The following is a 380,635-nucleotide window of genomic DNA, read 5'->3' as shown; positions in this document are numbered from 1 at the left end:
CCGGATCGCATCCCCCACCGGATCCGCCAGCACCCGCCGCTGCACCGCCCGCGGACCCTCGAACGCCGACCCCACCTCCGCCGCCACCCGCGCCTCGAACGCTGCCGCCCGCTCCGCCGTCGACGGCCTGCGCGCCGTGACCGCGCAGGTGAGGCACGACTCCCCCGAGCCCGTCCCGGGTCGGTCCTCGGCTCCGGCGGAGGAAGCGGACCGGCTCCGCGACCCCTCCGGCGATGCGGGCGAGGAATCCAGCGGCTGCGGCGCCTCCCACGTCCCCTTCGCCGGCACGACATCGGTGCGCCCCCGCAGGTCGGACGCCTCCCAGTCGTCGAATCCGCGAGGGACGACGACGTCGAGCGTCGTGAGGTACTCCCCTCCGATGGTGAGGGTGCTCGGGTTGTACTCGGGGCGCGTCACGACGCCCCGCTCGCGCGCAAAGGTGACCTCGGTCGGCGGATGCAGCGCCATGCTCAACCGGGCCGCCGCGGTGCGGAGCCAGCCCTCGCGCTGCCCCGCTGGGGTGTCGGCGGCGACGGACCTGTCCGTCGCGTGATTCTGAGCTCGCAGGAACCACGGGTCCACGCTGATCGAGGGGAACTCCTCGGCCGTGAACACCGGCGCTTCCCCGTTCGGGCCCGGCGACGTCAGGACCGTCCGTGCCTCGGTCAGCCCGCGCGGCCCCCCGTGCGCGAACAGCTCGGTCAGCTTCTCCTGGATCTCGCCCTCACCGTCCGCGGGACCGGTCAGGGGCCACGTCGTCCACTCGGGCGTGACGACCCAGGCGTCTCCCGTCGGCTCGGCGCCGCCCGCCGCCGTGACCGCGTGCATGAGCTCGTGGTGCACGGCCGTCTCGGCGCTCAGCAGCCGACCCGCCCCGGACGCGGGGTCGAACCACATCGACCACGTCAAGTCCCCGTCCCCCCAGAGGTCCGGACTCAGGTTGACCATGCTGCCCACCCCCTCGATGTCCCGGCCGAAGCTCGTCGCCGTCGTGTCTCCGACCGCGCCGGACGAGCGCTCCGCGAACACGATCTGCACGTCGGACCTCACGGCTGCGGAGCCGTCCGTCCCCGCGACCGTCCAGACGTCCTTCGCGCCCGGGCCGACGAGGTGCGGGATCGCCTTGAGCTCCGCTGCGCCCGTCGGAGTCGCCCGGATCCGGTCGAGGACTCCCGAGACCCGATCCACCAGCGCCTGGAAGCGATCGTCCGTCAGCACCGATCCATCGGGGTCGAGTCCGTTCGCCCGCGACGACGGGATCGTGTTCGTGACCCCGATGCCCGGCGCGACGCGGACGACGCGATAGGCGAAGTGCGACTCCGGCTGGTGCAGGGTCAGGCCGTCGGCGCCCGGACTGCGGACGTCCACGTGGTGGGTCGGCGCGCTCGCACCGGGTGGAGGAGGCGGCGTCATCGCCTGCGCCGGCGGTGCCAGCAGCGCGGTCAGCAGTGTCAGGACGACGGCGACCGCCGTCGTTCTCGCTCGCTTCGTCCGACCCTCGACCCCTGCTCGTGCGCTCATCCCAGGGACGGTAGCGATCCCTGGGAGTCCACGGCGGGCCTGCTCGACGTCCTGGCGCGCGGCGCACGCACGGAAGGGCCCCCGGATCGCTCCGGAGGCCCTTCGACGGCGGACGTCAGCTCGAGACGGTCTCGCCGCGCGAGATCGAGATCATGTCCTCGCGCGGGACGACCTTCACGCGCACGCGGCCCTGCGGAGCGCCGAGCGCCTGCTCGTGCTCGTCGAGGCGGTGCCAGCCGTCGAGGTCGGTGTAGGCGACGCCGCGCTCCTCGAGCAGGGCGACGACCGCCGACTCCTCGGGGTGCGCCGGGGTCCACCAGGACGCCTGGTCGTTGAGCACGTGCCCGACGGTCTCCATCGCGTCCGACTTGGTGTGCCCGATCAGGCCGACCGGTCCGCGCTTGATCCAGCCGGTGGCGTAGACGCCGTGCACCGGCTCGTCGTTGTCGTCCAGCACCTGGCCCTCGCGGTTCGGGATGACGCCGCGCATCTCGTCGAAGGGCAGGCCGTCCAGCGGGGAACCGAAGTAGCCGACGGCGCGGTAGACGGCCTGGACCGCGATCTCGCGGATCTCGCCGGTGCCGCGGGTGCCGCCCTCGCCGTCGGGCTCGGTGCGCTCGTAGCGGATGGCCGAGACGCGGCCGGTGCCGTCGTCGACGAGCTCGAGCGGCTTGGCCCAGAAGTGCAGGTGCAGGCGGCGCGAGGCCGAGCCGACCTCGCGGGTGCGCCACTGGTTCAGCACCCGGTTGATCACCATGACCTGCTTGTTCGTCTCGATGGCGGCCTGCGAGGCGGCGTCGAGCACGAAGTCCTCGTCGGCGACGATCATGTCGACGTCGCGCAGCTCGCCGAGCTCGCGCAGCTCGAGGGGGGTGAACTTGACCTGCGCCGGTCCGCGGCGGCCGAAGACGTGCACGTCGGTGACGGGCGAGGCGGCGAGGCCCTCGTAGACGTTCGGCGGCACCTCCGTGGGCAGCAGGTCCTCGGCGTGCTTCGCGAGCATCCGCGAGACGTCGAGCGCGACGTTGCCGTTGCCGATCACGGCGACGGAGGAGGCCTCGAGCGGCCAGGTGCGCGGGACGTCGGGGTGGCCGTCGAACCAGCTGACGAAGTCGGCGGCGCCGTAGGAGCCCTCCAGTTCGACGCCGGGGACGTCGAGCGGGGCGTCGCGGATGGCGCCGGTCGAGAAGATCACGGCGTTGTAGTGGCGCTTGAGGTCCTCGAGCGTGATGTCGGTGCCGAAGTGCACGTTGCCGAAGATGCGGATGTCGCCGCGGTCGAGCACCTCGCGGAGCGCCGTGATGATGCCCTTGATCCGCGGGTGGTCGGGCGCGACGCCGTAGCGGACGAGTCCGTAGGGCGCCGGCAGGTGCTCGAACAGGTCGATCGAGACGTCGTACTTCTTCTCGGCCTTGATCATGAGGTCGGCGGCGTAGATGCCCGCGGGACCCGCGCCGACGATGGCCAGCCTGAGCTTGGTCATTGCATTCCTCCTGCCGGGGCGCCGAGGCGCGTCTCCGGACTCATTCCTGCGGCGCTCGAATGCGCGCCGCGACGATTCGGTCAGCCGTTGCGGTCGACGACCGTGTCGGCGAAGCGCGTGAGCGCCTTGCGGACCGGCCCGTCGGGCAGCGGGGCGAGGGCGTCGACGGCCTCATCGGCCCAGGCGTGGGCCTCGGCGAGGGTCTGCGCCGTCACGGGGTGGTCGCGCAGCTGCGCGATGGCGTCGGAGATGTCGGCGCTCTGCTCGTCGGTGTGCGCGATCGCGTCGTTCGTGCGGCTGACGTAGCTCTCGATCCGGGCGAGCAGCACGGCCGCCTCGCGGTCGGACGCGGCGCGCTCGCGCAGGCGCAGGATCGGCAGCGTCGAGACGCCCGCGCGGATGTCGGTGCCCGGGTTCTTGCCGGTCTCCTCCGGCTGCGGCGAGAGGTCGATCACGTCGTCGACGATCTGGAAGGCGACGCCGATCTTCTCGCCGAAGACGCGCACCGCCTCCTCGAAGGGCGCGGGCGCCTCGGAGAAGACGACACCGGTGCGGGCGGCGGCGGCGATCAGCGAGCCCGTCTTGTCTGCCAGGACGCCGAGGTAGTGCTCGACCGGGTCCTCGCCGGTGCCCGGGCCGACGGTCTCGTGCAGCTGCCCGAGGACGAGGCGCTCGAAGGTGTCGGTCTGCAGCCGGATCGCGCGCTCGCCGAGCTCGGTCATCAGCTGGTTCGCTCGGGCGAAGAGCAGGTCGCCGGTGAGGATCGCGACGTTGTTGCCCCAGACGGTCTGCGCCGACGGCACGCCGCGGCGCTTCTCCGCCTCGTCCATCACGTCGTCGTGGTAGAGCGAGCCGAGGTGGGTGATCTCGATGGCCTGCGCGGCGCTGAGCACCTCGGGGGTGTTGCCCCGGCCGAGCTGCGCGGTGAGCAGGGTGAGCATCGGCCGCACCCGCTTGCCGCCGGCCTCGAGCAGGTAGCGCGTCGAGACGTCGGCGACCGCGTCCGCGAAGGACAGCTGCTGGACCATGCCGGCCTCGACCCGCTCGAGCCCGTCGTCGATGGCACGCGCGAGGGCGCGGTCCGGCGCGGTCGAGAAGATGCGCTCGGAGAGGCCGAGCTGCGCCGTCAGAGACGGACTGCGGCGGGCGACGGGCGCACTGGCGTTCACACTCAAACCCTAACGTCTCGGCCCGGCGGGCCCCTGGGCGCGCATCAGGCCGCCGCGATCGGCTTGATCCCGCGGTGCAGGGCGACGATTCCGGCGGTGAGGTCGCGGTAGGCGACGCGCTCGAAGCCGGCCGCGCGGAGCCAGCCCGCGACGACCTTCTGCTCGGGCCAGGCGCGGATGGAGTCGCCGAGGTAGTCGTAGGCCGGGTCGTTGGAGGAGGCGAGGCCGACGATCACGGGCATGACCTTCGACAGGTAGAAGTCGTAGGCGGCGGCGAGGGGCTTCAGCGGCGGGGTCGAGAACTCGCAGATCACGACGCGGCCACCGGGCTTGACGACGCGGAAGAACTCGGCGAGCGCGGTCCGCGGCTCGGAGACGTTGCGCAGGCCGAAGGAGATGGTGACGGCGTCGAAGGAGTCGTCCTCGAAGGGGAGCTTCATCGCGTCGGCGAGGACGAACTCGATGAGCTCGTTCTCGGCGTGCCGGCGGCGGCCGACCGAGATCATCCCGCGGGAGAAGTCGGCGGCGACGACCTGTGCTCCGGAGCGCGCCAGCGAGGCGCTCGAGGTGCCGGTGCCTGCCGCGACGTCGAGGATCCGCTCGCCCGGCGCCGGGTTGACGGCGCGGGTCGTGGCGATCCGCCAGAGGTGGTCGTTGCCGACGGACAGGACGGTGTTCGTCAGGTCGTAGGCGGGCGCCACCGTGTCGAACATGGCAGCGACCTCGTCGGGCCGCTTGGTGAGGTCTGCCTTTGTCACGATCAACGAGTCTAGGGCGAGGAGCGGAGTGGCGGCTGTGCATCCACCGCCCTTGCACATCCGCTCAGGCGACCGGCGCCGGACCGGCGGAACCGCGCGAGGGGAGCGGGACGGAGCGGAGGTGCCGGGGCCGCCTTGCTCCGCCTAGCTGCGGCGACCCCGGACGAGGAAACCGTAGCAGCGGACCCCCGGGCGAGGGTGGTCCCGGCGCACAACGTCTCGCTTTCTGCGGCGGGCGTACTGTGGAGCAGTGACATCGACCGGGGCCGGAGCTCCTCCCCTCCATGCCGAGACGACTCCGCTCGACGGCCCGCACGAGCTGATCACCCGCGTCGATCCGCGGCAGCCGCTGCTCTGGCAGCGCGGCGGCGCAGGACTGGCCGGGCTCGGCGAGGCTCTGCGGCTGGAGTTCTCCGGCCCGGATCGCATCCGCGAGGCCTCCGCCGCGTGGCGCGAACTGTCGGCTGCGGCTGTCGTCGCGGATCCGCTCGGCGTCCCGGGCACGGGACTGGTGGCCTTCGGGGCCTTCGCCTTCTCCAGCCGGTCGAGCGCGACGAGCGTCCTGATCGTCCCCCGCGTGGTCATCGGCTCGCGGGGCGGACGGTCGTGGGTGACCCGCATCCGCACGGCCGACGAGACGACCGGCTCGACGGCGGTCCCCGCTCCGCTGCCCTTCGGCGACGAGTTCCGCCTCCCCCTCCTCCCCGGTGCGATGACGCCGGACGCGTATCGCGCCGCGGTCGCGTCGGCCGTCGGCTCGATCCGCTCGGGCGCCCTCGAGAAGGTCGTCCTCGCCCGCGACCTGCAGGGACGGCTCCCCCGGGACGCCGACCGCCGTCGGCTGCTCCGCGATCTCGCGAACGGCTACCCGGACTGCTGGACCTTCGCGGTCGACGGCTTCCTCGGCGCCAGTCCCGAGACGCTCGTCGGCGTGGACCACGGCGCGATCACCGCGCGCGTCCTCGCCGGCACCAGCGCGCGCGGCGGCGACGCGGAGGAGGACGCCGCGATCGTGCGCGCCCTCCTGGCGAGCCCGAAGGACCGCTCCGAGCACGCGTTCGCCATCGCCAGCCTGCTGCGCGAGCTGCGGCCGCACACCGGCGCGCTCACGACCACTCCGGAGCCCTTCGCTCTGAAGCTGCCGAATCTGTGGCACCTCGCGACCGATGTCCGCGGGACACTCGACGACGCCTCGACCGCGCTCGACCTCGTCGACGCCCTGCACCCGACCGCCGCCGTCGCCGGCACGCCGACCGACCGCGCGCTCGCCCTGCTGGAGGAGCTCGAGCCCTTCGACCGCGGCCGCTACGCCGGTCCGGTGGGCTGGATCGACGGCAACGGCGACGGCGAGTGGGCCGTGGGGCTGCGCAGCGCGCAGGTCTCCCCCGACGGCGAGGTCACCGCCTGGGCCGGTGCGGGCATCGTCGCGGACAGCGACCCCGCCACCGAGCTCGCGGAGACCGGCATGAAGTTCCGGCCGATCCTGGACGCCCTGAGCTGACGGCCGCGGACGCCCGGGCGGGAGATCAGCGCTCGAGCGCGATCTCGACGATGCCCGGGCCCTCGCCCGGCGAGGTGAGGGCCTGCTCCAGCTCGCCGCGAGTGGCGACGAGGCGGTGCGTCCAGCCGTAGGCCGTCGCCAGGGACGCGATGTCGACGGTCTGCGGCGTGAACTGCACGCGGTCGAAGGCGTCGGGAGCCGAGCTGGTGGCGACCTCGAGGCCGTCGAAGATGGTGCCGCCGCCGTCGTTCACCACGACGAGCTGCACGCGCGGGCGGCGCTCGCCCGGGGCGAGCAGCAGTCCGCCCGCCTCGTGCAGGAGCGTGAGGTCGCCGAGGACGACGCGGGTGGCGCCGCCCGAGCCCGCGTCGGCGGACTGCGAGGCGACGGCGATGCCGAGGGCGGTCGAGACCGTGCCGTCGATGCCGGCGAGCCCGCGATTGGAGTGCACGGTGATCCGCTTGCCGGGCAGCGAGCCGTCCGCGACGCGGATCAGGCGCGAGGCACCGAAGAGCAGGCGGTCGTGCGGCCAGGTGACGCGCCAGACCGCGGCGACGACGAACTCGCGGGTGAGCGGCGCGCGGATCGCGGTCAGGGCGTTCCGGGCGTAGCCGCGGCGGTCCTCGATCGACATCGAGCCGCCGTCGGGCGCCTCGGGGATCGCGTCCGGGTCGGCGTCGGCCAGGAGCGCGCGGCTCGCCGACACCCAGGAGCCGGCCCAGGCGCGCTCCGACCGCTCGGGCCGCGGCGAGTCCTCGGGACGGACGACGGTGAGGGCACGGACGCTGCGCGCACGGCGACCCGGGTTGTAGAACTCGCGGCGACCGCGGTCCACGACGATCACCTCGACGTCCTCGCGGCGCAGCAGCTCCGGGACCTCGCGGGACAGCGTCGGGTGGCCGAGGACGATCGCCCGGCGGACGCGGCCGCCGAACTCGGGCTCGGCGAGGAGCCGTCGCCAGGCGACGACGAGCTGCGGACCGAAGCGAGCCCCGGAGGAGACCTCGGCGAGCAGCGGCCAGTCGCCGGCACGGGCGAGAGCCTCGGCCTCGGCCCCGGCCTTGTCGCCGGCGATGACGACGGTGAGGGGCTCGAGCGGGCCGGCGGCGATCGTCTCCGGGGCGAGTGCGGCCTCGTCCGGGGCCGGTGCGGCGGATCCGTGCTCGGGCCCCTCGAAGGCTGGCAGGCGCGAGGACAGCGGGTCGCGGAAGGCCAGGTTGAGGTGCACGGGGCCGCCCGAGCGGGATGCCGCGGCGTGCGCGCGGTCGGCGAGGCCGCGGGCCGACTCCACCGGCGTCTGCGCGTCGGGGGCCGCGACGTCCTCGAAGAGGCGGACGGCGCGGCCGAACAGCTCGACCTGGTCGGTGGTCTGGTTGGAGCGGATGCCGCGCAGCTCGCCGGGGCGGTCGGCCGTGAGCACGATCATCGGCACGTCGGACGCGTCGGCCTCGAGCACGGCGGGGTGCAGGTTGGCGGTCGCGGTGCCGGAGGTCGTGATCAGGACGGCGGGCGAACCGGTCTCGAGTGCGAGGCCGAGGGCGAGGAAGCCGGCGGAGCGCTCGTCGATCCGGACGTGCAGCCGGATGCTGCCGCGGGTCTCGAGCTCGGCCGCGACGAGCGCGAGCGCCTGGGAGCGGGAGCCGGGCGAGACGACGACGTCGCGGACGCCGAGCGCGACGAAGCGGGTGAGGAGGTCGACCGCGAAACGGGTGGAGGGGGCGACCGCAGCCGCGTCAGGCATCCCGACGGCCGGTGCCGTCCGACTCGCCGGAGTCGTCGAGATCGGCGAGGTCGCGCTCGAGCTGGGCGATGCGCTCGGCCTGCTCACGCTCCTTCTCCGGATCGCGCTCGCGGCGGAGAGTGCCGAGGAAGTCGGGGTCGTCGTCCGGGGCCGTGAAACGGCGACCCTCGGAGCGCTGCTTGCGAGGGCGGCCGATCCAGAACCAGAGGCCCGCGCCGATGATCGGCAGCAGGAGGACCACGAGGACCCACGACCACTTCGGGATCGCGCGCACCGAGTGGCGATTGCTCAGGGCGACGTCGATCACGGTGTAGACCGTGAAGACGGCGAGGGCCACGAGCAGGCCGATGAACAGGCGGATCATGGTGTCCAGTGTACGTCCGGGGTCCTCGAAGGAACCGGGCGCACGGATGCTGGACAGGGAGCTCCCGGGGTGCTCACGGACGCGCATGCGGGGGCCGACGTACACTTGCCCGGTGAAACTGAGCCGCGCGGTCGTCGTCTACTCGCTCCTGCGTCTGGCCATGTTCGCCGGCGTCTTCGTGCTGGTGTACCTGCCGGCGCGCTCCTTCGTCGACTCCGAGCTGACGGCGGCGGTGACGGCCGGCTTCGTCGCCGCCATCGCGAGCATGTCGCTCTCCTACATCGTGCTGCGCAAGCCCCGCGAGCGGATCGCCGAGGCCATCTACGAGCGCCGCAAGGACGTCCCCCGCACGCCCACCGACGACGACATCGAGGACGCCGCGGTCGACGCGGCCCGCGACGGCCGCCCGGGCGCCTGACCCCGCCGCGAGATCGGCCTGCTCACCCCGCCTCTCGGTGACGGTGGGTCTCGATACGCCCCTCCGGGGCTGCTCGACCCGCATGAAGAGGCGCCTCCGCACCGATCGAGCCATGCTGATCGCGTAGTGCGGGCAGCGCGCGCCCTTTGCTGATCGAGTAGCGCGCACAGCGCGCGTATCGAGATCCACCGTCGCAGGCACGGTCGTCTGCAGACTCAGCGTGCCGACGGCGGGCGGGTCTCGATACGCCCCTGCGGCGCTACTCGACCAGCATGAGGCGCGCGGGACGCGCACCACGTGGTCAGAACGCGAGGGCTGCGCCGAGGATCGCGGCGTAGGCGAGGCCGCTCAGGCTGGTCAGCTGCAGGGCGAGGATGAGCTCCTTGGCCGTGCGGGCCGTCAGGGTGATCAGGATGGCCGGCAGGACCGCCAGCAGGACGAAGAGCGTCAGCCAGGCGAGCGGGTAGAACAGCGCCAGCACGACCGCGATCCCGAACGGCACCAGCACGAAGGCGCTGTACATCGCCCGCGCGATGGTCGGGCCGACGACGACCGCGAGGGTCCGCTTGCCGGAGAGGCGGTCCGTCGGGATGTCGCGGATGTTGTTGACCATCAGCACGGCGCAGGCGAACAGGCCCGCGGCGACGGCGCCGAGCCAGGACTCCTGGTTCGCGCGGCCGATCTGCACGAACGTCGTGCCGACGGTGGCGACGAGTCCGAAGAACACGAAGACGAAGAGCTCGCCGAGGCCGAGGTAGCCGTAGGGGCGCCGGCCGCCGGTGTAGAACCAGGCGGCGGCGATCGCGGCGGCGCCGATGATCAGGAACCACCAGAAGCCGGACAGGAAGGTCAGCACGAGGCCCGCGACTCCCGCGATGCCGAAGAAGACCAGCGCGACGGTGAGCACGGCGCGGGGCTTCGCGGCGCCGGAGCCGGTGAGCCGCGAGGGGCCGACGCGGTTCGCGTCCGTGCCGCGGATGCCGTCGGAGTAGTCGTTGGCGTAGTTGACGCCGATCTGCAGGGCGAGCGAGACGACGAGGCAGAGCAGGGCGCGCACCCAGTGCCAGCCCTCGTCCGTGACCTGCGTCGCTCCGGTGCCGATCAGGACGGGGGCGATCGCGAGCGGGAGGGTCCGCAGCCGGGCTCCGGCGATCCACTCGCGCGGGCCGGCGGGCTGCACGACGACGCGGCGGGGGTCCCCGCCGGGGCGACCGCTCCGGGGCTTCGCCGACGGCTTCTTCTTGCGACTCGAACTCGACACGGAGGGAATCCTACCGAGTGGTCCCTGCCCGTCCCGGGCCGTCGGCCGCCGGGCGACGCGTCGTTCTCCGCCCCCGTCCGGGCCTGTCCTCAGACCGCTCCCTCCGCCGCGAGGCTCTCGAGGGTGCGGCGGTCGGGCTTCCCCGAGGCGAGCAGCGGGATCTCCGCGAGGGCCAGGACCGCCGCCGGGCCGGCCGCACGGCCGAGCCGCTCGACCACCTCGGAGCGCACCCGCGCCAGGTCGGCGTCCGGCGCGGTCGTCGCGACGACCGGCACCTCGCCCCACTGCGCGTCCGAGCGGCGCACCACGACCGCGTCGGGCAGGAGCCCGTCGCGCAGCACTCGCTCGACCGCGTCCAGCGAGACCTTCTCCCCGCCCGAGACGATCACCCGGTCGAGGCGGCCGGTGACGCTCAGGCGGCCGTCCTCGACGACGCCGGCGTCGCCGGTGCGGTACCAGCGCTCGCCGTCGAGCGAGACGAAGGCGGTGGCGCTGCGCTCCGCGTCGAGGCCGCCGTCCGCGTCGAGGTAGCCCTCCGCGAGGGTCGGGCCGCCGAGCAGGACCTGGCCGTCGACGACGCGCATCCGCACGTCGCGCAGCGGGACGCCGTCGTAGACGCAGCCGCCGGCGGTCTCGCTCGAGCCGTAGGTGAGCCGGATCCGCACGCCGAGCGCGGCGGCCCGGTCGCGCAGCGTCTGCGGAGTCGACTGGCCGCCGATCAGCAGCGCGTCGAAGGAGGCGAGGACCGCGGCCTCGGCGGGCACGCTCTCCGCGAGGTCGAGCAGCCGGGCGAGCTGCACCGGGACGAGCGACGAGTAGCGCCGCTCCCCCGCGGGCATCGTCCGGGCGAGGGCGAGGAAGGCGGCGGCGTCGAAGCCGCCGGCCGGCAGCACGACCGGGTCGGCGTCGGCGGTCAGCGAGCGGACCAGCACCTGCACGCCGGCGACGTAGTGCGTCGGCAGGCAGAGCAGCCAGCGACCGGGACCGCCGAGCTCGGCGAGGGTGGCGGAGGCGCTGGTCAGCAGCGCAGATGTGGCGAGCGCGACGCGCTTGGGCGGGCCGGACGAGCCGGAGGTCTCGACGACCACGGCGACGCGCTGCGGGACGGACGCGTCCGCCTCCGGGTCCGACTCCGCTCCCGGAGCCGCGATCCGCACCGCGGGACCGCTGCCGTCGAGCGCCGCGCGCAGGGCGATGAGCACCTTCTCCGGCGCCGGATCGACGGAGGCGAGCGGGCGGGTCATCGCCGCGCCGCCCCGGATCGCGTCGGCCTGGTCCCGGCCGCCATCGTCAGAACTGCCACGGGAACGGCGACCAGTCGGGCGCGCGCTTCTCGAGGAAGGAGTCGCGCCCCTCGACGGCCTCGTCCGTGCCGTAGGCGAGGCGGGTGGTCTCGCCGGCGAAGAGCTGCTGGCCGACGAGGCCGTCGTCGACCGCGTTGAAGGCGTACTTCAGCATCCGGATCGCGGTGGGCGACTTGGTCAGGATCGTCTCGGCCCACTCGAGGGCGGTCGCCTCGAGCTCGGCGTGCGGGACGACCGCGTTCACGGCACCCATCTCGTAGGCGCGCTGCGCGGAGTACTCGCGGGCGAGGAAGAACACCTCGCGGGCGTTCTTCTGGCCGATCTGACGGGCGAAGTAGGCGGAGCCGTAGCCGGCGTCGAACGAGCCGACGTCGGCGTCGGTCTGCTTGAAGCGGCCGTGCTCCTCGGAGGCGATCGTCAGGTCGCAGACCACGTGCAGCGAGTGCCCGCCGCCGGCCGCCCAGCCGGGGACGGCGGCGATGACGACCTTGGGCATGAAGCGGATCAGCCGCTGGACCTCGAGGATGTGCAGGCGGCCGTTGCGCGCCGAGTCGATCCCCTCGGCGGTCTCGCCGTCCGAGTAGCGGTAGCCGTCGCGGCCGCGGATGCGCTGGTCGCCGCCCGAGCAGAACGCCCAACCGCCGTCGCGCGGGCTGGGGCCGTTGCCGGTGAGGATGACGACGCCGATGCGCGGGTTCGTCCGCGCGTCCTCGAGGGCGCGGAACAGCTCGTCGACGGTGCGCGGGCGGAAGGCGTTGCGCACCTCCGGCCGGTCGAACGCGACCCGGGCGATGCGGCCCGACCGGTCGTGGTGGTAGGTGATGTCCTCGAGACCGTCGAACCCGTCGACCGGCGCCCAGCGGCGCGCGTCGAACAGCTCGGAAACCTGCGTGCTCATGGCCTCGACCCTACTGTCGGGGGCTGGGGGCGGGATCGAGCCGGTTGCGCGCATGCCGGTCGAGTAGCCCGCAGGGCGTATCGAGACCGACGGCACCAGCACTGCGGACGACGGGGATCTCGATACGCCCGCTCCGCGGGCTACTCGATCAGCATGAAGAGAGGCCCGCTGCGCGGGCTACTCGATCAGCATGAAGTGCACCCGCTAGGCGGGCTGCTCGATCAGCATGAGGTGCGCCCGCTGCGCGGGCTGCTCGATCGGCAGAGAGCGCGCCCGCTCCGCGGGCTCCTCCGTCGGTGCGGACCCCGGGGACGCGAAGAGGGACCCCGCGCAGGCGGGGTCCCTCGACGGGTGGTGCGGTGGTGCTACTTCGCGGCGGAGGTGGTGCGGTTCTCGGCCGACACCATCCAGGCGTACTGCTCGAGGCTCTGGATGATCGCGTGCAGGAGGTCGGCGCTCGTCGGGTCCTCGTCGTCGACCTGGTCGTGGACCTCGCGCATGGTGGCGGCGGTGTTCTCGAGGCGGACGGTGATGAGGTCGACGGTCTCGGCGGTGTCGATCTCGCCGTGCGGGTACTCCGGGAGCGTCGTGGTCGCCGCGACGGTGTCGCTGCGGCCGTCCGGGATGCCGTGCAGCGCGCGCATGCGCTCGGCGATGTCGTCGCTGAACTCGCGCGCGGCCTCGATGATCTCGTCGAGCTGGAGGTGGAGGTCGCGGAAGTTCTTGCCGACGACGTTCCAGTGCGCCTGCTTGCCCTGGACGTGCAGCTCGATCAGGTCGACGAGGACGATCTGGAGGCTGTCGAGCAGCTCCTTGGAGGCCTTGAAGCCCTTCTCGGCGTTCTGGCGGCGGCTGGTCTTCGCTCCGGAGCCCGCGGGGGCTTCGACGTGGCGTTCGAGGGTGGTGGTCATGGACCGTTCCTTTCTCTGACAGTGCCGGGATGCGGAAAACCCGACTTCGATTGTGACTCTTTCGGCTGGACGTCGCCCGGACGCGCGGGGTGCGCGACCTGGACGGCGCCGGGACTGCGGGGCCGGGTGCCCGGGGCTAGATCGTCGCGACCGAGCCCGAGTCGACGCGGTAGTTCGAGCCGTTGACGAAGGAGGCGCGCTCCGAGCAGAGGAACGCGATGACCGCGGCGACCTCCTCGGGACGGCCCCGTCGCTTCAGCTCCAGGTAGGGCCGCTCCTCGTCGAGGAAGGACGAGATGGCCTCCTCCTTCGAGGTGCCGTTCTCGTCGGCGCGCTTGTCCATCATCGCGTCGGTCATCGGCGTGTGGATGAAGGCCGGCGACACGGCGTTCACGAGCAGGCCCTCGAGGGCGTAGGAGCGGGAGAGGCCCTTGGCGAGCGCCAGCACGCCGGCCTTCGCCGCGCAGTAGGGCAGCTCGTCGTCGTAGGGCTGCACCGCGTCCTCGGAGGCGGTGAGCACGAGGCGGCCCCAGCCGCCGGAGCGCAGGTCGGGCAGGAATTCGCGGACGAGCCGGACGGGGCCGAGCAGGTCGGTCTCGAGCGTGCTGGTCCAGCCCTCGTCGTCGATCTCGTGGAAGAGGCCCTGGGCGCCGGTGACGCCCGCGCACTGCACGAGGATGTCGATCTCGCCGACGGCCTCGGCCGTGCGCTCGTGCAGGGCGGCGAGCTCGGAGACGCTGGTGACGTCGGCGGCGAAGGCGTGCAGCGTCCCGTCCGCGGCGCCGAGGCGGGCGGCCGCCTCGTCGAGCTTCCCCTGGTCCTTGTCGCTCAGGACGACGGTGACGCCCTCCGCGAGCAGGAGCTGGGCGGTGTGCCAGCCGATGCCGGAGTCGCCGCCGGTGACGAGGGCGGTGCGCCCGGAGATGCCGAGGTCCATCTGGTCTTCCTTCCTGCCGCTCCCGGGCACGCCGCGCAGGACGGTCCGGGGTGATGAGTCCGGTCTACGCGCCGCGGCGGGAGCCCCTCAACCGGGTTGCGCGAACCCGTCGCCGGGTCTAGCGGTGCGCCGCGCCGATCGCCGGGGGCCCGGAGGATGCCGTCAGCGCTCGCCGACCTTCTCCGGCGCCAGCTCCTCGATCGTGATCGCGGCGTTGATCAGCGCGAGGTGGCTGAGGCCCTGCGGCAGGTTGCCCCAGAAGGCGAGGTCGTCGACCGCCACCATCTCGGACATGATGCCGACGTCGTTCGGCACCGTCTCGACCAGCTCGTCCATCAGGGCGATCGCCTCGTCGTGCCGGCCGACGCAGGCGAGCGCACCGGCGAGCCAGAACGAGCAGGCGACGAACGGGTGCTCCTCGGCCTCCATGCCGGAGTAGCGGAACAGCAGAGCGCCGCGGCCCAGCTCCTTCACCAGCGCGTCGATGGTCGAGACCATCCGCTCGCCGCGCTCGTAGCCGCTCGGTGCGTGCAGCAGGACGGAGGCGTCCAGCTCCTCGGTGCCCGGGTACATCACGTAGGAGCCGAGCTCCTCGGACCAGCAGTTCTCCTCGATCCAGTCGCGGATGCGGTCGCGCTCGAAGCGCCAGCGGTCGGGGCTGCCCGCCACCTGGCCGAGCTCGGCGAGGTGCACGGCGGCGTCGAGCGCCTGCCAGCAGCCCATCTTCGAGGAGGTGTAGTGCTGCTCCTCCTCGAGCTCCCACATGCCGGCGTCGCGGTTGCGCCAGAGGTCGCAGGTGGTGTCGGCGACGCGGGCGAGCAGCCGTCCGGTCTCGATGTCGAGGACGTTCCCCTCGTCGACGTAGATGCGGCAGATGTCGAAGAGGTCGCCGAAGACGCCGAGCTGGAGCTGGCTCTGCGCGCCGTTGCCGGCGAGGACCGGGCCGATGCCCGCGTAGCCGGGGACGTCGTACTCGGTCTGCTCGGTCGGCAGCGAGCCGTCGAGGCCGTAGAAGATGTGCAGATCCGGTCCGTGCTCCTTGATCGTGCGCAGGAGCCAGGAGAGCGCCGCGTGCGTCTCCTCGCGCAGGCCGAACCGCACCAGCGCGTGTGCCGTGTACGCGGCGTCGCGCACCCAGGCGAAGCGGTAGTCCCAGTTCTTGCCGCCGTTGGGCGACTCCGGGAGCGAGGTGGTGGCGGCTGCCGCGATCGCGCCGGTGGGCGAGTAGATCAGCAGCTTCAGCGCGAGCGCGCTGCGCTGCACCGCTCCGGCCCAGGGCCCGTCGTAGGAGAACTCGTCGGACCAGGACTGCCAGCTGGCGAGCGTGCGGTCGATCCCCCGGTCGACGTTCACCGCGACCGGGAAGTGCAGGGGCTCGTCGTGCGTCGCCGAGACGACCAGGACGTGCCGCTCGCCGCCCGCGGTCGCGACGAAGCCGCCCGCCAGCTCGTCGCCCGCGCCGGAGGGCGCCGACTCGTCGACCGGTCCGTGGTCCTTCCCGGTGACGCCGATGGTGATGTCGCCGGCCCGGATCAGCGAGCGGCCGTCCGCGTTCTGGATCCACGGGGAGAAGGTGCCGAGGCCGGTTCCGGGACGGACGACCCAGCGCATCCGGACTTCGCCGTCGGTGCACTCGACCCGGCGCGCCAGCTCGGCCCACGGCAGGCGCCCGGCGATGCCCGTCACCAGCGCGTCGGTCACCGTCACGGTGCCGGACTCGGTGGTGAAGGTGGTCTCGAGCACGTTCGTGTCGCCCAGGTAGCGGCGGGTCGTCTCCGCGGGCTCCTCCGGGGCGAGCTCGATGCAGCCGCCGGTCTTGGCGTCGATCAGCGCGGCGAAGGCGGGGGTCGAGCCGAGGTCGGGGACGGGCAGCCAGTCGACGCTCCCGTCGCTCGCGATCAGCGCGACGGTGCGACCGTCGCCGATCGCCGCGTAGTCGCGCAGGGGTCTGGTCGCTCGGGGTTGGGCCATGCCCTCACGCTAGGCGGCACGCGGGTCGTCGGCTCGGGCTTGCGAGGTCACCCGGTTGCCGGTACCGGAGGCTCAGGTGGCGGCGACTCCGCCGTAGGCCTGCATCCGCTCGGTGAACTCGGCGCGGTCGCCCTCCTCGAGGATCGCGTTGGCGTAGCCGGCGAGGAACGCGCCGCTGTCCGGCGGCGTCAGCCCGACGTCGTCGAGCATCCGCTCGACCTCTCCGGTGCTGTCCGCACCGAGATCGACGAGGCCGATCTCGATCGCGGGCACGTCCTCCACCGTGGAGTAGGCGGTGACGACCCAGAGCGCGGCGCCCGCCTCCTCGTCGCTCAGGTCGCCCTCGTACTCGTAGCCGACCTCCGACCACTCCGCCGGGGTGTCGGCGACGTCGACGGCGTCGAAGCCGAGCGGCGCGACCGCGGCGGTGAACACGTCGACGACCGCCTGCTTGGCGGCGTCGGAGCCGAGGTCGGCGTCGGCGTAGCTCGTGGCCGAGATGTAGTCGTAGAGGAGCGACGGGCCGCCGTAGCCGTTCTCCGAGCGCTCGTAGTACTCGTCGTCGGCCGAGGTCCAGCCGTCGAGGACGGTCGACTCGATCGCCGCGACGGCCGCCTCGGACTGCGCGATCGCGGCCTCGGCCGAGGGCTGCGCGAGCACGAAGGCGGCGTCGCCGTCCTGGTAGCCCGGGTAGTCGTAGAGCGGGTCCGTCGGGTCGCCGGCGTCCGGGCCCTCGGTCGCCTCGCCGAACGGCTCGTCGGTGAAGCCGGGCGCCGCGGTCGGCAGGGCGTCGGCGGTCGCGTCGATCGCCGTGCCGATGCCGAGAGCGAGCAGCGTGCCGAGCACGCCGGTGTAGACGACGCCGACGACGATGCTCGCGCCCAGGGCGATCCAGCCGCCGGTGCCGAGTGGCCGGGGTGCCCCCGGGACTCCGGGCGGCACCGCGGGCGACGGGCTCATCGGGGGCGGGCTCACGGGTACCTGGCTCATCGCATCCCTCCGGGGTCGAGCGTCGTGGACGCCAGTCTCGCACGGGGGCGGGCACCGGTCGGCGGCGAGGACGGACTGCCCGCGGTCTTCGACGACGCGGGATGAGCGCCGCCCGTCCCGGCCCGCTCCCCCGGCGGAGGATGATGGCGGGATGGACGATGTCGTGCCCGCTCCCCTCCCCGCCGCTCTGCCCGCCCTCGAGGAGGTCGACGCCGGACTGCGCGTCGTCGCGCTGCCGCTGCGCACGCGCTTCCGCGGGGTCGACCACCGCGAGATCGCCCTGGTCCGCGGGCCGGAGGGCTGGACCGAGTTCTCGCCGTTCCTCGAGTACGGTCCCGCGGAGTCGGCCGCCTGGCTGCGCGCCGCCCTCGACTACGGCTGGAGCGAGCAGCCCGCGCCGCTGCGCGACCGCATCCCGGTGAATGCGACCGTACCGGCAGTGGACGCCGGCGACGTCGCCGCCGTCCTCGCCGGCTACCACGGCTGCCGCACTGCCAAGGTGAAGGTCGCGGAGCGCGGGCAGACCCTGGCCGACGACGTCGCACGGGTCGCCGAGGTGCGCCGGGTGCTCGGACCTGAGGGCCGCATCCGCGTGGACGCGAACGGCGGCTGGAACGTCGACGAGGCGGAGCACGCCGTGCACGCTCTCGCCTCCGCCGACCTCGAGTACGTCGAGCAGCCGTGCGCGAGCGTCGACGAGCTCGCCGATCTGCGCCGCCGGGTGAAGTGGATGGGCATCCCCGTCGCCGCCGACGAGAGCGTGCGCAAGGCCGCGGATCCGCTCGCCGTCGCGCGCGCCGGTGCCGCCGACCTGCTCGTGGTCAAGGCCCAGCCGCTCGGCGGGGTGCGGCGGGCGCTTCAGATCGTCGCCGAGGCGGGGCTGCCCGCGGTGGTCTCCAGCGCTCTCGACAGCTCGGTCGGGCTGGCGATGGGAGCGGCGCTCGCCGCGGCGCTGCCCGAGCTGCCCTACGACTGCGGGCTCGGCACGGCCTCGCTGCTCGCCGCCGACGTGACCGAGCGGCCGCTGCGGCCCGTCGACGGCGCGATCCCGGTCGAGCGGGTCGAGGTGTCGGAGGCGCTGCTGCTGCGCCACGCGGTCGCGCCGGAGCGGCTGGCCTGGTGGCGCGACCGCCTCCGCGAGACGTGGGCGCTGCTCTGAGCCTCTGCGACTAAGCGCTCCGGCCCGCCTTCGCTCAGGCGGGCGGCGCGAGCACCGAGATGATCGCGGAGTCGTCCGCCGCCGCGAGTCCCTGCGCCGCGCCGAGCAGGAAGAGCTGCTCGGCCGCCGCGGCGACCGGAGTGGCGAGACCCGCGCCGCGCGCGGCCGTGGTGACGATGCCGAGGTCCTTGACGAAGATGTCGAGGCGGCTCAGCACCTCGGCCCCGCCCTCGTCGCCGGCCTGCAGCATCCGCGGCCCGCGGTTGCCGAGCATGAACGAGCCGGCGGCACCGGCGGAGAGCGTCTCGAGCGTGGCCGCCGGGTCGAGGCCGAGCTTCGCGGCCAGCGCGAGGGCCTCCGCCCCGGCGGCGATGTGCACGCCGCAGAGCAGCTGGTTGACGGTCTTGAAGGCCTGGCCGTCGCCCGGGCGGTCGCCGATGACGCTGAGGGTCGAGGCGAGCAGGTCGAGCACGGGGCGCGCCTGCTCGCGGGCGGCGGGGGTCGCTCCGACCACGATCAGCAGGTCGCCCTCCCCCGCGCGCACCGGTCCGCCGCTGAGCGGGGCGTCGACCAGGTCGACCCCGTGCTCGGCGAGCGCCGCCGCCACCTCGGTCACCTCGGTGATGCCGACCGTGCTGGTCATGATCACGACGGAGCCGGCGCGCAGCGCGGTCGCGATCCCCTCGGAGTCGGCGCCGCCGAAGAGCACCTCACGCAGCTGGGCACCGTTGCGGACGGCGAGCAGCGTCGCGTCGGCGCCGGCCACCGCCTCGCGGGCCGAGCCGAACGGCGTGATGCCGGCCTCCCGGGCCAGCGCGAGGCGCGGCTCGGCGATGTCGAAGCCGTGCACGGTCAGCGAGCCGGCCAGACGGGTGGCCATCGGCAGGCCCATCGCGCCGAGGCCGAGGACGGCGACGGTGTAGTCCGAGGCGGGGGTGGTGTCGGGCGTGGTCACGGAGTCCTCCAGGGGATCGGGGCGGATGAGGGTGCGCGGTCAGAGCGCGGGAGCGCGGAGCGTCGCGGCGACCTGCGCCAGCGACTCGTCGTCGCCGACGTTGCCGGCGAAGACGATGTAGGGGATGCCCGTCGCGGGGCCCTCGACGGGCTCCCAGAGCGAGACCAGGCCGGGCAGCATCGGTCCGCGCACGATCGCGCGCCGGATGCCGAGGCCCTTCGAGGCGACGTCGCTCGAGGTGATGCCGCCCTTCGCGATGACGAAGCGCGGGCGGACGCGGTCGAGGACGCCCTGGACCACGGCGACGACGGCCGCGGAGACGCGCCGGGAGATGTCGAGGCTCTCCTGCGGGTCGTCGGTGCGGCGGAGCGAGCGGCTGGTGTGCACGGCGACGTCGCCCTCCGCGAGCGCCGCGACCGCCTCGTCGACGAGCTCGGCGAGATGCGCGGGGGCGCGGTCGGGGTCGACGGCGCGGTCGACGTCGAGCTCGAGGGTCGCGCGGAGCGAGCCGGTCGCCGCGAGCCGCTCGAGCTGACGCGAGGTGAGGCCGACGTGCGAGCCGACGACGACGAGGCCGCCGCGGGACCGATCGGCCGCGTCGGATCCGCTCGGAAACACCTCCTCGGCGGTGAGCGGCGGGTGCACCGCCTGGCCGATGCGCGCCCGGACGAACGGCGGCCCGACCCGGTAGAGCACGCGGAGGCCCGCCTCCTCCGCCTGCGCGAGCCCGAGGGCCAGCAGCCGGAGGTCGTCCTCGGTGACGGCGTCGACGACCACCGGCACGCCGCCGCGGAGCGGAGCCAGCACTGCCGCGACCGCCTCGGCGCCCGCGCGGATCGTGTCGAGGCCGAGCGCGACGACCCGGTCGGCGAGCCACCGGCCGTCGGTCTTCTCCTCGACCCACTCGCGCAGGTCGGAGTGCGCGTAGCCGAAGGTCGAGTCGCGGGCGAACTCGGTCGCGGCGACCGGCTGGAGCCCGTCCGCGCCGCGCATGTAGTGGACACCGCCGATCGTCACCCGGCCAGCATCGGGGAAGGCGGGCACAAGGAGGACGGCGTCGACCGCGCCGTCGAGGGCGGCGGTGATGGTGTCGGTCTCGAGCGGGAAGTGGCCGCGCAACGTCGAGTCGCCGCGGCTGACGAAGGCAACCGGAACGTCGAGGGAGCGGGCGGCGGCCAGCGCGCTCGCGACGATCTCGCGGTTGCGCTCGGCGGCGTCCTCGGGCGCGAGGCTCCGGGTGTTGCTGAGGACGTAGACGGCGGGCGCGCCGGTGGCGAGCGCCCAGCGGAGGTCCTCCTCCGCCCATCTGGTCAGCACCGGCAGGTCGGCGACGGACTGCGTGCCGGTCGGGTCGTCGTCCAGGACGACCAGCACCGGCGTGCGCTCCGTCCGCGTGGCGGCGACGGCGGCGGCCTCGACCGGCACCTGCGCGGGGTACTGCTGCAGCAGCGTCGTCTCCGAGATCACCGGTACTCCTTCGTCCTGAGGTATCAGATATCTTACAAGCAGACCGGCCTGTGGTGGAAGGGGCCGCCCTCCTCCGCAGAAGCCATCCCTCCCTTGCTGATCGAGTCGCCCGCGCAGCGGGCGCATCGAGATCCACCACCGTCTGCACGCCGGTCTGCAGACCACACTGCTGGCGGAGGGCGGGTCTCGATACGCCCCTCCGGGGCTAGTCGACCAGCATGCTCGCGCGTTTCGAGCGGCACCCGCTTCTGCTGATCGAGCAGTCCGCACAGCGCCCCCCTCATGCTGATCGAGTAGCCCGCGCAGCGGGCGTATCGAGATCCACCACCGCCAGCAGGCCGGCCGCCTACTCGGAGGAGTCGTCGCCGGAGAGCACGTAGCGCCGCAGGTCCTCGGCCGTCTGGGCGATGTGGTCGGCCATCGCCGCGCGGGAGGCGTCGGCGTCAGCAGCGCGGATCGCCTCGAGCACCGCGCGGTGCTTGACCAGGGCGTTCCGCTGGATCTGCACCAGCGCGGAGGTCTGCTCGCGCTTCGCCCGCATGACCTTCGCGAGCGGCGCGAAGACGGCGGCGACGAAGACGTTGCCTGTCGCGGCGAGGATCACGTCGTGGAAGGCGATGTCGGCGGCGACGAAGGCGGCCAGGTCGCCGGCCTCGTGCGCGGCGGTCATCCGCGCGAGCTCCTCCTCCAGCCGGGCGAGGTCGGCGTCGGAGCGGCGGACCGCGGCCAGCGCCGAGGCGCCGGTCTCGATCATCTCGCGGACCTCGATCAGGTGCAGCGACGCCTCGGCGGAGTCCGTGCCGGAGGCGGTGGCCCGCAGGATCGGCTCGAGGTCGCTCCAGCGCGCGACCGGATTGACCGTGCCGCGCTTGCCCCGGCGCGCATCGATGACGTTGAGGCCCTGGAGGCGGCCGAGGGCCTCGCGCATGGTCGCCCGGCTGACGTCGTGCGCGAGGGCCAGCTCGCCCTCGCTCGGCAGCTCGGAGCCGATCGGGATGCGGCCGGCGACGATCTCGTCGAGCAGCGCGTCCGCGACGGTCGCGACGAGGGACGGACGCGGCACGGGCCCCTCCTCGACTCCAGCACCGGCCGGGCGGCGGGCACCGGTTCAGGCTACCCGCGGTCGGGGCGGCGCCGCCGGAGGGCCAGAATGGATCTGCTCCGGCCGCCGATGCCCGCCGCACCCCGCCCCCTTCGAGCATCGGAGTCCCGTGACCGCACCCACCGTCCCCGTCTTCCTCGACTGCGACACCGGCATCGACGACTCGCTCGCCCTCGCCTACCTGCTGCGCTCGCCGCTCGCCGAGCTCGTCGGCATCAGCACCGTCAGCGGCAACACCGACGCGCGCCAGGCCGCCGTGAACAGCCTCGGCCTGCTCGCCCTCGCCGGCCGGACGGACATCCCCGTCGCGATCGGCGCGCACGACTTCCTCGAGGAGCCCTACTCCGGCGGGTCCCCGCACGTGCACGGCGAGAACGGCATCGGCGGCGTGCTCCTGCCGGCCGGCGCGGAGCCGGTCGACGAGGACCCCGCGGACCTGCTGCTGCGCCTCGCCCGCGAGCACGACGGCGAGCTGCGGCTGGTCGCGATCGGCCCGCTGACGAACCTCGCCCTCGCACTGCGCAAGCACCCGGAGCTGCCGTCGCTGCTGCACTCGGTCACCGTGATGGGCGGCGCCGGGCTCGCACCGGGCAACGTGACCGCGGTCGCGGAGGCGAACATCTGGCACGACCCGGCCGCGGCCGCCGAGGTCGTCGCCGCGGACTGGGATCTCACGCTCGTCCCGCTGGACGTGACGATGAAGCACCTGCTGGACGAGGAGCAGCGCGACGTCCTGATCCGCTCCGCCGACCCGCTGGCGTCCGCGATCGGGCACGCGCTCGACTACTACTTCGACTTCTACGTCGGCCACTTCGGCGACCGGACCGCCGCGCTGCACGACCCGATGGCTGCGGCGATCGCCGTCGGCGCCCTGGAGCTCACCTCGGCCCCGCGCGTCCCCGTCGAGGTCGACACCTCCTTCGGTCCCGGCCGCGGCCAGACCCTCCCCGACCTCCGCGGCCTCTACCGCGACGTGCACCCCGAGGGCGCCCGCACCCGCTTCGTCCTCACCCTCGCGGAGCCGTTCGCGCCTCACCTGATCGACGTGATCACGGGCGCCTGACCGCCCCTGCGCTCCATGCCGATCGAGTAGCGCACTCAGCGGGCGTCTCGAGATCCACCAGCACCCGAGGTCGAGTCTGCAGGCCTGCCGTGCGGACGACGGTGGGTCTCGCTACGCCTCTGCGGGGCTACTCGACCAGCAAAAAAGGCGGACCATCCCACGGACCGCGGACCTTCCTGCTGATCGAGTAGCGCGCACAGCGCGCGTATCGAGATCCACCAGCGCCAGAACGCGAGTCTGCAGACCCACCCAGCTGACGATGTCGGGTCTCGATACGCCCCTTCGGGGCTACTCGACCAGCATGAATGCGCCGACCGTCCTGCGTGCGGCGCTGCCGTCCCCAGGAGGAGCTCGTCGCGCAGCGACGGCCCTGCTCCCGAGTGCTCGTCGCGCAGCGACGGCCCTGCCGCAAAGGCTCGTCGCGCAGCGACGGCTGTGCTCGTGGGGCTCGTCGCGCAGCGACGGCCCCGCCCCCGTCAGCACCGATCTGCGGGTGCTGGTGGGTGTGATCGCAAGGCGGAGGAGTGGTGCGTGGCGGCGCCACGGACCGCGACGACAACGCCGCGAGCGCGCCCACCAGCGCCCGCAGATCACATGCCGGTGTCGAGGCCGGAGTAGGCGTGAAGCCCCTTGAAGAAGACGTTGACGACGCCGAAGTTGAACATGACGGCGGAGAAGCCGATGATCGCGAGCCAGGCGGAGGGGGTGCCGCGCCAGCCGCGGGTGGCGCGGGCGTGGATGTAGCCGGCGTAGATGGTCCAGATGATGAAGGTCCAGACCTCCTTGGTGTCCCAGCCCCAGTAGCGGCCCCACGCCTTCTCGGCCCAGACGGCGCCGGCGATGAGGGTGAAGGTCCAGAGGATGAAGCCGATGATCGTGACGCGGTAGGCGAGGTTCTCGAGGGTCAGCGAGCTGGGCAGGGTGCGCAGGAAGCGGAGGACCGAGGGGGCGCTCTCGCCGCTGGTCTCCCTCCGCGACTGGAGCAGCTGGGTGACGGAGAGCGCGAAGCCGAGCGCGAAGAAGGCGGTGCCGAGGATCGCGACGAGCACGTGGATGACGAGCCAGTAGGACTGCAGTGCCGGCGGCAGCGGGACGACGTCGACGTAGAAGTTGACGGTCGCGACGCCGAGGAGGACCAGCACGAGGCCGGTGATGAACGCGCCGAGGAAGCGGAGGTCCCAGCGCAGCTGGACGGCGAGGAAGACGCCGATGATGAGGACGGTCCCGGTGATCGAGAACTCGTACATGTTGGCCCACGGCACCCGGCCGGCGGCGATGCCGCGGAGCACGGTGGCGCCGAGGTGCAGGACGAAGGCGAGGAGCGTGAGCGAGAAGCCGATCCGCATCGCCTTCGAGCGGGACGGGGCGTTGTACACCTCGTCCTCGACACGGCTGCCGAGGCGGGAGAGCGTCGCGGTGCGTCCGTTGCCGCCGCCGGATCCGGAGGCGACGGTGGCCTTGCCGCTCGCCGCGCGGTCGGCGGCGGCGCTGGAGGCGACCCGCTCGGCCTCGCGCACGACCTCGATCGAGTCGCCGTCGGCGACCGACGAGCGCCGGGCCAGGTCGATGGCGAAGAAGATGAAGGCCAGGGCGTAGATGCCCATGGCGGAGTAGAGGCACAGCACGGAGTACTGCGAGAGGGTCTCGATCACCCCTCCAGGGTATGCGACACCGCCGTGAGGCGCCCCTGCACACATGCACAGGTTGGATCACTTGACCGCGGCCCCGGAGGAGTCCGGTACCGGCCGGCGTCGGGGCTACCCGCTGTCAAAGCCGTCCGGCGTCAGGGCCGGCCGGCCTCAGGGCTGGTCGAGCGGAGCGTGCCGGTCGGCGATCGTCCGGACCGCGCGGGTCAGCTGCGGGTCCTCGCCGCGGGCGAGCCCGGCGTACTCGAGCGTCAGCCCGCCGTCGGCCCCGCTCGTCGCCTTCACCCACACCCGGCGCCGCGGCACGAACAGCGAGGTGAGCAGCCCCGCGAGCACGAGGATCGCGAAGAGCAGCACCCAGCCCTGGGTCGCGTCGTGGTGGATGTCGAACGAGGCGAAGCGCTTGACGCTGTCCGTGCCGACGACGGAGGTGTCCGCTCCGACGTTGTCGAAGGTCACCGTGCCGAGGCCGTTGGGCAGCTCGGCGGAGTCGCCCGGCTTGAGCGTGATCGACGGCACCCCGGTCTGCCCACCGGTGAGGCGGGTCAGCGAGTCGGTGTTCAAGACGTAGACCGAGGTCGGCACGCCGCCGTCGAGGCCGAGGTCACCCTCGAAGACGTTGAGCGAGAGCACCGGGTACTGCAGGTCCGGGAAGATCGAGGTCGACGCTCCGGAGGCCAGCTCGTCCTGGGTCGGGTAGAAGAAGCCGGTGAGCCCCACCTGCTCGGCGAGGCCGTCGGTCACCTTGACGACGCCGACCGAGGTGAGGTTCGCGTCCTGCGGCAGGAACGGCACCGAGTCGGTGAAGATCGCCGTCCCCGAGGGGTCGCGCACCGTGATGGTCGGCGCGTAGCCGTTGCCGAGCAGGTAGACGTTGGTGCCGCCGACCGCGAGCGGGTCGTTGACCTTGATCGTCTCGTCGGAGGAGCCGCCGTCGCGCTGGGTGGTCGTCACGTGCGCCGTGAAGTCGACCGGCTGGCCGAGCGCCTGCTGGTTCTGCTCCTCGTACTGCACGTCGAGCGAGTCGAGGGTCAGCTGGTACGGGTCGAGCTGGCTGCTGTCGAAGAACCGGCCCGGGTTGAAGGAGTCGTAGCCGGCCAGGTTGTTGGCGAAGCCCTGCGAGCCCTCGACCAGCACGCGCTGGCCGCTGTAGCCGAAGCCGCCGCCGATGCCGACGGCCAGGAGGATGCCGACCAGGGCGGAGTGGAAGACGAGGTTGCCGGTCTCGCGGAGGTAGCCGCGCTCGGCCGAGACGCTCGACCAGCGGCCGCGCGGGTCGTCGTGGCGCTCGGTGCGGTAGCCCGCCCGGCGCAGGACGGCCTGCGCGGAGGCGATGGCCTCCTCCTCGCTCGCGCCCTCGACCTCGCGGACGGTGTAGCCGGCCAGACGCTGCAGGCGGGCGGGGGTGCGCGGCGGCCGCGAGCGCATCGCCTCGAAGTGGTGCTTCGTCCGCGGGATGATGCAGCCGATCAGCGAGACGAACAGCAGCAGGTAGATGCTCGAGAACCACGCCGAGGTGTAGGTGTCGAAGGCCTGGACCTTGTCGAGCAGCGGCGCGAGGTCCGGGTTGTCGACGAAGTACTGGGTGACGCCGTTGGGGTCGGAGGAGCGCTGCGGCACGAGCGAGCCCGGCACCGCCGCGATCGCGAGCAGCAGCAGGAGGAACAGCGCGGTGCGCATGCTGGTGAGCTGGCGCCACATCCAGCGGACCCACCCGGTGAAGCCGAGGGTCGGCTGCGTGATCGAGCCGTCGGAGTCGAAGTGGTCGGCGGGACGGAAGGACGCGTCCGCCTTCTGCTGGGTCGCGTCGGCGCCTGCCGAGGCGTCGGTGCTCGAGTCGGACTCGGTGCTCGAGCCGGACTCAGAGCGCGGGCTGGAAGCCATTGATCACCTCGAAGAGTGCTCCGTAGACGAGGGTGTTCCACAGGCCCGTGACCATCAGGACTCCGATCAGGACGAGGGCGACACCGCCGGCGATGTTGATGACGCGGATGTGGCGCTTCACGAACGCGAGGGTGGTGGTCACCCAGCTGAAGCCGAACGCCACCAGGAGGAAGGGGATGCCGAGGCCGAGGCAGTAGACGACCGTCAGCAGCGCGCCGCGCCAGGGCGAGCCGGCGCCGTAGCTCAGGGCGAGGATCGACGTCAGCGTCGGGCCGAGGCAGGGGGTCCAGCCGACGCCGAAGACGATGCCGAGCAGCGGGGCGCCGATCAGCCCGGTCGCCGGGCGGAAGCCGGGACGGATCGTGCGCTGCAGGACGGAGAGCTGGCCGATGAAGACCAGCCCCATCGCGATGACGAAGACGCCGAGCACGCGGGTGATGATGTCGGCGTAGGCGCGCAGCCAGAAGCCGATCGAGCCGGCGGCGACGCCGAAGAGCACGAAGACCAGCGAGAAGCCGAGCACGAACAGCAGCACGCCCAGCACGATGCGGCGGCGGCCCCGGGCGGCGCGCTCGTCGGCGTCGGTGAAGCCGCCGACGTAGGCGAGGTACCCCGGCACGAGCGGGAGCACGCAGGGCGACGCGAACGAGACGAGCCCGGCCAGCAGCGCGATCGGCACCGCGAGGAGGAGCTGGCCGCTGATGACGACCTCGCTCACCGCGCTACTCCGACTCCGCGAGCGTGTCGCTCACGAGCGTCGAAAGGATCGACGCCTCCTGCAGCTGGCCGAGGATGCGCGAGGCGACCCGGCCCTCCTTGTCGAGGACGATCGTGGTGGGCACCGCGTTCGGCGGGACGTCGCCGGTGAAGGCGAGCTGCACCGAGGAGTCGGTGTCGACGATGGAGGGGTAGCTGATGCCGTAGTCGGCGGCGAAGGAGGCGGCCGTCGGCGCCTGGTCGCGCACGTTCACGCCGACGAACGAGACGTCCTGGCCGGTGAACTCGCTGTTGACCTGCTCGAGGTCGGCCGCCTCGGCACGGCAGGGAGCGCAGCTGGCGTACCAGAAGTTGACGACGACGACCCTGCCCGCGAGATCGGCCGAGTCGATGGTCTCGCCGTTCTCGTCGGTCCCGGTGAACTCGATCGCCTCGCCCCGCTGGTCCACCGGGACCTCCGTGATCGTGCCGTCGCCGGAGATGAAGCCGTTGTTGGTGCCCTGCCGGTAGTCCTCGGCGAGCTTGTCGCGGGTGCAGCCGCTCAGCGCGAGGGCGCCGACGAGCACGAGCACGCCGAGCGCGCGGGTGCGGCGCATCAGACCGCTCCGACGTCGGTCGCGAGGCCCTGGAGGCCGGCCGCCGGGTCGGAGTAGCCGACCTCGACGAAGCGGTCGCCCCGGCGCTCGAAGGTGGTGATGCTCGAGAGCGCGCAGCGGCGCTTGCGCGGATCGTGGAAGAGCTTCTCCCCCGCGATCGCGCGGTGGGTCGTCCAGATCGGCAGCTGGTGGCTGACGAGCGCGGCGTCGCCGGAGGCCGTGCCCTGCCAGGCGGACTCGAGCGCGGCGTACATCCGCGCCGAGATGGAGAGGTAGGGCTCGCCCCAGCTGGGCTCGAAGGGGTTGCGGAGCAGCGGCCAGCTGCGCGGGTCCTTCAGCGCCGAGTTGCGGGCGGCGACGCGCTTGCCCTCGAAGCGGTTGGTCGGCTCGATCAGGCGCTCGTCGGTGACGATCTCGAGCTCGAATGCCTGCGAGATCGGCTGGGCAGACTCCTGGGTGCGCTGCAGCGGCGAGGCGAACAGCGCCGTGACGGGGCGGCGGCGCTCGAGCAGGTCGTCGGCGGCGGCGCGCGCCATCCGGTTGCCCAGGTCGGAGAGCCGGAAGTGCGGGAGTCGCCCGTAGAGGACCCGGTCGGGGTTGAAGACCTCGCCGTGCCGCACGAGATGGATCTGATCGGCAACCACGAGCGTCAAGTGTACGGAACGCCGCGTGGAGGAACGCCGGGAATAGGGACGGGCGATCCGCACCTGTGCCGCGCTCGGCTGCAGCGGGCGGTCAGCGCCGCGCGCTCACCGCCGCGGAGAGCCGCCGCACTAGGGAGCCGGGCAGGTGGCGGACCACACTGATCGGCACGCCGAACCGCCAGGAGGGAATCGAGACGACCGAGCCGCGCGCCACGTCGCGCAGGAACTCCTCGACCACCGCGTCCGCGTCCAGCCAGAGGAAGGAGGGGATCGAGGCGGTGTCCATCGCCGCGCGCTCGTGGAACTCGGTGCGCACCCAGCCCGGGCAGAGCGCCGCGGCCCGCACGCCCGTGCCGCGCAGCTCCACCGCCAGCGACTGGGTGAAGGCGGTCGCCCAGGCCTTGATCGCCGAGTACGGCCCGAGGTGCACGAAGCCGGCGACGCTCGACACGGTGAGGATCGCCCCGCGCCCTCGGCCGACCATCGCCTGCGCGGCGGCGCCGGAGAGCACGGACACGGAGCGGACCATCACCTCGAACGCCTCGTCCTGCGCCGCGACGTCGGGCTCGGCGAAGCTGCCGTCGATCCCGAAGCCGGCGTTGTTGACCAGCACCCGGACGGGCCGCTCGGGATCGACGAGCCGGACGCGCACCCGCTCGACGTCCTCACGGTCGGAGAGGTCGGCGGGCAGCACCTCGACGTGCGGGGCGCCGAGCGCGCGGAAGGCGGCGGCCGCCTCCTCGAGCCGGCCCCGGTCGCGGGCGACGAGGACGAGGTCGAAGCCCCGGCGGGCGAAGGCGCGCGCGAACGCGGCGCCGATGCCGGTGGACGCTCCGGTGATCAGTGCGGCGCTCATGCGGGCGACCCTACCGCGCCGCGGACCGCCGACCGGCCGGCACCGCGGCGCACGGCTCGCCCGCCGACAACCGCCCGTCCCGCATCGTCGCGACGCGGTCGAGTCGCGGGAGGTGTGCCTCCTCGTGCGTCACCAGGAGCGTCGCCGTGCCGCGCTCGCGGGTGAGGCGGACGATCAGGTCGACGATCGCCGCGCCGCGCTCGGTGTCCAGGGCGCTCGTCGGCTCGTCGACCAGCAGCACCGAGGGCGCGTTCATCAGCGCGCGGGCGATGTTCACCCGCTGCCGCTGACCGCCCGAGAGCTGCGCCGGGCGGGCGTGGGCGCGGTCCGCGAGGCCGACCTCCGCGAGCAGCTCGTCCGCCCGTGCCGACGCCGAGCTCCGCCGCTTGTCGCCGAGCCGGTCCATCACGAGCAGCTGCTCGCGGGCGGTCAGCGCGGGCAGCAGGTTGGCCTGCTGGAAGACGATGCCGATCCGGGAGCGGCGCAGCCGGGCCGCCCCCGCGCGGGACAGTCGCGACACGTCGTCGCCGTCGATCAGCACGCGGCCGGAGTCCGGGCGGATCAGCGTCGCCGCCAGGGCGAGCAGGCTGGACTTGCCGGAGCCGCTCGGGCCGGTCAGCCCGGTCACGGTGCCCGGCCGGCACTCGAGGTCGGCCCGGTCGACGGCGGTGAGGCGCGAGCCGCCGTCGTCGAAGGTGAGCGTGGCGTCCTGCAGTTCGATCATCGTGCGCTCCCGAGGGCGGTGAGGGGGTCGGTGGCGACCACGGCGCGCAGGGCCGCGGCGGCGCCGAGCAGCCCCAGCGCGATCATCAGGGCGGCCGGGGCCAGCGTGGTCACGGGACTGAGGAGGAAGGGCAGGGCGGAGCCGGCGAGGCTCCCGAGCCCGACCACCGCGAGCAGCCCCGCCCCCGTCCCGGCGATCAGCACGACGAGGGCCTGGCCGAGGGAGTCCCCGAGCAGCGAGCGCGTCGATGCGCCGAGGGCCTTCAGCACGGCGATGTCTCCGGAGCGCTGCATCGTCCAGACCGTGAAGAACGCGCCGACGACCAGCGCGGCGATCCCGAAGAGCATCGCGACCATCAGCAGCAGTGAGCCGATCTCGGACCGGAATGACCCGATCGCGGTGAGCGCGGCGAGCGGAGCGCGCGAGACCGTGCCGGTCGCCGCCTCCCCCGCCGCCCAGTCCGGCGAGCCGCGCACCGCGAGGACGGTCGCGTCGGCCGGTGTGCCGAGCGAGGCCGCGAGCGCCTGCCAGGCGTCGAGCGGCAGGCGGACCACGGGGGTGTGGCTGTACCAGTCGTCGCCGCCGATCGAGGAGACGACGGCGGAGGTGCCCGCGATGCTCACGGTGTCGCCGACTCCGACGCCGAGCGCTCTCGCCGCCGGGGCCGAGAGCGCGATGCCGCCCGGGTCGGCCGGGGCCCCGAGCGCCGCGTCGACCCCGAGGACGGCGACCGCGACGCGCGCTCCGCCCGCCTCCGCCCGGGCCTGCAGCACGCCGAGCGGCTCGACGGACGCGACGCCCGGCAGCGCCGCCCACTCCGCCTCCTGCTGCGCGCTGACCGAGGAGTCGGCGAACGAGGGCGCGTCGTCGCCGGCCGAGAAGACGAGGCGGTCGGCGGGGACGCCGAGCACCGCCGAGACGTTCTGCAGGGCCAGGCCGCCGGTCAGGCCGGAGAGGAACCCCACCAGCAGGGTGAGCAGCGCGACCACTGCGCCGATGAGCAGGAATCGGCCGCGTGCGGAACGCAGCTCGCGCCAGGCGACGAACACGGGGACCTCCAGGGAGTCGATGCCGCGGGGATCGGCGGCCCCTCCAGCCTGGAAGCGGCGCGGTTCCGGCGCATCGTGCGGTCGACCGGGGCCGCCGCCCGCTCTTCGTGGGACGGCCGCCTCCTCCTTTCGCACGATGACAGGCAGCCCCGCGGTGCGTAGCGTTCCCCCGTGCCGCACACTCCGCTCGCCCCCGTCCTGACGGGACTGCGCGCGGGACTGCACCTCCTGGTCGGCGGCCTGCTCGTCCTGGTCGCCGTGCGCACGCTCGTCGAGTCCGGCCCGCGCACCCCCGCGGTGCTCCTGCTCTGCCTCCTCCTGCTCGGCGCGTACCTCGCCGGGCCGCGCTGGACGGCCCGCTCGCGCCGCCGCGGGATGCTGTGGCTCGCGGGAGTGACCCTCGCCTGGGCCGCTCTCGTCCTGCTCGAGTCCGACGCCGCCTACCTCGCGTTCCCGCTGTTCTTCCTGGCGATGCACGTGCTGCCCCCGCGAGCGTCGATCGCCGCGGTGCTCGGGCTCACCGGCATCGCCGTCGCCGCCCTCGGCTGGGACGGCCGCTGGAGCATCGGCGGGGTCGTCGGCCCGGTGATCGCCGCCGGGATCGCGATCCTGATCGGCCTCGCCGCGCGCGCCCTCGCCCGGGAGGCGCGCGAGCGGGAGGAGCTGCACGCCGAGCTGCTCGCCACCCGCGACCGGCTCGGCGCGAGCGAGCGCGCGGCCGCCGTCGCCGAGGAGCGCTCGCGGCTGGCCCGCGAGATCCACGACACCGTCGCGCAGGGCCTGTCGAGCATCCAGATGCTGCTGCATGCGGCCGAGCGCGCGGACCCCGGGCGGCCGGGCATCGAGCACGTCCGTCTCGCCCGGGAGACGGCCGCGGCGGATCTGGACGAGACCCGGCGCTTCATCCGCGAGCTCGCGCCGCCCGCGCTCGACGACGAGAGCATCGACGGAGCGCTGCGGCGACTGGCCGCCACGCACTGGGAGCGCTCGGGAGTCGTCGTGACGGTCGACGCCGAGGACGGTCGCGCGCTGCCGATGCAGACGCAGACGGCGCTGCTCCGGCTCGCCCAGGGCGCGGTCGCGAACGCGCTGCAGCACTCGGGAGCGAGCACGGTCGCGCTGACGCTCCGCAGCGACGGGCGCACCGCCCGCCTCGAGATCGCGGACGACGGGACCGGCTTCGATCCCGAGGCGGACAGCCCCTCGGCGCGACCCGACTCCTTCGGCCTGCGCGCGATGCGCGAGCGCGCCGAGCAGCTCGGCGGGCGGCTGGACGTCGACTCCTCGCCGGCCGGGACGACGGTCCGCGCCGAGCTCCCCGCGGGAGGCGCCGCGTGATCCGCGTCCTCCTCGTCGACGACCACCCCATCGTCCGCGCGGGGCTGCGCGCGCTGATCGGCGCGGAAAACGGGCTGACCGTGGTCGGCGAGGCCGGCTCCCCCGCGGAGGCGATCGACGCCGCCGCCCGCCTGCACCCGGACGTGGTGCTGATGGACCTGCGCTTCGGCGCCGACCGCGAGACCGGTGTCGACGCGACGCGGGCGCTGCGCTCCTCCGCCGAGCCGCCCTCCGTCCTCGTCCTGACGACCTACGACACCGACGCGGACATCCTGGGCGCGGTGGAGGCCGGCGCGAGCGGCTACCTGCTCAAGGACGCGCCGCCGGAGGAGCTGCTCGCGGCGATCCGCGCGGCCGCCGCCGGCGAGAGCGCGCTCGCCCCCGCCGTCGCCGCGCGGCTGCTCGAGCGGCTCCGGTCCCCCGCCCCGCGGCTCAGCGCCCGCGAGACCGAGGTGCTCGCCCTCGTCGCCCAGGGCCTCAGCAACACCGAGGTCGCCGCCCGGCTGTTCGTGACCGAGACCACCGTCAAGTCGCACCTCGCGCACGTGTTCGCGAAGCTGGGCGTCGCCTCCCGCACGGCGGCCGTCTCGGCGGCCCGCCGCTCGGGGATCGTGCGCTGAGCTGTCCGCTCCAGGAGGCTTCCCGCGACACTCGCGGAGCGGTGATCCGTTGACACCGCCCTGCGCGGCTCCTTAGTGTGTGCTCAGATTGAAGCGCTTCAGGACTTCGATCGACTCAATGGTGAGGATCAGCACATGCAACTGAAGCCCCTGCGACCGACGAACATGCCGCGCCCCGCGCGCCGGCGGGGACGGTGGGCGCTCGTCGCCGCCACCGCGCTCGCCCTGACCGCTCCGACCCTCGTCGGCGCGACCGCCCCCGCCGCCGCCGTCGACTGCTCGAGCGTCCCGTGGATGGACGCCTCGAAGACCCCGGAGCAGCGCGCCGACGCGCTGCTCGCCGCGAGCTCGCCGCAGCAGAAGTACCGCTGGCTGGTGGAGCAGCCCGCCAACGCGCCTCAGCAGACGGTCTTCTCCGGGGTCGAGTACCCGGTGCAGGTGCCGTGCACCCCGCTCGTCACGTACACCGACGGCCCCGACGGGGTCCGCTTCACCGAGGGCGTGACCGCCTTCCCCGCGCCGATCTCGGTCGCCGCGACCTGGAACACGGCGCTCGCCGAGCAGAAGGGCGCGGCCCAGGGCGCCGAGGCCTTCGACAAGGGCAAGAACGGCGTGCTCGGCCCCGGCCTGGCCGGCGGGCGTGACCCGCGCTCGGGACGCACGCCGGAGTACTTCGGCGAGGATCCGCTGCTCACCGGTCTGCTCACGGCCGCGACCGTGAACGGCCTCGAGGACGGGAACCCGGACAAGCCGGTGATCTCGGACCTCAAGCACTACGTCGCGAACGAGCAGGAGCGCGACCGGCAGACCAGCTCCTCGAACGTCGACGAGCGCACGCTCAAGCAGGTCTACGAGCTGCCGTTCGAGATCGCCCTGAGCAAGAGCTCGCCCGAGAGCGTCATGTGCTCCTACAACCAGATCAACGGCGTCTACGCCTGCGAGAACCCGCTGCTGACCACGAACCTCAAGGACGACCTCGGCTTCGACGGCTACGTGGTCTCGGACTTCGGTGCCGTGCACTCGACGGCGGCCTCGCTCGTCGCCGGACTCGACCAGGAGCTCAACCGGCCGCGCTTCTACACTCCCGCCCTGCTCGACGCCGCGCTCGCGGCCGGCGAGATCACCCAGGGCCACATCGACGCGGCGGCGAAGCGGGTCATCGCGGCCTACGTGCGCGGCGGGCTCTTCGACAATCCGGTGCCGACGACGCCCGTGGCGGACGCCTCCACCGCGGAGCACAAGACCGTCGCCCGGACGCTCGCGGAGCAGGGCACGGTGCTGCTCAAGAACGACGGCGTCCTGCCCCTCTCGGTCGAGAAGGGCGCGACGATCGCCGTCATCGGCGCGACGGCGTCGAGCACGGTCACCGACGGGATCAGCGCGGCCTCGGTCTGCAGCATGGCCTGGCGCTTCAACAACGCGGGCACGCTGAACTGCGAGGACCTGGTCTCCCCCGAGACCGCGATCCGCGAGCGGGCCGCCGCGGCCGGCGCGAGCGTCGTCTTCGACCCGGGCACCGATCCGGCGAGCGCCGCCGCGACCGCCGCAGCCGCCGACGTCGCGATCGTGTTCGGCTACCAGCGGATGGGCGAGTTCGACGACCTGGCCGACCTGCGCCTGGCCGGTGACGGCGACGCGCTGATCGAGACCGTCGCCTCGGCGAACCCGTCGACCGTCGTGGTGCTGAACACCGGCTCCGCGGTGGAGATGCCCTGGCTCGACAGCGTCTCGGGCGTCTTCGAGGCCTGGTACGGCGGCGAGCAGGTCGGCCCGGCACTCGCGGGCCTGCTCTTCGGCGACGTGAACCCCTCGGGCAAGCTGCCGATGACGTTCCCGAAGTCGCTCGCGGACGTCCCCGCGAGCACTCCCGCGCAGTACCCCGGCGTCTTCGCCGACGGATCGACGGAGCGCCCCTCGGGGAGCACCGAGATCCGCCAGGTCGACTACGCCGAGGGACTGGCCGTCGGCTACAAGTGGTACGAGTCGCAGGGGATCGAGCCGCTCTTCGCGTTCGGCCACGGCCTCTCCTACACGACGTTCGACTACGCGAAGGCGAAGCTGACGCCGACGATCACGTTCGACAGGTCAGCCAAGTTCGGCATCAAGGACATCGGGATCGACATCTCCTTCCGCGTGACGAACTCGGGCGACCGGGCGGGCACCGAGGTCGCGCAGGCGTACCTCACTCTCCCGAGCTCGACCGGCGAGCCGGCGCAGCGCCTCGTCGGCTTCGAGCGGGTGACCCTGCAGCCCGGCGAGTCGAAGACCGTGAAGGTCTCGCTCTCGGCGAAGGACGTGGCCGACCTGCGCCTCCTGCAGTACTGGGATGTGAAGAGCGACTCCTGGGTCGCCGCCCGCGGCACGTACACCGTGTCGGTCGGCGGCTCCGTCGACGCGTCGCGCACGACGACGGTGCGCATCCCCTAGGCGCTCGCGCCACCACGGCCCGCGGTCGGGATCGCTCCCGGCCGCGGGCCTCGTCGTGCCGGGCGCGCTGATACCGTGACCTCCGACCGCCGGACGGCGGACGCGACGGAGGCAGGGATGACCGCGGCAGAGAGCTCGCCCGCGCGGCGCCCGCCCGCCCGCATGCAGGACGTCGCCAGCCTGGCGGGAGTCGCACTCGGGACCGTCTCGAACGTGGTGAACCGACCGCTGCTGGTCGCGCCGGCGACGCGCGAGCGGGTGCAGCGGGCGATCGACGAGCTCGGCTTCACCCCCAACCGCGCGGCCCGCGCGCTGGCCGCGGGGACGAGCAGCACCGTCGGCTTCGTCGTGATCGACCTCAGCAACTCCTTCTTCCTGGACATGGCGCGCGGTGCCGAGCACGCCGCCGAGGCCGCGGGGATGAGCGTCGTGCTCGGCAACGCCGACATGCGCGCGGCCAAGCAGGGCACCTACCTCGACCTCTTCACCGAGGAGCAGGTCGCCGGGATCCTCCTGGCCCCGCTGCCGGGGACGGCGCCCGACGTCGTCGCCGAGCGCCGCGGCGGGCGACGGGTCGTGCTGCTCAACGACGCCGCCGTCGACGGCGCCTGCACGGTCAGCGCCGACGACGAGCACGGCGGCTACCTCGCCGCGCGGCACCTGATCGACCTCGGCCGCCGCCGGCTCGCCTTCGCCGGTGATCCGAGCATCGCGAACCCCGTCCGCGAGCGCCTGCGCGGGGTCGAGCGCGCGATCGCCGAGACGAACGGCGCGGTCTCGCTCGAGCTGGATCCGACCGCCGAGGTGCAGGTGGAGGACGGCCGCCGGTTCGGCCACCTGATCGCCGCCCGCGCACCGGAGGACCGCCCGGACGGCATCGTCGCGGCGGCGGACCTGCTCGCGCTCGGCATCGTGCAGTCGATCCTGTCGGAGTCGGACATCCGGCTCCCGGTCGATCTCGCCATCACCGGCTACGACGACAACCGCTCCGCCTGGGACAGCCTCGTGCCGATCACGACCCTGGCTCAGCCCGGCGAGGCGATGGGGGCGGCCGCGATCCGGCTGCTGCTGGACGAGCTGCTGCACGGGCCGGAGCACGAGCACCGGCACGAGGTGCTCGAGCCGACGCTGATCGTCCGCGGCAGCACGGTCGAGGGAGCCCGCGGCAGCCGCTGACCGGCGCCGACGGGGCGCCCGCGGCGGGCCCCGAGTAGACTCTCCTACCGTGACCGACGAGACCCGCCTCCCCCGAACCACCGTCAGCAAGCTCGCCGCCCTCGAGGACGGTCCGGTGCGCGTCGCCGGCTGGGTCGAGACCGTGCGCGATCAGAAGAAGGTGCAGTTCGTCGTCCTCCGCGACGAGTCCGGCGCCGTGCAGCTGGTGAACCCGGCCGTCCGCGAGGCGGTCGAGGGCGACGACGCCTCCGCCGCGAAGCTCGCGATCACCGAGGCGATCTCCGGACTCGCGCAGGGCTCGTTCGTGAGCGTGACCGGTCAGCTCAAGCACGACGAGCGCGTCAAGCTCGGCGGCCTCGAGGTCAAGCTCGAGTCGCTCGAGATCGTCAGCGCGTCGATCCCCGAGGCGCCGATCGCGGCCGACTCCGGCATCGACAAGCGGATGGACTGGCGCTTCCTCGACCTGCGCCGCCCGGAGCAGAACCTGATCGCCCGGGTGCAGACCACGTTCGAGCACGCGCTGCGCACGTACTGGATCGAGCACGACTTCATCGAGATCCACACCCCGAAGCTGATGGCGAGCGCCTCCGAGTCGCGCGCCGAGCTCTTCGAGGTCGAGTACTTCGAGACCAAGGCGTACCTCGCGCAGAGCCCGCAGTTCTTCAAGCAGATGGCGCAGCCGGCCGGCTTCGGCAAGGTCTTCGAGGTCGGGCCCGCGTTCCGCGCCGACCCGAGCTTCACCTCCCGGCACGCGACCGAGTTCACGAGCGTCGACGCCGAGGTCTCCTGGATCGACTCGCACGAGGACGTGATGGAGCTGCACGAGCAGCTCATCGTCGCCGGCCTGACCGCGGTCGTCGAGAAGCACGGCGAGGCGATCAAGGCGCTCTTCGACATCGACCTGCGCGTGCCGACCACGCCGTTCCCGCGCATCCCGCTCGCCGAGGCCAAGCGGATCGTCGCCGAGCGCGGCTACGAGGTGCCCCGCGCCGACGACGACATGGACCCCGAGGGCGAGCGCCGCATCGCGGCCTACGTGCAGGAGGAGTTCGGCCACGACTTCGTCTTCCTGACCGACTACGCCTCGAGCATCCGGCCGTTCTACCACATGCGCCGCGAGGGCGACGGGACGATCACCAACAGCTACGACCTCATCTACAACGGCGTCGAGATCTCCACCGGAGCGCAGCGCGAGCACCGCGTCGACGTCCTCGTCGAGCAGGCCCGCGAGAAGGGCCTGGAGCCGGAGGAGCTCGAGTTCTACCTCGACTTCTTCCGCTACGGCGTCCCCCCGCACGGCGGCTTCGGCATGGGCCTCTCCCGCGTCATCATGCTGATGCTCGGCCAGGCCAACCTCCGCGAGGTCACCTACCTCTTCCGCGGCCCGACGCGCCTGCTGCCGTAGGCGCCGGCGGAGCGGGGTCTCGATACGCCGCTGCGCGGCTACTCGACCAGCATGAAGGCGTGCACGCGTTCACTTCATGTGGCGCGCGCGTTGATGCTGCACGCGCGGGCGTCCGTCTCATGCTGATCGAGTAGCCCTCGCAGAGGGCGTATCGAGATCCACCCACCGGACGACGGCGGGTCTCGATACGCCGCTGCGCAGCTACTCGACCAGCAAGAAGGCGCGCACGCGTCCGTTTCATGTTGATCGAGTAGCCCTCGCAGAGGGCTTATCGAGATCCACGCGTCAGCGGGGCAGGCGCTCGTACGGGACGCGGCGGCTGAGCCAGGCGAGCAGGCCGGCGACGAGCGCCGCGATCGCCGCGGGCACGAGCAGCAGCCAGAGCGCCGACGCGACCGCGACGAGCGCCAGCGCCACCGCGGCGACGCCGGCGCCGATCGCGAAGTTCCAGCGCACGTCGGTCGCGACCCCGGCCTCGGGTCGTGCCCAGAGCACGACGAGCGCCGTGGCGATCGGGCCGAGCAGCAGCCCGAGCACGAACCAGCGCCAGCGCGAGCGGCCCTTCTGTTCCGCGAGACCGGCCGTGACGATCGCGAGTCCGAACCAGAGCCAGCCCGAGTCCTGGGTGAGAGTCATGCCCGGAGCCTACGGCGCGGGCAGGATCATCAGGTCGAGGTAGTCGGTCAGGCAGGCCACCATGTCGACCGCGTCGTTCTCCAGCAGCCACTGCAGCTGGATGCCGTCCCAGAGCGCGATGATCGACGCGGCGACCCGGTCCGGATCCGCGCCCTCGCGCAGCCGGCCCGCGGCGCGCAGCTCCCGGAGCTGGCCGGCGTAGTCCGCGCGCAGCCGCTGGAAGCGCGACGCGAAGAAGTCGCGCCCCGGGTGCTCGTCGGTCGTCGACTCCCCGCAGAGCACCGCGTAGAGCTCGATCACGCCGGGCGCCGTCTCGTTGTAGCGGGTCTGGCGGACGATGCCCTCGACGAGCCCCTCCTCGGGATCGACAGGGGTCGAACCGTCGCCGGTGATCCGGTCGCGGTGCTGCAGCACGGCCAGCAGCAGATCGGTCTTCGACGGGAAGTAGTGCAGCAGGCTCGTCTGGCTGAGCCCGACCCGGTCGGCGACGTCCTGCAGCGAGCCGCGGGCGTAGCCGCGGGCGGCGAAGACCGCGTGCGCCGCCTCGATGATCGCGCGCCGGCGCTCGGCCGACTTCGCGTAGGGGCCGCGGCGCGCGCTCCGGGTGGTGCCCGCCTCCGCCATCGGCCGCTCCTCGCCCTCGAAGTGCCGGCTGCGCAGCCGGTCGATCGCCCAGCGTAGCGCGCGCTCGGAGCGACGGAGCGGTGCCGTCCACCAATTTCGAGTACGCACTCGAAATTGTGATAGCGTCCGGATCAGCCGGGCGGACTGGTCCCGGACTCCACCACGATGAAGTGAGGGACACATGCATCCGTTCACCCGGCGACAGCTGCTCGCCGCGGGCCTCGGCACCGCGGCACTCGGCGGCCTCACCGCCTGCTCCACGCCCGGCACCGTCTCGGTCAACGCCGGCGCGGCGATCCCGGCGGCCAGTGGGCCGATCCGGCTCCAGTACTGGGCCTGGCTCAAGGACCTGCAGAAGGTCTGCGACGTCTGGAACGCCTCGCACCCCGAGGTCCAGGTCGACGCGGTCTGGATCCCCGGCGGCAACGCCGGCGGCTATCAGAAGCTCTACTCGGCCCTCGCGGCCGGCGGCGGCCCCGATCTCGGCCAGGTCGAGATGCGCTCGCTCCCCGAGTTCCTGCTCGTCAACGGCCTCGTGGACCTCAACCGCTACGGCGCCGAGGAGTACGCCGACCGCTACGACCCCACTCTCTGGGGCCAGGTCAGCTACACCGGCGGCGTCTACGGGATCCCGCAGGACAGCGGCCCGATGGCGCTGTTCTACCAGCCGGAGATCTTCGACAGCGTCGGCGCCGAGACGCCCACCACCTGGGACGACTGGGCCGCGGTCGCGACCGAGCTGCGCGGCGTCGACTCCTACATCGACTGCTTCCCGCTCGCCGACGCCTCCGTCTTCGCCGCCTTCGCGACGCAGGCCGGCGCGCAGTGGCTGAAGGCGGAGGAGGACGGCTGGGTCATCGACATGACCGACGAGGCCACGACGAAGGTCGCCGCCTTCTTCGACACCGCGATCGACCAGGACCTGGTCGAGGTCGGCTACGGCGCCTACTCCCCCGCCTGGTTCGCGGCCGCCGCGAACGGCGGCATCGCCTCCTGCACCACCGCGAGCTGGGGCGATGCGCTGATCGAGGGCGTCAGCGGCGGCGCCGGCAAGTGGCGCGCGGCGCCGATGCCGGTCTGGGAGGGCGCGGGCTACGGCTCGAGCTTCCTCGGCGGCTCGACGGCCGCGGTCTTCGCGAACAGCAAGCACCCGAAGGAGGCCCTCGAGTTCGCCGTCTGGATGACCACCTCGCAGGAGGGCATCGACGCGATGATCGCCAACAGCGGCATCGGCTGGTCCCCGGCGGTCGGCGAGATCGGCTCGGTCCGGAAGGGTCCGAGCGACTTCTTCAGCGGCCAGAACTACAACGAGGACGTCTTCGTCCCCGCGGCCACGGAGCAGAACCCGGACTGGTCCTGGTGGCCGGTGACGCAGCAGTCGTTCAACATCCTCAGCGACGGCTTCCGCAAGAAGGCGTCCGGGCTCTCGCTCGTCGACGCCGTCGCGCAGGCGGAGCAGCAGATCATCACGGTCTTCCAGAACAAGGGCCTCAGCATCAGGAAGGCCTCCGCATGACCACCACGACCTCCCCCGCCGCCGCCGCGGTCGCGGCCACCTCGAAGGCGCCGGGCGCCTCGAAGCGGAGCCGCTCCGTCACCCGCGCCCCGTGGATCCTGCTCGCGCCGTTCCTGGCGCTCTTCGTCCTCACCTTCATCATCCCGATCGTCGTCGCCATCGGCTCGAGCTTCACGAAGGTGACCCGTTCGGGCCTCTTCGGCGAGGCGGGCGTGACCAGCGGCTTCGCCGGCTTCGACAACTACGCGCAGGCCCTCGCCGACGGCAACTTCATCGCCTCGATCGGCCGGATGTTCCTCTTCGGCATCGTGCAGGTGCCGATCATGATCGCGCTCTGCACGGTGCTCGCCCTGATGCTCGAGTCCGCCTCCGCGCGCTTCCCCGGCTTCTTCCGCGCCGCGTACTTCCTGCCCTACGGCGTGCCCGGCGTCATCGCCACGATCCTGTGGTCCTTCCTCTACGTGCCCGGGCTCAGCCCGATCATCGACGCGGCGAACGTGGTCGGCCTCGACCCCGACTTCCTCGGCGCGAACTCGGTGCTCTGGTCGATCGCGAACATCTCGCTCTGGAGCTACACCGGCTACAACATGCTGATCATCGTCGCTCAGCTGAAGTCGATCCCGGTCGAGCTCTACGAGGCCGCGAAGGTCGACGGAGCCTCCACCTGGCGGGTCGCGCGGAGCATCCAGCTCCCGCTGATCCGCCCGGCCCTGGTGCTCACGACGATCTTCTCGATCATCGGCACGCTCCAGCTCTTCGCCGAGGCGCAGGTGCTGAAGACGGTCGCGCCGGCGATCGACAGCCAGTACACGCCGAACCTCAGCGCGTACACCACCGCCTTCGCCTACAACGACTACAACGTCGCCGCCGCGCAGGCCGTGCTGATCGCGCTCGTCGCGTTCGCCCTCTCCTTCACGTTCCTCTCGATCTCGAACAGGAAGTCCTCATGAGCACGACGGAGCGCGCCACCGCCGATGCGCCCACGACCACCGGCATCGTCACCGCAGAACGGCCCGCGAAGGCCGGCCGCGGCCCCGACCGCTCGGCCGGGCGCAACCGCGCCTCGACGATCATCGTCACCGCGATCCTCGTCGTCGTCGCGATCTACTTCCTGATCCCGGTCTACTGGGTCGTCGTCGCCGCGACGAAGACCACGGGCGACCTCTTCGCCACCTACGGCTTCTGGTTCGCACCGACCTTCGCGCTCTGGGACAACCTGGGCCAGGTGCTGACCTACGACGGCGGCATCTTCGTCCGCTGGTTCCTCAACTCCGTGCTCTACGCGGGCGTCGGCGCACTGCTCGCGACCTACCTCGCGGCCGCGGGCGGCTACGCGCTGGCGAAGTACGAGTTCAAGGGCAGCAAGCTCGTCTTCGGCACGATCCTCGCCGGCGTCCTCGTCCCCGGCACCGCCACCGCGCTCCCGCTGTTCCTGCTCTTCAGCCAGATGGGCATCGCCAACACCTACTGGAGCGTGCTGATCCCCTCGCTGGTCTCGCCGTTCGGCCTGTTCCTCTGCCGGATCTACGCGCAGGCGACGGTCGACACCGCGATCATCGAGGCGGCCAGGATCGACGGCGCGAGCGAGCTGCGGATCTTCCACACCCTCGGGCTGCGGATCCTCACGCCGGCGCTGGTCACCGTGTTCCTCTTCCAGCTGGTCGGGATCTGGAACAACTACTTCCTGCCGCTCGTGATGCTCTCGGACACCGAGCTCTTCCCGATCACCCTCGGCCTGAACAACTGGCTCAGCCAGGTGGACCGGCTGCCCGAGTTCTACGAGCTCACGACCGGCGGCGTCCTGCTGTCGATCATCCCGCTCGCCATCGCCATGATCGTGCTGCAGCGCTTCTGGCGCGGCGGCCTGACCGAAGGATCCGTCAAGTGACCCTCGCCCCGACGTCCTCCCACTACCTCACCGATACCGGCCCCGGCTCCGGCCGCCGCCGCGCCGCCCGCTCGTGGCTGCACACCGACGCACCGACGCTGTCGCTCGACGGGGACTGGCGCTTCCGCCTGCTGCCCGCGGCGCCGGGAACGCCCGGCGGCGCCGATGCGCTGCCCGTGGGCGAGGGGGTGGACGACGTCGGGGCGGAGTCCTTCGACGACTCCGGCTGGGACGTGCTGCCCGTCCCGTCGCACTGGGTCCTCCAGGGCGACGGGCGCTACGGACTCCCCGCCTACACGAACGTGCAGTTCCCCTTCCCGACCGAGCCGCCGTTCGTCCCGGACGAGAACCCGACCGGCGACCACCGCCGCAGCTTCGAGCTGCCGCAGTCCTTCGCCGGCGCCGAGGCGGTCGTGCTCCGCTTCGACGGCGTCGAGTCGCGCTACCGCGTCTGGGTCAACGGCGTCGAGATCGGCATCGGCTCGGGCAGCCGGCTCGCGCAGGAGTTCGACGTCACCGAGGCGGTGCGGCCGGGTGAGAACCTCGTCGTCGTCCGCGTGCACCAGTGGTCCGCCGCGAGCTACGTCGAGGACCAGGACCAGTGGTGGCTGCCGGGGATCTTCCGCTCGGTGCACCTGATCGCCCGCCCCGTCGGCGGCGTCGAGGACGTCTTCGTGCGCGCCGCCTTCGACGCCGGCGCGGGCCGGATCGAGACCGAGCTGACGGCGGGCGACGCGGCCTTCCCGGTCACCCTCCGCGTCCCCGAGCTCGGCATCGAGACGGTCTGGGCGAGCGCCGGCGAGGTCGCTCCGATCGAGGTGCCGGCCGTCGAGCCGTGGTCGGCGGAGGCGCCCCGGCTCTACGACGCCGAAGTCGCCTCCTCGGGAGAAACGGTCTCGCTCCGCCTGGGCTTCCGCACCGTCGAGATCCGCGGCGACCGCTTCCTGGTGAACGGCGAGCGCGTCGTCTTCCACGGCGTCAACCGCCACGAGACGCACCCCGACCGCGGCCGCGCCTTCGACGAGGAGTTCGCCCGCGCGGACCTCGCGATGATGAAGCGGTTCAACGTCAACGCGATCCGCACCAGCCACTACCCGCCGCACCCGCGCCTGCTCGACCTCGCCGACGAGCTGGGCTTCTGGGTGATCCTCGAGTGCGACCTCGAGACCCACGGCTTCGAGCGCTACGGCTGGAAGGGCAACCCCAGTGACGACCCGGCCTGGCGCGAGACCTACCTCGACCGGATCGAGCGCACCGTCGAGCGCGACAAGAACCACCCGAGCATCGTGATCTGGTCGCTCGGCAACGAGGCCGGCACCGGCGCGAACCTCGCCGCGATGTCCTCCTGGGTGCACGGCCGCGACCCCGAGCGCCCCGTGCACTACGAGGGCGACTACACCGGCGCCTACACCGACGTGTACTCGCGGATGTACTCGTCGATCCCCGAGACCGAGCAGATCGGCCGCGACGACTCGCGCACGCCGCTGCTCGGCTGCTCGGCCGGCGAGTCGGCGCGCCAGCGCTCGAAGCCGTTCCTGCTCTGCGAGTACGTGCACGCGATGGGCAACGGGCCCGGAGCGATCGACCAGTACGAGGACCTCGTCGACCGCTACCCGCGGCTGCACGGCGGCTTCGTCTGGGAGTGGCGCGACCACGGCCTGCGCGCCCGCACGCCCGAGGGCGTCGAGTACTACGCCTACGGCGGCGACTTCGGCGAGGTCGTGCACGACGGCAACTTCGTGATGGACGGCATGGTCCTCTCCGACGGCACGCCGAGTCCGGGGCTGTTCGAGTGGAAGCAGATCGTGGCGCCGGTGCGCGTCACGGTCGAGCCCGACGCCGTGCTGGTCGAGAACAGGCGTCACGACGCGTCGACCGCCGACCTGCGCTTCGCGTGGCGGGTCGAGCTCGACGGCCGGGTCACCGCGGAGGGCGTGCTCGACGCTCCCGCGATCGCGGCCGGCGGCTCCGCGCGCCTGGCGCTGCCCGTCTTCGACGTGCCGACCGGCGGCGAGGCGTGGCTGACCGTCGACGCGGCGCTCGCGTCGAGCACCGTCTGGGCCGAGGAGGGGCACGTGATCTCCACCGGTCAGCGCCGTCTCTCCGCGCTCGCACCGATGCCCGCTTGGGCCCGCTCGCCCCGCGGCGGCGCTTCCGTCGAGGGCGCTCTGGGGCTCGCGAGCTTCCGGAACGGCCGGCTCACCGCGCTGGCCGGGCTGGCGGTCGACGGACCGCGCGCCGAGCTCTGGCGCGCCCCGACCGACAACGACGAGGGCGACGGCTTCCCCGCCTACACCGAGGGCGACCCGCGCACCGGCAACGGCAACGGCGTGCCTGCGCCGTCCTCCGCGTCGCGCTGGCGCGAGGCGGGACTGGACCGGCTGGTCGGCCGGGTCGAGTCGGTCGACACCTCGGCGGGAGTCCGCCGGCGCACCCGCTGGTCCGCCGCCGACCTCGACGCGGCGCTCCTCGTCGAGGAGCACTGGAGCCTCGACGGCGACGGGGTCGTCCTCCGCGTCGACCTGGTGCCGACCCGCGGTTGGGGCTCGGTCTGGCCGCGGCTGGGCATCCGGCTCGACCTCCCGGCGTCGGTCGACGGCGCGGAGTGGTTCGGCACCGGTCCGCGGGAGTCGTACCCCGACAGCATGCGCGCGACCAGGGTCGGCCGCTTCTCGGCCGGCATCGACGAGCTGAAGACGGAGTACGCGCGCCCGCAGGAGAACGGTCACCGCAGCGCCGTGCGGGAGCTGGTCCTCAACGAGGGCGGGTCCGCTCGCCTGCGCATCGAGGCGGCGGCCGACCTGCACGGCCGGCTCCCCGGCTTCACGCTCGCGCGCCACACCGCGCACGAGCTGACGGCGGCGGGTCATCCGCACGAGCTGCCCGCCTCGACCCGCTCGGTGCTCACGATCGACGCCGCCCAGCACGGCCTCGGCTCGCGCGCCTGCGGCCCGGACGTCTGGCCCGACTTCCAGCTGCGCCCGGAGGCCCGCACCATCCTGCTGCGCTTCACGGCCGCCGCATGACCGCGCACCGGGCAACGCCTCCGTGAGCAGCCCGCGCAGCTCATGCAGCTCATGCAGCTCAAGCTGCCGGCGCAGCTCATGCAGCCGGCGCAGCTCATGCTGATCGAGTAGCCCGCGCAGCGGGCGTATCGAGATCCACCCACCGGACGACGGCGGGTCTCGATACGCCCCTGCGGGGCTACTCGACCAGCATGGATACGCCCCTGCGGGGCTGCCCGACCAGCAGGAAAGGCGCCGGCTCGTCGAGCGGAGCCGACGCCCTCTTCCGGACATGTCCGCAAGCGGCGCTTGCGGCGGGGAGGCCCGACTCCGGACACTGGGGACTGCCTGGTCGGCGCAGACGACCACTCGGGGCGACCCGAACCCTCCCCGAGTGGTCGGGACCTTCTCGGCACCTGGGCCGGGAAGCCCGGACCGGAACCGCGCCGCTACTGCTCGGCCGGTCCCTCCGGGGCCGCCCGGCCCTCCTCCGCCGACCAGGCCGCTCCCAGGGCGAAGAGAGTCGGAGCGCCGTAGTGCTCCATCGCGGCGGAGATGCGGCGCCGGCCCGTGCGCGGGTTGATCCCCAGCCGGTGCGAGGCCGTCTCGAGGGTGAGGCCCGTCCGCATCAGCCGGAGCAGCGACGTCCAGCTCTGCTCGGCCGCATCGATCGGCAGCGCCTGCCGCCACAGCTGCTCGAAGTACGCGCTGACGAGTCCGGCGAGCGCCTCGTGCCGCACGCCCAGCACGCTCGTCGGCCGGGTCTCGCCCCACTCGAACGGCACGGCCAGGTACTCGCCGTCGACCCAGAACCAGCTCGGCATCGTCTCGAGCAGGCGGTACTCCACCCCGGCCTTCTGGTAGGCCTCGATCCGGGCGAGCACCCGCGGGTCGCGGACGCTCTCGGCGGGGATGATGACCCGCACCCGGTCCTTCGCCGCCAGCGCCTGGCCGAAGCGCAGCGCCCGCTCGGTCGGCGGATCGAGGAAGCGCTGCACGTCCGGGAGCACCGCGACCAGGGTCCCGGAGTCGCTGCGGACGAGGTCGAACCAGAGGTCCTCCGAGGCGTGCGGCCCGTGACGCAGCAGCGTGGGGACGAGATCGTCGGCGGCGGCACCGACCGACCACGCGCCGAGCAGCGAGGGCAGGTCGCCGATGAGTCGCTCGATGCCGTCCAGCGCCTCGAGCGTGGCTCGGCGAGCCGCCACGGTGTGCCGGAGGACCGCGTCGGCCGCCCAGTCGGCGGGCGGGACGTAGGCGATCTCCTCGCCCTCGCCGCCGAGGAGCCCCAGAGCGCGGAACCGGTCGACGGCGGTCCGCACGTCGCCCGGCGCCAGGTGGACCAGCTCCGCCGCCGCCGCGATCGTCCGAGGACGACCGCGGTGCAGCGCCGCGATCAGACTGTCGTCACGCACCGGGCGCAGCGCCTCACTGCTCCGTCGGGTGCGGGAGCGGTCCGCCGATGAGCAGGTCGTCGTTCTCGCGGCGACGACGCAGGACGACGGTGGTCACCAGGCCGGCGATGAGCAGCGCGACGAGCACGCCCGCGCCGATGGTGAGCCCGACCCCGGCCGAGAGCCCGCCGGTGCTGGAGGCTGCGGGCGGCACGGTGCCGGCCTTGGCGGAGGTGATCGCGATGCCGCAGACCTGCGCGGCGTCGGGAGCCGTCGCGGTGGAGCCCTCCGCCGGGTAGGCGACCGTGACCGCGGCGGTGCGCTTGCTGATCGAGCCGACCGCGACGATGCAGTAGACCTCGGCCGTGGGCTCCGCGACGACGGCCTCGCCGAGGTCGAGGTCGGACCAGCCGAGCGCGTCGACGCGGACCGCGAGGTCGCCCGCCGCGAGGTCGGCCTGGACGCCGGCGGTCGTGTAGGCGCCGACGGTGACGCTCTCGACCGGACCGAAGCCCCAGACCGCGCCGCGCGGCATGGCCGCCTCGGCGCTGGAGGACTCGCGCGGCTCGACGAGGATGCCGGGAGCGGAGGAGGCGGTCAGCCCGAAGGTGCTGGTCGCGGACGAGCCGCGGTCGCCGCTGATCGTGACCGTGTAGGTGCCGATGGAGAGGAGTGCCGCGGTGGGCACGGTGGCCGATCCGGTGCTGGTCGACTCGCCGTCCTGGCGGTTCTCGACCGTCAGCGCGGTCTCCGTCCCGGCGGGAGCGCGCAGCGTCGCCGTGGCGTTCTCCTCGCGCTGGAAGCCGGCGTAGGCGACGCCCACCCCGTAGAAGCGGGCGAGATCGACGGTCAGCGACCCGGGGTCGACCCCGGCGTCGCGCGTGAGGAACACCGAGACGGCGGGAGGGCTGCCGGCCGTCTCCGTGCCGGGGACGGGTGCCGCGGCGGGGTCGGCCGCGGAGGTCGAGAGCAGCGTCCGTCCGGGCGCTGAGGCGCGCGGCGCCGTCGTGCCGGCCTCGGTGGTCGCGGTGCCGCGGGAGTTGCCGCCGCCGCCGCCACCACTCGAGCCGGAGCCCGAGCCCGAGCCTGTTCCGGTGGACGGGCTGCCACCACCGCCGGAAGCGGGAGCACCCCCTCCAGCGCTCGGCGCGGGTGCGGATGTCGCAGGGGATCCACCGCCGACAGTGGGCTGCGGCACCGGGCCGGTCGTCGACCCACCCTGACCCTCGGTCGGCTGGGGCTGCGAGGGCGGTGTCTCGACGGGCGGGGTCTCCTCCGGCGGGGTCTCGACGGGCGGGGTCTCCTCCGGCGGGGTCTCGACGGGCGGGGTCTCCTCCGGCGGGGTCTCGACGGGTGGAGTCTCCTCCGGCGGCGTCTCGACGGGCGGGTTCTCCTCCGGCGGCGTCTCGACGGGAGGCGTCTCCTCATCGGGATTCACCTGCGCCGGCTCGCTGGTCGTCGGAGAAGGGTCGGGCAGCGGCTCGGCCTGGGCCGAGGCGGGCAGCGCGAGCCCGGCGAGGAGCAGGGCGAGCGCGAGCGCGGACGCCGTGGAGCGGCGACGCTGCTGCAGCAGACGCTGTCGAGTCATGGAAGTTCCTCCCCCGCGAGACGCCGAACGCACCCCGAACGCGGGGAGCGAGCCTCCCCGTGAAGAGACTATGCGCGAACCGGCACCGCTCGACAGCAGTCCAGTCCCCCGTCCGAGGGGCCTTCTACAACATTCGCATCACGGCGGAAGCCCACCGATGCGCGGCGGTCAGGCGCGCTCGAGCAGGGCTCGGCGCAGGCGATCCGGCTCGACGCGCCAGTAGGTGTGCACGCGTCCGTCGATCAGGACGACCGGGATCTCCTCGACGAACTGCTCGTGCAGCTCGGCGTCGTCGAGGATCGAGGCCTCGGCGAGTGAGACGCTCGGAGCTCCGGGCACGTCCGCGAGCTCGGCGAGGACCTGCTGCACGACGGCGCGGGCGTCGTCGCAGAGATGGCAGCCGGGCTTGCCCACGAGAGTCAGTGCCACATCCACATGACCACTGTAGCCGCCGCCACCGCGCGGGACCCGGGGCGGATCGACCCCCGGAACGCAGACGAGCGCCCGACCCCAGAGGGGCGGACGCTCGAAGGGTGAAGAGGCGCGAGCCTACTTCTTGTTGCGACGCTGGTGACGAGTCTTGCGAAGCAGCTTGCGGTGCTTCTTCTTCGCCATACGCTTGCGACGCTTCTTGATGACAGAACCCACGAAGACCTCACAACGTTCAGGGGGTCGACCGCCCGACGGACGGCCGCTTACGAAAAACTGGCTCCCGCGAGCTTACACGACGCGGCCCCCACGAGAATCCGCGCCGTCGCGCCACCCCTGGCGGCGACCGACGCGGCCTCACTTGCGGATGCGCAGCGCCTCCGCGACCTTCGTCGCTCCCTCGCTCACGCCGCGCTGGATGTCCTGCACCACCGCGCTGACCTGGTGCGTCCGGTCGGCGAGCGCCCGCCCGAGCGACTCGGCCCGGGCGGCCGCGGCCGCGTCGAGCACGGCGGCGCCCTCGTCGGCCTCGTCCGCCGCGCCGAACGGCAGCAGCCAGTCCTCGACGGCGACGAGCGGCCCGTACTGCAGTGCGTAGATGCGGTGCTGCCCGCTCTCGCGGACGGTGACGAGCCCCGCCTCGCGCAGCACCTTGAGGTGCTTCGACACCGTCGGCTGGCTGAGCTCGAGCTTCGCGACGATGCGCGAGACGCTCATGCCGCCGGCGCCGCCGGCACCCTCGACCCGCTGCTCCAGGAGGAGCGAGAGGATGTCGCGGCGGGTGCCGTCCGCGATCACCGCGAAGATGTCAGCCATCCCCCCAGGGTAGTCAGCGCCCTCCGCCGCGGGCAGGGTGTCGCCCGTGCGTATGCCGCGCGGTGCATGGCGCCCGGGCGCCCCGGGAGCCGACCGGTGAGCGGGTAGCATGGCCGCGATCGAGTGGAGGGCCCGCCGTGGTGGTTCGGCAGCAGTTCCGCAGCCCCGTGGGCGTCTCGCCGGCCTCGCCGTGGTCGAGCTTCGCCCGGGCCCGCGACCTCGTCGACGACTTCGCCGGCCGCTCGCCGTCGCGCTTCGCGATCATGATCTTCTCGGGCCTGATCCTCGTCTTCACCCTGCTCTTCTCGCTGCCGGTGTCGAGCACGACCGGCACCGTCACTCCGCTGCACGACGCCTTCTTCACCGCGATGTCGGTGATCTGCGTCACCGGCCTCGCCACGGTCGACATGGCGACGCACTGGTCCGCGTTCGGGCACTCGATCGTCTTCATCGGCGTGAACATCGGCGCCCTCGGCGTGCTGACGCTCGCCTCGATCATGGGCCTGGCGATCTCGCGCCGACTGGGGCTCCGCGCGAAGCTGATGGCCGCGAGCGACTCGAACCCGCTCCGCATCCACTCCGGCCCCGTGGCCGAGGGCCAGGCCGTGCGTCTCGGCGAGATCGGCGGCCTGCTCGCGACGGTCGCCATCAGCGCCGCGGTGATCGAGATCGTGGTCGCCCTGCTCCTCTTCCCGCGGATGCTGATCGACGGGATCCCGATCGGCGAGGCGATCTGGCACTCCTTCTACTACTCCGCGATGGCGTTCACGAACACCGGCTTCGCGCCGAACGCCGCCGGCCTCACGCCGTTCGAGGACGACTACTGGTTCCTCGGGATCCTGATGATCGGCGTCTTCCTCGGCTCCATCGGCTTCCCGGTGATCTACGCCTTCTCGCGCGGCTGGCGGCGCCCGCGCAAGTGGTCGGTGCACGTCAAGCTCACGCTGGTCACCTCGCTGATCCTGCTCGTCGCGGGCGCGGTGCTCTACATCGTGCTCGAGTTCGACAATCCGACGACCTTCGGCACCCTCGACGCCGGCGACACCGTCTTCCAGTCCTTCTTCCTCTCGACGATGACGCGCTCGGGCGGCTTCTCGACCATCTCGATCCCGGACCTCAACGGCTCCAGCCTGCTCGTCACCGACATGCTGATGTTCATCGGCGGCGGCTCGGCCTCGACGGCCGGCGGCATCAAGGTGACGACGCTCGCGATCCTCTTCCTCGCGGCGTTCGCCGAGGCGCGCGGCAACAACGACATGGAGGCGTTCGGCCGCCGGATCCCCAACGACGTGCTGCGCCTCGCGGTCTCCGTCGTGCTCTGGGGAGCCACCACCGTCGCCGTCTCGTCGGTCCTGATCCTGCACATCACCAAGGCGCCGCTCGACCACGTCCTCTTCGACGTGATCTCGGCGTTCGCGACCTCCGGCCTGTCGACCGGGCTCACCGCCGAGCTGCCGACCTCCGGCGTCTACGTGCTGGCGCTGACGATGTTCATGGGCCGCGTTGGTACCGTGACTCTCGCTGCCGCGCTCGCCGCGAGCCAGCGCAGGCAGTTGTTCAGACGACCGGAAGAGAGGCCCATCGTTGGTTGACCGCATCAGGTACGACGCCCCGGTGCTGGTGATCGGCCTCGGTCGCTTCGGCGCTGCGACGGCCGGCCAGCTCGACCGGCTCGACCGCGAGGTGCTCGCGATCGACGCGGACGCCGGGCTCGTGCAGAAGTGGTCGGAGCGGGTCACCCACGCGGTCCAGGCCGACGCCCGCTCGCTCGACGCCCTCGCCCAGATCGGCGCGCAGGACTTCCAGGTCGCCGTCGTCGCCGTCGGCTCCTCGATCGAGGCGTCGGTGCTGATCACAGCGAACCTCGTCGACCTCAAGATCCCGCAGATCTGGGCCAAGGCGATCTCGCGCTCGCACGGCAAGATCCTCGAGCGGATCGGCGCGAACCACGTGATCTACCCGGAGGCCGAGGCGGGCGAGCGCGTCGCGCACCTGGTCTCGGGCCGGATGCTCGACTTCATCGAGTTCGACGACGACTTCGTGCTCGCCAAGATGTACCCGCCGAAGCCGATCCGCGGCCTGACCCTCACCGAGTCGGGCGTGCGCCGCAAGCACCGCGTCACCGTCGTCGGCGTGAAGAGCCCGGGCAAGCCCTTCACCTACGCGACCGAGCAGACCGTCGTCTCCAACCACGACCTCATCGTCGTCAGCGGCACCCCCACCGACATCGAGCGCTTCGCGGCCCTCGGCTCCTGACCCCCCTCCACGAGATGCCACTTGGGTACGGCCCGCACGGCGTGTCGCGTACTGAAGTGGCATCTCGCGGAGGGGCGGGGGGCGTCAGGAGGCGGCGAGCTCGCGGGCGCGGGCCAGGGCCGCGTCCGTCGCGCGGGTGAAGAGGGCGGCGAGGTCCGCCTCCTGCAGCACGGCGATCGCGCGCTCGGTCGTGCCGTTCGGGCTGGTGACCCGGCGGCGCAGCTCGGCCGGCTCCTCGCCGGAGTGCACCAGCAGCTCGGCGGCACCCCGGAAGGTGCCGGTGACCATCGTCGCCGCCTGCTCGGGCGTGAAGCCCTTGGCGAGCGCCGCGGCGGTCAGCTCCTCGACCAGGAGGAAGACGTAGGCCGGCCCCGATCCCGAGATCGTCGACAGCGCGTCGAGCTGCGACTCCGGCACCTCCACCACCTCGCCGACGGTCTCGAACAGCCGGCGGACCAGCGCCAGGTCGTCCTCGCTCGAGCGAGTGCCGGCGCTCAGACCGGTGACCGCGCGGCCCACGACGGCCGGGGTGTTCGGCATCGAGCGGAGCACGGACACCGACGCGGGCAGGTGCGCCTCGAACGTCGCGACCGTCACCCCCGCCGCGACGCTGACCACGATCGTCCCGGGGGCGAGCGCGACGGCGATCTCGTCGAGCAGCGCGGGCACCATGTGCGGCTTCACGGCCACCAGCACCACGGCGGCGCCCTCGACCGCGCGGCGGTTCGCCTCCGGCTCGTCGGCGGTCGCGAACGCGGTCACCACCGGGTGGCCGCTCCAGCGCGCCGCCTTCTCCGCGTCGCGGTTGGTCACGCGGACACCGCCCTGCACCTCCACGCCGGGGGCGAGCAGTCCGCTGAGGATCGCGCCCCCCATCGAGCCGAGCCCGAGGACGGCGATGGACGGGAGCTGCACGGGTGCGTCGGTCATCCGCCCATCGTACGAAGGCGATCTCCGCGCAAGGGGCACGACTCGGTCGACGGCGGGAGCCTGCTGCCCGGCGCCCGCCTCCTAGGATGGGCCGACCACCCCCGAGCACCAGCACCCCGACGAGTCACCCCGAGGAGACCCCGTGAGCGCATCCGGAGGCGGTTCCGCCATCATCGCGGCGCTCGCCGCGAACCTCGGCATCGCGCTGACCAAGCTCGTCGCCTGGTTCTTCTCGGGCTCGGCCTCGATGCTGGCCGAGGGCGTGCACTCGCTCGCCGACTCCGGCAACCAGCTGCTGCTGCTGCTCGGCGGCCGCAAGTCGCGCAAGGCCGCCGACGAGGAGCACCCGTTCGGCTACGGCCGCGAGCGCTACGTCTACGCCTTCGTCGTCGCGATCATCCTCTTCTCCGTCGGCGGCGTCTTCTCGATCTACGAGGGCGTCGAGAAGATCGCCGAGCCGCACGAGCTCGATAACGCCTGGCTGCCGATCCTGGTCCTCGTGGTCTCGATCTGCCTCGAGGGCTACTCGCTGCGCACCGGGGTCAAGGAGTCGAACAAGGTCCGCGGGCAGCAGTCCTGGCTGCAGTTCATCCGCCGGGCGAAGGCGCCGGAGCTGCCGGTCGTGCTGCTCGAGGACGTCGCCGCGCTCACCGGCCTCGTCTTCGCGCTGCTGGGCGTCGGCCTCTCGGTGATCACCGGGAACACCGTCTTCGACGCGATCGGCACCATCATGATCGGCACGCTGCTGGTCGTCGTCGCGATCGTCCTCGGCGTCGAGACCAAGAGCCTGCTGGTCGGCGAGGGCGCGACCCCGGCCGACACCGCGGCGATCCGCGCGGCCATCGAGGCCGGTCCGGACGTCGAGCGCGTCATCCACATGAAGACCCTCTACCTCGGTCCGGACGAGATCCTCGTCGCCGCCAAGCTCGCCTTCCCCGCCGCCGAGACGATGGCCGAGCTGGCCGCGGGGATCGACGCGACGGAGAAGCGCATCCGCGACGCGGTCCCGGCCGCCCGCGTCATCTACCTCGAACCCGACGTCGACCGCGGGGCGCAGCCGCCCTCGGCCGAGCCGACCGCCGCCGCCGGGAGCGCCGGCTGATGCGCCGGGTCCTCGCGATCGTCAACGAGCGCGGCGCCGGACTCGGCGCCCTCGAGCCGATGCTGCGCGACCGGGGCTTCGACGTGGACGCGGTCGCCGGCACCGACCTCGACTCCGTCGACATCCTCGCGCCCGACCTCGTCGTCACCCTCGGCTCGAGCGCCGGCGTCTACGAGACCGCGCGGCACCCCTTCATCTCGCCCGAGATCGCCCTGCTGCAGGACCGGCTGCACCACCGCCGACCGACTCTCGGCGTCTGCTTCGGCGCGCAGCTGATCGCCGCCGCGCTCGGCGAGGAGGTCCGCCCCGGCCCGACCCGCGAGGTCGGCTTCCGCGGCATCGTCGCGACCGAGGCGGGGCTCCGCTCGCCGCTGCGCCACCTCGCCGAGGTCCCGGTGATGCAGTGGCACAGCGACACCTTCGACCTGCCGGCGGGGACGACCCTGCTCGTCTCCTCCCCGGCCTACGCCGTCGAGGCCTTCGCGATCGACGGGTGGCTGCTCGGAGTGCAGTTCCATCCCGAGCTCACCGGCGAGCTGGCCGCGCGCTGGCTCGAGGGCGACGCCGAGTACGCCGCGGGAGCGGGCTACGGGCACGAGCAGCTCGACGACGATGTGCGCGAGGGCCGCTTCGAGCGGATGCGGACGGCGACGGAGGCGGCGCTCGGCGAATGGGTCGGCGCACAGGGCTGAGTCGCGTGCTCCGGAGTCTCGCGCTCCGGGCCGCTCAGCGCTTCGCCGCGAAGAAGTCGAGCAGCAGCCGCGCACCCTCGTCGGCGCGCAGCCCCGGGTACACCTCGACCACGTGGTGCAGCCGTCGGTCGCGGAGCAGATCGTGCACCGAGCCGGCCGCCCCCGCCTTCTCGTCCCACGCCCCGAAGACGACGCGCTCGAGCCGGGAGGCGAGGATCGCCCCCGCGCACATCGCGCACGGCTCGAGGGTGACCACGAGGGTGCAGCCCGCGAGCTGCCAGTCTCCGCGGGTCGCAGCGGCCTCCCGCAGTGCGACGACCTCGGCGTGCGCCGTCGGATCCGTGCGCAGTTCGCGCTCGTTGCGGCCGCGCCCGATCACCGCGCCGTCGGAGTCGACGACCACCGCACCGACCGGCACGTCGCCCCATCCGGCGGCCCGGCGGGCCTCGTCGAGCGCGAGCCTCATCCAGGCGTCCGCCTCGGGAGGGAGGGGGAGGTCGCTCTCGCGCATCGCGCCCCCTCGTCCGGCTCCGGCCGGCTCCGACCGGCAAGTAGATTGAGCTTATGCGCGTCCACGTAGCCGACCACCCGCTGATCACGCACAAGCTCACCGTGCTGCGCGACAAGCGCACCCCCTCCCCCACCTTCCGGCAGCTCGCCGAGGAGCTGATGACCCTGCTCGCCTACGAGGCGACCCGTGGCGTCCGCACCCGCACCGTCACCATCGAGACGCCGGTCACCACGACCACCGGTCTCGCGCTGAGCGACCCGCAGCCGCTGGTCGTGCCGATCCTGCGCGCGGGCCTCGGGATGCTGGAGGGCATGGTCAAGCTCATCCCCACCGCCGAGGTGGGCTTCCTGGGCATGGCACGCAACGAGGAGACCCTCGAGCCGACCACCTACGCCGAGCGCCTGCCCGACGACCTGTCCAACCGCCAGTGCTTCGTGCTCGACCCGATGCTCGCGACCGGCGGCTCGCTGATCGCCGCCATCCAGTTCCTCTTCGACCGCGGCGCCGAGGACGTCACGGCGGTCTGCCTGCTCGCCGCGCCCGAGGGCCTCGCGGCCGTGGAGAAGGCCTTTGTCGGCAAGGACGTGACGATCGTCCTCGGCTCGCTCGACGAGAAGCTCAACGAGCTCGGCTACATCGTCCCCGGCCTCGGCGACGCGGGCGACCGCCTCTACGGGCTCGCCGGCTGATGCCGTTCCGGGCGCCCGCCGCGGCGCCCGGAGCGCGCCAGTGTGCGCGGATCTGTTGACGGGGTCCGCCACCATCCGCTTTACTTTCGACCATGACTGACAACGCGCACGCCCTGACCTCCCTTGAGGCCATCGGGGATGCCGGCATGATGATGGCCGGCGGCCTCGTCCTGCGCTGTCGAATGTGCGCCTGAGGAATCACCCTCGCCGGTTCTCCGCACAGCCTCCGCCCCCGATCGCACTGATCGAGCCGATCCCCTGATCGGCCGGGCGTCGCAGGCGCGGTGAACCCCTGGATGCCCCGCATCCGCCCCTGCCGGCCCGCACCTCGTGCACCGGCTCTCGCGCGCACACCCGGATCCGCTCCCCGGACACTCGTCCCGGATCCGACCAGCCCAAGGATTCGTCATGTCCCTCCTCCACGCCCGTCCCGTCTCCACTCCCGCCGCCGCCGACGCCGACGCCCCCCGCCTCCAGGCCGCCCCCGAGGCGGCACCCGCCGCTCCCCGCCTCCGCGCCGTGCCCCAGGGCACCGAGGCCCGCGGCTTCGCCCTCTACGTCGGCATCGACGAGGCCAAGGCCCGCGCCGCCGGCATCGACCTCGGCCGCCTGGTCGAGGAGCTCAAGCGCGTCACCGCCGAGTTCGCTCCCGACGCCGAGACCTACGCCTCCGTCGCCCTCGCCCCGCAGGGCGCCGGCGGCCGCGACGTCGACGTCGTCCGCCTCGCCCTCCAGGACCCGGCCGCCGTCGCCCGCCGCCGCTCCGAGACCGAGCCCGACCTCGACCGCGCCCCCGGCGGCGTCGTCATCGACATCTCGCGCAAGCGCGTCATCCTCGACGACGAGACCACCGCCCTCACCTACAAGGAGTTCGAGCTGCTGCAGTACCTCGTCCTCCGAGAGGGCCGCACCATCGAGCGCGCCGAGCTGATCTCCTCGCTCTGGGGAGCCGCCGACGACGACGCCCCCAACGAGCGCACCATCGACGTCCACGTCCGCCGCCTCCGCGCCAAGCTCGGCCGCTACGAGGACATCGTCCGCACCGTCCGCGGCGTCGGCTACCGCTTCGACCGCCATGCCGACGTCGCCATCCGCTACGCCTCCACCCCTAGCCCCGACCTGTTTTGAAGTGCTGCGCGAGCGCGAGCGCTCGCTCCGCCGCGGTCGGCTCCGCGGGTGGTCGCGTCTCATAGAGCGTCCTACCCACGGCTCGTGAGAAACGCTGGCACGCGTTTCTCACCGAACGCCTCGTAGAGGGCGGCTGGTCGTTCGGCCCGAGTCGGACGAGGGGTCGGCGGCACCACATGCTGGTCGAGTAGCCGCGGCACGCGGCGTATCGAGACCCACGCCTCTGCGGTGGGGGGATCTCGATACGCCCGCGGAGCGGGCTACTCGATCAGCATGAATAGGACAGCGGCGCTTCGCGCGTCTGCAAGCGGCAGCGCTCCGCATGCCGGCGGGTCCCGCGCTCGGTTGACGGAGGCCGCGCGATCATGCTGGTCGAGTAGGCGCGGGACGCGGCGTATCGAGACCCCGCCTCCGGGACGACGCGGGGTCACAGCGAAAGCTCAGGAAATCGGTCCTTGCGGCGTTATCGATCCGTTATATAGTTCAAGTGCGTCGACCGTTTGCTGTGGCGGGAAGCGCAAGAAGTGATTGCAGGACACTCTTGGTGCAAGGGAATGAAGGCCGGCCGCTCGCCTCAGCGGCCGGCCTTCTGTCGTTCCCGGACTGAGCACCGCCTCCGCGCGACACCCTCCGACCGGCCCCGCGCCCCGGGCGCCGGACGACCGTCGAGACGCCGTATCCTGAACGGAACACAAGGAGGATGCGTGAGCTCGAGACGTGCGGTCGCCGCGTGGGAGTCGCTGTTCCGAGCGCAGGTGCACGTGATGCGGGCGCTGAGCACCGACTTCCCGTCGAAGGAGATCTCGCTCAACGAGTACGACGTCCTCTTCAACCTCACGCTCCAGCCCGAGCGCCGGGCCCGGCTCCGGGACCTGAACAAGCACGTCCTCCTGACGCAGCCGAGCGTCAGCCGCCTGATCGACCGCCTGGTCGCCCGCGGCTGCGTGACCAAGAGCGAGGACCCGACCGACGCCCGCGGCACGGTCATCCAGATCACCGACGAGGGCTACGCGCTCTTCCGGCGGGTGGCGATGACGCACATGCAGACGATCTCGGACCACGTGGGAGCGGCGCTCGACGACGACGAGCTGGACCAGCTGACCGCCCTCTGCGACAAGCTGCGCGAGCGCGTCGCCTCGGCCTGAGCGCCCCCGCCCTCCGCTAGCACGCCCCGCCGCCACGCGGCCAGCACTTCGCGCGGGCGCCGGACTCGCGGATCATGGAGGCACCATGAGCAGCTCCTCCCCCACCCTCGTCTGGCTCCGCGACGACCTGCGTCTCGCCGACAATCCGGCACTCCGGGCCGCGATCGACCGCGGCGGCCCCGTCGCCGTCTGCTACGTGCTCGACGAGGAGTCCGACGGCATCCGACCGCTCGGCGGCGCGGCGCGCTGGTGGCTGCACGGCAGCCTGCTCGCGCTCGCGGGCGACCTCGAGGAGGCCGGTGCGTCCCTGATCCTGCGCCGCGGGCCGGCCGAGGCCGTCGTCCTGCAGCTGGCCGAGGAGCTCGGCGCCGGCGCTGTGCACTGGAACCGCCGCTACGGCAAGGCGGAGCGGACCGTCGACGCCGCGATCAAGGAGGCGCTGCGCGACCGGGACGTCGAGGCGGAGAGCCACCAGGGCTCGCTGCTCTTCGAGCCATGGACCGTGCAGACCGGCGGCGGCACCCCCTACTCCGTCTACACGCCGTTCGCGCGCGCCTGTCGCAACCGGGACACCCCGCGCGCACCGCTGCCGCGACCGCGCGAGATCGACGGGATCGCCACCGAGGCGGCCTCCGACGTCCTCGACGACTGGCAGCTGCTGCCGACCAGCCCCGACTGGGCCGGCGGGCTCCGCGAGCGCTGGGTGCCGGGCGAGAAGGCGGCGGCGAAGCGGCTGCGCGCGTTCCTCGCCGAGCAGCTCGACGACTACGCCGACGACCGGAACCTGCCGGCGCGCGACGCCACCTCGAACCTGTCGCCGCACCTGCGCTGGGGCGAGATCAGCCCGTTCCAGGTCTGGCACGCCCTGGAGGAGGCGCATGCGAAGGGGCAGCACCGCGGTGAGGGCAGCGACCGCTTCCTCGCCGAGGTGCTCTGGCGCGAGTTCTGCTACCACCTGCTCTTCCACTGGCCCGACCTCGCGACCGCCAACTTCGACTCCCGCTTCGACTCCTTCCCCTGGGGCCACCCCGGCGAGAACAGGATCGACGCCTGGCACCAGGGCCGCACCGGCTTCCCGCTCGTCGACGCGGGGATGCGCGAGCTGTGGAAGACCGGCTACATGCACAACCGGGTCCGGATGGTCACCGCCTCGTTCCTGATCAAGAACCTGCTGGTCGACTGGCGGGTGGGCGAGGACTGGTTCTGGGACACCCTCGTGGACGCGGACCCGGCGAGCAACGCCGCCAACTGGCAGTGGGTCGCGGGGTCCGGCGCCGACGCGTCACCGTTCTTCCGCGTCTTCAACCCGGTGACGCAGTCGAAGAAGTTCGACCCCGAGGGCGGCTATCTGCGCGAGTACGTGCCGGAGCTGGCCGAGCTCGACCGCACCGTGATCCACGAGCCGTGGACGCTCGGCGACACGCTGACGCCGGAGGCGGACGGCTACCCCGCGCCGATCCTCGACCTCAAGGAGACGCGGGCGCACGCCCTGGACGCGTTCGCGGTGATCAAGAGCGCGAAGCGCGACATCTCGCGCCCCGACGACGACGACTGACGACGCCGCACCCCGCCGCTAGATGTACATGGCGGGGTCGATCCAGAAGGCCGGATCCGCCAGCGCGTCCTCGGCCCGGCCCAGCGCGCGCAGGTCGCGGGCGGGGATCCCGACCAGCACGGCGTGGTCCGGGGCGTCCTTCACCACGACCGCGTTCGCGCCGACGCTCACGTCCGAGCCGAGCACGATCGGCCCGAGGATCACGGCCCCCGCGCCGACGACCACGCGGTCGCCGAGCGTCGGGTGGCGCCGCTCGCGCTTCGCCGACTTCCCGCCGAGCGTGACCGAGTGGTAGAGCATGCAGTCGTCGCCGATCCGCGCCGTCTCGCCGATCACCACGCCCATGCCGTGGTCGATGAAGAGCCGGCGGCCGATCGTCGCGCCGGGGTGGATCTCCACCCCGGTCGCGGCACGGGCCGCCTGCGCGAGCAGCCGCGCAGGCAGGCGTGCGCCGCGCCGCCACCACCGGTGCGCGAGGCGGTGCACCCAGACCGCGTGCAGCCCGGGGTAGGCGAGCACCACCTCCGCCGCGCTGCGGGCCGCGGGGTCGCGCAGGCGCGCGGCCGCCACGTCCTCGCGGAGGCGTGCGAGGGCGGTGGGACGTCCGGCCGCCCCGCGGCGGAGTCCGGCGGCGCTCAGCTGCGGAGGTCCTCGTAGAGGACGGTCGAGATGTACCGCTCGCCGAAGTCGCAGACGATGGCGACGATGGTCTTCCCCGTGTTCTCGGGGCGCTTCGCGACCTCGAGCGCCGCCCACATGATCGAGCCGGAGGAGATGCCGCCGAGGATGCCCTCCTGCGCGGCCATCTCGCGTGCCACGCGCACCGAGTCGTCGAGGGTGACGTCGATGATCTCGTCGTAGACGTCGCGATCGAGGTTGGCGGGCACGAAGTTCGCGCCGATCCCCTGGATCTTGTGCGGACCGGCCGTGCCCTGCGTGAGGAGCGGCGAGTCGATCGGCTCGACGCCGATGATCTGCACGCCGGGCTTGCGCTCCTTGAGGACCTGGCCGACGCCGGTGATGGTGCCGCCCGTGCCGATGCCGGCGACGAAGACGTCGACCTCGCCGTCGGTGTCCGCCCAGATCTCCTCGGCGGTGGTGCGGCGGTGCACCTCGGGGTTGGCGGCGTTCTCGAACTGGCGGGCGAGCACGGCGCCGGGCGTCTCGGCGACGATCGCCTGCGCCCGCTCGACCGCGCCGCGCATGCCCTCGGAGCCGGGGGTCAGCACGATCTCGGCGCCGTAGGCGCGCAGCAGGACCCGGCGCTCGGTCGACATCGTCTCGGGCATCGTCAGGATCACCTTGTAGCCGCGGGCAGCGCCGACCATGGCCAGCGCGATGCCGGTGTTGCCGCTCGTGCCCTCGACGATGGTGCCGCCGGGCGGCAGCTCCCCCGACGCCTCGGCGGCGTCGACGATCGCGACGCCGATGCGGTCCTTCACGCTGTTCGCGGGGTTGTAGAACTCGAGCTTGGCCAGGACGACGGCACTGTCCGCTCCGTCGAGGCGGTTGATGCGGACGAGCGGGGTCCTGCCGACGAGCTGCGTCACGTCGTCGTGGATGCGTGCCATGGTGTGTGCTTTCTGCCGGGGCCGACCGCCCCGGGGCCCCGGGACGACTGGTGGTGCGGTGATGCCGACGCTCCCCTCGCGGGGACGCACCCTCCACGATACGGAAGCGGCGTGCCCGGAGGCGTCTTCCGTCGGTCATGCGCGCCGGATTCCCACCTCCGCCCGGCCGTCCCCGTCGGGGTCGCGGACGGCTCGTCACAGGTGCATCTCGTCCTCTCGGAGGACCCCCTCCTCCCGGGCGCGTCGCGTACCATGACCGAGGGGGATCGCACGACCGGCGCGACGACCCGCCACCCTGCATTCGCGCGGCATCACCGCGCCGGAAGGACCTCCCGCTCCATGGCTCTCCCCACCGCATCCCGCAGCTCCGCTCGACCGCTGGGGATGTCGTTGCGGGCAGTGCTGGGCTTCATCGGGATGAGCGCCGTGGCGGGGGTCCTGATCACCGTCGGCGTCACTCCGGCGCTCGCGCTGACGGGCCTCGCGACGAGCAACACGATCGGGATGTTCCAGAACCTGCCCGGCTACCTCGACGCCGGCCAGCTGATGCAGCGGACCAACATCTACGCGGGCGACGGCACGACGCTCCTCGCCTCCGTCTACAACCAGAACCGCGTCGAGGTCGGCTGGGACGAGGTCGCCCAGACCGCGAAGGACGCCGCGGTCGCCGGTGAGGACCCGCGCTTCTACGAGCACGGCGGCATCGACCTGCAGGGCACGCTCCGCGCGCTCGCGGTCACGCTGACCGGCGACGACCTGCAGGGCGGCTCCTCCATCACGCAGCAGTACGTCAAGAACGTGCTCGTGCAGAAGGCCGAGTCGATCACCGACGAGGCCGAGCGCGACGCCGCCTACAAGCTCGCGACCGACCCGACGCCCGAGCGCAAGCTCAAGGAGATGCGCCTCGCGATCGGCCTCGAGAAGGAGACGTCGAAGGACGACATCCTGCTCGGCTACCTCAACATCGCGCTCTTCGGCGGCACGGTCTACGGCATCGAGGCCGCGGCCAACTACTACTACGGCATCCCCGCCAGCCAGCTCTCGACCTCGCAGGCCGCGTCGCTGCTGGCGATCGTCAACAACCCGTCGAAGTTCCGCTTCGACGACCCGACGGACGAGGCCAACGGCGCCGCGAACGGGTACGCCGCGACCAAGGAGCGCCGCGACTACATCCTCACCGAGGAGCTGAAGTACTCGAAGATCAGCCAGGAGGTCTACGACGCGGCGATCGCCGAGCCGATCACGCCGAACATCACGGAGCCCTCCACCGGCTGCGCCACCGCCGGCGACGCGGCGTACTTCTGCGAGTACGTGCTCAACGTCCTGCGCAACGACGAGGCGTTCGGCGCCGACGACGACGAGCGCTACCAGCGGATCCGCCAGGGCGGCTTCGACATCGTCACCACCCTCGACCTCGACATCCAGCAGGTCTCGCAGGCCGCGATCAACGCCTACATCCCGTCCTACGACTCCCGCTTCCAGGTCGGTGCCACCGCCGCCTCGATCCAGGCCGGCACCGGCCGCGTGCTGTCGATGGTGCAGAACACGAAGTACAGCCAGGACGAGGAGTTCCTCGCCGCGAACCCCGGCTTCAGCGCGATCAACCTCAACGTCGACGTCGCGATGGGCGGCACCGCCGGCGTGCAGACCGGTTCGACCTACAAGGTCTTCACCCTCGCGCAGTGGCTGCAGGCGGGGCACACGCTGAACGAGTCCTTCCCCTCGCCGACCTCGGGGTTCCGCGCTTATCCGCAGAAGTGCAACGTCGCGAACGACGGGCTGTTCACCGAGCGATTCGCTCCGCGGAACGACGTCGCCTCCGAGGACGCCTCGTCGATGACCGCCGTCCAGGCCACGGCGAACTCGATCAACACCGGCTTCATGGGCATGGCCAACCAGCTCGACCTCTGCGACATCCGCACGACAGCAGAGTCCTTCGGGATCCACCGCGCCAACGGCAACGAACTGGAGAACGGAGCCGCGTCGGTCCTCGGCACGAACGAGATCGCTCCGCTGACCGTGGCCAACGCCTACGCCGGCATCGCCAACGACGGGTCGACCTGCGCCGCGATCGTCATCGACCGGATCACGGACAGCACCGGTGCGGCCGTCGCGCCGCCCACCTCGTCCTGCACGCAGTCCGTCACCCCCGAGGTGGCGCGGGGCATGCAGTACGCGATGCAGCGCGTCATCACCTCCGGTACCGCCACCGCCTCGGATCCGCGCGACGGCATCGAGCACATCGGCAAGACGGGCACGACCGACGAGGCGGCGGACGTCTGGACCGCCGGCGCCAGCCGTGCCGCGTCGCTCGCCGTCTGGGTCGGCAGCATCAAGGGCTTCGACGACGGATCCAAGCAGAACCTCCGCACGACCAGGCTCACCGGCGAGAAGGGCACGATCAGGGCCGCGGACGCGCGCCACGCGATCTGGAAGCCGATCATGACGGCGCTCGATCAGAAGTACGGCGGCGACGACTTCATCGACCCGCCCGCCTCGATGCTCGCGTCCTCGCCGCGGTCTGCGACGCTGACCGAGGTGCCGGACGTGACCGGGCTCACGGTCGCCGCGGCCACCGCCACGCTCACCGCCGCCGGCTTCTCCGTCGGCGTCACCGAGCCCGTCGACTCCGCGAGGATCCCGGAGGGGTCCGTCGTCTCGACGACTCCCAGCGCGGACGAGACCGTCCTGCGGGGAGCCGTCATCCCCCTGCAGGTGAGCACCGGCAAGGCGCCGAAGAACCCCAGCGACATCTCCGACGTCAACGGCACCCTGCTCACCACCGCCTCCGAATGACGGCACCGGTCAGCCGCATCTGACGGCGGGCACCCCGCCTGCCGCCTCTCGCGCCGGGAACGACGTCCTCGCGGCCGGCGCGGGCATGCGGTCGTCCATCGAGCCGGTGTCAGCGGCCGACCCCCGTGGTCGGGCGTGTTCCGCGCCGCGCAGGAGGAGTCCGGGCGCGCCTGGGCGGGGATGTCGGGAGCGTCGCCTAGGGTGCTGGTGCACCGAGAGGATCCATCCTGAAGCGTCCGAACGTCCCCGTCTTCCAGCCCCGTCGCACCGTCCACGGGGCTCTCGGCGCGCTGTTCGGATTCGTGATCGTCAGCGTGCTGGCCGGGCTGCTCGCGACCGTCGTCGTGGCGCCGGCCTTCGCGCTCACCGGGGCCGCCACCTCGAGCACGATCTCGGCGTTCCAGTCGCTGCCGAGCTACCTCGAGGTCGGCGAGCTGATGCAGAAGACGGACGTCTACGCGGGCGACCCCGACGACCCGACGCTCCTCGCCTCCTTCTACGACCAGAACCGCATCGAGGTCACCGCCGACCAGATCGCGGCGCCGGTCTTCGACGCCCTGGTCTCGAGCGAGGACCCGCGCTACTACGAGCACGGCGGCATCGACCTGCAGGGCACCCTGCGCGCCGTGGCCAGCACCTACCTCCTCGACGCGGCGCCGCAGGGCGGCTCCTCGATCACGCAGCAGTACGTCAAGAACGTCCTCGTGCAGAAGGCCGAGTCGATCAGCGACGAGAGCGAGCGGGAGGCGGCCTACACCGAGGCGACCGCGACGACGCCCGAGCGCAAGCTCAAGGAGATGCGGCTCGCGATCGGGGTGGAGAAGGAGTACTCGAAGGACGAGATCCTCCTCGGCTACCTCAACATCGCGCTCTTCGGCGGCACCGTCTACGGCATCGAGGCCGCGGCCGAGTACTACTACGGCGTCCACGCCGCCGACCTCTCGGTCGGGCAGTCCGCCGCGCTGCTGGCGATCGTCAACAACCCGGAGAAGTTCCGCTTCGACCGCCCGGACGATCCCGACAACGGCGAGGCGAACGGCTACGCGCTGACCACGAGCCGGCGCGACTACATCCTCGACCGGATGCTCGAGTACGGGAAGATCGACGCCGCGACCCGTGACGCCGCGCAGGCGGCGCCGATCGAGCCTGTCATCACTCCCCCGTCGACCGGCTGCCAGACCGCGGGCAGCGCCGCGTACTTCTGCGACTACGTCTCGCACGTGCTGCGCGACGACCCCGCCCTCGGCGACACCGCCGACGAGCGCTACGCGGCGCTCAAGCGCGGCGGGCTCAAGGTCTACACCACGATCGACCTCGGGCTGCAGGAGACCGCGCAGGCGCTGATGGACGCGCAGATCCCCGCCTCGGACCCGCGCTTCGACGTCGGCGCGACCGCCGTCGCGGTGCAGACGGGGACGGGGAAGGTGCTGACGATGGTGCAGAACAAGCGCTACAGCCAGGACCCGGACGTCATCGCGAGCGGGCCGGAGTACTCGGCGATCAACCTGAACGTCGACGCGGACATGGGCGGTGGCAACGGCTTCCAGCCCGGTTCCGGCTACAAGGTCTTCACCCTCGCGGAGTGGCTGAGGTCCGGGCACACGCTGCTCGAGCAGTTCGACTCGAAGCGGAAGAACTGGACCGGCTTCACGGACAGCTGCGAGGGGAGGCAGGACTACGCCTCCTACAACCCGAAGAACGCCGGCGACGGCGGCTATTCCGACACGCAGACCGCGCTGAACTCGACGATCTGGTCCTTGAACACGGGCTACACCGGCATGTCGCACCTGCTCGACCTCTGCAGGATCCGCACGACCGCCGAGTCGTTCGGCATCCACCGGGCGGACGGCGGTGAGCTGAGCCAGTCGGCCGCGTCGGTCATCGGCACGAACGAGGTCGCGCCGATGACGATGGCCGTCGCCTACGCGGCGATCGCGGACGACGGGACGCGCTGCACCCCCGTCGTGATCACCGAGATCACCGGTCCGGACGGCGTCTCGATCCCGCCGAGCGAGTCGGAGTGCACGCGGGCGGTCTCGTCGTCGGTCGCCCGGGCGATGCAGTACGCGATGCTCAGGGTGACCGCGGAGGGCACCGGCACGCAGGCCGACCCGAAGGACGGCGTCCAGCACATCACCAAGACCGGGACCTCGGACAACTCCGCCGACACCTGGGCGCTCGGCGCCTCGAGCTCCGTCTCGCTCGCCGTCTGGGTGGGCAGCATCAAGGCGCAGGACAGCGGCTCGCGGGTGAACCTGGAGTCGATCGACTTCGCGAGCGGCTGGGCGCCGAGCGCGCGCCACCGGATCTGGAAGCCGCTGATGACCGAGATCGACTCGCTCTACGGCGGGTCGGACTTCGCCGCCGCCGATCCGGCGATGATCGCAGCGCCGCAAGTCGTCGTGCCCGATCTCTCGGGCCGCAGCAGCGACAGCGCGACCCGGACGCTCACCGACGCCGGCTTCACGGTCGGGTCGATCACGCAGGTGGACTCGACCCAGCCGCAGGGGGCGGTGGCCGGCACCGTTCCCGCGGCCGGCACGACGGTCGACAAGGGCTCCCTCGTCGGCGTCACCCTCAGCACCGGCACTCCGCCCCCGGACGCCTCGCTCCCGCCCGCCTCGCCCGCGCCCGCCGCCGCGCCGCCCACCGGCTGAGACCCACCGGCCGCCACCACCTCGACGAGGAGCGGACCCGCGACACGCCGTCGCGACGGAGGGAACCGTTCCGCCCGATCGGACATCTCTGAGCATGACCGCTTCCTCACCGCCTCGAGAAGCCGGAGTGTCGTGGGCGACCGCGCTCTCGGGTGACCCCGACGACTTCGGCCGCCTCTACGACGCCTTCCGGCAGCGCGTGTTCTGGCACGCGCTCCGCCACACCCGCGCCCTGCACGACGCCGAGGACGTGACGGCGCTCGTCTTCCTGGAGGCCTGGCGCCGCCGGGCGTCCGTCCGGCTCGTCGACGGGTCGCCGCTCCCCTGGCTGCTCGCCACGACGAACAACGTCGCCCGGAACGCCGGACGGTCGGCACGCCGGCACCGGCTGGCTCTCGGGCGCCTGCCCGAGCCGGAGCACCAGGACGACTTCTCCGGCGACTCCGACCGGCGGATCGACGACGAGCCGCGACGCGAGGCGATCCGCCTGGCGTTCGGAGCTCTCGGCCTCCGCGACCAGGACGTGCTGTCGCTGTGCGTCATCGCCGAGATGCCCGTCGCCGACGCCGCCGCGGTGCTCGGCGTCCCCGAGGGAACGGTCAAGTCCCGGCTCTCCCGGGCCAAGGGGAAGCTCGCAGGGCTGATCTCCGATCTCACCGCCGACGCAGCCACCGATGGAGGTGCACGATGAACGACAAGCCCGTGATCGATCCGGAGCGCGACCGCGCCTTCCGTCGCATGATCGTCGAGAACGCCCGTGCCGACCGGGCTCGGCGGCCGCTGCGCCACCGCGCCTCCTTCCTCGTCGGCCTCGTGACGGCGGCCGTGCTGCTCTCCGGCGGCGGGGTGGCGGTCGCCCTGACCGGCGCGTTCGACCCTCCGGAGCCGGCGCCCGTCGAGACGGCGACGCCGGAGCCCGTCCCGACACCGACACCGACCGCGACGCCCACGGCCACCGCCACCGCCGCGCCCGTTCCGGCGCCGACCCCCGTGCCGACGGAGACCGCGGCGACCGCCGACCTGTCCGCCTGGATGATCGGGTTCGACGGCATCGGGCCGATCGCGTTCGGCGGGAGCAGCGAGTCCGCCTCCGCCGCCCTCGACACGACCGCTCTCGTGCCGTACGACTTCGGGATCGAGGAGTGCCGCTCCGATCGGCGGGGTTCCGCGGAGAACCCCCAGGCCTGGATCATGGCGGTCTCCGACGAGCCGGGCAGGGTCACCCTCCTGAACGTCTTCGGCTACGGGGTCGACGCGACGCGGGCAGCCGCCGCGTTCCCGCGCACGGCGGAGGGGATCGGGATCGGCTCGACCGAGCAGGAGCTCCTGGCGGCCTACCCGGGGATCACCCCGGCGGATCCGGTCGCCGGTGACGACCTCTACGCGCTGAGCGACGGCTCCGGGCGGACCCTCTGGTTCCGGATCGCCGCCGACCAGGGGACCGTGGTGGACATCACGCTGAACGAGCAGCCGGTGCTGACGATCGGCGGCTGCGGGGCGTGAGGCCGGTGGCGGTGCGGCTCGAGGTCGGAGCCGCACCGCCGCCGGGGCGCCGGAGCGGCGTCCCGGCGGCGGTGCGGCTCTCAGTGGTGGAAGCGGTGCACGACCGCGTGGCCCCTGCCGCGGCCGATCAGCCAGCGGTTGACCGGGGTGGTGACCACGAAGGCCAGGGCGAGCGAGCCGGCGAGGGAGCCCCAGAAGAGGCCGGTCGCGAGTCCCGCGTCCATCGCGCCGGGGATCGCCAGCATCGCCGTGTTGTCGATGACCTCCATCATGGCGATCGAGACGGTGTCGGCCGCGAGGGCGATGCCGACGGCGGCGCGCCAGGAGACCCCCGCGCGGAGCACGCCGCGCATCGTCAGGGCGTAGCCGAAGGCGAAGGCGAGCACGATGGAGAGCAGGACGGTGCCGAGGTTGTGCAGCCCGAGCGCGGTGCCGAGCACCATGCCGAGGACCTCGCCGATGGCGCAGCCGGTGAGGCAGTGCAGAGTCGCCGTGGCGGCGGTCCGCCAGGACGTTGCGGCGGAGGCGGAGTGGCTGCTGTGGTCGTGCGCGGCGTCGGTCATCGGTGCTCCCTCGGTGTCGGTCACCGTGGTTCAACATACCCCCGGGGGGTATATTCCCGAGGCGGGCGATTCCCTGCGACCGAGGGGGTCAGAGCTGGACGGCGGCGGCCGGCAGGAGGCCGAACTCGACCAGCTCGGCGTCGGTGAGGAGGCGGCTGCGGATCATGAAGCGCTTGCCCTCGGGCGCCTCGACGCTGAAGCCGCTCCCCCGCCCGTCGACCAGGTCGACGGTGAGGTGGGTGTGCTTCCAGTACTCGAACTGGGTTCGCGACATGTAGAACTCGATCGGCTCGAGGCCGTCGACGTGCAGCGTCTCGACGAGCACGTCGGACGCCCCCGTGCGGAACATCCCGACCGGGAAGCACATCGGCGAGCTGCCGTCGCAGCAGCCGCCGGACTGGTGGAACATCAGCGGGCCGTGCAGCTCGCTCATCCTCCGCAGCATGCCGGCTGCCGTCTCGGTCACGTCGACGCGCGTGCTGTCCATGGGCGGTGTCCTCTCGGGTGTGTGTGTGTCTGCGGGTGGGTCTCGATACGCCCGCTGCGCGGGCTACTCGACCAGCATGTCCGCGTGGAGTGCGAGGCGGAGCGAGGGGTGCGTGCTGCCGCAACTGCGGGAGGACGTGGGTCTCGATACGCCCGCTCCGCGGGCTACTCGACCAGCATGTCCGGCAAGGGAGAGCGCGGAGCGCGAATCCGCGTGCCAGCGGATTCGCGTAGCGCGACGCTCCCCGCTCCACTCAGCGCAACCACCTCGGTCAGCCGACCGCGGCGGTGATGACGAGCGGAGCGAGGAATCGCCGCAGGAGAGCACGGCGCGTGCCAGCGGATTCGCGTAGCGCGACGCTCCCCGCTCCACTCAGCGCGACCACCTCGGAAAGCCGACCGCGGCGGTGATGACGAGCGGAGCGAGGAATCGCCGCACAGCGGCTCAAAAAAAGCCCATCGGCCCTTCCGCGTAGCTGACGAGGAGGTTCTTCGTCTGCTGGTAGTGGTCGAGCATCATCTTGTGGTTCTCGCGGCCGATGCCGGACTGCTTGTAGCCGCCGAACGCTGCGTGCGCCGGGTACTGGTGGTAGGTGTTCGACCAGACGCGGCCGGCCTCGATGGCGCGGCCGGCGCGGTAGAGCTGGGCGCCGTTGCGGCTCCAGACTCCGGCACCGAGGCCGTAGAGGGTGTCGTTGGCGATGGCGATGCCGTCGTCGAAGTCCTCGAACGAGGTGAGGGCGAGGACGGGGCCGAAGATCTCCTCCTGGAAGATGCGCATGGAGTTGCGCCCTTCGAACACCGTCGGGTTGACGTAGTAGCCGCCGCTGAGCTCGCCGCCCAGGTCGGCGCGGTCGCCGCCGATGAGCAGCTTCGCGCCCTCCTGCTTGCCGATGTCCATGTAGGAGAGGATCTTCTCCAGCTGGTCGTTGGAGGCCTGGGCGCCGATCATCGTCGAGACGTCGAGCGGGTTGCCCTGCTTGATCCGGCCGACGCGCTCGAGTCCGTCGCCGACGAAGTCGTCGTAGATGGACTTCTGCACGAGAGCGCGGGAGGGGCAGGTGCAGACCTCGCCCTGGTTGAGGGCGAAGAACGAGAAGCCCTCGAGCGCCTTCTCGTAGAAGGAGTCGCGCTCGGCGGCCACGTCGGCGAAGAACACGTTGGGGCTCTTGCCGCCGAGCTCGAGCGTGACCGGGATGAGGTTCTCGCTCGCGTACTGCATGATCAGGCGGCCGGTGGTCGTCTCGCCGGTGAAGGCGATCTTGCGGATCCGCGGGTGCGAGGCGAGCGGGGCGCCGGCCTCGATGCCGAAGCCGTTGACGATGTTGAGCACGCCGGCGGGCAGCAGGTCGTGGATCAGGTCCATCAGGACGTGGATCGAGGCGGGGGTCTGCTCGGCCGGCTTGAGGACGATGCAGTTGCCGGCGGCGAGCGCGGGGGCGAGCTTCCAGACCGCCATCAGGATGGGGAAGTTCCAGGGGATGATCTGGCCGACCACGCCGAGCGGCTCGTGGAAGTGGTACGCGATGGTGTCGTGGTCGATCTCGGAGACGCCGCCCTCCTGGGCGCGCAGGGCGCCGGCGAAGTAGCGGAAGTGGTCGATCGCGAGGGGGATGTCGGCGGCGAGGGTCTCGCGCACCGGCTTGCCGTTCTCCCAGGTCTCGGCGACCGCGAGCAGCTCGAGGTTCGCCTCCATCCGGTCGGCGATGCGCAGCAGCACGTTGGAGCGCTCGGCGGGGCTGGTCTTGCCCCAGCTCGGGAACGCCTTCCAGCCGGCCTCGACCGCGCGGTCGATGTCCTCGGCGGTGCCGCGGGCGATCTCGCAGAACGGCTTGCCGGTGATCGGGGTGATGTTCTCGAAGTACTGGCCCTTCGCGGGGGCGACGTACTCGCCTCCGATGAAGTGGTCGTAGCGCGAGCGGAACGAGGCGACGGATCCCTCCGTGCCCGGGTTGGCGTAGACCGTGGACTCCGGTTCCTTCGGTGCCTGGTCGGCTACCGGGTCGGCGTACAGCGTCATGTGGACCTCCATCGACGTCGTTGTCGGGTGAGTGCGGGGTGTCGCGCTCGATCCGACCGTACGTCGCGGGAGGTTGCACGCCGTTGCACGGCCGCGCGGCGCCGGAGGCGGCGGCCGGGTGCGGGTCAGCGCTGCTCGGCCTCGAGCTCCTCGAGGTGCGCGACGATGCCGGCGCGGCGGGGCGAGCGGCGCGGCAGGATCCGCAGCAGCTCGGCCCAGACCTCCGCGTCGTCGTGGCCGTCCGGCCCGTGCGCGTAGGCGAGCAGCGTCTCGGCGGCGGCGCTGGTGAGCACCGTGGCGCGCACCCGGGCGCGCAGCTCGTCGGCGATCGCGCGGACACCCGGGGCCTCGGAGCCGGGCAGCGGGGCGCCCGCATAGGCGTCGAGGGCGAGCCGGTGCGCGCCGCGGTCGAGCAGGCCGACCACCTGGCGCGCGTCGAGGTCGACCGGGCTGGCGAGGCGGTACGGGCGCGAGAGCGGCACCAGCCGCGGGAGGCGCGGCTCGAGGATCCGGCGCAGGCGCACCATCTCGGCGCGCACGGTGACCACCGCGTCCTCCCGCCCGTAGAGCAGCTGGGCGAGCGCCTCGGCGGACAGTCCCGCGCGGTGCCAGGCGAGGAGGGTGAGGATCTCGGCGTGCCGGGTGGAGAGCTCGAGCTCGACGCCGTCGGCGGTGACGACGCCGGTCTCGCGGCCGAGGACGCGCAGGCTCGGCGCGCGGGCCGCCGCGGGCCGGGGTGGCGAGCGGCGGGGCTGCGCGCGGCGGGGGCGCTGCAGCCGCTGCACCATCAGCTGGCTCTCGACGGCCGCCGCGGTCGCCTCCATCAGCGGGAGAGTCTGCGGGGCGACGACCTCGGCGCCGCCGGTGATGTCGATCACGCCGAGGATCTCGTGGGTCTCGGGGTCGTGGATCGGCACCGCCGTGCAGCTCCACGGGTGGACGAGCGAGGCGAAGTGCTCGGCGCCGTGGATCTGCACGCCGTGGTCGAGGACGAGGGCGGTGCCGGGGGCGGAGGTGCCGACGTCGGGCTCGGCCCAGGCGGCGCCCTCGACGAAGAGCATCCGCTCGGCGGAGCTCTTCAGCGCCTGGTCGCCGTCGATCCAGAGCAGCCGCCCCAGCGCGTCGCCGACCGCGACGAGCACGCCGCTGTCCTCGTCGGCGTCGCGGACCAGGAGGCGCCGGATGACGGGCAGCACCGAGGCGAGCGGGTGGCCCATCCGGTAGTCGCGCAGCTCGTCGCTCGAGAAGGACAGCGGCGCGGTGAGGCGCTCGGGATCGAGGCGGTGGCGGCGCGCCCGCTCCCAGGAGGCCTCGACCAGCGGGCGGCGGCGACCGCTGCCGGGCAGGGCGAGCCAGGGGTTGGTCATCTCATCCGCCCCCTCGTCGTCGATCGGTGAGGCGCTCGGGCGCCGCGGCAGGGCAGAGGCTACTCCGCGAGGCTCGACGGCGCCTCAGGCGCGACGACCTCGGGCCTCCTGCGGCGCGCACTCCCCCGGCGCGCGGGCAGAGCCAGGAGCAGCACGGCGAGCACCAGGACGGCGATGCCTACGACCGCGTCGGGCGTCAGCCGCTCGCCGAGCAGGGCGACGCCGAGGAGGGTCGCGGTGGCGGGCTCGACGAGGGTGAGCGTCGAGACCGTGGCGGCGGGCAGGAGGCGGAGGCCGCGGGCGAAGAAGGTGTAGGCGACCGCGACGGTCACCACGCCGAGCCAGAGCACGGCGGGAAGGGACCCGGCGAGGCGCCCGGGGTCGCCCGCCAGGAGGATCGGCAGCGCGAGCAGCGCGGCGGTGCCGAACTGGGCGCCCATCGCGGCTGCCGGGCTGAAGCCGCGCTCGAGCAGCAGCTTGCCGCAGACGGCGTAGAGCGCGTAGGCGGCGCCCGCTCCGGCCGAGCCGGCCAGACCCGGCACGGAGACTCCGCCCGCGGCGCCACCGGTGAGCAGGCCGGCGAGCAGCACGACGCCGACCGCCGCGAGCGCCGTCGAGACGAACCAGCGCGGGCTCGGGGCGGTGCGCAGGACGAGCCACTCGAGCAGTCCGGTGAAGGCGGGGGCGGAGCCGAGCGCGACGATCGTGCCGACCGCGACGCCGTTCTCGGCGGTGCCGGTGAAGAAGGCGGGCTGGTAGGCGGCGACGCCGGCCGCACCGAGGAGCACGAGCAGCACCGTCGAGACGCGCGGCCTCCGGGCGGCGCGGCGGGGAGCGCGCGCCGTCTCGACGCCGAGCAGGGCGGCCAGCAGCGCCCCGCCGAGCACGATCCGGGCGGCGCCGAGCAGCAGCGGATCGACGCCCTCCGCGCCGAGCGACTGCGCCGTGCCGGTGGTGCCGAAGCAGACCGCGGCGAGGAGGATCGCGGCGACCGCGGACCCGCGAGACCCCATCTCCGCCCCGTCCCGCGGCCGGGCGGCGCGCGGGCTCCAGTCTGGCAGCGGCGGACCTTCCGCCGTTCAGGTTCCGGGCCCGGGATGGCGGTACGGTCGAGGCGAAGGCGGGTGGAGCATGGGCATCGCGGAACCGTTCGACGTGGAGAGCTATCGGCGCAGCGCGCACGGCAGCCTCCACGACCACTTCTCGATCCGCGAGTTCGAGGAGGCGCCGCTGGATCGCGAGGCGATCGTCGCGTCCGCCTACCTCCGTGCTCTCGAGCACGCGGCCGTCGTGCGGGTGCTGCCGCTCGCGCGGGCGCACCCCGATCCGCGGGTGCGGTCGTTCGCGACGACCTGGGCCGCCGAGCGGCACCGGATCGCCGATGCGCTCGGCGAGGTGCTGGCGGCCTCGCCGCGAATCCGCGGCGTCGAGACCGGACCGGCCGAGCCCGTGGTCCGGAGCCGGGTGCTGCGCGACCGCTCGTCCCGGCTGCTCGCGGGGCCCATCGCCCTCGCGCTGGCGGTCGACGCGCAGATCGCGCTGCACGCCTACCGCCGCCTGGCGCGGTTGTCGCTGCACCCCGAGATGGAGCGCCTCGCCGAGACCGTCGCCGCGATCCTCGAGCGGCACGCGGACTTCTTCGGCGAGCTCGCGGCGGACAGGATCGGCCGGCCGCTGCGCCGCCGGATCGTCGCCGCCGCCGTGCTCGCCGCCCTGCGCCTGCCGGTCGGCGAGGCGGCGCTGCCCGAGGAGCTGGCCCGCGAGGGACGCGAGCTGGTCTTCGGCCGCGACGACGGCGGACTCGACGGGATCGACGCGGGCGTCGTCGCGCTCTACGCGCTGCCCTGCACGGCAGCACGGCGACTGCTGCGGCCGCATCGGACGCTGCCGCTGCGCGCGGCGGTGCAGGCGGGGCGATTCGGGGCCGATGTGGTCGCGGGAGTGCGGGAGCTGCGGTCGCTGGTCGCGGACTGAGCGGGCGGCGACCCGGAGAGCCGCGCTGTGCGAGGACGCCCTCCGCGCTACGCGGATTCCCGCTGGACGAGGCTCACGGGCAGGATCCGCTGCCGGTCGACCTCGCGTCCCTGCAGGACGGCGACGACGGTCTCGGCGGCGATGCGGCCCATCTCCGCGAGGGGCTGTCGGATCGTCGTGATCGGCGGGTCCGTCGTGGTCGCGATGACGACGTCGTCGAAGCCCACGACCGAGACGTCCGTCGGGACGCGCCGCCCGGCGGCCCGGAGGACGTGGATCGCGCCGTGCGCCATCAGGTCGGAGGAGGCGAAGATCCCGTCGAGATCGGGGTAGCGCTGCAGGAGGCGCACCATCGCGGTCACGCCGCTCTCGACCGTGAACGCACCGTGCGCGAGGGGCGCGTAGTCGATGCCCAGGTGCTCCAGTTCGTCGCGCCAGCCGCGCAGCCGCTCACGGGCGGGCTTCATGTCATGGGGGCCCGCGATGATGCCGAGTCGCCGACGGCCGGACTCGGCCAGCACTCGCGCGGCGAGCCTCCCTCCCCCGTAGTTGTCCGCATCGATCACGAGGGCGTCGTCCGCGAGGGCGACCCGCGGTCGTCCCACCCAGGCGATCGGGGCCGGAGAGTCCGCCAGCTCCTGGGTCACCTGGGTCATCTCGTTCTGCAGGATCACGACGGCCCCGTCGACCGCGCGCGTGCGGAGGAGCCGGGCGACCCGGCCCCTGTCGTCGTAGTCCGCGGGCAGCAGGACCGGCTGGATTCCCTGCGCGTGCAGGCTCGCCGCGGCGCCCTTCAGGACCGCCGTGAGGATCGTCCCGGGCAGGCGGTCGAGATCCTCGAAGGCGACGATCAGCGCGATCGAGCCCGCGCGTCCCCCGCGCAGCATGCGGGCGGCGCCGTTCGCCTCGTAGCCCAGCTGCTTCGCGGCGCGCTCCACGGCGGCGGCCATGCCTGCGTCGACGTTGGTCCTGCCCGCGAGCACTCGCGCGGCGGTCGCGCGGGACACCCCCGCGATGCGCGCGACGTCCACCAGTGTCGGTTCAGCCATCGCCTGTCCTTCTGTCGAGGAGGAGCGACCGCCACGGCGTCGCGGGAGCGCCACGAGTCACCGTGCTGTGCTCCGAAGACACAGGATGTCAGAGTTCGGTCCACGCACTGCCAGCTGCGATCGGGGGCTTGCGGGCGCCGCGGGACGCGGTGCGCGTGATGCCGGAGTCCCGATCCGCCGAAACACCCGTGTCACCTGCCTGGGGTACGGTGACCGCCGGGGTTCGCGAGGAGACGCATGCACGGAGCAGGACGGCTGGCACGGCGCCTCGGCGTCGGCGCCCTCGCCGCGCTCGTGCTGGTGGTCGGCGCCGGGATCCCCGTCTACGTGCTGCCCCCGATCGATCCGGTGCCGGAGCACGCCGATGCTGTGCTCGTCCTCGGGCCGCCCACCCGTGCGCGCACGGAGCTCGGCCGCGACCTGGTCGAGGCGGGAGTGGCCGACACCCTGGTGATCTCGGTCTGGGCGTCGGATCTGGCCGCGGCTCCGGGCGAGAACGACGTCGTGGCCTGCGACGAGCCGGACATGGACGTGGTCTGCTTCACCGCCGACCCCGGGACGACTCAGGGCGAGGCGCGCGCCCTCGCCGACGACGCGCGGGCGGACCACTGGGACAGCGTCGTCGTCATCACGCAGACCCCGCACATCGCCCGGGCGCGCCTGCTGCTCGGCCGCTGCTTCGACGGTGAGCTCTCCATGGTGTCCTCCGGCGAGCCGTACACCTTCGGCGACTGGGCCTACGAGTACGTCTACCAGACCGGCGCGTTCGTGAAGGCGCTCGCGGACCCGGCCTGCTGACCGGACCCGCACCGACCGGACCCGTGCCGACCGGACCCGCGCCGACCCGGGCCGCTCAGCCCAGCAGCTCGCGCACGTCCTCCGCGGTGATGCCGCCGGTCGCCGCCGCACCGTCGTCGGACATGACGGCCGCGAACAGGGCGGCCTTCGCCTCCTTGAGCGCCATCACCTTCTCCTCGATGGTGTCCTTCGCGACGAGCCGGTAGACCATCACCGAGCGGGTCTGGCCGATGCGGTGGGCGCGGTCGACGGCCTGCGACTCCGTCGCCGGGTTCCACCACGGGTCGAGCAGGATGCAGTAGTCGGCCTCGGTGAGGTTGAGACCGAAGCCGCCCGCCTTCAGCGAGATGAGGAAGACGCCCGCCTCGCCGGAGCGGAAGCGGTCGATGACCTCGTCGCGCTTCTTGGTCGCGCCGTCGAGGTAGGCGTACTCGACGCCGGCCGCGTCCAGCCGGCCGCGCACCCGGCCGAGGAAGCGGGTGAACTGGCTGAAGACCAGCACCCGGTGCCCCTCGGCGAGCGCGTCGGCGAGGAGCTCGTCGAGCAGGTCGAGCTTGGTCGAGGGCACCGTGGCGTGCGCCTCGTCGACCAGGGCCGCGTCGAGCGCGACCTGGCGGAGCACGGTGAGGGCGCGGAAGATCGCGAACCGGTTCTTCTCGAAGTCGCCGATCAACCCGAGCACCCGCTGCCGCTCGCGGGCGAGGTAGGTGTCGTAGACCTTGCGCTGGCGGGTGCCGAGCTCGACCTCGATGGTCTGCTCCTGCTTGGGCGGCAACTCCGTGGCGACGAGCTCCTTGGTGCGGCGGAGCATCAGCGGGCGGATGCGGCGGCGCAGCTGGCTGAGGCGCTCGGTGTCGGCGTCGCGCTCGATCGGCTTCTGGTAGTACTCGGCGAAGCCGGCCGGCGAGGGGAAGAGGCCCGGAGCGACGATCGACAGCAGCGACCAGAGCTCCATCACGTTGTTCTCCATCGGCGTGCCCGTGATGGCGAGCTTGAACGGCACGTCGAGGCGCCGGGCGAGCTGGTGGGTGGCCGACTGGCGGTTCTTGACGAACTGCGCCTCGTCGAGCAGGAAGCCGGACCACTGGATCCCCGCGTAGGACTCGTAGTCGAGGCGGAAGAGGGCGTAGGAGGTGACGACCAGCTCGGCCTCGCCGATCATCGTCGACAGCGCCTTGCGCTTCTTCTTCGAGGTCTCGTCGATGCCGACCACGCGGAGGTCGGGGGCGAAGCGCTTGGCCTCGCCGACCCAGTTGGGCACGACGCTCGTCGGCGCGACGACGAGGAACGGGCGCGGCGAGGTGCCGGCGCTCGCGGCGGCCGCGCGCTGCTCCTGCATCACCCGGGTGACCAGCGCGAGCGACTGCACGGTCTTGCCGAGACCCATGTCGTCGGCGAGGACGCCGCCGAGCTGGTTGTCGTAGAGGAAGGAGAGCCAGTCGTAGCCGAGCTGCTGGTAGGGCCGCAGCTCGACGGCGAAGCCCTCGGGCAGGGCGCGGGACTCGAGGGCGCCGGTCGCGGTGAAGCCGGAGAGGCCCTCGACAGAGCGGCGCCAGGCCGCGGCCTGCGCCTCGACGACGCCGAGCTCGACCAGCTCGTCCCAGAGCGAGGACTGGAAGCGGCTGATCCGGAGCGTCTCGCTCGGGTCGTCGGAGAGCTCGCGCGCCTCGGCGATCAGCTCGCGGAGACGGCCGAAGCGCTCGTCGTCCAGCGCGAAGTAGACGCCGCTCGGCAGCACCATGTACTCGTCGCCGCGGGCCAGGGCGAGGAAGATCTCGGCGAGCGGGACCGCCTCGTCGTTGACCGTGACGGAGATCTCGAGGTTGAACCAGTCGCGGCTGTCCGGCTGCGCGACCGTCTGCACGGCGACGACCGGCGCGGTCTCCGCCTCGCGGTACTCGACGCGCTGGCCGATCTCCTCGATCTCGACGGTGCCGAGCTCGCGCAGGCGCTCGACCTCGCCGGTGAGGAAGCCGACGGTCTGCATGCCGCGCAGGTCGAAGGTGGGGCGGAGGCGGCGGCTCGAGGGCGAGACCAGGGCGGGGGTCGACTCCGGGTCGATGCCGGCGCCGCCGAGCGAGTCGAGGATCCGCTGCTCGGCCTCGGCATCGCGGTAGCCGGACTCGTCGTCCAGGCGGAGCGGGAGACGCTCGGCCTCGGTGCCGCGACCGCCCTCGATCCCGTAGCGCCACCACCAGGAGCCACGGAGTCCCGCGCCCTCGGTGTGCTCGAGGGTGAGGCCGAGCCGCGGCTCGGGGACGGGCGGCGCCTCGAAGGAGCCGTCGCGCGAGACGATGTCGAAGAGGCGGTGCAGGCGCTGGTAGTGCTCGGTGAGGAACGCCGACTCCTCCTGCTCCGGGATGCGGATCGGCTCGTTGCTCCAGAGGAAGGTGCGCGCGGAGGAGACCAGCGGCGCCGCGAACGGCACGAGCGTGACGGCCTTGCCGCGCAGCTCGTCGCCCTCGTCCCAGGTGTAGAGGCCGACGGCGGGGTCGCCGATGAAGCCGAAGTGCTCGGGCGCCGGGTGGTCGCCGATCGCGACGAGGGAGCGCAGCTCGAGGCCGGCGGGCGTGCGGGTGACGTCGATGGACGCGGTCGCGGTGGTGTCGAGGATCTTCAGCGGGGTCTGGTCGCGGTCGCCCATGACCAGGCCGATGCCGGCGCGGACGGCGCCGTGCAGGGCCGCCCAGATCGCCTCGCTCCGGCACTGGTCGAGGTAGAGCCAGGTGTCGGGCGAGTAGTAGCTCGAGGCGCTGTGCCCCGAGAGCAGGCCCTGCATCTCGCGGACGACGTCGATCTGGCGCTCGTCGTAGTCGTGGCTGTAGTGCAGGTAGCCGAGGTCGCGCCAGCTGGTGCCGGTGCGGACCCAGCGGTCGCGGTCGCCCATCCGCACCGGGCGGACGCCGAGGCGCGGGCGCGGCTCGGGCGGCGGCCGGTAGCTGTTGTAGCGGCCGGGCGGGCGGCGCACGGGCTCGCCGGGGAGGAGCTCGAACTGGAGGCCGAGCGGGATGCCGGAGTGCGAGCGCTCGGCGCCCGCGAGCAGCGGCGCGAGGGCGCTGCGCCACTCCGGGACCGCGTCGACGGCGGCCTCGCCGGGGAACGGGCCGCTCAGGGCGCCCTCGCGCTCGCGGCGCAGCGCCTCGATCAGCACCGCGGCGACGTGCTTGCACTCGTGCTTGACCGGGCAGCTGCAGGCGCCGCCGAGGAGGATCGAGTGGTCGCCCTCGTCGCGCAGCTGCACGCTCACGGCGTAGGGCGAGCGGCCGGAGCCGCGCACCTGGCCGAAGAGCCGGGTGCGCCCGCCGAACCACTGCAGCTCGGCGACGCGGCCCTCGTCGGCGTAGGCGACGCCCTTCTCGAGGGCGGCGGTGCCGACGAGTCCCCGGATGTCCTGCTCGCTGAAGGGTTCGCGGCCCTCGGCCCCGGGCGCGGCCGAGGAGGGCAGCACCTCTTCGGGGGGACTCTGGCGGGCCATGGACCTCACGCTCTCCGCGCACCGACCGGAGCGCATCCGTCCATTCAACCCGATTCCGGAGGCGCCGGGAGCCGCGGGGCGGGATCCGCGCCCTCCGCGCCCGCTCCTACGATGGACGGATGCCCCGCCTGTCGATCGTCTCGGCGCACACCTCGCCCCTCGAGCAGCCCTCGACCGGCGACGCCGGCGGGATGAACGTGTACCTCGCCGGGGTGCTGCCCGAGCTCGCGGCGCTCGGCTGGGAGGTCACCGTGCTCACCCGCGGCGAGGGCGTGCGGCGGCTCGCGCCGGGGGTCTCGGTGGTCGGCGTGCCGGTCGAGGCGGCGGACAAGTACGCGCTGGCCGCCTCCGCGCCGGCGTTCGCCGAGGCCGCCGAGGGTGCGGACGTCGTGCACTCGCACTACTGGGTGTCGGGGCTGGCGGGGGCGCTCACCGGCGCTCCGCACGTGCACTCGATGCACTCGAACTCGCTGGCGAAGAACGTGCGGCTGGTGCCGGGCGACGTGCGGGAGCCGGAGGAGCGGATCCGCGCCGAGCGCTCGGTGCTGGGCTCGGCCGACGCTGTGGTCGTCGCGGGGGCGTCGGAGCGGTCGGACGTCGTGGACGGCTACGGGGTGGATCCCGCACGCGTGCTGGTCGTGCCGCCGGGGGTGGATGCGCGGTTCTCGCCGGGGGACGGCGAGCGTGCGCGGGAGATCGTGCTGCTCGGGCGGGTGCAGCCGCTGAAGGGGCAGCTGCTGGCGGTGCAGTCGCTCGCGCGGATCCCGGCGGACGAGCGGCCGCTGCTGCGGTTGGCGGGCGGGCCGGCTCCGGGGCGCGAGGGGTACCTGGAGGAGGTGCGCGCGGCGGCGCAGGAGCTCGGCGTGGACGAGTGGGTGCGCTTCGAGGGCGTGGCAGACCGGGAGACGGCGGCGGCGCTGCTGCGCGGCGCGCGGCTCGCGCTGGTGCCCTCGGCGGCGGAGACGTTCGGGCTGATCGCGCTCGAGGCGGCGGCGAGTGCGACGCCGGTGCTCGCGCGGCGGACGACCGGGCTGGTCGACGCGGTGCGCGACGGCGAGAGCGGCGTGCTGATCGACTCCGGCGACCCGGCGGTGTGGGCGGCGGAGATCCGCCGGCTGCTCGCCGACGACGCCGAGCGCGCGCGCCTCGGCCGCGGCGGCGTGCAGTGGGCGGCGGCGCACACCTGGGCGGCCGCGGCGGCGCGCCTGGACGCGCTGTACCGCGGGCTGCTGCGGGGGCGCGCCGCCTCCTGCTGATCGAGCAGCCCTCGGAGAGGGCGTATCGAGATCCACTGTCATTCGGTGGGCGGGTCTCGATACGCCGCTGCGCGGCTACTCGACCAGCATGCAGGGGGCGGTCAGTCGGCGATGGCCGGGGTGCCCGGGTCGAAGTGGGCGCCGCGGGTGGAGCGGTACCAGGGGGCGAGGCGGTCGGGCGAGACGGCGACCATGGCCGCGCCGGTGAAGCCGGCGTCGTTGCCGAAGCGGGCGGAGACGATCTCGGTGCCGAGGTCGAGGAAGCGGGCGAACTCGTCGAAGACGTGCGCGGCCGCTCCGCCGATCACGAAGAGCTGCGGCGAGAGCAGCATCTCGAGGTGCCGGTAGTAGACGTTGAGGCGGCCCGCCCACTCCTCGAGGGTGATGCCCTCGCGGCGGACGGCGGAGAAGCCGACGCGCGGCTCGAAGTCGGGACCGTCGATGTGCACGTGGCCGAGCTCGGAGTTGGGGATGACCTCGCCCTCGTAGACCAGCGCGGTGCCGATCCCGGTGCCGAGCGTCGTGAGCAGGCAGAGGCCCTCGCGGTCGCGCATCGCGCCGAACTCGCGCTCGGCGACTCCCGCGGCGTCCGCGTCGTTGACGACGACGACGTCGACGCCGGTCGCCTCGGACAGCAGCGACTGCGCGTCGATCCCGACCCAGCGCTGCGAGACGTGGGTGGTCTGCCGCACGATGCCGCCGCGGACGATACCGGGGAAGCCGACGCCGACGGGCGTGCCGGCGATCGGCGAGACGTCGCGGACGATGCCTGCGATGGCCGCGGCGAAGTCCTCGGGCTCCTTGCCGACGGGGTTCGCGACGGCGAAGCGGCGGGCGGCGCGCTCGCCGGTGGTCACGTCGACGAGGGAGGCCTTGATCGAGGTGCCGCCGATGTCGACGCCGACGGCGAAGCGCGGGAGGAGGCCGTCCTGGGGCTGGGTCACGGATGCTCCGTCTGGGAAGTGGTGGCGAGGACTGACCTCGGGCTCGCGGGAACGCGCACGGCTCGCCGGATCACAGGATCCCGACGAGCATTGGACGAGTCTACGAGCCGGAGGTCCGAGCGGGCTCGGAGGTGGCGTCGAGGCCGTCCAGGAGGTAGGCGATCACCGGCTCGTAGAGGTGCACGGCGAGGCCGTCGTCGATCGGGACGACCACCTCGATCGAGCCCTGCGCCTCGGCGACGAAGACGGCGGGGTCGTTGCAGTCGGCGATGGCGATGGTCGGGAGGCCGCGCCGCCCGGAGGCGCCCGCCCAGCCGTGGTCGGCGACGACGAGGTCGGGGCGGATGCCGAGCGCCTCGAGCTCGTCGAGGAGGGCGTTCATCGGCTCGGCCGAGTGGGTGTGCTGGAGGCTGCCGCCGCGGTAGGCGCAGGTGACGCCGCCCGTGCACCAGAGCCGCTGGTGCTCGTCGGCCAGGGGGACCCGGATGCCGTCGGGGCGGGCGAACGGGAGGGCGTTCACGTCGACCACGCGGGCGCCCGCCGCCGTCGCGGCCGCGGCGAGCCGGCGGTAGACGTCCAGCAGGGTCGCGGGGTGCGCGGTGGCGAAGAGGATCAGCGCACCCTCGCGGACGGCGCGGGCGAAGCGGTCGCGGTAGGCGTCGAGTGCGGCGACGGTGAGCGCGGCGTCGATGCGGTCCTGGCCGTGCTCGAAGGCCGGGTCGGTGCTGATGCCGACCCGCTCCCCCATCAGGGCGAGCAGGCTCTCGACGTCCCAGTGCTCGGCGACGTCGACGCCGTAGAGGTGGGCGGGCTCGCGGGCGGCCAGGCGGCGGAGGTTGCCGAGGTTGCTCGCGCGGCCGGTGAGGACGGCGCCGGTGAGGAGCGACTCGTCGAGGATCGCGGCGAGGGCGGCGGCGGACAGCGGCATGCGGAGGGGCCTTCCGGTGGGGGTCCCTCGAGCGTAGTTCGAAACTCGTGCTTGACGAGTGATAGTCGCCGATATATCGTTACTACATCGCCGACAGATCGTGAGCACTCGCTCCGACGGGCGAGACGGATTTCGAGAGGAATCCCCTGACACGAGAAGAGACACCATGAACACCAGGAACTCCTTCCACGACCACAGCGACCGCTTCGACCGCTCGCACGGCGAGCACGACCGCGGCCGCGGCGGCCACGACCAGCCCGGCCGCCGCGAGCGCCGCGGCCCCGGCGGACACGGCCGCGGCTTCGGTCCCGGCTTCGGCTTCGGCCCGGGCTTCGGCGGCTTCGGCCCCGGCTTCGGCGGCCCCGGCTTCGGCCGCGGCGGCGGACGGGCCCGTCGCGGCGACGTCCGCGCCGCCCTGCTCTCCCTCCTCGCCGAGAAGTCCTCGAACGGCTACGGCCTGATCAAGGCCATCGCCGAGAAGACCAACGGCTCGTGGCGCCCCAGCCCCGGCTCGGTCTACCCCACGCTCCAGCAGCTCGTCGACGAGGGCCTCATCACGGCCGTCGGCGAGGGCCGCGGCACCGAGTACCAGCTCACCGACGCGGGTGGCACCTACGTGCGCGAGCACGCCGACGAGCTCGCCGCCGCCTGGGAGGCCACTCCCGGCGCGAGCGACTCGGACCGCGAGTTCGTCGAGAACATCGGCAAACTGATGGGCGTCGTCCAGCAGTTCCGCGGGGCCTCGGAGGCGCAGCGCGCCGCCGCGTCCGCGAAGCTCGACGAGACCCGCCGCGCGCTGTACCTGATCCTCGCCGACTGACGAGGCTCGGCTGCCCGATGCCGGTCGAGCGGCCCTGCCTCATGCTGGTCGAGCAGCCCCGCAGGGGCGTATCGAGACCCAGCGTGCTCAGCAGGGCGGGTCTGCAGACCCACCTCCGAACGGTGGTGGATCTCGATACGCCCGCTGCGCGAGCTACTCGATCAGCATGAAACGACCATCTGACGGCGGCCATCATGCTGGCCGAGCCGTCCCGCGGCATGCTGGTCGAGTAGCCCCGCAGGGGCGTATCGAGACCCGGCGTGCTCAGCAGGGCGGGTCTGCAGACCCGGTGTCACGACTGTGGTGGATCTCGATACGCCCGCTGCGCGGGCTACTCGATCAGCATGGAGAAGGCCACCGCATTCCGACGGACGCCCCTCGCGCACTCGCGCGGGGGGCGTTCGTCGCGTCAGCGGTAGGAGGCGGCCAGGCGGGCGAGGCCCTCGTCGAGGGTGACCGCGGGCGTCCACTGGAGGTCGGCGCGGGTCGCTCGCTGGTCGAACCAGTGCGCGGTCGAGAGCTGCTCGGCGAGGAAGCGGGTCATCGGCGGCTCGTCCTCCCCCGGGCGCACCGCCCAGACGCGCTCCACGAGCGAGCCGGCGGCGCGCGCGACACCCGCGGGCACCGACCAGCTCGGCGGCCGCACGCCGGCGGCGCGGCAGATCCCGGCGAGCAGCTCGGCCACCGGCCGAGGCTCGCCGTTGGTGACGACGTACGCGCGGCCGTGCACCGCCTCCGCCCGGCCGAGCGCGGCGACGATCGCCGAGGCGGCGTTGTCGATGTAGGTGGAGTCGATCAGCGCCTGGCCGTCGCCGAGCAGCGGCAGCCGGCCGGTGCGGGCGCGCTCGACGATCCGCGCCACCAGCTGCGTGTCGCCCGGCCCCCAGACCAGGTGCGGACGCACCGCGACCACGGCGAAGCCCGGCGCGTCCGCCGCGAGCGCGAGCAGCTCGGCCCGCGCCTTCGTGCGGGCGTAGTCGCCGCGGGCACGCTCGGGATCGGCGGGCTCGGCGCCCTCGCCGATGATCGACGCGCCGGCGTGCGCGACGGACGGCGACGACACCTGGACGAAGCTCCGGACGCCTGCGCGAGCGGCGGACGCGAGCAAATCCCGGGTCCCGTCGACGTTCACCCGGACGAAGTCGGCCGGATCGCCCGCGAGCGACACTTTCGCCGCGAGGTGCACCACTCCCTCGCAGCCCGCGACCGCGGCCTCGACGGCGCCCGAGTCCGCCAGCGAGCCGCGGACGTCCTCCACCCCGCTCACTCCCGAGGGACGGCGCTGGAACGTGCGGACCTCGTGTCCCGCCGCGACGAGCCCCGCCGCGACGGCGCCGCCGAGCAGCCCGCTCGCCCCGGTGACGAGGACCCTCACGGCGCGACCATCCGGCCGCCGGCGAGGATCGACTCCGCCCAGCGCGCGAGCGCGGCCCGGTCGATCTTGGAGTTGTGCCGGATGTCGGTCGGCAGTGCCGGCACGACGAGCACGGCCGCGACCGGTGCGCCGACGGATGCGCGGACCTCGGCGGCGAGCTCCTCGGACGCGAGCTGCGTGCGGGGGGCACCCTCGTGCCGCTCGACGACGGCGACCAGCTGCGCGACTCCGCCGGGCCCGACGCCGACGATCGCGGCGCGGGAGACCGCGGCGACGCGCGCCTCGATCCGCTGCTCCGGCCCGACGGGCGTGACGACGCCGTGGGCCGTGACGATCACGTGCGGCAGCCGGCCCTCGACCCAGAGGCGCCCGTCGGCGTCGATCCGGCCGACGTCGCCGGTGCGGTGCCAGCGCTCGCCCGGGACGGCGCCGCGGCGCGCGGCGCGGTCGGTGAGCCAGAGCCGCTCGTAGTGGTCCTCGACGTGGCCGGCCGAGACGACGATCTCGCCGGTGACGCCGACCAGCTCGGCCGGCTCGGGAGCGGCCTGCCCGTCGTCGTCGAGCGGAGCGATCCGGAGGCGGACGCCCGCGGCGGGAACGCCCACGCAGACTCCCCCGCGCGGATCGTCGTCCGCGGCGGCCGCGCGGATGCCCTCGAGCGACGCGTCGGTCAGCAGCAGGCCCTCCGTCATCCCGTAGGGCGTGCGGGCCGAGGCGTTCGGCATCAGCGCCTGGGCCTGCCCGAGCAGCCCCTCGGCGACGGGGGCTCCGGCCGAGAGGAAGGTGCGGACGCCGGCGAGCGCGCGGTGGTCGTCGGCGTCGAGGTCGCCCGCGGTGGCGACCACGTTGGCGAGCGCGGCGGGCGAGAGGAAGAGGACGGTCGCGTCGACCCGCGCCGCCGCCGCCGCCACGGCCCGCGCGGTGAGCGTGCGCGGGGAGGTGACGTCCATGTCCGGCGTCGCGGAGCGGGTGCCGAGCGCCGGGCCGAGCAGCGCGAACGGCGCGAAGCCGGCGACCAGTCCGGTCCCCGGTCCGATGCCGTACTGGCGGGCGAGGGCGTCGCGGACCCCGGCGAGCTGGCGGTGCGTGTAGACGACGCCCTTCGCGGGGCCGGTCGATCCGGAGGTGAAGAGGATCGCGGCGACGTCGTCGGCCGCGGGCGGCGCACCGAGCGCGTCGGCGGAGGCGTCGAGCTCCGCCCGCCCGAGCTCGATCAGCTGCCCGAGCGAGGTGTCCACACCGAGGGCGCGGGCGGAGGCGCGCGGCAGGGTCTGCGTCGAGACGCGGCCGCCCGGCCAGCCGAGCGAACGGGCGACGGCGAGCCCCGGCAGCGCGCCGACGACGAGGTCCGGCCAGGCACCGCGGACCGCGCGGGTCAGCCCGCGGAGGCCCAGGCCCGCGTCGGCGACGACCACGACGGCGCCGATCCGCAGGCAGGCGTAGAGCAGGGCGGTGAGGTCGGCGCCGGGCGGCACGAGCAGCGAGACGCGGTCGCCCGGGGCGACACCCGAGGCGCGGAGCCCCGCGGCCAGCTCGCGGACCCGCTGCGAGAGCAGCCGCCAGGACACGGAGCGCGGGCCGCCTCCCCCGGGCGGCGCCATCTCGACCAGCGCGAGCGAGTCGTCCTCGACCCGCTCGTCCAGGTGCCGCCAGAGCGGCTCGATCGGCACGGTCGGGCGCTGCACGTCGGGGGCCTGGACACCGGCGGTGACGTCGGCGAGCCAGGTGAGCACCGCGCCGGAGTAGTCGACGTCCTCCGCGAGCAGGTGACCGGTGCCCTCGAAGCGGTGCACCTGCGCGTGCGGGAGGCGGTCGACGAGGTCGTCCAGGTAGCGGTCCGAGAAGATCGGGTCCAGCGGGCCCCAGAGCAGCAGCGCGGGCGTCTCGAGGGCGCGGACGCCCGCGGCGATCCGCTCCAGCTCGGCGTGGCTCGGGTGCGCGGGGCCGACCGGGATGTCGGCGACGAACCCGCCGACCCCGCCCCGTCGCTCCGCCGAGCGGTAGGGCGCGCGGTAGCCGTCCTTGACCGCGGCCGGGATCGCCGGGTGCCCGAGGGCGAGCGTCGTCTCGAGGAACGCGGGCGTGCCGACGGTCGAGGCGCCGAGGACGCCGGAGGCGAGGGCGAGCCGCAGCGGCGCGGGGATCGGCGCGTCGGCCGGCTGATGGATCGCGGTGTTGAGCAGCATCGTGCCGCGCAGCAGCTCGGGGTGGTCGACCGCCCAGCCGAGCGAGACGACTCCGCCCCAGTCGTGGCCGAGGGTGACGACGTCGGTCAGGCCGAGGACGTCGGTGAGGTTCGACAGCTCGCGCACGCGGTCGGCGAGGGCGTGCAGCTCGCCGGTGCGCTCGGAGAAGCCCATCTCGAGCTGGTCGACGGCGACGACGCGCCAGGCCGGCTCGCCGCGGCGGGCGGCCGCGACGGTGGCGGCGGCGAGGGCGCGCCAGAGGTAGGACCAGGTCGGGTTGCCGTGCACGCAGAGGATCGTGCCGAGCGGCTCGACGCCGCCCAGCGCCTCGTGCGTGTCGAGCAGGTGCCAGCGGCGCGGGACGCCGTGCGCGTCGGGCGCGTCGACGAGGCGCGACCAGGACGGATCGAGGCCGTCCAGTCCCGCCGGCGGCAGCTCCGCCGCCGAGGTCGAGCCGAGTGCGCGGCGGATCCTGGCGGCCGGGTGCCGGCCGGCGGCGGCGCTCACCAGGCGATCTCGAGCATCGCGGTGTTGATGCCGGAGCCGACGCCCAGCAGCAGGACGCGGTGGCCCGGCTCGAGGGTCTTCGACTCCTGCGCGAGGGTGATCGGGATCGACGCGGGGCCGACGTTGCCGAGGGTCGGGTAGGTGGTGGGCACCAGCTCGGGGTCGATGCCGACGGCCTTCACGAAAGCGTTGGTGTGCACGTCCGACACCTGATGCATGATGTAGCGGTCCATCCCGCCCCAGCTCCAGTCGCGCTTCGCCTCCTTCCAGGCGGAGACGACGAGCTCCATGCCGCCCTTGAGCAGCGCCTTCGCGTCGGTGAACATCCCGTCGACGCTGCCGACGCAGAGCTCGTTGAACTGGGTGGCCGCGCGGGTGATGCCGCCGAGGATCCGGTGGCCCTTGGGGTGCTCGTCGGCCGGGCCGAGGATCGCGGCCGCGGCGCCGGACCCGAGGGTCAGGCTCGCGAACTCGCTCATGAAGTCCTTGCGCTTGATGCCCTCGCGGCTGAGGCGCTCGATGGTGTTGACCTGGATCTCGTCGGCATCCTCGCCGTCGATGATCATCGCGTACTTGATCTGGCCGGAGTCGATCAGCTGGGCCGCGAGCGTCATGCCGTTGACGAAGCCGAGGCAGGCGTTCGCGATGTCGAAGTTGATCGCGGAGGAGGGCAGGCCGAGCCCGTGGTGCAGGCGCACGGCGACCGAGGGCTCGAGGTGCTTGCGGGTGACCGAGGTGTTGATGATCAGCCCGATCTGGTCGGGCCGGATGCCGGCCTCGGCCAGCGCGCGCTTGCCCGCCTCGATCGCGGCGCCGTCGAAGCCCTGCTCGGGGCCCCAGTTGCGCCGCTCCTGCACGCCGGCGACGCGCTGGAGGAGTCCGGTGGGGAGTCGCAGCCGCTTCAGCGCCGGCGCCAGTCGCGCGTCGATCTCTTCCGACGTGGTCACCCGGGGGGCCATCGTGGTAGCGACGGACAGCAATGCGACGTTGCGGTGCGTGGTCGTTGCGTTTCCGTCCAACGGAACTCCCTATCGAGTTGTCGATCTCGGCATGTGCCCCCGTGATTTTACGCTGTCGTTCACCCGACGCTTGCTGGACGCGGGCTGGACGGCGGCGACATGCACACTCCGGGGGTCCGCTGCGCGCGCTGGCGCGGAATCGCGCGCGTTTTCGCGGAGGTGCTCCACGATGGCCACAGCCGACCCTCCGGTGTCAACCACCCGACGCTCGGGCACCTCCGGCTCGCGAAACCGACTTCGGCTCGCAGGAACAGCCGGATCCACGAGCCGAGGCCGGAATCGCGAGCCGGAGGTGTCGACGCAGCAGCAGGCGGCCGAGGTTCGGCTCGCGGAGACAGCCCCGGCCCGCCAGAACGGCTGGATTCCACGAGCCGGGGCCGAAACCGCGAGCCGGAGGTCCGGGTCACCGGCGTTCGGCTCGCGGAAACCGCCCAGGCTCGCCAGAGCAGCCGGATTCCACGAGCCGTGACCGAAAGTGCGAGCCGGAGGTCCGGGCCGCGGACGTTCGGCTCGCGGAAACCGCCCCGGCTCGCCAGAACACGCGGATTCCACGAGCCGTACCCGAAACCGCGAGCCGGAGGTCCGGGTCACCGGCATTCGGCTCGCGGAAACCGCCCCGGCTCACCAGAACACGCGGATTCCACGAGCCGTAACCGGAACTGCGAGCCGGAGGTCCGGGTCACCGGCATTCGGCTCGCCAGAACACGCGGATCCCACGAGCCGAGGCCGGAATCGCGAGCCGGAGGTGTCGGCGGAGGACCGGGCGGCCGAGATTCGGCTCGCGGGACCAGCTCCGGCTCGCCGGAACAGCCGGATTCCACGAGCCGTGACCGAAAGTGCGAGCCGGAGGTCCGAGCCGTCGACGCTCGGCTCGCGGAAACAGCCTCGGCTCGCCGGAATCGGCGGATCCCACGAGCCGAGGCCGGAATCGCGAGCCGGAGGTGTCGGCGGAGGAACGGGCGGCCGAGGTTCGGCTCGCGGAGACCGCCTCGGCTCGTCGGAGTCCGCCGGTCTCGCGAGCCGGAGCCGGTTTCGCGAGCCGGAGGTGCGGCCGGAAGTGCGGCCGGAGGTGCGGACGGAGGCGAGCAGGGAGGGAGGTGCGGACGACAGCCGCGGGGTGCGCGAGCGGGGTCAGGTGCCCATCGCCCAGGGCTCGCGGTCGCCGCGGAGGCGGGCGGCGAGCGCCATCGCCTGCTCGTCGGTGAGGGTGGCGACGTAGTCGACGACGCCGCGGGCGCGGCCGAGGCGCTGCAGAGACTCCGCGTCGACGCGCGGGCGGCCGCGCTCGCCGGCCGGCAGCCACTCGGGGCGGTCGGCGCGGAGGCGGAAGTAGCCGTCGGTCGCCAGCTCGATCAGGTCGAGCAGCTTCTGCGGGGCGCGCGGGCCGTCGCGCGGATCGTCGAGCCAGGCGTCGAGGTGGGTGACGAGCGTCCCGAGCACCTGCGACTGGCCGCGCTGGTAGGTCGCGAAGTCGGGCCGGTCGATGACGAAGCGGGTGTGCACGAACTTCAGCACCGCGACGTCGTGCCAGGCGTCGGGCAGGAGGGTCAGGTGCCCCGAGCGCACGTTCGGCTCGGCGAGCACGAGCACCGAGCGCTGCAGCCGGCCGATCCAGGAGGAGACGAACGACTCGATCGCCCGCTCGGTGCGGGTGGAGCCGTCGAACGGGACCGCGAGCAGGCCCTCGACGAGCTCGGTCGAGACCCGCTCGACGGAGGAGCGGAAGTGCTCGTCGCTGGCGATCCACGGGTCGCGGGCCACCAGCCGGCGCCGCAGCATCTCCAGCGAGTGGCCGGGGGCGCGCGCCCACAGCTCGTCGGCGTCGAGGGCGGCCAGCGCGTTCTGCTCGCGAAGGAAGGCGCGGAACTCCACGGCGACGGCCGCCTGCTGCAGCACGCCCGCGCGGTAGAAGTCGTCGAGGTCGTGCAGCGAGTACGCGATGTCGTCGGCGACGTCCATCACCGAGCACTCGAGGGTCTGCTGCCAGGGCGCGATCGCGGTGAAGCCGGTGCGGGAGTCGAGCAGGTCGTCGAGGTCGAGGGTGTAGGCCGAGAACTTGGGCGGAGCGGTCTCCCAGCGGCTGGCGGTCGAGCCACGCGGCAGCTCGGTCGGGTCGGCGGTCTCGAGGTCCGGCCGGCAGACCGTCCGACCCCACGGGTACTTGAGCACCGCCGCGCGCGAGGCGGCGGTGAGGTTCAGCCCCGCCTCGACCGTCTCGCAGACGTCGAGCTCGGAGAGGATCCGGAACGACTGCGCGTTGCCCTCGAAGCCCTCCTCGAGCCCGAGCTTCTCGCGGGCCAGGCGGTCGAGCGCCTGCTCGCCGAGGTGCCCGAACGGCGGGTGGCCGAGGTCGTGCGCGCTGGCCGCGGCCTGCACCACGACCGGGTCGCAGCCGCCGAGGCGCTCGACCAGCTCGCGCTGGGCGGTGTCGGTGGTGGTCAGCTGCATCGCGATCGCGCGGGCGACGGCGGTCACCTTGATGGAGTGGGTCAGCCGGTTGTGCACGACCTGGCCGACGCCGGAGGGCGAGATCACCTGCGTGACCGCGGAGAGCCGGGCGAAGTAGGGCGAGAAGCGGATCCGCTCCAGGTCGACCCGGTACTCCGGGAACTCCTCGCCGGTGGCGAAGCGATCGACGGGCTCCGGTGTGCGGCGGTCGCGGCGGGTGTCGTGCGCCCGGTCGTCCGTGCGCGGCCGGTCGTCCGAGTGCGGCGGGGCCGGTGTCGCGTCGTGCATGGGCCCACCCTACGGGCGGAGCTCCCCCGGATCCCCGCGGCCCGGCCCCTCGCGGCCGGGATCCTCGCGCTCCGGCTCCTCGCGCTCGAACCGCGCGCGCGGCGCCACCGCGATCAGCACGGCGGCGGCGACCACCGCGCCGAGCACGTACGCGGCGATGTCCAGCCAGGAGAAGGTGCTGCCGACGACGAGGCGCAGCGGCGGCCACAGCTCGACCAGGCGGGCGGCGGCCCCGATCGCCTGGAGCTGCTCCATCGCGATCGACCAGGCGAGGGCGATCCCCGCGGCGGTCACCGCCGGAATCCGCGGCAGCAGCACGCAGACCAGCAGGGCGACGAGCACGACGTAGAGGACGCTGCCGGCGAGGTCAGCGAAGAGGCCGGCCAGGAGGAAGCGCAGGGCGAGCCCGAGCGCGAGCGCGCCGAGAGCGGCGAGCGCGAACGGCAGCCGGGCCCTCATCGGGCGCCGTGCGCGCGGCGCACCCGGTCGAGGGCGAGGAGGAAGGTGCGGTCGTCGGCGACGGTCCAGCCGAGCGGCCCCGGCGTGGCGACCACGAGCGGCACCAGCACGCGGCGGCGCGCCCGCGCGGCGAGGGCGGCGGCGGAGGCGCGGGCCGCCTCGGAGACCAGGCCGCGGAAGCCCTGGCCCGCGGCGGCGCCCCGCTCCGGCCGTGCCGCCGTCACAGCGAGCACGACGGCGCGGACGCGGAAGGCGCCGTGCGCGACCGTGCCGACCTCGACCGAGAGGACGTCGCTCCAGTCCGCGATGGCCAGGGCGTCGGCACGCTCCCCGGCGAGCGCCGGTCCGTCCGGACCCAGGGTGACGACGCCCGTGGCGTCCGGTGCGACGGCGGCGGCCGGGGCCGCGATCCGCCGCAGCGCCCGGTCGAACTCGCGGCCGCGCAGCAGTGCGACCCCGTCGGCGACCGCCGCGAACTCGGCCAGCCGCCGCCGGTTCGCCGGGGACGTCTGCCGCAGCTGCGCGGCGAGCGCGCCCCGCGCCCGGCGGACCTCGGCCGGCGAGGTGATCAGTGCGGTCGGCTCGAAGCGGCGCCGCGGGGGCAGTGGATCGGAGGGCAGCGGATGCGCGGAGGCGTGCGGCGGCGGGGCGCCCCAGTCGGGCGTCGGTGCGGCGGCCATGTCCCCTCCCCCGGAGCACTCGGGACCGCGGCGCTCCTCCGTCGATTCTCCCGCCTTCCGCCTCCGCCTTGCCCGCGAGCGCGGACGGGCTTACGATGGGAGTACCCCCGGGGGGTATCCCTCCGCCGGGTCCCCCGCCCCACGCAAGGAGAACAGCATGACCGCGCACCTCGATCTCGGACTCACCGCCAAGGGAGCCGTCGGCGGGTCCGGGGGCGGCTGCGGGTCGGGCGGCGCCTGCGCCTGCGGCGGCCACGACTCCGCGCACGCGTCAGGGCAGGGCTCCGCCGCGGGCGGCGCCTCGGTGCAGAGCTTCGGCGTCGCCGGGATGACCTGCGAGCACTGCGTCCGCAGCGTCACCGAGGAGCTCGCCGCCTACCCCGAGGTCGACAGCGTCGACATCTCCCTCCTCCCCGACGGCGTCTCCACCGTCACCGTCGGCTCCTCCCGTCCGCTCGGCCGCGAGGAGATCGCGGCCGCCGTCGCCGACGCCGGGTACCGCCTTGCGCCCCTGGCCTGACGTGGCCGACGCAGCCGCGACCGGCCGCACGGAGACACCCGCCCAGCTCGAGCTCGCCATCGGCGGCATGACCTGCGCGTCCTGCGTCGCCAAGGTCGAGCGCCGCCTGGACGCCCTCCCCGGCGTCCGCGCGAGCGTCAACCTCGCCCTGGAGCGCGCCACGCTCGCGCTGCCCGAGGGCACCACGGCCGCCGACGCGATCGCCGCGGTCGAGGCCGCCGGTTACACGGCCACGGTCTCCGGAGCGGCGCCCGCGGCGGACGACGGCACGGACGGAGGCACGGACGACGGCGCCCCGTCCCGCGAGGAGGAGGCCGCCGAAGCCGAGCGCCGCGTCCTGCGCACCCGCCTCACGGTCTCGGCTCTGCTGGCCGCCCCGGTCGTGCTGCTGTCGATGATCCCCGCGCTGCAGTTCGCGAACTGGCAGTGGCTCTGCCTCACCCTCGCCGCGCCCGTCGCCGTCTGGGGCGCCTGGCCGTTCCACCGCACCGCCTGGCGGGCGCTGCGGCACGGGACGACCACGATGGACACCCTGATCAGCCTCGGCACCACCGCGGCCTTCGCCTGGTCGCTCTATGCCCTCTTCCTCGGCGACGCCGGCCGACCCGGGATGAGCATGCCGTTCGAGCTGCTCGGCACCCGCTCCGGCCACGACGAGATCTACCTCGAGGTCGCCGCCGCGGTTCCCGTGCTGGTGCTGGCCGGCCGCTGGCTCGAGGCCCGCTCCAAGCGCGACGCCGGCGCCGCGCTGCGCGCGCTGCTGAAGCTCGGCGCGAAGGAGGCGACCCGCGTCGCCGCCGACGGCTCCGAGGAGCGCGTCCCCGCCGCCGCCCTCGCGGTCGGCGACCGCCTGCGCGTGCGGCCCGGTGAGGTCGTCGCCGCCGACGGCACCGTCCTCGACGGCTCCAGTGCCGTCGACGCGAGCCTGCTGACCGGCGAGAGCGTGCCGGTCGAGGTCGGCCCCGGCTCCGTCGTCACCGGCGGCGTGCTCAACGCGCACGGCGTGCTCACCGTCCGGGTCGACCGCGTCGGCTCCGACACGACCCTCGCGCGGATGGGCCGCCTCGTCTCGCAGGCGCAGGCCGGCAAGGCGCGGGTGCAGCGCCTCGCCGACCGCGTCTCCGCCGTCTTCGTGCCGGTCGTCGTCCTGCTCGCGCTGGCGACCCTCGTCGGCTGGCTGCTCGCCGGGGCGGACCTCGCCGCCGCCGTCTCACCCGCCGTCGCCGTGCTGATCGTCGCCTGCCCCTGCGCGCTCGGCCTCGCCACACCGACCGCCGTCCTCGTCGGCACGGGCCGCGGCTCGCAGCTCGGCATCCTGATCCGCGGACCCGAGGTGCTCGAGACGAGCCGCCGCGTCGACACCGTCGTCCTCGACAAGACCGGCACGCTGACCACCGGCGCCTTCACCGTCGCGGCGGCGAGCGACGACGAGTCGCTCCGCCTGCTCGCGGCCGTCGAGCGCGGCTCCGAGCACCCCCTCGCCGCCGCGATCGTGCGCGGCGCGGAGGAGCGCGGGCTGAGCGTTCCCGAGGCGACCGGGTTCCGCGCGAGCGCCGGCTTCGGAGTCCGCGCGAGGATCGACGGCCGTCTCGTCGTCGCCGGGCGCCTGCGCTGGCTCGACGAGCAGTGGGGCTACGCACCCGGCGACCTCGCCGCCCGCGCCGAGCAGGCCGCGGCCGACGGCGGCACCGTCGTCGGGATCGGCTGGGAGGGCGAGCTGCGCGGCTTCGCCGTCCTCCGCGACGAGCCGCGGCCCGAGGCGGCGCGCACCGTCGCGTCGCTCCGCTCCCGGGGGCTCCGCGTGCTGATGCTGACCGGCGACAACCCGCGCGCGGCGTCGGCCGTCGCCGCCGCGGTCGGCCTCGACGAGGTGATCGCCGAGGTGCTGCCGGAGGAGAAGCTCGCGGTGATCGAGCGGCTGCGCTCCGAGGGCCGCACGGTCGCCTTCGTCGGCGACGGCGTGAACGACGCGGCCGCCCTCGCCGCCGCCGACCTCGGCATCGCGATGGGCGCCGGCTCCGACGCGGCGATCGAGGCGAGCGACGTCACCCTGGTCGGCGACGACCTCGCCCGCGTGCCCGACGCGCTCCGGCTCGGCCGGCGGACCCTGGGCATCATCCGGGGCAACCTGTTCTGGGCCTTCGCCTACAACGTGGCGGCGATCCCGCTCGCGATGGCCGGCCTGCTCGGCCCGCTGGTCGCGGGGGCCGCGATGGCGTTCTCCAGCGTCTTCGTGGTGCTGAACAGCCTCCGGCTGCGCTCGTTCCGCGCGGAGTGACGTGCACGGAGTGACGTGGTTGGCTGGGTCCATGCGCACCGAGACCCGCCAGGGCGTCCCCCTCCTCCTCGTCGACGACGACGGGCCCGCCCTCTCCACCTCGGAGGACGCGCTCGCGGTCATCGGCGAGATCTACGGCAGCGACGCCGAGACGATCGTCGTCCCGGTCGGCCGCCTCGATCCCGAGTTCTTCCGGCTCCGCTCCGGCATCGCCGGCGAGTTCGTGCAGCGATTCGTGATGTACGGCAAGCGGCTCGTGGTCGTCGGCGACATCACCGAGCAGGTCTCGGCCTCGAGCACCCTGCACGACTTCGTCGTCGAGTCGAACCGCGGCGACCACCTGTGGTTCGTCCCCGCGCTCGACGCGCTCGACGCCCGCCTCCGCGACTCCGCGACGGCCGAGGAGCCCGGCGCCGACGGCGGGGTGGAGCCGACCCCCGGCCCCGCGCTCTGATGCCGGACGGGCGACCCGCCGCGCCGACGCTGCGGCTCGAGGGCCCGGTGCGGCTGCTGCTGCTCGCCGACACCCACCTCCCCAAGCGCGCGAAGGCGCTGCCCGACGAGGTCTGGCGGGCGGTCGACGAGGCCGACCTGGTCGTGCACGCCGGCGACTGGGTGGACGAGGCGGCGCTCGACGCCCTCGAGTCCCGGGCCGCGCGTCTGCTCGGCGTCTGGGGCAACAACGATCCCGCCGGGCTCCGGGCGCGCCTCCCCGAGGTCGCCCGCGCGGAGATCGCCGGGCTCGACGTCCGCGTCGTGCACGAGACCGGCCCCGCGGCGGGCCGGGAGGCGCGCGCCGACGCCGCCCACGCCGGCGCCGACCTGCTCGTCTTCGGCCACAGCCACATCCCCTGGGACTCGCGGACCGCGGCCGGGATGCGGCTGCTCAACCCCGGCTCGCCGACCGACCGCCGCCGCCAGCCGGCCTGCACCTACCTCACCGCGGTCGCCGAGGACGGCGAGCTGCGCGACGTGCGCCTCGTCGCGCTCCCGGTCCGCGTCCCCGCCCGCTGACGGCGCGCCGTCCCGCCGCGCGAGCGATCCTTCCCGCTGCGCGAGCGCGGGGCTACGCTCGCCGCATGATCGAGGACACCGTTCCGCTCGTCAGCCACCGGGTCGGCGACGGCCCCGCCCTCGTCCTGCTGCACCCGGGCGGCACCGATTCGCGCTCGCTCGAGCCGCTGGTGGCGGAGCTGCAGGGCGACTACACGCTGCACCTGCCCGACCAGCGCGGGCACGGCCGGACGGCCGACACCGACGCTCCCCTGAGCTTCGCCGCGATGGCGCGCGACACGATCGCCCTGATCGAGTCGCTGCCCGGCGTCCCCGTGCACCTCCTCGGCCACAGCGACGGCGCGATCGTCGCCCTGCACGTCGCCCTCCGCCGACCCGACCTCGTGGCGAGCCTGGTCTTCTCCTCCGGCGTCTTCCACCGCGACGGCTGGCTGCCCGGCGTGCTCGACGGCGAGGCCCCCGACTTCCTGAGGGACGGCTACGCCGAGGTCTCGCCCGACGGCGCCGCGCACTGGGACACCGTCGTCGCGAAGCTCGACGCGCTGCACGCCACCGAGCCGGAGCTCACCACCGCGGATCTCCGCGGCCTCGCGGTGCCGACGCTCCTCCTCTTCGGCGACGACGACGAGATCCGCTTCGAGCACGTCCTGGCGATGTACGACGCGATCCCGGACGCCGAGCTGGCCGTCGTCCCGCGCGCCAGCCACGGCGTGATCGTGGAGAAGCCGGACCTCGTCGCCCGGCTGGTCCGCGACTTCCACGACCCCGGAAAGACCGACGGCTTCGCGCCGATCCGCCGCGCCTGAACGCCCGCCTTCGAGACCGCTCAGCCGCGGGACGACCGGTTCCGGCCGGCGGCGCAAGGGGGTCACAGCGGAATACGGTCGGCCTAAGCTCTCGGAGATGACCAGCTCACACGACCACCCCGATTCCGCGCACCTGCGTCCGGACGGTCTCGACGACGCCACCGTCGCTGCGCTGGGCAAGCTCTCCGAGGCGCTCGAGACCGTCGAGCACGCGCGCGGGCTCCTCTACGGCTTCCACCGGCTGACCGGCGCCGCGGACCTCGCGCTCGGCGAGGCGGTCGACGCCTTCCGCGAGGCGGGGCGCGACGCGGTGGCCGACACCCTGGAGAAGGAGCTGGTCGGCCGCAACGTCATCGAGGGCCGCTGGACGTTCCAGATCGTCGAGGACTACGACGACGGCTACTACGCCGCCTTCCGCGACCAGGAGCGCGCCGCGCGCGACGAGCTCGCCGCCGGCCGCCGCCACCTCTTCGAGTCCGAGATGAAGGAGGACCGTCGCTCGCACGGTCTCCGCCACCACGAGTCCCGGCCGGATCCCGAATGAACTCCGTGATCCGGATGCACGCCTCCCCGATGCGCGTGCGCGCCGTCACCCCCGGCTCCGAGCGGCGCGGGATGCCGACGCCGGCCGCCACAACGCGCCGCACCAGCCTCAGCATCGACGGCCGCCGCTTCCTGCTCGCCCTCTCCTTCGACACCGAGGAGCTGGAGAAGAAGCTCGTCGAGGCCGTGCGCGAGCGCGGCGGGATGGTCAGCTTCATCGTCGCGGGCGACCGCGAGGTCTGCGTGCTCGTCTCCCCCGGCGTCGCCGTCATCCTCGAGCACGAGGACGTGCCGGTCGACGAGTTCGAGCCGGACGACGCGGTGCAGTACGACGACGTCGAGTACCTGACCTAGGTCGCGGGCCGGCTCCTCCGCGGCTCCGCTCTTGCGCCGCTCCGCGCCCTCCGGTCTTCTCGTGTTCCATGTTATTGACACGAGTAAACCCGCGTGCTGAACTGGGTCCGCCGCGCCACCGATCGTCGTCGGCTCTAAGGAGAAATCATGACCTTCACCCTCGGAATCGTCGGCGCCGGCCAGTTCAGCCGCCACTTCGCCGATCTCTTCCACCGCCACCCCGGAGTCGGCGCGATCACCGTGACCGACGTCCTCGACGGCCGCGCGGAGACGCTCGTCGAGTCGGAGGGACTGGCCGGGACGCACGAGAGCTTCGAGGCGATGCTCGCCGATCCGGCGGTCGACGCCGTCGCCCTGTTCACGCAGCGCTGGACCCACGGACCCCTGGTCGCTCGGGCGCTCCGCGCGGGCAAGCACGTCTACTCCGCCGTCCCGATGGCGAGCGACGCCGACGAGATCGCGGAGATCATCGACCTCGTCTCCGCGACCGGCCTGACCTACATGATGGGCGAGACCAGCCAGTACAACCCGGCCACGGTCTTCGCGCGGCGCAAGCACGAGGAGGGCGCCTTCGGCCGGGTCTTCTACCTCGAGGGCGACTACCTCCACGACATGGACCACGGCTTCTACGACGCCTACCGCTACAGCGGCGGCGACGACTGGAAGTCGACCGCCAGCTACCCGCCGATGTGGTACCCGACCCACTCGATCGGCGGCGTGCTGGGGGCTGTGCCGATGCACGCGACCAGCGTGAGCTGCACGGGCATGCGCGACCACCTCGACGACGGGGTCTTCGACACCGACGTGAGCATGTTCGGCAACGACTTCTCGAACATGACGGCGCTGTTCGAGCTCGACGGCGGCGGCTCCATGCGCATCAACGAGTTCCGCCGGGTCGGCTACCCGTCCTTCCTCCGCGAGAGCCGCTTCCGCTTCTTCGGCACCACCGGCGTCTTCGAGCAGCTCGTGCAGACGAGCGTCTGGCAGACCGGCGAGGGCGTCGAGGACGTGACCGAGCAGCTCGCCACGACCGCGACGATGGCGGACGACGACCCGCGCCTCGAGAACGTCTCGCCCGCCCTGCGCGCCGCCTTCGTCAGCGGCCACGCACCGGTGCACGAGGAGGAGGCCGCACGCCTCCCCGGTGAGCTGGAGGGCGCGCCGAACGGGCACGAGGGCTCGCACCACTTCCTGGTGGACGACTTCGTCCGCGCCGTCTCGACCGGCACGCTGCCGACCGTGAACGCCTGGGTCGCCGCTCGGTACACCCTGCCCGGGCTCGTCGCGATGGAGTCCGCCCGGCAGAACGGGGCCCGACTGCCCATCCCCGACCACGGCGACGCCCCGGTCGCGGTCGGCGAGCCGCTCCCGGCGTCGGCACGGGTCTGACGCACGGAGCGGGGGGGGGCGCCGTGCCCGCCCCCCCCGCTCAGAGTGCCGGGTCCGGACTCCCGGCGAGGAACGGCTCGAAGGCGTCGGCACCGTCCGGGCCGACCCAGTCGTACTCGAGGACGTCGTCGCCCGCCGACCACCGCGACGGCGTCGGCGAGTGCAGCCAGTCCAGCGGAGCGACTCCCCCGGGCGTGCCGCCGTCCAGCGCCAGCCGCAGCGCCTGCGCGAGGTCGGCGTCGACGGCGTCGGTCCGCGTCGCGGGATCGACGGAGACGAAGAGCGCGGTCCCGCTGCGGGCGATGAGGTCGAGGAACCGGCGGTTCAGCGCCCAGTCGGTGGCGGTCGTGCTGGGCACGCAGTCCGCGTCGAGGGTGAAGAACGCGTCGTGCTGCGCGAGGCGGAACGCCAGCGCGTTGACGCCGACGCGGCGGGTGCGGTCCCAGTGCAGGCCGGAGGTGTCGTCGCCGACCCGCTGGGCGTGCACGAGCCCGGCGGCGAGGTGCCCGACGATGTTGCAGCCGAGCACGAGCGCCTCGCCGGCCGCCGCGCGCACCGTCGCGTAGAAGCGCACGAGCGCCTCGGCCGTGGTGACGGAGGGGTCGTGCAGCGCGGGCCCGGAGCCCGGCGCCGCGCCGAAGTCCGGTCCCCACGAGCCGAGGAGGTCGTAGGTCGAGAAGTCGTGCTTGATCAGCTCGAAGCCCCAGGCGCTGAGGCGGGCCGTGTCCTCCGCGACGAGCTCGAGGACGGCGGGCGAGCTGGGGTCGAGGGCGAGCGCCCCGTCCCGCCCGGCCCGCACTCCCTCGATCGGCTCCTCGCGCGTCAGGAGCGGCCGGAACCAGACCCCCGGCCGCACGCCCTCGGCGCGGACGGCCTCCGCCGCCTCGGCCATGTCGGGGAAGCGGTCCGGGCGACCCGCCCGCCAGGGACCCGGTGAGGCCGCGAGGCCGTCGGCCGTCCCGGCGGAGCTCCAGCCGTCGTCGACGACTCCGAACGGGCGCACCGCGTGGTCGCCGACGAGGTCCGCGATGGTGCGCGCGTCGCGGACGACGGCGGCGAGGCCGAAGTCGCGCCCGTAGGCGTAGTACCAGTTGTTCGCGCCGACCAGGGGCCCGCCCGTCGTGAGCGGCTGGGGGCAGAGCCGGCGGAGCAGCGACCGCTGGACGGCGAACGCGCCCTCCCTCCCGGAGACGACGTGCACGATCGCCGCGGTGAGCACGCGGTCGCCGGGGACGACCGCCGCGCCGCCGCTGCGCAGGTCGAGGGTCAGCGTGACTCCCCGCCGGTCGACCTGCCAGAAGGCGAGCGAGGCGCCGCCCACCTCGACGCCCCAGCCGTCGGTCGTGCCCGTGCGCGGGTGGTGCACGAGGGCCGTCCAGGGCAGGACCCGCTCGGCGCGGACGCCGCGCCACTCGAGCTCGCCGTAGGAGCGCTCCCACGCGTCCCCGAGCACCAGGCAGTCCTCGGGGATCGCCGCGGCCCAGCGCAGCCGCACCCGCGAGACGGCGGCGACGGCTCCGACCTCGACCCGCAGACCGCCGGAGCCGGTCTCGACGAGGTGGACGCGGACGCCCGAGCCTCGGACGTCGGCGAAGGCGCCGTCGGGGTCGATCTGCACGGCGATGCGTGCGGGATCCACGGGCGGAATCGTCATGATGCTCTCTCTCCGACCCGGCAGCACTGCTCGGAGCCGAGCCCGACTGTAGTTATGTAAGAACAATCATTCAACAGTTGAATTCTTCCCGGTTACTCGTGTAGCTTCCTTCGCAGCACGCTCCCCCGCACCGCGGAACGGGCGCCTCCTCACCTGCTCGGACAATGACGAAGGAGTCATCTCTTGCTGCTTTCACGACGGTCGAACGCGCGACGAACCTGGTGCGCACGATGACGGCTCTCCGCGAGGGGCGCACCCGCCAGGGCGCCGACGCGGTCCGGATCCGCCCGACGATGTCGCTCGGCCGGCGCCGGGCGCGCCGCTCCGAGCTGCTCGTCGCGCTCGCGTTCATCCTCCCGGCGGCCGTCGGCTTCGGAGCCTTCTACGTCGTCCCGACGATCCGCGGCATCTACCTCAGCTTCACGGACTACAACCTGATGAGCGCGCCGTCGTACATCGGCTTCGACAACTACCTCCGCCTGGCGAAGGACCCGCTGTTCTGGAACTCGGTCGGCGTCACCCTCGAGTACGTCCTGATCAACATCGTCGTCCAGACGGTCGTCGCGGTCGGCCTCGCCGTCCTGATGCACCGCCTCACCCAGTCCGTGGTGATCCGCGGGGCGATCCTGCTGCCCTTCCTGATCTCGAACGTCATCGCGGCGATGATCTGGTTCCTCCTGCTCGACTACCAGCTCGGCCTCGTCAACAGCGTCATCGAGAACCTCGGGCTCACCCGGATCCCGTTCTTCGCCGACTCGAACTGGGCGATCCCGACGATCGCGCTGGTCAACGTCTGGCGGCACATGGGCTACACCGCGCTGCTGGTCTTCGCCGGCCTGCAGCTCATCCCGAGCTACGTCTACGAGGCGGCCGCGATCGACGGCTCGAGCGAGTGGCGGTCGTTCTGGAAGATCACCCTGCCGCTGCTGCGGCCGGTGCTCGCGCTGGTCCTCGTGGTCACCGTGACCGGCTCGTTCCAGGTCTTCGACACGGTCGCCGTCACCACCCGGGGCGGCCCGGTCAACGCCACGAGGGTCATGCAGTACTACATCTACCAGGTCGGCTTCGGCGAGAACGACTTCGGCTACGCCAGTGCGATCTCGGTCGTCCTCCTCGTCATCCTCGCCGGCGTCGCGCTGATCCAGCTCCGGCTGCTGCGCGCCGACCAGTCCGACCTCGCGTAAGGAACGCCGATGTCCACTGCAGCTCCCGTCGCCCTCGATCCCGCCGCCGCCGCGTCCGCCGCGCCCGTCCCCGCGCGCACCCGACCGGCCCGCCGGCCCTCCCTCGGCCGCGTCATCGCCTGGATCGCGCTGATCCTCGCCCTCGTCGTCACCCTCTTCCCGTTCTTCTGGATGGTGCGCACCGCGTTCTCGACCGGGAACGCCCTCGCCAGCGACACGACCTCGCTGCTGCCCGTCGACTTCACCTGGGGCGCCTTCGCCCGCGTCCTGGGCTTCTCCACCCAGGAGCAGGCCCTCGCCGAGGGCGGGTCGGGCGCCTCCGTGAACTTCTGGCTCTACCTGCGCAACTCGGTCGCCTACGCGACCCTGGTCACCCTCGGCCAGCTGCTCTTCTGCTCCCTGGCCGCCTACGCCTTCGCGCGACTGCGCTGGCCCGGCCGCGACGCCGTCTTCTTCCTCTTCCTCACCGCGCTGATGGTCCCGCCGATCTTCACCGCTCTGCCCAACTTCGTCCTGATGCGCGATCTGGGGCTCCTCAACTCCTTCATCGGGCTCTCGCTGCCGACGCTGCTGATGACCCCCTTCGCGGTGTTCTTCCTCCGCCAGTTCTTCCTCGGCATCAGCCGCGAGATCGAGGAGGCGGCCGAGCTCGACGGCGCGGGCAAGCTGCGGATCTTCTTCCGCCTCATCGTGCCGATGAGCACGGCGCCGCTCGCGACCCTGGGCATCCTCACCTACATCAACACCTGGAACGACTACTTCTGGCCACTGCTCGCCGGCAACACCGAGGACAGCCGCGTGCTCACCGTGGCCCTGGGCGTCTTCCGCTCGCAGACCCCGGGCGGCAGCCCGGACTGGGCCGGACTGATGGCCGCGACCGTCGTCGCCGCCATCCCCGTCCTCCTCCTCTTCCTCGCCTTCGGCCGTCGCATCGTCGACTCCATCGGCTTCTCGGGCGTGAAGTGACCGCCCCTCCCTCTTCTCCGCCCCCTCCCCCTTCTCCGCCCCCTCCCTCTTCTCCGCCCCCTTCCCCTTCCCCTCTTTCCTCCCCTTCCCCTTCCTCCCTCTCCCCCTCCCTTCCCTCCCGTGCAATGAAGCAGCAGACAGGAACCAGCACCATGACCCGCATCCTCCGACGATCCGCCGCCGTCCTGGCCGGCACCACCGTCCTCACCCTCGGACTCACCGGCTGCGTCGGGGGCTCCGGCGGCGCAGCGAGCGGTGGCGGCGACAGCGCCGACATCGACACCAGCTCCGCCTCCGGCACCATCGACTACTGGCTCTGGGACAACAACCAGAAGGCCGCCTACCAGCAGTGCGCCGACGACTTCCACACCGCGAACCCGGACGTGAGCGTCACGATCTCGCAGTACTCCTGGGACGACTACTGGACGAAGCTCACCAACGGCTTCGTCGCCGGCACGGCCCCCGACGTGTTCACCGACCACCTCTCGAAGTTCGCGGACTTCGTGAACAACGGCCAGGTCGTCTCGCTCGACGGCGTCGTCGAGAAGGACGGCGTCGACGTCTCGCAGTACCAGAAGGGCCTCGCGGACCTCTGGGTCGGCGAGGACGGCGAGCGCTACGGGCTCCCGAAGGACTGGGACACCACCGCGATCTTCTACAACCAGGCCCTCGTCGAGGACGGCGGCTACACCGCCGACCAGATCGCCGGCCTGGACTGGAACCCGGACGACGGCGGCAGCTACGAGAAGGCCATCGCGCACCTCACCGTCGACGTGAACGGCGTCCGCGGCGACGAGGCCGGCTTCGACAAGACCCGCGTCGCCGTGTACGGCCTGGGCCTCGACGGCCAGTCCGGCGGCGGCAACGGCCAGACCCAGTGGTCGATGTACGCCGGCACCACCGGCTGGAGCTACACCGACAAGAACCCCTGGGGCACGAAGTACAACTACGACGACGAGCGCTTCCAGGCGACCATCGGCTGGATGGCGAAGGTCATCGACGAGGGCTACATGCCCTCCCTCGCGGCCGTCACCGGCAGCGACTCGACGCAGACCTTCGGCGCCGGCAAGTACGCGATGATCACCAACGGCTCGTGGAACATCAACTCCTTCTACGGCCTCAAGGACATCCAGGTCGGCACCGCGCCGACCCCGACCGGCCCCGACGGCACGCGCGCCACGATGTTCAACGGACTGGCCGACTCCATCTGGTCCGGCTCGGACAACAAGGCCGCCTCGGCCAAGTGGGTCGAGTACATGGCCTCCGCCGACTGCCAGGACGTCATCGGCGCGGCCGGCGTCGTCTTCCCGGCCATCCCCTCCGGCTCGGACGCGGCCCAGGCCGCCTTCGCGGAGCGCGGGATCGACGTCACGGCCTTCACCGGGCAGGTCGACGAGGGGACCACGTTCCTCTTCCCGATCTCCGACAACGCGGCGAAGATCAACGGCATCATGCAGCCGGCGGTCGACGCGGTGTTCGAGGGCCAGGCCGACCCGTCCTCCCTGTCGTCGGCGAACGATCAGGTGAACGCGCTGTTCCAGTAGCGCTTCGGCCAGACTGGCGGAGAGGGGGCGATCCTGTCCCCCTCTCCGCCGATCGTCGCTTACTCGAGGAGACCCCGTGCCGGACACCACCACCCCCCGCAAGCGCCCGACCCGCAACGACGTCGCGGAGCGGGCGCAGGTGAGCTCGGCCGTCGTCAGCTACGTGATGACGGGGGCGAAGCACGTCACTCCCGAGACGGCGAAGCGCGTGCGGACGGCGATGGAGGAGCTCGGCTACCGGCCGAACTCCACCGCTCGCGCCCTGCGCACCGGCCGGACGCACACCCTCGCCCTCATCGTCGCCGATGTGAGCAACCCGTTCTTCTCCGAGTACGCGCTGCAGCTCGAGATCGCGGCCACGGAGCGCGGCTACGCGCTGCTCATCGCCAACTCGCACGAGAGCCTCGAGACGGAGGTGCGGCTGCTCGACGAGATCGCGCAGCGCGGGGTCGACGGCGTGATGCTCTCGAGCGTCCGGCACGCGAGCGACCGCTCCTCCCTCGACTCGATCCCCGTCCCCGTGATGTGGATCGACGCCTTCCATCCCGCGGACGGCGCCGCCAGCGTCGGGGTCGACATCCGCCACAGCGCGCGCACCGTCGTCCAGCACCTCGCCGACGTGCACGGCTGCCGCTCCGTCGGCCTCGTCATCGGCGCGAGCTCGCAGGACACCACCGACCCGCGGGTGCTGGGCTGGGCCGAGGCGATCGAGGAGATCGGCCTGGAGCCCGGACCGGTGGTCACCACCACCTGGACCCGCGAGGGCGGGATCGAGGCGGCGCGGATGCTCCTGGACACCCCGAACCGGCCCGACGCCGTCTTCGCCGGCTCGGACCTCCTCGGCATCGGCGTCCTCCGCGGCGCGGCCGACCTCGGGCTCCGGGTCCCGGAGGACCTGCGGATCATCTCCTACGACGGCACCGCGGAGTCGGCGTTCAGCGTCCCGCGGCTCACCTCCTTCAAGCAGCCGGTCCGCGAGATGGCCCGCGCTGCGATCGACACCATCATCGACTTCACGCCCGACAAGGCGCACCACACGCTGTTCCGCGGGGAGCTGCTCCTCCGGGAGTCCTGCGGCTGCGCACCGGCTGCGCCCTGACCGGGCAGAACAGCCCTGACCGGGCAGAACAGCCCTGATCCGGGCAGAACAGGAACACTCACCGTGACACTCGCCACCCCCTCGACCGGAGTCGTCCTCCGCAGCGCCGGAGTCGCCCTCGTGCTGGACCTCAGCGACTCCCGGCTCCCGTCGGTCGCGCACTGGGGGGCGGACTGCGGGCCGCTCGATCGGGCGGCGTTCGACGCGCTGGTGCTCTCGGGCGTCGCCCCGGTCGGCCCGAACGACATCGACGAGCCGATCCGTCTCGCGGTGCTCCTCGAGCACTCCACCGGCTGGACCGGCCGGCCCGGCCTCAGCGGGTCCCGCGCGGGGGCGGCCTGGTCGCCGGCCTTCCGCACCACCAGCCTCGAGCTCGACGGCGCCGCCCTTGCGGCCGGCGAGATCGCGGACGCCGGCGCGGGCACGCTCGTCGTCTGCGCCCGGGACGACGTCGCCGCGCTCGGACTCGAGATCGTGATCGTCCTGGACCCCTCCGGCGTGCTGCGGATGCGGGCGGCGCTCACCAACCTCGGCGAGGACGGCTACCAGGTCGACGAGCTGCTGCTCAGCCTGCCCACCCCGCCCTCGGCGAGCGAGATCCTCGACTTCGCCGGCCGCTGGGGCAAGGAGCGCGTGCCGCAGCGCTCGGCCGTCACCATCGGCGCGCACCGCCGCGAGGGCCGGCACGGGCGGACGGGGGCGGACGCCGCCACCCTGCTCAGCGTCGGCGAGCCCGGCTTCGGCTTCGCCCGCGGCGAGGTCTGGGGCCTGCACACCGCGTGGTCCGGCAACCACGTCCACCAGGTCGAGCGCGTGCACACCGGCGTGCAGACCCTCGGCGGCGGCGAGCTGCTGCTGCCCGGCGAGATCCGGCTCGCCCACGGCGAGACCTACACCGGACCGTGGATCCACGCCGTCTACGGCGACGGACTCGACGAGGTCGCGCGGCGCTTCCACCGGCAGCTCCGCGCCCGGCCGGGCCACCCGCACTCGGCGCGGCCCGTCACGATCAACGTGTGGGAGGCCGTCTACTTCGACCACGACCTCGACGCGCTCGTCGAGCTGGCCGACCGCGCCGCGGACCTCGGGATCGAGCGCTTCGTGCTCGACGACGGCTGGTTCGGGAGCCGCCGGGACGACCACTCCGGCCTGGGCGACTGGACCGTCTCGAGCGACGTCTGGCCGGACGGACTGCACCCCCTGGTCGACCACGTGCGCTCCCTCGGCCTGCAGTTCGGGCTCTGGTTCGAGCCCGAGATGGTCAACCCGGACTCCGACCTCGCCCGGGCGCACCCTGAGTGGATCCTCTCGACCGGTGACCGGATGCCCCCCGAGTCGCGCTGGCAGCAGGTCCTCGACCTGGGCGATCCGGACTGCTTCGCGCACCTCCGCGACGCGATCCTCGCGATCCTCGACGAGTACGACATCGGCTACATCAAGTGGGACCACAACCGCGACCTCACCGACGCGGGCCGGCGCCCCGACGGCGCGCCGGGCGTGCACCGCCAGACGCTCGCGGTCTACCGGCTGATGGACGAGATCCGGGCCCTGCACCCGGGGCTCGAGATCGAGTCCTGCTCCTCGGGCGGAGCGCGGGTCGACCTGGAGATCCTGGAGCGGACCGACCGCGTCTGGGTCTCCGACAACAACGACCCGCTCGACCGTCAGCAGATGAACCGCTGGACCGGCCAGCTGCTGCCGCCGGAGCTGATGGGGACCCACATCGCGTCGGGCGCCTCGCACACGACGGGCCGCGTGCACGACCTGTCCTTCCGCGCTCTGACGGCGCTGTTCGGCCACCTCGGCGTCGAGTGGGACCTGCGCTCCGCCGGCGACGAGGAGCTCGAGGAGCTGCGCCAGTGGATCGCCCTGCACAAGCGGCTCCGGCCGCTGCTGCACGGCGGCGACCTCGTCCGCCTGGACCACCCGGACGAGACGATCGCGGTGCACGGTGTCGTCGCTCCCGACCGCTCGGCCGCCGTCTTCGCGTACGTCTCGCTGGCCCGCGCCGGCGTCGTCTCCCCCGGGCGGGTCCGCCTGCCCGGCCTCGATCCGGAGTCGGTGTACCGGGTCGCCCCCGTCGTCATCGGCGCGCGGGACGCCGCGGTCCGTGACGCGATCTGGTGGCCGCAGGACGGCGGGGCGTTCGAGCTGTCCGGCGCCCTGCTCGGCCGAGCGGGACTCGTCCCGCCGCTCCTGCACCCGGAGCGCGGGGTGCTCTACGAGGTGACCCGGGTCGGGAGCGTGCGGCCGCCCGCGAGCTGAGGCGGGTGACTCCCTTCGGACGGGCGCGGGCGGGGCGGGCGCTGTCAGCGCGGGCGCGGTAGGTTCGCTGCGATGAACACCTCGCGACGGGTCACTCGGCGCGACGTCGCCCGCCTGGCCGGCGTCAGCGACGCCGTCGTGACGTACACGCTCACCGGGACCGCGCCCGTCGCCGAGGCGACCGCGGCGCGGGTGCGGGCGGCGATCGCCGAGCTCGGCTACCGGCCGAACGCCACGGCGGCCGCCCTCCGGACCGGGACCTCGCGGACCATCGCGCTGCTCGCCCCGGTCGGCAGTCGGCGGGTGTTCACCAATCCGCTCTTCACCGAGCTGGCCAGCGCCGTCGAGGACGCGGCGCGCGCCCGAGGACTCGATCTGCTCGTGGTCACCTCGATCCCGGACGTCGACGCCCTGCACGCCCGCCTCCGCGATCTGACCGCGCGGCAGATCGCCGGGGTGCTCCTCCTGGCGGGCGGCCCCGTCGACCGGGGCTCGATCGACGCCTTCGGCGTGCCCTGGCTGCAGCTCAACAGCAGCGACGAGTCGGGGGCGAACGGCGTCGGCGTCGACCTGGAGGCCGGCGCGGCGGCGGTGACCCGCCACCTCCTCGAGACGGGTCGGCGCCGCATCGCCTTCGTCGGCGACGTCGAGCGGGACGACCGCGGCCGGTTCGAGGCCCGTCGGCGCGGCTGGGAGTCGGCGTGCCTCGACGCCGGGCGGGAGCCGGGTCCCGCACTCCGCAGCGACTACTCCCGCGAGGGCGGCTGGGCCGCCGGCCGGGTCCTGGCCGGTCTGTCGCCCCGGCCCGACGCCGTCTTCGCCGCCTCCGACCTGATCGGGATCGGCGTGCTCCGCGCGCTCCGTGACGCGGAGCTCCGGGTGCCGGACGACATCGCGGTCGCGAGCTTCGACGGCACCTGGGAGGGCGAGTACAGCGCACCGCCCCTCACCTCGCTGCGGCAGCCGCTCGAGGCGCTGGCCGAGGCCGCCCTCGACCGCCTGATCGGCGGCGTGACCGGCTCGACCCTCCTCGAGGGCACCCTCGTCGTGCGCGCCTCCTCGGGCTAGGCGGGACGCGCTCGGGCCGGTCGCAGGGGCTCGGACCGCACAGGCTCGGACCGCACAGGCTCGGACCGCACAGGCTCGGACCGCACGGGCTCGGACGGCACGGGCTCGGAGGCCTCACACGGCGCCCGTCGACGCCCAGAGGTGGAACGCCGCATGGGCGCGGTGCGGACGCCAGGCCTGCGAGGCCGCGTCCGCCGCCGCCGTGCCGATCCCGCCGAGGGCGCGGCGCAGCACGAGGTCGCCCGCGGGGAACGCGTCCGGGTCGCCGAGCAGCCGGAGGCCGAGGTAGTCGGCGGTCCACGGCCCGATGCCGGGGATCGCGAGCAGGAGCCGGCGCTGCTCGGGCAGGTCGCCCGCGCGATCGAGCACCAGACCGTCGGCGAAGGCCGCCGCGACGGCGCGGACGGTCGCGGCGCGGGCCCGCGTCACGCCGATCGCGGCGCGCAGCCCCTCGATCGGTCCGGCGAGGAGGGCCTCGGGCGTCGGGAACGAGCGGAGTCCCCCCTCGCCCTCGCGTCCGAACGCGGTGACGACGCGCCCGCCGAAGGTCCTCGCCGCCGCCACCGACACCTGCTGGCCGAGCACCGCCATCACCGCGGCCTCGAACGGCTCGGGATACTGCGTCGCCCGCAGGCCCGGCCGGGCGGCGACCATCGGGGCCAGCAGCGGATCGCGGGCGAGGGCGGCGCCGATCGCCTCGACGTCGGAGTCGAGGTCGAACCAGGCGCGGACCAGCGGGAGGACGGCGGGGTGGGTCGTCGTGACCCGGACGCCGGAAGCGGTCAGCTCGAGCGCGAGCGGCACCGGTCGCGACCCGACGGTGACGTGGCGCTCGAGGCGCCGACCGTCGTCGGAGACCCGCTCGACCCCGGGCAGTGAGTGGTGCAGGAGGAGGTTCGCGGCGCCGACGACGTCGAAGGGGCCGTTCGCGCCGAGGTCGACGGGGCGCGGGTCCACGGGTCGGGAGTCTGCGGCGCTGGGGTCGACGGCGTTCAGGGGAGGAGCACCACCTTGCCGCCGGCGCGGCCCGACTCCACCAGCGCGAGCGCCTCCACGGCAGAGGCGAGCGGGAAGGAGCGGCCGAGCACCACCTCGAGCTCACCCCGGCCGGCCCGCTCGAGCAGCGGCGCCCGGGCGGCGTCGCGGAGGGCCGTGCCGGGATCGGCGCCTTCGCCGCCGCCCAGCAGCAGGACGCCGAGCGCCGCGCCGCGCTCGAAGCCGGCGACGGTGGCGATCCGGGAGCGGTCGGCGACGAGCGCGACGGAGGCGTCGAGCGCCTCGTCGGTGCCGGCCGTGTCGAGCGCGACGTCGACGCCCTCGGGCGCCAGCGCGCGCACCCGCTCCACCAGCCCCTCCCCGTAGCGCACGGACTCGCCGCCGAAGCGCTCGACGATCGCGGCGCCCCGCTCGCTGGACGTGCCGACGGCACGCGCGCCGCGCTCGCGCACGAGCTGGACGAGGAGGCTGCCGACGGCGCCGCTCGCCCCGTGGATCAGGACGGTGTCGTCGGCGGAGACGTGCGTCGCCTCGAGCAGGTGCACCGCGGTCGTGCCGGTGAGCAGGAGCCCGGCCGCCTGCTCCCAGGCGAGGCCCGGCGGCTTCGGCAGGACCGAGGCGGCCGGCACCACCAGCTCCTCGGAGTAGCCGCCGGAGACCCGGAAGGCGACCACCTCGTCGCCGACCGCGACGGTGCCGAGGGGCCCGGCCGCGTCCTCCCCCACCGCGGTGACCACTCCGGCGACCTCGCTGCCGGGGCGGACGGGGGTGCGTCCGCGGCCGAAGAGACCGCGGAGGAGCTTCGCGTCCGCGGGATTGACGCCCGCGGCGCGCACGCGGATGCGCACCCGGCCGGGACCGGGCTCGCCGGGCTCGACCGTCACCGCGTGGAGGGCCTCGGGCCCGCCGAACTCGTCCGCCTGCATCGCCAGAACCACGGGGACCGCCTCTCGCACGGGCCCCGATCGCCGGCGACGATCAGGAGGGGTCCGGGCGCGCCCGACGCTAGCAGCAGCCTCCGACACCGGCCGGGGCCCGCGGCCGAGGCGGCCGGGGCCGGGGCCGATGGATGTCGGACATCTGAGAACGCGCGTTCCCTCTGCGCCTACGATGGAGAGATGACGCCGCCGACCCTCGAAGCAACGCCTCCCCGCGAGGCGATCCTCGCGGCCGCCGACCGCCTCTACTACGAGCGCGGGATCCAGTCGGTCGGGATGGACGCGCTGCGCACCGCCGCCGGCGTCTCGCTCAAGCGCCTCTACTCGGAGTTCCCGAGCAAGGAGTCGCTCGTTCTGGCCGTGCTGCAGGCCCGCCACGAGCAGTGGACCCTCGGCGTGCGCAGCCGGGTCGCCGCCGCGACCGGCGCCCGGCCGAAGCTCCTGGCGATCTACGACTTCCTCTTCGACTGGTTCTCCGAGGACTCCTTCCGCGGCTGCAGCTTCATCAACGCCTTCGGCGAGTTCGGCTCGTCCAACCCGGCGGTCGCGCAGCTGGCCCGGGAGCACAAGGACACCTTCCAGCGGTTCCTCGCCGTGCTGACCGAGGAGGTCGGCGGCGGCGCCGAGCTGGCCGCGCAGCTCGCCCTCCTCGCCGAGGGTGCGCAGACCACGGCCGCCATCTCGGGCACCCCCGAGCCCGCCCTGCACGCCCGCCGCGCCGCCGAGATCCTGATCGACGCCGCGACCCGCACGTCCTGACGCCGCGACACATCCCCTGCTGATCGAGCCGCCCGCAGGGCGTATCGAGACCCACCGTCATCAGCGAGGCCGATCTGCCGAGCCGTCCTTCTGACGCAAGTGGGTCTCGATACCCCCGCTGCGCGCGCTACTCGACCAGCAAGAGAGTGCCCATGCCGGCCGAGCACCCCGCAGGGCGGCCGGGCATGCTGGTCGGGTAGCCGCCTCCGGCGGCGTATCGAGACCCGCCATCACCGAGACATCCGGGAGCGAGTCTCCTCCACACACGCGATCCCACGGCGTTGTCCCCGGTCAGCCCCTGGTTCCGACCGGGCTGTCGGTGGTCCCTGCTTCAATACGCGTATGTCAGAAGATGAGAATGCAGCAGCACTCGCGGAGGTGCGCGACTGCTTCACCGACGCCGCCGCCACCGAGCGCGCCGCATCCCCGACGCGCCTGAGGGCCGCGGAACGGATGCACCGCGGCTGCCGCGTCGCGCTCACCGTCCCGGAATCCTTCGCCCGCGGCGCGACCCGCAGCGAGACCCGCGACCTCGTCGAGCGCTCCATCCGCGCCGAGCTCGCGGTCACGCTCGGCGTCTCCGAGCGAGACGTCTGCCGACGCCTCGAGACCGCGCAGATGCTGATGGAGCACCTGCCCCTCACCCGCGCCCTGCTCCGCGACGCCCGGATCCTCTGGGAGGCCGGCGAGGCCGTCTGCAGAACCGCGAGCAGCCTCCCCGAGGCCTCCCGCGCAGCACTCGACGAGCGCGCCGCCGACGCCGCCCCCACGATGACGACCACCCAGCTGCGCCGAGCACTCAGCCGCTGGCGCGAGGAACTCCACGAGCAGCCCCTCGCCGAGCGCCACGCTCGCGCCCGGGAGGACCGCGCGGTCTGGGTCACGCCGGACGTCGACGGGATGGCGACGCTCTGCCTTCACGCTCCTGCACCGGTCGTCTCCGGCGCCTACGACCGGCTGCGGCGCATCGCCCGCACCCTCCGCGACGACGGCGACCCCCGCACTCTCCAGCAGCTCAGCGCCGACGCCGCCGTCGATCTCCTCTGCGACGGCGACATAGCGGGAACGACCCCTGATCCTGATCATCGGCCGGACCCGACCTTCGTCCCCGGCATCCGCGCCGAGGTGCGGCTGACCCTCGCCGCGTCGACGGCCGTGGGCCTGGACGACGCTCCCGCGGACCTCGACGGCTACGGACCCGTGCCCGCACCGATCGCCCGAGAGCTGATCCGCACGGCCGCCTCCTTCACCCGGGTCCTGACCGATCCGGAGACCGGCGCGGTCGTCTCCGTCGGCCGCACCTACCGGATCCCGCCGCCGCAGATGCGCCTGCACCTCCAACTCCGCGATCAGACCTGCCGCTTCGCCGGCTGCACACGGCCCGCCGCCACCAGCGAGGCCGACCACACCCTCGAATGGCGCAACGGCGGCGAGACCTCCCTGGAGAACCTCGTCTCACTCTGCACCTCGCACCACCACATCCGGCACGGGGACCAGTGGACGTACGTCAGACACGACGACGAGGCGATCGTCTGGACGAGCCCGACGGGCCGGCGGATCAGCAACCGGCCACCGGCACTCCCCGGGCGTCCGCCCGACCCGCCCCCACGGCCGCACTTCGTCGATGTGCCCGCACCGTTCTGACGACGGTGGATCTCGATACGCCCGCTGCGCGGGCTACTCGATCAGCATGAACAGCGCGCGGGGGGCTACTCGACCAGCACGGCTGCGTGCGTCTCTTCCAAGGAGATCCACCGCGCCGGAGTGCTCACGCGGGATCCCGATGCGATCGCGCGGCGGGTGACCCGATCAGGGCCATCAGGCCTCGCCGCCGCCCGGCGGGCCGACGACGAGCAGCGCGGCGAAGACCGCGGCGACAGCGGCCAGCACCAGGGCGGCCGCGAGGACCGGGCGGCCGAGCGCCCAGCGCAGCAGCCGGCTCGGGAGCCTCCGGTCGCGCGAGTCGCCGCTCGCCTCACGGCGCCAGTCCCCCTCGAGGAGCCCCCGCCGCTCGAAGCCGCGCTCCAGCGGGATGGTCGTGTACGGCACCACGGCGCTGGCCAGCGCGAGCAGGGTCGCTCCCACGGTCCAGCGCTGGTTCACCGCGAGGACGAGTGCGGCCGCCCCGTAGGCGAGGAACGCGAAGCCGTGGATCGGGCCGGCCACGCTCACGGGCCAGTCGCCGACTCCGACGGCGTACTTGAGCAGCATGCCGACGAGCAGGAGCGTCCAGGTCACCGCCTCGAGGATCGACAGGATGCGGAAGAGGCGGCGCGGGCTCATGGGATCGGCTCCGTTCGGGTCCGCGGCGGTGCAGCGGACGGTCGGCGTCGGTCGACGGTCAGCGGGTCGACGGTCACCGGGAGACTACGACAGCGCCCCTGCCCACCACCTGGACGGGGCGGCACCGCGGGGACCAGACCTCGCCGTCGACGGGCCGGCCGAGGCGGCGCGTCGACCGAGGAAGCGCTGCCGGGGCGACAGGTCAGCCGAGACGGCCGAGCAGCGCGAGCGTCGAGGCGACGCCGACCGCGACCGCCGAGAGCGCCGCGATCGCCCCGTGCACGCCGCTGCGCAGCGGTGTGGCCCGCGGCTCGTCGCGCAGTCCGGACCACAGTCGGCGCGCGACCTCGTCGGCGCTCGGGCGGGCGGCGGGGTCGAGGCGGGTCATCTCGGTCAGCAGCCCGCGCCAGCGCTCGGGCACCGAGTCGGGGACGACCGGGGCGTGGTGCATCCTCTGCAGCGAGATCTCCAGGGTGGTGCCGGTGTAGGCGCGACGGCCGGAGACCGCCTCGAGCAGCACCAGGCCGAGGGAGTAGACGTCGGACGCCGGGCCGACCGTCCCGGAGCCGAGGCTCTCGGGGCTGAGGTACGCCGCAGTCCCGACCAGGACGTCCGAGCGGGTGAGCCGCGCGTCGTCGACGGCCCGGGCGATGCCGAAGTCGCTGAGCTTCGCCTCGTGCCGAGCACCGGCGGCGGCCACGGACCGCGTGCGGACCAGGACGTTCTCGGGCTTCACGTCCCGGTGCAGGACGTCCCGCGTGTGCAGGTGCGCCAGAGCGTCGGCGAGCTGAGCGCCGATCTCGGCGAGCAGCTGCTCGTCGCCGGAGGCGAACCAGCCGGCGGCAGGATCGGCCGGGTCGAAGTACTCGAGGACGAGGAAGGCGAGCGCGCCCTCGTCCGTCGCGATCTCGCCCTGGTCGAGGATCTCGACGATCGAGGAGTGGCGGGAGTCGATCAGCAGGCGCACCTCGCGCTCGCGCCGCGACCGCTCGTTCGGGGTGCCGGCGACCTCGCGGTAGATCTTCACGGCGACGGAGCGCGCCAGGTTGAGATCGCGCGCCCGGAAGACCGTCGCGCTGCCGCCCTCGCCGATGCGCTCGAGGAGGAGGTAGCGGTCGGCCAGAGTCGTGCCGAGGAGGGGATCCGAGAGCGGGAGGACCGGTGCGGTGTCGAGCATGCCGTCCTCCGTCCTCCTGATTTCGCTAGCTCGTCTAACTAGCTTGTCCATTCGTACCGTCTGGGGTCGCCGAGGACAAGCACCAGGACGGGGTTGTACATGACTAGATCTTCTTGCTACATGACTGTCTAAGCTGTGGTGCATGGACGAGGTCGCGCTGACTCGGCCGGCTGCCCTCCGGCACCCGGCCGCTCCGAGCGCGCCCGGGGCCGCCGAGGTCCTCGGCGCGATGCGCGCCTTCCGCACGGCCGAGAGCGCCATGCGCCGACGCACCCGCGGATCGATGGGCATGGGCGAGAACGATCTGCTCGCGGTCCAGTTCCTCATGCGCCGGCAGCAGGGCGGCCAGCACGTCAGTCCGAAGGACCTCGCCGCCTATCTCGGCATCTCCTCCGCCTCGACGACCGTCCTCATCGACCGCCTGGTCAAGAGCGGTCACGTCCTCCGCCAGCCGCACCCGAGCGACCGGCGCGCGATCCGGATCGTCGCCACCCCCACCTCCCACCGCGAGGTGCGCGAGACGCTCGACGACATGAACCAGCGGATGCTGGCCGCGGCCGAGCAGCTCTCCCCCGAGGAGGCGAGCGCGGTGGTCCGCTTCCTGCAGACCGTCCGCGAGATCGTCGAGATCCCCGGCGAGCAGGGCGACGTCCTCGAGGACGACGCCGACCACGAGCTGACCGTCGAGCGACGCCGCGCCTGAGCCGCTCGGCCCGGCCGCGCCCTCCGCGTTCTGTGCCGAGAACGCGTCCTCGGCGTTCGGCACTCGGGGCGCGCCCGGCATCACCGTCCGTTCATCCGGCACGGCTTGACATCGTTAGTCAAACTAGTAGACAGTCTTTCTAGCGACAGGGACAGGCTCCTGTCTTCGTGCGAACGGGAGAAGACCATGGGCAGCATCATGTACGGCACTCCTCCGGCGGCCATCGAGGTCGACGACCGGACTCTGGCCCATCTGCAGATCGTCATCATCAACAAGTTCCGCCGGGACGAGCGCTTCCTGCTCACCCTCGACGCCAGCCCGAACGCCGGGACCGGCCGCCGCGGCGTCTGGATGCACCCGACCATCCCGCTGCAGTTCGACTTCAAGGGCAGCCGCCAGCCGACGATCAACCCCGAGTGGATCGAGGCCCTGATGGAGCGCGCCAACAGCGGCGCCGGTCTGCGCATCGTCCCCGAGCCCGTCGGCGCGACCGCCGTGCCGCTGCGCCGCGCGGAGCCGGCCGCCTAGCGCACACCGCCTAGCGCGCCGCCTGACGCTCGCCGACTGGCGCCGGTCGCCTCTGAAGGACCGGCCGGCATCGACTTCGCCGATATCTGTCGGACTCTCCGAACTGCCTTGCAAGCGCTTGACATTTCGCGCCACGCCCAGGGCGCAGGCCTACACTTCGAGTGCGGTCCGGGTTCGTTCCGGCGGGCTCGACCCCGTGACCGCGCGCATGACCGGATGCCGGGTAGCGAGCTCCCCCTCTCGTGGGCCCGGCATCCGGGTGCGCGGCGCACCCGAAGCGCTCCCGCGAGGCCTGCCGACAGGAGTCGGCGCCATGATCGACACGACCACCGCCCCGCGCTCCAGCGCCGGGGCCCCCGGCACGGATCCCGATGACGTCCGGCCCGGCGACGAGTTCACCGCCGTCGTCTCCGACGAGCTCGAGTGGTGGCGCGTCGTCGCCGTGCTCGGCATCCGCGTGCTGGCGGAGCGCCTCGGCGTCGGCGACCGGCACAGCTTCACCCTCCGCTTCGTCCGCTACCGCCTGGCTGTCGCGGCCGAGGGCGGCGCCTAGGCGGCCCGTCCCGCCTGCACCGGGCGCCCGAGGCGGGCGAACATACGGTCGAACACCCGGCGGCGGTCGAACTGCAGGGCGTACTCGCGCGCCGCGACGGCCCGCTGCGCCCGGTCCTCCGCGGTCAGCTCGAGGACGACGTGGTCGAGCAGCGCGGCGATCGTGTCCGGAGCGTCGACCGGGGTGATGAACGCGTGCTCGCCGACCGCCTCGCCGATGCCGCCGGTCAGGGTCGTGATGACGGGTCCGCCGCCCGCGAGCATCTTCTCGGCGAGCGCGATGCCGAAGGTCTCGACGAACTCGGGGCGCGGCTTGCTCGGCAGCACGAACGCCGAGCAGCCGGCCATCAGGAAGGGCTTCTCCGCGTCGCCGACGTCGTCGAGGAAGCGGATGCGGTGCGCCAGCGGCGACGCGGCCGCAAGGCGCCTCAGCTCCGCCTCCTGCGGTCCGCGGCCGGCGATGACCAGCTCCCGATCCGTGTGCACGGCGCTGCGCTCGTAGCCGGCGATGAGGTCCTCGACGCCCTTCGCCTCCGTCAGCCGGGAGAGGAAGAGCACGTAGCCGTCGGTGCGGAGCCCGCGGGCGCGCACCACCTCGTCGACCACGGCCGGGTCGAGCCCGGTGTAGGCGTCGGAGTCGATCGCCGGGTAGGAGATCTCGATGCGCGCGCGGCACTGCTCGGCGAAGCGGGTGCCGTGCACCGCGTCGATCCGCTCGGCCTCCTCGACGATCAGGTCGCGGGTGTACTCGGAGACGGCGACGCAGTGGTCCTGCGAGAGGTACGAGGCGAAGATGTGCGCGGCGGCGCCGAGGCGGCCGTCCTCGACCGCCCGGCGGACGACGTTGGTGACGTCGGAGCCGACCGCCTCGGCGATCGTCGTGACGTCGACCGGGAGTCCGGTGCTCCAGGCGGCGCGCAGTGCGTCCGCCACCGCGAGGGTGTGCGGGCTGAGGTAGAGGGAGAGGCAGACGGTGGGCACGCCGTCGGTGAACAGCTCGACCAGGCGGCCGACCATGCCGGCGAGGAAGCGGCCGTCCGGCACCTTGTAGTCGCCGACGGGCTCCGGGCGCTCGACAATGATGCCGTCGCTGTAGGGGAGGACGGCGTCGAGCGGCTTGAGCGGGAGGCCGGCGGCCTGGAGCCGCTCGATCGGCCAGGTGACGATCCGCACCTCGTCGAAGCCGCGCTCCAGGGCGGTCTCGGCGAGGTTGCGGGCCTCGACCGAGTGCCCGCAGATCACCGGATCCGCGCGGACCACGATGACGAGTCGGTTCTGCACGGTGTGGGCGTGCGTGCTCTGGTCCATGGTGCTCCTTCAGGGGTGATCGGTGCGGGCGGGAGGGAGGCGGGCGGGGTGGAGGCGGTGGAGGCGGTAGGGGTGCTCAGTGCCGCGGGAACGACGGCGGGCGGTGCTCAGGGGCGCTCCCCCAGCCGGCCGGCTCGGGGCCGAGGTGCAGCGTCAGCTCGCCGCCGCGGTGCAGCTCGGCGGCGGTGATCCAGCTCGCTTCGAGCGGTGCGCCGTTCAGCTCCGCCGACTGCACGTACTGCACGGGGCCACCCGGCACCGGCTCGACGAAACCGGTCGTGCGCAGCTCGACGTCCGCCCCGCCGACCGCGATCGAGGCGCGCGCGAAGGCCGGCGCGTTGACCAGGAGCAGCCCCTGGCCGGCGACGGGGAAGAGCCCGAGGCTCGCCCAGACGTACCAGGAGCTCAGGCCACCGGAGTCGTCGTTGCCGGGCAGACCGCCGCGACCCGCGCCGAAGCGCTGGTGCAGCACCCCGTGCACGATCTCGGCCGTGCGGTCGGGCCGGCCCGCGTAGTGGTACGCCCAGGGCGCGTCCATGTCGGGCTCGTTGTTCAGCCCCTCGAAGCGGCCGAGGGCGGAGCCCGCGAGCATCTCCGCGCGGTCCGGGCGCAGTCCCGGCTGCACGACGGGCTCGGCGCCGTAGCCGAAGAACTCGTCCAGCTGCGCGACGAAGGCGTCGTCGCCGCCGCTGATCGCGATGCGGCCGGCCATGTCGTGCAGCAGGCGGAAGGAGTAGTTGTGCCGGGTGCCCTCGTAGTAGGTGGAGTCCTTGAGCAGGCCGGAGCGCAGGTCGTAGGCGTTCACCCACTGCGCCGCCCGCTCCTCGAGCTGGTCGGCGAGGAGGTGGTCGCCGACGTGCCGCGCCACGACGGCGGTGCACCAGTAGCCGTGCGCGAGGTCGAGGGTGTGGCTGATCGGGTGCGCCTCCCCCGCCGCCAGGAACTCCTCGCCGTAGGTGCGCTTGAGGTCCTCGCCCATGTGCACGAGGGCCGCCTCCCAGTCGATGCCGGGCAGGCCGAGGCGGCAGAGGTCGGCGAGGAAGGTGTGCGCGAGCGCGCTGCCCTGGCGGGAGAAGCGGTCGCTGCCCTTGGCCATCCGGTAGCCGATCGGGAAGTTGCCCTCCTCCTCGCAGATGGTGAGCAGCGCCGCGCCGATCTCGACGGCGCGCTCGGGCAGGAGCGCGGTGAGCAGCGGGAGCTGGGTGCGGTAGATGTCCCACATGGTGCTGAGGTCGAAGACGAACGGGCCGTCGCTCGGCCAGAACGGGCTCTCGTCCGGCGCCAGGCAGGGCTTGATCAGCGAGTGGTAGAGCGCCGTGGCGAAGACGGTCTCGCGCTCGGGCGAGGGAGTGTCCACGGCGATCGTGCGCAGGCGCTTCCGCCAGGTCTTGCGGGTGCGGTCGCGGCGCTGGTCGAAGCCGCCGGTCGTCGGCGGAACGTCGCGGTGCAGGTTCTCGCGGGCGCGCTCGGTGCCGCGGAGGGAGAAGCCCATCCGCAGCTCGACGGTCTGGCCGGCCGTGCTCGGCCCGGCCCACATCAGCCCGAACGGGCGCAGGGTCGTCGGGCGGATGTGGTCGAAGTCGAGCCGGGTGCCGCCCGGCATCAGCCGGCGGTCGTACCAGAGCATCTGCCGCCACTGCAGGGCGTCGCACTCGAGGTGGACGGCGAGCGGCGCGCCCTCCATCACGACCTCGCCGGCTGCGACGCCGGGCGAGATCGAGTGCAGCTGCGCGCGGAGCGGGATCGTCGCTCCGGACGGGATCGCGAGACCGCCGAGCGAGAGGTCGACGACCACGCGGGCGCTGCGGTGCTCGGGGAAGGTGTAGCGGTGCACGACCGAGGCGGGGCCGACGGTGAGCTCGGCGCGGATCCCGGAGGAGAGGGTCGCGGCGTAGTAGCCGGGCTCGGCGACCTCGTCCTCGATCGCCCAGCTGCGGCCGAGCTCGTCGAGCGGCTCGAGCATCGGCGTGACGCGGAGGTAGTTGTAGTACTTGCGGATCGCGCCGGTGCCGGACTGCTGGAAGTGCGTGAAGCCTGAGGCGACGAGGCCGTCCTGGATCGTCGGCGGGACGCCCTCGAGCGCAAGGTCGTAGCGGCCGTAGCCGGTCGGGTAGGCGCCGGAGTAGGAGCAGGCGGACACCATCCCGAGCGGGAAGGTCGCGCCCGGGTGCGTGTTGCCGATCTGCGGCTTCGGCGACCACCAGGTCGCAGCGAGCCCGGTCGCGTCCGGGAGCAGGGTCGCCTCGGTGCCGAGGAACGGGTCCACCCGCTCGATCACCGGGTGCCCACCCGTCCGTACTCCGCCGCCGCCATGCCGTGACGCTAGGCAGCCCGGGGGGACGCAGGGTGTCGCCCGGGTGTCGTGCGGACGACGGGTCGGCGACCGGACGGGGCCGCCGACCCGTCGCCGCGGGCCTAGGGGATCGGGCGGCTACGGGATCAGGCGCTCCGCGCGGTAGCGGTCGAACAGGGCCGTGAAGGAGTCGACGGTGCGGTGGTGCACGCCGAAGCCGGCCAGGCGCGACTTGCTGATGTCGGTGACGACCTCGATCTGCCGGCCGAGGTCGGCGTCGGTGTGCCACCAGGAGGCGACGCGCTCGAGGTCGGGCTCGATCAGGTCGTGCTCGCGGACGAGGCGCTGCCAGACCTCGTCGGCGCCGGCCATCTGCTGCTCGAGGGGCTGCGGCTCCTCGCCGGGGCCGACGGGCTCGACGCCGAAGTACTCGGCGATGCGCGCCCACATCCAGCGCCAGCGGAAGACGTCGCCGTTGACGACGTTGAAGGCCTCGTCGCGGCCCGCCTCGCTGGTCGACGCCCAGAGCATCTGCTCGGCGAGGACGGTGGAGTCGGTCATGTCGGTCAGGCCGTTCCACTGCGTGAGCGAGCCGGGGAAGACGAACGGCGTGCCCTGCGCGCGGTGGATCGACGCGGCGACGGCCAGCGTGAGGCCCATGTTCATCGCGTTGCCGACCGCGTGGCCGATCACGGTGTGCGAGCGGTGCACCGACCAGGTGAAGCCGTCGCGCTCGGCGGCGGCGAAGAGCTCGTCCTCCTGCGCGTAGTAGAAGTTGGGCGCGTCGAGGCGCTCCTCCTCCTCGTGGAACGGGGTGTCGGGCATCGCGCCCTGGCCGTAGGCCTCGAACGGGCCGAGGTAGTGCTTGAGCCCGGTGACCAGCGCGACGTGCTGGAGCGGCGCGTGCGAGAGCGCGGCGAGGAGGTCGCGGACCATGCCGCCGTTGACGGCGATGTTCTCCTCCTCCGTGGCCTGGCGCGACCAGGCGGTGAAGAAGACGTGGGTCGGCTTCTCGTCGGCGAGCACGCGCTCGAGGTCCTCGGCGGAGCGGAGGTCGGCGGAGAGCGGGGTGACGCCGGGGCGCTCGGCGATCGGCCGACGCGAGAGGGCGGTCACGGGCCAGCCGCGCTCGGTGAGCAGGTCGACGAGGGCGGAGCCGCCGATGCCGGTGGCGCCGACCACGAGGGCGCGCTGCTCGGGAGCGGGGACGGTGGACGGGTCTGCTGCGGAAGTCATCCCTGAGGACAACGCACGTCCCGGCCCGGCATTCCTGGACGGGTCAGCCGACGGCGGGCAGCGGCTCGCCGTGGCCGTCGAAGGAGAGCTCGACGCCGGCCTCGGCGCACTCGCGGGCGATCAGGTCGAGGGCGTTCCAGAAGGACGGATTCCGCACCGGCTTCCGGGCGAGGGTGCTCTGCAGTGCATACTTCGCCGAGCGCGCCGCGTCGACCGCGGTCGAGGTGGCGGACTCGTACTTCAGCGCGTCGAGGGCGGCCTCGAACGCCTCGCGGTTCGCCGTCGCGGGGTCCGCCGCGAAGACGTTCCACGACTCCTCGACCGGAGGGCAGAGGGCCGGGTCCTGCGTCTGCCCGGGGAGCGCGCAGCCGGTGAGGAGGAGGACGGGCGCGGCGAGGAGCACCGCCGCCGCTCTGCTTCTCCACCTCATCCGAGTGAGGGTACCGTCCGTCCGGGATCGCAGTGTCGGAGGCACGGGGTAGCGTCGGTGGGTGCGTGCTCCGTGGAAGATCCGTGAACCCGGGGCGCGGCTCCCCCGCGACGTGAAGGTCCTCGGGATCGTCGCGTTCTTCGTGATGCTCGGGTTCGGCGTCGTCGTGCCGGTGCTGCCGGTGTACGTGCGGAGCTTCGGGGTCGGCTACGTGGAGGTCGGGGCGGTGGTGTCGGCGTTCGCGCTGATGCGGCTGGTCGCGAATCCGTTCGTCGGGCCGCTGGTCGACCGGGTCGGCGAGCGCATCGTGCTGGCCGTCGGCATCGGGATCGTGGCGGTCTCCAGCGCGCTCGTCGGGCTGGCCGGCGACTACGCGCACCTGCTGCTGCTGCGCGGGGCGGGCGGGATCGGCTCCGCGATGTTCTCGGTCGCGGCGATGACGCTGCTGCTGCGGACGGCGGATCCGGAGCGACGGGGCCGGTCGATCGGCTTCTACCAGGGCGGGTTCCTGCTCGGCGGCATGGCGGGGCCGGCCGTCGGCGGCGTGCTGACGGCGATCTCGTTGACCGCTCCCTTCTTCTTCTACGCGGGCACGCTCGCGATCGCCGGGATCGTCGGGCTGGTGCTGCTGCAGCGGCCGGACCGGGACGCCGAGGCGGCGGTGACTGCGGTCGCCAAGCCGATGCGCGAGGTCGCGCGCGACCGGCGGTACCAGAGCGCGGTGCTCGCGAACTTCGCGCTCGGCTGGTCGGCGATGGGCGTCCGCGCGACGCTCGTGCCGGTGCTCGTCGTCGAGGGGCTGGGCGACGAGCCGGCCTGGACGGGCATCGCCTTCGCGATCGCGGCGGTGGTGCAGACGATCGCGCTGGCGCCGGCCGGGCGCTTCGTCGACACGGTCGGGCGGCGGCCCGCGCTGATCGGCGGGTTCGCCGTCGCGGCCGTCGCGATGCTGGCGATGCCGCTGGTGCACGAGCTGTGGCTGCTGATCGCGCTGCTCTGCGTGTACGGGGCGGCGGCGGCGTTCATGGGGACGGCGCCGGGCGCGCTCGTCGGCGATGCGGCGGGCGAGCGCGGCGGGAAGCCGGTGTCGTTCTTCCAGGCGGCGTCGGACCTCGGCGGGGTCGTCGGGCCGCTGCTGGCGGGGGCCCTCGCGGACGCGGCGTCGCCGACGGCGGCCTTCGCGTCGGCCTTCGTGCTGCTCGGGCTGACCGCGGTGGTCGGACTGCGCGTGCCGCGGCGCTGACCGCCGCACCATGCACTTCGGCACGCCGGTGAGACGTCCCGCACTGGTCGAGGCGTCCAGCAGCACCTGGACGCCTCGACCGTTCGAGGACGTCTCGGCGCGAGCGGGGTCAGGTGTTGCGGCCGCGGGCGTCGACGGGCCAGGTGGCGGTGGTGCCGTCGGCGCGGAGGACGCGGTAGTCGTCGGCGAGGTTGACGGCGACGCAGACGTGGTTGGGGGCGATGCGGATCCGGGTGCCGAGCGGCAGGTCGACCCCGGTGATCGTGGCGTGGTGCTCCGAGAGGACGGTGATGCGGGCCTCGGGGTGCTCGAGGAGGCGGCCGAAGCCGGTCGAGGCGGCGCCGCGGTCGGAGGAGAGCACCTTGCTGCCGGCGTCGGCGATCAGGTGGTCGTCGCGGCGGGCGACGATCGTCGCGAGGACCGTGACGGCGATCGACTCCGGGCCGATGGTGCCGATCTCCCACTGCTGCGCGTCGCCGAGGGCGGAGACGCCCGGGCGCAGCTCGGTGAGGACGCCCGCGTCGGCGAACTCGAGGGACGGGGTCGAGCCTCCGCTGATCACGCGGGCCGGGACTCCGGCGTCGGCGAGCGAGGCCGCGGCGGCGCTGAGCGCGGCGGCCTCGTCGCGGGCCGCGGCCCGGCGGCCGTCGAGGGCGTAGCTGTGACCGGGGAAGGTGAAGACGCCGACCACGTCGAGCCCGGCCTCCGCCGCGGCGGCGGCCACCGCGCCGGCCTCCTGCGGCGGCACTCCGCTGCGGTGGTGGCCGGAGTCGACCTCGACGACGACCTCGAGGCCGGCGGGGATCGCCGCGGCGAGCCGGCGCGCCGACTCCGCGGAGTCGACGCCGACCCGGACCCGCGCCCGCTCGAGCACGCCGCGCAGCCGGGCCGCGCGCTCGGCGTCGAGCCAGAGCGGGTAGGCGATGAAGAGGTCCTCGACACCGCCGGCCGCGAACACCTCGGCCTCCGACACGGTCGCGACGGTGAGGCCGACCGCGCCGGCCGCCAGCTGCCGCCGGGCGATCTCGATCGACTTGTGGGTCTTGGCGTGCGGGCGCAGCGCGACGCCCCGATCGCGGGCCGAGCGGGCGGTGGCCGCGATGTTGCGGTCGAGGACCGCCTCGTCGAGCACGAGCGCGGGCGTGGGGACGCTGTCCGGGATGCGAGGCACGGGGCGATCCTAGGACGGCTCTCCTCTACGGTGAAGGGGACGACGAGCGGCGGGGGCGGCGACTCGACCGAGCCGCAGACCCGAAGGAGTGCCGCATGCGCGAGCAGGACGCCCGATCCCACCACGAGGAGTCCTCGGCGCGCGCGGCCTCCTTCGGTCAGGGCATGCTGACGGCGACGTACGCGCTCCGGCACGAGAAGGGGCTCGACGTCGTGTTCCTGCTCCGCGGCACCGGCCACGACTTCCTGATCGGCATGGGCGCCGCCTCGGACGACTTCCGCTCCGTCCTCTCCATCGGCCTCGACAGCCGCGACGGCGTGCTCCGCCCCACCGCGAGCCACACGATCGACGGCCGCCGCCGCGGGGTCCCGGCGCGGGTGGTCTTCCGCAGCGACGGAGCCCTGGTCGTCGAGGCGAGCCCGCTGCCGCTGCGCGACCGGCCCGCGTCGCTGAAGTGCTGGTCGTTCGTCCGCTCGGGCGAGGACGAGCACTACTCCGACGTCGTCGGCTTCGTCGCGCCCTCGCTCGCCGCTCTGCCGCCCGTGCCGCTGAAGACGCGGCCACGGGCGCACAGGCCCTAGGGTGTGGTCAGGCCGGTCCGCCGCCGGTCGCCCGCGCCCGACGGAAGGCCGAGCTCCATGGATCCCGACGACTCCCCGACCCTCGAGCAGGCGCCGCCGCAGCGGCGGATCGTCACCACCCGCACCGGCGCCGTGGTCGCGGTCGGCGTGCTCGGCGCGGTGATGCGCACCGAGGGTGCGATCTACGGCACGGTGCTCTCGATCACGCTGATCGCGGTCGGCTGGGACAAGGACACCGACCTCGACGTCCTGCTGTTCCTGCTCGGCTCGGTGACGGTCTTCTGGGTCGCGCACCTCTACTCCGGGACGATCGCGCGCCTGCCCGAGTCGGATCCGACTCCGCGCACGGTGCTCGCCGCCGTGCGGGACACCGCCCGGCACTCGATCGGGATGATCGCCGCGATGGTCGTGCCGGCGCTGCTGCTCGCGCTCGGTCCGCTCGGGGTGCTGGACGAGTGGACGGCGTACTACCTCGCGCTCGGAGCGGGTGTCGTGATCCTCGCGGCGCTCGGCTACCTGATGTCGGCGCGGCGCGGCAGCTCGTGGAAGCGTCGGGTGCTCAGCACGCTCGTGACGACGCTGCTCGGGTTCGTCGTGGTGTGGCTCAGCACGCTGGTGCACTGAGCTGCAGGTGCACTGAGCTGCTGGTGCACGGAACTGCTGGTGCACGGAACCCTCGACGGGCGACGGGCGCGGCTGCCAGGCTGACGGGATGACCTCTCAGCCCTCCGCGCTCCGCCCCTTCGGCCCGTCCGGCGCCCTGGTGACCCGGCTCACCCTCGGCACCTCCTGGAACCCCGACCGCGTCGGCTCGCTCGACACGGTGCCCGCGCTCGAGCGCGTGCTCGACTCCGGCGCCAGCCGCCCCGTCTCGGTGATCGACACCTCCAACGAGTACGCGCTCGGGCACAGCGAGCGGCTGATCGGCGAGGCGCTGCGGGCGCGCGGCGGGGTCCCGGAGGGGATCACCGTCGTCACGAAGCTCGACCGCGACCCGGAGACCGGCAGCTACTCGGCCGAGCGGATGCGCCGCAGCCTCGACGAGAGCCGCGAGCGCCTGGGCATGGACGTGCTGCCGCTGCTCTACCTGCACGACCCGGAGCGGATCTCCTACGACGAGGCCTTCGCCGAGGACGGCCCGGTTCGCGCGCTCGTCGCGATGAAGGATGCGGGGGTCGCGCTCTCGATCGGCATCTCGGGCGGGCCCGCGCCGATGCTGCGCCACTACGTCGACACCGGGCTCTTCGACGCGGTGATCACGCACAACCGGTTCACGCTGGTCGACCGCTCCTCCGAGGAGCTGATCGACGCCTCCGTCGCGCGCGGCGTCGTCGTGGTGAACGCGGCGGTCTACGGCGGCGGGGCGCTCGCGCGCTGGCCCGAGCCGGTCCGCAGCTACGCCTACGCGCCGGCGCCGCAGGAGATCGTCGACGCGGTCGCCGCGATGGGCGAGGCCTGCGAGCGGGCGGGCGTGCCGCTCGCCGCCGCCGCGCTGCAGTTCTCGACACGCGACCCGCGGGTGACGACGACGGTGGTCGGCGCGACGAGCGCCGAGCACTACGACGCGTTCGTCGCCGACGACGCGCTCGACATCCCGGACGCGCTGTTCGAGGAGCTGGAGTCGCTCGCGCCGCCGAGCTCGGTCTGGCAGGAGGCGCCCGGGGCGACCTGGCCGCGCTGAGCGGGGCGGCGGCAGGGCGCCGTCGGGCATACCCGGGCCGCTCCGTCGGTTGGCCCTGAGATGACCGACGCACCTGGCACCACCACCGACTCCCCCGCCCTCTTCCAGCCGCTGACCCTCCGCTCCCGCACGGCGCGCAACCGCGTCTGGGCCGCGCCGATGTGCCAGTACTCGGTGGAGGCGCAGGACGGCGTGCCGACGCCGTGGCACCTCGTGCACCTCGGCTCGCTCGCGCGCGGCGGGGCGGGGGTCGTGATCGTCGAGGCGACCGGCGTCGTGCCGGAAGGACGGATCAGCCCCTGGGACACCGGGCTCTGGAACGACGAGCAGCAGGCGGCCTGGGCCCCGATCGTCGACTTCGTGCACGGGCAGGGCGCCCTCGCCGGCATCCAGCTCGCGCACGCGGGCCGCAAGGCGTCGACCTACCGCGAGTGGAGCGGGCACGGCTCCGTCCCCGTCGATGAGGGCGGCTGGGAGACGGTCGCCCCCTCCGCCGTCGCGTTCGAGGGCTACGCGGTGCCGCGGTCGCTCGACGTCGAGGAGCTCCCGGGCCTCGTCGAGGCGTTCCGCGCCTCCGCCCGCCGTGCCGTGAACGCGGGCTTCGACGTGATCGAGCTGCACGCGGCGCACGGCTACCTGCTGCACCAGTTCCTCTCGCCGCTCTCGAACCACCGCGAGGACGCCTACGGCGGATCGCTGGAGAACCGCGCGCGGCTCCTGCTCGAGGTCGTCCGCGCGGTGCGGGCCGAGATCGGCGAGCTGCCGCTGCTGGTGCGCTTCTCCGCCACCGACTGGGCCGAGGGCGGCTGGACGCTCGAGGAGACGATCCGGGTCTCGGAGTGGGCGCGCGACGAGGGCGTCGACCTCTTCGACGTCTCGACCGGCGGGCTCGTGAAGGGCACCGACATCCCGGTGGCGCCGCTCTACCAGGTGCCGTTCGCGCGCGAGGTGGGCCGGGCGACCGGCGCTCCCGTCGGGGCGGTCGGGCTGATCACGACGGCGGAGCAGGCCGAGGGAGTGGTGGCCGGCGGCGACGCGGACGTGGTGCTGCTGGCGCGCGAGCTGCTGCGCGACCCGCACGCGCCGTCGCGGATGGCGCGCGAGCTGGGGGCCCCGCTCGGGCTGGTGCCGCCGCAGTACGCACGGGCCTGGCGCTGAGACGACGAAGGGCCGGGGGCGTCACCGCCTCCGGCCCTTCACATCGTTCTGCTACTTCTCGTCGGCCTCGCCCTCGGAGTCGCTCGGGGCGTCCTCCTCGGGGTTGAAGTGCGAGTCGCCCGAGACGCCCAGGGCGATCCCGTCCTCGGAGTCGGGGATGGTGCCCTCGGTGCCGAGGCCGCCGTCCTCAGGAGTGCCGGTGTCCGGGGTGCTGTCGTCCGACATCGGGCTCAGGCCTCGACGTCGCCGCGCCAGGCGCCGTCCGGCGAGCCCTTGGACTCGATGTACTCCTTGAAGTTCTTGAGATCCTTCTTGACCGCGTGGCTGCCGGCGCCGACGAGCGAGCCGACGGTCTCGAGGAAGCCCTCGGGCTCCCAGTCGAGCTGCACGGTGACGCGGGTCTCGGTGTCCGAGAGCTTGTGGAAGGTGACGACGCCGGCGTGGTCGGTCTCGCCGCCGGTGCTGTTCCAGGCGACGCGCTCGTCGGGGTGCTGCTCGGTGATGTTGGCCTCGAACTCGCGCTCGACGGGGCCGACCTTCACCTTCCAGACGGTGAGGACGTCGGTGACCTGCTGGATGGACTCGACCTCGTCGAGGAACTTGGGGAACTCCTCGAACTGGGTCCACTGGTTGTACGCGACGGACACGGGGACGTTGACGTCGACGGTCTCGATGATCTGCGACACGGTAGTGCTCCTTGATGTCTCACTCGGTGTGCGGCAGGCCGCTGCTGCGGTCGCCTCCCTCGACGGTAGAGGCGAGCCACCTGGGAGTTCAGGTGGTTGCGGCTGGACGCAGACGTGGTACAACCCGGGAGCGGGCGGTGGACCTCGAGACGCCCGCTCCGCGGGCTACTCGATCGACATGAGGCGCGGACCGCTCCGCATCATGCTGGTCGAGCAGCCGCGCAGCGGCGTATCGAGACCCGCGGGTCAGTCGTCGGTGCCGGCGTAGCGGTAGGCGGTGAACGTCGGCGTGCCGGTCGTCGCGTAGAGGCCGAGGACGCGGCCGGTGAAGGAGGTGGCGGTCTCGGCGGTGAAGGAGCGGCCGTCGATGCGGGCGAGGGTGCGGGAGACGCCGCCGGCCTCCGCGCGGAGGACGAGGAAGTCGCTCGTCATCTGGCCGGGGCCGAAGCCGACGCCGCCGTCGCGCTCGGACTCGAGCATCAGCGTCACCGGTCCCTCGGGCAGCTCGGCGGTCCACTCCTGCTCGAAGGAGGGGATCACGGCGCGGGCGGTGATGCGCGTGCCGGAGCCGGTGGACTCCGCCTCGACGGACGCGAAGGTCGTCTCGTCGTAGCGGACGGCGAGCCCGCCGACGCCGGCCGAGACGTCGGCGACGACCGAGGCCTGCATGGTCTGGGTGAGCTGGCGGCGGCCGATGAACGTGGGCTGCGGGTGGCGCAGGGTGCGCCCCTCCCCCAGCAGCGACAGCCGGCCGTCCTCGACGGTCGCGAGCGCGGTCGGGAGGCGGCGCACGCCGATCCAGCCCGCGTCGAGCGGCCCGGAGAAGTCGACGTCGTCGCGCAGCGGACCGCGCGGCGAGAGCGCGACGGGCTCGGCGACCGGCCAGCCGTCCACCCAGGTCACCCGGGTGACGAAGGTCTCGCGGCCGAGCGCCGAGAAGGCGCGGGTCGCCCCGCGCGGGCGGACACCGAGCAGGACGATCAGCGTCGAGCCGTCGGGGCCCTCCACCAGGTCGCCGTGGCCGGTGTTCTGCACCGGGCGGGTGGTGCCGCGGGCGGTGAGGAACGGGTTGCCGGGCGCGGTCTCGAACGGGCCGGTCGGGGCGTCGCTCCGGGCGATCGAGACGCCGTGGCCGCGCTCCGTGCCGCCCTCGGCGATGAGGAGGTACCAGACGTCCCGGCCGTCGACCGAGCGCCGGTACAGGTGCGGCGCCTCCGGGAAGCCGCCGCCGGTGCCCGACCAGAGCGAGCGCGGCTCCTCCAGGATGCGGCCGGCCGCGAGGTCGACCCGCACCTGCTGGATGCCGAGGTGCGCGCCGGCCTCCTCGCCGCTCAGGATCAGGCCGGAGTAGGTGACGTACGCGGTGCCGTCCTCGTCCCAGGCGAGGTCCGGGTCGATGCCCTGCAGCGGACCGCCGTCGGCGTCGGTCAGGACGGTGCCGTCGCTCCACTCGCCGGCCGGGTCGGTCGCGGTGAAGACGACGGTGCCGACTCCCGCGGGGACCGAGACGATCACGTGGAAGAGGCCGTCGTGGTGGCGGATCGTCGGCGCCCAGACGCCGAGGCCGGTGGGCACCTCCTCCACACCGATCTGCTCGGCGCGGGTCGCGACGTTGCCGACGCGCTCCCAGGTCTCGAAGTCGGTGCTGCGGTACACGGGGATGCCGGGCAGGTACTCGAACGTCGAGGTGACCAGGTAGAAGACGCCGTCGACGCGGACGACGCTGGGGTCGGGGTTGAAGCCGGGGATCAGCGGGTTGGGGAAGGGCGCGCCGACCCCGCCCTGCGCGACTCCACCCGGCACGACAGCCGCGCTCATGCGCGCAGCTCCAGCTCGGTCACCAGCGGGACGTCCTCGAGCGAGGTGCCGAGGCGGATCGTGAACGCTCCGGCCTCGTACTCCCAGCCGTCGTTCCAGGTGGCGAGCAGGCGGGTCGGCACGGTCACGGCGATCTGCGCGCTCGCGCCCGCCTCGAGCGTCGCGCTCTTGAAGCCGACGAGCCAGCGCACCGGGCGCTCGACGGCGGAGTCGCGGCGCTCGGCGTAGGCCTGCAGCACGACCTTGCCGGCACGCTCGCCGGTGTTCACGACGTCGACGAGGAGCGCGACGTCCTCGCCGCCGCGGACGGGCTCGGGCGCCCCGACCGAGACGAGCTCGAACGAGGTGTAGCCGAGGCCGTGGCCGAAGACGTAGGCCGGCTCGACCTCGCTGCGCAGCCAGGCGCGGTAGCCGATGTGGATGCCCTCGTCGTAGTGCAGCTCGCCGTCGGTCGGCAGCGTGGAGAGGACGGGGACGTCCTCGATCGCGACCGGCCAGGTGGTGGGCAGGCGTCCGCCGGGCTCGACGCGGCCGAGCAGGACGTCGGCGACCGCGTCGCCCATCTCCTGGCCGCCGAAGTAGCCGACCAGCACGGCCGCGACCTCGTCGCGCCACGGCAGCAGGACGGGGGCGCCGGCGTTGACGACCACGACGGTGCGCGGGTTGACGGCGGCCACGGCGCGCACGAGCGCGTCCTGCTGGCCGGGCAGGTCGAGCGAGCTGCGGTCGTAGCCCTCGGACTCGACCGCGGAGTTGGTGCCGACGACCACGAGGGCGACGTCGGCGTCGCGGGCGAGCGCCACTGCCTCCGCGATCAGCTCGTCGGCGGGGGTGGCGTCGGGCTCGAGGCCGTAGGTGAAGCCGAGCGCGCCCTCGAGGTCGCCCTCGGCGTGCACGATGTCGTACTCGATCCGGATGTCGACGGGAGTGCCGGCCGTGACGGTCAGCGGCGCGGAGACCGACGGCGGCGCGAGCAGCGCGGCGCCGAGGTCGGAGCCGACGGCGGCGAGGGTCTCCTCGAGGAAGAGCGCGCCGTCGACGTAGACGCGGGCAGTGCCGGCGACGGCGAAGCCCAGGCGGACGGTCGCGTCGGCGGCCAGGGTGAGGATCGTCGAGAACTCGACGCGGGCCGACGCGGCGATCGGGGCGGTGCCGCCGAACCAGACCAGCGAGGTGGCGCGGCGGTCCTCGACGAACAGCTCCGCGCCGTCCTCCGCGAGGAAGCGGACGCGCTGGCCGGGCTCGCCGGTGACCGGGTTGGTGATCGTCTCGAGGACGAGCGGGGCGACGCCGTCCTGCACGACCGCGCCGAGCGCGTAGTCGACGCGGGCCTGCGGCAGGGCGGCGCGGACGCCGTCGAGCGGAGTGACGACCTTCTCGGGCAGGACCGTCGCGGATCCGCCGCCCTGGGTGCGCGCCTCGCGGGCGTTGTGGCCGATCACGGCGACGGAGGTGAGCGCCGAGGCGTCCCAGGGCAGCTCGCCCTCGTTGCGCAGCAGGACGCTGCCGGCCGCGGCGGCCTCGCGGGCGAAGGCGCGGCCGTCCTCGACGAGGACCGGCTCGGCGACGGCGGGCGCGAAGCCCTCGAGTGCGCCGACGCGGGCGGCGAGGCGGAGGATGCGGCGGACCTTGCGGTCGACGACGGACTCCTCGATCGAGCCGTCGCGGACGGCGGCGACCAGCGCCGCGCCCCACGGGCCGTCGGGGCCGGGCATCACGAGGTCCTGCGCCGCGCGGGCGCTGTCGACGGTGCGGACCGCGGTCCAGTCGCTGATGACGACGCCGTCGAAGCCCCACTCGCTGTTCAGCGGGGTCTCCAGCAGGTCGCTCTCGGTGGCGGTGGTGCCGTTGATCGAGTTGTAGGAGCTCATCACGAGCCAGGCGCGGGTCTCGACGATCGCGCGCTCGAAGGCGAGCAGGTAGAGCTCGCGGAGGGCGCGGTCGCCGACCCGGACGTCGACGGTGAAGCGGTCGGTCTCGGAGTCGTTGGCGATGTAGTGCTTGGGAGTGGCGCCGACGCCGTTCTCCTGCACGCCGGCCACGTAGGCGGCGGCGAGATCGGCCGTGAGCACCGGGTCCTCGCTGAAGCCCTCGAAGTGGCGGCCGCCGAGCGGGGAGCGGTGCAGGTTGATGGTCGGGCCGAGGACGACGTCGACGTCCTTGCGGCGCGCCTCGACCGCGGCGGCGGCGCCGTAGCGGCGGGCGATCGAGCGGTCCCAGGAGGAGGACAGCGCGGTGGCGGAGGGCAGGTTGAGCGAGGGCGAGCGCTCGTCCCAGACCTCACCGCGGACACCCGACGGGCCGTCGGAGACGAGCATGCGGCGCAGGCCGATCCTCTCGATCGGCCAGGTGGTCCAGAAGTCGCGGCCGGTGAGCAGCTGCACCTTCTCCTCGAGGTCGAGGCGCCCGATCAGCTCGGTGAGCAGGGCGTCGGCGTCGGGTCCCTCGGCCGGGATGCGGGGAGCAGTGGAGGTGTCGGTCACGGTGACTCTTTCTCTCTCGGGAGGCGACGTCGTCGTCCCTCAAAACCTAGCAGTAGTGGGTTTCTGACGGTGCACCCCGCCCGACCCCCCTCCGCGAGATGCCACTTATGACGCGATCGCGCGGCGTGTCGCGCTCATAAGTGGCATCTCGCGGGAAGGGGAGGGACGGGGGCGCGTCCAGGGGGCGGGCGTGGGCGGGCGTCAGGGGTGGGCGGCCACGAAGGCGCGGCGCTCCTCGCGGCGGGTGGCCTGGCGGACCGGGTCGGCGACCGGGGCGGCCAGGAAGAGGCGCTGGGTGTAGGCGTGCTCCGGGCGGGAGGTGACCTGGTCGCCGTCGCCCCACTCCACGATCTCGCCGTGGTACATCACGGCGACGCGGTGCGAGAGGTGCCGCACGACGGCGAGGTCGTGCGAGACGAAGAGGTACGCGACTCCGGTGCGCTCCTGGATCTCGGTGAAGAGGTCGAGGACGCGCGCCTGGGTGGAGAGGTCCAGCGCCGAGACGGGCTCGTCGCAGACGATCAGCCGCGGCTCGAGGGCGAGCGCCCGGGCGATCGCGATCCGCTGGCGCTGACCGCCGGAGAACTCGCGCGGCAGGCGGTCGGCCGCGGACTGCGGCAGCCCGACCTGGTCGAGCAGCTCGCGCACCCGCGTCGAGGCGACCTTCGCGTCGACCTTCCGCACGGTGAGCGGCTCGACCAGGATCTGCTCGATCGTCAGCGACGGGTTGAGCGAGGTGTAAGGGTCCTGGAAGACGACCTGGATCTCGGAGGAGAGCCCGCGGCGCTGGCGCCGGTCGAGGTGCGCGATGTCGCGCCCGTTGTAGAGGATCTCGCCGCCGGTGACCGGGGCGAGCCCCAGCACCGCGCGGCCGAGCGTGGTCTTGCCCGAGCCGGACTCGCCGACCAGGCCGACCGTCTCGCCGGGGCGGATGTCGAGCGAGACGCCCTTCAGCGCCTGGAACGGCTTGGCACGGAAGCCCTTGCCCGGGTACTCGACGACGACGTCCTTGACGTCCAGCAGCAGCTCGGAGGGTGCGGCGGGTGCGGCGCTCATCGGCTCGACTCCTTCACGGCGGTGGTGGCGACGAGCGGACCGCGGGCGGGCCCCTCCTCGAGGATCGCGTCGAACAGGGCGCGGGTGTAGGGGTGACGCGGGTCGGCGAAGATCGAGCGCACGGGCCCGGTCTCGACGATCCGGCCGTCGCGCATGACCGAGACGCGGTCGCACAGGTCGGCGACGACGCCGAAGTTGTGCGTGACGAGGATCATGCCCATGTTCAGCTCCGACTGCAGCTCGCGGAGCAGATCGAGCACCTCGGCCTGCACCGTGACGTCGAGCGCGGTGGTCGGCTCGTCGGCGATCAGCAGGTCGGGGTCGCAGGAGACGGCGCCGGCGATCAGCACGCGCTGGGCCATGCCGCCGGAGACCTCGTGCGGGTAGGCGTCGAAGGTGCGCTGCGGGTTGGGGATGCCGACCCGGGCGAGCAGGCCGAGCGCCCGCTCCTTCGCCGCCGCCTTGGAGAGGCCGAGGCAGATCCGCATCGGCTGCACGAGCTGCGTGCCGATGGTGAAGGACGGGTCGAGGTTCGACATCGGCTCCTGCGGGATGTACGCGATGCGCTTGCCGCGGAGCTTGGTCATCTCCTTCTCCGACAGGTGCGCGAGGTCCTTGCCGTCGAAGACGATCGAGCCGCCGGTGATCCGGCCGCCCTCGGGCAGCAGGCGCAGCACCGACCACGCGGTCTGCGTCTTGCCCGAGCCGGACTCGCCGATCAGGCCGTGGATCTCGCCGCGGCGGACCGCGAGCGAGACGTCGTGGACGACCGTCTTCACCGAGCCGTCGTTCTGGCCGTAGCCGACCGAGAGGTTCGTGACGCGGAGGATCTCCTCGGCACTGCGGGCGCCGGCCTCCTCCTCGTGCACGACGGTCTTGGGCGCCGCGGCGTCCTCGTCGAGCATCGTCTGGATGCCGATGGTGGAGAGGCTGGTCGGCACCGTCGCGGGCGCCGAGGCCGACTTGCGCTTCTTCGAGCGCTTGGCTCCGGAGGCGCTGCGCTCGAGCTCGTCGCGCATCGCGTTGCCCAGCAGGGTCAGCGCGATGGAGGTGAGCGCGATCGCGAGGCTCGGCCAGAGCATCAGGATCGGGGCGTTGAAGACGTTGGAGAAGCCGTCGTTGAGCATCGAGCCCCAGGTGGGGATCGACAGGTCGCCGAGGCCGAGGAACTCCAGTCCCGCCTGGATCGCGATCGCGATGCCGGCGACCAGCGAGGCCTGGATGATGACGGGAGCGCGGACGACGGTGAGGATGTGCCGGGCGATGATCCGGCCGTTGCTGAGTCCGGAGACCCGGGCCGCGTCGACGAAGAGCTCGCCGCGCACCGCGGTGACGGAGGCGTAGACCAGGCGGTGGAAGGCCGGCGAGAGCAGCACGCCGAAGATGGCCATCGAGAGCCACATCGACGGGCCGATGACGGCGCGGGCCGCCAGCAGGACGACGAAGCCGGGCAGCGCCATCACGAGGCCGGAGGTCCAGGCCGAGACGGAGTCGAACCAGCCGCCGAAGTAGCCGGCCAGCAGTCCGCTGGTGACGCCGATCACGACGGCGACCGCGAGCGCGACCAGGGCGCCGGCGAGGCTGAACTGGGTGCCGAAGAGCAGTCGCGAGAGGACGTCGCGGCCGGCGCTGTCGGCGCCGAGCAGGTGCGCGGCGCCGGGCTCGGCGAGCACGTCCTGCAGCGAGGCGCGGTTCGGGTCGGCCGGGGCGAGCAGCGGCGCGAAGATCCCGGAGAGGACGACGATCGCGAGGAAGACCAGCGAGACGAGCCCGACCGGGTTGTGCAGCAGGCGGCGGAAGAGGTGCGTGCGGGCGGCGCGCTCCTCCACTCCGACCGACGGGGTGCTGGCGGGCAGCGGAGTCGTGGCGGTCATGAGAGTCGCACCTTCGGGTTGAGCCAGCCCTGGAGCAGGTCGATGAGCAGGTTGACGATGACGACGATGATCGCGGTGACGAGCACGAGGCCCATCACCAGCGGGATGTCGCCCTGGGTGGTCGCGGTGACCGCGACCTGGCCGAGACCGGGGATCGCGAAGATCTGCTCGACGATGACGGCGCCGCCGAGGAGGCCGATGAACTGCACGGCGAGGACGGCGAGCGCGGGGCCGCCGGCGTTCCGCAGCACGTGCTGGAAGACGATCCGGTTGGCCGGGAGGCCGCGCGAGCGCAGGGTCCGGACGTAGTCCTGGCGGAGCGCGTCGATGACCGAGCCGCGGACCTGCTGGGCGACGCCGGCGATGCCGCCGATCGCGAGGGCGATGATCGGCAGGGTGACCGTGGCGATCCAGCCCGAGAACGAGTCGGTGAGGTTGACGTAGCCGGTGGGCTTGAACCAGCGGAGGTTGATCGCGAAGACGGTGACGAGGCCCAGCGCGATGAGGAAGCCGGGGATCGCGAAGCCGAGGATCGACACCAGCTGCACGAGCTTGTCGGCCCAGCCGCGGCGGACCGCGGCCCAGACGCCGAGCACGACCGCGACGATCGCGGAGATGATCGTGGCGCCGATGACCAGGGAGAGCGTGACGGTGACGCGGGTGGAGATGGCGGTGGTGACCGCCTGCCCGGTGAACCAGGAGCTGCCGAGGTCGCCGGTGACGGCGTGGCCGAGCCAGCCGAGGTACTGCGACCAGATCGGCTGGTCGAGGCCGAGCTGCGCGGCGCGCTGGGCGACCGCCTCCGGCGTCGCGTTCTGCCCGAGGATGCGGCGGGCGATGTCGCCGCCGCCGAGATAGAGGAGTGCGTAGGCGACGACGGAGATCAGCACCACGAGGATGATCCCCGAGACGACGCGTCGCAGGATGAACCTGGTCATCAGTGGTCCTTCGAACGGAGGAGGGCGCGGGCCTGATCAGCGGATCGGTGACTCGCGGAGAAGAGGGAGCGGGCGGGTCGACCGGAGCCGACCCGCCCGCCGATCCGGATCAGGCCGGGGTGATGTTCCAGAGGTACGGGTAGGCGTTGCCCGTCTGGGTCTCGACCTTGGTGTTCGCGTCGGTCACGAAGCTCGACTGCTGGCGGTACCAGGGGGCGAACCAGGCGTTCTCGACCGTGTAGGCGTTGACGGCCTGGACGGCGGCGGCGTAGCCGGACTCGTCCGCGGTGCGGACGGCCTCGATCAGCGTCTCGAGCTCGGGGTCGGCGTTCTTGAAGGGGTTGAAGATCGCGTTGGGGCTGAGCTCGAAGTTGATCAGGGCCCAGTCGGGGTCCTGCTGCAGCGTGAGCCAGGTCGCGGCGTACTTCGGGGCGAGGACGTCGGCGATGAAGTTGTTGCCGGCGTCGGTGTAGGTGACGGTGATGCCGACCTCGGAGAGCTGCTGCTGGATCAGCGTGAAGGTCGAGGAGCCGACGAGCGAGCTCGAGGGCATGTTCAGCTCGAAGCCGTCCGGGTAGCCGGCCTCGGTGAGCAGCTCCTTGGCCTTCTCGGGGTCGTAGGGGTAGTCGTCGTCGAGCGACTCGTCGTAGCCCTCGGAGGAGGTCGGGAAGATCTGCGTGGTCGGGGTGCCGTAGCCCTGGCCGATGGCCTTCAGCAGCGACTCCTTGTCGAACGCGTAGTTGATGGCCTGGCGGACGCGGACGTCCTTCAGGGCCGGCGCGATGGTGCCGTCGCGGTCGAGCAGCAGCAGACCGGTCCAGTTGAGCTCGAAGGCGTTGACGGTGAAGCCCGACGCCTCGATCTCCTTGAGGTCGTTGTTGTCGACCGTGTTGGCCGCGTTGACCTGACCGCCCTTGATCGCGTTCACCAGAGCGGTGGAGTCGCTGTAGACGTTGATGTTCAGGTTGTCGTAGTGGACCGAGTCCTCGTCCCAGTAGCCGTCGCGCTTGGTGAAGGCGTAGGAGGTGCCGATGACGGTCTTGGCCGCGTCGAGCTCGTAGGGGCCGGAGCCGACCGGGACGGTCTGGATGTCGGCGGACTCGAAGGCGGAGGGCGCCTCGACGAGGCCGGCGTTCTGGGTCAGGTAGAAGAGGAACGTCGGGTTGGCCTGCTTGAGGGTCACCGTGACGGTCGAGGCGTCGGTCGCGACCGCGTCGGCGAGGTCGGCCATCTTGTTCGTGTCGGGCGAGTTGCCGTCGCGGAAGCGGATCAGGTTCTGCGCGACGGCGTCGGCGTCGAGCGTCGATCCGTCGGAGAAGGTCACGCCGTCGCGGATCTTCAGGGTGAGGACGGTGTTGTCCTCGTTGTAGGTCCACTCGGAGGCGAGGCCCTCGGTGATGGTGCCGTCGGGCTCGGCCCGCAGCACGCTGTCGTAGACGGCCTGCATGTAGGGCGACTCGTTGGCCCAGTACGAGTCCGCCGCGGCGAACGTCGACAGGGTCTGGATCGCGCCGAGCGTGAGCGTCTCGCTCGAGCCGCCGGAGGCGCCGCCGCCGGAGTCGGCCGCGCAGCTGGTCAGGCCGACCATCGTGGTGACGGCGATCGCAGCGGCCGCCAGCCTCTTCCATCGGAACATCTTCGGTCTCCAGGTTCTCCCGGTTCTCCCATGAACCGGTGCCGAGGAAGCTAACACGAAAAACAGACGACCCCTAGGTTTTTGAGAGAAAAACTTCGGGCCGTTAGGTTTTCGTGATTCTCGTGACCGTTCACATCCGGGACCGCCTCTGGAACTGCGCTCTGACGGGGGCGTCTCCGAAAGCCGAATCCGCCCTGGGTTTTTGACTAAGAAACCTCAAAGGGTTAGGTTTCTCGCACCGGAGGCTCCGTGCCCCCTCGCAACGATGCGCCTGGAGGCACTTCATGGCACTCCCCACCTCTCCCCCGCGGCGACCGCGCGGGCAGTACGCCAAGACCGCCGCCCGGCGCGCCGAGATCGTGGCCGCGGGCCTGGAGGTCTTCTCCGCGAGCGGCTACCACGCCGCATCGCTGCGCGAGATCGCCGAGAAGGTCGGGCTCAGCCAGGCCGGCGTGCTGCACCACTTCGCCAACAAGTGGGAGCTGCTCTCCGCGGTGCTCACCCTCCGCGACGACCACTCGATCGTCCGGGTGCCCAGCGGCGACGCCGTGCCCGGGATCGACACCGTCCGCGCGCTGATCGACCTGGTCGCCTACAACACCGAGATCCCCGGCCTCGTCGAGCTGCAGTGCGTGCTCTCGGCGGAGGCGACCCACGCCGACCACCCGGCGCACGCGTACTTCGCGAACCGCTACCGCTTCATCGTCGACCTGTTCACCGGCGCGTTCGGCGACATGCTGACCCGCGGGCAGCTCGTGCCGGGCGTGGATCCGCGCAGCGCCGCGATCCGCGTCATCGCGACCATGGACGGGCTGCAGGTGCAGTGGCTGCTGCAGCGCGACGCCCTCGACATGCAGTCCGAGTTCCGGCGCACCGTGCAGACCCTGACCACCGTGGAGGTGTGACCGTGGGCTTCTCCCGCGAATCGACCCTGGCCGCCGTCCTCGACCACGCGGAGGCGGGCGACGTCGTGCGCCGCTTCGTCCCGGGTGTCGTCAACTCGCCGCTGCTGGTGCAGCTGCGCTCCGCGCCCGTCGGGCTGGTCGTCGGGATGGATCCGCTGCTGAAGGCGGATCCCGAGCGAGAGGCCTCGTTCTGGGCAGCGCTCGACGCGGTCGACGACTCCGGGGTCGCGGCGCCGCGTCCGGAGCGGGTGGCCGTGCTGCCGCGCACGGACTACGAGGGCGAGGACGTGGCTGTCGCGTCCGCGGTGGTGCGACCGGTCGCTCCGGGCACCGTGTGGGCGCCGGCCGAGGTCGTCGTCGACGGGCCCTCGCACGGCAATCCGTTCGTGGACGTCGAGTTCTCGGCGGAGTTCTCGCTCGGCGACGAGACGGTGCGGGCCGGTGGCTTCTACGACGGCGACGGGGTGTACCGGGTCCGGTTCCTGCCTCCTGCCGCCGGGGTCTGGAGCGTGACCACAGCCTCCACCGCGCGCTCGCTCGACGGGCTCACCGCCTCCGTGACCGTCGAGGCCGCCCTGCCCGGCGCGCACGGGCCGGTGCGGGTCGCCGACACCTTCCACTTCGCGCACGAGGACGGCACCCGGCACCTGCCGCTCGGCACGACCGCCTACGCCTGGACGCACCAGAGCGAGGCGCTGCAGGAGGCGACCCTCGCGACGCTCGCGGACGCGCCGTTCACCAAGGTGCGGCACTGCGTCTTCCCGAAGGCCTACCTGTACAACACGAACGAGCCGGAGCTGTACCCGTTCGAGCGCGACGGCGACGGCTGGGACTTCGACCGGCCGGTGCCCGCGTTCTTCCGCCGGCTGGAGGAGCGGGTCGCGGATCTCGACGCGCTCGGCATCCAGGCCGACGTGATCCTCTTCCACGCCTACGACCGCTGGGGCTTCTCGGACATGGGCCGCGCGGCCGACGACCTCGTCACGCGTTACGTGGTCCGGCGCCTGGCCGCCTCGCCGAACGTCTGGTGGTCGCTCGCCAACGAGTACGACCTGCTCTGGTCGAAGAGCGTCGACGACTGGGAGCGCCTCGCCGCGCTCGTCGTCGCCGAGGACCCGGTGGGCCACCTGCTCTCGATCCACAACTGCTTCGGCTTCTACGACTACTCCCGGCCGTGGATCACGCACGCGAGCGTGCAGCGGATCGACGTGTACCGCACCGCCGAGAACACCGACGCCTGGCGCGAGCAGTGGGGCAAGCCGGTCGTGATCGACGAGTGCGCCTACGAGGGCGACATCGACCAGGGCTGGGGCAACATCACCGGTGAGGAGATGGTCCGGCGCTTCTGGGAGGGGGCGGTCCGCGGCGGCTACGTCGGCCACGGCGAGACGTACCTCAACGACCGCGAGGAGCTGTGGTGGTCGAAGGGCGGCGAGCTCGTCGGCGACAGCCCGGCGCGGATCGCCTTCCTGCGGCGCATCACCGCCGAGATGCCGGACGGGCGGATCGACCCGCTGCCCTCGGACTGGGACGCGCCCTGGGGCGGGGGCGGCGGCGTGCAGCTGGTCTACTTCGGCTTCAACCGGCCGCGGTTCCGGCAGATCGTGCGCGACCCCTCCGACTCCTGGATCGTGGAGGTGATCGACACCTGGGGGATGACGGTCTCGCGGGTGCCGGGGGTGTTCTCCGGGTCGTTCCGGGTGGAGCTGCCGGCGCGGCAGTTCATGGCCGTGCGGCTGACGCGGGTGGTGTCGTGAGCGGGGGCGCTGGCGGCGCCGTCGGCGGGGTCGCGGGCGGGGTGCCGCCGCGGGTGCGGGTGATCTCGGACAACGACTACTCCGGCGACCCGGACGGGCTGGTGCAGCTCGCGCAGCACGCGCTGTCGGAGTCGGTCGAGCTGGCGCTGGTCGTCGGCTCGCGGCTGCGGCCGGGCGACCCGTTCGATCCCTCCGACCGGACCGCGGACAACGCGGCCGCGGCGGCGCGCGAGGTGCTCGCGCTCTGCGGGCGCCCGGACGTGCCGGTGGTGGCGGGGTCGAACGCTCCGGATGCCGATGTGTCGGAGGCGGCGCGTGCGATCGTGGCGGAGGCGCTGCGGGACGACCCGCGGCCGCTGTACCTCTGCGCGGGCGCCGGCCTGACGGAGGTGGCGGCTGCGCTGCGCCTCGAGCCGTCGATCGCCGCCAGGATGACCCTGGTCTGGATCGGCGGACCCGAGCACCCGGGCCTGGCCGTCCCTCCGCCCGGCGCGATGCTGATCGAGTACAACCTGCTGATCGACGTGCCCGCCGCCGCCGAGGTCTTCGCGTCCTCGCTGCCGATCGAGCAGTTCCCGCGCGACGCCTACCGGCAGCCGCTGGCCTCCGTCGCCGAGCTGCGCGTGCGGATGCGCACCGCCGGCGAGCTCGGCCGGCACCTCTTCGACGCCCTCGACGGCGTCTTCCGGATGGGCGCCGCGCACGGCCTCAGCTTCGGCGAGACCTACGCCCTCGGTGACAGCCCGCTCGTCCTCGCGACCGCCCTGCTCTCCGCCTTCGAGCCCGACGCCTCCTCCAGCCGCACGGCGCGGGTCCCCCGCCCCTCGATCACCCCCGACGGCCAGTACGGCCCCCGCACCGGCGACGGCCCGGACCTCCGCGTCTACACCCACCTCGACACCCGCCTCCTCCTCGAGGACCTCTACGCGAAGCTCGCCCTCCGCGCCGTGGAGGCCTGACCGCGGGTGCGCGCTGCCGCCCGCGCAGCCGCGCTCCCCTGCTGGCCGAGTAGCCGCGAAGCGGCACCCCATGCTGGTCGAGTAGCCGCGCAGCGGCGTATCGAGACCCACGCCCGCCAGCGCGCTGGCCCCATGCCCCCGCCCGTGCCACGCCGGATCTACTTGGAAGAGACGCCCGCAGTCATGCTGGTCGAGTAGCCCCGCAGGGGCGTATCGAGACCCACCACCGCATGGAGGCCGGTCTCTTCCCCGCCCTGCGCTGGCGCCGAAGGCGCCCCCTCCGCTCGATACGCCCTCTCCGAGGGCTACTCGATCAACAAGAAGCGCCGCCGCGCGGGTCGCCGGGCGACGAGAGCATGCTGATCCAAGCGCCGCGCAGCGGCACCCCCGTGCTGATGGAAGAGCCGCGCAGCGGCACCCCCATGCTGGTCGAGTAGCCGCGCAGCGGCGTATCGAGACCCGCGCTCACCAGCGCGCCGGCGCAGGTCTCCGGCTGATCCGGCGCGCGGTTCGGCACCTTCTGCGGTTCTGAGCCTGCGGGACCAGCAGAAAGTGTCGAATCGGGACGACCGGCGCCCGCGATCCGGCGCGAACGGTCGTGCGCCGGCGCGGAGGACGACCGTTCGTGACGGATGGGCGGGGGGCCTCGCGGGTCAGTGCTGCGGGTCGCCGCCGAGCTGGCCGATGGGGGGCAGCGGGCCGCCGTCGTCGGCGCCGGTGCGGCGCCAGCGGGCGACGGCGTTGCCGAGGTGGTAGATCACGAGGGCCGCGGCCGCGCCGAGGACGATGCCGCCGAGCTCGAAGCCGCCGGAGCTGAAGGAGAAGCCGGCGATCGCGATGACGAGGGAGACGGCGGCCGTGTACTGGTTCACCGGGCGGGAGAAGTCGACGCGGTTGTCGATCCAGATCTTGATGCCGATCACGCCGATGAGGCCGTAGAGCGCGGTGGTCGCACCGCCCAGGACCCCCGCGGGGATCGAGTTGAAGACGGCGCCGACCTTGGGCGAGAGGCTGAGCAGCACGGCGGTGACGCCGGCCACCCAGTAGGCGGCGGTGGAGTAGACGCGGGTCGCGGCCATCACGCCGATGTTCTCGCCGTAGGTGGTGGTGCCCGAGCCGCCGAACGCGCCGGAGACGGTGGTCGCGATGCCGTCCGCGATCAGGGCGCGGCCGGTGTGCTGGTTGACCGAGGAGTCGGTCATCGTGGCGACGCCGCGGACGTGGCCGACGTTCTCGGCGATGAGCACGAGCACGACGGGCAGGAACATCGCGATGCCGGACCACGTGGATCCGGACGCGAAGTCGGGGAAGCTGAACGGCGGCAGGCCGACCCAGGCGGCGTCGGCGACGGCGGAGTAGTCGATCTCCTGGCGGATCAGCGCGACGACGTACCCGATGACGACGCCGACGAAGATCGAGACGCGGCCGAGGAAGCCGCGGAAGAAGACGCTGCCGAGGATGATCGCGGCGAGCGTGACCGTCGCGGTGACCGGCGCCTGCTGGAAGCTCGACCAGGCGGTCGGGGCGAGGTTGAAGCCGATCAGCGCCACGATGGCGCCGGAGACGACCGGGGGCATCAGGCGGTCGATCCAGCCGAGGCCGGCGAACTGCACGACGAAGCCGACGAGCGCGAGCAGCACGCCGACGGCGACGACTCCGGCGAGCGCCGATCCCGTCCCGCCGACCGCCGTCGCCGCGGTGACCGGGGCGATGAAGGCGAAGCTCGAGCCGAGGTAGCTGGGCAGCTTGTTGCGGGTGATCAGGAGGAACAGCAGCGTGCCGACGCCGGAGAAGAGAAGGGTCGTGGCGACGGGGAAGCCGGTGAGCACGGGCACGAGGAAGGTCGCGCCGAACATGGCGACGACGTGCTGGATCCCGATCGCGACGGTCGCGGGCCAGTTGAGCCGCTCGGCGGGGCCGACGACGGCTCCGGGCGCGACGGTGCGGCCGTCGCCGTGCAGGGACCAGATGGGCATGGGGCTCCTCGGCGGGAAGGGGGATGGGGGCGCTTCAGAGTAGCGAGGCGGCGGGCGGGCGGCGGCGGGCGGGCGGGCGGCGGCGGGCGGGCTGGCGGCGGCGGCCTGGCGGACCCCCGGCACGCGGAATCGGCTCCGGCACGCGGGAACCCCGCAGAACCACGAGCCGGAACCGGAATCGCGAGCCGAAGTTGGGCGGGGCGGCCGCTGGCGGACCTCCGGCTCGCGGAATCGGCTCCGGCACGCAGGAACCCCGCAGAACCACGAGCCCGAACCGGAATCGCGAGCCGGAGTTGGGCGGGGCGGCCGCTGGCGGACCTCCGGCTCGCGGAACCGGCTCCGGCACGCAGGAACCCCGCAGAACCACGAGCCCGAACGGGAATCGCGAGCCGAAGGTACTCGGCGCGGACGAAGGAGCACCCCCGGCACGCGGCAACGGCTCCGGCACGCGGGAACCCCGCAGAACCACGAGCCGAAGCCGGAACCGCGAGCCGAAGGTACTCGGCGCGGACGAAGGAGCACCTCCGGCACGCGGGAACCACTCCGGCACGCGGGAACTCCGCAGAACCACGTGCCGGAGCCGGAACCGCGAGCCGGAGGTGCGCCGAGCGGGCGGCGCCGCCCTCGCCGTGACGCAGCCGGGAGCCGGGTCGGCGCGCCGGTGAAAGAACGGCGGGCGTGCCGGACAGGAGGGAGCATGAGGCACATGCCAGCTCCCCTCGCGGGTCCCGACCGCTTCGCCGCGCTCGCCGGCGTGGTCGCCGACCCCGTCCGCCGCTACCTCTGGCGCCGCACCGACGAGGCCACGGCCGACGACGTGCTCGCCGCCACCCTCGCCGTGCTCTGGCGCCGCGTCGCCGACGTGCCGGAGGACGACCCGATCGCCTGGTCGATCGGCGTCGCCCGGCTGCAGCTGCAGAACGCGCGCCGGATGCAGCGGCGCCAGGTCCTGCTCACGCACCGCATCGCCGTCGTCGACCCGCCGCAGGAGGTGCGCGACCCGGACGGGCCGTCCGCCACCGACGACGCCGTGCGCTTCGTGCTCTCGCGGCTGCGCGAGTCCGACGCCGAGCTGCTGCGGCTCTGGTCGTGGGAGGAGCTCGACGCCCGCGGGATCGGCGAGGTCCTCGGGATCACGCCGAACGCCGCCTCGATCCGGCTGCACCGCGCCCGCCAGCGCTTCGCGGAGCTCTACGAGAGCCGCGCCGCCCAGGACCCGACGACCTCAGAAGGAGGAGCACGATGACCGCGATCGAGGACTCGGAGCTGCGCCGGCTGGTGCGCTCGACCGACCCGGCGGAGGGGCTCGCCCCGCTCACCCGCGCGCAGCTCGCCGAGCACCGGGAGCGGGCGATGGGCGGGCAGGCGACGGGCGGGCAGGCGTCGGGCGGGCAGGCGCTGAGCGGGCAGGCGACGGGCGGGCCGGGCACCGAGCCCGCCCCCCACGACTCCGACCCCGCCGCCGTCCGCCGCCGCCGCTCCCCCTGGCTGATCGTCGGGGTCGGCGCGCTCGCGGTGGGCGCCGCCGCATCGCTCCTGCTCCCCTTCGCCCTCGGCGTCACCACCGGCGGATCCGCCTCCGCGCTGCGGCTGCCCGCGACCGGTGGGCCGATGGACATGTGCGCCCCCGTCACCGCCGAGGCGCTCGCGCCGTCGCAGCTCGCCTTCCGCGCCGAGGTCGCCTCGATCGACGACGGCACCGTCATCCTGCGCGTGATCGACCGGTTCGCCGGCGACGTCGGCGACGCGGTGACGGTCACCCAGTCGGCGGAGTCGGCCGTCGACGGCGCCCCGATCGTCTTCGAGCGCGGCGTCGACTACCTGATCGCCGCCGACGGCGACACGATCCTCACCTGCGGGCTGAGCGCGGCCGACTCCCCCGAGCTGACGAGCCTGTACCGGGAGGCGTTCGCGCAGCGGTAGTCGCGGACCTCAGGCGGTAGCCGCGGGCCTCAGGCGAAGAGCCCGAGCACCCACCCGAGCACCAGCGGGCCGAACGCCACGGCGAGCACCCCGAGCCCCAGCACGAAGCCGACGAGGCTGACTCGTGCGCCGCGGAGCGTCTCGTCCGCGCGCAGCCGGTCGCGCGCACCGAGCGCGAGCACGATCGCGACGACGGCGAGCGCCGACGCGAGCAGCGGGACGCCGACCAGCAGCGCGCCGAGCACCGCGGCGCCCGCGCTCGCGAGCGCCCTGGAGTCGACCGGTCGCGGAGTCGTGCGCGTCTGCTCGGTCATCTCTCGAGCCTGACACAGAGCGGCGGACCGGGGCGAGCCCCCGCCCGGTCGCACGCGCACCCCCTCCGTGGCAAGGGGCTCTGCAAACGCCCGGAGCGCGGCGGAGGGTGGGAGCACCGACGATCCTTCTGGAGGCAATGGTGTACTTCCACGTCCAGCGACTCATCACCGACATCGAGCAGGACGAGCCGGATCCGGCCGCCGCGAACGCGCTGCAGGAGGGCCTTGGCGGGCAGTCCGGCGAGAGGCGCACGATGACGCAGTACCTCTTCCAGGCGATGAACTTCCGCACCGACCTCTCGGCGATCGAGCAGGCCCCCGAGGGCGTGCCGTCGACGATCGCGCCGGAGCGCTTCGAGGAGTTCTCGCCCGGGCTGGACCCCGAGCTGCTGAAGCTCATCCAGACCACCGCCGAGATGGAGCTGGACGAGATCACCTCGTTCTACGGCCCCACCGCGAAGTAATACGACCCCTCCGGTCCCGCGCGGTCGCTTCCGCGCGGGACCGGTCCGTTCCCAGGAGACAGGCCCATGCCGACCTTCCGATTCCTCGAACCCCACCGCGTCGCGGGTGTCCCGCTGCGCGAGCTCATCGACGGACTCGCGCTGATCGGCGACGGCGACGTCCTGATCCGCAGCGTCACCCTCGCGCACCGCGAGATCTCCCCCGGCGCGCTCTTCGCCGCGCTGCCCGGCCGGCGCCGCCACGGGGCGGACTTCGCCGACGAGGCCGCGGCGGCCGGAGCGGTCGCCGTGCTCACCGACGAGGCCGGACTCGCGGCCGCGCGGGCGAGCGGCCTGCCGGTGCTGGTGTCCGCGGATCCCCGGGCCGACCTCGGCGCGATCGCGGCCCGCGTCTACGGCACCGATCGCGACCGGCCGCAGCTGCTCGGCGTCACCGGCACCAACGGCAAGACCAGCACCGTGCACCTGCTCGACGCGGCGCTGCGCCGGCTCGGCGTGCCCTCCGGCCTCAGCTCGACCGCCGATCGCCGCAGCCGCGACACCGTCGTCGCCAGCCGGCTCACCTCGCCCGAAGCGCCCGAGCTGCATGCGCTCCTCGCCCGGATGCGCGAGGACGGCGTCGAGTCCGCCGCGATCGAGGTCAGCGCGCAGGCCCTCATCCGCTCGCGGGTCGACGGCCTCGTCTTCGACGTCGCGGGCTTCACCAACCTCAGCCACGACCACCTGGACGACTTCGGCGACCTCGGCAGCTACCTCCGGGCCAAGCAGCGGCTCTTCCGCCCCGACCGCAGCCGGCGCGGCGTCGTCGTGGTCGACACTCCGGAGGGGCGGACGGTCGCCGCGGAGGCGGAGGTCCCGGTCGTCACCGTCGGCTCCACCGCCGAGGCGGACTGGCACGTGGACGTCCTCGCGCTGAGCGCCGACGCGACCCGCTTCCGCCTGACCGCGCCCGACGGCTGGGCCTTCACCACCTCCGTCCCGCTGATCGGCCGACACATGGCCTCGAACGCGGCGCTGGCGCTGGTGATGCTCGTGACGGCCGGGCACGACCGCGACGCGCTCGCCCGGGCTGTCGCCGACGGCATCGACGTCGCCGTTCCCGGCCGCACCCTGCTCGTCTCCGGCGAGGCCGGCCCGCGCCTCTACGTCGACTTCTCGCACACCCCCGACTCCGTCGCCCGCACCGTCGACGCCCTCCGCGAGGTCACGCCGGGCCGGGTGCTGGTGATCCTCGGCGCGGACGGCGACCGCGACCCGAGCAAGCGCGCGCCGATGGGCCGCGCCGCCGCCGAGCGCGCGGACCTGCTGATCGTGACCGACCACCACCCGCGCTTCGAGGACCCGGCCCGGATCCGCCGCGCCCTCCTCGACGGCGCCCGCGACGGTCGCTGCGAGGTGCAGGAGATCGCCGAGCCCGCGCAGGCCGTGCGCGCCGCCGTCGGCCGGGCCGGGGCGGACGACTCGATCCTCTGGGTCGGCCCCGGCGACACCGACTACCGCGTGGTGCTGGATCAGGACCTTCCGTACTCGCCGCGCGCCGATGCGGCGCTCGCCCTGGCGGAGGCGGGCTGGGCGGTCTGAGCCGCCGGCTCCCGCGGCCCCGTGCTTGACTGGCCGGGTCGTCGCGATCGGAGGGGGTGCAGGTGTTCTCCTCCCTCCCCGTGCGCCGTGTGCAGAAGCACCCGTCCGCGCTCGAGTCCGTCGTCTGGCCCGCGACCCTGCCGCCGGTGCGCCAGGTGCTCGACGAGGGCTGGGACCTCGGCCCCGTCTCGGTGGTCACCGGTGAGAACGGCTCCGGCAAGTCGACGCTGCTCGAGGCGATCGCGCTCGCCTACGGGCTGAACGCCGAGGGCGGCTCGACCGGCGCGATGCACTCGACCCGCGTCTCGGAGTCCGACCTCTCCCAGCAGCTGCAGCTCGTGCGCGGGGCGGGCGCCTCGAAGCGCGGCTTCTTCCTCCGCGCGGAGACGATGCACGGCTTCTTCACCTACCTCGAGGACATCGGCCTCGGCGACGCGGACTACCACGAGCGCTCCCACGGCGAGTCGTTCCTCGACATCGTCGTGAACCGCTCCCGGATCCGCGGGCTGTGGCTGCTCGACGAGCCGGAGTCGGCGCTCTCGGTCTCGGGCTGCCTCGCGCTGATCGGGCAGCTGCGGTCGCTGGTCGCGGGCGGCTCGCAGGTGATCCTGTCCACGCACTCACCGGTGCTGGCGGCGCTGCCGGGCGCGGACCTCTACGAGCTCGGCGAGTGGGGCCTCCGCCGCGCGGAGTACGACGATCTGGACCTCGTGCGCACCTGGCGCGGCTTCCTCGGCGACCCGCAGCGGTACCTCCGGCACCTGGACTGAGTGCGGCGCCGCACAACATCAGCTGAGAAGGGTGGGCCTCCTCTGTGGGGGGAGGGACCCCCGTCTCAGCTGATGTTGTGCGGGGCTCACCGGCAGTCCGGCGCCGTCAGGCCGTTGAAGGCGAAGCTCTCGCCGGGATGGGCGGGCCGGATCGACGTGCGCAGGTGCTCGAACGCGGCACGCGTCGTCGCGCCCGCTCCGGGCGTCGCCGCGCACTGCAGCGACGACGAGGCGAAGGAGTCGACGACCGGGCCGGAGCCGTCGGCCGCCTCCGCCGCGATCTCGGCCCCGATCGCGTAGCCGCTCCCCCGGTCGGTCAGCGCCGTCATCGTGCCGAGCACCCGCGGCCAGACGACGGAGTCGCGGAGCGAGCGCGGAGCGGCTGTTCCGGGTGCGCCGGTCAACGCGACGTTCAGCACCGCGCCGTTCAGGTGGACCGTCGAGTCCCGCACCCCCGAGAAGGAGCCGTCGATCTCGCGGGCGAGGCGCACGATCTCGTCGGCCGGGCGCCCCTCCTGCACGCGGATCACGGCGGCGCCGCGGGAGTCGGTCGCCGGCTGCTCGATCGTCCAGTCGAGGTCGCCCTCCGTGAGGGCGGAGCGCTGCTCGAGGAGGAGATCGAGCGCGTCGAGTGCGGTCGCCGCACTGGTCGGGGCGAGGACGATCGCGAGGACGGGGTAGGACTCGACCGTCCGCACCGAGAGGCTCCCGTCGATGCCGCGGCGCAGGGCGTCCCAGGCCTCGACCGGTGCCGTGCGCTCCCGCGGATCCGCGATCGACAGAACGTCGTCGCCGACCCGCAGCACCAGCTCGCTCGAGCGCCGCCCCGCCGGAGCCGCGCCCAGCGCGGCGTCGATCGCCTCGGACGCCGTGGCCGCGACGGCGACGAGGCGCTCCGCCGGGCAGTCCTCGCGGGCGGTGACCTCGACGTCGAAGACCGCCTGCTCCCCTCGCACGAGGAGCGGCGCCGGCCGCCAGTCCGCCCTCGCGCTCTCGACGCAGTCGTCGGCCGACAGCGCCAGCTCGAGTCCCTCCGCCGGCCCCGTGCCCGTCGCGACGATCGCGACCGTCAGAAGTACCGCCGCGCCCGTGAGCGCTCGTCCCCGTCGTCCCACGCCGTTCCCCCGCCTTCACTTGCTGCCCTGCAATGACGGTGACAGTATCGAATTTCGATAGGAAACGCACGTTCTTCGATATGCTCGCCTCTCGACACGCACCCCTCACGACCCAGGAGCCCCGCATGCCCCGACCCGTCCTCCTCGCGCTCCGCACCCTCCTGCTCGTGCTGCTGCTCGGCTGCCTGCTCGTGCAGCTCGCCGTCGGCCCGGTCGCCCGCGAGGCGCTCGACGGCGGGCCGGTCGACGCGGTCCTCGTCGCGGTCGTGGTCGCCGGGCTGCTCTGCGTCGAGGCCGTGCTGATCGCGGTCTGGCGGCTGCTCAGCCTGGTCCGCGACGACACGCTCTTCGCCGGCGACCACCGCTCCGACCTCTGGGTCGACCTCGCGATCGGCGCCTTCGTCTCCGGCGCGGTCCTCGCCGTCATCGGCGCCGTCGCCTCGCTCGTCGCGGTGCCCGCGCCCGTCACCGCCCTCGCCTTCGGTCTCGTCGCCGTGGCGAGCGCGACCACCGCGCTGATCGTCGTGGTGATGCGGCGCCTCCTGCACCTCGCCGTGGCGCAGCGCAGCGAGCTCGCCGAGGTCGTCTGATGGCGATCGTCCTGCACCTCGACGTCGAGCTCGCCAAGCGCAAGATGTCGGTGACCGACCTGGCCGCCGCGGTCGGCATCACCACCGCGAACATCTCGATCCTCAAGAACGGCCGCGCCAAGGCCGTCCGCTTCTCCACCCTCGACGCGATCTGCGCGGTCCTCGACTGCCAGCCCGGCGACATCCTGAGCCATGTGCCCGATGAAGAGAACAGCCCCGACGAGGAGGGGAACGATGCCGAACTCGTCGGAAGCGGTGCCGACGGCTGATCGAAGACTCCCCGCGGGCGAGCGGGTCGTGGCGGCGGGAGTCGTGCAGCTGGTGGTCGTCGTCGCCCTCGGCGTCCTCGGGCCGATCGCGCCGACCTACGGGCTGCTCGGCGCCGACCGGGGGGAGGCGCTGTGGTGGGGCACGATCGTCCTCGGCGACGTCGTGCCGACGATCCTCGGGATCGAGCTGGTCCTGCTCGCGAGCGGCTGCCTCACCGTTCTCGTCGGCATCTGCCTGCCGTGGACGCAGCGGACTCCATCGACGACCCGGAGCGTCGTCTCGGGCGTGGCCGGTCTGGCCCTGGCGATCTGCGTCGTGTGCTCCGTCTTCTTCTCGCTCGTCTTCGCTTTCAGCGCCTACCAGGTGCTCCCCGGCGCGAGCGACTCGGGCTGCCGCCTCGTCGTGCGGGAGTCCGCGTTCCTCCTCCTGGGCGACGGCGCGATCGGCCTGCTCCGTCCGGGGTCGGCGGTCGTCCAGTGGCAGGAGGACTACTCCGCGGACGACGGCCACACGCCGTTCAGCACGGACGACTACGAGCTGCGCTGGAGCGGGGACGTGGCGCAGCTGCGGCTGGGGATGAAGCGGATCCAGCCCGTGTGGCTCGAGGGCGACGGCCTGCTCGACTGCTCCCGCTGAGAGCGCTCCCTCCGCACCCCGCGAAGGGGGACATCGGGCGTGCTCGATCGTCTCCGTGCCGAAACAGCCGCGCAACATCCTGCTCCGAGACTGGGGAGGCTCCAAGCCCCCTCCCACTCGATCCGAAGGTTGTCGCTTGTCCACCACCCCCTCGTTCCGGAGGGTCGTCCGACTCTCCGCCGCCACCGCCCTGTGCACCGGACTCGCACTCGGCACCGCCCTCGCCGCCCCCGCGGCGCTCGGCGCGACCACTCCCCCCGTCGACGCGGCCGCCCCCGCGGTCGTCGACCTGAGCATCACCGACGCCCTGGCGCTGCTGCAGTCCGGCGCGACGACGTCCGTCGCCCTGACCCAGCGCTACCTCGACCGCATCGCGGCCTACGACGACCCCTACGGCGACCAGCCCGGACTCGCCGCCGTCATCCTGGCCAACCCGGACGCGCTCGCCACTGCGGCCGAGCTCGACGCCGAGCGCGCGGCCGGCACGATCCGCGGGCCGCTGCACGGCATCCCGATCCTGGTGAAGGACAACTACGCCACGTTCGACATGCCCACCACCGCGGGCAGCGCCTCCCTGCACACGTACCAGACGAAGCTCGACTCGACGGCCGTGCAGCGCCTGCGCGACGCCGGCGCGATCATCCTCGCGAAGACCAACATGGCGGAGTTCGCCTGGCACGGCACCTACACGCTCAGCTCCGAGCGCGGCCGGACGAACAACCCGTACAACCAGGCGAACAGCGCCAGCGGCTCGAGCGGAGGCACCGGCGCGGCCGTCGCCGCCGGCTACGCCCCCGCGGGCCTCGGCACCGACACCTGCGGCTCGATCGTCGGACCGAGCGCGCACCAGAGCCTCGTCGGCTACCGGCCGACCATGGGCCTGACCAGCGTCACGGGCATCGTCCCGCTGTCGCCGCGCCAGGACGTCTCAGGCCCGATGACCACGACCGTCACCGACGCGGCCCTGCTGATGGAGGTGCTGGCGGGCTACGACCCGACCGACCCGCTGACCGTCATCGCGGACCAGCAGGACAGCTCGACCTACGTCGAGGGACTCAGCGACACCGCGCTCGAGGGCAAGCGCATCGGCTACGTGCGCTGGGACTACGAGGAGGACCCCGCCCGCCCGGGCCTCGCCGAGACCACCGGTCTCGTCGACCAGGCCGTCCGCGACCTGGCCGCCCAGGGCGCCGAGATCGTGCCGGTGCCGACCTTCACCCGTGAGTTCGTGTCGGAGACGCTCGTCAGCGGCGGCTACCTCGACATGCGCCCGAGCATCGACGCGTTCTTCGCGGACACCGACGCGACCTGGCCCGAGGGCCTCGCCGGACTGACGGAGCCGGCCGACGAGCTGACCTTCTCGGACGTGATGGCGGACGGGAAGACCTCGCTGCTGCCCGGCGACGTCGACTTCTTCAACAGCAATGCGGACATCCCGAACCCCGCCTACAACGCGGCGATCGCGGCTCAGGACGCGGGCAAGCTGGCGATGGACAAGTTCTTCCTCGACAACGACCTCGACGCCCTGGCCATGCCGACCAGCGCGACGGCGGCGACCCCCGACTGGGCGGGCACGACGTTCTGCGACGTCGGCGCGAACACCGGCGTCCCGACGGTCTCGCTGCCCGCGGGCTTCACCTCGACCGGGACCGCCGCCGGCCTCGAGCTGGCCGCCCCGCGCAGCCAGGACGCGGCACTGCTCGCGATGTCGTACGACTACGAGCAGGCGACGCTGAACCGCGTCGCACCGGCGTCGACCCCGGAGCTGGCCGCCGCGCCGACCCCGGAGCCGACGGCCTCGCCCACCGCGCCGCCGGTCGAGCCGACTGTGGCGCCGACCGTGGTACCCACCGTCGCGCCGACCGCGACGGCCGGTCCCGTCGCTCCGGCGCCGACCGCGACGCCCAAGCCCACGGCGAAGCCCGGTGCGTCGCTCGCACACACCGGCGCCGAGGGCACGACCGGGCTGGCCGCGCTGGCCTTCGCCCTGATCGCCGGCGGCGCGGGCGCACTCGCGCTCACCGCGGCGCGCAGGCGCACCGCCCAGAAGTAACCACCGCACGGCAGGCGGGGTCGGCGGAGTCCCGCCGGCCCCGCTTCCGCGTCTCGGCCGCGCAACATCAGCTGAGAGCGCGTCTCATCGCCGATGAGCGACGAGGCCCACTCTCAGCTGATGTTGCGGAGAGCGTCCGCGGCTCGGGCGGCGCCCCACGCTGATCGAGTAGCCCGCGCAGCGGGCGTATCGAGATCCACCACCGCCGGAAGTCGAGCCAGCAGACCCACCCTGCTGACGATGCCGGGTCTCGATACGCCCCTGCGGGGCTACTCGACCAGCATGCAAGCGGCCGGCGGCCCATGCTGATCGAGTAGCCCGCGCAGCGGGCGTATCGAGATCCACCACCGCCAGAAGTCGAGTCAGCAGCCCCGCACTCTCAAGCGGCCACCGCGACCGGCTGGATCCGCACCCGCGGCGCCCAGCCGACGGCGATCGCCGCGACGGCGAACGAGAGCTGCCCGATCCACGGCAGCACCGCGGACACGACCGACGCGTCACCGCCGCTGGTCGCGAACGAGTCGGCGATCGACATCCCGATGCCGAAGCCCGTGAAGAAGCGGAAGAAGATCGCTGCGCCGACCAGCGAGAGCATCACGCTCACGAGCCGCCGCGGCGTGAGGGCGTCGCCCGCGCGGTGCACGGCGAGCGCCGCCACGAACAGCGCGGGCACCGTCCAGAAGGCCGCCCAGATCGCGGTCGCGACGAGCGTCCCCGTGATCGAGAACCCGTCGCGCTCGGCCAGCAGCCGGTAGATCGTGGCGAGATCGGTGCCCGGCACCTTGGTGAGCGGGTTCCAGACCAGCAGGTCGACCCCGCCGACCACGACCACAGCGACGACCAGCGCCGCCCCGCCCAGCGCGATCGGCACCCGCCGCGCCCGCGACGCGGTCCGGTGCTCCCACGCGATCGGCCGCGTCCCGCCGATCACCGCGACACCGGTCGCCAGCCCCGCGCTCGACACCAGGAAGCCCAGGAGCGGCAGCCACCACGGCGCCCCCGGCACCAGCACGCCGCCCGCCACCATCGCCGGCCCCGCGATCGCCGCGAGCAGCGACACCCGCGCCGTCCGGGTCTCGGCGGCCCGCGCGGCCCCCGCCATGTGCGCGGCGCCGACCAGCCCGACGACGAGCGCCAGCCCGATCAGCGCCCGGCCCGTCGCCTGCATCACCGTGAGCACCCCCGCGGAGACCCCCTCCGGCACGACCCCGCCACCTGTCAGGTACCCGCCGATCAGGATCACCGCGGCCGCCGTGAGCAGCCCGAGCCCGCGCCGCGCCAGCCGTCGCGGCCGGAGGAACCGCGGCTCCCCCGAGTGCACCGGCAGCCCGCGGTCGAGGGTGGCGCTCAGCACGAGTGCGCCGAGCACGACGTCGCGGCGCCGCAGCCCCGCCTCGTCCGCGCCCACGACGTCGGCCCGCCACTCCTCGAGGTAGCGCTCGCGGGCGAGCGGCGGGAGCAGAAGGGCCAGGAGTCGCAGCAGCAGGTCGATCACGCGCGGGCCTCCGCCCCGGAGAGCCGGACCGGCCGGGCGGCGACCGCCTCGAACCGCGCCAGGGCGCTCGCCGCTCCCTCCGCCCCCTCGCTCGTCAGCTCGTACAGCCGGCGCCGCGGACCGCTGCGCTCGGTGTCCGCCTCCCACGCCGACGACACCCAGCCGGCCCCCTCGAGCCGCTCCAGGATCGGGTACACACTGCCCGCCGGACGCCCCGTGCCCTTGATGACGAGCATCCCCCAGGTCGGCCCGGAGGCGTCGAGGAGCGCGCGGAGCACGTCCGCGGTCGCGGCGGTCATGCGGCTGAGCGGAGTCATGCGCCGAGGCTACCTATGTAGAGATAGGACGGTCAACCGCGCTGCTGCGATACTCGCGGCATGACCGCCTACAACCCCGCCGCGTATCCCGAGCCCACCCCCGGCACCGGCCCGCAGCCCCCGAAGACCGGCAACGGCCTCGGACTCGCCTCGCTGATCATCGGCATCGTCGCGCTCGTCGGAGCCGTGATCCCGATCGTCAACTACGTCTCCGGCTTCGTCGCCTTCGTCGGTCTCGTGCTCGGCGTCATCGCGCTGTTCCTCAAGGGCAGGAAGAAGGGGACGGCCATCGCCGGCGTGATCCTCAACGCCCTGGCGATCGTGCTCGCGATCATCCTGGCGATCGTCTACACCGCCGGCTTCGCGAGCGGCATCTCGAACGCGATCGCGACCGCGCAGGCCTCGGCGACGTCCGGCACTCCCCAGACCCTCGTCTACGAGGTCACCGGAGCGGGCACGAGCACGTCGATCGTCTACTCCACCCTCGACGGCGCGAACTCCGGCGTCGAGCAGGCCGCCGCTCAGCCCCTCCCCTTCACCAAGGAGCTGCAGGTCGACAGCACCGCCTTCCAGGCGTTCTCCGTCACTGCGACGAACGGCGCCGACGACGAGGGCGACATCACCTGCCGCATCACCCTCGACGGCGAGATCCTCGCCGAGGAGACCGGCACCGGCGCCTTCGGCTCGGCCGTCTGCATCGCGACCCCGCAGTAGGAGCGCGCTGCGCATGTGTCGTTGGTGATTAAGTCAGCGGCTGCCTCGACACTTTCGAGGACGTCGACGACCGCATCGACGCGACGGCGGGATTCGAACCCGCGTCAGCGGTGTTGCAGACCGCTCCCTGGCCTCTCGGGCACGCCGCGATGGCGGCGGGAGCCGGTGTTCACGCACCGGATCCCGCGTGCATCCAGGGTGCTGCCCGGACGCTCGCGAGCGAAGCCCACTACCCCCGATGACGGGGCGTTTCGCCGTGTGACGCCGTGAACTGCACGCTCGCGGGCAGGCGAGGGCCTAGCCTCCGAACGTGAACGAACGGCCCGAAGCGGCGACCAGGACCGGGACATCGAGACGCCCCCGGCACCGCGCCCTCGTGATCGGCGGCGTAGTCGCCGTGCTGGTCGCGATTCCCGCCGGGCTCGTGGCGCTCGCGCTCAGCGACTGGGGCGACCCGACGGCGGGCACGGTGCCGCCGGAGGGCGACGGCCGGGTGCTGGTCGATCGGCTGCTGCCCGTGCTCGACGACGACGCGGCGATCGCCGAGCTCGTGCCGGCCGACACGGCGGAGCAGCGGGCGACGATCACGCGGTTCTGCTCAGACTTGGTCGGGACCGATCCGGTCGTGACGATCTACGACGCGATCGTGCCGACGCCGTTCAGCGTCTCCCTGCACACGGTGCCGCAGCCGGGGGTCGTCCCGCACCAGTGCGCGCTCGGGTTCAGCTGGGTGAAGGACGAGGGCTGGCACGTCGGCGCGGAGGCGAGTCGCCTGGACTGACCCCGCGCCGACGCGGACGGCTACTTGCGGAACATCCGGGCGGTCGTCTCGAAGAGGCCCTTCACCGGGCGCTGCTGCTCGCCCTGCTGGGCGCCGAGGATGATGATGACCGCGGTCAGCACCGGGATCGCCCACTGGGTGACCTTCTGGACGCGGAGCGCCGTGGTCAGCTCGTCGGAGTTGCTCGACGACGCCTCGGTGACGCCCTTCGCGCCCTCGTCGGCGTGCTTGGCCTGGGTCGCGCCGGCGATCGCGGCGGTGACGGAGGCGGCGCCCGCGAGACCGGTCACGATCGTCTTCACGACCGTGTTGGTGCGGCTCTCCTGCTGGTTCGCGAGGCGGGTCTTGTTGGCGAGGATCAGGCCGATGCCGCCGACGCCGTGGGCGGCGATCGCCGCGAGCTGCACGGGGGTCCAGCGGGCCCACCCGTTCGCGGCGAGGCGCAGGCGCTCGGACGGGTCGGAGGAGGTGGACGCGGCGCCGTTCAGGCCGACGGCGCCCATCAGGGAACCGCCGAACCAGGCGGCGGCGCCGAGGTCGTGGAGGCTGCGGACGAGCGTGTTGCGTGAGGGCATGGGGGCCTCTTCCTGTGCGGGGTCGTCTGAGGGTGGCTGGCTCCTGACGGTACGCGCGTGCCTGCGAATGACACGGGGCTTGACCTCTCGCCTGCGGCGCGCTCGAGTGGAGCGGTACCGACCCGAGGAGCGAGCACGATGAGCGACGACACGACCGACGACGAGAAGCGCGGGATCCGCGACGACTTCCACGACGCCGTGAACATGACGGCGAAGGAGATCGAGTCCTGGCTCGAGAAGGACGAGTCGAAGGAGGTCGGCCAGAAGCCGGCGAGCGGCGGCGAGTCCGTCGGCCACCACAGCGGGCGCCGGATCATCGACATCCTCGGCACCACGCAGGCCGACCTCAGCGAGGACGACTACGCGCACATGAGGAAGGTCACCGCGTACGTCGCCCGGCACTCGAAGCAGCGGCCCCCCGGCGACGTCACGGAGACGAAGTGGCGCTACTCGCTGATGAACTGGGGCAACGACCCGCTGAAGGGGTGACCGGGCCTCCCTGCCGAGGCGTCCCCGAACGGTCGAGACGTCCCTGTACAGCGGGACGCCTCGACGGGAGCGGGACGCCTCGGCGGCCGGCGTGCCTGCGGTGGGTGGATCTCGATACGCGCGCTGCGCGCGCTACTCGATCAGCATGAAGGGGGCGCCCGCCGAGCATGCTGGTCGAGTAGCCGCCGCAGGCGCCATCATGCTGGTCGAGTAGCCGGCGCAGGCGGCGTATCGAGACCCGCCCCGTCAGCACCGCCGGCCGCAGGCGCCCGCCCCGCAGCCCGTCAGTCGACCGCGCAGCTCGCGTCGATCGGGCCGATCACGCCGTCGGTCACCGGGACGATGCCGCAGTTCGGGAAGCCCGCGCGCGGACGGTGCGCGGGGTCGATGGCGCGCAGGAGGCTGCCGAGCACCGTGCCGTGGGTGACGACGAGCACGTCGCCGTGCTCGGCGGCCGGCAGGATCAGCGCGAGCGCCGCCTCCACCCGCTCCCGCACCGAGGCGGCCGTGTCCGCGCGACCGGAGGGGTCGTGCCGGTGGATCGCGTCGATCACGCTGTCCAGGCCCGCGTCGGTCATCCGCGGCCAGTCCGCCGAGGCCGGCACGTAGGAGTAGCCGTGGTCGGCGAAGACCGGCTCCCAGAGCGACGCGTTCGGCTGCCCCTCGAAGCCGCCGAAGTGCCACTCCCGCAGCGTCGTCGTCGGCACCGGCTCGATCGACGGATGGCCTACGAGCGCCGCCGCGGCCGTGGTCCGCGTCCGGGTCAGGTCGCTCAGGAACGCCGCGACCAGCGGCACCCCGCGCATCCGCTCCCCGAGCGCCGCGATCTGCCGCTCGCCTCGCGCGGTCAGCGGCGAGTCGCACCAGCCCTGCAGCTGGCCGTTGACGTTGAACAGCGTCTGGGCGTGCCGGACGAAGTGGACGGTGCCGCGGGTCATGGTGCTCTCTCCGTAGTGATGGATGGGACGCGAGCGCGAACTACTCCGGCGCCGCCCGCGCGATGTGCAGCGCCAGGAACGCCACCTCCTCGTTCGGCAGCTCCGCACCGTACTCCGCTCGCACGAACGCGCGGACCCGCTCCGCCGACGCGACGGCCCGCGGATACCGCGTGCTGAGGCTCGTGAAGAGGAAGTCGTCCGAGCTGACCAGCAGCCCGCCCGAGAAGAACCGCTCGGCGAAGTACTGCAGGTGCGCCACGAAGCGGGCCGAGCGCAGGTCCTCGCGGTCCAGCGCCGCCCCGCTCGTGTGCTGGATGATCGCGGTCACCGAGCGGATCAGCTGCACGATCCGCAGCGAGTCGATGCCGACCTTGCCCAGCTCGGCGTTGGCGAGGTGGAACGCCACGTTCGCCGCCTCGTCGTCCGGCACGTCCACTCCGAGCCGCGACCGCATCGCCGCGACCGCCCGCTCCCCCACCGCGTACTGCACCGGGTACACCGAGCGCATCTCCCAGGCCAGCCGGTTCGCGACCGCGAGCCCGCGCCGCTGCCGCTCCACCGCGAAGTGCAGATGGTCGGTCAGCGCGAGGTACACGTGCGGGTCGAGCTTCAGCCCCTGCTCCTCCGCATCGGCGACGACCGCGCGGGTCAGCTCGACGAACTCCGGCGGGATCTGCGCGAGCAGCTCGACGAGGTTCCGCTGGTCGGCGTCGTCGAGCGCGACGAACACCTGGTCCACCGCGGACGCCTCGATCACCTCGCCCGCCTTCGCGCCGAAGCCGATCCCCTTGCCGAGCAGCACCCGCTCGGCGCCGCGCTCGTCGACGACGAGCACGACGCTCGAGTTGAGCACCTTCTTGATGGTCTGCATGCGTGTCTCCGTCGACGGCGTCTGCGCGGCCCGGCAAGCGGGTGGAGCGAGGAGGGTCATCCCAGGTCGGCGCCGTTGGACGCGATGACCCGCTGGTACCAGTAGAAGGAGTCCTTCCGGTACCGGTTCGTGCTGCCGTGGCCGAGGTCGTCCATGTCGACGTAGACGAACCCGTAGCGCTTCGAGATCTGCGAGCTGGAGGCGCTGATCAGGTCGATCGGCGCCCAGCTCACGTAGCCGAGGAGCTCCACACCCTCGTCCACCGCCTGGATCATCTGCTCGAAGTGCGCGCGGAAGTAGTCGATCCGATAGGGGTCGTGGATGCGGGGATCCTCCCCCTCATTGTCCGGTGCGACGAGCTCGTCCCGCATCCCGAGCCCGTTCTCCACGATGAACAGCGGCTTGCCGTAGCGGTCGTAGAGGTCGATCAGCGAGATGCGCAGGCCGACCGGGTCGATCTGCCAGCCCCACTCGCTCGACTCCAGGAACGGGTTCTTCACCCCGAGCACCGTGTTGCCGGGGGTGCGCTCGGCGTCCGGGCGCACCGACTCCGTCATCGACATGTAGTAGCTGAACGAGATGAAGTCGACGGGGTGCTCGCGCAGCAGCTCGGCGTCCCCCTCCTCGAACGGGATCTCGACGCCGCGCGCAGCGAGCGCGCGCAGGGCGAGCCGCGGGTAGGCGCCGCCAGCCTGGACGTCGGTGCAGAGGTAGAGCATCCGCTCCTTGGCCTGGGTGGCCGCGACGTCGTCGGGGTGGCAGGTGTTCGGGTAGGTCGTCAGCATCGTGAGCATGCAGCCCATCCGCGCCTCGGGCCAGAGCTCGTGCAACGTCTTCGTGACCGAGGCGGACGCGACGAACTGGTGGTGCAGCGCCGTGTAGCAGGCCTGCTCGACGCTGCCCTCGACGGTCTCCTCGATGATGCCGCCCGAGGTGAACGGGTGGCGGATGATCCCGTCGATCTCGTTGAACGAGAGCCACATGTCGACCAGGTGGCCGAAGCGCTCGAAGCAGGTGCGGGCGAAGCGCTCGAACAGCTCGATGGTGCGGCGCTCGACCCAGGCGTTGTGCTTGAGCGCCAGGGCGAGCGGCGGGTCGTAGTGCGAGAGGGTGACCAGCGGCTCGATGCCCAGGCGCCGCATCTCGGTGAAGAGCGCGAGGTAGTAGGCGACGCCCTCCTCGAGCGGCTCCGCCTCCTCCCCCGTCGGGTAGAGCCGGGTCCAGGCGATCGAGACGCGGAGGGTGGTGAAGCCCATCTCCGCGAAGAGCGCCAGGTCGCCCGGGTAGCGATGGTAGAAGTCGATGCCGCGGCGCTTGGGGTAGTACTCGGTGTCGTCGTCCGCCATCGCCGCGGTGATGCTCGCCACCGTGTTCTGATGGTGGATCGCGTACTCCTTGGGGTCGGCCTTCGGCTTGTAGGAGGCGACGTCACTGACGGCCGGCCCGCGCCCGCCCTCGCGCCACGCGCCCTCGACCTGATTGGCGGCGAGTGCGCCGCCCCAACGGAATCCCTCAGGCAGCGCCATCGGCGAGCTCCTTCTCTTTCTGGGTGACGGTGATGATCGCATCGCCCGCCGACACGCGGTCGGCGGCCTCGATGAGCACGGTGTACTCGGCCGAGTTGGTGATCAGCACCGGGGTGGTGGTGTCGTAGCCGGCGGCGGTGATGGCCGCGAGGTCGGCGGTGAGCAGCAGCTGCCCGGCCTCAACGTGCTCGTCGACGGCGACGTGCACGTCGAAGGGCGCGCCGTCGAGCTGGACGGTGTCGAGGCCGACGTGGATGAGCGCCTCGACCCCGTCGTCGCGGCGCAGGCCGATGGCGTGCTTGGAGCTGAGGACGGCGATGACCGTGCCTGCGAACGGCGAGCGGACGACGCCGTCGGTGGGGCGGATGGCGATGCCCTCGCCGAGGACGCCGGCGGAGAACACGGGGTCGTTCACCTCGCTGAGCGGGATGACGTCGCCGCTGAGCGGGGCGGTCAGCGCGGTCGCGTCGTCGGCGTCCTTCGCGACCACGTCGCCGAGGGCCTGGACGCTGGCGGAGGCGTCGTCGCGCCAGATGATGAAGGAGACGACGAACGAGACGGCGACGGAGATCAGCAAGCCGATGACCGCGTTGAGCAGGTTCCAGGGGTTGAGCCCGTCGATGAACATCGAGATGCTCGCGACGCCCGGGCTGACCAGCGCGAACGCGGCGACCTGGGTGGCGCCGATGTAGGCGCCGCCGACGACGCTGCCCGAGATCACGGAGATCAGCGCGCGCTTGTTCTGCAGGGTGACGCCGTAGAGGGCGGGCTCGGTGATGCCGAAGAGGGCGGAGAGTCCGCCGGAGAAGGCGGTCGCGCGCAGCGCCGCGCTCTTGGTGCGCAGGGCGATCGCGAGGCTGGAGCCGGCTTCCGCCGCGTTGTGCGCGAGGGAGGAGGCGAGGTAGAAGGTGTCCTTGCCCGCGCTGGCCATCGTCGCGATGGTCGGCGGGATGAAGGCCTTGTGCATGCCGACCGAGATGATCAGCGGCAGGACGCCGGCGAGGAGGGCGACGGCCACCCAGCCGAGCGCGCCGTAGAGGCCGATCAGGGCGCCGGTGAGCATCGAGCCGAGCCAGTAGCCGAGCGGTCCGAGCAGGAAGATCGTGGCCGGCGCGACGATGACGAGGCACATCAGCGGCACGTAGAAGGTGCGGATCGGACCCCACGAGTGCTTCGTGAAGAAGCGCTCGACGACCGAGAGGAGGAGGACCGCGAGGATCGCCGGGAACACCTGCGCGTTGTAGGCGATCACCGGGACGGGGATGCCGAAGAGGGCGACTCCGCCCTCCTGGTTGAGCAGCGTGGTGAAGGCCGGGAAGACGAGCACCCCGACGAGTCCGAGGGCGAGCGGCCGGTTCACGTCGAGCTTCTTGGCGCTCGTGTAGGCGACGAGGAGCGGCAGGAAGCCGAACACCGCGTCCGGGATGGCGGACAGCAGCTTGAAGTTGTCGGACGCCGGGTCGAGCCAGCCCACCGCGGAGGCGAGGACGAGGAACGACTTGAAGATGCCGGCGCCGGCGATGGCCGGGATGATCGGCGTGAAGACGCTGACGACGAAGTCCATGACCGTCGCGCCGAGCCGCTTGAGCGAGCGGGGCTGCTTGGCCTTCGGGGTGGTCGCCTCGGTGCCGCCGCGCAGCTTCTCGACCGCCGCGTACATCTCGGCGACGCCGTTGCCGACGATGACCTGCGTCTGCGGCCCCATGACGACGCCGATCACGCCGGGCACCGCCTTGAGGGCGTCGACATCGGCCTTCTGGTCGTCCGCGAGCGCGAAGCGCAGGCGGGTCGAGCAGTGCTGCAGCTTCGAGACGTTGCCGGCGCCGCCGACGTGCTCGAGGATCGCCTTCGCGCTGTCCTGGGTACTCATCGGTACTCCTTCGGGTGTGTGGGGGACGCGCGCTTCCCTGCGCTGTGCTGCGTGTCGCTCTTGCTTCCCGTCGCTGTCCCCGCACCGTCATCGGCGCGTCAGGAGGCGTCCGGGCACAAAAAAAGGACCCGACGACGCTTCGTACGCGTTTCGTCGGATCCTGCCTGCACGACCAGTCACATGTCCGAGAGCGAACGTAACACGGGGGTGGCGGGGGCGTCAAAGTGCGGGCGGAGGCGCGGCATGCCGGGCGGCTCGGCGTCGAAACGGAGGCTCAGCCCTCGGAAGGCAGCAGAAGTGGGCGGGTAGCGCGCCTCAACCTTCGTTATGAGGGTGCCCCATGATGGAATCGTGGATGTCCTCGAGGTTGTTGCCGCTGTCATCGAAAGCGACGGCCGGATCCTGGCCTGCCGCCGCCGACCCGAGAAGGACGCCGGCGGCAAGTGGGAGTTTCCGGGCGGCAAGGTCGAGGCCGGCGAAACGCACGAGCAGGCGCTCGCTCGAGAAATTCGCGAGGAGCTCGGCGTGGAGATCGAGGTGGGCGAACTCTTGACCGTCGACGACACCGCAGGCTCTACTCGCATGATCCGGCTGTCGTGCTTCTGGGCGACGCTGTCCTCGGAGACTCCTACGTCTAGCACCGACCATGACTCCATGCTGTGGGCTACTCGCTCTGACCTCACTCCGCTGGAATGGGCACCCGCTGATCTGCCCGCCGTCGCTCTCCTGACGGCTTAGGGATCGACGAGGTCGAAGCCGTCGTCCGTGCGGATCGCGGTGATGATCCCGAGCCGTCCGATCAGTTCGAGGAGATCTGACTCGGGACGACCCGGCAGCAGAATGACGGGAACAGCTGCCCAGCCGAGGCCATTGGCGACGTGGGCGTAATCAAGAACCTGGCCGATTGCAGTGCGCACATAGGCGCGAGCAGTCGACTTCTTGGCCTCGACGATCCAGCCGCTGGACTTCACGTACAGGTCAGGCTCAATCCGTGTGGAGCCGACAGGAAGGGTGAGCCGACTCGGCGGAGTTCCGTTCTCCGCCAGCCACTCGCCGAAGGCCGCCTGTAGCTCGAATTCCACGCGGGAGACAACCCGCTCCTCGATTGGGCTGAGGTCCGCACCCGCGATCACAACATCGGAGGATTCCGGGGCCGACCACTCGGAGAGCTCCGCCGACGCCACCGGCTGACCGCCATACGCAGGGAGCGTCGAGACGTCGGCGCTGATCGGAACAAGGGTGAAGATGATGCCCTGCCGAAGCGTCCCCTCGGTGTCGGGGATGGTCTCGAAGCGGTAGGTCGGAGTCCCCGTCGTGAAGGCTCCGATGTAGGTCACGCTCGTTCCCTGCACCGTGAAAAGCCGGATGACGCGGTTCTGGACGGCGGCGTCGCGAAGAGCAAGATTGCCGCGGAGAAAGACCTGATGGCCGATCTGGCCCTCGCCCGTGTACGAGTAGGAACCGTCCTCGCGCAGGCCCTCGAAGCGGTCGTACCCGTACCGGGCGCCCTTCGCTGGGTCGGTGAAGATCAGGATCTCGCCGAGCGATTTCGGCGTGGAGATGCCGCCCTGCTGCTGACCGCCGTACGCGGCATGCACCGATCGTCTTCGAACCTGATCTCCGGGAACGAGCGTGAACCGCGTTCCCGTAGCGCGACGAGAAATCCGACTCCGAACGAGGTCGGCCTGCTCGTCAGTGAGAGCCCAACGGGTGGTGTCGGGATCGAGATTGCCGAAGCTTTCTCGGAGAACAGAGCGAATGCGCTTTTGAGACACTCCCAGCTCGAGGGAAAGATCAGCGGGAGTGAGAGCGGGCATAGCCCGAGAGTAGAAACATCGAGAAGAACAGCTAGCGAGAGACGCTCGTGTCTTTGCTCGCGTCTCCCTTCGCTAGTACTTTTACCGCCTGGCGATGACCACGATTCCTGACGCGACGAGAAATGCAACGACCGTGACTGCCGCGCCGGCCACCGGGATCCACCAGATGCGGTGGGACCTGTCGGGGCGGAAGAGTGCGACGAGCGTCGCGAGGGCAGATAGGCCCACTGCTCCGGGGACGATCCACATCGTCTCGCCAAGGACCGAGACGCCGTCCAGGCGGTTCGCATCGAAGGTCAGGTTCTCGATCAGGACGAGGACGAAGAGGATCGCGCCGAGCACGAGCAGGAAGACGAGCAAGAGGATCGCGGTGACGCGGTCCTCGCCGGCCGAGAGGCGGCGGGCGGGGCGCCTACGGGTAGCCGGCCGGTCGAACGGGTCCGGGTCATCCCAGTCCGCGTCCGAGTCGAAGGCCATAGTGCCGCTCAGGCTAGCCGAGCACGGCGCGCAGGCTCCGCGGGCGGCGCAGTCCCCGCGCGGGTCAGCACGCGGCCAGCACCGCCTCCGCCGCCTCCCGGTCCCTCGCCCCGACCGCCAGCCCGTACGCCCCCAGCACCCCCACGAACTGCTCCACGTATCCGCAGCGCAGCTCCGGGGCCGGCGGCAGCCACTCCCCCGGGCCGGCGTCGCTCTTGGACTGGTTCGTGTCGTCCCTGGCGGCGACGAGGTTCGCCGGGTCGTTCGCGAACAGCAGGCGCTGCTCGTCCGTCCACGCCCACGCGCCGTGGTGCCAGGCCCAGCCGAGGGCGACGACGTGGTCGATCTGCACCAGCCGCGACGTGTCGCTCCCGGAGACGAACGACACCGCGGTGCCGTCGTACGGGTCGACCAGGGTGCCGGAGAGGACCTTGCAGTCGCGGGTGCCGGGCTTGAAGACCGGGTCGAGCAGGTCGCGGCCGAGGATGTCGTTTCGGGTGTCGCAGCCGTTGCGGTCGACGTCCTTCCAGGATTCGCCGAAGAGGTCGCGGTCGTAGGGGACATCGGCGCGGCCGTCGTCCACGGGGAGCGCGGCGAGGGTCGCCAGCGCGAGCGCGGCGGGGTCGGCGGAGTCCGCCGGCGGTGACGAGGGCACGGACGCGGACGCGGTCGGCGCAGCTGTCGCGGTAGCGGCGGACGGAGTGACCGTCGCGGAAGGGGTCGAAGCAGGAGCGATCGAGGCAGGACCAGCAGCGACGCCGGACGCAGACCCCGCCCCCGGCGCCCCGACCGTCTCCCCCACTCCCACCACCGCGAACGCGACCGCAGCCACACCGACGGCGGCGACGATCCACACCCACCACGGCGCCCGCCGCACCCGCCGATACCGGGCCGGAGCCCCCGGCCGCCCAGCACCCCGCGAGAGCCCCGGAGCGCCCACCCGCCGCACCCCACCGGGTCGCGGCGGCGGCGGCCTGCCGACCACCGACTACACCCCCGAGTCGCCGTCGGCCGGGACGTCGGGCGCAGAGGCCCGCACCGCCCCGTCCCACAGCCGGATCGCCGCGCGCGGCACCGGCCCGACCACATCCACCCGCCACACCAGATCCACCGGCGACCCGGTCGACGCCTCGAACGGCACGACGTGGATGGGCGCCGACGGGTCGAACCGCAGCCGCTCCTGCAGCCGCGACGGCGCGACGAGGAAGCTCGTCACGCGCTCGTGGTAGCGCTCGCCCACCTGCAGCTCGGTCAGCACCGTGGCGCTCACCGGGGTCATCGGGTCGGCGCGGGTCAGCGAGTCGAGCAGGAAGTCGTCCCACGGGACGTCGAGCTCGACGCCCTCGAAGTCCTCGGGGCGGCGCAGCGCGTTCAGCGGATTCGTGCCCATCGGGCGGACCCGCGGGCGGGCGATCGCCTCCTCGTCGCGCTGCACGGAGGCGACGATGTCGGCCAGGCGCGGGGCGGCGATCCGGGTGAGCAGCGACTCGTCGTCGAGGGCGCGCAGCAGCATCCGCCGGGTGTGGTTCGACGAGTGCGGGAGGTCCTCATCGAGCGCCGACAGGCCGAAGCCCTGACCGGCGCCGTAGTCGGCGGCCATCTCCTGCACAAGCGACTCGAAGGCCTCGTGCCGCCAGCCGCGGCGGACGAGCTTGGACGTCATCGCGGCGCGCATGCGGGCCACAGCCGCGGTCTCCTCGCCGCTGACGGTCGCGAGGCGCACGGCGAACGGCATGGCGCCGCGCTCCACGTCGAAGGTCTCGTGCTGCAGCCAGACGGGCGGCACGTGCCACGGACGGTGCACGGCCTTGGACAGCAGCACCAGCCACTCGACGGCCTGGCGGTGGACCGAGCGCAGGCGCGCGGCCTCCTCGCGGGCGCGGCGGGCGCTGCGGCCGTAGTGCGCGAGGCGGGTGCGCTCGAGCTGGATCCGCCGCTCGAAGCGCGACCAGCCGGCGTGGTACCGGACGAGCGAGATCAGCGTGATCAGCACCCCGGCACCGGCCAGGCCCACCAGCACCCAGAGCAGGATCGAGGTGATCAGCCCGGGATCGAAGGTGCCGTCGGCCTGCCGCGAGGCGTAGTCGTTGACGAACCAGATGCCGACGCCGACCACGATCGCGAGCGACAGCACGGTGACCCAGCCGACGAGCAGCGTGCGGTGGAACTCGCGGCGCAGGCCCAGCAGCTCGCCGGGGCGCTGCGGGCGGATCGCGTCGATCTCGCCCTTGAGGTACGCGACCTCGTCCTCGGCGCGGCGGCGCTCGGCGCCGATCCGGTCGAGGAAGCGCCAGACGAACGAGGAGCTCTGCCGGCCGGCCCAGAGGTCGTACTCGCCGAGCGCCTGCAGGCGTCCGGAGCGGCGCGCCTCGGCGTCGTAGGCCGACACGGGCGGCTCGACGGGCTCGGGAGCCTCCTCCGCGGGGACCTCGATCTGCACGACGGTCCGCGGCTCGGCGGACTCGCCCTCGACGAGCGTCTCCTGCGCGGGCGGCGCGAACGCGGCGGAGTCGGAAGACCCGGCCTCGGGCTCCTGCGCAACGGGCGCCTCAGCAGCCTCGGGAGCAGCACCGGCCTCGACCGGCACCTGCGCGGCAGCCGCGGCGGCCGCCGCCTCCGACGCCGACACCCAGTTCTGCAGCCTCTCCCGCGGATCCGCGAGCGCCAGCGCGTACCAGTCCACCTTCTCCGGGAACCCCGGCGGCACGTCGTAGCCGCTCGACACCCACGGGTCGTCCGGCAGCGCGAGCACGTCGCCCACTCGGCCGAACACCGGCACGGCCCCTTCGACGGGCGCGAAGCCCGCGTCGCGGAGGTCGGCGCTGCCGTCGAGCGCGCCGAAGACCAGCTCGCGCAGGCCGGCCCAGAGCTGCGGCGTCGTGCGGACGTGCGCCATCGCGGCGGGCGCGTCGGCCTCGGCGCGGGCGCGGCCCTCGTCGTCGCGGAGGTGCTCGAGGTCGGCGACCAGGAGCCGGTCGCGGACGTCCAGCACCTCGTCGTAGTCGGCGCCGACCACGGCCGAGCCCTCGGACGTGTGCAGGGCGCGGGTCACCGAGCGGTTCGCGCTCGAGGTGATCCAGAGCACGGCCCAGCGCGGGATCTGCACGAGCTTCCCGGCCGAGAAGGCGAAGAAGCGGCCGATCTGCGCCCAGAAGCCGATCCTCTCGGGCTCCGGCACGTCGAGCGAGCCGGCGGAGTCGTAGGTGAGCGCCCCGCCGTCCAGGCGCAGCGCGCCCGCGACCATGCTCTCGACGTAGCCGGCGATCTGGCCGTCGTCGATGTAGGCGGTGCCGGGCGGCGGCGGGCTGACGCTGGGGTCGATCAGCAGCGAGTCCGGGCGGGCGGCGTTCTCGAGCACGCCGGCGGCCACGCGGCGGCCGAGCGACTCGGTCAGCACCGCGTTGAGGAACACCCGCGAGATCCAGACGGAGTCGCCGCCGTCGGACTCGCGGCTCATCAGCTCGACGCTGCCGTCGGTGACGCCGTTCCACAGCCCGGCGACGCTCGCCAGGTGGGTGAGCGTGAAGCCGGTGAAGCGCTCGTCGTCGCGGACGAAGGCGTCGCCGGACCACGGGCTCGAGCGGTCCTCGGGCGAGGCGATGACGACGAAGCCGTGCTCGTGCGCCTCCACCCGCTCGCGCAGCTGGAACGCGGTGGGCGCGCAGATGAGCGTGACCCGGCGCAGCTCCGTGGTCTGGTCGGCGAGGGTCGCGGAGGGATTCGGCAGCGGCATCGAGGTGCGCACCCAGCGGCTGACGAGGTCGGCGACCGCGTCCTGCGCCTCGTCGGTCTCGCGCTCGGGCAGGGCCGAGCGGAGGGTGACCAGGCGGACGAGGGCGAGCGGCTCCTCCGCGAGCGCCTCGAACAGGTCGACCGCGATCGCGACCGACTCGAGGTCGGCGCCGACACCGAGCACCACGGCCTCGATCTGCGGCGGCGCGTAGGGCGAGGTCTTGACGTGCTCGGGCAGCACCCAGAGGGCCTGGCCGAGCAGGCCGGTCTTCGTCCACTGCGCCGCCAGCTCGAGCAGGGTCTCGCCCTGCGCGCCGCTGGGCAGCAGGACGATCGCCGCCTTGCCGTCGGGCCAGAAGCCGGCGGGCCCGTAGCCGTCCGGGCGGGTCTCCGGGGGCACGCTCAGACTCCGGAGTCGCGCGGACCGGTCGAGACGACCGACGACACCAGGCCGAGGAGCGCCTCGCGGAACTGCTCGCGCATCTCCCAGGTGACCGGGTAGTCGTAGACCGAGACCATGTCGTCCTGCTGCACGATGTCGCTGTCGAAGCGGGCGAGCTCGGCGGTCAGGTAGGCCTGCACGGCGGAGCGGCGCGACGCGAGGTCGCCGTCGGCACTGCCGGCGCGGGACGGCTCCGGCACCGGAGCACCGGTCGGCAGCGCGCCGGTCTGCAGCCACTCGGCCAGCTCGGTCTCCTCGCCGCGGCTGCCGCCGAGCGAGATCAGGACCCGGTAGGCGGCGAGCGGCGCGAGCGTGCCGTCGACGTTGCAGAGTGCCATCGCGATCGCGAGCGACTGCAGCACGACGCCGGGGAAGTCGGCGGGCCGGGCGTTGCGCTCGCTCAGCAGTGGGTGCGGGAAGTCGGCGAGCGCGCGGGTCGACGGGTCCCAGACGGAAAGCTTGGGGCCCTTCTCGCCCTGCGAGGCATCGACGGCGAGGCGGCCGAGGGCCTTGGCGACGTACCAGCCGCGGATCATCGACTCGATCGCGCGCGGGTCCGCCGGAATGCTCTCGCCGAGCAGGCGGGCGCGCTTGAACTTCCAGAACGCCTCGCGGCTGTCCTGGGTGTTCGACTGCGCGAGCCAGCCGCGGGCGATCGGCTCCATCACGGAGTCCATCACGATGGGCTCGTAGGGGAAGCCGGACATCGCGAAGACCTCGATGCCGTCGACCTTCTGGTCCTGGAACCACGACTCGCTGGTCGCGTCGTCCCAGACGCCCATCTGGCCGAGCACGCCCTTGGTCACCTCGTACATCTCGGTGCCGGCGCGGAACGGGATCGAGCTGAAGACCAGCGAGGTGTCCTCGTTGATCGCCTTGCCGTGCACGGCGCGCAGCAGCGCCGGGTTGAGCTTGACCAGCGGCTCGCTCGCGCCGAGGGCGGCCTGGAGCTGCTCGCGGTAGCGGTCGCGGCGCGCAGCGAAGACGTCGGGCGGCAGCACCTCGGAGTCGAAGAAGCCGAGCAGGTCCTCGCCGATGTAGGCGGCGAACGGCGTGCCGTCGCGCTTCATCCAGGCGCGGGCGCGGCCGACGTAGACCTCGGGGTCGGTCGCGAGCTCGAAGGAGGCGCGCTGGGCCGGGTTGGCGACGGCCGGGTCCGCGGTGACGGTCGGCTTCCAGGTGCGCGGGTTGCCGACGAGCGACCAGGCGCCCGCGTCCGACTCGCTGTCCGGGCTGACGCCGACGAGCTGGTCGGCGAGGACGCGCAGGACGGCGTCCTGGTACTTGGCGTCGCCGTCGACGGAGGCGCGCACGAGCTTCTGGAACTCGGCCGGGTACTTCTCGGGCTCGACGAGCATCCGCTCGTTGGGCGCGGGCGAGTACTTGCGCGGGACGGTCTCGTCGACGCGGCGGGGCCAGAACTCGTAGGCGTTCTCGCGGTCGTCGCTGGTCTTCCGCGAGTGCACGCGCTGGAGCAGCGCGGTGCGGGAGCCGTCGAGGTAGTCGGCGAGCGGGCCGAGGAACGTCTCGCGCAGCTCGGCGAGCAGCGCCCAGGCGGAGTCGCGGAGGGCCGCCTCGGAGGACCACTCGAGCGCCTGGCCGAGGCGCTGGATCGCGAACTGGACCGCCTCCTGGTCGGGGCGGATCGACTGCTGGTTGGCCGAGGTGCGCAGCTCGTCCGAGACGAGCGAGCTGAGCGTGCCCACCCACTCCTCGTGCTGGCGGGCCTCGACGCGCAGCGCGTCGACGGTGCCCTTGAGGCCGCGCTCGAGGCGGCGCAGCATCGCGGTGACCACCGGCAGGCCGTCCTGGGCGACGTAGCGCGAGACGGTCTCGAGGATGTGGCCGGGCATCGTGCGCGTCCACTCGTCGAGGCGGCGCTGGCGGGCCTCGCGGTCGCGCTGGAGCAGGCGCGGGCTGTGCCGGGTGAACTCGTTGACGAGCCGGTCGGTCCAGGTGGTGATGTCGGTGCCGCCCTGGCGGTCGAGCGACTCGGGGCGGGCGAGCTCGTCGTCGGCGCCGCGCTGCAGCTCGGCCTTGATCAGGTCGAGGGTGCTCTGGTCGCGCAGCGCGTCGGTGACGTCGTTGTGCTCGGCGGTCTCCTCGTTCAGGCGCAGCTCGCGGAGGAAGCGCTGGTACTCGCTGTCGGCCGACTTCTCGATGTACTCGCGCTCGGTCATCCGCTCGAACTGCGGGTCCTCCTCGGCGTGCGCGAAGAGCATCCGGTCGATCGCGGAGCGGGCGAAGCGCTCGGCGGAGTACTCCAGGAAGCGCTCGCGGCCCAGGGTGACCCGGCCGAAGCCGATCGAGGAGAACGGCGGCGAGTGGTGCGCCGGGCTCATCAGTCCGGAGTTGTCGGGCAGCACGTTGGCGGCCGAGCGGGCCTGCCAGTTGCCGGACGAGTAGGCGATCATGTCGTCCTGCACGCGCTCGTCGATCATCCACGCGGTGAGGCTGGTGGCGACGGCGTCGTAGACGGCGTTCTGGTCCTCGAAGGTGACCTTGCTGTTGCTGCGGCCGACGATGAAGGGGTACGCGGCGCCGACGCGGTCCATCGCGGCGCCGTAGGAGGGGGCGACGCCCTTGGTGCGCAGCAGCTCGAGGGTCGCGGCGGAGGGGGTGTCGGTCCAGAAGCCGTTCATCGTCTCGGAGATCGCGGCGAGCGCGTTGCCCGGCATGCCGGCGGTGACCGAGAGCTGATCGAAGACGTCCGGCGCGTAGAGCATGCTGAAGAACTGGTTCGACCACGGGTACTGCTTCGCGGTCGACTTGATGATCTCGATGATGTCCAGGAACTGGCCGGCTCCCGAGCCGCCGGCGACCGACGAGATCACGATGACGATCGGGCTGCCGTCTCCGCCGTCGTCGCGGGCGCGCAGGCGCTGGCCGAGGGTCTGCAGCTCGGCGAGCGACTCGGCGTCGTTCATCTTCCCGATCGCGAGGCGCGCGGCCTGGGCGATCTCCTTGGTGGCGGCGAGCGCGACGGCGCGGCCGACGGCGCGGTACTGGCCGGCGCCCTTGGTCACGTCGACCTTGACCAGGCGCGGGTCGGGCAGCTGGCGCTCGATGTCGTGGCGCATCGCGTTGTTGGTCGCGTGCGCGCTCGTGATCGAGCCGTGCACGATGTCGAAGGTCGCGGCGGTGCTGACCAGTCCGCGGTAGTCCTGCCGGGGCAGGAACGGCGCCTGGTACTCCATGCCGTCCTGGACGGTGGGGGTGTCGAAGTGCAGGAAGCGCCAGGCGGCGGGGATGCCGCCCTCCCAGCCGAGCTGCTGGAGCTTCAGCTCGAGCTGGTACTTGATGCCGCGGAGGGTCTTGCCGCCGGAGCCGCCGACTCCGATCAGGAGGAAGGGTCTGAGCATGAGGTCCTGCTTTCGTCTGGTCGCGCGGTGTTCCTGCGGTAGCGCGGTGTGTCGTGTGTCGTCGTGCGGGCGGTGCCGGGAGGCGGAGCGCCGTCAGCGACTGCGGGGCGGAGGGGTGCGGGGGCCGGCCCGGCCGGGCGGCGGCGGGGGCGGAGTGGAGCCGCCGGGCCGCGGGGGCGGCGGTCCGCCGGGGCGGCCGGGCGCGCCCTGCGTCCGGGGCGGCGGGCCGCCGGGGCGCGGGGGCGAGGAGGGGCGGGGCGGGGTCGCGGTCGGAGTGCCGCTCTGGGCGCTCCGCGGCGGCACGGAGGAGCGGGCCTCGGCGGCCGCGGGCGGGGCGGCGGGCACGGGCTGCTGCGGCTCCCGGCGCTCGGGGCGCTTCGCCGCTCGCTCGCGGCGGAGCACGTCGACCGTCTTCCAGGCGGGCTCGCCGGAGTCGCGGAGCAGGTCCTCGAGGCGTCGCTCGTACTGCCCCTCGTCGTCGCGGTCGACGCGGTGGTAGAGCACGGCGGTCGCGCGGACGGGCTCGTCGCCGCGGGGACGCTCGAGCTCCTGCTCCGAGACGACGATGGCCCAGAAGACGTCGAGCGGAAGCGCGGAGAACTCGACGCCGCCGTTGCCGAGCGGTCGCCCGGCGGAGGTGCCGCGGGTGCCGGTGCGGGAGGCGACGATCTCGCCGCCGGCGGGCGGGCCGACGCGGTAGCTCGGCGCCTTCAGCGGCCACCACGGCACGTGCGCGCGCAGCCGGCCGAGCTCGGGGTCGGGCAGCTCGCGGACGCCCGTCTCGCTGCGGAGGTAGCGGAAGCGCTCGTCGAGGCGGCCGTGGGTCAGCGCGGAGCGGACGCCCTCCGGCGTGATCTCGACGGGGATCGTGCCGCGCTGGAACGAGCCGTTCATCGCGATCTTCGCCTTCGCCCGGTTGAAGAGGTACAGGCCGAGCAGCGGCAGGAGCACGCCGAGCAGCAGGAGGACGAGCGCGACCAGGCCGATCGCCGCGGCGTTCACCGGGAAGGTCGACGGGAAGGACAGAGCGACGGTCTGCGGGGCGCTGCTGCCGCCCGCGGTGCGGAGGTCGAGCGGGAGGGTCGCGGCGACTGAGGAGTCGGCGGCGACCGGGTTCTCGGCGGAGACGGTCACGGTGCGCGCGGCGCCCTGCGCGACGTCGAGGCAGGCTCCCGGCGCGAGGGCGGTGCCCGACTCGTCGGTGAAGCTCCACTGCCAGGCGTCGGCGCGGTCGGCGTTGTCGCTGGTGACGGTCGGCACGGCGGAGAGGCAGACCTGGCCGTCGCCGCCCGCGGTCGGCCCCTGGATCGCGAGAGTGCCCTCCGCGCGGCCGTCGGCACCGGTCAGCTCGCTGAGCACGAGCGGCGAGGCGACGCTCGGGAAGGCGGCGGGCAGCACGGTCCTGATCCGCTGCTGCGTGGTGACCGGGGCGAGCTCGATCGCGTGCTCGGCGGTGGTCAGCGGGTCGAGCGAGGCGGTGACGAGCAGCTCGGAGGCGGTGACGTCGGAGGGCAGCGGGATCGTGATGACGCCGGAGGCCGCGTCGATCGCGGCGCCCGGCAGGTCGGCGGTCGCGCCGTCGGCGGCGCTGGTCGCGGTGAAGTCCGCCTGCCCGAAGACGGAGAGGTCGACCGGCTGGCCGTCCGGGTCCTGGACGCGAGCGGTGAGGGTCGCGGAGAGCGTGCCGTCCTCGCCGCGCTGCACCTGGTTGGCGTCGTCGAAGACGATCCGCAGGTCGCTGAAGGCGAAGACCTCGGTGGTACCGGGCGAGGTCAGCGTCCACTGCCCCTGCAGCTCGGGCCGGTCGACGGCGATCTCGAGCCGCGAGACGCCGGAGGACTGCGTGACCGTCACCTCGGGGGCGGTGGCGGAGGCGGAGAGGGTGCCGAGTCCGGAGGAGGCGGGCGCCTGCAGGGTCCAGCCGTCCTTCACCACGGCCTGGATCCGCGCGACGCCCGGGTCGATCCAGAAGGAGCCGTTCGCGTCGAGCGCCTCGGACGCGCCGCCGGCGATGCGCGCGCCGAGCTGGAGGAAGACGGAGGCGAGCGCGTCGGGGTCGGAGGCGTCCACCACGGCGCCGCGGACGGAGCCCTCGGGCGCGACGGCCGGTCCGCAGGTCGCGGTGCCGCCGCCGTAGGCGCCGCTGCCCTCGACGAGCGGCCACATCACGCGGGCCTCCTCGCGCTGCTCGCCGTCGGCCAGGAGCGTGCCGAGGACGACGACGCCGGCCTGGCGGAGCGCCGCGAGCAGGCCGTTGCCCTCGAGCTCGTCGCCGTCGGGGTCGATCCGGACGCCGCAGAGCGCGTTGGTCGCGTCGGCGGTGGCCTGCGCGGAGCCGAGATCGATCTCCCCGTCGGTCAGCCAGATGACGAGCTGGCAGGCGGAGCCGGCGCTGGGCTGGCTCTGCAGCGCGGACTGCACGCCCTGGAGTCCGGCGAGCCAGTTGGTGCCGCCGCCGGGGGTCTTGTCGCGGATGACGCCGGCGAGCGCCTCCGGGCTCTCCTGCGACCACGGCCGCCAGTCGACCGCCGGCTCGAAGGCGCGGCTGAAGAAGGCGGCGCCCCAGTTGACGGTGAGCGAGTCGCGGAGGCCGCCGAGCTCCTGCAGGCTGCCCGCGAGGATGCCGGCGCGCGCGATGTCGGGGTCGGAGCCGCGGCCGTCGTCGCCGCCGGTGTTGAGGGAGCCGGAGCTGTCGACGAGGTAGTAGACGTTGAGGACGTCGGAGGAGGAGAGGCAGGTGCGCAGGTCCTCGATCGCGCCGCGCCCGATGTCGGTGAGCGAGGCGGTGCTGGCGGCGGTGCCCGTGGTCGCCGCGCTCGCCGGCTGCGCCGCCGCCCCGAGTCCGAGGACGAGCAGGAGCGCGGTGACCACGATCGCGAGGGCGCGGCGGATCACGTGCCCAGCCACTCGGAGATCGGCACGCTGATGTTGAGGACGTGCCAGGCGCCGAGCACGAGCGCGGCGGCCGACAACCAGTAGAGGGCGCGGGTGAAGCGGGCGTCGGGTACGAAGCGGCGGGCGTCGCGGAGGGAGTGCGCGCGCTGGGAGGAGAGGTCCCAGCCGGTCGCGAGGAAGACGAGCAGCGGCGTCAGGACGTAGCCGGCGACACTCAGCCAGACGGCGCTGCCGCGCACCAGCGGGAGCGGCAGACCGAGCACGCGCACGGGCGCCGAGGCGACGGAAGCGGCCACGACGGCCAGCACGAGGCTCACCACGAGCCCCGCGGCACCCACTGCGAGAGGCAGGATGCTGGCGGTTCGTCGGGCCGCGGGGGCCCGGTCACGCACGGTCGACACCGCTCCACCCTCCGCTGTCGCAGCTGAACGCTCCCTGTTGGGGGCGGTCCTCCAGTATGCGGACCCCGCCACGAGCCGCCAAACCCCGCAACGGGGCGCCCGGGTCTCGAGCATGCTGATCGAGTAGCGCGCGGAGCGCGCGTATCGAGATCCACCACCCCCTGCACGCCGGGTCTCGATACGCCGCTCCGCGGCCACTCGACCACCATGGCTTGGCCGCTCATCGAGCATCGCGCGAAGCGCTCCTCCCTGCTGATCGAGTAGCGCGCGAAGCGCGCGTATCGAGATCCACCCCGCCCGCACCCCCGGCCGCCCGCCGCCGCCCGCCCCCGCCCGGATGGTTGACTGGCCCCATGGAGATCGTTCTCGGAGTCGTCGGCCTGCTCGGCGGCCTCATCGTCGCGGCCGCCGCCGTGGTCGCCGTCGTCATCGGCCGGCGCCGCGCGAAGCCGGCCTCGCTGGTCGACATCGACGTGCGCCTGTCGCACGCGGGCGACGACTGGTGGCGGGTCACCGCGACGGTCCGCAACCTCGGCCGCAGCGACCTCCCCCCGACGACCTTCGTCGCCGACCGCCCGATCTCCTTCACCCTCGCCGGCTCCTCCTCGACCGAGTGGTACGGCGCCCCGCCGCAGACCCCGGAGTGGTCGATCGACCCGTCCGGCTCCCTGCTGCTCGCGCCCGTCCTCCTCCCCCGCGGCGTCCCCGTGAGCGCGACGGCCGTCGTCCGCGGTCGCCCGGAGGTCCGCATCGACGCGCCGCTGCGCTACATCCCGGTCCGCGAGAACGTGGTCGAGACGACGGGGGCGGCGCCCGCCTGGGGCGAGCCCGCGACCGCCTCCGCCACTGCCTCTTCCTCCACCCCGCCCGCTCCGCAGCGCCTCGTCGACGCCCCCCTCGAGCCGCGCCCCGAGCGCGAGAGCGTGCTCCGCGGCGGCTTCGGCATGTGGTCGGCGATGGCGGCGGGAGGGCTCGGCGCCGTCTTCATCGGCGTCGGCATCGCTCTGTCGCTGGCCGGCCTGAACTCGACGCCCCTCGGCTCCGCCGGCGTCGTGCTGATCGGCGCCGGCCTGACCGGCCTCGTCGGCACCCTCGTCGTCCGTCTGCTCCGCCGCTGGCTCGAGCCGCCGGCGCTCTGGCGCACCCCGCGCCAGCGCCTGCGCCGCCCCGGCACGATCATCGTGCTCGTCCTCGCCTACGCGGGCCTGGCGCTGTTCTGCCTCGAGTTCCTGGTCGAGGACGTCAGCGGCGACACCACCTGGGTCGCGGGAGTCGCCGTGCTGCTGCTCCTCGCCGCGCTGCTGGGCACGGGCCTCGTCGGCTTCCTCCGCCTGGTCGTGCTGCTCGGCGTGCGGCGCGCCTCGCGGGGCGCGACGGCCTGAACCCCGCCCGCACCGAGCAGGGGCTTAGGCGCGCGGCGGGGCCGTCGACTCGCGGACGACGAGGCTGGTGGCCAGCTCGATGCGGTGCGAGAGGGGCGGGATGCCGTCGTGCATCCGGACGAGGGTCTCGAGGCCGAGGCGGCCGAGGTCGTGCATGGGCGTGTGCACGGTCGAGAGGAGCACGGCGGTCGGCAGCGCGGCGAAGGTGTCGTCGTAGCCCATCACGCTCAGGTCCTCGGGGACGCGCAGGCCGGCTGCGATCGCGGCGCGGATCGTCTGCAGGCCGTCGATGTCGTTGGTCGCGACGACGGCGGTCGGCGGATCGTCCAGAGCCAGGAGCGCACGGACGACATGCTCGGCCGACCCCATGCCCTGCTCGGAGACGAGGGCCGGGTCCTCCGGCAGGCCGGCCGCGGCGAGCGCCTCGCGGTAGCCGCCGTAGCGGGCGCGCAGCCCCGGATTGCGGGCGTCGCCGCCGACGAAGGCGATCCTCCGATGGCCGAGCGAGACGAGGTGCTCGGTGGACTGCTGCCCGCCCACCCAGTGGTTCGAGCCGACGCTGACCACGGACGGGTCGAGCGGGTTCGGTGCATCGACGGCGACGAGCGGCAGCCCTGCCTCGGCAGCGGCCGACACGATCTCGGCGTCGATCGCGGTGGTGACGGCGAGGATCCCGAGGTGCCCCTTCGCCGCGACGGAGCGGACGAACGCGGCGTCGAAGCGGAGCGACTCGTCGGCGGAGCCGCTCGGCGCGAGGACGCCGGTCGTGACGTCGACGCGCTCGCTCTGCGCACCTCCGACGACGCCCTCGAGGACGCGCAGCGAGTAGACGCTGAGCAGGGTGTCGAAGACGACGGTGACGCCGCCGCCGACCCGGGGCGCCCGGGTGCTCGGGCTGTAGCCGAGTTCGCGGAGGGACTGCTCGACCCGCGCGCGCGTCGCGGCGGACGCGCCGGGCCGGCCGTTGAGGACCTTCGACGCGGTCGCCTTCGAGACGCCGGCGTGCGCCGCGACGACGTCCAGCGTGACGCGGGTGTCCGGCGTGCGGGCCACAGGCCCTCCTCTCAACGGTGCCCCGACCCTACCGAAACTGTTTCCTCCCCGCCCCCTGACCTGGTGCGCGCCCCTTCCCCCGCCGCGAGATGCCACTTGCGTACGCGACACGCCGACAGAAGCGTGCACAAGTGGCATCTCGTGGAGGGGAGGGAGGACTCGGGGCGTCATATCGATTCGACCGGCAGAGGTCGCGCTGGTTGGATACCGAGTATGAGTAGGGATGTCGTCGTCGTCGGGGCCGGGCTCTTCGGGGCCGCCACCGCGCTGCACCTCGCGCGCGGGGGCGCCCGGGTCACGCTGGTCGAGTCGGGGGACGCGGCGCGCGGCACCACGGCGGCCGGCGCGGGCTTCGTCGGCCTGTGGGCCGCGGGCTACGCCTGGTACTGGAACGAGTCCGAGCGCGACCTCGAGCAGTACGGCCTCGACTTCTACCGCGCCCTCGCCCTCGATCCGGACCGCGGCGGCGTCGACATCCTCCTCCGCGAGACCGGCAGCGCCTGGCTTGCCGTCACCGAGGAGGGCGTCCGCGACCACCTCGGCCCGCTCGCCGAGCACCCGCTGCGCCCGGAGGGCTCCCGCGAGCTCTCGCCGCAGGAGGCCGCCGAGCTCGTCCCCGGCCTCGACGCGGAGGCGGTCACCGGCGGCTTCCTCCAGCCCGACGGCATCCAGATCAGCGCCCCCGACGCCGCGCTCGCCCTGGTCGCCGCGGCCCGCGCGGCCGGAGTCGAGATCGTCGAGCACGCGCTCGTCACCGAGGTCCTCGCGACCGACGGCCGCGCGAGCGGCGTCCGCACCGCCGACGGCCGCACCTTCTCCGGCGACAGCGTCGTGCTCGCCGCGGGCTCCTGGACGAACGAGCTGCTCGCCCCGCTCGGCCGCCGCCTGCCGCTGGCCCGCGTCGTCGCGAGCCGCCTCACCACGGCGCCCTTCGGCCTCCCGCACCTGCCGACGCTGATGCTGCCCGAGCTCGGCGGCCTCTGGGTCCGCGAGCACCTCGGCGGCCTCACCTACGGCAACGGTGTCGGCTACGAGCCGCTCGGCGAGTCCGCCGCCGACCGCCGACCACAGCGCACCGAGCTGGTCGAGGCGATGGACGCGCACCTCGCCCCGCTGATCGCCCGCCTGATCCCCGCCTCCGCCGACGCGCTGCACGAGACCGAGTGGACGCAGGGCGTCGTCTCCTACACCGCCGACCGCCGCTTCCTGGCCGGCCCCGTCCCCGAGCTGCCCGGGCTGTTCGTCGCCGCGGGCGACAACGAGTCCGGAGTGACGCACGGACCCGGTCTCGGCCGTCTCGTCGCCGAGCTGGTCCTCCACGGCCGCACGACCCTCGGCGACGCCGAGCGCTACGCCCCGGCCCGCTTCGCCGCTCAGCAGTTCCCCGACGAGGCCGCCGTGCGCGCGGCGATGCCGGCCCGGCGCCTGGTCGACGCGGTGACCGCCCGATGACAGGCCGCGACGTCGTCGTCGTCGGCGCGGGCCTCGTCGGCGCCGCCGCCGCGCGCTCCCTCGCCGAGCGCGGCGACCGCGTCCTGCTGTTCGAGCGCTTCGAGCGCGGGCACGACCGCGGCTCCTCGCACGGCGAGACCCGCATCTTCCGCCGCGGCTACGCGGAGGACGACTACCGAGCGCTGACCGGACGGGCGGCCGCCGAGTGGGCGCGGCTCGAGCGGGAGTCGGGCCGGAGCCTCTTCACCGCGACCGGCGCGATCGACCACGGCGACGCCGCCGCCCTGCTCGCGATCGAGGAGGCCTTCGCCCGCGACGGCATCCCCTGCGAGCGCCTCGACGCGGCCGAGGCCGCCGCGCGCTGGCCCGGCCTGCGCTTCGAGACCGACGTGCTGCTGCACCCGGAGGGCGGACGGCTCGACGCGGCCGCCGCGATCGAGGCGCTGCTCGGCTCCGCGGAGTCGCACGGCGCCGTCGTCCGGGCGAGCACCGGCGTCCGGGCGATCGAGGAGCGCGAGGGCGGCGTCCGGGTCGTCACCGACGAGGGTCCGCTGCTCGCCGACGCGATCGTCGTCGCCGGCGGCTCCTGGACGCCGGAACTCGTCGGCGGGCTGGTCGCCGCGGCCGGCCGCTCCCTCCCGCCGCTGCGGATCACGCAGGAGCAGCCCGCGCACTTCACGACGGACCTACCGCTCGACGCCTGGCCGAGCTTCGTGCACCACCGCGGCGACGAGCCGACGATCTACGGCCTGGCGACCCCGGGCGTCGGCGTGAAGGTCGGCGAGCACGGCACCGGCCGCGTCGTCGATCCGGATCACCGCGACTTCCGCGCGGAGCCCGAGCGGCTCGCCCGGCTCGTCGAGTACGTCGCCGACTGGCTGCCGGGCGTCGATGCGGCGAGCGCCGACCCGATCTCCTGCCTCTACGACATCACGCCGACCGAGGACTTCGTGCTCGACCGCGTCGGCCGCGTCACCCTCGCGACCGGCTTCTCCGGCCACGGCTTCAAGTTCGGGCCCGTGCTCGGCGAGCTGCTGGCCGATCTGGTCGACGGCGCCGATGCGCTCGACCGCTTCCGGCTCGCGACCCTCTAGATCTCCACCACTCCCCCGCACCACGGACGAAAGCAGCAGCATGCAGACACTCCGCGCCCTCGGCGCCCTCGCCGCCCTCGGCACCGCCGTCGCCCTCGCCGGCTGCACCGCCCCCGGCGCCACTACCGGCGACTCCGCCTCGGGCGAGCGCCTCGTGATCGGGACGACCGACTCGATCGTCTCGCTCGACCCGGCCGGCGCCTGGGACCGGGGCAGCTTCACGCCGCAGAACCAGATCTACCAGCACCTCCTGAGCTACGCGGACGGCTCGACCACGCCCGTCCCCGAGGCCGCCGAGGAGTGCGGCTTCGACGACGCGACGACCTACCGCTGCTCGATCGCGCCCGGCCTGACCTTCTCCAACGGCGACGAGCTGACCGCGTCGGACGTCGTCTTCTCGTTCCAGCGCGTCGTCGACATCGCCGCGGACAACGGCCCGTCGCCGCTGCTCGCGAACATGGAGTCGGTCGCGCAGGACGGCGACGACGTCGTCTTCACCCTCGCGGTGCCGAACGACCAGACCTGGCCGTACGTGCTCTCGAGCATGGCCGGACCGATCGTGGACGAGGAGGTCTTCCCCGCCGACGCGCTGCTCGACGACGCCGACGTGATCGGCTCCGGGCCCTACTCCGTGCAGAACTACGAGGCCGGCGGACTGCTGCAGCTCGCCGCGAACGAGTCGACCTCGAGCCCCGCGCCGAAGACCGCCGACGTCGTGCTGCGGCCGTACACGTCGTCGACGAACCTGCGCCTCGACGTGGAGAACGGCGCCGTGGACGTGGCCTACCGCTCGCTCACCGCGACCGACGTCGAGGACCTGCGCGGCAACGCGGACCTGCAGGTCGTCGACGGTCCCGGCGGCTCGGTGCGCTTCCTCACCTTCAACGTGAACACCCAGCCCGGCGGCACTCCCGAGCAGAAGCTCGCGATCCGCCAGGCCGTCGCCTCGCTGGTCGACCGCGACGAGCTGTCGGAGCAGGTCTACCGCGGCACCTACACGCCCGCCTACTCCGTGGTCCTCGACGGGCAGACCGGCGCGACGCAGGCCTTCGCCGACGCGTACGGCACGACCCCCGACGCGGACGCCGCCGCCGCGATCCTCAGCGCCGCCGGCGTCTCGACCCCGGTGACCCTGCCGCTGCAGTACACCTCCGACCACTACGGCCCCGACTCCGACCAGGAGTACGCGCTGATCAAGTCGCAGCTGGAGTCGTCGGGCCTGTTCACGGTCGACCTGCAGTCGACCGAGTGGACCAGCTACGTGAAGCAGCTCTCGCCGGACGCCGGCTACCCGGCCTACCAGCTCGGCTTCTTCCCGGACTACCCGGACCCGGACAACTTCCTCCGCTCGGCCTACTCGACCACCGGCGCCTCGGTCGCGAACGGCTACTCGAACCCGGCCGTCGACGCCCTGATCGACACCGAGGCGACCGCGACCGGCCCCGCCGCACGCGCCACCGCGATCGAGCAGATCCAGGCGCAGACCGCGACGGACGCGCCGATCATCCCGCTGCTCCAGGGCCGCGAGACCGTCGTCGCCGCCTCGGGTGTCACCGGCATCGAGGACACCCTCGACGCGACGTACCTCTTCCGCTTCGGAGCCCTCGCGAAGTAGCAGCGAAGCGGCTTCGCGTCTCAGTGGTGGGCGAAAGGACGCGGCTGCACCGCGACATGCTGGTCGAGTAGCCGCGCAGCGGCACTGCATGCTGGTCGAGCAGCCGCGAAGCGACCACCGCATGCTGGTCGAGCAGCCGCGAAGCGACCACCGCATGCTGGTCGAGCAGCCGCGAAGCGACCACCGCATGCTGGTCGAGTAGCCGCGAAGCGACCACCGCATGCTGGTCGAGTAGCCGCGAAGCGGCGTATCGAGACCCACGCTCCATCCAACAGTGGATCTCGATACGCGCCCTTCGGGCGCTACTCGATCAGCATGCCGCGGGCATCCCCGTCCATGCGGCGCGACCTCAGAGGAGCGCGCCGACCCGCGCATGCTGGTCGAGTAGCCGCGCAGCGGCGTATCGAGACCCCGCGCCGTCAGCGCTCGACGAGCTCGCCCTCGACCCAGCCGTCGGGGGCGTCCTCACTGTCCGCGGACGCGGGCCGCACCCGGCGGTGCTGCGCCGCCGCGACGGCGAGCACCACCAGCAGCCCGAGCGCCGCGGTCGCCAGGGGGCCCGCCGCCTGCGCCAGCGCCGACCGCCAGACGATCTCGATCGGGGCGGTCAGTGAGTCGCCCTGCCACTGGTTCGGCAGCACGAGGATGATCGCCGGGATCGCCAGCAGAGCTGCCCACAGGACGAGATCGAGGAGGACGGCGCCCATCCACCAGACGCGAGCACCGCTCACGCGCGGGACCGCCGCACGGCCTGCAGCACGACCGCGGCGGCGAGCGCGAGGAGGCCGACGGTGAGAGCGGGCGACGCCACGAATCCGAGCAGCATCCGCAGGTACTGCTCGGGTTCCAGCCGCTCGTAGACGACGTTGTTCGTGTACGACGCGAGCGTCGACCACCACAGGGCTGCGAGGCCGAGCGGGATCAGCACGAGACCCGCGACGGCGAGCGTCAGCGGCACCCGGCGCCCGAGCGGACGGACGACCGCCGGCGCCGCGGGCGGCGGCTCCTCCGCGACGGGCCGGTCCTCGGCGGCCTCGACGTCAGCGGGATCCGGCACGAACGAGAGGCCGGCGAACGGCGACTCCGGCTCGGCCGACTCCACGCGCGGACTCGGATCCGCCCGCGGCACCCGCCCGCCCGCCCGCCTCGGACGCCGGTACGCCTCCTCCTCACGGCGGCGCACCTCCGGCGCCGGCCCCTGGTACCCGCGCTGGTAGGCGGCGTGGAACCGCGGATCCGTTCTGCTGCTGTCGGCCATGACCGCCCCCGCCTCGTGCACTCGGAGTCTCATCCTGTCGCACGGCCCGCGGCGGAGCGAGGCGCGGCGTCAGGAGCGGCGGCCGGCGCCTCCCGCGGGCAGCGACTCGACGAGGACGCCCTCGCCGAGCTCGAGGTCCTCGTCCTCCGGTCCCTCGTCCTCCGCGGCGGCCCTGCCCCGGCCGGCGCGCACGAGTCCGAGCGCCAGAGTCGCCGCGGTCATCGCGAAGGTCGCGGTGCCGAGTGCCGTCGCGACCGGCCACAGCAGACTCGCGACGATCGCGGCCAGCGGAACCTCGTCGCCGTCGGTGTAGCTCCAGTTGTCCGGTTGCACCGCCGAGACCCAGCAGGCCCCCAGCGCCAGCGCCCAGAGCAGGGCGGTGTAGCCCAGCAGCAGGCCCCACCAGCCCCCTCGCCCGGTCATGAGCGCGCCGCCCGCACGGCGATCGCCGCGCCGATCGAGAGCAGGCCGATCGTGACGGCCGGGCCGGCGAGATAGTTGGTGACCGCGCTGACGAACCGGTCGAGTTCGCTCGGCTGAGCGCCATAGCCCCCGTACATCGCCGAGGTGGCGGACCAGAGCAGTCCCACCCCGCACACCAGGAACAGCGCGCCCAGCACGGCGAGCGCGAGCGGGACGCGCCGATCGAGCGCGGAGGGCCGGAGCGCCGCAGCCGCCGCTGTCTCCGTGTCGACCCCGCCCACCGGAGCCTGCGCGCCGTCCGTCTCGACGTCGCCGGCGTTCGGCAGCGCCGCAGCGGCGGGCATCGGCGACGGTTCGGGCGCCGGCGCGGGCCTCGGGCGCCGCGGACGGATCGGCCCGGGCTCCTCCGACCTCGTCGAGCGGCGCAGCTCGGCCGCCTCGGCTCCGCGCGGGCGGCGGAACCGCTCCTCCGCGGGCGTCGCGGAGACGCTCGGCGCCCCCTGCCCCCGGTACCCGCGCTGGTAGGCGGGATGGAACCGCGGATCCGTCCGGGTGCTGTCGGTCATGAAGTCCCCCACTCCGTGCGCGAGTCCCCATCCTGTCGCAGACCCGCGACGAACGGCGAGCGGGGCGCTCAGCGCGCGGAGGCGACGCTCGCGCGGCTCGGCAGGCTCACGCAGCCGGCGCCGACGAGCAGCAGGGCGATCATCACCGCGGTCAGCGCGCCCCAGCCGCCCGCCTCGACGACGAAGCCGAGCAGCCAGCCGCCGACGCCCGAGCCCACGTAGAAGGCGATCGTGTAGACGGCGCCGGCGTGGCCGCGGAGGGCGGGGGCCGCCCGCGCGCCGGTCCAGGCCGCGCCGGTGGCGTGCACGGCGAAGAAGCCGGCCGAGAAGAGGACGAGCCCGATGACGACGACCACGATCAGCTCGGAGAGCATCACGAGCAGGCCGAGGATCATCGCGGCGACGCCGATCCGCATCACGACCCGCGGGCCCAGGCGCGGCGCCCAGACACCGGCGAGCCGGGAGGTCGCGGTGCCGGCGAGATAGGTGAGGAAGAGGAGCGAGACGAGCGCCGGCGGCAGCGCGAACGGCGCGGCCTCGAGCCGGAACGCCAGGTAGTTGTACACCGCGACGAACACGCCGACGACGAAGAACGTCTGCGCCGCGACCGCGAGCAGGACGGGATCGCGGAGGACCTGCGCGATCTTCCCGCGCCAGCCGCCCTCGCCCCGCGGCGCCCGCGCGACACCGCCCCGGGGAGCGAGCAGGACGAACGCGACCGCCGCGAGCGCGCAGACGATCGTGACCGCGAGCAGGGCACCCCGCCAGCCGACCACCGCGGCGAGAGGACCGGCGAGCAGCCGCCCGGCGGCCCCGCCCAGCGTCGTCCCGGAGACGTAGGCCGCGGCGGCGGCGGTCGCGCCCGCCCCGCCCACCCGGTCGTGGATCGCCGCCACGGCGAGCGCCGGCACCGCGCCGAGCGCCGCTCCGCTGAGGAAGCGCAGCACGAGCAGCACCTCGAAGGACGGTGCGACGCAGGCGAGCAGGGCGAGCACCACGGAGGAGAGGACCGCGATCCGCATCGACTCCAGCCGTCCGATCCGCTCGGCGATCGACGCCCAGGGCAGCACCATCAGCGCGAGCCCGACGGTCGCCGCTGAGACGGTCAGCGCGGCGTCCGAGGCGGAGATCCCCCACTCGCGGGAGAACTGCGGGAGCACGCCCTGCACGGCGTAGAGCTCGGCGAAGGTCGCGAGCCCGGCGGCGAGGAGGGCGATCGTCAGCCGGCGCTGCGAGACGGGAGGAGCGTCGACGGCTGGGCGGACGCTGGTGCTCATCCTCCGAGGCTAGAACCGCGGCGAACGCATGACCAATGCCTTTCGCGCGCTGACCTATACGCTGAAGGCATGGATGAGCCCGCGATCCTCCGGCTGCTGCCGATGCTCGTCGCCGTCGCGCAGACCGGGAGCGTCACCGCTGCGGCGGCCGAGCTCGGCGTGCCGCAGCCCACCGCGAGCCGCTCGCTCGCGCGCCTGTCGGAGCTGGTCGGCGCTCCGCTGATCCGCCGTGAGGGCCGCGGTGTCGTGCTGACCGAGGCCGGCCGACGGCTCGCGGACGTCGCGCAGGACGGCCTGGCGCTGATCCGCGCGGGCCTGACCGAGGTGCAGCAGGCCCGCGACCTCGAGGACGGCCGCATCGCGATCGCCTTCCAGACCCTGCTCGGCGAGACGTTCGTGCCCGACGTGATCCGGCGCTTCCGCCGCCGCTGGCCCCGCGTCGGCTTCGGCCTCCGCCACGGCTCGCGCGCGCTGTGCCTCCGGACGGTCGCCGACGGCGAATCGGAGCTGGCGATCGTCGCCGACCCGCCGGAGCTGCCGGGCACCACCACGACCACCCTCTACACGGAGCCGCTGCTCGCCGTCGTCGACGACCGGCACCCGCTCGCCTCCCGCCGCTCCGTGACGGTCGAGGAGCTGCGCGGCCTCGACCTGATCATGCTCTCGCCCGGCTACGGCCTGCACGAGTCGGCCCGGCGACTGCTGTCCTTCGAGGGACGCGACCCCGAGCCGGCCTTCGAGGTCGGCGACTACCGCGCCGCGCGCGGACTGGCCGCGGCGGGACTCGGGCTGACGATCCTGCCGCCGAGCCCGTCGTCGATCGAGGACGGCGTGCGCGAGATCCCGATCGACGACCCGCGGGCCGTCCGCGAGATCGGCGTGCTCGTCCGCGACACCGGGAATCCGGTGGTGCCGGAGTTCGTCGAGGCCCTGCGCGCGGCGGCCGGAGCGCGCGCCCGGGTGCGCTGACGCGCGAGGACTCTTCTGTCAAGCACAGGCACACGGGGCTCCTGTGCAGGATGCTCGGAGAGGATCCACTTCCCCCCTCACCGCGCACCACCAGCAGCCAGGACGGTCCCGGTCATGATCCTTCTCCGCACCCACTCCAACCGCTGGATCGCCCGCGCCCGCCGCACCGGCGTCGTCCACGGCCTGATCACCTTCGCCGACGACCTGCCGCAGCCCGTCTTCCGCACGCTGCGCCTGGACGCCGCGACCGGCGAGCGCGTCCTGCTGCGCGACACCGACACCCTCGAGGTCGCCTTCGCCGTGTTGATCGCGGCCGTCGAGCGGGCGCGCCTGGCGGACGTCGCGGCACCGGCGGAGGACGACGTGGACTCTGCGGCGCAGACCCCTCTGGCGCCGGTCGCGGTCCTCGCCGAGCCCGACTCCTTCGAGCCGGACGAGCCCACCGACCCGCTGGAGGACGCCGTCGCGGCGTGACCCGCGCGACGAACCGCGCCGTTTTCTAAAACCTTCCGAACGATTTAGTCCGCATGGTTTTAGACTGAGGACATGAGCCACGACGACCACTCCGCACGTCTGAGCGAGCTGCTGCTCGACGCCGGGCTCAGCACGCGCATCACCGGCTTCCGCGAGCTGAGGATCACTACGCCGTCCGGCGCGGACCTGCACGTGCGCCTCGTGATCACCCCTCGGCCGCCCACCGCCTCGGAGATGCGCGACCAGGCGAAGCGGGCTACCGACGGCGCTGTGGCCGGATTCGTCGTGCCGCGAGCGAATGCGATCGCACGGCGACTCGCTCTCGACGACCCGAAGCTCGCGCTGTTCGGCACGGACGACGGCACGGTGATCCTGGGCAGGCAGGACCTGTCGTTCGCGACGGACGACCGACCCGCCGTTCCCTTGCGTGTGCCGTACGCGCGCTTCGCCCTCCTGCGCGCCCTGATCAGGACCCGCGAGCCACGCTCGCAGACGGAGCTCGCGGCGGAGTGCGGCGTCTCGCAGATGTCGATCTCGAAGCTGCTCCGCGCCGACCCGCTCCTCGCCGAGCGGACCGAGCACGGCTGGACCGCCCGCGACCCGCAGGCGCTCCTTCGGCACTTCCTCGCGGAGTACCCGGGCCCGGGCGGGCTCTCCCAGTACTGGTACTCCCTTCGGCCCGTGATCGCGCAGGGGGAGCGAGCCCTGACGACGGAGGTTCCAGCGCTGCTGTCCGGCGACTCCGCCGCCGATCGTCTCCAGCCGTGGAGAGTCCCGCGTCTGGCCGTCGTCTACGCCGACCGCGGACTCCCACTCGAGCCCGCTGACTTCACGGAGTCGGATTCGCGAGAGGGCACTCTCCTGGTCACCGTTCCGAGGGACCGGACGATCCGGGCGACGGCGACCGCGTGGTACCCGGACGGCCGCACCGTCGACCCGCTCATCGCCGCCTGGGATCTCCGCCGGAGCGGAGGTCCCGACGCCGACGAGGCCGCAGATCGCCTGCTGACGCGCGAGACACTCCGCTCACCTTCCGCACTCGAGTCCCGGGAGTCGAACGTGCCTTGATCGTGAAAGCCCTGTCCTACGAATCCCGCAGAAGCACGAACGACATGATCGACCTCTTCAACCTCCTGCAGGTCAGGCATTCGAACGAACCCGCCGAGATCGGAGGCCGGCGGATCGGAGACCGCGCAGACGCCGGAGCGCGACGGGACGCGGCGACCGCACTGCACCGACTCGCCGGCGCGCCGGGTCTCCGCCTGAGCCTCAGAGGGTCCGACGTCCCGCCTTCGGAGTTCAGCGCACTGCTCCGCAGGTACATCACGGCCGTGTGAGATCTCACCGGCGGACTCGCAGGGGGCCGACCCTCGACAGGTCGGCCCCCTTCGCACTCAGAGCGTCAGCGTGTGCGCGCCCGAGGCGAGCTCGCGGTCCTCGGTGCCGGCCGTGCGGACGACGGCGGTCGCACCCTCCGGGACGGTGACGGCCAGCTCGATCGCGTCGCCGCGGCGGTCCCAGCGGACGGAGGCGAGGCCGTGCGGGGTCTCGAGCGTGGACTCCGCCCAGTCGAGGTCGGTGCCGGGCTGCGGCGCGACCAGGAGGCGGGAGTAGCCGGGCTCCAGCGGCGCGAGGCCGCCGACGACGCGGTGCAGCCAGTCGGCGACCGCTCCGAGCGCGTAGTGGTTGAAGCTCGTCATCTCGCCCGGGTTGATGGTGCCGTCGGGCAGCATCGAGTCCCAGCGCTCCCAGACGGTCGTCGCGCCCATCGTCACCGGGTACAGCCACGACGGGCACTCGCGCTGCAGCAGCAGGCGGTACGCGGCGTCGATGTGCCCGGTCGAGGAGAGCGCGTCGGTGATGAAGGGCGTGCCCGCGAAGCCCGTCGAGATCGTGTAGCCGCTCTCGGCGACCAGCTCGGCGAGGCGGTCGCCCGCCCAGCCGAGCTCGTCGTCGTCGAGCAGGCCGAAGACGATCGCGAGGGAGTAGACGGTGGTGCAGTCGCTGAAGACGCGCTGGTCCGCGACGTACTTCGCGCGGAAGGCCTCGCGCAGCTGCGCCGCCATCGCGGTGAACTCCTGGGCGTCCTCGGTGCGGCCGAGCACGGCGGCGCTCTCGGCGACGATGCGCGCGGTGCGGTAGGCGCAGGCCGTGGCGACGACGCCGGTGTCGGCCTTCGCGTCGGCCGGCTTGTCGGGCGCCGCGTCGGGGTCGAGCCAGTCGCCGAACTGGAAGCCGGTGTCCCAGACCCCCGAGTCGGAGAGCTTCGAGCGCACCCGGCGGGCGTGCGAGGCCATCGACGCGAACGACTCCTCGAGCACCGTCGGGTCTCCGTACGCCTCCCAGACCGCCCACGGCACCCAGGCCGCGGCGTCGCTCCACAGCGCGGTGGAGTCCATCGGAGGGAAGCTGGTCTCGGCCGCGCGGCGCTTCAGCACGTCCGGCACGACGAACGGGACGGCGCCGTCGTGGTGCGCCTGCTCGAGGGCGAGGTCGCGGAGCCAGTCGCGGAGGAAGTCCTCGGCGTCGGCGAGGTAGACGGCGGTCGAGGCGAACGCGGCGATGTCGCCGGTCCAGCCGAGACGCTCGTCGCGCTGCGGGCAGTCGGTCGGCACGTCGAGGAAGTTGCCGACCATGCCGCGGTAGACGTTGTCGTGCAGCTGGTTGACGAGGTCGTCGGAGCTGCGGAAGGTGCCGATCCGGCGCAGGTCGCTGGAGACGACGACCGCGGTGAGCGCGCCGTCGGCGATGTCCCCGGGCCAGCCCTCGACCTCGGCGTAGCGGAAGCCGTGGAAGGTGAGGGTCGGCTCGAAGACGTCCGCGCCGCCCGAGAGGGTGAAGCGGTCGGTGGCCTTCGCCTCGCGCAGCGGGCGCACGCCCAGCTCGTCGTCCTCGAGGACCTCGGCGTGGCGCAGCGTGACGACGCTCCCCTCCGGGCCGGTGACCTCGACGCGCAGCCAGCCGACGAGGTTCTCACCGAAGTCGACGAGGGTGCGGCCGGACGGGCTCGTCCAGATCTTCTGCGGCGCGACCTCGCGCAGGCGGCGCACCGGCGGCGCGATGTAGGGCTCGAGCTTCGAGAGGTCGACGTCGATCTCGCGGGTGGCGGTCCAGGCGGAGTCGTCGAAGCCGGCGCTCCTCCAGCCCTGCGGCTCGAGGCGGGCGTCGATGTCCTGGCCGTCGTAGATGCTGTCGGCGGTCGTCGATCCGGTCGCGGCGCGCCAGGAGTCGTCGGTCGCGACGACCTGCTCGGCGCCGTCCGCGAAGGTGATCCGCAGCTCGGCGAAGCCGGCGATCTCGGTGCCGTAGGGCTCGGCGCCCTCGCCCCAGGTCAGGCGGCCGCGGTACCAGCCGTCGCCGAGCGCGAGCGCGAGCACCACGGAGTCGCCGGAGATCAGGCTCGTGACGTCGTGCTCGGAGTAGCGCAGGCGCCACTCGTAGCTCGTCCAGCCGGGAGTGAAGAGCTCGTCCGAGACGGGCTCGCCGTCGATCCAGGCCTCGACGATCCCCAGCGCCGAGAGGCGGAGGGTCGCGGAGACGACGTCGCCGTGCCCGGTCTCGAGGGCGGTCTCGCGGCGGAGCAGCGGGGCGGCGTCCAGGGCGGCGGCGGGCGCCGTGAAGCGGGCGGTCCAGTCGGTCATCATCGTCCTTCTGTCAGGAGTGGTCGGGGTGGTCAGGAGTGGGCGGGGTCTCGGGAGTGGGTGGGGTCTGCGGTGAGTGCGGAGGTCCGGAGCGCGGCGGAGGAGTCGCGGGCGCGGAGCACCGGGTCGACCTCGAAGTGCACGGCCTCGGTCCGGCCGGCGATCCGCTCGAGCAGCAGCTCGACCGAGCGGGCGCCGAGGGTCTCGCCGTGCTGGTCGATGGTCGTCAGCGACACCCCGGGGTGGGCCGCGATCTCGATGTCGTCGTAGCCGACGATCGACAGCTCGGAGGCGTCGAGTCCGGCGTCGCTCCGGGCCCAGAGCGCGCCGAGCGCGAGCGAGTCGTTGCCCGCGAACAACGCGGTGGGCCGGTCCGGTGAGCGGAACAGCTCGAGCGAGCGGACCCGGGCGTCACTGCGGGCCGCGTCGACGTGCACGATGCGCGTCTCGCTCTCGAGGCCGGCCTCGCGCATCCGCTGCTCGTACCGGACGCGCCGGACGAAGTGCGGCGCCTCCGCGAGCCGGTGGGTGACCTGGCTGCTCTCGGTGAGGTGCACGATCCGGCGGTGCCCGAGCGCGAAGAGGTGGTCCATCAGGAGATCGGTTCCGGCGACGTCGTCGTTGGTGACGGTGTCGTAGCCGACGGAGGCGTCGTGCCGGCCGAGCATGACGATCGGGATCCGCGTCGACTGCCGCTCGAGCCAGGCGTGGCTGACCACGGGCGAGACGGCGATGAGCCCGTCGACCTGGCGGTCGACCAGCGCCTCGATAGCGCGCAGTCCGTCGTCGCCGAAGTCGCTCTGCACCGGCGCCACCACCAGCTGGTAGCGGGTCCCCTCCAGGGCGGTGCTCGCGCCGGTGACGATGCGGTTGAAGAAGGCGTTGTCGAGCGAGGGCACCTCGACGCCGAGGGTGAAGCTGGCGCCGCGCATCGCCCGCGCCGCGACGCTCGGCCGGTAGTCGAGCTCCTCGATCGCGGCGGTGACCCGCCCCCGCATCGAGGCGCTGACGCCGTAGGCGTTGCGGATGACCTTGGAGACCGCGGCGCGCGAGACGCCGGCGTGCAGCGCGACGTCCTGGATGGTCGCGGGGCCGGTGGGACCGGTCTCGATCGAGCTCATCATCGCCTCCTCGCGCTGTCGCTGCTGCCGTGCTGCCGTGCTGCGTTGCTGCCGTGCTGTGACGACGCCCCGATCGGGGCCTCCGCGAACGCCACTGTAACGGTTCATCCTCGATCGTGTAGATCGATCCACGAATTTGCCCGATTTCGTTGACACGTTTCACGACGCGGACGTAGGTTCTCCCTGCGTCGCCCCGCGGCCCGGCCTTCTCACCGGCCCGGCAGGCAGGTCGGCCGCCCCCGGGCACCCCCGCAACGAAGAAGTTGTCCCTACATGGAGGTAGTGATGTCGACCCGACAGAACCGGCGAGCAGTGCTCGCCCTCGGCGCAGGAGGAGCGGCTCTCGCTCTCGCGCTCACCGGCTGCAGCACCGGAGGAGGCGGCGGCGATTCCGCCGACGGCTCCACGCTCAGCGTGCTCATCGACAACCAGACGGCGACGGTCGAGCTCTGGGACGCGCTGAAGACGAAGTTCGAGGAGGAGAACGACGGAATCACCCTCGACATCGAGACCCGGCCGCAGGGCAGCGAGGGCGACAACCTGATCAAGACGCGCCTCGCCACCGGCGAGATGAACGACGTCTTCGCCTACAACTCGGGCTCGCTCTTCCAGGCGCTGAACCCCGACCAGAACCTCGCGCCGCTCTCGGACGAGCCCTGGGTCGACTCGCTCGACGAGGGCTTCCGCACCGTGGTCTCGACCGACTCGGACCTCTACGGCATCCCGCTCGGCCAGGCGATGGGCGGCGCGGTCCTCTACAACAAGGACGTGTACAGCAGCCTCGGCCTGACCGTGCCGAAGACCTGGGACGAGTTCATCGCGAACAGCGAGAAGATCAAGGCCGCCGGCGATGTCGCGCCGATCATCCAGACCTACGGCGACACCTGGACCTCGCAGCTCTTCGTGCTCGGCGACTTCGCCAACGTGCTGGAGCAGGACCCGGAGTGGGCGACGCAGTACACGGCCAACGAGGCCAAGTACGTCGACGAGCCGGCGCTGGCCGGCTTCGAGCACCTGCAGCAGGTCGCCGAGTCGGGTCTCGTGAACGAGGACTACGCCTCCGCCACCTACGACGACGGCGTGCGCATGGTCGCGACCGGCGAGGGCGCGCAGTACCCGATGCTGACCTTCGCGGCCGGCCCGCTGATCCAGAACTACCCGGACTCCCTGCAGAAGGTCGGCCTGTTCCCGCTGCCCGGCGAGTCGGCCGACTCCAACCCGCTGACCGTCTGGCAGCCCAACGCGGTCTACGTGCCCAAGTCGACGGAGGGTGCGAAGCTCGAGAGCGCCAAGAAGCTGATGGCCTTCCTGGTCACCCCCGAGAGCTGCGACATCCAGAGCGAGGTCGCGGCGCCTCAGGGTCCGTTCGTGATCGACGGCTGCACGCTGCCCGACGACGTGCCCGCCCTCGTGTCGGACATGCAGCCCTACTTCGACAGTGGTGACACGGGCCTCGCGCTCGAGTTCCTCTCGCCGATCAAGGGCCCGGCGCTCGAGCAGATCACCGTCGCTGTCGGCTCCGGCATCACGCCCGCCGCGGAGGGTGCTCAGCAGTACGACGACGACGTCACGAAGCAGGCCAAGCAGCTCGGCCTCGACGGCTGGTGAGCCTCGGGGGCCGGGAGCGGAGGCAGCCCCTCCGCTCCCGGCCCCTTCCCCCGGGCGCACCGCCCTCCCACCCCTCCCCCGGCCGATCGACGGAGATCTGATGACCGCAACGATGGAGAAGCGCCCGGCCCGGCGCTCCGAACCCTCCCGCTCCCCCGAGCCGCCGAAACGACGCAAGGCCATGAAGAGCCCGTACCCGACGTGGTTCTACCTGCCGGCCGGCGTCTTCTACGTGGTCCTGTTCCTCGTCCCGACGGTCGCCTCCCTCTACTTCTCCCTCACGCGCTGGACGCTCTTCGACTCGACCTTCATCGGCTTCGAGAACTTCGTCGAGTTCTTCCAGGACCCGGCGCTGACGACCGGCTTCGTCAACACCTTCATCTACGCGGCGATCACCTCGGGCCTGAAGATCGTGCTCGGCATGGCCCTCGGCGTGCTGCTGAGCTCGCAGATCATCGGCCGCGGCTTCCTCCGCAGCGTGGTGTTCTTCCCGGTGCTGGTGTCGACGATCGGCATCGGCATCACCTTCAAGGTGCTGCTCGACCCGTTCGACGGCCTGATCAACCAGGGCCTCGCGACGATCGGCCTCGCCGGCCCGGGCTGGCTCACCGACCCGCAGTGGGCGCTCTTCTCGGTCGCGCTCGTCGACGTCTGGAAGGGCGTCGGACTCGCGACGCTCATCTACATCGCCGGCATCGTCGCGATCCCGCAGGACTACTTCGAGGCCGCCCGCGTCGACGGCGCCGGCGCCTGGCACAACTTCCGGCACATCACGCTGCCGCTGCTGCGCCCCGCCACCGTGACGGTGATCCTGCTCTCGCTGATCGGCGGGCTGCGCTCGTTCGATCTGATCTGGGCGATGACCAAGGGCGGGCCCGGCTTCACCAGCGACGTGGTCGCCTCGGTCATCTACAAGCAGTACCAGGCCGGCTTCTACGGCCTCTCGACCGCCGGCAACGTCATCCTCTTCCTCGTCGTCGCAGCGCTGATCTTCCCGCTGTCGGCCTGGCTCAACCGGAAGGACAAGGAGCTGTGACCACCACGCCGCTCACGCCCGCCCCGCTCTCGCCGACCCCGCTCCAGGACGACCCGCTGCGCGCGAAGGTGCGCCAGCGCGGCGTCGGCCGCGGCTCCCGGACCTGGCGCTACGGCGGCGGGATCCTCGCCATCGTCCTCGCGGTCATCGTCTTCATCGTCCCCTTCCTCTTCATCGTGCTCACCGCCGCGAAGACGCAGCAGGAGTCGTCGCTGCTCGGCTTCACGCTGCCGACGCAGTGGGTGTTCCTCGAGAACCTGCAGGAGGTGGTCTCGGCGCGGAACTTCGTGCTGCTGCGGGCCTTCGCGAACAGCGCGATCCTGACGATCGTCTCCGTCACGGTGATGGTGGTCCTCGCCGCGATGGTCGGCTACGTCCTCCAGCGCCGCCGCTCGAAGTGGAACCCGCTCGTCAACGGCTTCGTCCTGGCCGGCCTGATCATCCCGCCCGCCGTCGTCCCGACGATCTGGGTGCTGCAGGGCCTCGAGCTCTTCAAGACGCTGCCCGGCCTGATCGCGGTGCACGTCGCGTTCGGCCTCTCCTTCTGCATCCTCCTGTTCCGCGCCTTCGTCTCGACGATCCCCCGCGAGCTGGACGAGGCGGCGACCATCGACGGGGCCGGCCCCTTCCGGCTGTTCTTCACCGTGGTGCTGCCGCTGCTGAAGCCGGTGATCGTGACGGTGATCGTCGTCCAGGCCGTGACGGTGTTCAACGACTTCACCTATGCGCTGTACTTCCTGCCCGGCGACGACAACGCGACCGTGCAGCTCACGCTCTACAACTTCTCCTCGCAGTCGGTGTCCTCCTGGAACCTGCTCTTCATGGACGTGCTGCTCATCACCATCCCGCCGCTCGTGATGTACATCTTCTTCAACCGCCAGATCGTGGCCGGCATGACGTCCGGAGCGGTCAAGGGCTGAGCGGGGCCGCCGGGCAGCCACGCCGTTCCGGAGCCGCCGTCGAACTCCTCCCGTTCCACCGGGAGAGGTTCGGCGGCGGTTCCGTCGTGGGGGGGGTGTCTCCCCGCAGAGCCCTGTTGTCATATCCGTATGCTGTGTCTCGCGCCAGTTGCATCATTGGGTGATGAGCATCGAGGCGGTCGCTCAGCGCCGCAGAAGGACTTGGCCACCAGCGGAGCCGGCAGGACGAACGACCGGCAGACGTCCGTACTGGCGCGGATCGCGCGTCCTTCGAGGCGGCGCTCACACACACCCGCCGCAGGAGACCCCTCTCCGGGCCGGAGCGCTCGGCCTTCACGGCCGGGCGGGGCGGATGCCCCGTCAGGCGCCATCGCACTCGGACCAGCCGTTCGACCCTCCTACTCTTCATCGTCAACCGCAGAGCGCGGATACCGAACGGTCTTCTCACGCTCGAAGACGTCGGTCATGACGTCACGAAGGAGTGCACAGAATGGTCATGCGAACGAAGTCGACAATCCATCCGACCATCGTCGTGTCGAGCCTGGTGAGCGATCATCGATGCCATCGGCGACCCGGCAGGGGAAGTGACCGGCATGGCCGCGCTCAGGGCGGCCTGCTGTGACCCGTCAGAGCGAAGCGGGCGTTTCTACTGCGCTCGTCGCCTTCACGACCGGCACTGTGTTCGTCTTCATCGCCGCCGCCGAGAACCGCCCCGTGTGGTGGAACATCCTCATGGCGACGACGTTGCTCCTGACGGGATACAGCACTTTCGTCGACTTCCGCCGGCGTGGGCGCTAGACGGAAAGCCGGGGCATCGGCTCAGGAAGATCAGGCCGGCTGCTCGTCCTCACTGATCATGTTCAGCATGGGGACGTTCTTCATGTTCTCTGCTGCCGCCGAGGACAAGCCGACGTGGTGGATCATCCTCGCCGCGATCGGCCTCCTCGGAACCGGTATCGGCGCTTTCGCTGATCTTCATCGGCGCGGACGCTAGGCGTCGAACGACGACATCACCCCTCGACACCCGAGCCGGAAGGTCACGGGCTGCGCGGCCCTCCGTCCTCGTCCGTCGGGCCCTCCCCCGGCGGGCGCCGCTCGGTCCAGCGGGCGACGTCCGACGGGGGCTCGGTCGTGGGGAGGTCCCGCGGGCCGACGAGTCGGCGCAGCCGGGCCGGTCGGCGCGAGCGGGTCAGGGCCGTGCGCCAGCGGACGTCGACCGCGGCGCGCTGGAGCGGGTCGATCGGCTGGAGGACGCCGTCGATCCGCTCCTCGATGCGCACGAGCGGCGGGCGCACGAGGTGCAGGCGACGGCCCGGCTCGCGCTCCGGATCGGCGCGGCCGGCCCGGGTGCGGAGCTGCTGCTCCAGCTGCTCGGGATCGCGGGCCGACCAGGCACTGACTACGACCCGGCCGTCGGGCAGGTCGAAGCGCTCGGTGATGCGCAGGGGCAGCTCGTCGTGGGGGTGGGTCATCGTTCGTGCCTTTCCGAGGGAGGGTGGTGCCGAGCGGATCTGCGCCGGGGGACGTGGCATGGGGCCTGCGCGGGGGCGGTCGTCCAGCTGCATCGGGAGGAAAGTACTGCTCGCTTCCGCACGGCAGAGGGGCACGGGAGCGAGCTGTGGAGAGCTCCGCGATCCGCACTGTTGGGGAGGAGTGGCGTCTCCTGCGCCGGACCGCGACGGCGCACGGGATCCGTGGCACGCTCGTGGAGACCGAAAGGCCGTGATGACCACCGCACCTCCCTCCGCTCCGACTCCCTCTCCCGCTCCGCTCGCCGGCGTCCGCGTGCTCGAGCTGGGCAACTTCATCGCCGCCCCCACCGCGGGCCGCCTGCTCGCCGACTTCGGCGCCGACGTGATCAAGGTCGAGCGCCCCGGCACGGGCGACGAGCTGCGCAAGTGGCGGCTGCACCCCGGATCGACGACGTCGATGCTCTTCCACACCCTCAACCGCAGCAAGCGCTCGGTCGCGCTGGACCTCCGCACGGAGGAGGGCCGCGACGCCGTCCGCGGGCTCGCCGCCGAGTGCGATGTCGTCCTCGAGAACTTCCGCCCGGGCACCCTCGAGCGCTGGGGCATCGGGCCGGACGTGCTGAACGAGGCGAACCCCGAGCTGGTCATCGGCCGCATCTCCGCGTTCGGCCAGACCGGGCCGCTCTCGAGCCGGCCGGGGTTCGCGGCGGTCGCCGAGGCGATGGGCGGCTTCCGCGAGCTGGTCGGCGATCCGGACCGCCCGCCCGTCCGCGTCGGCGTCTCGATCGGCGACTCCATCGCCGGCCTCTACGCCGGCTACGGGGTGATGATGGCGCTCTTCCAGCGCGAGACCCGCCGCGCCGCCGGACTCGGCCCGGCACCGCTGGTCGAGCGGGTGATCGACGTCGCGCTCAACGAGGCGATGTTCTCGATGATGGAGTCGCTGATCCCCGACTACCAGGCGCACGGCATCGTGCGGGAGAGGGTCGGCGGCCGGATGGAGGGCATCGCGCCGACGAACGCCTACGTCTGCGGCGACGGCTCGAGCATCGTCGTCGCGGCGAACGGCGACGCGATCTTCCAGCGGCTGATGGCGATCATCGAGCGCGCCGACCTGGCCGAGGACCCGGACCTGCTCACCAACGACGGTCGCTGGCGCCGCCGCGACGAGCTCGACGCCGCGATCGGCGCCTGGACCGCCACGACGACCTCGGACGCGGCGCTCGCGATCCTCGACGAGCGCGGCGTGCCCTCGGGCCCGATCCTCACCGCCGCCGACATCAGCACGAACGAGCAGTACGCGGCCCGCGGCATGATCCAGAAGTTCGACGTCGACACGGGCGCCGGGATCATCGAGGGCGTCGGCTTCCCCGGCATCGTCCCGGTGCTCGGCGACCGCTCGCTCCCCATCCGCACGCTCGCGCCCGCGCTGGGCCACGACACCGAGGAGGTCCTGGCGATGCTCGGACGCAAGCCGATCGACGACACGACGGCGGAGGAGGAGACCCGATGACCGCCGCCGACCGTACCGTCCGGCTGCGCGACGTCACCCTCCGCGACGGACTGCAGCTGACCGGCAAGCTCCTCTCGACCGAGCGCAAGGTCGAGCTGGTCCGGGCGCTCCTCGCGGCGGGCGTCCCCGAGCTGGAGATCGGCTCGCTCGCCCGGGGCGATCTCGTGCCGCCGATGGCCAACACCCTCGAGGTCGTCGCGGCGCTGACCGCCGAGGAGCTCGAGCACTGCTGGGTCTGGGTGGCCACCCCGCGCCACATCGAGCGAGCGGCAGCGGCCGGCGCGCGCAACTTCCAGTACTGCTTCTCGGCCTCCGACTCCCACAACCGCGCCAACATCGGGCGGAGCACCGAGGCGAGCCTCGAAGCGATGCCCGAGGCCGTCGCCCTCGCGCACGCGGTCGGCGGACGCATCCAGCTCTGCATCGCCACGTCCTTCACCTGCCCCTTCGAGGGCCCGGTTCCCGAGGAGCGGGTGCTCGCGATCGCGAACGATCCCCGCGCAGCCGGCGCCGAGGACGTCGTCATCTGCGACACCCTCGGCCAGGCCCACCCCGAGCAGGTGTTCTCGCTCGTCTCCCGGGTCGCCGCCGAGACGCCGCCGCGGGAGATCGTCTTCCACGGCCACGACACCTGGGGCGCCGGCGTGGTCAACGCGCTGACCGCCGTCCGCGCCGGCGCGACCGTCGTCGACGGCGCGCTCGGCGGGCTGGGCGGCTGCCCGTTCGCACCCGGCGCGAGCGGCAACACCGCCACCGAGGACCTCGTCTTCGCGATGCGCCCCGACTGGCTCGACACCGAGCGCTTCGCCGAGCTGGTGCGCCAGTCCGAGCGGCTGCTCGCCGACGTCGAGGAGCCGAACCGCTCGAAGGCCCGCCAGGGCGCCCGCTCGAAGGCCGAGGCGTTCCCCTGGGTGGTCGCGGACGCGACGTCCTGAGGCCGGGCGTGCCGGCGGATCCACTTGGAAGAGCTGCCCGCAGCCTTTGCTGGTCGAGTAGCCCTGCAGTGGCGCATCGAGACCCGCCGACACCAGCAGGGCGGGTCTGCAGACTCAGGTGCTGACGGTGGTGGATCTCGATACGCCCGCTCCGCGGGCTACTCGATCAGCATGGGCAGGGCCGCTTGACGGGCTGATCGATCAGCATGGGCAGGGCCGCTTGGCGGGCTGATCGATCAGCATGGGCAGGGCCGCTTGGCGGGCTGGTCGATCAGCAGGGGGCGGGCCCGCTGCGCGGGCTCCTCGATCCGCTTGCGCGGGCCCGCTCGGCGGGCCGCTCGATCGGCGCCGGGTTCGCTGCGTGATCGGCGCCCGAGGGCGGGCGGTCAGGCCGGGACGCGCTCGCGCGGGACGCGGGGCTTCGCGGCCGAGGTGAGGAGCGAGGCGAGGGCGACCAGCACGAGGACGACGGCCATCGCGCCGCGGAGGCCGAAGTGCTCGCCGAGGAAGCCGAGCAGGGGCGGGCCGACGAGGAAGGCGATGTAGCCGGCGGTCGCGACGGCGGCGACGGCGGAGGTCGGGTCCTCGCTCTCGCCCGCGGCGGAGAGGGTGACGGGGAAGCCGAGGGCCGCGCCGAGACCCCAGAGGACCACGGCCGCGCCGGCGACGACGGCGTTGTCGGCGAAGACGACGATGCCGATCCCGACCGCCGAGACGAGGGTGCTCGCCAGCAGCACGGTCGCCTTGCCGAAGCGGGCCAGCAGCGGGGTGCCGAGGAAGCGGCCGACGGTCATCGCCGCGGCGAAGGCGGTGAACACCACGGTGCCGACGGTGGCGGAGACGCCGTGGCCGTCGACCATGAGCAGCGGCAGCCAGTCCGTCGCCGAGCCCTCGGCCAGCGCCAGGGCGAGCACGATCAGGCCGAGCATCAGCACGCGCGGCTGCTGCCAGACCGGCGTCGAGCGGACCTTCTCGCGGGGAGCGCCGGCGACGGCGCGCTCGACCCGACCGGTCTCGACCGGGATGGAGCGGATCACGGTGAGCAGCAGCGCCAGCGCGACGACCGCGACTCCGACGAGCTGCCAGACGACAGGGAAGTCGATCGCCGTCAGGCCGATGCCCGCGACCGCGCCGGTGACGGTGCCGAGACTGTAGAAGCCGTGCAGCGCGGGGAGGACCGAGCGGCCGGTGAGCGTCTCGAGCGCGGCGCCCTCCACGTTGAGCGCGATCTCGGAGATGCCGATGCCGAAGCCGACGAGGGCGAGGCCCGCCGCGACGCCGAACGGGGTGGAGAGCTCGGCGAAGATGCCGGTCAGCGCGATGCCGGTGACGAAGGAGGCGCCGCCGATGACGACGGTGAAGCGCACCCCCTGCCGACGCACGACGGCGGCCGAGGACAGGACTCCGCTCATCGAGCCGACCGAGAGGCCCAGCAGGACGAGGCCCATCTCCGCGGTCGAGGCCGCGAGCAGGTCGCGGACCGCCGGGGTCCGCACGACCCAGGAGGCCATCCCGATGCCGAAGACGAGCATGAAGGCCGAGATGGCCAGGCGGCGCTTCACGGCGGAGACGGGGCGGGACGGCATGACTACGACGGTATCGCCCGGGGGTGGACGGCAGTCGCCGCCGGACGGACGGGGCGCCCGTCAAGCTCCCCCGTCGCCACGCGGGCCGCGGCTAGCGTCGAGGAGTGCCGATGCCGCGGAACGACGGCGCCCGCCCGCTCGACGACCCCGGAGGACCCCATGCCCGACCAGTACACCTTCACCAACCCCGCCACGCAGTACCCGAACGTCACGCCGCCGATGCAGCAGCAGCCCGAGCCCGGCCTCCAGTCGCGGATGACCCCGGTCCCGGACCTCGGCGAGGACAGCTACCGCGGCACCGGCCGCCTCACCGGGCGCCGCGCGCTGATCACGGGCGCCGACTCCGGCATCGGCGCGGCGGTCGCGATCGCCTTCGCCCGCGAGGGCGCGGACATCGCGCTCGCCTACCTCCCCGACGAGGAGGAGGACGCGCAGCACGTCGTCGAGCTGATCCGCGCGGCCGGCCGAACCGCCGTGACGATCCCGGGCGACCTGACCGACGCGCAGTACTGCCGGGACCTCGTCGCGAAGGCCGTCCAGGGGCTCGGCGGCCTCGACACGGTCGTGAACGTCGCCGGCAAGCAGGTCTGGCAGGACGACGTCCTCGAGCTCAGCGACGAGCAGTTCGAGACGACGTTCGCGATCAACGTCTTCGCGCCGTTCCGCATCATCAAGGCGGCGCTCCCGCACCTCCCCGCGGGCTCCACCATCATCAACACCGCCTCGGCCGAGGCGCACACGCCCGCGCCCGACCGCCTCGACTACGCGATGACCAAGGGCGCGATCAACAACCTCTCCAAGGGGCTCGCCCAGCAGCTCGCGTCGAAGGGCATCCGGGTGAACGTCGTCGCACCCGGTCCGACCTGGTCGGTGCTGCAGGTGACCGCGGGCGTCGACCCGGAGAGCCTGCCCGAGTTCGGCTCGAGCGAGGCGCCGATGGGCCGCGCGGCACAGCCGGCCGAGCAGGCGCCCGCCTACGTCTTCCTCGCGTCGGCGGAGTCGAGCTACGTGGTCGGCGAGACGCTGAACGTCAACGGCGGGATGGTCTCGCCGTAGCCGGAGCCGCTGGGGTCCGCGCCCGCCCTCTACCGTAGGGAGCATGAGGACGATTCGCTGGCTTCTACCGGCAGCGGGCGTGCTGCTCGTCGTGATCGGGATCGTCGTCGCGGCGACCACTCCGCGCGAGGTGTCGTTCGGCTGGTTCGCGTACGCGCCGCTCTCGGAGACGATGTTCTCGCCCGGGACGATGGTCGTCACTCCGGGACTGGCGACCGCCGCCGCACTGATCGTGCTCGGGCTGCTCGTCCTGGCGTTCTGCGCGGGCTGGCTTCTCGCCCGACGGCACCCGCGGACCGCGAGTGGAGCATCGGGACAGGGCTCCTGACGCCTCGGTCCGCGCGCCCGCGCTGTGACGCGGTGACGATGCGGCGCGAGTCGGCGACGGACCTCCGGCTCGCGGAACGCGCTCCGGCTCGCTGAATCGGGCGGATCCCACGAGCCGGAGCTGATTCCGCGAGCCGGAGCTGGGCGTCGGCGGTGGCGCTCGCGACGTTCGGCACGTGGATCCGGGTCCGGCTCGTGGGATCCGCCGGTTCTCACGAGCCGAGGCTGTTCCTGCGAGCCGAGGCCATTGCGGGTGGACCTCCGGCACGTGGAACGAGGCTCGGCTCGCCGGCTCGAGACGATTCCACGAGCCGGAGCTGACTCCACGAGCCGGAGCTCACTCCACGAGCCGGAGCTCACTCCACGAGCCGGAGCTCACTCCACGAGCCGGGGCAGATCCCACGAGCCGGAGTTGATCCCACGAGCCGCCGCGGAGCAGGCAATCCTCACGCGAACGGACCCGAATCGGGCCCTGTGCCTGGAGAGGAGACCGATCTCCGTCCACTCGCGCGCCGCTCCGACTGCGAGTGGACGGGAAACGGGCCCCGCGTGGGTGCCAGGGCCCGTTCCGGGTCCGGTCGCGGATCCGCCCCCGGGAACCGGCGCGCCGCTAGGGTGAGCGCACCCGCCGCCGCCGCGATCCCCGCGCGACCGGGACACCGAGAGGCGGCCGCCGTGGTCCCCGACATCAACCCGTGGGCGGTCGGACTGGCCACCCTGTCGACGATGCTCGTCGGCTCGATCTGGTACACCCCGAAGGTCTTCGGCACGCTCTGGATGCGGCTGGCCGGCATCAGCCGGGAGCAGATGAGCAGCCGCAGCGCGGTCGTCCCGATCCTCGTCACCGTCGTGGTCAGCCTGGTCACCGCGCTCGTCCTGGCCGGCTGCGTCGACATCGCGCACGCCTTCTACGGCGGCAGCTGGTTCGCGAACTCGGTGATCACCGGGCTGTTCCTCTTCGTCGGCTTCACCGCCGCGCGGATGATCACCCACGACGCCTTCGAGGGCCGGCCGGCGAAGCTGACGATCCTGAACATCACGCACGAGCTCGTCACGATCCTCGTGATGGCCGTGATCATCGGCCTGCTGCCCGCCTGACGCCGGGTCTCCCCCGGCGCCGGCAGGGTCAGCCCTCGGGCAGCTCGGCGAACGTGCGCTTGGCGCCGTTGTACCAGCCCATCGACTGCACCGGGTGGCGCCAGCGGTTCTTCATGTCGTTGCGCGCCTCCTCGTGGACCGCGTCGCCGGCCTTCACCGCGTCGCGCAGGTGCCGGTCCTGCAGGTTGATGACGATGTCGGCCGTCTCGCCGCGGTGCTCGTGATCGCAGGGTCCGCCGAGCTGGCGGCAGGTCATGGTCTTCATCGGGTGCTCCTTCTGTCGGGGCCCGGGTGGGCCTCTCTCCTGTTCGACGGCCGGGGAGCCGCCGATGTGACACGACACGCCGGAGCGCGTCAGCCCGCGTCGACCGCGGCGCCCTCGCGCCGGACGATCGACGCCAGCACGGCCGGGGCCGCCCGGAAGACGACGGCGGCCACCCGCCCGTCGAGAACGGTGAAGTCGAACGCGACCTGCGGGGCTCCGCGGTGGAACCAGGCGGCGCCCGGCCGCCCGTCGACGACCGCGGCGAGCGCCGCATGAGCACTGCCGTCGAAGAAGGCGGCCACGGCCTCGCGACCGTCGATCCGCTCCGGGGTCCCCGCGGCGAGCGCGTCCGCATCCGCGCGGATGCTCGCGCCCGGCGCCAGCAGCAGCAGCAGGCGCGCGAGGTCGCCGCCGCGCGCCGCCGCCATGAAGGCGTCGACCACCTGCCAGTCGGCGACCGGCCCGTCCGCGGGTCCGGCCGCGGTCTTGGCGCGCGCCCGTGAGGCGAGCTTGCGCGCCGAGACCGCGCTGCGCCCGAGGATCTCGCCGATCGTCGCGAAGTCGACGCCGAAGCTGTCCGCGAGCACGAACGCGACGCGCTCGTTGGGCGTCAGGGTCTCGACGACGACGTGCAGGGCCTGCCCGACGGCCTCCGCGCGCTCCAGGCCCGCACCCTCGGTGCCTCGGCCGGTCTCGACGAGCTCGGCGGGCTCGGGGATGCGCGCGCGCAGCCGGTCGAGGCAGAGCCGGGTGGTGACCGTCGTCAGCCAGGCCGGCAGGTTGTCGATCGCGGCCGTCGTGCCGTGCAGGCGCAGCCACGCCGACTGCACTGCGTCCTCGGCCTCGTGGTGATCGTCGAGCAGCCGCGAGGCGAGCCAGGTGAGCCGGCCGCGCTCCGCCTCGAAGGCGACGGCCTGCTCGTCGTCGGAGCGGGACACGCGTCCTCCTGACCGGACCTGCGGCGGCCGCAGCTCGCGCCCCGGCCGCCGGTCCGGAGAGGACCGCGCGGTGAGGGACGCCCCCAGTGTCGCGGCCGGCCGCCGCCGCGACAAGAGCGACGGCGGCCGGCCCCCGCGTCAGCGGTCCGCGCGCGCGTCCTCCGGAGCCTCCGACCGCACCCCGGCGGCCGGCGCCGCGAGGCTCTCGCGGTGCAGGCGCTCCGCCTCCTCGCCGCCGACGGCCTCGCCGCGGGCGACCATGCCGGACTGGTCCGACAGCGGGATCTGCTTGAGCAGCAGCGCGAGGACGAAGGCGATCGCGATGAAGGGCAGGAGGTACCAGAACACCGGCGCCAGCGACTCGGCGTAGGCGCGGACGACGCCGTCGCGGACCTCGTCCGGCAGGGCGTTCAGCGCCTGCGGGTCGAGGGTCGCGGTGGCCGCTCCGACGTCGGCGACGCCCGCGTCGGTGAAGACGCCGGTCAGCTTCTCGGCGAGGGAGTTGGTGAAGATCGTGCCGAACACGGCCACGCCGAGCGAGGCGCCCACCTCGCGGAAGTAGTTGTTCGTGCTGGTCGCCGTGCCGATCATCTCGGGGGCGACGGCGTTCTGCACGACCAGGACGATGACCTGCATGATCAGGCCGAGCCCGGCGCCGAAGAAGAAGAGGTAGACGCAGATCAGCGGGATCGGGGTCTCGGCGGTCAGCGTGGTCATCGCCGCCATCGCGAGGCCGGTGAGCAGCGCGCCGACGATCGGGAACGCCTTGTAGCGGCCGGTGCGCGAGATCGCGATGCCCGAGTAGATCGACGTGCCCATCAGGCCCGCCATCATCGGCAGCATCAGCAGGCCCGACGCGGCGGCGGAGGTTCCGGACGCCATCTGCAGGAAGGTCGGCACGAAGGCGATGGCGGAGAACATGCCGAGGCCGAGCGTGAGGCCGATCGCGGTCGCGTTCACGAAGATCGGGTTGCGGAAGAGGCTGAGCGGGATGATCGGGTCCTCGGCGCGCGACTCCACCCAGATGAAGCCGGCGACCGCGGCGATCAGCCCGGCGCCGAAGGCCCAGGTCTCGAGGGCGCCCCAGCCGTGCGCGGCGTCGCCGCCGAAGTCGGTGAAGAAGATCAGGCAGGTGGTGGCGATCGAGAGCAGCAGGACGCCGGGGACGTCGATCCGCTTGGTCGCGCGCTTGCTGGGGAGGGTCAGCGCGAACCAGGCGATGGCGAAGGCCGCGATGCCGACCGGGATGTTGATGTAGAACGCCCACTGCCAGGTGAGGTGGTCGACGAAGAGGCCGCCGAGCAGCGGGCCGGCGACGGCGGAGAGGCCGAAGACGGCGCCGAGCGGGCCCATGTACTTGCCGCGCTCGTTGGCGGGCACGATGTCGGCGATGATCGCCTGCGACAGGATCATCAGCCCGCCGCCGCCGAGGCCCTGCAGGGCGCGGAAGACGACGAACGACCAGAAGTCGCCGGCCAGCGCGCAGCCGACGGACGCGAGGGTGAACAGCGCGATGGCGATCAGGAAGAGCGTGCGGCGGCCGAGGACGTCGCCGAACTTGCCGTAGATCGGCATCACGATCGTGGTCGCGAGCAGGTAGGCGGTGGTGATCCAGGCCTGGTGCTCGACGCCGCCGAGCTGGCCGACGATGGTCGGCATCGCGGTCGAGACGATCGTCTGGTCGAGGCTGGAGAGGAGCATGCCGGCGATCAGCGCGGAGAAGATGATCCAGATCCGGCGCTGCGTGAGCAGGAGCGGAGAAGCGGTGGCGGGGGCGGGGGCGGTCATGGTGTCCTCGGGGTCGGGTGGGGCGTGAGGGAGCGGATGGGCTGGCCGGCGCGGCGGGGGCCGGGTCAGCCCAGGAGCAGGCGCGTCACAGCCGCGATGCGGTCCTGCGCGAGGCGCTCGAGCGGCACGGAGCCGTCGGAGTCGAGGTAGGCGCCGGCCGCGCTGCGGACGACGGTGCCGGCCGTCTGCACGGCGAGCAGCACGGACGGGTCGGCGGGGTCGAGGCCCTCGCGCCGTGCCACGAGGTCGGCGACGAGCAGGTCGCGCTGGGTGCCGACGTCGAGCAGGGCCTGCAGGAGCTTGGGCTCGCGGTCGGCGACGGCGACGAACTCGCGGACGCTGTCGGCGTTCAGGCCGATCGCGGCGAAGTGCACCGCGCCGAGGGCGACGAGGGCCTCGAGCAGCGAGACGCCGGGGCGGCGGGTCAGGAACTCCGCGACGCTGTCGTCGTCGAGGCCCTCCTCGGGCCGGCCGACGATCGCGTACTCCTTGCTCGGGAAGTAGTTGAAGAAGGTGCGGCGCGAGATGCCGACCTCCTCGCAGAGCTCCTCGACGGTGAAGCCCGCGAAGCCGTGGCGGATGGTCAGCTCGCGGGCGGTGCGGGCCAGCTCGCCGCGCCGCTCGGCCGCGCGCTGGTCGCGCCGGGTCGCGGTCGCATCTGCTTGCATGCTGTGCATCATTGCACCATCGGGGCCAGGGTGCAATGCTGCGGGTGTCGCGCACCAGTGACCCCCGTCCGGGTGACTAACGGCCCTCAGCGGCGACCGGGGTCGCACCGTTCGATACCGTCATCGCGGGGGCGCGACGCCGCCTCCGCTCGAGACTCGGGGGGACGATGTCGCAGCAGACCAGCCAGGACCCGGCGATCGGCGCCGACGCACCGCTCGGGGCGCCCGACGACCGGGACCGCCGCGCCGCCGTGATCGAGGCGCTGGGCCTGATGGGCTCCGGCCCCGAGGAGCGCTTCGACCGGATCACCCGGATGGCGCAGGAGCTCTTCCAGGTGCCGGTGGCGGAGATCCACATCCTCGACGAGACGACGCTCTTCACGAAGTCGCCGCAGCCCGAGGGGCCGGTGTCCTACCCGCGCGCGGGGACGTTCTGCGACGCGACGCTCGCCCAGCGGAGCACGCTCGTCGTCCCCGACCTCGGCGCCGACGGAGCCTGGGCGCAGCACGTGCACGTCTCCGGACCGCCGCACGTGCAGTTCTACGCCGGCCGCCCGCTCACGGTGGACGACGGCCTGCAGCTCGGGACGCTCTGCCTGCTCGACTTCGTCCCCCGCGCGCTCAGCCCGGAGGAGGAGCTGCTCTTCGAGGAGTTCGGCCAGTGGGTCGAGCGCGAGCTGCGCGACACCGCGGAGTGGGACCGCGCCGCCGATGTGCAGGCCCGCCTCTCCCCCACCGCTTTCCGCCACCCCGCCGGCTACGACCTGGCCGGCGCCTCGCTGCCCAAGTGGCAGATCTGCGGCGACTTCTACACCTGGACCGCCACCGAGGCGGTCGTCGACCTGACCCTCGTCGACGTGATGGGCAAGGGCACCGGCGCCGCGATCCTCGCCGCCGGCATCCGCGCGGCGTTCCGCGCCCGGGCCGGCGGCGCTCCGGACGCGGTGGTCGCCGCGGTCAGCGAGCAGCTGCAGCCGGACTTCTCCGCCACCGAGACCTTCGCGACGCTCTTCCACGGCCGGCTCGACACCGCGACCGGCCGGGTCGACTTCGTGGACGCGGGCCACGGGCTCACCGTCCTGCTCCGCGCCGACGGGACCTTCCACCGCCTCGCCGCACTCGGCCTCCCCCTCGGCATCGCGGAGGACGGCGGCTGGGTCACCCAGACCGTCGATCTCGCCGTCGGCGACTCGCTGGTGTCCTTCACCGACGGGGTGCTCGACCTCTTCGACGGGACCCTGCAGTCGCTCGTCCTCGCGGCCGACCTCGTCCGCACCTCCGAGGGCGCCATCGGCTTCCTCACCGCCCTGACCGCGCTCGCCGGCTCCGGCCGCGCGCTCGACGACATCACCGCGCTCCTCGTGACGCGGACCCACGACACCCCGCGCCCCGCCGCGGACACCGACCAGGAGCAGGCATGACCTTCAGCACCGAGACGATCGCTCCGGGCGTCGCCGTGATCACGGCGGCGGGCCGGCTGAACCTCGCCGCGGCGCGGGATCTGCGGACGGAGGTGCGCAGCGCTCTCGACGAGGGCAGCAGCCGCATCGTCGTCGAGCTGAGCGAGGTCACCTTCATGGACTCGTCCGGGCTCGGCGCGCTCGTCGCCTGCCTCAAGAGCGCTCGCCAGGCCGGGGGCGACCTCCGGATCGCCGCCCCGAGCGAGCAGGTCACCATGGTGCTCGAGCTCTCCAACCTCGACCGCGTGCTCGTCGGCTACGCCTCGGCCGGCGACGCGTACCGTGACTGAGCGCACCCTCGCCTTCCGGACGCCGCCCGACGACATCGAGCTCGTGCACGACCTGCTCGACTCGCTCTTCGGCGAGCGCGCCGACGTCGGCGCCCGCGACCGGATGGAGTTCGAGACGGCGCTCGTCGAGCTCGTCTCCAACGTGATCCAGCACGCCGTCTCGACCACCGCGGTCCTCTGCCGCCTCGTCGTCACCGTCGACGACGAGGCGCTCCGGGCCGAGCTGGTCGACACCGCGGACCCGCCCGGCGTCGACACCGGCCCGCGGGAGATGCCGGACGCGTTCGCCGAGTCGGGTCGCGGGATCGCCCTCATCCAGGCGCTGGTGACCGACTTCGACTACGAGCGCACCGCGAGCCGCAACCTCTGGTCGATCCGCAAGGACCGCGCCCTGCAGGCCTGACGCGCGGGGTCGCTCGCGCTCAGCCGATCGTGTGCGCCGTGATGACCGCCGCGGCGCGCGCGAGGTCCTCGACGACCTCCTCCTCGCCCAGGCGCGGGGACGCCCGCAGCACCTCGACGCTGACCGCGCCGTAGCGCTCGTCGACCGCCGCGAGCAGCGCGGTGCCGGAGTCGGTCAGCTGGAGCAGGACGCTGCGCCGGTCCTGCGGATTGGAGACGCGGTCGAGGTGGCCGGCCTTGGCCAGGCGGTCGAGCAGCGCGGTCACCGCCCCGGTCGTCAGCGACAGCTCGAGCCCCAGCCACTTGGGCGTCAGCCCGGGCGACTCGGCGAGCGCCTCCAGCGCGCTCAGCTCCGAGATCCCGATCCCGGCGTCGAGGGCGACCGCGGCGCGCAGGTGGCGCTGCGCCGTCTCGAGCTGCCGCAGCGCCTGCCGGAGGGCCGCGCCGGCGGGCTGCTCGCCGCCGTCGGCGGGGGGTGTGTTCTCGGGATCCATGCGGCCTTCTCGGGTGTCGGAGCGGGGGTGGGAGCGGGTGTCGGAGCGGCGACGTCGCCGGCGAGGTGGCTGTCCCCACAACAGGGGGTATTAGAACGATTGCAAAGTATCTTTGCCATCAAGTAACTTACTCGACAAGCCAGAAAACACCCCACAGCGAACTGCACGGCAGTTCACCTTCTACCCGATCAGGAGTCCTGTCATGTCGAACCACACCGCAAAGCGCAAGCGCGTCCGTTTCGCCCCCCTCGTCCTCGCCACCAGCGTCGCCGCCGCCGCGCTGCTGTCGGTCTCGATGTCCGGAACCCTCTCCGGCTTCGTCGCCAGCATCACCAACACCAACAACACCGCGGCGTCCGGCTCGCTCGTCATGGAGGAGAAGTCGACCGGCACCACGCCCGTCACCTGCCTCAGCACCGACGGCGGCTCGGTCAGCACCAACACCGCGACCTGCTCGACCATCAACAAGTTCGGCGGCTCGACCACCATGGTCCCCGGCCAGACCGTCAGCACCTCGATCACCATCAAGAACGCCGGCACCGTCTCGGCCAACACCTTCACGCTGACCCCGGGCGCCACCTGCGCCCAGTCGGTCAACACCGCCGCCGGCTCCTCGGGCACCGCGACCGACTTCTGCTCCAAGCTGAACGTCGTCATCACCTCCGGCAGCACCACCGTCTACAGCGGCACCGCCGCCGCGCTCGCCGGCACCGCCGCCAAGTCGCTCTCCGCCGCCCCCGTCACCGCCGGCACCAGCACCCCCTTCACCATCGCCGTCACGCTCGACTCCTCCGCCGGCAACACCTACCAGGGCCTGTCCGCCTCGCTCCCCCTCACCTGGACCTTCGCCAGCTGATCGAGCCGGCGTCGATCGAGGCACGCGCCCGGCTCACGCCGATCGAGGCACGCGCTCGGTCCCTGCCGAGCGAGGCACGCGCCCGGCGCACGCCGACCGAGGTGCACGCCCGGTTCATGCTGATCGAGTAGCGCGCGCAGCGCGCCTATCGAGATCCCCCACCGAAGACCGCTTCCCCCGAGGCACCCGCCCCACCCAGAAACACCCCGAGAAACGCCCCCGCAACACCCGACACCCGCACCCCGGGGGCCGCCACCCAGGCGGCCCCCACCCCGCCGAGGAGGTGGACCCGTGACCACGCTGCAGACCCGCCCCGCCCCCGCGCTCCCCGGATCCACCGCCGTCCGCACCGGCACCGCCTCCCCCCTCACCACCACCACCACCCCCGAGCCCCGCTCCCCCCGCTCCCGCCTGCGCACCGTCGCGACCTGGACCGTCACCGCCCTCGTCGCCGCCCTGGTCGTCGCCGCCTTCCTCTTCCACGCCTCCGGCGGACGCTGGTTCATCGTCCAGACGCCGTCGATGGGCACCGCCGCTCCCGTCGGCACCCTCGTCCTCACCGCGCCGACGCCCCTCGAGGACATCCGAGTCGGCGACGTCGTCAGCTTCCACCCCACCACCACCCCCGACGAGACCTACACCCACCGCGTGGTCGACCTCGCCGACGACGGCACCCTCGTCACCCGCGGCGACATCAACGGCGCGACCGACCCGTGGGCGACCGGCGCCGAGCAGCTGATCGGCAAGGTCGTCGTCGCGCTCCCCGGCGCCGGCTGGCTCGCGAAGGGCCTGCCGATGCTCCTCGCCGGCACCGTCCTCGTCCTGCTGCTCACCCGCCTGCTCTCCTCCCCCACCCACCGCGCCGCGATGCGGGTGCTGGGGATCTCGCTCGTCGCCTCCTTCACGGTCTTCGTGCTCCGCCCGTTCGTCGGCATCGTCGTCCTCGAGGCGACCGTGGAGGACGGGCAGACGGACGCCTCGCTCGTCTCGGTCGGCATGCTGCCGATCCGCGTGACGGCCGTCGGCGGCACCCATGCCGACCTCGTCTCCGGCCAGGTCGGCAGCATCCGGGTGCCGGCCAACGGCGAGGACTTCTACAACGTGTCCTCGGCGCTGCACCTGCCGCTCTGGGGTTGGATCCTCTTCGGGGCCCTCTGCGCCACCCCTGTGCTCTGGACGATGCTGGTCGGACTCCCCGCCGAGGCCGAGCCGCGCGGCGAGCACGGCCGCCGGGCCCGCGCCGCCGAGACCGAGACCGCGCCCGCCGAGACCGCCGAGACCGAGTCGGCCGCCCGATGAGCCGCCACCGCCGCACCCGCTCCGGCCTCCTGGCCCGCCTCCGCTCCGCAGCACCGCGCACCCCGCGCACCACCCTCGCGGCCCTGCTCGTCGCCGCCCTCTCGGCCGTGCTGTTCCTCGCCCCCGCCACCTCCGGCGCCTACGTCGCCTCGATCCGCAACTCGAACAACACCGTCGGCAGCGCCGCCGCGTTCTTCACCTGCGACTCGGCGCTCGCGGCCGACAGGGGCGACGCGCTCTTCTCCTACACGCTCGCGCAGGCCACCGGAGCGACGACCGCCGTCGACACCGACTCCGGCGCCTACCCCGGCACCTACCGTCCGGCGATGACCAGCTCGCCGACCACCCCCAAGGCCTGCCCGCGCGACGCCGGCGGCTCCTGGCTGCTGAACGGCACGAACGGCTACCTCAGCACGCCGCTGCTGCTGAACAACCCGACCACCTTCAGCACGGAGATCTGGTTCAAGACCACCGTCGCGGGCGGAAAGCTCTTCAGCTTCAACACCAGCCGCGACAGCGCCGGCAGCCAGTACGACCGGCACACCTACGTCGGCGCGGACGGGCGCCTCGTCTTCGGCATCTACAACAACGGCGTCCAGTCGATCACCAGCCCGAACCCCGTGAACGACGGAGCCTGGCACCACGTCGTCTCGACGATCTCGCCGACCGCCGGGATGAGCCTCTGGCTCGACGGCGTGAAGGTCGCCGGCAACACCGCCTTCCGCACCCCCGAGAACAGCAACGGCTACTGGAAGATCGGCTACGACACCCTCGGCGGCTCCTGGACGAACGTCGGCCCCGCCTCCTTCTCCGGCAGCCTGCGCTACGCCGCCGTCTACTCGACCGCGCTCACCGCGACCCAGATCCAGAACCACTACAACGCCGGCCGCTGAGCCGCCGCTCCGCCCGCCCTGCATCGCTCGGCCCCGCTCCGCCCTGCACCGCCCTGCACCGCCCTGCACCGCACCGCTCCGCCTCGCCCGCCCACCTCCGCACCCGAACGGATCCCGCCATGACCAGCACCCCCGCGCCCGGACTCTCCCGCCGCTCGCTCACCACCACCGCCCTCTGGACCGTCCCCGTCGTCGCCATCGCCACGGGCGCACCCCTCGCCGCCGCGTCGACCGCTCCCTGCACGAGCGTCACGCAGTTCGCCGCGACGAACTCGAGCGGCAACCCCGCCGTCCTCGGCGCGACCTCCGCGTCCGGCCGCACCTCGACGATCCGCATCACCTCGACCCTCGCCGCCGGCACGACCGACCTCTCCGGCGGCACGCGCTACAACATGAGCCAGAACGGCTCGGGCTGGGCCGGGAACGCTCCCGGCGGCGTCCCCTCCGAGTACTCCTTCGCCGGCTTCGGCCCGGCGGGCGCGCTCGTGCTCAATCAGCGTCGCGAGGGCGACCTGGCCGTCCTGCCCACCCCGGGATCCGACGCGCAGACCCTGACCTTCGAGTTCCGCGACGCCGACGGCGCGCTCTTCGATCCGGTCGACTTCCAGCTGACGGTCTTCGACATCACCTCGAACACCGACGTCAACTCGTGGGTGCCGACCTACTGGGACGCCGTCGGCTTCAGCACCGAGCCGACCTCGATCGCGACCTCGGGCTCCCTCCCCGGCGCCGGCGTCGGCACCCTCGCCGACCCCTTCCGCCGCGCGACCGGGAACGAGTACACGACGGCGGGCGTCACCCGCTCCGACACCTTCCACTTCGGCGTCTTCCCCTCGGGCAGCACCCTGACCTACACCCAGCACGACGGCCGCCAGGGCTGGCACTTCGTCTCGCTCACCGACCTCCGCTTCGGCGCCGACGACTGCTAGGTTCGTCCCGGACGCGTCGCCTGCGACGCTCCACTTCCGAGGCCCACGCGAGAGCGTGGGCTTTCGGCGTCTCCCCGCCGCGCTGCCAGGATGAGGGCATGCGCGCTCTCGTCCTCGACTCCGTCCGCGGCGAGCCGGAGGTCCGCGACGTCCCGACGCCGGCCGCCCCGGCGGACGGCGTCGTCGTGCGGGTGCTGGCCACCGGGCTGTGCCGGAGCGACTGGCACGCCTGGGCCGGGCACGACGACATCGCGTTCCCGCACGTCCCGGGGCACGAGCTCGCGGGAGTGATCGCCGAGGTCGGGCCCGAGGTCCGGAACTGGGCGGTCGGCGACCGGGTGACCGTGCCGTTCGTCTGCGGCTGCGGCCGCTGCGAGTGGTGCCTGCAGGGCGACGCCCAGGTCTGCCCGGACCAGGAGCAGCCCGGCTTCACGCACTGGGGCTCGTTCGCCGAGTCCGTCGCGCTGCACGCGGCCGACACCAATCTCGTCGCGATCCCGGAGGGCGTCGACTTCGCGACCGCCGCGAGCCTCGGCTGCCGGTTCGCCACCGCCTACCGCGCGCTCGTCGGGCGGGCCCGAGTGCAGCCCGGCGAGTGGGTGACCGTGATCGGAGCGGGCGGCGTCGGCCTCAGCGCCGTCATGGTCGCGCACGCGCTCGGCGCCCGCGTGATCGCGGTGGACCGCAACGCCGCGGCGCTCGAGGTCGCGGCGAGTGTCGGCGCCGAGCACGTCCTCCTCGCGGACGGCCGCGATCTGCCGGCCGCCGTGCACGCGCTCACCGGCGGCGGGAGTCACGTCGCCGTCGACGCCGTCGGCAGCGAGCAGACCTCCTCCGACGCCCTCCTCAGCCTGCGCCGGCGCGGCCGGCACGTGCAGGTCGGCCTGCTGCCGCCGGTCGAGGGCCACCCGCGCGTGCCGATGGCGCGCGTGATCGCTTGGGAGCTCGACGTCCTCGGCAGCCACGGGATGGCGGCGCGCGACTACCCCGCGATGCTGCGGCTGATCGAGCAGGGCGTCCTCGCCCCGCAGCGCCTGATCGAGCGCACGATCGGACTCGAGGAGGCGGCCGAGCTGCTCCCCGTCTTCGACCGCTCGAACCCGGCGGGCATGACGATCATCGACCCCACGCGCTGATCTGCTCACTCCGCGGCGGGACCTCCGAGCACTCGCAGCACTCGCGCCCTCTCCGCGACGTCGTCCACGATGTAGCGGTGGCGGGGAAGCAGCAGCGCATCGGAGTACGTGCGCCTCAGAAGCGCCGCTCCCTCCTCCGCGGTGGTGTAGCCCGAGACGTTGTACAGCGTCGCCGCGTCGGACAGGTCGCGCTCGTCCCGTGCGGCGTGAAGCTTCATCGCGAGGAGGTACTCCGGCGAGGGGACCTGGACCAGGAGGGACTCGGAGTCGAAGACCGTCCGAGCGTCATCGTCCTGGCCGGGCAGGAAGCCCTTCGCGGCGTCGTTGATCCAGTCGGGCTCGAGGCCGTGAAGCTCGCCGAGCTCAGCGGCGATCTCCCGGACGGCGGAGGCCGGAGCGAACGCGGCATCGACGTCACGCGTCACCCGCCCTCCGTCGTACTCGAGTGCCATCGCTGCCCCGCCGACGACGAAGAGCTGGCCTGCTGGCCGCGGTCCTCCAAGCGGTCGGAGAGCTCCTGGAACAGCGCCCGGAGTTCCGAGGCGTCGAGCTCTCCGTCGCCGGTCATGCGCGCGCCAGGGACCGTCCAGTGATCAGGATCCCGCGCTGGCGGAAGGCACGAGGGCTGTCCCGTTCGGCCTCCTCGCGGAAGATGCTCGGCACGGAGGGATACCAGGCCTCGACACGACGCTCAGCAGCCGACGCCCACGCGGGAGTCTCCCACCCGTCTCGTCCGGCCAAGTGATCCGCCAGAGCCGCGAACGCCGCATCGAGCTCGGCGGCACCTGTCCGCCCGGGCTCCTCCGAGAACACCCCGGAAGCGACCTCGGTACCGGCCCGCTTCGCCGTCGACACGTAGTCGTCGAGTGTCTGCAGGATCCCGAACCTCCAGCAGGTCTCGAGCGACTCACCCTCGGCGAGCAGCTGCTCGACTCGGCGCGCGTTCCCCGCCGCAGTGTGCAGGACGCCTGCTCTGCGCCCGACCGGCGAGGAAGGCTGCTCGTCCTCGAGCTCGAGGAGCGCCCCGATCGACAGCACGTGACCTGTGAACTTCATTCCGTGACCTCGTCTCAGCGTGACCAGAGTAGTCCGGCACCGGCGGCCGCCTCCAGACGGCCGGCCCGCAGAGGGGCGTAGGTAACCGCTTTCCGATACGCTGGCCGGATCATGCAGCGCAGACGAGACGACCGCAGCCGCCCGCTCTCCGGAGTCCGACCGTGATCCCGCGGATCGGGCTCGTCGGCATCGGCGGCTACGGCGCCTCGCATCTCGGCGCTGTCCTCGCGGCGCACCGCGACGGCCGCGTCCGGCTCGTCGGCGTCGCCGATCCGCGGCCGCCGGTCGAGGGGCTGCTCCCCGACGGCGTCGCGCACCACCCCGACGCGACCGGCCTCTTCGCCGCCGGCGGCACCGACGTCGTCATCATCAGCACCCCGATCCACACCCACGCCGCGATCGCACTCGCGGCGATGGACCACGGCAACGACGTCCTGCTGGAGAAGCCGCCCGCCGCCTCGCTCGCCGAGTTCACCGCCATCACGGAGCGCGCCGCGGCGACCGGCTCGCTCGTGCAGGTCGGCTTCCAGAGCCTCGGCTCCTCCGCGATCCCGGCGATCCGCGCGGCCGTGGCCGACGGCGAGATCGGCGACGTCGTGCGCTACGGCGCCTCCGGAGTCTGGGTCCGCGACGACCGCTACTGGTCGCGCTCCCCCTGGGCCGGCCGCCGCACGCTCGACGGCGCTGTCGTCGCCGACGGCGTCCTGACCAACCCCTTCTCGCACGCGACCGCCACCGCCCTCGCGATCGCCGGCGCCGACCGGCTCGAGGACGTCGTCGACGTGCGCCTCGACCTGCGGCGCGCGAACGACATCGAGGCGGACGACACCTCGGTCGCCGTGCTGACCCTGGCCGACGGCCTGCGGGTCACGACCGCGGTCACCCTCTGCGCCGAGCGACCGGAGGAGCCCTCCGTCGAGATCGTCGGCACCCGCGGGACGCTCCGCTTCTACTACACGCTCGACGTGGTGCAGCTCGTGCGCGAGGACCTGCCGCCGCGCACACTGCAGTACGACCGGATCACGCCGTTCGAGGGGCTGCTCGCTGCTCGCGAGCTGGGCACGCCGCTGCACGCCGGGATCGAGCGCACGGGCGGCTTCCTCCGCCTGCTCGAGGCGGTGATGGCCGCTCCGTCGCCGCGGGCGCTGCCGGAGGACGCCTGGCGCGAGGTGCAGGACGTCGAGGGGCGCCACCGCGTGATCGACGGCGTCGAGCACGCTCTGCAGGAGGCACTGCGCCGCGAGACCACGTTCGACGCGCTGGATCTGCCGTGGAGCTGAGCTCGCTGGTCCTCTGAAAGAAGGAGCCCGGTCCGCCGCTCACCCTCCAGCGACGGCGGACCGGGAGTTCAGGGGTGCGCCTCTCAGAGGTGCGGCGACACCGTCTCGGCGAAGGACGCGACGACGCGCTCCGCGACCTCGGGGTACGCCGTGTCCCAGACCTCCTGGTGGAAGATCTCGACCTCGACGTCGCCGGCGTAGCCCGCCTCGACGACCGCGCGGGTGAGCGATGCGAAGTCGATGACGCCCTCGCCCGGGTAGCGGCGCGCGAGCAGCACGTCGGCCGAAAGCGGGGTCGCCCAGTCGCAGACCTGGTAGCTCGCGATCCGGCCCTCCGCTCCGGCGCGGACGATCTGCGCGAGCACCTGCGGGTCCCACCAGACATGGAAGGTGTCGACGACCACGCCGACCGCGGCCGCGTCGAACGGCGCGGCGAGGTCGAGGGCCTGGCCGAGCGTCGAGACGACGGCGCGGTCGGAGGCGTACATCGGGTGCAGCGGCTCGATGGCGAGCTGCACGCCCGCCGCCGCGGCGTCGTCGGCCAGCTCGGCCAGCGCCTCCTGCACGCGGGCCCGGGCGCCGATCACGTCGCGCGAGCCGGCCGGCAGCCCGCCGGCGACGAGCACGAGCGCGGGGGCGCCGAGCGCGGCGGTCTCCTCGATCGCACGGCGGTTCTCGTCGATCGCCGCCCGCCGCTCCGGACCCTCGGGCCCGGTGAAGAAGCCGCCGCGGCAGAGGGAGGAGACGCGCAGGCCGGAGTCGGCGACGAGGCGCACGGCCTCCGCCAGCCCGACCTCGGCGACCGGCTCGCGCCAGAGGCCGATCGCGGACATCCCCGCGGCGACCGTGGTGTCGAGCGCCTCGGCGAGCGAGGCGTGCTTGATCGTGGCCTGATTGAGGGAGAGGCGCGGGTCGGCGCTCACGCGGTGACCGCCTCGACCAGGTGCAGCGCCTCGACGCCGCGGGTGACCTCGACGCCGTTCAGCGCGAGCAGCCCGGTCCAGCGGTCGGCCGCGAGCTCCGGCCGCTCCAGCGCCCCGGACGCGTTCGCGAGCCGGACGATCTCGGACAGGTGCGGCAGCGAGCGCGCGGAGTGCAGGCCGCCCACCATCGAGAAGGCCGGCTGGTGGCCGTTCAGCCAGGACAGGAAGGCGACGCCGGTCTTGTAGTACTGCGTCGGCGCGGCGAAGACCTGGCGCGAGAGCGCCTCGGTCGGGCCCAGCACACGGCGGTACTCGGCGGTGTCGCCCGCGTCCAGCGCCTGGATCGCGGCGGAGGCGCTCGGCGCCAGCGCGGCGAAGGCGCCGAGCAGCGCGTCGGACCAGCGCGGCGTGCCGTCGGCGTCGGGGGCGCCCTCGATCAGGCCGACGTAGTTGAAGTCGTCGCCGGTGAAGAGGGTCGCACCCTCGGGCAGCCGCGAGCGCAGCGCGATCTCCGCGTCCGCGTCCAGCAGCGACATCTTGATGCCGCGCACCGAGTCGAGGTTGTCCTCGATGATCCGCTGCACGACCGGGAAGGCGTCGATCGGGTCGGCCGCGCCGAAGTAGCCCTCGAGCACGCTGTCGAAGGCGGTGCCGAGCCAGTGCAGGACGACCGGCTTCGTGGCGCGGGCGAGCACGGCGGCGTAGACCCGCTCGTAATCGGCGGCGGTCTCCGCGGCGCGGGCCAGGTGACGGCTGGCCATCAGCACGACCTCCGCCCCCGCGTCCTCGGCGAAGGCGAGCTGCTCGACGTACGCGTCGATGACCGTCTCGAGCGGCACCACATCCTCGGTGAGCTGGTCCGTGTTGATCCCGACCACGAGCGCCCCGCCGACCGAAGCGGCCTCGGCGGCGCAGCGGCGGATCAGCTCCTGCGTCGCGGTCCAGTCCAGGCCCATGTTGCGCTGCGCGGTGTCCATCGCGTCGGCGACGCCCAGGCCCCAGGACCAGACGTGGTGGCGGAAGCCGAGCGTCGCGTCCCAGTCGATCTGGGCCGGGTGGCCGGGCCGGTTCTCGCCGTGCACCAGCGGCACGACGTGCGCGGCCGCGTAGGCGGTGCGCGAGCGCAGCGGGGCGGTGGGCCTCGTGTGCGCGGGCGCCGGAAGCAGCTCGATCGAGCGGGTCGCGCCGTCGGCGCCGAGGAGGGTCAGCCCGCTCACTGGACGGCGCCCGCCTGCACGAGCACCTCGGCGTCGGCGGCGGCGTCGAGCGCGGCGACGTCGATCCGGCGGCCCTCGCGCGAGGACTCCAGGCCCAGCTCGGCCAGGCGCACGCCACGCGCTCCGGCGAAGAAGTCGTACTCGTGCGGAGCGTCCTCGACCACGTGGCGGATGAACTGCTCCCACTGGGTCTTGAAGCCGTTCTCGAACACGTCGTTGACGGGCAGCTCCTGCCAGTCCTCGGCGTAGTCGTGCGTCTCGGGCAGGTCCGGGTTCCAGGTGGGCTTGGGGGTCGCGACGCGCGGCTGGATCTTGGCGCCGAACAGGCCGACCACGGCCGAGCCGAGCGTGCCGTCGACCTGGAACTCGACGAGCTCCTTGCGGTCGACCCGCACGGCCCAGGAGGAGTTGAGCTGCGCGGTGATGCCGCCGGCGAGATCGAAGATCGCGTAGGCCGCATCGTCGGCCGTCGCCGTGTACGGCGCGCCGTTCTCGTCGACCCGGGTCTCGATGTGGGTGGTCGCCTTGGCGTAGACGCCCTCGATCGGTCCGAAGAGGTTCTCGAGCACGTAGTTCCAGTGCGGGAACATGTCGACGATGATGCCGCCGCCGTCCTCGCTGCGGTAGTTCCAGCTCGGGCGCTGCGCGGCCTGCCAGTCGCCCTCGAAGACCCAGTAGCCGAACTCGCCGCGGACGCTGAGGATGCGGCCGAAGAAGCCGGAGTCGATCAGGCGCTTGAGCTTCTGGAGGCCCGGCAGGTAGAGCTTGTCGTGCACGACGCCGTTCTTGATGCCAGCCTCCTTGGCCAGCTCGGCGATCTCGAGCGCCTCGGCGTAGGACTCCGCGGTGGGCTTCTCGGTGTAGATGTGCTTGCCGGCGGCGATCGCCTTCTTGATCGCGGGGACGCGCGCCTTCGTCACGAGGAAGTCGGCGTAGACCTGCCACTTCGGGTCGGCGAGCGCGGCGTCGAGGTCGGTGGTCCAGTTCGTCAGGCCGTGCTTGCCGGCGAGCTCGGCGAGCTTCGCCTCGGAGCGCCCGACCAGCAGCGGCTCGACCTGCACGCGGGTGCCGTCGGAGAGCAGCACGCCGCCCTGCTCGCGGATCGCCAGGATCGAGCGGACGAGGTGCTGGCGGTAGCCCATCCGGCCGGAGGCGCCGTTCAGGATGATCCCGAGGGTGGGGGTGGTCGACTCTGACACGGTGCGCCTTTCGGAGGAGTGGGAAGCGTTTTCCTGATGCTAGCCGCGGACCGGTCCTGCGGGCAAGCGCTTTCCCAACCAGCGGAGGAACGGTGGTGAGCGGGTCTCGATACGCGCTGCGCGCTACTCGACCAGCACGTGCGGACCCGCGCCGACGCGCTTGCACGTGTTCCATGCTGATCGAGTAGCCCGCGCAGCGGGCGTATCGAGATCCACCACCGTCAGAACAGGGGTCCGCAGACCTGCCGTTCGGGAGACGGCGGGTCTCGATACGCCCCTGCAGGGCTACTCGACCAGCATGGCGCGCGCTACGCGGCCGGCGCGACTCGCGGCGGGGTGCTCGCGCGCAGGACGACGCGGGTGGGCAGCTCGACCGAGGCCCCGTCGGCCTCGTCGCCGAGGGCCGCGGCGACGGCGCGCTCGCCGAGCGCCGCGAGCGGCACCGCGACCGTGGTCAGGCCGGGGTGCACGTCCTCCGCGATGGGCGCGTCGTCGAAGCCCGCGACGCCCATGCCCGCGCCGGGCTCGACTCCGGCCGCGCGCATCGCGGAGGCGACGCCGACCGCCATCAGGTCGGTGACGGCGAAGACCAGGTCGATGTCGGCGGAGCGCCCGGCCAGCAGCGCGGCCGCCGCGTCGAACGCGCCGTCCCGGGTGAGCGGCGCCTCGACGATCAGATCCGGATCGACGCTCACCCCGGCCGCGGCCAGCCCCTCGAGGAACCCCGCGACGCGGTCGGACGACGTCAGCACCGCCTCCGGACCGCGCACGATCGCGCAGCGCCGGTAGCCGGCCTCGGCGAGCGCCGCCGCGAGCGCGCGGGCTCCGGCGCGGTTGTCCACCTGCACCGAGGGGAACGGCAGCCCGCCCTGGCTGATCATGGCGACCCGCCCGCCGGACGCCTCGTAGGCCTGCAGCTCGGCGATCAGCGCGTCGCGGTGCCGGTCGGCGGCGAAGCGGCTGCCGGCCAGGACGATCGCCCGCGGCCGCCCACCGCGCAGCGAGCGGACCAGGCCGAGCTCCTTGTCCGGGTCGCGGTCGGTGACGGCGATCCGCACGTCCAGCCGCGACGCGTCGGCCGCGCCGATCACCCCGGAGGCGATGCCCGAGAAGTACGGGTCGGTGATGTCGCTGACGAGCAGCGCGATCGTCGAGGTGGTCCCGCGCGCGACGGCCTGCGCCGCCGGATTCGCGGAGTAGCCGAGCTCGGCCGCGGCCGCCTCGACCCGCTCGCGGTACTCGCCCTGCACCTTCCGCGCGCTGCCGTTGAGCACCCGCGAGGCGGTGGCCAGGGACACTCCCGCCGCCCGGGCGACGTCGTGCAGCGTCGCGGCGGCGGTCGTTCGTCGTGCTGCCACGGTGCTCCTCGGGGTCCGGCGGCGGCTTCCCGCGCGCTCGCCAGTGTACGGAGGAGCCGGGACGCGGAGGAGGCGGGTGTCCGCGGAAGGGCGCTTCGCTCAGCCCTCGTCGAGCGGCGACACCCCGGTCAGCTCGACGGCGCGGTCCCAGAGTCGGCGCGCGGCGTCCCGGTCGCGGGCGGCGCGGTTCGGGTTCACCTGGCGCGGCGCCCCGCGGACCTCACCGAGGCCGCCCGGTCCGTAGTAGGCGCCGGAGCGCGCGTCGGGCGAGGTCGCCGCGAGCAGCGTCGGCAGCGCGCCGTCCTCGCCGCTCTGCCCGACCGTGCGCATCAGCGCGCCCATGATCGCGCCCTGCCCGTCGCCGGTATGCGTGTGCAGCTCGGTGACCGACATGCCGGGGTGCGCGGCCATCGAGCCGACACTCGACCCGGCCCGGCGCAGGCGCCGGTGCAGCTCGAACGCGAAGACGAGGTCGGCCAGCTTGGACTGCCCGTAGGCCGGCCACGGGCTGTAGCGGCGGCGCTCCCAGTTCAGGTCGTCGACGTCGAGCGTGCCGAAGCGGTGGGCGAGGCTCGAGAGCGACACCACGCGGTCCGCGATCCGCGGCAGCAGCAGCCCGGTCAGCGCGAACGGCCCGAGGAAGTTCGTGCCGAACTGCAGCTCGAAGCCGTCGGCGGTGCGCCCCTCCGGGACCGCCATGATGCCGGCGTTGTTGACCAGCACGTCGATCGGCCCGGTCGCCTCGGCGAACTCGCGCACCGAGGCGAGGTCGGCGAGGTCGAGCCGCCGGACGACGACGTCGCCGCCCATCCGCTCCGCCGCCCGCTCGCCCTTCTCGACGGTCCGGCAGGCGAGCACCACGCGGGCGCCGTGCTCGGCGAGCGCCCGCGCGGTCGCCTCCCCCAGTCCGCTGTTCGCGCCGGTGACGACGAACGTCCTGCCGGTCTGGTCGGGGATGTCTGCGGCGCTCCAGGAGGTCATCCGCCCACCCTAGATTCCGGGCGTGCACGCCACCTGGACGCCGGTCAGTCCTCGGTCCAGCGGTACCAGTGCGCCACGACGACCGGGCCGAGCTCGACGAGCGGCGACGACGAGCGGCGACGGCGCTCCTCGGCGCTCCCGGTCAGGCCGATCCGCGCGTCGGGCGACATCGGCAGGATCTCCAGGACGACGTCCCCGGAGCCCGCGTTCAGCTCGTCCAGGTCGAGCACCCACGGCCCGCCGTCCCAGAACTGATCGGCGACGACCTCGCCGCCGACGAGGATCCGGGCGACGTCACCGGCCCAGTGGATCTCGAGCTCGCGCCGCTGCGCCGCCGGATCGGTCTCCGGCAGCTCGAGCCGGTGCGCGGCCGCGGCGGCGAAGTCGGCGTCCCGGGGTGCGGAGGCGCGCCCCGCGGCCTCGCCGTAGGACACCGGCACGGCGTCGCTCGCGCGGAGCAGGGGCGCCTCGACCGCCTCCGTCTCCGGCCGCATCGACGCCGCCGATCCGGCGACCGGGACGAAGCGCTGCCCTTCCGGGTCGTAGGCGCGCGGCAGGCGACTCCCCGCCCGGACGTCCCCCGCGATCCGCCCCGCTCCGTCGAGCCAGACCGGGTCCTCCGACAGCACGAGGCGGCGCTCCCCCGAGCCCTGGTCGACGAGCACCGACGCCTCCTCACCCGCCTCCGCCGACAGGACCAGCACCGAGCACGCCCCGCCGTCGCCCTGCGCCCGCACCAGCACCGGCTCCTCGACGTCGAGGCGGAGGAGCGCGCTGTCCCGCCGCACCCCGTCCACCTCCAGCCGCGTGCCCTCCGCGAAGGCCAGCTCGGCGACGACCCCCGCGGCCGCCACCAGGACCAGCGTCGGCTCCGCCCCGTCGAGGAGCGTCAGCGGCGTCGCGGTCGCCCAGTCCAGCCGCACTCCGCCGACCGTCAGGCGCACCGGCCAGACCATCAGCGTCCCGGCCGGCACGGGAGTGCTCACCGAGGGGAACCGCACGACCTCGTCGTCGAGACCCACCTCGAGCACCACGCCCGGGTGCTCCGGCAGCGGCTCGTGCGGCTGGTGCCAGGTGACGAACACGAAGCCGCTCGACCCGTCGCTCCGCAGCGCCCAGCGCAGCGTGTCCGTGTCCTGCTGGTCGACCGGCAGCTCGTCCGGCAGCGTCGACGGCATCTGCGCGAGCCGCTCGCCGAAGGCCTCGAGGAAGGCGTGCTGGCGCCGCAGCAGCGCGAGGGTCGGCGACGGCCGGCCGCTCGCTCCGATCGGCGCGCGGAAGTCGTAGTCGAACCGCGGCAGGTCGTTCGGGTAGCCGGTCGCCTGCGACTCCTGCAGTCCGTCGGCGGCGGCGCTGCGCGGGTTCGTCCCCCCGGTGTACATGTAGTAGCCCTGCCAGGCCGAGCCGTTGCCGATCTTGGTGTGCGCGACCGCCGCGATGTCGAGCGGCTGCACGGCCGGGCGCCGGTGGTAGGCGGTGGCCATGCCGCCGCCGAGCTCGCAGGTCGCCGGCGGGTAGTCGAGCGAGGGGGCGCGGGGCGTCACCGCGTCCGTCGTCGCGCCGCGGACGTCGGCGCCGATGCCCGGGTCGTCCCACTGGTGGCTGAAGAAGAAGTGGTCGCGGAACGTCGAGTCCCACGGCGAGTCGGACTCGACCCAGAAGCCGTCCGCGTAGCCGCCGAACAGCGGCAGCACCTCGTCCAGCGGCAGGTCGGCGCCGCCCCAGCCCGTCGACGTCCAGATCGGCGCCGTCAGCCCCGCCTCCCGGGCCAGGCCCTTGAGGGTCCGGATGTGCCCGGGCTGGTCGTAGATCTCGTTCTCGATCTGGATCGCGACCACGTTGCTGCCCGGTCCGCACCGCGACGCCAGCTCGCCGCCGAGCGCGCCGAACCAGTCCCGGACGAGCTCGAGGTACTCGGGGTCGTCGGTCCGGTGCTCCACCTCGGCGGCCTGCACCCAGTCCGGGAAGCCGCCGTTGCGGACCTCGCCGTGGCACCACGGCCCCACCCGCAGGACGACGTCCAGCCCGACCTCGGCGCAGAGGTCGACGAACGCGCCGACGTCGAGGTCCCCGTCGAAGCGGCGCTCTCCGCGCACCTCCTCGTGGTGGATCCAGATCACGTAGAACGCCACGACCGTCACGCCGCTCGCGCGCATCAGCCGCAGCCGCTCCTCCCACCGAGCGCGCGGCACGCGGCTGTAGTGCAGCTCACCGGAGACCGGGATGAAGGGCCGACCGTCGCGCAGCACCGAGCGGCTGGTCAGCCGCCAGCGGTCGTGGCGGTCGACCGCGGTGCTCATCGCGGGCTCCCGCGCGGGCGCGGCCCACGGGAGGTGCCGCACAGTGGCGGTGCTGACGGTGTCCTGGCGTGCTGCGGTCATCGAGATGCTCCTTCGGATCCGGTCGACGATCCCGTCCACGCTAGCGGGAGGCCGATCCGCAGGTGCCGCCGTCAGCGCCGCGCCCGCGTCGACGCCCGCGCGACCAGCTCCGGCAGGAACACCGTCTGCCGCGGGATCAGCTCCGGGTCCGCCGCCTCCTCCAACAGCACGCGCAGCGCCGTCCGCCCGATCACGGAGCTCGGCTGCCGCATCGAGGACAGCGGCACGGCGGCGGCCGCGGCGAACGAGATGTCGTCGAAGCCGATCAGCGCGATCTCGTCCGGCACCAGCATCCGCCCGTCCACGGCGAGCGCCTGCAGCAGCCCGAGCGCGACCAGGTCGTTGGCCGCGAAGAGCGCGTCGGGGCGGTCGCGGCGCGGCCGGGCCAGGATCCGCATCCCGGCGGCGACCCCCTGCGCGACGGTCAGCGCCGTGGTCGCCACGACCTCGAGATCGACCGACGCATCGCTGTTCTCCACCGCGACCCGCGCGCCCGCCAGCCGGTCGGTGACCTGGCGGATCTCGAACGGCCCGCCCACGAAGGCCAGCCGGCGCCGCCCGGTCGCGATCAGGTGCTCGGCCGCCATCCGCCCGCCCGCGACGCTGTCGACCGAGACCGAGCTGTAGCGTCCGTCGCCGCTGAAGCGGTCGACCAGCACGACCGGCACCCCGCGCCCGCGCAGCTTCTCCAGCCGCTGCGAGATGTCGCCGTACGGCGCGATCAGCACGCCGCGCACCTGCTGCTCCTCGAAGAGGTCGAGGTACTGCCGCTCGCGCGACGGGTCCTCGTCGGTGTTGCCGTAGAGCACGGCGATCTGGTGGCGCGACGCCTCGTCCTCCGCGCCGCGGACCACGTCGTTGAAGAACGGGTTCTGCCCGTCGAGCACCACGAAGCCGACGGTCGAGCTCACGCCGTTGCGGAGCTTCCGGGCCGCGTCGTTCCGCACGTAGCCGAGCGACTCGACGGCGGCATTCACCCGGGCGAGCGAGTCGTCGGAGACCTCGTCCGGCCGGTTCAGCACGTTGGAGACCGTGCCGACCGAGACGCCGGCGCGCAGGGCGACGTCGCGGATGCTCACTCGCGCCACATCGCCTCCCCTGGGACGCCGAGCCGCATCTCGCGTTGACCGCTCCGGCTCAGCGTCCCTATAGTAGCGATGAAGCTGGATGAATCGATTCAGGTCCTCTTCATCCGAAGCCGGGACCTGACCGCGATTCCCCTCGATGAGGAGGTACCACCCGTGGCATCAGATCCGCCACCCGCACTCGAGCTCGCCCGCGTGGTCAAGGCGTTCGGCGCCGTCGTCGCGCTGCGCTCGGGCACCATCGCCGTGCACCGCGGGTCGATCCACGCGCTGGTCGGCGAGAACGGCGCCGGCAAGTCGACGCTCGTCAAGATCATCGCCGGAGTGCACCAGCGCGATGCGGGCGAGTTCCTCCTCGACGGCGAGCCGGTCGACTTCTCCTCGACCGCGCAGTCGAAGGCCGCGGGCATCGCCGTGATCTACCAGGAGCCGACGCTCTTCCCCGATCTCAGCGTCACCGAGAACATCTTCATGGGCCGCCAGCCCCGCGGTCGCCTCGGCCGCATCGACCGCAAGGCGATGCGCACCGAGGTCGTCGGCCTCTTCGAGCGCCTCGGCGTCCGGATCGACCCCGACCGCCCCGCCGAGGGCCTCTCCATCGCCGACCAGCAGATCATCGAGATCGCCAAGGCCATCTCGCTCGACGCGAAGGTCCTCGTGATGGACGAGCCGACCGCCGCGCTCTCCGGCGTCGAGGTCGAGCGCCTCTTCACCGTCGCCCGGTCGCTCCGCGACGAGGGCCGCGCGCTGATCTTCATCTCGCACCGCTTCGACGAGGTCTTCTCGCTCTGCGACACCATCACCGTGATGCGCGACGGCGCCTACATCTCCACCACCGCCACCGAGGACGCCACCGTCGACGGCATCGTCCGCGAGATGGTCGGCCGCGACATCACCGAGCTCTTCCCCAAGCAGGCGACCGAGATCACCGACGTCCTGCTCGAGGTGAACGGCCTCACCTCGGCCGGCGTCTTCCACGACATCTCCTTCACCGTCCGCGCCGGCGAGATCGTCGGCCTGGCCGGCCTCGTCGGCGCCGGCCGCAGCGAGGTGGCGCGCGCCGTCTTCGGCGTCGACCCCTACGACTCCGGCTCCGTCACCCTCGTCGGCGGCCGCATCCCGGCGGGCAGCCCCTCGGCCGCGATGCGCGCCGGGCTCGCGCTCGTTCCCGAGGACCGCCGCAAGCAGGGCCTCGTGCTCGACTCCTCCGTCTCGCGCAACATCACGATGGCGATCCAGAAGTCGCTCTCCAAGGGCGGCCTGATCACCGGCCGCCGCGAGAACACCGCCGCGCGCGACTGGGCCGCGCGCCTGGAGGTGAAGACCGACGCGCTCGACACCGTCGCCGGCACGCTCTCGGGCGGCAACCAGCAGAAGGTCGTGCTGGGCAAGTGGCTCGCCACGAACCCGAGGGTCCTGATCATCGACGAGCCGACCCGCGGCATCGACGTCGGCACCAAGTCCGAGGTGCACCGGCTGCTCTCGCAGCTCGCCGGGGAGGGGATGGGGATCCTGATGATCTCGTCCGAGCTGCCCGAGGTGCTCGGCATGGCCGACCGCGTCCTGGTGATGCGCGAGGGGCGGATCACCGCCGAGCTCGACCGGGCCGAGGCCACCAGCGAGACCGTCATGCTCGCCGCCACCAGAGGAGCAGCCGCATGAGCACCGCCCAGGCACCGACGCAGAAGCGCGTGCCCGCTGCCAAGCCCAACGCCTTCGCCTCCGGCTTCGGCTCCTTCGTCCGGGCCCGCGAGACCGGCATCCTGCTCGCGCTGGTCCTCGTCGTCATCGCGACGACCGCGAAGAACCCGACCTTCCTCTTCTCCCCCGACGGCTGGCGCGACCTGCTGCTGACCCCGTCGATCCTCATCCTGATCGCGGTCGGCCAGGCCATCGTGATCATCACCCGCTCGGTCGACCTCTCGGTCGGCTCGATCCTGGGGCTGACCGCCTACCTCACCGGCCGGCTGTTCCTCGACGTGCCGGGGATCCCGATCCTCGCCGTCTTCGCCGCCGGCATCGTCTTCGGCGGACTGCTCGGGCTGATCAACGGCGCGCTCGTCGCGTTCGCGAAGGTCCCGGCACTGGTGATCACTCTCGGCACGCTCTACGCCTATCGCGGCATCAACGTCGCCTGGACGGGCAGCGATCGGATCAACGCGTCCGACATGCCCAAGGACTTCCTCGCCCTGGGCACCGGGCAGTTCCTCACCATCCCGTACCTCACGATCATCGCGCTCGTCGTGCTGATCGCCTCGGGCTGGTACCTGCGCAACCAGCGCGCCGGCCGCGAGTTCTACGCGATCGGCTCCGACCCGGACGCGGCGCGGCTCTACGGCCTGCCCGTCACCCGGCGCATCCTGGTCGCCTTCGTCGTCTCCGGCGCGCTGACCGGCCTGGCCGGCGTCCTCTACGCGGCGCGCTACGGCACCGTCAACTCGCAGGCCGGCTCCGGCTACGAGCTCGACGCCGTCGGCGCCGCGGTGATCGGCGGCGTCGCGATCTTCGGCGGCTCCGGCACGGTCTGGGGCGCAGCGATCGGCGCGGTGCTGCTGCTCACCATCAACCGGGCCCTGCCGATCCTGGGCGTGCCCGACTTCTGGCAGCGGGCGGTGGTCGGCGTGCTGATCATCGGCGCCATCGTGCTCGACCGCGTGCTCTCCCTCCGACAGTCCCGCAAGCTCCTCGAAGAGAGGGACGACTCCTGATGAGCCTCGTCACCGACACCACCGCCGTGCGCACCGCGCGCGAGTACCGCGACTACGCCCGGCCGGCCTGGCAGCGGATCCTCTTCAGCCGCGAGACGGCGATCGTCCTGCTGCTGATCCTCGTGATCGTCGTCGCCTCCGCCTCGGTGAAGAGCTTCGACAAGCCGATCACCATCACCTACCTCTTCCTCGACATCGCTCCGACGCTGCTGATCGCGCTGCCGATGACGCTGATCATCATCACCGGCGAGATCGACCTGTCGGTCGCCTCCACCGTCGGGCTGGCGAGCGTGCTCACCGGCACGCTGCACCAGGCCGGAGTGCCGTTCGAGGTCGCAGCGCTGATCGCGATCGTGGCGGGCGCCGTCGGCGGAGCGCTGAACGGCTTCCTGGTCACCGTCGTCGGACTGCCCTCGCTCGCCGTCACGATCGGCACGCTCGCGCTCTACCGCGGGCTCGCGGTCGGACTGCTCGGCACCACGGCCGTGACGGACTTCCCCGAGTTCTGGACCGACCTCGCGAAGGCGAAGCTCGTCGGCCCGGTGCCGCTGGTGGTGCTGCCGTTCGCGATCCTGGCGATCGTCTTCGCGGTGGTGCTGCACTCCACCCGCTTCGGCCGCGGCGTCTTCGCCATCGGCCTGAACGACGAGGCGGCGATCTTCTCCGGCGTGAACGTGAACCGCACCAAGTTCATCCTGTTCGTGGTCTCCGGCGCCGTCTCCGCGCTGGCCGGCATCTACTACACGCTCCGCTACGGCTCCGCCCGCGGCGACAACGCGACCGGGCTCGAGCTGCAGGTGATCGCGGCCGTCCTGCTGGGCGGCGTCTCGATCTTCGGCGGCCGCGGCGCCCTGCACGGCGTGATCGCCGGCGTGATCCTGATCGGCGTGATCGCCTCGGCCCTGCGCCTCGCGAACGTCACCTCCGACGTCATCAACATCATCACCGGAGTGCTGCTCGTGCTCTCGGTGGTGTCCACCAGCTTCCTGGCCTGGCTGTCGCGACTGCGGCGCTCGGGCAGGAGACGCCCCTGATCCCGCATCACCGGCACAGCACCCGCACCACCCCGCACCACCCCCACAGCACCTCGACGAAAGGCAGACGATGATGTTCTCCTCCCGTGGGCGCCGCCTCGGCACCCTCACCGCACTGGCCGTCTCGGTCGCGCTCGTCGCGACCGGCTGCTCCGCCTCCGACGGCGACTCCGGCTCGGACGCCGGCGGCGACTCCGGCTCCGGTGACTACTCGATCACCTTCCTGCCGAAGAACCTCGGCAACGCGTACTTCGACACCTCCGACGCCGGCGGCGAGAAGGCCATCGAGGAGTTCGGCGGCACCTACGCCGAGGTCGGGCCCGCCGAGGCCTCCCCCGACGCGCAGGTCTCCTACATCAACACGCTCACCCAGCAGGGCGCCGGAGCGATCGTCGTCTCGGCGAACGACCCGAAGGCGATCTGCGACGCGCTGAACGAGGCGCGCGACAACGGCACCAAGGTCGTCACCTTCGACTCCGACACCAACGCCGACTGCCGCGACCTCTACATCAACCAGGCCACCGCCGAGGGCATCGCCAAGGCGCAGGTCGACCTGATCACCGAGCAGATCGGCGACAGCGGCGAGGTCGCGATCCTCTCCGCCTCCGCGAACGCCACGAACCAGAACGCCTGGATCGAGCTGATGGAGGAGGAGCTCACCGCGAACCACCCGGACGTCACGCTCGTCGACACCGTCTACGGCGACGACGACGACCAGACCTCGTTCGACAAGACCGCGGCCCTCCTGCAGACCCACCCCGACCTCAAGGGCATCATCTCGCCCACGACGGTCGGCATCGCCGCCGCCGCCCGCTACCTCTCCACCTCGGACTTCAAGGGCAAGGTCGCGCTGACCGGTCTCGGCACGCCGAACCAGATGCGCGAGTTCGTCGAGGACGGCACCGTCACCGCGTTCGCGCTGTGGAACCCGGGAGACCTCGGCTACCTCGCCGCCTACGCCTCGAAGGCCCTGATCGACGGCGACATCACCGGCGCCGAGGGCGACACCTTCGAGGCCGGCGACCTCGGCTCCTTCACCGTCGACGCCGACAACACCGTCCTGCTCGGCGACCCCTTCACCTTCACCGCCGACAACATCGCCGACTTCGACTTCTGACCCGTCAATTGGCCGAAGGCAAGCGCCCGCAGCAGACATGCTGATCGAGTAGCGCCCGCAGGGCGCGTATCGAGATCCACCGTCCCTGAAACGGTGGGTCTCGATACGCCGCTCCGCGGCTACTCGACCAACATGGCTGCAGGCCGCTCGAACAGCTCTCGCAGGGCGACCCCGTTCATGCTGATCGAGTAGCGCCCGCAGGGCGCGTATCGAGATCCCCCACCGAAAGGCCCCACCCCATGCAGCGCGTCTGCTTCCAGCTCCAGGTGCGACCGGAGCGCATCCCCGAGTACACCCGCCGCCACGCGGCCATCTGGCCCGACATGGCCGCCGCCCTGAAGGCCACCGGCTGGAACAACTACTCCCTCTTCCTCCGCCCCGACGGCCTCCTGATCGGGTACTTCGAGACCCCGTCGCTCGAGGCCGCCCGCGCCGGGATGGCCGCCACCGAGGTCAACGCCCGCTGGCAGGCCGAGATGGCCGAGTTCTTCGTCGAGCTCGACGGAGCCCCCGACACCGGCTTCCTGCAGCTGACCGAGGTCTTCCACCTCGAGGACCAGTTGCCCTGACTCCCTCCTCCTCCCCGACACCCATCGGACAGAGCCGCGGCTCCGAATGATGCACGGGGTCGATCGAGGAGGTCGCAAGGATGTCGTTCAACAGTCGCCGCTGGCAGGTGCGCACCATCGTGGCCCGCGTCCAGGCCACCGCCGCCGTCGGCACCGCGGGTCTGGACACGGCCGCCCGCGCCGACCGCAAGCTCGAGATCCTCCGCATCGCGGACGGCGTCGACGCCGGCCAGGTCAGCAACGACGAGGCCGTCGCCGCGTTCGAGCGCCTGGCGGAGGAGCTCCGTCCGCACTCCGAAGGCAGCCTGGGGTCCGCCGGGTGCTGAGCGCTCCGTGACCGCCGACGCCCTGTCCGCTCCGGAGGGCCTCGTCCCGGGCCTCGCCGACGGCGACCACGCCGCGTTCCGCCGGCTCTACGAGCGGACCGTGCGCCGCGTCCGCTCGATCACGGTCGGCATCCTGCAGGATCACGCGCAGGCCGAGGAGGTCGCGCAGGAGACCTACTTCGAGCTCTGGCGCTCCGTCGGCCGGCACGCGGTCCTGGAGGAGCAGCAGCACCTCGTCGCCGTGATCGCACGCCGCCGCGCGATCGACCGGGTCCGCGCCTCTCAGTCCTCCCGCGAGCGCGACCACCGGTACGCGATCCACAGCTACCTCCGCGAGATCGACGAGGCGGAGTCGCACGGCGAGATCGTCGGCGAGTTCAGCCGCGCCGCCGCCGAGATCCGCCGTCTCGCGCCGAAGCACCGCGACCTGCTCTTCCTCGCCTACGTCCGCGGCCTGACCCACGCCGAGATCGCCACCGAGCTCGGCCTGCCGATCGGCACCGTCAAGACCCGCCTCCGCGACACCCTCGCCCGCCTCCGCCGCGAGCTGACGCCCCCGCCCCCCTGACGCGCACTGCACGCCGGCCGAGCAGCCGCGCAGCGCCCCCCTCCATGCCGGTCGAGCAGCCGCGCAGCGCCCCCGCATCCTGGTCGAGTAGCCGCGCAGCGGCGTATCGAGACCCACATCCTCAGCACGGCGGCCCTGCAGCGGCCCCTCCGATGTCGTCATCGTCCGACGCGGACGCAGAACATCAGCCAGGAATCCGTCTCCTCGCCCATCAGCGATGACAAGCGCTTCCAGCCGATGTTCTGCCGCCGCAGCCGCGCACAACATCAGCTGAGAAGGGGGTCCCTCGGCTGACAGAGGAGGCCGGTTGCTCTCAGCTGATGTTGTGCGCAGCACCGTAGCGAGACCCACCCACGCCGAAGCCCCCGCCCTCCGAGAGTGGAGAGCGGGGGCCACGGCGAGACCGTCAGCGCGTCAGAGCGTCTGCGCGAACGGGTCGAAGTCCACCGGCACCGCGGGTACCGGCGCGGACAGCGTGCTGTCGATCGCGACGAACTCGCCGCTCTCGGCCGACTCCTGCGCCGACAGCATGACGTCGAGCACGTGGAAGCCGAGCTCGCCGGTGGCCACGTGCGGGCGGTCCTCGGCGATCGCGCGGACCATGTCGAGCAGTCCGAGGCCGCGGCCGACGACCGTGCCCTTCTGCTCGATCTCGGTCCACTCCTGCTCGCCCCACTGGCCGTCGGCGATCGAGGTGCGGGCCTTCACGTACGCGGTGCGCCCCTCGAACTGGTTCGGGTCCGGGATCACGATCGACCCCTCCGTGCCGTGGATCTCGAAGACGCCGTGGCGCTCGAGCGCGGAGTCGAAGCTGAGCAGGCTCGACGCCTGCGGCCCGGCCGCGAACGAGGTCAGCACCTGCAGCGAGGTGGGCACCTCGACCGGGAACGTCGTCCCCGCGTCGGGGCCGGAGCGGATGACCCGCTCCTCGAGCTTCTTCCGCCCGAGGGCCGCGACCCGCTGGACCGGTCCGAAGAGGCTGACGAGTCCGGTGAAGTAGTACGGCCCCATGTCCAGCAACGGGCCCGCGCCCTCCGCGAAGAGGAAGGCCGGGCTCGGGTGCCACAGGTCCGGTCCGACCGTCTGGAAGACGGTGGACGCGAACATCGGCTCGCCGATCACGCCGTCCGCGATCGCGCGCTTCGCGGTCTGGAAGCCCGGGCCGAGCAGCGTGTCCGGCGCCGAGCCGACGCGCAGCCCCTTGGCGGCGGCGTCCTGCAGCAGCTGCGCGGTGCCGGCGCGGTCCAGGCCCAGCGGCTTCTCGCTCCAGACGTGCTTGCCCGCGGCGATCGCCGCGGCCGAGACCTCGACGTGCGCGGCGGGGATGGTCAGGTTGACGACGACCTGCACGCCGGCGTGCGCGAGGACGTCCTCCGCCGAGCCCCAGGCGGGGACGCCGTGCTTCTCGGCCTGGCTCTTCGCCCGGTCGAGCAGCAGGTCGCCGACGATGAGCACCTGGACGTCCGGGAAGGACGCGAGGTTCTCGAGGTAGGTGTCGCTGATGACGCCGACGCCGATGACGCCGATGCCGATGGGCCCGCTCATGCCGCGTACCCGCCCTTCACGAGGAAGTCGTAGCTCGCCTGGATGTCCGCGAAGACGTCGCCGGGGGCGTTGTCGTACTCGATGACGGCGTACTTGATGGCGCCCTCGCCGGCCTTGAGCGCCTCGACGAGCGGCACGTCGCCCTCGCCCGGGCGGCGCTGGTCGAGGGTGTCCGAGCCGAAGGCCGCCGCACCGGGAGCGAACGGGTTCTCGGCCGGAGCGATGCCGTCCTTGACGTGCACCGCGACCAGGCGCGAGCCCAGCTTCGACACCAGCGCGGGGCCGTCCTGGCCGCCGGTCAGCGCCCAGAACAGGTCCAGCTCGATCTCGACGCGCTCGTCGGTCGTCGCGACGAAGCGCTCGTAGGCGGTCTCGCCGTCGAAGGAGGCGATGAACTCCTGCGCGTGGTTGTGGTAGCCGACCTTCAGGCCGAAGGTCGCGGCGACCTCGGCGGCCTTGTTCAGGCGGTCGGCGATGTCCGCCACGCCGTCCTCGGTCAGCCAGCGCTCGGCCGAGACGAACGGGTCGATGACCGTCTGGATGCCGATCTGCGCGGCCGCCTCGAAGACGACCTCGGGGGCGGGCGTGGGGATGGAGCCGTCCGGCGTCCACAGCTCGTCGGAGAGCAGCGGAGCGTGGCCGGTCGGCGAGGCGAGACCGCTCGCGTCGAGCGCGGCGCGGATCTCGGCGGGGCGGCGGACGAAGTCGAACGCCTCGACGTTCTTCAGTCCGATCGCCGCGAGCTTCTCGAGCGAGCCGTTCGGGTCCTCGGAGAACTCCTTGGCCAGCGTGTAGAGCTGGATGGAGGCCAGGGGCAGAGTCATGATCGATGTCGCTTTCACTGGTGATGGTGGTGCGGGCAGAACTGTCGTCTCCGACCAGCCTGTCCTATGGACGTCTGAGAAAGGCCTATCGGACTTTCTTGATGGGGAGGATGACGAGCGCGCCGACCACCGCGGCCAGTGCGCAGACCGTGAACCACAGCCCGTAGTTGTTGCCGGTCGGGTCGCTGACGTAGACGAGGATGCCGCCGACCAGCGGCGCGAGCGTCTGCGGCAGCGCGTTGGCGATGTTGAAGACGCCGAGGTCCTTGCCGGAGTCGTCGGGGTTCGGCAGCACGTCGACGACGAGCGCGAGGTCGACGCCGACGTAGATGCCGTAGGCGAGTCCGAGGACCGCCTCGAGGACGTAGAAGGCGCCGATGTCCTGCACGAAGATCAGCGCGAAGGTGCCGACCGCGAAGAGCGCGGTCGAGCTCCAGACGAACACCTTGCGGCGCCCGATCCGGTCGGAGAGCCAGCCGGCGAAGTAGCTCGCGCCGACGAGGGTCACCGTGTAGATCAGCACGCTGGTGGTGATCACGGCCGGGATGCTCCCCTCCTCCACGCCGATGTGGTTGAGGAGGTAGAAGAAGCGGAAGGTGGTGAAGCCGAAGCTCGCGAAGATGATCAGGAAGCGCGACCACCAGGCCAGCGCGTAGTCGGGGTTCTTCACCGGGCTGACCCAGAAGGTCTCGGCCCAGTCGCGCAGCGTCGCGCGCGGCGGCGCCTGGGGCAGGCGCTTGTCGGGCAGCACGACCGCGAAGACGACCATGGCGACGATCGCGAGGATCGACGGGGCGACGAACATCACGACCAGCTGTCCGGCGAACGCCTGGGCGACGTAGGTGCCGCCGAGGATGCCGACGTTCTGCGCGATGCCGAGCGCCGCGGTGATCTTCCCGCGCTGGAACTTCGGCACCTGGTCGGCGAGCGTCGCGGTGAAGGGGGCGAGCGTCATGTTCGCGCCGAGCTGGGCGAGCGACCAGCCGACGGTGGCGACGAGCAGGGTGGGGGCGAGCGCCATGATCGCGAAGGCGACCGTCATCAGCACCGTGCCGGTCACGATCCAGATCCGGCGGCGGCCGAAGCGGCTCGTCGTGCGGTCGGAGAGCCGGCCGACGACGACGTTCGCGATCGTGGCGAAGAGGGCGCCGAAGCCGCCGAGCACCGCCGCCGCGCCGGTCGCGCCGTCCTGCGCGATCTCGCCCGACTCGACGAGCGACTGGATCTTCAGGCCGATGCCGACGACCGCCGGCCCGAGCAGGGCGATGAAGAAGATCAGCTGCGCCGCGAGCAGCCAGAAGACGTAGCCCTTCGTCGCAGGCTCGGTCGGCTCGGAGAACGCGTGGTGCCCCCGCACCGTCGCCGTCGCGGTGGTCATGCCCGAGGGCATCCCCGCCGCGGATCCGCTGGACGTCGTCATGATCGTTCCCTCTCGTCATCGAGTGTGCGGAATCGAGCGGTCGCACCCAAAACCTTGCATCGTATGGTTTTGAGTATGCAGGGCCACCCTCCCCGCCGCAACCGTCCACCGCACGAGACCGGAACCCGAGTTGTGCGAGATCCCGCCCCGACGACGCTAGCCCTCCCCCTCGCGCCGCCGCCGCCCCGCACCCGAGCTGGCGCGCGACGTCCCGCGAGCAGCCCCCGGACGTCGGACTGCACGCCCCTCGGCGCCGAACCGCGGATGCCCCGACGGCCGAACGTACGCTCGAAGCATGTCGACCATCAGCGTCACCGACGCGTGCGCGAACTTCTCCGAACTGATCATCCGCTCACGCACCGAGACCGTCGTCATCATGCGCCGAGGACGTCCGGAAGCCGTGCTCATCAGCCCCGAGCAGTACGAGCGGATGAGGGACGCTCTCGAGGACGCAGAAGATGTGGAGGCCTTCGACGCCGCGCTGGCGGAGGAGGGCGACAGCATCCCCTGGTCCGAGGCGGAGGCTGCATCGTGAATGAGCCGTTCAACCAAGAACGGCCCGCCGAAGCGGGCCGTCCTGTTCTGTCTCAACCAGAGTGCGCCCGGAGGGATTCGAACCCCCAACCTTCTGATCCGTAGTCAGATGCTCTATCCGTTGAGCTACGGGCGCAGTCCATCGCGTGGCCTTGGGGGGCGCACGCAACGAGGTACGACTATACACATCGGGGAGCCCCGCCGCGAATCGAGCGGGCGCCCGCCCGGGCCCGCGTACCGTGGCAGTCATGGAGGCCGCCGCGATCGAGCTCGTGCGCTTCGTCGTCTCGCCGCTGCACCGGTTCGAGGGCCGGCCGGCCGACGGCCCGATCCCCTCCGAGGGCAACGAGCAGCCCGAGCGGATCGAGATCCGCGCGGGACTCGGCATCGTCGGCGACCGCTACTTCGCCCAGCGCGCGCATCGCACCGCCGCGGTCACCCTCTTCGCGATCGAGTCGCTCGAGCACGTCGCGGCGGAGCTCGGCCGTGCCGCGTTCGACCCCGCCGACACCCGCCGCAACATCATCGTGCGCGGCGCCGACATCGACGCGCTCGCCGGCCGCACCTTCGCGGTGGAGCAGGGCGGCGAGCGGATCGAGTTCCAGGGCGGCCGCCCGGCCAACCCCTGCGCCTGGATGGACGTCTCGCTCGCGCCCGGCGCCTTCAAGGCGATGCGGCGCCGCGGGGGCGTGCGCTGCGCCCCGCTCACCAACGGCCTCCTCCACATCGGGCCGGCCCGGCTGATCCTCCACCGCTCCGAGGACATGCTGATCTGAGCGGATCGGCCAGCGCCTAGGCTCTCCCCCGACCCGTTCCCGCCAGGCCGCTGCGCCGCGACACCCGAGGAGGCGCCCGTGCCCTACCCCGGCCGCCCCCTGCGCGCCCTCGCCACGAGCGTCCGCCACGGCCTGCGCGACGTCTTCTCCACCACGCGCTCCCGCCGGCGCGACCCGCGTCGCCGCTACAAGAACACCGACGTCTCCGTCCTCCGCGTCCGCCGCGGCGACGTCTACGCCCGGGTCAACACGGTCGGCCACACCGGCGAGCGCACCTTCGTCCTCGTCCCGGGCATCGGCGTCGCCGCCACCTACTTCGAGCGGCTCGCCCCGGCGCTCAACGAGTTCGGCCCCGTGCACGCCCTCGACCTGCCCGGCTTCGGCGGCGTCCCGCACCCGCCGAACGCCCGGCACATGACCATCGGCGACTACGCCGAGCTGGTCGGCGCCGTCATCGACGACCTCGGCCTCGACGACCCGGTCGTCCTCGGCCACTCGATGGGCACGCAGGTCGTCGCCGAGCTCGCCGCCCGCCGCCCCGAGCTCACCACGATCGTCCTGCTCGGCCCGGTGATGAACCCGCACGAGCGCCGCATCCCGATCGCCGCCTGGCGCTTCGCCCAGTCGAGCGTCCGCGAGCCGGTGCAGGTCGCCGTCCTCGCCGCCGCGGCCTACCTGCTCTGCGGCCCGCGCTGGTTCTCGCGGGTGCTGCCCGAGATGATGCAGTACCGGATCGAGGACGTCCTGCCCCGGATCAGCGCCTCCACGCTGGTCATCCGCGGCGAGTTCGACCGCCTCGTCCCGCGGGAGTGGGCCGAGGAGGTCGCCGAGGCGATCCCGCACGCGCGCGCCTGGGAGATCCCGGACGCCTCGCACTCCGTGATGCACGCCCACGCGGAGGAGGTCGCCCGGCTCTGCGTCGAGCACGCCCGCGCCCCGCAGCCCGACCGCGACGAGGCCGAGCTCCGCCGCTTCCCGGACGACGAGGTCGACCGCTCGCAGGAGGACGCCCCGATCGACGACCCGCTGGGCGCCCTCCGCGGCCGGGTGACCGAGCTCGCCGGCATCCTCGTCGACGACGACTCGCTGATCGCGGAGGGCAAGACCCAGCACGCCGAGGCCACCGACCCGGCCGCGCTGCAGGAGTCCGACACCGATGCCGGAGACGGCGACTCCGGGCCCGGCCTGTTCGACACGCCCACCGCACGCTGAGCGCGGAGCCCGCTCAGGACTCCTCGCCCACGATCTCCTCGCGGATGCGACGCAGGTCCTCGGCGAGCGCCCCCAGCAGGATCCAGTGCTCCGGGTGCGGGGTCACGATGACGAGCGGGGCGGTGAGCGCCGGCAGCTCGTCGGTGATCGGCTCCGGCTCCGGCACCGCGACCGAGGACTGCACAAGCAGCCGCAGGTCGTGCGCCGCTCGGTGCAGCTGCACCGCGATGTCCCCGATCGTCGGCTCGCCCACCAGGTCCTGGTCGTAGAGGTCGTGCACCGTGCGGGTCATGCCGCGGACGCGCGTCACGATGCGGGCGAGCCGCGGAGTGACGGAGTCCAGCGCCAGCAGCCGGTCGCGGTGCGCTGAGCGGCGGGGGTTCAGCCGCAGCGACTCCTCGCCCGTGGCGATGGCCTCCTCCGCCTTGGTCTGCATGGTCTGCAGCAGCCGCGCGTTGATCAGCAGCTCGCTGAGCCGCTCGCGGCCGACCTTCGTCTCGAGCACGTCGGCCAGGTCGTCCAGAGCCGCGGCGAGCTGCGCGGTCAGGTCGCCGACGGCCCGCTCGGCCGGCGCCAGCGTGATCGGCGGGACGATCAGCGCGTTGACGACGATGCCGACCGCCGCGCCGATCAGCGTCTCGAGGATGCGGTCGACGGCGTAGTTCGGCGTCACCGAGCCGACCGAGAGCACGAGCATCGCGCTGATCGGGATCTGCACGGCGGAGGCGGGCGTCAGCCGCACCGCCCAGCCCACGGCGATCGCGGCGACGATCGCCCCGAGGACGATCGCGCTGTCGTCGCCGAAGGCGGTCCCGATCAGCGACCCGACGACCACCCCGATGATCACGCCGACGCTGCGCTCGAGCGCCTTCGAGAACGACTGGTTCACGCTCGGCGCGACCACCAGCAGCGCCGCGATGGCGCCGAAGACGGGCAGCGTCCCGGGGAAGATCAGGGCGGCGATGATCCAGGTGACGACGGTCGCCGCCGCCGTCTTGACCAGCTGCAGCACCGGCGGCCGCGTGTCCACGGTGAAGCTGGACGTGAGGCGCATGGCTCCACGGTAGCCGCGGCGTGCGGGCGCGGTCACCGCTCGGGCGCCGCCTCGATGCTCGCGAGCACCGCCCGCAGGCCCCGGGCGGCGTCGTCGCGGAGCGCGTCCGGCACCGCGGCGAGCAGCTCCCGCTCCACCTCGAGCACTTCGGGGAAGGCGGCGTCGACCAGCGCGGTCCCCTCGGCGGTCAGCGCGATCAGCGCGCCGCGCCCGTCCGCCGGGTTCGCGGTCCGCAGCACCAGCCCGCGGCGCTCGAGCGCGTGCAGCCGCTTCGTCACCGCAGGGGCGGAGGCGAGGCCGATCGTCCGCAGCGTCGTCGGCGACTGCGGCGCGGCGAGCCGGCGCAGCGTCGTCAGCACATCGAACTCGCCGCGGGTCAGCTCGAAGACGGCGAGCCGCTCCTCGGTCGCCCGCACGAGCAGGGCGGAGGCGCGGATCAGCCGCCCGGCGACATCGACCGCCGAGGTGTCCAGCTCGGGCCGCAGCCGGCGCCAGCCCGCGCGGATCTCGTCGACGGCGTCCGGAGCCGCGTCGGGGTCCGGATGCGACGAGTCGCTCGACAGAAGATGATTCACGAGTAAAGTATATCTGGTTCACCCGTGAACGACCTCTCCGGCCGCTGCCGCTCGGATCCGCCCGCCGACCCGAGGACTCCGATGCCCGCCACCCCCTCCCTCCGCAGCGCCCTGCCGCACCCCCGCGAGCTCGTCGCCTTCGGCCCGCACGACGGCGCGCACCGCGTCGCCCTGCGCGCCGGGATCTCGATGGCGGTGCCGCTCCTCCTCCTCTGGGTCTTCGGCCGCACCGACCTCGCCCTCTACGCCACCTTCGGCGCCTTCACCGCGCTCTACGGCCGCCGGCACACCCACCGCCCGCGCCTGCTGATGCAGGCCTCGGCCGCCGCCTACCTCGTGGCGATGGTGACGATCGGCACCGCCGTCGCCCTGTCGCCGCAGCGCGACTGGCTGATCATCCCGGTGGTCACCCTCGCCGCCGCCGGCGCCGCCTATCTCAGCGACGCCCTGCACTGGCACCCGCCCGGCCCGCTCTTCCCGGTGTTCGCCGTCACCGCCTGCGCGTCGGTGCCCGTCGAGGCGACGCGGATCCCGGAGGCGTTCGCCCTCGCCGCCGCCTCCGCCGCCTTCTCGCTGCTCATCGGAGTGAGCGGGATCGCCGCCCCGCGCGCCCGGCTGCTGCCCGCGACGCCGTGGCGACCCTCCTTCCGCGCCGCCGCCGTCCGCTCCACGACCCGCGCCGGGATGCTCCGCTTCGGCGCCGTCGTGCTGATCGCCGGCGCGATCCCCACCGCGACCGGCCTCGGCCACCCCTACTGGGCGATGGTCTCCGCTGTCGCGGCGGTCTCGGGCGCCGACGCGACCGCCCGCCTCGTCCGCGCCGGCCACCGGATGCTCGGCACCGTCATCGGCGTCGCGATCGCCGCCGCGCTGCTCGCCCTGCCGCTGTCCCCGCTGGCCACGATCGGTGTCGTCGTGCTGCTGCAGATGCTCGCCGAGCTCGTCGTCGGCCGCAACTACGGCCTGACCCTCGCCCTGATCACCCCGCTCGCGATCCTGATGGTCGAGCTCGCCCACCACACCGACGAGTTCGTCCTCCTGCGCGACCGCGCCCTCGAGACCGCGATCGGCGTCGCCGTGGGCGTGGCCGCCACCCTGCTGACCCACGCGGTCGCCACCCGCACGCCCCGGGGAACTACCGCCACCCGCTGACCGGCCGCTCGCCCGCATCCCGCGTCGCCCCACTCCAGATCTGCTCCAGATCGTGACAGAATCTGGAGCAACGAGAGGTGGGTGCGACGGTGAAGGTCCCCATGCCGCCCCCCGACTGGGCCGCGATCCTGCACGGCGAAGGGCGAGATCGGATCTTCTCGGCGATGGTCGGCGCCGATCTCGACGACAGCGCCTACCTGCCCTGGGACAAGGTCCGCTACCGGACCCCTCCCGCCGGCCTCACCGCCCAGGAATTCTGGGCGGCGCTCAAGCTCCGTCGTCAGTCCGGGCTGCGCACGGTCTCCCTCCTCTCGAAGGACGGCAAGGCCTTCTCTTACACGCTCACCGATCACCTCCTCCGGAGGTGCGAGGAGATCGCGGCCCGCGCGAGCGGCACGATCTCGATGCCCGAGCTCGCCGTCTCCCAGGGCGATCGAGACCGGTACGTCGTCAGCTCCCTCATCGAAGAGGCGATCACCTCCAGTCAGCTGGAGGGCGCCTCCACCTCGCGCCGCGTGGCCAAGGAGATGCTCGTCTCCGGTCGCCGTCCCGTCACGAGGAGCGAGCGCATGATCGTGAACAACTACCGCGCCATGGAGCGCATCCGCGAGGTGACCGAGGAGCGGCTCACCCCGGAGCTCGTCCTCGAGCTGCACCGCATCGTGACCGATGGCACGCTCGACGACCCCGAGGACGCCGGACGCCTCCAGCAGGAGAGCGACGAGCGCGTCCGCATCTTCGGCGACGACGACCAGATCCTGCATGTGCAGCCGCCGGCCGCCGAGCTCGCCGATCGGCTCCAGGCGCTCTGCCGTTTCGCGAACGGCGAGGACGGCGACACGGCCTATCTTCCTGCTCCGCTCCGCTCGATCGTCCTGCACTTCATGGTCGGCTACGACCACTACTTCGCCGACGGCAACGGCCGGACCGCGCGGATCCTCTTCTACTGGAGCATGCTCCGGCAGGGCTACTGGGTGACGGAGTACCTCACCGTCTCCCGGATCCTCAAGAACGCTCCCGCCCGTTACCCAGGCGCTTACCTGCTCACCGAGGACGACGACGGCGATCTCACGTACTTCCTCACCTTCCATGTCGACGTCTGCACGCGAGCGCTCGACGATCTGCAGAGACACCTGCAACGCAAGAGCGCTGAACTTCGGGACATGAGAGCCCTGCTCGATCGCCGTTCGAACGACTTCAATCCTCGGCAGCTCGCCGCATTGGAGTCGGCACTCCGCGATCCGCAGTCGGAGTTCACGGTGCACGGGCACGCCACCACCCATCGCATCTCAGGAGAGACCGCTCGAGTCGATCTCCTCGGCCTCGAGGAAGCGGGGCTGTTCGTGCGCTCCCGACGGAGCAAGAGCTACGTCTGGCGCCCCGCCGGGGACGCGGGGCGCGTGGTCGAGATCGCTGCGGACGAATGATCGCTCGCTCCACCGTTCGATCCGGATCCCGGCGGGTCGGAACCTCGCTCCCTCACCCGGGCACGACGGAACCCCCGGTCGGCTCGCGCTGACCGGGGGTTCCACGGCGGGGGTCGGCGGGCGCCGGACCCGATGGGCCCGCCCGCCCCCGCACGAGGCGCGGAGTCGCGCGGCGGTTTCCCCCCACCGCGCGACCCTCACGCCTCAGCTAGGCGACGAAGCTCCACTTCTGGTGGTTGCCTCCGTTGCAGGACCAGGTCCCGAGCTGACGACCCGCGGTCGTGCTCTCGTCGGGCACGTCGAGGCAGGCGCCGCTCGCGCGGTTGACGATGGTCTGACCGCTCACCTGCCACTGCGTCGTCTGTCCGGAGGTGCAGGGCGCCTGCACCAGCGCGCCGCCGGAGCCCGAGGACCCGGACTGCGCGAGGCAGAGCCCGCTGTGCTGCGTCTGGAACTGCAGGTAGCCGGCGGCCGACGCCCGGGCGAACACGGCGTTCGACCCGTTGCCGCAGGTCCACTGGACCACCTTCGAGCCGGTCGCGGTCGAGTCGTCCGCGACGTTCACGCACAGTCCGCTCGACGCCGACTTGATCGTCGATCGCGGCAGCGCCGGGGCGGCGTTCACCGTTCCCGCCGCGGTGTCGATGACGACCCCGTCCACTTCCGGCATGGCGACCGAGGTGTTCGACGGGAACTGCAGCGGCTGCCAGACGTAGCTGGAGTCGTTGACCGCTCCGTTGTTGGCGCCCGCCCAGCGGTCGCCCATGTAGAGGTAGGACGTGCCGGCGCTGCCGCTGATGGTCGCGACGTAGGTCGGCTGCGAGCGGTTGCCGGTCGGCCCGCCGAAGTCGGTCGGCGTCGACCACGGCCCGGTGATCTTCGTGGCCGTGGAGTACTTATTCTGGTTCGGGCTCCACCCGGTGGTCCCGGACGAGAGCGCGAAGTAGACGCCGTTGCGCTTGAAGATCGTCGGCGCCTCACGGGACTGGTTCTCCCAGTGCAGCCCCTGGAACGACTCGACGTTCGTGTACGACGCGTTGAGCTTGAAGATCGCCGTCGACGCGTTCGTGGTGGGGATGGCCGTCGACGAGAAGAGGTACGCCGAGCCGTCGTCGTCCTGGTACACCGTCATGTCGCGCGACTCGTAGCCCTGCGGCCGGAAGCTGCCCTGGTAGGAGTAGGAGCCGTCGATCGTGCTCGAGGTCGCGACCGCGACCCGGCCCTCCCAGTAGTTCTGCCCGTTCTCCCAGTGCATCCAGAGCACGTACTTCTGTGTCGCCGCGTTGTAGACGAGCTTCGGCCGCTCGATCGTGGAGACGTTCAGCTCCGGCGCCGAGTTCTTGGTGAGGATGTCGCCGCGGAACTCCCAGTTCTTGAAGTCGGTGGAGCGGTAGAGCGGAACCGAGATGAAGCGGTTGTCCGCGTCGGTGCTCTGACCGACCCAGTAGTAGTACTGCCCGACCTTGAGCAGCCCCGCGCCGTGCCCGTGGATCGGCTGGCCCTGGGTGGTGAGGAACTGCGTGCCGTTCGTGACTGTCTGCGGCGCCGCCGTCGCGGGCGCCAGGCCCGAGACCGCGACCAGCGCCGCCGTGGCGAGCGCCATGAGCGCCAGCCGGATCCGTCCTCGTCGTTTCGCCATTGAAACTCTCCTTCTAGTTGAGGGTCATCGAGGGGACGACCCACGTGGTGGTCGACATCGCGGGAGCGGATGCCGTGAACCGGTTGCCGGCGAGCGCGGCGGAGGGCAGCGCCGCGAGGTCCTGGGAGCCACTGGTGCGCACCCCCGAGGCGGTCGCGGTGGCGGGAGCGAAGCGGCTGAGGTCGTAGGTGACCGTCGCCGGCGTCGAGGTGTTGTTGACCGTGACCAGCACGACGCGCCGGCCGGCCTCGTCGTGGAAGGCGACGGTGTCGTTGTCGCTCACGCCGATCACCCGGTAGCCTCGGCGGATGTAGCGGCTCCACTGCGCCATCGCCCAGAACTTCTTGTTCCGGGTGTAGCTCGACAGGTCGGCCGAGGCGTTGTTGAGGTCGGTGTCGAGCATCCCCCAGCCGCCGGAGTCGACCGCCTGCCAGTAGGCGAACGCGCTCGCGCCGAGCCACTTCACGTCCCAGAGGATGTTCTGCGAGAGGGTCATGCCGCTCGCGTCGCCGTTGCCGTGCTCGGAGTCCCAGATCCGCCCGCCGCGCGCGGCCGTCGTGAAGCCGGTCCGGTCCGAGCCCTCGTAGCTGTGCACGTTGTACTGGCCGACGAGCCCGCGGGTCTGCGCGGACCAGCTGTTCACCGTGTCGCGGCCGACGTCGATGCTCGTCTCGTCCGACGCCGCGATCCGCGTCGGGGACCCCTGCCGCGCGAGCTCGTCCGCCAGGGCCTTCAGCATCGTCGCCTGGTTGGCCGGGAGCATCCGGTTGCCCTCCTGGCGGTTGCCGAAGCTCCAGTAGGCGGCGCTCGGCTCGTTCACCGGCGACAGCGTGCGGAAGGGCACACCCCAGGTCGTGCGGAAGCGCTCGTTGACCGTCACGAGGTACCGGGCGAAGGCCTCGTAGCTGTCGGTGCGCAGGTTCTCGGCGGCGTTCCTGCCGCCGGTGACACTGCCCGAGATCGTCATCCACCAGGGTGGCGAGTTCGCGAACGACTCGGCGAGGAACTCACTCGCCGGGATCCGCGACTTGGCGGCCTGGAGGAACCAGCGCTGGTTCGGGTCCGCCGACCAGTCGTAGGTCGCCGTGGCGGAGGCGAGATAGCCGGGGATGCGGGCGCGCAGGTCCATGTGCCCGGGGTAGGCCGGGTTCTCGCCGCCGCCGATGTTGTAGCGGACGATGTTCAGCCCGAGACCCTTGTCGCGGTCGAAGAGCAGATCGGCGTAGGTGTCGCGCACCGCCTGCGTGCCGCCGATGCGGTGCGCGAACCAGCAGAGCGCCGTGCCGAAGCCCTCCCACACGGGTCCGCGCTGCCCGGGGTCGACGACCGCGGTGCCGGTGGCGGCGTGCGCGGGTGCCGCGCCCGACCCGGCGACCGCCGTGACCGCGCCCGTGAGCGCCGCCGTGCCCGCGAGGGCGAGAAGCCCTCTCCTGTCCATCTTCATGGGTACCTCCTTGTACCTGTGGTGCTCGTGCCGCGGCGCCTGATCGGCATCTCCCCCGCACGGATGTCCACGTCAACATCAGTCCGGCGAACGTAGCATGGCAGCGCAACCATCTCCAGCACGATGCGCGCCACCACCGGCAGAAGCCTCGGACGGGGGTCACCCACATCTCCGCGTGAGGGTCGTCGCCCCGAGTGCCAGGAGCGACGCACCCGGGAACGACAGAACCCCCGGTCGGCTCTCGCTGACTCGGGGGTTCTGACTGGCGGTACCGATCGGGCTCGCCGCGGTGCATGTCGGCTCAGGTCGCCTGACTAGTCGACCTCGCTACCCCTCACCGCTGAGACGACGAGCGCACCAGAGCTGATCACCGCAGGGACGAAGCCGAGCAATGACTCCGCTGGGAAGCCCTGCACGATGAGCACGACACCGGCCGCGAGGCCTCCGACAGCGAGGAGCTGCGACCCGATCGCTCCGACGATCACACCGACGGATTCCGCCCTCGTGAGCCGAGTCAGCGCTCCCGCGCGAGCATGTTCATTCGCGACATGCGCATCGACGATCTTCTCGGCACTGCCCGGGACGACGCGCTCGTATCCCTCGATCATCGCGACCGGAGGGAGAGGACCTCGAAACGATCGGCTTCGAGCGATCGCCTCTACCGTGCCGGAGCGCTCAGATTCTTCTTCGATTTCGGCGTCGAGCGTTCCATGGATGAGACCTCGGTCGGCGTCGGGTGACCAAGCACCTTCTTCATCTCGCCCAGGCGCCGTCTGTCGCCCGTCATTCCCACGAATGCTCCATGGGCCAGGCCCCTCATCGCTGCTCGAGCTGTCGGTGTCATCTGGCAGACCTACGTCCTCCGCCGGGCGAGAAGGAGCTCTCGCCATGTCATCGACCGAGAGCCTAGGCAGCTTCTGCACCGGGGGTACGAGAGGCGCGTTTCCTCTGTCGCTCCACGTGACCGGCCCCGTCCTCGAGAGCTCGACAGCTGTCACCATCCGCCTCCGCCGACGGTGTCGCGCGGTCCAGGAACGACAGAACCCCCGGTCGCTCTCGCTGACTCGGGGGTTCTGACTGGCGGTACCGGTGGGATTTGAACCCACGGTGGACGCAAGCCCACACATGTTTTCGAGACATGCTCCTTCGGCCGCTCGGACACGGTACCGAGGACGAGTGTACGCGAGGCTCCGGAATCCCGCCAATCGGCGCGGGAACCGCGGCCGAGCGCGGGCGTGCGGCCGTCGCCGAGGCGTCAGGCGGGCTCGGGCAGGAGGAAGGCGAGCACCCGGTCCCACTCGGAGACGGCGAGCAGATGGCCTCGGCCGGGCACGACCTCGAGGCGCGAATCCGGCAGGCGGGCGGCGTACCACTCGCCGTGCTGGCGGCCGACGGTCGCGTCCTCGCCGCCGTAGAGGAGGAGCGCCGGGGCGTCGACGGTCTCGACCGCGAAGCCCCACTCCTGGAGGGTGTAGCCGACGATGTCCGCGGCCTGGCCGAGGTTGCCCTGGGCGACGGCCCGCTCGAGCATCGCCAGGAGCCGCTCGCGGACGCCGGGCGCCTCGAGCACGTCCTCGTCGGCGGCGTCCCCTCCGAGCACGCCGAGAAGCGACTCGGGGGTGGGCGACGGCCCGAACGCGCTGTCGAGAGCGGCGGCGAGGGAGCGGACGGCCTCGTCCACCGGCAGCTCGCGCAGCTGCTCGAGCATCGCCCGGTTCTGCTCGCCGACCCACGGCACGGCGTCGTCGGGCGCGGGAGTGCCGAGGACGGCGACGCGCCCGACCAGGCCCGGGTAGTTGGCCGAGAGGGCGAGGGCGACGCGGCCGCCCGCCGACCAGCCGGCCGCGGTGACCGAGGCGATGCCCGCGGTGGCCAGGTACTCGGCGATGTCGGCGGCGGCCTGCTCCGGGCTCGCCCCGGCACCGGCGCCGGCGGGATCGACGTCGGTCAGCAACTCCGAGGCACCGTAGCCGGGGCGGTCGAACGAGAGCAGCCGCACGCCGTGTCGGGCGGTGGCCGCGGGGTCGGGGTCGAGACCGGCGGCGCCGGGTGCGGGGTGCGCGAGCACGACGACGTGCTCGGCGTCCTCCGGGCCGACCCAGGCGACTCCGAGCGCGCGGCCGGACTTGAGCGTGTGCACCGTCGAGGTCATGGGCTCAGTCTCCCGCAGACGACCGACACCGCCCGCGCGCCGCTCTGGTGCCGCCAGGACTCCTCCCCCACCGGGACGTCCGCCCGGCTGTCCACCGATCGGGCGCGGCGCGTCCGGGTGTCGGCGGTGCCCGCTAGTGTCGAAGACACGTTCGAAGGAACGCTCCGATGTCGGAGGCCGGCCGTAGCGTCGCCGGTGCTCCCTCGCTCCACCACTGCCCTGCACTCCACCACTGCCCTGCACTCCACCACTGCCCCGCACTCCCCCGGCCCGGAAGGACCCCATGGCCTCCTCGAAGACGCGCACCGCCGCCTACCGCTGCTCCGAGTGCGGCTGGACGACCGCGAAGTGGGTCGGCCGCTGCGGCGAGTGCCAGCAGTGGGGCTCCGTGATCGAGAGCACCGAGCGGACCGGTCTCGTCCGGGCGGTCGCGGCCGTCGCCCCCACTGCGGCGCGGCTCGCCAAGCCGATCACGCAGATCGAGACCACCTCCGCCGCCCATCGGCCCACCGGCGTGGGCGAGCTCGACCGGGTGCTCGGCGGCGGCATCGTCAACGGCGCCGTCGTCCTCCTCTCCGGCGAGCCCGGCGTCGGCAAGTCGACGCTGCTGCTCGAGGTCGCCTCCCGCGCCGCCGCCGAGGGCCAGCGCGTGCTTTACGTCAGCGCGGAGGAGTCCGCCGCCCAGGTGCGGATGCGCGCCGAGCGCACCGGCGCCATGCACGACAGCCTCTTCCTCGCGGCCGAGACCGACCTCGCCACCGTCCTCGGCCAGATCGACGAGGTCCGCCCGGACCTCCTGATCGTCGACTCCGTGCAGACCGTGGCGAGCGACACGGTGGACGGCCTGCCCGGCGGGCCGAGCCAGGTCCGCGAGGTCGCCGCGACGCTGATCCGCGTCTGCAAGGAGCGCGCGCTGCCCCTCGTCCTCGTCGGCCACGTCACCAAGGACGGCTCGATCGCCGGCCCGCGCCTGCTCGAGCACCTCGTCGACGTCGTCTGCCACTTCGAGGGCGACCGCCAGACGGCGCTGCGCTTCGTCCGCTCCCTCAAGAACCGCTTCGGCCCGACCGACGAGGTCGGCTGCTTCGAGATGACCGCCGAGGGCATCGCCGAGATCCCCGACCCCAGCGGCCTCTTCCTCAGCCGCACCCGCTTCCCCACCCCGGGCATCTGCGTCACCGTCGCGATGGAGGGGCGCCGCGCCCTGCCCGTCGAGATCCAGGCCCTCGTCATCGCGAACGACGGCGACCACCCGCGCCGGGTGACCAACGGCGTGGACGCCTCCCGCGTCGCGATGATCCTCGCGGTGCTCGAGCGCCAGGCCGGCATCCCGCTCCGCCGCTGCGACGTCTACGTCTCGACCGTGGGCGGCGTGAAGCTGATGGAGCCGGCCGCCGACCTCGCCATCGCCGTCGCGATCGCCTCGGCCCACGCCTACACGCCGCTGCGCCCCGGCATCGCGGCCTTCGGCGAGATCAGCCTCTCCGGCGACATCCGTCCGGCGTCCGGCGCGAAGCAGCGCGCCAACGAGGCCACCCGGCTCGGCCACCCCTCCCACCTGGACTCGAGCGCCTTCACCCTCTCGAGCGCGATCACCCACGCCCTGGTGCCGGTGCCCGCCCGCATCCCCGTCGGCTGACGGCCCTCCCGCCGGACCGCCGCCCTAGGCTGACGCCGTGAGCAGCGACACCGAGCGGGCCGGCACCGACCAGGACCGTCCCGCCACGGACGGAGACTCCGCCCCCGCCTCCGCACCGGCGGTGCGCCGCCGCCGCTTCCCGCTCCCCGCCCTGCTCGACCAGGCCTTCTTCGTCCTCGGCGGCGTGGCCGCGACCCTCCTCGCCGTGGTCCTCGTCACCGACGGCGTCCGCTCCGGCTGGGCCCAGATCGGCTTCTACGTCGCCGTCTGGGTCCTGGTCGCGTACCTCGTGCTGCCGCGGCTGCACCGGATCCTCACCCGGCTCTACGTGCCCGACTACTTCATCGGCCGCGCGCGCACCAGCGACGGCCTGCTCGGCGACCCGGTCAACCTCGCCTTCCAGGGCAGCGACGCGCAGCTCGTCCACGCGATGACCTCCTCCGGCTGGACCCGCGCCGACGAGGTCACGGTGCGCAGCAGCCGGCGGATCATCACGGCCACGCTCACCCGCCGCAGCTACCACCGCGCCCCCGTCTCGCCGCTCTTCGTGTTCGGGCGGCAGCAGGACGTCGCGTTCCAGCAGGAGGTCGCCGGCAACCCGGGCAAGCGCCACCACGTGCGCTTCTGGCGCTGCCCCGAGAACTGGTTCCTGCCCGGCGGATTCCCCGTCGAGTGGGTCGCCGCCGGCACCTTCGACCGCAGCGTCGGACTCTCGCTCTTCACCCTCCAGGTCACGCACAAGATCTCCCCCGACACCGACCAGGAGCGCGACCACATCGTGGCGAGCCTCCGCGAGCACCACCCCGAGGTGACGGTCGACGTCATCCAGGACTTCTCCACCGGCTACCACTCCCGGAACGGCGGCGGCGACTCCATCGTCACCGACGGCGACCTGCCGGTCGTCGACCTCCGCGCGATCCCCCTGCCGTCCGGGGCCGCCGAGCGCGACGCGATCGCCCCCGTCGCCGCCACCGAGCTGGCCGGTGCGCTCGGCACCTCGTCCGCGACGGTCCTCCGCCGTCCCGTCACCACGCACGTCGGAGCCCTGATGCTCGTCGCCCGCGGCCTCGCGTACGCGCTCCAGGCCGTGCTGCTGCTCGCCGGCGCCGCCTCGCTCGACGACCTGACCTGGCTCGACGGCGGCACCGCCACCGCGGGCGGCTCCACGCTCGACGAGGCCTCGACCCGGCCGATCGCCGCAGCCCTCCTCGGGGTGGCGATGCTCCTCTGGCTGCTCCTCGGCGCACTCGTGCTCCGCGGCTCCGGGACGGCCCGCCTGCTCGCCCTCTCCTCCAGCCTGCTCAGCACGATCACCGCCTTCGCCGCCGTGCTCCAGGGCGGTGCGGCGATCAGCCTGCAGACCAACCTCGGCAGCGTCGCCTTCGACATCCTCGTGCTGCTCGCCCTCTCGAGCCGCAGCTCCCGCGACTACGCGGCCGCGAAGAGCCGGCTCCGCGCCGACCGCCGCGCCGAGAGCAGGTCGAGACGGGGCGCGCGCGGCCGAGAAGGCTAGACCCCGCCGCCTCCGCCGCCGCCCCCGCCACCGCCGGAGCTGCCGCCACCGCCCGCGCCGCCGCTCGACGAGCTCGACGAGGAGCCGACGAAGCTCGACGCGGACGAGGAGAACGAGGAGATGCTCCCCGCGAACGCCGCGGCGTGGAACGCCGTCGTCCCCGAGTACCAGACCGGGCTCTCGCCCGTCTGCTCGTAGGCGGTCGCGAGTGCTGCCGACCACTCCTTCTCCAACCCGAGGAGCACCGCCCACGGCAGCAGCCGCTCGGTCACCTCGACGACCTCGACCGGACCGACGCTGCGCCGGTCGGCACCGCGGGGCGACTGCAGCATCGCGAACCGGTCCGCCTCCGCCAGCCGCAGGTACAGCTCGAGACCCTTCAGGTGGTCGCGCAGCTCCGCGCCGGCCGCGGTCAGCGGCACCTTCGCGAGCAGGACGCAGACCAGCGCCCCCACGACGAGCGCCGAGAGGAGCAGCACGATCGGCAGTGCCCCGCCGAGCGCCGCCCCGAGCAGGAGCGCCCCGGACAGCACGACGCCGACGACGGCGACCACCGCGAGCACGACCAGGAGCACGGAGCCGCGCACCGTCCCGGAGCGCCGCAGTCCCTCCTCCACGACCCGCGCGGACATCACCGTCTGGAAGGACGACACCGCCTTCCCGAACTCCTTGTCCTTCCCGCTCAGATCGCGGACGGCGCCCGGCGCGGGCGAGGCCCCGAAGGCGATGTCGAAGAACTCCCGGTCGACGGGAGGGACGACCCGCGGCCGCCCGGCCCGTCGCGGCGCGGCCGTCGCCGGATCGAGCACGCGGAGGAGGAACCCCGGCTTCCTCCCCGAGTCCTTCTCCTCGACCCGGACCAGCCCGCGGACCGCCGCGTCGAGCAGCGCCGCGGCCGGAGCGCGCGAGGACCGCCCGCGCAGCGCCGCGGAGAGGAAGAGCCCCTGCGCGGGCGGCTCGTACTCGGCGATCACCGTCGGGCGCCCCGGAGCATCGCGCAGCACCGTGGCACGCCGCCGGATCGCCGCGACGAGCACGCCGAGCAGCACGAGCATCGACGCCAGCTGCACCCAGGCCCAGCCCGAGGCGAAGTAGCCGTCGTCGCGCGGCGTGAAGGTCCCCGGCGCGAAGCCGACCGCGACCGTCACGTTCTCGTACGCCGCCAGGTCGGTCCCGCTCGCGGTCACCACGGCGCCGTCGCGGCCGATTGAGCAGCCGTCGGTGGACCCCGCCGCACCGCGGTAGCAGGACGCGGTCCCGGTCGCCGCCTCGGCCAGGCCGCCGGTGAGCCGGATCCGGACGTCGTAGCGGTCGAAGGGCTGCCGCCACTGCGTGCCGTTCGCGTCCCAGTAGAACTCGTCCTCGCCGCTCCTGGTTCCGGAGCCGGGCAGCGTCACGTCGTGCTGGGTGTAGGTGAAGACATAGGTCTGGCTGCCGCTGACGAAGCCGTCCGCGGCGCTCGTCACGAGGAGGATCCCGTCCTCGGTCTCGGTGTCGACGGGCCGGGCCCGCCCCGTCTCGTCCGTCACCGACACCAGGTCCACGCCGGTCGGGTAGCCCTGGTACTGGAGCGGGATCGCCCGCTGCATCCCGCGGTTCTGGTCCTCGGGGAACTCGGCGACGAAGGTCTCGACCGTCGTCAGCGTCGAGCGCCCCTCGGCGTCGCGGCCGAGGTCGTAGTCGACGGCGTAGCGGGAGAAGCGGAAGTCGTCGACGCCGCGTGCTGGTCCGCCGATGGCGGCGGCGCCGACGGCAGCGGCGGCGACCGGCTCGCCCCCGCGGCCCGCGGGCAGGGGTCCCGCCGCCGCCGCGGGCGCCCCCGCCAGCGCGGCCGCGAGCAGCATCCCCGCCGCTCCCGCGGACAGCCCGGGTCCGCGCGCTCCGGAGCCCCGCCCCCTCGGCGTGATCGCGGACAGGAGCCGGCGGAGCGTCCTCATCATGTCCGTGAGCGTACGCGCGCGTGTTCCGCGCCACCTCCCCCTGAAGGGCGACAGGTGGGACGGACTACTGCAGCAGGAACTGCGTCGTCGACCCCGACGGGATCCCCGCGACCGAGACCGACAGGTTGTACGCCGCGCCGCCCCCCTCGACCGCCTCGCGCCCGCCGGAGCAGGTGTCCGGCGAGGAGCGGGTGCGGTCCCAGGTGATCGCGCTGCCCGTGACCGAGGTGCCGGCCTGAAGCAGGATCTCGAGGGACGACCCGTTCGTCTGGCAGTCGGTCGAGGTCCAGACCGGGTCGGACCCGCTGGTGATCGTGAAGACCTGCCCGCTCGTCCCGGCGTCGATCACGCAGTCGGTGCTCGAGATGTTCGCGAGCGAGAGCGAGAGCTGCGGCGCCTCGTCGGGCCCGTAGCTCGTCGCATCGGTGACGGCCGTGACCGCGACGGTGTCGGCGGTGCAGGCGGCGGCGTCGGCGGGCGGCGAGCCCTCGGGCGCGGTCGAGGGGTAGAGCGTCGGCAGCGCCGAGGCCGTCGGGCTCGCGCTCTCGGCCGTCCCGCGCGCGCCCGCCCACGGCTGCAGCGAGACCAGCGCGGCGATTCCGGCGATGATCACCAGCAGCGCGAGGATCAGACCGGCCCTGCGTCGCCGGTAGACCCGGGAGGGCAGGCGGCGGGGAGGCGGAGTCACCGACACAGGCTACGACGCGCGAGCGCTCAGAGCGTCTTGAGCATGCGGGTGTTGCCGAGCGTGTTCGGCTTCACCCGGGCGAGGTCGAGGAACTCGGCGACGCCCTCGTCGGGAGAGCGCAGCAGCTCGGCGTACACCTCGGGGTCGACGACCTTCTCGCCGATCGGCGCGTAGCCGTGGCGCTCGAAGAAGCCGACCTCGAAGGTCAGGCAGAACAGGCGCTTCAGCCCGAGCTCGCGCGCGTCGTTCTCGAGGCGCTCCAGGATGTGGTGGCCCACGCCCCGGCCGAGCCAGTCCTTCGCGACGGCGAGGGTGCGCACCTCCGCGATGTCGTCCCACATCACGTGCAGCGCGCCGCAGCCGATGGCGGTGCCGTCACCCGACTCCGCGATCCGGAACTCCTGCACGGCGCCGTAGAGCACCACGCGGTCCTTGCCGAGGAGGATGCGCTCGTTGACGAGCGGCTCGCTGAGCTCCTGGATGAAGGGGACGTCGCTCGTGCGCGCGCGGCGCACCGGGTACTTCCAATCGGCCATCCGACAAGCGTACGGCCGAACGACGACGAGCCCGTCCCTCCGCGAGGAGGAACGGGCTCGCTGTCGTGCTGTGCGGGTGCTACGCCATCAGGTCGGGCGTCGCGGGGCCGGCGGTCGCCGCTCCCGCCGTCGCACCGGCGCTGATCGAGATGAGACGCGGCGTCGTCGTGAAGACGAACTTGTTCTCCGCGAAGTCCACGTGCACGTGGTCTCCGGCACCGAGCTGGCCGTGCAGGATCTGCTCGGACAGCTGGTCCTCGATCTCGCGCTGGATCGCGCGGCGCAGCGGGCGGGCGCCGAGGGCCGGGTCGAACCCGACCTCGATCAGCCGCTCCTTGGCCGACTGCGTCAGCTCCACCGTCATGTCGCGGTCCAGCAGGCGGTCGCCGAGGCGGCCGATGAACAGGTCGACGATCTGGAGCAGCTCGGGCTTCGACAGCTGCGGGAAGACGATGACGTCGTCCACGCGGTTGAGGAACTCGGGCTTGAAGTGCTTCTTCAGCTCCTCGTTGACCTTGCCGCGCATGCGGTCGTAGCCGGTGGCGTTCTCGCCCTCGATCTGGAACCCGACGGGACCACCGGCGATGTCACGCGCACCGAGGTTGGTGGTCATGATGATGACGGTGTTCTTGAAGTCGACGACGCGCCCCTGGCCGTCGGTCAGACGACCCTCCTCGAGAATCTGGAGGAGCGAGTTGAAGATGTCGGGGTGAGCCTTCTCGATCTCGTCGAAGAGGACCACGCTGAAGGGCTTCCGGCGGACCTTCTCGGTGAGCTGCCCGCCCTCCTCGAAGCCGACGAACCCGGGAGGGGCGCCGAACAGCCGCGAGACGGTGTGCTTCTCGCCGTACTCCGACATGTCGAGCGAGATCATCGCGTTCTCGTCGTCGAAGAGGAACTCGGCGAGCGCCTTGGCGAGCTCCGTCTTTCCGACACCGGTGGGGCCGGCGAAGATGAACGATCCCGACGGACGCTTGGGGTCCTTGAGGCCGGCACGGGTGCGGCGGATGGTCCGCGAGAGGGCCGCGATGGCCTCCTCCTGACCGATGACGCGCTGGTGCAGCGCCTTCTCCATGAAGACGAGCCGCGAGGACTCCTCCTCGGTCAGCTTGAAGACCGGGATGCCGGTCGCCTGGGCGAGGACCTCGGCGATCAGGCCCTCGTCGACGACACCGGTCGCCTTGACGTCGCCCGACTTCCACTTCTTCTCCAGGCGCAGGCGCTCACCGAGCAGCTGCTTCTCCTCGTCGCGGAGCGACGCGGCCTTCTCGAAGTCCTGGTCCTCGATCGCGGCCTCCTTCGCGGTGCGGACGACGGCGATCTTGTCGTCGAACTCGCGCAGCTCCGGCGGGGCCGAGAGGATCGAGAGGCGCAGGCGGGCGCCGGCCTCGTCGATCAGGTCGATGGCCTTGTCGGGGAGGAAGCGGTCGCTGATGTAGCGGTCCGCGAGGTTGGCGGCCGAGACGATGGCGCCGTCGGTGATGGACACCTTGTGGTGCGCCTCGTAGCGGTCGCGCAGGCCCTTGAGGATGTTGATGGTGTGGGGCAGCGACGGCTCCGCGACCTGGATCGGCTGGAAGCGGCGCTCGAGCGCGGCGTCCTTCTCGAAGTGCTTGCGGTACTCGTCGAGCGTGGTCGCGCCGATGGTCTGCAGCTCGCCGCGGGCGAGCAGCGGCTTGAGGATCGAGGCGGCGTCGATCGCGCCCTCCGCGGCCCCTGCGCCGACGAGGGTGTGGATCTCGTCGATGAAGGTGATGATGTCGCCGCGGGTGCGGATCTCCTTCGTCACCTTCTTGAGGCGCTCCTCGAAGTCACCGCGGTAGCGGGAACCGGCGATGAGCGAGCCGAGGTCGAGCGTGTAGAGCTGCTTGTCCTTGAGCGTCTCGGGCACGTCGCCGCGCACGATCGCCTGGGCGAGGCCCTCGACGACGGCGGTCTTGCCGACGCCGGGCTCGCCGATCAGGACGGGGTTGTTCTTGGAGCGGCGGGAGAGGATCTGCATGACCCGCTCGATCTCCTTCTCGCGCCCGATGACCGGGTCGAGCTTGTTGTCGCGCGCCGCCTGCGTGAGGTTGCGTCCGAACTGGTCGAGGATCTGCGAGCCGCCCTGAGGCTGCTGCTGCTCACCGCCCACGGCGACCTGCTCCTTGCCCTGGTAGCCCGAGAGGAGCTGGATGACCTGCTGGCGCACCCGGTTGAGGTCGGCGCCCAGCTTGACGAGCACCTGTGCGGCGACGCCCTCGCCCTCGCGGATGAGGCCGAGCAGGATGTGCTCGGTCCCGATGTAGTTGTGGCCGAGCTGCAGCGCTTCGCGCAGGGACAGCTCGAGGACCTTCTTCGCACGCGGCGTGAAGGGGATGTGGCCGGTGGGCTGCTGCTGCCCCTGGCCGATGATGTCCTGGACCTGCTCGCGCACCGCGTCGAGCGAGATGCCGAGGGACTCGAGCGCCTTGGCCGCCACTCCCTCGCCCTCGTGGATCAGGCCGAGCAGGATGTGCTCGGTCCCGATGTAGTTGTGATTGAGCATCTTGGCCTCTTCTTGGGCCAGGACGACGACGCGCCGTGCGCGATCGGTGAATCTCTCGAACATGCTGTCACTCCCTACAGAACCCGCAGGGGTGGGCTCCGATAGCTCGACTGTAACCAGCGCTCCCCCCGGTCGGACCCCCTGTTCGCCCTGGGCGTGAGACGGGTGCCCGAGAGCGGCCGTGCGGCGGCGCCGACGTCCCGCGACACGTCCGCCTCCCGGCGGATGCGACGGGGTCTCCCGTGCGGGATCGTGACTCAGCGCACTCACCACCGAGAGCCTCGATCACCTGGGGGACCAGCACCACATGACACGACTCGCACCACCCTTCGCCCGCGGCGCCGTCGCCGCCACCGCCGCCGCACTCGGCCTCGCGCTGCTGGCGGCGACGCCCGCCTCGGCCGCCGAGGTCGAGGGCGAGGAGATCTTCGAGTACAACGGAGGCGGGATCACCGTCGACGCAGGTCCCGAGTACGCCGGCTACGACGTGTTCGTGCAGTCGCAGATCCCGCGCACCGTCGAGGGCTACGAGGGCGGAGGGGTCTGGAACATCCGCAAGGCGTCGCTCGACGCCGAGGGCACCGCCCGCGTCGTCAACTTCGCCGGACCGACGAACCTCTACTTCTTCAGCCCGAGTGCCGAGCAGCCCGGACTCGAGCTGCCCGAGCCCGACGCGACGGCGGCCATCTACCGCGGCGGCGAGATCGAGTACGACGTCGACCCCGAGGCCGGCACCGCCGTCGTCGACGGGGCCGTCCCGACGGTCGTGGCGCCCGCGCTGGCCGACCTGCAGACGTACGGCACCCCGCTCACGCTCGCGACCGTCCAGCCGTCGAGCTACACGGTCGACGAGGCGTTCGATCTCACCTTCTCCGAGCTCTACTGGGCGGCGCCCGGCGACCTGGACGGCCAGTCGACCAGCACGGTCGTCTACTCGGAGCCGACCACCATCGGCACCTCGACGATCGCCGGCGGCTCGGTGACCACCACGATCGGCGCCGAGTACACCACCGACCCGCACACGGTCGCGCTGCTGGACGGCTACGGCCGCGTGCTGTCGGCCGCGACGCTCGACGGCGGCGCCGCCGCTCCCGAGGCCGAGCCGACGGCGACCCCGACCGCGACTCCGACGCCGGTGGCCGTGGCCCCGGTCTCGAACAGCGGATCGAAGCCGGGCGCGAAGCCCGGCGCGCACCTGGCGGAGACCGGCGTCGAGGCCGGCTCGATCGCTCTGCTGGCGAGCGGCCTGCTCGCCGCGGGCCTCGGCGGACTCGTCCTGGCACGCCGCCGCCGCGCGAGCGCCTGACGATCGATCGGGCGGGCGGCCCGTCGTGCCTCGGCACGGCGGCCCGCCCGCTCGTTCGTCGCTCTCCGCTCGCGCCGTCGGGCGCCTCGCGTCCCGGAGCGGGTCCGGCCCGCTCGAACACGATGTCCCGATTCGACGACGGCCGTCTCGAAGGGCTTGCGCGCGGGCGTTCCGCCCCCGAGAGTGAGCCGACGACCTCACCGACGACGGTCGCCACCACCGGGGGACACACCGCATGAACCGCTCGACCCGCCCGCTCCGCCCGCTCCTCGGCTGCGCTCTCGCCGCGACGGCCGCCGTGGGCCTCGCCCTGACCGCCGCCGCGCCGGCCTCGGCCGACACGCCCTACAACCCGCTGGACTGGCAGGACGCGATCCTCTTCAACGGCGGCGGCATCTCGATCGACGCCGGCCCCGAGTACGCCGGCTACGACGTCTTCGTCCAGGCGCAGCTGCCGGTCGGCGCCCGAGGGAGCCGCGGCGAGTGGGTCCTCAAGAAGGCGTCGCTCGACGCGGAGGGCGACGCCCTCGTCTACAACTTCGCCGGCCCGGTCAACCTGTACTTCTTCAGCCCGAGCTCGCCCGACGTCGGGCTCGAGCTCCCGGAGCCCGCCGCGACCGCGGCGATCTACCGCGATGAGGAGATCGCGTACGACGTCGACCCGGCGGCGGGGACCGCGGTCGTCGACGGCGACGTCCCCTCCGTCACGCCGCCGGCCCTCGAGAACTTCGACATCTACCTCGCCGACTTCACCGACGCGTCGGTCGCGCCCTCGAGCTACCTGGTGGGCGAGAGCTTCGACCTGACCTTCTCGGACCTGTACTGGGCGGCCGAGGGCGATCTCGACGGCCTGGCCACCAGCACCGTGATCTACTCCGAGCCGACCACGATCGGCACCTCCGCGATCGCCAGCGGCGCCGTGACCACCACCATCGGCGCCGAGTACACGACCGAGCCGCACACCCTCGCCCTGATGGACGACTACGGCCGCGTGCTCGCGAGCGCCACCCTCGACGGCGGCGCCGCCGCGGGTTCCGAGCCCGTGGGCACCACCGAGCCGACCACCCCGTCCGCCACCCCCGTCGCCGCGGCACCTGCCTCGAGCACCGGATCGAAGCCGGGCGGACCCCGCCTGGCCGAGACCGGCCTCGAGGGCGGGGCCACCGCGCTGCTGGGCGCGGCCCTCCTCCTGGCGGGCGGAGCCGGACTCGTCGTGGCGCGCCGTCGCCGCGCGAGCGCCTGACGCACCACCCGGGAGCGGACGGCGAGCGCAGCCGCCCGCCCGCTCCCGGCACGACGGGGCGAGCGCTGCTGGCGGTGCTCGCCTCCTCCGTGCTGCCCGGACTCGGGCACCGGATGCTCGGCCGACCGCGTGCGGCCGCCGTCCGCGCCGGCCTCGCCGTGCTCGTCGTGCTGGGCATCGCCCTCGGCACCTGGACCGCGGTCTCCGATCCGGCAGCACTCGTCGGGGCCGCGACCGACACCCGCGTCCTGCTGCTGCTCGGCGCGGTCGGCGCGCTGATCGGCCTGCTCTGGATCTCCGGCCCGATCGGCGCCGCCCTGCTCGCCCGGCGTACCGCGGTGCCGCGGGCGGCCCTCGTGCTCGTCACCGCGCTGGCCGTGCTCGCGCCCCTCGGGGCGACGACCTGGTGGGTCTCGACCGTCGCCGCGCAGCACCGCCTGCTGACGGCGGTCTCGGCCTCCGGACGCGGCCTGGAGCCCGTCGACGGCCGCTACACGATCCTGCTGATGGGCCTCGACGACGACCCCCTGCGCGACCAGGTCCTCCTGCCCGACTCCCTCACCGTCGTCAGCGTCGACGCCGTGACGGGGCGCAGCGTGCTGCTCGGCGTCCCGCGCACCGCCGCCAACTTCCTCTACCCGCCCGGCTCGGCGCTGGCGGCGGCCCTGCCCGAGGGGACCCGCTGCCTCGCCGGCTGCGGGGTCAACCACACCTACCAGTACGGGCTCGAGCACCCGGAGCTCTACCCCGGCAGCGCGGACCCGGGCGCGGACGCCGTGCGGGAGGCGGTCAGCGGCTACACGGGGCTGCCCGTGCAGGCGACGGTGTCGATCCGGATGACCGGCTTCGTCGAGCTCATCGACGCGCTGGGCGGCGTCTCGGTCGTGGTCGGCCGCCCGGTCCTCCAGGCGGGCGTGCCCGACGACGGCAGCGGACGACCCGTCGAGTACGGTCCGCCGATCGAGGCGGGACTCCAGCACCTCGACGGCAGCGAGGCGCTCTGGTTCGCCCGGTCGCGGGTGAACACCTCCGACGCCGACCGGTCCGAGCGGCAGGGCTGCCTCCAGGCCGCTCTGTTCCGCCAGGCCGACCCGCTGACGGTGCTGACCCGCTTCCAGGCGATCGCGCGGGCCGGCGGCGAGAACGTCTCGACGAGTCTCCCGGCCGAGTCGCTGCCTGCCCTCGCCCGGCTCGCCGTCTCGGCCCGCGAGCACCCCCTCCTGCGCGTCGAGCTCGGCCTGCCGCTGACCCTGCCCGAGCAGCCCGACATCGATCTGGTCCACCGGACCGTCGCCGAGGCGATCGCCGGGACCGGCGAGCAGGACGCCGCGACGATCGAGGTGCCGCCGGCGGACGCTCCCCTCGAGGCGCCCGCCGCTGCCGCCCCGGTGGACCCGGACCTGGCGGAGCCCGCCTGCAGCGTTCCGTGAGCGGCCGCCGAAAATCCATGCAGAGGCATACACTTCGGGGATGAGCGACCTCGAGAAGCACCCGGAGGAGCACCCCGTGCCCTCCGCCCGCAGCACCGCCGTCGAGGCTGCCGCCGTCGAGACCGCTGCGGTCGAGATCCTCGAGGCGCGCCTGGTGCCGCTCGGCGGCCCTCGTGCGATCGAGGTGCGCCGCACGCTCCCCCAGCGCTCGCGCTCCACGATCGGCGCCTGGTGCTTCGCGGACCACTACGGCCCGGTGCGCCTCGGCGAGGAGGCGGGGATGGACGTCCCGCCGCACCCGCACACCGGACTGCAGACCGTCAGCTGGCTCTTCGAGGGCGAGATCGACCACCGCGACAGCGTCGGGAGCCACCAGCTGGTGCGGCCGGGCGAGCTCAATCTGATGACCGCCGGGCGCGGAATCTCGCACTCCGAGGTCTCCACCGGCGCCGAGCCCGTCCTGCACGGCGTGCAGCTCTGGGTCGCGCTGCCCGAGGAGGCGCGCCTGGGCGAGCCGTTCTTCGAGCACCACCACGGCGTGCGGGTGGAGCTGCCCGGGGCGACGGCGCAGGTCTTCGTCGGCGAGCTGCTCGGCGCCTCCGTGCCCGCGAGCGTGTTCACCCCGCTCGTCGCCGCGCAGCTCGACCTCGAGCCGGGCGCCCGCGTCGAGATCCCGCTCGAGACCGCGTGGGAGCACGGAGTGCTGGTCGACGCCGGCCCGCTCGAGGTCGACGGCGTCGACGTCCCCCGCTCCGACCTCGCCTATCTCGCGCCGGGCCGCGACGTGCTGGTGCTGACGGCCGGGGACGAGGGCGCCCGGGTCGTCCTGATCGGCGGCGAGCCCTTCCCCGACCAGCTGGTGATGTGGTGGAACTTCGTCGGCCGCAGCCACGACGATGTCGCGGCCGCGCGCGAGCGCTGGCAGAGCGACGTCATCGCGGGCGGCGACGCCGACGGGCCGTTCGGCACGGTCGCGGACTACCCCGGCCGGGCACTGCCGGCGCCGACCCTGCCGACCGTCCGGCTGAAGCCGCGCCGACGCGCCTGAGCGCACCGGCGCCGGGTCAGGAGGTCCGGGTCAGGACGCCTCGGCCGCCTTCTCTTTCTCCTTCGCCGCGCGCTTCTCCGCCGCCTCGCGGTCGGTCGCCTCGGCGGTCTCGCGGAACGCGCGGCGCGGATCCTGCAGCGCGCTCATCGGCGACAGGTCGCGGCGCGAGACCGCGTCGACGACCCAGCCGGCGATGATGCGCCACTTGCGGTCGAAGGTCGGCATGGCGGCCCCGTGGTACGCCCGGTGCGCGAGCCAGGCGGGCAGCCCGCGCAGCTTCACGCCCTTGATGAGGCCCGCGCCCTTGCCGATCCCGTACTCGGCGACCGTGCCGACGGACACGTGGCGGTACTCCTCGACCGGGCCGCCGGTGATGTCGGCGATGATGTTGCGCGCCAGCAGCTTGGCCTGGCGGACGGCGTTCTGGGCGTTCGGCGGGTAGTACGCGGGCTGCTTCGCGGCGGTGAGGTCGGGCACCTGCGCGCCGTCGCCGGCCGCCCAGGCCGAGCCGACGGGCTCGCCGTCCTCGGTGATCACCCGGAGGCGCGCGTCGGCCATCACGTGGCCCTTCGGCCCGCGGGGCGCATCGGTCGCGTCGAGGATCGGGTTGGGCTTCACACCCGCGGTCCACACGATCGTCGCGGCAGGGATCCGCTCGCCGCTGGAGAGCTCGACCACGCCGTCCTCGCAGGAGGGCATCGTCGTCTTCAGGTGCACGTGCACGCCGCGCTCGCGGAGGTGGTCGAGCGTCCAGACCGAGAGCTCCGGGCCGACCTCGGGCGCGACCCGGTCGAGCGCCTCGACGAGGTGCCAGGTGACGTCGCCCATCGACAGCGAGGGCTGCGCGGCGAGGGTGCGGCGGCTGAGGTCGAGCAGCTCGCTGAGCGCCTCGACCCCCGTGTAGCCGCCGCCGACGAAGACGAAGGTGAGCAGGCGCCGGCGCTCGGTCGGATCGGTGGTCAGCGCGGCCTTCGCGATGTTCTCGATGACGCGGTCGCGCAGGTGCGCCGCCTCCTCGACCGTCTTGAAGCCGATGGCGTGCTCGGCGAGACCGGGTGTCGGGAAGGTGCGGGTCACCGCGCCGAGGGCGAAGACGACGTGGTCGAAGGGCAGCGTGCGGCTGGTGCCGTCCATCGCCGCGACGGTGGCCGAGCGCTCGGCCAGGCTGACGCCGGTGATCGCGCCGCGGACGATGCGGGTGCGCTTCAGCGCCTGCACCAGCGGCACCGTGACGTGGCGCGGCTGGACGTGCCCGCCGGCCACCTCGGGGAGGAGCGGCTGGTAGGTCATGTAGGGGTTCGGCTCGACGACGGTGACGTCGATCGGCGCCGCTCCGCGGAGCTTCTCGAGGCCCCAGGCCGTGTAGAGGCCGACGTAGCCGCCGCCGAGGATGAGGATGCGCGTCGTTCTGCTCGCCGCCATGACGTTCCCTTCTGAAGTGCCGGCCCCGGAGGACCGACGGCCCACCGTGCTGAGGACGATCCGACGCTACGCCGGGCGCCTCGGACAGCACAGGGCCTTGCGCGAGTCGCCGTCATTCGCAAGCGACGAGGGCGGGCGAGGATCGGGGGAACCGCGGGCGAGGGCCGGCTCAGCCCGCGGCGAGGTCCTCGCCGTTCAGACGGCGCCGGTACTCGCTCGGGGACAGCCCCGTCTCGGTCGCGATCGCGCGCCGCAGCCGCTCCGGCGACGAGAAGCCGGAGCGCCGGGCGATGTCGCTGAGCGGGAGGATGCTCGACTCCGGCGTGCCGACCAGGCGCAGGGCGTTCTCGGTGCGGACGTCGGAGATGAGCCGGCGCAGGGTCGAGCCGCGCTCGTCGGCCACCGCGCGCTGGAGCGTCCGCAGGCTGACTCGGCAGCGCCGCGCCACCGTGCTCGGGTCGAGCGTCGGGTCGCTGTAGTCGGCCTGGATCACCTGCAGGGCGGCCTCGACCATGTCGTGCAGGCCCAGGCGCTCGCGCGAGCCCTCCTCCCGCTCCGAGCCGAGCAGCCGGGCGAGGCGCAGGACGGTGCCCTCGAGGTACTCGGCCTGCACCGGGTTCTCGGGGTCGAGCTCGGCCAGGAACGCCCGCAGCATCGTCCGCGCGGTGGCCGTCGTCGAGGTGGCGGGGACGAGCCGGACCGGGTCGGTGCCGCGGCGCTCCGAGACGCCGTTGTCGGCGCAGAGCACGAGGAAGCGGGCCGGGCGGGAGGTGCGGATGACGACCGGATCCTCCGTGGAGAGGGCGAGCCCGCCCTCCTCGACCTCGAGCAGGCCGGACGTCGTGTCGACGGCGAGGACGCCGTCCATCGGCAGGAGGAAGACGGAGGACCCGTCGACCGCGCTCGTTCCGGGCCAGCGGACGGCGAACGCCGTCGAGACGACGTGGATCACGCGGACGCGCTCGGTCGCGGCGATGGCGAGGTCCATCCGGAAGCCGGCCGACGTCGGGACGGAGACGTCGACCGTGCGGCGCAGCGCCGAGGCGCCCGCCGAGCCCCGGAGCCGCACGGCGCGCGCGCCGGCGCTCAGCGGGACGCAGAGCGGGTTCAGATGTGAGGGACGAGGGATCACGGTGGCGACTCCGATCGAAGAGGAGCGGACGTCGAGGAACGTTCGCCTTCGGAGCGTAACAAGAAGTGAGAGAGTCTCGCCATTCCTGAGCGAAGCTCGATTCACCCCTATTGGAGGGCCGAGGTGAGCCGCGCCAGATTGTCGAGGATCGTCGAGCGCAGCGGCTGCTGGCGCCACTCGCGCAGCGTCAGCTCGCGGGAGTGCTCCCGGTAGTCCTGCTGCACCTCGCGCAGGTCCTCGACGAAGTCGGCGCCGCGCACCATCAGCGACACCTCCAGGTTGAGGGTGAAGGAGCGCATGTCCATGTTGCTCGAGCCGATCACGGCGACGTCGTCGTCGATGGTGAAGTGCTTCGCGTGCAGGATGGTGGGCTTCCGGTACATCCAGATCCGCACGCCGGCGGTGAGCAGCGTCTCGTAGTAGGAGCGCTGCGCGTGGTAGACGACGGCCTGGTCGCCGATCTCGGAGACGAAGAGCTCGACGTGCACGCCGCGGCGGGTCGCGGTCGTGATCGCGTAGAGCATCGCCTCGTCCGGGACGAAGTACGGGCTCGTGATGATGATCGACTTCTGCGCCGAGTAGAGCAGCGCGAGGAAGAGGCGGAGGTTGTTCTCGCCGTCGAATCCCGGACCGCTCGGCACCACCTGGCAGTCGATGGTGTCGCGCTGCTGCAGCGCCTCCATCGGCTCGGACTCGCGCAGGAGCAGCTCGTCCGTCTCGCTGTACCAGTCGGTGATGAAGATGGCGTTGATGCCCTGCACCACCGGGCCCTCGAGGCGCACCATCAGGTCGTGCCAGTGCAGGCCGCGGCGGATGTTGCCGCGCTTGTTGTAGCTCGAGTCGACGACGTTCTGCGAGCCCATGAAGGCGGCGTTGCCGTCCACGATCAGCAGCTTGCGGTGGTTGCGGAGGTCCGGGCGCTGGTACTGGCCGAGCCACGGGCGCACGGGCAGCATGTACGACCAGCGCGCGCCGGCCCGCTCCAGCGCCCGCAGGCGGCGGTGCGTCCCGGTGTAGTAGCCGGGCACGCGGATGGAGGCGATGTGGTCCAGCAGGATCCGCACCGTCACGCCGCGGGCGACGGCGCGGTCGAGCGCGTCGAAGAACGGGGCCGTCGTCGCGTCGGCGGCGAGGATGTAGAACTCGCAGTGCACGTAGCGGCGGGCGCGGTCGATCTCGTCGGCCATCGCGCGGATGGTCTGCTCGTAGCCGCCCTGCAGGCGGGCGTCGTTGCCGCCGACGAGGGGCATCGCGCCGAGGTTGCGGTTGAGGGTGACGACGGACTCGAGCCAGAGCGGCCAGGGGTGGTTGCGGGCGACCCGGTCGATGCCCTCGGTCGACTCCAGGATGAAGCGGTTGATCTCCTCCTGCTTGCGCCGGCGCTTGCGCGGCAGCCGGTAGCTGCCGATGAAGAGGAAGAGCAGGATGCCGACGTAGGGGATCAGGAAGATCGCCATCAGCCAGGCGAGGCCGGTGGTCGGGCGGCGGTTGCGCGGGACGACGATGACCGCGATCACGCGGACGACGAGCTCCACGACGATTGCGCCGACCGCGAGGACCAGCGACCAGTCGGGAGTGTTCACGCCGGGCTCTACGCCGCGTCGCGCGGGGGCAGACCTCGGCGGGCCCGCTCCTGCGCCTCGATGCGGTCGTAGGCGCGGCGCTCGTTGCGGTCCGAGCGGATGAGCGCGCGCATGATGAACCAGAAGAGGAGCCCGATGGTGACGGTCGGCACGAGTGCCCACAGTCCTTGATTCCACAGCTCCCAGTCCATGGGGGCGATCCTACCCGGCCCGGCCGGGAGCGGGCCCGGAGCGGCCGCTCAGCGAACGGGGCCGGACGGACCGGTCCTTCGGCCGCCCGGAGCGGCTCAGCTGCTCTCGATCGACTGGTTGAGGGCCGACGCGTCGGCGTTCAGCCCCTCGAGCTCGGTGCGCAGGCCGTCGTAGACCGCGATGTCCGCGTCGATCGCGGCACGGGTGGCGTCGATCGCCTCGCCCCGCGCGAGCAGGTCGGCCCGCTCGGCGTCGAAGGCGGCGTCCGAGGCGAAGTCGCCGCTGTCCGCCCGGGCGTTGAAGGAGTCGATCTCGGCGTTCAGCGCGTCGTACTCGGCGTTGTTGGCGTCGATGCGCGCGGTGAGGTCCGCGTACATCGCGTCGATGCGGCCGACCAGCTCGGTGATGCGGTCCTCGAGGTCGGTGAAGACCGCCTCGTACTGGGCGTTCAGGCCGACCACGATCGAGCGGTCGGCGAAGTACTCGGCGTAATGGGCCTCGAGCGCGGGCGGCAGGTCGGCGACCTCGGTGCCGAGGATCGAGTGCAGCTCGTTGACGCGCTCGCCCAGGCCTCCAGTGCGGTAGAGCTCCAGGCGCTCGGCGATCGGGCCGTCCTGCGGCAGGGCGGCGTAGGCGGCCTCGAGCTGCGCGCCGACCTCGGCCTGCTCGGCGGCGTCCATCCGCACCCACGCGGCGTGCAGCATCTCGTGCGCGGCGGTCACGTCGCGGATCCCGTCGAGGTCGGGATTCTCGACGTCGGAGATGTAGATGTCGCTGCCGGTGTAGCAGCCGAGCACGATCTCGTCGGAGGCGCCGTAGCCGCAGAGCGCGTTGAAGCCGGCCGTCGGCTCGACCGAGGGGTTCGAGGCGTAGTAGAGGGCACGGCCGCGGGTGGACATCGCGGTGCGGTCCGCGAAACCGGTGATCGTGCTGTCGGGGGTGAACGACTCCGCCGCCCGCTGATCCGCCAGCGCACGGCCGACATCGGCGGAGTCGACGAGCACCGAGCCCGCGACCGCCGCGCCCACGCCGAACTGCGCGAGGGTGAGGACGCCGGCGACGACCGTCGCGACGATGCTGGATGCCCTGACCACGCCTCGAACCTACTTGACCAGCGGGAAGAGGATGGTCTCGCGGATCCCGAGACCGGTGACGGCCATCAGCAGCCGGTCGATGCCCATGCCCATGCCGCCGGTGGGCGGCATGCCGTGCTCGAGCGCGCGGAGGAAGTCCTCGTCGAGGCGCATCGCCTCGTCGTCGCCGGCCGCGGCCTGGAGCGCCTGCTCGACGAAGCGCTCGCGCTGGACGACCGGGTCGATCAGCTCGGAGTAGCCGGTGGCCAGCTCGAAGCCGCGGACGTAGAGGTCCCACTTCTCGACGACGCCCGGGATGCTGCGGTGCGCGCGCACCAGCGGCGAGGTGTCGACCGGGAAGTCCATGACGAAGGTGGGCCGGACGAGGCCGCCCTTGACGAAGTGCTCCCAGAGCTCCTCGACGTACTTGCCGTGGGTGGGCACGTGCACCTCGATACCGAAATGCTCAGCTATCTCACGCAGAACCTCCACGCTTGTCTGCGGAGTGATTTCTTCCGGCGGTGCAGGAGCGAGGCTCCATTCACTATCTTCGCCACGGTAGTTCGCATATCCCTCACGAAGAGCCACGGAAAGGCTCTCGTACATCGAGATCCGCTGCCACTCACCGCCGAGGTCGTACTCGGTGCCGTCGGCCCAGGTGACCACGTGCGAGCCGGCCACGGCGAGCGCCGCGTTCTGAATCAGCTCCTGGGTGAGGTCGGCGATGCTCGAGTAGTCGCCGTAGGCCTGGTACGCCTCGAGCATCGCGAACTCGGGCGAGTGCGTCGAATCGGCACCCTCGTTGCGGAAGTTGCGGTTGATCTCGAAGACGCGCTCGATGCCGCCGACGACGGCGCGCTTGAGGTAGAGCTCCGGCGCGATGCGGAGGTAGAGCTCGGTGTCGAAGGCGTTCGAGTGCGTGGCGAAGGGGCGGGCCGAGGCGCCGCCGTGCATCACCTGCAGCATCGGGGTCTCGACCTCGAGGAAGCCGTGGTCGACGAAGGTCTTCCGGAGGGACGCGTTCACGGTCGACCGGGCGATCACGGTCTCGCGGGCCTGCGGCCGCACGATCAGGTCGAGGTAGCGCTGGCGCATCCGGGTCTCGTCGCCGAGCTCGTTGTGCAGGTTCGGCAGCGGGAGGATCGCCTTGGCCGCGATGCTCCACTCCGACACCCAGACGGAGAGCTCGCCGCGCTTGCTGGAGAGCACCTCGCCGGCGACGAAGAGGTGGTCGCCCAGGTCGACGAGCTCCTTCCAGCTCGCCAGCGACTCCTCGCCGACGTCGCCGAGCGAGACCATCGCCTGGATCCGCGAGCCGTCGCCGGCCTGCAGCGTCGCGAAGCAGAGCTTGCCGGTGTTGCGCTGGAAGACGACGCGGCCGGCGAGGCCGACCCGCTCGCCGGTCTTGACGTCGGGCTCGATACCCTCGTGGCGCGCGCGGACGGCCGCGATGGTGTCGGTGACCGCGACGGACACCGGGTAGGCGCCGCCGCCGAGGTCGTCGCCGGCCAGCTCGATCAGGCGCTCGCGCTTGGCCAGGCGGACGGCCTTCTGCTCGGAGGCCTCCTCGGGCGTGGGCTCGGACGGGGGCACGGGGGCGCCGGGAGTGTCGACCATGTCAGAACGCGGGTGCTTTCGGTTGGAGGCGGCGGGCGCGATCAGGCGAGCAGGATCGGTCCGTTGTCGAGGAGCCGGGTGGAGCCGACGACCGCGGCGACGAGCACGAGGGCCGGGCCGCGGTGGTCGTCGTCGACCGGCAGGAGCGTCGCCGGGTTCGCGACGACGAGGTAGTCCAGCTTAACCAGCGGCTCGCCCATCGAGGCGGACTGCGCGGCGGCGATCACGGCGTCGATGCCGCGATCGGCGGCGGAGGCCGCGGCCTCGAGCAGGAGCGGGATCGTCCGGGCTGCCCGGCGCTCGCGGGCGTCGAGGTAGCGGTTGCGGCTGGAGAGCGCGAGGCCGTCCTCCTCGCGGACGGTGTCCACGCCCTCGATCGCGACGGGCAGATCGAGGTCGCGGACCATCCGGCGGACGAGGAAGAGCTGCTGCGCGTCCTTCTGCCCGAACATCGCGACGTCCGGCTGCACGATGTGCAGGAGCTTCGAGACGACGGTCAGCATGCCGTCGAAGTGGCCGGGGCGCGAGCGGCCCTCGTAGAGCGAGCCGACCTTCCCGGCGACGACGCGGGTGGAGGAGGGGCCGTCCGGGTACATCTCGGCGACGCTCGGCGCGAAGACGTGGCCGACGCCGCGCTCCTCGAGCAGGGCGACGTCGGCCGCGAGGTCGCGCGGGTAGCGGTCGAGGTCCTCGTTCGGGCCGAACTGCAGCGGATTCACGAAGATCGACACGACGACGACGTCCGCGATCTCCCGCGCCCGGTCGACGAGCGCGAGGTGCCCGTCGTGCAGGGCGCCCATCGTCGGCACGAGGCCGATCCGCGCCCCGGCGCGCCGCGCCTCCTGCAGGGTCTCCCGGAGCTCGCCGATGCGTTCGATGGTGCTGATCACCCGAGAACCCTACCGGCGGTGCGGAGTCCGGTGATCGAGGAGCCCGCGCCGCGGGCACCCTCCATGCCGATCGAGTAGCCCGCGCAGCGGGCACCCTTCTTGCTGATCGAGTAGCCCGCGCAGCGGGCGTATCGAGATCCGCCGGCGTCAGAACACGAGTCTGCAGACCCGCACTGCTGATGACGCCGGGTCTCGATACGCGCCTGCGGCGCTACTCGACCAGCATGGGGGGCGCTTGCAGCGCTGCTCAATTACCCCGCGCAGCGGGCGCCGTTCATGCTGATCGAGTAGCCCGCGCAGCGGGCGTATCGAGATCCGCCGGCACGGGAGGGCGGGGTCAGCCGGCCGCGCGGCGGAGGGCGTCGTCGACGGAGGAGCGGACGAGGCTGGAGAGGAAGAAGCCGGGCTTGTCGACGCCGATGCCGGCGAGGAGGCCGGCGGCCTGCTCGACGATGGCGGTGGAGAAGGTGGTCGCGGTCGAGACCGCCTCGGCGTAGGCGGGGCGGTCCGCCTCCGCGACGGTCACGGGCTCGCCGCCCATCTCGACGACCAAGGCCTGCGCGATCGGCAGCACCGGGCCGGGCGCGGTCACGGCGAAGTAGGTCTCGGCGAGGCGCGCGAGGTCGAGGCTGGTGCCGGTGAACGTCATCGCCGGGTGCACCGCGAGCGGGATGACTCCCGAGGCCAGGGCGGGCGCCAGCACGCCGAAACCGTGCTCCGCCGCGGTGTGCAGCACGAGCTGCCCGGGCTGCCACGCTCCGGTCGCCGCGAGGCCGGACACCAGCGCCGCGATCTCGGCGCCGGGGACGGCGATGATCACCAGCTCGCTCCGCTCGACGAGATCGGGGATCACGAGCACCGGAGCGCCGGGCAGCAGGGCGTCGACGCGCTCGCGGCCGGCGTCGCTCGTCGTGGCGACCCCGACCACGGCGTGCCCGGCGTTGGCGAGTGCGGCACCGAGCACCGGGCCGACGGGTCCGGCGCCGATGATCCCGACGCCGAGGCGTCCGTCGCGGCGGGCGTCAGGCATACGGGTCCCCCTCGGGTGCGGCCCACGCGTCACGGGGCGTCGGAGCGGCGGCGGCGCGCCGCCCCCAGTGGTGGCTGGCGTCGCGCTCGGCCGCGGCGGTCCCCGCCCGGCCCACGCTCTCGAAGAAGGCGGTTCCGTCGGCGACGCTCATCACCGGCACCAGCGGCGTGACCGGGCCGGCGACCGTGTGCACGCGCGCCGAGGCCAGCCCGAGCATCCGCTGCAGCGGCCCCTGCTGCACCCCGACGCTCTGCATCCGCGCGAGCGGGACGACCGTGACCCGGCGCCAGACGGCTCCGCTGCGCAGGACCACGACGTCCTCCGCCAGCCGGAAGCCGGTGCGCCGCCAGGAGAAGGGCCGCAGGAGCATCGCCGAGCGGGGCGCGCTGGTGAAGCCGGGGGCGTCGCGGCGGCGCAGCGCGTCGCCGACCGGGGTCGCCTCGGCGCCCTCGTCGTCGCCGGGCAGCAGCAGCGCGAGCACCCGCTCGACGGCGGCGAGGTCGCCGACCGGGAGGATCGTGGTGTTCGGCTCGCCGTTCGCACCGCGCGAGGCCGCGTGGCCGGCCCGGTCGATCTTCACCTGCCACCAGCCGAAGGGCCGCCAGAGCAGCGGCTGGGTGATCTCCACCGCGTGGATCCGGCCGGGCGGCAGGGTGTCGCTGCTGGTCGAGAGCACGCCGTAGCCGACGCGCACGCCGTCCGGCGTCGCGGCGATCGAGTAGCGCAGCGAGCGGACGAACTGGCGGAGGTAGTAGCTGCCGGAGCCGATCAGGCCGGGCAGGATCGCGATCAGCACGTAGGGCGAGCCGTAGACCGAGGTGAGCACGACGGCCACGATCGCCACCACCAGGAAGACGGTGAAGCCGCTGAACACCAGGGAGCCGAGCAGCCGCCCGGGCGGGATGGAGACCACCGACTCGGGCGGAGCCTGCTCCTCCGGCTCGGCGAACTCCTCCAGCCGGCGGGCGAGGAAGCCGCCGGCCGGTGCCTCCCCCGCGACGGCCTCCCGCTCGCGCACCCCCGACGCCAGCCGCAGGATGTCGCGCCGCAGCGCGTCGACCAGCCGCGAGCCGAGGTAGGAGAGCTGCACGTTCGCGTCCTGCCCGGCGACGCTGACCTCGAGCTTGGCCGCGCCGAACAGCCGGGCGAAGAGCGGGCGCTGCACGGCGATGCCCTGGATGCGGTCGAGCCGCGCTCGCCGGTTGGTGCGGAACAGCACTCCCGAGCGCACCTCGACGATCTCGTCGGTGATGCGGAAGGTGTGCATCCGCCAGGACAGCCAGAAGGCGAACACGGCGACGGCGAGACCGGCCGCCACGGCGAGCAGCGCCCAGCCGATCAACCCGCGATCGATCAGGGCGTCGACGGGGTCGCCGCTCTCGTAGTCGCCCGGGCCGGGGAGGAAGAGCTCGAGCAGGCGCTCGCGGAGGTTGGTGATCAGGATGCCGAGGACCACCAGCAGGCCGATCCCGCCCTTGAGCACGGGCGTCGCCGGGTGCAGGCGGTGCCACTCGCCGTCGGCGAGGTCGGTCTCGATGCCGCGGACGGCAGCAGGAGCCTCGCTCACAGGCCGGCCCGGCGCGACTCCGCCAGTTCGACGAGCCGATCGCGCAGCTCCTCCGCGTCGCCGTCGACGAGCCCGGGGATGCTGACACCGGTCGCCGCGGCGGCGGTCACGAAGCGCAGGTCGGCCAGGCCGAGCGCGCGGGCGAGCGGGCCGCGGTTGACGTCGATCAGCTGCATGCGGCCGTAGGGCACCGAGACGAAGCGCTGGAACATGATGCCGCGGCGGAAGAGCAGGTCGTCCTCGCGCAGCCGGTAGCCGTACGCGCGAGCGCGTCGAGGCGCCACGATCAGGAGGGTGACGGCGAGGATCGCCGCCGCGACGACGAGGATCCAGGCCCAGTCGACGCCGATCAGCAGGAGGAAGGTCGGCACGGCGAGGAGCACCACGCTGGAGACGACGGCCGAGACGACCTCGACGGCCACGTACTTCGGCGACACACGCCGCCACGGACCGGCCAGGTCGAGGCGCCCACCGGTCGCGCGCTCGGGACCGACGGAGTCGAGCCGGACGCCCTCCGGCCGGACCGCGTCACGCTCGGACTGAACCGCGTCCGGCTCCGGCTGAATCGCATCGTTCACGGGCCGGACCGACTCGCGCTCCTGCTCGAGCGCCGCCTCGCGGCTCCGCGCCTCACGCCGGCTCAGCGGCTCCGGGCTCAGCGGCTCCGGGCTCAGCGGCCCCGGGCTCAGCGGCTCCGGAGCGGCCGCGGGGGTCGCCTCCTGGTCGTCGGCCATGATGACGTCCTCCCTGCCTGCGTCCGAGCGGGCGTCGGCGTCAGGCGTGGTTCACCTCGCCGACAGCGGGGTCGTCGTCGTCGGTCGGCGGGATGGTGCACAGGTGCTCGGCGACCAGACCGGCCACCAGCAGGACGATCGCGCCGACGATGGCGGCCACGTCCTGCCACACGGAGCCTAGCGAAGGCACCACGGGCCGGCTCAGCAGGTAGACGAGCACCCCGCCGGAGGCCCCGAGCAGCAGGGCGCCGACGAGACTCGACGCCTTCGCCAGCACGACGACGCGCATCGCGCGGAACGGGTCGATGGGGCGGCGGAGCGTCCCCTTGGTCGCGCGGTGGATCGGGATCGCGAAGCCGATCACCAACGCCGCGACCACCACGAGCGTGAGCGGGACGGTGAGCGGCGGGATCAGCACCGGGCGCCCGGCGGAGGCGATGGCCAAGTCGATCAGGAAGCCGGCGACCGCGCCGACGAGGGCCAGGCCGAGCAGGGAGCTGATGCGGGTGCGCTTCACGGAGTGCTGCTCTCGGGGTCGGTGCGGCCGGGGGCGGGGGCGGTCTCGGAGGTTCGCGGGCGCCGCCACGCTATCGTCTCGGGCCGGTCGGTCACCCGGTCCGTCGCGCGGGCACGCAGCTCGGCGATCGGGCCGCGCCCCACCAGGACGGCGTGCGGCTCCACGTCGAGCCACGGCTCGAGCACGAAGGCGCGCTCACCGGCGCGGGGGTGCGGGAGCGTGAGGTGCGCGTCGTCGCGGACGACCCCGCCGACCGCGATCAGGTCGATGTCGAGCGTGCGGTCGCCCCAGCGCTCCTCGCCGTCGCCGCGGATCCGGCCGCCGGCGCTCTCGATCGCGGCCGTGGCGGCGAGCAGGTCGTCGGGCTCGAGCGTCGTCGAGCCGATCACGACCGCGTTGAAGTAGGCGGGCGCGTCCTCGTCGACGCCGTCGAGCTTCCAGGCCGGCGACTCGACCACCTTCGACACCCCGTCCAGGCGGAGCCCGGGCGTCGTCGCGAGCGCGCGCACGGCGGCCTCGAGGTGCGCGAGCCGGTCGCCCAGGTTGCTGCCGAGGGCGAGGACGACCCGGCGCTCGGGCAGCAGCCGCTGCTGCCGCGGCCTCACGGGCGGACCCGGGTGATCTGCACCGCGACGTCGTCGAACGGCAGCGGAATGGGCGCGTCGGGCTTGTGCACGGTGATCCGGACCACCTCGGCAGCGGCGAAGCTCAGCGCCACCGCGGCCAGGCGCTCCGCGACGGTCTCGATCAGGTCGACCGGGTCGCGGGTGACGGCGTCGGCGAGGGCGATCGCCAGCTCCCCGTAGTGCACCGTCTCGGCCAGCGCGTCGCCGCCCGCCGCGGGAGCGAGGTCGAGCCAGACCGTGGCGTCGATCACGAAGTCCTGGCCGTTCTCGCGCTCGAAGTCGAAGACCCCGTGGTGCGCGCGCACCCGCAGACCTGTGAGGGTGATGGAGTCGCGCAGCGCGAGCGCGGCGGCGTCGAGGGTCGGCGGCGTCGCGGCGGAGCGGGCGGGGTCGGTCACGGGAGCTCCTCCTGGAGGCGGGCGCCGAGCGCGAGGGCGCGGGCGCTCGAGCGGACGTCGTGCACCCGGACGCCCCAGGCGCCGCGGTCGACGGCGGCGAGGCTCAGCAGCGCGGTCACGTCGTCGCGCTCCACCGCGGTCGAGCCCGCGGGAGCGAAGGGCGCGAGGAAGCGCTTGCGGGAGTGGCCGACCAGCACGGGAAGGCCCAGCGAGACAATCGCGTCGAGGTGCGCGAGCAGCGCCCAGTCGTGGCCGCCGTCCTTCGCGAAGCCGAGTCCGGGATCGAGGATCAGGTGCTCGTCGCGGATGCCCGCCGCACGGGCGGCGTCCACGCGGCGCTCCAGCTCGGAGCGCACCTCGGCGACCACGTCGGCGTAGGAGGCGAGCTCCGTCATGCCGGCGCTGTGACCGCGCCAGTGCATGGCGATGTAGACCGCGCCGCGCTCGGCGACGAGCGGGAGCATCGCCGGGTCGGCGAGTCCGCCGGAGACGTCGTTGACGACGACCGCGCCCGCGTCCAGGGCGGCCTCCGCGGTCGCGGCGCTCATGGTGTCGATGCTCACCCGGACGCCCTCGGCCGCGAGCGCGCGGACCACCGGCAGCACGCGCCCCTGCTCGGCCGCGGCGTCGACGCGCGCGGCGCCGGGGCGGGTCGACTCCCCGCCGACGTCGACGAGGTCGGCGCCGAAGGACGCCGGGCCGTCGCCGGAGGAGCGGGTCATCCGGAGTCCGTGCTCGACCGCGTCGTCCACGGACAGCCAGCGACCGCCGTCGCTGAAGGAGTCGGGGGTGACGTTGAGGATCCCGAGGAGCGCGGCGCGATGGCCGGGTGCGAGATCGGTGACGGCGAGGCCCACGTCAGGCCTCCCGGGCGGCGCCGATCAGCGCGATGATCTCGGCGCGCGCGGCGGGGTCGGCGAGGGTGCCGCGGGCGGCGACAGTGACGGTCGAGCTGGCCCTCTGGCGCGCGCCGCGCAGCCGGACGCAGCCGTGCTCGGCGTCGACGACGACCAGGACGCCCTCGGGCGAGAGACCGGCGTCGAGGACGTCCGCGATCTGCTCGGTGAGCCGCTCCTGCAGCTGCGGCCTGGACGCGACGGTCTCGACGACCCGCGGGAGCTTGCCGAGGCCGACGACCCGCTCGCCCGCCCGGTAGGCGATGTGCGCGACGCCGGCGAACGGCAGCAGGTGGTGCTCGCAGACCGAGCGGAAGGCCAGGTCGCGGACGACGACCGTCTGGGTCGCCGGCGGCTGCTCCCCCTCCTCGACGACCGCGAAGGTCTCGGCGAGGTGCGAGGCGGGGTCGAGGTCGAACTCGCCGAAGAACTCCTCATAGGAGTCGGCGAAGCGCTGCGGGGTCGTCGAGAGCCCCTCGCGGCCCGGGTCCTCCCCGATGGCCGCGAGGAGCTCGGCGACGGCGGCCTCGATGCGCGCCCTGTCGACCGGCACGGTGCTGCTACGCCGTCGTCGGGCGCGGGTTGATCAGCGGCGGCCGCTGCGGGGCGGCGGGCTCGGAGCTCTCCGAGACGACCGCGCCGTCGGTGGCGCCGGCGTCGATCGGCGCCTTGGCCGGCGGCATGGGGATGGGCGGGAGGTCGGACAGCGGGCGCTTGTCGCTCGAGAGCCACTGCGGGCGCTCGTCGATCTTGCGGACGTCCTTGAAGATCTCGGCCAGCTGGTCGTGGTCGAGGGTCTCCTTCTCGAGGAGGTCGGCGGCGAGGCGGTCGAGGATGTCGCGGTTGGCGTTGATGACCTGCCAGGCCTCGTCGTGCGCCTGCTCGATCAGCTGCCGGGTCTCGAGGTCGACGCGCTCGGCGACCTGCTCGGAGTAGTCGCGCTGGTGGCCCATGTCGCGGCCGAGGAACATCTCGCCCGAGGAGGAGCCGAGCTTCACGGCGCCCACGTTCGAGGACATGCCGAACTCGGTGACCATCTTGCGGGCGATCGAGGTCGCCTTCTCGATGTCGTTCGAGGCGCCGGTGGTCGGGTCGTGGAAGACGATCTCCTCCGCGACGCGGCCGCCCATGGCGTAGGCGAGCTGGTCGAGCAGCTCGTTGCGGGTGGTCGAGTACTTGTCCTCGAGCGGCAGGACCATCGTGTAGCCGAGGGCTCGGCCGCGCGGGAGGATCGTCACCTTCGTGACGGGGTCGGTGTGGCGCATCGCCGCGGCGGCCAGGGCGTGGCCGCCCTCGTGGTACGCCGTGATCAGCTTCTCCTTGTCCCGCATGACGCGGGTGCGGCGCTGCGGACCGGCGATGACGCGGTCGATCGCCTCGTCGAGCGCGCGGTTGTCGATCAGCTGCGCGTTGGAGCGGGCCGTGAGCAGCGCGGCCTCGTTGAGGACGTTCGCGAGGTCGGCGCCGGTGAAGCCCGGGGTCTTGCGGGCGACGACCTCGAGGTCGACACCGCCGGCGAGCGGCTTGCCGCGGCCGTGCACCTCGAGGATCTTCTTGCGGCCGAGCATGTCGGGGGCGTCGACGCCGATCTGGCGGTCGAAGCGGCCCGGGCGCAGCAGCGCGGGGTCGAGGATGTCGGGGCGGTTGGTCGCCGCGATCAGGATGACGTTGGTCTTGACGTCGAAGCCGTCCATCTCGACCAGGAGCTGGTTGAGGGTCTGCTCGCGCTCGTCGTGCCCGCCGCCCATGCCGGCGCCGCGGTGGCGGCCGACGGCGTCGATCTCGTCGACGAAGATGATGGCCGGCGAGTTCTCCTTGGCCTGCTGGAACAGATCGCGGACGCGGCTCGCACCGACGCCGACGAACATCTCGACGAAGTCGGAGCCGGAGATCGAGTAGAAGGGGACGCCCGCCTCACCCGCGACGGCGCGGGCCAGCAGGGTCTTGCCGGTGCCGGGAGGGCCGTAGAGCAGGACGCCCTTCGGGATCCGCGCGCCGACGGCCTGGAACTTGGCCGGCTCCTTGAGGAACTCCTTGATCTCGTGCAGCTCCTCGATCGCCTCGTCGGCGCCGGCGACGTCGCCGAACGTGACCTTGGGCGACTCCTTCGAGACGAGCTTCGCCTTCGACTTGCCGAACTGCATGACGCGGTTGCCGCCGCCCTGCATGCCCGAGAGCATCAGCCAGAAGAACGCGCCGATCAGGAGGATCGGGAGGAGGAAGCCGAGAGCGGAGAGGAACCAGTTGGTCTGCGGGACCTCGTCGTCGTAGCCGTCGGACGGAGCGGCGGTGGTGACCGCGTCCACGACCTCGGCGCCGCGCGGTGCCACGTAGTAGAACTGCACCTGCTTGCCGTTGTCGCCGTCGTCCTGCGCGAGGGTCAGGTCGACGCGCTGCTCGCCGTCGACGATCTTCGCGGAGTCGACCTTGCCGTCGGAGAGGAGCTGGAGCCCCTCCTGCGTGCTGATCTGCCGGAAGCCCGACATCGTGATCAGCGAGGAGCCGATCCAGACCGCCACGATCGCGAGGACGACGTAGAGAATGGGACCCCGGAAGATGCGCTTGACGTTCATGAATGTTGCGGGCGCAGGCCCGGCACCTTTCTGACGAGGAAATGTGAGTGTCAGGCTACCTCCCGCTCTCTGAGCGCGCGCCACGCGTTCGCCCTGGGCGGAGGAAGCGCGGGCTGGGCGCTCGGCCCCCTCTCCATGCTGATCGAGCAGCCCGCGCAGCGGGCGTATCGAGATCCACCAGCGCCAGAAGCCGAGGCTGCAGACCCGCCCTGCGGAAGACAGCGGGTCTCGATACGCCCCTGCGGGGCTGATCGACCAGCATGAGCGCGTGCCGACCAGCGTGAGGCGTGCGCGGTCGCCCGTGCTGGGCCGCTCGGGTCACGCCGTCTCGAGCAGGGGCTCCGGGTCGCGCAGCGCCGGCGTCAGGCCGCGGCGGCGGCGGGCGGCGGCCAGCACGGTGACGGCGAGGGCGCCGAGCAGCCAGAGCGAGAGCACCAGCACGGCGTTCGCGACGCCGATGCTGCCGCCCGCGATCAGGGAGCGGAACGCCTCGACCGTGTAGGTCAGCGGCAGCACCCCGTGCACGGCCTGGAAGAAGGCGGGCGCCGTCTCGATCGGGTAGGTGCCGCCGGCCGAGGAGAGCTGGAGCACGATCAGCAGCAGCGCGAGGAAGCGGCCGGGTGCGTCGAGCAGGGCGATCAGCGCCTGGTTGATCGCGACGAAGGTCAGGCTGGTGAGGACCGCGATCCCCATCAGCGCCGGGAGCTGCGCCATCTCGACGCCGACGCCGAAGCGGATCACCAGCGCGGCGAGCACGCCCTGCGCCACGGCCATCAGCGCACCGGGCAGGTAGCTGCGCAGCGCGATCACCCAGGCGGGCCGGCGGGCGGCGAGCAGACGCTCGCTCAGCGGTGCGCTCATCAGGTAGAAGGCGAGGGCGCCGACCCAGAGCGCGAGAGCCATGAAGTACGGCGCGAGTCCGGAGCCGTACTCGGGCACGCGGTTCAGGCGCTCGGTGTCGAGAGCGACGGGGGCCGCGGCGACGGCGCTGAGCGCGTCCGCCTGGTCCGCCGTGTAGGACGGGACCTCGGCGGCCCCGTCTGCCAGCTTCCCGGACAGCGTCTCGGAACCGGAGGCGAGGGAGTCGACCCCCGAGGCGAGGCTGCTCGCGCCGGTCGCGGCGTCCGCGCTGCCCTGCGCGGCGGAGTCGGCACCGGTGGCGAGGGCGTCGGAACCGGAGGCGAGCGAGGCGGTGCCCGAGGCGAGTGCCCCGGCCCCGCTCGCGGCGGAGTCGAGGCCGGTCGTCAGCGGGCCGACGCTGCCGGCGAGAGTGCCGGTGCCGGCGGCGACCTGCGCTGCTCCGGAGTCGAGGGAGGCGGCGCCGGTCGCGAGGGACTGCGCCCCGGTGCTGAGCGACTGCGCGCCGGAATCGGCGGAGGCGGCTCCGGAGGCGAGCGACTGCACGCCGGTCGTGAGGTCGGCGGCTCCCGAGGACACGGAGGCGGCGCCCGCGACGAGCGCGGTCAGCCCGCCCGAGGAGTCGCCGACGAGCGCCGAGGACCCGGCGGCGAGGGTCTGCGCGCCCTGGTCCGCGGCGGTCACTCCGGCCGATACTCCGGCGGCTCCCGACTCGAGCTGCGTGAGGAGGGCGAGTCGCTCGGTGTCGGTGAGAGTGCCGTAGCCCGCGATCAGCGACCGGAGGCCGGTGTCGACCGTCGCCGCTCCGGTGGCCAGGTCGGGAGTGCTCGCGGCCAGCGCCGCCGAGCCGTCGCGCAGCGTCCCGGCACCGGCGAGCGCCGCCGTCGCGCCGTCGGAGACGGAGGAGGCGCCCTCGGCGAGGGACTGCGCGCCGGTCGCGGCCGTCGCCGCTCCGGAGGACAGAGCGGCGGTGCCGTCGGCGAGGGTCGCCGCCCCGGTCGCCAGGTCCGCTGCTCCGCCGTCGAGGGTCGAAGCCCCCGCGGCGACCGACTGCGCTCCGGTGTTCAGCGCGGCGGCGGACGACGGCAGCGCGGCCGTCCCGTCGGCGAGCTGCTGAAGCCCGGAGGAGAGGGTCGCCGCTCCGTCCGCAGCGGAGTCGGCCCCGGCGCGGAGCGAATCCGCCCCGGTGGCGAGCTGCGCGGTGCCGTCCTGCAGCCGCTCGAGACCGACCACGAGCTCGTCCGAGCCGCTCGACGCGGTGGCCGCGCCGTCGGCGAGCTGCGTCGCGCCGTCGGCGGCCTGCTCGAGGCTGTCGTGCACGTCCGTGAAGCCGACGTAGACGTTCTTCAGGTACTCCTCTCCGACCTGCTTCTCGAGGGTCTGCGTGACCGTGCTGCCGATCGTCGCGGCGATGTTGCCGACGATCAGGTTGGCGCCGTCGTTCGTCGCGATGGACAACCGGGCGGCAGTCGCCGCCGAGGGGTCGTCCCCGCCGACGGAGGCGACGTCGGCCGAGAAGCCGGCCGGAACGGTCAGCACCGCGTAGACGGCGCCGGAGGCGAGCTCGCTCGCGGCCTCGTCGGCGTCGGTCCGCGTCCAGTCGAAGTTCGAGGCGGAGGTGCTCGTCGTCAGCTCGTCGGTCAGCGCGTCGCCGAGCGCGAGGGCCGAGCCGTCGGCGGCGGTCGCGCCCGTGTCCTCGTTCACGATCGCCGCGGGGACCGAGTCGAGGTGGTGGGTCGGGTCGAGGTTCGCCGAGGTCAGCAGGCCCGCGTAGATCAGCGGGATGAGCGCGATCGCGGAGAAGACGACGACGAGGCGCGGGGAGACGGAGCGCAGACGGTGGAGGAGCCGGGGTGAGCGGCGGGCGGCGGAGGCGGGCATGGTCCTTCTACTTCGAGGAGTCGGTGGCGGGGGCGGTGAGCCGCGGCGATGCGACTCCGGTGACGAGGAGCTCGGCGATCTCGGCCGAGGCGGAGGCGACCGGGCGGCGGTCGTCGCCGTCGAGCAGCCAGCCGACGACGAGCCAGACGGTCCCGGCGGCGAGGAAGACGGCGAAGCGCTCGACCCGGGCGCGGTCGCCCGGCTCCTGCGCGGCCAGCGGCGAGAAGGCGAGCAGCCGCTGGGCGAGGAAGGCGACGACCGACTCCTGGACGGAGCGGGCGGTGCCACCGCTCAGCGCGCGGCGGTAGAAGTCGGCGTGCTCGAGCAGCCCCGAGAGCAGGCCGCGGACGACGCGGGGCACCGCGGTCTCCCAGACGTCCGTCGGGGAGGGCGGCACGACCTCGGCGAACAGCGCGTGCATCCGCTCGAGCGCGGCGGCCTCGACCAGCGAGGGCACGTCGCCGAAGTGCTGATAGAAGGTCGGCCGGCTGACGCGAGCGGCCGAGCAGAGGTCGGTGATCGACGGCTGCTCGTCGCCGGGGTGATCGAGCGCGACCGTGATCGCGGCGATCAGCTGCTCACGCGAGCGGGCGAGGCGGGGGTCGGCCATGGTGCCTCCTTTACGTTCGTAACATACATTACATCCGTAAAGGAGTCGAGGGAAAGCCCCCGGCCGAGTGAGCAGCCAACGCCGCCCGCATGCCGATCGCGGAGCACCCCGTCATGCTGATCGAGTAGCCCGCGCAGCGGGCGTATCGAGATCCACCGCGGCCGGCGGCGGGTCTCAGGCTCCGTCGGGCTCGGCGGCGAGGATGGTCGCGATCTCGGTGGTGTCGATCACGAGGGTGTCGTGCGGGGTGAGGCCCGGGCTCTTCGGGGTCGGCACCGGCAGACGGACGAGCAGTGCACCGGGGTCGACGCTGAAGCGGCCGCTCGTGGTGCGGCCGATCGGATCGCCGTCGAGCTCGGCGAGCACGGGCTGGTCGAGCGAGAAGGAGAACTCGCGTCCCGGCCACTGGTGCAGCGACGCGAGGCCGTTGCGGTTGCCGGTCGCGACGTCGAGGGCGAGTCCGAAGCGGCGGCGCAGCAGCACCAGCTCGAGGTCGCCGTCGTCGAGGACCGCGCCGGCGGCGAGCTCGATGTTCGCCACGACCGAGCTGCAGTTGCAGGCCAGCACCATGAGGGTGCGGGTCGGCGGCTCCGGCTTCCCGTCGATGGTCAGCGTCACCTCGAAGCCGGCCTTGAACATCACCTCGGCGCCCGCCGCGACGTAGGCGCCCCAGCCGACCCGCTTCTTCAGCTCGTCGTCGGTCTTGTCCATGATCTCGGCATCCAGGCCCACGCCGCCCATCACCATGAAGACGCGCTCCTCGCCGTCGTCGAAGGTCGCCGTGCCGACGTCGATCGCCCGGTCCTGCCCGAGCAGCGCGATCTCGACCGCGTCGGCGAGCGCGCCGAGCGGGATCCCGAGGTTGCGGGCGAGCAGGTTGCCGGTGCCGCTGGGCAGCAGGCCGTAGGGAACGGAGGTCCCGCGCAGCACCGAGGCGACCGCGCGCACGGTGCCGTCGCCGCCCATCGCGCAGACGAGGTCGGCGCCCGACTCCAGGGCGGCCCGCGCGGCTCCGGCTCCGGAGTCGTCGACGCTGGTCTCGAACCAGAGCGGCTCGCGCCACCCGGCGCGGCGGGCGACCGTGGCGACCACGTCCTGCGCGGCGCCGACGTCGTCGAACTTGCTCGGATTGATGACGACGGCGACCACGGGTCGCGCGGCCGTGGATCTCGCGGAAGGGGCTCTCACGTTCTCAGTCTGCTGTGCCGGACGCCGGCTCCCGCACCGTGCGCCGTGCGAGGGTCGCCGCCGCCTCCGTCGCGAGGACCGCGCCGAGCTCGGCCGAGAGCGTCGCGGGCAGGGTCGGCGGGGCGTCCCAGCGCGGTCCGGCGAGCAGGATCCCGCCTCGCTCGCTCGAGCGCCAGAGGGCGTCGACGCTGCCGGTGACGAAGAGGCGGATCCGTGCGGCGGACGCGGCGTCGACCCCGTCCGCCGTCGCGAGGTCGACCAGGTGCCGGTAGGCGATGCCGCCGAAGAGCGCGCCGTCCCCCGCACCCTGGTCGACGAAGACGCCGTCGGGCGCGAGGCGCGTGAGCAGGTCGTCGGCGGTCCGGGAGGCGTGCGCGAGCAGCCGTGCATCCGGACGCAGCCGGTGCAGCGCCAGCGCCGCCCCGATGTAGACGCCGTGGTTGTAGCTGAACGCCCAGTCGTCGCGGGCCGAGCCGCCCTCGCGGCCGATGCCGTCGGCGACGAAGCCGGTGTCGTCGTCGCGCAGGCGCACGTGCAGCCAGTCGAAGGCGGCGCGGGACAGCTCCTCCCGGCCGTCGGGGCGGAGCCGCTCCAGCCGCGCACCCAGGATTGCGAACGGCCCGTTCGCCGGCGCGTTCTTGTAGTCGAGCTGGCGGCGGCGCCAGGCGAGGCTCGCGCCGTGCCGGAGGTTCCAGCCGCGCGCGACCGCGAAGCGCCAGAGCCGGTCCGCGCGGTCGAGCCAGCGGCCCTCCCCCGTCGCCTCGCCGAGGCGGGCCAGCGCGCCGCCGAGCCACATCATGTCGTCGAAGTAGCCGTTGACCAGCCGTCCGCCGTTGCGGAGCCGGACGGCGCGGTGGATCCGCGCGGCGCGCTCGAGGTGCGCGCTGTCGCCGGTGCGCTCGAAAGCGTCGACCGCGGCGTCGATCGCGTGCGCGAGCCACCAGTAGTCGAACTCGAGATCCGCGCGCAGCGACGTCGGGTAGCTCACGTGGTAGCCGAGCACCGGCACGGCGAACAGCCGCTCGAGGCTCGACTGCGCCGCGTCCGCGCGGGCGTCGGCCCCGGACCGGTCAGGCGTAGACGTGGGGAGCGAGGATCGCGACATCGCGGAGGTTGCGGTAGCGCTCGGCGTAGTCGAGGCCGTAGCCGATGACGAAGTCGTTCGGGATGTCGAAGCCCACGTAGGCGACGTCGACCTCGACCTTGGCGGCGCGGGGCTTGCGGAAGAGCGCGCAGATCTCGACCGACTCCGCGCCGCGGCTGCGCAGATTTCCCTGCAGCCAGGAGAGGGTGAGGCCGGAGTCGATGATGTCCTCGACGATCAGCACCTTGCGGTCGGTGATGTCGGTGTCCAGGTCCTTGAGGATCCGCACCACGCCGGAGGACTTGGTGCTGCTGCCGTAGGAGGAGACGGCCATCCAGTCCATCACGATGTCGAGCTTCAGCTCGCGGGCGAGGTCCGCCATCACCATGACGGCACCGCGGAGCACCCCCACGATGAGCAGGTTCTCGCCGGCGTAGTCGCGCTCGATGGCGCGTGCCAGGTCGCGGATCCGCTCGTGGATCTCGGCCTCGGTGAAGAGGACCTCGGTGATGTCGTCGGCGATGTCGGCTGCTTCCACCCGGCCACTCTACGGGCGGGGGCGCCCTGCCCCCCTCCGCGAGATGCCACTTGTGCACGCCTTCCACGGCGTGTCGCGTGCACAAGTGGCATCTCGCGGCGGGGAGATCACACGGGGGCGAAGACGAGAGTGGCGGATACCCGGGTGGCTCGGACGCCGGGGAGGTCGACGCCCTTCTGGCCGTGCCAGTCGGTGACGAGGGCGGCGACGGCGAGGGTCTGGGCGCGGGAGAGGGCGACGCCGAACTCGTTCTGCACGACGAGGCGGATGATGCGCTGGCGGAGCGCCGGGGGGTCGGCGGCGAGGCCGCGCGCGTCGACCGTGACGTGGCCGTCGTCGTTCTGGCCGACGAGCTCGAGCGCCCAGTCGAGCGCCATCGCATCGAGCGCGTCGCCGTCCTCGCGGAGCTGGTCGGCCGTGCGGGCGAGCGCCTCGGCGACTCCCGGGCCGAGCTCGTCCTCGAGCACCGGCAGTACCGAGCGGCGGACGCGGACGCGGGTGTAGCGCGGGTCGTCGTTGTGCGGATCGCTCCACGGCTCGAGGCCGGCGTCGGCGCAGGCCGCCACGGTGCTCGAGCGCCGGACGCCGAGCAGAGGGCGCCGCAGCACCCCGCTCACCGCCGCCATGCCGTGCAGACTCGCCGCGCCAGCGCCGCGTGCGAGTCCGAGGAGCACCGTCTCGGCCTGGTCGTCGAGGGTGTGCGCGAGGAGGACCGCCGCGGCACCCGTCGCCTCGACCGCGTCGTCGAAGGCGCGGTACCTCGCCGTGCGCGCCGCCGCCTCCGGACCGTCTCCGTCCGGCAGCACGGACACGACCTCGCGCAGCACGGGGGCGAGGCCGAGGGCGTGCGCCTGCTCCGATGCGCGTCGCGCGACCTCCGCCGAGCCGTCCTGGAGACCGTGGTCGACGATCACCGCGCCGGCTCGCCGGCCGCCGCGCTCGGCCTCGAAGGCGACCGCGGCCGCGAGGGCCAGCGAGTCGGCTCCGCCGCTCAGCGCGACGAGCACCAGGGCCCCCGGATCGAGCTCGTCGAGGCTCGCGCGCACCGCGCGCCGGATGTCGGCGACGGCGGGAGTCAGGCGGGGGCGATCGGGCACATCAAGTAACGTTAGGCCAGCGATCCGGCCTGCGAGCGCGCGTGTCCGCGCGCACTCCCCCGGCCGGTCCGACCCGCCGATGCGCCGCCCGCGGCGCCACCGACTCAAGGAGCGAACATGGCCGCATACGACGTCGTCGTAGAGATCCCCAAGGGCAGCCGCAACAAGTACGAGGTCGATCACGAGACCGGTCGCGTCTACCTCGACCGCGTGCTCTTCACCTCCTTCGTCTACCCGACGGACTACGGCTACTTCGAGAACACCCTCGGCCTCGACGGCGACCCCGTCGACGCGCTGGTGCTGCTCGAGTACCCCGTCTTCCCGGGCGTGGGCGTCTCCGTCCGCCCGGTCGGCGTGCTCAACATGAGCGACGAGGCCGGCTCCGACGCCAAGGTGATCGTGGTCCCCGCGAAGGACCCGCGCTGGCAGCACATCCAGGACATCTCGGACGTCCCGGAGCAGACCAAGAACGAGATCAAGCACTTCTTCGAGCGCTACAAGGACCTCGAGCCCAACAAGTGGGTCAAGGTCGAGGCCTGGGGCGACGCCGCCGAGGCGGAGCAGATCGTCCAGGACGGCATCAAGAAGCTGGCCGAAGAGGGCCACTGACCCTCACGGGTCTCCGAACGACGGAACCCGCCCCGTCGAGTCGACCGGCTGCTGCCGGCGCCTCGAGGGGGCGGGTTCTCGTGTCTTCGAGCGGTGCTGCCCGGGCGGAGCCGCGCGGGCGGCGCTACGCCGTCGGGCGGCCGACCATGCCGGTCGGGGTGCCCCAGATGGAGTGCACGCGCACCGGCGAGTTCGGGTTCGGCGCCTCGATCATCTGGCCGTCGCCGAGGTAGATCGCGACGTGATAGTAGTCGCCGGGCGAGTCGGACCAGAAGAGCAGGTCGCCGCGCTGACGCTGGCTGTAGGGGACGAGCTTGCCCTCGTTCGCCATGGTGTTGTACTGGTTCGTCGCGGAGTGGGTGCCGATGTACTCGCCGGCGCTCGCGTACGACTGCTTGGTCAGACCCGAGCAGTCCCAGACGTCCGGGCCCATGCCGCCGAGCACGTAACGCTCGCCGAGCTGCGCCATCGCGTAGGAGATCGCGGTCTCGACCTGGTTCTGCTGCGGCGCGGGGTTCTGCACCGGCGCCGGTGCGGGCTGCGGGGCTGCGGGCGCCGGGAGCGGTGCGGGCTGCTGCGCAGGGGCCGCCGGAGCGACCGGCTGCTGCGGGGCGGGCTGGGGGGCGGGCTGCTCGACGACCGGCTGGTTCGGGACCGGCGCCGAGGGCTGGCTCGCTGCCGGCGCCGCGGGGCGGGGAGCCGTCGACGAGGAGCCCGACGACGAGGACCCTCCCGACGAGGACCCGGACGACGGCTGCGCGACCGGCTGGGCGGCGGCCGCGTCGGCCTCGGCCTTCGCGGCGGCGGCGGCAGCGGCCGCGGCGGCCTTGCGCTCCTGCTCGCCGGCGAGGAACGCGGTCTCGATCTCGACGGTGGAGTCCTTGAGCAGCGCGAGCTGCGCGATGAGCTCCTCCGACTTCGCCTCCTGCGCCGCGAGGGCGCTCCGGGCGGAGGCGGCGGCGGCGTCGGCGCCCGTGCGGGCCTCGTCCGCGGCGTCGGACAGCTTCTGGTGCTCGACGACGGCGACGTCGGCCTGCTCGGCGAGCGACTCCGCGGTCTGCTTGTCGGCCAGGGCGTCGGCGTAGACGCGCTGCGACTGCTCGGAGAGCTGCGACATCGCGCCGAGCTGGTACAGCAGATCGCCCGCGTCCTGGCCCTTCGCGACGAGGCTCATCGAGAGGTCGCCGCCGGCGGAGCGGGAGAGGTGCGCGGCGAGGAGGCCGGCACGCATCTGCGACGTGTGCGCCGTCGACGCCGCCGCGTTCGCGCGGTCCTCGAGCTCGGTGACGGCGGCGGCCGCGGCGTCGAGCGCCTCCTGGGCCTGGCGCCAGGCCTCCGCCTTCTTCATCGCGACGAGCGACGCGTCGTCGACCGAGGTCTGCAGCCCGCCGATCAGCGCGGTGATCGAGTCGATCTCGGCCTGCTTGCTGGCCTCGTCGGTCTTCGCGTTCTGCACGTCGTCCCACGAGGGGTACGACGGGTCGTCCGCCTGAGCCGGCACGATGCCGAGCGACGCCGTGACGGCGGTCACCGCGAAGGCGGCCGAGACCGCCAGCGGAAGACGGCCCTTCCAGGCCCGCTCACGCGGGGCGGGGGTGAAGCTGCGGGCGGTCTTCTGCGCGTCAACCAAGTGTGACTCCTCGTGCGGCCATGAAGGGCTGAGCGTCGACGGCGGTGCCGTTGACGCGGGTCTCGTAGTGCAGGTGGCAGCCGGTAGAGGCGCCGGTGGTGCCGACGGCGGCGATCTGCTGGCCCGCCTCGACCCGCTGGCCGACGCTGACGTAGATGCCGCCGGGCATGATGTGCGCGTAGCCGGTGCTGATGCCGTCGCCGTTGCTGATCTCGATCCAGTTGCCGTAGGTGCCGAACCAGCCGGCGTAGGTCACCGTCCCGCTGTGGGCGGCGAAGATCGGAATGCCGCAGCCGCCGGCGATGTCGGTGCCGCGGTGGTAGGAGCTGGTCGAGCCGCCGCCGGTGGAGAGGCTGCCGCGCGGCCCGAAAGTGCCGGTGATCCGACCCGCGGCGGGACGCACCCAGCCGGAGTCGCCGACCGCGGTCGAGCCGCCGCCCGGGGACGGGGCGACCGGGGCGCTGTAGCCACCGCCGCCGCCGGATCCGCGGGAGGGAGCCGCTGCCGCCGCAGCGGCCGCGGCCTCTCGGGCGGCCGCCGCCTGCTGGCGAGCGATCTCTGCCTGCGCCTGACGGGCGGCCTCCTGCTCGGCGAGGATGCGCTGGCGCTCGGCCTCGCGGGCGGCGACGCCGGCCTCGTAGTCGGCGACGGTCGTCGACTCCGTGTCGCGGAGGGCAGCGAGCTGCTGCTCGAGCACGATGCTCTGGTTCTGCTGCTCGGTGAGCGCCGCCTCCGAAGCGGCCTGCGCGGCCGTGGCCTCGGCGAGCTTCGCCTCGGCGGCGACGCGGAGCTTCTCCCGCTCGGCCTGCGCGACCTTCGCCTGGTCGCCGAGCGACTCGGCGGCGTTCTTGGTGGTGCTGGCCTGCTCGTAGATGGCGTTGGAGCGCTCGACGAGCTTCGTCATGTTGCCGATGCGGCCGAGGAGGTCGTCGGCCTTGCCGCCCTCGCCGTCGAGGAAGATGTTGACCGAGAGGTCGGTGCCGGTGGTGCGGTAGAGCTGAGCGGCCAGGAGGCCCGCCTGCTGCGTCGCGGCGTCGGCCTGGTCGGCACTGGCGGTGGCCTTGGCCTCGAGCTCGCTCGCCCGATCGGCGGCGTCGTCGAAGTCCTGCTGCGCCGCGAAGTACTCCTCGCCGCGCTGCTCGGCGACCTGCTGCGCCGCCGCGACCTCGCTCTGCAGGCCGTCGATGAGCGAGAGGATGCTGTCCACCTGCGCGGCCGCCGCCTGGGTGTTGCCCTTCGCCGCCTCGACGTCGGCCCAGCTGGGGTACTCGACCGCCTGGGCGGGAGTGGCGACCAGCAGACCCGCGACCAGGGCCACCGCGGCCGAGACGAGGGCGGTGCCGCGGAGACGGCCGATCCGCGGCGCGCCGGAGCGGCGTGCGGGGCGGTTTCGGCGCGAAGAGTGGATCATGGGACCTCGGTGCTGGAGACGGACTACTCCCCCGGCAGCGGTGCGGCTCCGTCGCGAGGAAGTGGCGATTCCGACCCACACTAGTCAAGCCCTCCCCGTACGCCTAGGGATCGGCGTCGCCCGTCCGGGGCACAGGCGCGCATCGACGTCCGGCGGCCGACCCGCGATCGGCGCCCCTCGAGGGCCGGTTTTGCATATCCGGCCGGCTGTCCCTATGCTTGCGTGTCGGTAGTCATGGTGGGTCGGCCGCAGGGTCGCCCCGGCGAGCTTCCGGCCCCATCGTTTAGTGGCCTAGGACACCGCCCTTTCACGGCGGCAGCACGGGTTCGAATCCCGTTGGGGTCACGGATGAGGGCTACCACCGCAAGAGAAGAGCACCACCGCAGAACGGCCGGAGACGGACGGGATGTGAAAATCGAACAGCCTCGAAGGCAGTATGCTTGTCTTCGCAACGAGGCCCTGTAGCGCAGCTGGTTAGCGTGCCGCCCTGTCACGGCGGAGGTCGCGGGTTCAAGTCCCGTCAGGGTCGCAGAGAGGCCCTTCCGAGAGGAAGGGCCTTTTCCAGGAGACGACTCGTTCGTCTCCTCGCGGCATCGATGTCCTCGGACATCCTCGGCTGCAACGGCTCTGTAGCTCAGTTGGTAGAGCGCACGACTGAAAATCGTGAGGTCACGGGATCGACGCCCGTCGGAGCCACGGAAACCCTCGCCTAGCTTCTACATGGCGGGGGTTTCTTCCGTTAACGGGTCGTTCCCGAGCCCCACCGTTCGGGCCGCGCCTCACTCCGCAGAAGTCGTCGTACTCGATGCAGGAGTACGACGGATCTCGCGCAGCAGAGTTCGAGAGCGGCTGCTCGGCTCGTCGGATCGGCCTCGGCTCGCGAGAACGGCGCGAACCGGCGTGCCGGACGTGGTTCTGCGAGCCCGGGGTGCGCTCCGGGCGCTCAGCTGGGCTGCGTAGCCTGGGTGGGCCATGAATCCCGCCGCCTTTCCGCCGCCCGATCCGTCGACCGTCGCCCCCGAGCAGCCTGCCGTCGCCGCCGCGCCGCCGCACGATGGGCCCGCCTTCGCGTGGGCGCCGCCGCCCGAGCCGCAGCCGTCGGTCGACGCTCCGTACTCCTCTCTCCTCTATCTGCCGGATCCGCGGGTGCGCTGGGGGCTGCCGACGGCGGCGCTGACGATCGCCGGGATCGTGCTGCCGCTCGCGCTGCTGATCGTGCTGTTCGGCTTCGGGGTGCTGCCCTACTCCCCCGGGCTCGTGTTCGCGGGGTCGTTCGCCAGCTACCTGGTCGCGCTCGTCATCCCGTTCGCCGCATCGAAGCTGCGCGGGCTGGGGTCGCTCGCGGCCGACTACGGGCTGCGGTTCCGCTGGATCGACGTGCCGATCGGCATCGGGCTGGGGATCGGCGTGCGGCTCGCGATCGTCGCCGTGCTGATCGTGTTCTCGCCGCTGCTGGGCGAGGCGGAGAGCAACCTCGAGCTCGACCCCGATCCGCTGTGGTTCGTGCTGAGCTCCGTGATGATCCCGGTGCTGGTCGCTCCGATCGTCGAGGAGATCCTCTGCCGCGGGGTCGTCATGCGGGCGGTCCGCAACCGGATGCTGCGGACGAAGGGCGATGCGGCACCGCCGACCCGCGGACGGCGCGTCTGGGCGGCGGTGTTCAGCGTGATCGCGTCGACGCTGGTCTTCGCCCTGCTGCACGGGCACCAGATGGTGAACCCCGCGACGGTGGTCACGCTGGGGACGACGACGGTGATCGCCGGGCTGGCGCACGGCTGGATCTCCACGGTGACCGGGCGGCTCGGCGCGGCGATCGTGTCGCACGCGACGCTGAACGGGTCCGCGGTGCTGCTGCTGGTGCTGGTGACGGCGCTGGGGTAGCCCCGGCGACGGTGGATCTCGATACGCCCGCTGCGCGGGCTGCTCGATCGGCATGAGTTCCCTGCTGGTCGAGTAGCCGCGGAGCGGCGTATCGAGACCGGGCGTGCTGGGGACGGTGGATCTCGATACGCCCGCGGAGCGGGCTACTCGATCAGCATGGGCAGGGCCCACAGGGCCGACCGCTCGATCAGCATGAACGGTGCAGCGGGTCAGACGTCGAGGATGCGGAGGACCGGGTCGAGGGGGAGCTCGCCGCGGACCTGGCGGTGCAGGCGCTCCATGTCGGCGTCGAGGGCGGCGGCGGTGCGCGCGGCGTCGGACAGGCCGTCGAGCAGCTGCTGCGGGACCTGGCGGTCGTACTTGTAGTAGATCTTGTGCTCGAGGCTGGCCCAGAAGTCCATCGCGATGGTGCGGAACTGGACCTCGACGCAGACGTCGACCGAGCCTCCCGAGAGGAACACCGGCACCTCGACGATCGCGTGCAGGCTCTTGTAGCCGTTCTCCTTCGGAGTGGCGATGTAGTCCTTCACCTCGAGGACGCGGACGTCGGCCTGCGAGGTGAGCATGTCGAAGACGCGGTAGACGTCCGAGACGAAGCTGCAGGTGATCCGGACGCCCGCGATGTCGGTGACGGCGGCGGCGATGCCCTCGAAGGAGGTGTCGCAGCCCTTGCGCTCGATCTTCTCGATCAGACTGTCGGCCGACTTCAGCCGGCTCGACACGTGCTCGATCGGGTTGTACTCCCGCATCTCGCGGAACTCCTCCTGCAGGATCGTCACCTTCGTGACGATCTCGTCCATGCCGAACTTGTACTGCAGCATGAACCGCGCGAAGTCGTCGCGGAGGGCGCGGATCTCGGCGACCGTCCCGGCGTCGAGCGCCTGCGCGACCTCGTCGCTCAGCGGGGGGACGGCGGGCGCCGCGCGGTCGGGAGATCGGGGTTCCACGGGGAGTCACCCTACGCGCGGGCACCTCGGGCCCGGATGTGAAGCGCCATCGGGGTTCCGAGGAGTCCCGGCTCCGTCCTGCGGGGGACGATCCGCGCGACCCCCGCTGGCTAGCGTCGGAGGATGTTCTCCGCTCTGAACGTCTTCGGCATCCTCTACATCGTCGCGGCCATCGCGGTCGTCGTGATCGTGCTCGTGCTCGCTGTGCTGCTCTGCCGACTCGCGATCGCCGCGCGCGAGAACCAGCTGGCGACCGTGCGCCTGCGCGAGCTGCAGATCGAGCGACTGCTCCTCGACGAGGAGTGAGCGGCGCGGGCCGCGCGGCGCTCGGGCGAGCGCGCCGGCCGGAAGCACCGGTCAGGGCAGCGCCGGACGAACCTCCGGGCGGGACACCTTCGGGATCAGCAGCCCGAGCACCACGGCGACAACCGCGCCGATCGCGCCGATGACGAACGTCGTCTCGAACGCCTCCGAGCTCGGCAGGTCGACGGCGCCGACCGAGACGGTCAGCTGCGCCAGCACGGCCGCGGTCACCGCGGAGGACAGCGTCGTGCCGAGGGTGCGCATCAGCGAGTTCAGGCCGTTCGCCGCCGCGGTCTCGGAGGCCGGCACCGCGTGCATGATCAAGGTCGGCATCGCGGCGTAGGCGAGGCCGAGCCCGACGCCGATCAGCGCGTTGATCACGAGGATCTGCCAGACCTCCGCGCCGAACGGGAGGATCAGCAGGTAGGACACCGCGATCAGCGCCGCTCCCGAGACCAGCACGAGGCGCGGCCCGGACTGCGCCGAGAGCCGGGCGGCGAGCGGGGAGGTCGCCATCATCGCCAGGCCCGAGGGCGCCAGGACCAGGCTCGCCACGATCAGGCTGAGGCCGAAGCCGACGCCGGATGCCGCGGGCAGCTCGAGGCGCTGCGGCAGGGTGATCTGCGCGCCGAAGAAGGCGAAGCCGACGGCCACCGAGGCGAGGTTGGTGAACAGCACCGCGGGGCGGGCGGCGACCCGGAGGTCGACGAGCGGGCTCTCCTGGCGCAGCTCGTACCAGCCCCAGATCAGCAGGACCGCGACGCCGCCGAGACCGGAGCCGAGGATGCCGGGGCTCGTCCAGCCCGCGTCGTTGCCGCGCGAGACGGCGATCAGGATGCCGCTGAGGCCGATCGCGAGGCCGATCGTGCCGACGACGTCGAAGCGGCCGGGCGAGCGCAGGGTCGAGACGGGGATGACGAGGAGCACGAGGACGATGTCGAGCACGCCGAGCCCGGCGGACATCCAGAACAGCACGTGCCAGTCGAGGTTCTCGGCGACCAGGGCGCTGAGCGGCAGGCCGAGCGCGCCGCCGATGCCGAGCGTGGCGCTGACGAGGGCGATCGCGCCGGGCAGGCGGTCGCGGTGCAGGGTGTCGCGGAGGATCGAGATGCCGAGGGGGATGACGCCCATCACGGCACCCTGAAGGGCGCGGCCGACGACGAGCGTCCAGACGTCGTCCGCGAAGGCGCAGACGATCGAGCCGATCACGAGGACGACCAGCGCGGCGAGGGCCATCCGGCGCTTGCCGTAGAGGTCGCCGAGGCGGCCCGAGACCGGGGTGAGGATGCAGGCGCTGAGCAGGGTCGCGGTGATCACCCAGGCGGTCTCGCTCCGATCGGCGCCGAGCAGGGTGGGCAGCTCCGATTGGATCGGGACGACCAGCGTCTGCATGAACGAGGCGCTCATCCCCGCGAAGGCGAGGACGGCGGTGATCAGGCGGGGGCTGGGCGAGCGGGTGAGCGAGCGTCTGTCGGAGTCGGGCACTGCGGTCCTTCGTGTCGGCGGCGTGCAGGAGCGGGGCGCCGGTGGTCCGGCGTCCTGCAGGGCGGGTCGTATTGCTCAGCTTTGCATCGCCGGGCCTCTGAGCCGAACCGACCGATGCTCGGAAACCTTCCCGATCGCTCTACCGGGCTGCCACGCGCGGGACGAGGATGGGCGCATGATCGAGATCGAGAGCTGGATCGCCGGCTACGAGAAGGCCTGGGCGACGGACGACCCCGCGGATGTGGCGGCGCTCTTCACCGAGGGCGCGGAGTACTTCACGGCGCCGTACGCGGAGGCGATCACCCCGCGGGAGGCGATCGTGGAGTGGTGGGTCTCGGAGAGCGAGCCGGACGACCCGACGTTCGCGTGGGGGCTCGTCGCGCTGACAGAGACCACGGCGGTGGTGGAGGCGCGGACCATCTACCCGTCGGACCGCACGTACCTGAATCTGTGGGTCATCCGCTTCGCGGAGGACGGGCGGGCGTGCTCCTTCACGGAGTGGTACATGGAGGAGCCGAGCGACTCGGTGAGCTGAGGGGGGCGGGTCTGGATACGCCGCTGCGCGGCTGCTCGACCGGCATGAACGCGGGGCCGCTCCGGGGTGGAGTCAGAGGGCGGAGCCCGCGACGGCGAAGGTGTCGCAGGCGGTGGCGTCGGCGTCGAAGCCGGCCTGGAACCAGCGCTGGCGCTGCTCGGCGGAGCCGTGGGTCCAGCCCTCGGGGTCGACGGTGCCGGTCGCCTGCTCCTGGATGCGGTCGTCGCCGACGGCCGCGGCGGCGCTCAGGGCGTCGCGGTACTGCTCCTGCGTCACGGGCTTGAGGTAGGGGGTGCCGGTCTCGTCGGGCACGGTCGAGGCGTCGCCGACCCAGGCGCCGGCGTAGCAGTCGGCCTGCAGCTCGAGGCGCACGGAGTCGGAGTCGGGGCCGGTGCCGCTGCGGTCGGCCGACTCCATCGCGCCGGTCAGGCTCTGGATGTGGTGGCCCCACTCGTGGGCCAGGATGTACATCTGCGCGAGCGAGCCGCCCGAGGTGTCGAAGCGGGTGCGCAGCTCGTCGAAGAAGTCGGTGTCGAGGTAGATCGTCTGGTCCGGCGGGCAGTAGAACGGGCCCACCGCGGCCGTCGCGTTGCCGCAGCCGGTGCTGGTCTGGTCCTCGAAGACGATCACTCCGCCGGTCGTCGTGTAGGTCGCCCCGACGGAGCCCGCCGCGCCGGCCCAGTAGCGGTCGAGCGACTCCGCCGCGCCCTCGAGCCGGCAGTCGACCTCGGCGTTGGCATCGGCGCCGCTGTCGCAGGCGACGGCCGTGCTCGTGATCTGGTCCGGCGAGCTCCCGCCGCCGCCGCCGACGAGACCGCCGAGCCCGGACAGGTCGACCCCGAGCAGCTGCGAGAGCAGGGCGAGGACGACGACGCCCACCGCGCCGCCGCCGACCGCGATGCCGGTGGTGCGGCCGCGCCGGCGGACCTTGCCGCCGCTGAGCTGGGAGTCGTCGTTGAAGGTCATGCGGTCAAACTAGCGCCGACCGAGGACACGCTGCCCGGGGTTGCGGACGGCCCGGACGGCTCGGGCGGATCAGCCCCAGCGCGACTCGCTCGCGTCGCGGATGATGTCGAGCAGCGCCTCGCGCAGCGGACCGTGGTCGAGGGTCCCGGGCAGCATGTCGACCTCGAGCCGGTGCGCGCGCTGCCAGGCCTCGCGGCCCTTGTCGGTCAGCGACACCAGCTGCCGGCGGCGGTCGGCGGAGTCGCTCACGCGGGAGACGTGCCCCTCGCGCTCGAGGCGCTCGATCGTGCGCGACATGGTCTGCACCTCGACGTGCGCGGAGGCGGCGAGCTCCTTCTGCGCGGCCGGCCCGGCCTGCAGCAGATGCAGCACGACCAGGCCCGCGTGGGTGAGGCCGATCTCGGCGAGCGCGCCGTGCCAGGCGTGCTCGACCATCCGGGACGCCGTGGCGAGGAGGCGGCCGGTGGGCCAGCCGTCCATCCCCTTGTCGTCGTCCGCGCGCATCCGCCCAGGCTAGTCCGCCCCGCCGGCCGGGCGGGACGGAGCCGCCGATCGGCTCAGGAGGCGAAGCGGTCGGTCGCCTCGATCAGGGCGTCGAGGATGCCCGGCTCGTCGAACGCGTGGCCGGCGTCCGGGATCAGGTGGAAGTCCGCCTCGGGCCAGGCCCGGTGCAGGTCCCACGCGGTGAACGCGGGCGTGCACATGTCGTAGCGGCCCTGGACGATGACGGCCGGGATGCCGCGCAGCACGCCGACGTCGCGGATCAGCTGCCCCTCCTCCAGCCAGCCCTTGTGCACGAAGTAGTGGTTCTCGATCCGCGCGAAGGCCAGGGCGAAGGCGGGGTCGGACCACGCCTCGATCATCTCCGGCTTCTGCAGGAGCGTGATGGTCGAGGACTCCCAGGTGGTCCAGGCGACGCCGGCGGGACCGTGCACGGCCGGATCGGCGTCGTGCAGCAGCCGGTAGTAGGCCTCGATCAGACTTCCGCTCGTGCCCGCCGGGATCACCGAGGTGTAGCCCTCCCAGAGGTCCGGGTAGACCGCGGCGGCGCCGCCCTCGTAGAACCACTCGAGCTCGGCCCGGCGGAGGGTGAAGATCCCGCGGAGGACGATCTCGGTGACGCGCTCGGGGTGCGACTCGGCGTACGCGAGGGCCAGCGTGGAGCCCCAGGAGCCGCCGAAGACCTGCCAGCGCTCGATGTCGAGGTGCTCGCGGAGCTTCTCGAGATCGGAGACGAGGTACCAGGTGGTGTTGGTCGAGAGGTCGGCGTCCGGCTCGCTCGCGTGCGGGGTGGAGCGGCCGCACATCCGCTGGTCGAGGAGCACGATCCGGTACTTCTCCGGGTCGAAGAGGCGGCGGTGGGTGGCCGAGGCGCCGGCGCCCGGTCCGCCGTGCAGGAAGACGACGGGCTTGCCCTCGGGGTTGCCCGAGGCCTCCCAGTAGATCTCGTGGCCGTCGCCGACGTCGAGCATTCCGGTGTGGAAGGGCTCGATCTCGGGGTACAGAGTGCGCATGGGCCGCACACTACTGACGATCAGGGTCGGGGGAAGCGATTTCACGCGGCCCGGCCCCGGATGCGCCCGGGGGTTGCGCATCCGGATCGGCGTCAGGCCTGCTCGAGCACCGCCTCGGCGCGCTCGGCGTCGCCCTCGGCCAGGCCGCGGTCGATGGCGCGGCGGGAGGCGAGCCAGAGCACGGCTCCGGCGACGAGGACGAGCACCTCGGTGGCGGTCAGCGCCCAGATGATGCCGCCGAGACCGAACCAGAGGTTCCCGAGCAGCACGACCGGGACGAAGAGGACGCCCTGGGTGAGCGACATGGTGGTCGCCGCGAGAGCGCGGCCGGTGGCCTGGAACAGCGAGGTCAGCAGGCCCGCGAAGCCGTTGGCGATCATCGCCACGAGCTGCGCCGCGAGCACCACGGCGCCGAGGGTCAGCACCGCGGGGTCGTCGGCGAAGACCGCGAGCACCGGCTCGTGCAGCAGCCAGAGGGCGGCCGCCGCGAGCACGGTGATCGTCCCGACGGCGACGGCGGCGCCGCGGACCGCCGCGCGCAGGCGCTCGCGGTCGCCCTTGCCGTAGGAGTAGGCGAGCAGCGGCAGGACGCCGAGGGTGATGCCCATCACCAGGAACTCGGGGACCTGGGCGATGCGGACCGCGACGCCCATGGCCGCGAGCGGTCCGTCTCCGTAGGCCGCGGCGAGGTTGTTGAGCACGAGCGCGGTCACGATCAGGAAGCCCGACTGCAGCAGCTCGCCGGCGCCGACGCCGAAGACGGGCTTCAGCACACTCGCGCGCAGGGTGAACCAGCGGGGCGAGAGGTCGATGTGCTCGCTCCGGCGCTGGAGCCAGAGGGCGAAGTAGCCGACGACGAGCAGGTTGGCGAGGCCCACGGCGAGCGCCGCCCCGGCGACGCCGAGGTGCAGCACCAGGATGAAGAGGACGTCGAGGACGAGGTTCGCGACGGTCGAGAGCAGCAGGCCGACCATGACCTGGCGGGCGGCGCCCTCCGCCCGCACCAGCTGCTCGAGGCAGAACGAGGCGGCGAGCACCGGCACGAAGGCGAGCGTGACCGCGGTGAAGGCGCCGGTCGCGGCGGCCGTGGTGGAGTCGGCGCCGAGGAGCGCGACCAGCGGGCCGAGCAGGAGCAGGCCGAGGCCGCCGAGGACGGCGCCGGTGAGGATCGAGCCCCAGAGCGCGAAGGAGGCGACGTGCTTGATCTCGCCCGCCTTCTCGGGGTCGCGCTCGGAGGCGCCGAGCAGGCGCGAGATGAGGGCGCTGCCGCCGACGCCGAAGACTCCGCCGACCGCCATCACCAGCCCGAGCAGCGGAGCGCCGAGGGTGATCGCGGCGAGCAGGGTCGCGTCGTGCAGCGAGCCGACGACGCCGGCGTTGATGACGCTGTAGACGGCGGAGACGATCATCGCGGCGGCCATCGGCACGCAGAGGTGCACGAGGGCGCGGACGATCGGGGCGGAGGAGAGGTACCAGCGGTCTGAGCCGGGGGCGGCGGGGCGCGGGGTGGGGGTGTCGGTGGGCGTGGTGTCGGTGGGGGTGTCGGTGGGGGTGTCGGTGCTGGACATGGCTGGGCTTCTTCCGGGCAGGGTCGAGCGCGCGCCGAGGGTCGCCGGCACGGCGCGAGGAGGGAGGGCGCGCCGAGGAGGGCGCGGTCGGGGCACCGCGGAGGGCGCGGTGAGGAGGCGCGCGAGGGAGCGGCGCGTGAGGAGGGGCGGAACGGGAGGCGGGGGCCGAGCGCCCGAGCGCCTAGCGGGTGGGGGGCGGGAGGACCGCGGTGATCTTGGTCAGGAGCGCCTGGAGGGTGGCGCGCTCCTCGGGGTCGAGAGGGGCGAGGAGGGTCTCGTCGGCGGCAAGCATGGCGTCCTCGAACCCGGCGATGAGCTCGGCACCTGCGGGAGTCGCGTAGACGCGCTTGCGGCGGTCGTCGCCTCCCTCGGTGCGCCGCTCGACGAGGCCGCGGCGCTCGAGCCCCTGCAGGAGGCTCGTGACACTCGCGGGGCTCGTCCGGCTGACCTCGGCGATCTCGCGCTGGATGACGCCGGGCGTCTGCGCGAGGTAGCCGAGGACGAAGGCCTGCTCGTGACTCAGCTCGCGGGCGCGGATCCAGTCCTCGCCGGCCTTGCGCTGCGCCCACGCCAGCCAGCGGACGAGCTCGAGTCCGGAGGTGGGGCGGTCGCGGGGTTCCTGCATGCTCAGAACTCTAATGGTTAGAGGTCTAACGGTCAAGGATCGAAGGGGTGGGGTCTCGATACGCCGCGTGCCGCGGCTACTCGACCAGCATGCACGGGAGCGCGGCGGCGAGGGAGAGCGACAGCATGCGTAGGAGCGCGGCGGCGAGGGAGAGCGACAGCATGCGCGGGCACGAGAGGAGAGCGCGGCGACAGTCGCTCCTTGCGCTGGTCGAGCAGCGCAGCGCGTATCGAGACTCCGCTTCCGATGCGGCGCGCAGGCGGCCGGACTACCGTCGGCCGCATGAGCATGCAGCGCGTTCCCGTCACCGTCGCCGTCACCGGAGCGGGAGGCGCGATCGGCTACGCGCTCCTGTTCCGCATCGCCTCCGGGCAGCTCCTCGGCCCCGACATCCCGGTCCGGCTGAGCCTCCTCGAGATCCCCGCCGGCCTGCGCTCCGCGGCCGGCACCGCGCTCGAGCTGCAGGACGGCGCGTTCGGGCTGCTGCGCGGTATCGAGGTCACCGACGACCCGGCCGCCGCGTTCGACGGCGCGAGCGTCGCCCTGCTCGTCGGCGCCCGCCCGCGCTCGGCAGGCATGGAGCGCGCGGACCTCCTCGCGGCGAACGCCGGCATCTTCGGTCCGCAGGGCGCCGCGCTGAACGAGCACGCCGCCGACGACATCCGCGTGCTCGTGGTCGGCAACCCGGCCAACACCAACGCCTGGATCGCCCGCGCGAGCGCCCCGGACATCCCGGCCGGGCGCTTCACCGCGATGACCCGCCTCGACCACAACCGCGCCGTCGCGCAGCTCGCCGCGAAGCTCGACGCTCCGGTCGACGCGATCTCCGGCGTCACCATCTGGGGCAACCACTCCGCCTCGCAGTACCCGGACGTCAGCCACGCGGTCGTCGACGGCCGGCCCGTCGCCGACCTGGTCGACGCCGCCTGGCTGCACGAGGAGTTCGAGCCGCGGGTCGCCAAGCGCGGGGCCGAGATCATCGAGGTGCGCGGCGCCTCCTCCGCCGCCTCGGCCGCATCCGCCGCGATCGACCACGTGCACGACTGGGTCACCGGCACCGAGTGGACCTCCGCGGCGGTCGAGTCCGACGGCTCCTACGGCGTGGAGGAGGGCCTGATCTCCTCGTTCCCCGTCCGCTCCGTCGACGGCGAGTGGCGGATCATCCCGGGCCTGGAGATCGACGCCCACTCGCGCGCCAAGATCGACGAGTCCGTGCTCGAGCTCCGTGCCGAGCGCGACGCCGCCCTGGCCTTCCTGGAGCGCTGACTCCGGTCGCGAGATGCCACTTGTGCACGCTTCTCACGGCGTGTCGCGTGCACAAGTGGCATCTCGCGGAGGGGGTCAGCGCTTCGGCGACTTCTCGGGGTTGGGGAGGGTGCCGTCCGCGCGGGCGGCCTCGTACCAGGCGTGCGCCTCCTCCTGGCGGGTCGCCTCGGCGCCGCTCGCGATCGACGCGCGGATGTGCTCGGGGCGGTAGCCGAACGCGGCGACCAGGTCGCCGGCGTGCGGGCGCAGGCGGGCGAGCAGGCGGTCGATGTAGGAGGTCACCGCGAGAGCCCGCTGCGACGAGAGCCGGCCGTGCAGCAGGTACCAGGCGAGGTGCTTCTCGATCAGCTCGAGGCCGAACAGGTCGCGGAGCCAGGTCAGCACCGTGCGCGTCCCGTCGTCCTCGATCGTGGCGAGCGCCTCGGTGAACGCCTCCCACTGCAGCAGCTCGGCGTGCGCGCGGGCGGCCTCGATCAGCTCGCTCTGGTGCGCGTTGAAGAGGCGGGCGGCCTCGTCGGCGGGCAGCTTCGACGCCGAGCGCAGGCGGGACGCGACTCCCGAGACCATGCTCTCGACGCGGTCCGTCAGCAGCTCGCGCTGCTCGTCGCGGAGCTGGCCGACGGAGCGGGCGGTCGAGCCGCGGTCGGCGACGACCTGCGCGAGCCGCCGCAGTCCGGAGTTGTTGACCGTCGCTCCGGCGACCTGGCCGACCGCGTAGCGGGCCAGCTCCCCCGGCTGCGCGTTCTTGAACCGGCGCCCGACGTCGGTCAGCAGTCGCTTGGCAACGAGCTGCAGCAGCACGGTGTTGTCTCCCTCGAACGTCGCGTAGACATCGAGGTCGGCGCGGAGCTGGGTGAGCCGGTTCTCGGCGAGGAAGCCGGCGCCGCCGCAGGCCTCGCGCGCCTCCTGCAGGGTGTCGAGGGCGTGCCAGGTGGACAGCGCCTTGAGACCCGCGGCGAGCGTCTCGAGGTCCTGCCGCGACTCGTCGGTGTCGTTCCTGCCGGAGAAGACGTCGTCGAAGGCGCGCAGCAGCCTGTCGTGCGCGAAGCCCGCCGCGTAGGTCGTCGCCAGGCGCGGCAGCAGTCGGCGCTGGTGCCGCTGATAGTCGAGCAGCACCTCCTCACGGTCGCCGCCGCCGGTGAACTGCCGGCGCTGGTCGCCGTAGGTGATCGCGATCGTCAGCGCGATCTTCGACGCGGCGACGGAGGCGCCGTCGAGGGAGACGCGGCCCTGCACAAGCGTGCCTAGCATGGTGAAGAAGCGGCGGCCCGGGCTCGCGATCGGCGAGGAGTAGCTGCCGTCGGCCGCGACGTCGCCGTAGCGGTTGAGCAGGTTCTCGCGCGGCACGCGGACGTGGTCGAAGTGCAGGCGGCCGTTGTCGATGCCGTTCAGCCCGCCCTTGAGGCCGTCGTCCTCGCCGCCGACGCCGGGGAGGAACGCGCCCTCCTCGTCACGGATCGGCACGTAGAACGCGTGCACGCCGTGGTTCACGCTGCGGGTGACGAGCTGCGCGAAGACGACGGCGGCCCGGCCGTCGACGGCGGCGTTGCCGAGGTAGTCCTTCCAGGCGGCGCGGAACGGGGTGGTCAGGACGAAGTCGCCGGCCTCCTCGTCGAAGGTCGCCGAGGTCGCGATCGAGGCGACGTCGGAGCCGTGCCCGGTCTCGGTCATCGCGAACGCGCCGGGGATCTCGAGGCTCATGATGCCGGGCAGCCACTTCTCGTGGTGCGGCTGCGTGCCGAGGTGCAGAACGGCGGCGCCGAAGAGCCCCCACTGCACGCCCGACTTGATCTGCAGCGACGGGTCGGCGGTGACCAGCTCCTCGAAGCCGGCGATGTTGCCGCCGTGGTCGGCGTCGCCGCCGAGCGCGACCGGGAAGGCGCGGTGCACGCCGCCCTCCGCCGCGAGGATGCTCATCTGCTGCGTGACCCGGGCGCGGTGCTCAGCCATCGGGAGGCCGTCGGTCCGGTGCAGCTCGGGGCGAGAGGTGAGGGCGCGGGTGGCGAGGCGCTGCTCGCGCCACTCGCCGAGGAGCAGCTCGCCGAGGGCTGCCACGTCGACGCCGGGGGCGCCGTCCTCGTCGAGCCGGGCGTCGACCTCGCTGCCGAGGACATCCACGGGCGGCGGCGGGGTGATCGGGCCGGAGCGGGAGCGGCGGACCCGGGAGCGCGATCCGGCGCGGTCGGCGGCGTCGGCGGCGGAGTGGGGGCGGGGCGCTGTGGTGCTCATGAGGAAAATCCCTTCGACCGTCTTCGGCTCGGACCGCTCGCGATCGGCCGGAGCGGAGGATCGAGCGGTCGATCCCGTCGCTGCAGTGCGTCGGGAGGCGGTGCTCCTGCACGGTAGGTCGGGTCGGTGGATCGCGGAAAAGTTCCGTCGCGCGGCCACAAAGGGCGGCGGGAGCGAGCGGGGGCGGGTTGTCGGAACCGGCCAGCGGAGCGGGACGCGGATGCGCCGGTGGTGGGGCTCGGGTCTGCGGACGTGGCCTGCTGACGGGGGTGGGTCTCGATACGCCCCTGGCGGGGCTACTCGACCAGCATGCGGAGACACCACTGCGGGGCTGCTCGACCAGCATGCGGGGGGCCGGTCATGCTGATCGAGCAGCCCCGCGGACCGGGCGCCGAGACATGCTGATCGAGTAGCCCGCGGAGCGGGCGTATCGAGATCCACCATCGCCGAGCGGCTGGTCTGCAGACCCCGCCTGCTGACGGCGTTGGGTCTCGATACGCCGCCTACGGCGGCTACTCGACCAGCATGAGTCGGATCCGACCCTTGTCGATCGGCCGGCCCACGAGGGATGTGCTCCGCTCGTCTCCACCGCCGCCCTGGGGTGGTGGGAGGGGCGTGGCTAGGCTCGGGGCATGAGCGAGCCGCAGCTGCCTCCGCCCCCGCCGCCCCGTCGCGAGAGCCGGCCGGACTGGCGGCCGCCCACCTCTATGGAGTCGGTGCAGGCGCTGGAGTCGGCGCGGGCGGGTACCGCCCCGACCCTCGACCGGTCGCGGCGCCCGGTGCGGGTCTGGGACCTCGTGCTGACGATAGTGCTGATCCTGTGCGCGCTCGGGGCGACGCTGCTGCTGTCCTACTTCGGCCTGTTCTTCGCGATGGCGAGCGACTCCTGCATGGGCGGGAACGACTGCGACACCGGCCTGATCGGCTGGGGCGTGCTCGTCGCCGCGGGCGGAGTGTGGGTCCCGTTCCTCGCGGCGATCGCCGTCTCGATCGTGCTGCTGGTGGTGCGGCGGATCGCGTTCTGGGTGCCGATCGCGGGGCTCGCGCTGTCGTTCGGCTGCACCGTGCTCGGCGGCTGGATGGTGTCGACCGGCGCCGGGAGCTGAGCGGCGCAGCTCGGCCCGACCGCCGATCAGGCGTCGCCGCGGGGAGGGATCGCGGAGTCGGCGTCGACGCGGGGTCAGCGACGCGGGTCAGCTGTTCAGGAGATCACGGTCGCCTCGGGCTGAGCGCCGCGGCGGGCTCAGTAGGTGTCCCAGCCGGGATCCTCGTCGGGCTCCTCCGGCGGGACCCAGTCGTCCTCCGGCGGGGCGGAGGAGACCGGCGGGCCGGACCGCTCGCCGCCGAAGGACGGGCGCGCGCCGGACGACCGGCCGGCCGTCGACCGCGCTGCGGGCTGACGCCTCGCCGGGGCAGCCTCCTGGTTCGCGTCGGGCTCCGCGATCTCCGGAGTCTCGCCGGCGACGACGGCGAGCACCGCCGCGCCGTAGGTGATCAGCTTCTTCTGGCCGACGCCGCCGATGACGCTGAGGGCGTCGATCGTGGTCGGCTCGACCGTCGCGATCTCGCGGAGAGTCGCGTCGTTGAAGACGACGTAGGCCGGGACCGACTGCGCGCGGGCCTGGGCGACGCGCCACTCCCGGAGCCGCTCGAACAGGGGCTGCGCCTCGGCCGAGAGGTCGGACACGGTGGAGCGGCCGGAGCGCGACGAGCCGCTCGAGCGCGCGGGGCGCTCCGGCTCCTGCCGGAGCTCGACCTTGCGCTCGCCGCTCAGCACGGACGACGACTCGGGGGTCAGCACGAGCGTGCCGAAGCCGTCGTCGTTCACGCCGAGCAGGCTCTGCGCGAGGAGCTGGCGGGCGACTCCGCGCCACTGGGTGTCGCTGAGGTCGGCGCCGATCCCCCAGGTCGCGATCGAGTCGTGCTTGTGCTGGGTCGTGCGCGGAGTGGTCTTGCCGCGCAGGATGTCGATGATGTGGCCGGCGCCGAACTGCTGGTTGCGCTCGCGCTTGAGCCGGACCACCGTCGAGAGGAACTTCTGCGCGGCGACCGTGCCGTCCCACGAGGCGGGCGGCTCGAGGCAGGTGTCGCAGTTGCCGCAGGGGGTGCTCTCCTGGCCGAAGTAGGCGAGGAGGTTCACCCGGCGGCACTGCACCGTCTCGGAGAGGGCGAGCATCGCGTCGAGGTGCGCGGACATCCGCCGCCGGTGCGCGAGGTCGCCCGGCGACTCGTCGATCATCCGGCGCTGCTGCACGACGTCCTGCAGGCCGTAGGCGAGCCAGGCGGTGGAGGGCAGGCCGTCGCGGCCGGCGCGACCCGTCTCCTGGTAGTAGCCCTCGACCGACTTCGGCAGGTCGATGTGCGCCACGAAGCGGACGTCCGGCTTGTCGATGCCCATGCCGAAGGCGATGGTGGCGCAGACGATGACGCCCTCCTCGCGGAGGAAGCGCGACTGCGCGGCGGCCCGGACCCGGGCGTCGAGACCCGCGTGGTACGCGACCGCGTCGAAGCCGGCCGCGCGCAAGGCCTCGGCCGTCGCCTCGACGCTCTTGCGGGAGAGCGCGTAGACGATGCCCGCGTCGTCGGCGTGCTCGCGCTTGAGGAAGTCGATCAGCTGCTTGCGCGGCTCGACCTTGTTGACGATCCGGTACTGGATGTTGGGGCGGTCGAAGCTGGAGATGAAGTGGCGGGCCGCGCCGAGGTGCAGGCGGGTGGTGATCTCGCGGTGGGTCGCCTCGGTGGCGGTCGCCGTGAGGGCGATGCGCGGGACGTCGGGCCAGCGCTCGGCCAGCTCGCCGAGGGCGAGGTAGTCGGGGCGGAAGTCGTGGCCCCACTGGCTCACGCAGTGCGCCTCGTCGATGGCGAACAGGGCGATGCGGCCGCGGGCGAGGAACTGCTTGGTGCCCTCGTTGCCGAGGCGCTCGGGGGCGACGTAGAGGAGGTCGAGCTCGCCGTCGAGGTAGGCGCGCTCGACGCGCTGGCGCTCGCCCATGTCCTGGGTGGAGTTGAGGAACTCGGCGCGGACGCCGTTCGCGCGCAGGGCGTCGACCTGGTCCTGCATCAGGGCGATCAGCGGCGAGACGACGACGCCGGTGCCGGGCCGGACGATCGAGGGGATCTGGTAGCAGAGCGACTTGCCGCCGCCCGTGGGCATCAGCACGACCGCGTCGCCGCCGCCGATGACCTGCTCGACGATGGCCTGCTGCTCCCCGCGGAACGAGCCGTAGCCGAAGACCCGCTCGAGGATCTCCTGGGCCGCGGCGGAGGAGCCGGCCGGGGCGTCCGCGGTGGGGCGCTCGGCGGTCGAGAGGGCGGTCGCGGTCGGCTCAGTCACCCGTGGAACTCTACCCGCCGCCTCCGACGCGGCCCCGGGTGAGCGGCGTTCTGGGGAGGGTCGCGGCAGGTGCGGGGCTGGGGAGGAGGGGCGGGCGCGGCGGAGTGGCGGCGGCCGGAGTGCCTCCGGCTCGCGGGACGATCCCCGGCTCGCCGGAATCCGCCGATCTCACGAGCCGAAGGTAGAATCGCGAGCCGGCCGTGCGGGGAGAGCCCCTCCGGCTCGCGGAATCACCTCGGGCACGCAGAAACCGACCGAATCCACGAGCCTGAGCCGGAACCACGAGCCAGACATCAACGGCAGGTTCCTCGGCTCGCGGAGACATCCCTGGCACGCGGAATCCAGCCGGATCCACGAGCCGGAGCCGGGATCACGAGCCGGAGATGCAGCCGACGGACCTCCGGCGCGCGGGAACACCTCGGGCACGCAGAAACCGGTCGATTCCGCGAGCCGGAAGCGGAATCACGAGCCGGAGGCGGGTGGAGGAGAGACGGGCCGACGTGAAGGCGGCGGGGTCAGAGGTCGGTGATGGTCTTGGTGTCGCCGTTCCAGAAGCGGATGCTCGCGAGGCCGACGGGGAAGGGCTCGCCGAGGAGGGGGACGGCCTGGCCGAGCTGCTCGGCGCGGAGGCGGCGGGAGACGCTGATGTGCGGCGTCCAGGACTCGGGCAGCGAGGTGGGCACGGCGCCGGGCATCAGCTCGGTCGCGCGGGCGTGCAGGGCGTCGAGGGCGGGCGAGCGGACGACTCCCCAGGCGAGCACGAAGCGGTCGGCGTGCGGGAACAGCAGCACGGCGCCGAGCTCGACGGTCACCGGGAGCTCGCCGAGCGCGCCGGGCGGCGGCGGGGTCAGCTCGGGGCCGGCGAGGAGGGTCAGGTGCGGGCGGTTGCTGGCGGAGGTGTGCAGCGCGAGGCTCGGGATGCCGGCCGCCTCGAGCGCCTCCCACTGGCCGCGGATCCGGGCCTCCGACTCCGGGTCGAGGAGGACTTCGAGGCTGCGCATGCCCCCATCCTGCCGCGCCGACCGGGCCGCTCTCGGCCGCTCGCCCGGTCCGCGCCCGCGCGGCCGCGCGACCCTCCGGAAGTTGCGGTAATCGGCGCCGAGTACCGCAACTTTCGCGTACTCGACCGACTCAAAGCGCGCGGGCCCCGCGAGGTCGGCGGGTGCGCCGAAGTTGTCGTACCGGGCGTGCGAGTACGACGACTTCTGAAGAGCGGAAGAGGTCAGACGGGTGGTCCGCGGCCGTGCGCCCGCGCGAGCATCCGGACGTTGCGGTACTCGACGCCGAGTACCGCAACTACTGCGGACTCGACGCGTCCGCACGGTCCCGGGCGACCGGCGGGCCGCGCGACCCTCCAGAAGTTGCGGTGGTCGACGGCGACTACCGCAACTACTGCGTTGTCGACGGCTCGCGGCGCATGGGGAGGCTCGCGAGCACCCAGGAGTTGCGGTAGTCGGGCGCGACTACCGCAACTTTTGGAGAGTGGAGAGAGGGGTGGCCGGGGGCGGCCCGGGTCAGCCGATGGTCACCAGGGCGGAGAGGAGCTCCGGGGCGCGGCGGTCGAGGATGCGGCCGCCGAGGCGGATGCCGATCAGGGCGAGCACGGCGCCGAGGACCACGGCGGCGGCGAGCGCGCCGAGACCGAAGCCGAGGCTGCCGCCGACCAGCGAGATCGTGCCGAGGATCAGCGAGGGCAGCGACAGCACCACAGTCGCGCCCATGCTGCCGAGCATCACGACGCTCGAGATCATCCCGGAGCCGGGCGGGGTCTTCAGCGGGCTGTCGCCGGGGGCCGGCACGGGGTAGACGACCAGCGCGGACGCGACGCTCGAGACGCCGAAGCCGCTGAGCACCAGCGCGAGCGACATGCCGAGGACGGCGGGGATCGACTCCGGCCGACCCGCGTAGAGGCAGGTGCCGACGGTGACGATCAGCACGGCCGGCACGCCGATGAGGCCGGCGGCGATGACGCGGCCGGCGCGGTCGGCCGAGCCGGCGACTCCGGAGCTGACGTGCGCGGCCCAGGCGGTGCCGTCGTAGGAGACGTCGGCGCAGAGGGTCACGCCGAAGATCAGCGCGATGAAGAGGGAGGAGAGGACGACCAGCATCGAGCCGCCGCCCTGCAGCGCGCTGTAGAAGACGGCCAGCACGACGACCGCGGGGATCACCAGGAGTCCGCGGCTGTAGCGCGGGTCGCGCCACCAGTAGCCGAGGGCCCGCGCGGCGATCGCGCCGGTCGGGGTGCCGGGGAAGCGGCCGAGCAGTCCGATGCCCTGCGCGCCCGAGGCGGCCTGCGAGGAGGACGCGGCGGGCTCGGCCAGCGCGTGCCGCAGCGCCCGGGCCCAGAGCCAGACCACGGCGGCGAGCGTCGCGACGCCGATCGCGAAGCGGCCGAGGGCGACCGCCCACTCCCCCGCGACGATCGCGCCGGGGACGCCCCAGATCGCGCCGAGCGGCGACCAGCCGAGGGCGGACGCGACGACGGGGAGCGTGTCGAGGCCGTCGCTGATCACGGTGGTCAGTCCGATGAACAGCGGTCCGAGCAGGATCACGACGACCAGGACGACGCCGCCGATCACCTCGCGGTAGCGGCGGCTCGAGCCGAGGCCCGTGGTCAGCGCGCCGATGAGGCGCGAGGCGACCACGCAGGTGGCGACGCCGATGACCGCCGAGACGAGGCCGGGCAGGATGCCGACGGGGTTGCTCCACCAGGCCGCCGCGGAGACGAGCGCACCCAGCGAGGTGACGATCCCGGGGAAGCCCGCGAGGCCCGCGGCGGCGAGGCCGAGCATCAGCGTCCTGAGCGGGATCGGGAAGGTCGCCAGGGTCGGCAGGTCCAGGCTCTGGTCCGAGCCGGAGACGAAGATCGGACCGAGGACCCAGCCCAGCAGCAGCGCGGAGCCGCCGAGGACCAGGGCGACGTTCGCGAACGCCGGGTCGGAGGCGCCGAGCGCGATCAGCCCGACGACCACGACGCCGAGCACGCCGACCGCGTAGAGCCCGCCGAAGATCACGCCGATCAGCTGCCAGACGTTGCGGGTGAGCGTGTTGCGCAGCAGCAGCAGGCGCAGCCTCAGGAGATGCGCAACCATGCCGGGCCCTCCTGGTGGGTGCGGCCGCCCACGAGGTCGACGAAGCGCTCCTCGAGGCTGGATCCGGCGCGGACCTCCTCGAGTGTTCCGGCGGCGAGGACGCGGCCGTCGGCGATGACGGCGACACGGTCGCACATCCGCTCGACGAGGTCCATCGAGTGGCTGGAGACGATGACGGTGCCGCCGGAGGCGACGTAGCCGGTGAGGATGTCGCGGATGTTCGCGGCGGAGACCGGGTCGACGGACTCGAAGGGCTCGTCGAGCACCAGCAGCCGTGGGGCGCGGACGAGGGCGCAGGCGAGCGCGATCTTCTTGGTCATGCCGGCGGAGTAGTCGACGACGAGGGTGCGGTCGGCGGGGTCGAGGCCGAGCAGGGCGAGCAGGTCGTCGGCGCGCTCGAGGACGGTCGGGCGGTCGATGCCGCAGAGCAGGCCGTAATAGGTGATCAGCTGCAGGCCGGTGAGGCGGTCGAAGAGCTTGACGCCGTCGGCGAGCACGCCGATCAGCCGCTTGGCCTCGAGGGTGTCCTGCCAGACGTCGACGTCGTGGATGGTGACGGTGCCCGCGTCGGGGCGGAGCAGGGCGGTCGCCATCGAGAGGGTGGTCGTCTTGCCTGCGCCGTTGGGGCCGACGAGGCCGAAGAAGGAGCCGGCCGGCACATCGAGATCGATGCCGGCGACGGCCTCCTTGTCGCCGAAGCGCTTGCGGAGGCCCCGTATGCGGAGGGCGATCTCGTCCTGGCGGCCGGTGGCGTCGGGGGCCGCCCAGGCGGGGGCGGGGGTGGCGGGGGTCGCGGTGCTCGGGCTCGCGACGGCCGCGGTGGTGTCGTGCTGATCGACGCCGTCCTGCGGGGAGTCGGTCGCGTGCTGCGGGGTGCCGGTCGCGTACTGCGGGGTGCCGGTGGGCGTCGTGCCGTTCGTCCCGTCCATGGGAGTCCCTTCGGTGCCTGTGTTGACGGGGCCGCGGTGGGCGGCCGCCCCTCAACGGTAGCGAGGGTCGGGTTGCGCGGCATCAGTCGCCGGGAGGAGTGGGCCGGCAGCCGGGCGGAGGACCTTCGGCTCGCGGGTACCCGCCGGGCTCGCTGAAATCGACGGATTCGGCGAGCCGAAGCGGTGATCGCGAGCCGGAGGTGACTCCGGTGGGTCGGGCTCGTCGAACCGCGCTCGGCTCGCTCGAACCGGCGGGTTCCGCGAGCCGGGGGTGGAACCGCGAGCCGTAGGTCAGGGCTCGGCACCTCCGGCTCGTCGATTCGACTCCGGCTCGCGGGGCTGAGCCGAATCTGCGAGCCGGAGACGGGATCACGAGCCGGAGGTGGTTCGCGGGGGCCTTCGGCTCGTCGGAACGCGCTCGGCTCGCGGGAATCGGCGGAGTCGGCGAGCCGGAGGTGGAATCGCGAGCCGGAGGTGGGTCGGGCTCCTGAGGAGGCGCGGAGGGGGCGTGTCTAGGCTGAGCCGCATGCCCACGCTCCTTCTCGTCCGTCACGGGCGCACCACGGCCAACACCGCCGGGATCCTCGCCGGACGCACCGCCGGGGTCCGCCTCGACGACGTCGGGCGCACGCAGGCCGCGCGCACCGGGGAGCGGCTGGCCGCGGTCCCGCTCGCCGCGGTCGTGTCGAGTCCGCTCGAGCGCTGCCGGCAGACGGCGCGGTACCTGCTCGAGCGCCAGGACGGCTCGCCGGCGACGCCGATCGAGAAGGGGATCACCGAGTGCGACTACGGCGAGTGGCAGGGGCGCTCGCTCCGGGATCTCGCCAAGGAGCCGATGTGGTCGGTCGTGCAGAACCAGCCGTCCGCGGCGGTCTTCCCCGGCGGCGAGGGTCTGGCCGGGATGCAGGCGCGCTCGGTCGCCGCGATCCGGCGGCACGACGCGGCGGTGGCGGCGGAGCACGGGGCGAACGCGGTGTGGGCGGCGGTCAGCCACGGCGACATCATCAAGGCGGTGCTCGCCGATGCGCTCGGCATGCATCTCGACCTCTTCCAGCGGCTGTCGGTCGGGCCGGCGTCGGTGTCGATCATCCGCTACGGCGCCGGGCGGCCGGACGTGATCGCGATGAACACGGAGGCCGGCGACCTGGGCTGGCTGCGGACGCCGGCGCCGGCCGAGGCCGAGGCGCCGGTCGGGGGCGGGGCGGGGCACGAGTAGCGGCGCAGAACATCAGCTGAGAGGGGTGGGCGTCGGCTGTGGGGGGAGGGACACCAGTCTCAGCTGATGTTGTGCGGGGTGGATCTCGATATGCCCCCTGCGCGGGCTACTCGATCAGCATGCAGGTGCCACTGCGAAGGCTGCTCGAGCAGCAATGGCATGAGCGGCGCAGGCACACGCTGGTCGAGTAGACGCGGAGCGTGTATCGAGACCGAACGCCGGCGGACGTGGATCTCGATACCCCCACTGCGTGGGCTACTCGATCAGCATGAAGCGCCCGCTGCGCGGGCTGCTCGATCCGCGCGGAGGGGCGGGGCCCGCAAGGGCGTCTCGTCCGCGTGCAGGGGTGGGTCAGGCGGGCGCTCGTAGACTGGGGGCATGCCCATCGTGCACGGATTCGACTGGCCGGACCGCGTCGTCGTGGGGACGATCGGCTCCCCCGGCTCCCGCTCCTTCTACCTGCAGGCCCGGACCGGGCCGCGCGTCGTGAGCGTCGGGCTGGAGAAGCAGCAGTCGGCGCTGCTCGCGGAGAAGATCGACGAGATCCTCGACCAGCTGATGTCCGCGGAGGGCAACCCGGCGAGCGTGCCGCCCGGCACGCCTCCCGAGCTCGTCGACAACGAGCCGCTCGACCAGCCGGTCGCGGCCGAGTTCCGCGTCGGCAGCCTCAGCCTCGGCTGGGACCCGTCGACGGCGCAGGTCGTCATCGAGGCGTACCCGGTGGTCGAGGGCGACGACGAGGACGACCTCAGCATCGACGACTCCCCCACGCTGCCTGACGAGATGCTGCAGGTGCGGATCCCCGTCGGCACCGCCCGCGCCTTCGCCAAGCGCACGCTCGAGATCGTCGGCGCCGGCCGTCCGCTCTGCCCGCGCTGCGGCGAGCCGATGGACCCCGACGGGCACGACTGCCCGCTGACATGACCGATCGGGCCGGGCCGGACGGCGAGCACGAGCCGCAGAGCAGCGAGCTGTCGAGCGCGGGGCAGCCGAGCAGCGAACTGTCGAGCGCCGAGCGGCCCGGCATCGAGCTGCCCGCCGACTCCGAGCTGCAGAGCGGCGAGCTGGAGCTGACCGGCCGGATCACGGTCGCCTCGAACGCGACGTTCCTCGGCAGCATCGGCGGCACCTCCGTCGTCTACAAGCCGGTCGCCGGCGAGAAGCCGCTCTGGGACTTCCCGGACGGGCAGCTCGCGGGCCGCGAGGTCTCGGCCTACCTCGCCTCGGAGGCGCTGGGCTGGAACGTCGTGCCGCGCACCTGGCTCCGCGAGGGACCGCTGGGCATCGGCATGGTGCAGCTCTGGCAGGACATCGATCCGGAGCAGGACGCCGTCGACCTGGTGCCCGCGGACGCGGTGCCCGAGGGCTGGCGGCACGTCCTCGACGGCAGCGACGCCGAGGACCGCGACATCTCGCTCGTGCACGAGGACTCGGCGGCGCTGCGGCGGATGGCCGTCTTCGACGTCGTGGTCAACAACGCGGACCGCAAGGGCGGTCACGTGCTCGAGATGCCGGGCGGCCACCGCTACGGCGTCGACCACGGGCTGACCTTCCACGTCGAGCACAAGCTGCGGACGGTGCTCTGGGGCTGGGTCGGCGAGCCGCTGACCGAGGACGAGCTGTCCGCGCTGCAGCGACTGCGCTCGGCGATCGACGGGCCGCTCGGCGCGGCGCTGTCCGAGCTGCTGCTCGACGAGGAGATCGCGACGTTCGCGAAGCGCTGCGACCGGCTCCGCTCCTCCGGTCGCTTCCCGGCACCGCGCGGCAGCATGCCCGCCGTGCCGTGGCCGCTGTTCTAGCCGCGGACGGCGATCCGGGCGCCCGGGAGCACCGGGCGTCCGGACGCCCGACCCGCTAGAAGCCCCAGCCGCGGCCGAACAGCTCGTCGCCGGGCGGTCGCCCGCCGGGAGCCGCGCCGCGCGCGCCCAGGTAGGACGAGACGACGGCCGCACCGAGGTCGTCCGCCTCCGGGTTCACGACCGAGCCGCCGACGCGCCGCGCCAGCGAGTCGATGAAGCGGGCGAGCCCCGGGTCGTCGCCCAGCCGGAAGAACGTGGTGTGCGCGCCGAGGCGGGTGGAGGCGTCGAGCTCGCGGACGGAGACGGCGACCGTCACCGGGTCCGGCGGGTAGTCGAAGTAGATCTGCCCGTCGGGCTCGAGGTGCGCGGTCGGCTCGCCGTCGGTGACGATCAGCAGCACCGGCTGCGCGCTGGGGTGCTTGCGGAAGTGCCGGTTGGCCAGCAGCAGGGCGTGGTGCAGGTTGGTGCCCTTCTCCCACTCCGCGTCGAGGCCGACGAGCTGCTCGACGTCCATCACCTCGGCCTGGCGGCCGAACGCGATCAGCTGCAGCTCGTCGCCGCGGAACCGGCTCGAGATCAGGGTGTGCAGGGCGAGGGCGGTGCGCTTCATCGGCACCCAGCGGCCGTCCATCGCCATCGAGAACGAGGTGTCGACGAGGAGGGCGACGCAGGCCTGGGTCCGCGCCTCCGTCTCCTGCACCTCGACGTCGCCGATCTCGATCCGGACGCCGGAGCCGGCCTCGCGACCGTCGCCCGCCGTGCGAGTGAGCGCGTTGGTGAGGGTGCGGGTGACGTCCCAGGCCTCGGTGTCGCCGAACTCCCACTGCCGGGTCGCGCCGGAGCGCTCGCCCGCGGCGCCCGCCCGGCGCACGTCGCGCGCGCCCTGCCGGCCGGACATCGTGTCGGCGATGTCGCGCAGCAGCGCCTTGCCGAGCTGGCGCATGGCCTTCGGAGTGAGGGTGAGCGCGCCGTCCGAGCCGCGGCGCAGGGTGCCGGAGTCGCGCAGTGCCTTCTCGAGGCGCTTGAGGGTCTGCGCGTCGACCGCCGCGTCGTCGCCGAGGCGGCGGGCGAGCAGGTCGAGGTCGAGGTCGTCGAGGTTCGAGCGCTCGTGCGGCTGCGCGAGCTGGTCGGCGAGCGCGTCGAGGTCGGCGAGCTCCTGGAAGACGCCGGTGCCGTCGCCGAGGCCGAGGCCCTGCTCGCCGTCCATCCGCTCGGAGCCGCCCCAGTCCTCGCCGGGGCGCAGGCCGCGCAGGGTCTCGTCCAGCTGACCGAGCGACTGCATCAGCTCGGGGGTGCCGAAGGCCTGCTGGGCGAGGGCGTCGAGCTCGTCGCGCTGCTGCTGGGTCATCGAGTTGCGCATCCGCTGGGCCGCGGCGGCGCGGGCGGCCAGGGCGTCGATCAGCTCGTCGACGGTCTCGGGCCGCTCGGGGAAGTACTCGCCGTGCTGCGCCATGAAGGCGTCGAACTGCTCGGGGGTGTCCTCGCCGCGGGCGTGCGCCTCGAGGAGCTGGTTCAGGTCGCGGAGCATCGCGTCGATCGCCGCGCGGTCCTCGTCGCTCGCGTTCTCGAGGGCCTGCTTCATGCCCTCGAAGCGCTGCTCGAGCATCTCGGCGCCGAGCAGCTCCTTGATCTTCTCGTAGTCGGCGCGCGCCTCCGGGCTCTGCCAGCGGTAGTCCGAGAGCTCGGAGACCGCGGCGGCGGGCGAGGGCGGCAGGCTGTCGAGCTGGATCTCGGCGAGGGCGCGGTCGCCGTCGTCCATCTGGGTGTCGCGGGCGAGCTGCTTGCGCTCCGACAGGACGGCGCGGTCGAGCAGCTCGCGGACCTCGCGGAGGGTGCCGTCGAGGCCGTGCTTCTGCGTCAGCTCGCGCCGGCGCTCGGCGACCCGGGCGGCGAGGTCGTCGAGACCCTGGCCGTCGCGCCCGCCGCGGCGGAGGAACTCGCGCATGGCGCGCTCGGGCGAGGTGCCGGCCATGACGTCCTCGCCGATGGCGTCGAGCGCCTCGGCCAGGTCGACGGGCGGGGCGAGCGGGTCGGGACCGCCGTCGTAGCGGGAGTAGCGGGCGTCGCGCCCGAGCCGGCGGTTGCCCCTAGGCACGGGAGCGCCCTCCGGGCAGCGGGAGTCCGGCGGACAGCGGGAGGCCGATGACCAGCGGCTCAGCCATAGACGGCCTCGCCCCCGCCCGTCTCCTTGCTGAGCTTGCGGGAGAGGTAGAGGCCCTCGAGCGCGAGCTCGACGGCGCCCGCGCGACGGCCGGCGCCGACGGCCTCGAGCCGGTCGGCGATGTCCTCGTACAGGGTCGACTCGCCGAGGACGGGCAGGGCCGCGAGGAACTCCTCGGCCGTCACCTGCTCGCCGGTGGTGATCATCGCGCCGTTCTCGACGGCGGTGACGAGCGGGGTGAGGTCGAGTCCACGGAGGTGCGCGCGGACCGTCTCGGCGGTGGCCTGCCGGAGGAGGTGATCGAGGATCTCGTCCTCGCGGCCCTCCTCGCCGGACTCGAACTCGATCTTGCCGCCGAGGACGTCGACCGCGGTCTCGAGGTCGATCGGGCGGGCGACCGCCTCCTCCTCGCCGCGGCGCGTGGCCCGGTGCAGGGCGGCGGCGGCGATGGTCTCGGCGCCGGCGATGGCGAAGCGGGCGCTGACGCCGCTGCGCTGGTCGACCGAGGGCGACTCGCGCAGGGCCCGCGTGAAGCGCGCGAGGATCTCGATCAGCGCGTCCGGGACGGTGGCGACGAGGTCGGCCTCCTGGCGGATCACGGCGACCTCGTCGACGAGCGCGGTCGGGTAGTGGGTGCGGATCTCGGCGCCGAAGCGGTCCTTCAGCGGGGTGATGATCCGGCCGCGGTTCGTGTAGTCCTCGGGGTTGGCGCTGGCGACGACGAGCACGTCGAGCGGGAGCCGCAGGACGTAGCCGCGGATCTGGATGTCGCGCTCCTCCATCACGTTGAGCATCGCGACCTGGATGCGCTCGGCGAGGTCGGGCAGCTCGTTGATCGCGACGATGCCGCGGTGGCTGCGCGGGATGAGGCCGAAGTGGATGGTCTCCGGGTCGCCGAGGCTGCGGCCCTCGGCCACCTTCATCGGGTCGACGTCGCCGATGAGGTCGGCGACGCTCGTGTCCGGCGTGGCCAGCTTCTCGACGTAGCGCTCCTCGCGGCTGCGCCAGGCGACGGGCAGCTCGTCGCCGAGCTCGTCCGCCCGGCGCCTGCTGATCGAGGTGATCGGCTCGTAGGGGTGCTCGCCGAGCTCGGAGCCCTCGATGACGGGGGTCCACTCGTCGAGCAGGCCGTTGAGCGTGCGGAGGAGGCGGGTCTTGCCCTGGCCGCGCTCGCCGAGCAGCACGATGTCGTGCCCGGCGATCACCGCCCGCTCGACCTGGGGGATGACGGTGTCCTGGAAGCCGTGCAGGCCGGGCCAGGGGTCGCGGCCCTCGCGGAGGGCGTCGAGGAGGTTGTCGCGCATCTCGGTGCGGAGGGTCTTCTGCGCGTGCCCGGAGGCGCGCAGCTGGCCGAGGGTGCTGATCTGGGGGCGCATCACCTCGGCAACGCTACGCCGCGGGTCCGACATGCGGTGGGGGTGCGCGGGATCCGCGGGGGTGCTAGCGGTGGTGGCGGATCGGGGCGATCATGCGGCCCCCGTCCGGCGGAGCGCGGGTCTCGATACGCCCCTTCGGGGCTACTCGACCAGCATGGAAGTGAGAACTCTCGAAGGTTCGGCGGGCAGCCTGGGGGGATGACCGGTCCCGTCCTCCGCTCCGCCCTCGTCGGCGCGACGCTCGCGCTCGGCGTGGGGCTCGCCTCCTGCAGCACGACTCCGGCCGCTCCCGGCCCCGATGCGCGCGAGCTCGTCGGCGCGAGCAGCGTCGCGGAGGGGCTCGAGGCGCCGTGGTCGGTCGTCTTCGTCGACGACGGCACGGCGCTCGTCAGCGAGCGCGACAGCGGACGGGTGCTCGAGCTCACGGCGGACGGCGGCACCCGCGAGGTCGGCGTCGTCGAGGGCGTGGTCGCCGAGGGCGAGAGCGGGCTGCTCGGGCTGGCCGTCGAGGGCCGGACGCTGTTCGCCTACTCGACCGCGGCCGACGGCAACCGGATCCAGCGGTACGCACTCCAGGGCGAGGCCGGGTCGTACGCGCTCGGCGACCCGGAGACGATCCTCGACGGGATCCCGGCCGCTCGCACCCACGACGGCGGACGGATCGCCATCGGCCCCGACGGCCTGCTCTACGCGACCGTCGGCGACGCCGGGCGGCGCGAGGCGGCGCAGGACCCGGACGCGCTCTCCGGCAAGATCCTCCGGATGACGCTCGACGGCGCCGTGCCCGACGACAACCCGTACCCGGGGTCGCTGGTCTGGAGCAGCGGGCACCGCAACCCGCAGGGCCTCGCGTGGGCGGAGGACGGCACGCTCTTCGCGAGCGAGTTCGGGCAGGACACCTGGGACGAGCTGAACGTGATCGAGCCGGGCGCGAACTACGGCTGGCCCGAGGTGGAGGGGATCGCCGGCGAGGACGGCTTCGTCGATCCGGTGCAGCAGTGGGAGCCGGGCGCGGCCAGCCCGAGCGGGATGGCGCAGCTGGACGGCGTGCTCTATCTGGCGAACCTGCGCGGCGAGGTGCTGCGCGCGGTGCCGGTCGCGGATCCGTCTGCCTCGACCGAGTACGCCGTGGGCGAGTACGGGCGGCTGCGGGACGCGGTGGCGGCACCGGACGGCGACCTGTGGTTCGTGACGAGCAACACGGACGGCCGCGGATCGCCGGGCGAGGCGGACGACCGGATCGTGAGCGTGCCGCCGCCGGGCTGAGGCGTGCCGCGAGACGTCCTGCTCCCGTCGAGGCGTCCCGGTGCTGCGGGACGCCTCGACGGTTCGAGGACGCCTCGGCGGGGAGGGCGTCAGGCGCGGGGGCAGCAGGCCGCTCTCGTAGGCGGCGATGACGAGCTGGGCGCAGTCGTGGGCCGAGAGCTCGGGCATGCGGATGTCCATCAGGACGACGTCGGGGCGCAGGCGGGTCGCCAGCTCGACGGCCTCGCGGCCGGTGCGCGCCTCGCCGACGACCTCGATGCCGCTCTCGCCGCTCAGGATGTCGGTGACGGCCTGGCGGATCAGGGGCTGGTCACGCTGCTGATGAGCGTGCAGGAGCGGACCCGCGAGATCGGCCTGATGAAGGCGATGGGCATGGGCAGCGGACGGGTGTTCGCGCTCTTCAGCATCGAGGCGGCGTTCATCGGCTTCCTCGGCAGCGCGATCGGCGCACTGCTGGCGGTGGCGGCGGGGACCGGGCTGAGCGGGGTGCTCTCGGGCTCGCTGCTCTCGAACCTGCCGGGGCTGACCCTGATCGCGTTCGACCCGGTGTCGATCCTGACGGTGGTGCTCGTCGTGATGGTGATCGCGTTCGTGGCGGGGACGCTGCCGGCCGCGCGGGCGGCGCGGGCGGATCCGGTGCAGTCGCTGCGCTACGAGTAGCACCCCGGGGACTGTCGCTGCAGAACGTCAGCTGAGCGTGCGGCTCATCGCTCAGGGGCGATGAGAAGGCGTCTCAGCTGATGTTCTGCCTCCGTCAGCGCCCCCCGGCTGCGCGGCCCTCGTAGTCCGCGTCGGTGATGTGCTCGGCCCAGGCCGTCGTCGTGGACGGATCGTCGGCGGCCTCGAGGACGGCGAGGTGCTCCATGAAGACGCCGGGCGCGGAGGCGTGCCAGTGCTCCTCGCCGGGCGGGGTGTAGAGGGTCTGACCGGCGTGCACCTCGAGGACCGTGCCGTCGCGGCCGCCGAAGCGGGCGACGCCCGAGGTCACGTGCAGGTACTGGCCGCGGGCGTGCGAGTGCCAGGCGGTGCGGGCGCCGGGGGCGAACCGCACCCGGGCCATCGTGGTGCGCTGATCGGCGTCGTGCGGCACGACGATCGTGTCGAGCCAGACGTCGCCGGCGAACTGCTCGGGCGGGTTCTTGACGGTGGGGGTCGTCGGTTCGATGTTCACGGAGGTCCTTCTTCCTGGACGGACGGGCGGGCCGGGCGTCCGCCTCCGTCGCCACGCTAGGCCGGGGCCGGGGCGCAGGACAGGCCCTGGCGGTACACGTTCCGGCAGGGCCTCGCTCGCTCGGGGTCAGCGGTGTGGAGTGGTCGGGAACCCCCTTCCCCCAACCCCGAGGAGACCCCGTGCCCGAGACCACCCCCAGCCCGCTCCGCGCCACCATCGGCGACCTCGCTCCGAAGATCGTCCAGCTCACCGAGGACGTGCTCTTCGGCGACGTCTGGGAGCGCCCCGAGCTCGCCAAGCGCGACCGCAGCCTGCTCACGCTCTCCTCGCTGCTCACCGGCGGGAGCACGGTGCAGCTCGACGCGCACATCCGCATCGGCCGCGACAACGGGCTGACCGAGGCCGAGATCGTCGAGGCGTTCACCCACCTCGCCTTCTACGCCGGCTGGCCCAAGGCGCTCTCGGCGATCGACGTCGCGAAGCGCGTCTTCGCGGAATGAGCACGCGCCGCAGCACGCGCCGCCCCGTCTCGGAGCCGCTCGTAGGGTGGTCCCGGACCGACCTCGACGAGCGGAGACGACGATGACGAACGCGCAGGACGACGGGCGCCGCCAGGCGGTGGCGGGGCCGACCCGCTTCTTCGGCGAGGAGGCGTTCGCGGACGACGGCGGCACGACGCTGCGCTGGCTCGGCATGGCCGGGTTCCTGCTCACCTCGCGCGGCACCTCGCTGATGATCGATCCGCTGCTCGGCGGCTTCGACATGCCGGTGCTGATCGACTTCCCGATCGCCGCCGCCGCCGTGCCGCGGCTGGACGCGGTGCTGGTGACCCACAGCGACAACGACCACTTCAGCCGGCCCACCTGCCGGGAGCTCGCGCCGGTGACGACCGCGTTCCACTCGACGCGCTACGTCGCCTCGGAGATGACCGCCGAGGGGCTGCCGGCGCACGGGCACGGGATCGACGACGCGTTCGAGGTCGGCGGCGTCGGCGTCCGGCTGACCCCGGCCGACCACGCCTGGCAGAACGCGTTCCCCGAGCCGGGGCAGCGCTTCTTCGAGGAGGAGGACGCCTGCGGCTTCTGGCTCGAGACGCCGGACGGCACGATCTGGGCGCCGGGCGACTCGCGGCTGATCCGCGAGCACCACCTGACCGGGCCGAGCCCCGACGTGATGCTCTTCGACTTCTCGGACAGCGAGTGGCACTTCACCTTCGAGGGCGCGATCGAGATGGCGGACGCGCATCCGACGTCGCAGCTGCTGCTGCACCACTGGGGCTCGGTGGACTCGCCGGACTTCGCGCCGTTCAACGGCGACCCGGCCGACGTGCTGCGCGCGGTGTCGCATCCGGAGCGGGTGCACGTGCTGGCTCCTGGGGAGCCCTTCCGGCTGGCGGAGAGTCCCGGCTGAGCTGAGGGGCCCGACCGGAGCGCCCGGCGGTCGCCGCGCTCAGACCGCCGGCTGCGCCGCGGGGAGGACCAGGGCCGAGCGGCGGCCGAGCAGCCAGACCGTGAGCGCGAAGCCGCTCAGCACGGCGCCGGCGACGCAGACCGCGCCCCAGCCGCCGTGGGTCCAGAGGAAGGACGCGAGGGCCGAGCCGAGCGCTCCGCAGACGAAGTTGGTCGTCACGAACGCGGTGTTCAGCCGGCTGCGCGCCGACGGGTCGACCTGGAACATCCGCGACTGGACCAGGATGTTGTGGCCCTGGATCGCGACGTCGAGGACCAGGATCGCGACGATCACGGCCACGATCGAGCCGCCGCCGAGCCCGCCGATCACGAAGGACAGCAGCACCGCCGCCCAGGCGATGCCGATCACCGGGAGCGCCAGGCCGCGGTCGTGCAGGTGCCCGGCGCGCTGGGCGGCGATCGCACCGGCGAGGCCGATCAGGCCGAAGAGGCCGATCGTGCCGACGTCGAAGGAGAACGGCGGGGCGCTGAGCAGGAAGGTCAGCGACGTCCAGAACATCGTGAAGACCGCGAAGGACGTGCCGCCGAGGGCGAGGCTCCAGCGCACCGAGCGCTCGCGCCGGACGATCGCGAAGACGGAGGCGATCAGGGCCGGGTAGCGCAGGCGGGTGCGCGGCGGGAGCGACGGGATCGCTCGGGCGAGCAGGACCGCGAGCACCACGCCCGCGACCGCCGCGACCACGTAGACGGTGCGCCAGCCGGCGGCCTGGGCGATGAGGCCGCTGATCGTCCGCGAGACGAGGATGCCGGTCAGGATGCCCGAGACGACGGTGCCGACGACCCGGCCGCGGGTGGCGTCGTCGGCCAGGTCGCCCGCGAGCGGGGCGAGGATCTGGCCGGCGACGGTGGTCAGGCCGACGAGCGCGAGGGTGGCGACGAGCACGGCGAAGGTCGGGGCGAGCGCGCAGGCGAGCAGGGCGAGTGAGGCGCAGAGCATCGCGGCGGGGACGAGGACACGGCGGTCGAGCACGTCGCCGAGCGGGACGAAGAGGAGCACGCCGAGGGCGTAGCCGAGCTGCGTCGCGGTGACGAGCCAGCCCGCGGATCCGGTGCTCGTGCCGAGATCGGTCGCGAGGAAGTCGAGCAGGGGCTGGGCCCAGTAGAGGTTGCCGACGGCGACGCCGCCGGCGATCGCGAAGAGGAGGGTGGTGCGGCGGTTCACTCGGCGGTCCTGTCGGCGGGGGCGGGGTGCGCGGCGGGGGCTGACTGGGCGGACTGCGTCGACTGGGCGGCCTGCGTCGCGGACCAGCTCGCGAGCAGCTTCAGCGCGTCGTCGCTCGGCGAGCCCGGCTCGGCGCTGTAGATCAGGAAGTCGAGGCCGGGGTCGCCGAGCGGCTCGAAGGCCTCGTAGCTGAGGTGCAGGTCGCCGACGATCGGGTGGTGGAAGAACTTGCTGCCGCTGGCGTGGTGGCGCACCTCGTGGGCGCCCCAGCGCGTGCGGAACTCGTCGCTCCGGGTGGAGAGCTCGCCGACGAGGGCCTGGAGCTCGGCGTCGTGCGGGGCGCGGCCGGCCTCGGTGCGGAGGATGCCGACGGTGATGTCGGCGGCAGTGCTCCAGACCGGGTAGAACGCCTCCGCGAGCTCGCGCTGCAGGAAGGCGAAGCGGGCGAGGTTGACCGGGCGCTCCGGGAGCGCGTAGAGGTCGGCGTAGAGCGCGCGGAAGAGGTCGTTCTCGACGAGGACGTCGAGGCGGCCGTTGCGGACGAAGGCGGGGGCCGAGGTGATCGACTCGACCGCGAGCCGCATGCTCGGGCGAACGGCGGCGGGCGGGCGCCGGCGGGAGCGCAGCGGCGAGCGCTCGGCGGTGCGGGCGAGGTCGAAGAGGTGCTCGCGCTCGGCGCGGTCGAGGCGCAGGGCGTCGGCGAGCGCCGTCAGCACCGACTCGGACGCGCCGCGCAGGTCGCCGCGCTCGAGCCGCGAGTAGTACTCGATGCTCACGCCGGCCAGCTGGGCCACCTCGCTGCGGCGCAGGCCCGGCACTCGGCGGTTGCCGCCGGCGGGCAGCTCGACCTGCTCGGGGGTCAGCCGGGCCCGGCGGGAGGTCAGGAAGTCGCGCGCCTCGGGGTCGTTCGTCATGCCAGTCACGCTACGGCGCGGGAGCACGGCGAGGGATGCCCTGCGGGGGCACCGGTGCGGGCGGGCGGGCGCGGCGGAGACCACCTGGGGAGCGGCGGGCGGGCGACCCATGCTGATCGAGTAGCCCGCGCAGCGGGCGTATCGAGATCCACCCGCATGCAGCACCACTGCTGAAGATCGCGGGTCTCGATACGCCCCTTCGGGGCTACTCGACCACCATGCAAGCCCCCCCCCTGCGGACGGGATGCATGCTGATCGAGTAGCCCGCAAAGCGGGCGTATCGAGATCCACCGAAGGCGGGCGGCGTCAGCCGCTCGTCGCGGAGGGACGGACGGCGTCAGGGGCGGTCGAGGCGGGGGGCGGCGGCCAGCAGGCGGCGGGTGTAGTCCTCGCGCGGGGTGCCGAGGACGGCGGCGGCCGGGCCGGACTCGACGAGGCGGCCGTCGCGCATCACGGCGATGCGGTCGCTCATGTGCGCGATGACGCCGAGGTCGTGCGAGATCAGGAGCAGGGCGAGGCCGTGGCGGCGCTGGAGGTCGTCGAGCAGGTCGAGGATCTGCGCCTGGACCGAGACGTCGAGGGCCGAGACCGGCTCGTCGCAGATCAGGACGTCGGGGCGGGTCGCCAGGGCGCGGGCGATCGAGACGCGCTGGCGCTGCCCGCCGGAGAGGGTGCGCGGCGAGCGCCGCTCCAGCGACGCGGCGAGGCCGACGTTCTCGAGCAGGGCCGGCACCGACTCCGCCCCGGCGTCGCGGAGCAGCCGGCCGACGCTCCAGCGCGGGTCGAACGACGACAGGCTGTCCTGGTAGATCGCGCCGATCCGCGGGCGGAGCGGTCGCCGCGCGCGCTCGGTCGCCGCCGACCACGGGCCGCCGTCGAACTCGACCGAGCCCGCATCCGGACGGCGCAGAGCGAGCAGCAGTCGGGCGACCGTGCTCTTGCCCGAGCCGGACTCGCCGACGAGCCCGAGCGTCTCGCCGCGGCGCAGCTCGAGACCGACGCCGTCGACGGCCGTGCGGGTGCCGCCGCCGGGACGGGGGAAGCGGGTGACCAGGTCGGTCGCCCGCACCAGCAGCTCGCCGGGCGGCGCGGGCGGGACGACGGGCGCGTCCGGATCCGTCAGCCGCGAGCCGCGCGGCCGCCCGGCCGGGACCGCGGCGACGAGCGTCCGCGCCTGGACCGACTCCGGCGAGCGCAGCACCCGCTTCGCCGGGCCGTCCTCGACGACCCGGCCGTCGGCGAGCACCAGGATCCGGTCGGCGAGCCCGGCGACGACGGCGAGGTCGTGGGAGACCAGCAGCAGCGCCCGGCCGCGCGCCTTCTGCTCGGCGAACAGCTCGAGCACCCGCGCCTGCACGGTGACGTCGAGGGCGGTGGTCGGCTCGTCGGCCACGAGCAGCGGCGGGTCGAGGGCGATCGCGGCGGCGAGCAGCGCGCGCTGGCGGAGCCCGCCGGAGAGCTCGCCGGAGCGGTCGCGCATCCGCTCCTCCGGTTCGGGCATGCCCACGCTCGCGAGCACTTCGGAGACCCGCGCCGATGCCTCGGCCGCGGACAGCCGGGAGTGCAGGCGCAGCACGTCGCCGATCTCGCGGCCGATCGGTCGCAGCGGATCGAGCGAGAGCAGCGCGTCCTGCGGCACGAAGCCGACACCGGCCCCGCGGAGGCGGCGCAGCGTCCGCGCGCCCGCGCCGATCACCTCCTGGTCGCCGACCCGGACGCTGCCGGTCGCCGCTCCCCCGCTGAGCCCGAGCAGCGCCCGCGCGGTCACGCTCTTGCCCGAGCCGGACTCGCCGACGATCGCGACGCACTCCCCCGGCTCGATCCGGAAGGACACCCCGTGCACGACCTCGACGCCGTCGAAGGCGACGCGGAGGTCCTCGACGACGGCGGCGCTGCCCGCGCGCGCGGCGCTCATCGCGCACCCCGCAGTCGGCCGCCGAGGACCGTGGTCGCGAGCGTGGTCAGCACGATCGCGAGCCCCGGGAAGACCGTCAGCCACCAGGCGCTCGAGAGGTAGGTGCGGCCCGCGGAGAGCATCGCGCCCCACTCCGGCGCCGGCGGCTCGGCCCCGAGGCCGAGGTAGCTGAGCGCCGAGGCCCAGACGATCGCCTGCCCGACGCCGAGCGTCGCCAGCACCGCGAGCGGGCCGAAGGTGTTCGGCAGCACGTGCGCGAGCAGGATCCGCGGCGAGGAGTGGCCGAGCACGCGCGCCGCCTCGACGTAGCTGGAGTCGCGGATGCCGAGCAGCTGGGTCCGCAGGATGCGCGCGTAGCCGGGCGCGGTCGAGAGGCCGACCGCGACCGTCGCGGGGACGACTCCGGGGCCGGTGACCACGATGACCAGCAGCGCGAGCAGCAGCGCCGGGAAGGCGAAGAGCACCTCGAGGACCCGGCCGATCACTCCGTCGACGAAGCGTCCGCCGAACGCCGCGGCGACGCCCAGCACGGCGCCGAGCACGAGGCCGATGGCGGTGGCGCTGACTCCGATCAAGAGGGAGGCGCCGGCTCCGGAGATCAGGCGGCTCAGGACGTCGCGACCGGACTCGTCGGTGCCGAGCAGGTGCACGGCGGAGGGCGGGTCGAAGGCGTCGCGCGGGGCGATGGCGAGCGGATCGAAGGGGGCGAGGAAGCCGGGGGCGACGGCCGCGAGCAGCAGGAGGACGACGAAGGCGAGGGGGAGGAGCTCGCCGACGCGGAGGCGGCCGGCGGCCCGGCGCGCGGAGCGGGCGGCGCGCAGCTCGAGCTCGCTCATGCGCGGGCCTCCTGCGGGCGGGCGGCGGCGAGGCGCGGGTCGACGAGTCGGGCGACGAGGTCGGTGGCGAGGGTGACGACGATGTAGGCGAGGGCGGTGACGAGCACGACCCCGGTGACGACGGGCACGTCGCGGACGGTCACCGCGGCCAGCAGCGTCCGGCCGAGGCCGGGCCGGGCGAAGATCGTCTCGACCACCACCGCGCCGCCGATCAGGTAGCCGAACGCCCAGCCCGAGAGCGAGACGCCCGGCAGCACCGCGTGCCGGAGCGCGTGCCGGAGCCGGATGCCGAGCTCACCCTCGCCGCGGGCGCGGGCCGCGAGCACGAACGGCGACTCCAGCGCGTCGAGGAGGGAGCGGCGCATCACCTGGCCGAGGAAGCCGGCGAGCGGGATCGCGAGGGTCAGCGCGGGCAGCACGAGTCCGTTCGCGGAGCCGGTGCTGACCGGCGGGAACCAGCGCAGCGCGGTCGCGAACACGGCGATCAGCACGGTGGCGAGCCAGAAGTGCGGGAGGGCGGCGGCGGTCAGCTCGAGGCCGGAGCCGATCGCGGCGGCCACGCGGCCGCCGCGGGTGGACCAGAGCGCGGTGGCGAGGGCGAGGATCCAGGCGAGGGTCAGCGCGAGCGCGGCGAGGAGGAGGGTGCCGGGCAGCTGCTGGGCGAGCAGGTCGGCGACCGGGGTGCGCAGGGAGTAGGAGGTGCCGAGGTCGCCGCGGGCGAGGCGGCCGAGCTGGGTGAGGTACTGCAGGAGGAGCGGCTGGTCGAGACCGTACTGCTCGCGGACCGCGGCGAGCGCCTCCGGAGACGCCTGCGAGCCGGGGCCGCCGAGGATCGCCTGCGCCGGATCGCCGGGGATCAGGCGGATGAGGAAGAACACGGCCGTCGCGACCGCCCAGAGCACCACGAGCGCGCCGCCGAGGCGGAGGAGGAGGCGGCGGATCATCGGGGGCTCCTCTCGGGGGTGCGCGTTTCTGCGGGTGGGTCTCGATACGCCGCTTCGCGGCTACTCGACCAGCATGGAGGGGCGCTGCGCGGCCGTCCGACCAGCATGAAGGCGGCTGCTCGACCGGCAGGCGATTCATGCTGATCGAGTAGCCCGCGGAGCGGGCGTCTCGAGATCCACCCTGCTGGTGACGGTGGGTCTCGATACGCCGCTCCGCGGCTACTCGACCAGCATGGGGCCGGTCCTCGATCCGCGCGGTCAGAGCCAGGCGTCCGCGAACCAGGGGGTCGAGACGGTGGCCAGGGCGGCGACGCCCTGGACGGCCGAGCGGTGCAGGTAGTGGTTCTGCTGGTCGTAGAGCGGCAGGATCCAGTAGCCCTCGAGCACGATCCGCTGGGCCTGCGAGTAGAGGTCGGCGCGCTCGGTCTCGTCGACGGTCGCGCTCGCCTGCTCGAGCAGGGCGTCGAGGGCGGGGTCGTTCACCTGGGCGTGGTTGGCGAAGTAGCCGCTCGGCGCCGGGGTGATGCCGGAGGACGCGTAGAGGGTGCGCAGAACGTCCGGTCCGACCTTCGTGTACGGCGCGCTGACCAGCTCGTACTCGTTCGCCGCGAGCGCGGTGTACCAGCTGGAGAGGTCGAGCAGGCTGATCTGCACGTCGAAGCCGGCGACCTTCGCCGACGCCTGGATCTGCTCGAACAGCGACTGCTCGGCCGGGATCGACTGGTTGGTGCTGACCGGCAGGCGCAGGACGAGCGGCACGCCGTCCTTCTCGCGGATGCCGTCGCCGTCGGAGTCGACCCAGCCCGCGGTCGTGAGGAGGTCCTCCGCGGCGGCGATCTCGTCGTCCGAGCCGGCGTCCTCGAAGAGCGACGGGTCGGAGTAGGCGGTCGCCTCGCTGCTCGACAGCGGCGAGTACGAGCGCTCGGCGGTGCCGAAGAAGAGGGAGTCGATGGCGTCGTTCACGCCGACGGCGCGGATGAACGCCTCGCGGACGCTCCGGTCGTCGAACGGCGCCTGGCCGGAGTTGAGCTCGAGGCGGTTCACCGATCCGGGGCGGGGCGCGTCGATCTCGACCAGGTCGGAGGAGTCGGTCGCGGCCGCGAGCGTGTCGGGCTGGGCGTTGTCGATCACGTCCACCTCGCCCGCCTGCAGTGCCGCGTAGCGGGTGGCGGAGTCGGGGATGAAGCGCCAGGTGATGCTGGAGAGGTAGGCCGGGCCGTCGTGACCCTCGCCGGTCGGGCCGGTCGCGGCGTCGTAGGCGTCGTTGCGGGTGAGGGTCACGTGGTCCTGCTTGACCCACTCCGTCACCGTGAACGGGCCGGTGCCGACGGGCGCCTCGCAGTTCGCCTCCTCGCCGCGGGCGATGCCGGTGGGCGACTCGATCGCGGTCCACGGCTGCGAGAGCGACTCGAGCAGCGCGCTGTCGGGGGCGCTCAGGGCGAAGCGGGCGACGGTCGGCGAGACGGCGGTGACCGACTCCACCTTCGCGACGGCGAGGTAGCCGGTGGAGGACTTCGTCGCCGGGTCCTGCAGGTGCGCGATGTTGGCGGCGACCGCGTCGGCGTCGAGCGGGGTGCCGTCGGTGAAGGTCAGGCCCTCGCGGAGGGTGAAGTCGTAGCTGAGCGCGTCGTCCGAGACGGTCCAGGACTCGGCGAGCCACGGGGTGATCGTGCCGTCGTCGTTGCGCGAGACGAGCGACTCCAGGACCTGGGTCGCGAGCAGCGCCTGCGGGTAGTTGCCGCCGACGTGCGGGTCGAGGCAGGTGGGCTCGGCGTCGCCGGTCGCGTAGGTGAGGACGCCGTCGGCGACCGGGGTGCTGGATCCTCCCCCGGCGTCGCCGCCGTCGGCGGTGCAGCCGGTCAGCAGGAGGGCGGAGGCCGCGAGGGCGGCGAGGGCGGAACGGCGCAGAGTCATGGCGGCTTTCGTCAGGAGGGGGAAGCCGCGTTTCTTGGACCCGGCCCACTAAACGCTACCAGCGCGCTCAGCCTCCGGGCGGAGGTCCCCCGTTCTGCCCGTCCCCGCGAGATGCCACTTATGAGCGCGACACGCCGTGAGAAGTGCGCACAAGTGGCATCTCGCGGGAGGGGGCAGACGCGCGCGTCAGCCGGAGGTCGAGGCGCGGAGGACGAGCTCGGGCTGGAAGACGACCTGGCGGGGCTCGGACTCGAGGAGCAGCTCGACGGCGGTCGCGCCGATCAGGGCGCTCGGCTGGCGGATGCTCGACAGCGGCACGATCGTCGCGGTCGCGAAGGCGATGTCGTCGTAGCCGATCAGCGCCACGTCCTCCGGCACCCGCACCTCGCCCAGCAGCATCAGCCCCTGCAGCACGCCGACCGCGAGCAGGTCGTTCGCGCAGAAGACGGCGTCGGGGCGGTCGGCGGGAGCGCGCTCGGCGAGCGTCCGCCCCGCGGCCCGGCCGTCCAGCACGGTGAGCCCCGGTGTCGGCAGCACCTCGAGCGTCGCGCCCGGCACCGCCGCCACGGCCTCCCGCGCCCCGGCGAACCGGTCCGCGACCTGGCGGATCGACTCCGGCCCGCCGACCACCGCGATCCGGCGCCGGCCGAGCCCGAGCAGGTGCTCGACCGCGAGCCGCCCGCCGGCGACGTCGTCGACCGCGACCGAGGAGAAGGCGCTGTCCCCCGACTCCCGGTCGACGAGCACGCAGGGGATGCCGTGGGCGCGGAGCCGGTCGAGCCGTGCGGACCCCTCCCCCTGGGGCGAGATCAGCACCCCGCTCACCCGCTGCTCCTCGAACAGGTCGAGGTAGGAGTCCTCGCGGTCGGCCTCGGCGTCGGTGCTGGCGAGGAGGACGGAGAGCCCGGCCTCGGCGGCGCGGGCCTGGGCTCCGCGGGCGAGCTCGGCGAAGAACGGATTGCCGGCGTCGAGCACGACGAGGCCGATGCTGCGGCTGCGCCCGGCGCGGAGCTGGCGGGCCGCGTCGTTGCGGACGAAGCCGAGCTCGGCGATCGCGGACTGCACCCGGCGGACGGACTCGGCGCCCACCTTCTCGGGGCGGTTGAGCACGTTCGAGACGGTGCCGACCGAGACTCCGGCGCGAGCGGCGACCTCGCGGACACTGATGGACGGCACATCGTCTCCTCGGGTCGTCGCGGATCGCAGGGCTGCGCGCGATCCGGGAATCATCTCATCCGGCGGCACCGCGGGGCTGGCCCCCCTCAGCAGGCCTTTGACAGTCCGGGAAGCGGAGCGATACGCTCGCCCCACGGCGCTGTGAAACGATTCATACGGTGCCGCCCGGTCGGCGCCCGCCGCACGGCCGGATCGCCCCGCACAGAAGGACCCCGCCGTGACCGACCTCAGCCCCGACATCCTCCGCCAGCTCGAGCAGCAGGCGATCGAACTGCCCTCGTGGGCGTTCGGCAACTCCGGCACCCGCTTCAAGGTGTTCAGCACGCCGGGCACCCCGCGGACCATCGAGGAGAAGATCTCGGACGCGGCGAAGGTCAACGAGCTGACCGGCCTGGCCCCGAGCGTCGCGCTGCACATCCCGTGGGACAAGGTGGACGACTACGCGGCGCTGGGCGAGTTCGCCGCGTCGAAGGGCGTCGCGCTGGGCACGATCAACTCCAACACCTTCCAGGACGACGACTACAAGTTCGGCTCGCTCACGCACTCCGACCCGGTGATCCGCCAGAAGGCGATCGACCACCACCTCGCCTGCATCGACATCATGGACGCGACCGGCTCGCGCGACCTCAAGATCTGGCTCGCCGACGGCTCGAACTACCCGGGCCAGCAGGACATCCGCGGCCGGCAGGACCGCCTCGCCGACTCCCTCGCCGCGATCTACGAGCGCCTCGGGACCGAGCAGCGCCTCGTCCTCGAGTACAAGTTCTTCGAGCCCGCGTTCTACCACACCGATGTTCCGGACTGGGGCACCTCCTACGCCCACGTCGCCGCGCTCGGCGACCGCGCGCTGGTCTGCCTCGACACCGGCCACCACGCGCCGGGCACCAACATCGAGTTCATCGTCGCCCAGCTGCTGCGCCTCGGGAAGCTCGGCTCGTTCGACTTCAACTCGCGCTTCTACGCCGACGACGACCTGATCGTCGGCGCGGCCGATCCGTTCCAGCTGTTCCGCATCCTCTACGAGGTGGTGCGCGGCGGCGGCTACGGCCCGGACTCGCCCGTCGCCTTCATGCTCGACCAGTGCCACAACGTCGAGGACAAGATCCCCGGCCAGATCCGCTCGGTGCTCAACGTGCAGGAGATGACGGCGCGCGCGCTGCTCGTCGACCGCGCGGCCCTCGAGGAGGCGCAGCTCGCCGGCGACGTGCTCGGCGCGAACGGGATCTTCATGGACGCCTTCTACTCCGACGTCCGCCCCGCCCTCGCGGCCTGGCGCTCGGAGCGCGGGCTGCCGGCCGACCCGATGGCGGCGTACGCGGCGTCCGGGCACGCGCAGGCCATCGCGGAGGAGCGCGTCGGCGGCACGCAGTCGAGCTGGGGCGCGTAGGTCTCGGCGGGAATGCGCGCACAACCAAGGCTGGAAGGGCCGATCCGACCGTTTCTCGACGGATTCGGGGCTTCCAGCCTCAGTTGTGCACGGCGGCGGGGTGCGCCCCTGCCTGCGAGCGGAGTCTTGAGCGCCGTCGGGTGCGGGATCCGGGGGCCGATCGGGCCGTCCGGCTGACCGAGATGAACTCCGGCTCGCGGAACGAGCTCCGGCACGCGGATTCGCGGCGTTTCGACGAGCCGGAGGTGTGTCCGCGAGCCCGAGGTCGCACCGACGCCTTCCGGCACGCGGAACGAGCATCGTCACGCGGAATCGGCCCGTTTCCACGAGCCGGAGGTGCTGCCGCGAGCCCTCCGTCGCTCGGGCACGTTCCGGCACGCAGAAGCGGCTCAGGCTCGTGGACTCGCGGGATTCTCGCGAGTCGGAGGCGATTCCGCGAGCCGGACGTCGCTCGGGCACGACCTCCGGCACGCGGAACGAGCTCCGGCACGCGGATTCGCGGCGTTTCGACGAGCCGGAGGTGCTTCCGCGAGCCCGACGTCGCACCAACGCCTTCCGGCACGCAGAAACAGCTCCGGCTCGTGGAATCGCGCTGTTCCCGCGAGCCGGAGGCGATTCCGCGAGCCGGAGGTCGCGCCCGGGGTCAGAGCGCCGCCCGGAGGCCGTCGACCAGGTCGTGCTGCGCCTCGCGGCCCGCGCGGGTCGGCACCAGCGGGTACACGTGCAGCTGGCCGACCGCCTCGTGCAGCTCGAACGGCACTCCGGCCGCCGCCGCCTTCTCGGCGAGGACGTGCGCATCGGGGTTCAGGACGTCGCGGGTGCCGGTGTAGACGCTCAGCGGTCCGAGGCCGGCGAGGTCGCCGAAGAGCGGACTGACGATCGGGTCGAGCAGATCGAGCTCGCCGCGCCACTTCTCGGCGAGCACGCGGCCGCCCGGCGTGCCGAGCCACGGATCGCTCGGCTGCACCTCCGGGATGCGCGGATTGCTCCAGGAGAGATCGAGCGCGGGCGAGATCAGCGTGGTCGACGGCAGGACGACGCCCTCGTCGCGGAGGGCGAGGGCCGTCGACAGCGCGATCTGGCCGCCCGCGGAGTCCCCGGCGAGCGCCGTCGCGCCGTACCGGTCGAGGCTCCGGTGCACGAGCGCGCGGACGCCGCCGCGCGCCTCGAGGGCCGTGCCGAACGGGACGAGCGGGTAGATCGGCAGGGTGACCGCCGCAGAGGCCTCGTCCGCGATCCGCGCCGCCAGCCACCAGTGCTGCGGCGCGATCTCGTTGACCCAGCCACCGCCGTGCGCGTAGACGACCCCGCCGCGGATCCGCTGCGGGCGGATCGTGTAGACCGGCCAGCCGCCGACCTGCTCGACGTCGACGCGGACTCCGGGGCGCAGTCGCGGGGGCGGGCCGAAGCGGGCCGGCCGGAGGGCGTTCTCGCGGATCCGGCGGCGAGCACCGTCCGCGCTGACGAACGTGCGGTTGGCGCGGGCCAGGCGCAGGGCGAGCGGGACGAGGGCGTCGGGGACGGCGAGGGGCATGCCCCAGCATCTCCCGCGGGGATCAGCGGAGCCTGGGCGCTCCGGCGCGCGGCGGATGCGGGCGCGGCTCCCCTCGGCCAGGGTGGTGCGATGGACACTGCACCGCTGCTCACCTGGACCCTCGCGCAGGAGATCCCGGTCCCCGCCGACGTCGACTCCCTCCTGGTGGAGGGGGAGAAGGCGGTCGCCTCGTTCCGCACGCTCCGCGACTCCGCCACCTTCACCACGAAGCGGCTGATCGTCCGCGACGCCCAGGGACTGACCGGCAAGAAGGTGGAGATCTACTCGCTGCCGTACAGCTCGATCAACATGTGGTCGAGCGAGAACGCGGGCACGTTCGACCTCAACTCCGAGGTCGAGCTGTGGACGCGGGCCGGGCACATCAAGGTGAAGCTCGGGCGCGGAGCGGACATCCGCCGGCTCGACTCGCTGCTCGCCTGGGCGGTCCTGCACCAGCACTGAGGCGGCGGCGGTTTCGCGACCCCGGCGTGACCGGTGTCGTCTCCGGCACGTGGGATGACCGTCGGCACGCGGAAACCAGAAGATTCGGCGAGCCGGAGCTGATTGCGCGAGCCGGAAGTGGGACCCGTCACCTTCGGCACGGGGAACGGGCCTCGGCTCGCGGAGATCAGCGGATTCAGCGAGCCGGAGCTGATTGCGCGAGCCGGAGGTCGGACCCGTCACCTTCGGCACGGGGAACGGGCCTCGGCTCGCGGAGATCAGCGGATTCAGCGAGCCGGAGGTGATTGCGCGAGCCGGAAGTCGGGCGGGCCTCGAGAATCCGTGGGCGGTGCCGTGGCTCAGTCGCCGCCGCCGCCGCCTCCACCGTCCGAGCCGCCGCCGCCACCGCCGCCGTCGGAGCCTCCGCTGTTCGACGAATCGCCGGCCGGGGAGCCGCCGTCGGGGGAGCCGCCGTCGTCGGCACGGCCGTCGCGGGTGTCCGACCCGCTCGAGCTGCCGTCGCCCGTCGCGGCGGTCGAGCCGCCGTCCCGTGAGGCCGGGCGCGCTCCCGGTGCGCCTGCGCGCATCCGCAGGACGGTCGCGATGACCGATCCGACCACCGCGATGGCGACGACGAGGGCGACGAGTGCCGCGATCTGCTGGTTCTCCACGTCCGGCTCCTGACTGCGTGAGTGAATCCTCAGCTTCACCGTAGCGAGCGGGGCTGGGCGCGGGCGACGGGGCGGAGGCTGCGCAGAACATCAGTCAGGAGTGGTTCTCGTCGCCGATGGGCGATGAGGGACGCTCTCGGCTGATGTTCTGCCGAGCGGCCGGTCTCGATACGCCCCTGCGGGGCTACTCGACCAGCATGCAGAGGCCCCTGTGGGGCTGCTCGACCAGCATGACGGGACGCCGCCGCATCCTTGCGTTTCAGATCGAGCACCCTGGCGGTGTGGGGCTGTCCATGCTGATCGAGTAGCCCGCGCAGCGGGCGTATCGAGATCCACAAGCGTCAGAAGGGCGAGTCTGCAGACTTACCCTGCTGGTGACGGCGGGTCTCGATACGCCCCTCCGGGGCTACTCGACCAGCATGGTGGGCCGCCGCCGCGTCCTCTTCCCCTCGAGACGCGAAGCGGCTTCGCCGCTCGATACGCCCCTGCGGGGCTGCTCGACCAGCAGGGTGGGCCGACGCGGCCGCCCGCGCCGACCGCTACGGTGACCCCATGCCGAGACAGCCGACGATCCGCGACGTCGCGGTCAGCGCCGGAGTCTCGTACCAGACGGTCTCGCGCGTGCTCAACGACAGTCCTCAGGTCCGGCCGCGCACCCGCGACAAAGTGCTCGCGGCCATCGACGACCTCGGCTTCCGGCGCAGCGCCGCGGCTCGGGCGCTGGCGGCGGGCCGCTCCGGGCTGATCGGCATCCTCGCCGCCGAGAGCCACAGCTTCTACGGCACCGCCACGGCGATGGCCGCGATCGAGCAGGCCGCGCGCGACGCCGGCTACCGGGTGCCCGTGGTCAACGCGGCGCCCGACGCGGAGTCGCTGGCCGCCGCGCTCGAGCACCTGCAGCGCGAGGCGGTCGAGGCGATCGTCGTGCTCGCGCCGCAGGAGCGCGCGCTCGAGGCGATCGAGAGCCTCGCGATCCGCGTGCCGTTCGTCACCCTCGGCGCGGCGGGGCGCGGGGCCGACCCGCGGCTCCTCGTCGACCAGGCTGCGGGTGCGCGGCTCGCCGCCGAGCACCTCCTCGCGCTCGGCCACACCCGGATCGCCCACCTGGCCGGCCCGCAGCACTGGGTGGAGGCGCACGCCCGACTCGACGGGTTCACCGCGCGGATGGCGGAGGCGGGGCTGGAGCCGGCCGCGCTCATCGGCGGCGACTGGACGGCGGAGTCCGGCTATCGGGCGGGACTGCGGCTGCTCGACGAGGTCGCCGACCTCACCGCGGTCGTCGCCGGGAACGACCAGATGGCGCTCGGGCTGCTGCACGCCTGCGCGGACCGCGGCGTGCGCGTGCCCGAGGACCTGAGTGTCGTCGGCTTCGACGACGTGCCCGAGGCCGCGCACTACCGACCGCCGCTGACGACGATCCGGCAGGACTTCGCCGAGGTCGGCCGCCGCACGATCGGCGTGGTGCTGGCGGAGCTGCGCGGCGAGCCGGCCGCCGTCGACCGGCCGGTGCCGCCGGTGCTGGTGGAGCGGGACTCGACGCGGGCGGTCTGAGGCGGGGGTCCGGCGACGCCGGGTCTCGATACGCGCCCTGCGGGCGCTACTCGACCAGCATGAAGACGGTGGATCTCGATACGCGCCCTGCGGGCGCTACTCGATCAGCATGAGCAGGACGCAGGGCAGAGCGCGCGATCGAGAATCGCGTGCCAGCGATTCGAGACAGCGCGACGCGACCCGCTCCTCGTGACGCACCACGCGCCCGGCCGACCGCGCTGAGCCGCGCGGGGAGCGGCTCAGAAGGAGGCACAGCTTGCCGTCCGCAAGACACTTCGCCTACGCTGGCCCGTGGCTTTGTGAACGGTCACATGGCCCTCAGCGAGGAGTGCAATGGACCAGCGACGGCCCCCCGCCGAGGCGATCACGAGCGGCGCGACCGCCCTCGGGATCGAGCTCGGCTCCACCCGCATCAAGGCCTGCCTCGTCGACGCGGCCGATCCCTCCGTGGTCCTCGCGGTCGGCAGCCACGAGTGGGAGAACCAGCTCGTCGACCGCCGCTGGACGTACTCGCTCGACGCCGTGCACGAGGGGCTCCAGGCCGCCTACGCCGACCTCGTCGCCGACGCCGAGAAGCGCCACGGCGCCCGCCTCACCACGGTCGGCGCGCTCGGCGTCTCCGCGATGATGCACGGCTACCTCGCCTTCGACGCGGACGACGAGCTGCTCGTCCCGTTCCGCACCTGGCGCAACACCAGCACCGGCCCGGCGTCGGCCGAGCTGACCGAGCTGTTCGGCGCGAACATCCCGCTGCGCTGGTCGCTCGCGCACCTGCACCAGGCGGTCCTCGACTCCGAGCCGCACGTCGAGAGGATCGACTTCCTCACCACCCTCGCCGGCTACGTGCACTGGCGCCTCACCGGCGAGAAGGTCCTCGGAGTCGGCGACGCCTCCGGCATGGTCCCCACCGACCCGGCGACCCGCGACTACGACGAGACCGTCCTCGAGCGCTACGACGCCCGCGTCGCCGGCGCCCTGCCGCCGCTGCGCGAGCTCCTGCCCGCCGTCCTCCCCGCGGGAGCTGCGGCCGGCGAGCTCACCGCCGAGGGCGCGCTGCTGCTCGACCCGACCGGTGCGCTCCAGGCCGGCGTCCCGTTCTGCCCGCCCGAGGGCGACGCCGGCACCGGCATGGTCGCCACCAACTCCGTCGCCCCGCGCACCGGCAACGTCAGCGCCGGCACGAGCATCTTCGCGATGGTCGTCCTGGAGAGCCCGCTCGAGAGCGTGCACCACGAACTCGACCTGGTCGCCACTCCGGCCGGCGACCTCGTCGCGATGGTGCACTGCAACAACGGCGCGAGCGAGCTCGCCACCTGGGTCGGCCTGTTCTCGCGGTTCGCCGCGGCCTCGGGCGGCCCCTCCGACAGCGACGCCGTCTACGGCACCCTCTTCGCGGAGGCGCTCGCCGGCGAGGCCGACGCGGGCGGGCTCCTCGCCTACAACCACCTCGCGGGCGAGCCGATCGCCGGACTCGTCGAGGGCCGCCCGCTCGTGGTGCGCACCCCCGACTCCCGCCTCACGCTGGCCAACTTCATGCGCGCGCAGCTCTACGGCGTGTTCGGCACGCTCGCGCTCGGCATGCGCGTGCTGGCCGGCGAGGGCGTCGTGATCGACGAGATGTTCGCGCACGGCGGCATGTTCCGCACGGCCGGAGTCGCCCAGCGCTTCCTCGCCGGTGCGCTCGACGCCCCCGTCTCGGTCGCCGCGACCGCCTCCGAGGGCGGGCCCTGGGGCATGGCGGTGCTCGCCGCCTTCCGCCTGCAGGAGGGGACGACCCTCGACTCCTACCTGACCGAGCAGGTCTTCGGCGACGCCGGCTTCGAGACGGTGGCGCCCGACAGCGCCGACGTCGCCGGCTTCACCGCCTACCTCGAGCGCTACCGCGCCGGCCTCGCCGTCGAGCAGACGGCCGTCGACACCCTCACCACGCAAGGAGACACCGCATGACCGACAGCACCACCGCTGCGCCCACCGGGTTCGGCCCCGAGGTCGAGGCGGCGATCGCCCGCGTCCGCGAGGACGTCGCCCGCCTGCACGCCGAGCTCGTCCGCTACGGCCTCGTCATCTGGACCGGCGGCAACATCTCCGGCCGCGTGCCCGGCGCCGACCTCTTCGTGATCAAGCCGAGCGGCGTCTCCTACGACGACCTCGCGCCCGAGAACATGATCCTCTGCGACCTCGACGGCACCGTCGTGCCGGGCAGCCTCGGGTCCGAGCGCAGCCCGTCCAGCGACACCGCGGCGCACGCCTACGTCTACCGCGAGATGCCCGAGGTCGGCGGCCAGGTGCACACGCACTCCACCTACGCCACCGCCTGGGCGGCCCGCGCCGAGGCGATCCCGTGTGTCATCACGGCGATGGCGGACGAATTCGGCGGCGAGATCCCGCTCGGCCCGTTCGCGATCATCGGCGACGACTCGATCGGCCGCGGCGTCGTCTCGACGCTCACCGGGCACCGCTCGCGCGCCGTCCTGATGCAGAACCACGGCGTCTTCACCATCGGCAAGGACGCGAAGGACGCCGTCAAGGCCGCGGTGATGACGGAGGACGTCGCCCGCACCGTGCACATCGCGCGCCAGGGCGGCGAGCTCGTCCCCATCCCGCAGGAGTCGATCGACGCCCTGTTCGACCGCTACCAGAACGTCTACGGACAGAACCCCACCGGAGCACTCGCATGACCCTGCCCAGCACCCCTCGATCCGGGAGCATCATCCCCGACCTCGCGACCCGCACCGTCTGGTTCCTCACCGGCAGCCAGGACCTCTACGGCGAGGACACCCTCCGCCAGGTCGCCGAGCAGTCGCAGGCCGTCGTCGCGCAGCTGAACGAGTCCAGCGACATCCCCGTCACCGTCGAGTGGAAGCCGGTGCTGAAGAGCTCCGACGCGATCCGCCGCACGATGATCGAGGCGAACTCCGACGACTCCGTCGTGGGCGTCATCACCTGGATGCACACCTTCAGCCCCTCGAAGATGTGGATCCACGGCTTCGACGCGCTCGCCAAGCCGCTGCTGCACTTCCACACCCAGGCGAACGTCGCCCTGCCGTGGCAGGACATCGACTTCGACTTCATGAACCTCAACCAGGCCGCCCACGGCGACCGCGAGCACGGCTACATCCTCAGCCGGATGAGCGTGCCGCGGAAGACGGTCGTCGGCCACGCGAGCGACTCCCGGGTCACCGAGTCGATCGGCATCTGGTCGCGCGCCGCGGCCGGCTGGTCGGCCTCGCAGAGCATGAAGGTCGCCCGCTTCGGCGACAACATGCGCAACGTCGCCGTCACCGAGGGCGACAAGACCGAGGCCGAGATCCGCCTCGGCGTCAGCGTCAACACCTGGGGCGTGAACGAGCTCGTCGAGCGCGTGGACGCCGCGACGGACGCCGACATCGACGCGCTGGTCGCGGAGTACGTCGAGAGCTACGACGTGCTGCCCGAGCTGCTCCCCGGCGGCGAGCGCCACGAGTCGCTCCGCTACGGCGCGGCGGTCGAGATCGGCCTGCGCTCGTTCCTGGAGGAGGGCGGCTTCGAGGCGTTCACCGACAGCTTCGAGGACCTCGGCGGGCTGCGTCAGCTCCCGGGCCTCGCCGTGCAGCGCCTGATGGCCGACGGCTACGGCTTCGGCGGCGAGGGCGACTGGAAGACCGCCGTCCTCATCCGCATCGCCGCGGTGATGGGCGCCGGCCTGCCCGGCGGCACCAGCCTGATGGAGGACTACACCTACGACATGACACCAGGCGAGGAGCTCATCCTCGGCGCGCACATGCTCGAGGTGTCGCCGTCGCTGTCGTCGAAGCGCGCGTCGCTCGAGATCCACCCGCTGGGAATCGGCGGCCGTGAGGACCCGGTGCGCCTGGTCTTCACCGCCGACGCCGGCGACGCGGTCGTCGTCGCGCTGAGCGACGTGCGCGAGCGCTTCCGCCTGGTCGCGAACAAGGTGACGACCGTCGAGCCGCCGCAGACGCTGCCGCACCTGCCGGTCGGCCGCGCCGTCTGGCAGCCCGCCCCCGACTTCGGCACCAGCGCCGCGGCCTGGATCACGGCCGGCGCCGCGCACCACACCGTCATGACGACGCAGATCGGCCTGGAGGCGTGGGAGGACTTCGCCCGCATCGCCGGCGTCGAGCTCCTCGTCATCGACGAGTCGACCACCCTCCGCGGCTTCGAGGCCGACATCCGCTCGAACGCGGCGTACTACCGCCTGGCGCAGGGGCTGTAGGGACACTGCACGACCGACGGCCGGCTCCCCGCGGGGGGCCGGCCGTTCGTGTGTCTGCGGGGGGGGTCGCCTGGTCGGCGGAGGTCCCCCTCGCATGCTGGTCGAGTAGCCCTGCAGGGGCGTATCGAGACCCGACGTCGTCGAGAGGGCGGGTCTGCCGGCCTCGTGTCGTGATGACGGTGGATCTCGATACGCCGGCTGCGCCGACTACTCGATCAGCATGAAGGACCCGCTGCGCGGGCTGCTCCGTCCGCAGGGAGCCTGCGGCGCTGCACAACATCAGCTGAGAAGGGGTGGCCTCCGCTGTCAGGCGACGCCCCCCGCTCTCAGCTGATGTTGTGCGGACCCTTGCTGGTCGAGTAGACGCGGAGCGGCGTATCGAGACCCCGCGTCGCCGCCACGGCGGGACTGCAGGCGCCCGGTCAGAGGCCGTCGCCGTCGAACCAGTCGTTCTGCCAGCGCCAGTCGATGGGGTCGCCGGCGCGCTGGTAGCGGATGTCGGTGGAGAGGCGGAGGCGGCGGTCGGACGCGACATTGTCGAGCGAGGCGTGGACGATGAAGGGCGAGTGGATCAGGACGTCGCCGGCCCGCATGTCGGCGGCGAGCCAGCGGGCGTCGTGCTCGTCGGCGAGAGCCGGGAGGTCGGCCGTCAGCGAGCGGGGGCGGCCGAGGAGGCCGGTGCGCTCGAGCTCCTCGACGCGGAGGTGCGAGCCCTCCAGGTAGACGAGCGGCCCGTTCTCGATCGGCGTGTCTCCGATCGGGATCCAGAGCGACAGCAGGTTGCGGGTGCCCTCGCGGAGGTAGACGAGGTCGTAGTGCGCCTGGGTCGCCGTGCCGATGCCCTTCTGGCCGGGGCGGACCTGCCGGAGGATCTTCCTCCGGTGCAGGTGGATCTCGTCGGCCAGCAGCGTGCGCATCATTGCGAGGATCGCGGGCTGGCGGCAGAACGCGGCGTACTCCCGGCTCGGGACGAGAAAGGAGAAGAGGATGTCGCGGAAGCGGGCGAGGTCCAGATCCGCGCCGTCGTCGCGACCGGAGTCCCAGGCGTCCTCGTCCGCGAAGAGGCCGGTCGGAGCGAGGGCCCTGCAGTACCAGCGGCGGAAGTCGAGCACGGTCTCGCGGTCGAGCAGCCCGCGGACGAGCAGGTAGCCGTCGCGGCGGAGGCGCCGCCAGAGCGCGTCGCCGTCGGCGAGCTCCTCCTCCGGGACCTCGTCGAGCGGACCCCAGCGCTCCGGCGCCGTGCTCAGTGCGTAGCCGTTGGACGTCGGCATCGACGGCCTCCCTGCGATCGGATCGTGCGGACCGTCCGCACTTCTGTCACCATCGTGACGCCCGCCGATCCCCGTCACCAGGGACCGACGCCACCAGGAGGAGGACTTTTGCACCCCGCGCCGAGCGCTCGCTACCGGACCCCCGACACGTCGACGGGGCTCGGTCTGTACGTCTTCGGGGCCGGGCGGCGCGCGGGGGTCTCCTCCCCCGTGCGGCAGCGGGTCCTGCCGGAGAGCGCGGTGGTCCTGATCGCGGAGGGCCGGGGCGAGTTCCGGGTGGGAGGTGAGACCAGCGCCGTCGAGGCGGGCGATGCGCTGTGGGTGCCGGCGGGGGTCGAGCACTCCTACCGGTCCGCGGCGAGCGGCTGGACCGAGCACTGGGTGCTGCTCGCCGGCACCGCGCTCGAGCACCTCGTGGCCGAGGGGCTGCTGCCGCGCGGCGCCGGAGTGCTGCACGTGCGCGGGGGCGACGCCTCGCACCTGTTCGCCGCGGTCCTCGACGCGCTCGAGGACACCGGTGCCGCCTCCGTCGCACAGAGCAGCGCGCGGGCCCTGCTGCTCCTGCTGCGGCTGTCGGAGTCGCGGGACCGGAGCCGCTTCGACCGCCGGATCGAGCGGATCGCTCTCTCCGGCGCGGGCGTCGAGGATGCGGCGAGGGAGCTCGGGCTGTCGCTGCGCGCCCTGCGGGCCCGGACGGAGGAGCGGACCGGCGCCTCGCCGATCGAGCTGTTCCTGCGGATCCGCGTCGACGAGGCGAAGGCCCTGCTCTCGGAGGGCGACCTACCGGTGTCGGCCGTCGCTCGCGCCGTGGGCTACGAGGACCCGGGCTACTTCACCCGCGTCTTCCGCGCGCGGGTGGGGGTCACGCCGAGCGAGTTCCGGAGCCGGCACCGGCGCTGACGGCGCGGCGGGGCGCCGCGCGGTGGATCTCGAGACGCCCGCTGCGCGGGCTACTCGATCAGCATGAAGGGCCTGCGGCGCTGCGCAACATCAGCTGAGAAGGGGTGGCCTCCTCTGTCAGGCGAGGGGCCCTGCTCTCAGCTGATGTTGTGCGGACCCCTTTGCTGGTCGAGTAGCCGCGGAGCGGCGTATCGAGACCCGACGTGGTCAGCTCGGCGGGGCTGCAGACCGAGGTCTCGGTGACGGTGGATCTCGATACGCCCGCTTCGCGGGCTACTCGATCAGCATGGAGTGGCCCGCTCAGCGGGCTACTCGATCAGCAGGGGAAGGGGAGCGCGGCGCCAGCCGCTCGATGACGGCGCCGGCCGGTCAGTCGGCGGCGCCGCGCCGCTCAGCGGGAGGTGGAGAAGGCCGCGTCGAAGGCGTCGGCCGGGGGCGTGATCGCATTGAGCTTGCGGACGAAGGCGAGGGCCTCGGGGGCGCCGTCGAGGCGATCCATGCCGGCGTCCTCCCACTCGACGCTGGTCGGGCCGGTGTAGCCGATCGCGTTGAGGGCGCGGAAGACGGGCTCCCACGGGACGGCGCCGTGGCCGGTCGAGACGAAGGTCCAGCCGCGGCGCGGGTTGGCCCAGGGCAGGTGCGAGCCGAGGACGCCGTTGCGGCCGTCGAGGTTGGCGATCGACTCCTTCACGTGCACGTGGAAGATGTGCTCCGCGAAGTCGAGGATGAACGCGACGCTGTCGAGCTGCTGCCAGACGAAGTGCGACGGGTCGAAGTTGAAGCCGAAGGACGTCCGGTGGCCGATCGCCTCGAGGGTGCGCTTCGCGGTCCAGTAGTCGTAGGCGATCTCGCTCGGGTGCACTTCGAGGCCGTAGCGGACGCCGACCTCCTCGAAGACGTCGAGGATCGGGTTGAAGCGGTCGGCGAAGTCCTGGTAGCCGGCGGCGATCCACTCGTCGGACGCGGGCGGGAACATCGCCACGCCCTTCCAGATCGACGAGCCGGAGAAGCCGTTGACCTGCTTCACGCCGAGCGCGGCGGCGAAGCGGGCGGTGTCCTTGAGGTCCTGCGCGGCCCGCTGGCGGACGCCCTCGGGGTCGCCGTCGCCCCAGACGCGGTCGCTGAGGATGTCGCGGTGGCGCGCGTCGATCGGGTCGTCGCAGACGGCCTGGCCGGTGAGGTGGTTCGAGATCGCGAAGACCTGGAGGCCGTTCTTCTCGAGGATGTCCTTCCGGCTCTGCACGTACGCCGCGTCGTCCCAGCGGGCGACGTCGATGTGGTCGCCCCAGCAGGCGATCTCGAGGCCGTCGTAGCCCCACTCGCCGGCGAGACGGGCCACCTCCTCGAACGGGAGGTCTGCCCACTGGCCGGTGAAGAGGGTGATCGGTCGCGTCATCGCGGAGTCCTTACTCTCGACTCCCGTGCGCCGTCGCACCGGGAGAGGTAATTTGAAGTTCCAGGCAACATATCAGGCGCTCCCTCGAGCCCGAAAGGAACCGATCATCTCCTCGATCGACAGCGCATCGTCGCGCACCGACCTCCTCGTCACCGCCACCGCCGCTCCCACCTGGGAGGAGGGGCTGATCGCCGGCAGCGGCCGCGTCGGCGCCGTCGTCCACGGGCCGGCCGACGCGCTCACCGTGTCCCTGGCGCACGAGCGGTACTTCCTGCCCGTCAACGCGCGGCCCGCCGCGCCCGATCTCGCCGGAGTGCGGGACGAGCTGCGCAGTGCCCTGCTGGCCGGCGACGCCGAGGCGGCGAGCGAGGCGCTGCTCCGCGGCGCGCGCTCCAGCGGCTACGACGGCGGCCTGATCTGGACCGATCCGCTCGGGATCTGCGCGACCGTCTCGATCCTCACGGCCGGAGGCGTCGCCTCGAGCCGCCGCCTGATCGACCCGCGGCTGGGCGAGGTCGCGGTCGAGTGGACCGACCTCGACGGCGGGCGGCACGCGGTGCGGCTGCTCGCCCCGCACGGCGGCGAGAGCGTCCGGCTGTGCGTGGAGTCCGACCGCTACGGCGAGAGCGTCGTCGAGCTCGGGCTGGGCGCGGGCGACGCGACCTCGTTCGACACCGGGGTTCCGGACGCGTCGGCGGTCGTCGAGGCGAGCGTCGAGGGCGGGGCGGTCGGGCGGCTCGTCGCTCTGGCCGGCACCGGCAGCGCGGAGACCGGGGGCGAGCGCATCCGCGCGGTCGTGACCGCCGCCACCGGGGCGCCGTGGGAGGTCGACGGAGGCATCACCCGCTCCGTCGCGCCCGTCGCGGGCGGCGCTCCCCGGCTCCTCCGCCTCGACCTCTCGCTCTCGGACGAGGAGCCGATCGCGGACGACCTGTCGTGGACCGACCTGCGCGCGGCGCAGCGCGACGGCCACGGCCGCCTCGTCGGCGCCTCCGCGCTCGACCTGGCCGGCGCCTCCTCCGCCGTGCTCACCGAGGACCTCTGGGACGAGGCGCGCGCCGGCGACGAGGGTGCGCGCCGCCGCGTCGTCGAGCTCGCGTACCTCAGCGGCCGGGCGAACATCGTCGCCTCGACCGGCGAGCTGCCGCCGACGCTGCAGGGCGTCTGGCAGGGCACCTGGCGGCCGGCCTGGTCCGCCGACTACACGCTCAACGGCAACGTGCAGAACGGAGCGATGGCGGGGATGATCCCGACCGGCACGCCCGAGCTGGCGCTGTCGATCCTGGAGCTGGTGCTGCCGCACCTCGACGACTACCGCGAGAACGCGCGCCTCGTCTACGGAGCGGAGGGGATGCTGCTGCCGTCGCGGATGTCGACGCACGGCCGCGCGGACCACTTCGCGGCCAGCTACCCGCACCTGTTCTGGACCGGCTGCGGCGGCTGGGTGCTGCGCCTCGCCGCCGACGCCGTCGCCGCGACGGGTGACCGCGGCATCGTCGACGACCGGCTGTGGGAGCTGGCGGAGGGCGTGCTCCGCTTCGCCGAGACCGGCACGACCGTGGTCGACGGGGTCCGGCGGATCGTGCCCTCCTACTCCCCCGAGAACACGCCGGGCGGGGCGCGCTCGCCGCTGGCGGTCGACGCGACGATCGACGTCGCAGTGCTGCGGGACGCCGCCCGGGCGACCGCGCTGCTCGGACGGGCCCGCGGCGACGACTCGCTCGACGAGCGCTGGGCCCGCGTGGTCGCCGAGCTGCCGGAGTACCGCGTGGCGGAGGACGGCACGCTGGCGGAGTGGATCGACCCGCGATTCCCGGAGGAGATCGCGCACCGGCACGCCTCGCAGCTGTACCCGCTCTGGTACGGGGGCGATGCGGCCTTCGAGGGGGACGGTCCGGCGGCCGTGCGGCTGCGAGCGGCCGCGGCGGCGACGGTGGCCGCGAAGATCGCGTGGCGAGCCGAGGCGCCGACCGCTCCCCCGGGGCGGATGGAGATGGCGTTCGGGCTGGTGCAGGTCGGCACGGCGGCCGCGGCGCTGGGCGATGCGGAGTCGGCGCTGACCTGCGCGGAGTGGCTCGCGGTCGAGCACTGGTCGCCGACGCTGACGACCCAGCACGACGCGGGGCGCATCTTCAACCTCGACGCGAGCGGCGGGCTGCCGGGACTGGTCGCGGCGATGCTGCTCGGCTCGGACGACGAGTCGCTGACGGTGCTGCCGGCGCTGCCCTCGGTGTGGGCGCGCGGTGCGGTGACGGGGCTCCGGGCGCGCGGCGGGATCGTGGTGGACCGGCTGGAGTGGTCGCCGGGGCGCGCGTCGCTGACGGTGCGCCGGGTGCCGGGTGCGGAGTGGCTGGCGCCGGCGGGCGGGACGCGGCTGCGGACGCTCCGCGACGCGGTGCTGCGGGTCGACGGGCGCGAGGTGTCGGGCGGGCTGGCGCTCGGCACGGAGCCGGTACGCGTGGACGTGGAGTGGCGCGACTGAGGGTGCTGGGTGACCTCCGGCTCGCGGAACGCGCCTGGGCACGCTGAACCGGGCGGATCCGGCGAGCCGGACGCGGAACCGCGAGCCGGAGGTCCCCCGGAGGTCCGCCGGAGTGACCTCCGGCACGTGGAACATGCTTGGGCACGCAGGAACTAGCGGATCCGGCGAGCCGGACGCAGAACCGCGAGTCGAAGGTCCACCGGGGGAACCTCCGGCACGCGGAACACGCCTCGGCACGCCGAAACAGGCGGATCCAACGAGCCGGACGCGGAACCGCGAGCCGAAGGTCGAGCCGGAGTTCAGCCGGGATGACGTCCGGCACGCAGAACACGCCCCGGCACGTGAGAACTGGCGGATCCAGCGAGCCGAACGTGATTCCGCGAGCCGGACGTGCCTGCCGGCCGCCGCCCGCCGTCAGGCGTCCGGCCGCCCGTAGCGGTCGTAGATGCGGTTGCGCGCCGCCAGCTCGGCCGGCGGGAGGCGCTGGGCGTCGGCGATCTCGTAGACGCCGAAGGTGTCGCGCAGGCGGGAGGACGGGTCGACCTCGACGAAGGTGCACCAGGGCAGCCAGTGGTGGTGGCTGCGCAGCGTCTGGCTCGCGAAGTCGCCGCTCTCGTGGCCGAGGCCGGGCATCGCGTAGCCGATGCTGCCGTCGACGTCGGTCGACTGCCGGGTGTTGCGGTGCAGGAACTCCGCGACGTCGCGGTAGTGGTCGTCGCCGGTGATCAGGGACAGCCGGTAGTAGCTGTAGGAGCAGGCCGCCAGGTACACGTCCGCCCCGCCGCCGAGGGTGATGATGCTCTGGCCGCTGATCGAGTACCGGTTGAACGGATGCGCCCAAGGCGCGACCACCGGGAAGGACCACGCGTAGGTCCAGGTCTCGGTGTAGTCGGCGGCGCGGACGGCGCCCTCCAGCCAGCGGTGCTCCTCGGTCAGGTCGTAGAGGGCGAGGAAGCCGAACAGGCCGTAGATGCCGGCCTCCTTGTCCTGGATGTCGGCGTTGTCGCAGGTGCCGCCGCGGTACTCCAGCGTCCGGTGGATGTTCGCGAACGACCACTCCCCGGCCCGCACGGCGGACTCGCGGTAGCGCGCCTCCCCCGTCACCAGGTGCAGCTGGATCAGGAAGCGGATGACGCTCGGGGTGTTCGAGCGCGAGTCCATCCGCACCGAGCCGTCGGCGTTGTAGGCGCGGTGGAAGCTGCCGTCGGCGTCCTGCACCTCGAGCAGCCAGTCGGCGGTCCGCCGGCAGAACTCGAGCCAGAGCGGCCGCTCGTCGCCGAGGCCGCGCAGGTGCAGGTAGGCGTCGAGGATCGCCTCGACGCCGTCGGCGAGCATCCGCAGGTAGTGCGGGTACGGCTCGAAGCCGCCGAGGGAGGGGTTGAAGCACATCCGCGGCGGGCCGGACTCGGGCAGCGCGGTCCGCGCCCAGAAGTCGACGATGCCGACGCCCTGCTCGAACGCCTCGGGCACGCCCTCGCGGTCGCCGTAGCGCAGCAGCTGGTAGCCGATGCCGGGCTGCTGCCCGACGAAGCCGAACTGGAACGAGACGCTCGAGACGTCGAGGTCCGGCAGCTGGCAGGCGAACGGCAGGCCCCAGGAGTCGCCGTAGCGGCGGGTGAGGCGCTGCAGGATCGCCATGCCGTGGTGGAAGTGCCGCTCGTTGTCGACCTCGAACAGGTCGTCGCGCAGGCGCGCGTAGGCGCTGCGCCAGGTGGCGCGCATCATCGTCGCGAAGTCGTCGTGGCGGCCGAGATCGACGGCCACGGCGTAGCGCTGGCGGAAGCCGACCTCGACCGGGTGGTTGACCCGCTGCAGGGACTTCGGTGCCGCGTCGTAGTCGAGCCCGGAGTAGGGGTTGTCGACCGGGCGCTCGCCGTCGGCGCCGGGGTAGACGTAGTCGATCGACAGGCCGGCCGGCTTCTCGTCGAGCGGCGTCCGCACGCCGAAGCCGTAGTAGAGGTAGTTCAGCGTGGTGCCCTGCGGGCGGCTCAGGCCGATCGAGCCGACGGTGCACTCCGGGTCGGTGAAGTTCTCCGAGCGCACCACGTCCAGGCGCGGCAGCGTCACGTCAGCCGCCCAGCGCGAGAGCGCCACGGTCTCACCGGTGGCGAGGCTCTGCGCGGCGAACAGCGGCAGCGCGTAGTGGGTCTCGGTGCGCCAGAAGTACTCGCTGCCGGGGTCGCGGCCCATCGCGTCGGCCGGGCCGAAGGCGTTGTCGCGGTACCAGGCGCCGGGCGCGAAGCACTCGTAGTCGCGGAGGTCGTCGGACCCGGTCAGCCCGAGCGAGATCGCCGTCGAGAAGCCGAGGTCGCCGCCGGCCGCGAGCACCTCGACCTCGCGGTGCACGGAGAAGCCCGCGCCCGCGACGCGCCAGACGTCGGTGACGGCGAAGGACGAGCCCGAGCGCACGGTGATCGTGCCGGTGGCGGTGAGCGCTCCGCCGGCGATCGAGACGTCGTCGTAGGGCGCGCCGGAGTACTCGCTGATCGCGGTGACGGTCTTGACCGTGACGCGCAGCGGGCGGTCGTTGGCGTAGAGGACGTGCTCGCCCGCGAGCACCTCGAGGCCGCCCGCGCGGGCGCGCAGGGTGTAGTCGCCGGAGCGGAGTTCCACGGTGGATCCTTCCTGAAGGGTCATGTCAGTGCTTCTCGTCGTGCGTGCGGAGGTCGGCCGCGGGCGCGTCCGCCGGCCCCGGCTCGTCCTCGAGCCGCCGCGCCCCCGGATCGAAGCGCCGCGAGCCAGGCCGGAACAGCAGCGCCACTCCGCCCTCGACGAGCGCCGCGACGAGCAGCAGGATCGCGAACGGGATCAGCGAGATCTCGGCCCACGCGCCCATCACCGGCATCACCAGTCCGGCCGCCGTGAAGCTGACCGTGCCGAGGATCGCCGTGACGCTGCCCGCCTCACTCGACGGGCCCTGGAGCGAGAGGTACTGCACCGGCGCGAAGCCGAGCGAGCGCCCGGCGAGCGCGAAGGTCAGCGCGCCGACGACGACGAGCAGCGGCTGCGTGCCGGTGAGGGCGAGCACCGCGACCACGACGGCGCCGAGGCCCGTGACGATCGCCGACGCGAACATCGCAAACCGGGGCCCGAACCGCGGCACGATCACCCGGCCGGTCGTCTGCCCGACCGCGATCGTCACGAGCGAGGTGACCAGGAACAGCAGCCCGTAGAGGTCCGGCCCCACCGCGTAGACGTTGGTGTAGAGGAACGGCGCGGTGGCCAGGTAGGCGAAGCCGACCGACCAGCCCGCGGCGGAGGCGGCGGCGAGCGCCAGCACCCGCGGCCGCCGGAGCATCCCGAACGAGTTCCGCAGCGACGGGCCGAGTCCGCCCTGGTGCCGCCGCTCGCGGGGCAGCGTCTCGGGCAGCACCAGCAGCGCGATCACGGTGGCGAGCGCTCCCCAGGCGGCGACCGCGAGGAAGGAGCCGCGCCAGTCGATCACCTTGGTCAGCTGCGCGCCGACCGAGGGCACCAGGATCGGGAAGACCGAGACGATGACGGCGAGGTTCGCGAGCATCGTCACGAGCCGCTTGCCGCTGTAGAGGTCGCGGACGATCGCGGTGACGACGACTCCGGCCGCGGTGCAGGCGGCGCCCTGGACGAAGCGGGCCGAGAGCAGCACCGCGGTGTCCGAGGTCAGCGCTGCGACGAGGCTCGCCGCGATGTGCAGCGCCGCCGAGACGCCGAGCGGCCACTTGCGGCCGACCGCGTCGCTGAGCGGACCCGAGATCAGCTGGCCGGCGGCGAAGCCGAAGGTCGCGCCGGTGACCACCAGCTGGGCGGTCGCGACCGAGACGCCGAGATCGTCCTGCAGCGTCGGCAGGAAGGGCAGCACCAGGTCGATGGTGAGCGGCCCGAAGCCGACCAGCATCGCGAAGATCGGCAGCAGCAGCCGGACGCGGGGCATCGCCCGGGTGGCGGAGGCGGTGGTGGCGGAGGCGGTCATGAGCGCGGAGCGCAGGTCACGGAGGGGGTCCTGTCCATCAGCTCCCGGCCGAGACCGGGAAGTAGAGCGAGAAGGGTTCGTCGACGACCTCGTGCAGAGGCCGGAAGCGGATCGCGGCGGGCTGACCGAGGGTGCGGTAGCCGCGGAGCCACTGGGTCCACTGCCGCTCGTCGTCGGGGGCGAGCAGCGCGGGGGCGTCCTCGAGGCGGCCGCGGAGGCTCACCTCGCGGTCGACGAGGCCGGCCAGCACGACCGGCCCCTCGACGAACGCGACGGTGCCGGGCTCGTCCGGGATCGGCACGGCGCGGATCTCGGTGCCGAAGGCGAGGTCGACGCCGGTGCGGCCGCCGGGGTGCGTCAGCAGGAGCGCGCCGTCGAGGCGCTCGACCCGCGCGGTGTCGCCCGCGACGCCCGGCTCGCCGATGGTCCACTCCGGCACCCGGATCCGCACCTGCAGCGCGACCCCCTCCGCCGACTCCACCGACACCCGGATCCGCGAGGCGGAGGGCCGGTGCGCGTCGCCCGCGTCCCCCGCGTTCGCGTCGGGGCCCACGTAGCCGGCGTTGTCGAGCACCTCGACCCGGACCACCGCCTCGCCCGCGGCGGTCGCCACGCGGACGCTCGCGTCGACGTGCTGCGCGATCGTCAGCTCGGCGTCGCCGCCGCGGTAGAAGACCAGCCCGGAGTGCCGGGTGTGCGCCTGCACCAGCGTGCCGTGGCAGCACCAGAAGTCCTCGGTCGGGCTGCCCCAGTCCTTCCGGGCGCCGCCCTCCAGCGGGAGGAAGTAGGCGACCATCCCGGTCCTCGGGTTCTGCTGGGCGAGCAGGCCGTTCCAGAGGTTCCGCTCGATGTAGTCGGCGTAGGCGAGCTCGCCGGTCCAGCGCAGCAGCACGTCGGCCAGCCGGATCATGTTGTAGACCGTGCAGTGCTCCTGCGTCTTCTCGCCGCGGCGGGCGGCGAACTCGAACGGCGGCGTCCAGATCTCGCCGGAGGTCTGGCCGCCGGTGCAGAAGGTGCCGCGGCGGACGACCGCCTGCTCCCAGTAGGCCTCGACGATCCGCCGCCAGCGCTCGTCGCCGGTGACCTCGTAGGCGCGGGCGGCCCCGAGCACCTCGGGGATCGTGGTGTTGGCGTGCTTGTTGGTGAGCACGTCGCGGCCCGCGAGCAAGCCCTCGAAGAGCGAGCGGCGGTCGTAGCGCTCCAGCAGCTCGGCGTAGACGGGGTCGCCGGTGATCGCGAGGAGGTCGGCCCAGACCTCGAGCATGCCGCCGGTCTCGACCTCGAGGATCTCCTGGAACGCGTCGTCGTCGAAGGCGCGGACCCACTCCAGCAGCGGGGTCGTGGCGGCCCGGGCCATCCGCAGCGCCCGCTCGTCGCCGAGGTCGAGGTGCAGGTCGACGAGGCCCATCAGCAGCTTGTGCATCGCGTACTGCGGCGCCCAGATCGGGCGGCCGCTCGCGAGGCGGTCGAGGTAGCCGCGCGGAATCGCCCAGATCCAGCCGCCGCCGTTCTCCTCCTGGCAGCGCTCGAGACCGTCGAGCACCGAGCCGATCCGGGCGCGGAGCAGCGGATCGCCGGTGACGGCGACCTCGCGCGCCGCGGCCGAGAGCCAGTGGCCGAGGAAGTGGCCGCGCAGCTGCGAGCCGGGCGTCTCCCAGCCCCAGTGCCGGTCGAGTCCGCGGGCCTCGCGCGAGTCCTGCGAGGGGTGCAGGTGCCAGCCCTGGTCGCCGATCCCGGCCTCGATGCGGAAGTTCTGCAGCAGCCCCTCGTCGCTCAGCGAGAGCAGGTAGTCGCGGTTGAGCCGCCGCCGCGCGTCGAGCACTCCGCGCTCCAGGCGGGACTCGTGCGGGGCCGGGCGGGTCAGCGGCATGGATGCTCCTCGGCGGTGAGTGATCGGGGTGGGCGGATCGAAGCGGGGTGGATCTGCAGTGAGCGGGACGACGACGGGATCGCCGGTGGTCGAGATCGATCTCTCACTGTACTCAGACCAGGATCGACGGTAGGAATGTCATCATGCAATCCCCGAGAGTGATCCATCTCGTCGCCGATGACGTGTCCGCCCTCCTCACTCAGTCGGGAGGCGACCTGCCCGTCCTGCTGCACTGGGGTCCGCGGATCGACGCGAGCGACGACGACCTCGCCGGTTTCGCAACCACCCCCGTGAGAACGGGGATGGACGGCGGTTCGGACGTGCCCTACGAGCCCGGGATCCTCCCCGAGCACACCTTCGGCTGGGCCGGTCTGCCCGGTCTCCGGGTGCACCGCGAGGGCGCCGGCTGGTCGCCGCGGCTCACCGTGGACGCCGTCTCGGTGGACGGCGAGGCCCTCGCGGAGGGCGCCGTCGTGCAGCCCGGGAGCGCCGCCGTGACGGTCGAGGCGCAAGACGCGCAAACCGGAATCGGCGTCGTCGTGGAGATCGTTCTCTCGCCCGCGGGACTGCTCCGGACCCGCGTCTCCGTCCGCAACGACGGCACCGGGCACCTCGAGGTGATCGGCGTCGACCCCGCCCTGCGGATCCCGACCGAGGCCCGCGAGATCCTGGACTTCTCCGGCCGCTGGGGCACCGAGAAGATCCCGCAGCGCCACCCCGTCGTCACCGGCAGCCACTCGCGCTCCTCGCGGCGCGGCCGCACGGGCCTGGACGCGACGACGGTCGTCGCGATCGGCACCCCCGGCTTCGACGCGGCCGACGGCAAGGTCTGGCTCTGCCACGTCGGCATCGGCGGCAACCACGAGCACGCCGTCGAGCGCGGCGACGGCTGGCTCGCCTTCCGCGGCGGCGAGCTGCTCCTCCCCGGCGAGGTCCGCCTCGCGAGCGGCGAGAGCTACTCCTCCCCCTGGATCTCCGGCAGCTTCGGTGTCGGCCTCGACGCCGCCGCCGCCCGCTTCCACGCCTACCTCCGCGGAGTCTCACGCTCCTCCCGACGCCCGCGCCCGGTCACCCTCAACGTCTGGGAGGCGGTGTACTTCGAGCAGGACTTCGCGACCCTCGCTGAGCTGGCCGACCGCGCCGCCGCCCTGGGGGTCGAGCGCTACGTGCTCGACGACGGCTGGTTCCTCGGCCGCAGCGACGACCGCGCGGGCCTCGGCGACTGGACGCCCGACCCCGTCTCCTGGCCGGACGGCCTCCTCCCGCTGGCCGAGCACGTCCGCAGCCGGGGCATGGAGTTCGGCCTCTGGGTCGAGCCCGAGATGATCAACGAGGACTCCGACCTCGCCCGCGCGCACCCCGACTGGATCCTGCGCGCTCGCGAGGAGCTGCCGCCGCGCTTCCGCTTCCAGCAGGTGCTCGACCTGACGAACCCGGACGCGTTCGCGCACCTCCTCGGCGTGCTCGACGGGCTGGTCGCCGACCTCGGCGTCGCGTACCTGAAGTGGGACCACAACCGCGATCTGATCGACGCCGGCCACCCCGCCACCGGCACCGCCGCTGTGCACGAGCAGACGCTCGCGCTCTACCGGCTGATCGACGAGCTGCGCGAGCGGCACCCCGAGCTCGAGATCGAGAGCTGCGCCTCCGGCGGCGGCCGCGTCGACCTCGGGATCCTCGAGCGCACCGACCGCGTGCACACCTCCGACAACCAGGACCCGCTGGACCGCTCGCGGATGCTGCGCTGGACCGGGCTGCTCGTGCCGCCGGAGATGCTCGGCTCGCACGTCGCCTCGCCGGTCAACTCCGTCACCGGCCGCACCAGCGACCTGCACACCCGCTGCGCCATCGCCTTCCTCGGCCACTTCGGCATCGAGTGGGACCTCCGCGAGCTGGACGCGCAGGAGGAGCCCGTGCTGGCCGGCTGGATCGCGGCGTACCGCGAGCACCGCGGGCTCATCGCGTCCGGACGGGTCGTCGGGAGCGGCGACTCCGACCCCGATGCGCCGTCGCTGCGCGGCGTCGTCGCGACCGACGGCTCCGAGGCGCTCTACACGCTGGTCACGCCGGCGCTGACGGCGGACTCGCGCCGCCGCGTCCGCCTCCCGGGCCTGGACCCGCGGGCCCGGTACCGCGTCGAGGCCGCGCGCCCCGGCTCGCTCGGCCCGCCCTGGCAGAGCCCGCGCTGGCTGGAGGCGACCGTGCCGCTCGACTCCGACGCCCCGGCCCCCGCCTACTCGGGGAGCCTGCTGGGCGAGGCGGGCCTGGACCTGCCGACCTTCCACGCCGACCGCGCGATCGTCCTGCGGCTCGTCCGCGTCGACGCGTGAGCGCCGCCGCCCCGACCACTGCCGACTCGCCCGCCACCACCCTGGAGCACCCCGTGAACACCACCGTCACCGTCGACCTCGACCGGCCCGGCGCCACCATCAGCAAGCACGTCTACGGCCACTTCGCCGAGCACCTCGGCCGCTGCATCTACGACGGCTTCTGGGTCGGCGAGGACTCGCCCGTCCCGAACGCCGGCGGGATCCGCCTGGACGTCGTCGAGGCCCTGCGCGCCCTCGACATCCCCAACCTCCGCTGGCCGGGCGGCTGCTTCGCCGACCGCTACCACTGGACCAACGGCATCGGCCCGCGCGAGGAGCGCCCCGGCCTGATCAACACCCAGTGGGGCGGGGTCGCCGAGGACAACTCCTTCGGCACCCACGAGTTCATGGCGCTCTGCGAGCTGCTCGGCGCCGACGCCTACATCTCCGGCAACATCGGCTCCGGCACCGTGCAGGAGATGGCCGACTGGGTCGAGTACCTCACCGGCTCCGGGAAGTCGCCGATGGCGGACCTGCGCCGCTCGCACGGCCGCGAGGAGCCGTGGACCGTCCGCTACTGGGGCCTCGGCAACGAGACCTGGGGCTGCGGCGGCAACATGCGCGCCGGCGCCTACGCCGATCTCGCCCGCCAGTTCGGCACCTTCGTGCAGAGCGGCAACGACGTCCCGCTGCACCGCATCGCGGCCGGCGCCGACGGCGCGGACACGCACTGGACGCAGACGCTGATGGAGGTGATCCCCGAGATCGAGGGGCACCCCTTCTCCTCCGTGCCCTGGGAGTCGGTCTCGGTGCACTACTACACGATCGGCGGCAGCTGGCACGCGAAGGGCAGCGCCACCGACTTCGACGCGGACACCTACTGGAGCACGATCGTCGCCGCGCAGGGCATCGAGGAGCTGCTGCGCTCGCACGCCGCCGTGATGGACGTGCACGACCCCGAGAAGAAGTACGGGATGGTGCTCGACGAGTGGGGCACCTGGTGGGACGTCGAGCCGGGCACGCACCCGGGCTTCCTCTTCCAGCAGAACACCATCCGCGACGCGATGGTCGCCGGGCTGCACTTCGACGTCTTCCACGCCTTCGCCGACCGGCTCTCGATGGCGAACATCGCGCAGACCGTCAACGTGCTGCAGGCGATGCTGCTCACCGACCCCGACGGCGGCGAGATGGTGCGCACGCCCACGTACCACGTGTTCGAGATGAACAAGGGGCACCAGGACGCGACGGTACTGCCGACCACGGTCGCCGGGCCGACCCACGCGGTCGACGGGCGCGAGATCGCGCTCGCCTCCGCGTCCGCCTCGGTGAAGGACGGGCGCGTGCTGGTCTCGATGACCAACGTCGACCTCGACGAGCCGCTGGAGATCGAGCTGTCCTTCCGCGGCGGTGCCGTGACCGGAGCGACGGGGCGGCTCCTCACCGCCGACTCGCCCCAGGCGCACAACCGGCCGGGCGACGCCGACGCGGTCAGCCCGGTCGCGCTCGAGGGGCTGGAGGTCACGGCGACCGGGCTGCGGGTGACGCTGCCGCCGCACTCCTTCGCGACGGTGTCGCTGGAGCTGGCCGACGACGCGGCGGGCTCGCTCGTGGCAGGGTCGGAGGCATGATCGCGACACGCACCGAGGCCGCCCGCCGCCCGCCGATGGGCTGGAACAGCTGGGACTGCTTCGGCTCCTCCGTGACCGAGGACGAGGTGCTGGCCAACGCCGAGTACCTCGCCGAGCACCTGCTGCCGCACGGCTGGGACACGGTCGTCGTCGACATCCAGTGGTACGAGCCGGACCCCGGCACGAGCGACTACCAGGAGGTGTCGGAGCCGGTCCTGGACGACTGGGGCCGGCCGCAGCCCGCGGTGGGGCGCTTCCCCTCCGCGGCGACCGGAGGCTTCACCGCGCTGGCCGCGCGCGTGCACGCCCTCGGGCTGCGCTTCGGCGTGCACCTGATGCGCGGCGTGCCCCGCCGTGCCGCCGAGCTCGGGCTGCCGGTGCTCGGCTCCGACGCGACCTGCGCCGACATCGCCGACCGCGGGAACGTCTGCCCGTGGAACCCCGACGACTACGGCGTCGACATGACCGTGCCGGGCGCGCAGCAGTACTACGACTCGGTGATGGCGCAGCTGGCGTCCTGGGGCGTCGACTTCGTCAAGCTCGACGACGTGCTCTACCCGCCGATCCAGGCCGACGAGATCGCCGCGCTCTCCCGCGCGATCGACGCGACCGGCCGGCCGATGGTGCTGAGCCTCTCGCCGGGCAAGCAGCTCTCGCTGGAGAACCTGGACCTGCTCCGCGACACCGCGCAGATGTGGCGGATCTCGGACGACTTCTGGGACGACTGGGGGCACCTGCAGGAGCAGTTCCAGCGCGCCGCGCGCTGGGCGCCGCACCAGCGGCCGGGCGCGTGGGCCGATGCGGACATGCTGCCGCTGGGCCGGATCGGCGTGCGGGCGCACGTGGGCGAGGACCGCCTCTCGCGGTTCACCCCCGCCGAGCAGCGCACGCTCGTGACGCTCTGGTGCCTGCTGCGCTCGCCGCTGATGATGGGCGGGCACCTCCCCGACACCCCGCCCGAGACGCTGGCGCTGCTGACGAACGACGACGTCCTGGCCCTGCTGTCCAGCGAGGGCAGCCGCGAGATCGTCCGCGACGGCGACCTCGTCGTCTGGAGCGCCTGGCGCGGCGACGTCCAGTGGCGCGGCGTCTTCTGGCTCGGCGACGCCCCGCGCGAGTACTCCGCGCACCTCGCCGACCTCGGCTGCACCGGCACCCCCGTCGACGTCTGGACGGGCGAGCCCCTCCCCGTCGCCGACGGCGCGGTCGCCCTGACCCTGGAGCCCCACGGCGCCCACCTGCTCCGCTTCGCCTGACCCGCCGGGCGATCCATGCTGATCGAGTAGCGCCCGCAGGGCGCGTATCGAGATCCACCACCGCAAGCACGCCGGGTCTCGATACGCCGCTCCGCGGCTACTCGACCAGCAAAAGAGGAAGCCGCTGCGCGGCTGCTCGGCCTGCATGACGGGCCGCTGCACGGCCCCTCGACCGGCGCGCCGCCGCCAGTACGCAGAAGTTGCGGTAGTCGGGCGCGACTACCGCAACTTCTGAGTTCTGGGGGCGGGTCAGGACTCCGTGTCGGTGAGGGCGTCGAGGCGGGCGACGTCGTCGGCCGAGAGGGGGAAGTCGACCTGGGCGTTCTCGCGGATGCGCGCGGGGGTGGTCGACTTCGGCAGGGGCAGGACGTCCTTCTCGAGCAGGTAGCGGATGCAGAGCTGCGCGACGGAGACGCCGTTCGCCTTCGCGATGTCGGCGAGGTCCGAGTTCTCGAGCAGGCCGCCGGTCGCCAGCGGCGAGTAGCCCTCGACGAGGATGCCGTTGGTGCGGCAGTAGTCGGTCGTCTCGTCCTGGGTGTTGCCGACGAACCAGCGGATCTGGTTGGCGTGCGGCTTCACGTCGGTCGCCGCGATCAGCGACTCCAGGTCGTCGACGGAGAAGTTGGAGACGCCGATGGCGCGGGCGCGGCCGGAGTCGTAGATCTCCTCCATCGCCTTCCAGGCCGCGATGTTGCCGTCGCGGTGGTCCGAGCCCATGTCCGACCACGGCCACGGGGCGTGGATCAGGTACAGGTCGACGTGCTCGAGCTCGAGCGCCGCCATCGTCGTCTCGAAGCTGTCCTTCGCGCCGGCGTGGTCCTTGACCTCGGCGGGCAGCTTCGTGGTGATGAAGACCTCGTCGCGCGGGATCCCGCTGTCGCGCAGCGCCCGGCCGACGCTCGCCTCGTTGCCGTAGCCGCGGGCGGTGTCGATGTGGCGGTAGCCGGCCTCGAGCGCCGCGGTCACCGCGTCGTAGGCGTCGGCGCCGTCCTCGATCTGCCAGGTGCCGAAGCCGATCTTCGGGATCTCGACCCCGTTGGACAGGGTGAAGGTGTCGGTCAGTGCAGGCATGTCTCTCCTCGAGAAGTCCGGCCCCGCGCGCGTCCTCGCGCCGGGGGTGCTGCTGTTCACGGTAGGCGCGCGGGACGGCGGGCGCAGGCCCCTTGCGCCCCGCGTCCGGACTGCCCGCCCGCAATCCATGCTGATCGAGTAGCGCCCGCAGGGCGCGTATCGAGATCCGGCGTCACCGGGAGGGTGGGTCTCGATACGCCCCTTCGGGGCTACTCGACCAGCATGTGCGGCCGCCGCTCGGCGGCTGCTCGACCAGCATGTGCGGCCGCCGCTCGGCGGCTGCTCGACCAGCATGTGCGGCCGCCGCTCAGCGGCTGCTCGGCCAGCGGGCGGCGGGTCAGCCTCGGGTCACCGACCACGGGGTGCGGAGGGCGCGCTCGGCGAGCACGCGGCGCGCGCCCGTCAGGGTGACGTCGGCGGTCTGCGCGGCGTCGGAGGCCGACGGGCCGGCGATCAGGCGCAGCGGGCCCGGGTCCACACTGAGCGCGCCGTCCTCGCCGGTCGCCGCGAGCCGCGCCGCCTCGACGTGGAAGTGCACGGTCAGCGACTCCCCCGCGGCGATCGGCACGCGCGCGTAGCCGAGCAGCTGCGCGGCCGGCCGCACGACGGGCGAGGTCGGGTAGGCGGCGTACAGCTGCACGACCTCGACGGTGTCCTCGCCGCTGTTGCGGATGGTGACCGCGGCGTCGAGCGCCCCGTCCACCGCCAGCACCGCCGGCGCCGACAGCGCCTCGTACGCGATGGCGCCCCGCGTGAGCCCGAAGCCGAACGAGTGCAGCGGCGTGTTGTCGAGCGCCGTGATGCCGGGGTTGGAGAGCCCGAGCGACGGCTGCAGGTACGTCGTCGACGCCGAGGGCAGCCGCGGGATCTGCACGGGCAGACGCCCGGTCGGCGAGACCCGCCCCGAGAGCACGCCGGCGACCGCGGCCGCCCCGTCCGCTCCGGGGAAGAACGCCTGCACGACTCCGCGCGCCGCTCCGTACGCGCCGAGCGCGTAAGGCCGGCCCGAGAGCACGACCAGCACGGTCGGCACGCCGGTCGCGAGGACCGCCGAGACCAGCTCGTCCTGAGCGCCCGGCAGCCGCAGGTCGGCCGCGTCGCAGCCCTCGCCCGAGGTCCCGTCGCCGAACAGCCCGGCCACGTCGCCGACGACGACCACGGCCGCGTCGCTCGAGCGCGCCACGGCGACGGCCTCGGCGATCGAGGAGGTGTCCGCGGAGGTGATCGATCCGCCGGCCGCGAAGCGCACCCGCTCCTCGCCGAGCTCCGCGCGCAGGGCGGTGAGCACGGTCGGGATCTCGATCCCGAGGTCGTGCCCCGGGTGCTTCGAGAGCACGTGGTTCGGGAAGGCGTAGCAGCCGACCAGGCTGCGGAACTGGTCCGCCGCCGGACCCACCACGGCGACCGTGCCCGAGGCGAGCAGCCCACGCACGTCGTCGTCGCGCAGCAGCACGACCGACTCCTCCGCGATCCGGAGCGAGATCGCCCGGTTGCGCGCGCTGTCGAGGTCCACCGACTCGGCGCCCTCGGGCACCAGCGGCCCGCCGTCGAGCAGCCCGGCCTCGAACTTGTGGCGGAGGTGCCGCTCGACGGAGCGATCGAGGTCGCGCTCGTCGACGACCCCCTCGCGGATGAGCCGCGGCAGCTCGCCGTACGCCGCGGTCTGCGGCAGCTCGACGTCCACGCCGGCGCGGATCGCCAGCCGCCCCGCGTCGGCGGTGTCGACCGCGACGTGGTGCATCGCCTGGAGGAACGGCACGGCCCAGTAGTCGGCGACGACCGTCCCCTCGAAGCCCCACTTCTCCCGCAGGATCGTGGTGAGCAGGTGCCGGCTCGCGCTGCTGGGCACGCCGTCGATGTCGGTGTACGAGGTCATCACGCTGCGCGCGCCGCCGTGCCGCAGCGCGGCCTCGAACGGCGGCAGCACGGTGTCCGCGATCTCGCGCGGCCCCATGCTCACGGGAGCGTGGTTGCGGGCGCCGCGGGAGGCCGCGTAGCCGGCGAAGTGCTTGAGCGTCGCGATGATCCCGGCCGACTCGAGCCCGGCGACGTACGCGGTGCCGAGCTGCGAGACCAGGTACGGGTCCTCGCCGAGGGTCTCCTCGACGCGGCCCCAGCGGTAGTCCTTCACGACGTCGACCACGGGCGCGAGCCCCTGGTGGATGCCGAGGGCGCGCATGTCGGAGCCGATCGCCTCCGCCATCTCGCCGACGAGGTCCTCGTCGAAGGTGGCCGCCCAGGCGAGCGGCGTCGGGAACGCGGTCGCGCCGTACGCGGCGAGCCCGGTCAGGCACTCCTCGTGCGCGATGGCCGGGATGCCCAGGCGCTGCGAGCCGACGACCCGCTCCTGCAGCTCGCGGAGCCGGCGCACGCCCTCCGGCACCGAGACGGGCTCGGTGCCGAAGACGCGGGTGAGCTGGCCTAGGCCGCCGGCGAACGGATCGGCCGCGGTCTCGGGGCCGCCCTCGAGCTTCGGGGCGAAGTCGTCGGCGGAGTCGGTGAGCCAGACGGAGCCGAGCTGGGCCGCCTTCTCCTCGAGCGTGAGCTCGGCGGTGAGGAGGCGGGCCCGCTCGCTCGCGGAGAGGGAGCGGTCCCGCCAGTCGCGACCACCGCTCCGATCCCCGGTCTCGTCGGTGCGGTCGGAGGGGACGAGAGTGGTGGAGGCGTCGTGCATCAGCCCTTGAACGCTCCGTCCATGATCCCGGACACCATGCGGCGGCCGACGAAGAAGAACGCGATCAGCAGCGGCAGCGTGGCCATGAACGAGCCGCCCATCGCCAGGGCGACGTCGATCGAGCGGTTGGCCTGCAGCTGCTTCAGCGCGATCTGCACCGTGAACAGCTCCGGCGACTTCAGCACGATGAACGGCCACATGAAGTCGTTCCAGACCGCGGTGAACGTGATCAGCCCGAGCACGAACGCCGCCGGGCGGACCACCGGGAAGGCGATGCGCCAGAACAGCTGCCAGGAGTTGGCGCCGTCGATGCGGGCCGCCTGGATCAGCTCGTCGCTGACCGTGGTGGACATGTGCTGGCGCATCCAGAAGATGCCGAAGGCGCTGGCCAGACCCGGGACGATGATCGCCTGGAGGGTGTCGACCCAGTCGAGGGCCGAGACGATCAGGTACTGCGGGATGATGCTCAGCTGCGCCGGCACCGTCATGGTCAGCAGCACGATCAGGAACAGCACGTTGCGGCCCGGGAACTGCAGCTTCGCGAAGGCGAAGCCGGCCATCGCGCAGAGGATCGCGGAGAGGACCGCGATGCTCAGCGAGACGATCAGCGAGTTGAAGAGCGACGCGATGAACGGGACGGTGTCGAACACCTTCTCCGCGATGGCGAAGAAGTTCGTGCCCGGGTACAGGCGCGGCGGGATCGACGTGACGGCGGTCGCTCCGACCGACGCGATGACGAACATGTAGTAGAGGGGGAACACCGAGACGAGCACGGCGACGACGAGGAAGACGTACGTCGGCCAGCCGACCCCGCCGCCCTTGCCGCGGCGCTTCGGGAGCACCTTCGGGGTGTCGCCGGTGGCGACGGCCCGGGCCTGCGGGAGGGCCTGATCGATCACATCGGACATCAGACGGCCGCCTTCCGGGTGCGGGTGGACAGGTAGAAGTTGATCAGCGAGACGACCACGACGATCACGAACAGCACGACGCCGATCGCGGAGCCGTAGCCGAACTTGAACTGGCCGAAGCCCTGCTCGTAGAGGAACAGCGCGAGCGTCTGGCACTGCCGGCCGGCGCCGCAGGTGAGGCCCGATTCGGGAGACACCAGGAGCGCCTCCGTGAAGATCTGCAGACCGCCGATGGTCGACATGATCACGGTGAAGACGATGATCGGGCGCAGCGCCGGGATGGTGAGGTGGCGGAACTGCTGCCAGCTGGAGGCGCCGTCGACCGAGGCGGCTTCGAACATCTCGCGCGGGAGCGACTGGAGCCCCGCCAGGTAGAGGAGCGTGTTGTAGCCGAACCAGCGCCAGAAGACCATCGTCGAGATGACGATCCAGGAGCCGTAGTTGGTGGCCAGGAAGTTGATCGACGGCAGTCCGAAGATGCCGAGGAACCAGTTGATCAGGCCGAAGTTCTTGTCGAAGATCTGCGCGAAGACGATCGCGGTCGCCGCGACGGAGGTGATGTAGGGCACCAGCAGCGCCATGCGCCAGAAGTTCGCCCAGCGCAGCCGCGCGTGGTTGAGCAGGTGCGCCAGGAAGAGCGCGAAGAGCAGCTGCGGCACGGTCGAGATGATGAAGATGCCGAAGGTGTTGACCAGGGCGTTCCAGAACCGGCTGTCCGCGAAGAGCTGCTGGAAGTTCGCGAGTCCGACGAAGGTCTGCTCGCCGATCGGGTTCCAGTCGAAGAGCGAGACGTAGAACGTGAAGAGCAGCGGGAAGAGCCCGAACACGATGAAGATGAGGAAGAAGGGCGCGACGTACGCGTAGGGGGCGATCCGCTCCGAGAGGGAGTTGCGGATCTTCGCGGCCTTCTGGACCGGGACGCTGGGCTGCTTGCGCTGCCTGGGGGGACGTATGGCTGTCGCCGTTGACACGTGGGTTACCTCCGTCGAAGGGGCGGCCCGGCGCACGAGGCGCCGGGCCGCTCGGGTGGGTGGGGCGATCAGCCGCCGATGGCCTGCTTGGCCGTGTCGAGGGCCGTCGTCCACGCCTTGTCGGAGGTGACGTTGCCCGCCTCCAGCTCGACGAGGGTGTTCAGCAGGGCGCCGTTGATCGGCGTCGTGTCGGGACCGTTGTAGAAGGAGGGGAACTGCTCGACCGAGGTGGCCATGACCTCGCCGATCTTCGAGTCGCCGAAGAACGGGTCGGTGTAGTTGCGGACCTCGTCGCTCGCGACCGCCTCGGTGGCGGCGGGCAGGGTGCCCGAGGCCGCGAAGTGGTCGGTCTGGCCCTCGGCGGACATCATCGTCTCGATGTACTGCCAGGCGGCCTCGGGGTGCTCGGCGCGGGCCGGGATGGCGATGACGCTGCCGCCCCAGTTGCCGCCGACGCCGGGGACGCTCGTGACGCGCCAGTTGCCGGCGGTGTCGGGGGCGTCGGTCTTGATGCCGGCGAGGATCCACGACGGCGCGATGGTCACGGCGAAGGCGCCGTTGGCGCGGCCGGGAGCCCAGCCCGAGGACCAGGCGGCGATGCCGGCGCTGATGCCGGCGTCCTTGGTGTCCACGGCGACCTGGAACGCGTCCTTCACCTGCGGGTTGGTGTCGTAGACGAGCTCGCCGTCGGGCGAGTAGTACTTCTCGGAGACCTGGTTGACGGTCGAGAAGAAGACGCTGGTCTCGATGTTGTCGACGAACGGCTTGCCGGTGGCCTCGGTGTACTTCTCGCCCATGGCGATGAAGGACGGCCAGTCCTTCCACATCTCGGCGACCTCGGCCGGGTCGGTCGGCAGACCGGCGGCCTCGAAGAGGTCGGCGCGGTAGGCGAAGCCGAGTCCGCCGACGTCGGTGGGCACGCCCACGACGGAGCCGTCGTCGGCGGTCGCCGCGGAGGCGGCCCACGGGAGGTAGGCGGAGGCGACGTCGTCGCCGCCGAGGGTGCGCAGGTCGAGGAAGTTCGAGCTGTTGGCGACGAACTGGGGCAGGTCGTCGTTCTGGATCATGACCAGGTCGGGCACCTTGCCGCCGGCCAGCGCCGCGGTGAGGGCGGTGGCGGTCTCGGTGGTGCTGCCGACCTCGGAGAGCTTGATCTTCGCGTCGGGCATCTTGGCGAGGTACTCGTCGACGCTGTCCTTGGCGTTGATGCCGGTGAAGGACCAGAAGGTCGCCTCGGCGTTCGGGTCGTCGGACGCGCCGCCACCGCTTCCGGACGAGCATCCGGTGAGGGCGAGGGCCACGGCGGCGGCTGCTGCGGCCACGGCCGTCAGTCTTCTTTTCACGATTGTTCCTCTTCGTCGGGGATTCGCGGGGGGTCTCGCTGGAGGAGACCGGGAGCAAGAGAACGATCTCTTGGACGCCAAGGTAGCTGGCCTTTCCCCCTCGTGCAAGCGCGATCTCGGAGTCGTTACCGCAGCGTGAGATATCGATCTCCCCTAGTATCTGTAAGAAGTTTCGCAAATCGGACCGCCACGGCCCCGGGGGAGGCGTCCCCGTGGGACTCTGGAGATCGAGCATCCGGCGCCCCGGCCGGCTCCCCTCCTCGTTCAGAAGGATGCAGCCATGACCCGACCCACGCTTGTGGACGTCGCACGGGCCGCGGGCGTGTCCCGCGCCACCGCCGCCCGGGTTCTCGCGGGCGGCACGAACGTCGACGTCCGCATGTCGGCCGCCGTCGAGCACGCCGCGAAGCAGCTCGGCTACGAGGCCAACAGCGCCGCGCGGATGCTGCGCGGCGGCCGCTCCGGCGCGATCGCGCTGATCGTCGCCTTCAACGAGCTCGACAGCCTCACCGGCACGTTCTTCACCTCGGTCCTCAAGGGCGCCGCGAAGGGGCTCTACGCCGCCGAGGTGCAGCCGGTGCTGCTGCCCGCGGACCACGACGACGGCGACCGCATCCCCAGGTTCCTCCGCTCGCGCGCGGTCGACGGAGCGATCGTGATCCTGCAGCACGAGATCACGCACCTCGCGCAGGCGCTCGCCGACTCCCCCGTGCCGATCGCCTGGGTCGGCCGGCCACGGGTCGCGCTGGCCGAGGACGCCATCGTGATCGACTCCGACAACTACGGCGGCGGCCGGCTCGCCGCCCGCGCGCTCGCCGACTCCGGCCGGCGTCGGCTCGGCATCATCGCCGGCCCGCACGACATGGAGCCGGCCCGCGACCGCATCCGCGGCTGGCGCGACGAGCTGACCGAGCTGGGGCTGGACCACAGCCCGATCGTGCACGGCGAGTTCACCCTCGAGAGCGGCTCGGCCGCGATGGCAAGGCTGCTGCAGCGCCACCCCGACCTCGACGGCGTGTTCGCCTCCTCCGACCTGATGGCCAACGGCGCGATCCGCGTGCTGCAGGCCTCCGGCCGGCGCGTGCCCGCCGACATCTCGGTCGTGGGCTTCGACGACGTGGTCATCGCGACCACCTCGGACCCGACGCTGACCACGATCCGCCAGCCGCTCGAGGACATGGGGCGCGTCGCCGCCGAGACCGTGGTCGCCGTGGTGGCGGGCCGCGAGGTCGACCGGCAGCCGATCCTCGCGACGACGCTCGTGCAGCGGGAGTCGGCGTGAGCGTCGGGCCGGCACCGCACCGGCTGGTCGTCAGCACCGACGCCGCGAACGAGGCCGACGACCAGTTCGCGATCGTGCAGGCGCTGCTGAGCGCGACGCTCGACGTCCGGGCGCTCGTGGCGGCGCACTTCGGCCGGCCCGGGAGCCTGCGGGAGTCGCGCGCGGAGATCGATCGCGTGGTCGCCCTCGCCGGGGCCGACGTGCGGGTCGTCGACGGGGCGTCCGCGGCGCTGGTCGCCGGCGGCTCCGCGGAGTCCGTGGCGTCCGAGGGCTCGCGCGTGATCGTCGAGGAGGCGCTGCACGGCGAGGGCCGGCTCTGGATCGCCGTGCTCGGCCCGCTCACCGACGTCGCCGCGGCGCTGCTGGCGGAGCCGTCGATCGCCGAGCGCGACGTCGTCGTGGTCTGGGTGGGCGGCCCGCCCTACGAGGGCATCGCGGCCTACCACCCGGAGTTCAACCTGATCAACGACGTCGCCGCCGCGAACGCCGTGCTCGCCTCCGGAGTCGCCGTCTGGCAGATCCCGATGCCCGTCTACACGATGGTCGGCGTCGGCCACGCCGAGCTGCGCACGCGGCTGGGCGGCACGAGCCCACTGGGCGACTACCTCGTCGACCAGCTGATCGCCTTCAACGCCACCGTCCCCTACGGCCCGCTCGACTTCCGCTCCCTCGGCGACAGCCCCGCGATCGGCGCGGTGATGAACCCCGCCGGCGGCCGCTGGCGCTCCGTCCCCGCCCCGCGCTTCACCCCCGCCGGCGACCTCCAGCCCGACGTCGGCCCGCACCCGCTCCGCGTCTGCGAGGCCTTCGACACCCGCTGGCTCCTCGAGGACCTCTTCGCGAAGCTCCTCGAGTTCGGCCGCGCCGGCCGCTGACCGGCCCGCCCGCCGCCGCCGCCGCCGCCGTCATCGCCGTCATCGCCGTCATCGCTGTCATCGCTGTCATCGCTGTCTAAGACTTTCTACCGCTGTCTAACGTTTTTCTTAGATTCGGGTAGATTTCTGTAGATGGAGCCTGCCCTCAACCCCTACGCCCCGGGCTCCGGCCTGCAACCGCCGGCGCTCGTCGGGCGCGAGAGCGAGATCAACGCCTTCGACCTTCTCGTCGCACGCTCCCGAGCCGGTCGCCACAGTCGCGGTCTCGTCCTGCACGGACTCCGCGGCGTCGGCAAGACGGTTCTCCTCAATCGCTTCCGCTCTCAGGCCGAGCGGGCGGAGTGGCTGCTCGTGGACATCGAGGCGCAGTCCTCCGCGGCAGGGAAGGAAGCGGTCCGCCGGAAGCTCGGCCGCGAGATCTCGCTCGCGGCGAGGCGGCTCTACCGCGGTCGCGGAACGAGTGAGGCGGTGCGGCGAGCGCTGGGCACGATCCGTTCCTTCAGCGCTGAGCTCGGAGGCGTCGGCTTCGAGATCGCCGTCGAGCCCGCCGAGGGCCGCGCGGACTCCGGCCGCATCGACGTCGACCTCCTCGAACTCGTCGAGGATCTCGTGCCCGCTCTTCACGAGCGTCAGATCGCTTTCGGCGTCTTCATCGACGAGATGCAGGACCTCGACACCGATCTGATGGCGGCCATCGTCGCCGTCCAGCACCGGGCGGGGCAGCGGGAGTGGCCCTTCTACGTCACCGGCGCCGGGCTCCCCACCCTGCCGTCCACACTCAGCGCCGCCCGCTCCTACGCAGAGCGTCTCTTCAACTACCGCGAGATCGGGCCCCTCGACGACAGTGCCGCGCGCCAGGCGCTCATCGATCCCGCGCGCGTTCTGGGGGCCTCCTACGAGACGGACGCATCGGACCTCCTCGTCCGCTCCTCCCGCGGCTACCCGTACTTCCTCCAGACCTACGGCCAGGCGGCATGGGACCTCGCGATCGGTCGGACGATCACCCTCGACGACGCGCGCGAGGCCCTCCTCCGCGGCAACGAGGAGCTCGACATGGGCTTCTTCCCCGCACGGTGGGACCGGGCGACACCCGCAGAACGGAACTACCTCACCGCCATGTCCGCCGACCTCGGCGCCCCTTCCTCCACCGCGACCCTGGCCGACCGACTCGGGATGAAGACGCGGAATCTGAGCCCCGCACGGCAGTCGCTGATCGAGAAAGGGATCATCTACTCGCCGGATCGCGGGCTCGTGGCCTTCACCGTTCCCGTCATGGACGAGTTCGTCCGTCGCCGATCGGAGTAGAGGCGAGCCGACGTCGAGCCGTCCCCGAACGGTCGAGTCGGCTACGCGAACGGGTCGACGTCGCGCCAGGCGCGGCCGAGGCCGACCTCGCGGCGGAGGCGGAGGAGCGGGTCGGCCGCGGTGTAGACGCGGCCGCGCTTCTCGCCGCTCGTCGCGAGGAGACCCGCCTGCGCGAGCGTCGCCAGATCCCGCGTGGCGGTCTGGGGACTGATCGGCGTGCCCGCCTCCGCCAGGGAGGCGATGTACCGGCCGCGGCTGACGGTCGCACCGAAGAGCGCGTCGAACAGCGGATCCAGGGCCCGGTCGTCGATGCCCGCGACCCGCAGCAGCTCGCCGAGGGCGGTCGAGGCGTCGCTCGCGGCGGTGATGCGCGCGGCGCGCTCCCGAGCCTGGTTGAGGTGGGCGGTGAGGACGAAGCGGATCCAGGGGCGCACGCTCTCGGGCGTCGCCGAGTCCGGATCCCAGGTACCCCGGCCCACCTGCGCGAGGACGTCGTAGTAGGCCTGCGTGCGGCGGCCGAGGTACTCCTCGATCGAGAGGAAGACGGGCGAGACGTCGTCGTCCGCGGCGAGGACGAGGGACTGCAGCACGCGGGCCATGCGCCCGTTGCCGTCCTTGAAGGGGTGGACGAGCACGAAATTGAGATGCGCCATCGCCGCGTCGACGAGATGGTCGCCGGTCACGACGATCGTGTCCGCCAGCTCCTCCATCAGACCCGGGACGGCATCGGCGTCGGCTCCCTCGTGGACGATGTCCCCCGTGATCTCCCGCTGCACGAAGACGGGTCCCGTCCGATAGCGGCCCGGCCGCTTCGACAGGTCGTAGGACGTCACCATGTAGTGCAGGCTGCGGATCAGGGTGGGGTCGATCACGACGGGGTCCTGCGCGAGCTGGAGCACGTAGGTCATCGCCAGCTGGTACCCCGCGAGAGCACGCTCCGTCTCCTCGTCGACGTCGACAGGCCTCTCGCCCTGCGCGATCGCCGCCACGTCGTCGACGCTGGCATGGATGCCCTCGATGCTGTTCGACCCCTGCACGTTCCGCGCGAACGTCATCCGCCGGAGCGACGCCGTCCACCGGTTGCCCTGACGCACCTGGTACCTCAGCGAGTCGCTCAGCTCCAGAATCGCGGCGCGGACGTCGCTCTCCTCGCTGCTCAGGTCGGGGGCGACGTACATACGGCCCTCCCGAGTCAATGACTATTAATTAGCATCATAGCTCGGAAGGCATGCGGTCGCCGAGGGGCGATGAGAACGACTCCTGGCTGATGGTTCTGCGCGGGAAGGGCCGGCTAGGCGCGGGCCGCCTTGACGTACGCGACGAGGGCGTTCGCGTGCCCGTGGCCGAGACCGTGCTCGGTCTTCAGCCAGGAGACGACCTGCATGTGCGTCTCGGAGTCGAGCCGCTCGTCCACCAGGTCGAGCCACTCCTGGACCGGACGGCCGTAGGTGGTCTCGATGCTCGGGAAGTACGACGCCGGGCCCTTGGGCTTCGAGCCGTCGGCGGGGGGCTCCGGTGCGAGGACGCGCGAGGGGGTCATGCCGGTCACTGTAGCGGCGCCGGGTCGGCGGGTCTCGATACGCGGCTGCGCCGCTCCTCGACCAGCATGAATGGCCCGCCCCGCCCCACGGCAGCCCGCCGACCGCAGCATGCTGATCGAGTAGCGCCCGCAGGGCGCGTATCGAGATCCACCCCTCCAGGCACGACGGGTCACACCTGCAGCTGCTCACTCGCACCCTGAGCCGCTGACGCGACGCGGCGCGGCTGCGGCCCCTCGTTCCGCGTCACGCCCTTGCCGACCCCGATGGCTGGGGGGACGCTTGTGGCCATACACAGAAGGCCATGCCAATGAGGCCTGATCACCGGTCGGTCGTTCTTCGACGAGGAGGAGGAGACGGATGCAGAGGAGGGACGAGGAGCGATGAGGCCCCTGGGCGGCGAGGTGCGGAGGGAGCTGCGCGGCGCGGTCGCCTCCCGGCTCCTCCTCGTCGTCCTGCTCGCCGGCGCCGTCTTCGCGGTCTGGAGCGCGGTGACCGACGTCGGCAACGCACGGTCGACGGCGGCGCTGTTCGAGAGGACCGCCGCGGAGTACCGCTCGGCCGGGCACTCCGTCGAGGAGGCACTGGCGGAGCCCGTGAGCGTGACCACTCACGAGGACGGGCGGACGGAGATCGACAATCCTCTCCGCTACGACTTCGAGGCGGCGACGGCGGCCTCGGCGGCGCTGACGCCGCTCGGAGCGGTCGGCACGGGGCTGAGCCTCGCGGTGTTCCTCGTGACCCCGCTCCTCGGCTACGCGACGGGGCTCTTCGCGGCGACCACGGATCTCCGCGGCGGATCGATCATCGTGCGGTGGCCGCAGGTCCGCCGAGCGCGCACCTTCGTCGCGGCGAAAGCGGCGCTCCTCGTCGTGGCCGTCCTGGCCTTCGGCGCGGCGCTCGTGCTGACGGCGGCCGTCGCCGGGCTCGTCACCGCGCAGCTGAGGCCGTTCCCCGTCGACGGATCGTCGCCGCCGCCGTCCGCGGGCCCCGCGGCGATCGGCGCAGTGGCGGCCGCCTTCGCGCTGATCGGGGTCGCGTTCGCGGCGCTGGGCTTCCTCGTCGCGACGCTGACACGGGAGCGCGCGTTCTCGCTCACCGTCTTCGCCCTGGCCTACTACCTGCTGCCGATCCTGGGGCCGTGGGACCCGCGGAACCTCGTTCCGAGCGTCGCGGCGCCGTGGCTCGTCTTCCACGGCGGGTTCCAGCCGCGGGCCGTCGGCGACCTCGGCGTTCCGCTGAGCGCGCTCGCCCTCGGCGGCGGGGCCCTCCTGCTCCTCGTCGCGAGCGCGGCGGTGTGGTCGCTGCGCGACAAGACGCCGCGGGGCGTCTGAGCGGCTCCGGCGCTGCCGCCGTCGGGATCCACCCTGCTGGGGAAGCGGGGTCTCGATACGCGGCTCCGCCGCTACTCGACCACCATGAGGGGGGCGCCCCGCGGCGGCACACCGACCGAGGCGCGCTGAACGAGCAGCGCCCGCAGGGCGTCCGCAGCATGCTGATCGAGTAGCCCTCGAAGAGGGCCTATCGAGATCCACCCCGCTCGGGACCGGCCCGCGCACAACATCAGCCGAGAGCACCCGCCCTCCCTCGTCAGCGGAGGGACCCCCTTCTCAGCTGATGTTGTGCGCGGCACCGGCCGCAGCGCCTCATCCCGCCCAGGGCACGACCACGTCGATGATCCAGGTGACCCCGAAGCGGTCGGTCAGCTCGCCGTAGAGCGGCGAGAACACCGACGGCCCGAACGGGACGTGGACGACCGCCCCCTCCGACTCCGCGAGGGCCGTGCCCCAGCGCTCGATCGGGAGCGTCCGGATCCGCCGACGCGACACTCGATCCCAGAGCGGCGACCCATCGCGCGCCCGGCGGTGCCCGTCAGGGAAGTCAGAGCGTTTCAGGAGATCTGGATGAAACGCTCTGACACTCGAAACTTCACGCTTCTCGCGGCGGCGGAGCGGCGGCGACGCCGGCCGTCAGCGCTGCTGTTCGACCGAGCTCTCCCCCGGCGCGGGCTCGAGGTCGTCCGACGACGGTTCGGGAAGGACGTCGTCCGCCGGCGGCTCCGCGCGCAGGTACTGCGCCGAGATCGTGCGGTACGAGCGGGTGAGCATCGCGGCGCCGGCCGCGACCACCATGATCACCCCGCCGATCAGGAACACGAGCGCGATCCCCCGCCCGACCCCGTCGCCCAGCAGCCAGCCGTACGCCGCCCGCCCGTCCGCCGATTCCATGTACGGGATCAGCGCGAACTCCGCGATCGGCGCGATCAGGAACGCGGTGATCGGCGCCGCCGCCGACTCCAGCGCCGCCGCGAAGCCGAAGACCCGTCCCTGGGTCTCGAACGGGACCACCTTCTGCACGACCGTCTGCTCCGCCGCCTCGACCGCGGGGATCAGCGTCATGTAGACCCAGATGCCGCCGGCGTAGAGCCACCACCAGTCGCGGAGGGTGAAGACCGCGCCGATCACGCCCATCGCCATCACGAGCAGCAGCATCGTCCGGATCGGATTCCGGCCGAGCCCGAGCTTCGCCACCAGCAGCCCGCCGATGATGAAGCCGGTCGCGGTCACGCCGAGCACGACGCCCCACAGCTCCACCGGGAACAGCTCGAGTCCGTAGGGATCCATCAGCGCCAGGTACACGCCGCCGATCAGGTTGTTGAAGGTCGAGAAGACGATCAGCGCGAAGAGCCCGGTCGCCGCGCGCACCGCCGTGATGCTCCCCCGCAGATCGATCAGCGGGGCCCGCGAGCCGGCCGCCGCGGGGATCGCCTCGGCGATCCGCAGGAACAGCAGGTGCACGAGCGCCGCGGCGGACACGCCGATCGCGATCAGAAGCGTCCAGCCCATGCCGAGCAGGCCGATCGACAGCCCGCTGAACACGCTCGTCACCACGAAGGCGAGCCCCTGCACCGTGCCGACCAGGCCGTTCGCGTTCGCGTGGCGCTCCACCGGCACCATCAGCGTGACCGTCGTCGACAGGGCGATGTTCCGCATGTTCTCGATCACCGCGCCGAACAGGACCGTGCCGGAGAAGACCCAGAACCAGGGCCCGCCGAAGTCCAGCAGCGTCGCCTCCGGCAGCGCGAGGTAGAGGCCGCCGGCGACGCCGAACGACACCAGCGTCACCGCCCCGGCGAACACCATCACCCGGTGCTTCCGGTGCCGGTCCACGATCGTGCCGAACGCCATCGCGAAGACCGCGACGAGCAGCATGTACGCGCCGCCGATGATCCCGGTGGCGAGCACCGACCGCGTCTCGAGGTACACCCAGAAGGTCAGCGCGAACCAGAGGAAGCTCGTCGTCACGTTCGCGACCGCGGTGTTGACGAGGATCCAGCCGAAGGTGCGCAGGCTCGCCGCGCTCGGCTCCGCGGCGGGTGCGCCGGCGGCGTCGGGGACGGTCGAGGACATGGCTTCCCTCCGCTCGGCGACGGCCTGCCCGGAGTCGTCCCGGACCGCCGTCGCAGCCACTGTAGGCCCGAGCCGCCGACCGGTCGAGAGGCGACCGGGAGAGCAACGCGACCTCTCCGCGGACGCCGTCGCGTCACTCCGCTCGCGGCAGCGCCACCCTCATCCGGTAGAACCGGTCGGCCGTCCCCGCGAAGACCGCGAGCCGCTCGGCCGGCGAGAGCTGCGCCGTCAGCGCGTCGAACGCCGAGTACAGCTCGGTGAAGGAGCTGTAGAGCCCGTCCACGGGGAAGTTGCTGCCGAACATCGATCGGTCCGGCCCGAAGACCTCCAGGGTCTCGAGGACGAACGGCGCGATCGACTCCCGGGTCCAGGAGTGGTCATTGGTGCCGAGCGCCGAGATCTTGACGACGGTGTTCTCCTGCGCGGCGACCGCGGCCAGGCCCGCGCGCCACTCGGCGACCGACTCCGGATCCCGCCCGATCGGCATGCCCAGGTGATCGAGCACGATCGCCGTCCCCGGGAAGTCCGCGGCGAGCGCCGCCGCCTCCGCGAGCTGCGCGGGGAACACCTGCAGATCGAACGAGAGCCCCAGCCCCTGCAGCCGGCCGAAGTTCGCCCGCCAGACCGGATCGCCGAGGATGTCGCCCCGGTCCCGGTGGCTGAAGACCGGGTCCGGATGCCAGTTCAGGATGTCGCGGACACCGCGCGTGACCGCGAACGCGGCGTGCTCCTCGAGCAGCCGCGGCGCCTCCGGATCGAGCAGCGACACGTGCGCGACGTGCACGGTCGGCACCGCGCTCTCCCGCGCGAGCGCGTCGATCCACGCGGTCTCGGCGAGCGCGTCCGCGGCTCCGTTCTCGACGTGCACCGAAGCGAGCAGCGTCACGTCGCGGGCGTCCGCGCGGTAGTCGTCGACGCTGTAGGAGCGGCGGAGCGGGCGGTCGTCGCCGTGGTAGCGGAACGGCTCGGCGGGTCCCTCCAGCCACGGGTACGAGCGACGGAGGTCGGTGAGGTGGTGGTGCGCGTCGATGACGACGAGGTCAGGCATGCGGCTCCTCCGGTCGGCGGGCGAGCCCGGCGAGCGTGCGGTGCACGCCGGTGTGGTCGAGGTCGCCGTCGCCCTCGGCGATCATCCTCTCGAACAGCGCGGTCACCGCGGCGGTGGTCGGCAGCACGACGCCCTCCGCGGCGGCGGACTCGGCGATGAAGCACAGGTCCTTGAGCTGGTTGCGGGCGCTGCCGCCCTCGGCGAAGTCCTCGTCGAGCCACTTGCGGCTCTTCTGCTCCAGGACCTCGGTGCGCGCCAGTCCACCCTGCAGGAGCTCGACGACCGTGGCGGGGTCGAGACCAGCACTCCGGGCGAGCAGCAGAGCCTCCGACACCACGGCGACGGTGCCGGCGACGACGATCTGGTTGCAGAGCTTGGCGGTGGCGCCCGCTCCGCTCGGTCCGAGGTGGCGGACCGTGCGCCCGAGCCGCTCGAAGACGGGGAGCACGCGGGCCACCGGCTCGTCGGCGCCGCCGACCATGATGCTGAGCGTCGCGTCGCGGGCGCCGACCGTTCCGCCGCTGAGCGGGGCGTCGACCACCTGCACGCCGTGCTCCGCGGCGAGGCGGCGGGCGAGAGCCGCGACCGCGATCGGCGAGACGGTGCCGTGCACGACGAGCACCGGAGCGGCGATCCCCGCCGCGCGCCAGCCCGCGAGCAGGCCGTCCTCGCCCTCGAGCAGCCATTCCACCTGCACCAGATCGGGCAGCACCGTCAGCACGACGTCGCCGGCCGCCGCCGCAGGGGTCGGCGCGACCACGGCGCCGAGCTCCGCGAAGGGCACGGCCCGCGACGCCGTCCGGTTCCACACCGTGAGCGCCCCGCCCGCGAGCAGGTTCCGCGCCATGGGCGCGCCCATCGGTCCGAGGCCGAGCAGCGAGAGCTTCACGCGCCGGACCCCGCGGGCGCCACGTCGGCGAGCTCCTGCGGCGCGACGTCGTCGAGCAGCACCCGCGCCTCGAAGCCGAGCAGCTCGCGGGAGCGGGTCAGATCGAGCCCGACCGCGCGCCCCCCGAGCCGCCCGCGCGGGACGTCCGGGGCGATCGCGTCGAGCGCGTCCGCGGTGCTCCCGCGCAGATAGGTGAGCGGAGCGGCCACCAGGATCCCCGGCGCCGGCGGCGTCTCGTGCAGAAGCGCCGCGAGCACGGCCCGCGCCGAGTCCGCGGCGTCGAGATAGCTCCAGCCCTCCGCCGCCTGCCGTCGCGGGTCGGCCGCCAGCACCGCCCGCAGGTGCGCGCCGAACACGCGGCCGCCGTCCACGGTGATGTCGCGGACCAGCGGGTAGCGCAGCCCGGTGAGGCTCAGCCCCCAGGTCGCGTGCGCCATCCGCGCCGCGTCCTCGGTCGCGAGCTTCGACAGCGAGTACTCGTCCGAGATCCGCGGCACCGCATCCTCGGAGTAGGGGAAGACCGGCGGCAGCACCTGCTCGGCGCCGAGCGGGTAGCCGTTGGCGTTGATGCTCGAGGCGTAGACGACCTTCGCGACACCGGCCGCGGCGGCGGCGGCGAACACCGCGAAGCTGCCCACCGCGTTCACCCGGTAGGTCTCGACCGCGTCCGCCATGCCCAGCCCGGCGTAGCCGCCGAGGTGCACCACCGCGTCCTGCCCGGCGACCGCCTCCGCCAGCACGGCCGGGTCGGTCACGTCGCCGACGATCGAGCGGACGTCCGCGTCCGACGCGACCCGGTCCAGGACGGTGACCACCGTCCCCTCCGCCAGCAGTGCCGCGACCGTGGGCCGGCCGATCAGCCCGCAGCCGCCCGTCACCAGGACGCGGGCCCCGTCGAGCGTGGTCAGCCGCGCCGTCGCGCTCCGCCTCGCCGTCACGCGCGCACCGACGGCGTCGACTCGGTGGGCGGCGCCGCGACGTCCTCGCGCTGCTTCTTCCTTCCCCGCGAGAGCATCGGCCAGCCCTTGCTGCCCTGGTCGAGGGTGACCGCGATGAGGACGACGAGTCCGGTCACGATCTGCTCGTAGAAGCTCGGCACGTTCAGCAGCACCAGACCGTTGGTGAGAGCGCCGAGGATCAGCGCACCGACCAGGGTGCCCGCGATGCGGCCCTCGCCGCCCATCAGGTTCGCGCCGCCGATCACCGCGGCCGCGATCGCGGTCAACTGGTACGGGCTGCCCGCGTCCGGCTGCGCCGCGTTGATCCGGGCGACGATCACGAGGCCGGCCAGCGCCGAGAGACCGCCGGAGATGCAGTACACCGCGATCTTCACCCGGTGCACCCGCACGCCGGAGAGCCAGGCGGTCTCCTCGCTGCCGCCGACCGCGATCACGTTCTGGCCGAAGACCGTCTTGCGCAGCAGCAGCCAGGCCGCGATGCCGACGACCGCCACGATCAGCACGACGACGGGCACGCCGCCGACGTAGCTGTTCAGCAGCAGGATGAACTCCTTCGGCACGTCGTAGACCGGCTTGCCGTTCGTGGCGACGTACGCGCCACCCTGGAAGACGCTCATCGTGCCGAGCGTCGCGATGAACGGCGGCAGGTTCAGCTTGGTGACCAGCAGCCCGTTGATCCCGCCGCAGACGAGACCGAGGACGATGCCCGCGGCCAGTCCGAGCAGCGGCGGCACCCCGCCGTTGACCAGCAGCGACGCGCTGACGATGCCGACGAAGCTCGCCATCGCACCGACCGCGAGGTCGATGCCGCCGGTGATGATGACGAAGGTCAGGCCGATGCCGATGATCGCGTTCACGCTCGCCGACACCGCGACGTCGCGGAGGTTGCCGAGGGTGAGGAAGTTGGGGTTCAGGACGCCGAGGACGACGAAGAGGACGACCGCGGCGAGGTAGATGCCGAAGGCCTGCAGGTTGAAGGAGCGGCGGGGCGGCGTGGCGACGCCCCCGGTCTCGGGGGAGGTCATGAGATTCCTTTCGCGACGCCCATGGCGTTGGTGACGATGCTGTGCTCGGTGATGTCGTCGCCGATGTGCTCGGAGACGAAGCGGCCCGCCCTCATGACGAGGACCCGGTCGCTGAGGGAGATGATCTCGGGCAGGTCGCTCGAGACGACGATCACGGCGTGCCCCTCGGAGGCGAGCTGGTCGATGAGCTCGTAGATCTCGACCTTGCCGCCGACGTCGACGCCCTTGGTCGGCTCGTCGAAGAGGAAGACGCTCGCGCCGAGCCAGATCCACTTCGCGATCACGATCTTCTGCTGGTTGCCGCCGGAGAACTGGCGGGCGTTCAGCCGGACGTCGGCCGGGCGCAGCGACATCCGCCGGCCCATCTCCTCCGCCGTCGCGATCTGCCGCTTCGTGCTGATGAACGGACCGAAGCCGTTCAGCTGCCGGTCGGAGGTCAGCGCGACGTTCGCGTAGGCCGGGGTCTGCAGCACGAGTCCCTGGTGCTTGCGGTCCTCCGGGATGAAGGCGATCCCCGCGTCGCGGCTGTCGCGCGGCGAGCGGACCTTGAGCGTGCGGCCGGCCAGCCGGACCGTCCCCTCGGTGCCCTCGTCGGCGCGGATCAGCGCGCGGAGGAACTCGGTGCGCCCCGAGCCGACCAGGCCCGCGATGCCGACGACCTCGCCGCGCCGCACCTGGATCGACTCCGGCCCGACGCCGCTGGGATGCGTCACGCCCGTGGCCTCGAAGTGCACCTCGGCGTCCGCGGCGACCGGGTGCCGCCGCTCGAACGAGAGCAGCTCGCGCCCGACCATCCGCCGGACGATGTCCTCGGAGGACGTCTCGGCGATCGGCGCGTCGTAGGCAGGCCGCCCGTCGCGGAGGACGACGACCGTGTCCGAGACGCTCATCACCTCCGGCATCTTGTGCGAGACGTAGATCACGCCGACGCCCCGCCCGTGGGCGATCTCGCGCACCCGGGTCAGCACGCCCTCGACGTTGTGCTCGAGCATGCTGGTCGTCGGCTCGTCCAGAGCGACGATCTTGGCCCCGAAGGCGAAGGCCCGCGCGATGGTGAGCGCGTGCCGCTGCGCCGGGCTGAGCCGGCCGACCGGCGTCCGCCCGTCCATCGGGAAGCCCATCCGGTGGACGTCCTGGAGGGCCTGGTCGATGTCGCCCTGGGCGGACGCGCGCTGCGTGCGCGTCCGCCCGAGCAGCAGGTTCTGGGTCACCGTGAGCTGGGGCACGATGGCCGGCTCCTGGTGCGCGATCCGCACCCCCTCCGCGAGAGCCTGGCGCGAGGTGTACTCCATCCGCCGCACGCCGTCGATGGTGATCGAGCCGCGGTCGGGGCGGAGGGCGCCGCCGAGGATGTTGAGCAGGGTGCTCTTCCCCGCGCCGTTCTCGCCCGCGAGCGTGCGGATCTCCCCGCGTTCGAGGGTGAAGCTCACGCCGTCCAGGGCGCGGACGCCGGGGAACGACTTCGCGATGCCGCGGACCTCGAGCAGATGCTCGGCCATGTTCCGTCTTCTTTCCTGATCGAGAGGGGCCTTGCCGAGAGTGTGCTCCGCCGGAGGGGTCCCGGCGGAGCGCGGGGTCAGCCGCGGGTCACGGCATCCCGGTCTCGTAGTCGGCGACGTTCTCGCTGTCGATGATGAAGGCGGGCACGTCGATCCAGCCCGGCACCTCCTTGCCGGCGAGGAGCCAGAGCGCGGCGTCCACGCCGGTGGCGCCCTCCGTCGTCGGCAGCTCGCTGACGGTGGCGGTGTAGTCGCCGGCCAGGATCTGCTTCTTGGCCTGCGGGATGCCGTCGGTGCCGACGAGGATCACCTTCCCGGTGAGGCCCTTCGCGTCGATGGCGGCCTGCACGCCGAGCGCCATGCCGTCGTTCTGCGAGTAGAACGCCTTGATGTCGGGGTTCGCCGTGAGCATCGTGGTCGCGATCTCCTGCGCCTTGGTCTGGTCCCACGAGGCGGTCTGCGAGGCGACGAGCTCGAGGTTCTCGTGCTTCGCGAGCGCGGCGGTGAAGCCGTCGCCGCGGTTGATCGCGTTGGAGGAGCCGGGGTCGCCCTCGATCATCGCGACCTGGCCGCCGTCCGGCAGCAGGTCGGCGATGTAGTCCGCCGCCGTGGCGCCGATGGTGGTCGCGTCGGGGCCGACGTAGACGACGCCGGGGACGTCGCTCTTCGCGTCGTTCAGCACGACGGCCGGGATGCCGTCGGCGAGGGCGGACTCGAAGACCGAGTCGAGGCCGGTCGCCGAGATGGGCGAGGCGAGGATCGCGGTGCAGCCCTGGTTCATCGCGCTCTTGGCCTTGTCGAGCTGCTCGGTGATCGAGGACTCGTCCGTGACGTCGAAGGTCTGGTAGTCGACGCCGAGCTCCTTCGCGCGGTTCTCGAAGCCGTCGCGCTCGTAGCCCCAGAACTCGTTCGAGAGGGTGCGGGTGATGTAGCAGAGCTTGGCGCCGTCGGGCACGGCCGGGTCGCCGAGCGAGGAGGTCATCTCGTCGACCGGGGTCTGCGCGGAGGAGTCGACGAGCGACACGATGTCGGCGCCGGAGCCGCCGGCGGCGGCACCTCCGCCGTCGCCGTCGGGCGAGGCCGAGCAGCCGACGAGGAGCGTCAGGGAGGCGAGCCCGGCGAGGGCGGCGCCGGTGGCGCGGGTGGGGAAGGACATGGGAGGGGGCCTTTCGTCATCGGAAGGTGGGACGGGGTCGTGCGGGTCGCGGATCGCGAGGGTGGTGCGGAGGCGGGCCGGGCGGAGGACGCGCCCGGCCCGAGGGGGTCAGGAGGCGAGCAGCGCCTCGGTCTCGCGGCGCAGCTCGAGCGCCTCGGCGAGCGACTCGTCGATGATCACGTCGTCCCAGCCGACGGTCGCGCCCTGCGCGATGTCGTGGCGCAGCTCGACGTGGTGGGCCAGGGCGACGGGGAGCGCTCCGATGGCGACCGAGTGCTTCGCGGAGACGAGCTTGCCGTAGACGGTGAAGCCGCCCTCGCCGTCGAGGAACTCGCCGGCCTTGAGGTCCTTCTTCGCGGTCGCGACGACGTCGCCGTAGAAGCCCTCGGGGTGCCCGGTCGAGATGCCGCGCAGCGCCGCGTTGGCGATCGACACGTTCAGCTCGAGACCGACGTAGTGGTACGGCCGGTAGAGCGCCGCGTACTGCTTGGTCGGGTCCGGGTGCCACGGGTACTCGTCGAAGCAGGTGGACACGTAGGGGTTCGTCGCCTTGACCACGACGTAGACGCCCTCCTGCGTGTTGTGCGGGATGAGGGA

Annotated in this window: 332 protein-coding genes, 6 tRNA genes and 2 pseudogenes (1 of these 340 running past the window's edge); 144 read left to right on the top strand and 196 right to left on the bottom strand. The window is 72.9% G+C overall.

Features of this window, described 5'->3' with window-relative positions:
• From EDF36_RS21265 to ubiE, 4 genes are all read right to left on the bottom strand, one after another.
• The coding region (locus EDF36_RS21265) for a hypothetical protein (RefSeq protein WP_185020432.1) at positions 1 to 1,521 on the bottom strand (1,521 nt) is incomplete at its 3' end.
• A 115-nt stretch (positions 1,522 to 1,636) separates the two neighbouring features.
• Positions 1,637 to 3,004 (bottom strand): FAD-dependent oxidoreductase, encoded by a 1,368-nt coding sequence (locus tag EDF36_RS09935; protein WP_123732849.1) that lies wholly within the window; start codon positions 3,002 to 3,004, stop codon positions 1,637 to 1,639.
• 80 nt (positions 3,005 to 3,084) lie between these two features.
• Positions 3,085 to 4,173 carry a polyprenyl synthetase family protein gene (locus EDF36_RS09930; protein WP_123705337.1) on the bottom strand — a complete coding sequence of 363 codons (1,089 nt, stop codon included), beginning with the start codon at positions 4,171 to 4,173 and terminating at the stop codon, positions 3,085 to 3,087.
• 44 nt (positions 4,174 to 4,217) lie between these two features.
• Positions 4,218 to 4,931 carry a bifunctional demethylmenaquinone methyltransferase/2-methoxy-6-polyprenyl-1,4-benzoquinol methylase UbiE gene (gene ubiE, locus EDF36_RS09925; protein ID WP_260300654.1) on the bottom strand — a complete coding sequence of 238 codons (714 nt, stop codon included), beginning with the start codon at positions 4,929 to 4,931 and terminating at the stop codon, positions 4,218 to 4,220.
• A 250-nt stretch (positions 4,932 to 5,181) separates the two neighbouring features.
• Between ubiE and EDF36_RS09920 the strand changes: the two genes are divergently transcribed.
• Positions 5,182 to 6,432 carry an isochorismate synthase MenF gene (locus EDF36_RS09920; RefSeq protein ID WP_123732847.1) on the top strand — a complete coding sequence of 417 codons (1,251 nt, stop codon included), beginning with the start codon at positions 5,182 to 5,184 and terminating at the stop codon, positions 6,430 to 6,432.
• Between the two features lie 25 nt (positions 6,433 to 6,457).
• Here EDF36_RS09920 and menD read toward each other — a convergent pair whose 3' ends face one another.
• Together menD and EDF36_RS09910 are read right to left on the bottom strand one after the other, a co-directional pair.
• Positions 6,458 to 8,173 carry a 2-succinyl-5-enolpyruvyl-6-hydroxy-3-cyclohexene-1-carboxylic-acid synthase gene (gene menD / locus EDF36_RS09915; RefSeq protein WP_123732846.1) on the bottom strand — a complete coding sequence of 572 codons (1,716 nt, stop codon included), beginning with the start codon at positions 8,171 to 8,173 and terminating at the stop codon, positions 6,458 to 6,460.
• Positions 8,166 to 8,537 (bottom strand): PLD nuclease N-terminal domain-containing protein, encoded by a 372-nt coding sequence (locus tag EDF36_RS09910; RefSeq protein WP_123447864.1) that lies wholly within the window; start codon positions 8,535 to 8,537, stop codon positions 8,166 to 8,168. Before EDF36_RS09910 ends, menD begins: the two co-directional genes overlap by 8 nt.
• 112 nt (positions 8,538 to 8,649) lie before the next feature.
• Here EDF36_RS09910 and EDF36_RS09905 point away from each other — a divergent pair, with 112 nt between their 5' ends.
• Complete coding sequence (locus tag EDF36_RS09905) at positions 8,650 to 8,955, top strand: DUF4229 domain-containing protein (protein WP_159422135.1); 306 nt, start codon at positions 8,650 to 8,652, stop codon at positions 8,953 to 8,955.
• Positions 8,956 to 9,256: 301 nt separating this feature from the next.
• Here the strand turns inward: EDF36_RS09905 and EDF36_RS09900 are convergent, their stop codons facing one another.
• The 7 genes from EDF36_RS09900 to EDF36_RS09870 all read right to left on the bottom strand — a co-directional run bounded on the left by EDF36_RS09900 (position 9,257) and on the right by EDF36_RS09870 (position 17,212).
• Positions 9,257 to 10,216 carry a 1,4-dihydroxy-2-naphthoate polyprenyltransferase gene (locus EDF36_RS09900; protein ID WP_372487876.1) on the bottom strand — a complete coding sequence of 320 codons (960 nt, stop codon included), beginning with the start codon at positions 10,214 to 10,216 and terminating at the stop codon, positions 9,257 to 9,259.
• A gap of 89 nt (positions 10,217 to 10,305) precedes the next feature.
• Complete coding sequence (locus tag EDF36_RS09895; protein WP_123732844.1) at positions 10,306 to 11,460, bottom strand: AMP-binding protein; 1,155 nt, start codon at positions 11,458 to 11,460, stop codon at positions 10,306 to 10,308.
• A gap of 46 nt (positions 11,461 to 11,506) precedes the next feature.
• On the bottom strand, positions 11,507 to 12,418 hold the full coding sequence (locus EDF36_RS09890; RefSeq protein WP_123447867.1) for a 1,4-dihydroxy-2-naphthoyl-CoA synthase: 912 nt from the start codon (positions 12,416 to 12,418) through the stop codon (positions 11,507 to 11,509).
• Positions 12,419 to 12,783: 365 nt separating this feature from the next.
• The gene (locus EDF36_RS09885; protein ID WP_123732843.1) at positions 12,784 to 13,329 is read right to left on the bottom strand and encodes a Dps family protein; all 546 of its coding nucleotides are present in this window, start codon (positions 13,327 to 13,329) and stop codon (positions 12,784 to 12,786) included.
• A 136-nt stretch (positions 13,330 to 13,465) separates the two neighbouring features.
• Positions 13,466 to 14,266: an SDR family NAD(P)-dependent oxidoreductase gene (locus tag EDF36_RS09880; RefSeq protein WP_123446595.1), complete on the bottom strand. Its 801-nt coding sequence runs from the start codon at positions 14,264 to 14,266 to the stop codon at positions 13,466 to 13,468.
• 162 nt (positions 14,267 to 14,428) lie between these two features.
• Positions 14,429 to 16,237 carry a glycoside hydrolase family 15 protein gene (locus tag EDF36_RS09875; protein WP_123732842.1) on the bottom strand — a complete coding sequence of 603 codons (1,809 nt, stop codon included), beginning with the start codon at positions 16,235 to 16,237 and terminating at the stop codon, positions 14,429 to 14,431.
• Positions 16,238 to 16,309: 72 nt separating this feature from the next.
• Positions 16,310 to 17,212 carry a hypothetical protein gene (locus tag EDF36_RS09870; RefSeq protein WP_148060013.1) on the bottom strand — a complete coding sequence of 301 codons (903 nt, stop codon included), beginning with the start codon at positions 17,210 to 17,212 and terminating at the stop codon, positions 16,310 to 16,312.
• Positions 17,213 to 17,378: 166 nt separating this feature from the next.
• Between EDF36_RS09870 and EDF36_RS09865 the strand changes: the two genes are divergently transcribed.
• A complete protein-coding gene (locus EDF36_RS09865; RefSeq protein ID WP_123732840.1) occupies positions 17,379 to 18,386 on the top strand; it encodes an o-succinylbenzoate synthase in 1,008 nt (335 codons plus the stop codon).
• 34 nt (positions 18,387 to 18,420) lie between these two features.
• On the opposite strand, the gene EDF36_RS09860 is transcribed toward EDF36_RS09865, so the two are convergent.
• From EDF36_RS09860 to EDF36_RS09850, 3 genes are all read right to left on the bottom strand, one after another.
• A complete protein-coding gene (locus EDF36_RS09860; protein WP_260300653.1) occupies positions 18,421 to 19,341 on the bottom strand; it encodes an NAD(P)-dependent oxidoreductase in 921 nt (306 codons plus the stop codon).
• Between the two features lie 39 nt (positions 19,342 to 19,380).
• Positions 19,381 to 20,808 (bottom strand): four-carbon acid sugar kinase family protein, encoded by a 1,428-nt coding sequence (locus EDF36_RS09855; protein ID WP_260300652.1) that lies wholly within the window; start codon positions 20,806 to 20,808, stop codon positions 19,381 to 19,383.
• 346 nt (positions 20,809 to 21,154) lie between these two features.
• Positions 21,155 to 21,871: a FadR/GntR family transcriptional regulator gene (locus tag EDF36_RS09850; protein ID WP_123732838.1), complete on the bottom strand. Its 717-nt coding sequence runs from the start codon at positions 21,869 to 21,871 to the stop codon at positions 21,155 to 21,157.
• Positions 21,872 to 22,019: 148 nt separating this feature from the next.
• Between EDF36_RS09850 and EDF36_RS09845 the strand changes: the two genes are divergently transcribed.
• Entirely contained in the window at positions 22,020 to 22,973 is a 954-nt protein-coding gene (locus EDF36_RS09845; RefSeq protein WP_123732837.1) for a nucleoside hydrolase, read from the top strand.
• A 590-nt stretch (positions 22,974 to 23,563) separates the two neighbouring features.
• Here EDF36_RS09845 and ccsB read toward each other — a convergent pair.
• The 8 genes from ccsB to EDF36_RS09805 form a co-directional block, all read right to left on the bottom strand.
• Positions 23,564 to 24,622 (bottom strand): c-type cytochrome biogenesis protein CcsB, encoded by a 1,059-nt coding sequence (gene ccsB, locus EDF36_RS09840; protein WP_397459897.1) that lies wholly within the window; start codon positions 24,620 to 24,622, stop codon positions 23,564 to 23,566.
• A gap of 150 nt (positions 24,623 to 24,772) precedes the next feature.
• On the bottom strand, positions 24,773 to 26,503 hold the full coding sequence (locus EDF36_RS09835) for a cytochrome c biogenesis protein ResB (RefSeq protein ID WP_123732836.1): 1,731 nt from the start codon (positions 26,501 to 26,503) through the stop codon (positions 24,773 to 24,775).
• Complete coding sequence (locus tag EDF36_RS09830; protein WP_123732835.1) at positions 26,481 to 27,221, bottom strand: cytochrome c biogenesis CcdA family protein; 741 nt, start codon at positions 27,219 to 27,221, stop codon at positions 26,481 to 26,483. The genes EDF36_RS09835 and EDF36_RS09830 overlap by 23 nt, the downstream gene beginning before the upstream one ends.
• Before the next feature lie 4 nt (positions 27,222 to 27,225).
• On the bottom strand, positions 27,226 to 27,816 hold the full coding sequence (locus EDF36_RS09825) for a TlpA disulfide reductase family protein (RefSeq protein ID WP_123732834.1): 591 nt from the start codon (positions 27,814 to 27,816) through the stop codon (positions 27,226 to 27,228).
• Positions 27,816 to 28,460, bottom strand: a complete 645-nt coding sequence (locus EDF36_RS09820) for a histidine phosphatase family protein (RefSeq protein ID WP_123446605.1) — start codon at positions 28,458 to 28,460, stop codon at positions 27,816 to 27,818. Before EDF36_RS09820 ends, EDF36_RS09825 begins: the two co-directional genes overlap by 1 nt.
• Positions 28,461 to 28,551: 91 nt before the next feature.
• On the bottom strand, positions 28,552 to 29,316 hold the full coding sequence (locus EDF36_RS09815) for an SDR family oxidoreductase (RefSeq protein ID WP_123732833.1): 765 nt from the start codon (positions 29,314 to 29,316) through the stop codon (positions 28,552 to 28,554).
• Between the two features lie 10 nt (positions 29,317 to 29,326).
• Positions 29,327 to 30,040: an ABC transporter ATP-binding protein gene (locus EDF36_RS09810; protein ID WP_123732832.1), complete on the bottom strand. Its 714-nt coding sequence runs from the start codon at positions 30,038 to 30,040 to the stop codon at positions 29,327 to 29,329.
• Positions 30,037 to 31,089 (bottom strand): ABC transporter permease, encoded by a 1,053-nt coding sequence (locus EDF36_RS09805; RefSeq protein WP_123732831.1) that lies wholly within the window; start codon positions 31,087 to 31,089, stop codon positions 30,037 to 30,039. Before EDF36_RS09805 ends, EDF36_RS09810 begins: the two co-directional genes overlap by 4 nt.
• Positions 31,090 to 31,260: 171 nt before the next feature.
• Between EDF36_RS09805 and EDF36_RS09800 the strand changes: the two genes are divergently transcribed.
• From EDF36_RS09800 to aspS, 5 genes are all read left to right on the top strand, one after another.
• Complete coding sequence (locus EDF36_RS09800) at positions 31,261 to 32,427, top strand: sensor histidine kinase (protein ID WP_123732830.1); 1,167 nt, start codon at positions 31,261 to 31,263, stop codon at positions 32,425 to 32,427.
• Complete coding sequence (locus EDF36_RS09795; RefSeq protein WP_123732829.1) at positions 32,424 to 33,047, top strand: response regulator transcription factor; 624 nt, start codon at positions 32,424 to 32,426, stop codon at positions 33,045 to 33,047. Before EDF36_RS09800 ends, EDF36_RS09795 begins: the two co-directional genes overlap by 4 nt.
• A gap of 135 nt (positions 33,048 to 33,182) precedes the next feature.
• A complete protein-coding gene (locus EDF36_RS09790; protein ID WP_221181637.1) occupies positions 33,183 to 35,474 on the top strand; it encodes a glycoside hydrolase family 3 C-terminal domain-containing protein in 2,292 nt (763 codons plus the stop codon).
• Between the two features lie 117 nt (positions 35,475 to 35,591).
• Complete coding sequence (locus EDF36_RS09785; protein WP_123705358.1) at positions 35,592 to 36,650, top strand: LacI family DNA-binding transcriptional regulator; 1,059 nt, start codon at positions 35,592 to 35,594, stop codon at positions 36,648 to 36,650.
• Positions 36,651 to 36,699: 49 nt separating this feature from the next.
• Positions 36,700 to 38,055, top strand: a complete 1,356-nt coding sequence (aspS, locus tag EDF36_RS09780; RefSeq protein ID WP_243615965.1) for an aspartate--tRNA(Asn) ligase — start codon at positions 36,700 to 36,702, stop codon at positions 38,053 to 38,055.
• Positions 38,056 to 38,340: 285 nt separating this feature from the next.
• On the opposite strand, the gene EDF36_RS09775 is transcribed toward aspS, so the two are convergent.
• Together EDF36_RS09775 and EDF36_RS09770 are read right to left on the bottom strand one after the other, a co-directional pair.
• The gene (locus tag EDF36_RS09775) at positions 38,341 to 38,691 is read right to left on the bottom strand and encodes a hypothetical protein (RefSeq protein WP_123732828.1); all 351 of its coding nucleotides are present in this window, start codon (positions 38,689 to 38,691) and stop codon (positions 38,341 to 38,343) included.
• A gap of 9 nt (positions 38,692 to 38,700) precedes the next feature.
• A complete protein-coding gene (locus EDF36_RS09770) occupies positions 38,701 to 39,423 on the bottom strand; it encodes a TetR/AcrR family transcriptional regulator (protein WP_260300651.1) in 723 nt (240 codons plus the stop codon).
• A gap of 73 nt (positions 39,424 to 39,496) precedes the next feature.
• On the opposite strand from EDF36_RS09770, the gene EDF36_RS09765 reads away from it, so the two are divergent.
• From EDF36_RS09765 to EDF36_RS09750, 4 genes are read left to right on the top strand one after another with little or no spacing between them, the layout of a single operon-like run.
• Positions 39,497 to 40,831 (top strand): ABC transporter substrate-binding protein, encoded by a 1,335-nt coding sequence (locus EDF36_RS09765; protein WP_123732827.1) that lies wholly within the window; start codon positions 39,497 to 39,499, stop codon positions 40,829 to 40,831.
• Positions 40,828 to 41,781: a carbohydrate ABC transporter permease gene (locus EDF36_RS09760; RefSeq protein ID WP_123732826.1), complete on the top strand. Its 954-nt coding sequence runs from the start codon at positions 40,828 to 40,830 to the stop codon at positions 41,779 to 41,781. The genes EDF36_RS09765 and EDF36_RS09760 overlap by 4 nt, the downstream gene beginning before the upstream one ends.
• Entirely contained in the window at positions 41,778 to 42,719 is a 942-nt protein-coding gene (locus tag EDF36_RS09755) for a carbohydrate ABC transporter permease (protein WP_123705362.1), read from the top strand. Before EDF36_RS09760 ends, EDF36_RS09755 begins: the two co-directional genes overlap by 4 nt.
• Complete coding sequence (locus EDF36_RS09750) at positions 42,716 to 45,745, top strand: glycoside hydrolase family 2 TIM barrel-domain containing protein (protein ID WP_123732825.1); 3,030 nt, start codon at positions 42,716 to 42,718, stop codon at positions 45,743 to 45,745. Before EDF36_RS09755 ends, EDF36_RS09750 begins: the two co-directional genes overlap by 4 nt.
• A gap of 428 nt (positions 45,746 to 46,173) precedes the next feature.
• On the opposite strand, the gene EDF36_RS09745 is transcribed toward EDF36_RS09750, so the two are convergent.
• From EDF36_RS09745 to EDF36_RS09725, 5 genes are all read right to left on the bottom strand, one after another.
• Positions 46,174 to 47,139 (bottom strand): hypothetical protein, encoded by a 966-nt coding sequence (locus EDF36_RS09745; protein ID WP_123732824.1) that lies wholly within the window; start codon positions 47,137 to 47,139, stop codon positions 46,174 to 46,176.
• Between the two features lie 13 nt (positions 47,140 to 47,152).
• The gene (locus EDF36_RS21260; RefSeq protein ID WP_185020430.1) at positions 47,153 to 48,706 is read right to left on the bottom strand and encodes a hypothetical protein; all 1,554 of its coding nucleotides are present in this window, start codon (positions 48,704 to 48,706) and stop codon (positions 47,153 to 47,155) included.
• 168 nt (positions 48,707 to 48,874) lie between these two features.
• Positions 48,875 to 49,141: a glutaredoxin family protein gene (locus tag EDF36_RS09735; RefSeq protein WP_123732823.1), complete on the bottom strand. Its 267-nt coding sequence runs from the start codon at positions 49,139 to 49,141 to the stop codon at positions 48,875 to 48,877.
• A 114-nt stretch (positions 49,142 to 49,255) separates the two neighbouring features.
• On the bottom strand, positions 49,256 to 49,354 hold the full coding sequence (locus tag EDF36_RS09730) for a 30S ribosomal protein bS22 (protein ID WP_003792170.1): 99 nt from the start codon (positions 49,352 to 49,354) through the stop codon (positions 49,256 to 49,258).
• A 138-nt stretch (positions 49,355 to 49,492) separates the two neighbouring features.
• A complete protein-coding gene (locus EDF36_RS09725; protein WP_123705367.1) occupies positions 49,493 to 49,951 on the bottom strand; it encodes a helix-turn-helix transcriptional regulator in 459 nt (152 codons plus the stop codon).
• A 167-nt stretch (positions 49,952 to 50,118) separates the two neighbouring features.
• Between EDF36_RS09725 and EDF36_RS09720 the strand changes: the two genes are divergently transcribed.
• Positions 50,119 to 51,543: a TrkH family potassium uptake protein gene (locus tag EDF36_RS09720; RefSeq protein ID WP_372487887.1), complete on the top strand. Its 1,425-nt coding sequence runs from the start codon at positions 50,119 to 50,121 to the stop codon at positions 51,541 to 51,543.
• Positions 51,536 to 52,207, top strand: a complete 672-nt coding sequence (locus EDF36_RS09715; RefSeq protein ID WP_123446620.1) for a TrkA family potassium uptake protein — start codon at positions 51,536 to 51,538, stop codon at positions 52,205 to 52,207. The genes EDF36_RS09720 and EDF36_RS09715 overlap by 8 nt, the downstream gene beginning before the upstream one ends.
• A gap of 84 nt (positions 52,208 to 52,291) precedes the next feature.
• Here the strand turns inward: EDF36_RS09715 and proC are convergent, their stop codons facing one another.
• On the bottom strand, positions 52,292 to 53,137 hold the full coding sequence (gene proC / locus EDF36_RS09710; protein WP_123732822.1) for a pyrroline-5-carboxylate reductase: 846 nt from the start codon (positions 53,135 to 53,137) through the stop codon (positions 52,292 to 52,294).
• Between the two features lie 142 nt (positions 53,138 to 53,279).
• Between proC and EDF36_RS09705 the strand changes: the two genes are divergently transcribed.
• Together EDF36_RS09705 and EDF36_RS09700 are read left to right on the top strand one after the other, a co-directional pair.
• Positions 53,280 to 54,239, top strand: a complete 960-nt coding sequence (locus tag EDF36_RS09705; protein WP_123732821.1) for a cation diffusion facilitator family transporter — start codon at positions 53,280 to 53,282, stop codon at positions 54,237 to 54,239.
• Complete coding sequence (locus tag EDF36_RS09700; RefSeq protein ID WP_123732820.1) at positions 54,239 to 54,931, top strand: glutamine amidotransferase-related protein; 693 nt, start codon at positions 54,239 to 54,241, stop codon at positions 54,929 to 54,931. The genes EDF36_RS09705 and EDF36_RS09700 overlap by 1 nt, the downstream gene beginning before the upstream one ends.
• Positions 54,932 to 54,965: 34 nt before the next feature.
• Here EDF36_RS09700 and tadA read toward each other — a convergent pair whose 3' ends face one another.
• Complete coding sequence (gene tadA / locus EDF36_RS09695; protein ID WP_260300650.1) at positions 54,966 to 55,442, bottom strand: tRNA adenosine(34) deaminase TadA; 477 nt, start codon at positions 55,440 to 55,442, stop codon at positions 54,966 to 54,968.
• Positions 55,443 to 55,495: 53 nt separating this feature from the next.
• On the opposite strand from tadA, the gene upp reads away from it, so the two are divergent.
• The 4 genes from upp (at position 55,496) to EDF36_RS09675 (ending at position 59,959) form a co-directional block, all read left to right on the top strand.
• The gene (gene upp, locus EDF36_RS09690; RefSeq protein WP_123446624.1) at positions 55,496 to 56,131 is read left to right on the top strand and encodes a uracil phosphoribosyltransferase; all 636 of its coding nucleotides are present in this window, start codon (positions 55,496 to 55,498) and stop codon (positions 56,129 to 56,131) included.
• A 408-nt stretch (positions 56,132 to 56,539) separates the two neighbouring features.
• Complete coding sequence (locus tag EDF36_RS09685) at positions 56,540 to 57,259, top strand: winged helix-turn-helix domain-containing protein (protein ID WP_123732819.1); 720 nt, start codon at positions 56,540 to 56,542, stop codon at positions 57,257 to 57,259.
• A 764-nt stretch (positions 57,260 to 58,023) separates the two neighbouring features.
• Positions 58,024 to 58,404 carry a MarR family winged helix-turn-helix transcriptional regulator gene (locus EDF36_RS21790; RefSeq protein ID WP_123736825.1) on the top strand — a complete coding sequence of 127 codons (381 nt, stop codon included), beginning with the start codon at positions 58,024 to 58,026 and terminating at the stop codon, positions 58,402 to 58,404.
• Between the two features lie 85 nt (positions 58,405 to 58,489).
• Entirely contained in the window at positions 58,490 to 59,959 is a 1,470-nt protein-coding gene (locus EDF36_RS09675; protein WP_123732817.1) for a deoxyribodipyrimidine photo-lyase, read from the top strand.
• 18 nt (positions 59,960 to 59,977) lie between these two features.
• On the opposite strand, the gene epsC is transcribed toward EDF36_RS09675, so the two are convergent.
• Both epsC and cysK read right to left on the bottom strand, forming a co-directional pair.
• Positions 59,978 to 60,529: a serine O-acetyltransferase EpsC gene (gene epsC, locus EDF36_RS09670; protein ID WP_243840012.1), complete on the bottom strand. Its 552-nt coding sequence runs from the start codon at positions 60,527 to 60,529 to the stop codon at positions 59,978 to 59,980.
• A 65-nt stretch (positions 60,530 to 60,594) separates the two neighbouring features.
• Positions 60,595 to 61,530: a cysteine synthase A gene (gene cysK, locus EDF36_RS09665; RefSeq protein ID WP_123732816.1), complete on the bottom strand. Its 936-nt coding sequence runs from the start codon at positions 61,528 to 61,530 to the stop codon at positions 60,595 to 60,597.
• A gap of 384 nt (positions 61,531 to 61,914) precedes the next feature.
• Between cysK and EDF36_RS09660 the strand changes: the two genes are divergently transcribed.
• The 4 genes from EDF36_RS09660 (at position 61,915) to EDF36_RS09645 (ending at position 68,486) form a co-directional block, all read left to right on the top strand.
• Entirely contained in the window at positions 61,915 to 64,326 is a 2,412-nt protein-coding gene (locus EDF36_RS09660) for a transglycosylase domain-containing protein (protein WP_208645123.1), read from the top strand.
• A gap of 302 nt (positions 64,327 to 64,628) precedes the next feature.
• On the top strand, positions 64,629 to 66,983 hold the full coding sequence (locus EDF36_RS09655) for a penicillin-binding protein (protein ID WP_123732815.1): 2,355 nt from the start codon (positions 64,629 to 64,631) through the stop codon (positions 66,981 to 66,983).
• Positions 66,984 to 67,110: 127 nt separating this feature from the next.
• Positions 67,111 to 67,674: an RNA polymerase sigma factor gene (locus EDF36_RS09650; RefSeq protein WP_243732833.1), complete on the top strand. Its 564-nt coding sequence runs from the start codon at positions 67,111 to 67,113 to the stop codon at positions 67,672 to 67,674.
• Positions 67,671 to 68,486, top strand: coding sequence for a hypothetical protein (locus EDF36_RS09645; RefSeq protein WP_123732814.1), 816 nt, complete (start codon positions 67,671 to 67,673; stop codon positions 68,484 to 68,486). The genes EDF36_RS09650 and EDF36_RS09645 overlap by 4 nt, the downstream gene beginning before the upstream one ends.
• Positions 68,487 to 68,566: 80 nt before the next feature.
• Here EDF36_RS09645 and EDF36_RS09640 read toward each other — a convergent pair whose 3' ends face one another.
• The 5 genes from EDF36_RS09640 to EDF36_RS09620 form a co-directional block, all read right to left on the bottom strand.
• On the bottom strand, positions 68,567 to 69,073 hold the full coding sequence (locus EDF36_RS09640) for a DUF4396 domain-containing protein (RefSeq protein WP_260300649.1): 507 nt from the start codon (positions 69,071 to 69,073) through the stop codon (positions 68,567 to 68,569).
• 64 nt (positions 69,074 to 69,137) lie between these two features.
• Positions 69,138 to 69,536 (bottom strand): DUF779 domain-containing protein, encoded by a 399-nt coding sequence (locus EDF36_RS09635; RefSeq protein WP_123732813.1) that lies wholly within the window; start codon positions 69,534 to 69,536, stop codon positions 69,138 to 69,140.
• A 444-nt stretch (positions 69,537 to 69,980) separates the two neighbouring features.
• Positions 69,981 to 71,555, bottom strand: coding sequence for an aldehyde dehydrogenase family protein (locus EDF36_RS09630; RefSeq protein ID WP_123447035.1), 1,575 nt, complete (start codon positions 71,553 to 71,555; stop codon positions 69,981 to 69,983).
• 125 nt (positions 71,556 to 71,680) lie between these two features.
• On the bottom strand, positions 71,681 to 72,922 hold the full coding sequence (locus EDF36_RS09625) for a helix-turn-helix domain-containing protein (protein WP_244250499.1): 1,242 nt from the start codon (positions 72,920 to 72,922) through the stop codon (positions 71,681 to 71,683).
• A 59-nt stretch (positions 72,923 to 72,981) separates the two neighbouring features.
• Entirely contained in the window at positions 72,982 to 73,935 is a 954-nt protein-coding gene (locus tag EDF36_RS09620; RefSeq protein ID WP_123732811.1) for a DMT family transporter, read from the bottom strand.
• A 118-nt stretch (positions 73,936 to 74,053) separates the two neighbouring features.
• On the opposite strand from EDF36_RS09620, the gene EDF36_RS09615 reads away from it, so the two are divergent.
• Positions 74,054 to 74,896 (top strand): ferritin-like domain-containing protein, encoded by an 843-nt coding sequence (locus EDF36_RS09615; RefSeq protein ID WP_123732810.1) that lies wholly within the window; start codon positions 74,054 to 74,056, stop codon positions 74,894 to 74,896.
• Positions 74,897 to 74,943: 47 nt separating this feature from the next.
• On the opposite strand, the gene EDF36_RS09610 is transcribed toward EDF36_RS09615, so the two are convergent.
• Positions 74,944 to 75,945: a LacI family DNA-binding transcriptional regulator gene (locus tag EDF36_RS09610; RefSeq protein ID WP_123732809.1), complete on the bottom strand. Its 1,002-nt coding sequence runs from the start codon at positions 75,943 to 75,945 to the stop codon at positions 74,944 to 74,946.
• A gap of 237 nt (positions 75,946 to 76,182) precedes the next feature.
• Here EDF36_RS09610 and EDF36_RS09605 point away from each other — a divergent pair, with 237 nt between their 5' ends.
• Positions 76,183 to 76,743 (top strand): hypothetical protein, encoded by a 561-nt coding sequence (locus tag EDF36_RS09605; protein ID WP_123732808.1) that lies wholly within the window; start codon positions 76,183 to 76,185, stop codon positions 76,741 to 76,743.
• 55 nt (positions 76,744 to 76,798) lie between these two features.
• On the opposite strand, the gene EDF36_RS09600 is transcribed toward EDF36_RS09605, so the two are convergent.
• Positions 76,799 to 80,218 carry a DEAD/DEAH box helicase gene (locus EDF36_RS09600; protein ID WP_185020429.1) on the bottom strand — a complete coding sequence of 1,140 codons (3,420 nt, stop codon included), beginning with the start codon at positions 80,216 to 80,218 and terminating at the stop codon, positions 76,799 to 76,801.
• Positions 80,219 to 80,337: 119 nt separating this feature from the next.
• Between EDF36_RS09600 and EDF36_RS09595 the strand changes: the two genes are divergently transcribed.
• A complete protein-coding gene (locus tag EDF36_RS09595) occupies positions 80,338 to 81,474 on the top strand; it encodes a glycosyltransferase (RefSeq protein WP_123732806.1) in 1,137 nt (378 codons plus the stop codon).
• Positions 81,475 to 81,575: 101 nt separating this feature from the next.
• On the opposite strand, the gene EDF36_RS09590 is transcribed toward EDF36_RS09595, so the two are convergent.
• Together EDF36_RS09590 and EDF36_RS09585 are read right to left on the bottom strand one after the other, a co-directional pair.
• A complete protein-coding gene (locus EDF36_RS09590) occupies positions 81,576 to 82,418 on the bottom strand; it encodes an ROK family protein (protein WP_123732805.1) in 843 nt (280 codons plus the stop codon).
• A 100-nt stretch (positions 82,419 to 82,518) separates the two neighbouring features.
• A complete protein-coding gene (locus EDF36_RS09585; RefSeq protein ID WP_123732804.1) occupies positions 82,519 to 83,346 on the bottom strand; it encodes a phosphatase in 828 nt (275 codons plus the stop codon).
• A gap of 166 nt (positions 83,347 to 83,512) precedes the next feature.
• On the opposite strand from EDF36_RS09585, the gene EDF36_RS09580 reads away from it, so the two are divergent.
• Positions 83,513 to 84,166 carry a PadR family transcriptional regulator gene (locus EDF36_RS09580; protein ID WP_123732803.1) on the top strand — a complete coding sequence of 218 codons (654 nt, stop codon included), beginning with the start codon at positions 83,513 to 83,515 and terminating at the stop codon, positions 84,164 to 84,166.
• Between the two features lie 409 nt (positions 84,167 to 84,575).
• Here EDF36_RS09580 and EDF36_RS09575 read toward each other — a convergent pair whose 3' ends face one another.
• The 6 genes from EDF36_RS09575 to EDF36_RS09550 all read right to left on the bottom strand — a co-directional run bounded on the left by EDF36_RS09575 (position 84,576) and on the right by EDF36_RS09550 (position 93,128).
• Positions 84,576 to 85,541: an NAD(P)-dependent oxidoreductase gene (locus EDF36_RS09575; RefSeq protein WP_123732802.1), complete on the bottom strand. Its 966-nt coding sequence runs from the start codon at positions 85,539 to 85,541 to the stop codon at positions 84,576 to 84,578.
• Entirely contained in the window at positions 85,538 to 88,198 is a 2,661-nt protein-coding gene (locus tag EDF36_RS09570) for an alpha/beta fold hydrolase (RefSeq protein WP_123732900.1), read from the bottom strand. Before EDF36_RS09570 ends, EDF36_RS09575 begins: the two co-directional genes overlap by 4 nt.
• Before the next feature lie 32 nt (positions 88,199 to 88,230).
• Positions 88,231 to 89,193, bottom strand: coding sequence for a 3-oxoacyl-ACP synthase III (locus EDF36_RS09565; protein WP_372487889.1), 963 nt, complete (start codon positions 89,191 to 89,193; stop codon positions 88,231 to 88,233).
• Positions 89,194 to 90,384: 1,191 nt separating this feature from the next.
• Positions 90,385 to 91,989: a deoxyguanosinetriphosphate triphosphohydrolase family protein gene (locus tag EDF36_RS09560; RefSeq protein WP_123732801.1), complete on the bottom strand. Its 1,605-nt coding sequence runs from the start codon at positions 91,987 to 91,989 to the stop codon at positions 90,385 to 90,387.
• A 9-nt stretch (positions 91,990 to 91,998) separates the two neighbouring features.
• Positions 91,999 to 92,448 carry a DUF2809 domain-containing protein gene (locus tag EDF36_RS09555; RefSeq protein ID WP_123732800.1) on the bottom strand — a complete coding sequence of 150 codons (450 nt, stop codon included), beginning with the start codon at positions 92,446 to 92,448 and terminating at the stop codon, positions 91,999 to 92,001.
• Complete coding sequence (locus tag EDF36_RS09550; protein WP_123732799.1) at positions 92,445 to 93,128, bottom strand: hypothetical protein; 684 nt, start codon at positions 93,126 to 93,128, stop codon at positions 92,445 to 92,447. Before EDF36_RS09550 ends, EDF36_RS09555 begins: the two co-directional genes overlap by 4 nt.
• 157 nt (positions 93,129 to 93,285) lie before the next feature.
• On the opposite strand from EDF36_RS09550, the gene EDF36_RS21785 reads away from it, so the two are divergent.
• The 8 genes from EDF36_RS21785 to EDF36_RS09510 all read left to right on the top strand — a co-directional run bounded on the left by EDF36_RS21785 (position 93,286) and on the right by EDF36_RS09510 (position 100,032).
• Positions 93,286 to 93,648: a heavy-metal-associated domain-containing protein gene (locus EDF36_RS21785; RefSeq protein WP_123705391.1), complete on the top strand. Its 363-nt coding sequence runs from the start codon at positions 93,286 to 93,288 to the stop codon at positions 93,646 to 93,648.
• Between the two features lies 1 nt (position 93,649).
• Positions 93,650 to 95,926 carry a cation-translocating P-type ATPase gene (locus EDF36_RS09540; protein WP_260300647.1) on the top strand — a complete coding sequence of 759 codons (2,277 nt, stop codon included), beginning with the start codon at positions 93,650 to 93,652 and terminating at the stop codon, positions 95,924 to 95,926.
• Between the two features lie 31 nt (positions 95,927 to 95,957).
• The gene (locus tag EDF36_RS09535) at positions 95,958 to 96,380 is read left to right on the top strand and encodes a DUF4180 domain-containing protein (RefSeq protein WP_123446650.1); all 423 of its coding nucleotides are present in this window, start codon (positions 95,958 to 95,960) and stop codon (positions 96,378 to 96,380) included.
• Complete coding sequence (locus EDF36_RS09530; RefSeq protein WP_221181636.1) at positions 96,380 to 96,940, top strand: metallophosphoesterase; 561 nt, start codon at positions 96,380 to 96,382, stop codon at positions 96,938 to 96,940. Before EDF36_RS09535 ends, EDF36_RS09530 begins: the two co-directional genes overlap by 1 nt.
• Before the next feature lie 65 nt (positions 96,941 to 97,005).
• Positions 97,006 to 97,746 (top strand): alpha/beta fold hydrolase, encoded by a 741-nt coding sequence (locus tag EDF36_RS09525; RefSeq protein ID WP_123732798.1) that lies wholly within the window; start codon positions 97,006 to 97,008, stop codon positions 97,744 to 97,746.
• A gap of 97 nt (positions 97,747 to 97,843) precedes the next feature.
• Positions 97,844 to 98,290 carry a hypothetical protein gene (locus EDF36_RS09520; protein WP_123732797.1) on the top strand — a complete coding sequence of 149 codons (447 nt, stop codon included), beginning with the start codon at positions 97,844 to 97,846 and terminating at the stop codon, positions 98,288 to 98,290.
• Positions 98,287 to 98,643, top strand: a complete 357-nt coding sequence (locus tag EDF36_RS09515) for a hypothetical protein (RefSeq protein ID WP_123732796.1) — start codon at positions 98,287 to 98,289, stop codon at positions 98,641 to 98,643. Before EDF36_RS09520 ends, EDF36_RS09515 begins: the two co-directional genes overlap by 4 nt.
• 147 nt (positions 98,644 to 98,790) lie before the next feature.
• On the top strand, positions 98,791 to 100,032 hold the full coding sequence (locus EDF36_RS09510) for a Gfo/Idh/MocA family protein (protein ID WP_123732795.1): 1,242 nt from the start codon (positions 98,791 to 98,793) through the stop codon (positions 100,030 to 100,032).
• A 40-nt stretch (positions 100,033 to 100,072) separates the two neighbouring features.
• On the opposite strand, the gene EDF36_RS09505 is transcribed toward EDF36_RS09510, so the two are convergent.
• Entirely contained in the window at positions 100,073 to 101,671 is a 1,599-nt protein-coding gene (locus EDF36_RS09505; RefSeq protein WP_221181635.1) for a hypothetical protein, read from the bottom strand.
• Positions 101,672 to 101,979: 308 nt separating this feature from the next.
• Here EDF36_RS09505 and EDF36_RS09500 point away from each other — a divergent pair, with 308 nt between their 5' ends.
• The 6 genes from EDF36_RS09500 to EDF36_RS09470 all read left to right on the top strand — a co-directional run bounded on the left by EDF36_RS09500 (position 101,980) and on the right by EDF36_RS09470 (position 109,812).
• On the top strand, positions 101,980 to 102,870 hold the full coding sequence (locus EDF36_RS09500; protein ID WP_123732896.1) for a carbohydrate ABC transporter permease: 891 nt from the start codon (positions 101,980 to 101,982) through the stop codon (positions 102,868 to 102,870).
• A 9-nt stretch (positions 102,871 to 102,879) separates the two neighbouring features.
• Positions 102,880 to 103,836: a carbohydrate ABC transporter permease gene (locus EDF36_RS09495; RefSeq protein WP_123732794.1), complete on the top strand. Its 957-nt coding sequence runs from the start codon at positions 102,880 to 102,882 to the stop codon at positions 103,834 to 103,836.
• Between the two features lie 152 nt (positions 103,837 to 103,988).
• Entirely contained in the window at positions 103,989 to 105,380 is a 1,392-nt protein-coding gene (locus EDF36_RS09485; RefSeq protein WP_123732895.1) for a sugar ABC transporter substrate-binding protein, read from the top strand.
• Positions 105,381 to 105,456: 76 nt separating this feature from the next.
• On the top strand, positions 105,457 to 106,479 hold the full coding sequence (locus tag EDF36_RS09480) for a LacI family DNA-binding transcriptional regulator (RefSeq protein WP_123732793.1): 1,023 nt from the start codon (positions 105,457 to 105,459) through the stop codon (positions 106,477 to 106,479).
• Between the two features lie 63 nt (positions 106,480 to 106,542).
• Entirely contained in the window at positions 106,543 to 108,744 is a 2,202-nt protein-coding gene (locus tag EDF36_RS09475) for an alpha-galactosidase (protein ID WP_123732792.1), read from the top strand.
• Between the two features lie 72 nt (positions 108,745 to 108,816).
• Positions 108,817 to 109,812, top strand: coding sequence for a LacI family DNA-binding transcriptional regulator (locus EDF36_RS09470; RefSeq protein ID WP_123732791.1), 996 nt, complete (start codon positions 108,817 to 108,819; stop codon positions 109,810 to 109,812).
• A gap of 114 nt (positions 109,813 to 109,926) precedes the next feature.
• Here EDF36_RS09470 and EDF36_RS09465 read toward each other — a convergent pair whose 3' ends face one another.
• Both EDF36_RS09465 and EDF36_RS09460 read right to left on the bottom strand, forming a co-directional pair.
• On the bottom strand, positions 109,927 to 110,769 hold the full coding sequence (locus EDF36_RS09465; protein WP_221181634.1) for a DNA-3-methyladenine glycosylase: 843 nt from the start codon (positions 110,767 to 110,769) through the stop codon (positions 109,927 to 109,929).
• Between the two features lie 35 nt (positions 110,770 to 110,804).
• Positions 110,805 to 111,746, bottom strand: coding sequence for an NADP-dependent oxidoreductase (locus EDF36_RS09460; RefSeq protein WP_260300646.1), 942 nt, complete (start codon positions 111,744 to 111,746; stop codon positions 110,805 to 110,807).
• 180 nt (positions 111,747 to 111,926) lie between these two features.
• Between EDF36_RS09460 and EDF36_RS09455 the strand changes: the two genes are divergently transcribed.
• Both EDF36_RS09455 and EDF36_RS09450 read left to right on the top strand, forming a co-directional pair.
• Entirely contained in the window at positions 111,927 to 112,505 is a 579-nt protein-coding gene (locus tag EDF36_RS09455; protein WP_123705403.1) for a TetR/AcrR family transcriptional regulator, read from the top strand.
• Positions 112,506 to 112,847: 342 nt separating this feature from the next.
• Positions 112,848 to 114,149 (top strand): HNH endonuclease signature motif containing protein, encoded by a 1,302-nt coding sequence (locus EDF36_RS09450; RefSeq protein ID WP_123732789.1) that lies wholly within the window; start codon positions 112,848 to 112,850, stop codon positions 114,147 to 114,149.
• Between the two features lie 174 nt (positions 114,150 to 114,323).
• Here EDF36_RS09450 and EDF36_RS09445 read toward each other — a convergent pair whose 3' ends face one another.
• Positions 114,324 to 114,788 (bottom strand): DUF3817 domain-containing protein, encoded by a 465-nt coding sequence (locus EDF36_RS09445; RefSeq protein ID WP_123732788.1) that lies wholly within the window; start codon positions 114,786 to 114,788, stop codon positions 114,324 to 114,326.
• Between the two features lie 202 nt (positions 114,789 to 114,990).
• On the bottom strand, positions 114,991 to 115,965 hold the full coding sequence (locus EDF36_RS09440) for a serine/threonine-protein kinase (protein ID WP_185020428.1): 975 nt from the start codon (positions 115,963 to 115,965) through the stop codon (positions 114,991 to 114,993).
• A 142-nt stretch (positions 115,966 to 116,107) separates the two neighbouring features.
• Here EDF36_RS09440 and EDF36_RS09435 point away from each other — a divergent pair, with 142 nt between their 5' ends.
• The 3 genes from EDF36_RS09435 to EDF36_RS09425 all read left to right on the top strand — a co-directional run bounded on the left by EDF36_RS09435 (position 116,108) and on the right by EDF36_RS09425 (position 117,749).
• Entirely contained in the window at positions 116,108 to 116,668 is a 561-nt protein-coding gene (locus EDF36_RS09435; protein WP_123732786.1) for a MarR family winged helix-turn-helix transcriptional regulator, read from the top strand.
• Positions 116,669 to 116,854: 186 nt separating this feature from the next.
• The gene (locus EDF36_RS09430) at positions 116,855 to 117,196 is read left to right on the top strand and encodes an ATP-dependent DNA ligase (protein ID WP_123705407.1); all 342 of its coding nucleotides are present in this window, start codon (positions 116,855 to 116,857) and stop codon (positions 117,194 to 117,196) included.
• A 313-nt stretch (positions 117,197 to 117,509) separates the two neighbouring features.
• Complete coding sequence (locus EDF36_RS09425) at positions 117,510 to 117,749, top strand: hypothetical protein (RefSeq protein ID WP_123705408.1); 240 nt, start codon at positions 117,510 to 117,512, stop codon at positions 117,747 to 117,749.
• On the opposite strand, the gene EDF36_RS09420 is transcribed toward EDF36_RS09425, so the two are convergent.
• The 4 genes from EDF36_RS09420 to EDF36_RS09405 form a co-directional block, all read right to left on the bottom strand.
• The gene (locus EDF36_RS09420) at positions 117,746 to 119,056 is read right to left on the bottom strand and encodes a glycosyltransferase family 4 protein (protein WP_123732785.1); all 1,311 of its coding nucleotides are present in this window, start codon (positions 119,054 to 119,056) and stop codon (positions 117,746 to 117,748) included. The genes EDF36_RS09425 and EDF36_RS09420 overlap by 4 nt on opposite strands.
• A 76-nt stretch (positions 119,057 to 119,132) precedes the next feature.
• Entirely contained in the window at positions 119,133 to 121,334 is a 2,202-nt protein-coding gene (locus EDF36_RS09415) for a glycoside hydrolase domain-containing protein (RefSeq protein WP_123732784.1), read from the bottom strand.
• A gap of 153 nt (positions 121,335 to 121,487) precedes the next feature.
• Positions 121,488 to 122,585: an SDR family oxidoreductase gene (locus EDF36_RS09410; protein WP_185020427.1), complete on the bottom strand. Its 1,098-nt coding sequence runs from the start codon at positions 122,583 to 122,585 to the stop codon at positions 121,488 to 121,490.
• Between the two features lie 43 nt (positions 122,586 to 122,628).
• Positions 122,629 to 123,015 (bottom strand): hypothetical protein, encoded by a 387-nt coding sequence (locus tag EDF36_RS09405; RefSeq protein ID WP_148060012.1) that lies wholly within the window; start codon positions 123,013 to 123,015, stop codon positions 122,629 to 122,631.
• Positions 123,016 to 123,076: 61 nt separating this feature from the next.
• Between EDF36_RS09405 and EDF36_RS09400 the strand changes: the two genes are divergently transcribed.
• Entirely contained in the window at positions 123,077 to 124,258 is a 1,182-nt protein-coding gene (locus EDF36_RS09400) for an MFS transporter (RefSeq protein ID WP_260300645.1), read from the top strand.
• Positions 124,259 to 124,367: 109 nt separating this feature from the next.
• Here the strand turns inward: EDF36_RS09400 and EDF36_RS09395 are convergent, their stop codons facing one another.
• Positions 124,368 to 125,429 (bottom strand): alanine racemase, encoded by a 1,062-nt coding sequence (locus EDF36_RS09395; protein ID WP_221181633.1) that lies wholly within the window; start codon positions 125,427 to 125,429, stop codon positions 124,368 to 124,370.
• A gap of 95 nt (positions 125,430 to 125,524) precedes the next feature.
• Here EDF36_RS09395 and EDF36_RS09390 point away from each other — a divergent pair, with 95 nt between their 5' ends.
• From EDF36_RS09390 to EDF36_RS09375, 4 genes are all read left to right on the top strand, one after another.
• Entirely contained in the window at positions 125,525 to 126,010 is a 486-nt protein-coding gene (locus EDF36_RS09390; RefSeq protein ID WP_123732781.1) for a hypothetical protein, read from the top strand.
• A gap of 57 nt (positions 126,011 to 126,067) precedes the next feature.
• Positions 126,068 to 126,634, top strand: a complete 567-nt coding sequence (locus EDF36_RS09385; RefSeq protein ID WP_123705415.1) for a hypothetical protein — start codon at positions 126,068 to 126,070, stop codon at positions 126,632 to 126,634.
• An 88-nt stretch (positions 126,635 to 126,722) separates the two neighbouring features.
• The gene (locus tag EDF36_RS09380) at positions 126,723 to 127,691 is read left to right on the top strand and encodes an aldo/keto reductase (protein ID WP_123732780.1); all 969 of its coding nucleotides are present in this window, start codon (positions 126,723 to 126,725) and stop codon (positions 127,689 to 127,691) included.
• 60 nt (positions 127,692 to 127,751) lie between these two features.
• The gene (locus EDF36_RS09375; protein ID WP_123732779.1) at positions 127,752 to 128,849 is read left to right on the top strand and encodes an NADH:flavin oxidoreductase/NADH oxidase; all 1,098 of its coding nucleotides are present in this window, start codon (positions 127,752 to 127,754) and stop codon (positions 128,847 to 128,849) included.
• 51 nt (positions 128,850 to 128,900) lie between these two features.
• On the opposite strand, the gene EDF36_RS21250 is transcribed toward EDF36_RS09375, so the two are convergent.
• The 8 genes from EDF36_RS21250 to EDF36_RS09340 all read right to left on the bottom strand — a co-directional run bounded on the left by EDF36_RS21250 (position 128,901) and on the right by EDF36_RS09340 (position 139,340).
• Positions 128,901 to 129,074, bottom strand: a complete 174-nt coding sequence (locus EDF36_RS21250; protein ID WP_164874539.1) for a hypothetical protein — start codon at positions 129,072 to 129,074, stop codon at positions 128,901 to 128,903.
• Between the two features lie 5 nt (positions 129,075 to 129,079).
• Positions 129,080 to 129,535 carry an SRPBCC family protein gene (locus EDF36_RS09370; RefSeq protein WP_123446671.1) on the bottom strand — a complete coding sequence of 152 codons (456 nt, stop codon included), beginning with the start codon at positions 129,533 to 129,535 and terminating at the stop codon, positions 129,080 to 129,082.
• Between the two features lie 246 nt (positions 129,536 to 129,781).
• Entirely contained in the window at positions 129,782 to 131,353 is a 1,572-nt protein-coding gene (locus EDF36_RS09365; protein ID WP_123732778.1) for a glycoside hydrolase family 43 protein, read from the bottom strand.
• Positions 131,350 to 133,836, bottom strand: a complete 2,487-nt coding sequence (locus EDF36_RS09360; RefSeq protein ID WP_221181632.1) for a glycoside hydrolase family 3 protein — start codon at positions 133,834 to 133,836, stop codon at positions 131,350 to 131,352. Before EDF36_RS09360 ends, EDF36_RS09365 begins: the two co-directional genes overlap by 4 nt.
• A 201-nt stretch (positions 133,837 to 134,037) precedes the next feature.
• The gene (locus tag EDF36_RS09355; RefSeq protein WP_123446674.1) at positions 134,038 to 134,892 is read right to left on the bottom strand and encodes an ABC transporter ATP-binding protein; all 855 of its coding nucleotides are present in this window, start codon (positions 134,890 to 134,892) and stop codon (positions 134,038 to 134,040) included.
• Positions 134,889 to 136,766 (bottom strand): dipeptide/oligopeptide/nickel ABC transporter permease/ATP-binding protein, encoded by a 1,878-nt coding sequence (locus tag EDF36_RS09350; protein WP_123705419.1) that lies wholly within the window; start codon positions 136,764 to 136,766, stop codon positions 134,889 to 134,891. Before EDF36_RS09350 ends, EDF36_RS09355 begins: the two co-directional genes overlap by 4 nt.
• Positions 136,763 to 137,704, bottom strand: a complete 942-nt coding sequence (locus EDF36_RS09345) for an ABC transporter permease (RefSeq protein ID WP_123705420.1) — start codon at positions 137,702 to 137,704, stop codon at positions 136,763 to 136,765. The genes EDF36_RS09350 and EDF36_RS09345 overlap by 4 nt, the downstream gene beginning before the upstream one ends.
• A 109-nt stretch (positions 137,705 to 137,813) precedes the next feature.
• Positions 137,814 to 139,340, bottom strand: a complete 1,527-nt coding sequence (locus EDF36_RS09340) for an ABC transporter substrate-binding protein (protein WP_123732777.1) — start codon at positions 139,338 to 139,340, stop codon at positions 137,814 to 137,816.
• Between the two features lie 284 nt (positions 139,341 to 139,624).
• Between EDF36_RS09340 and EDF36_RS09335 the strand changes: the two genes are divergently transcribed.
• From EDF36_RS09335 to EDF36_RS09325, 3 genes are read left to right on the top strand one after another with little or no spacing between them, the layout of a single operon-like run.
• On the top strand, positions 139,625 to 140,245 hold the full coding sequence (locus EDF36_RS09335) for a TetR/AcrR family transcriptional regulator (RefSeq protein WP_123732776.1): 621 nt from the start codon (positions 139,625 to 139,627) through the stop codon (positions 140,243 to 140,245).
• Positions 140,246 to 140,247: 2 nt separating this feature from the next.
• Positions 140,248 to 142,002, top strand: coding sequence for a DUF5605 domain-containing protein (locus EDF36_RS09330; RefSeq protein WP_185020426.1), 1,755 nt, complete (start codon positions 140,248 to 140,250; stop codon positions 142,000 to 142,002).
• The gene (locus tag EDF36_RS09325) at positions 141,999 to 142,961 is read left to right on the top strand and encodes a nucleoside hydrolase (protein ID WP_221181631.1); all 963 of its coding nucleotides are present in this window, start codon (positions 141,999 to 142,001) and stop codon (positions 142,959 to 142,961) included. Before EDF36_RS09330 ends, EDF36_RS09325 begins: the two co-directional genes overlap by 4 nt.
• Positions 142,962 to 143,274: 313 nt before the next feature.
• Here the strand turns inward: EDF36_RS09325 and EDF36_RS20900 are convergent, their stop codons facing one another.
• Together EDF36_RS20900 and EDF36_RS09320 are read right to left on the bottom strand one after the other, a co-directional pair.
• Positions 143,275 to 143,478, bottom strand: coding sequence for a hypothetical protein (locus EDF36_RS20900; protein ID WP_148060011.1), 204 nt, complete (start codon positions 143,476 to 143,478; stop codon positions 143,275 to 143,277).
• Between the two features lie 136 nt (positions 143,479 to 143,614).
• Complete coding sequence (locus EDF36_RS09320) at positions 143,615 to 144,937, bottom strand: uracil-xanthine permease family protein (protein ID WP_123446681.1); 1,323 nt, start codon at positions 144,935 to 144,937, stop codon at positions 143,615 to 143,617.
• Positions 144,938 to 145,643: 706 nt separating this feature from the next.
• Between EDF36_RS09320 and EDF36_RS09315 the strand changes: the two genes are divergently transcribed.
• Together EDF36_RS09315 and EDF36_RS21245 are read left to right on the top strand one after the other, a co-directional pair.
• Positions 145,644 to 146,183, top strand: coding sequence for an RNA polymerase sigma factor (locus EDF36_RS09315; RefSeq protein WP_123446682.1), 540 nt, complete (start codon positions 145,644 to 145,646; stop codon positions 146,181 to 146,183).
• Complete coding sequence (locus EDF36_RS21245; protein WP_185020425.1) at positions 146,180 to 146,860, top strand: hypothetical protein; 681 nt, start codon at positions 146,180 to 146,182, stop codon at positions 146,858 to 146,860. Before EDF36_RS09315 ends, EDF36_RS21245 begins: the two co-directional genes overlap by 4 nt.
• Before the next feature lie 29 nt (positions 146,861 to 146,889).
• On the opposite strand, the gene EDF36_RS09300 is transcribed toward EDF36_RS21245, so the two are convergent.
• Positions 146,890 to 147,174 carry a hypothetical protein gene (locus EDF36_RS09300; protein ID WP_123732773.1) on the bottom strand — a complete coding sequence of 95 codons (285 nt, stop codon included), beginning with the start codon at positions 147,172 to 147,174 and terminating at the stop codon, positions 146,890 to 146,892.
• 140 nt (positions 147,175 to 147,314) lie between these two features.
• On the opposite strand from EDF36_RS09300, the pseudogene EDF36_RS21240 reads away from it, so the two are divergent.
• The 3 genes and pseudogenes from EDF36_RS21240 to EDF36_RS09285 all read left to right on the top strand — a co-directional run.
• Positions 147,315 to 147,464 (top strand): annotated as a pseudogene (locus EDF36_RS21240) (manganese catalase family protein); the annotation flags it as partial.
• A gap of 240 nt (positions 147,465 to 147,704) precedes the next feature.
• On the top strand, positions 147,705 to 149,219 hold the full coding sequence (locus tag EDF36_RS09290; protein WP_123732772.1) for a Mur ligase family protein: 1,515 nt from the start codon (positions 147,705 to 147,707) through the stop codon (positions 149,217 to 149,219).
• Positions 149,220 to 149,275: 56 nt separating this feature from the next.
• Positions 149,276 to 149,989, top strand: a complete 714-nt coding sequence (locus tag EDF36_RS09285) for an AAA family ATPase (RefSeq protein ID WP_260300643.1) — start codon at positions 149,276 to 149,278, stop codon at positions 149,987 to 149,989.
• Positions 149,990 to 150,075: 86 nt separating this feature from the next.
• Here the strand turns inward: EDF36_RS09285 and EDF36_RS09280 are convergent, their stop codons facing one another.
• A complete protein-coding gene (locus EDF36_RS09280) occupies positions 150,076 to 151,104 on the bottom strand; it encodes a hypothetical protein (RefSeq protein WP_123732771.1) in 1,029 nt (342 codons plus the stop codon).
• A gap of 125 nt (positions 151,105 to 151,229) precedes the next feature.
• On the opposite strand from EDF36_RS09280, the gene EDF36_RS09275 reads away from it, so the two are divergent.
• The 4 genes from EDF36_RS09275 (at position 151,230) to EDF36_RS09260 (ending at position 154,653) form a co-directional block, all read left to right on the top strand.
• Positions 151,230 to 151,694, top strand: a complete 465-nt coding sequence (locus tag EDF36_RS09275; RefSeq protein ID WP_185020424.1) for a DUF2975 domain-containing protein — start codon at positions 151,230 to 151,232, stop codon at positions 151,692 to 151,694.
• Positions 151,694 to 151,963: a helix-turn-helix transcriptional regulator gene (locus EDF36_RS09270; protein WP_123732769.1), complete on the top strand. Its 270-nt coding sequence runs from the start codon at positions 151,694 to 151,696 to the stop codon at positions 151,961 to 151,963. The genes EDF36_RS09275 and EDF36_RS09270 overlap by 1 nt, the downstream gene beginning before the upstream one ends.
• Positions 151,929 to 152,600 (top strand): hypothetical protein, encoded by a 672-nt coding sequence (locus tag EDF36_RS09265; RefSeq protein ID WP_148060010.1) that lies wholly within the window; start codon positions 151,929 to 151,931, stop codon positions 152,598 to 152,600. Before EDF36_RS09270 ends, EDF36_RS09265 begins: the two co-directional genes overlap by 35 nt.
• Positions 152,601 to 152,736: 136 nt before the next feature.
• Positions 152,737 to 154,653 (top strand): amidase, encoded by a 1,917-nt coding sequence (locus tag EDF36_RS09260; protein WP_123732767.1) that lies wholly within the window; start codon positions 152,737 to 152,739, stop codon positions 154,651 to 154,653.
• A gap of 379 nt (positions 154,654 to 155,032) precedes the next feature.
• On the opposite strand, the gene EDF36_RS09255 is transcribed toward EDF36_RS09260, so the two are convergent.
• Complete coding sequence (locus EDF36_RS09255; protein ID WP_123732766.1) at positions 155,033 to 156,148, bottom strand: hypothetical protein; 1,116 nt, start codon at positions 156,146 to 156,148, stop codon at positions 155,033 to 155,035.
• Entirely contained in the window at positions 156,145 to 156,465 is a 321-nt protein-coding gene (locus EDF36_RS09250) for a PadR family transcriptional regulator (protein WP_123732765.1), read from the bottom strand. The genes EDF36_RS09255 and EDF36_RS09250 overlap by 4 nt, the downstream gene beginning before the upstream one ends.
• A gap of 60 nt (positions 156,466 to 156,525) precedes the next feature.
• On the opposite strand from EDF36_RS09250, the gene EDF36_RS09245 reads away from it, so the two are divergent.
• Positions 156,526 to 157,179 (top strand): MmpS family transport accessory protein, encoded by a 654-nt coding sequence (locus EDF36_RS09245; protein ID WP_123732764.1) that lies wholly within the window; start codon positions 156,526 to 156,528, stop codon positions 157,177 to 157,179.
• Between the two features lie 78 nt (positions 157,180 to 157,257).
• On the opposite strand, the gene EDF36_RS09240 is transcribed toward EDF36_RS09245, so the two are convergent.
• Positions 157,258 to 157,328 (bottom strand) — tRNA-Cys (locus tag EDF36_RS09240).
• A 161-nt stretch (positions 157,329 to 157,489) separates the two neighbouring features.
• Between EDF36_RS09240 and EDF36_RS09235 the strand changes: the two genes are divergently transcribed.
• Complete coding sequence (locus tag EDF36_RS09235) at positions 157,490 to 157,960, top strand: hypothetical protein (protein ID WP_148060009.1); 471 nt, start codon at positions 157,490 to 157,492, stop codon at positions 157,958 to 157,960.
• Between the two features lie 20 nt (positions 157,961 to 157,980).
• Here the strand turns inward: EDF36_RS09235 and EDF36_RS09230 are convergent, their stop codons facing one another.
• Complete coding sequence (locus EDF36_RS09230; protein WP_123732762.1) at positions 157,981 to 158,535, bottom strand: hypothetical protein; 555 nt, start codon at positions 158,533 to 158,535, stop codon at positions 157,981 to 157,983.
• A 138-nt stretch (positions 158,536 to 158,673) separates the two neighbouring features.
• On the opposite strand from EDF36_RS09230, the gene EDF36_RS09225 reads away from it, so the two are divergent.
• Positions 158,674 to 159,024: a DUF3140 domain-containing protein gene (locus EDF36_RS09225; RefSeq protein WP_123732761.1), complete on the top strand. Its 351-nt coding sequence runs from the start codon at positions 158,674 to 158,676 to the stop codon at positions 159,022 to 159,024.
• A 284-nt stretch (positions 159,025 to 159,308) separates the two neighbouring features.
• Here the strand turns inward: EDF36_RS09225 and EDF36_RS09220 are convergent, their stop codons facing one another.
• From EDF36_RS09220 to EDF36_RS09205, 4 genes are read right to left on the bottom strand one after another with little or no spacing between them, the layout of a single operon-like run.
• Positions 159,309 to 159,962 (bottom strand): histidine phosphatase family protein, encoded by a 654-nt coding sequence (locus EDF36_RS09220; RefSeq protein WP_123732760.1) that lies wholly within the window; start codon positions 159,960 to 159,962, stop codon positions 159,309 to 159,311.
• A gap of 40 nt (positions 159,963 to 160,002) precedes the next feature.
• Positions 160,003 to 160,833, bottom strand: a complete 831-nt coding sequence (locus EDF36_RS09215; RefSeq protein ID WP_123732759.1) for a PRD domain-containing protein — start codon at positions 160,831 to 160,833, stop codon at positions 160,003 to 160,005.
• Between the two features lie 56 nt (positions 160,834 to 160,889).
• Positions 160,890 to 162,359 carry a glycoside hydrolase family 1 protein gene (locus tag EDF36_RS09210; RefSeq protein WP_123732758.1) on the bottom strand — a complete coding sequence of 490 codons (1,470 nt, stop codon included), beginning with the start codon at positions 162,357 to 162,359 and terminating at the stop codon, positions 160,890 to 160,892.
• Complete coding sequence (locus tag EDF36_RS09205; protein ID WP_123732757.1) at positions 162,346 to 164,229, bottom strand: beta-glucoside-specific PTS transporter subunit IIABC; 1,884 nt, start codon at positions 164,227 to 164,229, stop codon at positions 162,346 to 162,348. The genes EDF36_RS09210 and EDF36_RS09205 overlap by 14 nt, the downstream gene beginning before the upstream one ends.
• A gap of 351 nt (positions 164,230 to 164,580) precedes the next feature.
• Here EDF36_RS09205 and EDF36_RS09200 point away from each other — a divergent pair, with 351 nt between their 5' ends.
• Entirely contained in the window at positions 164,581 to 164,967 is a 387-nt protein-coding gene (locus tag EDF36_RS09200) for a (deoxy)nucleoside triphosphate pyrophosphohydrolase (protein ID WP_260300642.1), read from the top strand.
• Here EDF36_RS09200 and EDF36_RS09195 read toward each other — a convergent pair.
• From EDF36_RS09195 to EDF36_RS09165, 7 genes are all read right to left on the bottom strand, one after another.
• On the bottom strand, positions 164,964 to 166,046 hold the full coding sequence (locus EDF36_RS09195) for a hypothetical protein (RefSeq protein WP_123732756.1): 1,083 nt from the start codon (positions 166,044 to 166,046) through the stop codon (positions 164,964 to 164,966). The genes EDF36_RS09200 and EDF36_RS09195 overlap by 4 nt on opposite strands.
• 81 nt (positions 166,047 to 166,127) lie before the next feature.
• Positions 166,128 to 166,523: a hypothetical protein gene (locus EDF36_RS09190; RefSeq protein WP_123732755.1), complete on the bottom strand. Its 396-nt coding sequence runs from the start codon at positions 166,521 to 166,523 to the stop codon at positions 166,128 to 166,130.
• 64 nt (positions 166,524 to 166,587) lie between these two features.
• The gene (locus tag EDF36_RS09185) at positions 166,588 to 167,178 is read right to left on the bottom strand and encodes an HNH endonuclease family protein (protein ID WP_221181630.1); all 591 of its coding nucleotides are present in this window, start codon (positions 167,176 to 167,178) and stop codon (positions 166,588 to 166,590) included.
• 333 nt (positions 167,179 to 167,511) lie between these two features.
• Positions 167,512 to 170,655 carry a hypothetical protein gene (locus EDF36_RS09180; protein ID WP_123732753.1) on the bottom strand — a complete coding sequence of 1,048 codons (3,144 nt, stop codon included), beginning with the start codon at positions 170,653 to 170,655 and terminating at the stop codon, positions 167,512 to 167,514.
• Between the two features lie 2 nt (positions 170,656 to 170,657).
• On the bottom strand, positions 170,658 to 174,059 hold the full coding sequence (locus EDF36_RS09175) for a tubulin-like doman-containing protein (RefSeq protein ID WP_123732752.1): 3,402 nt from the start codon (positions 174,057 to 174,059) through the stop codon (positions 170,658 to 170,660).
• 93 nt (positions 174,060 to 174,152) lie between these two features.
• Positions 174,153 to 176,954 carry a hypothetical protein gene (locus tag EDF36_RS09170; protein WP_123732751.1) on the bottom strand — a complete coding sequence of 934 codons (2,802 nt, stop codon included), beginning with the start codon at positions 176,952 to 176,954 and terminating at the stop codon, positions 174,153 to 174,155.
• On the bottom strand, positions 176,951 to 177,355 hold the full coding sequence (locus EDF36_RS09165; protein ID WP_148060007.1) for a hypothetical protein: 405 nt from the start codon (positions 177,353 to 177,355) through the stop codon (positions 176,951 to 176,953). The genes EDF36_RS09170 and EDF36_RS09165 overlap by 4 nt, the downstream gene beginning before the upstream one ends.
• A gap of 353 nt (positions 177,356 to 177,708) precedes the next feature.
• On the opposite strand from EDF36_RS09165, the gene EDF36_RS09160 reads away from it, so the two are divergent.
• Positions 177,709 to 178,737, top strand: coding sequence for a hypothetical protein (locus EDF36_RS09160; protein ID WP_123732750.1), 1,029 nt, complete (start codon positions 177,709 to 177,711; stop codon positions 178,735 to 178,737).
• A 24-nt stretch (positions 178,738 to 178,761) separates the two neighbouring features.
• On the opposite strand, the gene EDF36_RS09155 is transcribed toward EDF36_RS09160, so the two are convergent.
• Positions 178,762 to 179,790, bottom strand: coding sequence for a LacI family DNA-binding transcriptional regulator (locus EDF36_RS09155; RefSeq protein ID WP_185020423.1), 1,029 nt, complete (start codon positions 179,788 to 179,790; stop codon positions 178,762 to 178,764).
• 213 nt (positions 179,791 to 180,003) lie between these two features.
• Here EDF36_RS09155 and EDF36_RS09150 point away from each other — a divergent pair, with 213 nt between their 5' ends.
• The 3 genes from EDF36_RS09150 to EDF36_RS09140 are packed head-to-tail and all read left to right on the top strand — an operon-like array spanning position 180,004 to position 183,951.
• On the top strand, positions 180,004 to 181,242 hold the full coding sequence (locus EDF36_RS09150; protein WP_123732748.1) for an FAD-binding oxidoreductase: 1,239 nt from the start codon (positions 180,004 to 180,006) through the stop codon (positions 181,240 to 181,242).
• Complete coding sequence (locus tag EDF36_RS09145; protein WP_123732747.1) at positions 181,239 to 182,336, top strand: FAD-dependent oxidoreductase; 1,098 nt, start codon at positions 181,239 to 181,241, stop codon at positions 182,334 to 182,336. The genes EDF36_RS09150 and EDF36_RS09145 overlap by 4 nt, the downstream gene beginning before the upstream one ends.
• A gap of 40 nt (positions 182,337 to 182,376) precedes the next feature.
• On the top strand, positions 182,377 to 183,951 hold the full coding sequence (locus tag EDF36_RS09140) for an ABC transporter substrate-binding protein (RefSeq protein ID WP_123732746.1): 1,575 nt from the start codon (positions 182,377 to 182,379) through the stop codon (positions 183,949 to 183,951).
• A gap of 419 nt (positions 183,952 to 184,370) precedes the next feature.
• On the opposite strand, the gene EDF36_RS09135 is transcribed toward EDF36_RS09140, so the two are convergent.
• From EDF36_RS09135 to EDF36_RS09115, 5 genes are all read right to left on the bottom strand, one after another.
• The gene (locus tag EDF36_RS09135) at positions 184,371 to 184,658 is read right to left on the bottom strand and encodes a hypothetical protein (protein ID WP_123732745.1); all 288 of its coding nucleotides are present in this window, start codon (positions 184,656 to 184,658) and stop codon (positions 184,371 to 184,373) included.
• A 20-nt stretch (positions 184,659 to 184,678) separates the two neighbouring features.
• Positions 184,679 to 185,209, bottom strand: coding sequence for a hypothetical protein (locus EDF36_RS09130; protein WP_148060006.1), 531 nt, complete (start codon positions 185,207 to 185,209; stop codon positions 184,679 to 184,681).
• A gap of 69 nt (positions 185,210 to 185,278) precedes the next feature.
• The gene (locus tag EDF36_RS09125; protein WP_123732744.1) at positions 185,279 to 185,632 is read right to left on the bottom strand and encodes a hypothetical protein; all 354 of its coding nucleotides are present in this window, start codon (positions 185,630 to 185,632) and stop codon (positions 185,279 to 185,281) included.
• Complete coding sequence (locus EDF36_RS09120) at positions 185,629 to 186,198, bottom strand: hypothetical protein (RefSeq protein ID WP_148060005.1); 570 nt, start codon at positions 186,196 to 186,198, stop codon at positions 185,629 to 185,631. The genes EDF36_RS09125 and EDF36_RS09120 overlap by 4 nt, the downstream gene beginning before the upstream one ends.
• 68 nt (positions 186,199 to 186,266) lie before the next feature.
• A complete protein-coding gene (locus tag EDF36_RS09115; protein ID WP_123732742.1) occupies positions 186,267 to 187,475 on the bottom strand; it encodes an MFS transporter in 1,209 nt (402 codons plus the stop codon).
• A 69-nt stretch (positions 187,476 to 187,544) separates the two neighbouring features.
• On the opposite strand from EDF36_RS09115, the gene EDF36_RS09110 reads away from it, so the two are divergent.
• The 3 genes from EDF36_RS09110 to EDF36_RS09100 all read left to right on the top strand — a co-directional run bounded on the left by EDF36_RS09110 (position 187,545) and on the right by EDF36_RS09100 (position 189,986).
• Positions 187,545 to 188,444: a LysR family transcriptional regulator gene (locus tag EDF36_RS09110; protein WP_123732741.1), complete on the top strand. Its 900-nt coding sequence runs from the start codon at positions 187,545 to 187,547 to the stop codon at positions 188,442 to 188,444.
• 114 nt (positions 188,445 to 188,558) lie between these two features.
• Complete coding sequence (locus EDF36_RS09105) at positions 188,559 to 188,918, top strand: hypothetical protein (protein WP_123732740.1); 360 nt, start codon at positions 188,559 to 188,561, stop codon at positions 188,916 to 188,918.
• A gap of 72 nt (positions 188,919 to 188,990) precedes the next feature.
• Complete coding sequence (locus EDF36_RS09100) at positions 188,991 to 189,986, top strand: hypothetical protein (RefSeq protein WP_123732739.1); 996 nt, start codon at positions 188,991 to 188,993, stop codon at positions 189,984 to 189,986.
• A gap of 326 nt (positions 189,987 to 190,312) precedes the next feature.
• Here the strand turns inward: EDF36_RS09100 and EDF36_RS09090 are convergent, their stop codons facing one another.
• Positions 190,313 to 192,559: an alpha-L-rhamnosidase gene (locus EDF36_RS09090; RefSeq protein ID WP_221181629.1), complete on the bottom strand. Its 2,247-nt coding sequence runs from the start codon at positions 192,557 to 192,559 to the stop codon at positions 190,313 to 190,315.
• A 32-nt stretch (positions 192,560 to 192,591) separates the two neighbouring features.
• On the bottom strand, positions 192,592 to 193,680 hold the full coding sequence (locus EDF36_RS09085; RefSeq protein ID WP_123732886.1) for a LacI family DNA-binding transcriptional regulator: 1,089 nt from the start codon (positions 193,678 to 193,680) through the stop codon (positions 192,592 to 192,594).
• 285 nt (positions 193,681 to 193,965) lie between these two features.
• Between EDF36_RS09085 and EDF36_RS09080 the strand changes: the two genes are divergently transcribed.
• The 4 genes from EDF36_RS09080 (at position 193,966) to EDF36_RS09065 (ending at position 198,042) form a co-directional block, all read left to right on the top strand.
• The gene (locus EDF36_RS09080) at positions 193,966 to 195,288 is read left to right on the top strand and encodes an ABC transporter substrate-binding protein (RefSeq protein WP_260300640.1); all 1,323 of its coding nucleotides are present in this window, start codon (positions 193,966 to 193,968) and stop codon (positions 195,286 to 195,288) included.
• Positions 195,289 to 195,388: 100 nt separating this feature from the next.
• Positions 195,389 to 196,324 (top strand): carbohydrate ABC transporter permease, encoded by a 936-nt coding sequence (locus EDF36_RS09075; RefSeq protein WP_123705466.1) that lies wholly within the window; start codon positions 195,389 to 195,391, stop codon positions 196,322 to 196,324.
• A 122-nt stretch (positions 196,325 to 196,446) separates the two neighbouring features.
• The gene (locus EDF36_RS09070) at positions 196,447 to 197,244 is read left to right on the top strand and encodes a carbohydrate ABC transporter permease (protein WP_397459896.1); all 798 of its coding nucleotides are present in this window, start codon (positions 196,447 to 196,449) and stop codon (positions 197,242 to 197,244) included.
• 618 nt (positions 197,245 to 197,862) lie between these two features.
• Complete coding sequence (locus EDF36_RS09065; protein WP_123705467.1) at positions 197,863 to 198,042, top strand: hypothetical protein; 180 nt, start codon at positions 197,863 to 197,865, stop codon at positions 198,040 to 198,042.
• Between the two features lie 49 nt (positions 198,043 to 198,091).
• On the opposite strand, the gene EDF36_RS21775 is transcribed toward EDF36_RS09065, so the two are convergent.
• Together EDF36_RS21775 and EDF36_RS09060 are read right to left on the bottom strand one after the other, a co-directional pair.
• Positions 198,092 to 198,223, bottom strand: coding sequence for a hypothetical protein (locus EDF36_RS21775; RefSeq protein ID WP_260300639.1), 132 nt, complete (start codon positions 198,221 to 198,223; stop codon positions 198,092 to 198,094).
• 58 nt (positions 198,224 to 198,281) lie between these two features.
• Positions 198,282 to 198,716 (bottom strand): hypothetical protein, encoded by a 435-nt coding sequence (locus tag EDF36_RS09060; protein ID WP_123732736.1) that lies wholly within the window; start codon positions 198,714 to 198,716, stop codon positions 198,282 to 198,284.
• A gap of 253 nt (positions 198,717 to 198,969) precedes the next feature.
• Here EDF36_RS09060 and EDF36_RS09055 point away from each other — a divergent pair, with 253 nt between their 5' ends.
• Together EDF36_RS09055 and EDF36_RS09050 are read left to right on the top strand one after the other, a co-directional pair.
• Positions 198,970 to 200,229, top strand: coding sequence for a CaiB/BaiF CoA-transferase family protein (locus tag EDF36_RS09055; protein ID WP_123732735.1), 1,260 nt, complete (start codon positions 198,970 to 198,972; stop codon positions 200,227 to 200,229).
• A complete protein-coding gene (locus EDF36_RS09050; RefSeq protein ID WP_123732734.1) occupies positions 200,226 to 201,164 on the top strand; it encodes a hydroxymethylglutaryl-CoA lyase in 939 nt (312 codons plus the stop codon). The genes EDF36_RS09055 and EDF36_RS09050 overlap by 4 nt, the downstream gene beginning before the upstream one ends.
• Before the next feature lie 386 nt (positions 201,165 to 201,550).
• Here EDF36_RS09050 and EDF36_RS09045 read toward each other — a convergent pair whose 3' ends face one another.
• A complete protein-coding gene (locus EDF36_RS09045) occupies positions 201,551 to 202,750 on the bottom strand; it encodes an MFS transporter (protein ID WP_123732733.1) in 1,200 nt (399 codons plus the stop codon).
• A gap of 159 nt (positions 202,751 to 202,909) precedes the next feature.
• Here EDF36_RS09045 and EDF36_RS09040 point away from each other — a divergent pair, with 159 nt between their 5' ends.
• From EDF36_RS09040 to EDF36_RS09030, 3 genes are all read left to right on the top strand, one after another.
• On the top strand, positions 202,910 to 203,806 hold the full coding sequence (locus EDF36_RS09040) for an SDR family oxidoreductase (protein ID WP_123732732.1): 897 nt from the start codon (positions 202,910 to 202,912) through the stop codon (positions 203,804 to 203,806).
• Between the two features lie 43 nt (positions 203,807 to 203,849).
• A complete protein-coding gene (locus EDF36_RS09035) occupies positions 203,850 to 204,134 on the top strand; it encodes a hypothetical protein (RefSeq protein WP_148060004.1) in 285 nt (94 codons plus the stop codon).
• A 674-nt stretch (positions 204,135 to 204,808) separates the two neighbouring features.
• Positions 204,809 to 205,231: a DUF1761 domain-containing protein gene (locus tag EDF36_RS09030; RefSeq protein WP_123732730.1), complete on the top strand. Its 423-nt coding sequence runs from the start codon at positions 204,809 to 204,811 to the stop codon at positions 205,229 to 205,231.
• A gap of 28 nt (positions 205,232 to 205,259) precedes the next feature.
• Here the strand turns inward: EDF36_RS09030 and EDF36_RS09025 are convergent, their stop codons facing one another.
• From EDF36_RS09025 to EDF36_RS09010, 4 genes are all read right to left on the bottom strand, one after another.
• Positions 205,260 to 205,496 (bottom strand): hypothetical protein, encoded by a 237-nt coding sequence (locus EDF36_RS09025; RefSeq protein ID WP_123732729.1) that lies wholly within the window; start codon positions 205,494 to 205,496, stop codon positions 205,260 to 205,262.
• Positions 205,497 to 205,585: 89 nt separating this feature from the next.
• Positions 205,586 to 206,434, bottom strand: coding sequence for a sigma factor (locus EDF36_RS09020; RefSeq protein WP_123732728.1), 849 nt, complete (start codon positions 206,432 to 206,434; stop codon positions 205,586 to 205,588).
• A 138-nt stretch (positions 206,435 to 206,572) separates the two neighbouring features.
• Positions 206,573 to 208,222 (bottom strand): MDR family MFS transporter, encoded by a 1,650-nt coding sequence (locus tag EDF36_RS09015; protein ID WP_123732727.1) that lies wholly within the window; start codon positions 208,220 to 208,222, stop codon positions 206,573 to 206,575.
• 65 nt (positions 208,223 to 208,287) lie between these two features.
• Entirely contained in the window at positions 208,288 to 208,890 is a 603-nt protein-coding gene (locus EDF36_RS09010) for a TetR/AcrR family transcriptional regulator (protein WP_185020420.1), read from the bottom strand.
• Positions 208,891 to 209,057: 167 nt separating this feature from the next.
• On the opposite strand from EDF36_RS09010, the gene EDF36_RS09005 reads away from it, so the two are divergent.
• From EDF36_RS09005 to EDF36_RS08995, 3 genes are read left to right on the top strand one after another with little or no spacing between them, the layout of a single operon-like run.
• Positions 209,058 to 210,311 carry a PP2C family protein-serine/threonine phosphatase gene (locus EDF36_RS09005; protein ID WP_123705479.1) on the top strand — a complete coding sequence of 418 codons (1,254 nt, stop codon included), beginning with the start codon at positions 209,058 to 209,060 and terminating at the stop codon, positions 210,309 to 210,311.
• Positions 210,308 to 210,640 (top strand): STAS domain-containing protein, encoded by a 333-nt coding sequence (locus EDF36_RS09000; RefSeq protein ID WP_123446750.1) that lies wholly within the window; start codon positions 210,308 to 210,310, stop codon positions 210,638 to 210,640. Before EDF36_RS09005 ends, EDF36_RS09000 begins: the two co-directional genes overlap by 4 nt.
• On the top strand, positions 210,633 to 211,043 hold the full coding sequence (locus tag EDF36_RS08995) for an ATP-binding protein (RefSeq protein ID WP_123732725.1): 411 nt from the start codon (positions 210,633 to 210,635) through the stop codon (positions 211,041 to 211,043). The genes EDF36_RS09000 and EDF36_RS08995 overlap by 8 nt, the downstream gene beginning before the upstream one ends.
• 19 nt (positions 211,044 to 211,062) lie before the next feature.
• Here the strand turns inward: EDF36_RS08995 and EDF36_RS08990 are convergent, their stop codons facing one another.
• Positions 211,063 to 211,536: a MarR family winged helix-turn-helix transcriptional regulator gene (locus EDF36_RS08990; RefSeq protein ID WP_123732724.1), complete on the bottom strand. Its 474-nt coding sequence runs from the start codon at positions 211,534 to 211,536 to the stop codon at positions 211,063 to 211,065.
• A 202-nt stretch (positions 211,537 to 211,738) separates the two neighbouring features.
• Here EDF36_RS08990 and EDF36_RS08985 point away from each other — a divergent pair, with 202 nt between their 5' ends.
• The 5 genes from EDF36_RS08985 (at position 211,739) to EDF36_RS08955 (ending at position 216,649) form a co-directional block, all read left to right on the top strand.
• The gene (locus tag EDF36_RS08985) at positions 211,739 to 212,392 is read left to right on the top strand and encodes a hypothetical protein (RefSeq protein WP_123446753.1); all 654 of its coding nucleotides are present in this window, start codon (positions 211,739 to 211,741) and stop codon (positions 212,390 to 212,392) included.
• A 291-nt stretch (positions 212,393 to 212,683) separates the two neighbouring features.
• The gene (locus EDF36_RS08975) at positions 212,684 to 213,691 is read left to right on the top strand and encodes a signal peptidase I (protein ID WP_185020419.1); all 1,008 of its coding nucleotides are present in this window, start codon (positions 212,684 to 212,686) and stop codon (positions 213,689 to 213,691) included.
• Positions 213,688 to 214,584, top strand: coding sequence for a LamG domain-containing protein (locus tag EDF36_RS08970; RefSeq protein WP_123732721.1), 897 nt, complete (start codon positions 213,688 to 213,690; stop codon positions 214,582 to 214,584). The genes EDF36_RS08975 and EDF36_RS08970 overlap by 4 nt, the downstream gene beginning before the upstream one ends.
• Positions 214,585 to 214,703: 119 nt before the next feature.
• Positions 214,704 to 215,513 (top strand): hypothetical protein, encoded by an 810-nt coding sequence (locus EDF36_RS21230; protein ID WP_185020418.1) that lies wholly within the window; start codon positions 214,704 to 214,706, stop codon positions 215,511 to 215,513.
• Between the two features lie 98 nt (positions 215,514 to 215,611).
• Positions 215,612 to 216,649: a zinc-dependent alcohol dehydrogenase family protein gene (locus tag EDF36_RS08955; RefSeq protein ID WP_123732718.1), complete on the top strand. Its 1,038-nt coding sequence runs from the start codon at positions 215,612 to 215,614 to the stop codon at positions 216,647 to 216,649.
• A gap of 5 nt (positions 216,650 to 216,654) precedes the next feature.
• On the opposite strand, the gene EDF36_RS08950 is transcribed toward EDF36_RS08955, so the two are convergent.
• Entirely contained in the window at positions 216,655 to 217,239 is a 585-nt protein-coding gene (locus EDF36_RS08950) for a DUF6036 family nucleotidyltransferase (RefSeq protein ID WP_260300662.1), read from the bottom strand.
• Positions 217,214 to 217,705, bottom strand: a complete 492-nt coding sequence (locus tag EDF36_RS08945; protein ID WP_123705486.1) for a hypothetical protein — start codon at positions 217,703 to 217,705, stop codon at positions 217,214 to 217,216. The genes EDF36_RS08950 and EDF36_RS08945 overlap by 26 nt, the downstream gene beginning before the upstream one ends.
• 161 nt (positions 217,706 to 217,866) lie before the next feature.
• Between EDF36_RS08945 and EDF36_RS08940 the strand changes: the two genes are divergently transcribed.
• Positions 217,867 to 218,985, top strand: a complete 1,119-nt coding sequence (locus tag EDF36_RS08940; protein ID WP_123732717.1) for a Gfo/Idh/MocA family protein — start codon at positions 217,867 to 217,869, stop codon at positions 218,983 to 218,985.
• A gap of 83 nt (positions 218,986 to 219,068) precedes the next feature.
• On the opposite strand, the gene EDF36_RS08935 is transcribed toward EDF36_RS08940, so the two are convergent.
• The 7 genes from EDF36_RS08935 to EDF36_RS08905 all read right to left on the bottom strand — a co-directional run bounded on the left by EDF36_RS08935 (position 219,069) and on the right by EDF36_RS08905 (position 228,132).
• On the bottom strand, positions 219,069 to 219,908 hold the full coding sequence (locus tag EDF36_RS08935) for a sugar phosphate isomerase/epimerase (protein WP_123732716.1): 840 nt from the start codon (positions 219,906 to 219,908) through the stop codon (positions 219,069 to 219,071).
• Complete coding sequence (locus EDF36_RS08930; RefSeq protein ID WP_123732715.1) at positions 219,905 to 221,125, bottom strand: DUF993 family protein; 1,221 nt, start codon at positions 221,123 to 221,125, stop codon at positions 219,905 to 219,907. The genes EDF36_RS08935 and EDF36_RS08930 overlap by 4 nt, the downstream gene beginning before the upstream one ends.
• Positions 221,122 to 222,267, bottom strand: coding sequence for a Gfo/Idh/MocA family protein (locus EDF36_RS08925; RefSeq protein ID WP_123447046.1), 1,146 nt, complete (start codon positions 222,265 to 222,267; stop codon positions 221,122 to 221,124). The genes EDF36_RS08930 and EDF36_RS08925 overlap by 4 nt, the downstream gene beginning before the upstream one ends.
• A 365-nt stretch (positions 222,268 to 222,632) precedes the next feature.
• Complete coding sequence (locus EDF36_RS08920) at positions 222,633 to 223,682, bottom strand: LacI family DNA-binding transcriptional regulator (RefSeq protein ID WP_123732714.1); 1,050 nt, start codon at positions 223,680 to 223,682, stop codon at positions 222,633 to 222,635.
• Between the two features lie 99 nt (positions 223,683 to 223,781).
• Positions 223,782 to 224,663, bottom strand: coding sequence for an oxidoreductase (locus EDF36_RS08915; protein ID WP_123732713.1), 882 nt, complete (start codon positions 224,661 to 224,663; stop codon positions 223,782 to 223,784).
• 44 nt (positions 224,664 to 224,707) lie between these two features.
• Positions 224,708 to 227,044 (bottom strand): beta-galactosidase, encoded by a 2,337-nt coding sequence (locus EDF36_RS08910; RefSeq protein WP_123732885.1) that lies wholly within the window; start codon positions 227,042 to 227,044, stop codon positions 224,708 to 224,710.
• Positions 227,045 to 227,115: 71 nt separating this feature from the next.
• Positions 227,116 to 228,132, bottom strand: a complete 1,017-nt coding sequence (locus EDF36_RS08905; protein WP_123705492.1) for a LacI family DNA-binding transcriptional regulator — start codon at positions 228,130 to 228,132, stop codon at positions 227,116 to 227,118.
• Positions 228,133 to 228,285: 153 nt separating this feature from the next.
• Between EDF36_RS08905 and EDF36_RS08900 the strand changes: the two genes are divergently transcribed.
• The 7 genes from EDF36_RS08900 (at position 228,286) to EDF36_RS08870 (ending at position 234,451) form a co-directional block, all read left to right on the top strand.
• Positions 228,286 to 229,791, top strand: a complete 1,506-nt coding sequence (locus EDF36_RS08900) for a sugar ABC transporter ATP-binding protein (RefSeq protein WP_260300638.1) — start codon at positions 228,286 to 228,288, stop codon at positions 229,789 to 229,791.
• Positions 229,788 to 230,837, top strand: coding sequence for an ABC transporter permease (locus tag EDF36_RS08895; protein WP_123732711.1), 1,050 nt, complete (start codon positions 229,788 to 229,790; stop codon positions 230,835 to 230,837). Before EDF36_RS08900 ends, EDF36_RS08895 begins: the two co-directional genes overlap by 4 nt.
• The gene (locus EDF36_RS08890; RefSeq protein ID WP_123705495.1) at positions 230,837 to 231,871 is read left to right on the top strand and encodes an ABC transporter permease; all 1,035 of its coding nucleotides are present in this window, start codon (positions 230,837 to 230,839) and stop codon (positions 231,869 to 231,871) included. Before EDF36_RS08895 ends, EDF36_RS08890 begins: the two co-directional genes overlap by 1 nt.
• A gap of 73 nt (positions 231,872 to 231,944) precedes the next feature.
• Complete coding sequence (rhaS, locus tag EDF36_RS08885; RefSeq protein ID WP_372487879.1) at positions 231,945 to 232,988, top strand: rhamnose ABC transporter substrate-binding protein; 1,044 nt, start codon at positions 231,945 to 231,947, stop codon at positions 232,986 to 232,988.
• A 239-nt stretch (positions 232,989 to 233,227) separates the two neighbouring features.
• Positions 233,228 to 233,557: an L-rhamnose mutarotase gene (locus EDF36_RS08880; protein ID WP_123705497.1), complete on the top strand. Its 330-nt coding sequence runs from the start codon at positions 233,228 to 233,230 to the stop codon at positions 233,555 to 233,557.
• A gap of 80 nt (positions 233,558 to 233,637) precedes the next feature.
• Entirely contained in the window at positions 233,638 to 233,883 is a 246-nt protein-coding gene (locus EDF36_RS08875; RefSeq protein ID WP_123732710.1) for a hypothetical protein, read from the top strand.
• Between the two features lie 7 nt (positions 233,884 to 233,890).
• Positions 233,891 to 234,451, top strand: a complete 561-nt coding sequence (locus EDF36_RS08870; RefSeq protein WP_123732709.1) for a sigma-70 family RNA polymerase sigma factor — start codon at positions 233,891 to 233,893, stop codon at positions 234,449 to 234,451.
• A 414-nt stretch (positions 234,452 to 234,865) separates the two neighbouring features.
• Here the strand turns inward: EDF36_RS08870 and EDF36_RS08865 are convergent, their stop codons facing one another.
• The 3 genes from EDF36_RS08865 to EDF36_RS08855 form a co-directional block, all read right to left on the bottom strand.
• Positions 234,866 to 235,996: a Gfo/Idh/MocA family protein gene (locus tag EDF36_RS08865; RefSeq protein ID WP_123732708.1), complete on the bottom strand. Its 1,131-nt coding sequence runs from the start codon at positions 235,994 to 235,996 to the stop codon at positions 234,866 to 234,868.
• Positions 235,993 to 236,820 (bottom strand): sugar phosphate isomerase/epimerase, encoded by an 828-nt coding sequence (locus tag EDF36_RS08860; protein WP_123705500.1) that lies wholly within the window; start codon positions 236,818 to 236,820, stop codon positions 235,993 to 235,995. The genes EDF36_RS08865 and EDF36_RS08860 overlap by 4 nt, the downstream gene beginning before the upstream one ends.
• Before the next feature lie 85 nt (positions 236,821 to 236,905).
• Complete coding sequence (locus EDF36_RS08855) at positions 236,906 to 238,240, bottom strand: MFS transporter (protein ID WP_208110589.1); 1,335 nt, start codon at positions 238,238 to 238,240, stop codon at positions 236,906 to 236,908.
• A 295-nt stretch (positions 238,241 to 238,535) separates the two neighbouring features.
• Between EDF36_RS08855 and EDF36_RS08850 the strand changes: the two genes are divergently transcribed.
• Positions 238,536 to 238,775 (top strand): type II toxin-antitoxin system Phd/YefM family antitoxin, encoded by a 240-nt coding sequence (locus EDF36_RS08850; RefSeq protein ID WP_123705501.1) that lies wholly within the window; start codon positions 238,536 to 238,538, stop codon positions 238,773 to 238,775.
• A 62-nt stretch (positions 238,776 to 238,837) separates the two neighbouring features.
• Here EDF36_RS08850 and EDF36_RS08845 read toward each other — a convergent pair.
• Positions 238,838 to 238,910: transfer RNA gene (locus EDF36_RS08845), tRNA-Arg, on the bottom strand.
• Between the two features lie 112 nt (positions 238,911 to 239,022).
• On the opposite strand from EDF36_RS08845, the gene EDF36_RS08840 reads away from it, so the two are divergent.
• Together EDF36_RS08840 and EDF36_RS08835 are read left to right on the top strand one after the other, a co-directional pair.
• The gene (locus EDF36_RS08840) at positions 239,023 to 239,550 is read left to right on the top strand and encodes an MOSC domain-containing protein (protein ID WP_123446774.1); all 528 of its coding nucleotides are present in this window, start codon (positions 239,023 to 239,025) and stop codon (positions 239,548 to 239,550) included.
• A gap of 78 nt (positions 239,551 to 239,628) precedes the next feature.
• Complete coding sequence (locus tag EDF36_RS08835; protein WP_123732707.1) at positions 239,629 to 240,762, top strand: alpha/beta fold hydrolase; 1,134 nt, start codon at positions 239,629 to 239,631, stop codon at positions 240,760 to 240,762.
• 13 nt (positions 240,763 to 240,775) lie between these two features.
• Here EDF36_RS08835 and EDF36_RS08830 read toward each other — a convergent pair whose 3' ends face one another.
• The gene (locus tag EDF36_RS08830; protein WP_123732706.1) at positions 240,776 to 241,816 is read right to left on the bottom strand and encodes an aromatic acid exporter family protein; all 1,041 of its coding nucleotides are present in this window, start codon (positions 241,814 to 241,816) and stop codon (positions 240,776 to 240,778) included.
• A gap of 32 nt (positions 241,817 to 241,848) precedes the next feature.
• Positions 241,849 to 242,391, bottom strand: coding sequence for a MarR family winged helix-turn-helix transcriptional regulator (locus tag EDF36_RS08825; RefSeq protein WP_123732705.1), 543 nt, complete (start codon positions 242,389 to 242,391; stop codon positions 241,849 to 241,851).
• Positions 242,392 to 242,472: 81 nt separating this feature from the next.
• Between EDF36_RS08825 and EDF36_RS08820 the strand changes: the two genes are divergently transcribed.
• A complete protein-coding gene (locus EDF36_RS08820) occupies positions 242,473 to 243,543 on the top strand; it encodes an FUSC family protein (protein ID WP_148060003.1) in 1,071 nt (356 codons plus the stop codon).
• 101 nt (positions 243,544 to 243,644) lie between these two features.
• Positions 243,645 to 244,970: a Fic family protein gene (locus tag EDF36_RS08815; protein ID WP_260300637.1), complete on the top strand. Its 1,326-nt coding sequence runs from the start codon at positions 243,645 to 243,647 to the stop codon at positions 244,968 to 244,970.
• 208 nt (positions 244,971 to 245,178) lie between these two features.
• Here EDF36_RS08815 and EDF36_RS08810 read toward each other — a convergent pair whose 3' ends face one another.
• Both EDF36_RS08810 and EDF36_RS08805 read right to left on the bottom strand, forming a co-directional pair.
• Positions 245,179 to 246,609: an RICIN domain-containing protein gene (locus tag EDF36_RS08810; RefSeq protein ID WP_221181627.1), complete on the bottom strand. Its 1,431-nt coding sequence runs from the start codon at positions 246,607 to 246,609 to the stop codon at positions 245,179 to 245,181.
• Positions 246,610 to 246,622: 13 nt separating this feature from the next.
• Complete coding sequence (locus EDF36_RS08805) at positions 246,623 to 248,053, bottom strand: glycoside hydrolase (RefSeq protein WP_123732702.1); 1,431 nt, start codon at positions 248,051 to 248,053, stop codon at positions 246,623 to 246,625.
• 548 nt (positions 248,054 to 248,601) lie between these two features.
• On the opposite strand from EDF36_RS08805, the gene EDF36_RS08800 reads away from it, so the two are divergent.
• Entirely contained in the window at positions 248,602 to 248,793 is a 192-nt protein-coding gene (locus EDF36_RS08800) for a hypothetical protein (RefSeq protein WP_148060002.1), read from the top strand.
• Positions 248,794 to 249,131: 338 nt separating this feature from the next.
• On the opposite strand, the gene EDF36_RS08795 is transcribed toward EDF36_RS08800, so the two are convergent.
• Positions 249,132 to 249,221 (bottom strand) — tRNA-Ser (locus EDF36_RS08795).
• Positions 249,222 to 249,308: 87 nt separating this feature from the next.
• On the bottom strand, positions 249,309 to 250,205 hold the full coding sequence (locus tag EDF36_RS08790; RefSeq protein WP_123732700.1) for an alpha/beta fold hydrolase: 897 nt from the start codon (positions 250,203 to 250,205) through the stop codon (positions 249,309 to 249,311).
• A gap of 283 nt (positions 250,206 to 250,488) precedes the next feature.
• Here EDF36_RS08790 and radA point away from each other — a divergent pair, with 283 nt between their 5' ends.
• Together radA and EDF36_RS08780 are read left to right on the top strand one after the other, a co-directional pair.
• Entirely contained in the window at positions 250,489 to 251,844 is a 1,356-nt protein-coding gene (gene radA, locus EDF36_RS08785) for a DNA repair protein RadA (RefSeq protein ID WP_123705510.1), read from the top strand.
• Positions 251,845 to 251,881: 37 nt separating this feature from the next.
• The gene (locus EDF36_RS08780; protein WP_260300636.1) at positions 251,882 to 253,357 is read left to right on the top strand and encodes an LssY C-terminal domain-containing protein; all 1,476 of its coding nucleotides are present in this window, start codon (positions 251,882 to 251,884) and stop codon (positions 253,355 to 253,357) included.
• Here the strand turns inward: EDF36_RS08780 and EDF36_RS08775 are convergent.
• The 4 genes from EDF36_RS08775 to EDF36_RS08760 form a co-directional block, all read right to left on the bottom strand.
• Positions 253,354 to 255,297 (bottom strand): DUF2207 family protein, encoded by a 1,944-nt coding sequence (locus EDF36_RS08775; protein WP_148060001.1) that lies wholly within the window; start codon positions 255,295 to 255,297, stop codon positions 253,354 to 253,356. The two genes, EDF36_RS08780 and EDF36_RS08775, sit on opposite strands and share 4 nt — an antisense overlap.
• A 64-nt stretch (positions 255,298 to 255,361) precedes the next feature.
• Positions 255,362 to 255,985 (bottom strand): hypothetical protein, encoded by a 624-nt coding sequence (locus EDF36_RS08770; RefSeq protein ID WP_148059200.1) that lies wholly within the window; start codon positions 255,983 to 255,985, stop codon positions 255,362 to 255,364.
• 26 nt (positions 255,986 to 256,011) lie between these two features.
• A complete protein-coding gene (locus tag EDF36_RS08765; RefSeq protein ID WP_123446786.1) occupies positions 256,012 to 256,521 on the bottom strand; it encodes an amino-acid N-acetyltransferase in 510 nt (169 codons plus the stop codon).
• A 79-nt stretch (positions 256,522 to 256,600) separates the two neighbouring features.
• Positions 256,601 to 259,111 (bottom strand): ATP-dependent Clp protease ATP-binding subunit, encoded by a 2,511-nt coding sequence (locus EDF36_RS08760; RefSeq protein WP_123732698.1) that lies wholly within the window; start codon positions 259,109 to 259,111, stop codon positions 256,601 to 256,603.
• A 244-nt stretch (positions 259,112 to 259,355) separates the two neighbouring features.
• Between EDF36_RS08760 and EDF36_RS21770 the strand changes: the two genes are divergently transcribed.
• From EDF36_RS21770 to EDF36_RS08740, 4 genes are all read left to right on the top strand, one after another.
• Positions 259,356 to 260,354, top strand: coding sequence for an LPXTG cell wall anchor domain-containing protein (locus tag EDF36_RS21770; RefSeq protein WP_123732697.1), 999 nt, complete (start codon positions 259,356 to 259,358; stop codon positions 260,352 to 260,354).
• A 235-nt stretch (positions 260,355 to 260,589) separates the two neighbouring features.
• Positions 260,590 to 261,597 carry an LPXTG cell wall anchor domain-containing protein gene (locus EDF36_RS21225; protein WP_185020417.1) on the top strand — a complete coding sequence of 336 codons (1,008 nt, stop codon included), beginning with the start codon at positions 260,590 to 260,592 and terminating at the stop codon, positions 261,595 to 261,597.
• A gap of 74 nt (positions 261,598 to 261,671) precedes the next feature.
• Positions 261,672 to 263,027, top strand: a complete 1,356-nt coding sequence (locus EDF36_RS08745; protein ID WP_123732696.1) for an LCP family protein — start codon at positions 261,672 to 261,674, stop codon at positions 263,025 to 263,027.
• Between the two features lie 40 nt (positions 263,028 to 263,067).
• Positions 263,068 to 264,075 (top strand): pirin family protein, encoded by a 1,008-nt coding sequence (locus EDF36_RS08740; RefSeq protein WP_123732695.1) that lies wholly within the window; start codon positions 263,068 to 263,070, stop codon positions 264,073 to 264,075.
• Between the two features lie 30 nt (positions 264,076 to 264,105).
• Here the strand turns inward: EDF36_RS08740 and EDF36_RS08735 are convergent, their stop codons facing one another.
• The 22 genes from EDF36_RS08735 to tilS form a co-directional block, all read right to left on the bottom strand.
• Positions 264,106 to 265,497, bottom strand: coding sequence for an NAD(P)/FAD-dependent oxidoreductase (locus EDF36_RS08735; protein ID WP_123732694.1), 1,392 nt, complete (start codon positions 265,495 to 265,497; stop codon positions 264,106 to 264,108).
• A 169-nt stretch (positions 265,498 to 265,666) separates the two neighbouring features.
• Positions 265,667 to 266,629, bottom strand: a complete 963-nt coding sequence (locus EDF36_RS08730) for an AraC family transcriptional regulator (protein ID WP_123732693.1) — start codon at positions 266,627 to 266,629, stop codon at positions 265,667 to 265,669.
• A gap of 107 nt (positions 266,630 to 266,736) precedes the next feature.
• Positions 266,737 to 268,212, bottom strand: a complete 1,476-nt coding sequence (gene cls, locus EDF36_RS08725) for a cardiolipin synthase (protein ID WP_123446792.1) — start codon at positions 268,210 to 268,212, stop codon at positions 266,737 to 266,739.
• Positions 268,213 to 268,220: 8 nt separating this feature from the next.
• Positions 268,221 to 268,403, bottom strand: coding sequence for a hypothetical protein (locus EDF36_RS08720; RefSeq protein ID WP_123446793.1), 183 nt, complete (start codon positions 268,401 to 268,403; stop codon positions 268,221 to 268,223).
• 96 nt (positions 268,404 to 268,499) lie between these two features.
• A complete protein-coding gene (locus EDF36_RS08715; protein WP_123732692.1) occupies positions 268,500 to 269,498 on the bottom strand; it encodes a hypothetical protein in 999 nt (332 codons plus the stop codon).
• Positions 269,499 to 269,507: 9 nt separating this feature from the next.
• Complete coding sequence (gene lysS, locus EDF36_RS08710; protein ID WP_123732691.1) at positions 269,508 to 271,094, bottom strand: lysine--tRNA ligase; 1,587 nt, start codon at positions 271,092 to 271,094, stop codon at positions 269,508 to 269,510.
• 41 nt (positions 271,095 to 271,135) lie between these two features.
• A complete protein-coding gene (gene panC / locus EDF36_RS08705) occupies positions 271,136 to 271,984 on the bottom strand; it encodes a pantoate--beta-alanine ligase (RefSeq protein WP_123732690.1) in 849 nt (282 codons plus the stop codon).
• A 337-nt stretch (positions 271,985 to 272,321) separates the two neighbouring features.
• Positions 272,322 to 273,014 (bottom strand): Rossmann-like and DUF2520 domain-containing protein, encoded by a 693-nt coding sequence (locus tag EDF36_RS08700; RefSeq protein WP_123732689.1) that lies wholly within the window; start codon positions 273,012 to 273,014, stop codon positions 272,322 to 272,324.
• Positions 273,007 to 274,581, bottom strand: a complete 1,575-nt coding sequence (locus EDF36_RS08695) for a PH domain-containing protein (RefSeq protein ID WP_123732688.1) — start codon at positions 274,579 to 274,581, stop codon at positions 273,007 to 273,009. The genes EDF36_RS08700 and EDF36_RS08695 overlap by 8 nt, the downstream gene beginning before the upstream one ends.
• A complete protein-coding gene (locus tag EDF36_RS21765) occupies positions 274,578 to 275,315 on the bottom strand; it encodes a PH domain-containing protein (RefSeq protein ID WP_123732687.1) in 738 nt (245 codons plus the stop codon). The genes EDF36_RS08695 and EDF36_RS21765 overlap by 4 nt, the downstream gene beginning before the upstream one ends.
• Positions 275,316 to 275,355: 40 nt before the next feature.
• Entirely contained in the window at positions 275,356 to 275,832 is a 477-nt protein-coding gene (locus tag EDF36_RS08685; protein WP_123446799.1) for a DUF3180 domain-containing protein, read from the bottom strand.
• Positions 275,829 to 276,437: a 2-amino-4-hydroxy-6-hydroxymethyldihydropteridine diphosphokinase gene (gene folK, locus EDF36_RS08680; RefSeq protein WP_123732686.1), complete on the bottom strand. Its 609-nt coding sequence runs from the start codon at positions 276,435 to 276,437 to the stop codon at positions 275,829 to 275,831. The genes EDF36_RS08685 and folK overlap by 4 nt, the downstream gene beginning before the upstream one ends.
• Positions 276,434 to 276,856 carry a dihydroneopterin aldolase gene (folB, locus tag EDF36_RS08675; RefSeq protein WP_185020416.1) on the bottom strand — a complete coding sequence of 141 codons (423 nt, stop codon included), beginning with the start codon at positions 276,854 to 276,856 and terminating at the stop codon, positions 276,434 to 276,436. The genes folK and folB overlap by 4 nt, the downstream gene beginning before the upstream one ends.
• A complete protein-coding gene (folP, locus tag EDF36_RS08670) occupies positions 276,853 to 277,713 on the bottom strand; it encodes a dihydropteroate synthase (protein WP_123732685.1) in 861 nt (286 codons plus the stop codon). Before folP ends, folB begins: the two co-directional genes overlap by 4 nt.
• Position 277,714: 1 nt before the next feature.
• On the bottom strand, positions 277,715 to 278,305 hold the full coding sequence (gene folE, locus EDF36_RS08665) for a GTP cyclohydrolase I (protein WP_123446802.1): 591 nt from the start codon (positions 278,303 to 278,305) through the stop codon (positions 277,715 to 277,717).
• A 7-nt stretch (positions 278,306 to 278,312) separates the two neighbouring features.
• On the bottom strand, positions 278,313 to 280,325 hold the full coding sequence (ftsH, locus tag EDF36_RS08660) for an ATP-dependent zinc metalloprotease FtsH (protein WP_123732684.1): 2,013 nt from the start codon (positions 280,323 to 280,325) through the stop codon (positions 278,313 to 278,315).
• A 318-nt stretch (positions 280,326 to 280,643) separates the two neighbouring features.
• Positions 280,644 to 283,064: a YhgE/Pip domain-containing protein gene (locus EDF36_RS08655; protein ID WP_123732683.1), complete on the bottom strand. Its 2,421-nt coding sequence runs from the start codon at positions 283,062 to 283,064 to the stop codon at positions 280,644 to 280,646.
• Between the two features lie 7 nt (positions 283,065 to 283,071).
• Positions 283,072 to 283,674 (bottom strand): TetR/AcrR family transcriptional regulator, encoded by a 603-nt coding sequence (locus tag EDF36_RS08650; RefSeq protein ID WP_123732682.1) that lies wholly within the window; start codon positions 283,672 to 283,674, stop codon positions 283,072 to 283,074.
• A 174-nt stretch (positions 283,675 to 283,848) separates the two neighbouring features.
• Positions 283,849 to 284,862, bottom strand: a complete 1,014-nt coding sequence (locus EDF36_RS08645) for a diacylglycerol kinase family protein (RefSeq protein ID WP_123732681.1) — start codon at positions 284,860 to 284,862, stop codon at positions 283,849 to 283,851.
• Positions 284,863 to 284,866: 4 nt separating this feature from the next.
• Complete coding sequence (locus EDF36_RS08640; protein ID WP_123732680.1) at positions 284,867 to 285,967, bottom strand: glycoside hydrolase family 76 protein; 1,101 nt, start codon at positions 285,965 to 285,967, stop codon at positions 284,867 to 284,869.
• Positions 285,933 to 286,484, bottom strand: coding sequence for a hypoxanthine phosphoribosyltransferase (hpt, locus tag EDF36_RS08635; protein ID WP_123446809.1), 552 nt, complete (start codon positions 286,482 to 286,484; stop codon positions 285,933 to 285,935). Before hpt ends, EDF36_RS08640 begins: the two co-directional genes overlap by 35 nt.
• A gap of 107 nt (positions 286,485 to 286,591) precedes the next feature.
• Positions 286,592 to 287,581, bottom strand: a complete 990-nt coding sequence (tilS, locus tag EDF36_RS08630; RefSeq protein ID WP_123705534.1) for a tRNA lysidine(34) synthetase TilS — start codon at positions 287,579 to 287,581, stop codon at positions 286,592 to 286,594.
• A 117-nt stretch (positions 287,582 to 287,698) separates the two neighbouring features.
• Between tilS and ppa the strand changes: the two genes are divergently transcribed.
• Complete coding sequence (gene ppa, locus EDF36_RS08625) at positions 287,699 to 288,190, top strand: inorganic diphosphatase (protein ID WP_123446811.1); 492 nt, start codon at positions 287,699 to 287,701, stop codon at positions 288,188 to 288,190.
• A 124-nt stretch (positions 288,191 to 288,314) separates the two neighbouring features.
• Here ppa and EDF36_RS08620 read toward each other — a convergent pair whose 3' ends face one another.
• Both EDF36_RS08620 and EDF36_RS08615 read right to left on the bottom strand, forming a co-directional pair.
• Positions 288,315 to 289,820, bottom strand: coding sequence for a C40 family peptidase (locus tag EDF36_RS08620; protein WP_123705535.1), 1,506 nt, complete (start codon positions 289,818 to 289,820; stop codon positions 288,315 to 288,317).
• Positions 289,813 to 291,231, bottom strand: coding sequence for a peptidoglycan DD-metalloendopeptidase family protein (locus EDF36_RS08615; protein WP_243839997.1), 1,419 nt, complete (start codon positions 291,229 to 291,231; stop codon positions 289,813 to 289,815). The genes EDF36_RS08620 and EDF36_RS08615 overlap by 8 nt, the downstream gene beginning before the upstream one ends.
• Before the next feature lie 272 nt (positions 291,232 to 291,503).
• Between EDF36_RS08615 and EDF36_RS08610 the strand changes: the two genes are divergently transcribed.
• The 4 genes from EDF36_RS08610 to EDF36_RS08595 all read left to right on the top strand — a co-directional run bounded on the left by EDF36_RS08610 (position 291,504) and on the right by EDF36_RS08595 (position 293,112).
• Positions 291,504 to 291,576 (top strand) — tRNA-Glu (locus EDF36_RS08610).
• Positions 291,577 to 291,686: 110 nt separating this feature from the next.
• Positions 291,687 to 291,760, top strand: a tRNA-Asp gene (locus EDF36_RS08605).
• A gap of 94 nt (positions 291,761 to 291,854) precedes the next feature.
• Positions 291,855 to 291,927, top strand: a tRNA-Phe gene (locus EDF36_RS08600).
• A gap of 276 nt (positions 291,928 to 292,203) precedes the next feature.
• The gene (locus EDF36_RS08595; RefSeq protein WP_123732679.1) at positions 292,204 to 293,112 is read left to right on the top strand and encodes a CPBP family intramembrane glutamic endopeptidase; all 909 of its coding nucleotides are present in this window, start codon (positions 292,204 to 292,206) and stop codon (positions 293,110 to 293,112) included.
• A 209-nt stretch (positions 293,113 to 293,321) separates the two neighbouring features.
• Here the strand turns inward: EDF36_RS08595 and EDF36_RS08590 are convergent, their stop codons facing one another.
• Complete coding sequence (locus tag EDF36_RS08590) at positions 293,322 to 293,933, bottom strand: GTP pyrophosphokinase family protein (RefSeq protein ID WP_123732880.1); 612 nt, start codon at positions 293,931 to 293,933, stop codon at positions 293,322 to 293,324.
• Between the two features lie 249 nt (positions 293,934 to 294,182).
• On the opposite strand from EDF36_RS08590, the gene EDF36_RS08585 reads away from it, so the two are divergent.
• On the top strand, positions 294,183 to 294,365 hold the full coding sequence (locus tag EDF36_RS08585) for a hypothetical protein (protein WP_123446814.1): 183 nt from the start codon (positions 294,183 to 294,185) through the stop codon (positions 294,363 to 294,365).
• A gap of 51 nt (positions 294,366 to 294,416) precedes the next feature.
• Here EDF36_RS08585 and EDF36_RS08580 read toward each other — a convergent pair whose 3' ends face one another.
• Positions 294,417 to 295,847 carry an MFS transporter gene (locus EDF36_RS08580; protein WP_243587788.1) on the bottom strand — a complete coding sequence of 477 codons (1,431 nt, stop codon included), beginning with the start codon at positions 295,845 to 295,847 and terminating at the stop codon, positions 294,417 to 294,419.
• A 175-nt stretch (positions 295,848 to 296,022) separates the two neighbouring features.
• On the opposite strand from EDF36_RS08580, the gene EDF36_RS08575 reads away from it, so the two are divergent.
• A complete protein-coding gene (locus EDF36_RS08575; RefSeq protein WP_123732678.1) occupies positions 296,023 to 296,382 on the top strand; it encodes a nuclear transport factor 2 family protein in 360 nt (119 codons plus the stop codon).
• A 72-nt stretch (positions 296,383 to 296,454) separates the two neighbouring features.
• On the opposite strand, the gene EDF36_RS08570 is transcribed toward EDF36_RS08575, so the two are convergent.
• The 5 genes from EDF36_RS08570 to EDF36_RS08550 form a co-directional block, all read right to left on the bottom strand.
• Entirely contained in the window at positions 296,455 to 297,348 is an 894-nt protein-coding gene (locus tag EDF36_RS08570; protein ID WP_123732677.1) for a neutral zinc metallopeptidase, read from the bottom strand.
• Between the two features lie 69 nt (positions 297,349 to 297,417).
• Positions 297,418 to 297,852, bottom strand: a complete 435-nt coding sequence (locus tag EDF36_RS08565) for a MarR family winged helix-turn-helix transcriptional regulator (RefSeq protein ID WP_123732676.1) — start codon at positions 297,850 to 297,852, stop codon at positions 297,418 to 297,420.
• A gap of 53 nt (positions 297,853 to 297,905) precedes the next feature.
• Positions 297,906 to 298,862: a prolyl aminopeptidase gene (pip, locus tag EDF36_RS08560; RefSeq protein WP_123732675.1), complete on the bottom strand. Its 957-nt coding sequence runs from the start codon at positions 298,860 to 298,862 to the stop codon at positions 297,906 to 297,908.
• Between the two features lie 92 nt (positions 298,863 to 298,954).
• Positions 298,955 to 300,430: an MATE family efflux transporter gene (locus EDF36_RS08555; protein ID WP_123732674.1), complete on the bottom strand. Its 1,476-nt coding sequence runs from the start codon at positions 300,428 to 300,430 to the stop codon at positions 298,955 to 298,957.
• Positions 300,431 to 300,611: 181 nt separating this feature from the next.
• Positions 300,612 to 301,055, bottom strand: coding sequence for a MarR family winged helix-turn-helix transcriptional regulator (locus EDF36_RS08550; RefSeq protein WP_123732673.1), 444 nt, complete (start codon positions 301,053 to 301,055; stop codon positions 300,612 to 300,614).
• A gap of 288 nt (positions 301,056 to 301,343) precedes the next feature.
• On the opposite strand from EDF36_RS08550, the gene EDF36_RS08545 reads away from it, so the two are divergent.
• Positions 301,344 to 302,321 (top strand): malate dehydrogenase, encoded by a 978-nt coding sequence (locus tag EDF36_RS08545; protein ID WP_123732878.1) that lies wholly within the window; start codon positions 301,344 to 301,346, stop codon positions 302,319 to 302,321.
• Positions 302,322 to 302,396: 75 nt separating this feature from the next.
• Here the strand turns inward: EDF36_RS08545 and EDF36_RS08540 are convergent, their stop codons facing one another.
• Positions 302,397 to 304,550, bottom strand: a complete 2,154-nt coding sequence (locus EDF36_RS08540; RefSeq protein WP_123732672.1) for an acyl-CoA dehydrogenase — start codon at positions 304,548 to 304,550, stop codon at positions 302,397 to 302,399.
• 632 nt (positions 304,551 to 305,182) lie between these two features.
• On the opposite strand from EDF36_RS08540, the gene EDF36_RS08535 reads away from it, so the two are divergent.
• Positions 305,183 to 305,656, top strand: a complete 474-nt coding sequence (locus EDF36_RS08535) for a DUF6264 family protein (RefSeq protein ID WP_148060000.1) — start codon at positions 305,183 to 305,185, stop codon at positions 305,654 to 305,656.
• Positions 305,657 to 305,793: 137 nt separating this feature from the next.
• On the opposite strand, the gene recQ is transcribed toward EDF36_RS08535, so the two are convergent.
• The 4 genes from recQ to EDF36_RS08510 all read right to left on the bottom strand — a co-directional run bounded on the left by recQ (position 305,794) and on the right by EDF36_RS08510 (position 311,905).
• On the bottom strand, positions 305,794 to 307,797 hold the full coding sequence (gene recQ / locus EDF36_RS08530) for a DNA helicase RecQ (RefSeq protein WP_260300661.1): 2,004 nt from the start codon (positions 307,795 to 307,797) through the stop codon (positions 305,794 to 305,796).
• 602 nt (positions 307,798 to 308,399) lie between these two features.
• Positions 308,400 to 308,885 (bottom strand): 2'-5' RNA ligase family protein, encoded by a 486-nt coding sequence (locus EDF36_RS08525; protein ID WP_123732669.1) that lies wholly within the window; start codon positions 308,883 to 308,885, stop codon positions 308,400 to 308,402.
• Between the two features lie 513 nt (positions 308,886 to 309,398).
• Positions 309,399 to 310,976, bottom strand: coding sequence for a transporter (locus EDF36_RS21215; RefSeq protein WP_185020414.1), 1,578 nt, complete (start codon positions 310,974 to 310,976; stop codon positions 309,399 to 309,401).
• On the bottom strand, positions 310,958 to 311,905 hold the full coding sequence (locus EDF36_RS08510) for an ABC transporter ATP-binding protein (RefSeq protein ID WP_123732667.1): 948 nt from the start codon (positions 311,903 to 311,905) through the stop codon (positions 310,958 to 310,960). Before EDF36_RS08510 ends, EDF36_RS21215 begins: the two co-directional genes overlap by 19 nt.
• Positions 311,906 to 312,431: 526 nt before the next feature.
• Here EDF36_RS08510 and EDF36_RS08505 point away from each other — a divergent pair.
• The 3 genes from EDF36_RS08505 to EDF36_RS08495 all read left to right on the top strand — a co-directional run bounded on the left by EDF36_RS08505 (position 312,432) and on the right by EDF36_RS08495 (position 314,920).
• Complete coding sequence (locus EDF36_RS08505) at positions 312,432 to 313,121, top strand: histidine phosphatase family protein (protein WP_123705550.1); 690 nt, start codon at positions 312,432 to 312,434, stop codon at positions 313,119 to 313,121.
• A gap of 378 nt (positions 313,122 to 313,499) precedes the next feature.
• Positions 313,500 to 314,045 (top strand): DUF3090 domain-containing protein, encoded by a 546-nt coding sequence (locus tag EDF36_RS08500; protein ID WP_123732666.1) that lies wholly within the window; start codon positions 313,500 to 313,502, stop codon positions 314,043 to 314,045.
• Positions 314,046 to 314,152: 107 nt separating this feature from the next.
• Positions 314,153 to 314,920 (top strand): SCO1664 family protein, encoded by a 768-nt coding sequence (locus tag EDF36_RS08495; protein WP_221181638.1) that lies wholly within the window; start codon positions 314,153 to 314,155, stop codon positions 314,918 to 314,920.
• Between the two features lie 55 nt (positions 314,921 to 314,975).
• Here the strand turns inward: EDF36_RS08495 and EDF36_RS08490 are convergent, their stop codons facing one another.
• Positions 314,976 to 317,015: a VWA domain-containing protein gene (locus EDF36_RS08490; protein ID WP_123732664.1), complete on the bottom strand. Its 2,040-nt coding sequence runs from the start codon at positions 317,013 to 317,015 to the stop codon at positions 314,976 to 314,978.
• Between the two features lie 59 nt (positions 317,016 to 317,074).
• Positions 317,075 to 318,457, bottom strand: coding sequence for a magnesium chelatase (locus tag EDF36_RS08485; RefSeq protein WP_123732663.1), 1,383 nt, complete (start codon positions 318,455 to 318,457; stop codon positions 317,075 to 317,077).
• 198 nt (positions 318,458 to 318,655) lie between these two features.
• On the opposite strand from EDF36_RS08485, the gene EDF36_RS08480 reads away from it, so the two are divergent.
• Positions 318,656 to 319,723 carry a sorbosone dehydrogenase family protein gene (locus tag EDF36_RS08480; protein WP_123732662.1) on the top strand — a complete coding sequence of 356 codons (1,068 nt, stop codon included), beginning with the start codon at positions 318,656 to 318,658 and terminating at the stop codon, positions 319,721 to 319,723.
• 213 nt (positions 319,724 to 319,936) lie between these two features.
• On the opposite strand, the pseudogene EDF36_RS21950 reads toward EDF36_RS08480, so the two are convergent.
• Positions 319,937 to 319,981: pseudogene (locus EDF36_RS21950) on the bottom strand (hypothetical protein); the annotation flags it as partial.
• 63 nt (positions 319,982 to 320,044) lie between these two features.
• Here EDF36_RS21950 and EDF36_RS08470 point away from each other — a divergent pair.
• Positions 320,045 to 320,383 carry an ABC transporter permease gene (locus EDF36_RS08470; RefSeq protein ID WP_123732877.1) on the top strand — a complete coding sequence of 113 codons (339 nt, stop codon included), beginning with the start codon at positions 320,045 to 320,047 and terminating at the stop codon, positions 320,381 to 320,383.
• Between the two features lie 94 nt (positions 320,384 to 320,477).
• Here the strand turns inward: EDF36_RS08470 and EDF36_RS08465 are convergent, their stop codons facing one another.
• Positions 320,478 to 320,894, bottom strand: coding sequence for a cupin domain-containing protein (locus EDF36_RS08465; protein ID WP_123732661.1), 417 nt, complete (start codon positions 320,892 to 320,894; stop codon positions 320,478 to 320,480).
• A 179-nt stretch (positions 320,895 to 321,073) separates the two neighbouring features.
• Between EDF36_RS08465 and EDF36_RS08460 the strand changes: the two genes are divergently transcribed.
• Positions 321,074 to 321,394, top strand: a complete 321-nt coding sequence (locus EDF36_RS08460; RefSeq protein WP_123705558.1) for a carboxymuconolactone decarboxylase family protein — start codon at positions 321,074 to 321,076, stop codon at positions 321,392 to 321,394.
• 82 nt (positions 321,395 to 321,476) lie between these two features.
• Entirely contained in the window at positions 321,477 to 322,304 is an 828-nt protein-coding gene (locus EDF36_RS08455) for an MBL fold metallo-hydrolase (protein ID WP_123732660.1), read from the top strand.
• 39 nt (positions 322,305 to 322,343) lie between these two features.
• Here EDF36_RS08455 and EDF36_RS08450 read toward each other — a convergent pair whose 3' ends face one another.
• The 7 genes from EDF36_RS08450 to EDF36_RS08420 form a co-directional block, all read right to left on the bottom strand.
• A complete protein-coding gene (locus EDF36_RS08450) occupies positions 322,344 to 323,525 on the bottom strand; it encodes an MFS transporter (RefSeq protein WP_123732659.1) in 1,182 nt (393 codons plus the stop codon).
• Positions 323,522 to 324,439, bottom strand: coding sequence for a helix-turn-helix transcriptional regulator (locus EDF36_RS08445; RefSeq protein WP_123732658.1), 918 nt, complete (start codon positions 324,437 to 324,439; stop codon positions 323,522 to 323,524). The genes EDF36_RS08450 and EDF36_RS08445 overlap by 4 nt, the downstream gene beginning before the upstream one ends.
• A 337-nt stretch (positions 324,440 to 324,776) precedes the next feature.
• A complete protein-coding gene (locus EDF36_RS08440; RefSeq protein WP_123732657.1) occupies positions 324,777 to 326,354 on the bottom strand; it encodes an ABC transporter ATP-binding protein in 1,578 nt (525 codons plus the stop codon).
• On the bottom strand, positions 326,351 to 327,190 hold the full coding sequence (locus EDF36_RS08435; protein ID WP_123732656.1) for an ABC transporter permease: 840 nt from the start codon (positions 327,188 to 327,190) through the stop codon (positions 326,351 to 326,353). Before EDF36_RS08435 ends, EDF36_RS08440 begins: the two co-directional genes overlap by 4 nt.
• Complete coding sequence (locus tag EDF36_RS08430) at positions 327,187 to 328,134, bottom strand: ABC transporter permease (RefSeq protein ID WP_123732655.1); 948 nt, start codon at positions 328,132 to 328,134, stop codon at positions 327,187 to 327,189. Before EDF36_RS08430 ends, EDF36_RS08435 begins: the two co-directional genes overlap by 4 nt.
• Positions 328,135 to 328,392: 258 nt before the next feature.
• On the bottom strand, positions 328,393 to 330,048 hold the full coding sequence (locus EDF36_RS08425) for an ABC transporter substrate-binding protein (RefSeq protein WP_123732654.1): 1,656 nt from the start codon (positions 330,046 to 330,048) through the stop codon (positions 328,393 to 328,395).
• Positions 330,049 to 330,234: 186 nt separating this feature from the next.
• Positions 330,235 to 331,224: a LacI family DNA-binding transcriptional regulator gene (locus EDF36_RS08420; RefSeq protein WP_260300635.1), complete on the bottom strand. Its 990-nt coding sequence runs from the start codon at positions 331,222 to 331,224 to the stop codon at positions 330,235 to 330,237.
• 217 nt (positions 331,225 to 331,441) lie between these two features.
• Between EDF36_RS08420 and rhaI the strand changes: the two genes are divergently transcribed.
• Complete coding sequence (gene rhaI, locus EDF36_RS08415) at positions 331,442 to 332,611, top strand: L-rhamnose isomerase (protein ID WP_185020182.1); 1,170 nt, start codon at positions 331,442 to 331,444, stop codon at positions 332,609 to 332,611.
• 643 nt (positions 332,612 to 333,254) lie between these two features.
• Here the strand turns inward: rhaI and EDF36_RS08410 are convergent.
• Positions 333,255 to 334,145 (bottom strand): alpha/beta hydrolase fold domain-containing protein, encoded by an 891-nt coding sequence (locus EDF36_RS08410; protein WP_123732652.1) that lies wholly within the window; start codon positions 334,143 to 334,145, stop codon positions 333,255 to 333,257.
• Positions 334,146 to 334,235: 90 nt separating this feature from the next.
• Here EDF36_RS08410 and EDF36_RS08405 point away from each other — a divergent pair, with 90 nt between their 5' ends.
• Entirely contained in the window at positions 334,236 to 334,607 is a 372-nt protein-coding gene (locus EDF36_RS08405; protein ID WP_123446854.1) for a PH domain-containing protein, read from the top strand.
• A 338-nt stretch (positions 334,608 to 334,945) separates the two neighbouring features.
• Here EDF36_RS08405 and EDF36_RS08400 read toward each other — a convergent pair whose 3' ends face one another.
• The gene (locus EDF36_RS08400) at positions 334,946 to 335,257 is read right to left on the bottom strand and encodes a hypothetical protein (protein ID WP_123732651.1); all 312 of its coding nucleotides are present in this window, start codon (positions 335,255 to 335,257) and stop codon (positions 334,946 to 334,948) included.
• A gap of 552 nt (positions 335,258 to 335,809) precedes the next feature.
• Here EDF36_RS08400 and EDF36_RS08390 point away from each other — a divergent pair.
• From EDF36_RS08390 to araA, 4 genes are all read left to right on the top strand, one after another.
• A complete protein-coding gene (locus EDF36_RS08390; protein WP_123732649.1) occupies positions 335,810 to 336,808 on the top strand; it encodes a substrate-binding domain-containing protein in 999 nt (332 codons plus the stop codon).
• 333 nt (positions 336,809 to 337,141) lie between these two features.
• Positions 337,142 to 338,755, top strand: a complete 1,614-nt coding sequence (locus EDF36_RS08385; RefSeq protein WP_123732648.1) for a xylulokinase — start codon at positions 337,142 to 337,144, stop codon at positions 338,753 to 338,755.
• Positions 338,752 to 339,486, top strand: coding sequence for an L-ribulose-5-phosphate 4-epimerase (locus EDF36_RS08380; protein ID WP_123732647.1), 735 nt, complete (start codon positions 338,752 to 338,754; stop codon positions 339,484 to 339,486). The genes EDF36_RS08385 and EDF36_RS08380 overlap by 4 nt, the downstream gene beginning before the upstream one ends.
• Positions 339,483 to 341,024 (top strand): L-arabinose isomerase, encoded by a 1,542-nt coding sequence (gene araA / locus EDF36_RS08375; protein WP_123732646.1) that lies wholly within the window; start codon positions 339,483 to 339,485, stop codon positions 341,022 to 341,024. The genes EDF36_RS08380 and araA overlap by 4 nt, the downstream gene beginning before the upstream one ends.
• A 422-nt stretch (positions 341,025 to 341,446) precedes the next feature.
• Here the strand turns inward: araA and EDF36_RS08370 are convergent, their stop codons facing one another.
• Positions 341,447 to 342,295, bottom strand: coding sequence for a phytanoyl-CoA dioxygenase family protein (locus tag EDF36_RS08370; RefSeq protein ID WP_123732645.1), 849 nt, complete (start codon positions 342,293 to 342,295; stop codon positions 341,447 to 341,449).
• 108 nt (positions 342,296 to 342,403) lie between these two features.
• Between EDF36_RS08370 and EDF36_RS21210 the strand changes: the two genes are divergently transcribed.
• Complete coding sequence (locus EDF36_RS21210; RefSeq protein WP_185020413.1) at positions 342,404 to 343,195, top strand: AraC family transcriptional regulator; 792 nt, start codon at positions 342,404 to 342,406, stop codon at positions 343,193 to 343,195.
• Positions 343,196 to 343,586: 391 nt separating this feature from the next.
• Here EDF36_RS21210 and EDF36_RS08360 read toward each other — a convergent pair whose 3' ends face one another.
• A complete protein-coding gene (locus EDF36_RS08360) occupies positions 343,587 to 344,591 on the bottom strand; it encodes a sugar phosphate isomerase/epimerase (RefSeq protein WP_123732644.1) in 1,005 nt (334 codons plus the stop codon).
• Positions 344,592 to 344,616: 25 nt separating this feature from the next.
• Here EDF36_RS08360 and EDF36_RS08355 point away from each other — a divergent pair, with 25 nt between their 5' ends.
• Positions 344,617 to 347,073 (top strand): glycosyl hydrolase family 95 catalytic domain-containing protein, encoded by a 2,457-nt coding sequence (locus EDF36_RS08355; RefSeq protein WP_148059999.1) that lies wholly within the window; start codon positions 344,617 to 344,619, stop codon positions 347,071 to 347,073.
• 414 nt (positions 347,074 to 347,487) lie between these two features.
• Here EDF36_RS08355 and EDF36_RS08350 read toward each other — a convergent pair whose 3' ends face one another.
• Genes EDF36_RS08350 through EDF36_RS08340 form a run of 3 tightly spaced genes read right to left on the bottom strand, consistent with a single transcriptional unit; the run spans position 347,488 to position 352,892 of the window.
• On the bottom strand, positions 347,488 to 349,686 hold the full coding sequence (locus EDF36_RS08350) for a hypothetical protein (protein ID WP_123732642.1): 2,199 nt from the start codon (positions 349,684 to 349,686) through the stop codon (positions 347,488 to 347,490).
• 25 nt (positions 349,687 to 349,711) lie between these two features.
• Positions 349,712 to 351,022, bottom strand: coding sequence for a multidrug effflux MFS transporter (locus tag EDF36_RS08345; protein ID WP_123732641.1), 1,311 nt, complete (start codon positions 351,020 to 351,022; stop codon positions 349,712 to 349,714).
• Between the two features lie 37 nt (positions 351,023 to 351,059).
• A complete protein-coding gene (locus EDF36_RS08340) occupies positions 351,060 to 352,892 on the bottom strand; it encodes a beta-L-arabinofuranosidase domain-containing protein (RefSeq protein ID WP_123732640.1) in 1,833 nt (610 codons plus the stop codon).
• A gap of 143 nt (positions 352,893 to 353,035) precedes the next feature.
• On the opposite strand from EDF36_RS08340, the gene EDF36_RS08335 reads away from it, so the two are divergent.
• The 3 genes from EDF36_RS08335 to EDF36_RS08325 are packed head-to-tail and all read left to right on the top strand — an operon-like array spanning position 353,036 to position 358,085.
• Positions 353,036 to 355,222: an alpha-galactosidase gene (locus tag EDF36_RS08335; RefSeq protein WP_123732639.1), complete on the top strand. Its 2,187-nt coding sequence runs from the start codon at positions 353,036 to 353,038 to the stop codon at positions 355,220 to 355,222.
• A complete protein-coding gene (locus EDF36_RS08330; protein ID WP_397459893.1) occupies positions 355,219 to 356,829 on the top strand; it encodes an alpha-N-arabinofuranosidase in 1,611 nt (536 codons plus the stop codon). The genes EDF36_RS08335 and EDF36_RS08330 overlap by 4 nt, the downstream gene beginning before the upstream one ends.
• A complete protein-coding gene (locus EDF36_RS08325; RefSeq protein ID WP_260300630.1) occupies positions 356,826 to 358,085 on the top strand; it encodes an alpha-galactosidase in 1,260 nt (419 codons plus the stop codon). The genes EDF36_RS08330 and EDF36_RS08325 overlap by 4 nt, the downstream gene beginning before the upstream one ends.
• A 249-nt stretch (positions 358,086 to 358,334) precedes the next feature.
• Here EDF36_RS08325 and EDF36_RS08320 read toward each other — a convergent pair whose 3' ends face one another.
• From EDF36_RS08320 to EDF36_RS08300, 5 genes are all read right to left on the bottom strand, one after another.
• Positions 358,335 to 359,156, bottom strand: a complete 822-nt coding sequence (locus EDF36_RS08320) for an aldo/keto reductase (RefSeq protein WP_123732638.1) — start codon at positions 359,154 to 359,156, stop codon at positions 358,335 to 358,337.
• Between the two features lie 337 nt (positions 359,157 to 359,493).
• Positions 359,494 to 361,830 (bottom strand): glycoside hydrolase family 3 N-terminal domain-containing protein, encoded by a 2,337-nt coding sequence (locus EDF36_RS08315; RefSeq protein WP_123732637.1) that lies wholly within the window; start codon positions 361,828 to 361,830, stop codon positions 359,494 to 359,496.
• Positions 361,830 to 362,738, bottom strand: coding sequence for a carbohydrate ABC transporter permease (locus tag EDF36_RS08310; protein ID WP_123706487.1), 909 nt, complete (start codon positions 362,736 to 362,738; stop codon positions 361,830 to 361,832). The genes EDF36_RS08315 and EDF36_RS08310 overlap by 1 nt, the downstream gene beginning before the upstream one ends.
• Entirely contained in the window at positions 362,738 to 363,709 is a 972-nt protein-coding gene (locus EDF36_RS08305; RefSeq protein ID WP_221180979.1) for a carbohydrate ABC transporter permease, read from the bottom strand. Before EDF36_RS08305 ends, EDF36_RS08310 begins: the two co-directional genes overlap by 1 nt.
• Before the next feature lie 68 nt (positions 363,710 to 363,777).
• Positions 363,778 to 365,031 carry an extracellular solute-binding protein gene (locus tag EDF36_RS08300; protein WP_123732635.1) on the bottom strand — a complete coding sequence of 418 codons (1,254 nt, stop codon included), beginning with the start codon at positions 365,029 to 365,031 and terminating at the stop codon, positions 363,778 to 363,780.
• A gap of 301 nt (positions 365,032 to 365,332) precedes the next feature.
• Between EDF36_RS08300 and EDF36_RS08295 the strand changes: the two genes are divergently transcribed.
• The 3 genes from EDF36_RS08295 (at position 365,333) to EDF36_RS08285 (ending at position 368,514) form a co-directional block, all read left to right on the top strand.
• The gene (locus EDF36_RS08295; protein WP_123732634.1) at positions 365,333 to 366,334 is read left to right on the top strand and encodes a LacI family DNA-binding transcriptional regulator; all 1,002 of its coding nucleotides are present in this window, start codon (positions 365,333 to 365,335) and stop codon (positions 366,332 to 366,334) included.
• Entirely contained in the window at positions 366,331 to 367,209 is an 879-nt protein-coding gene (locus EDF36_RS08290) for a nucleoside hydrolase (RefSeq protein WP_123732633.1), read from the top strand. Before EDF36_RS08295 ends, EDF36_RS08290 begins: the two co-directional genes overlap by 4 nt.
• Positions 367,210 to 367,341: 132 nt before the next feature.
• Entirely contained in the window at positions 367,342 to 368,514 is a 1,173-nt protein-coding gene (locus tag EDF36_RS08285; RefSeq protein ID WP_123732632.1) for an ATP-binding protein, read from the top strand.
• A 41-nt stretch (positions 368,515 to 368,555) separates the two neighbouring features.
• Here the strand turns inward: EDF36_RS08285 and EDF36_RS08280 are convergent, their stop codons facing one another.
• Together EDF36_RS08280 and EDF36_RS08275 are read right to left on the bottom strand one after the other, a co-directional pair.
• A complete protein-coding gene (locus EDF36_RS08280; protein WP_123732631.1) occupies positions 368,556 to 369,692 on the bottom strand; it encodes a Fic family protein in 1,137 nt (378 codons plus the stop codon).
• A 113-nt stretch (positions 369,693 to 369,805) separates the two neighbouring features.
• Entirely contained in the window at positions 369,806 to 370,054 is a 249-nt protein-coding gene (locus EDF36_RS08275) for a DUF4287 domain-containing protein (protein ID WP_123706483.1), read from the bottom strand.
• Between the two features lie 381 nt (positions 370,055 to 370,435).
• Between EDF36_RS08275 and EDF36_RS08270 the strand changes: the two genes are divergently transcribed.
• On the top strand, positions 370,436 to 371,386 hold the full coding sequence (locus tag EDF36_RS08270) for a hypothetical protein (RefSeq protein WP_123732630.1): 951 nt from the start codon (positions 370,436 to 370,438) through the stop codon (positions 371,384 to 371,386).
• 312 nt (positions 371,387 to 371,698) lie between these two features.
• Here the strand turns inward: EDF36_RS08270 and EDF36_RS08265 are convergent, their stop codons facing one another.
• The 9 genes from EDF36_RS08265 to EDF36_RS08225 all read right to left on the bottom strand — a co-directional run.
• Positions 371,699 to 371,881: a hypothetical protein gene (locus EDF36_RS08265; RefSeq protein ID WP_123732629.1), complete on the bottom strand. Its 183-nt coding sequence runs from the start codon at positions 371,879 to 371,881 to the stop codon at positions 371,699 to 371,701.
• Between the two features lie 141 nt (positions 371,882 to 372,022).
• Complete coding sequence (locus tag EDF36_RS08260; RefSeq protein ID WP_123732628.1) at positions 372,023 to 373,462, bottom strand: MFS transporter; 1,440 nt, start codon at positions 373,460 to 373,462, stop codon at positions 372,023 to 372,025.
• Positions 373,463 to 373,595: 133 nt separating this feature from the next.
• Complete coding sequence (locus tag EDF36_RS08255) at positions 373,596 to 374,510, bottom strand: amidohydrolase (RefSeq protein WP_123732627.1); 915 nt, start codon at positions 374,508 to 374,510, stop codon at positions 373,596 to 373,598.
• A complete protein-coding gene (locus tag EDF36_RS08250; protein WP_260300627.1) occupies positions 374,503 to 375,399 on the bottom strand; it encodes an NAD(P)-dependent oxidoreductase in 897 nt (298 codons plus the stop codon). The genes EDF36_RS08255 and EDF36_RS08250 overlap by 8 nt, the downstream gene beginning before the upstream one ends.
• Positions 375,396 to 376,337 carry an NAD(P)-dependent oxidoreductase gene (locus EDF36_RS08245; RefSeq protein WP_185020412.1) on the bottom strand — a complete coding sequence of 314 codons (942 nt, stop codon included), beginning with the start codon at positions 376,335 to 376,337 and terminating at the stop codon, positions 375,396 to 375,398. The genes EDF36_RS08250 and EDF36_RS08245 overlap by 4 nt, the downstream gene beginning before the upstream one ends.
• A complete protein-coding gene (locus tag EDF36_RS08240; protein WP_123446898.1) occupies positions 376,334 to 377,383 on the bottom strand; it encodes an ABC transporter permease in 1,050 nt (349 codons plus the stop codon). The genes EDF36_RS08245 and EDF36_RS08240 overlap by 4 nt, the downstream gene beginning before the upstream one ends.
• Positions 377,380 to 378,882: a sugar ABC transporter ATP-binding protein gene (locus tag EDF36_RS08235; RefSeq protein ID WP_123706478.1), complete on the bottom strand. Its 1,503-nt coding sequence runs from the start codon at positions 378,880 to 378,882 to the stop codon at positions 377,380 to 377,382. The genes EDF36_RS08240 and EDF36_RS08235 overlap by 4 nt, the downstream gene beginning before the upstream one ends.
• 88 nt (positions 378,883 to 378,970) lie before the next feature.
• Positions 378,971 to 380,038 carry a substrate-binding domain-containing protein gene (locus EDF36_RS08230; protein WP_123732625.1) on the bottom strand — a complete coding sequence of 356 codons (1,068 nt, stop codon included), beginning with the start codon at positions 380,036 to 380,038 and terminating at the stop codon, positions 378,971 to 378,973.
• Positions 380,039 to 380,146: 108 nt separating this feature from the next.
• Positions 380,147 to 380,635, bottom strand: the end of a protein-coding gene (locus EDF36_RS08225; RefSeq protein WP_123446901.1) for an NAD(P)H-dependent oxidoreductase. Its footprint extends 849 nt past the window's final position; 489 of the gene's 1,338 nt are visible here — the last part of the coding sequence; its start codon lies off the right edge, out of view — the gene reads right to left on this strand; its stop codon occupies positions 380,147 to 380,149.

Origin of the sequence: Rathayibacter sp. PhB152 (genome assembly GCF_003751395.1) — a bacterium.
GTDB lineage: Bacteria > Actinomycetota > Actinomycetes > Actinomycetales > Microbacteriaceae > Rathayibacter > Rathayibacter festucae.
Note: the sequence above shows the minus strand (reverse complement) of the source record. Positions and strands in the feature narration are given on the sequence as shown.

Excerpts from the sequence above, each read along its gene's own strand:
- EDF36_RS09935 (WP_123732849.1), bottom strand. The coding sequence starts at position 3,004 with ATGACCAAGCTCAGGCTGGCCATCGTCGGCGCGGGTCCCGCGGGCATC.
- menD (WP_123732846.1), bottom strand. The coding sequence starts at position 8,173 with ATGCCTGACGCGGCTGCGGTCGCCCCCTCCACCCGTTTCGCGGTCGAC.
- EDF36_RS09910 (WP_123447864.1), bottom strand. The coding sequence starts at position 8,537 with ATGATCCGCCTGTTCATCGGCCTGCTCGTGGCCCTCGCCGTCTTCACG.
- EDF36_RS09895 (WP_123732844.1), bottom strand. The coding sequence starts at position 11,460 with ATGACCCGCCCGCTCGCCTCCGTCGATCCGGCGCCGGAGAAGGTGCTC.
- EDF36_RS09890 (WP_123447867.1), bottom strand. The coding sequence starts at position 12,418 with ATGAGCACGCAGGTTTCCGAGCTGTTCGACGCGCGCCGCTGGGCGCCG.
- EDF36_RS09885 (WP_123732843.1), bottom strand. The coding sequence starts at position 13,329 with ATGACCACCACCCTCGAACGCCACGTCGAAGCCCCCGCGGGCTCCGGA.
- EDF36_RS09880 (WP_123446595.1), bottom strand. The coding sequence starts at position 14,266 with ATGGACCTCGGCATCTCCGGGCGCACCGCCCTCGTCACCGGCGGCGAC.
- EDF36_RS09875 (WP_123732842.1), bottom strand. The coding sequence starts at position 16,237 with ATGGCCCAACCCCGAGCGACCAGACCCCTGCGCGACTACGCGGCGATC.
- EDF36_RS09865 (WP_123732840.1), top strand. The coding sequence starts at position 17,379 with ATGGACGATGTCGTGCCCGCTCCCCTCCCCGCCGCTCTGCCCGCCCTC.
- EDF36_RS09835 (WP_123732836.1), bottom strand. The coding sequence starts at position 26,503 with ATGGCTTCCAGCCCGCGCTCTGAGTCCGGCTCGAGCACCGAGTCCGAC.
- EDF36_RS09825 (WP_123732834.1), bottom strand. The coding sequence starts at position 27,816 with ATGCGCCGCACCCGCGCGCTCGGCGTGCTCGTGCTCGTCGGCGCCCTC.
- EDF36_RS09815 (WP_123732833.1), bottom strand. The coding sequence starts at position 29,316 with ATGAGCGCCGCACTGATCACCGGAGCGTCCACCGGCATCGGCGCCGCG.
- EDF36_RS09810 (WP_123732832.1), bottom strand. The coding sequence starts at position 30,040 with ATGATCGAACTGCAGGACGCCACGCTCACCTTCGACGACGGCGGCTCG.
- EDF36_RS09790 (WP_221181637.1), top strand. The coding sequence starts at position 33,183 with ATGCAACTGAAGCCCCTGCGACCGACGAACATGCCGCGCCCCGCGCGC.
- EDF36_RS09785 (WP_123705358.1), top strand. The coding sequence starts at position 35,592 with ATGACCGCGGCAGAGAGCTCGCCCGCGCGGCGCCCGCCCGCCCGCATG.
- EDF36_RS09775 (WP_123732828.1), bottom strand. The coding sequence starts at position 38,691 with ATGACTCTCACCCAGGACTCGGGCTGGCTCTGGTTCGGACTCGCGATC.
- EDF36_RS09765 (WP_123732827.1), top strand. The coding sequence starts at position 39,497 with ATGCATCCGTTCACCCGGCGACAGCTGCTCGCCGCGGGCCTCGGCACC.
- EDF36_RS09760 (WP_123732826.1), top strand. The coding sequence starts at position 40,828 with ATGACCACCACGACCTCCCCCGCCGCCGCCGCGGTCGCGGCCACCTCG.
- EDF36_RS09755 (WP_123705362.1), top strand. The coding sequence starts at position 41,778 with ATGAGCACGACGGAGCGCGCCACCGCCGATGCGCCCACGACCACCGGC.
- EDF36_RS21260 (WP_185020430.1), bottom strand. The coding sequence starts at position 48,706 with ATGACTCGACAGCGTCTGCTGCAGCAGCGTCGCCGCTCCACGGCGTCC.
- EDF36_RS09725 (WP_123705367.1), bottom strand. The coding sequence starts at position 49,951 with ATGGCTGACATCTTCGCGGTGATCGCGGACGGCACCCGCCGCGACATC.
- proC (WP_123732822.1), bottom strand. The coding sequence starts at position 53,137 with ATGACCGACGCACCCGTGCAGCTCCCGTCCATCGCCGTCCTCGGGCTC.
- EDF36_RS09700 (WP_123732820.1), top strand. The coding sequence starts at position 54,239 with ATGCGCCGGGTCCTCGCGATCGTCAACGAGCGCGGCGCCGGACTCGGC.
- tadA (WP_260300650.1), bottom strand. The coding sequence starts at position 55,442 with ATGCGCGAGAGCGACCTCCCCCTCCCTCCCGAGGCGGACGCCTGGATG.
- upp (WP_123446624.1), top strand. The coding sequence starts at position 55,496 with ATGCGCGTCCACGTAGCCGACCACCCGCTGATCACGCACAAGCTCACC.
- EDF36_RS09685 (WP_123732819.1), top strand. The coding sequence starts at position 56,540 with ATGTCCCTCCTCCACGCCCGTCCCGTCTCCACTCCCGCCGCCGCCGAC.
- EDF36_RS21790 (WP_123736825.1), top strand. The coding sequence starts at position 58,024 with ATGCGGGCGCTGAGCACCGACTTCCCGTCGAAGGAGATCTCGCTCAAC.
- EDF36_RS09675 (WP_123732817.1), top strand. The coding sequence starts at position 58,490 with ATGAGCAGCTCCTCCCCCACCCTCGTCTGGCTCCGCGACGACCTGCGT.
- cysK (WP_123732816.1), bottom strand. The coding sequence starts at position 61,530 with ATGGCACGCATCCACGACGACGTGACGCAGCTCGTCGGCAGGACCCCG.
- EDF36_RS09660 (WP_208645123.1), top strand. The coding sequence starts at position 61,915 with ATGTCGTTGCGGGCAGTGCTGGGCTTCATCGGGATGAGCGCCGTGGCG.
- EDF36_RS09645 (WP_123732814.1), top strand. The coding sequence starts at position 67,671 with ATGAACGACAAGCCCGTGATCGATCCGGAGCGCGACCGCGCCTTCCGT.
- EDF36_RS09635 (WP_123732813.1), bottom strand. The coding sequence starts at position 69,536 with ATGGACAGCACGCGCGTCGACGTGACCGAGACGGCAGCCGGCATGCTG.
- EDF36_RS09630 (WP_123447035.1), bottom strand. The coding sequence starts at position 71,555 with ATGACGCTGTACGCCGACCCGGTAGCCGACCAGGCACCGAAGGAACCG.
- EDF36_RS09625 (WP_244250499.1), bottom strand. The coding sequence starts at position 72,922 with ATGACCAACCCCTGGCTCGCCCTGCCCGGCAGCGGTCGCCGCCGCCCG.
- EDF36_RS09620 (WP_123732811.1), bottom strand. The coding sequence starts at position 73,935 with ATGGGGTCTCGCGGGTCCGCGGTCGCCGCGATCCTCCTCGCCGCGGTC.
- EDF36_RS09615 (WP_123732810.1), top strand. The coding sequence starts at position 74,054 with ATGGGCATCGCGGAACCGTTCGACGTGGAGAGCTATCGGCGCAGCGCG.
- EDF36_RS09610 (WP_123732809.1), bottom strand. The coding sequence starts at position 75,945 with ATGGCTGAACCGACACTGGTGGACGTCGCGCGCATCGCGGGGGTGTCC.
- EDF36_RS09605 (WP_123732808.1), top strand. The coding sequence starts at position 76,183 with ATGCACGGAGCAGGACGGCTGGCACGGCGCCTCGGCGTCGGCGCCCTC.
- EDF36_RS09600 (WP_185020429.1), bottom strand. The coding sequence starts at position 80,218 with ATGGCCCGCCAGAGTCCCCCCGAAGAGGTGCTGCCCTCCTCGGCCGCG.
- EDF36_RS09595 (WP_123732806.1), top strand. The coding sequence starts at position 80,338 with ATGCCCCGCCTGTCGATCGTCTCGGCGCACACCTCGCCCCTCGAGCAG.
- EDF36_RS09585 (WP_123732804.1), bottom strand. The coding sequence starts at position 83,346 with ATGCCGCTGTCCGCCGCCGCCCTCGCCGCGATCCTCGACGAGTCGCTC.
- EDF36_RS09580 (WP_123732803.1), top strand. The coding sequence starts at position 83,513 with ATGAACACCAGGAACTCCTTCCACGACCACAGCGACCGCTTCGACCGC.
- EDF36_RS09565 (WP_372487889.1), bottom strand. The coding sequence starts at position 89,193 with ATGGCCCCCCGGGTGACCACGTCGGAAGAGATCGACGCGCGACTGGCG.
- EDF36_RS09560 (WP_123732801.1), bottom strand. The coding sequence starts at position 91,989 with ATGCACGACGCGACACCGGCCCCGCCGCACTCGGACGACCGGCCGCGC.
- EDF36_RS09555 (WP_123732800.1), bottom strand. The coding sequence starts at position 92,448 with ATGAGGGCCCGGCTGCCGTTCGCGCTCGCCGCTCTCGGCGCGCTCGCG.
- EDF36_RS09550 (WP_123732799.1), bottom strand. The coding sequence starts at position 93,128 with ATGGCCGCCGCACCGACGCCCGACTGGGGCGCCCCGCCGCCGCACGCC.
- EDF36_RS21785 (WP_123705391.1), top strand. The coding sequence starts at position 93,286 with ATGACCGCGCACCTCGATCTCGGACTCACCGCCAAGGGAGCCGTCGGC.
- EDF36_RS09535 (WP_123446650.1), top strand. The coding sequence starts at position 95,958 with ATGCGCACCGAGACCCGCCAGGGCGTCCCCCTCCTCCTCGTCGACGAC.
- EDF36_RS09530 (WP_221181636.1), top strand. The coding sequence starts at position 96,380 with ATGCCGGACGGGCGACCCGCCGCGCCGACGCTGCGGCTCGAGGGCCCG.
- EDF36_RS09525 (WP_123732798.1), top strand. The coding sequence starts at position 97,006 with ATGATCGAGGACACCGTTCCGCTCGTCAGCCACCGGGTCGGCGACGGC.
- EDF36_RS09520 (WP_123732797.1), top strand. The coding sequence starts at position 97,844 with ATGACCAGCTCACACGACCACCCCGATTCCGCGCACCTGCGTCCGGAC.
- EDF36_RS09515 (WP_123732796.1), top strand. The coding sequence starts at position 98,287 with ATGAACTCCGTGATCCGGATGCACGCCTCCCCGATGCGCGTGCGCGCC.
- EDF36_RS09510 (WP_123732795.1), top strand. The coding sequence starts at position 98,791 with ATGACCTTCACCCTCGGAATCGTCGGCGCCGGCCAGTTCAGCCGCCAC.
- EDF36_RS09500 (WP_123732896.1), top strand. The coding sequence starts at position 101,980 with ATGTCGCTCGGCCGGCGCCGGGCGCGCCGCTCCGAGCTGCTCGTCGCG.
- EDF36_RS09495 (WP_123732794.1), top strand. The coding sequence starts at position 102,880 with ATGTCCACTGCAGCTCCCGTCGCCCTCGATCCCGCCGCCGCCGCGTCC.
- EDF36_RS09485 (WP_123732895.1), top strand. The coding sequence starts at position 103,989 with ATGACCCGCATCCTCCGACGATCCGCCGCCGTCCTGGCCGGCACCACC.
- EDF36_RS09470 (WP_123732791.1), top strand. The coding sequence starts at position 108,817 with ATGAACACCTCGCGACGGGTCACTCGGCGCGACGTCGCCCGCCTGGCC.
- EDF36_RS09455 (WP_123705403.1), top strand. The coding sequence starts at position 111,927 with ATGACGCCGCCGACCCTCGAAGCAACGCCTCCCCGCGAGGCGATCCTC.
- EDF36_RS09450 (WP_123732789.1), top strand. The coding sequence starts at position 112,848 with ATGTCAGAAGATGAGAATGCAGCAGCACTCGCGGAGGTGCGCGACTGC.
- EDF36_RS09445 (WP_123732788.1), bottom strand. The coding sequence starts at position 114,788 with ATGAGCCCGCGCCGCCTCTTCCGCATCCTGTCGATCCTCGAGGCGGTG.
- EDF36_RS09440 (WP_185020428.1), bottom strand. The coding sequence starts at position 115,965 with ATGCTCGACACCGCACCGGTCCTCCCGCTCTCGGATCCCCTCCTCGGC.
- EDF36_RS09435 (WP_123732786.1), top strand. The coding sequence starts at position 116,108 with ATGGACGAGGTCGCGCTGACTCGGCCGGCTGCCCTCCGGCACCCGGCC.
- EDF36_RS09430 (WP_123705407.1), top strand. The coding sequence starts at position 116,855 with ATGGGCAGCATCATGTACGGCACTCCTCCGGCGGCCATCGAGGTCGAC.
- EDF36_RS09425 (WP_123705408.1), top strand. The coding sequence starts at position 117,510 with ATGATCGACACGACCACCGCCCCGCGCTCCAGCGCCGGGGCCCCCGGC.
- EDF36_RS09420 (WP_123732785.1), bottom strand. The coding sequence starts at position 119,056 with ATGGACCAGAGCACGCACGCCCACACCGTGCAGAACCGACTCGTCATC.
- EDF36_RS09410 (WP_185020427.1), bottom strand. The coding sequence starts at position 122,585 with ATGACTTCCGCAGCAGACCCGTCCACCGTCCCCGCTCCCGAGCAGCGC.
- EDF36_RS09405 (WP_148060012.1), bottom strand. The coding sequence starts at position 123,015 with ATGAGGTGGAGAAGCAGAGCGGCGGCGGTGCTCCTCGCCGCGCCCGTC.
- EDF36_RS09390 (WP_123732781.1), top strand. The coding sequence starts at position 125,525 with ATGCGCGAGCAGGACGCCCGATCCCACCACGAGGAGTCCTCGGCGCGC.
- EDF36_RS09385 (WP_123705415.1), top strand. The coding sequence starts at position 126,068 with ATGGATCCCGACGACTCCCCGACCCTCGAGCAGGCGCCGCCGCAGCGG.
- EDF36_RS09380 (WP_123732780.1), top strand. The coding sequence starts at position 126,723 with ATGACCTCTCAGCCCTCCGCGCTCCGCCCCTTCGGCCCGTCCGGCGCC.
- EDF36_RS09375 (WP_123732779.1), top strand. The coding sequence starts at position 127,752 with ATGACCGACGCACCTGGCACCACCACCGACTCCCCCGCCCTCTTCCAG.
- EDF36_RS21250 (WP_164874539.1), bottom strand. The coding sequence starts at position 129,074 with ATGTCGGACGACAGCACCCCGGACACCGGCACTCCTGAGGACGGCGGC.
- EDF36_RS09365 (WP_123732778.1), bottom strand. The coding sequence starts at position 131,353 with ATGAGCGCGGCTGTCGTGCCGGGTGGAGTCGCGCAGGGCGGGGTCGGC.
- EDF36_RS09355 (WP_123446674.1), bottom strand. The coding sequence starts at position 134,892 with ATGAGCGCCGCACCCGCCGCACCCTCCGAGCTGCTGCTGGACGTCAAG.
- EDF36_RS09350 (WP_123705419.1), bottom strand. The coding sequence starts at position 136,766 with ATGACCGCCACGACTCCGCTGCCCGCCAGCACCCCGTCGGTCGGAGTG.
- EDF36_RS09345 (WP_123705420.1), bottom strand. The coding sequence starts at position 137,704 with ATGACCAGGTTCATCCTGCGACGCGTCGTCTCGGGGATCATCCTCGTG.
- EDF36_RS09340 (WP_123732777.1), bottom strand. The coding sequence starts at position 139,340 with ATGTTCCGATGGAAGAGGCTGGCGGCCGCTGCGATCGCCGTCACCACG.
- EDF36_RS09335 (WP_123732776.1), top strand. The coding sequence starts at position 139,625 with ATGGCACTCCCCACCTCTCCCCCGCGGCGACCGCGCGGGCAGTACGCC.
- EDF36_RS09320 (WP_123446681.1), bottom strand. The coding sequence starts at position 144,937 with ATGCCCATCTGGTCCCTGCACGGCGACGGCCGCACCGTCGCGCCCGGA.
- EDF36_RS09315 (WP_123446682.1), top strand. The coding sequence starts at position 145,644 with ATGCCAGCTCCCCTCGCGGGTCCCGACCGCTTCGCCGCGCTCGCCGGC.
- EDF36_RS21245 (WP_185020425.1), top strand. The coding sequence starts at position 146,180 with ATGACCGCGATCGAGGACTCGGAGCTGCGCCGGCTGGTGCGCTCGACC.
- EDF36_RS09300 (WP_123732773.1), bottom strand. The coding sequence starts at position 147,174 with ATGACCGAGCAGACGCGCACGACTCCGCGACCGGTCGACTCCAGGGCG.
- EDF36_RS09290 (WP_123732772.1), top strand. The coding sequence starts at position 147,705 with ATGCCGACCTTCCGATTCCTCGAACCCCACCGCGTCGCGGGTGTCCCG.
- EDF36_RS09275 (WP_185020424.1), top strand. The coding sequence starts at position 151,230 with ATGCCCCGACCCGTCCTCCTCGCGCTCCGCACCCTCCTGCTCGTGCTG.
- EDF36_RS09270 (WP_123732769.1), top strand. The coding sequence starts at position 151,694 with ATGGCGATCGTCCTGCACCTCGACGTCGAGCTCGCCAAGCGCAAGATG.
- EDF36_RS09265 (WP_148060010.1), top strand. The coding sequence starts at position 151,929 with ATGCCGAACTCGTCGGAAGCGGTGCCGACGGCTGATCGAAGACTCCCC.
- EDF36_RS09250 (WP_123732765.1), bottom strand. The coding sequence starts at position 156,465 with ATGACTCCGCTCAGCCGCATGACCGCCGCGACCGCGGACGTGCTCCGC.
- EDF36_RS09245 (WP_123732764.1), top strand. The coding sequence starts at position 156,526 with ATGACCGCCTACAACCCCGCCGCGTATCCCGAGCCCACCCCCGGCACC.
- EDF36_RS09230 (WP_123732762.1), bottom strand. The coding sequence starts at position 158,535 with ATGCCCTCACGCAACACGCTCGTCCGCAGCCTCCACGACCTCGGCGCC.
- EDF36_RS09225 (WP_123732761.1), top strand. The coding sequence starts at position 158,674 with ATGAGCGACGACACGACCGACGACGAGAAGCGCGGGATCCGCGACGAC.
- EDF36_RS09220 (WP_123732760.1), bottom strand. The coding sequence starts at position 159,962 with ATGACCCGCGGCACCGTCCACTTCGTCCGGCACGCCCAGACGCTGTTC.
- EDF36_RS09215 (WP_123732759.1), bottom strand. The coding sequence starts at position 160,833 with ATGCAGACCATCAAGAAGGTGCTCAACTCGAGCGTCGTGCTCGTCGTC.
- EDF36_RS09210 (WP_123732758.1), bottom strand. The coding sequence starts at position 162,359 with ATGGCGCTGCCTGAGGGATTCCGTTGGGGCGGCGCACTCGCCGCCAAT.
- EDF36_RS09205 (WP_123732757.1), bottom strand. The coding sequence starts at position 164,229 with ATGAGTACCCAGGACAGCGCGAAGGCGATCCTCGAGCACGTCGGCGGC.
- EDF36_RS09195 (WP_123732756.1), bottom strand. The coding sequence starts at position 166,046 with ATGCCCGCTCTCACTCCCGCTGATCTTTCCCTCGAGCTGGGAGTGTCT.
- EDF36_RS09190 (WP_123732755.1), bottom strand. The coding sequence starts at position 166,523 with ATGGCCTTCGACTCGGACGCGGACTGGGATGACCCGGACCCGTTCGAC.
- EDF36_RS09175 (WP_123732752.1), bottom strand. The coding sequence starts at position 174,059 with ATGCTCAGACCCTTCCTCCTGATCGGAGTCGGCGGCTCCGGCGGCAAG.
- EDF36_RS09160 (WP_123732750.1), top strand. The coding sequence starts at position 177,709 with ATGGAGATCGTTCTCGGAGTCGTCGGCCTGCTCGGCGGCCTCATCGTC.
- EDF36_RS09150 (WP_123732748.1), top strand. The coding sequence starts at position 180,004 with ATGAGTAGGGATGTCGTCGTCGTCGGGGCCGGGCTCTTCGGGGCCGCC.
- EDF36_RS09145 (WP_123732747.1), top strand. The coding sequence starts at position 181,239 with ATGACAGGCCGCGACGTCGTCGTCGTCGGCGCGGGCCTCGTCGGCGCC.
- EDF36_RS09140 (WP_123732746.1), top strand. The coding sequence starts at position 182,377 with ATGCAGACACTCCGCGCCCTCGGCGCCCTCGCCGCCCTCGGCACCGCC.
- EDF36_RS09135 (WP_123732745.1), bottom strand. The coding sequence starts at position 184,658 with ATGGGCGCCGTCCTCCTCGATCTCGTCCTGTGGGCAGCTCTGCTGGCG.
- EDF36_RS09130 (WP_148060006.1), bottom strand. The coding sequence starts at position 185,209 with ATGGCCGACAGCAGCAGAACGGATCCGCGGTTCCACGCCGCCTACCAG.
- EDF36_RS09125 (WP_123732744.1), bottom strand. The coding sequence starts at position 185,632 with ATGACCGGGCGAGGGGGCTGGTGGGGCCTGCTGCTGGGCTACACCGCC.
- EDF36_RS09120 (WP_148060005.1), bottom strand. The coding sequence starts at position 186,198 with ATGACCGACAGCACCCGGACGGATCCGCGGTTCCATCCCGCCTACCAG.
- EDF36_RS09115 (WP_123732742.1), bottom strand. The coding sequence starts at position 187,475 with ATGAGCACCAGCGTCCGCCCAGCCGTCGACGCTCCTCCCGTCTCGCAG.
- EDF36_RS09110 (WP_123732741.1), top strand. The coding sequence starts at position 187,545 with ATGGATGAGCCCGCGATCCTCCGGCTGCTGCCGATGCTCGTCGCCGTC.
- EDF36_RS09105 (WP_123732740.1), top strand. The coding sequence starts at position 188,559 with ATGATCCTTCTCCGCACCCACTCCAACCGCTGGATCGCCCGCGCCCGC.
- EDF36_RS09100 (WP_123732739.1), top strand. The coding sequence starts at position 188,991 with ATGAGCCACGACGACCACTCCGCACGTCTGAGCGAGCTGCTGCTCGAC.
- EDF36_RS09090 (WP_221181629.1), bottom strand. The coding sequence starts at position 192,559 with ATGACCGACTGGACCGCCCGCTTCACGGCGCCCGCCGCCGCCCTGGAC.
- EDF36_RS09085 (WP_123732886.1), bottom strand. The coding sequence starts at position 193,680 with ATGAGCTCGATCGAGACCGGTCCCACCGGCCCCGCGACCATCCAGGAC.
- EDF36_RS09080 (WP_260300640.1), top strand. The coding sequence starts at position 193,966 with ATGTCGACCCGACAGAACCGGCGAGCAGTGCTCGCCCTCGGCGCAGGA.
- EDF36_RS09075 (WP_123705466.1), top strand. The coding sequence starts at position 195,389 with ATGACCGCAACGATGGAGAAGCGCCCGGCCCGGCGCTCCGAACCCTCC.
- EDF36_RS21775 (WP_260300639.1), bottom strand. The coding sequence starts at position 198,223 with ATGAAGATCAGCGAAAGCGCCGATACCGGTTCCGAGGAGGCCGATCGC.
- EDF36_RS09060 (WP_123732736.1), bottom strand. The coding sequence starts at position 198,716 with ATGACCCACCCCCACGACGAGCTGCCCCTGCGCATCACCGAGCGCTTC.
- EDF36_RS09055 (WP_123732735.1), top strand. The coding sequence starts at position 198,970 with ATGACCACCGCACCTCCCTCCGCTCCGACTCCCTCTCCCGCTCCGCTC.
- EDF36_RS09050 (WP_123732734.1), top strand. The coding sequence starts at position 200,226 with ATGACCGCCGCCGACCGTACCGTCCGGCTGCGCGACGTCACCCTCCGC.
- EDF36_RS09045 (WP_123732733.1), bottom strand. The coding sequence starts at position 202,750 with ATGCCGTCCCGCCCCGTCTCCGCCGTGAAGCGCCGCCTGGCCATCTCG.
- EDF36_RS09040 (WP_123732732.1), top strand. The coding sequence starts at position 202,910 with ATGCCCGACCAGTACACCTTCACCAACCCCGCCACGCAGTACCCGAAC.
- EDF36_RS09035 (WP_148060004.1), top strand. The coding sequence starts at position 203,850 with ATGAGGACGATTCGCTGGCTTCTACCGGCAGCGGGCGTGCTGCTCGTC.
- EDF36_RS09025 (WP_123732729.1), bottom strand. The coding sequence starts at position 205,496 with ATGAAGACCATGACCTGCCGCCAGCTCGGCGGACCCTGCGATCACGAG.
- EDF36_RS09015 (WP_123732727.1), bottom strand. The coding sequence starts at position 208,222 with ATGACCGCCCCCGCCCCCGCCACCGCTTCTCCGCTCCTGCTCACGCAG.
- EDF36_RS09010 (WP_185020420.1), bottom strand. The coding sequence starts at position 208,890 with ATGCAAGCAGATGCGACCGCGACCCGGCGCGACCAGCGCGCGGCCGAG.
- EDF36_RS09005 (WP_123705479.1), top strand. The coding sequence starts at position 209,058 with ATGTCGCAGCAGACCAGCCAGGACCCGGCGATCGGCGCCGACGCACCG.
- EDF36_RS09000 (WP_123446750.1), top strand. The coding sequence starts at position 210,308 with ATGACCTTCAGCACCGAGACGATCGCTCCGGGCGTCGCCGTGATCACG.
- EDF36_RS08990 (WP_123732724.1), bottom strand. The coding sequence starts at position 211,536 with ATGGATCCCGAGAACACACCCCCCGCCGACGGCGGCGAGCAGCCCGCC.
- EDF36_RS08985 (WP_123446753.1), top strand. The coding sequence starts at position 211,739 with ATGTCGAACCACACCGCAAAGCGCAAGCGCGTCCGTTTCGCCCCCCTC.
- EDF36_RS08970 (WP_123732721.1), top strand. The coding sequence starts at position 213,688 with ATGAGCCGCCACCGCCGCACCCGCTCCGGCCTCCTGGCCCGCCTCCGC.
- EDF36_RS21230 (WP_185020418.1), top strand. The coding sequence starts at position 214,704 with ATGACCAGCACCCCCGCGCCCGGACTCTCCCGCCGCTCGCTCACCACC.
- EDF36_RS08955 (WP_123732718.1), top strand. The coding sequence starts at position 215,612 with ATGCGCGCTCTCGTCCTCGACTCCGTCCGCGGCGAGCCGGAGGTCCGC.
- EDF36_RS08945 (WP_123705486.1), bottom strand. The coding sequence starts at position 217,705 with ATGAAGTTCACAGGTCACGTGCTGTCGATCGGGGCGCTCCTCGAGCTC.
- EDF36_RS08925 (WP_123447046.1), bottom strand. The coding sequence starts at position 222,267 with ATGGGCTACCGCCAGCACCTCGTCCGCTCGATCCTGGCGATCCGCGAG.
- EDF36_RS08915 (WP_123732713.1), bottom strand. The coding sequence starts at position 224,663 with ATGACCTCCTGGAGCGCCGCAGACATCCCCGACCAGACCGGCAGGACG.
- EDF36_RS08910 (WP_123732885.1), bottom strand. The coding sequence starts at position 227,044 with ATGACCGCAGCACGCCAGGACACCGTCAGCACCGCCACTGTGCGGCAC.
- EDF36_RS08895 (WP_123732711.1), top strand. The coding sequence starts at position 229,788 with ATGAGCACCGCCCAGGCACCGACGCAGAAGCGCGTGCCCGCTGCCAAG.
- EDF36_RS08890 (WP_123705495.1), top strand. The coding sequence starts at position 230,837 with ATGAGCCTCGTCACCGACACCACCGCCGTGCGCACCGCGCGCGAGTAC.
- rhaS (WP_372487879.1), top strand. The coding sequence starts at position 231,945 with ATGTTCTCCTCCCGTGGGCGCCGCCTCGGCACCCTCACCGCACTGGCC.
- EDF36_RS08880 (WP_123705497.1), top strand. The coding sequence starts at position 233,228 with ATGCAGCGCGTCTGCTTCCAGCTCCAGGTGCGACCGGAGCGCATCCCC.
- EDF36_RS08875 (WP_123732710.1), top strand. The coding sequence starts at position 233,638 with ATGTCGTTCAACAGTCGCCGCTGGCAGGTGCGCACCATCGTGGCCCGC.
- EDF36_RS08865 (WP_123732708.1), bottom strand. The coding sequence starts at position 235,996 with ATGAGCGGGCCCATCGGCATCGGCGTCATCGGCGTCGGCGTCATCAGC.
- EDF36_RS08860 (WP_123705500.1), bottom strand. The coding sequence starts at position 236,820 with ATGACTCTGCCCCTGGCCTCCATCCAGCTCTACACGCTGGCCAAGGAG.
- EDF36_RS08855 (WP_208110589.1), bottom strand. The coding sequence starts at position 238,240 with ATGACGACGTCCAGCGGATCCGCGGCGGGGATGCCCTCGGGCATGACC.
- EDF36_RS08850 (WP_123705501.1), top strand. The coding sequence starts at position 238,536 with ATGTCGACCATCAGCGTCACCGACGCGTGCGCGAACTTCTCCGAACTG.
- EDF36_RS08840 (WP_123446774.1), top strand. The coding sequence starts at position 239,023 with ATGGAGGCCGCCGCGATCGAGCTCGTGCGCTTCGTCGTCTCGCCGCTG.
- EDF36_RS08830 (WP_123732706.1), bottom strand. The coding sequence starts at position 241,816 with ATGCGCCTCACGTCCAGCTTCACCGTGGACACGCGGCCGCCGGTGCTG.
- EDF36_RS08820 (WP_148060003.1), top strand. The coding sequence starts at position 242,473 with ATGCCCGCCACCCCCTCCCTCCGCAGCGCCCTGCCGCACCCCCGCGAG.
- EDF36_RS08815 (WP_260300637.1), top strand. The coding sequence starts at position 243,645 with ATGCCGCCCCCCGACTGGGCCGCGATCCTGCACGGCGAAGGGCGAGAT.
- EDF36_RS08810 (WP_221181627.1), bottom strand. The coding sequence starts at position 246,609 with ATGGCGAAACGACGAGGACGGATCCGGCTGGCGCTCATGGCGCTCGCC.
- EDF36_RS08805 (WP_123732702.1), bottom strand. The coding sequence starts at position 248,053 with ATGAAGATGGACAGGAGAGGGCTTCTCGCCCTCGCGGGCACGGCGGCG.
- EDF36_RS08800 (WP_148060002.1), top strand. The coding sequence starts at position 248,602 with ATGCGCATCGACGATCTTCTCGGCACTGCCCGGGACGACGCGCTCGTA.
- EDF36_RS08790 (WP_123732700.1), bottom strand. The coding sequence starts at position 250,205 with ATGACCTCGACGGTGCACACGCTCAAGTCCGGCCGCGCGCTCGGAGTC.
- radA (WP_123705510.1), top strand. The coding sequence starts at position 250,489 with ATGGCCTCCTCGAAGACGCGCACCGCCGCCTACCGCTGCTCCGAGTGC.
- EDF36_RS08775 (WP_148060001.1), bottom strand. The coding sequence starts at position 255,297 with ATGATGAGGACGCTCCGCCGGCTCCTGTCCGCGATCACGCCGAGGGGG.
- EDF36_RS08765 (WP_123446786.1), bottom strand. The coding sequence starts at position 256,521 with ATGGCCGATTGGAAGTACCCGGTGCGCCGCGCGCGCACGAGCGACGTC.
- EDF36_RS08760 (WP_123732698.1), bottom strand. The coding sequence starts at position 259,111 with ATGTTCGAGAGATTCACCGATCGCGCACGGCGCGTCGTCGTCCTGGCC.
- EDF36_RS21770 (WP_123732697.1), top strand. The coding sequence starts at position 259,356 with ATGACACGACTCGCACCACCCTTCGCCCGCGGCGCCGTCGCCGCCACC.
- EDF36_RS21225 (WP_185020417.1), top strand. The coding sequence starts at position 260,590 with ATGAACCGCTCGACCCGCCCGCTCCGCCCGCTCCTCGGCTGCGCTCTC.
- EDF36_RS08740 (WP_123732695.1), top strand. The coding sequence starts at position 263,068 with ATGAGCGACCTCGAGAAGCACCCGGAGGAGCACCCCGTGCCCTCCGCC.
- EDF36_RS08735 (WP_123732694.1), bottom strand. The coding sequence starts at position 265,497 with ATGGCGGCGAGCAGAACGACGCGCATCCTCATCCTCGGCGGCGGCTAC.
- EDF36_RS08720 (WP_123446793.1), bottom strand. The coding sequence starts at position 268,403 with ATGGACTGGGAGCTGTGGAATCAAGGACTGTGGGCACTCGTGCCGACC.
- lysS (WP_123732691.1), bottom strand. The coding sequence starts at position 271,094 with ATGGTCGACACTCCCGGCGCCCCCGTGCCCCCGTCCGAGCCCACGCCC.
- EDF36_RS08700 (WP_123732689.1), bottom strand. The coding sequence starts at position 273,014 with ATGCCTGACGCCCGCCGCGACGGACGCCTCGGCGTCGGGATCATCGGC.
- EDF36_RS21765 (WP_123732687.1), bottom strand. The coding sequence starts at position 275,315 with ATGGCCGACGACCAGGAGGCGACCCCCGCGGCCGCTCCGGAGCCGCTG.
- ftsH (WP_123732684.1), bottom strand. The coding sequence starts at position 280,325 with ATGAACGTCAAGCGCATCTTCCGGGGTCCCATTCTCTACGTCGTCCTC.
- EDF36_RS08655 (WP_123732683.1), bottom strand. The coding sequence starts at position 283,064 with ATGCCCGCCTCCGCCGCCCGCCGCTCACCCCGGCTCCTCCACCGTCTG.
- EDF36_RS08650 (WP_123732682.1), bottom strand. The coding sequence starts at position 283,674 with ATGGCCGACCCCCGCCTCGCCCGCTCGCGTGAGCAGCTGATCGCCGCG.
- EDF36_RS08640 (WP_123732680.1), bottom strand. The coding sequence starts at position 285,967 with ATGTCGCGATCCTCGCTCCCCACGTCTACGCCTGACCGGTCCGGGGCC.
- ppa (WP_123446811.1), top strand. The coding sequence starts at position 287,699 with ATGGCCGCATACGACGTCGTCGTAGAGATCCCCAAGGGCAGCCGCAAC.
- EDF36_RS08615 (WP_243839997.1), bottom strand. The coding sequence starts at position 291,231 with ATGATCCACTCTTCGCGCCGAAACCGCCCCGCACGCCGCTCCGGCGCG.
- EDF36_RS08595 (WP_123732679.1), top strand. The coding sequence starts at position 292,204 with ATGAATCCCGCCGCCTTTCCGCCGCCCGATCCGTCGACCGTCGCCCCC.
- EDF36_RS08590 (WP_123732880.1), bottom strand. The coding sequence starts at position 293,933 with ATGCTGCAGTACAAGTTCGGCATGGACGAGATCGTCACGAAGGTGACG.
- EDF36_RS08585 (WP_123446814.1), top strand. The coding sequence starts at position 294,183 with ATGTTCTCCGCTCTGAACGTCTTCGGCATCCTCTACATCGTCGCGGCC.
- EDF36_RS08575 (WP_123732678.1), top strand. The coding sequence starts at position 296,023 with ATGATCGAGATCGAGAGCTGGATCGCCGGCTACGAGAAGGCCTGGGCG.
- EDF36_RS08570 (WP_123732677.1), bottom strand. The coding sequence starts at position 297,348 with ATGACCTTCAACGACGACTCCCAGCTCAGCGGCGGCAAGGTCCGCCGG.
- EDF36_RS08565 (WP_123732676.1), bottom strand. The coding sequence starts at position 297,852 with ATGCGCGCGGACGACGACAAGGGGATGGACGGCTGGCCCACCGGCCGC.
- pip (WP_123732675.1), bottom strand. The coding sequence starts at position 298,862 with ATGCGCACTCTGTACCCCGAGATCGAGCCCTTCCACACCGGAATGCTC.
- EDF36_RS08555 (WP_123732674.1), bottom strand. The coding sequence starts at position 300,430 with ATGTCCAGCACCGACACCCCCACCGACACCCCCACCGACACCACGCCC.
- EDF36_RS08550 (WP_123732673.1), bottom strand. The coding sequence starts at position 301,055 with ATGCAGGAACCCCGCGACCGCCCCACCTCCGGACTCGAGCTCGTCCGC.
- EDF36_RS08545 (WP_123732878.1), top strand. The coding sequence starts at position 301,344 with ATGCAGCGCGTTCCCGTCACCGTCGCCGTCACCGGAGCGGGAGGCGCG.
- EDF36_RS08540 (WP_123732672.1), bottom strand. The coding sequence starts at position 304,550 with ATGAGCACCACAGCGCCCCGCCCCCACTCCGCCGCCGACGCCGCCGAC.
- EDF36_RS08535 (WP_148060000.1), top strand. The coding sequence starts at position 305,183 with ATGAGCGAGCCGCAGCTGCCTCCGCCCCCGCCGCCCCGTCGCGAGAGC.
- EDF36_RS08525 (WP_123732669.1), bottom strand. The coding sequence starts at position 308,885 with ATGCGCAGCCTCGAAGTCCTCCTCGACCCGGAGTCGGAGGCCCGGATC.
- EDF36_RS21215 (WP_185020414.1), bottom strand. The coding sequence starts at position 310,976 with ATGGTTGCGCATCTCCTGAGGCTGCGCCTGCTGCTGCTGCGCAACACG.
- EDF36_RS08510 (WP_123732667.1), bottom strand. The coding sequence starts at position 311,905 with ATGGACGGGACGAACGGCACGACGCCCACCGGCACCCCGCAGTACGCG.
- EDF36_RS08505 (WP_123705550.1), top strand. The coding sequence starts at position 312,432 with ATGCCCACGCTCCTTCTCGTCCGTCACGGGCGCACCACGGCCAACACC.
- EDF36_RS08500 (WP_123732666.1), top strand. The coding sequence starts at position 313,500 with ATGCCCATCGTGCACGGATTCGACTGGCCGGACCGCGTCGTCGTGGGG.
- EDF36_RS08485 (WP_123732663.1), bottom strand. The coding sequence starts at position 318,457 with ATGCGCCCCCAGATCAGCACCCTCGGCCAGCTGCGCGCCTCCGGGCAC.
- EDF36_RS08480 (WP_123732662.1), top strand. The coding sequence starts at position 318,656 with ATGACCGGTCCCGTCCTCCGCTCCGCCCTCGTCGGCGCGACGCTCGCG.
- EDF36_RS08470 (WP_123732877.1), top strand. The coding sequence starts at position 320,045 with ATGAGCGTGCAGGAGCGGACCCGCGAGATCGGCCTGATGAAGGCGATG.
- EDF36_RS08455 (WP_123732660.1), top strand. The coding sequence starts at position 321,477 with ATGACGAACGCGCAGGACGACGGGCGCCGCCAGGCGGTGGCGGGGCCG.
- EDF36_RS08445 (WP_123732658.1), bottom strand. The coding sequence starts at position 324,439 with ATGACGAACGACCCCGAGGCGCGCGACTTCCTGACCTCCCGCCGGGCC.
- EDF36_RS08440 (WP_123732657.1), bottom strand. The coding sequence starts at position 326,354 with ATGAGCGCCGCGCGCGCGGGCAGCGCCGCCGTCGTCGAGGACCTCCGC.
- EDF36_RS08435 (WP_123732656.1), bottom strand. The coding sequence starts at position 327,190 with ATGAGCGAGCTCGAGCTGCGCGCCGCCCGCTCCGCGCGCCGGGCCGCC.
- EDF36_RS08430 (WP_123732655.1), bottom strand. The coding sequence starts at position 328,134 with ATGATCCGCCGCCTCCTCCTCCGCCTCGGCGGCGCGCTCGTGGTGCTC.
- EDF36_RS08425 (WP_123732654.1), bottom strand. The coding sequence starts at position 330,048 with ATGACTCTGCGCCGTTCCGCCCTCGCCGCCCTCGCGGCCTCCGCCCTC.
- EDF36_RS08410 (WP_123732652.1), bottom strand. The coding sequence starts at position 334,145 with ATGCCCCTCGCCGTCCCCGACGCCCTCGTCCCGCTCGCCCTGCGCCTG.
- EDF36_RS08405 (WP_123446854.1), top strand. The coding sequence starts at position 334,236 with ATGGACACTGCACCGCTGCTCACCTGGACCCTCGCGCAGGAGATCCCG.
- EDF36_RS08390 (WP_123732649.1), top strand. The coding sequence starts at position 335,810 with ATGCCGAGACAGCCGACGATCCGCGACGTCGCGGTCAGCGCCGGAGTC.
- EDF36_RS08385 (WP_123732648.1), top strand. The coding sequence starts at position 337,142 with ATGGACCAGCGACGGCCCCCCGCCGAGGCGATCACGAGCGGCGCGACC.
- EDF36_RS08380 (WP_123732647.1), top strand. The coding sequence starts at position 338,752 with ATGACCGACAGCACCACCGCTGCGCCCACCGGGTTCGGCCCCGAGGTC.
- araA (WP_123732646.1), top strand. The coding sequence starts at position 339,483 with ATGACCCTGCCCAGCACCCCTCGATCCGGGAGCATCATCCCCGACCTC.
- EDF36_RS08370 (WP_123732645.1), bottom strand. The coding sequence starts at position 342,295 with ATGCCGACGTCCAACGGCTACGCACTGAGCACGGCGCCGGAGCGCTGG.
- EDF36_RS08360 (WP_123732644.1), bottom strand. The coding sequence starts at position 344,591 with ATGACGCGACCGATCACCCTCTTCACCGGCCAGTGGGCAGACCTCCCG.
- EDF36_RS08345 (WP_123732641.1), bottom strand. The coding sequence starts at position 351,022 with ATGACCGCCTCCGCCACCACCGCCTCCGCCACCCGGGCGATGCCCCGC.
- EDF36_RS08340 (WP_123732640.1), bottom strand. The coding sequence starts at position 352,892 with ATGCCGCTGACCCGCCCGGCCCCGCACGAGTCCCGCCTGGAGCGCGGA.
- EDF36_RS08335 (WP_123732639.1), top strand. The coding sequence starts at position 353,036 with ATGCAATCCCCGAGAGTGATCCATCTCGTCGCCGATGACGTGTCCGCC.
- EDF36_RS08325 (WP_260300630.1), top strand. The coding sequence starts at position 356,826 with ATGATCGCGACACGCACCGAGGCCGCCCGCCGCCCGCCGATGGGCTGG.
- EDF36_RS08320 (WP_123732638.1), bottom strand. The coding sequence starts at position 359,156 with ATGCCTGCACTGACCGACACCTTCACCCTGTCCAACGGGGTCGAGATC.
- EDF36_RS08315 (WP_123732637.1), bottom strand. The coding sequence starts at position 361,830 with ATGCACGACGCCTCCACCACTCTCGTCCCCTCCGACCGCACCGACGAG.
- EDF36_RS08310 (WP_123706487.1), bottom strand. The coding sequence starts at position 362,738 with ATGTCCGATGTGATCGATCAGGCCCTCCCGCAGGCCCGGGCCGTCGCC.
- EDF36_RS08295 (WP_123732634.1), top strand. The coding sequence starts at position 365,333 with ATGACCCGACCCACGCTTGTGGACGTCGCACGGGCCGCGGGCGTGTCC.
- EDF36_RS08285 (WP_123732632.1), top strand. The coding sequence starts at position 367,342 with ATGGAGCCTGCCCTCAACCCCTACGCCCCGGGCTCCGGCCTGCAACCG.
- EDF36_RS08280 (WP_123732631.1), bottom strand. The coding sequence starts at position 369,692 with ATGTACGTCGCCCCCGACCTGAGCAGCGAGGAGAGCGACGTCCGCGCC.
- EDF36_RS08275 (WP_123706483.1), bottom strand. The coding sequence starts at position 370,054 with ATGACCCCCTCGCGCGTCCTCGCACCGGAGCCCCCCGCCGACGGCTCG.
- EDF36_RS08270 (WP_123732630.1), top strand. The coding sequence starts at position 370,436 with ATGAGGCCCCTGGGCGGCGAGGTGCGGAGGGAGCTGCGCGGCGCGGTC.
- EDF36_RS08260 (WP_123732628.1), bottom strand. The coding sequence starts at position 373,462 with ATGTCCTCGACCGTCCCCGACGCCGCCGGCGCACCCGCCGCGGAGCCG.
- EDF36_RS08255 (WP_123732627.1), bottom strand. The coding sequence starts at position 374,510 with ATGCCTGACCTCGTCGTCATCGACGCGCACCACCACCTCACCGACCTC.
- EDF36_RS08240 (WP_123446898.1), bottom strand. The coding sequence starts at position 377,383 with ATGACCTCCCCCGAGACCGGGGGCGTCGCCACGCCGCCCCGCCGCTCC.
- EDF36_RS08235 (WP_123706478.1), bottom strand. The coding sequence starts at position 378,882 with ATGGCCGAGCATCTGCTCGAGGTCCGCGGCATCGCGAAGTCGTTCCCC.
- EDF36_RS08230 (WP_123732625.1), bottom strand. The coding sequence starts at position 380,038 with ATGTCCTTCCCCACCCGCGCCACCGGCGCCGCCCTCGCCGGGCTCGCC.